The sequence below is a fragment of the Caballeronia sp. TF1N1 genome (assembly GCF_022878925.1).
Classification (GTDB): Bacteria; Pseudomonadota; Gammaproteobacteria; order Burkholderiales; family Burkholderiaceae; genus Caballeronia.
Window position 1 is genome coordinate 1,027,172 of sequence record NZ_CP084626.1, and the last position, 453,816, is coordinate 1,480,987.

The following is a 453,816-nucleotide window of genomic DNA, read 5'->3' on the forward strand; positions in this document are numbered from 1 at the left end:
ATCACGCTGATCGGCTGCAATTGCGTGATGACCACGACGCCGTTGGTGTCGCCCGTCGTCACGTAATTGCCGGGATCGACCTGACGCAGGCCGACGCGTCCCGACACGGGCGCCGTGATGCGCGCGTAGGTGAGATCGAGCTTGTAGGTATCGACGTTGGCCATGTCCGACTTGACCGCGCCTTCATACTGCTTGACGAGCGAGCCTTGAGTGTCGACCTGTTGCTTGGCGATTGAGTCTTGCGAGAGCAGCGTCTGATAACGCTGCAAGTCGAGCCTCGCGGTCTGCAACAGCGCCTGATCCCGCGCCAGCGTGCCTTCGGCGTTACGCAGCGAAATCTCATAAGGACGCGGGTCGATCTGCGCGAGCACGTCGCCCTTCTTGACCATCTGGCCTTCCTTGAAGGCCACGTCCATCAGCGTGCCATTGAGCTGCGTCTTGACCGTGACGTTGGCAAGCGGCGTGACCGTGCCGAGCGAATTGATGACCACCGGCATCTCGCCTTGCGCGACGGTCGCGACATGCACGGGCTGCGGCTGATTCATCGCGTTCGCGCCGCCGCCGCGACGGCCGCCGCCCTGACGTGCATCCTGTGGTTGACCCGAGGCACTGTTGCGGCTCCACGGATGCCACCAGGCGACGGCTCCCGCGACAATCAGCAAAGCGATCACGAGCGGGACGAGCTTGCGCCGCCTTGGCGGGCGTTCCCCGAGCGTGGTCGTGGCAGGTCGATCAGGCGAGTTGGACGGTTTCTGCGGTTGTCCGGGAGAATTCTTTTGGTCGTCCATCGGTTCTGTGGCTGGTATTTCAAGTGATTCGTTGCAGCGCCCAAGGCGGCGCGCGAACGCCAGGCAGGACAGCGCAATCTGCAAGCCGCATCGAGGCGAGGACCTGAATGCGGGCGATGAGCACATGAAGCTTTGTCGCGACGCGTTCGAAGCGCCGCCGCGCATGACGAAACCGCAACGAAGAGACACGACGCATACAAGCCGCACCAACGCCGCGCAGTCGTGCGAAGCATGATGCTACGTCCCGCATCGAGGCCCGTCCACCTACCTTTCTTTCGGCTGATTACGAGTGTTACACGCGGCCTGACATGGCTTTCGCACGATGCGAGCGCAGGCCGGCCGAACCCGTCGATGGGTCGGCCGGCCAAATACGTCAGGGGTGTCAAGTCTACTCGGTGGCGCGCAAGTCCGTAGAGGCAGCCATCGCGATGGCCGCCGATGCGGCGCCGGACGTGCCGCCGATCTCATGCGCGATCTGGCTCACACAGCGCAGCAGCGCGGGCGCGACTGTTTCGATGAGCGTCTCTTCGGGACACTGATGTGCCGCGCCGCCGCAGTTCACGGAGTAACGCTCTTCCGACGGACCGATGAAGCCCGCCGCGACCGCGTTGAGCCCCAGATGCCATTCGCCGATCGAAACCGCGAAGCCATTGCGATGCGTGTCTTCGATACCGTGCCGAAGTCCCATCGCGATGAGCGGCCAGTCGTCGCCGGATGCGATCTGCAGACTACCGATGAGCGTTTCGCGATCCGCCTGCGACAGCACGGACAAGTACGCGCGCCCCACGGCGGTACGGGTCAGGTCCATCCTTCCGCCCACTTCGAGACGTGAGACGAGCACGGCCGAACGCGGACGGATGGCATCGATAACGACCATTTCCAACCGGTCCCGCACCGCCAGATGCACCGACAGGCTGGTTTCCTCGGCGAGCGCGATGAGGTAGGGGCGCGCCCGAGCACGAATATCGAAATTGCGTAAGAATCCGTTGCTGAATTCCAGAACCGAGGCGGTCAGCACGAAACGCTCGCTGTCGGGCAGCCGCAGCAGCAGGCCCGCGCCGACGAGCGTTGCTGTGATACGCGACACGGTAGGTTTGGGAATGCCGGTCCATTCGGTCAGCTCTCGGTTGCTGACAGGGGCATCGGCGGCAGCGATACGGCGTAGAACGTCAAGACCGCGCGCAAGCGCCGTGACTTCTTCGCCCTCTCTCTCTCTCGGTTTTTCCCGGTCTGGTAGCCGGCTTTTTAATGTGTGCATTCTTATTTTCTGAAACGTAGTTTCGGATGCGGACTGACGCTAAATAACCCGGATGCCACTTAAACTTGCAAGCGGTGCAAGCCTCTCATCGATAAGCAGCAGACGGAATGAAACATTTCTCTTGGTAGGGGTTTGCAAAGATTACCTTGGGCAGAAGTTCTGCGCCGGAGATTTTGCTTGACTTGGGCAGCAATCCCATAAAAAATGGAACCGAATTTCGAAACTGGTGGGGCGACGTGCACAGTTGCTTTCCGCTCCCCGCTTGAATGACCGGCTCTCAGGTTCTAGCACGGCCCTCGGAATGGCTAGAACTTTTAAGGCGCTATGGAAACATAGCGCCTTTTTTTTTCGCCCTATGTTTGCGGTAACAAACGCACTGAATATACGCTGAAAGCAGAAATGGCGTCGGACTGGAAGCAAGTTTGCTTCGGCGCGAAGGGTTGCGGAGACGCTGGAAGAGGGCGAGGCGCGCCCGAAGGCCGGGCACTTGACCGATAGCGGCGCGCGATGCGCCGCCCGGTAAGTCGATTCAATCGAATTCGTTGAACACACGGCGCTGCCGAAGCAGGCGCTTGCCGCGCATGATCCAGTACACGCTCGCAAGTAACAAAAGCAACGCGACGCTCAAAACGAATACCGGCGAAATGCGTTCGGGCGCTGGCTGACTGGTGGCGATCAAAAGCGCCGCGAAAAATGCCGCCGCCGCTTGATAGTAGGCGCGCTTGGCCAGACTGCGGCGCATCTGGTGCGTGGTAAAGCGGGAGACAGGAGGACGGGTGAAAGGCTCGAAAAGCAGGACCCCGGCGAAGAGGGCCACGACGAAATTCATATAAAGCATGGGGGCAACGTTTGGCGCGAAGAGATGAGGACTGGCGGCGAATATATGCGAGTCCCATGCCTCTCAAAACCAGAAGTGTCCTAAATGTAGAGGGAAAACTCTATTACATTCGCGGGGAGTTGGAGGGTGTTCAAAAGTTAGGCAAAGCCAAGAAGAGCTGGTAAGGGTTTTCCAAGGTTCCCTCGTGATGCAAGCTTTTCAAAACGCTTCTTTTCCAAGTGCAAATTCGAGCTTTTGTGCTTAGGCAAAGTGCGCTCAAAACGTTGCCATCCAGCGTGAGCGTATGATGAGCGCCATTTCCAAGAGGAACAATCGCGCTCAGGCGTGCGGACTTCGCATCGAGATTCATGCAGCACTCAGGCACCAAATCTGGAAGGAACGACCATGCAGACATCGCCCATGACCCGAATCGGGATCGCGCTCGCCGCGCTCGGTGTACTTGCCGCGTGCGAAAAGCACGATGCATCGGCAGGACAGGCGGCGGGCGCGCTCAACAACCTCGCGAGCCAGACCCAGCAAAAGTTCGATCAGGCGGCGAGTTACGTCGGCCAGAAGGTCGATTCCGCCAAACAGACAGCTCAGCAGAACATCGACAACGCCGGTTCGATGCCCGATATCTCCGCGAGCAGCGTCCCGGCGACGGCGCGTGCGAATCTGCAGAACGCGGCGAGCGCGACCAACGCCGCCATCACCGACGCGGCCAGCGCGACGGGCGCCGGTTTGCAGAACGCTGGCCGCAAGTTGCAGGACTGGTCGAAGGACGGAAGCGCATCGGGCACGGCGGGTAACGCGGGTACGTCGGGCGCTTCGGGCACTTCGGGCGCGAGCCCGACCACCGACACGAGCGGCGCCCGCACGGAAATGGACAAGTAAGCAGCCGGCGCGGACTTAACATTCCGTTACGTCCGATTCGGCCGATGCCTTCACCGCAGCCGCTAAACTGGCGGTCTTTCGGAAATCGAGACAGTTATGAAGTCACGCAAGCTCGCGCATGACGGCGCGCTGGCGATCGTCGCGATATTTTGGATGGCCGCGCTTGCGCTTTTCTCGCCCGCCGCGTTCGCGGCTCCGGCGCTCACGCTGCCTTCGTTCGAGGAACTGATCAAGCCCGCCGCACCCGCATCCGCTCCCGATGCGGCTTCCGGCGTGACGGACCCGGCCGTATCGGATGCCGACATGGTGCGCTCGCTCGATACGGTCATCTCGACGCTCGACAGCGATCGTCAACGCGGCGCGCTCGTCGCGCAATTGAAGAAACTGCGCGAAGCCAAGCGCGCGGCCGAGACGGCTGGCGCGGCATCGGGCGCGGTCGCGGTCGATTCAGCCGCTGCGTCAGGCGCAAGCGCACCCGCGGCCACGCCGTCGACGGCATCGTCGGTCGTGGCGAGCATGGCGCAGAACGCGGGCTTGCTGGGCGCGATAGCATCGGCGCTCACGAACATCGAAGCCGACGTGAAGCGCGGCAAAACGCCGATCGCGTACTGGGGCGGGCGCTTCAACGCGGCCGGCAACGAACTCTTCACCATCGTCACGAGCCAGAGCCGCGAGCCGTTCGGCCGCACGCTCTTCAATTACTTCGCGATGCTCGTCGGCTGGGGCGCGTGCGCGTTCGTCCTCGTCTATGTGCAGCGGCAGGTCCACGCGCGTTACGGCATCCAGGCCGGACTGCATTCCAACCCGACCACGCGCGAATTGCTGCTCTTCGCGCTGCGGCGCGTCGCGCCTTATTTGTTCGCGTTCCTCGTCGCGCTGGCCTTCGTGCGCATGATGCCGCTTTCGCTCGGCCGCACGCTCGCGATGGTCACGGCCTACGCCATCGTTGCGGGCGCGGTGTTCTCGGCGATCTGCCTCATCATGTTTTCGCTGTTCGGCTCGGCGCACCGGCGCGTGGCGGTGAACGTGCTGATCATCCGCGCGCGGCGGCTCCTGTTCCTGATCGGCACGTTCGGTGCGCTCGGCGACGCGGCCGCCAACTACGACGTCGCGCAGCAACTCGGCACCAATCTGTCCGCCCTGATCTCGACCTTCGCGAACATGGGCGCGGCGGCGCTTACCGCGTATTTCGCGCTGGCGTTCCAGCGGCCGGTCGCGCATCTGATCCGCAGCCGCACCTACGAGCAGCGCAACACGCGCAAGGCCGCGACCGAGACCTTCGAAGTGGTCGCTTCGTTGTGGCAGGTGCCGTTGCTGCTGTTGGCGTCGGCGTCGGTGGTGGCGACGCTCGCGGGCATCGGTACATCAGAGAACGTGTTGCAGATGGCGATTGCGACCGCCGGACTGCTCGTCGTCGCGTTCTTCCTGTCGGCGATCGTGATCCGCATCACGCGGCCGAAGTCGCAGAAGCCGCGCCGCCAGTCGGCTTACGTGCGGCGGCTCGTGAAGTTCGTCGGCACGATGATCGTGACCGGCGTGTGGCTCGTGTTCCTCGAACTGTCGTCGCGCTTCTGGGGTTTTTCGCTCGCGCACATGGCCGAGGAGAGCGTCGCGGCACGCGGCATCACGCGCGCGTTCGCCATGATCGTGCTGACGTTTTTCATCGTCTGGCTGGTGTGGATCCTGATCGATACCGCCATCCAGGAGACGTTGCGGCCCGATTCCACGCGGCGCGGCACGCGCGGCCCGAGCATGCGCGCGCGCACCATGCTGCCGCTCGTGCGCAACGTCGTGTTCGTCGTGCTGCTGATGATCGCGGGCATCGTCACCGCGGCCAATCTCGGCCTGAACGTCACGCCCTTGCTGGCGGGCGCGGGCGTGATCGGGCTCGCGGTCGGCTTCGGCGCGCAATCGCTGGTCGCGGATCTGATCACGGGGCTTTTCATCATCATCGAGGACACCATTTCCGTCGGCGATTCGATCGAGGTGGAAGGCGGCCACGCGGGTATCGTCGAAAGTCTGACGATCCGCACCGTGCGCCTGCGCGACGGCCAGGGCGCAATCCACGCGATTCCCTTCTCGCAGATCAAGACGGTGAAGAACCTGTCGCGCGACTTCGCCTACGCCGTGTTCGAAGTGCGCATGCCGTTTTCGGCGGATGTCGACGAAATCACGCAAATGATTCGCGAAGTCGGAGTCGAGCTGATGGACGATCTGCGCTACCGGCGCGAGATGCTGGGTCCGGTGGAGGTCTGGGGACTGGACCGTTTCGATCCGAACTGGATGGTCGTGAAAGGGCAGATCAAGACGCGGCCGCTGCAGCAATGGAGTGTGGCGCGGGCGTTCAATCTGCGCATCAAGCGGCGGATGGACGAGGCGGGCATCGAGATTCCCGTGCCGCGGATGCATGTGCAGATGAGCCGCACCGACCTGCATGCCGCGTTCGAGCCGCACGCCGATGGCCGCGCGCAGCGCATCTGGACGGGCGAGGAGCGGCTGCTCGAAGACGAGGAATTGGTGGATGCCGATCCCTCGAAGGCCCGCGATGTCTCGCACGAACCGCGTCCCGCGCCGCCGCCGACGGACCAGTCCGTGCAAATTCCGCCGCAGATTCCCACGGCGGAGCCGGGCAAAGGTTGAGACGAACTCGTCGTCAGGCCGCGAGCAAGTCGTTCACGTGCGTGGCAATCTCGTCGCCCGCGACGCCGTAGATATGCAGCGAGATCGCGCGCGCGGTGTCATCGGCGGGATTTCCCAGGCGGTGAATCGCGCCTCGGCCCGCCTGCACGAAGGAGACGTCGCCGGCCTCGCGCGCATGATGCCGCGTTTCGATGGCTGATGCCGAAGGCGCGTCCCAGCGATAAAGCGTCTCTTCAAGCGTCCCGTCGATCACCGCATAGCCGCACCACGTTCGATGACCGTGCACCGGACTCGCCTGTCCCGGCTCCCAGACGAGCGCGGCGATGGCGTAGCGGTCAAGCGGATCGGCCGCCAGCAGATGACGGCGATAGCCGCGTGCGCCGCTCTCACGCTGATCGAGGCGCAGCAGGCTCGTATCGGACGAAGCGCGCCGCAGAGCCGCACGCACGCGCGATCCGAACGACAAGGCATCGGCGGATTGGAAGGCGGCATCGATTTCATCGCAGAGCCGGTTTAGCGCCGAACCGCCGCGTGGCGACGCCGGCGCTTGATCCCGAGGCCGCGAAAGGCGGCTGAACGCTTCGAATTTCATGATGACGGCACCGGTTTTCGTTGTGTTTCGCGAACAACATTTATACCGGCTTGCGCCCAGAATTAGTTTCCATATAATTCCGCTCGAAGAACCAAAAATAGAATAATTTCCTATCGGGGGTGCGCTGTGGGAATGGACCTTATCGATCGCAAGCTGCTGGAATTGCTGCAGACCGACGTGACGATGCCTATCGCCGAGCTTGCGCAGCGCGTGAATCTTTCGCAGACACCGTGCTGGAAGCGCGTGCAGCGCTTGAAGGAAACCGGCGTGATCCGCGCACAGGTGGCGCTATGCGATCCGAAGAAGCTGGGTGTCGGCACCACGGTGTTTGTCGCGGTACGCACGAATCAGCATACGCAGATCTGGGCCGAGGACTTCACGCGCGCCGTGCGCGACATTCCGGAGGTCGTGGAGGTGTATCGGATGAGTGGCGAGACGGACTATTTGCTGCGCGTGGTGGTATCCGATATCGACGATTACGACCGCGTCTACAAGCAGCTCATTCGCGCCGTGCCGCTCTACGATGTCAGTTCGAGCTTCGCGATGGAGCAGATCAAGTATTCGACCGCGTTGCCGGTGCGTCCCACGCTCGAATCCTGAGGCGTGACTTGTTTTCAGATGGCGGTCGCCGCTTGCCCGCGCCATGCCACTTCGGTCCGCACCAAGCGCCTGCTTGTGGAAGGCGCGGCATGATCGATTCGCCAAAAAAACCGCCCGTGGAGGGCGGCGTAACGCGTCCAGTCACTAGGTATTCCGGTCTAGCCCTTACTGCCCCGGCCGGAATCAGACGCGCATGGAATCGAAGGAAGTATGGCCGGTGACGCGGTGCCCCTCAAGCGGGACCGTGCAGCAAAGAATTTCGCGGTGCTTGGCCGTCTTCCGAAACGGCGCGCGCGGACATGCGGCAGATCGAGCAACGGTCGGCGCAACGCAACTGAAAACCAGTGCGGGTACTATCACGGGTTGATGACGAAACGCGCCAGGAGACGCAACATCCGCCATGACCGATGACCGCAACGACCGCCGCCCGGACAGTACCCGCAACGGCGCGCCCAAGAAGAAGAATCCGACATTCGGCGTCGGCGCGTTTATCGTCGTCGTGGTGTTGCTCGTGATCGGCACGCTCGCCTATAACGCGATTCGCGAGAAGCGCGACTTCGATCAACAGAACGCGACGCCTTCGCCAGCGAGCGATGCGCGGCCGGCCGTGCCGGCGATCGGGGCGTCGCAGTAGCCGAGCGCCTCAAACCGGCAAGCGAATTTGCGCCGCATCCTTGCTGATCAGCGCGGACGCCGTAAGCATCTGCTTGCATTGATGCGCAAGCAGTTTGAGATCGTGAAGCGCATCGGCGGGCAACGCCTGCGTGCGTTCGGCGTTCGTGACCATGGCGTCGAGTTCACGGCGCAGTTCCTTGATGTCGTCCGCATTCGCCGGTGACGCTTCTTCGCGCGCGGGCTCCGGCAGCGCGCCCTGTGCATCGGACAGATTGTCGCGCACGATTCCGAAAGTCCGTTGCAACGGCTCGAACGCCTGACCTTCGGCTTCGTTGATCGTTTGCAGAAGCGGCGCCGCTGCCGTGATCTGCGACGCGAGCACGTGACTTTGCACGAGCAGATCGTTGAGTTCGGCGACGTATTTTTGCTGCGCCTTGGGCTCCAGCATCATTCGCTGGAACGCCTGCGCGAGATTGGCGAACGCAATGTGCACGTTCTTGCGCGCGAGCCGGTAGCGGAAGTCGCGGTCCAGCGCGGTGGCGGCGACGGTCGCGGCAGCCGATGCGCCCTTGCTGGTGGTCGCCGCCGTGCTCTCGCCGATGCTCACCGACGACAGCTTTTCCGCCGTTGCGCTCGCGGCACGTACCGCCGATGCCGTCACGAGATTCGGATCGAGCGCGGGAGTATCGACGGTGGATTCGTTGGCGGCTTCTTTCGCGATCACGATGGTCGATACGGCGGCGTCGTCTAGCGTCTGAGTCGCGGTGGCCGCGGCGACGGCGGCCGGTGCAATCGAATCTTGCATGTGGGTGCTTGTACCCGCACCCGCACCCGCACCCGCACCCGCACCCGCACCCGCACCCGCACCCGCACCCGCACCCGCACCCGCACCCGCACCGCCACGCGCTTTACTCTCCGCTTGCCCCGCGCTCGCGCTCTTGGCCTTCCACCACCAACTCGCCTCAAGGTAATTGCGCGTCGCGCCAAGCAGATCCTTCACGAGCTTGCCCATCAGCCGATATTCCCAATACGGGAACAGATGGCTCGCCGCGATTGCAATCGCGCAACCAACCACCGTATCGATAGCCCGTTCGCCGATCAGCCGCATGCTTCCCGGCGCGAGCAGATGAAACATCAAGAGCACATACGACGACGTGAACACCACGCTCGCCGCATAGTTGAAAAGCAGCAGGCTGTAGCTCATCACCATCGACGCGAACATCACGATGAGCAGAATGTGCGGCTCCTTCACGAGCAGAATCAGCGCGATGGTCAGCGCGCAGCCTATCGCCGTGCCGATGATCCGCTGCGTGTTGCGCTGCTTCGTGAGCGAATAGCCGGGCTTCAGAATGATGACCGTGGTCATCACGATCCAGTACGCGTTCGTGAGCGGCAAGAGCCGTCCCAGCCAGAAGCCGATGCCCACCGCGATCGTGACCCGAAGCGCGTGCCGGAAGCTCGGCGAGGCCATCGTGAGATTCGAGAAAATCTGCATGAACGGCACGCGCCGGCTCGATATGAAACGCGACAACGCATGGTCGATCTGCACTTCGGTTTCGATCAGGCTCGCGTCATCGCGCGTGCGGCGGCGCATCTTGTCGATCAGGCGCGTGGCGCTCCACAAACGGCGGAACACCGCCGCCGCGGCCGCGTAGGCTTCGGCGTTCTTCTCGGGCATGCCGTGCTTGCGCATGAGTTCGAGTTCGTACTCGATAGCGCGCAGCTCCGCCTTCATGCTGATCTGCCTGGGCGCGGAACTGTTCTGCAATACGGCCAAGCCGATTTCCTCGAGATCCGCGCTCGCCTTGCGCATCAGGTCGCGATAAAAGATCAGCACGTCCGAGCCCGCGAACGTCTTGCGCACGAGCGGATAGTCCGTATGCGCGCCGACGAAGAACTCGTGCAAATCCACCACGTTGATGAACAGATTGAAAAGCCGCGCGCGCCGCGCGTCGAGCTTGCGGCTTTTTACTTTCGGCAGATTGCGCAGCACGATGTCGCGCGCGGCTTCCTGTTGCTCCACCGCCGCAATCTGCTTTTCGATGAGCTTTCGGTAGCATTCGTCGAGATCGGCGTCGTTGTCATAAAACTCGGCGCGCGCCTGCAAGTACTCCGCGCAACTGAAGATACTCTGCGCCAGTGCCTGCTGTTCGATGCGATACACGAGCAGCCGGCTCACGAGCGTGGCCCAGTACGTGTACCAGAGGCCGCCCAGCAAGATCCACGACGCGTTGACGAGCGCCTGCATCGGCGTGAAGTGCTCTTCCAGCGTGACGACCATCATGAAGAGCGTGGCGAAGCTGATCTGCGGCCAGCGGTTGCCATAGACGACGATCAGCGAGAGCACGAAGGTGAGCGGCACGACCGTGAGCCATAGCGTCAACGGATGCGCCGTCGCAATGCCCGTGGCGAGCGCCGAGAAGAAGCCGATCACCGTGCACGCGAGCATCTCGTTGTGCTTGTATTTGAGCGGACCCGGCATGTCGACGACACACGCGCCAAGCGCGCCCGTCGCGATGGTGAAGCCCAGCTCGCGATTGTGAAACACGATGAGCATGAGCACGGCGGGCAGGGACACGCCCAGAGCGATCCGCAAGCCGCCGAAGAAATACTGGCTGTAAATGAACTTCCTGATTTCGAACGAATAGCGCATCGACTTCCTGGTTTGACGCTCGTTATGACCACGGGCGAAGCACGCTCCGGACCCAGGCGGTCAGGCGGGTTGAGTCTATCGCACTTGTCATGCACTTATAACTCACTTGCGCTTCGTTCGGAACTCGGCCGAATGGCCAGCTTTTCGGCGCCTCGCGGCCTTTGTTATGCTCACGTGAAAAGCGCCGAACACATCTTCAAGGGAGCCCACCGATGAGCGACAGCATCGCCGTGCCGCCGCACGAGATCGAGCTGACGGCCGTGCGCGCGCAGGGTGCGGGCGGGCAGAACGTCAATAAGGTATCGAGCGCCATTCATCTGCGCTTCGACATCCGCGCATCGTCGTTGCCGGAGCACATCAAGGCGCGGCTGCTCGCGCTGTCGGATAGCCGCGTGACGCGCGATGGCGTGGTCGTCATCAAGGCGCAGGAACATCGGACGCAGGACATGAATCGCGCGGCGGCGCTCGCGCGGCTCGACGAGCTGATTCGCAGCGTGAGCATCGTGCGGCGCAAGCGCATCGCGACCAAGCCAACGCGCGGTTCGCAAGTGCGGCGCGTCGAAGGCAAGGTCAGGCGCGGTGCGATCAAGGCCGGGCGCGGGCCGGTGCACGGCGACTGAAGCGGGAATTCAAGCGGGATTCGAGCGCAATTCGAGCGGGAGTTGAAGCGGCGCGTCAGCCGTGCTGTTCCGCGGGAGATACATCGAGCGGCCCGAGCATGATCGTCTTAAGCCTGCCGCGTCCGAGCACGCGCGCGAGTTCCGCGAAGACGCAATAGTTGAAGACGAGCGTGACGAGCAAAATCTGCACGGCCCAGAATTGCGGCCAGTTCAGATGGTCCAGCAGGTCCTGGTGCGCGGCCGCAAGACTATGCGTCTCTTTCCAGAACTCGAACAAGCGCTCCAAGTAATGGAGCACCAGCGCGACGAGCGTGTAAATGACGGTTTTCCATCCCGCATTCCAGATGAGCGGGCGCTCGGGATAGCGATTGATGAATGGCAGCATGTCGGCGAGTAGAACCGCCTTGCCGAGAATGAGCGAGGCGACGAGCACGGATGCCGACGCGGGAATCGACAGGCCGGCGCCTTTCACCATGAGCGCGTGCACGACCATCACCACATGCAGCACGACGAAGAAGAACAAGGTGGGCGGCAGCATCTTCATCAATTCGTGCCTGGCCTTCGCGAAAAAGTCGTGCATGGTCTGCTCCAGGAAACGCATGGAGCGCATGCCGGCGCGTTGCACGAAATGCAACGCGCATCCGAACAATTCGATGAATCTCGCACTGCGGCAGCGGCTGCGCTGTTTGCAGTCTAGTTCAGCCTACGAGCTTGCGGCGTCCTGAAAACGGCAGGCGCTTGATCGCGCCGGTGGCGAGCGCGGTGCCCGCAAGCACGACGGCACAGCCTTCGAGCATGACGAGCGACACCCGCTCATGCAGAAACAGCGCGCCCCACAGAATGCCGAAGAGCGGAATGACGAAAGTGACGGTCATCGCGCGCGCGGGACCGACGACCGCAACCAGATGGTAGTAGATGAAGTACGCGATACCCGTGCAACCCACGCCCAGCGCGAGCACCGCCGCCCATGCAGGCGTGGAGACCGGCGCGGCGGGCCACGTGACGAAGGCGATCGGCGCGAGCATGAGCGTCGCGCCGATCATGCTGCCTGCGGCGTTGGTCATGGCATCGACGTCCATCAGATACTTTTTCGCGAAGTTGCCCGCAACACCATATAGCGCCGATGCCGCGAGGGCCGCGGCCGCCGCCAGCACGCCCGCCGCGCCCGATCCCGCCGATCCGGGCGAGCCTTCTATCTGATTCCACACGAGCAGCAGCACCCCCGCGAAACCGATCGCCGTACCGATAGTGCGCAAGGTCGTGAGCCGGTCCTTCAGCCAGAGATAGGCGACGAGCGCGCCCCACAGCGGCGTCGTCGCATTGATGACGGATGTGGCGCCAGCCGAAAGCGTCAGCTCCGCATAAGCGAAGAGGCAGAACGGCGCGGCCGAATTGAGAATGCCGACGATGAGTAGCGGTAGCGCACGCTTGCGCATGATCGCGAGACTGCTCGAAAACTGGCGGCGGCCGAGCAGCATGGCGACGAGAAACACGGCGCCGATGCCGACGCGCAAGGCCATTAGTGGCGCGACGCCGAACTCGGCGACGCCCACGCGGATAAAGAGAAACGACGCGCCCCAGAGCGCGGCGAGACAGACGAGTTGCAACAAATTGACGGGTGACATGACGATGCGGACTTCAGTGTTCCAAGGAAAAGTCCGCGCATGTTAGCACCGCGCCGCGTGCCGTCGGTCATCGCGCCGATGAGACCGCAAGGAACAATCAATGTGGCGGAATCATCCACGTCAACACGTTCTGCTGCAGCCACACGAGAATGCCGAGAATGATGGTGAGCAGAATCGAATGCTTGAAGGTGCGCGCGAAAACGAGTCCTTCCTTGCCCTTGAGTTCGGTCGTGGCGACGCCCGTCGAAATGTTTTGCGGCGAGATCATCTTGCCCATCACGCCGCCGGACGAATTGGTCGCGGCCATCAGCACAGGATTGAGATTGAGTTGATGAGCGGCGACCACCTGAAGGTTGCCGAAGAGCGCGTTGCCCGAGGTATCGCTGCCTGAGAGAAACACCGCCACCCAGCCGAGAAAGGCCGACACGAGCGGGAAGAACGGCCCGACCGAGGCCACCCCGAGTCCGAGCGTGTAGTTCATGCCCGAGTAGTTCATGAGATAGGCGAGCCCGACGATGGTCGCCACCGTGAAGATGGCAATGCGCGTTTGCACCCAGGTATCGACGATAGCGTGGCCGAACTCGCTTGCCGGCAACTTCACCAGGAGCGCGGTGATGATGGCCGCCACGAGAATCGCCGTGCCGGTGGCGAGCGGCTGGAAGTCCCAGATCGCGCCGTAGGGCTGATTGTAGAGCGTGATGTAGACCGCCTTGTCGAGCCCCGGCCACGGGACCTTCACGTCGCCGATGAGGAAGATCTTGGCCACCGTCCAGACGATCACCACGACTGAGACGACGATCCACGGCATCCATCCCTGAGCGGCCGAGACGTTGCCGCGCGCGTTGGCGAGGCGATCGACGTTCACCGCGAAGCGTTCGTCGGGCGCGGGCTTCCAGACGCGCAGGAACGCTATGGTGAGGATCAGCGAGACGAGCGAGGAGAGGACATCGGTGAGCGAATAGCTGATGTAGTTCGACGTGACGTACTGCGTCAGCGCGAACGCGCCGCCCGAGACGAGCAGCACGGGCCACACGCGCAGCATGTTGCGAAAGCCCGCGTAGATACCGATAACATAGAACGGCAGGAAGAACGCGAAGAACGGCAACTGGCGGCCGACCATCTTGGCGAGCGCATCGGTGGGCAAATGCGTGACCGCGCCGAGCACGGTGATCGGTACGCCGAGCGCGCCGAACGCGACTGGCGCCGTGTTGAAGATCAGCGTGAACGTGAGCGCTTCGAGCGTCGGAAAGCCGAGCAGGATCAAGAGCGAACTCGTGATGGCGATCGGCGTGCCGAAGCCCGAGATGCCTTCGAGCAATGCGCCGAACGAAAAGCCGATGACCACGAGCACGATGCGCCGGTCGTTCGGCAGGTTGTCGATCATCCACACGCGAAACGCTTCGAAGCGTCCCGAGCGTTGCGCGACGTTGTAGAGCAGGATCGCGGAGAACACGATCCACATCACCGGCCAGAGCGCGAACACGGCGCCGGCTGCGATGGAGTCGAGCGCGAGTCCAACCGGGAAGTGCCAGCCCACCATCGCGATGATCAACGCGACGATCAGTCCCGCAAGCGAAGCCTGCCACGCGGGACGGCGCGCCCAGCCGAGCATGACGAGTACGACGATGATAGGCAACGCGGCAACGATGAAGGAGAGCGCGAGCGAACCCGCGACAGGCGTGAGGATCTGATGGAACATCGGGTCTCCTGTGTCTCTATTCTTGGATGGATGCCGCGGTCTTCGCTGCTGGTTCGAGTGGTATCGAAGACTTTAAGCAACCGCATAACGCGCTCACTAAGAATAGGGCGAGGATGGCCCTCGTCAAGGCTTGAATATTGGCGTAAGGATGCCGGATGGAAGCGGAAAGGGACGTGACGCATCCGCTCCGTTCGGAAGGTTGGTCACGCGTTTCGCGGGATGCGGCGATCAGCTCTCGACGGTCGCCGGAGTAGCGGTGGTTCGTGTTGCCGCGCTGGAATCAAGACGCGATGCAGGCACTTGGCGAAACACCCAAAGCGCGAGCAGCCCAAGGGATGCGACCATCCACAGCAGGAAAAAAGCGAAGGCCATCATGTCCAATCCCCGAGAACGATAGGTAACGCTTGGGCTGACACCCGCGCGGTCCAATAAGTAGGGATACCATTTAGCGATAATCGTGCCAAAGCACCGGCGTAATCCGCCAGGGCCTTGTCGGATAAGGAAAGTGACCGATCGTACAGAGCGGCAGGGCAAGCGGATTGCACCTGCATTGCCGGGAAATGTTTCAGAATTGTTACTTTTGTCGGTAATAGCGGCGCAGAGTGCAACATCGACGCCGCGTCCGAGCGTGGTGTTTGATTATTCAATGGCCATGGCCGCCACCGCCATGTCCACCGCCGCCTTGCCAACTGCCACCGCCGCCGTGCCATCCGCCGCCACCGCCGTGCCATCCACCGCCGCCACCATGCCATCCGCCGCCATAGCCACGTCCCCAGCAACATCCGCCGCCGCCCCAGTAGCCGAAGCCGATCGACACCGACGGATAACCGTAGCCGTAATAACCGGGGTAAGCAGCATATGCGGGATAAGCGGCGTAAGCGGGATAAGGTGCGTACGCGTAAGGATAGGGATAAGCCGGCGCATACGGCGTGCTCGTATAGATCGTCGAGTAGTCGACTGTCGGCGCGGCCACTGCGTACTGAGCTTGCGACGGCGCGTTCGCGGCACTGACGCCCGAAGCACCTTGCGCCGGTAACGCGAACTCACGTTGCGTGTAGGCAGCGGGAACCGGCGGATAGTAATAAGCGGGGTAGTCGGGATACGGCAGGTAGCATCCGCCGAGAAGCAATCCGGCAGCAAGCGAAGCGGCCGCTGCCCTGTAACCGAAGATGATGCGCGGGGAAATCATGATGCTGCTCCTTGCTTGCGACTTGCCGGACTCTACCTATGCGATTGCGAGGAAGGGTCCGTTAAGAAGGAGCTTACTCGATCGTTGCGGCGTGCGCGTCGCGCGTCCGCTAACAAATCTCGGCGTGTATCAATCCTGAAACAGCCCTCGATCGAAGCGGCGGCAAGCATCGCTGCTTGCCGCATAAGATGACTGTGGATCGCCCGCTTACTTCCCGACTTGATTGCCGATAACCCCGCCTACTGCCGCGCCCCCCAACGTCGATAACGCGCTTCCGCCGATCACGGCCCCACCCGCGGCGCCAACACCAGCGCCAACGGCCGTATCGCGTTGACGCGTCGTCATGTTGTCGCAGGCCGTGAGTCCGGCGAGAAGGGAAACGACCACTGCTGCGGCGCCGATTTGTTTGATGATTTTCATGTCGACTCTCCAGAACGATTGATCAATGAAACGGCCGCGGCTTTGCCCACGCGTCCTGCCGTTCGATCACGATCTGGCTTTCATCGACGGACGCCGCAACGTTTTTTTCGCCGGTTCGTTCGTTTATCAGCAGGAAAGATGCCCGAAACGGTGCACGCGCGCGCCATGCAAAAACGGCCTGCAAGGAAGCACAGGCCGTTGCGTACAGTCAGCGTTTGCTTCAGGTCGGCTGATAAATCTCCGCGCCCTTCTTCACGAACTCGATGGCCTTGGTCTGCATGCCCTTGGCGAGCGCATCGCTTTCGGAGACGCCTTGCTTGGCCGCGAAGTCGCGCACGTCCTGCGTGATCTTCATCGAGCAGAAGTGCGGGCCGCACATCGAGCAGAAATGCGCGACCTTGGCGGAATCCTTCGGCAAGGTTTCGTCGTGAAACTCGCGCGCCTTGTCGGGATCGAGGCCGAGGTTGAACTGGTCTTCCCAGCGAAACTCGAAGCGTGCCTTGGATAGCGCGTTGTCGCGCACCTGCGCGCCTGGATGACCCTTCGCCAGATCGGCCGCGTGCGCCGCGAGCTTGTACGTGATGATGCCGGTCTTGACGTCGTCCTTGTTCGGAAGTCCGAGATGCTCCTTCGGCGTGACGTAGCAAAGCATGGCGGTGCCGAACCAGCCGATCATCGCCGCGCCGATGCCCGAGGTGATGTGATCGTAGCCCGGCGCGATGTCGGTGGTGAGCGGCCCGAGCGTGTAGAAGGGCGCCTCGTCGCACCATTCCAGCTGCAGGTCCATGTTCTCCTTGATGAGCTGCATCGGCACATGGCCGGGGCCTTCGATCATCACTTGCACGTCGTGCTTCCACGCGATCTGCGTGAGTTCGCCGAGCGTCTTCAGTTCACCGAGCTGGGCTTCGTCGTTCGCGTCGTAGATGGAGCCGGGACGCAGGCCGTCGCCGAGCGAGAACGAGACGTCGTACTGCTTCATGATCTCGCAGATGTCTTCGAAGTGCTCGTAGATGAAGCTTTCCCGATGATGCGCGAGACACCATTTCGCCATGATCGAGCCGCCGCGCGAGACGATCCCCGTCATGCGGTTGGCCGTCAGCGGCACGTATTGCAGGCGCACGCCCGCGTGAATGGTGAAGTAATCGACGCCTTGCTCGGCTTGCTCGACGAGCGTGTCGCGAAAGATTTCCCAAGTCAGGTCTTCGGCCTTGCCGTTGACCTTTTCGAGCGCCTGATAGATCGGCACCGTGCCGATCGGCACCGGCGAATTGCGGATGATCCACTCGCGCGTCTCGTGAATATGCTTGCCCGTGGACAGGTCCATCACCGTGTCGCCGCCCCAGCGGATCGCCCAGGTCATCTTGTCGACTTCCTCGCCGATCGACGAACTCACGGCCGAATTGCCGATGTTCGCGTTGATCTTCACGAGGAAGTTGCGCCCGATGATCATCGGCTCGCTTTCCGGGTGATTGATGTTCGCGGGGATGATCGCGCGGCCGCGCGCCACTTCATCGCGTACGAACTCGGGCGTGATGGCCTTCAGGGCGTCCTTGTCGAAAGGCACCGCGCCGAACGACTGGCCGGGATGCTGACGGCCCATCATCGCGGCGAGCTTTTCGCCGTTCGGACCGCTCGTCTTGAGGCTTTCGAGGTATTCGGCGCGGCGCTGATTCTCGCGAATGGCGATGTATTCCATCTCCGGCGTGACGATGCCCTGCCGCGCGTAATGCATCTGCGACACATTCTTGCCGGGCGTCGCGCGTCGCGGATGACGATGCAGATCGGGGAAGCGCAGCTCGGCCGTTTTCGGATCGGCGGCGCGCTCGCGGCCGAATTCGCTCGAAAGATCCGCGAGTTCCTCGGTGTCGCCGCGCGCTTCGATCCAGCCGGCGCGCAACGCGGGCAAACCGGAGCGGATGTCGATCTTCGCGTCCGGATCGGAGTAGGGGCCGGACGTGTCGTACACGTACACCGGCGGATTCTTTTCGCCGCCGAAACTGTCGGGCGTGTCGGACTGCGTGATCTCGCGCATCGGGACGCGGATGTCGGGCGTCGAACCCGTCACGTAGACCTTGCGCGAGTTGGGCAGCGGCGCGATGGCGGCTGCATCGACGATGGCGTTTTCGGAAAGGAACTTGGGATTCGCATTCATGTGCTGTTTCTCCTTTTCAGTCGCAGGGACGGTAATTGACAGCGAGCACGCGGGCGATCGAACGAACAACGAACAAACGAACGCCGGCGAGCTCGGCTGATTCAGGAGCTAGACAGGGAGGAACGAGATGGAAAGGTGCGGGCCCGAGAAGACGTGGCGCGTGAGAGAGATACCGTGCGCCGAGGCCCGAACGCTTCCCTGCGCTGGCATTATCCAGATCAGGTTCAAAGGGTATTTCTCACCCACATTGCACGGGCCATTCAGTCGACGCAGCCGGACGAATCGCGATGTGCAACGCAGGACCCCCGCGTTAGCAGGCGTCACCATACATCGTGGCGTGGCATCTTGGCAACCGTTCGCGAAGTTTGCGCTGAAGCGCAGGCGCTTACTGCATAATGGCGAGCGCGCGATTTTCGGTACTTACCCGGATGTCGTCAGCAGTCGCCCCGCCTGTCGCTTCCGCACTTCTTTCGCTCCGTCATGCCGTCCATCGTCAGTCCCGCCTCGTTCGTCACCTGGCGCGCGCGTTCTTCAAGCTCATGCCCCGTTCGGTCGATTGGCGGCAGTCCCCATTGCAAGTCTCTTGCCCCAATCCGGGCGCGCTTCGCGGAGTAATGCATGTCTGCCGTACCTCCGCGTCTGCCGCTCGGTTTTCCCGACCGCTTTCCGTTTCGCGCTCCTCGCAGCCTCAAGGGACGCGTCGCGCTCGCGCTGGCCGTCGTTTATCTCGTGTGGGGATCGACGTATCTCGGCATTCACCTGGCGCTCGAATCGTTTCCGCCGCTCATGCTCGGCGGCCTGCGTAACCTGTGCGCTGGCGTCGGTCTCTTCGTGATCGCCATGCATCGCAAGGCGGTGTGGCCGACGGCGCGTGAAGTACGGAATGCAGCGATCGTCGGGACTTTGCTCGAAGGTTTGTCGAGCGGGATGATGGCTTACGGCATGCGCACGGTGGGAACCGGCACGGCTGCCGTGATGGTGGCTACCGTGCCGCTCTTCGCGACGATCTTCACCGCGCTTGCCGGGCGCAGTGTGGCGAAGGGCGAATGGTTTGCGGTGGCGCTGGGTCTCTTGGGTATCGTGTTGCTCAATCATGGCGATCCCTCGCCGAGCTCGACCGTCGGCACGCTCGCCATCTTGTGCGCGGCAATTTTTTGGGCGGGCGGGGCGCATCTGGCAAGCCGTCTTTCGCAGCCTTCCGATCTGCTGATGTCGACTGCGTTGCAGATCGGGCTTGGCGGGCTTATCGCGACTGTCATCGCGTTCGTGTCAGGCGAGCGCCTTGGCCAAGTGAGCATGGGCGCGGGGTTTTCGTTTTTGTATCTCGTCGTGGTCGGATCGATGGCCGCGTATGTCGCTTATAACTTTCTCATTCGGAACACGAGCACGATTGTCGCGACGAGTTGTCTTTACGTGAATCCGGTCGTCGCGGTTTTATTGGGCGCTTTGTTGCTTGGGGAAATCATCACGCAGTGGACGGTTGTTGCCACGGTCGTGATTTTGATGAGCGTTGCGTTGTCGTTCTGGTTTGATTATCGGCGGCGGGGGTTGGTTTGAGCAGCGCGCCCTCCGCCTTTCCTTTTGTAAAAACCTCCTCCGCGCGCTGCATTCGCTACTATCCGGCGCCGCTTTAGTCGGCCTTCCAGCTCGGCCCGAGCAATTCCTCTAACGAATAACAAACCCTTGCGGCGCAAGGCTCGCCGTCATTTCGGCCGCCTCTGCGCACCGATGCAGGGCATGCGCATTGCTCAATGCCGTCACCCTCGAACGACAGTTTCATCGGCATGACACGAAAGCCTGTCGTTCAAGGGAATAGAAGCAAAAGAGAGAAGGGGTCTTCCGAGGCGCGCCGGGCAATACGCATGATCACTTAAGCGTGGTGCTCGCAGCGCGGACCGGACAACAAAATCAATGATCAAAGCTAAGGAAGGTGGAAACATGAAGCTCATCCGCACAGTCACCGCGCTTGCCGCCGTCGCCTCGATCCTGTCCGCTTGTGGCGGCTCCGACGACGTAGGCAAGGAACTCGGACTCACGAATCCAGAAGTCCACTTCATCCACGCGATCCCGAGTGCCCCCAACGTCGATTTCTACGACAACGGCAAGGTGCTGCAAGCGAATCTCGGCTACCAGACGGTGACGAACTTCGCAAACATCGATACGGGCCAGCAGAACTTCTCCTACGCCGCCGTCAACACGACGACGCAACTCGCGACCGACACGAGCATCTCGAATGCCGCCAAGGGTCACGAGTACACGGTGATCGCGCTGCCTGACGCGGGTTTCCTGCCGTCCATCGCCGTGATCGACGATCCGTTCGACAAGGGCCTGCTCTCGAACAGCGCGCGGGTGCGCGGCTTCAATGCGTCGGCGAATGCGCAGACTCTCGATTTGTATCTGGTCGCACCGGGGACGAACATCGCGACCGTCAATCCGACGATGGCGGGCGTCGGCTTCAAGAACGCCGTGCCGGCAACGACGCGAGACTCGCTCTACGTCAACGGCGGGACGTATCAGCTGGTCGCGACGCTGCCAGGTTCGAAGACGCCGGTGTATGCGTCGGCATCGTTCAATCTGAGCAACAACGCCGATTGGCTCGTGACGACGCTGCCTTCAGGCAACGCGTTGTCGCAAGTGATCCCGAACAAGATTCGCGTGCTCGTTGCGCAGGGCGGCAATACCACGACGCCTGCGATCGAGCTGCCGGACACGCTGTAATCTGAAGCGCCCGGGTAACAGGGCGCAGACATCGACGAACCCCACGCTGCCGCACGCGTGGGGTTTTTCGTTCGAAGAAGAGCGGGTTTATGACCCTCGCAGACATCCGGCCGCCTAACTACGTGCGAACGTCGCCAATCACGCGAGGCAAGCAAGCCTCAGGTGCCACGCATCCACGCTCTCTCACGTACTAAAGACAAACGAAAAAAATCCCGCCAAAAAACATGACGGGACGACAGAAAAACAGCACGAGACATCAACGCGATGAGCGCCTGGCTCACCGCGCCGCGGCCAATTTACTTATGCTCTTCGGCCGAATTCGAAATAGCCTGACCGCCCTTCGAGATATCCTGGCCCGCGCCCGACATGGTATTGCAGCCCGCGAGCGCGGCGGTGCCGGCAATCAGCAGCAAAGCGATGATTCGAGTCATGTGTGTTCCCCTTGAATTAGAAATTCGGGTAGCCCTTCGAGGCTTCCGTTGTGATCAATCATAAAAAAGCGGCGTAGTCGACGCTGTAGGCGCGCACGGGTTTTTGGTGTCGGCCGTCTCTGCTATTGGCGTAAGTATCGTCCTACGTAATCAAGCAAGCGGAACGGCCGCCGGCGTGCTTGCATCGATGAACGCACCCGCGCTGCGCTCGCGTGGCATCGACACGCTGATGCGCGTGCCATGCGGCGCCACGCGTTCGATCTCGAAGCGCCCGCCGCGCGCCGACACGCGCTGACGCATGCCGACCAGGCCGTGCGTCTGCGTGCGCTTCAAATCCTGCGGACGTATGCCGATGCCGTCATCCGCGATAGCGAGCGCAACGTCGTCACCATCGAGCGCGAGTGCAATTTCGATGCGGTTCGCGCGCGCGTATTTCGCCGCGTTCGTGAGCGTCTCCTGCGCCACCCGAAAGAGCGCGATCTCGATAGCCTCGCCGAGCTTCACATCGTCGCCGGGAAGATCGAATTCGACGCTCCAGCCGTTGCGTTGCGCGGCTTCATCGGCGAGCGAGCGTAGCGCGGTCACGAGACCGAAGTTGGCAAGCACGGTCGGCCGCATGTCTTCGATAATTCGCCGCTTGAGCGCAATTCCCTGGTCCAGATTGCCGATGGCGCGCGCGAGCTTGTCGGACATGGCGGGTTCGCTCGTCCTGAGCTTGCCGCGCACCCACGCGACATCCATCTTGCTCGCGGTAAGAATGGAGCCAAGTTCGTCGTGCAGTTCGCGCGCAAGTTCGGTCTTTTCGTTTTCGCTCACGGATTGCAAATGCCACGCGAGCGCTTCGAGCTGACGCGTGCGTTCGAACACGAGCCGGTCGAGTTCCTCCTGCTGCGTAATGAGCTTCTTCTGCACGCGGTCCTGCTTGTCCAACTGGATACCGAGATTGCGGAACAGCAGCAGGAACAGGACGATGTTGAGCGCGCACAACGCGCCGACGCACAGCGTGGAAATGCGCTGATCGGCGCGGCTTGCATCGAGCGCGTGCTGCGCGCGTTGCTCTTCGTTCAGCCGCAGGAGGGCGAGCGCGGCATCGAGCGTGGCGCTGGTGTCGGGCGACGGCGTCGCTACGACGCGTGCGCGCATTTCCGCATCCGCGGGCGTCTTCGACAGATCGGCGAGATGCGCCTCGCCTTGCGCGATGTTCTCGTCGGCGGCCGCGCGAATCTGCGCGAAGCTCGCAAGCGCGGCGTCATCGCCGATGCGGCGGTAATAGCTATCGAGCGAGGTCAACGCGCGGCGCACGCGCCCGGCCGTTTGCGCGAAGTGGCTCTTGTAGGTGTCGTCGGCGGCAAGCGCGAAACCGCGTTCCTCGGCGCTGAGCGTGGCGATATCGGCCGCCAGCGACGATAACTGCGCGGTGGCGCTTTTTGCATCGAGCGCGGTCTCGTACTCGGCCGCGATGCGCATGCGCCCCGATTCCAGAATCACGAGCCCGCCGACGGTAATGACGATAGCCACCGTCATCGCGACCGCCCAGCTATAGCGATGCATCCATTCGTTGATACGCGTTGCGCGCCGGGCGAGTCCCTGTGGAGTTTCAGATGCTGCCGGCGCGGCGTCTTTTAGAACGTGGCTCATGGTGTGTTTCTGCGGTTCCGGCGGGCGTCGTGAGCCACGCCGGCAAAGCCGTTTGAAAGCGGATGTCGGTGGATTCCCACAGCAAAAAAGGAGCCAGCCCGGATGCGCGCGCCCAAAGGCCCGGCTAGCATGGGTTCGTCATCATTTTTCAATCATTCCAACGGGGAACGATCATGCTGAAGTGGGCATTGTTTTTCGCGATCGTGGCCGTGATCGCCGGTCTTCTCGGGTTCACGGGCGTGGCGGCGGGCGCCGCGACCATCGCCAAATTCTTGTTCGTGCTGTTCCTGATTCTGTGCGTCGTGTTCCTGGTGCTCGGCTTCGTCGTCACCAAGAAAATAGTCGATTAGCGACCAACTCACTCGCGCCCGAACCTGAATCAGACCATCAAAAGCAAGTCAGGGGGATTCCATGCTTCATTACGCTGCCGTTTTCTTCGTCATCGCGATAATCGCGGCCGTGTTCGGCTTTACCGGCATTGCCGCGGGCGCCGCGGAAATCGCCAAGATCCTTTTCTATATTTTCCTGGTGGTGTTCGTCGTCACGCTGCTGCTGGGCGTGTTTCGAACCTGACGTACGCCAGAAAGCCTTGCTGCACCGGGCCGCTCGCGCGGCCCGCGCCTTTTGCGAAGCATTGGTGGGAGCAGGCATGGCGCGTGCATCGGAGCTTTTTGATTGGATAGCAGGGCCCTATGAACAAAGCGGCACGCGTAGGCCTGCTCCAGCGAACGTCTTTCATCAAATATCAAGGAGTGAACCAAATGTCCAAATCGTCTGCTGTACAAGCCGCGCCGACTCAATCGCGGGACGCATTCGTCCTCGACGTGGAAAAGATCCGCGCCGATGCGCGCACGCACATGGACGAGGGCCCGGTCACGCCGAGCTACGGCGCGGATCGCGAAGTCGTGCTCAAGCTGCTGAACGACTCGCTCGCGACGGAAATCGTCTGCACGCTGCGCTACAAGCGTCACTATTTCATGGCCAAGGGCATCCATTCGGAAGCCGTCGCAGCCGAATTTCTCGAACACGCCAACGAGGAACAGGAACACGCCGATACGCTCGCGGAGCGCATCGTCCAACTGGGCGGGGCGCCGAACTTCGCACCCGACAGCCTGAAGTCGCGCTCGCATTCCGAGTACAAGGAAGGCTCGGACCTGATCGACATGATCCGCGAGAATCTGATCGCCGAGCGGATTGCGATCGATACGTATCGGGAGATCATTCGCTATCTCGGCGACAAGGATGTCACCACGCGCCGTATCTTCGAAGACATTCTGGCGGTGGAAGAAGAGCACGCCGACGACATGGCCGATCTGCTGGAAGGCCGTAACGGCTAAATAGCAGGGCATGCCGGCATGACGTCACGCGATGCGCGGAACTCGTCCGAGACCGCGCATCTTTTGCGTGGGCGCATGCGTACAATGGCGGCTCATCCCTGATTTCAAGCGCGAATGATCCGAGTCCTGATAGCCGACGACCATGCGATCGTACGCAGCGGTTTCAAGCAGTTCGTCGCGGACGAACCCGATATGGAAGTGGCGGCGGAAGCCTCCACTGGCGACGAAACCATCGCGCACGTGCGCGTTCAGGCGTTCGACGTGGTGTTGCTCGACATCGCGATGCCCGACAAGAACGGCGTCGATACCTTGCGTGTCATCAAGCAGATTCGTCCGGAGCAGGGCGTGCTGATGCTGTCGGGCTATCCCGAGAGTCAGTACGCGATCAACTTGTTGAAGGCGGGCGCGAACGGTTATCTGAACAAGGACGCGGCGCCGGAAGAAATCGTCCGGGCGATTCGCACGGTGGCGCGCGGGCATCGGTATCTGTCGGAATTCATCGCCGACGCGCTCGCCGACAAGCTCGACAAGCCTGCCGCCGAACGCCCGCACGAGGCGTTGTCCGAGCGCGAGTTTCAGGTCTTCTGCAAGCTCGCGGCGGGGCGTATTCCGACTGAGATCGCGGAAGAACTGCATCTGTCGGTGAAGACGGTGAGCACGTACCGCGCGCGCGTGCTCGAAAAAATGAGACTGGCGAACAACGCGGATCTCACGTACTACGCAATCAAGAACGGCCTGATCGAATAGCGCGACGCGCAGTCGGACGGCAAGCTGAACCGGAGGGCGCCCGACGTGGGCAAGCACATCATCACCGACGACCGTGCGCAGCAACGCGAAGCGCGCGACACGCCGCTCGCGGTGCTGCTTATCGAGGATTCGCCGCTGATCCGGCGCAGCCTGACTGAAGCCATCGACGCGCTCGGTCCGTGGCGCGTGACCGCGTTCGCCGAGGCTCCGGACGAAGCCATCGCGCTCTTGTCGTCGCAGCGGTTCCATGCGGTGATCATCGACTTGCAACTCAGGCACGGCTCGGGCATCGAGGTACTGGCGTGGTTGCAGGAGAGCGGCAAGGCGTCGATACACGACGAGGCCTTTGTCGCGGTGCTCACCAATCACGCGTTGCCGACGTATCGCGAGCGCTGCCAGCAATATGGCGTGCGCCATTTCTTCGATAAATCGCTGGAGTTCGATCGGGTGCTGGATGCGCTTTGCCGGCACGCGCGGGAAAGACAAGGTGAGCGCGGTTAGCGATCCCCGCCGCCGGAACCCGCCAACGAATCCGCCGCTTCCCGCCCGCGCCAGTGACTGAACGCCGCCAGCGCCGTCGCAGCCAGCCCGACGACGCAAACGCCCGTCCATCCCATTGCGTGCCAGGCAAGCGAAGCCAGCGCCGATCCCAACGCCCCGCCAATAAAGTAAGCCACCATATAAACCGTATTCACGCGGCTGCGCGCCTCCGGCTTCAATGCGTAGATGCGCGACTGGTTGGATATCTGCGCGGCCTGCACGCCGATATCGAGCACGATCACGCCGATGACCAGCCCCGCGATGCTGCGCGCCGAGAATGCGAACACCACGAACGACAGCGCAACGAGCCCGATGGACAGCGTGATCACCGCGCGCGGCCCACGCCGGTCCGCCGACTTGCCCGCAAGCGGCGCCGCGAGCGCGCCCGCCGCGCCGACGATACCGAATAGTCCCGCGGCCTGCGGTCCCATGTGAAACGGCTCGCCGGCGAGCAGGAGTGTGAGCAGCGACCAGAACGCGCTGAATGCTGCAAAGAGCGCGCCGCCCGTGAGCGATGCTTCGCGAAGCCCGGGATTCTCGACAGCGAGATGCCACATCGACACGAGCAGCTTGCCGTAGGGCAGAGTAGACGTCGGACGGCTCTTTGGCAGCCGCGCAACGACGACGACCGCCAGCACGATCGTCGCGATCACTGAAGCGCCGAACACCGCGCGCCAGCCGAAGTATTCGGCAACGAAACCCGATACCGTCCGCGCGAGCAGGATGCCGAGCAATAGACCGCTCATCACCGTGCCGACGGCATGACCGCGCTCGGCGGCTGGCGCGAGTTCGGCGGCGAACGGCACGGCTTGTTGCGCGATGGTCGCGACGACGCCAATTGCAAGACTCGCGGCGATCAGCACGGCGAGCGTCGGCGCGACGCACGCCACCACGAGCGCCACGCCGAGCGCGGCCAGTTGGAGCAGGATCAGAAGCCGCCGGTCGAAGCGATCGCCGAGCGGCGCCAGCACGAGCATGCCGAGCGCGTAGCCGAGTTGCGTCGCGGCGGGCACCGCGCCGATCAGATACGCGCTGCCGGGAAACGAGCCACGGAAATCGCCCAGCAGCGGCTGATTGAAGTAGATGTTGGCGACCGATACGCCCGCGATGGTCGCAAGCAGCCAGAGCGTGGCGCGCGAATAGTGCTGATGATGACTCGAGGAATCGGACGAAGCGGTCATGGTTGCCTTGAGTTGAGCGCGAGAACGGCGGCGAGCCGCCGTAGAGATGCGCGCTTCCGGTCGCCCGCCTTACTGCGCGGCATCGTCCGTGGGCTGCGGCTTCTTCACGAGCCTGGCGGGCGCGAGCCATTGAAAGCCGGTCAGCGTGTTCTCGGCGAACGTGCATTCGGCGGCGGCGGGCGTCTGGACGATTTTTGTGGCGGGCGGCTTGGGCTGCGTCGGGAATTCGCCGCGCACGACGACACGCGAACCGTGGTAGCTCGCGCCCGATCCGGTGAGCTTCAGTGGCGCGCTTGCGGCGTCGGGATACTCGGCGCGCACGCGGTCCTTGCACGTTTCGACGTTGCGGTAGTACGAAGTGCAGCCGGACAAAAGCACGAGCGGAAGGCAGACCAGCAAGAAGAGGCGGGAACGGGTAATCATTGGTGAACAGGGTGAATGCTCGGCCGCGCGAGGGCGCATCGGAGCGAAATCAGGGGATGGCGAGCTTTATAACATGCGGGCGCGGCTTGCGTGACCGCATCGGCGTCGTGCTCGTTGGCGTGCTTGCCTGTCGTGCATGCGGCGCGCGGCGGTAGCACAATCGGCGGATAGCGTTTCGTTTTGTGGAGGCCATCGTCATGCGCAAAGATATCGAAGCCGGCGAATATCTGCTGGCGCTCAACGCGGAAGAAAGCGAAAACGAGTCCGGCGCGGGCTATGCGGTTCGTGTGCGGGTGGCGCGCATCGACGGAAAAGCGGTGCACGGCTCGCGGCTGGTCGATGATTCCGGCGAGATGATCGGCCCGCACGGTCCGTTCGAGACGATCGCGGGAGCCCTCGCGCATGGCGAGGCGTGGGGGCGCCACTACATCGCGCGCGTATTGGCGCACGGGTTGTAACGGCGGGTGGCGGCGCAGGGAGGGATGTCATCCCCGCGAGGCGAGGGTGCGCGCGCGAATTGTCGGCCGCTAGACTTGGCCTTACCGCTCGGTCCTGCGCCGATCGGCTCAAGCCAGTTTGCGGAGATTGCTATGACGCCCGTTGCGCTTTACGTCACGCCGAACTATATCGCCTCGGTTCGCCGGGGAAGAGGACGTGAATGTTTTGGAGGCACCGTGAGGTTTATCGGTGTGGATGCGTTGCCGTTCGATATCGAGCATCTCTGCCTGCTCGACCGCGAAACGCCGATCGAAGCCTTGTTCGATGCAGTGAGGGATGCAGAACGCTTGTTGAATGCGGTGTGATCCGCGATATCGATGCAGCAGGCAGGCGAAGGAAAGCGCAACGGGATAGATCCCGCAGCGGGGCGCGGTCTCGGCACGCAGCGCTGTCACCCGCGTGGTGGTTTCAATTGTGTTCGTGGTCGTTCAAGTCTGAACGGAAACAGCGCGCGCCGCGATAAAAGACGACTGGCTTTATGCTGTCGATTCAGCGTGAAACCATGGGCGAGTGGTACCGGGGACCGGACTTGAACCGGCAAGCCGTTAGGCGGCGGATTTTAAGTCCGCTATGTTTACCAATTTCATCACCCCGGCAGAGGGCGGACGCGAATTCTACCACTGCCATGCAGCGCGCCAAAACGGCGCGACGACAGCAAGTGAATGGCCCGCGCTCCGAGCGCATATCGACGAGAAAACATGACCCTCATCGGCCTCATCTCCGACACGCACAATCTCGTTCGCCCCGAAGCGCTCGAGGCCCTGCGCGGCTCTGCACACATCATCCACGCCGGCGACATCTGCAAGCGCGAAGTGCTCGATACGCTGGCGCAACTGGCTGCGCTGACCGTCGTGCGCGGCAATAACGATATCGGCGACGATGTCGCGATGTTGCCCGAGCACGCGCGCATCGACTTGGCGGGCGCGACAATCCATGTCGTGCACGATATCGCCGATGTGCCGAAAGCACTCGATGGCGTCCATGTCGTCGTGACCGGGCATTCGCACAAGCCGCTCGTCGAGAAGCGCAATGGCGTGCTGTTCGTGAATCCGGGTAGCGCGGGGCCGCGCAGGTTCAAGTTGCCGATCACGGTCGGTCTGCTCGAAATCGGCGAGACGAGTGACTCTGAGGACACGGACATAAAGGCGCGCATCGTTACGCTCATCGAATAAAAAAAGCCGGCGCTTCTGCAAGCGCCGGCTTTTGTTCTAACGACTCAACCTCGATGCTCAAGCCCGAACGGTATTCTCGGGAAACGAGCCATCCATCTCTGCTGCCTCGCGATGACCGCGCAGAATCGCATGCGCTTCCGAATGCGATGCCACCGCGGGCGGCGAGCCCTTCAGCGGCTTTTTGGCCGTCTCGCGCAGCGCGAGCACCGAAACGATGCCGATGATCGACGCGCCCATCAAATAGTACGCGGGCATCATCAGATTGCCGGTCTTGTCGACGAGCCACGCCGTCACGAGCGGCGTCGTGCCGCCGAACAGCGACACCGACACGTTGAAGCCGATGGCGAGCGCGCCATAACGAATCTTCGTCGGGAACAGCGCCGGCAGCGACGACGGCATCACGCCCGTGAAACACGACAGAAGCGCACCGAGAATCATCATGCCCGCGAAGATCGAAGGCACGGTGCCGAGGCGGATCAGCGAGAGCGCCGGGATCGACAGCAGCAACAAGCCGACGCAACCCGCGAGCATCACCGGTTTGCGGCCGATCGTATCCGACAGACGGCCCGCGAACAGCGTGAGCGGCATCATCAGCACCATCACAACGAGCACGATGAAAAGGCCATGCGTCTCGTTGAACTTGAGTGTCGCCGAGAGATAGCTCGGCAGATACGACAGCGCCATGTAGTCGGTCACGTTGAAAATGAGCACGAGGCCCACGCACTGCAAGAGCGGCTTCCATTGCTGCACGAGCGTTTCGCGAAACTGCTGCTTGGTCGTTTCGTGCGACACGGCTTCGGCCTTTTCCGCCTCGCGCTGGAACGCGGGCGTCTCTTCGAGCTTCATCCGGATATACAAGCCGATCAGCCCGAGCGGACCCGCGATCATGAACGGAATGCGCCAGCCCCAGCTGAGGAGCGCCTGTTCGGACAACGCGGCAGTCAACACCGCGACCACGCCTGCGCCGAGCACATAGCCCACGAGCGTGCCGAGTTCCAGGAAGCTCGACATGAAGCCGCGCTTCTTGTCCGGCGAGAATTCGGCGATGAACGTCGCCGCGCCGCCGTATTCCCCGCCCGTCGAAAAGCCTTGCAACAAACGCGCGGCGAGCAGCAGCACCGGCGCCATCACGCCGATGGTCGCGTAGCTCGGAATGAGACCGATACAGAAGGTGCCGACGGCCATCATGATCATGGTCATCGCGAGCACGCGCTTGCGGCCGATGCGGTCGCCGAGCGGACCGAACACCATGCCGCCGATCGGGCGCACGAGAAACGCGGCCGCGAACGTGCCGAAGGTGGCCAGCAACTGCGCGGCCGGACTGCTCGACGGAAAGAAGACCTTGCCGAGCGTCACGGCAATGTAGCTGTACACGCCGAAGTCGAACCATTCCATCGCGTTACCGATAGCCATGGCGCCGACCGCGCGCTTGAGAAGCGATTGATCGACGATGGTGATGTCGTCGAGCGTCATATCGGACGCCTGGTTCGATGCGCCTCGTTTGCGCCAGAGGCCGTCATGTGAAGCATTCATAGTGCGAGAGACTCCGTGTTCAACCCCGCGCGCGATGCCAGCGCCGGGTGCGCCGCTCCGAGGGCGGCGACTACTGCCGATATCGGCCGGAATAGTGCAGTTTCGCGACGGCGCCGCATGCGTGCTTTCAGCCAATGGCCGAAATCGACGGCTCCGCGCAGCCCTGAATGAAGTCAGCGCTGAAACGTGCGTAGCAAATGCGGTGCCGGTGCCTCGCGGAAGAAGTCGCGAAATTGCACTCGGGTAAGAGCAAACGAATTTGACGTGCGGACGGCGAACTCAGTGAGTTGCCGCGGGTGGGCCGCGACGTCGGCGAAAACCAAGGCTTGAAACGAAAAAGGCCGGCGCGATGTTTTGATATCGCTCGAAAACCGACAAGCCTCTTTGTATGAAACTGTCACTGCCGCGTTCGGATTCAGGTTTTAAGCTCGAACTGACCGCGCGAATGATGGTGAATTGCTGTTGATAACGAGCAAGATGATAACACGATGACAGACGAAGCGCAAACCAGCCTGTCCGGGCGCTCGCTTGAAAACGCGCAATCCCTTGCTGGGCTTAGGATTACGCTTAGTCGAATTTGTCCTTATGCGCTTGTTGAAAAGGACGAGCGCGCAACAAAAAACCGGCCACTCGGACCGGTTTCTTCGAGAGCCAATTAAGCTTAAGTTCAGCTTTGCGGCGGCACATATCCCGTCGCGGTGTCGGCGCCTTCGCCGAAGAAGTACTTCTCCGTTTGCTTGAGCAAGTACTGGCGCGCGCGCGGGTCGGCCATATTGAGCCGGTTTTCGTTGATCAGCATGGTTTGCTGCTTGAGCCAGCCCTGCCACGCTTCCTTCGACACCGTTTCATAGATGCGCTTGCCGAGTTCGCCCGGCAGCGGCGGAAAGTCGAGTCCTTCGGCTTCCTTGCCGAGCTTTGCACATTGGATCATTCGGGCCATCGTCTGTTTCTCCTATTGAGTAGCGGAGCGCGTGCGTTCGTGCGCACGGCGCGTGCAATGTCGGATCAAAGCTGTTTCATCAGGACGAGCGATTTGCGCTGCCAGTTGTAGAGTCGCCGGCGGTCTTCCGGCAGGTCGTCCACCGTGACCTTCACGAAACCGCGCTTGAGGAACCAGTGTTCGGTGCGCGTCGTCAGCACGAAAATGCGCGTGAGACCGCGAGCGCGCGCGCGTTGCTCGATGCGCTTGAGCAGGCGCTCGCCATCGCCGGAACCTTGCGCCTCGGGCGCGACGGTCAGACACGCCATCTCGCCGATGCGCTCCTGCGTGTACGGATAAAGCGCCGCGCAGCCGAAGAGCACGCCATCGTGCTCGATGACCGAGAAGTGGTCGATGTCGCGTTCGATCTGATGCCGTCCGCGCCGCACGAGCGTGCCGTCGGATTCGAGCGGCTCGATCAGCGTGAGAATGCCGCCGACGTCGTCCGGCGTCGCTTCGCGCAGACTTTCGAGATTCTCGTAGGAGATCATCGTGCCGACGCCGTCGTGCAGGAAGAGTTCGAGCAGCACGCTGCCGTCGAGCTTGTACGGAATGATGTGCGCGCGCGCCACGCCGCCGCGGCAGGCGCGAATGGCGTGCTTGAGATAAAACGCGGTATCGCCCTGAAGCTCGCCGCTTTCGTGAAGCCGGTAAGCGTCGTCGAGCGACATTTCCCGCACGAGTTCGTTTTCCTGATCTTCGAGGCCGGGAATCTCGGTCACGAAGATGATCTTGTCGGCGCGCAAGGCGATGGCCGCGGCGGACGCGACGTCTTCCATCGACAGATTGAACGCTTCGCCAGTTGGCGAAAAACCGAGCGACGACAAGAGCACGAGCTTGTTGCTCGCAAGCGACTGGCGGATGGAATCGCCGTCGATCTTGCGCACGACGCCCGTGTGCTGGAAGTCGACGCCATCCAGAATGCCGACCGGCCGCGCCGTCACGAAGTTGCCCGACACCACGCTGATGTGAGCGTGAGCCATCGGCGTGTTCGGCAAGCCCTGGCTGATGGCGGCTTCGATATCGAGGCGCACTTCGCCAGCGGCTTCCTTCGCGGATTCGAGCGCGCGCGCGTCGGTAATGCGCAGCCCGTGCGAGAACGACGATTCGACGCCGTGCAGACTCAGTTGCTCGTCGAGTTGCGGACGCGAGCCGTGCACCAATACGACGTGGATGCCCATGGCGTGCAACAGTCCGACGTCCTGGACGAGCGCATTCAGGCGGCCTTCCTGCACCAGTTCCCCGCCAAACGCGACCACGAAGGTTTTGTTTCGGAACGCGTGAATATAGGGCGCAACGGAACGCATCCAGTCGACGAACTGGGCGTGGGGATTCGGCGCTTCGGCTTCGACTGCGGCCGGCTGCGACGGGATGGCGAGGTCGGTAGGGGAATTCATGCCGGGATTATAATGCGATGCTATGCCGAATGTTTCCAGACGCCCCACCCAAGGCGGCAAGCCGCCATCCGCCGACAAGTCGCTCGATACCCAGGAGCAGTTGAAGAAACTGCGCGAAAGCTTGCTGCGCGACGCGCAGACAGGCGAGGACGAGGCTGCCGGTCTCAGCAAGAAGGAACTCGCCGCGCGGCGATTTGCGGGCGGCGGTGCGGTTGAGGGCGCGGTTGGGACTTCGGGTCCGCAGGGGCAGAGTGCGAAGTCGCCGACGCCGGTGGCTTCGCAGCCTCGGCGCGGCGCGCAGCAAGCGGCCGGAGGGGCTGCCGCCAAGTCGCAGAAGCCGAAGCCGCAGTCTCCGGTCACGCAGGAGTCGCGAGGAGTCGCACCGCAAAGTCGCGTGGAGCGCAAAGCGCCGCAGGAACCGTCGACGCGAAAGCTGGATGCACCGGCTGATCGGAACACGTCGCTCGCGCGCCCGGCAAGCGCACGCGATATCGCCAAACCTTCCTCTTCGCGCGATGCAAGTAGTTCGCACGATGCTCGCGGCGAACAGCGCAGCACGCAGGCGCGCCAAACGACTTCTGCGTCAACCGCGCGGCCGGTCGAGGCACAAGGCACCCGACCTTCAAAAAACGATTCTCGCGCGGAGACTACGCGTGCCGAACACAGCGCGCGCGACGAACGGCACAAGGCCGAGGCGCGGCAAGTCGATCGAAGCGCACGACCGGACGACCGATCCCATCGAGAGCAGGCCGCAGCGCAAACGCACTCGAGTGCGCGCAACGCGCAAGCCGGGCAGGTTCGCCACGGAAGCGACGAGCGTTCACCACGTGAGGCGCGCGCGGCGCGAGCCAGCGAACCACGCGCCAAGCAACAAGGCGAAGTCTCCGCAGTTCAGCACGCGAGGCAACACAACGAACGCCCACCGCGCCGCGAGGCGCGCGCCGTCACCCCCAACCCCATCCCGCCGATCACCTTTCCCGAGGCGCTTCCCGTCTCCGCCCGTCGCGAGGAGATCGCGCGCGCGATCGAAGGGAATCAGGTCGTGATCGTGAGCGGCGAAACCGGCTCCGGCAAAACCACGCAGCTCCCCAAGATCTGCCTCGCGCTCGGACGCGGTCTCGGCGCGGGCGGCAGCGGTCTCATCGGTCATACGCAGCCGCGCCGGATCGCGGCATCGGCGACGGGGCGACGTATCGCCGAGGAACTCGCAACGCCTTTCGGCGAAGTGGTCGGCTACAAGGTGCGCTTCACCGACAACCTCGCGCCGGGCGCATCGGTCAAGCTCATGACCGACGGCATCCTGCTCGCGGAAACGCAAACCGACCCGCTGCTGAGCGCGTACGACACGATCATCATCGACGAGGCGCACGAACGCAGCCTGAACATCGACTTCCTGCTCGGCTATCTCAAGGAAATCCTGCCGAAGCGCCCGGACCTCAAGCTGATCGTCACGTCCGCGACCATCGACGCGCAACGCTTCGCGCGCCACTTCGGCAGCGACGAAAAGCCCGCGCCCGTGATCGAGGTCAGCGGGCGGCTATATCCGGTCGAGGTGCGCTACCGGCCGGTGGAGGAAGACAGCGCCGCCGTCAAATCGGCGCAAGGCACGCTGCAAAAGCGCAACGACCGCAAGGCGGACCGCGATTTGATGGAAGCCATCGTCGATGCCGTCGATGAACTCTGCCGCGTCGGTCCCGGCGACGTGCTCGTGTTCCTGCCCGGCGAGCGCGAAATTCGCGATGCCGCCGAGGCGCTGCGTAAGCACCATCCGCCGCATACGGAAATCCTGCCGCTGTTCGCGCGCCTTTCCGCTGCCGAACAGGAGCGCGTGTTCAAGGCGTCGAACGCGCGGCGTATCGTGCTCGCGACCAACGTCGCGGAAACGTCGCTGACGGTGCCGGGTATTCGCTATGTCGTCGATACCGGCATGGCGCGCGTGAAGCGCTATTCGTATCGCAACAAGGTCGAGCAGTTGCAGATCGAGTCGATCTCGCAGGCCGCCGCCAATCAGCGCGCGGGCCGGTGCGGGCGCGTCGCGGACGGCGTCTGCATTCGTCTCTACGACGAAGCCGACTTTCAGTCGCGCGTGCGCTTCACCGATCCCGAGATCCTGCGCTCGTCGCTCGCGGCGGTGATCCTGCGCATGAAGTCGCTGCATCTGACGGCGATCGAAACCTTTCCGTTCATCGAGCCGCCGCCGGGACGCGCGATCGCCGACGGTTACCAGTTGCTGAACGAACTCGGCGCCGTCGACGACGACAACGCGCTCACGCCGCTCGGCCGCGAACTCGCGCGGCTGCCGCTCGATCCGCGCGTGGGCCGCATGATTCTCGCCGCCCGCGATCATCACGCGTTGACGGAAGTGCTGATCATCGCGTCGGCGTTGTCGGTGCAGGACCCGCGCGATCGTCCGATCGAAGCGCAGGAGCAGGCGGATCAGGCGCATCGGCAGTTCGTCGACGAGCGCTCCGAGTTCCTGCAATGGACGCGCATCTGGAAGTGGTTCGACGAAGCCATTGCGCACAAGAAGTCGAATCGACAGTTGACCGATGCGTGCCGCGCCAACTTTCTCTCGCATCTGAGATTGCGCGAATGGCGCGACGTGCATTCGCAACTTCTCACGGTCGTGCGCGAACATGGCTGGCGTCTGAACGAATCCGACGCGACGTTCGAGCAAGTGCATCTTTCGCTTCTCACGGGGCTGCTCGGCAACATCGGCATGAAGGCCGACGACGAGCCGCATTATCTCGGCGCACGCGGCATCAAGTTCCACTTGTGGCCGGGTTCCGCGCTGCTGAAGAAAGCGGGCCGCTGGGTGATGGCGGGCGAACTCGTCGAGACGAGCCGGCTGTACGCGCGGACCATCGCGAAGATCGAGCCGGAATGGCTGGAAACGGTCGGGCCGCATCTGTTGCGCAAGTCGCTTTCCGAGGCGCATTGGGAGAAAAAGGCCGCGCAAGTGGTCGCGTATGAACGCGCGACGCTCTACGGTCTCACGGTCTACGGGCGGCGGCGCGTGAGTTACGGCCAGCAGGACCCGAAGTACGCGCGCGAGTTGTTCATTCGCGGCGCGCTGGTAGAAGGCGAGTTCGACACGCGTCTGCCGTTCTTTGCGCACAACCGCAAGCTGGTCGCGGACATCGAGCAACTGGAACACAAGTCGCGCCGTCAGGACGTGCTCGTGGACGACGAACTCATCCACGGCTTCTACGATTCGCTCGTGCCCGAAGGCATCTGGACCGGCGCGGCGTTCGAACGCTGGTATCGCGACGAGCAGCGCAAGGAGGGCGGCAAACAACTGCTGTTCCTTTCGCGCGACGACCTGATGCGTCACGAGGCCGCCGGCGTCACCACCGACCTGTTCCCGAAGCGCATGACGATGTCGGGCATCGAAATGACGCTCGCGTATCACTTCGAGCCGGGCGCGCCGCGCGACGGCGTGACGCTCACGGTGCCGCTTTATGGCCTGAATCAGATCGATGCGCGCCGCGTCGAATGGCTCGTGCCCGGCATGCTCAAGGAAAAGACGCAACTGCTCCTGAAGTCGCTGCCGCAAAAGCTGCGCCGGCATGTCGTGCCCTTGCCGGATTACGCGGCGGGCTTTGCCGAGCGCAACGCGGGGCCGAGGTTCGGCGCGGGCGCCTTGGTCGACGCGCTCATCGCCGATATTCGGGAGCAGACGCAAGTCGCCGTGAAGAGCGCGGATTTCAAGCTCGAAACGCTGCCCGCGCATCTCTTCATGAACTTCAAGGTGATCGACGAGCACGGCCGCCAGCTCGCGATGGGCCGCAATCTCGCGCAATTGCGCGCGGAACTCGGCGGTCAGGCGCAGCAGCATTTCCAGAAGCTGACGGCAAGCGCGGCTTTCGATGCACTTTCCGCCGATTCGCCGAACGCGCCGCAGACGCAGGCCGCGAGCGCGTCCACCGGCACCGCGCTCTATGAAAACCTCACGACGTGGAATTTCGGCAAGCTACCCGAGCTGCTGGAAATTCGACGTCGCGGGCAGACGCTGTTCGGCTATCCGGCGCTCGTCGATCGCGGCGCGCATTGCGACGTCGAAGTGTTCGATTCGCCGGAGGAGGCGGCGCGGATTCATCGCGCGGGCTTGCGGCGGCTCTTCTGGCTGCAATTGCGCGAGCCGATCCGCTATCTGGAAAAGAATCTGCCGGGGCTGCGCGAAATGTCGATGCAGTTCATGGCGCTCGGCACCGCCGACGAGTTGCGCGATCAGATCGTCGATACGGCGCTGGACCGCGCATGTTTGCAAGACCCGCTACCCGACGACGACGTGAGCTTCCACGCTCGCCGCGATGCCGCGAAAGGCCGGCTCACGCTGCTCGCGCAGGAGATCGCGCGGCTGGTCGGCGCGATCCTCGGCGAATACGCGGCGCTTCTAAGGAAGCTCGCGCAGGCGAAGCCGTTCGCGCAGGCTTACGCCGATATCCAGTCGCAGTTGAACGCGCTCATCGGCAAGCGCTTTGTGATCGACACGCCTTACGCGCAACTCGCGCATTTTCCGCGTTATTTGAAGGGCATCGGGCTGCGAATCGACAAGCTGAAGGCCGATCCGGCTCGCGATGCGCGTATTTCCACGGATCTGCATCCGCTCGTGCAGCAATATCAGCGCGCGCTCGCGCAACGCGGCGGCGTGGCGGACGCGCGGCTCTCGGAATACCGCTGGCTGCTGGAGGAACTGCGCGTGTCCCTGTTCGCGCAGGAACTGCGCACACCCATGCCCATTTCCGTGAAGCGCCTGCATAAAGTCTGGGAAGCGATGCAGCGCTAAAAGACGAAGCAGCGCAATGCCGATTTTTTCGCCAAAAAAACGGCATTTCTTGCGCCGTTAAACGAAATTGCGCAAAAACAGGCGTTTCGTCAACGCGACGACAAGCGCAAACGTTCTACAATGACGCCTGCCTTCGGACGTCTACTTTTTCATGCGCTCATCTTTTCTGTCTGGCCGCTTTCGGGCGGTTGCCTCACGCGCCGCGCTCGCTATCGGCGCGGCCTTCATCGCCACCGCGGCATTTGCCAATAACGTCATCGTCCTGAACTCGGCGGAAGCCACGCTGAGTCTTATCGACGAAAACACGCGCCAGGTCGTCGGCACCGTGCCCACGGGCAAGGAACCGCATCACTTGATGCCCACGCCGGACGCGTCGTCGCTGATCGTTGCGAATTCGGTATCGAACAATCTCATGTTCGTCGATCCGAAAACCGGCGCCGTGCAGCGCTGGGTGCAGGATATCGAAGACCCGTATCAAATCGGCTTTTCGCCGGATCGCAAGTGGTTCGTGTCGACGGGTCTGCGACTCGACCGCCTCGATATCTATCATTTCGACGGCAAGAATCTGACCGTGGCCAAGCGCTTGCCGCTCGCCACCATGCCGAGCCACATCGCGTTTTCGAACGACAGCACGACCGCGTTCATCTCGCTGCAGGTGTCAAACGAAATCGCCGCGATCGACCTGGCGACGCAGACGGTCAAGTGGAAGATGAAAGTCGGCCCGACGCCCGCGGGCGTATGGTTCACGCCGGGCGACAAGTATTTGCTCGTCGGCATGACGGGCGCGGATTACGTCGCCGTGGTGGACTGGCGCAATCAGAAGATCGTCAAGACCATCACGACCGGCAAGGGCGCGCATAACTTCCGCTCGCTCGTGGACGGCAAGCATGTGGCCGTGTCGAACCGGGTGGCGAACACCATCAGCATCATCGACGAAGACACGCTCACGAACGTCGGCGACATCACGGGCCTCTTGCCGGGACCGGATGACATGGAACTTTCCGCCGACAAGAAGTATCTCTGGGTAACGTTCCGTTTCGCGAAGCATGTCGGCGTGATCGACCTTGCGGATCGTAAGCTGATCCAAACCATCAAGGTTGGCCGTTCGCCGCACGGAATCTACTTCTTCAATCGCGCGCCGGTGACCTCGCCTAACGGCGCCTGAGGCTGCCCGCGAAAGCAGTAGGAAAAGGGCGCTTGCGGGCGCCCTGTATTACGATTGAGTCAGGCCGTATTGAGTCACACGGAGCATCATGTTTCATTCCATTCTTTCGTCGCTCGACAGCTTCGTCTCCGCCCTGCAGACCATGCTCTACGTGGACGTGGTCCAGCCGTTTCTGTTCAAGGTCGGCCTCATGGACTATGACGAAGACACCTACGACGCTCTTTACTGGGTGATCGTCGGCGTGCTGGAAGTGCTCGCGATGTACGCCGTGCTGCGCCCGCTCGAAGCGCTGCGCCCGGCCGAGGAATGGCAGGATCGCAAGGGCGTGCGTATCGACGTGCTTTATACGTGGATTGTCAAGCTCGGCATTCTGAACCTCTTTTTCTTCTTCACGTTCCAGCCGGTTTTCGATTCGCTGCAAAGCTGGCTGCGCCTGCATGACATCCCGAATCTGGAAATCGACAATCTCTGGCCGGGCGTGACCACGCAACCCATGGTCACGTTCGTGATTTATCTGGTGCTGCTGGATTTCGCCGGTTATTGGTATCACCGGCTGGAGCATCGCATCGGCATCTGGTGGGAACTGCACGCGGTGCATCACAGCCAGCAGCAAATGTCGCTTTGGTCGGACGACCGTAACCATCTGCTCGACGACATCCTGCAGGCGGGGTTCTTCGCCACTGTCGCGCTCGTGATCGGCGTGGAGCCGTCGCAGTTTGTCGTGCTGGTCGCCATTACGAACCTCATGCAAAGCGTGCAGCACGCCAATATTCGCCTGCATTATGGCTGGCTGGGCGACCGGCTCTTCGTGAGCCCGGCGTTTCATCGTCGTCATCATGCAATCGGCTTCGGCCACGAAGGCACGGCGTACGGCTGCAACTTCGGCGTGCTGTTCGCGTTCTGGGACATTCTCTTTCGCTCGGCTTCGTTCGACCGCACCGTGGAGCCAACCGGTATTCGCGATCAACTCGGCGCGCCGGGCGTCGCGCCCGTGCGTTACGGCGACGGCTTCGTCGAACAGCACTGGCTCGCGTTCAAGCGGATCGGCGCGCGTTTGTCTTCGCGTCGCGCGAATTCGGCTTCCGACAAAAGCTCGGCGGCTGTCTGAGTCTCCATCACCAGCGCCCGTTCGGTGCGCTGGTTTATGCTGTCGTTTCCACTCCCTCTTCGTCGAATCACGCATGAATGACTTGCTGCGTTCGTTCGTGCGCGCCATTGCGCATGCCTTTCACCCACGCATGCTCTGGCTGACTTTCATGCCATTTGCGGTCGCCACGCTGAGCTGGGGCGCGGTGCTCTGGTTCTTCTGGCAGACGCTGACAGGCGCGGCAACCGGTTGGCTCGACGGCTGGGCGCTCACCGCCGCGATGTACCGCCTGTTCGATGCCGTCGGCTTCTCCTCGCTGCATGCGGTGATCGCGCCGTTTTTCGTCGTCATCATGGCGATTCCGCTGATCTTCGTGACCGTGTTGCTGCTGATCGCCACGCTCTCCATGCCAGGCGTCATCAAGCTGCTCACGCGCCGGCCGGGCGGTCATTACGCGCTGCTCGAAGAGCGTCACGGCGGCTCGTGGTCTGGCAGTCTCGGGCACTCGGTCATCACCACGCTCGTTTGCCTGATCGCGCTCGTCGTCACGTTGCCGCTGTGGCTCATTCCACCGTTTTTCGCGCTGATTCCGCCGCTCTTGTGGGGCTGGCTCACCTATCGCGTGATGACTTACGATGCGCTCGCCGTGCACGCGAGCGCCGAGGAACGCCGTGTGATCGTGCGTGATGCGCGCTGGCCGCTGCTTGTCATTGGCATCGTGAGCGGCCTGCTCGGTTCGGTGCCGACCATGTTGTGGGCCTGGTCGGTATGGCTCTTGCCACTCTTTCCCGTGGTCGCGGCGGCGACCATCTGGGCATACGCATTCATTCTGGTGTTTTCGGCGCTCTGGTTCGCGCATTACTGCCTGCACGCGCTCGAACGACTACGGGCGAATGCGGCGCCTCAAGTGCCGGCCACCACCGTTCCATTCTGAGAAGGAGCATTCATGGGCATTGGCGTCATCATCATCGGCGACGAGATTCTTTCAGGCCGGCGCACGGACAAGCATCTGCCGAAAATCATCGAATTGCTGAGCGCGCGCGGGCTCTCGCTCGATTGGGCCGAATACGTCGGCGACGATCCCGCGCGTATCACCGCGACGCTCGCGCGCACCTTTGCTTCGAGCGATATCGTGTTTTCGACCGGCGGCATCGGCGCGACACCCGACGATCACACGCGTCAATGCGCGGCCAAGGCGCTCGGCCGGCCGCTCGAACTGCAACCGGAAGCGGCGGAACTGATCCGGGAGCGCATCCGCGAGACGGCCGGCGACAAACCGTATGACCTCGATTCGCCGGAGAATCTGCATCGGCTGAACATGGGGACGTTTCCGCAGGGCGCGGCGATCATTCCGAACAGCTACAACAAGATTCCGGGCTTTTCCGTCGGCGATCATCATTTCGTGCCGGGCTTTCCCGTCATGGCGTGGCCAATGATCGAATGGGTGCTCGATACCAAGTACGCGCATCTGCATCACGCGACGCCTTATATCGAGCGCTCGTTGCTCGTGTTCGGGCTGCCGGAGTCGCGCATCACGCCGCTCATGGTGACCATCGAGCGCGATTTCGACGGCGTGCGCGCCTTCAGTCTGCCGAGCGTGGGCGATGCCGCGCGCGGCGCGCTCTATGCGCGTTCGCATATCGACCTCGGCGTGAAGGGCGAGCCGGATCAGGCCAACGCCGCGTTCGAAGTGTTGCGCGAGGGCGTGCTCGCCCTGGGCGGCGAAGTGGTCGAAGCGCCGCCGGAGGACGCGGCGTGATCCTGCTCGAAGTCATCGCGACGACCGTTTCCGACGCGCGCGCCGCCGAGCGTGGCGGCGCCAATCGGCTTGAACTGATCACGGCGATCGGCGAGGGCGGGTTGACGCCGAGCATCGGCCTGATCGAGTCGGTGGTGGAGGCGGTGCGCATTCCGGTGAACGTCATCGTGCGGCCGCACAGCCGTTCTTTCGTCTACGATGCTGACGATTTCGCGGTCATCGAACGCGACGTCCGCGCAATCGCGAAGACGGGCGCCAACGCGATCGTCGTCGGCATGTTGAACGCACATGGCGATGTCGACACCGAAGCGCTAGAGCGCGTGATCGATGCCGCCGACGGTTTGCCGCTCACCTTCCATCGCGCGATCGACGAAGCCCGCGACTTGCCCGCTGCGTTCGAGACGCTTTTGCGCTTCGACGCCGTCACGAACGTGCTGACATCGGGCGGCAAGCCATCCGTGCTGGAAGCCGGACCGGTTATCAAGGCGCTCGTCGCGCAAGCGGCGGGAACGCATTGCACGGTGCTCGCGGGCGCTGGTTTTACCGTGGATGCGGTCGCGCCGTTCGCCGCCGCGACAGGCGTGAAGGCCGTGCATTTCGGCTCTGGCGTGCGCGTGCATGGAAAAGGCTCGGAGCCGGTCGACGAATTACGCGTGGCGCGCGTGCGGGCGTTGCTCGACGCAGGCGAGTGAACGAACGGCGACGCTTATGCGCCCATCCAAGGCAAGCCACGAAAGCACCATCCCGACACCGTCTTCCGATGCCCTTGCCCGTCTTTGTCTCCCTCGAAACCTTCGAGCAGGTCATACGCTTTCATGAACCCTTCCTTCTGCGCGGCGACCGCGGCAAGCTTGGAGCGCGCGGCGCTGCGGCACAGAAAGAGCACCGGCGTATCCGGAGTGGCGACCTGCCGCAATTGTTCGATAAACTCGCCGTTCGGCACCGAGCCGGGATAACGAATCCATTCGACATGCGCGTACTGCGCGCCATCGACGGCGGGACGTCCGACCCAGTCGAGTTCGGCGCGTGTGCGGACATCGACGAGACGCGTACGCGGGTCGAGTTGCAGCAGTTCGAAGGCTTCGGCGGGAAGGAAGGCGCCCGCGTAGGTCAGCTTGTTTTCCGTGGCTCGGCTCGCGGCCTGGCCATAAAGTTGTTCGGGCGTGCTCATGGCGCGTAGTCTCCGGTAAAGCGCAAAAATTCATTTTAGCGTGCCAGACTCTGAGCGGTGCCGAGGGCTGGAAGCCCGACAACCTTACTGCGTCAAATTGGTGCAAGATAAGACGAATGCACGAAAATCGGGCGCGCCGTGGATGATCCGAATGGTCGCGCACCGAATTAGTGCGAACGGTCGGCTTACGACCAAGCGGCCGGCTCGATAAAGCATCATCGTTTCACAAAAAACGCGCGCCGCTTCAAATGCTTAGCGCAAGATTGGTGCGCTTGGCATGGAAGCTGCTTTTCAAACCACGATTGTTTCAGCGGTACAGGATTCGGTCGGGGCGGCGAAAGGTTTTCGCCGACTTTTGTTAATCAGGAGATAGGTAATGAGTAAATCCGTGGCCGACGTCATTCAGCTCGTCAAGGACGAAGACGTCAAGTTTGTCGATTTCCGCTTCACCGACACGCGCGGCAAAGAACAACACGTTTCCGTGCCGGTCTCGGCATTCGACGAAGACAAATTTGAAAGCGGCCACGCTTTCGACGGTTCGTCCATCGCCGGCTGGAAGGGCATCGAAGCATCGGACATGTTGCTCATCCCCGATGCGGATACCGCGTTCATCGACCCGTTCTACGAAGAGTCCACGCTGGTTCTGACCTGCGACGTGGTCGAGCCGGCCGACGGCAAGGGCTACGAGCGCGACCCGCGTTCGCTGTCGAAGCGCGCTGAGGCATATCTGAAGAGCTCGGGTCTCGGCGACACCGCGTTCTTCGGTCCGGAGCCGGAATTCTTCATTTTCGACTCGGTGCAATGGAACACGGATCAGTCGGGCACGTTCGTCAAGATCGGCTCGGAAGAAGCGCCGTGGTCGTCGGCGAAGGAATTCGAAGGCGGCAACACCGGCCACCGTCCGGGCACGAAGGGCGGCTATTTCCCGGTCGCGCCGGTCGACACGTTCCAGGACATGCGTTCTGAAATGTGCCTGTTGCTCGAACAGATCGGCATTCCGGTCGAAGTTCACCACCACGAAGTGGCGGGCCAGGGCCAAAACGAAATCGGCACCAAGTTCTCGACGCTGGTTCAGCGCGCGGACTGGCTGCAGCAGATGAAGTACATCATCCACAACGTGGCGCATACGTACGGCAAGACGGCGACGTTCATGCCGAAGCCTATCGTCGGCGACAACGGTTCGGGCATGCACGTTCACCAGTCGATCTGGAAGGACGGTCAGAACCTGTTCGCGGGCAATGGCTACGCGGGGCTGTCGGAATTCGCGCTGTTCTACATCGGCGGCATCATCAAGCATGCACGCGCGCTGAACGCGATCACGAATCCGGGTACGAACTCGTACAAGCGTCTCGTGCCGCACTTCGAAGCGCCTGTGAAGCTGGCTTACTCGGCTCGCAACCGTTCGGCATCCATCCGCATTCCGCACGTGAGCAACCCGAAGGGCCGCCGTATCGAAACGCGCTTCCCGGATCCGCTCGCGAATCCGTACCTGTGCTTCTCCGCGCTGATGATGGCGGGTCTCGACGGCGTGCAGAACAAGATTCATCCGGGCGAAGCCGCGGACAAGAATCTGTACGACCTGCCGCCGGAAGAAGATGCAAAGATCCCGACCGTGTGTGCCGGCCTCGATCAGGCACTCGACGCACTCGACGCGGATCGCGAGTTCCTGACGCGCGGCGGCGTGTTCACGGATTCGATGCTCGACGCCTACATCGAACTGAAGACGAACGAGCTGCAACGTTATCGTCAGTCGGTGCATCCGGTCGAGTTCGAGATGTACTACTCGCTGTAAGCGCCGCCAACGCATGACGTCGATGCGCTTCGTAGACGGCTGGTCGATGAAGCGCGCGGCGCATGCCCTAGGCGAACACGAAAAAGGGACGGCGCGCCGTCCCTTTTTTAATCGCCGCGTGGCTGACGCGCGTCACATGCAGTCACAAAGAAAGAAGAAGATCGAGTTTCACGAGCGACCTCATTGGCCACCCTTTTTAAAGCTCGATGGTGCTTAAGAATCTGATCAAGGCCCGCAAAGGGCACGCCGACGCACTCTCCGACGACACCCAACTCGCGGGAACCGGTCTTCTGCCGGGACTCGAAGCGTTGCCGACCGTCGTGCTCGTGCTCGACAAACGCACGCAGCGCATCGCGTACGCGAACCCGTCGGCGGAGTCGATGCTGGAGATGTCGCGCAAGCAACTCACGCAGACGCACTGGCCCAATCTCTTCGCCAACTCCGAGGAACTGGCGACAACCATCGCATCCATCGCGGAGAACCGCTTCAACGCGACGCGGCTCGATGCCATGCTCGAACGCCCCGGGCGCGAGGCGTTTCACGTGCATGCGATCGTCGCGTATCTGGAAGTCGCCACCGATTACGTGCTGCTCGAACTCTTCGAGAACGAACGGCATTTGCGCACCGACCGCGAAGAGCGCATTCACGATCTCACGGCGGTAAACAAGCAGCTCATCCGCAACCTCGCGCACGAGATCAAAAACCCGCTCGGCGGCATTCGCGGGGCCGCGCAACTGCTCGAGTTCGAACTCGGCGCGCGCGAACGCGACGAGTTGCGCGAATACACGCAGGTCATCATCAAGGAATCGGATCGGCTGCAGACGCTCGTCGATCGCTTGCTGGAACCGCACCGGCATCCGCATATCGTGGGCGATGTGAACATCCACGAAGTCTGCGAGCGCGTGCGCGCGGTGATCCTCGCGGAGTTTCCGCGCGGCCTCACCATCGAACGCGATTACGACGTGAGCGTGCCCGACCTGCGCGGCGACAAGGAACAACTGATACAAGCGCTCCTCAACATCGTGCGCAACGCGGCCGAAGCGTTGAGAGAGCGCATCTCGCAAGGCGACGCGAAGATCGAACTGCGTACGCGCATTGCGCGCAAGGTGACCATTGGCAAAAAGCTGCACAAACTGGCATTGGACTTGCATATCACTGACAACGGTCCCGGCATTCCTAGTGAGATTCGCGACCGGATTTTCTTTCCGCTCGTGTCGGGCCGGGAAGATGGTAGCGGTCTGGGTCTTACGCTCGCGCAGTCGTTCGTGCATCAGCACGACGGGCTGATCGAAGTGGAGAGCAAGCCCGGTTGCACCGAGTTCGCCATGCTGTTGCCATTCGGAAACTGAGGATCATCGACCTGAATCCAAACGACGCACATTCCTGGCCGCCAATTTACGACGCGATTGCGCTCCAAGCCTTGAAGCCTGACCGTTTCGACGGGCTCACACCGAACCACACGAAGACTTCTCGCCGAACGATATGAAGCCGATCTGGATAGTAGACGACGACCAATCAATCCGATGGGTGCTTGAGAAAGCACTCGCACGTGAGAACTTCACGACGCGCAGTTTCTCCGGCGTGCGCGATGCGCTCGCCGCGCTCGAGCACGACAGCCCGCAAGTGCTCGTCTCCGACATCCGCATGCCAGGCGGCTCGGGCCTCGAATTGCTGCAAACGGTGCGTGACCGCTTGCCGGGCTTGCCAGTCATCATCATGACGGCGTTCTCGGATCTGGATAGCGCGGTGGCCGCATTCCAGGGCGGCGCGTTCGAATATCTCGCGAAGCCTTTCGATGTCGACAAGGCCGTCGAGCTGATCCGCCGCGCCGTCGACGAGTCCATGCGCGGCGAGTCCGCCTTCGACGAGCGCGTGACGGAAACGCCCGAGATGCTCGGCCAGGCGCCAGCCATGCAGGACATGTTTCGCGCCATCGGCCGCTTGTCGCATTCGGCGGCGACCGTGCTCATCACGGGCGAATCAGGCACCGGAAAGGAGCTTGTCGCGCGCGCCTTGCACCGACATAGCCCGCGCGCGAACGGACCGTTCATCGCGCTGAATACGGCGGCGATTCCGAAGGATCTGTTGGAATCCGAACTATTCGGTCACGAGCGCGGCGCGTTCACCGGCGCGCAGGCCATGCGGCAAGGGCGTTTCGAGCAAGCGGAAAACGGCACGCTGTTTCTCGATGAAATCGGCGACATGCCGTTCGACTTGCAGACCCGCTTGCTGCGCGTGCTCTCCGACGGGCAGTTCTATCGCGTGGGCGGACACAATCCGCTCAAGGCGAACGTGCGCGTGATCGCGGCGACGCATCAGAATCTCGAATCGCGCGTGCGGCAGGGTTTGTTTCGCGAGGACTTGTATCACCGGCTCAACGTGATTCGCCTGCGCTTGCCCGCGTTGCGTGAACGCAGCGAAGACATTCCCTTGCTCACGCGGCATTTTCTGCAGAAGAGCGCGCGTGATTTGGGCGTCGAGCCCAAGCGTGTCTCGGATGAAGCGATTGCTTATCTGGCGTCGCTGCCGTTTCCGGGCAACGTGCGCCAGTTGGAGAACTTGTGCAACTGGCTGACGGTGATGGCGCCCGCGCAAGTCATCGAGCAGAAGGACTTGCCACCCGACCTCACGCCGCGACAGGAATATGCGTCGGCGGAGAGCATTGCGGTGTTGCCCGATGGCGCGATGACGGCGGGGCCCGCGGTCACCAACGGCGTCGCGGCGCCGTTGGCCGGAACGCCGGCTGGCGTCTGGGAGAATGGCTTGCGCACGGAAGTCGCGCGCCTTTTGCGTGAGAATTCGGCCGATGTCATGGACGAACTCGCGCGCCGTTTCGAGGCCGCCGTGATTCGCGAAGCACTCGACTTCACGCGCGGCCGGAAAGTAGAAGCGGCCGAGCGTCTGGGCATTGGCCGCAATACCATCACGCGCAAGATTCAGGAATTGCATTTGGACGCGTGATTTGGAACAAATGGGGTCAGCCGAGCGTCGCGATCACCGGCGCGTGGTCGGATGGCTGGTCCCATTTGCGCGGCGCTTTATCGACTTCGCATGAAGTGCATAGCGCCGAGAGTTCCGCCGACAGCAAGATATGGTCGATACGCAGACCCATGTTCCGGCGGAACGCCATCATTCGATAATCCCACCACGTGTAGAGCTTTTCGGGCTGCTCGAACTTGCGGAAGGCATCGGTCAGGCCGAGTTCGACGAGTTGCACGAAGTGCGCGCGCTCCTCGGGCGATACGAGATTCTGTCCTTCCCACGCTTTCGGGTCGTGCACGTCGCGGTCGTCTGGCGCGATGTTGTAGTCGCCGAGTAACGCGAGCTTCGGATGATGCGCCATCTCACCGCGCAGCCATTCACGCAGCGCGTCGAGCCAGCGCATCTTGTAGGCGAACTTCTCGGTGCCGGGCGCCTGGCCGTTCGGAAAATACGCCGACACAATGCGCACGCCTTCCACCGTCGCCGCGATCACGCGCTGCTGCAAATCCTCGAAACCGGGGATATTGCGAATGACGTTCACCTCGTCCACTTCCATGCCGTCGCGCACCAGAATGCCGACGCCGTTATAGGTCTTCTGTCCCGCGAACCAGCTTTTGAAACCGACGGCCGCGAGTTCGGCGCGCGGAAACTTTTCGTCGGGGAGCTTGAGTTCCTGAAGACACAGGACGTCGACGTTGGAGGAAGCCAGCCAGTCGATGACGTGCTGCTGGCGGACTTTGAGCGAGTTGACGTTCCAGGTGGCGATTTTCATGGGGACGACGATTATCTTTGGTTCTGGTGAGGTCGAGTGCGCCGGACTTCGTGCGCAAGGCAATTCAAGTGCGAATAGCCATCCCGAATGATACCGCCATGTCATGGCGGATCGGCTTCGGCAACCTGGCGCGTGCTTCGCAAAGCTGCGGTCGAAGCGCCTCTTTACACCATTTTTACACCGCCCCCTCCAACCTTATCCAACCCTTTACGCGTCCTCCCCTAATCTCCACCCTATCCGAAAACCGATAGGGGAGAACGTCTCAATGGACCTGCTTTACCTCGCCGGCATAGCCCTGTTCTGGGCCCTGTGCGTGGCCCTCACGCGTGGCTGCGCGCTACTGCGCAACCGCGTTCAGGGAGGCCGCGCATGAACGCCTGGATGATGTGGCTCGCCGCCGCCTCGACGCTGCTGCTCTTCGCGTACCTCGTTTATGCGCTTCTCGACGCGGAGAACCTCGAATGAACGCCAATTCGCTGATGCAGACAGCACTCTTCATCCTCGTGCTGATCGCGCTCGCCATCCCGCTCGGCCGATACATCGCGAACGTGCTCGATGGCTCGTCGGTGATCGTGAGAAAGACACGACCCGTCGAACGATTCATCTATCGCATGGCCGGCGTCGACCCCGAAGCGGAAATGTCGTGGAAGCACTACGCGCTCGCCGTGCTGCTCTTCAACGCGCTCGGCACGCTCGCGCTGTACGGCTTGCTGCGCGTGCAGCATCTGCTGCCCGCCAACCCGCAAGGCTTCGGCGCGATGACGCCTGACGCCGCCTTCAATACCGCCGTGAGCTTCGTGACCAACACGAACTGGCAGGACTACGGCGGTGAAAGCACGCTCGGCTATCTCGCGCAAATGCTCGGCCTGACCGTGCAGAACTTCCTTTCGGCGGCGACGGGCATCGCTGTCGTCATCGCGCTGATTCGCGGTTTCAAGCGGCATTCGGTGCAGACCATCGGCAACTTCTGGGTCGATCTCACGCGCACCACGTTGTACGTGCTCGCGCCGCTTGCTGTCGTGGTGTCGGTGTTGCTCGTGAGTCAGGGCGTGATCCAGAACTTCAAGGCGTATCGGGACGTCTCGACGCTGCAAGTCACGACGTATCAGACGCAGTCGACGGACGCGCAAGGCAAGGCCGTCACGCAAACGCTCGAGAACGACAAGCAAACGCTGCCGATGGGCCCCGTCGCGTCGCAGGAAGCCATCAAGATGCTCGGCACCAACGGTGGCGGCTTCTTCAACGCGAACTCCGCGCATCCGTACGAGAACCCGACGCCGTTTGCAAACTTCGTGCAGATGCTCGCCATGCTCGTCATTCCGGCGGCGTTATGCGTCGTCTTCGGGCGCATGGTCGGCGACAAGCGGCAAGGCTATGCGGTGCTCGCGGCCATGACCATCGCGTTCGCCGCCGCCTGCTGGAGCGAGATCGCGGCGGAACAGTCGGGCAATCCGGTGTATGCGTCGCTGCATGTCGATACGACCGCGTCCGCGCTGCAATCGGGCGGCAACATGGAAGGCAAGGAAACGCGCTTCGGCATTGCGCAATCGGGCATTTTCACGGTGGCGACGACCGCGGCCTCATGCGGCGCCGTCAACAACATGCACGATTCGCTGACGCCGCTCGGCGGGCTCGTGCCGATGCTGCTCATCCAGCTTGGCGAAGTGATCTTCGGCGGCGTCGGGTCGGGGCTCTACGGCATGCTCGTGTTCGCGTTGCTCGCGGTGTTCGTCGCGGGGCTGATGATCGGTCGCACGCCCGAATACGCGGGCAAGAAGATCGAATCGTTCGAGATGAAGATGGTGTCGATCACCATTTTGCTCACGCCGTTCATCGTGCTCGCGGGCACCTCGATCGCCGTGCTGAGTGTGGCGGGAACGGCGGGTATCGCCAATCCCGGCGCGCACGGCTTCTCCGAAGTGCTCTATGCCTTCAGTTCCGCCGCCAACAACAACGGCAGCGCGTTCGGGGGCCTTTCGGTGAACACGCCGTTCTATAACGTCCTGCTCGGCATCGCGATGTGGTTCGGCCGCTTCGGCTCGATCATTCCGGTGCTCGCCATCGCGGGATCGCTCGCGGCCAAGAAGCGCCTCGCGGTGACGGCGGGCACGCTGCCCACGCACGGACCGCTCTTCGTCGTGTTGCTGCTCGGCACGCTGGTGCTGGTCGGCGCGCTCACGTACGTCCCCGCGCTCGCGCTCGGGCCGGTCGTCGAGCATCTCGGCATGATCGCCGGCCACTGAATCTCGAGGAAAGCATGAATCAAATGAATCAAGCGCCGCTGCATCGTCCGGACAATACCGGGCAGACGCGCACGGCGGCCCGTTCGATGTTCGATCCCGCGCTCGTGAAGCCCGCGATCGTCGATTCGTTCGTCAAGCTCGCGCCGCGCACGCAGTTGCGAAACCCCGTGATGTTCTGCGTGTATGTCGGCAGCATTCTCACGACCGTGCTCTGGATCGCCGCGCTCGCGGGCCAGGCCGAAGCGCCCGCGGGCTTCATCCTCGCGATCGCGTTATGGCTGTGGTTCACGGTGCTCTTCGCCAACTTCGCGGAAGCGCTCGCGGAAGGGCGCTCGAAGGCGCAGGCGGCGTCGTTGCGCAACGCCAAGCACAACGTGGTCGCCAAAAAGCTCAACGAGCCGCATCCGAAGTCGCCGATCCGCATCGTCGCATCGACGGATCTGCGGCGCGGCGATGTCGTGCTCGTCGAAGCGGGCGACGCGATTCCCGCCGATGGCGAAGTGATCGAAGGCGTGGCATCGGTCGATGAATCCGCGATCACGGGTGAATCCGCGCCCGTGATCCGCGAGTCGGGCGGCGACTTCTCGTCGGTGACGGGCGGCACGCGCGTGCTGTCGGACTGGATCGTCGTGCGAGTGAGCGTGAATCCGGGCGAGGCGTTTCTCGACCGCATGATCGCCATGGTCGAAGGCGCGAAGCGTCAGAAGACACCGAACGAAATCGCGCTCACCATCTTGCTCGTCGCGCTCACGCTCGTCTTGCTGTTCGCCACCGCGAGCCTCTTGCCGTTCTCCATGTTCGCCGTCGATGCCGCGAAGGCGGGCCACGTGGTGAGCATCACCGCGCTCGTGGCCTTGCTCGTCTGCCTGATCCCGACGACCATCGGCGGCCTGCTGTCCGCCATCGGCGTGGCGGGGATGAGCCGCATGATGCAGGCGAACGTCATCGCGACCTCGGGCCGCGCGGTCGAAGCCGCCGGCGATGTCGACGTGCTCCTGCTCGACAAGACCGGCACGATCACGCTCGGCAACCGGCAGGCGTCGTCGTTCGCGCCCGCGCCGCGGGTCGATGAACGCGAACTCGCCGATGCCGCGCAACTCGCCTCGCTCGCCGACGAAACGCCGGAAGGACGCAGCATCGTGGTGCTGGCCAAGCAACGCTTCAACATCCGCGAACGCGACATGGCCAGCTTGCACGCGACGTTTCTGGCGTTCTCCGCGCAGACGCGCATGAGCGGGGTGGATCTTCCCGACCGCGAGATTCGCAAGGGCGCGGCGCTCGCGGTGAAGAAGTACATCGAGGAACACGGCGGGCGTTTTCCGCAGGAAGTGCAGAGCGCCGTGGATGAAATCGCGCGACGCGGCAGCACGCCGCTCGTCGTCGCGGAACGCATGCTCGAAGGCGGCGCGCGCGCGCTCGGCGTGATCGAGCTGAAGGACATCGTGAAGGGCGGTATTCGCGAGCGCTTTGCCGAATTGCGCAAGATGGGCATCAAGACCGTGATGGTGACGGGCGACAACCGCCTGACCGCCGCCGCGATTGCCGCCGAAGCGGGCGTCGACGATTATCTCGCCGAAGCCACGCCGGAGACGAAGCTCGCGACCATCCGCGCGCATCAGGCCGAAGGGCGGCTCGTGGCGATGACCGGCGACGGCACCAACGACGCGCCCGCGCTCGCCCAGGCCGATGTCGCCGTCGCGATGAACACCGGCACGCAGGCCGCGAAGGAAGCGGGCAACATGGTCGATCTCGATTCGAATCCGACCAAGCTGATCGAGATCGTCGAGATCGGCAAGCAGATGCTGATGACGCGCGGTTCGCTCACCACGTTTTCCATCGCCAACGACGTGGCCAAGTATTTCGCGATCATCCCGGCCGCGTTCGCGACGACGTATCCGCAATTGCGCGTGCTCGACGTAATGCATCTCGCGTCGCCGTCGTCGGCGATTCTCTCGGCGGTGATCTTCAATGCGCTGATCATCGTGTTTCTGATTCCGCTCGCGTTGAAGGGTGTGAAGTATCGTGCGCTCGGCGCAGCTTCGCTCTTGCGGCGTAATTTGCTGATCTACGGGCTGGGCGGCATCGTGTTGCCGTTTCCGGTCATCAAGCTGATCGACATGACCATCAGCGCACTCGGCTGGCAATAATGGAGATGAACATGAAGAACCTCTTGCGTCCCGCGATCGTGCTGCTGCTCGCGCTGACTGTCGTGACCGGTTTGCTTTATCCGGCCATCGTGACGGCGCTCGGACAGGCCGCGTTCTCGCATCGGGCAAACGGCAGCATCATCGAGCGAGATGGGAAGGCGGTCGGTTCGGAACTGATCGGCCAGCAATTCGATGCCCCGCGCTACTTCTGGGGCCGTCTCTCGGCGACCACGCCGAACCCGTATAACGCGAGCGCTTCGAGCGGCTCGAACCTCGGTCCGACGAACCCCGCGCTCGCCGATGAAATCAAGTCGCGGATCACCGCGCTCGACGATCCGGCGTCCGCGCCTGTCGACCTCGTGACGTCGTCGGGCAGCGGGCTCGATCCCGAGATCAGTCCGGCAGCGGCGGCGTATCAGGTCGAACGCGTGGCGAAGGCGCGCGGCCTGCCGCGCGCACGGGTCGAAACGCTCGTCGCGCAGGCAACGTCCGGTAGACAGTTCGCTCTCTTCGGAGAGCCGCGAGTGAATGTGCTTAAATTGAATCTCGCGCTCGACGATGTTCGATGATCGATCACGCTTGAAGCAATCCGCCGCCCACGATGACCCGTCCCACTCCCGATGAACTCCTCGACAAACTGCAACGTGAGGAAGCGCAGCGTCAGCGCGGCCGGCTGAAGATTTTTTTCGGAGCATCAGCGGGTGTGGGCAAGACGTTCGCCATGTTGCAGGCCGCGCGGCGTTTGCGCGAAGAGGGTGTCGACGTGGTCGCGGGCGTCGTCGAAACGCATGGGCGGAAAGAGACGCTTGCGCTGCTCGAAGGAGTCGACGTTCTGCCGCCTGCGCGCATCGAGTATCGCGGGCGGCTTCTCGCCGAATTCGATCTCGACGCCGCGCTCGCCCGCAAGCCGCAACTGATCCTCGTCGACGAACTCGCGCACGCGAACGTGCAAGGTTCGCGGCATCTGAAGCGCTGGCAGGACGTGCAGGAACTGCTCGATGCGGGCATCGACGTATACACCACGGTCAATGTCCAGCACCTCGAAAGTCTCAACGATATCGTCGGGCGTATCACCGGCATTCGCGTATGGGAGACGGTGCCCGACCGCGTGTTCGATCGCGCCGACGAAGTCACGCTCGTCGACCTGCCGCCCGAAGAGTTGCTCGACCGTCTGCGCGACGGCAAGGTCTATCTGCCGCAACAGGCCGAGCATGCGGTGCGCAACTTCTTTCGCAAGGGCAATCTCATCGCGCTGCGCGAACTGGCGTTGCGGCGCACCGCCGATCGCGTGGATGCGCAGATGCGCGAGTATCGTGCCGATCAGTCCATCGAGCGTATCTGGCGCGCGCGCGAACGGCTGATCGCGTGCATCGGTCCGGGCCCGGAAAGCGCGGCGCTGGTGCGTGCGGCGGCGCGGCTCGCGAGCGCGCTGAAGGCGGACTGGCTCGCGGTGTACGTGGAGACGCCGCGCCTGCAACGCCTTCCCGATGACAAGCGTCAACGCACCTTCGACGCCCTCAAGCTCGCCGCCGAACTCGGCGCGGAAACCGTCACGCTGGATGGCGCCGATGCGGCGGCCACGCTCATCGCTTATGCGCGCATGCGCAACGTGTCGAAGCTCGTGGCGGGTGCGTCCTTGCCCGGCGGATGGCGCCGCCTCTTCGATACGCCGATGACCGAGCGCATCGTGCGGCAGGCGGCGGATATCGACGTGACGCTCGTGTCCACCGGTCCACGCGACGAACCGCGCACGAACTACGCAATGTCGTTCACCGCGCATTCGCCGCCGCATGCGTACCTTCTTGCGCTCGTCATCGGTGCGGCCATTACGGTCGTCGCGAACTTCCTGGAAGCGCGCCATTTCGCGATCACCAATCTCGTGATGCTGTATCTGCTGGGCGTGATCTTCGCGGCGGTACGGCTCGGACGCGGGCCGGGCGTCATGCTCTCGTTTCTCTCCGTCGCCGCGTTCGATTACTTCTTCGTGCCGCCGACGCTGTCGTTCTCCGTAACGGACACGCAGTATTTGCTGACCTTCATCGTGATGCTGCTGACTTCGCTCACCATCAGCCATCTCACGTCGAGTTTGCGGCGCGAGGCGCGCATTGCATCGCAACGGGAACGGCGCACGAGCGCCATGTACGCGATGACCAAGGAGCTTGCGGCCGCGTTGATGACCGAGCAGATCATCGAGATCGGCACGCGCCATGTCGCGGAGATTTTCCAGGCGAAGGTCGCGATTCTGCTGCCCGATGCCGCCGAACAAGTGCGCCAGAAAGTGGGCGAGCCGAATCCCGACACGGCGCTTGATGCCGCGCGTCTGGATATCGATATCGCGCAATGGGTCTACGATCAGCAAAAGCCGGCGGGACATGGCTCGGAAACGCTGCCAGCCGCTGCGGCGCTCTACTTGCCGCTCAAGGCGCCGATGCGCACGCGCGGCGTGCTGGCGCTCGTCACGGGACGCGAGGCCGAATTCGCCGTGCCGGAGCAGCGGCGCATGATCGAAACCTTCGCGGCGCAAATCGCGCTGGCGCTGGAGCGCGTGCATTACGTGGAGATCGCGCAGGACGCGCTCGTCAACATGGAATCGGAGCGCATGCGCAATGCCTTGCTGGCCGCGATATCGCACGATCTGCGCACGCCGCTGACATCGATCGTCGGCTTTGCGTCGTTGCTGGAGGGCGGGGCGTCGGAAGCGTCGTCGCGCGAACTGATCCATGCGATCCACGAGGAAGCGTTGCGCATGAGCGGGCTCGTGACGAATCTGCTCGACATGGCGCGTTTGCAGGCGGGCGCGGTGCGGCTGAACCGTCAATGGTCGATGCTCGAGGAGACCGTCGGCGCGGCCCTCAACGTCATGCGCAGGACGCTCGCCGGCCGTCCGGTGCAGGTGCGCGTTCCCGCCGATCTGCCGCTTCTCATGCTCGATGCCGTGCTGATGGAGCGGCTCTTCGCGAACCTTCTGGAGAACGCGGCGAAGTACACGCCTGCGGGTTCCGCCATACGCATAAGCGCGGCGGCCGAGCAGGATGGCGATGGCCGCGTCGTGCGCGTGTGTATCGACGACGACGGTCCGGGCGTGCCTGCCGGTAGCGAAGGGCGCTTGTTCGAGAAGTTCACGCGTGGGGAGAAGGAGTCGGCGAAACCGGGCATCGGGCTTGGGCTTGCGATCTGCCGGGCGATTGTCGAGGCGCATGGCGGGCGCATCGGCGCGGAGAATCGTGCCGATGGCGGCGCGCGGTTCTGGTTCACTTTGCCGGTGGAGGAGGCGATGCCTAGGGACATGCCGCAGGACGAGGAGGCTGAAGCGCCGCAACGGGATGGCGATATGGCGGGTTGAGCGGTGGGATGGCTCGAGCCGGAAATCTCGCGAGTCGGGCGCGCGGTCTTTTCGATTAACGATTACCTTGCGGCTCCGTAGACGAACCGGACGCGTTCTCACGATATCGGACGCGCAGACGACGAGCGGTGCTGCCCGGCTCAATAGGGTCGTCGCCATTCACGAATGCCACGAATCAGCGGGCACATTCGGCTTTCTGTAGGCCTCGGCGCGTCTGGCGGCGTGCCGAAGCCCGCGCCTCCATGCGATCATGCCATTTCGCCGCCACGCTCACAAAACGCCATGACCGATCCTCAACCGACGCTCGAAGGACCGCGCGTCCAGCTTCGCCCGCTGCAACGCGATGACGCCCAAGCCTTGCTCGATGCCGCCGCCGACGGCGAGCTCTGGAATCTCGCGGTCACCGTCGTGCCGAACGCCGACACCATCGCCCGTTATATCGATGCCGCGCTCGCCGGTCGCGATGCCGGCACCGTCATGCCATTCGTGATCGTGCGCCGCGATACGGGCAAGGTTGCCGGCAGCACGCGCTTCTGGAAAGTCGATCGCGCGAACCGCAAGCAGGAGATCGGTCATACGTGGCTCGCGGCATCGGCGCAACGCACGGGCATCAACACCGAAGCCAAGCTGCTCCTGCTCACGCACGCGTTTGAAACCATGCAGTGCGTGCGCGTGCAGTTCACCACCGACGAACTCAATGCGAAGTCGCGCGCGGCGATACTCGGCATCGGCGCGAAACAGGAAGGAATCGTGCGGCACGAGCGCATCATGCCCGATGGCCGCAAGCGCAACTCGGTGCGCTTTTCGATCATCGACGACGAATGGCCCGGCGTCAAAGCGACGCTGCTTGCCAAGCTCGAACGTCAGGCGTAGCGGGTCTTCCTCCGCGTGCGCATGAAGGCGACGAAGCGGCGCGTGAGCGGGTCGTCGCATGCGCTTTGCCATGCGAGGCGATGCGCCTTTTCGCTAGTACGCCGCTCTGCCGCGTGAGACGAGCACGCGCTTGTAACGCGCGTCATCCGGCAAGGTCGGCACGTTGACTTAACGTGGCATCTGTTCTCCAAACGCCGCAACGTCGCAACGCACAGCCCACTAGCGCGCTTTGCGCGTCATCCAAACAAGCCCGCACGGCTTTTCTGTCCCGCTACAATCGGACGAACAGCCTTACAGCGGAGGGTTCTTACATGGATCTCATCATTCGCCGCGCGGCGCTCGTGCGCGGTCGCGAATTGGTCGACATCGGCATGGAAGCGGGACGCATCGTCGCCATCGAGCCGCATTTGAGCGCCACCGCGCGCGAGGAAATCGACGCCGACGGTTCGCTCGTCACCGCGCCTTTCGTCGATGCCCACTTCCACATGGACGCGACGCTCTCTTACGGCTTGCCGCGCGTGAACGCGTCCGGCACCCTGCTGGAAGGCATCGCGCTGTGGGGCGAACTCAAGCCCGAACTCACGCAGGAAGCGCTCGTCGAACGCGCGATGCAATATTGCGACTGGGCGGTCGGGCGCGGCTTGCTCGCCATTCGCACGCACGTCGATGTCTGCGATCCGCGTCTGCTCGCGGTCGAAGCCTTGCTCGAAGTCAAGCGGCGCGTGAAGCCGTATCTCGATTTGCAACTCGTCGCGTTTCCGCAAGACGGCGTGCTGCGCAGCGCCGGCGCGTTCGAAAATCTCAAGCGCTCGATTGCGCTCGGCGTCGATGTGGTCGGCGGCATTCCGCACTTCGAACGCACCATGGCCGACGGTGCGGCGTCCGTGAAACTGCTGTGCGAATACGCGGCGGAGCAGGGTTTGCGTGTCGACATGCACTGCGACGAATCGGACGATCCCATGTCGCGTCACATCGAAACGCTCGCCGCCGAAACGCACCGGCTCGGTCTGCAAGGCCGCGTGACCGGCTCGCATCTTACGTCCATGCATTCGATGGACAACTACTACGTGAGCAAGCTCATCCCGCTGATTCGCGAATCGGGCGTCGCGGCGATCGCCAATCCGCTCATCAACATCACGTTGCAAGGCAGATCGGATACGTATCCGAAGCGGCGCGGCATGACGCGCGTGCCCGAGCTGATGGCGGCAGGCGTCGATGTTGCCTTCGGACACGACTGCGTGATGGACCCGTGGTACAGCCTGGGCTCCGGTGACATGCTTGAAGTGGCGCACATGGGATTGCACGTCGCGCAGATGACGAGCCAGGATGGCATGCGCGCCGCGTTCGATGCGGTGACGACGACGCCTGCGCGCATTCTGGGCATCGAAGGTTACGGGCTGGAAGTGGGATGCAACGCGGATTGCGTCGTGCTCGACGCACGCGATCCGATCGAAGCCATTCGCCTGCGCGCGGCGCGCGTGGCCGTGGTGAGACGAGGAAAGGTCGTGAGCCGAAGTCCTGCCGTGCGCGCAACGCTTGCGCTGGAGGGACGGCCGCCAAGCGTCGACTTCAAACTCTGGCGCTAGGCGGACAATAACGCGGATAAAAAAGAAGGGGGCCGAAGCCCCCTTTTCGATTTATCCCGCCATGCCGTTATGCCTCAACAGCGCGTCGATGTTTGGCTCGCGTCCGCGAAAGGCCTTGAACGAATCCATCGCGGGACGGCTGCCGCCGACTTCGAGAATCTCCCGGCGATACCGCGTTCCCGTCTGCGCGTCCAGCACCGAACCGTTCGCGAGCTTCGCGGCTTCCTCGAACGCGGCGTAGGCATCGGCGGAAAGCACTTCGGCCCACTTGTAGCTGTAGTAGCCGGCCGCATAACCGCCCGCGAAGATATGGCTGAACGTGTTCGGCCAGCGCGAAAACGAGGTTTGCGGAATCACGTGGAACTTCTCGTTGATCTCGCGCGCCAGGTCGTTGACGTTCTGCGTGCTGTCCGCCGGATCGTAAGACGTGTGCAGGACGAGATCGAACATGGAGAACACGATCTGCCGCAAGGTGCCGAGACCGCTCTGGAAATTCTTGGCCGCGAGCATCTTGTCGAAGAGTTCGCGCGGCAGCGGTGCGCCCGTTTCGACGTGCGACGACATGTCGGTCAGCACGTCCCACTCCCAACAAAAGTTCTCCATGAACTGCGACGGCAACTCGACCGCATCCCACTCGACGCCGTTAATTCCCGACACGCCCATTTCCTCGATACGCGTCAGCATGTGATGCAGACCGTGGCCGAATTCATGGAACAGCGTGATGACTTCGTCGTGGGTGAAGCACGCAGGCTTGTTGCCGACGGGCGCCGAGAAGTTGCAGGTGAGATAGGCGACCGGCGTCTGCACGCCGCCTTGCGCGCGCTTGTGGCGTGAGCGGGCGTCGTCCATCCATGCGCCGCCGCGCTTGCCTTCGCGCGCGTACAGGTCGAGGTAGAACTGCGCGACGAGCGTGCCGTCCTGGTTTTCCACACGGAAGAAGCGCACGTCCTTGTTCCAGACGGCGGCTTCGTCACGGCGAATCGAGACGTTGAAGAGCGTTTCGGTGACCTTGAACAACCCCTTGAGCACGGCTTCCTGCGGGAAGTACTGCTTCACTTCGTTCTCGGAGAACGAATAGCGCTTCTGACGCAGACGCTCCGCCGCGAACGCGATGTCCCACGGTTGCAGTTCGGGCATGCCGAGTTCGGTGGCGGCGAACGCGCGCAGTTCCATCCAGTCGTTTTCGGCATAGGGACGCGCGCGCTTTGCGAGGTCTTCCAGGAACGCGATTACTTGCGCGGGCGACTCGGCCATCTTCGGTGCAAGCGACACTTCCGCGAAGTTCTGATAGCCGAGCGTGCGCGCTTCTTCGAGACGCAGCGCCAGGTTCTCCACGATGTTCTGCGTGTTATCCCACTCGGCCCGGCCCTTTCCGTAGGTCTCGCCGAGTTCCGACGCACGCGTGACATACGCGCGATACATCGCCTCACGCATCGGCCGATGCTCCGAATACTGCAGCACCGGGAAATACGACGGGAAGTGCAGCGTGAACTTCCAGCCTTCCTTGCCTTCGCGCTGGGCGGCTTCGTGTGCCGCTTCGATCACGTCGTCGGGCAGGCCTGCAAGTTCGCTTTGCTGCGTGACGTAATAGGCATATGCGTTGGTCGAATCGAGCACGTGATCCGAAAACGCCTTCGAGAGCGCGGCCTGTTCTTCCTGCAACTGGGCGAAGCGCGGCTTGCGGTCCTCGGAAAGCTCCGCGCCGGACAGACGGAAGTCGCGCAGCGAGTTCTCGAGAATCTTCTTGCGTTCGGGGGAAAGGCTCTCGAAGTCGGGGCCGGCCGCAATCGCCTTGTACTTTTCGTAGAGGGCGAGATTCTGACCGACGCTCGCCGAGAACTCGGTCACGCGCGGCAGATTCGCGGCGTGAGCGGCACGCAGTTCGGGCGTGTCCGCCACCGCGTTCAGATGGCCGACGACACCCCACGCGCGCGACAGCTTTTCCGATTCGAGTTCGACTGCCTCCACGATATCCGTCCAGGTGGCGGGCGTCTCGGGCGCGCTCGCGCGATCGACGGCGGCTTTCGCGGCGGCGAGCAGCACGTCGAGCGCGGGCGTCACATGTTCGGGCTTGATGTCCCCAAAACGCGGCAGGTCGGAAAAATCGAGCAGCGGATTGGCTGCGGCGTTCGTGGTGGCTTGGATGGTATCGCTCATGACTCTCCCTTACTTGCTAATACATGCTGATTCGGGTGCGGGCGCGAAGCGCCCAAACCTTCGTTCGTTTGCTCTATTCGAGCATTATTTAAGGGCGGTGTGGGCAAAATCCAATGGTTTGTTTTTAACGGGCCGATTAATGGATGAAATTCTTTTCGTGCCAGCTCCGGCCGCTTGGTCGCTTGACCGCTCAGTCGAGCGCCGCGCGTTCGGCCGCTTCGACGGTGTTGACGAGCAACATGGTGATGGTCATCGGTCCGACGCCGCCCGGCACCGGCGTGATGAAGCCGGCCACTTCCTTCACGTTCGCAAAATCCACGTCGCCGCAGAGCTTGCCGGCATCGTCGCGATTCATGCCGACGTCGATCACCGTCGCGCCCGGCTTCACCATGTCGGCGGTCAGGATATTGCGGCGGCCCGTGGCGGCCACGACGACATCGGCGTTGCGCGTGAAGCTGGCGATATCGCGCGTCTTGCTGTGGCAGATGGTGACGGTCGCGCCCGCTTCGAGGAGCAGGAGCGCCATGGGCTTGCCGACGATATTCGAGCGGCCGATCACCACCGCGTTCGCGCCCTTCAGGTCGATGCCGTGCGCCTCGAACATCTTCATCACGCCATAGGGCGTGCACGGGCGAAAGAGCGGCTTGCCCGTCAGGAGCGCGCCCGCGTTGGCGACGTGGAAGCCGTCGACGTCCTTTTGCGGCGCGATCGCTTCGATCACCTTATGGCTGTCGATATGCGCGGGCAGCGGCAATTGCACGAGAATGCCGTGGATCGCGGGATCGGCGTTCAGCTTGTCGATGTGCGCGAGCAATTCGTTCTCGGCGAGCGTCGCGGGAAAGCGGTCGAACACCGAATGCAGGCCGTTGTCGTGGCACGCCTTGACCTTGTTGCGCACGTAGACCTCGCTTGCCGGATTGTCGCCCACCAGCACGACCGCGAGGCCAGGCTTGTGGCCGCGAGCGGTGAGGGCGGCGGCGCGCCGGGCGACATCGGCGCGAAGAGTCTTGGAGAGGGCGTTGCCGTCGATGAGTTGGGCAGTCATGGCGAATCGGATTCGGATCGAGGATGGGCGAGAGAGATGTCCGGGCGTCGGACTCGCAGCGCCCGGCGCGATGATGCCGCGTTTGTTCGCGGGCATCGCCGGGTGTCTTCGCACCCTGGGGAAGGGCGAAATTATACCGCCGAGGGCTTCGTGGCGTTCTGGGCGGTGCGCGTCGCCGCTTTGATTCGGCGACGCGCGCATCGTTCAGGCCGGCCTTCTCACTGGGCGACCGGCTGCCACGACGAATCCGGATCGAACGACTTGATCGCCGCCGCCGTGCGCGGCGTCGCTGCGCCCAGATTCTTCTCGTACACCTGCCCGTCCTGATTGACGATGAACGACATCACGCCCGTCTGCCCATACTTTGCCGGCCACGCGATCATGGCGAAACCCCGGCTCAGGTTTCCGTCCTGCAGGTAGTTCATCGCGTCGCCTTTCGCATGCGGCCCCTGCGCCGTGAGAATGCGGTAGTGGTAACCGTAGTAGGCATCGGCCGTGTCGGTCTTGTCGGGCATGGTGGCGGCGAGCGGGCCGAGCGGGCTTTCGGGTTCACCGGGCGCGGCGTCCCAGTAAAGGCCGTCGTGCGTGCCGTGCGTGCTCAGAAAGCGCAGCGCGTAGTGGTTCGTGAGCTTCCGAAAGTCGTTTTGAGCATCGACGAAAGCGAGCGCGACCTGGATCACCGAACGCTCGTTGCGGCCAATGCGCCGCGTCAGCACTTCATCGCGCGCGGCGGGCATGTCGAAGCGCCAGCCCTGGGCCGCCTTCACGAGCGGGATCGGCAGCGTCCAGCCGCTGTCGCCCACTTCCACGTGCGCGCTGCGACGGCCGCCGAGCGGCTTGGCGTCTTCGACGATGCGATGCCCCTTGGCCCACGAGCCAAGGTACTGATAGATATCCTGCTCGCCGATGCTGTCGGTCGGCACATACTGCGCGTGGTCCTTGCCGAGCACCTTGGAAAGCGCGGTTTCGTCGTTGGAGGCGATGGCATCGGTGAGCGCCTCCGCGGCGGCTTCTGGCGACGGGTAAATTGCCTGCGCGTGCGCGAGCATGGGCATCGACAACGACATGAAAGCGAGTGCGGCGCAGAAGGCGCGTGAAAGTGCGTGTGCTTGGTTAAACGTCATCTCAGGCTCCTGTAGCGGATGGGGACATGGGGCGCGACACGATCAACGGCGATGAAAACCTCCGCCACCGCCAAGTCCGCCACCGCCGTGAAAACCTCCGCCGCCGAAGCCGCCTTCGCGCTGCACGCCGCCGCCGCCCGCACCAAGACCTGGGCGCTGCACGCCGCCGCCGTTGCCGCCTACACGATTCTGCTGATTCGCGAACGACTGCCTGCTCGCTTGCCCGCGCTGAGCGTCCTGCCGGGCCGTGTTGCCGTCGCCCGCGCCGCGCAGCGCGTTATCGCGATTCACGCTCTGCGCACGCTGCCGCACGCCGTTGTTGTCGAGCGCGTTCTGACCGCCGCCTTGCCGAATGTTCTGCACGCGCTGACTCGCATTCTGGTTGAGGTTCTGGCCGGTGCGCTGCTGCAGAGTCTGTGCGGCCTGCGCGCGGGCGTCGTTACGGCCGCGATACTGATCGCGGTTGGCCGCGCCGAGATTCTGATTGTTGAAGTTGTTTTGCCTGTTCGCGACGTTGTTCCGGTTGAACTGCGGGTCGTTGCGGTTCCAGTTCACGTTATTGCTGTTCGCGTTCAGGCGATTGTTCACGTTGATGTTGTTGTACCGATTGACGTTCACGTTCACATTGCCGTGGTTCCAGTCGCAATTGCCCCACAACGAATTCGCAACCGCGATGCCCGCGCCGAACGCGAGCCCCGTCGCGAATCCGGTGGCGATCGCATAGCCGGGCGGCGGCGGCACATACACCGGCGGATACGCGGGATACGGCCACGCGCCGTATACGACCGTCGGGTTGTAGGTCGGCACATAGACCACTTGCGGATTGGCAGGCTGAATCTGGATAGTCTGCTGCTCGACCACGATCTTCTGCTGCTCCGTGCTCTTGAGATTGCCCGCTGTCTGCGCGGCGCGGCGCAAGCGCTGCACGGAGTCCATCACGTCGCTCGGCTGCGCAATGAACGCGTTGCCAAGTTGCGTCATCCAGTCGGGCTTGGATGCCATCGTCGCGAGCGCCTGCGGGAAAGCAACGAGCGATTGCACGCTCGGGTCCCACGGCTCGGACTGCACGGCCTTGACGGCATCGTCGCCCTTGATGTTCGAGTTGGTCTTCGACCATTGCGCGGCCTCGGTGACCTCTTGCGGGTACGTCGACGCCATCAGCACTTGCGCGAGCAGCGCATCGGGATAAAGCGCGACGGGCGCGGTGAGCGCGTCGAGTTGCTGATTGCCGAGCTTGGGCGCCGTACTGGCCGCGCCTTGAGTCTGCGCAAGCACGGACGAGCAATGCAGCGCGGCGAGCGGCATGGCGGCAAGCGCTGCGCACAGCGCGAGCATGCGGGCTTGCCGCGCGGGCCGGGTCAAACGGGTGCGATGAGCGGTCAATTTCAGTTCCTCCGTTGCACGGTATTCGATGCTTCGGGCGCGACCTTGGCGCCCGACAGACACGCACACGCCGCCGCATGACGCGACATGCGCGCGAGAGATGAGCGTGAACCAGCGGGATGGATTGGCGGTACGAGAAGTAAGAGCGAAGCCGATGAAAGGCAATGACGCGAAGCAAGCACCGAGGCAATCACGCTGCTTTTGGCAGCACTCAATTCAAACGTTTGCCCGCGTGCCGAAGCACCGTTTGAAAAGGCGATGAATGCGTTGTCGTGCATGACCTCGTTCTCGTAAGGAGGGTGCGGTCGAGTTACGGGCCGCCCTTGGAATGTGCCAACGTGATCCACGAAATATCACGTTTTGCATGCGCGGACAACGAAGGAATGTCGAGAGAAGGGCGCGTGAATTGGAAGCGCAAATACGCATACGGCCAGCATCGAATGCCGGCCGTATGGTTGAAGATTGCCTTTAGGCAGTGAACTACGGTTATTGCTGCTGCGGCTTGTTTGAAAGCGCGAGACGCAGAAGGTCGGCAACGGTATTCACGGACAGCTTCTCCATGATGTTCGCGCGATGCGCTTCCACCGTCTTGATGCTGATGCCGAGATCGTCGGCGATCTGCTTGTTCAGCCGCCCGGCGATGATCCGCTCCAGCACCTGATGCTCGCGCGCCGTGAGCTTGCCGAGCCGCTCGGCGGCCGCGCGTTGCTGCTGCACGCTGCTGCTTTCGTTGCGCGCTTTTTCGAGCATGCGCTCGACGAGCTTGCGCAGTTCGGCTTCGTCGAACGGTTTCTCGATGAAATCCATCGCGCCTTTCTTCATCGTCGAGACGGCCATCGGCACATCGCCGTGACCGGTCACGAAGATGATCGGCAGAAGCGAATTCTCGGCGATCAGCTTTTCCTGCAACTCGAGGCCGGTCATGCCGGCCATGCGCACATCGAGAATCAGGCACGAAATGGCGCCCGAATGCGCGATCGGCAGATAGACGTCGAGGAACGATTCCGCGCTCGAAAAACACTGCACGCGATACCCGTTCGCCTCGAGCAGCCAGCGCAACGAATCACGCACGGCTTCGTCATCGTCCACGACAAAGACGGTTTCCTGAGTGGTGACTGGACTGCTCATAGTTCTCCCGTAACTGTTTGTTGTCTCGTATGTTCGCTTTGCGACCCGGCGTTGCCGCCCGAGTCCGTGCCCGACCCATCCACTTCGCCGATCGGTAGGCTGCAATGGAAAGTCGCGCCGGTCACGTGTCCGTCCGATTCGACATTGTTCACGACCCAAAGGCGGCCGCGATGCGATTCGATGATCGAACGGCAAATGTTCAGCCCCATGCCCATGCCATCGGACTTGGTGCTGTAAAACGGTTCGAAGAGACGCTCGGCGGTGGCTTCATCCACACCCGGGCCCTGATCGACCACGCTGATGCACACCACGCCGCCGTCGAGCCGCTGCACGATCACGCGGATTACGGGATCGACGGCATTCGGTTTTGCATCATGCATTGCTTCGGCTGCGTTTTTCAACAGATTCACGAGCACTTGTTCGATCAGCACGGGATCGACGTAGATCACGGGCATGCGCGAGCGGATTTCCGTGACGATGCGAATCTTGCGTTTGCGCGCCTCGATTTCGGCGAGACCGACTGCATCCGCGACGATATCGGCCACGCGCGTCGCCTGCCGCTTCGGCTCGCTGCGCTTCACGAACTCGCGAATGCGCTTGATGATCATGCCTGCGCGCACCGCTTGCTGCGCGGTTTTTTCGAGCGCGGGCAAGAGCGATTCCTGTGTCATGCGCCCGGATTTCACCAAGGCGACGCAGCCCGAACAATAGTTGTTGATGGCCGCGAGCGGCTGATTCAGCTCATGCGCGAGCGACGACGCCATTTCACCCATCGTCATCAAACGGCTCGTGAACTGCAGCTTCTCTTCCTGCTGATGCGCGAGTTCCTGCGCCTGCTTGCGCTGCGTGATGTCGGTCGCGATCTGCATCTGCGCGAGATGGCCGTCCACCCACTGAATGTACTGGCGGCGCACTTCGAACCACTTCTGGATGCCTTCCACATAGACTTCCTGCGCGTCGGCCGAGCTTTCGGTCAGCGCGGTGGCGGGCAGTCCGGCGTAGGTATCGACCATGTCGATGGTGTCCGACGAACTCAGCTCCGACGAACCCGAAGCGCCATCGAAACCGGCGCCCGCAAGCTGCAAGTGCCCGTCCGGACGAATGCCGAAGAGATGCCGGTAATAGCGGTTCGCGAACAGCAGTTCGGCTTCGTCGGCGGCGAGAACGGAGACGGCGGCATCGAGACTTTCGAGCACCGTGGTGAAGCGTTCGTGGGCCGCGGCGAGCTCTTCGCGCGCGCGCTTGGGTTCGGTGATGTCCGTCATCGACGACATCCAGCCGGTCTGGCGGCCCGAACTGTCGATCAACGGCGACACGTAAAGACGCGCGTGGAAGAACGAACCGTCCTTACGGCGCACGCGCAACTCGAAACCGGAAGAGGGCGCCTTGCCGCGCAGCGTCATGTCGAGTTGGCGCTGCATCTCGGGATAGGCATCGCGCGGCCAGTACGGAAACGGCGCGTTCTTGCCGACGAGATCGCTTTCGTCCCAACCCGTCATGCGGCAGAACGCGGGATTCACGTGCGTGATGCGGCCGTGCATGTCGAGCACGCGCATGCCGATCAAGACGGAGTTTTCCATCGCGCGGCGGAAGAACGCTTCGGCGTAAAGCGCCTGTTGCGCCTCGAAGCGCTGACGCGTGTGCTTCCAGAGACTCCACAAGCTCCAGAGCACGAAGCACGACAGGCCGGCGACGAGCCACACCAGCGTGTTGTTCGTGAAGTTCGTGAGCTGCGGATACGAATACACGCGCACCGACAACCCCTGGCCGGGCGGATCGAGCGGCAGATCGTAGAACATGTCGCGCGGCAGGCGTGGACGGCTCGATGTCGTCGCGAGTTCGCGATTGTTCAGATCGGTGATGGAGATCTTGTACTTCGCCGACAGCTCGCTCGGAATGTCGTGCTTCAGAATGCCTTCGATGGAAAACACCGCCGCGATGGACCCGAGGAATTCGCGGTCGCGAAACACCGGCGTTTGCAAGGTGATGTAGCCGTTGCCGAGGTCGTCGTAGAGTAAGGGCGAATAAACCTGGCGACGCGTCGTGCGCGCTTCCTCGAAGGCGGCCTGCACCGCTTCGTCCATCTGCGTGTCGTTGGGTTTGGCGAGCCGCGACCCGAGTACCGGCAGCGGCGTATTGGGCCAGCGCGGTTTGTGCTGGCTCGTGTACCAGTTCATGTAGAGGATCTCGGGATGCCCCTGCATGATGTCGGTGGAAGACGTCTGGAATGTCTGAGGGTCGCCATGACCGCTTGCGATGTCTCGCGATAACGCCTGGATCTGCTCTTGCGCACCCGTCATCGAAAGACGAATCTGTTGCTGGGCCCAGGCGACGTTCCGGTATAGCGTGTCTTCCTGCTGCTGCTGCTCGCGGCGGTTGAGACTCCAGAGAATCAGGCTCATGACGACCAGAAAAACGAGGATCGAGATGAGCGGCGTGAGTAAATAGGAGTTCGACCACCACGGTCCGTGGTGCCAGCGGGTGGGCGACGAGTCGGTCGGCTTGCGCGCGACCCGCGCCGAGCGTGCGAGAAGCCGATCGGTCAACATGGAAGCGATTGTAACGCAGCGTCTGATTGTTAATTAGCGTAAAAAGGTGCTAGAGACGGCTCAATTGCGGGAAAAGGAGGAGAAAAGTCTGATTAAAAAAGCCTTATCGGACGGTGCATTGCAGCAATTTTCCGCATTATGAGATCATCTCTCATGATTCGAAAAATTCCTTGCTACAAAGTCTGGACCCTATTTAGAATTGCCGGCACGCGGCCAGTGCCCGGTTTTCGGCGGGCGACTGTCGGCGGTTCTTAGAGCGATCCTCACATCAGGAGACGAGCATGTCCGCTGTACCCGACGAAGTTCTCAAATATGTCGCCAATGCCAAAGACGACGATCCTCAGGAAACCGCCGAGTGGCTCGACGCACTCGACGGCGTCATTTCGGCAGTCGGTCCTGATCGCGCGCACTACCTGATCGAAAAGCAGATCGAATTCGCCCGCGTGCATGGCGAGCATCTGCCGTTTTCGGCGAATACGCCCTATATCAATACGATTCCCGTCGCCGGCCAGGCCAAGATTCCGGGCGACCAGGACATCGAGCACCGCATTCGTTCGTACACGCGCTGGAACGCCATCGCCATGGTGTTGCGCGCGGGCAAGGACACCAATGTCGGCGGTCACATCGCTTCGTTTGCTTCGGCGGCGACGCTCTACGACGTCGGCTTCAATCACTTTTGGCACGCACCGTCGAAGGAACATGGCGGCGATCTCGTGTTCGTGCAGGGTCACTCGTCGCCGGGCGTCTACTCGCGCGCGTTCCTGCTCGGCCGTCTGACCGAGGCGCAGCTCAACAACTTCCGTCAGGAAGTGGGCGGCGAGGGAATCTCCTCGTATCCGCATCCGTGGCTGATGCCGGACTTCTGGCAATTCCCGACGGTGTCCATGGGCCTGGGCCCGATCATGGCCATCTATCAGGCGCGTTTCATGAAGTACATGGAAGCGCGCGGTATCGTGAAGACGCAGGGCCGCAAAGTCTGGGCGTTCCTGGGCGACGGCGAAACGGACGAGCCGGAATCGCTCGGCGCAATCGGCATGGCCGGGCGCGAGCGTCTGGACAACCTCGTGTTCGTCATCAACTGCAACTTGCAGCGTCTGGACGGTCCGGTGCGCGGCAACGGCAAGATCATCCAGGAACTCGAAAGCGAATTCCGTGGCGCTGGCTGGAACGTCGTCAAGGTAATCTGGGGCAGCCGCTGGGACGCGCTCTTCGCACGCGACAAGACCGGCGCGCTCATGCGCCGCATGATGGAAGTGGTCGACGGCGAGTACCAGACCTACAAGTCGGAATCGGGCGCGTTCGTGCGCGAGCACTTCTTCAACACGCCGGAACTGAAGGCGCTGGTGGCCGACTGGTCCGATGAAGACATCTGGAACCTGAACCGCGGCGGCCACGATCCGCACAAGATCTACGCGGCTTACGATCAGGCGCAGAAGTCGAAGGGCTCGCCTACCGTGATCCTCGCCAAGACCATCAAGGGTTATGGCATGGGCGAACACGGCCAGGCCATGAACATCACGCACCAGCAGAAAAAGCTGCCGATCGACACGCTGAAGAAATTCCGCGACCAGTTCCGTCTGCCGTTGACCGACGAACAGATCGCCGACGTGCCGTATCTCACCTTCGAGGAAGGCTCGAAGGAACTGGAATACATGCGCGCCCGCCGTCAGGAACTGGGTGGCTATCTGCCGTCGCGCCGCGAGAAGGCGGAGTCGCTGCCGGTGCCGGAACTGTCGGCATTCGAGCCGCTGCTCAAGGGCACGGGCGAAGGCCGCGAAATCTCCACGACGATGGCGTTCGTGCGGGTGCTCAACATCCTCTTGAAGGACAAGGCCATCGGCAAGCGTATCGTGCCGATCGTGCCGGACGAGTCGCGTACTTTCGGCATGGAAGGCCTCTTCCGCCAGATCGGGATCTGGAATCAAGACGGCCAGAAGTACATTCCCGAAGACTCCGACCAGCTGATGTTCTACAAGGAATCGGAAACCGGGCAGATTCTGCAGGAAGGCATCAACGAAGCCGGTGGCATGTGTGACTGGATCGCGGCCGCGACGTCGTATTCGACGCACGGCGAGATCATGATCCCGTTCTACATCTTCTACTCGATGTTCGGCTTCCAGCGCATCGGCGACCTGGCCTGGGCGGCGGGCGACATGCGTTCGCGCGGCTTCCTGCTGGGCGGCACCGCTGGGCGCACGACGCTCAACGGCGAAGGCCTGCAGCACGAAGACGGCCACTCGCTGCTGTGGGCAGCATCGATCCCGAACTGTGTGAGCTACGACCCGACCTTCGGTTACGAACTCGCGGTCATCATGCAGGACGGCCTGCGCCGCATGGTCGCCGACCAGGAAGATGTGTATTACTACATCACCGTGATGAACGAGAACTACGAGCATCCGGCGATTCCGCAAGGCGAGTCGGTTGCCGCGGACATCATCAAGGGCATGTACGCGTTCAGGAAGGCCGAAGGCGCGGCAAAGGGTCCGCGCGTCCAGTTGATGGGCGCGGGCACGATCTTCAACGAAGTGATCGCCGCCGCCGACTTGCTCAAGAACGACTGGGGCGTGGCCGCCGACCTGTGGAGCGTGCCGAGCTTCACGGAACTGGCTCGCGAAGGTCAGGCAATCGACCGCTGGAATCTGCTGCATCCGGCCGACGAAAAGCAAGTGCCGCATGTCACCAAGCTGCTCAAGGGCGCGCAAGGTCCGGTGATCGCGTCGACGGATTACATCCGCGCGCTCGTCGACCAGATTCGCGCCTATGTCCCGAACAAGTTCGTGGTGCTCGGCACCGACGGCTACGGCCGCTCGGACACGCGCGAAGCACTGCGCCACTTCTTCGAAGTCGACCGCTACTGGGTCACGCTGGCCGCGCTCAACGCGCTCGCCGACGAAGGCACGATCGAGCGCAAGGTCGTCGCTGAGGCGATCAAGAAGTACAACCTCGACCCGGCTAAACCCAACCCGATGACCGTCTAAAGGCATCGCCCCCGTGCGTTGTGATGCGGCGCGCTCCCGAAGCGGGGGCGCGCCGCATGCAACACAGGAGACACTAATAATGAGTCAAGCGATCGAAGTCAAAGTGCCGGACATCGGCGATTTCAAGGACATTCCCGTGATCGAGGTTCTGGTCAAGGTGGGCGATGTCGTTGAACAGGAACAGTCCCTCGTCACGCTGGAATCCGACAAGGCCACCATGGATGTACCGAGCTCCTCCGCGGGCACGGTCAAGGAAGTAAAAGTCAAAGTGGGCGATAACGTGTCGGAAGGCACGTTGATCGTCGTATTGGAAAGCGGCGCTTCCGCGCCCGCCCAAGCCGACGCGCCCGCCAAGCAGGAAGCGCCCGCCGGCACGACCACGCAGTCGCAGCCCGCGCAAGCCGCTCAGGCTTCGAGCGGCGGCGGATCGGTGGAAGTGAAGGTGCCGGATATCGGCGACTTCACGGATATCCCGGTCATCGAAATCGGTGTGAAGGTTGGCGACAAGGTGGAGAAGGAGCAGTCGCTCGTCACGCTCGAATCCGACAAGGCGACCATGGATGTGCCTTCGCCTGCCGCCGGCACCGTCAAGGAATTGAAGGTCAAGCTCGGCGATACGGTGTCAGAAGGCACGCTGATTCTGATTCTCGAAGGCGGCGAAAGCAGCCCGGCCGCTTCCGCGCCCAAGCAGGAGGCGCCGAAGCAGGAAGCGCCGAAGCCGGTCGAAGCGCCGCCCGATGCGCCCGCCAAACCCGCGCCCGCGCCCGCGCAGCCGTCCGCGCTCGCGCAGGCGCCCGCGATTCCCGCAGGCGATGGCACACGCACGTCGAGCCACGCGTCGCCTTCGGTGCGCAAGTTCGCGCGCGAACTCGGCGTCGATGTCACGCGCGTGCGCGGTTCCGGTCCGAAAGGCCGCATCACGCAAGGCGACATCACCGCGTTCGTGAAGGGCGTCATGTCGGGTCAGGGCGCAGCGCCCGCCGCGGTTGCCGCGCCGGCTGGCGGCGGTGGCGACCTCAACTTGCTGCCGTGGCCGAAGATCGACTTCACGAAGTTCGGTCCTGTCGATCCAAAGCCGCTGTCGCGCATCAAGAAGATCTCGGGTGCGAACCTGCATCGCAACTGGGTGATGATCCCGCACGTCACGAACAACGACGAAGCGGACATCACCGAGCTCGAAGCGCTGCGCGTGAAGCTGAACAAGGAAAACGAGAAGTCGGGCATCAAGATCACGATGCTGGCTTTCGTCATCAAGGCAGTGGTTTCCGCGCTGAAGAAATTCCCGACCTTCAACGCGAGTCTCGACGGCGACAACCTCGTCTTCAAGAAGTATTTCCACGTTGGCTTCGCGGCCGATACACCGAACGGCCTCGTCGTCCCGGTGATCCGCGACGCCGACAAGAAGGGCTTGATGGATATCGCGAAGGAGATGACGGATCTCTCGAAGCTCGCTCGCGAAGGCAAGCTGAAGCCGGACCAGATGCAAGGCGGCTGCTTCTCGATTTCTTCGCTGGGCGGCATCGGTGGCACGAACTTCACGCCGATCATCAACGCGCCGGAAGTGGCCATCCTGGGTCTGTCGCGTGGCGCGATGAAGCCGGTGTGGGACGGCAAGCAGTTCGTGCCGCGCCTCACGTTGCCGCTGTCGCTGTCGTATGACCACCGCGTCGTCGACGGTGCGGAGGCGGCGCGCTTCAACGCCTATCTCGCGGGCATTCTGGCGGACTTCCGCCGGGTGATTCTCTAAAAAAGTGGCGCGTGTCTTCCTCGCTCGATTGTGCGGGCAAGACACGTGAGACGCTGGGACCGGCGCGTGCTTCGGTGCGCGCGCCTGCTCCAACCGCTCTTCTTCGCCATCATCTTGCATGGGACCCGGGTCAGGCGCTTCAGGCACCGGCTCTGGTCGACATAGGGGACAAATATGAGTCTCGTCGAACTAAAAGTACCCGACATCGGCGACTTCTCCGATGTCGATGTCATCGAAGTCAATATCAAGCCCGGCGACGCCATCGAAAAGGAACAGGGCGTCATCACGCTCGAAACCGATAAGGCCACCATGGAAGTGCCCGCCGATCAGGCAGGCACGATCAAGGAAGTGAAGGTCAAACAGGGCGACAAAGTCTCGCAAGGCTCGGTCATCGCGATGATCGAAACCGAAGGCGCGAGCGCCGCTGCGGAACCTAAGGCCGAAGCGCCGAAGGAAGCGTCGTCCGCAAAGCCGGCTGCACCCGCGCCCGCGGCGTCGGGCGGCGGCGCACAGGACGTGAAGGTGCCGGATATCGGCGACTTCAAGGACATTCCGGTCATCGAGATCCATGTGAAGCCGGGCGATACGGTCGAGAAGGAGCAATCGCTCGTCACGCTCGAATCCGACAAGGCGACCATGGATGTGCCTTCGCCCGCCGCGGGCACCGTGAAGGAACTGAAGGTCAAGCTGGGCGACAACGTCTCCGAAGGCAGCGTGATTCTGACGCTCGAAGGTCAGGGCGGAGGCGTGAGCGAAGTGCCGACCAAGCCGACGGCCGCGCAACCGCAGCCCGCCGAAAAGGCGAGCGCCGCGCCCGCGCCGAAGGCAGGCAGTTATTCGGGCAGCGCGGATGTCGAGTGCGACATGCTCGTGCTCGGCGCAGGCCCCGGCGGCTATTCGGCGGCGTTCCGCGCAGCGGATCTCGGCATGAGTACCGTGCTCGTCGAACGCTATGCGACCCTGGGCGGCGTGTGTCTGAACGTCGGCTGCATTCCGTCGAAGGCGCTGCTGCATACCGCGCTCGTGCTCGACGAAGCCAAGCATCTCGAATCGCACGGCATCACGTTCGGCAAGCCGAGCATCGATCTGGACAAGCTGCGCGGCTTCAAGGAAGGCGTCGTCAAGAAGCTGACCGGCGGTCTCGCGGGCATGGCGAAGGCGCGCAAGGTACAGGTGGTGACGGGCGTCGGTACGTTCGTCGATCCGAACCACATGGAAGTGCAGGGCGACGGCGGCAAGAAGGTCGTCAAGTTCAAGAAGGCGATCATCGCGGCGGGTTCGCAGGCGGTGAAGTTGCCGTTCTTCCCGGACGATCCGCGCGTGGTCGACTCGACCGGCGCGCTCGAACTGCGTCAGATTCCGAAGCGCATGCTGGTGGTGGGCGGCGGAATCATCGGGCTGGAAATGGCGACGGTTTATGCGTCACTCGGCTCCGAAATCGATGTCGTCGAAATGCTCGACGGTCTGATGATGGGCGCCGACCGCGATCTCGTGAAGGTCTGGGAGAAGTACAACGCGAAGCGCTTCGCCAACGTCATGCTGAAGACCAAGACGACCAAGGCGGAAGCCAAGGACGACGGCATTTACGTGACGTTCGAGGGCGACAAGGCGCCGACCGAAGCGCAGCGTTACGACCTCGTGTTGCTGGCCGTGGGCCGCAGTCCGAACGGCGGGAAGATCGGCGCGGACAAGGCGGGCGTCGCGGTGACGGATCGCGGCTTCATCAACGTCGACAAGCAACTGCGTACGAACGTCGAGCATATTTTTGCGATCGGCGATCTCGTTGGCCAGCCGATGCTCGCGCACAAGGCCGTGCACGAAGGCCACGTCGCGGCGGAAGCGGCGCATGGCGAGAAGGCGTACTTCGATGTGCTGCAAATTCCGTCGGTGGCTTATACCGATCCGGAAGTGGCGTGGGCCGGCAAGACCGAAGACCAGTGCAAGGCCGAAGGCATCAAGTACGGCAAGGCGGTGTTCCCGTGGGCCGCTTCGGGCCGCGCGATCGCCAATGGTCGCGACGAGGGCTTCACCAAGCTGATTTTCGATGAAGCGACGCATCGCGTGATCGGCGGCGGGATCGTCGGATTGAACGCGGGCGATCTGATCAGCGAAGTGTGTCTCGCGGTCGAGATGGGCGCGGATGCCACGGACATCGGCAAGACCATCCACCCGCATCCGACCTTGGGCGAATCCATCGGCATGGCGGCGGAGTTGTACGAAGGCGTCTGTACGGACTTGCCGCCGCAGCGCAAGAAGTAAGCGGCCGCAAGAGGGTGTCGAGCGAAGCGCGCTTCTTCACGGAAGCGCGCTTTTGCTTTTGAGCTGCGCGCTCGAAAGCGTGAGGCGAAAGCCGTTTTTTCGAACCAACAGACGACAAAAAACCCGGCGCGAGGCCGGGTTTTTCGTGATTCTTGCTTCGTCAACCGGGCGAACCCGGCTTCGAACTTACGCAACCGTCTTCTTGGCGGTGCGCGTAGCTTGTTCGGTCGCTTGCGTAGCGGCCTTCGTGGCGGCCGTGGCGGCTGCGTTGAAGTTGCTTTCAGCGATTTCGACAGCTTGCTTCGTTGCCTTGTGAACCGTTTCGTACGTCGTGTTGGCGGCGGTGATGGCCGACTTCATGACCGCGACTGCGGTTTCCGAACCAGCCGGTGCGTTCTTCGCGACGTTGTCGACGAGCGATTGCACCTTGCGGTTTTGCTCTTCGTACTGCGCTTCAGCAACGCGAGCGAATTCAGCTTGCGTGGACGACGCAATTTCATACAGATGACGGCCGTACGACAGAACCTTCTCGGCGACCGGCTGCGTGAGGCTTGCTTGCAGCGAGAGGAGTTCTTGTGCGTCCTTGACCGACAGCGCGCGCTGGGTGTTCTCCTGGCTTTCGGCCAGGGTGGACTTCACGACTTGCAGATTCAGTTCGACCAGCTTTTCGATACCTTCGAATGCCTTGTTCGTGAGGCCAAACAGCGTGTCGAAGTTAGCTTTTTGTGCGGCGGCGATTTGCTCGGGGGTCAACAGGGTCATCTCAGGCTCCTGATAGTCGACCCATCAACGCGGGTCGTGGTTTGGTAGATCCGGCGCGCCGTTGCGGCCGGTTACTGCAAAGTGCGATTGGTGCGTCGCAACATGAAGCCATTTTAGAGATATTCCGATAGATGTCAAGCGCTTTTTGTGCATTGCACAATAGGCCGAAAGGTCTTGTTAAACAATGGCTTAAGTTAGATCTCACCGGCATGCGCTGCTGCTTGGTGAAAACCCTATGCACCGCCGCAGGGCGTGGCGTTGCGAGACGCTCTCAACCGGATAGGAGCGTTATGAAAGCACGCTAAGACGACAGAATCATGTCCCGTCGATGCCATGCTGGAAACTCGCATCGGCAAGAAAGATGAGATGTTTCTGTAGTAAGTCCTATTTTTAGGATGACGCCGTACACCAAATTGTTGAAGAGACGTTAACATTTCGACTGTCGGTTGCGTTGTTGTTGTGTTGACGCCGCATCCGTCCACCGCACGCAGCCTTCTTCGAATTTTCGCTTCGCTGTCTTTCAGACCCGAATCCGCGATTCCTGGCTCAAGTTGCAGAAAGTTTTGCCGATAGTGCGCTTGTCGTCTCGTATAAAAGCGCGCTGTTGGCAGCACTGCTGCAAAGCGCGATCGTTTTTTCCGATCAAAGCGCGCGTTGTGTAACGATAAGCAATCGTGGCTTACAACTCGGTTTAACGAGTGCCGATAAGTGCTTAATATTGCTTAAATTTCGTAGCTTCACTACACTTGGCGGTACTCTCCAGCCGCCCAACAGAACACTAATGAAAACCGAAATGTTTTCGTCGTTTAAGGTGGTTCATGGCGTAGCGCTGCGCTCCGCGTTGTCGATCGCCATTTCCATCGCTGTAGCGACGTCCTTTGCAGCGGCTCCGGCTGAAGCCCTCGCAAAAACCGCCACCGCAACCAAATCCGTCAAGAAATCCGCGAAGTCCACTGCTTCCGCCGAGAAGGCCGAAAAGCCTGCTCGTGTGGCGAAGACATCGGCGAAATCGGGCCGTGCCGCCCGCGTAGCCAAGGTCGCCGCCGAAGACGACGACGTACCCCGGGCTTCCCGCAAGCGTCGAGTGAATTACCGCATGGACCCGCGCTCGCGCCGCGCCGCAGTGCACTCGGTGGCGTATCAGCCGCGTGCCACCTCGGTCGGTTCGGCGTTCGGTTTGCATGAAACGCCCGACAGCCTGGCGCTGCGTTCGAGCGTGGCCTATGTGGTGGACCAGAACACGTCCGAAACGCTTTTCGACAAGAATTCGCGCGCCGTCGTGCCTATCGCGTCCATCACCAAGTTGATGACGGCCATGGTCACGCTCGACTCGCACTTGCCGCTCACCGACGAAATGACGGTGACCGACGAAGATCGCGATTACGAGAAGTTCACGGGCTCGCGGCTCGCCGTCGGCTCGGAGCTCAATCGCGAGGATATGCTGCATATCGCGCTCATGGCATCGGAAAATCGCGCGGCGGCTGCGTTGTCGCGCTATTACCCGGGTGGCCGGCCGGCTTTCATCGCGGCAATGAACGCGAAAGCGAAGTCGCTCGGCATGACCGACACGCATTTCGAGAACTCCACGGGTCTCACGAGCCTCAACGTTTCGAGCGCACGCGATCTCGTGAAGATGGTGAACGCGGCGTATCAATATCCGCTCATCCGCAAGTTCTCGACGGATCGCAGCTACGAAGTCTTCACCGGCAAGCGCAATCTCGCCTACAACAGCACGAACGCGCTGGTGCGTAATGCGTCGTGGGATATCGGTTTGCAGAAGACCGGCTTCATCAACGAAGCGGGCGAGTGCCTGGTGATGCAGGCAACGGTCAACGGCCGCCCGGTCGTGATCGTGCTGCTCGATTCCTACGGCAAGTATTCGCGTTTCGCGGATGCCGGCCGCCTGCGTTCGTTCCTCGATACGCTCGGCGAACCGCGCATCATGAGTGCGGATATGGGTAGCGGCACGAACCCCTAAGCACGTTTGAATAAGCAGAAAGCCGGATGGGTCTCTCGACCCGTCCGGCTTTTTGTCTTTGAAGCAGCGTTTCTAACGCAAGATTCAGCGCGATGCGGCTGCAACCGGCTCGGGGTGATAACCCAGCGAGCGCGAGATCTCCAGCGCCGTATGACTGAGTTGCTTGAGCCACGCGTCTTGGAGACGATCGGCCGGCGCCGACAACGACAAGCCCGCGACGAGCCGCCCGGTATCGTCGTAAATGCCCGCCGCGATACAGCGCACGCCCAGTTCGAGTTCTTCGTTATCGCGCGCGCAAGCCTGTTGCCGCACGAACGACAACTCACGTTCCAGCTTCGACAGATCGGTGATGCTGTTCTGTGTGTGGCCCGAAAGACCCGTGCGCATGGCGTAGGCGCGCACGCGCGTGGTTTCGTCGGCGGCGAGGAAGAGCTTGCCGACCGAAGTCAGATGCAGCGGCGCGCGTCCACCGATCGCGCGAACGACCTGCATGCCGGAGCGTTCGGAATAAGCCCGCTCGATATAGACGATTTCGTCGCCCTGACGCACCGAGAGGTTGACCGTCTGTCCCGTTTGCCGATGCAGTTCGCGCATCGGCGGCATCGCGGCCTCGCGCACCGAAAGGCGCGCCTTGACCAGATTGCCCAGTTCGAGCAGACGCATGCCGAGCCGATACGTGCCTGGATCGGAGCGGTCCACCAGCCGGCAAAGCACCATGTCGTTCAGGATGCGGTGCGCCGTGGAAGGATGCAGATCGGTGCTTTGGGAGAGTTCCTTCAGGCTGACGGGATCGGTGTGGCCGGCAAGCGCGTCCAGCAGACGCATCATGCGTTCGATCACCTGAATGGAGGTTTTGGATTCCGGGTTCGTATCGCTCATCGTGGAAATCGGTTGATGCGTCAAACTACGGATGCGCAATTGTATCTCATAATGTGAAAACGCGGTCGGCGGTTGGGGAGTGCCCGAACCACCGCCGCTTCGCGGATAATCGGCGTGCATCTTAGAAAATCTCGAGAAAACAGGAAACGCTCCACCATGCAAGTCGGACTATTCGTCACGTGCCTCATCGACATGATGCGGCCGGAGATCGGCTTTTCGGTCATCAAGCTGATCGAGCGCGCGGGTTTTACGGTGAGCGTGCCGCCCGCGCAAACCTGCTGCGGCCAGCCCGCGTATAACTCCGGCGATCGCAGGCTTGCACGCGATCTCGCCGAAAAGACACTGCGGGAATTCGAACAATTCGACTACGTGGTGGTGCCGTCGGGTTCGTGCGGCGGAATGATCCGCGCGCATTACGGCGATCTCTTCCGCGACGATCCGCAACTCATGAATCGCTTCGCGCGCTTGCAACCGCGCGTCTTCGAACTCACGGATTTTCTCGTGAATGTTGCCAAGGCGCGCATGGAGCCCGGTGTGTTCGAAGGCGCCGTGACCTATCACGATTCCTGCTCGGGCCTGCGTGAGCTCGGCGTGAAGGCGCAGCCGCGCGATTTGCTCGCACAAGCGGGCGTGCCCGTGACCGAGATGGCGGGCTGCGAACATTGCTGCGGTTTCGGCGGCACGTTCGCGGTGAAGTACGGCGACATTTCGACGGCCATCGTCGATGAAAAGTGCGCCAACATCAAGGCGAGCGGCGCGGCTACCGTCGTGCTGGGCGATCTCGGCTGCATGCTGAATATAGAAGGGCGCTTGAGGCGCACCGGCGACACGAGCACGCGTGTGCTGCATATCGCGCAAGTGCTTGCCGGCGACGCATCCGACTCCATCCGCAACTGACGAACGAGCGAGCCCATGCAAGTCCAGACGATGCACTTCAAGGCGCGCGCCGGCAGCAAACTCGCCGATGAGCGTCTGCAGCAGAACCTCACCAAGCTCTCGACCAAATTCGTGAGCGCGCGGGCGAGCGCGGTGCTCGATATCGACTTCGAGGCGACGCGCGCCGCGCTGAAGGAGCGCCGCAATCGCGCGCTCGACAACCTCGACGTATGGCTCGAAACCTTCGAACGCGAGGCGACGCGCCGTGGCGCGACCGTGCTCTACGCGGAATCGACGCAGGATGCCGCGCGGCTCGTCGCGGACATCGCGCGCGCGCATGGCGTGAAAAAGGTCATCAAGACCAAGTCGATGGTCTCGGAAGAGATGCAACTGAATCGCGTGCTCGGCGAAATGGGCGTGCAGTCCATCGAAACCGATCTCGGCGAATACATCCTGCAGATCAACGACAACGAGCCGCCGAGCCACATCATTGCGCCCGTGGTTCATAAGGACAAGGAGCAGATCGCCGATCTCTTCGCGAAGACGCACGGCAAGCCGCGTCTCACGGACATCCCCGACATGACCCGCGAGGCGCGCGAGGTGCTGCGCCCGCATTTCATGTCCGCCGATATGGGCGTGACGGGCGGCAACTTTTTGATCGCGGAAACCGGCTCGGTGGCAGTTGTCACGAACGAAGGCAACGAAGGCATGTGTACCGTGATGCCGCGCGTGCACGTCGCGGTGACAGGCATCGAGAAGATTCTGCCGACGCTCGAAGATCTCGCCACCGCAATGCGTCTGCTGCCGCGTTCGGCGACCGGGCAGACCATTTCCAATTACTTCTCACTGCTGACCGGCCCCCGCGCGACGGGCGAGCGGGACGGGCCCGAGCATATGTATTTCGTGCTCGTCGATGGCGGGCGCACCGGGCTTATCGGCGGCGAGTTTCAGGAGATGCTGCGGTGTATTCGCTGTGGCGCGTGCATGAATCACTGCCCGGTGTATCAAAAGATCGGCGGTCATGCGTATGGCTGGGTTTATCCCGGACCGATGGGTTCGGTGTTGACGCCGGCTTATGTGGGCATCGACAAGGCGCTCGATCTGCCGCAAGCCGCAACGCTATGCGGCGAATGCAACAGCGTGTGCCCGGTGGGTATTCCGCTGTCCGACCTGCTGCGCAAACTGCGCGAAAAGCAGACCGAACGCCATCTGCGCCCCTGGACCGAACGCGCGGCGCTCGCCGTGTGGGGTTACTTCGCGCTTCGGCCAGTCGCTTATGCGCTTTTTACGAAACTCGCGGTGCGCGTGCTTGAAGTCATGGGCGGAAAGAGAAAGACGATATCGCGCATGCCATTCGGCGCCGGATGGACCGAAACACGCGATATGCCCGCGCCGGTCGGGCGCACCTTCCGCGAACTATATAAGGCGAAAGGCACGCATCTCGGGTAAGCGTGTTTCCACGAAAGCGATGTGAAAAAGCCGCGCCGGTTCGACCCGGCACGGCTTTTTAGCGCTCCGCGCAATCGACGCGTTATCCGCCGATTGGCCCGAGCGAGCTTCGCTGGTTGCCGCCGTGTCCGCCACCGCCACCGGCGCCACCACCTTGATCGCCACCGCGATGGTAGCCGCCATTGCCGCCACCGTTTCCGCCAGGATTCGCGGCGGGCGCCTGCGGACGTCCCGGCGGGACGCCGCCGACGGCTCGCGGCAACGGCGCGCCTCCGCCTGCCTGTTGAGGCGGCGGTCCGCCCACCGGACGGCCTCCACCGGCTTGCGGTGGCTGACCACCACCCGGCTGATGTCCGCCACCCGCTTGTTGCGGCTGATTATTTCCTTGCGGCGGGCGCCCACGCGGATAGTCCCCGCGATTCCAGTTGCCCGATGGCGGACGACGCCAGCCTGGACCGTCATCCCAATAGCGGCCGGGGCCAGGACCGTAGTAAGCGGGGCCAGGACCGGAGTAGTAGCCGCCGCCCACCGCTACGCCGGGCTGAACGACCACCGGCGCGCCGTACGCGTCGTAGCCATAGCCGGGATCGGCGTAGCCCGCGGCGGGATATCCGCCACCGTAGGATGATCCATCGGGATAAACCGCGCAGCCGCCTAGTACCAAAGCCGATGACGCGATCAAAAGTCCAGCAACTGCGGATTTCATGTCGTTGATTAGTTCGTTGCAGTGATAACAATGAGACACCCGGCGTGCTCCGATGTCCCCAAGAACTTTGTAAGGTTTTATGACGATTGGCCCGTTTTTGTTGCAATTTCAAAGCCGTGGGTTGACTACCTTTCGTTGTCCGCCACGCAACGAAGCTTTGCTTTTCAGCGTCTTTTTAAGATGTCGGCGATTCCGTAAGATTCGACAGTCGCTTAGTGGGCATCATTCATGCGCTTAATGCGACGACGAACAGAGGTAATTCCATGAAAAAGACAATATCGACCTATTGGCCCGCCGCGATCCTGTTGCCGCTTGTACTGACGTTCTGCATGCACGCGGGCGAGCCCCGGTTAGCCGTCGAACGTCACGGGCGTTCGGGCGTGGCAAGCGTGAGCGCGGAATTGGCGCGCGCGATTTCCTACGGCTTAGTCGATGACGACGACGCAAGACCCAACGCGCCGGCACGTCCCGAATCGATATAGACGCCGGCGAAACGCCGCGCACAGGCCACAAAAAATGGCGCCCTTCATGAGAAGGACGCCATTTTCTTTTTCAGCAAACGCGCGTGCAATGCCTTACTTCAGCACGCTTGCCACTGCGTTGGCGACGACATCGATATTGCGCAGATTCAGCGCAGCCACGCAGATGCGCCCCGTGCTGACCGCATAGATGCCGAATTCTTCCCGCAGACGGTCCACTTGCGGCGCGGTCAGGCCCGAGTACGAGAACATGCCGCGCTGACGGTCGACGAAGGAAAAGTCGCGATCCACGCCCGCGCCCTTCAGACGCTCGACGAGGCCATTACGCATGGCGCGGATACGATCGCGCATCTCGCCCAGTTCCTGTTCCCACAGCGCACGCAGTTCCGGCGATGCCAGCACGGCCGCGACCACCGAGCCACCGTGCGTCGGCGGGTTCGAGTAGTTGGTACGAATCACGCGCTTCAATTGCGACAGCACGCGCGACGACTCTTCCTTGCTCGACGTGATGATGGACAGCGCGCCAACGCGCTCGCCATACAGCGAGAACGACTTCGAGAACGACGACGACACGAACACGTTCAGATCGGACGCGGCGAAGAGGCGCACGGCGGCGGCATCGGCTTCGATGTTTTCGCCGAAGCCTTGATACGCGATGTCGAGGAACGGCACGAGGTTGCGCGCCTTCACGACTTCGACGATCTGCGCCCACTGCGCGTCCGTCAGATCCACGCCGGTCGGGTTGTGGCAGCACGCGTGCAGCACGACGATGGTGCCGGCCGCGTAGCCGTTCAGCGCGTCGAGCATGGCCGCGAAGTTCACGCCATGCGTCGCCGCTTCGTAATACGGATAGTTGACGACCTCGAAGCCCGCACCTTCGAAGAGCGCGCGATGGTTTTCCCAGCTCGGGTCGCTGATCGCGACTTTCGCGCCCGGATTCACGCGCTTCAGAAAGTCCGCCCCGATTTTGAGCGCGCCCGTGCCGCCCAGCGCCTGCGCCGTGACGATACGGCCCGAAGCGATCAGCGGCGAGTCGCGGCCGACGAGCAGCGTCTGGACGGCCGAGTCGTACGCGGCGATGCCGTCGATAGGCAGATAGCCGCGCGGCAGCGCTGCATCGACGCGTGCTTTTTCAGCTTCGCGAACGGCGCGCAGAAGCGGAATCTTGCCTTCTTCGTTGGTGTAGACACCAACGCCCAGATTGACCTTGGTCGGGCGCGGGTCGGCGTTGAAGGCTTCGTTGAGGCCCAGAATCGGGTCGCGGGGAGCGAGTTCGACGGCAGAGAAAAGAGACATGATCTATCGGCAGTGGAAGGAAGACGTGCGGCGGGAAGAACGATGCTTGGGCGCTCGAAAAAACGGCGCGTGACGTCGTTGGCGGCGCGGTCGTGCGGGGCGCCCCCTCGAAGCCCAGTCGCATATTGTATCGAATCCGGCGCTGCATTTCGGATCGAGCCTTATTCTATGTACGCGCTTTTTTCTCGCGAGCATGAATAAGCGCATGGGCTTCGGCCGGTTGAACGCCTTGTCCGGCATGCGCGCAAGCCTCGATTGGACGGCATCGACGGAACAGCGCGCCGCCTCGCGCGCCACTGCTTGACTTCCACCCAACGGTCCCAACCTGCTCGATTCCGCCTCCCGTGAGGCCGCCCGCGCCACTTTCGCCGCAGCCGCTAGAATAGGTGTTTGCTCCGGCGCCGACTTAGAAGATTCCCCTCTCCATGTCCGATACCCTTATCGAAACGCCCGACGCACTGGACGAATCGAAGTTCGCCACGTTCGAAGGCTCGCCGTTTCAGCTCTATCAGCCGTATCCGCCCGCGGGCGATCAGCCCGAGGCCATCAAGACGCTCGTCGAGGGCGTGGACGACGGTCTCTCGTTCCAGACGCTGCTCGGCGTGACCGGCTCGGGCAAGACCTTCACGATGGCCAACGTCATCGCGCGTCTGGGCCGGCCCGCCATCGTTTTCGCGCCCAACAAGACGCTCGCCGCGCAGCTCTACGCCGAGTTCCGCGAGTTTTTCCCGCGCAACGCGGTCGAGTACTTCGTCTCGTACTACGACTATTACCAGCCGGAAGCGTATGTGCCGCAGCGCGATCTCTTCATCGAGAAGGATTCGTCGATCAACGAGCATATCGAGCAGATGCGGCTCTCGGCGACCAAGAGCCTGCTCGAACGCCGCGACGTGGTGATCGTGGCGACGGTGTCGGCCATTTACGGTATCGGCAATCCGTCCGAGTATCACAAGATGATCCTCACGCTGCGCGTAGGCGACAAGCTCGGCCAGCGCGATGTCATCGCGCGGCTGATCGCCATGCAATACACGCGCAACGAGGCGGATTTTCAGCGCGGCTCGTTCCGTGTGCGAGGCGACACCATCGACATCTTTCCGGCGGAACACGCGGAAATGGCGGTGCGAGTCGAATTGTTCGACGACGAAATCGAGTCGATGCAGCTTTTCGATCCGCTCACCGGCCGCGTGCGCAACAAGATTCCGCGCTTCACGGTGTATCCGTCGTCGCATTACGTGACGCCGCGCGACACCGTCATGCGCGCGATCGAAACCATCAAGCTGGAACTGCGCGAGCGGCTGGAGTTTTTCCATAGCCAGGGCAAGCTCGTCGAGGCGCAGCGGCTCGAACAGCGCACGCGCTTCGACCTGGAAATGCTGCAGGAACTGGGTTTCTGCAAGGGCATCGAGAATTACTCGCGGCATTTCTCGGGCTCGGCGCCCGGCGAACCGCCGCCGACGCTCGTCGACTACCTGCCGCCCGACGCCATCATGTTGCTCGACGAGTCGCACGTGCTGATCGGCCAGTTGAACGGCATGTATAACGGCGACCGCGCGCGCAAGGAAAATCTCGTCGATTACGGTTTCCGCATGCCGTCCGCGCTCGACAACCGGCCGCTCAAGTTCAACGAATTCGAGCGCAAGATGCGCCAGGCCGTGTTCGTTTCCGCGACGCCCGCCGACTACGAACAGAAGAAAGCGGGGCAAGTGGCCGAGCAACTCGTGCGGCCGACGGGTCTCGTCGATCCCGAAATCGAGGTGCGGCCCGCGCGCTCGCAGGTCGACGACGTGCTCTCCGAGATCAACGCGCGCGTCGCGGTGCACGAACGCGTGCTCGTTACCGTGCTCACCAAGCGCATGGCCGAACAGCTGACCGAATTTCTCGCCGATCACGGCGTGAAGGTGCGCTATTTGCACAGCGATATCGACACGGTCGAGCGCGTGGAAATCATCCGCGATCTGCGGCTCGGCACGTTCGATGTGCTCGTCGGCATCAACTTGTTGCGCGAGGGTCTGGATATTCCTGAAGTGTCGCTCGTCGCCATTCTCGACGCGGACAAGGAAGGCTTCCTGCGCGCCGAGCGCTCGCTGATCCAGACAATCGGACGGGCGGCGCGCAACGTGAACGGCAAGGCGATCCTCTACGGCGACAACATGACGGACTCGATGAAGCGCGCCATCGACGAAACCGAGCGGCGCCGCGCCAAGCAGGTTGCGCATAACCTCGAGCGGGGCATCACGCCGCGCGGAGTGGAAAAGCGCATCAAGGACATCATCGATGGCGTCTACAACGCCGACGACGCGCGCGCCGAACTGAAGGAAGCCCAGACGCGCGCGAAGTTCGAGGACATGACCGAGAAGCAGCTCGCGAAGGAAATCAAGCGGCTGGAAAAGCAAATGATGGATCACGCCAAGAATCTCGAATTCGAAAAGGCGGCGCAGACCCGCGACCAATTGGCGCTGTTACGTCAACGCGTGTTCGGCGCGAACGTGGGCGATCACATCACCGGCATCGGCGGAAAGTAAGGCGAAAGAAAGCAAGTTTTCATCGTTCTGTCTCAAGCGACGCGGCGAGCCGGAAGGCGCACCGCGTTTTTTTATCGGCCGCGAATGGACCGCGAGTTGGCTGCAAAGCCCGCCGGAGCCTTGCCGCAGCAGGCTTTTGTAAGCCCGCGCTAATTTGTCCCGAGTGGTGAAGGGTGCTAAACTGACGAACATTGAGAATGGTTCGTATTAACGTTTTCCAGATTCTGGAAGCGGTTTTCCGTTTCGCGCTAACGAACCGGCACCACAGTCATTTTTTTGCGCCGGCGCGCCTTTTTAGAGCGCCGGAGTTCGGTGGAAAGGGCGCGCCAATGTCACGCGCGCCATCGATAACAACAGGAGTGTTTGATGGGTTCAACGTTGATGCGCGGCCTCGTTGCCGCCGCAGGCCTCACGGCGATGATGGCGGCTTCCGCTGCTGAGTATCCGATCGGCAAGCAGCATATCGAAGGCGGCATGGAAACGGGCGCCGTCTATCTGCAGCCAATCACGATGGCGCCGGAAGGCATCATGCGCAAGGCATCGGATTCGGACATCCACCTCGAAGCGGATATTCACGCGGTCAAGAACAACCCGACCGGTTTCGCCGAAGGCGACTGGATGCCCTATCTGAACGTGACGTATGAACTCACGAAAACCGGCTCGACGCAGTCGGTCAAGGGCGACCTGATGGCGATGGTCGCAAGCGACGGCCCGCACTACGGCGACAACGTCAAGCTCTTCGGTCCGGGCAAATATCACCTCAAGCTGCATATCTCGCCGCCTTCCGAAACCGGCCACATGGCGTTCGGCCGTCACGTCGACAAGGAAACCGGCGTGGGTCCGTGGTTCAAGCCGTTCACGATCGAATACGACTTCCCGTTCGCGGGCATCGGCAAGAAGGGCGGGTACTAAGCTCGCGCACGGCGTTCGCGCGTTCCGGCAGGCGTTTGCAGTTCGCTGCGCCGCCGGACGCGTACCAATCAGGAAGTCCGCATGAAATTGAAAAGCCAGCTGATGGCGATGTTGCTCTCGGTCGCAGCGGGTCTTGGCGCGGCGCACGCCGCCGATCTGCCGACCTTCAAGCTCGAAATGAACGACGGCAAGCTGAACCCGGCGCGCATCGAAGTACCGGCGGGGCAGCGCATCAAGATCGAAGTGCATAACGTTGGCAAGGGCGCGGCCGAGTTCGAAAGCGTGCAGTTGCGCAAGGAGAAGGTGCTCGCGCCGGGTGCCGATTCGTTCGTGGTGATCGCGCCGCTCGATCCGGGCGAATACAAGTTCTTCGACGACTTTCATCAGACCGCGCAAGGCGTGATCGTCGCCAAGTAAATGTCTGTGCCGCGCGCGTGTTTCGGTGCGTCCGCGCGGGCAAGTGAAGCAACGCAAAGGGGTTCAAATGGGGCAGGTACTTTTCATCGTCTGGCGTGAGAGCGTCGAAGCTTTGCTGGTCGTCGGCATTCTGTACGCATGGCTGAAGAACGGCGACCAGCAGGCGCGTCGCGGCCTGCCTTATCTGTGGTTCGGCGTGGCTGCGGGGCTGGTTGCCGCCATCGCGCTGGGCGCCGCGCTCATCGGCTTCACGGAAGTGCTGTCCGGCAACGCGCAGGATTACTTCCAGACCGGCATGGTGCTGATCGCCTGCGTGCTCATTGTGCAGATGGTCCTGTGGATGAAGCGTCACGGCCGCACGCTCAAGCGCGACATGGAAAGCTCGCTGCAAAAGAGCACGCAGGACGGACAGTTCTGGGGCATCGCGGTGCTGGTTGCGCTGGCTATCGCGCGTGAAGGCAGCGAGACGGCCGTGTTTCTGTATGGCGTCGGCTTCGGGCAATCGGGACACGTCGATGCTTCGCAGTATCTCGCGATCATCCTCGGCTTCGCGCTCGCGCTCCTGACGTTCTACGTGCTGCAACTCGGCGGCAAGATCTTCTCGTGGCGCTCGTTCTTTCGCGTGACCGAAATCATGCTGCTGTTCCTCGCCGCCGGCCTCTTCGAGACGGGCGTCGACAAACTGATCGACATGGAAGTGCTGCCGGTCATCGTCAATCAGGTGTGGAACTCGTCCGCGCTGCTCGACGACTCGAGCACCTTCGGTTCGCTCGTTGCCACTCTCACGGGTTATCGCGCGCATCCGGCGGGCATGAACCTGGTTGCCTACGCGGTCTACTGGATCGTGATCTATCTTCTCCTGCGCCGTTCCAATCATCAGATGGCGCAAAAACAAAAGGCGGCGAGCCGTCCAGCATGAGCTCTGTTCTGCAACGACCCGGCCGGCTGCAACAGGCCGGTCAATGGATGCAACGGCACGGCAACGCGATCCGCGGAATTCAGTGGGTCGTGGTTGCCGTGTACGCGTTTCTGATTCTCGTGCCGGCTGTCATGCCGCTGCCCGATGGCTCGGCGCATTTGTGGAATAACCTCACGCTTGCCGCGCAGTTCGTGTTCTGGGGCATCTGGTGGCCGTTCGTGCTGCTGTCGATGGTCATGCTCGGCCGAGTGTGGTGCGGTGTGCTGTGTCCGGAAGGCGCGCTCACCGAGTTCGCGAGCAAGTTCGGCCGCGGCTGGGCGATTCCGCGCTGGATGCGCTGGGGCGGCTGGCCGTTCGTCGCATTCGGACTCACGACCATCTACGGACAGATGGTCAGCGTCTATCAATATCCGAAAGCGGTGCTGCTCGTGCTCGGCGGCTCGACCGTGGGCGCGATGATCGTCGGCGTGCTGTATGGCCGCGAAAAGCGCGTGTGGTGCAAGTACCTCTGCCCGGTAAACGGCGTGTTCTCGCTGCTCGCACGGCTTGCGCCGTTTCACTACAAAGTCAGCGAAGACGCGTGGCGCCGTTCGTACAAGGAAGGCGAGCACGGGCATCGGGTGATTCCGATCAACTGCGCGCCGCTCGTGCCCCTGCGCAAGATGGAAGGCGCCGCCGACTGCCACATGTGCGGCCGATGCAGCGGCCATCGCGATGCCATCGCGCTCACGTGGCGCTCGCCGTCGGAGGAAGTGGTCGAGCTCGGCAACAAGGCGGCGAATCCGTGGGACACGGCGCTAATTCTGTACGGCTTGCTCGGCATCGCGATCGGTGCGTTCCACTGGACCGTGAGCACATGGTTCGTCGATCTCAAGCAGATCTTCGCGAGCTGGCTGATCGATCACAATATCCTCTGGCCGCTCGATACCAACGCGCCGTGGTTCCTCTTCACGCATTATCCCGAGCAGAACGACGTGTTCTCCTGGCTCGACGGCACGATGGTGATCGGCTATATCGTCGCGACGGGTCTCGTCTACGGCACGGCGCTGCTCGCGCTGCTGGCGCTCGGCACGCGCATGCTCGGCAAGATGAACGCGGCGCGGCTGCATCACCTGACGCTCTCGCTGATTCCGCTCGCGGGATGCGGCGTGTTTCTCGGCTTGTCGGCGACCACGGTCTCGCTCCTGCGCGCGGAGCATCTGCCGCTGTGGTGGGTGACGGACCTGCGCCTCGGGCTGCTTGGCGTCGCCAACTTGTGGAGCGCCTGGCTCGCGTGGCGCGTCACGGCTCGTTATTCCTCGACGCTTGTTCCGCGCGCACTCACGATGGTATGGTTTGTCGCGGCGCTCGCCGTCGCGGATAGCGCCTGGTATCTGATGTTCTGGGGCTTCAGCCGATAACGCCATTAGGTGAGAATCAAGTGAGAACCAAACCCGTACTGACCGACGAAGACGTCCTGCTGATGGCCGCCGCCGCCGAGGCGCACGCAAAGGCGCACAACTGGAACGTGACCATCGCCATCGTCGATGACGGCGGGCATCTGCTGCATCTGCATCGGCTCGAAGGGACGGGCGCGAGCACGGTCGAGATGGCGACTGGCAAGGCGCGCACCGCCGTGCTCGGCCGGCGCGAAACGAAGGTGTACGAAGACACGATCAAGCAGGGCCGCACTGCGTTTCTGAGCGCGCCCATGACGGCCATGCTCGAAGGCGGCGTGCCGATCTTCGTTGGAACGGATATCGTCGGCGCGGTGGGCGTGTCGGGCGTGAAATCGGATCAGGATGCATCGATCGCGCGGGCGGGCATTGCGGCGCTTGGCATCGAAAACGTCTGAAGCGAGAACGTCCGAAACAATAAAAACGGCACGCCTTCGCATTGAAGGCGTGCCGTTCGATCGAACAAAATGCATGGCCTCGTTCGGGCACATGACATCGGTGGGAACCAAAAAAAGCGGCTTCGCTTGCTATCGACGACTGGCTGGTGTTTGCACGAAGGGGTCTAAATTCTCGCGTGCAAGTCGTCCTCGCTGGCTAAGGCCAAACACCTCTTTGGCGAGGTGGTCCCCACAATACACGGTACTGCTGTTCTGCCTTACCTCTTTGCCGCTTACTTCGTCAGGATCAGCTTGCCCAAACGCGTCGCGCGCAACTGATAGGTCTCCCCGTTATGCACGATCGCGATATGACTGCGTCCCTGCAGTAACGTATCGCTGCGCAACGAACGATCGCCGGTTGCATCGGCTGAATCGGTCGATGTCGTCGATGCCCGCACCGACGTCACGGCAGCCGTCTTTGGGCGCGTGATGGCTGCATCGCGAACTGCCGGACGGCGAAGCCTGAGCGTGGTGGATCGCAGCGTGTCGGTCATGTCGTTTGAGTGCGTTCGTTGATTCGATGGGTCTATAGTAAATGATAACTATTCCTATTTGCAACTAGAGTTTCCTATGGATGCGCGGCCGTCATAGCCGCGCTTCATGCAGTACTTGAACTTTCTAGTGCAGCGGCGTTTCGTCGTGGCGACCGTGCGCATACTGGCGAATCAGCCGCACCGTGTCGATATCCGATTCCCGATAAGCCGACTTGACGATCTCTTTGGTCTGGCGCTCGTCAGGCGTCGCGTCGTCGTTTTCGGGCAGGGTGGTGCTGTACGTGAATCGCAGAAACAGTTGCAACTCGTCGGGCTGCTCGATCGCCATGGTCAACGAGCCGCCGACATGTTCGGCAGTCGGCAGGATGTCGTAACGCACGCTGCTATCCGGTGTGAGCGTGACGCGGTCCCGCACCACGGCCTGACCGTAGTGCAACTCGCGCTCCATGACGTCGCCTTCGCGCGAGAGGATGTCGCAGCTATCGAGGCCGAGCACGAAAAGTTGCGGCTGCTCGGCGCGCAGCACGAGTCCTTCCCACAGTTGTTCGCGCGTGAGCGACTCGACGAGCGGATTGGTCGGATCGTTGATCTGGATGAGATGTTCGAAATTCAAAACGACGTTTCCCTGGATAGTTCGATGTACCCGTGCGGGCTGTTTTCAGGAAGTCAGGAAGCGAGCCCCGAGTCGATGCGCACCGCTCCGGACAGAACCTTGTGCATCGGACACGCATTGGCGATTTGCAAGAGGCGTTCCCGCTGTTCGGCATCGAGCGCGCCCGTGAGCGCGATCTGCCTGTCGATGATCGTGCCGTCTGCCGTGCTCTTCATCGACAATTCGACGTGCACCGCTTCGAGCGGCCAACCCTTGCGCTTCGCGTACATGCGAAGCGTGATCGAGGTGCACGCACCCAGGCTCGATAGCAGCAGCGACGCGGGCTCCGGACCGGTGTCCGCGCCGCCGAGGCTCGCGGGCTCATCGGCGACCCAGCCATGCGTGCCGTCGCGCAATTGCACCTGATAGTCGGCAGCGCCGATGCTGGCGGTCACGGAAGATCCGGAAGACATGCGTCGCTCCTATGAATGGCGATGTACGGCAAGAATAGCGGCGCGAATAAGAGCGGCGCGGCACGAACGGTCATTGTGACGCAATGCGCCCGTTCGTGCCGCGCCGTTTCATCGTGCCGATACGGTTCAGCGATGAATACCGCTCGGTGTGCCTAGTGCGTGATCGCGCCCATGCGGCCTGTCTGATAGTCGGTCACGGCCTGGCGAATTTCATCTTCCGTGTTCATGACGAACGGACCGTAGCGCACCACAGGTTCCTTGAGCGGCACGCCGCCGATGAGCAACACTTCGACGGGTTCATCGCCGGCGGCGAGGATGATCGTGTCGCCATCGTCCTTGAACGAGATCATCTGCTGTTTGCGTACCGGTTGACCCTGCGGCCCATAGAGACCGACGCCCGACAACGGATACGCGAACACGCGAAAATCGCGCGGCACGTGATGCTCGACTCTTGCGCCAGGTTGCAGCGAAAAGTGTTGATAAAGAATCGGCGTACGTGTTTCGATGGCGGCTTTCACGCCGAGCGCTTCGCCCGCGATGACCTTCACGCGCACCTTGCCGTCTTCGCTCATCGCGACGGGAATCTGCGCCGACGCGATCTCTTGATAATGCGGCGTCGTCATCTTGTCGCGCTTCGGCAAGTTCACCCACAATTGCAGGCCGTGCACGCGGCCACCGCGTCGCGTGAATTCCTCGCCAGGCATCTCGCTATGAATGACGCCCGCGCCGGCGGTCATCCACTGCACGTCGCCCGGACGTAATGTGCCGGAATGGCCGGCCGAATCCTTGTGACCGAACTCGCCTTCGAGCATGTAGGTGACCGTTTCGAAGCCCCGATGCGGATGATCCGGCGCGCCCTTGGCTTCGCCCGGAGCGTAATCGGTCGGGCCCATTTCATCGAGGAGAAGGAACGGGTCGAAGTCCATGAGAAGACGCGTCGGAAACGGGCGATGCACGACGAATCCGCCGCCTTCAACCGTGCGCGTTGCGGGAATGATGCTGGAAATGGTACGGCTCATGATCGGAATGCCTCGCGTCACCAAAAGGGAAATAGCGATATTTGTAGAACGTGGGGATATTATATGTGCCGGATTTAGCGATAAAAGACCTCGTGGCGCAATGGATTGTCCCGCCACGGATAACGAACTCGAACGAACCGAACGTCCCATGAAAGTCGATTCGCACGATCTGAACGATCTGATGTACTTTTCGCACGTCGTCGAACACGGCGGTTTTTCGGCGGCCGAGCGCGTGCTGGGCATCTCCAAGTCGCGCTTGTCGCGGCGCGTGTCGGAGCTGGAGGCGTCGCTAGGCGTGCGCCTTTTGCAGCGCTCCACGCGCAAGCTTGCGCTGACCGAGGCGGGGCAGCTTTTCTATCAACACTGTCAGGCAATGCTCGTGGAGGCGCAGGCCGCCGTCAACGTGGTGCAAAGCCTGCGTGACTCACCGCGTGGCACGGTGCGCGTGAGCGTCCCGGTGACCATCGCGCAGACGTTTCTGTCGGCGGTGATGCCCGACTTCATGCATCGATTCCCTGAAGTGCGGGTCGTGCTGCGCGTGACCAATCGTGTGGTGGATCTGTTCGAAGACGCGATCGATGTCGCCTTGCGCGTGCGCTCCGAGCCGCCCGTGAGTTCGAACGTGGTCGCGCGTCCGCTGTGGCGCACCGAGCAGATGCTCGTCGCCGCGCCTTCGCTTCTCAAATCGAACGCGCCGCCGATGACCGCCGCCGAACTCGCGCAATACGACACGCTCGATGTGCCATCGGCGGATGGCCGCCATGTGTATCGACTGATCGCGCCCGATGGCACGCGTCACGAGTTCGAGCACGAGCCGCGTCTCGTCACCGCCGATCTCTCGATGATCCGCGAAGCCGTCATGCGCGGCGTCGGCATCGCGGCGCTGCCCGAGATGATGTACGGCGCGCCGCTCAGAACCGGCCAGCTTTCGCCCGTGATGCCCGGCTGGACATTTCCGTCGCCGCAACTCTATGCGGTTTTCCTGACGCGGCAGGGCATGGTCCCGGCCGTACGGGCGTTCGTCGATTTTCTGGTGGAGTCGATCGAAGGCGGCAAACGCTTCCCCGGAGAATGTCCTGTCATCGAACAGCCGGAACGCGAAACGGTTTGATCGCAATCGGCGCGCGGCATCATTTATGTCATTGAAGCGCGCGCTTGCGATGGACAGATTCAATCGCCGAAACCTTGTTTGCGGGAATGGCCGGCGTTATATTGAAATTCCTTTCGCTAAGGAGCTTCTTATGCGGAAACTGACGGCTACTCTGATAGTTAGCCTGATAGGGCTGATCGCGCTGTCCGTGTCAACGACGGCTGCCGCATGTGGCGATTCTTCCGGCTCGGGCTATTCGAGTCCCAAGTAATTGCCTTGCCCGAATGCGCCGAGTGCGCAATAAAAAAGGCCTTCATCCGACGATGAAGGCCTTTTACTTTTTGCGGCTGTGTTGCGCGCTGCTTTAATTGCCGCCGGCTTTCGGTTCGGTCACGAAACCGATCTTCGTGAGTCCTCCCGCCTGGGCCGCGGACATGAGATCGGCCACGCGTTCGTACGCCACCTTGCGATCCGCGCGCAGATGAATCTCCGGCTGCGGGTTTTGCTGCGAAGCCTGCGCAATGCGCGCCTTGAGCGTCGCGTCGTCGATCTTCTGCTCGTCCCAGACGATCGTGCCATCGGCTTGAATCGCGACGTCCACATGCGACGGCTTTTCGTCTTGCGGCTGGCTGCTTGCGTGCGGCAGGTCGATCTTCACGGCGTGATGCATCGCGGGGATGGTCACGAGGAAAATGATGAGGAGCACCAGCATGACGTCGACGAGCGGCGTCATGTTGATCTCGCTCATCATGCCGTCGTCTTCATCGCCGGCGAAAGGGCTCATGGCCATCTTGAACCTCCGCTTACGATGCGCGCGTCGCGAGACGCAGGCTTTCGGACGTGGCGTCCTTGGTGCGCTTGGACGACGACAGCTTCGAGCCGGTCACGAAGAAGGCATGCAAGCCGTGCGCGAAGCGGTTCAGCTTCGTCACGACGCTCTTGTTCGCGCGCGTGAGGGCGTTGTAGCCGAGCACGGCAGGGATCGCGACGAAGAGACCGAAGGCCGTCATGATGAGCGACTCGCCCACCGGACCCGCCACTTGGTCGATCGACGTCTGGCCCGTCGCGCCAATTGTCAGGAGCGCGTGATAAATGCCCCAGACAGTACCGAACAGCCCGACGAACGGCGCCGTACTGCCGATCGATGCCAGCACGGCGAGCCCTGCCTGCATGCGGCCGACGCTTTCATCCATGACGTCTTTCAGGCATCGCGTGATCCACTCCGACACATCCATGCGGTCGTGCAGATGCGGCTGCGTCTGATGATGATGCTCGGACGCTTCCTGACCGGCCAGCGCCAGCGCGAGGTACGGGTTGTCAGCCGGATTCGACGACTGGCTGCTGATTTTCTTGATGCCGTCGTTGAAGTCGTCGGAATGCCAGAAGGCCTGATCGGCGTTCTTCGTGAGGCGTTTGAGACGCAGCACATTCCATCCCTTGACGACGATCACGGTCCACGAAAGCACCGACATGATGACGAGCGCCAGCGCGATACCGCGTGTGACGAAGTCGCCTTGCGCCCAGACGTGCGCAATCCCGTAGTTGTTCATTTCCAGTTCCTGTTTCTAAAAAAAGCCGGTCAGTCGTTCAGACTGAATACGAATGGCACCGTGGCGGTTGCCCGAATGGCTTCGCCATTCTCTTTGTAAGGACTGCACGCGCTGCTGCGCACGGCGTCGAGCGCCGCGTCGTCGAGGCGCTGCGAGCCGCTGCTCTTTTGCAGCGTCACATTCTCGATTTTGCCCGTAATACCGACCGTCAGCTTGACGAGCGAGGTGCCGGTTTCACCGCGACGCCGCGACATCGCCGGATAATCCGGCTGCGCGATGTTGCAGCTCAGACGCGCGACGTTCTTTGGCGCGGCCAGATCCATCGTCGGTTTTCCGATCGCGGGCGCGGCCGGCGCGGCGGGCGCTGGCGCGGGCGGTGTCGGGGCCGGCGGTGTGGGATCGGGTGCGGGCGCGGCGATTTGCGAGGGCGTTTCGCGCACCGGCATCGGCGTGGGCTTCGGCTCGACCTTGGGTTTGACCTTCGGTTTGGGCTGCGGCTTTGGAACCGGTTTCGGCGGCTCGGGAGTCGGTGGCGACTGCACGGCGACAGGCTGCGGCGCGGGCGCCGGCGTTTCGCTGATCAGCTGCGCGGTGATTGTCTTCGCTTCGACGGGGCGCGGCAGCGGCTCGCGATGCATGGTGAGCGCCACGCCGAAGAGCGCGGCGTGAATCGCCAGCACGGCGACGCATGCGGCCACCACGCGCGGGTTCAAATTGCTCGGCGTCGTCGTGTCGAATACAGCGGGAGAAGTTGTCGGGGACTGCATTCTTATTCGCTGCTTGCGGTGTTGCCAGTAGCGCGGCCATCGAAGTTACGTACGTTCGCTGGTTCGGCGCGGAAGAAACCAAACGACATCATTTTCTGAAAATAATGAGGGATATGAATAGAGTAGCCACGAAACCAATCAGCAATTCCATCTTTCCCTCCTTAAGGGCAAAGAGTTGCGTGGCTGGCGTAGGTGATCGGAACCTGGCTTGCGATAAGCGATCAAGAAACCAAGCGGCGCGCTTCGCCGACAGCGGGGCGCCGAGCGCTATCTCGGTCGCGCCCCGCGCAACTTCAGGCAGCCTGGCGTTCGTAGAACGTGAGCGGCGCGACTTGCGCATGTTCGCGCTGTTCCATTCCACAGCGCGACGCGCAGACTCCGCTCGTCGCCATGACGTCGCGCACGCTTGCTTCGCACTTCCCGCAGCATAGCGCGACCCCAAGCTCGAACTGGAGCTCGTCGAAGGATTCCATTCCATCGGCGATAGCGGAGCGGATCTTACGGTCGGAAACTGCTTTGCAGACACAGACGATCATGGTCGTTCGCGATAGCTTGCGTTAATGCGAATTATTATCATTCAGTAAGACGTTCTTGGCAAGCCGGGTTCTGTGTTTTTTGTAACACAGCGCGTGTGTTAGCCGATTTATTGCTTAGGAGCGTTTGCTGGTGGGGCTCCGACGGCTATGACGCCCCGGAAAAACCCTTAGACGATGTCGGGTTCGGCAAGGCGCGTGCGTCGCGAAGGGATCAGCACGTGTTCGACGCTGGCGTCGAGATGCAGAAGCGATGCCGCGAGCTGACGCTGGGATTCGCCGTCGGCAGTCGAGCAGAAGCGCGGCATGGATTCCACCGCAGCCGATGAGTTTTTTAGAGCGTTCGTTTCCAGCAGACGGTCGAGCTGGCGCGCGATGGCGACGCTGGTATCGACGAGTTGCAGCCGTTCGCCGGCGATCTCGCGAATGGCGCGGTCGAGAAACGGATAGTGCGTGCAGCCGAGCACCAGAGTATCCGCGCCGGCTTCGAGCATAGGCGCGAGATAGCCTTCGAGCAGCGCCATGAGTTCCGGCGACGACGTATCGCAGCGTTCGACGGCCTGCACGAGACCGTGTCCCGGCTGGCAGATGAAGCGGCAATCGCCCGCGTAACGTTCGAGCAGCAACTGGAAGCGCGCGCTGCGCAAGGTCACCGCAGTTGCCAACACGCCGACGACGCGCGTCTTGGAAACGGCGGCGGCGGGCTTCACGCCCGGTTCGACGCCCACGAGCGGAATGGAAAGCCGCTCGCGCACGAGCGCGATCGATTGCGCGGTTGCCGTATTGCATGCGACGACGAGCGCTTTGGCGCCTTGCGCGACAAGCCATTCGCCGATAGCCATGGTGCGGTCGACGATGAAATCGTCATCGCGCTCGCCGTAGGGCGCGTACAACGAGTCCGCGACATAGACGAGCCGCTCGTGCGGAAGCAACGCCCGCACCGCACGCAGCACCGACAAGCCGCCGAGACCGGAATCGAAAATGCCGACCGGCGCGCTCGCGTTTGTCGGAGCACGCGCGTTCGGCATGATTGTGGGTACGACAACTACTGACATTGCGGACAGATATTTACTCGCCTTCGCCCATCATAGTCTGCTGGTAGTTCTGGATGCCAACCTTGTCGATCAGATCCAGTTGCGTTTCCAGCCAGTCGATGTGTTCCTCGGTGTCGTTCAGGATCTTGTCGAAGATATCGCGCGAGACGAAATCGCGCACCGATTCGCAATAGGCAATCGCCTCCTTGCACGTGGACTGCGAAATCTGTTCGAGCTTCAGGTCGCACTCGAGGATTTCCTTGGTCTCTTCGCCGATAAGTAGCTTGTGCAGGTCTTGCAGGTTCGGCAGACCGTCGAGCATGAACACGCGCTGGATGAGCCAGTCGGCGTGTTTCATTTCGCCGATTGATTCGTCGTACTCATGCTTGCCGAGCTTTTCCAGGCCCCAGTGCTTGTACATCCGCGCGTGCAGGAAGTATTGATTGATCGCGGTCAGTTCATTTTTCAACTGCGCATTCAGATATTCGATGACTTTAGCGTCGCCTTTCATGAGTGTTCCTTTTCGTAGCGTGGGGCATCCCGCAAAGATAAACGTTCTTAACGGCTCTGCCAAGGATGAGTGAATCTTTTTTAATTGCGATAAAACTGAGAATGAAAATCCTTCTCGATACCGCTTCTCCAAAACAAAAGAGCCGGACGCGCGGTCCGGCTCTTCATTGGCCGCGATCCGTGCGGCCTCGATCGATCAGACCGTCGCGACGGGAATCTTGCCGATCTTCGCCTGCCATTCGGCGGGACCCGTTTTGTGTACCGACGTGCCTTGCGAATCGACGGCGACCGTCACCGGCATGTCCCGCACGTCGAATTCGTAGATGGCTTCCATGCCGAGGTCTTCGAACGCCAGCACCTTCGCTTCGCGGATGGCCTTGGAGACGAGATATGCCGCGCCGCCCACGGCCATCAGATACGCCGCGTTGTGCTTCTTGATGGCCTCGATGGCGACAGGCCCGCGTTCGGCCTTGCCGATCATCGAGATGAGGCCGGTTTGCGCGAGCATCATCTCCGTGAACTTGTCCATGCGCGTGGCCGTGGTCGGGCCGGCGGGACCGACGGCTTCGTCGCGCACCGGGTCGACCGGGCCGACGTAATAGATCACGCGGTTGGTGAAATCGACCGGCAGCTTTTCGCCCTTGGCGAGCATGTCGGCAATGCGCTTGTGCGCCGCGTCGCGGCCCGTGAGCATCTTGCCCGACAAGAGCAACGTCTGGCCCGGCTTCCAGGAAGCCACTTCTTCCGGCGTCAGTGTGTTCAGATCGACGCGCTTGCTGGTTTCCGTATTCGGCGCCCAGGTCACGTCCGGCCACGCGTCGAGCGGCGGCGCTTCGAGCTTCGCCGCGCCCGAGCCGTCGAGCGTGAAGTGAGCGTGACGCGTGGCCGCGCAGTTCGGAATGATCGCGATGGGCTTGGACGCCGCGTGCGTCGGCGCCGCCATGATCTTCACGTCGAGCACGGTGGCAAGCCCGCCCAAACCTTGCGCGCCGATACCAAGCGCATTCACCTTCTCGTGCAGTTCCACGCGCAGTTCTTCGATCCAGTCCCGCGGTCCGCGCGCGATGACGTCCTGAATGTCGATGGGGTCCATGAGCGATTCCTTGGCCATCAGCATCGCCTTTTCCGCCGTGCCGCCGATGCCGATACCGAGCATGCCTGGCGGACACCAGCCCGCGCCCATCGTCGGCACGGTCTTGATGATCCAGTCGACGATGGAATCCGACGGATTCAGCATCGCGAACTTAGACTTGTTTTCCGAGCCGCCGCCCTTGGCCGCGACCTGCACGTCGACCTTGTCGCCCGGCACGATCTCGTAGTGGATCACGGCGGGCGTGTTGTCCTTCGTGTTCTTGCGCGCGCCTTCGGGCGGGCTCACGATGGACGCGCGCAGCACGTTGTCCGGGTTCAGGTAACCGCGGCGCACGCCTTCGTTGATCATGTCGGTGACGCTCATCGTCGCGCCGTCCCAACGCACGTCCATGCCAACCTTGACGAACACGGTCACGATGCCCGTGTCCTGGCAGATCGGACGCTTGCCTTCCGCGCACATGCGGCTATTGGTCAGGATCTGCGCGATGGCGTCCTTCGCGGCCGGGCTTTCCTCTAGCTCGTAGGCGCGGCCGAGCGCCTGAATGTAGTCGAGCGGATGGTAATAGCTGATGTATTGCAGCGAGTCGGCAATACTCTGGATCAGGTCTTCCTGCTTGATGACGGTCATGGCTTGGGCTTTTCGGGGACGAATATATTTGTGCGTTCTGATGACGCCTGAGGCTCAGTCGAGCGCGCTTCGGGGCGCGACTTCGCTGTGAAAATGTGCGGGATGCGTATGCGTGGTCAGCTTGTCGACGTACGCCATGATGAGCGCCGAGAACAGGAAGGCCATATGGATGATCACCTGCCACAGCACCGTATGAAACGTATGCTGGTCCGGGTTGATGAAGGTTTTGAGAAGATGGATCGACGAGATGCTGATGAGCGCCATCGAGAGCTTGACCTTCAGCACGCCCGCGTTGACGTGGTCGAGCCATTCGGGCTCGTCGGGATGACCTTCCACGCCCAGACGCGACACGAAGGTTTCGTAGCCGCCGACGATCACCATGATCAGCAGGTTCGAGATCATCACCACGTCGATGAGGCCGAGCACGACCAGCATGATGTTGGTTTCATCGAGCGTCATTGCGTGCGTGACGAGATGCCAGACTTCCCTCAGGAACAGCACGACGTACACGCCTTGCGCGACGATCAAGCCCAGATACAGCGGCACCTGCAGCCAGCGGCTCATGAAGATGATTTTCGGCAGCGCCTTCATCGAGCCGGGTTGGACGCGCGAGTCGGGTGTGTGCTTGGAAGCGGGCATGGGCGGCTTGTCGGTCGGCTGTCGGACGAGGAAAGGGAAGAAACAACGAACAGGAAACGCGCGCGGGTCGTGGACCCGCGCTCAGGAAGCCCGCCATTGTAGCAAGTTGTATGTGACGATCCGCCCGGCTTTCAAAATGCGTTCGTGTCGGCGCGACTACTCGGCAACCGATACCGCCGCGCGCGTCTTCATGCTCGCGAGCCCGATGCCCGCGACCACGCAGGCGAGTGCGATGCCATGCGCGAAACTCGGCCGCTCCCCGAGAAACGCGATGCCATAGATCGCGGCGGCAATCGGCAGCACCGCGCAGAACACGCCGGCGAGACTGCCGTCGACATGGCGGATGCCTTTCATCCACAGCCAGAACGAGAAGATGCTCGCCGAGAGTCCATACCAGAGTACGAGCGCCCAGGTGAGCGGTTCGACGCCGCGCCAGTCGAAAGCAACAAACGAAGCCGCGCCGAACGGCAGCATCAGCACGAAGCCTATGCCATGCGTATAAGCGCAGATGTCGATGGCCGGCAGCGTTTGCGTCAGACGCCGCGACAGGATCACATAGAGCGACTCGCAGCACACCGCGCCGAGCACCATCAGATTGCCCGTGAGCGAGCCCGCGCTGCCGTCGGCGTAGGCATCGCCACTTTGCGCGACGTTGATGACGAGCACGCCCGCAATCGCAAGCGCGATCGATGCGAACGCGCGTCCGCTCGGCTTCTCCTTGAGAAAGAGCCACGAGAAGAGCGCGACGACAGCCGGAATCGTGCTCGTGATGACGCCCGCCGCGACCGCGCTCGTGCGTGCGACGCCATTCAACATCAGAAGCGTGAAGCCGAATGTGCCGAAGAATGCCTGCAGAAAGAGGTTGATCCATTCGCCGCGCGCGACCTGCCTCATCTTGGCGAGCCGGAAGAGCGGCCAAAGGACCAAGAGGGCGATCACGAAGCGCAGAAGCGCGAAGAGCGGAACGGGAACGGACGCGACGATGGACTTGCCGATACCGACGTTGCTTCCGACGAGCAGCATGGCTGCGATGAGTAAAAGGGCGTAGCGATTCAAGCTGGAATCCGCACTGCGAGTTCAGTTACGATTGTGGGGACGCATTGTAATTGAAGCCGCCGCGACTCCGCGTATACCCCGTGCCTCTTGACCGGCGCGCGTAAGAAGCGGGTAAGTTGAACGGCATATCTTGGAGTACATGCGGGATGGCAGCGCTTTACGAGCGAAGCCGTTCCTGGAAAGGAGACAAGGTTCGGCCGGGAACGAAGCACGCTTTCCGGCTTTCGAACTTCATAACATGCGGCACGCGGTAGCAACGAAGCGCGCCGCCGGCTTTTGGAATCACCATCAGAGAGGTTGTCGATGTCTGCGATCGAATCGGTTCTTCAGGAAAAACGCGTGTTCCCGCCGTCTGCGAAGGCATCGGCGGGCGCGGCCATCTCCGGCATGCAGGCTTACAAGGCGCTCGTCGCCGAAGCCGAACGCGATTACGAAGGTTTCTGGGCGCGGCTCGCGCGCGAAACGCTGTCATGGCACAAGCCCTTCACCCGCGTGCTCGACGAATCCAAGGCGCCGTTCTACAAGTGGTTCGAAGACGGCGAGCTGAACGCTTCGTATAACTGTCTCGATCGCCATGTCGAAGCGGGCCGCGGCGGCGACAACGCCATCATCTTCGAAGCCGACGACGGCACGGTCACCAACGTCACGTATCAGGACTTGCTCGACCGCGTATGCCGTCTGGCCAATGCACTCAAAAAGCGCGGCGTGAAGAAGGGCGATCGCGTGGTGATCTATCTGCCGATGTCGGTGGAAGGCGTGGTCGCCATGCAGGCTTGCGTGCGGATCGGCGCGACGCATTCGGTCGTGTTCGGCGGCTTCTCGTCGAAGTCGCTCAACGAACGTCTCGTCGATGTCGGCGCGGTCGCGCTCATCACCGCCGACGAGCAAATGCGCGGCGGCAAGGCGTTGCCGCTCAAGAGCATCGCCGATGAAGCGCTCGCGGCCGGCGGCTGCGAGGCGGTGAAGAACGTCATCGTGTATCGCCGCACGGGCGGTAAGGTGCAATGGACCGAAGGACGCGACTCCTGGCTGCACGACGTAGTCGAGAATGAATCGGCGACGTGCGAGCCGGAATGGGTGAGCGCGGAGCATCCGCTCTTCATTCTGTACACGTCGGGTTCCACGGGCAAGCCGAAGGGCGTGCAGCACAGCACGGCGGGCGTGTTGCTGTGGGCCGCGCAGACCATGAAGTGGACCTTCGACATGAAGCCGGGCGATGTCTTCTGGTGCACGGCGGACATCGGCTGGATCACGGGACATAGTTACATTGCGTACGGGCCGCTCGCCATTGGAGCGACGCAAGTCATGTTCGAAGGCGTGCCCACGTATCCGCACGCGGGCCGTTTCTGGGAGATGATCGCGCGCCACAAGGTCACGATCTTCTATACGGCGCCGACTGCGATCCGCTCGCTCATCAAGGTCTCGGAAGCGGATCCGAAGGTCCATCCGAAGCGTTTCGATTTGTCGAGCCTGCGCATTCTCGGCACCGTCGGCGAGCCGATCAATCCCGAAGCGTGGATGTGGTATCACGAGAACGTGGGCGGCGGGCAGTGTCCTATCGTCGACACCTGGTGGCAGACCGAAACCGGCGGCCACATGATCACGCCGCTGCCGGGCGCGACGCCGCTCGTGCCGGGGTCGTGCACGTTGCCGTTGCCGGGCATCATGGCCGCTATCGTCGATGAAACCGGCCAGGACGTGCCGAATGGACAAGGCGGCATTCTGGTGGTCAAGCGTCCGTGGCCGTCCATGCTGCGCAACGTCTGGGGCGACCCGGACCGCTACAAGTCGAGCTACTTTCCCGAGGAACTCGGCGGCAAGCTGTATCTCGCGGGCGATGGCGCCGTGCGCGACAAGGACACCGGTTATTTCACGATCATGGGCCGTATCGACGACGTGCTGAACGTCTCCGGTCATAGGCTCGGGACGATGGAGATCGAATCGGCGCTGGTTGCGAATCCGATGGTCGCGGAGGCGGCAGTCGTCGGCCGTCCGGACGACACGACCGGTGAAGCCGTCGTGGCGTTCGTCGTGCTCAAGCGCGATCGTCCTGAGGGCGATGAAGCGAAGCAGATTGCCAACGAGCTGCGCAATTGGGTTGGCAAGGAGATCGGACCGATCGCCAAGCCGAAGGACATTCGCTTCGGTGAGAATTTGCCGAAGACGCGTTCGGGCAAGATCATGCGGCGTCTGCTGCGTTCGCTCGCGAAGGGCGAGCAGATCACGCAGGATGTTTCGACGCTCGAGAATCCGGCGATTCTGGATCAGCTCGGCGAGGCGCGTTGAGGGACGGTTTGCGATGTGTCGCGCACGTCAAGGCGCGCGCCGCATCGCGTTTAGTGCATGCCGTGATTGCGGTTTAGCTCGATCGACGAGGGCAGGTACGTGAGCCTCTCCGTCTCCTTGCCATTCCATTCGGTCGTCTCGGCAGGGGACTTGTCCAGCCAGGGCAAACGCAGTCGGATTCGAACTCCATCCGCGTCCGCCCATCCCATCCCGCTGTAGTCCCCGATTGCCGATACCATGCGGTTTTGGTAAATAACCGCATGGTCATGCCGCCGCCCGCCGATTCCGCGCCACCCACGCTTCCCGCTCCGCCGCTCGTGCCGGCGGCAATGGCGCGCGCGCATCGGGCGTATTGGCGCTTTAATATCGCGTTGATCGGCGTGCTGCTCACGATCGGTTTCGTCGTCTCGTTCGGCGTGCCGCTTTTCGCGCAGCGTCTCGCGCACGTGCGCGTCGCGGGCTTTCCGCTGCCGTTCTACTTCGGGGCGCAAGGCGCCATACTCGTCTATGTCGCGTTGATCCTCGTCTATATCGTGCTGATGCAGATTGCCGATGCGCGTCTTTCGCGCGCGGCCGCGTTATCGGCGAGACAAGACGCAATGGACGCGGCCGCGCGATGAAGCTCACGAACCGGCTGATCCTCGCCTACGCGCTCTATACGCTCGGGTTTTTGCTCTTTATCTTTCTGATGGAGCGCATCGAGCGCACGACCGGGCCGGGCATGTGGATAGGCTACGTGTTTCTGTTCGTGCCGATCGCGGTGTATGCGGTCATCGGACTGCTTTCGCGCACGTCCGATCTCGTCGAATACTATGTCGCGGGCCGGCGCGTGCCGTCGGCGTTCAATGGCATGGCGACCGCGGCGGACTGGCTGTCGGCGGCGTCGTTCATCGGACTCGCGGGATCGATCTATGCAAGCGGCTATGACGGCCTCGCCTACGTGATGGGCTGGACCGGCGGCTACTGCCTCGTCGCGTTCCTGCTCGCGCCGTACGTGCGCAAACTCGCGCGCTACACCATTCCCGACTTCCTCGGCACGCGCTTTTCCAGCAACCTCGTGCGCGCGCTCGCGGCCATCGCGGCGATACTCTGCTCGTTCGTCTATCTCGTCGCGCAGATTCAGGGCATCGGGTTGATCGCGTCGCGCTTTATCGGCATCGAGTTTTCCATCGGCATCTTTTGCGGGCTCGCGGGCATTCTCGTGTGCTCCTTTCTGGGCGGCATGCGCGCGGTGACGTGGACGCAGGTCGCGCAGTACATCATTCTGATCAGCGCGATGCTGATTCCCGTGTCGATGATCGCGCATCGCGAAGGCCTCGGCTGGCTGCCGCAACTCAACTATGGCCGCGTGATGGAGCGAGTCGAAGCGCTCGAGCGTGAAGTCGCGGCGTCACCCGACGAAGCGCGCGTGCGGATGGATTATCGGCGTCAGGCGGCGCGAATGCAGCAGCGTATCGACGCGCTGCCGAAGTCGTTCTTCGACGAACACGGCCGTCTCCTCAACGAAGTCGCGGACCTGCGCCGGCACAACGGACCGCTGCGCGAAATCAACGAGCGCGAGCGCGAACTGGCTTCGTTCCCCCGCGATCCCGCAGATGCGAAAGTCAAGTGGGCGCGCGAACGCGATGCCCTGACCGAGCGCGTCGCGGCTCCGGTTTCGATGGTCAAAGCCTTCGCGCCGGACTCCGCGAGCGATGAGACGCCACGCTCGCATCAACTCAATTTCTTGTCGCTGCTGCTGTGCCTGTCGATCGGCACGGCCAGTCTGCCGCACATCCTCACGCGCTATAACACGACCACATCGGTGGCATCGGCGCGGCGCTCGGTTGGCTGGACCTTGTTCTTCGTGGCGCTGTTCTATCTGACCGTGCCGGTGCTCGCGGTGCTCATCAAGCACGAGATTCTGACGGGCATTGTCGGCCACCGGTTCGCGGACCTGCCGCAGTGGGTCACGCAATGGCGGCGCGTGGAGCCGTATCTCATCCATATCAGCGATGTGAATGGCGATGGCATCGTGCGTTGGGCGGGAATCCAGATGCAGCCCGACATGGTCGTGCTCGCCGCGCCGGAAATCGCGGGCTTGCCGTACGTGATATCGGGATTGATCGCGGCGGGCGCGCTGGCGGCCGCGCTCTCGACGGCGGATGGCTTGCTGCTGACCATCGCGAATGCGCTTTCGCACGATGTCTATTACTGCATGGTCGATAAGAACGCGACGAGTCAGCGGCGCGTCACCATTTCCAAGATCTTGTTGCTGGGCGTGGCGTTGCTGGCATCGTGGGTGGCGTCGCTCAATACGGGAAATATTCTCTTTCTGGTGGGAGCCGCGTTTTCGCTGGCGGCGTCAAGTTTGTTTCCAGCGCTGGTGCTCGGTGTGTTCTGGAAGCGCACCACGCAGCGCGGCGTGGTCGCCGGGATGATTGCCGGGCTTGTCGTGTGCGTGTATTACATCGTGTCGACGTATCCGTTCTTCGTGCAACTGACCGGCTTCGCTGGGCATCGCTGGCTTGGCATCGAGCCGATCAGTTCTGGCGTCTTCGGTGTGCCGGCCGGTTTTGCGGTGGCGATCGTCGTGAGTCTTCTCGACCGGAAGCCGGATGCTTACACGCGCGCGCTCGTCGATTACATTCGACATCCGTAGGGGGTGGCGGGGCGGCGGGAAGTTGGTATAATCGCGGTCTTCCGGAGAGATGGATGAGCGGTTTAAGTCGCACGCCTGGAAAGCGTGTATAGGGTAAAACCTATCGGGGGTTCGAATCCCCCTCTCTCCGCCAGAAGAATGCATAAAAGCCCCGTTAACTCAATGCGTTACGGGGCTTTATTTTTTTGGGCCCGTCATTTGGCCCATCACTGGCACACTTTTCCTCGGCCTTGGCGCCTCAGCGAGCGTATTAAAGAGTGCGGACAGTTCCCAATGGTCCAGAACTCTGTATATGGCTTTGGTGGCTTGTTCTTCATCAGATAACAAGCGCAGGAGTGAGACGAGCCCCGTAAGGGCAAACGTTGCGCGTGCCTGATAATCGACGCCTGCCGTCATCATGTAGTGCGGTCCGCAATGGCCGGGTTTGCCACTGCGTTCGAATATCGACATCCATCCGGGATACTCTGCGTTGCGTCTGTTCGGCGAAGGCGAGTCTATTGGATCGCGGGTTGCCTTGCTGGCCGTTGCCTTCCTCTTTTCTTTCATGCTGTCTAGCTCCTGTATGAAGCCCGGAGCCGCGCCCTTCGAAGGAAAGGGCGGGCGGGAACAGTGACAAGGTTAGTAGACCGGGTGAGTACAACCATTATCTGCAACCCTTTCGGGTTCCCTGCCACGTCCCGCCCATAGGCGTGACAAAGCACCATGCGCGAGCGGTCTGTCGCGCTCGGGTTCTATCGCTTCGCTGCATTGTGCGAGCGTCGCGGGTTGCAAACTCACTACAGGCTGCCAAGCCTGTCCCAGCGCAACCACGCGCCAGACTTTTGCAGAATACGATACAAATCCGCAGCGTTGATTCTACGACGCCGTAAAAATTAGTTAAATTTGACGTGTGTCCGTTTGAATCTTGTTATGCGCCGTCGCGCCGCTCGTATGCTGACGATGCCGCTCAAGCCGAGCGAGCATACGAGACAGAAATGAATTACATGCCAAAAATCAAGCATAACGAAACACATCGCGAGGCTCGGTCATGATGCGTCGTATAGCGGTTGTCGGAGACAAGCTCGACAACGATGGCGAAATTTGCTCTTACGAAGGACCGCAATTTCTCGTTCACGGGCATCAAGCCGCTCTCATTGGCGGGGCGGCATACTGCCCCGTCTGCAAAACGACCGGATACATCGCTAAGGTTGGCGGGCCGCGTCGTATGAATTTCTTCATCAGCGAGATTGCAGCCCATGACGACGTGGTTGTATGCGGTTGCTCCGAGCATCCGCGCATCTTCGCCATGCTTGCGGGCGAAGCTTGGTACGACGACATGGCCGAGAGCCTTGGAGTCATCAAACAGCAACTTGCAGCGAACTCGGGCATCCCAGCGGAAATCGCAGAGACTGTCGAACAAATTGGCAGTAAGGACAAGTATGCGAGCTGGTTCTATGTGCAGGACAGCATTACGGGCGAGGCGCTGCGTAACCAAAGTTTCGTCGCTCGAGTCGCTGGAGCTAAACAATCCGGCAAAACGGACGCGAGCGGGTACGCAAAGATTTAAACAGACGGGGAAAGTACTATCGATTTACACGTCGTTTTCTCGTCACCGAAACGCGAACTCAAACCGGGTACAGGGACGTAGGGATATGACCGCAGATTACAACATTGAACACTGGACATCGACTCGTTCGGCGGCGGGACATAGCAGAGCCAGCGCAATATCTATATCTGTGAATAATCGAGCCGCAACTCGGCAGGCGATTATCATGCAATTGAAGCAAAAGGGCTACCCGTTACTAGAAAGATCGTCTTGGAGTGCAAAGCCGCCCAAGAACACGCTGACGCCGTCACGCTGGGATTACCGAGATATCGTGATTCACCACGCAGGGCGTAGTTATTCGTGCGCAGTAGGTGAGCACGGGGCGATCGAACAAATGAAGAAGGTTCAGTCCTATGATATGGGCGAGCAAGCATTTGATGACGTTGGTTATCACTATGCCGTTTCATGCCCCGGCGAGGTGATTGAAGCCCGTGACATTCGTTTTACCGGTTCCCATGTGAAAGGGGACAACACAGGCCAGCTTGGCATTGTCCTGCTCGAAAATCTGGCCGAAGCCGGCGAAGCGGCAGCAGGAGTACAGCCGGAAATCGCTTTGGCATAAGTTGAAAGGATCGATGGACATAGCGAAAGATTCCGTGGCCTTTGACCACGCGATACCGACGAAGGTGCAGATTGATGCCCTGTCAGCGTTGATAGCAACATTGAACGATATTTTCAACATCACGGCGTTAGGGGGGCATCGCGAATATCAGCTTCTAGCACCCGGTAACGAGGGGCGGGCATGTCCGGGTAAGTATGGGATGCAGGTAGTCGAGGCAATGCGGGCGAAATTCGGGCTTGGCGCACCTTCAAAGTGAGATTGCCCAGCCAAGCTGTTCGTTAATGATGTAGCTTCGACGCGCAAGCTGGTCTTGAATTAGCTGGCAGCGTTGCTGTTTCGGAAGACGATTCGTCACGGGCAGCTTGGCTTTTTCCTCAAATGCGTCGAACCACTCGCTGTTGCCCATGTCCGGACCGTGTCCGTCGCTATCTGAAATGTCGAAGTAGTGGTTGTCCAGATATGAAAACCACTCTTGCGTACACGGCTGGGCGACTGGGGCGCGCGGTAGGCTCGTAGTAATGGAAAGCCATGCGAGAACGACAACGAAACAGATGCCGATGAGGATTTTCATTTGCGCTATTTAAAAATAATTGTTCATCTTTGGCTGCTTTCGGCGGCGGGGCTAGTTTCTGTGGGTTTGTTTTCCCTGCAGCGCCCGGCGGACGTCGCCATCGTGCTGGGAAACACGGTAGATGCCGATGGTAGTCCGTCAGCACGGTTGGCGGCAAGGCTTGAACGAGCTTTCCAGTGCTATCAGCAACAACAATGCAAACTCGTCTTTGTGAGTGGTGGCATTGAAGCGTCGGGTAATGACGAAGCGCTTGTCATGTATCGCTACCTTGTGCGTCGTGGCGTTCCGTCTCGCAACATCGTGATTGATCGTGCGGGAAACGACACTTGGGCTACTGCGCGTAACGCTAGCGCTTTTATGCGAAATCGAGGACTATCAAGTGCGTTGGTAGTGACGCAGTATTTTCATCTTCCAAGAACGATGCTTACGCTTAGGCGTTTTGGTGTGAGCAACGTTAGTGGTGCATATCCGCGATTCTGGGAGGCGCGGGACGCCTATTCCGTCTTGCGCGAAGTGCCAGCTCTAGTTTGGTATGTCATCCGCCCGATCTAGTATCAGTCCAGCCGGTGTCTGGCGGCACAGTTAAGCAGGTTTGCTAGCAGTCGGACCGGTTGGCGCAACCAGCCGGCGTGGCGCAAACGTGTCTTGCCCACGCTTCCATCATTGGGCGGCGCAACTCTAGCAAATCGGTTCGGTGATAAGCCGCTTGAACCTTGTTCGCAACGGTATGAGCCAGCGCGCGTTCCGCGAGGTCACGGGCGTGGCCGTTGTCGCTGGCCCGATCGCGGAAGCTGCTGCGGAATCCGTGCGCCGTGGCGATACGTCCAGGCGTGTCGCTCTTCGCACTGACGCGGCGCAGGAAGGACGTGAGAACAATATCGCTTAGAACCTTGCCGCGTGGCGAAGGGAATACAAGCATTACATGGAGCTTCTGCTCCTTCAACCGCTTGACGCGCTCCAGCGTCTGGAACGCGGACGTTGTCGTGATGAGAATCGAGCAAGGCGAACATAACGGCTGCAAAAGAAAAAGCCCTCAAACAATCAAGGGCTTGAAATTGTGGCGGAGAGGGACCGCCTGTATGCAGGCCAGCATGTTCCGACGAATTCCGCAATCCTTTATGAAAATCAAAGGGTTGTCTTCATTTTCCCCAAGCGATGCACTTCACGCAACGCAAGCGATCGCCATTTCTCACGCGCGATCCAACCGAATACTCATCCGCGGGGAAAAGCCGCACTCCTAAGCGTACGTCCTTGAAAAATTTAGTCAAATTCGCATCACTCGATGCTGGAAAGACTAACCATCGACGGTACTCCGCGCTAAGGTTCACGCGCTGCAACTCCCTATCAACTCAAGGAATTGAAACATGAGCATCTTCGGTGACATCGTCAACAAGATTTTCCACAAGGCAAAGCCCGCCGAGCAAGCGCCCGCAGTCGAAGCGCAACCGGTCCCGGCTGATGTCGCACAAGCCGACGCGGCGCCGGCTCCTGCCGCACTGTCCGACATCGACGTGGCCGCCGTCATGGACAGCTTGGCGCGCGAAAGCGGCCAGACGCTCAACTGGCGCGTATCGATCGTCGATCTGATGAAACTTCTGCAAGTAGACAGCAGCCTCGACCATCGCAAGCAGTTGGCCGCCGAGCTGAAGTACAGCGGCGACACCAACGACTCGGCGACGATGAACATCTGGTTGCACAAGCAACTGATGCAGGCATTGGCTGCCAATGGCGGCAAGCTGCCGTCGGATATGCTCGCTTAACGCAAGCAAAAGACAGTCAGCAGAACAAGCCCGCTATTGGAGTCATTTCCGATAGCGGGCTTTCTTTTAGGACAGGCACGGGGAAAAGGAGGCGCCGTAAGAACGATGGCTACGACGGCAAGGCCAGGCCTCTAATAATGCTCGATTGAATCGCGCACATGGCAGGGCGGGGCCAACCGTGTATCCATCTCTTACGACATCCAGAAGAATAGTCGATCCTGCTCCGGTGTCGATATCGGATTAATCGTGTTTCTGCAAACGTTTCACCGCCAAATTGCCGAAGAAACGTACGCTCCGTGCTTACCGTTGCCGCGGCGCGGTCGCGAAAGCCTCGATCGGATCGCGCGACGCGGCCGCTTTTTCCTCGCGTTTCCTGGCTGATGACTCCGGTCGCGCGAACGCGGCGATAGGATCGGACTGGTTTGCGGTATCGACGTGTTGTGACGTATCCGCCACTTTTCGTTTTGGTGACATCGTCTTCGCCGCATGTTGCGGCGTGCTTTGTCGCGCGCCCGCCGTATTGCTAACCCATTCTTCGCTGTAGGTCGCGAAGGCCGACGATGCACAGGTCAACGCCAGGAATCCGAATGAAACAATAAGAGCGCTAAGTGTTCGCATGATTTCGTGATTGTTTTCCAATTGGCGGATGCACCATGACGCTGCCTGGTACGTGGACATGGGCGCGTAACGGTCGAAATCGTTGCAGTGAGAAGCCCCGCGCGTGCGGGGCTGTGAGTCGCTCGACTCGATACCGCGTGCTTTTTGCTCGCGGTCAAGTCGTTTAGTGAGCGATCATTGCTTGCGCAGCCTGCTCTGCGTCGAAATGCAATGCGGCGTTTGCCGCCTGTTCCTGCGCCATGAATTCACGCGCCGTCTGAACGCCCTTTTCAAAGGACGCGCGAGCCGTGTGATCTTCGAGTGCGGCGATCAACGGCATCTGTTCTTCTGCGACGGAGTGGAGCAGGCTCAGGATGTCGCGACGCATGGTTTCCGGGTACGAGCAAAAGTGTTCGAAGCCGCCCGGCGCTGCGACGATGTTGACGAGCGATGACAGCAGGCGCGCACGATTGGCGCAATGCTCGCCGATAGCCATGGAGTGGGAAGTGGTGACGCGGCCGTTGGAGTCGACGGAAACTTGCAGGTCCTTCATTATTGTGAGCCTCTTTATGGTCTGTAGGAGGTATGCATTTAAGCGACTCACGCTGCAAAAAACCTTCGGACAATTCTTAATCGTTGTGATGGAGACGATAATTAACGTTTCGTAGGTCCGATGGCGACCACGTCAGACCGTTCGCGAGTGTCGCGCCCAAGCCGCCAACAGTTATGGACGCTTTGTCCGGAAACGCGCGTGTCAGCGCGCCGCACGAATACGCGGCGCGCGGCGCTGCTTTGCGCACGACTACTGCTTCATCGTCCCAGTAGAATTCGCGCCCTTTGCGGGCGCCTGCGTCGCATCGGGCGCCATGCCCTTCTCGCGCTGTTGCATGAGCGTGCCGCTCCCCGCTGTGCCCGACGGCACGCCGCCCTGAGCCGAGTCGTTCATGTTCTTGCCCGGCGAGACGCCAGGTTGCACCTGCTGCATTTGGGAAGGACGCTGATTCAACTGATCGCGCGACATCTCCTGCGCCAGCGTGGCGGTGCTGACTAAGGCGATGAGAGCGCCGGCAACCAATGCGGTGGATTTCATGTTTGTCTCCTTGAAGTCCGGCGCGAGAGGTGCGCCGTGTGCCGACTTCGTAAGCATCGCGCGTGCCGCGTCGAAACGGCGGCTTTCTTGTCTTAAATCATTCGCAAAGACTAGGATTTATGGACGGGCAAAAGCCGCTGTTGGTTCGTTACAATTCGTGGTCCAGAAGATCTGGAACGGATCGAAATCCGTTTCAATCAACAGAATGTTACGGAGTTTTCCATGTCGATTTCCCTGAACGAATTAATGGCATGGAGCGCACGCATGCCCGATCCATCGAGCGAAGAAGCGCGAATGCTTCAAGCCATGATTGCGCGCCGCGATAGCGAATTGCGCTTGCGCATTGCCGATCTCATCTCGAAAATAAGTGAGCGTGAAAATTGGCGCTTGCATGTGTGCGCCGCGACTGCGCGACGTGTCGAGCAAACGCCTGCCGATGGTCTGGAAGCGGTTTATCAGTTTTTCGTCGGCCGAAATGAAGGCACCATCCGTGCCGATATACCGGCGCCCGAGTCGCTTCCCGAACCGCCGGTGAATACGCCGGTCGTCGTCGAAAACGTCAGTCGTCTGTCCGCGTCCACGCACGCTGCGCCGCCTTCGCGGGTACATGGCGTTGCGCCTATCGAACATTTGTATCGCCACATGTCCACGCTTGAGGCCAGCGTCGCCAAGACGCCCGGCATTACATGCGGCGTACAGGGCATTCGAATCATGCGCATGGTTGCTTTGATGTCCAAGGCACGGTCCGCGCAATTAGCTAAGTTGCGCATGAGTGGAACTCAGGCAATCTACCGCCATATGTGATTAGCGTTGCCGGAAGAGTCACGGCGTTTCACGGAATTGCATTCACGGAAACGTCGCGAGTCACTCCTACTAGATACATGAGAAGCCTCGGCCTTTTCAAGGCGTCGATTGAATCTACCGACGCCTCGGCTATACTAAGTTTTCCGCAGTTCAATCGTATTGAAGATTAAAGCGTCACTGAGCGATGCATATTAGTGGCGTTTCAATCTTCAAGCTCGCAATTCATCGCGAAGCAATTTCAAGTCGCGAACTTCGAATACGGATCGCGTGACATCTGGCGATCGGAGCGAGGGGCAGCCGGGGAGTCAATGTGAAGAGTCTGCTCAGCAGAAGAGGCACCTTACTCGATAATGCGCCATCGTTTCTCTTAAGGCCAAAAGCGCCTGATTCCTTTCGAATGCACGCCCCTCAGCCGCATGACGATGACGATGACACTGGTGCCGAGCCGCCTACCGTCGCCACACCCGCTGCGCAAGCAACGCGCGTCACGCCGCTTCGGCCGATAGGCGCATCGGCGCAGCAAGTCAATTCGCAAGCGTTGCAGGCTGCTCAAATAGCTGAAGTCGAATGGCTGATTCAGCAATCATCGTTATCGACGTTTCGCGCTTTTCAAAGTTTTGCGTTTTCGACCACTCTCCTGTTTTACCCGCGTGACCTGACGTACTATTCGGTGCTTTTCCACGACGACGCTGTGTGGCGAGTCCTGAAAGCAGAAGATGCCGATGCCGCTGAAGCCGCGTTCCGTCACTTCGTCGAGCAAGCCATGCGACTCGCCGAAGCCGAAATGCGGCGCGCATACCTGGAAGCACAGAACGAACAGTACACACGGTTGATTGCAGAATCCGAAGCGCAAGTCGAGCGTGTGCGGGTCGATCTGCAGCGTGGCAATAGTCAGGATCAGCAAGTCGCAGCCAGGCAGCAGGAAATACGTCGCGAGCTTGCCCAACTAGAAGGCCGGCGAGTCTCGGCACAGGTGCAGCTCAGCAAACTTCAACGTCAGCTTCATCAACTCGAAACGACCTGCAACGAAGTCGTCCCGCACCTTCCGTCGCGTCGTTGAGTTGTTCCATAGTGGGGCAAAAAAAGAGTGCTGGCGGCAATAAGCTAAAATGGCGGTTTTGGCGGCTAGCTAATTTTTTCGGCATACTCGCCGCCGTATCGCGAAATGTAGGTGCTCAGCCCGCGTCCAGTGCTAGCTAGCCGTTTCATTTTCTCGACTGTCGTACGCCCCGGCGTGCAATAGTCGTATAAATAGGTCCCGCCGTTGACGAAGCGTATTTTTATGCCGTCGTGCAGGATTTCGAAAGCCGCAATGCCCGATTTGCCCGAAAGATTTGCATAAGGCTGCATGAGTAGTTTCCCGCATGCTGGATATGGCGCGGCCGTGTGGCCGTGTAATGCGAGTCCGACAGCGCGCGTGATCCTAAAGTATTGCTGGCGTCAGCCGTTATCGATTTCATGCAACCGCCGCGGCCGGGGCCGACAGAGTGTCATGGATAAAGATCAGATACCGTTTCTGGATTCGAGCGATCCACACTTCGAACACGCTCGTGCGTTGAGCCTGTCGGTCGGAGCCATCCGGCGTGCACAAGGCAAATGCAATCCCAACGATTTCGCCGTGGGCTCGCTGGAATGGCATTTCGCCATCGAAGACTTCGCCGGCGACGTCCTGAAGGCGCTGATGGGTGAGACCGAAGGTGTCGACGTTCAAGTCGGCGAGCGCCGCCGCGACTAGGCGGCTCGCCGAAATCCGTCCGCCCGTCAGAGCTTGACGCCGCCCGCCTCGGGCGCGTCGACGCCGGATGGCGGGATCGCGCCCGTCGGACTTACATCGTCCGGCCGCGTCTCATTGGTCCAATAAGGCTCTCGTCCGTAGTGCTGATGCACCGTGGTCGCCCAGACGCGGTCGGCCATGGAAGGCCACGCATCCTTGTCGAAACCGGGCGAGCTGCGCACTTCCTCGGCAGTCGCGGTTAGCCGAAAGCAGCGATTGTCGGTATCCAGCGTCAGCGCGCTCCAGGGAATGGCCAGCAGCTTGTTGCCGATGCCAAGAAAGCCCCCGCTCGACAGCACCGCATACGCAATACGTCCGCTGCTTACATCCAGCATGATTTCCTTCAGCGAGCCGACGTCGTGACCGTCGCTCGACAACACCGAATTTCCATCGAGCGTACTCGCGGCCATCACGTCCGGGCCAGGTCCGGCGGCGGTCGCGGCGCCTTTGCCTATGATCGTCGCGCCGCCCGAGGCGGGTTCCATCGGTTGGTTCATGATTCGCTCCTTACGCGTGAAAAACGTTGCGCGGTGTCGGTTTTCAAAGGTGAATGAGCCGCTCTTTTTCTTCAACTAAGCAGCAACGTTCGTTCCCATCGATGCCTGTTTGAATGCGCGCTAATGGCGTCTGCTAAGCTCGGGCTTCTTTTTCCCCGATGCCTCCTTAGTCCATGATCGATGTCGAGGAACTGCTTGCGGTTGCCTATAAGAAGGAACGTGAACGGAGCCGCCGGCTGTCCAAACGCGCTTCGTTGTCCGAGCACGAAGCGCTCATCAGGACGATGACGAAAGTCGCCGGTTCGCAAAGCCTCGCCGATTTGATCGCGACCCGACGTGCAACGCAGCGGAAGTTTGCCGATGCCGTACGAACGCGCGAGGCCGAGCGTGCGAGCCGCGCGAGCCGAAAACCCGTGGTAACCGATGCGCCCGCCTGGCGCGGCTGGTTCGACGGCTCCGCGCTGCCGAATCCGGGGCGCGTCGGCATTGGCGCGGTATTGCAGAGCCCGCAAGGCGAAGTCGTCGAAATCAGCGCGGAAGCGGGACGCGGCGACAGCAGCGTTGCCGAATATCGCGCGCTCATCGCGCTATTGGAAGCCGCCTTGCGCGAAGGCGCGACGGAGATCGCGATTCACGGCGACAGCCGCGTCGTGATCGACGATATGCACGCCAGCGAAGGCGAGGGCATTCGCTCCCTGACTCATTTTGCGCGCGAGGCGCGGGCGCTCATCGCCCGGATCGGCGCGGTCCGCCTCACGTGGATTCCGCGCGAACGGAATGCGAGCGCGGACGTGCTGTCGCGTCGGGCGCTCGACGGAGCGTCGATTCAAATGGACACGCACGACGCTCAGCCGAGCTCGCGCACGTCCGCTATGGCCGCGCTGCCGAACGCATCGCTCAACAAGTAGGCGATCAGCTTCTCAGCCGATTGCCGCGGCGTCGCGAGCTGACCGTCGCGCTTGAGGGCATCGAAACGTTCCCGCAGCGGAAAGCGTTCGAGTCCGGTCGAGCGGATTTCAGCCTGCATGTCCGTATCGACGACACCCGGCGCGACGCTGCAAATGCGCAGCGTGCGATCCCCGGCTTGCTCCGAATCCAGTGCGACCGCGCGCGCGTGGTGGTCGAGCGCGGCCTTGGTCGCGCAGTACACGCTCCAACCGGGATAGGCGTTGCGCGCCGCGCCGCTCGAAATATGCGCAATGCGTTTGTCCGTAACGCGCGCAGCCTGTGCGGCGAAGGCTGCGGCGAACATCAGCGGAGCGGCAACGTTGACGCTGACCGCGCGCGCGATGGTCGCGGCGTTCTGATCCGCGAGCGCGCCGATCGGTGCCAGCATGCCCGCATTGTTGACGAGGAGCGCCTGGTCCGCGTCGCCGATGAACGCGCGCAATGCGTCGCCTTCCAGCCAGCGGCCGAGGGCATCCAAGTCGGTCAAATCCAGTTCCACCTCTTCGAACTTGCCGGAATAGCGCGCGGCGAGCGCGGCGTTTGTGTTGCGCGAGAGGGCGAGAAGCCGAATGTCTCGCGCGAGCAGCGTTTCGGCGAGCGCCGCGCCAAGGCCGCGCGTGTGGCCCGTCACGATTGCGATGGTTTTTTTCGACATGGGCGTATTCCGGTTGTCCGTGAGCGCCTCGATTCTAGCGGCAAGCAACACGGGTCGCTGACTATGCTGAAGAGGGCGAAATCCGCAACCTCAATAAAGCAGAAAAAAACGCGTTCGTTGGTTCAAGGTCACAGAGGGCTTTGCTGACGCTTTTCGACCTGACAACCTCGATTGCAGAATCGACAATCGCTCTCAGAACCAAAACGAACTATCGGAGCTATTCATGCCAATCCGTCCGCGAAACTGCCGCGATACTTCTTCGGCCGTCGATGCTGGCCTCACGCCATCGAGCGCGCTGTTCGGCGTCCAGGCGGCGGTGGCAACCATCATCGCAGTCGTCGGGACGCCGTCGGCGGCCTGGGCGCAAAGTTCGGTGCAGCTCTATGGCGAAATCGACACCGGCGTGGCTTATGTCAGCAACGTGGGCGGGAAGTCGCAGTATCGGCTGACGAGCGGCACGATCGATGGCAGCTATTGGGGGCTGCAAGGCTCGGAGGACCTCGGCGGCGGCGCGCGCGCCATCTTCCGGCTGGAGCGCGGGTTCTCGTCGGTATCGGGAGAGGGCTTGAACGATCATCCGATGTACGTCGGACTCGGCACCGACACGCTCGGCACGGTGACGTTCGGGCATCAATACGATTCTATCCACGATTACCTCGCGCCATTCACGTTGACAGGTGGCACTGGCGGCACCGCGTTCGCCCATTTGCTCGATAACGACAACGCCAACAACTCGTACCTTGCCGCGAATTCCGTGAAGTACACGAGCGCTTCCTATGGCGGCCTGAGCTTTGGCGGCTTGTACGCGTTCTCTAATGCCGCCGGCCAGTTTGCGGAGAATCGCGCGTACAGCATCGGCGCGAACTATTCGCTCGGATCGTTCAGCGCGGGCGCTGCCTATCTGCATAACAACGGACGCGGCGACACCACGAGCGGCGCGTACGACGCATTGGCGCTTCCCGGCGCGGCCAGCACGGTCTACTCGGCGAACGTTCAGCAGCAGAATACGTTTGGCGTGGGCGCAAGCTATGAACTCGGTGCGGTCACGCTGGGCGGCGCGTTTTCACGCACCGTCAATTCTGGCGTGACCGATGCCGACACCGGCAACGTCATGCCATCGCTCGGGTTGAACAACTACGAGATCAACGGCATTTACAAGCTCACGCAGTCCATCGCGATAGCGGGCATGTATGTCTATACCAGCGGCGGCGGTGCGCACTGGCATGAGGGCGTGCTGCAGGTGGATTATCTGCTGTCGAAACGCACCGATGTTTATCTCGAATCGATTTACCAGAGATCATCGTCGCAGGCGCCAGCGGTGGTTTATGGCAATGATCCGTCGAGCGGCCGAAATCAGTTGATGTTCACGACTGGAATTCAGCATCGTTTTTAAATGTGGTGCTGCACATTTTCACGTAATTCGAACGATTATTACGCTCGTAATTGCGATGCTGTTTATCGCATCGCAAAGTCTTGTTTCCCAAAGATTCATGGTGATATGCGCAATTAACATCGCGGCGATTGTCGTCCGCCGCGAGATCGGCAAGAGATTTCGTGCAATCCGTTGTTGTCTGCCATGCAATACCGGCGCGTCGGATTTTTGTCGACATCCGCTGCGGCGACTCGCGCAATAGCCTGTTTCTCAATTTCCCCCATGATCCACATCGCGGATTTGCGATAATCACCCATTTTCCCGCTCGAACTCGCCTTACAGTTATTTGACTTTTTCCTGATCACCCTTTGAAGCGACGTTTCTCGCGCCGCTGATTCGCCCATCGTTGTGCAAGGATTTATCGATGATTACTCGCCCGCCCGGCACGTCTGAGACGCGCTCGTTCACCACGGTTTTTCTGATCGAGATGTGGGAGCGTTTTGGTTATTACGGCATGGCTGCGTTGCTCGTACTGTTCATGATTGACAAGATCGGTTTCGCCGACGAGCACGCCAATCTCACATGGGGCGCATTTACCGCGCTGGTTTTCTCCGCGCCGTCCATAGGCGGCTGGATTGGCGATAAAGTGCTCGGCGCGCGGCGCACGATGACGCTTGGCGCAATCGTGCTTGCGCTCGGTTATTTCATGCTGGCGCTGCCATACGACGCGCTCGGGTTCATGTATGCGTCGCTTGGCGTGATCGTCGTCGGTAATGGGCTTTTCAAGTCGAATGCGGCGAATCTCGTGCGACGTATTTACGAAGGCGATATCGCACGTATCGACAGTGCGTTCACCATTTACTACATGGCGGTGAATATCGGGTCGACCTTTTCGATGCTCGCCACGCCGTGGATCAAAGATCACTGGGGCTGGCACGCGGCCTTTGCGGTGTGCTGCGGCGGCATGCTGCTCGGACTTCTGAATTTTGCGCTGATGCGACGCACGCTCGCGCATATCGGCTCGGCGCCCGACGAAGCGCCTTTGAACTGGAGGCGTTTGTTCGCGGTTATCGGCGGCGGCGTGATGTTGGCGCTGGCAACGGTGTTCATCCTGCAGCACAAGGCCGTGGCCGTGACGTGCGTGTATGGCGCGGGCGTCGCGATTCTCGCGATCTTCGGCTACATGCTGAGCGTGTGCGATCGTAGCGAGCGCGCGGGACTCGTCGCCGCGCTGATTCTCGTATTTCAGGTCATCCTGTTCTTCGTGTTCTATCAGCAGATGTCGACGTCGCTCACGCTGTTCGCCCTGCGCAATGTCGATCCTTCGTTCTCCATTGCAGGCCGGCATCTCTTGAGTTGGAGCGCGGCGCAGTTTCAGGCGCTCAATCCGATCTGGATCATGCTGCTGAGTCCTATGCTCGCGCTGGCCTATACACGCCTCGGGCGTAGCGGCCGCGACATTTCCGTTGCGGCGAAGTACGCCCTTGGCTTTGTCGTCGTGGCGATTGGCTTTTTCGTCTTCGGATTGAGCGGGCGCTACGCGGTGGAAGGGCGCGTGTCGTCGTGGTTCATGGTGGCGGGGTACGGACTCTACTCGCTCGGCGAGTTGCTGGTGTCGGGCCTTGGTCTCGCGATGATCGCGCGTTACGTGCCGGCGCGCATGAGCGGCTTCATGATGGGCGCGTATTTCGTGGCGACGGGCGTGTCGCAGTATCTTGGCAGCTTGGTCGCCAATCTGGCGCGCATGCCGAACGGCAGTCTCGATGCGGTGCAGTCGTTGCCGCTTTATACGCATCTGTTCTTCGGGCTGGGATGGCTTGCGACGGCCGGCGCGGCCATCGCATTCATCTTGCTGCCGTTGCTCAATAAACTTTCGCGGGAGCACCATCGAGCGTTGCAGTCTGGCGAAGAAACGCACGCCAGCGAAACACTTCTGCGTGTTTCATCGACTTGATGAAAACTCCGTTGACGTAGCAAGCAAGTTGCGCCTATAATTCAATTCTTCAGACGCGGGGTGGAGCAGTCTGGCAGCTCGTCGGGCTCATAACCCGAAGGTCGTAGGTTCAAATCCTACCCCCGCAACCATTCTTATAGACACGTTTCCAGTCACGGTCGCAACCAGCCGCTCGGAAACGTCGTCAAAGCTAGCATAGTAAGCCTCGTCGCGTTTCTCAACGATGATTGGCCCGAACAGGGTGGCAATAATTTGCCGGGCTTCACCTGTGCTTCCAGCTAACACCTTCCCTAGCTCTGCCGTTTTCCGACGCACGCGCTGTGCAATATCTGCGTACTGGTCGCTGCCGATTTTCCTTTTCGCTAGCACTTGCTGTAACGCTTCGCGTTCGGCCTCTGTGCGCTTGAAGCGCTCAATCAGCGCCGCCGACATGCCCAGTTCCGCGATCGCCTGACTCAAGTTTTCCATTTCCTTGGTGAGCGTGTCAATTTTTGACTTGGCTAGCTTGGCCGCCTCTCGTTCGGTGTCGTCGCTTCCAAAGTAACGCCGAACAACTGCGTCGATGTCCGCCTGAGCGGCTTCCGAGCACAGTTCGTCGCGCAGCACGCCGAGTAGTCGTTCGTCGGTCTGCTCCCGAAGCACCGAGATGCCCTCGCACGCGTGCTTGCCACGCTCCTTGCGCGTGACGCAACCGTAATTGCGCTGATTGATTGAGGTGAGGGCGCCGCCGCAGTGCGCGCAGCGCAGCACGCCTGCGAACAACGTTCTCGGGGGCGCGCTTCTTCCCTTTGTGCCGGAGTTCAGGCGGTCGGTGCCCATGCGTGCCCGCACGGCAAACCAAAGTTCGTCGGGCAGCATGCGATAGTGCGCCCGTTGTTCGGTTTTCCACTCGCTTGGTGGTCGGTTTTCCCGCACGCGCTTGCCGCTGTCGGGATCCTTAAGCCATTGCGACCGGTTCCAGATGTATTCGCCGATGTAGGCAGAGTTGTTGAGAATCCCCGAACCCTTGTTTGGGCTGCCATAAATCGCCGAGCGCATCCATGTCCCGCCGCGTGGCGAGGGAATGTTGCGACCGTTCAGATCGTCGCAAATCTGCAAGGTGGACCAGCCTGCGGCGAACTTCTCGAAGATGAAGCGCACGATCGCTGCTTCCTCTCGATTTACCTGGTAATCGCTGCCACGCTCGGTTCTCACCACGTCGTAGCCGTAGCTCTTGCCGCCCGCAATGAACCCGCGTTCGACCTGACCGGTTTGGCCGCGAATGGTCTTGCAACGCAGGTCGTCGATGTACAGTTCATTCACTAGTCCGCGCACGGCACGCTGCACCTTGCGGCTGCTTGAAGTCGAGTCATAGCCATCGGCCACGCCCATCACGCGGATGCCGCGATATTCGAGACGACGGATAATGGTCTCTTGCTCTACCTGATCGCGCGAGAGACGGTCGAGGGCTTCGACGACCAGCACGTCGAACCGGTCGGCCATGGCGTCGGCCATGAGTCGTCGACCGCCGGCGCGCGTTTCGACCCGTGTCGAACCCGAGATGCTTTCGTCCGAGTAGCGCGCGACGACTTCGTTATCGGTCAGCCCTTGAGCGAAGCGCTCACAGACGCTCATTTGATCCGTGATTGAGGTTTCCTTTTGTTTGTCGGTGGAAAACCGACCATATAGCGCGACGCGTAGTACGGGTCGTTCGATGAGGGACATGCTTGGTTCTCTCTCTGGTGTTCGACAATGGGCTCGCCATTTCGCAGATCGCACGCCACCTGCCGCACAATCATTTCGACGAGTGCTTGCCATGCTTCGGGATGCTTATCGCGTAACAAGTCTACCTCTCATGTTCGGTTGATTGCGGGTACCAGACCGTTCTTGACACATCTAAAAGGCGTCATCCGAGGTTGAGTCTCCTGCAGCCATGTGTTGCTTCCCATGAGCCTACTGCGTGAACGCGTCGCGTCGGCCGTGGGCGATGTCGAGCAGCTCTTCGCGATGTTCTTGATTTTGCACAGCAGGGATACGGACCATGGCGTCGTCCAGCGCTTCCAGCGATGGCGCGTGCTCGATCTGATCGCGCACTTGCGCGTAACTCAAGGCGGCGCTCGACGTCTCGGCCGGCTGGTCGTGTTCGTCGGTCGGCGCCGGCTCGGACACGTTGAGCGCGGCCTTCTTCTGTCTGTACGCGTCGCGCGCCACCCGCTTTGCCCCCTCACTGCGCATCTGTGCAGCAAGCTCGCCCGCTGCTGAGATTTCTTGGCTGTCGCGCGCGTTATCGATGCGCTGCAGTACCTCTTCAAGCGTCGGCTCGCGTTCGATTGTGGGCGCGTCCTTGTTGACGCGCCGCGGTCGTGCTTTCGCCTCATTCGCGGCAGGCTGGCGGGTGACGCTCTCGGTGGGACGCTGAGGAATGACGAAGTCGAGCGTGGGCGAAGGATCGTTCGTCAACGCCGCAGTCGGTTTGGCCAGCGGCGCGGCGCGTCCTTCGAGAATCGTGCGGTTGATCGCTTGCAGCGGATCATCCGGCACCGTATCAAACAGCACGGCTTCGCGTGCGTCGTCGCGGGCGAGAGCGGCCCGCGCGTGGGTGGTCATGGGCAAGCGCTTGCACAGGCGTTTTAATGGCCGCACCTTCGCCATTTCGTCGGGCCACTTCGACCAGGGCGTATCGTCTGCCTTAGCTTTGCTGAGTTCGCGAAAGCGCTCGATCTCGCTCCAGTTCATCGGCTCAAAGTACCAGCCGCCATTCGCCAGACGCGCGAAGGCGTACACCAGCACGGGCGGACTGTTTGTCCGGAGATAGTCGGGGCGGTGCATGAAGTGTTCTCCCTTCTCGTCCACCCAATGATCGAAAGCATCGGCCTGACGCACGATATGCGCGACGATATCGAGTAGCTGCTCGGACTGCCTGACGAGCTTGACCAGTCCCCAGACCATCGGCTGCCATTGCGCCACGAAACGAGTGCTGTTGCGATGACGGAACGGAACGATCGCGCCTTCGCGACCATCGGGCAACAGGCCATCCTGCGCTGCTTCGAGGCACGCACGCATGAGCGAGTTCCGATCCGCGTCGTAAAGCTTAGGTTCGGACTCGACGGCATGGATCACGATGCGGGCAAAGCTCTCGACGTCAACGTGCTTGGGCAGGGCGAGTTGAAGCTTGCGGCGATTGTCTTCTCGCTCGAGATCATGGAAGAATGCGTTCAGGTTCGGGTGTGCGCTCACGGGTAATCCTGTTCGATGTCGTCGGATGGAAGTGCCCACTTGGGCAGGGGAAGTGGGTCGACAGTCTCGGGATAGCCGGGCCACTGTCCGGTTCGAACCGCCTCGGCATAGATCCATGCGGCCTGCTCGGCTAGCTTTCTGCCGAGCGTGAGTCCGGCGTCATCCGTCGAATAACACCGCACGCCATAAGGTGGATCGGTTTCAACCGCGACCCAAGCGAAAAAGGGCGAGGGCGCATTCAACACCCGCGCGCATCCCTCGCGGTAATGGGCCGCCTGCACATACAGTTGACCGTTCGCGGCCTTGCGCGCAAACACGGCAGGTGTGACATCGCTTGTCGTCTTCAGGTCGACGATGCCGCCGTCGTCGCGCAGTCGATCAATACGCGCCTTGTTGAGCGTGTCCTGTTCGTCGTCATGCCACAACAAGGTGACTTCCGACTGGCCGCTGGCATCAAGCAGGGTACGGGCGCCCGCGTGGGCAAAGACCGCATCACGCACGCGCCGCGCACGATCGAAATCGGCCTGTTTCATCGCGATACGTCCATCCAACTGCGCCTCGAACGCCGCCCACGTTGCCTTGTCCGCATTTGAGCGACGTTCGACGGTGGGCGCGAGGGCGACGATGTCACGCTCGGGCTCGAGCACCAGACCATGCACAACAGTGCCGAATTGCATCGCAGGCGTAGCCGGGCTTGGGGTATCGCGCCACGCTCGATAGTGCGCCGCCGAGCGAAGCAATTTGGCGATACCCGATGCGCTTAGGGCCTCGAGCGCGTAATAGCGTTCACTCGGGAAGTCATCGTAGCGGCCGGGACGGAAATCGGTAGTTGCGGAAACCATGATTTTGAAGAGACAAAAGCGCAGCCGCGTCGAGGTAATCGAAACTTAATCGGTACTACGTGAGAGTTGAAATGAACGATAGCGCGCGAGAAGAACTTCGCAAGCAGATTTTATTTTCCGGCCTAGTCAAATAACGATCGGCTGTAAGCATGCGATTTTCAAATAATGGTCGTGCCGTCCACGCTGGAAAAGGGCTTCGAGAAGGCCGCCTGGCTTGGTTCTCTTACGGACACGACAAATCGCACGACATTTGTCTTGTGGGCTAGGTGAAAATCACCATCCGTTGAGCGGCTATTTCCGGCTTTACCTGCGCATTCATTCCCGGGTTGAAACTCCTGTGATTGACGGCGGCTTATCGAGCGACTAGCTTTGCATCGTCATTCCATTTTCTTTGAGCCACGATCATGAAAAGCTCGGATTACAAAGGTCCGGCCTTCGATGGGCTGATGCTGGCGGTGTCGTTGTGTGGCACGCAAACGGAATTGGCGCGGCGGCTGGGCAAAAGGCCGCCGCTCGTCTGGCAGTGGCTGCACCGGGACGGAGGGGTGCCAATCGAATACGTCGCACGCGTGGTGCACGCGGTGAACGATCCGCGCATCACACCCTTTACCCTGCGCCCGGACTATCCGTACTGGCGACTGCTGGCGGTGCAACTGGTGTGTGCGCAAATGGATCGTGATCCGCGCGTCGTGATCTACGGCGCTCGTCCTGCGTCACCCGCCATAGCCGCAACCGCCTGAGGCTGTCTGGCGGTTTACGGCACAAAAGGCCGCACGGGAAAGTGCGGCGGCTGACCCACGGGGCGTTCGCTTGACGATGGAGTGATCAAAATGATCCAAATCAAAGATAGGAGTACGAAGCAACGATCGGCGATAAAACTTATTCGTGTGTTGCTGGCTCAAGAGAGTCGCGTACCGCCCATGCAGGATGTCAGCTTTGACGAACCGGACCCGCACGCGCAGGCGTTGCAGCGCGACGCCTCGGGCATGCGTCCGGGTGACGTGCTGATCGAGCACATGCAGGGGCAGGAGCAATCGGAGTAAGGCGGCACCGACCATTGTGCCGAGCTGATCAACTGTCATGCGAGAAATCACGAAGCACTTGAAGCCGGTCGTTGCTGCGGCGCCGACAAACGAGGGTGCGCTTGACGCGCGCTACACGGACATGTGTCGCGCGATTGCGGAATGTTATCGAGTCGACGAAGTGAAGCAGATCCGCGACAAGGCACTGGCGCTGTAGGTCTACAGCAAGCAGGCGCGTAACACGGAGGCAGAACGCACAGCCGCCGATATTCGCCTGCGTGCCGAACGTCGCGCGGGCGTGCTGTTGCAGGAACTGGCGCAAACGGAAATGCGCGAAACACGAGGAGGCGATCGGAAATCAAAGTCGACGCGTGCGACTTTGATCGAACCGCTGGTCGCGCCGACACTCGCAGACCTCGGTCTCACGCGCGATCAGTCGTCAAAGTGGCAGAAGCTCGCGCAGATTCCGGAGGCCGAGTTCGAAGCGGCACTGCGCGATCCGGACAAAAAACCGAGCACCGCAGCACTCATTCGTGAAATTCGTGATCCCATCGCCGCGAGAGTGCAAAGACTTCCGGATGATGCGCTGTGGTTGTGGGGGCGCCTGTGCGACTTCGAGCGCGACGGCTTCGCTGCGAAAAAGCCGCGCCCGGTGCTCAACACGATGACCGACGCTATGCAAGCCGACGTGCGACGCATTGCGCCGATGGCGATTGCGTTTTTATCCGCAATGATCGGAGAAACCGATGATGACGCTTGAATCGAAAGAAAGCGGCGTGCGCGATGCCATCATGCGCGCCGTGCGCCAGACAATCATCGCGCTGGAAAGCGAGGACATTGAGCGCGTCGAATGCCATACCGTGGCTTCGCGCGCGCGGCTGACGCTTGAAAGCGGTTACGAATCGACGTGCGCGCGATACGGCTTCACGCAATTCCTTCTGGACGTGACGCGGCGCGAGCTCGCGCGCAACTATCACGCCGATTCGGAGGAAACGAGCGCCATTCAACGCGAGCTGTTCACGGGCGTCTTGCAGCGTCGCTATCCGATTCCGCACAAGCGCGCAGAGAACCCGCAGTACCTGCTGCTGGAGGTGCTCAGCGCCAATCAGGTGCGCTGGAATGCGGGACAACATCGCAAGGTGGGTCGCGCGCATATGAAGCATGCCGACGCGCTGGACAGCTACGCGAATCAGCGTGAAGCCAACAAGTGCGAGTGCTGAATGCGATCGGGATGTTGCCGGCCCCGTGTCTCGATCTGTGCTATCGCGCGGTACGTCTTTTCGAGGCGCGCAGAATCGTCCCTCGCCGTCTTGGCGGCGAGTTCTTTCGCGGTCCACCGCAGCGCGCGGCGAACGCGGATGACGTTGCGGCCCAAGCTCATGCCGAAGCTGGAACGCCTCCCAAAAAAAGAAGCGCCCGCACAGTGGCGGGCGCTTCATCGGTTGCGATACGTCTGGAATGCCCAGACCTGTCGCGCACCTTCTAAAGAGTGGCATGGTCATGTCATTCCAGACGACACAAACGGACAGCAATCCGCACGTCTTATTCGCAAGGTGTTCATGTCTGCAAAGTCCTCATTCGGGAAAGTTCGGTTCTCCCCATTGCGGGAAGACACTGCTGGGAGATAAGCCATTTTTGGCCGCACTGCTCGAATTGAGGTTCTTCGCCGCTTGGTCCGGATGCCGCGTGAACGTGGCTGATTCGGCTTGAAGAAGGCGAAGAGCTCTTTGATAAATGAGAAAAGGTGTTCGCGATTCATAGGGCCGCCGTTACGTTCCGTGACGCGCGCAATGCGCGGCATCATTAGCCGATGCGACGCGCATGTCGGCCGGGGGTAGGAGCTGCGCCGGCTTGCAGCCGAATACGGCCGCGAGCTTCTCGCGCGTGCGGGCCGAGTGTGCATCAAGCGATTTGAAGGAAGATTCGGGAATGCCGTAGCGATCGGCGCATTGACCAACACTCAGTCCGCGATGGAGGCGCCAGGCCGTGAGAGCGGACTTTCCCGCGCGAATATGGTTGAGAACCCCGGTGGGGTAGGACGTGCCGTGCGGGGCAAAAAGCTGGGTCACGCCATGGCCTGACTGACTGAGCATGGATGCATGCGTTTCGCTGGCGGCGGCGATCGAGGCAACCGCGATCAGTTGCTCAAGTTGGCAGTCGTACACTTCGGCGAACCGGGCCAAGGTTGCGCGTCTTGGAACGTTCGATCCGCGCTCGTGATACTCGATGGCACCGACGCTGACGCCATTTAGTTCTGCGGCATCCTCGACAGTCAGTTCACGATATTGGCGCCACGCGGCGAGAAAGTGGATCCCATCCGTGATAAGTCTCGATACTTCTTCAGGGATGGGGGCCAAGAAAGTCTGCGGGAGAAAGCGCGGACGCGTGGCGCTGTGAGGACTTGTTTCGGCTGGCCCCGGAACACCGCCCGCAGTTGCCTCCGTCTCAGTCTCAACCACCGCTGCATGTTCATTAGCATCGATGGCTGCGGCTTCCTGGTGGGTCATGAACAATCCAGCCAGACGGGCGCGGGCTGTCGTCGCAGGCTTCGCGGGGGTCGTCCCGTTCAAGCTGGTCGGATTACGCGGCGCGGGACCGCCGAGGTTTCCGAGCGAACTGGGGATGCGTCCACCGCGTGCCTCGAGCGCGCGGGTTTGCGCGTCGCGCGCGGCCAGGTACACCGTTGTAAGGGTTCCATATACAGCAGCGGTCAGTTCGACGCTTTGAAGCGTGCCATGTTGATCGTGAACAAAACGGCATCCGAACATGTCCGGCAACCTCGGGTCACATTTCATTACTTCATCGCCTTCAAATAGGTAAGCGACAGTCCTTGCCCAATGTTGAACCGTGATTCTTCACTTTGTGTCGTAAGGTTTGCCGTAGTGCACGAGCATCAGCATGCAGGCGAATAGTTAGCTCTGAACAGCGCCAGTGAAATAATTACCGCAATGGTCGCTGAAGCACGAACGCCGATCTCCAACAACTTTCACGCTCGGCATGCCTCCGGGGGACAGTCGTTGCCGAACCCAGGAGGGCCACTGAGGGAGGCAGGCGCATTCTTTTTCAAACATTCGCCGGTATTGCGCGCGCTGGTCTTACGCGACCTTGGGGCGGTTGAGCCGTCGGCCGGGTCGGGCGGCGGCATGTAACCAAAATCTCGTCTCTTAGAGACAGATACGGCTCCTGCAACCAAGTTTTAAAGCGAAGAGTCCGGTTAAAGCCGGGCTCTTCGCTTTTGCGCGTTTGTTTAGCCTTTGCGCGCCGACATCCTAATCGCAAGTCAAAACCAAAACACAAGGCCGCGTCGAAAAAATTCATCCCCGACAAGCACGAAAAGCCTGCATGAGCATTCACTCATGCAGGCTTTGTGCATTCTTGCCAGCCGTTGTCCGAAGGACGCACGTCGAGTGCGCGTACCACCCGCGAGCTTTCGCACCGATGACCAGACGGCCACTCAAGAGCGAAACCGCGACTAATCAGACTCAGGCTATGACCGGCTATCGGGCCGCTGTACCAGACAACTCAAACGACTCCGAACAGCTTTGATGCAGGCGAGGGCTCGAGCCCCGCGTCGATCAATAGAATTTCTTCGGCAATTGCGCGCGACGGATCTGCTTGCGCAGGCGAGCGACAGCAGCAGCTTTCTTGCGCTTGCGCTCGGTGGTCGGCTTTTCATACGCCATGCGCGACTTGAGTTCTTGAATCAGGCCCGTGCGCTCGACGGTACGGCGAAAACGGCGCATGGCGACGTCGAAAGGCTCATTCTCTTTCAGCAGTACTTTTGTCATTGAATTCTCGGTTGATCTGGCCCTGCCAGAATTTAGGGCAAAGCGCAATTGTACACTTTTTGAGAGCCGGCCTGCATCCTCTTTCCACTCGGACATGCTTGGTGGCGACTCGGGATGTTCATCGTAGGTCGTTGAATCGAGACGACAATCCCGGAATACCCGGGTTCGCGGCGTCAAAATCCGCGCGAGCGTGAAGGGCGCGGCGAAGGCACGATTTCACGCGCTTCGGGCTGCTCGATCACCACATCCGACGTCGCAAGCGCCACGCACGGCAGAACCCAGCGTTCGGCTTTTTCTTCCGCAGTCAGCCCTGGCCACTCTATTCGATACCGCACGTCGCCTTCGATCAGGCGGCACATGCACGCGCGGCACGTGCCGTTACGGCAGGAACTCGGCAGCGCCACGCGTGCCTTTTGCGCGGCTTCGAGCAGCGAGACGCCTTCATCGACCGGGACGACGAACCCGGCCGGCTCGACGCGCATTACGAACGCGCTCAAGTGCGCACCTCGACATTCGCGCGGCCATGGGTGAGGTCGCGTAATTCGGCGGCAGCGGGTTCGCGGGCGACGGCCGCCATCTTGACGACGAGCCGCACGCGCATGCCGTAGGCGCTTTCCACGAGTTCGGCGGCGTTCTGTTCGATCCAGCGTCGCACGCGCGCTTCATCGGCGTAATCGATGTCAATCTCGACGACTCCTTGCTCGATGCGCTCCACACGCTCGGCCAGTTGCATGGCGCTGGCGATGGCATCGGTGTAGGCGCGCACGAGCCCGCCCGCGCCGAGCTTGATGCCGCCGTAATAGCGCACGACGGCGGCGAGCACGCCATCGACTTCGTGATGGCGCAGCACTTCGAGAATCGGGCGGCCTGCCGTGCCGGATGGCTCGCCGTCGTCGGACATGCCCGACTGGCCGCCCGCCAAGAGCGCCCAGCAGACATGCGTCGCCGATGGGTGCTCCGCGCGCAGCCGTTCGAGTTCGCGCATGGCCGCGTCGCGGTTGGCGACGGGAATCGCGAGCGCGATGAAGCGGCTTTTGCGGATATCGATTTCAGCGCTGACGGCGGAGGCGAGTGTGTAGGTCGGCAAGGCGTGCTCAACTCTTCCCGTCGATGACCGGCGCCGCCGCATCGAGCGCACGTTGCATCAGCACGGAATCGACCCATCGGCCATGCTTGAAGCCGACATCGCGCAGCACGCCCACATGTCCGAAGCCGAGCCGCGTATGCAGCGCAATCGACGCCGCGTTGCCGCTGTTGCCGATGACCGCGACCATCTGACGCCAGGGCCCGGCCTCGCATCGGTCGATCAGCGCGCTGAGAAGCGTGTAGCCCAGACCGCGGCCATGAAAGCCCTCGGCGATATAGATGGAGTCTTCGATCGTATGCCGATACGCCGAGCGCGCCCGATACGCCGACGCATAGGCATATCCGGCCACTTCGCCATCGATCTCGGCGACGAGATAAGGCAAGCCCGCAGCCACGATGGCCGCCTGACGCGAACGCATTTCATCGGGCGACGGCGGGACTTCCTCGAAGGTGGCGAGCGCATGGTCGACGTAATGCGCATAGATGCGCGCGATGGCGTCGAAATCGCCGGATGCGGCGTCGCGAATGATCGGCGCGGTGGCGCTCTGTGCGTTCATCGTCGTTTCTGGAGCAAAAGTGATAGGCGGATTCTCGCACGACCGGCCGAGGCAAAAAAAGGGCCTGCGGGCCGTGCGCCAACCCACCAAGCCGGCGACTTAAAGGTTAAAGAAAGCGTTGAACCGGGCGGGCGCTGCCCCCTACACTTAGTCGTCTGTCCGGGACGGCGGACGGCGCTGCCCTGCGCGCGCCCCGCCGAGTCGAGCATCCGAACGAAAAACGCGCTCAAAGCGCGTGCGGCGTAAGACCAGTATCACCCAACGCGCCGCGGACCATAACATGCAATGAACAAATTCCAACGTGGGGCGCTGGCGGCGCTTCTGATCGTCATCGTGGTGACTGCGGCGCTCGCACCGGCGGGCATCGGCTTTTTATTGGCGGAGCGCAGCCGCCGGCAGGAGCGAGTCGAATTGCTGAACACCGCCGCCGCCGCCGCGCTGTTTCGGGCGGAAGACGTGACGCGCCGTCTGTCGGGCGCGCTCGGCGAAATCGGCAAGGTGAGCGCCACGCCATGCTCGACGATCTATCTCCACGAACTCAGGCGCATTGCGCTGACACATACACAAGTGCGCGATGCGGGCGCCTACGATCACGACGGCCGCTGGCAATGCTCGTCGCTTCTGGGCGCGGTGTCGGCGGGCACGCTCGAAGGGCTCACGCTGCCGGCTCCGGACTGGCGTTCGCGCGACGGCGTGAGCGCCTGGTATGCGCTCTCGCGTTTGCCGGGCGGCAAGGAGTCGCTCGTCATGGGCCGCGACGGTTTCTACGTCGCCGCCGATCCTTCGCTTTATCTCGATGGTCGCGACAACGCGAGCGCGCCCGCGAGTCTCGCGGTCATCAACACCGAAGCGAGCCGCGTGATCGCGCGCACGCCCGCCACCGATACCGCCGCCATCCTCGCCGTTTATCGCACGCCATCGCCCGGGCCCGATTGCGCGTCGTGGGTCGTGCGCCGGTCCGTGTCGCTGCCGCTCGCGGTGGTCGTGAGCGCGCCGCATCAGACCTTCAGGCAGCGTGTCTCCACCTTGCCGTGGGGATGGCTGCTCGGCGGCATGGGCGCGGGTCTTGCGTGCGCGGCCTGGGCCGCATGGTTCATCGTGAGAAGGCTCTCGCCGCGCGGTCAGTTGAGCGACGCGGTGCGGCGGCATCAGTTCATCGTCGCGTATCAGCCTATCGTCGATCTCACCACGCGGCGTTGCGTCGGCGCGGAAGCACTCGTGCGCTGGAAGCATCATGACCGGATCGTGCGGCCGGATCACTTCATTCCGCTCGCGGAGCATGGCGGGCTGATCCAGGCCATCACCGATCAGGTGCTCGACACCGTGCTCTTCGAACTCGGCGAGTTTCTCAAGCGCTATCGCGACTACTACGTGTCCGTGAATCTGTCCGTGCCGGATCTCACGACGCACCGTTTTCTCGACGTGCTGCGCCCGGCGGTGGCGCGGGTCGGCGTGCGGCCGCAGCAGATTCGCATCGAAGCGACCGAGCGCAGTTTCCTCGATGCCGCCGCCGCGAAGGAAGTCATCAGCGCGTTCCGCGATGCGGGGCACGCGGTCTATCTCGACGATTTCGGCACCGGTTATTCGAGCCTGTCGCACTTGCAGAACTTTCGCGTGGATGGCCTGAAGATCGACAAATCGTTCGTCGATACCATCGGTCAGGACGCGGCATCGAGCAGCGTGGCCTCGCATATCGTCGACATGGCCGAGACGCTCGACGTGCAGGTGATCGCCGAGGGCATCGAGCGCGAGGAACAGGCCGCGTATCTGCAAGCGCGGGGCGCGAAGTTCGGTCAGGGCTGGCTCTTCTCGCCGCCGCTCTCGGCTGCCGAGTTCATTCGCTATGCAAGCAGGACACGCGGACACTGAGCGGGTTGGAATCGCCGGTATCGTCCTCATCTGGTGGGCTGACCTCAAGGAGCCACGACCATGAACGACCAGACAGCAAGCGCTTTTCTTCGCGATGTCCGTCATCCGCTGCTCACGCTTCATCGCAGCGTGCTCGCGCACATGCGCGCGCGCCACGAGGCCGAGTTCGGCGCGGTGTCGCCCGGCGAGTTCCTGCAGATCGTGATCAACGGTTCGGCTTATAAATGGCTCTCGCCCTTGTCGGCCGTGATCGCCGCCATCGACGACGTCCTCGACGACCGTGAAGCCACGCCCGAGGCGCGCATCGAGCACGCGAAAGCGGTGGCCGCGATGTTCCGCGCCGAAACCCGCGACGCCGCCTTCGCCGAACGTTTCCTGCCGCTGCTGCAGGAAAGCGCCGATATCGCGGTGGCCAACGGCCAGGTCGCGCAACTCGTGCGCGCGCTGCCAGCGGATTGAGCGCGACGCGGCCACGATAGGTCATCGTCTGGACGCCGACGCGTCTATCGAAAATGCGACCTGAAAGCGCGATTTTTCAACCTCATGCGTGCGCGGGTTCCGATCCGCGCTCGCGTACGCAGCGGCGTCTCGACTGCCTTCACACACGGATGCTGCATCGCAATACAAGCCAGCTTGCGCTTTGAGCGATTATTTTTAGCTTGCGAGGATCGCCGCCAATCGAAGAACGAATTGGAGGCGCTCCTTGTCTTTACACGGTTTCGGTCCGCTCCTCTGGGCGGGCGCCAGGGAAACGCTCGCGCTCGCGGTGTTGTCGCTTCTCGTGGCGGTGCTGCTCGGTCTTGCGGGCGCGACGGCCAAGTTATCGCGGCATGGCGCGCTGCGCGCTATCGCCACCGCCTACACGACACTCATCCGCTCCGTTCCCGATCTCGTCCTCATGCTGCTCTTGTTCTACAGCATTCAGATCGCGATCAATCGCGTTACCGATGCCTTCGGCTGGGACCAGTTCGACATGGACCCCTTCACGGCCGGCGTGCTGACGCTCGGCTTCATCTACGGCGCGTACTTCACCGAGACCTTTCGCGGCGCGTTCCTCGCCGTGCCGCGCGGCCAGCTCGAAGCGGGTAGCGCCTACGGCATGAGCGGCATGCGCGTGTTCGGCCGCATTCTGTTTCCGCAGATGATGCGCTTTGCGTTACCGGGCATCGGCAACAACTGGCAGGTGCTGGTGAAGGCGACCGCGCTCGTGTCGATCATCGGGCTCGCGGATGTCGTCAAGGCGGCGCAGGATGCGGGCAAGAGCACCTTCGACATGTTCTTCTTCATCCTCGTCGCGGCGCTCATCTATCTCGCGATCACGAGCGCTTCGAATCTGGTGCTGATGGCGCTGGAACGCCGCTATTCCATTGGCGTGCGGCACGCCGAACTTTGACCACTCACGCTCGCCATGATCCAGATCCTTGCCGAATACTGGCGCCCGTTCCTGTACTCCGACGGCATGCGCGCGTCGGGTCTCGTCGTCACGTTGTGGCTGCTGGCGGCATCGATCGCGACGGGCTTTTGCGCCGCCGTGCCGCTCGCCTGCGCGCGCGTGTCGAAGCGCCGCTGGCTCTCGACGCCCGTGCGTCTCTACACCTACGTGTTTCGCGGCACGCCGCTCTACGTGCAGTTACTACTGCTCTACACGGGCATGTACAGCCTCGAATTCGTGCGCTCGCAGTCGCTTCTCGAAGCGTTCTTCAAAAGCGGCTTCAATTGCGCGATCCTCGCCTTCGCGCTCAATACCTGCGCCTACACGACCGAGATCTTCGCGGGCGCGATTCGCGCGATTCCGCACGGCGAAGTGGAAGCGGCGCGCGCCTACGGCATGAGCGGCTTCACGATGTATCGCCGCGTGATCCTGCCATCCGCGCTGCGCCGCGCCTTGCCTTTGTACAGCAACGAGGTGATCCTGATGCTGCATGCCACGACGGTCGCGTTCACCGCCACCGTGCCCGATATCCTGAAGGTCGCGCGAGACGCCAACTCCGCCACGTACCAGTCGTTCGAATCGTTCGGCATTGCGGCGCTGTTGTATCTCGCGATTTCGTTCGCGCTCGTGGCCGCGTTCCGGCGCGCGGAGCGGCGCTGGCTCGGCTATTTGAGACCGGCGAGCCGTTGACGAGCGGTAAAATCCGAAGCCATGCATCACGACAAGCCATCATCCGAGGAGAAAGCGTTGGAGCCTACCGCCAAAGACGTCGCGACCAAGCTCGTCGCCAGTGACATTCACAAGCGCTACGGCGACAACGAAGTGCTGAAGGGCGTGTCGCTCTCGGCGCGCGCGGGCGATGTCATCAGCATCATCGGCGCGAGCGGTTCGGGCAAGAGCACGTTCCTGCGCTGCATCAACTTTCTGGAGAAGCCCAACGCGGGGCAGATCGTCGTCGACGGCGAACCCGTGCGCACGAAGGCGGACAAGGCCGGCAATCTCGATGTCGCCGATCACAAGCAGTTGCAGCGCGTGCGCACCAAACTCGCAATGGTGTTTCAGCACTTCAATTTGTGGTCGCACATGACCGCCATCGAAAACGTGATGGAAGCGCCTATCCACGTACTCGGATTGTCGAAGAAGGAAGCCGAGGACCGCGCGCGTACGTATCTGGAGAAAGTGGGTTTGCCGCCGCGCGTGGAGAAGCAGTATCCGTCGCATTTGTCGGGCGGCATGCAGCAGCGCGTGGCGATTGCGCGCGCGCTTGCCATGCATCCCGATGTCATGCTCTTCGACGAACCTACGTCCGCGCTCGATCCCGAACTCGTTGGCGAAGTGCTGAAGGTCATGCAGAAGCTCGCGGAGGAAGGCCGCACGATGATCGTCGTCACGCACGAGATGGGCTTCGCGCGCAACGTGTCGAATCACGTGATGTTTCTGCATCAGGGACGCACCGAGGAAGAGGGCGCACCCGCCGATGTGCTGAGCGCGCCGAAAAGCGACCGCCTGCGTCAATTCCTGTCCGGCAGTCTCAAGTAAGGTGGGGCTGTCGCCGCCGGGTTCCGCGGGCTCGTCCGGGCCGTTGCAGGTCGTGATCGTGGCGCTGCCGCCGGTATCCATGAGCGGCATCGCGCCGATCATCGACAGTCTTCTGCTCGCCAACGAGATCGACGGGCACAGGCTTTACGAATGGCGTATCTGTTCGTGGGACGGCCGGCCGGTGCCGCTCTCGGGCGGCGCGCACATGCCCGCCGATTGCGCCTTCAACGACGCGGTGCAGTGCGACTGGCTCATCGTGATCTCGGAGCGCTACCAGCAGTTCGCCGACTACCGCCTCTTTCTGGCAAGTCTCGCGCGCGTGGCGCCCCGCACGCCGCTCGTTTCCGGCATCCATCACGGTGTCTGGTGGCTCGCCATGGCGGGACAACTCGCGCAGTATCGCGTCGCGGTGAACTGGGAAACGTATCAGCAATTCACCGAGCAGTTCGAGCGCGCCATCGTCTCGCAGCAGATCTTCGAGATCGACCGGAATCGCGCGACCTGCGCGGGCGGGCAAGCGAGCATCGACTTCATGCTGGCGATGATCGCGCGCGATCACGGCCAGGATCTTGCCGAACGCATTGCCGATTCGCTCGGCGTCGGCGTGTTGCGCGCGGGCACGGAGCGGCAGCGCATTCCGTTCGTGACCGCGCCGGGCGAGCGTCATCCGCGTCTGAACGACGCCTTGCAGCTCATGGAAGCGAATATCGAAGACCCGCTCGCCACCGATGAAATCGCAAACCTCATCGGCATTTCGCGGCGGCAGCTAGAACGGCTGTTCCGCCAATACCTCGGCGCGATGCCATCGAAGTACTACCTCAATCTGCGGCTCACCAAGGCGCGCACGCAATTGCAGCGCACGAGCAAGTCGGTCGTGCAGATCAGTCTCGCATGCGGCTTTTCTTCGGCGGCGCATTTTTCGAATGCTTATCGCGACCGTTTCGGCGTGACGCCGCGCGAGGAGCGCCGCAACTGGATCGAGAAGCAGCGCGGCGGCGTGGTCGACGAACCGCGCGGCGGCGCGCTCATCGAACCGCCCGATGACAGCGGCCAGCGCAATTGATGAGGTCCCTCGCGGCGCACGCCATCGACCGAAACGGAGCCTGTCCGCCGGTCGATGGACGCATCGAGCGAATCACGAAATTTTGCACCGGCGCTTCTTTTATGAAGTCGCCTCCGGCAAGGTATAGACGCTCGTTTTTCTCATTTGCATCGTGTACTTGGTCGTCATTCCGTCCGGTCCCGACTTGGGATCGCTCAACGTTCCTTTTTCCGCCAAGACGCGGACCGAGACGGTGCCGTTCATGTCCTTGGAGATGACCGCTTCTCCAGTGCCTACCACGCTCTTCGAGTTGTCGGGTTCGAAGTAGTCGAACATCGACATTCGTTCGACGGAGTTGCCAGTGCTCGGATTCGTCAGGCTTCCGGATTTGCCGTTATAGACGATCACCGAGAATGGATACTTCTTGCCGACGCTCATCAGGTCTTGACCGCCGGGCGAAGCAGAAGCAACGACCGGGCTATCCGGGCGCATTGCGTTGTGCGCCCGGACGATTTCCGCGGCGCCGTCCTCGGAGGTCGTCCATCCTGGACCCGCGCGATTGGTGCCGGCGTGGTAAGCATAAAAGTTCCGTCCGTCCGATGCCATCACCACGGAACATCCGGACAGAGTGCCTGTGGTCACGAGGACGGTTCCCCCGCGCGGAATCTTCGAGTACGGCACCGCGATGGCACCGACTCCCTCCCGGCCGTTGTCGATACTGATGATCTGATCGGTTTTCTTGAGCGAGATGCCTTTCTTGTCCCAATAAGTACCGGTGAACATCTTCATTTTGCTGTCGTACGAGGTCGCATCCTTCGTCTCGCCTACGTTCAGCACGTCGCGGCGCTGATCGTATCGCGCTTCAGTGGCGTCCATCGGCGCGGTCATGTCCGTGACGTCTCTGTCGTGCCGATAGTATTCGAACCGGACGCGTATCGAATCCATTCGTTGCTGTTCGGCCGCCTGATCGGTGGGCGCACGTAATTTGAGCGGACCTTTTCCGGCCAATTTCTCGACATCGCGCTGGCCGAGGCGGCTGGCAGGCGGCCGCGTCGTGCTGCCGCTCCCGGCTGCCGAACCGCTGGAGGTACTTGGCTCCTCCGGCGGGCGCATGCGAGGTGGTTTGGTCGGCCCGGACAGGTATCCGACGCGCCCGTCCTCGAGCCGTACAGGCGGCTTGAAGGACGGCGCCGGAGGTTTTACCGGCGGCGTCACGGTTCGTGCGCTTTGCACGGCTCCCAGGTCCGGCCGCACGTTCAGCACGTCGAGCAACTCGTGCGCCAATGCTGCCGTGAGTGGCTTTCCTTCTTGCACTTGACTCAAGCCGCCAGTCAACGTACCGGCGGCTTTCATGACCCTGCCAGTACGCGTCAACGCCATGAACTGGTCTGCCACGCCGGCATACTGTTCAATGGTCGATGCCTCTTCAGGAGTAAGCGCTTCTCCTCTTGCCAGCTTCTTACCGGTGTCCTGCGCGCTTTTTATAAAGGACGTGAAGGGACTTTTGAGAGCGTCGGACGTAATTCGTAGAACTTCTGCTCCCGTATAGTTTGTCCGGATGGTCGGGCCGCCTACATAGCTGATTTGCACTTCGTCTTGAGTATGGGTGGACGGTGCATCCAGCATGCTCTTGAGCGCGGGATCGATACGCGCAAGATATTCCGTTGCGACAGCGAACCGCCTCAGAGAGACGACCTCGTCCGCCGTGAGATCCTGATGAGCCTGCAATTTGCGTTCTATCGCGAGAACGTTATTTCCCAGCATGCCGAATCGATTGGTGATTGTCTGCGCGACCAAGTCGGGGCGAAGCGTGATCCAGCTTCCTCCCTTCGCGGAGACAGAATATCCGTTTGGCGTATAGCGCGTGAATACGTCCTGCCCGTGAAACTTGGGTGGCGTTGTTGACGGCGTTTGCGGGCCTCCCGTCGTGCTTGCGCCCCCAGGCGAAGTATTTGCGCTTCCCACACGGGGCGGCGGGGCCGCCAGCGCTCTCGTACCGGCCGGCATCAGCGATTCCGGCGGCAAGCCGCTCGTATCTTGCGTCAGTGCATCATTCGATACGCCGTACATATACCCAGTTTGCGAATTTACTTGCATACGGACCTCCTCAACGAGTTGTGGTCAATCCTTTTGTTACAGCTCGAGCGTACGAGATGAGGTCCGGCAGGGGTGATACGCGATCAATGCGCCGGATAAATCGCGCAATCCTGCGATAGGGAAGCGTGCTCCAAGGCATTGCGCTGCGGTCTTGCACGCGCCGTTCCGCGAAAAGCCCTCGAAGCATGTCGCGAACGCGCAAGACGGATGGCGCGCGATTGCCTAATATCGGAGACATTGCAATGGCAGACGAGGAGCACAGCATGAGCGAGATCAAGGTAAGCCGCGATACGTTCGACGAAGTCATGGTGCCGGTGTTTTCGCCGGCGAGTTTCGTGCCGGAAAAAGGCCGCGGCTCGCGCGTGTGGGATACCGAAGGAAAAGACTACATCGACTTCGCGGGCGGCATAGCGGTCACGGCGCTCGGTCATGCGCATCCCGAACTGCTCAAGGTCTTGCACGAGCAGGGCGAAAAGCTCTGGCATATCGGCAACGGCTACACCAACGCGCCGGTGTTGCGCCTCGCGAAACGCCTCACGGACCTCACTTTCGCGGATCGCGCGTTCTTCGCCAACTCGGGCGCCGAAGCCAACGAAGCCGCGCTCAAGCTCGCGCGCCGTTATGCCATCGACACATTCGGTCCGGAGAAGATCGGCATCGTCTCGTTCACGCAATCGTTTCATGGCCGCACTTTCTTCACGGTGAGCGTGGGCGGCCAGCCGAAATACGCGGAAGGCTTCGGGCCGCAACCGCAAGGCATTCGGCATTTGCCGTATAACGATCTCGCGAAGGCCGTCGAAGCCATCGGTCCGGACACGTGCGCGGTGATCGTCGAGCCGGTGCAAGGCGAAGGCGGCGTGCTGCCCGCCGATCCCGCGTTCCTCGAGGGTCTGCGCCGAGCCTGCGACAAGCACGGCGCACTCCTGATTTTCGATGAAGTGCAGACGGGCGTCGGCCGCACGGGCACGTTCTACGCATACATGCAGTATGGCGTGACGCCCGACATTCTCACGAGCGCGAAGGCGCTGGGCAACGGTTTTCCCATCGGCGTGATGCTGACCACCGAAGCGATCGCAAACCATTTCTCGGTCGGCGTGCACGGCACGACGTATGGCGGCAATCCGCTTGGCGCATCGATTGCGGAAAGGGTCGTCGAACTGATCAGCGATCCAACGGTGCTCGCAGGCGTGGAAGCGCGCAGCCGCGCGATCAAGGCGCATCTGCAGCGGATTGGCGAGCGCTTTAACATGTTCAGGGAGATTCGCGGTCGCGGTCTTCTGATCGGCGCGGAACTCAACGACACTTACAAGGACCGCGCGAAGGACGTGCTCAATGCGGCAGCGGCGAATGGCGTGATCATGCTGATCGCCGGCCCCAACGTGCTGCGTTTCGCGCCGTCGCTCATCATGCCGATGGCCGATCTCGACGAAGGCTTCGCGCGTATCGAGCAGGCAATCGGCCAGCTCGTGGGCGCGTCCGCCGTCACTCGCTAATAGGACCCGATGATGCTATTCGTTCGTCCCGCAAGACTCTCCGATCTCGACGAGCTCGAACGGATGGCGCGTGCGGCGCAACCCGTGCTGCATTCGCTGCCGCGCGACCGCCGCGCGCTCGAAACGCGCGTTGCGCTCTCGGAAGATTCGTTTCGCGCCAAGGTGGATTTGCCCGGCGAGGAGTTCTATCTCTTTGTGATGCAGGATTCGGCGACGGGCAAGCTGCTCGGGACATCGAGCATCGTCGCGTCGGCAGGGTACTCGGAGCCGTTCTACGCGTTTCGTAACGACGCGCTGATCCACGCATCGCGCGAACTCAAAGTGAATCGCAAGATTCACGCGCTCACGATGTCGCACGAACTCACGGGCAAGAGCCGTCTCACGGGCTTTTATATCGATCCGTCGCTGCGCACGCCCGAAGGCGAAGCGGCGGCGCATTTGCTGTCGCGTTCGCGCATGTTGTATATCGCCGCGAACCGCAAGCGCTTTTCGAGCGAAGTCTTCTCGCTGATGCTCGGCGTCAGCGACGACACCGGCGCGTCGCCGTTCTGGGAAGCAGTGGGACGCAAGTTCTTCAGCCGCGACTTCGAGCAGGTGGAACTCGAATCGGGTGGACGCAGCCGCACGTTCATCGCCGAAGTCATGCCGAGTTATCCCATCTATGTACCGCTCCTGCCGGGCGAAGCGCAGCGCGTCCTCGGCGAGCCGAACGAAAGCACGCTCCTTGCATACGACATCCATCTGGAAGAGGGCTTCGAGCCCGACCGTTTCGTCGATATCTTCGACGCCGGCCCGGTGTTGACGATAGCCGTGGACAAGAGCGCATCGGCGAGTTCGAGCGAATTGCGCACGGTGCGCGATGGCGCGCTTGCCGGTTCACGCGCCGCGCCGTATCTCGTGGCCGCGGGCGGCGCGCACGAATTTCGCGCGATCGTCGCACCATTGGCGGGCACGCGGTCCGACGGCGCGGCCTTGAGCGCCGACGCGCGCGCGGCGCTCGGCGTGCAGGAGAAAGAGACGGTGCGCGCCGTGCCCTTGCATCAGGCTTCGGGAGAATTGCAATGATCGTCGTGCGCTCTGTGCGGCCGGGAGATGTCGACGCACTCGTCGCGCTGGCCCTCGAAACGGGTCCGGGCCTGACCACCTTCAAGCCGGATCGCGAGGCGCTCGTCGCGCGCGTCGAACGCGCGCGGCGCACGCTTGCGGATGCCGCCGAGGCTTTCGAGGCAGGCTATCTCTTCGTGATGGAAGACACCGCGACGGGCGATATCGCGGGCGTTTGCGGCATCGAAACGGAAGTCGGACTGGAGCAGCCGTTCTACAACTATCGCGTGGCAACGGTCGTGCATGCAAGCAAGGATCTGGGCGTATGGACGCGTATGTCGCTGCTCAACATCTCGCACGACCTCACCGGTTACGCGGAAGTGTGCTCGCTGTTTTTGAGCCCGCGTTATCGCACGGCGGGTGTCGGCGGTTTGCTGTCGCGCTCGCGCTTCATGTTCATCGCGCAATTCACTTCGCGATTTCCGCAGCGTCTGTGCGCCGAGTTGCGCGGTCATTTCGATGACAACGGCGAGTCGCCATTCTGGAACGCGGTCGGCTCGCATTTTTATCAGATCGATTTCAACGAAGCGGACTATCTCAGCTCGCATGGCAAGAAGTCGTTCGTGGCGGAATTGATGCCGCGTTATCCCGTGTACCTCGACTTGTTGCCCGATGCCGCGCGCGATGCGGTCGGCATCACGCATCGCGATACCGCGCCCGCGCGCAAGATGCTCGAAGCCGAAGGGCTGCGCTACGAGAATCACGTCGATATCTTCGATGCCGGTCCCGTGCTCGAATGTCACGTCGCGGATTTGCGCACGGTGCGTGAAAGCGTGCTGGCCGAAGTGAGGATCGGCGTGCGCGATGCCGCCATCGAAAGCGATGCGCGCAGTCTCGTATCGAACACGCTGCTCGAAGGGTTCCGCTGCGGCGCGACCGTTGGCGCGGCCGATGACGGCGAGTTCCTGCTGACTCAGGAAGAAGCCGATGCCCTGCGCGTAACCGCAGGCGATGCCGTGCGCGTGCTCACGTCTTATCCGCGCGCCAAGTAAAGAGAAACGACATGACTATCCAAAATCAGTTGTATATCGGCGGCGAGTGGCTCGAAGGCAAGGGTGCGGCGTTCGCCTCGCGCAACCCGGCGACGGACTCGGTCGTCTGGCAAGGCAACAGTGCTTCGGCCGACGATGTCGAGCGCGCGGTTTCATCGGCGCGGCGCGCGTTTGCGTCGTGGTCGGCGGTGAGTTTCGATGAACGCGTCGCCATTGCGCGCCGCTTCGCCGCGTCGTTGAACGAGAACAAGGAAGCGCTCGCCGACGCCATCGGCCGCGAGACCGGCAAGCCGTTGTGGGAAGCGCGCACCGAGGTGGCTGCGATGGCCGCCAAGGTCGATATCTCCGTGCAGGCCTATCACGAGCGCACCGGCGAGAAGCGCGCACCCATGGCCGATGGCGTCGCCGTGTTGCGGCATCGGCCGCATGGCGTCGTTGCCGTGTTCGGGCCGTACAACTTTCCGGGGCATCTGCCCAATGGTCATATCGTGCCGGCGCTCATCGCGGGCAACGCGGTCGTGTTCAAGCCTTCGGAACTCGCGCCGGGCGTGGCTGCAGCGACGGTCGCTTTGTGGAGCGAAGCAGGCTTGCCCGCCGGCGTGTTGAATCTCGTGCAGGGCGAGAAGGACACGGGCGTGGCGCTGGCGAATCATCGGCAAATCGACGGGCTTTTTTTCACCGGCAGTTCGGATACGGGCACGCTGTTGCATCGCCAGTTCGGTGGGCGGCCGGAGATCGTGCTCGCGCTGGAAATGGGCGGCAACAATCCGCTCGTCGTCGCGCATACGGACGACGTGGACGCCGCCGTGCATCACACCATTCAATCGGCGTTCTTGTCGGCGGGACAGCGCTGCACGTGCGCGCGCCGTCTCTTCGTTCCCGACGATGCCTTCGGCGAGCGCTTCATGCAGCGCTTCGCCGAAGTGAGTGCGAACATTCGCGTTGGCGCTTACGACCAAGATCCGCAGCCGTTCATGGGCGCGGTGATCTCGGCGCGCGCGGCGGCGCGGCTCGTCAAGGCGCAGGCGCATCTGATCGAAGCGGGCGCGGCGCCCGTGCTCGAGATGAAGCAGCGCGCGGCGCATCTGGGCTTCGTCACGCCGGCTATCCTGGATGTGACCCACGCGGCCGACGTTCCCGACGAAGAGCATTTCGGGCCGCTCGTGCAGGTCACGCGCTACCGGACTTTCGACGAGGCCATCGAACGCGCGAACGATACGGCCTACGGTCTCTCGGCGGGCTTGCTCGCCGACGACGAAGCCGCGTGGACGCGCTTTCAGCGCACCATTCGCGCGGGCATCGTCAACTGGAACCGGCCGACCAACGGCGCTTCGTCGGCGGCGCCGTTCGGCGGCATCGGGCGCTCGGGCAATCAGCGGCCGAGCGCGTACTATGCGGCGGATTACTGTTCGTACCCGATGGCATCGGTGGAAAGCGCGCAACTGCAGATGCCCGCGAGCGTGTCGCCGGGACTCACGTTCTAAAGAACCGCGAAGGATCAAGGATGTCTTCATTCGAAGCAAACTTCGACGGGCTGGTCGGCCCGACGCACAACTACGCGGGGCTGTCGTTCGGCAACGTCGCGTCGCGCAGCAACGAGAAGTCGGTGGCGAACCCGAAGGCTGCCGCGAAGCAGGGCTTGCGCAAGATGAAGCGGCTGGCGGACCTCGGCTTCAAGCAAGGCGTCTTGCCACCGCTCGAACGGCCTTCCGTGCGTCTTCTGCGCGACGTCGGCTTTTCCGGCGACGATGCCACGGTCATCGCGCGCGCCGCTCGCGAAGCGCCCGAACTGCTGGCGGCGGCCAGTTCCGCATCGGCGATGTGGACCGCCAACGCCGCGACCGTCAGCCCTTCCGCCGACACCGCCGATGGCCGCGTCCACTTCACGCCCGCGAATCTCGCCGCGAAGCTGCATCGCGCGATCGAGCATGGCGAAACGCGCCGTTCGCTCGCCGCGATCTTCGTCGACGAAGCGCGCTTTCGCATTCATCACGCGCTGCCCGGCACGCCCGCGCTCGGCGACGAAGGCGCGGCGAATCACACGCGTTTTGCGCGCGAGTATGGGGAGAAGGGCGTCGAGTTCTTTGTCTACGGACGCAGCGAATATGCGCAGGGACCGCAGCCGCAACGCTATCCCGCGCGGCAGACGCTGGAGGCGAGCCGGGCCGTCGCGCGTCTGCATGAACTCGATGAGTCGGCGACCGTTTTCGCGCAGCAATCGCCCGATGTGATCGATGCCGGCGTGTTCCACAACGATGTCATCGCGGTCGGCAATCGCACGACGCTGTTTTGCCATCAGCGCGCGTTCGTCGATCAACACAGCGTGTACGACGAACTGAGCGCGAAGCTCGCGGCGCGTGGCGCGGTCTTCACGGCGCTCGAAGTGCCGGAGAGCGAAGTGAGCGTCGCGGATGCGGTCTCGTCGTATCTTTTCAACAGTCAGTTGCTGTCGAACGTTCAGGGCAAGCAAGTGCTCGTCGTGCCGCAGGAATGCCGCGAGAACGAGCGCGTGGCCGCGTATCTGGATTCGCTGGGCGAGCGATCCACGCCGATCGACAAAGTGCTCGTCTTCGATCTGCGCGAGAGCATGAAAAACGGCGGCGGCCCGGCGTGTCTGCGCTTGCGCGTCGTGCTGAACGACGTGGAGCACGCGGCCGTCAATCGCGATGTCTGGATGAACGACGCGCTCTTCACCCGCCTCGATGCGTGGATCGACACACATTATCGCGATCGCCTCGCGCCCGCCGATCTCGCCGATCCGCAATTGCTCGATCAGTCGCGCACCGCGCTCGATGAATTGACGGCCATTCTCTCGCTCGGATCGATCTATGACTTCCAGCGCTGATGCCTTGCTGCTGAACGATTTCTTGCGCTTCACGCTGTCGGGCGCGCAGCCGTCGCAAACCTTCGGCGTCGCGCCTTCGGGCGTGCGCTGGACCTGGCAGGACGATGGCGTGCTGCTGCTCGAACCCGCGGCGAACGAGGCATCGCCAAGCGTGATGGCATCGGCGGGCATTCATGGCGATGAAACCGCGCCCATCGAAATGCTGTCGCGGCTCGTTGCCGATATCGCGAGCGGCGCGGCGCCACTTGCCGCGCGCATGCTGGTGATTCTCGGCAACATCGAGGCGATGCGCGCGGGTGAGCGGTATATCGACGACGATCTGAACCGGCTTTTTAGCGGCCGCCATGCGAAGTTCACGCAGAGCCGGGAAGCGCCGCGCGCGGCGTCGCTCGAAGCGAGTGCGTTGGCGTTCTTCGAGGGCGTCACGCATGCGCGATGGCATATCGACATGCACACGGCGATACGCGCCTCGGTATTCGAGCAGTTCGCCTTGCTGCCGCACACCGGCGCACCGCTCGCACGCGCGATGTTCGACTGGCTGCGCGATGCGCGCTTGCAGGCGGTGCTTTTGCATCGCGAGAAGAACAATACGTTTTCATACTTCACGGCGCAGGCTTGCAACGCGCTTGCCTGCACGCTGGAGCTCGGCAAGGTGCGTCCGTTCGGCGCGAACGATCTCACGCGTTTTGCGGCATCGGATGCGGCGTTGCGTCGTCTGATAGGCGGTGAGCGGCCGGACGCGGATGCGCCGTTGCGCGTGTTTTCCGTGGTCGCGCAGATCGACAAGCAAAGCGATGCGTTCGTGCTGAACGTAGCTGGCGACGTGCCGAATTTCACGGCGTTTCCGGCGGGCACCGAGCTCGCGCATGATGGGGATTACCGGTATCGCGTATCGCACGATGAAGAGCGGATCGTGTTTCCCAATGCTCGGGTCAAGGCGGGATTGCGCGCGGGGCTGATGGTCGTCGATACGACCGAGGCTACGCTAGCGGCGCTCGATTGAGCGCTGGCGTTTGCGGTGGCGCTTGCACGTTTGTCCGAGCGTCGAGTCGTGCTTGTGGCCACACATCGGTCGCGATTATTGGGCGGCACATCGCCGAGATGTCTATCGAGGTGGGTGGCACGCCTTCGCGATCTGTCGCGTGTTTGCACTTGTGCGTGGGCTTGCCCGTGCGTTTGCGTTTGGGCTCTAGCTTGAGCTTGCAGCACGCACCTGCCCGCGCACCCGGCCGTCCATTTGCACTTGCATGAACGCGACCGCCACTTGCAACTTTCCCGTCCACGTTATCTCCACAGTCTGTTGCCGCGACCGCGCTACAATCGCGGCCCTGTGTTTGATGCGGCGCAGCGATCATCGCCGAGACGTTTGAGCATGGCTTTCCGTGCCGCGATGCTTCGGACGCCGGCGGCATGCGGCATCTGACAGAGACGAACGAATCGAACTTGGAAGGAGATGGACTTGATTAAACTGCAATGGCTCAATCGCAGGTTTGCCGCGTTCGCGCTCGTGAGCGTTTCCGCGGCGGCAGGCATGGCAACGCTCGACGCGCATGCCGCCGACAGCATGAAGGAACTGCGCTTCGGCGTGGAGGCGTCTTACGCGCCGTTCGAATCCAAGACGCCGTCGGGTGAACTGACGGGCTTCGATATCGACATCGGCAACGCGGTGTGCGCGAAGCTGAAGACGAAATGCGTGTGGGTCGAAAATTCGTTCGACGGCCTGATTCCGGCCTTGCAGGCGCGCAAGTTCGACGCCATCAACTCCGACATGACGATCACGGACAAGCGGCGCGTCGCGATCGACTTCACCGATCCCATTTATACGATTCCCAACCAGCTCGTCGCGAAGAAGGGCAGCACGATCCTGCCGAGCGTCGTTGGTCTGAAGGGCAAGCGCGTGGGCGTGCTGCAAGGCTCGATTCAAGAGACATACGCGAAGGCGAAGTGGGCGCCGGCGGGGATAGATGTCGAGTCGTATCAGGCGCAGGATCAGATCTACGCGGATCTCGCGACGAGCCGTCTGGATGCCGCGTTCCAAGATGCCGAGGCGGCATCGAAGGGCTTTTTGAAGCAGCCGCAAGGCGCGGGTTTCGCGTTCGCGGGACCGGCTGTGTCGGATGACAAGCTGCTCGGATCAGGCGTCGGCTTCGGCGTGCGCAAGAACGATAAGGCGCTGAAGGATGCGCTCAATCGCGCGCTGAAGGAGTTGAAGGACGATGGGAGCATCGACCGGTTCGCGGCTAAGTATTTCGATGTGAAAGTGGTTTTGAAGTAAGGCTTGGTCTTGCTTGAGAAAGCCCGTTTCTGGCGAAAGCGGAACGGGCTTTCGTACCTCACATCGCCCCAATCACCACCGTACAAGTCGTTCCCGCCGCGAGCAGCACGCCTTCCGGCACATCATCGATCTTCACGCGCACCGGCACGCGTTGCGCAAGCCGCACCCAGTTGAACGTCGGGTTCACATCCGCGAGCAACTCACGGCTTTGCGGATTGTCGCGATCGTAAATGCCGCGCGAAATGCTCTCGACGTGACCCGTGAGCTCGCCGCCGCTCATCAAACGAATCTGCGCCTTGTCGCCGATCTTCACATGCGGCAGCTTGGTCTCTTCGAAATAGCCATAGACCCAGAACGAATGACTATCGACGATGGCGAGCTTCGCCGCGCCCGCCGTCGCGTAATCGCCGCGATACACATTCAGATTCGTCACGTAGCCGTCCACCGGGGAAAACACCTTGGTGCGTTCCAGATTGAGCTTCGCGGCATCCAGCGCGGCGTTCGCCTGCTGCAACTGCGCCTCGGCAGTCGATGCCGTCTGCATGGAGTTCTCGCGTGCTTCCTTCGAGACGACCAGCGCGTCCATGTCCGCGCGACGCGCCGCATCGGCCCGGCGCATGCGCAACTCGGCCGCGCGCGCCGCGACGTTCGCCTGCGCCTGCTCGACGGCGATCTGGTAATGCGACGGGTCGATCTCCAGCAGCAAGTCGCCTTTCTTCACGAACTGATTGTCGTGCAACGGCATCTGCACGACCGCGCCTGACACGTCCGGCGCCACGTTGACCACATCGGCGCGCACCCGTCCATCGCGCGTCCACGGATCGTTCATGTAATGCACCCACAGCATGCGGCCGATGACGAGCGCCGCGGCGAAGATGGCTATCGTCATGACGAAGCCGACGAGTTTTCTGATCAGCATGATGCAACTCTCTTGAATATGTTGTTGGCGACGAAGCGGTCGAGAATCATCGATACACCGCGAGACCCAGCACGCCGCACACGCAGACGAGCAGGCTCGCGCGAAACAGCGCCGGATGCCAGACCACGCGATACAGTCCGGCCAGCGCCAGCACGCGGTCGATGATCCAGGTGACGAGCCCGCCCGCGAGGCACAGCAAAAGCAGCGTTGGCACGTAAGCTTCGAGAATCGCGGTATCACGCGGCATGGGACGCTCCTTCAGGCGAAATCGGTTGGAACGCTGCGAACGGCGATTCCGGGTCGAGCAGCGCGGTACGAATGAAATGCAGATGACTCACGATGCGTTGCAGCCGATGCCGCTCTTCACGCGGCGTATCCGAATCCGAAGCCTGCGAAGCAAGCCTGGCCTGCATCTCGTCGATGGCGTGTTCCGTCGCGACGAGCGCGCCATCGAAACGCGCTTGCCGTGGCCGATCGAAGAGCCGCGCCACCGCATCGAGCGTCGGGTTCACGACGCGTTCGAAGCCCGCCATTTCGCGTCGCAAATCGATCACCGCATTGCCGAATTCGAGCACCGCGAAGAGCCACTGCAAGGCCTCGCGTTGCAGCGCGGGCTTGTCGGAAGCGAGCGCGTTGATCTGCGAAAGCAGGTCGCGCGTGCGGCTTTCGAAATGCGTCGTCAGTTGCGCGAGACGTCCGCGCCGCGCGCTCACTACTTCGCGGCGCAGGTCCGCGAGCAGCAGACGGCGCAGCCACGGCGCATCGGTCGGCAGGAGCACGGCGAAGGCGATCGCGGAGACGATCATCGACAAGACGAGCGCGATGGCGTCGTTCATGAAGCCGGTCGGATCGTAATGCACGAGGTTGTCCGGCCCCGCGAGAAAGCAGAAGAAGATGCAGTAGCCGATGCCCACGCCCGCGAGCGAGCGACGCGTCGTCAAGAACGCGCCGAGCATGAGCGCGGGCACGAGCGCCGCGCACATCAGCACGAAGCCGTCGATATGCGGAAACACGCCGAACACGACGATCATGCCCGTGATGCTCGCGAGCGTCGTGCCGATAGCCATTTGCGCGGCCATCTGCGTCGGCCGTGGCGACGACGACGCCAGCGCGCATACGGCAGCGGCGTTGAGCACCATCGTGCCGCCGCTCGGCCACGCGCTCGCGATCCAGAACGCGCTCAGGACGAACATCACGACCGCGCCGCGCAGGCCGGAAACCGCGGCCGCGAGCAGATTGGTCTTGGGCACGTAACGCGCGACCCAGCGCTCGCGTTCATGCGACGGCGCCGCGAGCGACGCGTAGGTGTCGGCATACGCGAGCATGTCGTCGACGAAACGATAAAGCAGCTCGGTCGCGGTATCGAATTCGAGTGCGGTGAAGCCGGGCGCGGCTTCGAGCGAGATACGCGTCGCGCGCACGCGCTTGGGCAACGCGGCCTTGTAGTCGCGCAATTGCGCGGCGGCGTGCGCGGCGTCGGCAGCGTTGCGCACCGGCTCGCCCGCAATCAGCAACAGCGGCGGCACTTCGTGGATGAACGGTTCGAGCGCATCGATGGTCGTGCCCGACGCGTTTGCGCGCAGCCGGTTCATCAACTGATGCAGCGCGTGAAAACGCGTGGATGCACTCATGAATTCACTATTCAGCCGCGCGAGCCGCCCGCCGCGCCGCCGCGATTCGGGATGCTCGAAAATCGCGACACTGCGCGCCGCCTCGAAGCCGACGATATCCGCGACGAAGCTCAGATTGGTGCGTTCGATCTGCGCGCGCTCGAGCTTGCCGGACATCGCGTGACAGACGTAATCGACGAATTGCGTGAAGCGCCGTCGCACCGTGGTGCGGATCTGCTCGCCCGCGAGTTGCGGAAACACGAGCGCGCTCACGGCGCCCGCGCACACGATGCCGAGCGACACTTCGCCCACCCGCGTCAGGGCCGACAGATACGCGCCATCCGGATGCTGCGCCGCCGGTATGCCGATCAGCGCCGCCGTGTATCCCGCAAGCACGAAGCCATACGAGCGGAAGTTGCGATTGCGCGCCGCGCCCGCCGTGCAGATGCCGACCCAGAGCGCCGTCGCCGAGAGAAACAGCACCGGCTGCTGCGAGAACAGGCTGATGAATGCGAGCATGACGACGAGACCGACCATCGTGCCGCAGAAACGGTAGAAGCTCTTCGCGAGCACCATGCCGCTTTGCGGCTGCATCACGACGAAGACCGTAGTCATCGCGGTGCGCGGCTGCTGCATGTCGAGCCGCATGGCGATCCATAGCGCGATCAGCGCCGCCAGCACCGCCTTGAAGATGTAGATCCACGCGAGGCCGTCGGTGCGCGCCCAATCCGCGAAGGCGTTCACGAGCGATGCGCGCTTGTCGATGAGAACAGTGGCCATGAACGTTCTCCTCACTTCACCGAGGACGACGCGCCGAGCGACGAACCGAACGGGCCGATATGCTTCGCGGGCGCGAGCGCCGTTTCTTGCGGACCATTCGAAGGATCGTCGATACCGCCGCCGAGCGCGGAGGTGAGCGTTGCATAGGCTGCGAGCCGTTGCGCCCGCACGCGTGCTTCGCCGTCCTGCGCGCGCAGCAATTGCGCTTGCGCGATCAGCACGTTGACGTAATCGGTCAGGCCGCGCTTATAACCGGCGTTGGCGAGGTCGTAGTTCTTGCGTGCGGCGGCGACCGAGCGCCCCGACGCTTCCAGCTGCGTGTCGAGCGAACGCACGCGCACGACTTGATCGGCGATGTCCTTTAGCGCGGCGACGAGCGCCGCGTTGTAGTGATCGACGGCCACGTAGTATTGCGCCGATACCGCGCCGAGTTGCGAGCGCAGCCGTCCGCCTTCGAAGATAGGCAACGACAGCGCCGGGCCGAATGTATAACCCGTCGCCTTGCTCGTGAGGAAACTGAGCAGCGCGCCGCCCGCGAAAGTCTGCGTGAGCGACGCCGCGAGATTGATGTTCGGATAGAACTCGGCCTTCGCGACATCGATACCGCGCGCTTGCGCCGCCACCATCCAGCGCGCCGCGACGATATCGGGCCGATGACCCACAAGTTTGGCGGGCAGCGACGAGGGCAAGGGCAGCGGCGTCGCGAGCGCGAGCGTGGGACGCGTGAGCGCATCGCCCGCGCCGGGACCTTCGCCTGCAAGCGCGGCGAGCTGATGGCGCGCGAGCTCAATCTCTTCCTGATAGATATCGACCTGACGCTCGTACTCGGGCAACGGCGTTTCGGCCTGACTCACTTCGAGCTGTGTGCCGATGCCGCCTTTCAAACGCCGCTCTGCGAGATCCGCGATGCGCTGCTGCTGCGCGAGCGTCTGTTGCGCGATATCGAGCAGCGCGAACGCCTGCGAAAAGCCGATGTAGGCGCGCACCACGTTGGTTTCGAGTTCGAGCTGGGCGGCGCGGGCATCGGCGGCGCGCACGTGGGCGACATCGAGCGCGCGTTCGGCGGCGTTATCGTCGCGGCCCCAGAGATCGAGGTCATAGGAGAGCGAAAGGCCGGCGGTGTCGTCCCACGTAGTCGTGCCGCCGTAGTAGCCGGGGCCGTAGAAGTCGTTCTCCGGCCAGTGCTTGCGTTGCAGGCTCATCGCGCCATCGACGTGCGGCAAAAGCGCCGAGCGCGCCACGCCGGCTTCCTCGCGCGCCTCGCGAACGCGTGCGGCGGCCATCGCCAGTGTCGGGTTGCCGCCGGTTGCGCGGGTAATCCAGGCATCGAGCTGCGGATCGCGATACGAGCGCCACCATTCCTGGCCGGGCCACGCGGCGTCCGCATTGGCGGCGCGAATGGCGTTGCCGACATCGAGCGTTGCCGGGTCTTTCAGCGGATCCTGCGGCGTGACCTTGCCCGTACTTGCGCATCCGGCGATTATTAAAAATGCCGTAAGAACCGCGGCATAAGCGGCGTGACTGAACGACCGGCTCCGCACGATTCCCTCCCAAAATTGAATAGAATTTGAGAGTGAATTATATTTTTGCAGGGATTGTCGAATAACTAGTAACGATGTAAAGCATTCTTACTGAGATTGCGATAATCGCTTTTACTGGTCGTGTAACAATTCGGTCTACATAAACGCCGATATACGGGAAAGCGTCATGGATACGCTCCAAAACATGCGCGTGTTCGCGCGCGTCGTCGAGGCGGGCAGTTTCACCGCCGCCGCGCAGCATCTCAATACGACCACCGCCTACGCGTCGCGCGCCGTGTCCGACCTCGAAGCGCATCTGCGCACGCGGCTGCTCAATCGCACGACGCGCCGAATCGCGCTAACCGAGGCGGGCGAGCGCTACTTGCAACGCTGCGAGCAAATTCTCGCTTACGTCGATCAGGCCGAAGCCGAAGCCAGCGACGCCCACGCGCGTCCGGCCGGCAAACTCAAGGTGCATTCGATGACGAGCTTCGGCGTGCACTATGTCGTGCCGATGATCTCGCGCTATCAGCAGCGTCATCCGTCCGTGCAGGTCGAGCTGACTTTGGCGCAACGCGTGCCGGATCTACTGGACGAGGGTTACGACGTGTCGGTGGTGCTGGCTTCTGAGTTGCCGGATTCCGCATTGGTGTCGGCGCGGCTCGGCACGGTGTTCAGCATTGCATGTGCGTCACCGGCGTATATCGAGAAGCACGGCACGCCGCATGTGTTGTCCGACCTGGTGCGCCACACCTGTCTGCAATTGATGACGCCCGTGTTTCCGCCCGACCGCTGGGTCTTCGACGGTCCGAACGGGCAGGAAACGGTCAGTCTCGGCGCTTCGCCCTTCACGGTGAACGTGGCCGACGCCATGGTGACGGCGATCCGGGAAAACATGGGCATCGGCGTATTGCCGACGTCCTCCGCGCTGCCCGCCTTGCGCGCGGGCACTTTGGTGCGTGTGCTGCCGCAATACACGATGCAGGAACTGACGGTCTACGCCCTGTATCCGTCGCGCCAGTATCTGGACGCCAAGATCCGCACGTGGGTGGAGTTTCTGCGCGAGGCGCTGCCCGACACGCTCGCCGCCGATTCCGAGTCGCTCAAGGAGTTCGTAGTAGGCTGAATATGCTTGCCGTCAGTGCTGTCGGCTCCGACGCGCTGACCGAAGTCCGGTTACGAAATAAGCTGCGGCGCAACACTTGCTTACTCCTGATTCACCCGCATTTGCTACTGTCTGTCCACGTTCACTGCATTTATCTTGGGGACTCGTCTGATGAGCACGCCACTTATGTTCGCTCTTGCCGCGCTTGTGTCGTTGATCGCCGTTCCGGCGTCGCGCGAGCTTTTCAATGCCATGCGTGCCCAGTCGGAAGAAGAGGCAAGAAAGCGCCTGATCCCGATTCGCGTCGAAAGCAACCGCGACCGGCGCACCCGCTGAATCTAAAAAAGCGCTTCCAGCGGCTCGATGAGCCGCGCTTCGTCCGTGGTGGCGCGGTTCACATCGGTTGAAACGCGGTGCCAGACGAAGTGCGAAGCCGGCACGCCGTCGGACTTCACGAGCCGCGCCAAATCTTCCGCTGATGCGTCCGGGTCCAGCCAGCGCCGAGCCGTGGCTGCGGAAAAAACCAGCGGGCGGCGGTCGTGGACGTCGACGAGGCCTTCGTCGGCTGCTGCCGTGACGATCACGAAGCCCGCGCCGGGCTGCGCGGTGTCCTCCTCGCGCATGATGCTCGTGAGCGCGGCGAGGAACATGGGCTCACCGTCGGCGCGTCGAATGTAATACGGTTGCTTGAAGGGCTTCGCGGCGGCGGGGTTTGTCGCCAATTCGCCCGGACGCGGCTCGATTCGCCATTCGAACCAGCCATCCGCCGGCACCAGAATGCGCGCTTTTTTCCACAGATTGCGAAAATAGGCACTGGTCGACGCCGTCTCGACGCGCGCGTTGATGGTCTGCGGCAACTTCTTTTGTATCGCCCACGGCGGGCAATATCCCCAATGCACGGCGCGAATCGATTCGTCGGGATAGACGGCGAGCGGATGCGTGCCCGGCGACAGGTTATAGCCGGGCCGCCGGTCGGCGGCATCGACGAGTACGAACGGGTTCTTCAGATGCAGACGTTGCGCGTAATGCATCGGCAGTCGGTACTGGCTGATTCGGCCGCACATGGCTTGGCTCCCGTTATTCGCGTTGCTCCGTCAGATTTCGACGACCTTGTCCCAGGCGAACTGTTCGTTTTCCCAGCGCCCGGAGCGACGGTCGAAGTAGCCGCGCGGATTGCAGACCACGCGCGTCCCATTCGCCGTGTAGTCGAACGAGGTATGCGTGTGGCCGTGAATCCAAAGCGCGGCGGGCGTGCGGGCGAGCGTCGGCAGATGATTGACGAAGCCCGCCGACACGATATCCGTCGCGTACCGCTCGGACAGACTTTCGCGCAACGGCGCGTGATGCGTGACGACGATCGTCTGGCCCGCGAACGGTCTGGCCAATTCGTTTTCGAGCCATGCGCGCGCTTGCTCGTGCAGCGCGAGGGAATCTTCCGGCGCGAACGCGCGGGGTTCGCCGTCTTGCTCCGGCCACGCGAGCTGGATCAGCCCTCGATAATCCAGCATGACCTTGATGCACGCTTCCTGCGCGCGGCCGATTTCTTCGTCGCTCGACCCGAACAGCGCGAAGTCGGTCCAGAGCGTCGTGCCGAGAACGCGCCACGCGCCGCGCCGGTCGACGAGCGCCGCGTTGTTCAGGTAATGCACGTTGTCCACGCTTTGCGCCGCGTCGAGCATGGCGACTTCCATCGCGCCGAATTCGGCGTCGTAGTACTCGTGATTGCCCGGCACATAGACGATAGGCACATCCGAACCGAAATTCTCCACCGCCCAACGCACGCCTTCAGCGTGATTGTGAATATCGCCCGCCAGCACGACGAGATCGGCTTCGGCATAAGGAATCGCGAGCGGCTCGTCGTTTTCCAGATGCAGGTCCGACAGCACGCGTATCTTCATGCGATGTTCTCCTTCCGTGTCTCGGCTTGCGCCCAGCGTACGACCTTGCCCGGATTCATGCGATTCTCGGGATCGAGCGCGGCCTTGATGCTTTGCATGAGGCGCACCTCGACGGCCGATTTATAGTGCATCGCTTCGTCCACCTTCAGTTGCCCGAGACCGTGCTCCGCGCTGATACTGCCGCGATGCGCATGCACCTGGTCGTAGACAAGTGCGTTGATCGGCGTCTGGAACGCTTCGAGAAATTGCTTCTGATCGACGCCTTCGGGCGCCTGCACGTTGTAATGCAGATTGCCGTCGCCAAGATGTCCGAAGGTCACCATGCGCGCGCCGGGCGTGGCTCGAGCGATGATCGCGTCGGTTTCCTCGATAAAGCGGCCGATGCTCGAGATCGGCACCGCAATGTCATGTTTGATGTTCAGCCCTTCCTCCGCCTGCGCGAGCGGGATATGCTCGCGCAAATCCCAGAATGCCTGCGACTGCGCGAGGCTTTCCGCGACCACGGCATCTTCGACGATACCTTCTTCCATAGCCTGTTCCATTAGCCTTTCGAACAGCGCGCGGGCGTGTTCGTCACTTTCACTGTCGGAGAGTTCGAGCAGCACGGTTTGCGCGTGCGGTTCGCCGAACGGATAACGCAGTTGCGGAAAATGCCGGCCGACGAGGCGCATCGAGAAGTCGGACATGAGCTCGAAGCCGGTCAAGAGCGCACCTGCGTGACGTTGCGCCATTGCCAGGAAATCGAGTGCGGCGTGCGGCGAGGCTAGACCCGCGAGCGCCGTCACGCGCGCGACCGGCGCGGGATGCAGTTTCATCACCGCCGCCGTGATGATTCCGAGCGTGCCTTCCGCGCCGATGTACAGATCGCGCAGATCGTAGCCGGTGTTGTCCTTGCGCAAGCCGCGCAGGCCGTCCCAAATATCGCCTTGCGGCGTCACGACTTCGAGGCCCAGGCACAACTCGCGCGTGTTGCCGTAACGCAGAACGCCCGTGCCGCCCGCGTTGGTCGAGAGGTTGCCGCCGATCGTGCAACTGCCTTCGGCCGCGAGACTCAGCGCGAAGAGACGTTGTGCGCTTTTGGCGCGCGCCTGGACTTCGGCGAGCACGACGCCTGCTTCGACGGTAATGGTGTTGTTATGCGGATCGATACCGCGAATGCGGTTCAGGCGGCGCAGGCTCAACACCGCTTGCGCGCCGCTCTCGTCGGGGGTTGCGCCGCCCGCGAGTCCCGTGTTGCCGCCTTGCGGCACGATGGCCACGCCGTGTTCATGCGCGAGTCTGACGACGGCGGCGACTTCCGCGGTATCGGCGGGAAGCAGCACGGCGCACGCATTGCCGCGATAGCGCTTGCGCCAGTCGACGAGAAACGGCTCGGTGTCGTGATCGTGCGTGAGAACGTGGGACGCGCCGAGCAGTTCGGTGCAGGCGGCGATGAACAGGGCGTGAGAGGCAGTCATGGATGAGGGCAGATTGGACCGTGTAGCGTAGTCGACAGTATCGCGCAGCGGGGCGCGGCTTGCGCCTCGGCCGAATGGCATAGGCCGCGCGCAGCGTTTCGATCCGTGCTAAAAAGCATCACGTCCGTATGGAAAAAAGCGAACGATTCAGCGTTTTCTTGCACGCGCCGCACGTTTGAAGGGGGCGACGAAGCCGAGCGCGCAGACGAAGAATGCGAACGCAAGCAAAGTTTCGAGCCAGGCGAGGCGCGCGGAGAGGCCGGTATCGGTCATGCCGCGCACGATGCCTTCGGCGAAGTAGAGCAAAACGAGCATCGAAGCCCATTGCAAGGTATAGACGTTGCGCTTGATGACACCGGGCAGCGCGCATGCAAGTGGCAGTGCTTTCAACGCGAGTACCCATGCGCCGGGACGCAGCGGCGCGAGCCACAGCTCCCAGAGAAGCGAGAGCACGATGAGCGCGGCAAGACTCGTCAGCGCACCGATGGCAAGCGGCGCGTTCATTCGCGGCTCGGTCAATGAAGGTGCGGTCATGGCGGGCTTAAGCGGCCTCAAGCAGACTTAAGCGGCCTTCGCGCCACGCACGAGGTCGAGCGCGGTGCGCGCGAGCCTTGCGCCGAGCGCGACGGCGAGCGCTTTCTCGTCGGCGGTGATGCCGTGCTGGCTGGCGTCGCCCGTGCGCGCATGATGCGATGCGCCGTAAGGCGTGCCGCCGCTTTGCGTGGTAGTCAGGCGCGACTCGGTGTAAGGAATGCCGACGATCAGCATGCCGTGATGCAGAAGCGGCAGCATCATCGAGAGCAGCGTGGTTTCCTGGCCGCCGTGCAGGCTGCCGGTGGAGGTGAAGACACTTGCTGGCTTGCCCGCGAGCGCGCCGGACAGCCACTGCGGCGTGGTGCCGTCGAGGAAATATTTTAGCGGTGCGGCCATGTTGCCGAAGCGCGTGGGCGAACCGAGCGCAAGACCCGCGCATTCCTCCAGATCGCGCAGCTCGGCGTAAGGCGGGCCGTCGGCGGGAATGTCGGGCTGCGTGGCTTCGCAGACGGTGGAAACCGGCGGCACCGTGCGCACCCGCGCGGCCATGCCAGGAACGCTGTCGACGCCCTGGGCGATGGCGAGCGCAAGCTCGCGGGTCGCGCCGTGGCGGCTGTAGTAGAGCACGAGGATGTCGTTCATAAGGCTTTTTTAGTGAACGGCTATTATAGGGATTAGCCTGTTTTTAGGGGCGCGCAGGGCAATAGCCTCACGCGGCCTCGCTTGGGAGAATGCGTTTGCGGCACGTTTTCATCGATCTCGCGGCAGTCAAGCGTCTCGCCGGTTTCGTCGCGCGGCGTCTTGGCGAGGATCGCGTCGCGCAGGTGGCGGGCAGTCTCACGTTCACGAGCGTGCTGTCCGTCGTTCCGCTCGCAACCGTCGCGTTCGCGCTCTTCACCGCGTTTCCCATTTTCGGTTCGTTCCAGTCGTCGTTGCAGGACTTCCTGGCGGCGCACCTGATGCCGACGCAGATCAACACGCAGATCTTCAATTATCTGAACCAGTTTGCCGCGAAAGCGAAGGGCCTGACCACGGTCGGCCTCATTATCCTGTTCGTCACCTCGGTGATGACCATGATGACGATCGAATCGGCGCTCAACGTCATCTGGCGCGTGAAGAAGGCGCGCCCGTTCGCGCAACGCGTCATGGTCTATTGGGCCATCATTACACTCGGGCCTATTCTCTTCGGCTGCAGTCTTTCCATCTCGTCCTACGTGTTCGCGCATTCGATCGCGTTCGCGGGGTCGCACAATCTCATGCCGCCTATCGTCGAATGGGCGCTCACGGGCGTTTCGTTGCCGCTCACGGTGTTCGCCTTCACCATCATTTACGTGTTCATGCCGAACTGCAAGGTCGAATGGCGCGATGCCGTCATCGGCGGGCTGATCGCGGCGGTGGCGTTCGAACTGGGCAAGCGCGGCTTCGGCTACTACGTGCGGCGTATTCCGACTTACACCGCCGTGTATGGCGCGTTCGCCGCGCTGCCGGTGTTCTTGCTGTGGGTTTATCTCTGCTGGATGATCGCGCTCGTCGGTGCAATGGTGACGTCCGCGTTGCCGGCCATTCGCATCGGGCAATATCATCGGCGCGAGTTTCCGGGCAGCGACTTGCTTTACGCGCTCGAAATACTCGCGCGACTCGTCGAATTGCGCGACGAAGGCAAGCCTGGCTACACGGCGATGGAACTCGCCAAGATGGCGCGTTGCGATCTGGATACCTCCACGCGCCTGATCACGCGGCTCGATGCGCTCGGCTGGATCGGCCGGCTCGAAGACTCGAAGATGCCGCGTTTCGTGTTGATCGCCAACCCGGCGCACATCACCATGACCATGCTGTTCGACCAGTTCGTGATCGACCGGGAGGAACTGGATTATCAATTGCGTCTCGATGCCACGCATCTCGATCGCACGGCGCTGATGGAAGCGCTCGAAAACGACAGGCTCGAAGCCACGCTCAACTCGCTCGTCGCGGCGCGCGCGGCTGCGCTCACGAACCCGCGCCTGCTCGAAACACCGCGTTCTTCCATGCCGCAACAACCGGCCTGAGTGCACGGTTCAGAGCGAGATCCTGCCGATGCAGATGTCCTTGAACATTACCCAGTCGCCCATCAGGCTATAGACCGGATGGCGAAAGGTGGCAGGGCGGTTCTTTTCGAAAAAGAAGTGGCCGATCCACGCAAAGCCGTAGCCGCAGATCACGGCGGCCGGCAGCCAGAGCCAGTCGCCGGTGGCGATGGCCATGGCAATGCAGCCGATCACGCCAAGTGAGCCTAAAAAGTGCAGCCTGCGCGATGTCAGATTGCGATGCTCGTCCAGATAGTACGGATAGAACTCGGCGAAGTTCGCGAAGTGTTCTCCGTGTGTCGTCTGCGCCATGATCGCCTCCCGGTCGATGCGGTGCCTTCCACCTGACGAATGCGCCAGCAAGATTCATTCTGCGACGGCGCGCGTGGTGGTGCAAGCGATGCAAGGCTTTGATGCGCGTGAGGCGTTCAACTATTGCAAACCACGCGCTAACCGGATTTCCATGCACTTCGGCGCCGAGACGAACGACGCGTCCGGTTACTCGGCTATCTGCGCAAAATCGTCACTCGGACCTAAAGCGCTTACCGCTTCCCCACACATTTCGGCGCCAAGACAAACGACGCGTCCGGTTCCTCGGCCATCAGCGCAGGATCATCCTCAATTCGAAAGCGCTTACCGTTCCCCCGCACACTTCAGCGCAAACGCAAATAAAGTATCCAGCACGGCATCCGGTTGCTCGGCCATCAGCGCATGACCGCCGTCCAATTCGACCGCGCTCACCGTTGCGCTCGCACGCTTCATCGCGTCAACGAGCGGGCGGGAGGCGCGCGGCGGCGTCATCACATCGCGCTTGCCGCTCAGTACGAGTACCGGACACTGCACCGTTGCAGCGCGTTCGAGCGCATCCGCGTAACCGTTGCACGCGCTGAAATCGGTGTGAAAAAGCTGCGCCTCGCCTTGAGCGCTGACGCGTTCCATCAGGCGCTGGTTGACGCCTCGCAACCAGAATCCGGGCGCCGGAGCCGACGGTTTTGCGGCGATGGTCGAATGCGACCATTGGTTGACCATATCGATCGCTTCCGGCTCGTGTTCGCGCGCGGCATCGAGAAGCGTGTCGGAAACGGCCATCGGTGCGGCCGTGCTGACGAGCGCCAGTCCGAGCGCGCGGGCTGGATGGCGCGCGGCGGCATCGAGCGCGACTAGCGAACCCATGCTGTGCCCGACGAAAATGGCCTTGTCCGTTTGGGCTGCATCGAGAAGGTGAATCGTCCAGTCGGCGAGCGCGGCGACGGTGCTCAACGCGGGCCCGGCGCTACGGCCATGCGCGGGCAGGTCGGGCGCGAGCACGCCGAAACCGTGATGCGCGAAGTAACGCGTCTGCAAGCCCCAAACGCTGTGATCGTGTTGCGCGCCGTGCAGGAAGACGATCGTTGGCCTGGCGGCATCGAACGGTTTGCCGCCGGTGTAGGCATAGGCCGGGCGCCCGGCGATATCGAACATCATGCGCGGCTCCCAAGCGGCGCGGCGCGTGAGCCTTCGCTGCTTTTGCCGCTCTCTGCGCTTTCGGCCGCCTTTTGCGCTGCCTTGAGCCCGCGCTTGAGATCGTCGATGAGATCGTCCGCATCTTCCAGTCCGATAGACAAACGAATACGTCCCGGACCGATACCCGCCGCGGCGAGCGCCGCCGCGTCCATTCGAAAGTGCGTGGTCGAGGCGGGATGGATGACGAGCGAGCGCGCATCGCCGACATTGGCGAGATGCGAAAACAGCGTCAGCGACTCGATGAACTTGCGCGCCGCCGGCACGCCGCCACGCAGATCGAAGCTGAACACCGCGCCCGCACCGCGCGGCAGAAGCCTCTTGGCGAGCGCATGGTCGCGATGCGTCGGCAGTTCGGGATAAGCCACGCCTTCGACTGCCGGTGAACTCAGCAGGAATTCGATCACCTTGCGCGTATTCGCAACGTGCCTATCCATGCGTAACGGCAAGGTTTCGATGCCTTGAAGCAACTGCCACGCAGCCTGCGGATGCAGACACGCGCCGAAGTCGCGCAGCCCTTCGCGCCGTGCGCGCAACAGGAACGGCGCAACCGTGCTTTCCTCGGCGAAGACCATGCCGTGAAAGCCGTCGTAAGGCTGGGTGAATTCGGGGAAGCGTCCGCTCGCCGCGAAGTCGAACGTGCCGCCATCCACCAGTACGCCGCCGATGGTCGTGCCATGACCGCCCAGAAACTTGGTCGCGGAGTGGTAGACCAGGTCGGCGCCGTGTTCGAACGGTCGCAGCAAGTAAGGCGTGGTGAAGGTCGAATCCACGAGCAGCGGCGCGCCGTGTTCATGCGCGACCTCCGCGACGCCCGCGATATCGAGCACGTCGAGTCCCGGATTGCCGAGCGTTTCGCCGAAGAAGAGGCGCGTTTCCGGACGCGCCGCTTGACGCCACGCATCGAGATCGTGCGGAGCGACGAAGGTGGTCTCTATTCCGAAGCGCCGCAGCGTGTAGTGCAGCAGATTGTGCGAGCCACCATACAGCGCGCTCGATGCCACGACGTGCGAGCCCGCGCCCATCAGTGTGGCAATGGCCAGATGCAGCGCCGCCTGGCCGCTCGCCGTGCCGATTGCACCGGCGCCGCCTTCCAGCGCCGCCACGCGTTCCTCGAAAACCGCCACCGTCGGGTTCGAGATGCGGGAATAGACATGTCCCGAGCGCTCCATGTTGAAGAGCGCGGCGGCGTGATCGGTATCGCGGAAAGTGAACGACGTGGTCTGATAGATCGGCGTGGCGCGCGCCCCGGTCACGGGGTCGGGTGCGGCGCCCGCGTGCAGCGCGAGCGTGTCGAAGCGGTTGGCGGGCATGGTTGGCGGCCTGTGTGGAGCAGGTCAGGAAAATAGCGGTCGATCATCGTAACATCCGCCTCGCGCGGGAAAACCTAGGGCGAACACGCGCGCATCGAATGGGAGATCGGCCCGCAAAGCCTTATCCGAATGGCCAGACAAGGCTGCTTTGCTTTCTTTTTGCGGGCCTTTCCGATAGCATCGAAACATGGTTTCAAGAACGTTCGGCAATTGAACAGGCATTTCGCGAGGAGACAGTCATGCGAGTCAGCGACATTCTGAAAGTAAAGGGCAACGCGCTATTCACGGTCACGCCCGACACGCCGCTCGCCGAAGCAATCGACGCCATGGCGGCGCATGACATCGGCTCGCTCGTCGTCATGGAATACGGCGATCTGGCCGGCATGCTTACCTTCCGCGAAATCATCGTCACCTTGCGCGACAACGGCGGCAGCGTCGGCACAACGAGCATCCGCAAGATCATGGACGACCATCCGCTCACCTGCACGCCCGAAACGGACGTCAACGAAGTGCGGCGCATGATGCTCGAGCATCACGTGCGTTACTTGCCGGTCATGGAGAATCGCGCGCTGATGGGCGTGATCTCGTTTTATGATGTCGCGCGCGCGGTCGTCGAGGAACAAGGCTTCGAGAATCGCATGCTGAAAGCGTATATACGCGACTGGCCTGAGCAACAGGAAGAAGCGCGCTGAGCACCTGCCCGATCCAACGCTTCGACGCTTCGCGTGACACCCCATGGAAGCGCGCCCCGGTGGCGCGCTTTTTTTCGTCCGGCTCGAACGCCTTTGCAGGCTTCGAGCTTCTTTTCCCGTGACATCCGCATTCGATCGCGCGGCGCCATCCAAGCCCGGTTCGCGATCAACTCCGGATCAATTTTTGTAGATAGCCATGAGTAGTGAAAATCCGTCGCGTGCCTCGTCGCGCGCATCCCGCGCCGCACGCCACGAAGAGAAAGGCCAGTTCGGTCTTTTGCGCGAACGCCGTTTCGCGCCGTTTTTCTGGACGCAGTTTCTAGGCGCGATGAACGACAACGTCTTCAAGGTCGGCTTCACGTCGCTCGTCACGTTTCAGGCGGCGCGCTTTTCCGGCGTCGATCCGGGCACGGCCGCGTTCCTCATCTCGGCCATCTTTATCGTGCCGTTCGTGCTGTTCTCCGCGACCTCCGGCCAGATCGCCGACAAATACGACAAGGCCACGCTCGCGCGCCTGGTCAAGAGCTTCGAGATTCTCGTCATGTTGATTGGCGGCGCCGGCTTCGTGCTGCATAGCGCGCCGCTTTTATACGTCTGCACATTTCTGATGGGCGTGCACTCCACGGTGTTCGGGCCGGTGAAGTATGCGTATCTGCCGCAGCATCTGGAGGCTTCCGAACTCGTCGGCGGCAACGGGCTCGTGGAAATGGGCACATTCGTCGCGATTCTCATCGGCACGATCGTCGGCGGGGCGGCGGCGGGTGCGGTCGAACACGGGGCGATGGTGCTCGCGGCGGCGTGTCTCGCGTTCGCGATCATCGGGCGCGTCGTATCGAGCTTCATTCCGAAGTCCAACGCGTCGCAGCCGGATTTGCGCATCAACTGGAATCCGGTCTCGGAGACGTGGCGCAATCTCAAGCTCGCGAAAGCCGACCGTACCGTGTTCCTGAGCCTGCTCGGCATTTCGTGGCTGTGGTTCGTCGGCGCGACTTTTCTCACGTCGTTCTTCAACTTCGCGAAGGACGTGCTCTCCGCGAACCCCGATGTCGTCACCATTCTCCTCGCGACGTTTTCGCTCGGCATCGGCACGGGTTCGCTCTTGTGCGAGAAGCTGTCGAAGCGGCGCGTCGAGATCGGACTGGTGCCGCTCGGGTCCATCGGCATCAGCGTGTTCGCCATCGATCTGTTCTTTGCCAGTCATCGGATTGCGCCGGCGGGGCATCTGCTCGGCGTTGCGGAGTTTCTGCTCGCGTTGCCGCACTGGCGCATTCTCGCGGACCTCTTTCTCCTTGCCATGTTCGGCGGCTTCTACAGCGTGCCGCTCTACGCGCTGATCCAGGCGCGCAGCCAGCCGACGCATCGGGCGCGCATCATCGCCGCGAACAATATCCTGAACTCGTTCTTCATGATCGTCTCGGCGTTGATGGCGCTCGGGCTCACGGCGCTCGGCGTCGGCATTCCCGGGCTCTTTCTCGCGACCGCGCTGCTCAACGTGGTTGTCGCCGTGTACATCTATTCGCTCGTGCCGGAGTTTTTGCTGCGCTTCATGGCCTGGGTGCTGGTGCATACGTTCTACCGCATTCGTCTCGTGGATGCCGAGCGCATTCCATCGCGCGGCGCGGCGGTGCTGGTGTGCAATCACGTCAGTTTCGTCGATGCCATCGTCATCATGGCCGAAAGTCCGCGCCCAATCCGCTTCGTGATGGATCACCGCATCTTTCGCTCGCCGGTGATCGGCTGGCTGTTCCGCCATGTGAAGGCGATTCCGATCGCGCCCGCGCACGAAGACGCGGAATTGCTCGAACGCGCATACCAGAAATGCGCCGAAGCGCTCGAAGAGGGCGAGCTCGTGTGCATCTTTCCCGAAGGCAAACTCACGCGTACGGGCGAGATCAATCCGTTCAGGCACGGCATTTCGCAGATCCTGCGGCGGCATCCGGCGCCGGTCGTGCCGGTCGCGCTGCGAGGCTTGTGGGGCAGCGTGTTTTCGCGTCATGAAGATGCGCGCTGGCCGCGGCCTATCCAACGCGGCGTCATGACCCGCCTGACGCTGGCGGTAGGCGAACCGATCGCGCCGGACGAGGCGACGCCGGAACGTTTGCAGCAGATCGTGACGGCGTTGCGCGGGGCGCGGCGCTAGATGCCACTGGCATAATGTCGGTTTCCCCGGCACTTTTCTAAGGTCGACGCTCATGTCCGGCAATACCCTTGGCACGCTTTTCACCGTCACCAACTTCGGCGAGTCGCACGGACCGGCGATCGGCTGCGTGATCGACGGCTGCCCGCCCGGCATGGCCCTGACCGAGGCCGATATCCAGGTCGAACTGGACCGCCGCCGTCCCGGCACGTCGCGCCACGTGACGCAGCGCCAGGAAGCGGATCAGGTCGAGATTCTCTCGGGCGTGTTCGAAGGCGTGACCACCGGCACGCCCATCGCGCTGCTTATCCGCAATACGGATCAGCGCAGCAAGGACTACGGCAATATCGTCGAAACCTTCCGCCCCGGTCACGCCGATTACACCTACTGGCAGAAATACGGCGTGCGCGACTATCGCGGCGGTGGCCGTTCGTCGGCGCGTCTGACGGCGCCGACAGTCGCGGCAGGTGCGGTCGCGAAGAAATGGTTGCGCGAAAAGTTCGGCGTGGAAACGCGCGGCTACATGAGCGCGCTCGGCGAGATTCCCATTCCGTTCGTCGGTTGGGAACATGTGCGCGAGAATCCGTTCTTCGCGCCGAATGCCGACGTGGTGCCGCAACTCGAGGCGTACATGGACAACTTGCGGCGCGACGGCGACTCGGTCGGCGCGCGCATCGAAGTGGTCGCGAGCGGCGTGCCGGTCGGCTTGGGCGAGCCGCTTTACGATCGACTCGATGCGGACATCGCCAAGGCGATGATGGGCCTGAATGCAGCGAAGGGCGTCGAGATCGGCGCGGGCTTCGCGAGCGTGGCGCAACGCGGTTCGCAGCATGGCGACGAGATGACGCCCGAAGGTTTCGCGACCAACAACGCGGGCGGCATTCTCGGCGGCATTTCGAGCGGGCAGGACATCACCGTGTCGATTGCGATCAAGCCGACATCGAGCATTCGGACGGCGCGTCAGTCGATCGACAAATCGGGCGCGCCCGCGACTGTCGAGACCTTCGGCCGTCACGATCCGTGCGTGGGGATCCGCGCGACGCCTATCGCCGAGGCCCTGCTTGCGCTCGTGCTAATGGACCACGCGCTGAGGCATCGTGCGCAGAACGGCGATGTCGTCGTCGGCACGCCGAAGATTGCAGCGCATACGCCGGCTAATTGATTGCGCTTTGATTGCGCTTTCCTGAACGGGAGGCTTGCCCGCGACGGCATTATCCTCGCCGATAAAAGCACGACGCCGGTTCAACCGGCGCCGTACGACAGCCGCGCCCACGCGCGGCCCACCATCTCACCCGATTACATATTCGGGTAGTTCGGCCCACCGCCGCCTTCAGGCGTCACCCACACGATATTCTGCGTCGGGTCCTTGATATCGCATGTCTTGCAATGCACGCAGTTTTGCGCGTTGATCTGCAGACGTTCGCCGCCATCGTCCGTCTTCACGAACTCGTACACCGCTGCCGGGCAATAACGTCCTTCCGGACCTGCATAGGTCCGCAAATTCACGTTCACCGGCACGCTCGGGTCTTTCAGCGTCAGATGCGCCGGCTGATTCTCTTCGTGATTCGTGTTCGAAATGAATACCGACGAAAGCCTGTCGAACGTCAGCTTGCCATCCGGCTTCGGATAAACGATCGGCTTGCTCTGCGACGCGGGCTTCAGCATCTCGTGATCCCAATGCTGATGATGCAGCGTCCACGGCACGTTGCCGCCCATGACCTTCTGTTCCAGCCCGACCATGAACGTGCCGAGGTACAGGCCCTTGCTCATCCACTGCTTGAAATTGCGCGCGCGATGCAGTTCGGTCTTGAGCCAGGAAGTATCGAAGGCTTCTGGATACGCGCTCAACTCGTCGCTCTGACGGCCCGCCTGCACCGCGTCGAAGGCGGCTTCGGCGGCCATCTTGCCGGACTTGATCGCCGCGTGGCTGCCCTTGATGCGCGATGCGTTCAAAAAGCCCGCGTCGTCGCCGGCCAGCGCGCCGCCCGGAAACACGAGCTTTGGCAACGACATCAGGCCGCCCGCGGTAATGGCGCGCGCGCCGTAGGAAATGCGCTTGCCGCCTTCGAGGAACGGGCGAATGGCCGGATGCGTTTTGTAGCGCTGAAACTCTTCGAACGGCGAAAGATACGGGTTTGAATAGCCGAGCCCGACCACGAAGCCCACCATCACCTGATTGTTGTCCATGTGATAAAGGAACGAGCCGCCGTACGTGTCGGGATCGAGCGGCCAGCCCGCCGTGTGGATAACGAGCCCCGGCTTGTGCTTGACGGGATCGGTCTCCCACAATTCCTTGATGCCGATGCCATATACCTGCGGATCGGCATTCTGATTGAGCTTGAACTTGTCCATCAACTGACGGCCGAGATGCCCGCGCGCGCCTTCGCAGAATAACGTGTACTTCGCGTGCAATTCCATGCCGAGCTGGAAGTTCTCGGTCGGCTCGCCATCCTTGCCGATGCCCAGATTGCCGGTGACGACGCCTTTCACCGCGCCACTGTCGCTGTACAGCACTTCGGCGGCCGGAAAGCCCGGGAAGATCTCGACGCCCAGTTCCTCCGCCTGCGCGCCCAACCAGCGCGTGACGTTGGCGAGACTCACGACGTAGTTGCCGTGATTCTTGAAGTTGTCGGGAAGCAGCCAGTTCGGCACCTGCTTCGCGCTGTCCTGCGTGAGAAAGAGGAAGCGGTCTTCGGTCACTTCGACGTCAAGCGGTGCGTTTCTTTCCTTCCAGTCGGGGATGAGTTCGGACAGACCGCGCGGGTCCATGACCGCGCCCGACAAAATGTGCGCGCCGATCTCCGAGCCTTTTTCCAGCACGCACACGCCGATTTCGACGCCTTTTTCCTGCGCAAGCTGTTTTAACCGGATAGCCGCCGACAAACCGGCTGGCCCGCCGCCGACGATGACGACGTCGTATTCCATCGATTCGCGGGGACCGTACTGCTCGATAAGGCTCGCCGGGGTCATCAATGCTCCTCTGTACCGTTAGAATGGCCTTTTAAGATCGCGTATTGTCAGCGAACGTCAGGCAGGCTGCAACCGACCTTGTCTGATCGAGTACGATCGTACTATTCTAGACGGCGCCGCGAAATCGGTGTCGATGCCACTAGCGGACTGGCGCATGCCGCGTGCCGCGTAAGGCCGAATCAACCGTAAAAGAAGGAAGCACAATGGGCCGTTCGATCAATCTGGAAGGCAAGGTCGCGCTGATTACCGGCGCGTCCAGTGGACTTGGAAAGCGTTTTGCGCAAGTACTGTCGCAAGCCGGCGCGAAAGTGGTGCTGGCGAGCCGTCGCACCGAGCGTCTCAAGGAATTGCGCGCGGAAATCGAGGCATCGGGCGGCGCGGCGCATGTCGTGTCGCTGGACGTGACCGACTATCAGAGCATCAAGTCCGCGGTCGCGCATGCGGAGACGGAAGCCGGTACCATCGACATCCTCGTGAATAATTCGGGTGTTTCGACGACGCAGAAGCTGACCGACGTCACGCCCTCCGACTACGAATACGTCTTCGGCACCAATGTGCGCGGCGCGTTCTTCGTGGCGCAGGAAGTGGCCAAGCGCATGATCATGCGCGGCAGCGGCGCGGCCAAGCCGGCGTATCGCATCATCAACGTGGCTTCGGTGGCGGGACTGCGCGTGTTTCCGCAGATCGGCCTCTACGCCATGAGTAAGGCGTCGGTCGTGCAGATGACCAAGGCCATGGCGCTCGAATGGGGCCGCCACGGCATCAATGTGAACGCCATCTGCCCGGGTTATATCGACACCGAAATCAATCACCATCACTGGAAAACCGAGCAAGGCCAGAAGCTCGTGTCGATGCTGCCGCGCCGCCGCGTGGGTTCGCCCGGCGACCTCGACGGCCTTCTGCTCTTGCTCGCCGCCGACGAATCGCAGTTCATGAACGGCGCGGTCATCTCGGCGGACGACGGTTTTTCGCTCTGAGCGCGCGCTTTCTCGAACAGGCAAACATGAGCAACAACCCTTTTCACACCGTCTTCGAACTTTCCATGCCTATCCGTTGGGGTGACATGGACGCCTTCGGGCACGTCAACAACACCGTCTACTTCCGCTACATGGAGCAGGTGCGAATTTCGTGGTTCGAAGAGCTCGGCATCGTCGGATCGAACGCCGAGGGACAAGGGCCGGTGATCGTCAATGCGTCGATGGAATTCCTGCGGCAACTACATTATCCGGGCAACGTGATCGGCCGCATGTCGGTCGGCAAGCCTGGACGCAGCAGCCTGGAAACGCACTTCGAGCTGTATCGCGACGACGCGCCTGGTGAGCTCTTTGCAAAGGGCGCGGCCAAGATCGTGTGGGTGGATTACAAGGCGGGCAAGTCCGTGCCGCTGCCGGACTTGCTTCGTCAGATCATCGAGACGGCTGCGCCCGCACTATGAGCGTGCGCGCTCAGTTGCCGAGCAGGCGCTGCAGCAACTCCGTCGCGTTGCCCGTATCGTATTTGCGCATGAGCCGCGCGCGGTAGATATCGACCGTGCGCGGGCTGATGTCGAGCACGCGGCCAATTTGTTTGCTCGTCTTGCCGGTCACGAGTTGCGCGGCGATCTCCCTTTCGCGCGGCGTCAGTTCTATGGCCACACGCCGCGTCGCGCTCAAATCCTCGAAAGTCCAGACGCCCGCCGCATGCGGTGCGTCGCGCTCCAGCGCGCGGCCGGTGACGTGGCACCAGAACATTTCCCCATCCGAGCGCTTCATGATGCGATCGTCGCTGTAGGTGCCTTGCGTGCTGATATGCGCGGCAATACGCTCGCCGATGCGCGCAAACTCGTCCGGACTCGGATAAAGCACCCGAAACGACTCGCCGATGAGCGCCGCGCGCTCGAAGCCGAACATGGCGCAGACCTGCTCGTTGCAGTCCTCGATGATGCGCTCGCGCGAAAGCACGAGGCCAACGGGCGCGAGATGAAACGCGGTTTGGTAGTCCAGTTCAGGCATGAGGAAAAGGTGCGCCCGTGCTTCGCTCCCGGACGGAACCAAAGGGCGCGGGCAAAGACTTATGTATTTTTGCGTATTGTGCCGGATGGATCGCTAAGCGTAATCTTTGCCCAAGTCTAAACGCCGCCTTGCTTGCCACGGCGGCCAAGAAAAGCCAGTTTTCAGTCGGGTTCACAAATGGAAGGGACAATCAGATGAACAAGGTCTATCCCAGCGCGAAGGCGGCGCTCGATGGCATCGTCAAGGACGGGCAGACATTCGCCGTCGGCGGTTTCGGGCTGTGCGGCATTCCCGAAGCGCTGATCGCGGCGTTGCGCGACTCGGGCGTGAAGGACATCACCTGCATCAGCAACAACGCGGGTGTCGACGGCTTCGGGCTCGGCCTCCTGCTCGAAACACGTCAGGTCAAGAAAATGATTTCGTCTTACGTGGGCGAAAACAAGGAATTCGAGCGGCAATATTTGGCCGGCGAACTCGAACTCGAATTCACGCCGCAAGGCACGCTCGCCGAAAAACTGCGCGCGGGCGGCGCGGGCATCCCGGCGTTCTTCACGAACACGGGCTTCGGCACCGTGATCGCGGACGGCAAGGAAACGCGTCAGTTCGGCGAAAACCATTACGTGCTCGAGCATTCGCTGACAGCGGACGTCGGTATCGTGAAGGCATGGAAAGCCGACAAATCGGGCAATCTCATCTATCGCCGCACGGCGCGCAACTTCAATCCGATGTGCGCCATGGCCGGCAAGATCACCGTGGCCGAAGTGGAAGAGATCGTCGAAGTGGGCGAGCTCGACCCCGATCACATCCATACGCCGGGCATCTTCGTGCAGCGGCTCGTCCTGAATGCGCACCCTGAAAAGCGCATTGAGCAACGTATCGTCCGCGCGAAAGGAGAATGACCATGGCTTGGACTCGTGACCAGATGGCCGCGCGCGCGGCGAAGGAATTGCAGGACGGCTTCTATGTGAACCTCGGCATCGGCTTGCCGACGCTCGTTGCCAACCATGTGCCGGACGGCATGGAAGTATGGCTGCAATCGGAGAACGGCCTGCTCGGCATCGGCCCGTCGCCGACCGAAGAAGAAGTGGACGCCGATCTCATCAACGCCGGCAAGCAGACGGTGACCACGCTGCCGGGCTCGTCGATCTTTTCGTCGGCGGATTCATTCGCGATGATCCGCGGCGGCCACATCAACCTGGCGATTCTCGGCGCCATGCAGATCAGCAAGACGGGCGACCTCGCCAACTGGATGATTCCCGGCAAGATGATCAAGGGCATGGGCGGCGCGATGGACCTCGTAGCAGGCGTGAAGAAGGTCGTCGTGCTGATGGAACACGTCGCGAAGGGCGACCAGCACAAGATTCTCGAAGAATGCTCGCTGCCGCTGACGGGCGTGGGCGTGGTGGATCGCATCATTACGGACCTCGGCGTGATCGACGTGACCGAGAATGGTCTCAAGCTCGTCGAACTGGCCGATGGCGTCAGTGCCGAGGAGATTCAGCAAAAGACCGGCGCGCCGTTGGATGTCAGCGGCGTGAAGTAATCGGCTTGAGTAAAGCGGCGTCTTTCGACGAGGAAAGGCGGGCGGGGCTGCGAGGCTTCGCCCGCTTTGTTTTTGATCACCGTGGTCAAGGGGTCGTCCGTTCGGCCGATGTTCAGTCGGTTTCGCGCGCGGCGCTTACAATCGATTCGACATCTTCCTGCGAGGAATACCCATGAGCACATCCATCGTCGTCGAAGCGCCACATCCGGCGGCCGCCGTGCCGCGCCAGCGTTTCGTGCAGTGTGCGAGCCCGGCCGGTCTGCATCGCACGGCCTACACCGAATGGGGCGATCCGGCCAATCCGCGCGTGCTGATGTGCGTGCACGGCCTGACGCGCTCGGGCCGCGACTTCGACAAGGTGGCGCAGGCGCTCGCAAACGAGTATCGCGTGGTGTGTCCGGATGTCGTCGGGCGCGGTCTGTCGGACTGGCTCGCCGACCCGCGCCATTACGGCGTGCCGCAGTACGTCGCGGACATGGTGACGCTCATCGCGCGTCTGAACGTGGAAACGGTGGACTGGTTCGGCACCTCGATGGGCGGACTCATTGGCATGGCGCTCGGCGGCTTGCCGAATACGCCGATTCGCAAGATGCTCATCAACGACGTGGGACCGCATATCGAACCCATCGCGCTCACGCGTATCGGCGAATATCTCGGCAAGCCCACGCGCTTCGCCTCGCTCGATGAAGGCGTGCGGCACGCCGCCGCGCTTGCGGCTTCGTTTGGCAATCTCACGGACGAGGAGTGGGCAAGCATCAATACGCCGCTTTTGCACGAGAAGGGCGGCGCGTGGCGCTTCCGCTACGACCCGGACATCGCGAAGCCGTTCAAGGCGTCGACGCCCGAACAGAACGCGGCGGGTGAAGCGTACTTGTGGCATGCGCTGGCCTCGTTCAAGACGCCGGTGCTCGTCGTGAGAGGAGAGCATTCGGACTTGCTGTCACGCGAGACGGTCAAGCGAATGGTGTCGAAAGGGCAGGCGGTCACGAGCGTCGAAGTGGCGGATACCGGACACGCGCCGGCCTTCCTCGCGGCGGACCAGATCGCCACCGCGCGCGCCTTCTTTCTCGGAAATGACGCGGGCGCGGCATAATATCGGGCTGAGCGCCTGGCGCTTTATCCCAATTTGCATCTCATCGAACAGGAACGCATATGGCAGTTACTCGTCATCACGTCGGCGCACGGCTTTCGGAAATCGCCATCCACAACGGCACCGTGTATCTCGCGGGCCAGATCGCCGAGGACACCGACCAGGACATCACCGGCCAGACGCGCGAAGTGCTCGGCCATATCGACCGTCTGCTCGAAGAAGCGAACAGCGACAAGTCGCATCTGTTGTCGGTGCAAATCTACGTCTCCGACATGGTGCACTTCGCCGCGATGAACGCCGTGTGGGACTCGTGGGTCGCCGCGGGCAACACGCCGCCGCGCGCTACCGTCGAAGCGAAGCTCGCGAACCCCGCGTGCCTGGTGGAAGTCGTCGTCGTGGCGGCGCAGCGCTAAGCAGGTTCGCCGAAGAGCAGTCATTCGCGCATGACCGAGTCCGCCGTTATCGCCGACACCTTGCCGGAGCCATCCATCGACGATGCGCTCGCGTTCATCCGCGAGCACGCGAAGGATGCGCGCGTCTCGACGGGCGAACTGCTCACCGAGCACGCGGAAGGCACGGCGCGCATCATGCAGACGCTCAACGTCGACGCTCACGCGATCGCCGCTGCGGCGCTCTTCGTATTGACGCCGCATCTGGACGACCCGGAGAAGGTCATCGAGGAGCGCTTCGGCGCGGAAGTGCAGCGGCTCGTCGGCGATGTGCGCAAGCTCTTGCGTCTCGGCTCCGTCAGTTCGCGCGCCACGCTCGCGGACTTGCCCGAGAACACGCGCGACGCACAGGCCGCGCGGCGCGCGCAAGTCGAATCATTGCGCAAGATGTTGCTTGCTTTCGCGCAGGATATTCGCGTGGTGCTGATTCGCCTCGCGTCGCGCCTGCAAACCTTGCGCTATCACGCGGCCAACAAGATCGATCCCTCGCCCGATGTGCCGCGCCAGACCATGGAAATCTACGCGCCGCTCGCGAACCGTCTCGGCATCTGGCAACTCAAGTGGGAGCTCGAAGACCTGTCGTTCCGCTTCGAGGACCCGGTCACGTACAAGCGCATCGCGAAGTTGCTCGACGAGAAGCGCGTGGAGCGCCAGTCCTATGTCACGGACGCCATCGCGCGGCTGCAGACTGAACTCGATACCGCGCAGATCAAGGCCGAAGTCAGCGGCCGGCCAAAGCACATCTACAGCATCTGGAAGAAGATGCGCGGCAAGCATCTCGATTTCTCCGAACTGAACGATGTGCGCGCGTTTCGCGTGATCGTCGGGGACATCAAGGACTGCTATACCGTGCTCGGCATCGTGCACAACTTGTGGCAACCGGTGCCGCGCGAGTTCGACGACTACATCTCGCGGCCCAAGCCGAATGGCTACAAGTCGCTGCATACGGTCGTGATCGGCGACGACGGGCGCGCGTTCGAAGTGCAGATCCGTACCTACGAGATGCATCAGTTCGCCGAGTATGGCGTGGCGGCGCACTGGCGCTACAAGGAAGCGGGCACGCGCGGCTACGCGGGCCAGGTCACGGCAAGCGAGAAGTACGACGAAAAAATCGCCTTTCTGCGCCAGTTGCTTGCCTGGAAGGACGATGTCGAAGGCGAGCAGCCCGGTTGGCAGCAGTTGCGCGACGCCACGCTCGACGACGACCACATCTATGTGCTGACGCCCCAGGCGCGCGTGATCGCGTTGCCGCACGGCGCGACAGCGGTCGACTTCGCGTATCACCTGCATAGCGAGCTTGGGCATCGCTGTCGCGGCGCACGTGTCGATGGCGTCATGGTGCCGCTCAACACGCCGCTGCAGAACGGGCAGACGATCGAGATCGTCGCGGTGAAGGAGGGCGGCCCGTCGCGCGACTGGCTCAATCCGCAGCTCGGCTATCTGCACAGCCCGCGCGCGCGGCAGAAGGTGCGCGCGTGGTTCAACACGATCGATGCGGCGGAGAACATCGCGGAAGGTCGCGCGATCGTCGAAAAGACGCTGCAGCGCGAAGGGAAGACCTCGGTCAATCTCGATCAGCTCGCGAGCAAGCTCGGCTTCAAGGCGCCCGAGGATCTCTACTCGGTCGTCGGCAAGGACGAATTCAGCCTGCGCAATATCGAACAGGCCTTGAGCGATACGCCGCCCCCCGAGCCCGAACTCGAAACGCCCGAGCAGTTCGAAAAGCGCAGCAGCGGACAGAGCGTGGCGCTCGGGGCGTCGACGGGCGTGCTGGTCGTCGGCGTCGATGCGCTGCTCACGCAGCTCGCGCGTTGCTGCCGCCCGGCGCCGCCGGACCCTATCGCGGGGTTCGTCACGCGCGGCAAGGGCATGTCCATTCATCGGTCCGATTGCGCAACGTTCCAGCGCATGGCGCAGCGTTCGCCCGAGCGCGTGCTGCATACGACGTGGTCGGCGCAGGTGATGAACGGGCGCGGGTCGTCGGTGTATCCGGTGGATTTGTCGGTCGAGTCGGCGGATCGGCAGGGACTGTTGCGCGACATCACTGAAGTCTTCGCGCGCGAGAAGATCAACGTGATAGGCGTGAAGACGCAAAGCCGGCGCAACGTGGCCTACATGCAGTTCACCGTGGAAGTGTCCAACGCGATGCAGATTCAACGCGCGTGCACCTTGCTCGGGGAAGTCGTGGGCGTGATCCGCGCGGCGCGCCGAGCCTGAACGCAAGCTACGGCCGGGAGCGTCACTGCGCGAAAAGTTGAACGGATCGACGAATAATTTTTCGATTCATCGCACAGATGCACTTGCCAAAAATCGAAACGCTCCATATAATCTCACTTCTTTCAGGCTCGTAGCTCAGCTGGTTAGAGCACCACCTTGACATGGTGGGGGTCGTTGGTTCGAGTCCAATCGAGCCTACCAACGAAAACGAAGCCTCGGTCCGCCGAGTCTTCAATCCGCAAGAAGCGCATTGCGCACAAGGCGAAAAAATATGGCACGTCGAACGTTGACCGAAACAACTTCGGAGCGACGCTAGTCGAGGACCTAATTCGCCTTCTGCCAATCTGTTTGCGGTATGTGTGAAAAGTGAATGCGGCCCCTCGATAGCGGGGCCGCATTTTTTTTGTCTCTCGGGTTTTGCACGGTATCGAGCGGCATGTTTTAGTCGAACTCGCCTGGCGTGAGCTGGCGTCTTGGAGAACGAAATGGTTTCGGTACGTTTGCCTGATGGGTCGGTCCGTCAATACGACCACCCGGTGACCGTCGCGGAAGTCGCGGCATCGATCGGCGCGGGTCTCGCCAAGGCCGCGCTTGCCGGCAAGCTCAACGGCGAGCTCGTCGACACGTCGTTTGTCATCGACCAGGATTCGTCGCTCGCCATCGTCACGGACAAAGACCCGGAAGGCGTCGATGTCGTTCGTCACTCTGCCGCGCACTTGCTGGCCTACGCGGTCAAGGACTTGTTCCCCGAGGCGCAGGTGACCATCGGACCGGTCATCGACAACGGCTTCTATTACGACTTCGCGTACAGCCGTCCCTTCACGCCCGAAGACCTCGAGAAGATCGAAAAGCGCATGCAGGACCTCGTCAAGAAAGACGAGCCCGTGTCGCGGCGCGTGGTGTCGCGCGACGAAGCGGTCGAGTACTTCAAGAGCATCGGCGAGAAGTACAAGGCGGAGATCATCGAATCGATCCCGGCTTCGGACGAAATCAAGCTCTATTCGCACGGCGGTTTCACCGACCTGTGCCGTGGTCCGCACGTGCCGTCCACCGGCAAGCTGAAGGTTTTCAAGCTCATGAAGGTCGCGGGCGCGTACTGGCGCGGCGACTCGAAGAACGAGCAGTTGCAGCGCATCTACGGCACCGCCTGGACCAAGAAGGAAGACCAGGAAGCGTATCTCCACATGCTCGAAGAAGCCGAGAAGCGCGATCACCGCAAGCTCGGCAAGCAGCTCGACCTGTTCCATTTGCAGGACGAAGCGCCGGGCATGGTGTTCTGGCATCCGAAGGGCTGGTCGCTGTGGCAGCAGGTCGAGCAGTACATGCGCCGTCGGATCAATGAGGCCGGCTATCTCGAGATCAAGACCCCGATGGTCATGGACCGCTCGCTGTGGGAAGCGTCCGGCCATTGGCAGAACTATCGCGAGAACATGTTCACGACCGAGTCCGAGAAGCGCGACTACGCCATCAAGCCGATGAACTGCCCGGGCCACGTGCAGGTGTTCAATCACGGGCTGAGGTCGTATCGCGATCTGCCGCTGCGCTACGCGGAGTTCGGATCGTGCCATCGCAACGAGCCGTCGGGCGCGTTGCATGGTCTCATGCGCGTGCGCGGTTTCGTTCAGGACGACGCGCACATCTTCTGCACGGAAGATCAGTTCATCGCCGAATCGATCGCGTTCAATACGCTCGCGATGAGCGTGTACAAGGACTTCGGCTTCGATCACATCGACATCAAGTTGTCGCTGCGTCCGGAGCAGCGCGCCGGTACCGACGAAACCTGGGATCGCGCGGAGCAAGGCCTGCGTGACGCGCTGACCGCGTGCGGCCTGCAGTGGCAGGAACTCGCGGGCGAGGGCGCGTTTTATGGTCCGAAGATCGAGTACCACATCAAGGACGCGCTCGGCCGGTCCTGGCAATGCGGCACGCTGCAGCTCGACATGGTGTTGCCGGAGCGTCTCGGCGCGGAGTACGTCGGCGAGGACAACAGCCGCCGCCGTCCGGTCATGCTTCACCGCGCGATCGTCGGGTCGATGGAGCGTTTCCTCGGCATCCTGATCGAGCACCATGCCGGTGCAATGCCGCCGTGGCTCGCGCCTGTGCAGGCAGTCGTGCTGAATATTGCCGAAAGTCAGGCCGAATATGCGGCTTCTCTGGCCCAATCGTTGCAAAAACAAGGGCTTAGAGTTGAGAGCGATTTGCGCAATGAGAAGATTAGCTATAAAATACGCGAGCACACGCTGCAAAAGGTTCCGTATTTGCTGGTCGTCGGAGACAAAGAGCGTGATGCACAAACCGTAGCCGTGCGTGCTCGTGGCGGTGTCGATCTGGGCGTGATGCCGGTCGACGCATTCCTCGAACGTCTGCAGCAGGAAGTGCGGGCGTTCAAGTAAGTCACTCGCAGCGCGGCTAGTCTTTTTATTTTTAGAGGAAACGTAACATCGCTACTGATAAGTCGTCACATCGCATCAACGGTGAAATCACTGCGCCGGAAGTGCGCTTGGTCGGAGTGGACAACGAGCCGCTCGGAATCGTGAAACTGGCCGAGGCTTTCCGTCAATCGGAACAGCTCGACGTGGATCTGGTCGAAATCGCGCCGCAGGCTTCACCGCCTGTCTGCCGTTTGATGGATTACGGCAAGTTCAAGTACTCGGAAGCGAAGAAGCAGCACGAGGCGAAGCTTAAGCAGAAGATCGTGCAGGTGAAGGAAGTCAAATTCCGCCCCGGCACGGACGACGGTGATTACAACGTCAAGCTGCGTAACCTCACGCGCTTCCTCGAAGACGGCGACAAGACGAAAATCACGTTGCGTTTCCGCGGTCGGGAAATGGCGCACCAGGAAATCGGCATGCGCATGCTCGAACGTCTGAAGACGGATCTGGACGAATACGGCCAGGTCGAGCAAATGCCGAAGATGGAAGGGCGTCAGATGATCATGGTGCTTGCCCCGAAGAAAAAGGGTAAGTAACGAGCGTCGTAAAGCGTTGGATCGCGCGCCGTTGAAAAGCGTGAGCGCGGCATCGCAAGTGGTTTCAGGGCTGGCGTCACTTTGGTGACGCCGCTCATGAAAAGCGGTAGCCACAAAAGGCTGTCCGCACATAAGTGGAGCGTGGGTTTCGAAGGGCGGCAAGGGGTCCGATGTTTGTTTGACGGATCATCCGCACACCCATGACCATCTAATAAACTGGAGTAGTTTCATGCCGAAGATGAAGACCAAGAAGAGTGCTGCAAAGCGCTTCGTGGTGCGTCCGGGCGGTACCGTCAAGCGCGGTCAGGCCTTCAAGCGCCACATTCTTACCAAGAAAACCACCAAGAACAAACGCCATTTGCGTGGCACGACGGCCGTTCATGAGTCAAATCTGAACTCCGTCCGCGCAATGTTGCCGTTCGCTTAACCCTTAACCGACACTCATAGGAGCGCAACATGCCTCGAGTAAAACGTGGGGTTACCGCACGGGCCCGTCACAAGAAGATCATCCGTCTGGCCAAGGGTTACCGCGGCCGTCGCAATAACGTCTATCGCATCGCCAAGCAAGCGGTCATGCGCGCAGGGCAATACGCCTATCGCGATCGCCGCAACAAGAAGCGTGTGTTCCGCGCATTGTGGATCACGCGTATCAACGCGGCGGTGCGTCAGCACGACATGACGTACAGCGTGTTCATCAACGGCCTGAAGAAGGCTTCGATCGAACTCGACCGTAAGGTGCTGGCCGACATGGCTGTGTTCGACAAGGCTGCTTTTGCTGCGATCGTGAATCAGGTGAAAGCCGCCGTTGCAGCCTAATTGCGAAATTAGTACTGCGTGGTTCGCCTGAGCGTCGTCCGGTTGTTCAGGGTGGCGCGAAGGTAGAAAACGGGGCTCTCACCGAGCCCCGTTTTTGTTGGTCGGACGGTTTTGCTTATCGCATGTGAGGCGTACGAACCAATCGTGCGCATAAGCCAAACCGTAATTCAGTTAGAACTTCGACGTTGAAAAGATGGGATCAATGGATCTGGACCAGATTGTCGCCGACGCAAAAAGCGCCTTTGAAGAAGCCTCCGACGCCGCCGCGCTCGAAAACGCGAAGGCCCGCTTTCTCGGCAAATCCGGCGCGCTGACCGAACTGCTGAAGGGTCTCGGCAAGCTCGATCCGGAGGCGAAGAAGACCGAAGGCGCGCGGATCAACGTGGCCAAGCAGCAAGTCGAAGCGGCGCTCAACGCGCGTCGTCAGGCGCTGGCCGACGCGCTCCTCAACCAGCGACTCGCTGCCGAAGCTATCGACGTTACCTTGCCCGGACGCGGCGCGAGCACGGGCACGTTGCATCCGGTCATGCGCACGTGGGAGCGCGTGGAGCGCATCTTCGGCACGATCGGCTTCGATGTCGCGGACGGTCCCGAGATCGAAACCGACTGGTACAACTTCACGGCGCTCAATAGCCCTGAGAACCATCCGGCGCGCTCGATGCAGGACACCTTCTACGTCGACGGTAAAGATGCCGAAGGCCGTCCGCTGTTGCTGCGCACGCACACGAGCCCGATGCAAGTGCGCTACGCGCGCATGAACAAGCCGCCGATCAAGGTGATCGTGCCGGGCCGCACGTATCGCGTGGACAGCGACGCCACGCATTCGCCCATGTTCAACCAGGTCGAAGGCCTGTGGATCGAAGAGAACATCAGTTTTGCGGACCTGAAGGGCGTCTATACCGATTTCCTCAAGAAGTTTTTCGAGCGCGACGACATTCTCGTGCGTTTCCGCCCGTCGTATTTTCCGTTCACGGAGCCGTCGGCCGAGATCGACATGATGTTCGAACACGGCAAGAACGCGGGCAAGTGGCTGGAAATCTCCGGCTCGGGTCAAGTACATCCGACCGTCATCCGCAACATGGGGCTCGACCCGGAGCGCTATATCGGTTTTGCGTTCGGTAGCGGCCTCGAGCGTCTCGCCATGCTGCGTTACGGCGTGCAGGACTTGCGTCTGTTCTTCGAGAACGACCTGCGTTTTCTGCGCCAGTTCGCTTAAACGCCGCACGGCCCGCGGAGCCCGGTTTGGCAACAGCAACCGGGCGAGAGACACCACCTCATTCGAACGTAGACACACATGCAATTCCCAGAATCCTGGCTCCGAAGCTTCGTCGATCCCGCACTCACGACCGACGAACTTGCGCACGCACTCACGATGGCCGGTCTCGAAGTCGAAGACCTGCGGCCGGTCGCGCCGCCGACCAAGAAGATCGTCGTCGGACAAGTGCTGGAAGTGGCGAAGCATCCGGACGCCGACAAGCTCAACGTCTGTCAGGTCGATGCCGGCACGGGCGAGCAGTTGAACATCGTGTGCGGCGCGCCGAACGTGACGCCCGGCATCAAGGTGCCAGTCGCGCTGGTCGGCGCGGAGTTGCCGCCTGCCGAAGCCGGTGGCGCGCCTTTCGCAATCAAGCTCTCGAAGCTGCGCGGTGTCGAAAGCCAGGGCATGCTGTGCTCGGCGCGCGAACTGAAGCTCTCGGAAGACCATAGCGGCTTGCTGATCCTTCCGGCCGATACGCCGATCGGAGAAGACATTCGCGAAGCGCTCAATCTCGACGACACCGTCTTCGAGATCAAGCTCACGCCGAACAAGGCGGACTGCCTTTCGGTTTTTGGCGTCGCGCGCGAAACCGCCGCGATCACGGGCGCGACGTTGAAGTCGCTCGACATGCCGCCGGTCGAGGTCAAGCTCGACGAGAAGCTGCCGGTGAAGATCCTCGCGCCGGATCTGTGCGGACGCTTTTCAGGTCGCGTGATTCGCGGTGTGAACGCGCGCGCGAAGACGCCGCAATGGATGGTCGAGCGCCTTGAACGCGCCGGTCAACGTGGCATCTCGGCGCTCGTCGATATCTCGAATTTCGTGATGCTTGAACTCGGCCGTCCCTCGCACGTGTTCGATCTCGACAAGATTCACGGCGGTATCGAAGTGCGTTGGGGCAAGAAGGGCGAATCGCTCAAGCTGCTCAACGGCAACACTGTCGAACTGGATGAAACCGTCGGCGTGATCGCGGACGGCGCGCAGGTCGAAAGCCTCGCGGGCATCATGGGCGGCGACAGCACGGCTGTCACGCTCGATACCACCAACATCTATCTCGAAGCCGCCTTCTGGTGGCCGGACGCCATTCGCGGCCGTGCGCGCAAATACAACTTCTCGACGGACGCCGCGCATCGCTTCGAACGCGGTGTCGATTACTCGACCACTGTCGAGCATATCGAACGCATTTCGCAACTGATCCTCGACATCTGCGGCGGCGAAGCCGGCCCGGTGGACGATCGGACCGTCAACGTGCCCGAGCGTCATCCGGTGACCATGCGCGTGTCGCGCGCGCACCGCATTATCGGCGTGGACATTAGCGTGGACATTAGCGTGGACGAGATCGCACAGATTTTCACGCGTCTGAATCTCGCTTTCGAGCGCGACGGCGATACCTTCAGCGTGACGCCGCCGGCTTATCGCTTCGATATCGAGATCGAGGAGGATCTGATCGAGGAAGTCGCGCGCATCTATGGTTTCGAGAAAATTCCCGCGCGCCCGCCGGTTGCTGCCAGCGAAATGCGGCGCACGAACGAAACGAAGCGCTCGATTCACACATTGCGTCATGCCGTGGCCGCGCGCGACTATTCGGAGACCGTGAACTTCAGTTTCGTCGATGCCGACTGGGAGAAGGATTTGGCCGGCAACGACAATCCGGTGAAGCTCATCAATCCGATCGCGAGTCAGCTTTCGGTCATGCGCACGACGCTGTTCGGCAGTCTGATCGACGTACTGCGCTACAACCTGAACCGGCGCGCGGACCGTATTCGCGTGTTCGAAGCAGGGCGTGTGTTTCTGCGCGATGCATCGGTTACGGCGGGCGAATTGGCTGTCGAAGGTTTCGCGCAACCGAAGATGATCGGCGGTCTCGCCTACGGTCCCGCGCTCGACGAGCAATGGGGCGCGCCGTCGCGCAGCGTCGACTTCTTCGACGTGAAGAGCGACGTCGAAGCGCTGTTCGCTCCCGTCGTGCCGCGCTTCGTGAAGGCGGAGCATCCGGCGCTGCATCCGGGACGCAGCGCGCGTGTCGAAGTGGCGGGCCGGGCGGTGGGCTGGATCGGCGAACTGCATCCGCGCTGGCAGCAAAAGTACGACCTGCCGCATGCGCCGATCCTCTTCGAAATCGAAGCGGACGCGTTGATGGATCGCGCGCTGCCGGCGCCTTCGGAAGTGTCGAAATTCCCGCCTGTGCGGCGTGATATCGCCGTCGTCGTGGATCAGAAAGTACCGCTCCAGGCGTTGCTCGACGAGCTTGAAAATGCCCGTTCGGAACCTGCCTGCAAGCACGTCACAAGGGTTGCGCTTTTCGACGAATTTCGTCCAAAATCAAATACTTCCGGTGGGTTGGCGGAGCACGAGAAAAGTCTTGCCTTCCGTGTTACGTTGCAAGATACTGGCGGCACGCTTCAGGATGAAACGGTCGATACGGCCATCAAAACGCTGGTGGATCGCCTGGCTCGAGTACACGGCGCGCGGTTGCGCGGATAGCCTGCGGTTGGGCATGTAGTTGGCCTGCAGTTGGCTTAGTCCGTCTTCATCGTCGTCCGCCGTTTTACCGATATGAACCAAATGAACTCGAGTGATTTCGAAGCCCTTCTCTCGGCGCAGCGTAGCGCCATGACCCGAGATATCCCGACTTCGGGCGCCGTGTCCAATGACACGCCCACGCTCACGAAAGCCGAACTGGCCGAGATGCTGTTCGACCACGTCGGCTTGAACAAGCGCGAAGCGAAAGACATGGTCGAAGCCTTCTTCGAAGTCATTCGCGACGCGCTCGAAAGCGGCGATAGCGTCAAACTCTCCGGCTTCGGCAACTTCCAGTTGCGCGACAAGCCGCAGCGTCCGGGACGCAATCCGAAGACTGGCGAAGCCATTCCTATCGCGGCACGGCGGGTCGTCACATTTCATGCAAGTCAGAAGTTGAAGGCGCTGGTGGAAACGGGAGCGGAGTCAGGTCTCACGCGTTGAATTCGCTCATGCGCTGAACATCGCGCGAATCGCTTTTGCTTGCCGTGCTTCATCGACATCACTCACCAAGATGGTTGATCGACGATGGAAAAAGTCGTCTTGCCTCCGATCCCGGCCAAGCGTTATTTCACGATTGGCGAAGTCAGCGAGCTGTGCGGTGTCAAGCCGCACGTGCTGCGCTATTGGGAGCAGGAGTTTACGCAGCTGAGGCCGGTCAAGCGGCGCGGCAATCGGCGCTACTATCAGCATCATGAAGTGCTGCTGATCCGGCGGATTCGCGAACTGCTATACGAGCAGGGATTCACCATCAACGGCGCGCGTAATCGGCTTGATTCGCAAGGCCGCCCGATCAGCGATGACGCCGAAGCCGAAGATATCGAGGGCGTAGCGGCTGCGCCTTCAGCGGGCGTCGATGTCGATCAGTTGCGCAAGGAGATCACGCAGGTGATCGATTTGCTCGGTGGCTGAATGCCGCTTGTCTTGTAGGAATGACCAATGCCGCGACGGATTCGCGGCATTTTTTTGGTCTGTGTGCATTGCGTTCCGAGTGCGACTGCGCGAAGAACATGGGCTGTATGGTGCCGGTCTACCCGCACAATGGCGAATCACAAAGCATGGGTTGGATCTATCAACCGACGGTCAGGTTCGCGCTTGGCGCCTCTACACCAACCGACCAGTACACAAGGCTCGGCCCCATACCCATAGGCGGATAGATACGCCAGTCATCAGGTCCGTGATGGAAGAAGTACAGCGCAAAGCGCCCGCCATTCTTGTATGCGCTCACACATACATAGCGGCTCCCGCCCAGATAGATGCGGCCGAACCGTGTAACGCGCGCGGATGACACCGAAACGAACCATCTCGCGACTTCGAGACGTAAACTGGAAGTTCGGGCTGAAAGCGGTTGCCTTTGAACGACAGGCGCGAGAGCAAGCGAAGGCATCAGGCGGCGTTCCTTATACGTCACTTTAAGATTAGAGCTTAAGGGCCTGACTTACAAGTGGTTTTTGTGCCTTTTAAGTCTGAGTAAAAGCGGGCGATTGCTTTAGGGAGACGATGCTTTCTTGTTTCCGATCTGCAGTGGAAACCGATGAATCAATCGCTTCGGAACAAACTACAGACGGTTTCGGCGAGCATACCGCAAACGTTTGCTCTACGAGCTACTTTTCAGCGTGCAAAGTCATGCGCAATTGAGAAAAGCAGCGATTAGCTTTCACGTGCTTTGAAGCAAGCGGTGCCATAGCGCTTCGGAAAGTTTGATTAGGGCGACAGTATTGTCAAATGCGTCGACTGTTCTTCGTTATCCATACGCCGCAGAAATTGCGATGCATCGACCGGACAAAATAGCGCTTCTGTGCGGACTAACGGCGGATTAGTCCGTCGAGCTTCTACCCGCTGGTTCGGTGCCTTGCTTTTTTTATGCGGTGAGCGGGTCGTTGAGCGTCGCGTCAAAATCGCGTTAAGGCAGGCACGGCCAATCATCGCGAACGCCGCGAGTTCAGTGTTTTTTGCATTGCATGCAGCGCGCAAACCTATCTGAACGTTTTAGCGCGCCCATTTTCGCGTATGAACTTCGGCGTGGCGACTGCCGCCCATTTTTCTGCACACGTGCGGGAGAGCATGGTCAGAAGAGGATAAGCAACTCTCGGATTTCGCACGACGAGTCGGCCCATCTCGAGCAGCACGGCAATTCTCTGGCGGCGATGCATTCGTAAAGTCCAGGATGTGCGACGGTGGTCCCTGTCCGACGGTCGATTGACAAAGGACGGTATTCGCGGAGCAAGAGGCATCATCACTACAGGCGCCTGGCGCCGAGTGACCATTGCATTACGACAACGCTTGCAATCGCTAGATCAGCTCTGTTGAGCAAGACGGCACTGTCGACTGACCACCTGATGTGCGGCGTCGATAGCTTCCAGGAACTGTTGCATGCCTGCCTGACGTGCCTCGCCATTGGCGATGAATTGCAAGGCTTCAAGAGCATCCACTTGCAGCAGATGGCCGGACGTGTTTGCCAGGTCTTTGATTTCAGCGTGCTTGCGTTCTAGTTCCTCAAGCACGGCCTTGGGCCAAGGCCGTTCAGGATCAGTCTGATACATGACTCGGAACACAACGCCCGAAAGCTCGGCGAGCGTGCCGAGCACTTCACGATAGACATGTGCGAGTGCATCCGCTGTCACCTCCGGCTTCTTGTCTCGACGCCCGAGATAGTGGAGGCTGGCGGTGGCACCGCGGACGACAACTGAGAGAATGGCTGACACGGCACGCCCCGATTTTTTATTTAATGATCATGATCGGAATATGAGGCAGTCTGGTTAGAAGTTGAGTGCGCCACTTAACGAAACGCCGCAATCAGCGTCAGGCCTGTCGAAAGTTTGGCGTGATTTGCATGACACTCGCGTGCCTTGCGGCTTTTCAGGTGGCGATCAGTGGTGCAACGGCAAATACTGCGTGTGCCTAACAGTCGCGGCCGCTCGAAGTGATCCGATGATTTGTCGATAGATTGCGCGAAGAAGCGGTTGTCCGCATAGAAGCGCATGGGTCAAATGATTTTTGGCAGTAGGCTCTGCTCGGTGATAACGGGCAAGGCGATTCCGCACAAGAGAGTACAGCTAGGATCGGCAACGCGTCGATGCCGCAAGCGGAGCCGGCATCGGACACGCCTACAGGAGCTCTGTAGAGAGGGCAGTGCGGCTTCATCACCCGTGGTCCTTCAGAGACGCATTCCTCATCGTTGAACGAGAAGCGAATGAACAAGACGCCAAACGAATCCGCCATCCGTCAAACCGAATTCTCAAACAGCATCAGAAAATCATTTATATCTGTGCTTTTCATCAAGAGCGGATTCAACGTCTCCGGATTGTGTTCCCACCAACGTGAGTCGAGTAATCGGGCTATCACGTCTGGCTCGAAGCGATAACGCAGAACGCGCTGCGGATTACCGACGACTATCGCGTAAGCAGGAACATCTTTGCTGATCGTGGCGCCCGCCCCGATGATCGCTCCGGTGTGGATCGTAACGCCTGAAAGGATGGTGGTGTTTGCGCCGACCCAGACATCGTTGCCAATGACGACGTCTCCCTTCCATCTATTGGAAGCGTTTATTTGATGCAGCGTCGTGTTCGTAGACAACGAAAGCTTCGGATGCTCGCCGCCTAGCACGAATGTTGCTCCCTGAGCAATTGAGCAGTAATGCCCAACCTCAAATGCACACGGAGCCCCCCAGTAATAAACGGTTGGTCGGTTTATATGACTGTGGTTACCGACCGCGACTTTGATTTCCTGAACTGGGAAAAAGAACCGTCCGTCAGTCACTTCCGGTGGCGGTAACGGAACCTCGACTGCCGGTTGCGGAGCCTTTCTCGAAAAAAATTTAGATAGCGGCTTCATGCTTCATCACCTGTCTCGCGCGCTGGGGCCGTTGTGAAAGTCGTCGTTGTCAAGCCGATTAGCCGGACGGCGCTGTGCACACGAGTCCTTCGTATCCACACTGTTGGCCCGTGCTAGAAGACACTTGAGCTTGGCTCGTGGCGCTACTACGAGCCGCCGTCACGCAGGCAGGCATGATAGCAAGCGGGGCGAAATGACTTTGAATTCGTTGATGTGCGAGACAGAGCCGATCTTCCTCTCGCCATGACGAAGCCCGCGGCAAAGTGTGACGCTTCCTCGCTATTGCGGGCGAAAGTATCTGACGGTCGGTGGCGCAAAAAACGATGCTGCGGAAGCGGCGCGGCGGAAGGTAAAGAGGCGTCTCACGCCTGGCTGGACGCGGACGTGCGCAGGCATCCGACTATGAAACCGCTCATTCCGCTGCTAGTTATCCAATATGAGTTCTTCGAGGTTGATGGCTATCAGCCAGCTCGGGGGAGACTACGAACGCAGCGACTTGCTGATCTTCCGTCGCCCAACACAACGACTAGCCTTAAAGTTCGGAGGCCCGGGCCAGTGCAAGCGTGTCGATGTACTCGCGAATGCTCGCGACTTTGCCATTGCGAACGATGATGGCAAAGATCCAGTGGTCTTCGAAGGTCTTGTTCGTGGCTTTGATTCGGCCCGTCGCGAAGCCGACGACCAGAACCCGGTCACCCTGAGCAACGAATTCGGGCGGGGCGGGGTAGGACGTATCCACCATCTCGGACGCCTTCTGCAACAGGTTCGCCAAGTCCGCGTGTCCACGGTGGGTGCCGGCCAGCGCCCACTCGCCCGGAACGATCCACTCGATGTCTTCTGCGGAAATGGCCAGCAAAGCTTGCTTATCGCCGCTGCCCAGCGCGGCAAAGAAATCCTTCACGACCTGGACGTTCGCTTGTGCGTTCATCGGTATCTCTCCACGTTTGTGACACAAGCCCGCAACAGGAACAGGTCGCGCTCTTACGTCGGACGGCCGCTGCTCCATCGATGTGCCGCGCGTTTTGCAGTCCAACACGCGGCACTTAGGACCCACGCTTTTCGCCGTCGACCAACAAGCCCACTGAAGGGGCACTGCGAGCGACGTTAGCCAGAGCCGCCACAACACATCAAAGTTGCGCCAAGCCGCCGTCGACGGCCACCTCGCTGGCGGTCATGAAGCTGCTGTCCGACGACGCGAGAAAGGCAGCCACCGCTCCGACCTCGGCCGGATCGGCCATGCGCTGAAGCGGAGTCATCGAGGCGAAAATCTTCTGGCCTTCCTCGCCCAGCGCTTCCTTCGCGAGTTCGGTTGCCGTCGCCCCGGGTGACAACACGTTCACACGGATGCCGGTGCCTTTCAGGTCCTCCGCCCACGTTCGCGCGAGGTTGCGCACGGCCGCCTTGCTCGCGCTGTAGGCGCTCATTCCGGGAGCGCCCGTAGTGCCGGCGCTCGATCCGGTCAGGATGATCGAACCGCCATCGCGCATCAGCGGCAACGCCTTCTGGACCGTGAAGATCGAACCCTTCACATTGGTGTCGAAGGCTTCGTCGATGTGCTCGGCGGTGATCTTGCCGAGCGCTAGCTGGCTTCCCGCGCCGGCATTCGCAAAGACGATATCGAGGGTCCCGCGCTCGTCCTTCACCGCAGCATAAAGTCGGTCGAGGTCGGCCTCATCCGAGACCGAGCCCTTTACCGCGCGGGCATTGGGCCCGAGGTCGGCCACGGCATCGTCGAGTGCGTCTTGCCGACGGCCGAAGATGAAGACGAAAGCGCCTTCCTCGATGAAGCGCTTCGCTGCCGCGCGGCCAATGCCCGTGGCGCCACCGGTGATGACAGCCGTCTTTCCGTTAAGTCTGGTCATGTCGTGCATCCTTCTTTCAAGTTGTACGGAAGCAGGAATTGCTTGCTTGAAACAAGTATGCAGTTGGACTAACCTAAGAACAAGTATGCACCTTTTGGTAACCACGAAAATGACCGACTGTTCTCCTACCTGCGGTGGCTGCTACTCTTACGGGCTAGCCGCGACCCTCAGCATCATCGCGGGCAAATGGAAGCCACTGATCTTGTACTTCCTGCTCGACGGCCCGAAGCGCTACGGCGAACTCAAGCGCAATGTCCACGGCGTCAGCGCCAAGGTGCTGATCCAACAATTGAAGGAACTCGAAGCCGATCGCGTCCTCGCGCGGACCGACTATCAGGAGGTGCCACCGCGCGTGGACTACACGCTGACGCCGCTCGGTCGAAGCCTGGCCGACAAGATCGTCCCGCTGTGCACTTGGGGAACCGAGAATATGGCCGAAATGGTGAACATGCTCGCTGAGCGCGACAGGTTGAAATAAAAGACAGCCGACATCCACGTTCAACGCGCTATCAAAACGTGCCCGCGCCGTTTTCGCCACTCAAAGAGCAGGGAAGTAGTGGCCATTGTCGAGGTCCTCGATCAGGCCGGGCTGGGCAGGCTTCCAGCCGAGAGCCTGACGCGTGATGAGATTGGACGCCGGAAGGTCCAGCGTGACCAGGTTTGTCAGGAAGCCAAAATATCCCGGCAGCATCAGCACGTCGATGGGAATGCTCACGGCCGGCAGGCCCAGGCGGCTGCCGATGGCCTCGGCGATCTCGCGCAAAGCGATGCCCTCGCCCTCGATGCCGTGCCAACTTTTGCCAGCCGGACCTTTCTCCAGCGCGAGACGGAACAAGGTGGCGAGGTCGCGGCCATGCACGGCCGGCCACAAGTTTGCGCCGTCTCCCGGATAACCGATGGCGCCCTTGTCCTTTGCGAGCGCAATCAGCAACGGGAGGAAGCCTGCATCGCTTGTGCTGTGCGCGATGGGAGGAATCCGCACGACCGAAGACCGCACGCCCCGCTGCGCGAGTGCGATGACGGCGAGCTCCACAACGTTACGAACTCGCAGCGTTCCTTTGTATGCATCGCCGGCCGGAAGGGCAGGGTCGTCCTCGCTGACGGGCCGGCCGAGGCTTTCCCATCCGGGTGAGCCGATGCTCGCCGACACGACCAGCGGCTTGCCGGTTCCGGCCAGTGCGTCGCCATACGCGAGCATGATCCGGAGTTCCGCGGCGGCCACGGCATCGAGCCCGCCAGAGGGAAGCAGGTCTTGTCTATGCGCGACATGGATGACACCGTCTGACTCCGACGCCGCGGCCTTCAGTTCACTAAGATCGGAGATATCGCCGCGACGCACCTTTGCGCCGAGCGCGGACACCGCCGCCGCTGATTTGTCCGACCTGGCGAGGCCGGTTACCTCGTGGCCGGCGGCGATGAGCTCGGGAATGATGTATGAACCGATATGGCCGGTCCCGCCCGTGACGAAAACGTGCATGTTATTGCTCCCTCCAGAAGATGTGATGCGAGATGTCGTGGCACCGATGCAATCAGCCGAGCAGGCTGACGCCGATTGAGAAGTTGGCGTGCTTGACGGAGTGAGTGAGGAGTCCCAGCGACAGCAGGCTGACGTGCTCCAGCGTCTTCGCCATGAGCAGCGGCCCGGTATCCATCGGGCGCAGTCCGAGGCTCGCGACGAATCCCGAGACGCGTGCTTTCGCCTGTGCGTCGTCCCCGGCGATGAATACGTCCAATAGGCGGCCCTCTACTGGACCGGCAGCCAGGACGTGAGAAAACAGGGTGTTGAACGCCTTGACGATTTTCGCGTCGGTAGGCGCGAACCTGTCCGCATTTTTGTGTGCGAGGCGGTTAGCGGAGTCACCCGCGTGCGTTGGTAAAACGCTCTCCAAACAGGATGGCAAACTGGTTCATCGCGGACGACCAGTCGAACGCCGCGCGTACTGACTTTGCCAGCACGTTGCGCAATGCCAGCCACAGCAGCTTGATGGCGGCCTCGTCATTGGGGAAGTGGCCGCGTGTCTTGATGATCTTGCGTAGTTGCATGTTCAGACTCTCAATGGCGTTGGTGGTGTAGACGACACGGCGTATGTCCGGCGGAAACACGAAAAACGGTGTGACGTTCTCCCACGCCCGTCGCCACGACTGCACGATAGTCGGATACTTCGCACCCCACGGGCCTTCGGCAAAGGCCTCCAGGGCCTGCTGAGCGGCCTGTTCACTCGCGGCGGCATAGACCGGCCGCAGCGCTGCGGCCACGCTCTTGCGGTCCTTGTAGCTGGCGTACTCCAGACTGTTGCGGATCAGATGCACGATGCAGGTCTGCACGGCCGTGCGCGGGTACGCCGTGCCAATCGCCTCAGCCAGTCCCTTCAGGCCGTCGACCACCGCGATCAGGATGTCCTGGCAGCCCCGGGTCTTCAGTTCGTTGAACACTTTCAGCCAGAACTTCGCCCCTTCGGTCTGTTCGATCCACAGGCCGAGCACATCGCGCTGGCCGTCGGCCTGAATGCCCAGCGCCAGATACACCGCCTTGTTGCTCACCACGCCGTCGCCACGGATCTTCACACGCAACGCGTCGAAGAACACCACCGGGTACATCGGCTCAAGCGGACGGCTTTGCCAGGCGAGCGCTTCAGCCATGACTTCGTCGGTGACCGAGCTGATGAAATCGGGCGAAACCTCGGTGCCATAGGCTTCGGCCAGAAACGCCTGGATCTCGCGCACACTCATGCCGCGCGCGTACATGGCGATGATGCGCTCGTCGAAACCGGTAAAACGGCGCTCGTGTTTCGGAATCAGGATGGGTTCAAAACTGCCGTCACGATCACGCGGCAGATCGACCCTGAGCGGGCCATAATCGGTGATGAGCGTCTTGCCGCTGGCGCCGTTACGTTCGTTGTCCTGGCCGTCGGGTTTCGGCTGCCCCGCCAGGTAGCCCAGATGCATCTTCATCTCGGCGCCCATCGCGCGCTCGATGAGTGCCTTGTTGAACGCCAGCATCAGGTCCTGGACCTCGGTGGGCGTCATCGGGCCTTTGACCAGGTCATCCAGCAGACCTTCCGGAAGGGCGGGCAGCGGCCCTCGGGCCGCTGCCTGAGAAGCGACGGTGCGTTTCTTCTTCATCGGCATATCCATAACTTTTACCTCACCTCTCATAATATGCCTCGCCCACAGAATTACGGATAGGTCCGTAGGCGCGGCCTTGGCGATCTCCCGCGCGCCGAAGCTGTCGCCCGGAGTCACGAAGCTCACGTGATCGGAGGCGATGGGATTGGTGATGTCCACGAGAACCTTGCCTGCAAGCTCGTTCCCGTATTGCTTCACCACGTCGAGAACGGCTGGGTAGGGAAGCGCCAGGATGACCATGTCCCCGGCCGGGGCGACGCCGAACGTTCCTGTCGTCGCGTTGGCTCCAAATTTTTCGGCAAGCGCCCGCGCCTTGGCAGCGTCGCGACTCATTACCTCGACTATGTGACCCGCATTGGCGGCAAGGCCGCCGATCGCTGCGGCCATGCCGCCTGTGCCAATGATGCTGATCGTGCTCATGCAGTCTCCTGGTGAGTTGGGTGGTGCTCGTAACCACTAGCAACCATCCTATTCACATAACTTGCAAAAAACAAGTAAACGAGGAAATTTACTTGCTTCATGCAAGCGATGTTAATATTCGGCCATGAAGACGACATCCAAAGAAGACCTTCGATCCCATTGCGCGGTGAACTACGGCGTGGAGATCTTTGGCGACCGGTGGTCGCTCTTGATCATTCGCGACATCGTCTTTGTTGGCAAGAAGACGTATGGCGAGTTTCTGAGATCGGAAGAGGGAATCGCGACCAATGTCCTTGCGTCCCGCCTTGCGTTTCTTGAGGAACAAGGAATTCTCTCGAGGGCGCCCAGCCCCGACGATGGGCGCCGTGACTTCTACACGCTGACCGAGAAGGGCTTGGACCTCATCCCTGTCGTGCTGAACATCGTCCTATGGAGCGCGAAGTACGATTCAAAGTCGTACGTTCGGCGAAGTAAGGCTTTCATTGCCCGATTAAGACAAAGCCCCCTGCTGGTGAGCGAAGAGGTGAAGACGCTGGTTCGGAATGGCGGATGTATGTTTCCGGAGAGCAAGGAATAGACAGGATGGCAAGAAAGCCGTGCTACGTCGATAAACGATGCGCGCATGGCTAGCCGAGAGGTGCGGCGAATAGCGGCCCGATGTCGAGAACGGTTCTGGAGACCGTGACTGAGGCTCAGCGGCCTGAGCGGGCGAAAAGTCGCGCCGGCTTCAGCTCCATTTCGTACGCGATCTAAGACATTACGGCGAGCGCGATAACGGATGCAGAGAAAGCGCGACCACTACATCGACGTCCTTCAGTCCGCCGTAGCACACGCCACGCGCGCGCAGGACGGAGATGAAGATTCAGCCGCGCAGGAGTTTCATCTTGACTGTACGCAATGCGCTTCGGCGGCGTTCTTTTTGGAAGCCGTCAGAATCGCTACTTCCGCCATGGACATACAAATGAGAAAGCCCGCGTAATCAAAAGATTACGCGGGCTTAATTTGGTCGGGGCGAGAGGATTTGAACCTCCGACCACCTGCACCCCATGCAGGTACGCTACCAGGCTGCGCTACGCCCCGAAAGAGCGAAAGTATATCAGAGCGAAACGAATAGTAGAACTGCTTCGACGAAATTCGTGTTCGGACTCGTCGAATCTACTCGAAAATGCTCACAGCCTGAGTTCAGACTGCGTGTAAGGGGAAGTCTTGATCGAAACAGGCGCGTCATTGTTACGAAGCGTCGGCACGCGCCGCTTGCGCGCAAGCGCTGCGCGCTGACGCTTGCGAAAGCGCTGTGCCAACAACGCCGACACGACACAAGGAATCAGGTAACTCAGCACGCGTTCGCTCCACTTGCTCCGCGTCGCGATGCTTTCATACTGCGTGTGATCATGAAAACTCGCGGACGCAAAGACCATCGTCAGTACGAAGTCGAGAGCCATTGCCAGAAAGCAGAAGATAAAGAACACGAGTGCGCCATTCCACAGCAGCTTGCCGTGACTTGCGTTGATCGTGCGGCAGACGAACATCACCGCGCACAGAAGCAAGAGGTTGAACAACAAGGGGAGCCAGGGAAAGAAGTCCATGTGCGCTATGCCAATGATGATGCGTGAAAGAGCCAGCCTCCCCAGCGGCGATCGTCACAATCTGTGATAACCAGATCGTGGTAGGCCAAATCGGGAATTGGGCGCGATATTCACACACGGCAAGCAGCGCTTGAATACGAGTATTCTTAATCTACGACTAATCCGAATTCTGTCGTGATTCGGTCACTTCCTTGGTTTTTGATCGCTCAGCGAGTCCGACAAGAAATCGATGAAGGTTCTGACCTTCGTCGTCATGTACTTGCGGCTCGTGTACACCGCATATACCGACGGCGCGAACGCTTCGTAGCCCGGCAGCACGCGCAGCAAGTTGCCCGCGCCCAGTTCGGGATCGACGATCCACGCCGGCAGATACGCCAGGCCCATCCCGGCGCGCACGAGTTGGAGCGCCATCGACGTATCGTTGGTCTTCAGCACCGGCTGATTCCTGACCGTGAACGCGCCGTCCGCGCCCGTCAGCGTAACCGTCTCGATATTGGTGTAAGTCGGCAGCACGACGCGATGCCGCGCCATGTCGTTGGGATGCCGCACCGGCCCATGCCGTTCGATATACGCAGGCGATGCCGCCAGCACGAACGGCATCCGGCACAACGGCCGTACGATGAGCGAGGGCGACGGCTCGGACGTCGCGCGCAAGGCCATGTCGTAGCCTTCCTCGACCAGATCGACGAAGCGGTTCTCAAGGCGCAGATCGACGAGCACATCCGGATAACGCGCCTGATAAGCCACCAACAAATCCGCGAACTTACGATTGGCGAACCAGCCCGGCGCGGTCACCTTGAGCACGCCATGCGGCTGCGCCGTCTGCGTGCCGACCGCGGCTTCTGCCGCGCGCAGGATGTCGAGCGCCTCGCTGCACTGTTCGTAATAAACGTTGCCGGCTTCGGTCAGGCTGAGATGCCGCGTCGTTCGATTCAGCAACCGCACGTTCAAATGGCGTTCGAGGTTGGCGACGTGTTTGCTCGTCATCGCGGTCGAGATGTCTAGCCGTTCGGCCGCCTTCACGAAACTTTCAGCTTCGACGACCTCGCGGAATACGCGAAGACTGGTGAGCGCATCCATCGATCATTTCCTTCGAGGAAACAAAACGCCAATGTTAGCCGGATTTATCCGCGGATGAGGGCAACTCGGACGCAAGCCGGAGCGGGCGTTAGACATCGCCGCACGTCGAGGAAAAGCTGCCCGTCACTTCGGCCATTCGTCGAGTGCGTCGTTGAAGAGCGAGGCGACGACGCCACGCAGCCAACTCGTGCGTGGATCGTTATGAAACTTGCGATGCCAATGCTGCCGCAGATCGAACCTCGGCAGCGCGAGCGGCGGCTCGGCGAGCGTGATCGACGCGTGTTCGGCCACATACGCGAAGCCGATCGCATGCGGCACCGTCGCGATGAGATCCGTACGCGACAAAATGAACGGCAAGCTCATGAAGTGCGGCGTTTCCAGCACGGCGCGGCGCCGCACGCGTTCCTTGTCGAGATGATTTTCGAGGATCTCCTGACTGCGTCCCTCGGCGCGCACGACCGCGTGGCCGCATGCGCAGAAGCGTTCGAGCGTGAGAGGCTCGCGCGCGAAGGGATGATCGCGCCGCATGAGACAGATGAACCGGTGCGAAAAGAGCCGCTGCTGGAAGAAGTTGTTGCCGCGCAGATCGGGAAAATAGCCGACCGCCAGATCGATCGAGCCGGCTTCGAGTCCGCGCTCGACATCGCCGTGTGAAGCCGACACAGACCGCAGATTCGCTTGCGGCGCCTCGGTTGCGAACGCCTGCAACAAGCGCGGCAGAAACACGATCTCGCCGACATCCGACAGCGCTATCGAGAACGTGTCGGTGCTCGACGAGGGATCGAAGTGCTGCGTATCGAGCAAACCGCGTTCGATCCGCCCGAGCGCCTCGCGCGCCGCCGGCACGAGCGCCAGGGCGCGCGGCGTCGGCTCCATGCCGCGCGAGGTCCGCACGAACAGCGGGTCGTTGAAATATTCGCGCAACCGTCCGAGCGCCGTCGACACGCGCGGCTGACTCACGCCGAGTCGCTCGGCGGCGCGGCTCACGTTGCGCGTCTCCTCTATCGCGACGAGGAACGGGATCAGATTCAGGTCGAGGTCGGTCATGCGGCCGTCGTTATCGTCCGGCGAAATAGTGCGTCATGCGGCATTCGCCTCGCGGATAGTAGAGTGTCTCGCGGATCATCCACGCCGCGCAACCATGTCCGACACGCGCAGCGCCGCTTCCTGCAGCGGCGTCAGGAACGACTTCACCATTTGCTTCGCGCTCTTGCGCTGCGCGTTGCCGGAGAGGTTCAGCGCGGCGATCACGCGGCCTTGCCGGTCGCGAATGGGCGCCGATAGCGAGATCAATCCTTCTTCCAGTTCTTGATCGACGATAGCCCAGCCCTGGCGCCGCACGAGCGCGATCGATTCCCTGAGCGCAGTCTTGTCGACGATGGTGTGCGGCGTGCGCGCGACGAGTTCGCTGGCATCGAGTGCTTCGTCGAGTTGCGCGTCGTCGAGCGCGGCGAAAAGCACGCGGCCCATCGACGTGCAGAACGCGGGCAGACGGCTGCCGATCGACAGATTTTGCGTGATGATCTTGTGGGTCGGCACGCGCAGCACGTAGACGATCTCCGCGCCGTTCAACACCGCCGCCGAGCAGCTTTCGTGAACTTGCGCGACGAGTTCTTCCATGACCGGCTCGGCGAGATTCCAGAACGGCATCGACGTGAGATAGGCGAAGCCCAGGTCGAGTATCTTCGGTGTGAGCTGGAAGAGGCGGCCATCGGCTTCGACATAACCGAGCGCCTGCAACGTAAGGAGAATGCGCCGCGCGCCCGCGCGCGTTAAGCCGGTCGCGGCGGCGACATCGGTGAGCGTCTGCGCCGGGCGGTTCGCGTCGAACGAGCGGATGACCGAAAGCCCGCGCGCGAACGATTGCACGTAGGCGTCGCCGGGACGCGCGGGGTTATCGGATGAATCCGCGTCGGCATTCGTTGGAGTGGACATTGAAAGCGTGAAGACCCGTACAAACCCGCACTTCGCGCATGTTTCGTTGACACGACAAAGAACCGGGGACTAACATGCCGATGTTCGCTTAACGAATCCATGTTCGCATATCGAACATTTCGAAGCAAGCTTGTCGGCGCACAGGTAAACCCCGAGATGCGTTTGCTTCAAGCAGCCGCTGACACGCAAGTCGGTTCGACACAGGAGAAAGTACGGCAATGATCAACAAGATTTTCGACTCGCTCGCGTCGGCGGTGGCGGATGTGCAAGACGGCGCGACCATCATGATCGGCGGTTTCGGCACGGCGGGCATGCCCTCGGAACTGATCGACGCGCTCATCGAACAGGGCGCGCGCAATCTCACCATCGTCAACAACAACGCGGGCAATGGCGACACGGGTCTCGCCGCCTTGCTGAAGGCGAAGCGCGTCAGCAAGATCATCTGTTCGTTTCCGCGTCAGACCGACTCGCACGTCTTCGACGCGCTCTACCGCGCGGGCGAAATCGAACTCGAACTCGTGCCGCAGGGTAATCTCGCGGAGCGCATTCGAGCGGCGGGCGCGGGCATCGGCGGATTCTTCACGCCGACCGGCTACGGCACGAAGCTCGCCGAAGGCAAGGAAACTCGCGTGATCGACGGCAAGCATTACGTGCTCGAAGCGCCGCTACACGCCGACTTCGCGCTCGTGAAGGCCTATAAGGGCGACCGCTGGGGCAATCTGGTCTATCGTAAGACGGCGCGCAACTTCGGGCCGATCATGGCGAGCGCCGCGAAGACCGCCATCGTGCAGGTGTCGAAGGTCGTGCCGCTCGGCGAGCTTGACCCCGAAAACATCGTGACGCCGGGCATCTTCGTGCAACGTGTCGTCGAAGTGCCGCAGGCGGTGCATGCCGCCGAACTCGAAGCTGAACTTGCATCCTGAAGGATCGAAGCCATGAAGAAACTTTCCCGTGACGAAATGGCCCGCCGCGTGGCCGCGGACATTCCCGAAGGCGCGTATGTGAACCTCGGTATCGGCGTGCCGACGCTCGTCGCCAATCATCTCGCGGCGGATCGCGAAATCTTCCTCCATAGCGAAAACGGCCTGCTCGGCATGGGTCCCGCGCCCGCGAAGGGCGAAGAGGACGACGAACTCATCAACGCCGGTAAGCAGCACGTCACGCTCTTGACGGGCGGCGCGTTCTTCCATCACGCCGATTCCTTCGCGATGATGCGCGGCGGCCATCTCGACTTCTGCGTGCTCGGCGCGTTCCAGGTCTCGGCGACGGGCGACCTCGCCAACTGGCACACCGGCGCACCCGATGCGATTCCCGCCGTCGGCGGCGCAATGGACCTGGCCATCGGCGCCAAGCAGGTGTACGTGATGATGGAACTGCTCACGAAGCAAGGCGAGAGCAAGCTCGTGGCCGAGTGTTCTTATCCGGTGACGGGCGTACAGTGCGTGGATCGCGTATATACGGACCTCGCCGTGTTCGACGTGACGCCGGAAGGCTTCGTCGTGCGCGAGATGGTGGAAGGTCTGTCGTTCGACGAACTGCAAAAGCTGGCCCAGGTGCCGCTGCAATACGTGCCGCTGTCCGAGGCTGCATAAACGCTTCGCCTGAGAGATAACTGGAGTTGACCGATGAAAGAAGCTTTCGTATGTGATGCCATCCGCACGCCGATCGGCCGTTACGGCGGTTCGCTGTCTTCCGTGCGTGCCGACGACCTGGGCGCCGTGCCGCTGCGCGCGCTCGTCGAACGCAACAAGGAAGTGGACTGGGAAGCCGTCGAGGAAGTGATCTACGGCTGCGCGAATCAGGCGGGCGAAGACAATCGCAACGTCGCGCGCATGTCGGCGTTGCTTGCCGGCTTGCCCGTGGGCACGCCCGGTTCGACGGTCAACCGCCTGTGCGGTTCGGGCATGGATGCGGTCGGCATCGCGGCGCGCGCCATCAAGTCGGGCGAGGCGAGCCTTTTGATCGCGGGCGGCGTCGAGAGCATGAGCCGCGCGCCGTTCGTGATGGGCAAGGCGACGAGCGCGTTCTCGCGTCAGGCCGAGATTCACGACACGACCATCGGCTGGCGCTTCGTCAATCCGCTGATGAAGAAGCTCTATGGCGTCGACTCGATGCCCGAAACCGCCGAGAACGTCGCCGACGACTACAAGGTGAGCCGCGCCGATCAGGACGCGTTCGCGCTGCGCAGTCAGCAGAGGGCATCGCGCGCGCAGAAGGACGGCACGCTTGCGCAGGAAATCGCGCCGGTCAGCATCGCGCAGAAGAAGGGCGACGCGCTCGTCGTGTCGCAGGACGAGCATCCGCGTGAGACGAGTCTCGAAACGCTCGCGAAGCTGAAGGGCGTGGTGCGTCCGGACGGCTCGGTGACGGCGGGCAACGCGTCGGGCGTGAACGATGGCGCCGTCGCCATGCTGATCGCCGACGAAGAAAGCGCGAAGCGTCATGGCCTCACGCCGCGCGCGCGCATTCTCGGCATCGCGACCGCGGGTGTCGAACCGCGCGTGATGGGTATTGGACCGGCGCCCGCATCGCAGAAGCTGTTGGCGCGCCTTGGCATGACGATCGACCAGTTCGATGTGATCGAGCTGAACGAAGCCTTCGCCTCGCAAGGGCTCGCCGTGCTGCGCATGCTCGGCATTGCCGACGACGATCCTCGCGTCAACCCGAACGGCGGTGCGATCGCGCTCGGACATCCGCTCGGCGCGTCCGGCGCGCGGCTCGTGACGGCCGCGAGCTATCAGTTGCAGCGCACGGGCGGGCGCTTCGCGCTCTGCACCATGTGCATCGGCGTGGGCCAGGGCATTGCGATGGTCATCGAGCGTGTCTAAGGACATGTTCGCCTCGACCGGTCGTCTCACGGATCTCATCTGCGGCAACGAGGCCGCCAACGCGCTATGGTCGGCGCGCGCGACGGTGCAGGCCATGCTCGATGTCGAAGCGGCGCTCGCGCGTGCGTCGGCGGAGCATGGCGTGATTCCGGCGAGCGCGGTCGATGCGATCGTCGCCGCGTGCAATGCCGACAACATCGACGCCGGCGCGTTGATGACCGGCGCGGCCGCCGGCGGCAATCTCGCGATTCCGCTCGTCAAGCAATTGACCGCCGTGGTGAAGGCCGGCGACGCCGAGGCCGCGAAGTACGTGCATTGGGGCGCGACGAGTCAGGACATCATCGACACGGGCGTCATGCTGCAACTGCGCGCCGCATTCGAACTGATCGATGCCGATCTGCGCGAACTCGCGGCATCGCTCGCGCAGCAGGCGCAGAAGCATCACGCGACGCCGATGATCGGCCGCACATGGTTGCAACAGGCGCTGCCAATCACGCTCGGTCTCAAGTTCGCGCAATGGCTGGACGCAGTGACGCGTCATCGCGGGCGTCTGTACGAACTGAAATCGCGCGTGTTCGTGCTGCAATTCGGCGGCGCGGCGGGCACGCTGGCGAGTCTGCGCGACAAGGCCTTGCCGGTGGCGCAGTCGCTCGCCGATGAACTTCAGCTCGCCCTGCCCGCGCTGCCTTGGCATACGCAACGCGATCGCATCGCGGAGGCGGCGGCGTTTCTCGGCATGCTCACGGGCACGCTTGGCAAGATCGCGCGCGACATCTCGCTCATGATGCAGACCGAACTCGGCGAACTCGCCGAGCCGGCCGCCGCAGGCAAGGGCGGGTCGTCCACCATGCCGCACAAGCGCAATCCCGTGGGTTGCGCGGCGGTGCTTACTGCCGCGACGCGCGCGCCCAATCTCGTCGCGACGGTTTTCGCGGGCATGGTGCAGGAACACGAACGCGCGCTCGGCGGCTGGCAGGCGGAATGGGAAGCGCTGCCCGATCTCGCGCGGCTTACGGCGGGCGCGTTGTCGAATATCAAGGGCATCGTGCCGGGTCTCGAAGTGAACGTCGCGCGGCTCGCGCGGAATCTCGACGCGACCAACGGTCTCGTGCTCGGCGAAGCGGTCATGCTCGCGCTCGGCGACGCCATCGGCCGGCTGGATGCGCACAAGCTCGTCGAGCAGTCGTCGAAGGCGGCGGTGGCAAGCGGCCAGTCTCTCTTCGATGTGCTCGCCGCGAACGAAACCGTCACGCAGCATCTTTCGCAACAACAGTTGAAATCCTTGCTCGATCCGGCGAACTACGCCGGTCAGGCACAGGCCTTCGTCGACGCCGCGCTCGAGCTACATCGCGCGAACGCATGAGCGCACAAGATTCAGGAGCGATACAGCATGCCCCTTGCCGCTATCAACGGTACCCGGATTCACTATCGAGTCGATGCCCGCGCGGGCAATGACGCCCCGTGGCTCGTGCTGTCGAATTCGCTCGGCGCCGATGTCTCCATGTGGACGCCGCAAGTCGAAGCGTTCGCCGAGCACTACCGCGTGGTGCGTTACGACACGCGCGGCCACGGCCATTCGGACGCACCAGCGGGGCCGTACACCATCGATCAGTTGATCGGCGATGTCGTCGGGCTGCTCGATCATCTCGGTATCGAGCGCGCGCATTACTGCGGTCTGTCGATGGGCGGGCTCACGGGCATCGGGCTCGCCGCGCGTCATCCCGAACGTTTCTCGCGCGTGGTGCTGTCGAACACGGCGGCGCTCATCGGCTCGGATGCGGTGTGGACGCCGCGCGCCGCGAAAGCGCGTGAAGCAGGCGGCATGTCGTCGCTGACCGACGCCGTGATCGCGCGCTGGTTCACCGCGCCGTTCATCGACCGCGAACAGCTCGTGCTCGCCAACATCCGCGATGTCTTCCGGCATACGGAGGGCGAAGGCTACGCGTCGAATTGCGAAGCGATCCGCGACGCCGACCTGCGCGCCGAAGCGAAGACCATCGCGCTGCCGGTGCTCGTGATCGCAGGCACGCACGATCTGTCGACGACAGCCGAGCAGGGCCGCGAACTGGCGGGTTATATCGAAGGCGCGCGCTACGTCGAACTGGACGCGGCGCATTTGTCGAACATCGAGAAGCGCGACGATTACACGCGCGCCGTGCTCGACTTTCTCGGAGAACAACCATGACTGATGACGAACGTTACGAAGCCGGCATGAAGGTGCGCCGCGCGGTGCTGTCCGATGCGCACGTGGACCGCTCGCTTGCCAACCGCACCGATCTCACCACGGATTTCCAGAACTTCATCACGCGCTATGCGTGGGGCGAAATCTGGACGCGCGATGGCTTGCCGCGTCATACGCGCAGCCTTCTCACCATCGCGATGATGGTCGCGCTCAATCGTGGCGAGGAACTCGCGTTGCATCTGCGCGCCGCGAAGAACAACGGCGTGACGCAGGACGAGATCAAGGAAGTGCTGCTGCAGACGGCCGTGTATTGCGGCGTGCCGGCCGCGAACTCGGCGTTCCATCTGGCGCAGAAGATCTTCGAGGAAGAGGCGCAGAAGAAGTAAGTAGCTTTCCGCCTGTTGCGGCATGTCAAGCCGAGGGCCGTTCATCGCGAACGGCCCTCGCTTTTTAGAACGCGTAATACGGCCCGTTTCCTGCGGGCGTCGCGCGTCCTTCGAGCGCCGTGAACACGCGTCTACCAAAGAAGAATGGCAAGCCCCAGTCGAAGTATCCGCTCGACGGTCCGGCGAGATTGCTGAACGCAAAATTGCCGCTTGCGATCAACGTGGTCGATTGCGCGACGCTGAACGAGACGTCTGTCGTGATGCCGCTCGTCGAACGCACGGTCGCGCTCAAGGCTTGCGTCGCCGCCGGGCAATACCACGCGCCGCATGTCGTGATGCTCGTCGAAGGGAAGAACAGCCCATTCGATCCGCTGTCGATGAAGCTCGTCCCATACTGACTGCCGCCGAAGCTCGTCGACACATAGCCGGAAGACGAACTCGATTTCAACACCGTCGCCGAGCCAAGCAGATTGTTCACCTGCGAACCGATGCCGAAGGTCATCGTCCCCGTGACCGCGGATGCGCCTGCGGCTGGAATGGCGGGGAGTTCGATCAGCACGCCGTTGTTGTCGGCGGCGAAGTTGGCGACCGGATTGGTCACCTGCTGCGCAACCGGCAAGCTGCTCGCCGTGCAACCGCCGCCCGCGTTGCAGGTGTAGTACCAGCGCGGCATGGCGGAGGCGGCGCAGCCCGCGCCGCAATCGGCGGTGAACGGACCGACGCCGAGAATGCCGTTGCCGCGCAGCTTCGATGCGTCGAGCATCGGCAGGCCGGACTGTGCGCAATCGGCGGGCGCCGTGGGCGTCGACGCATCGGCGATCAACTGCACGGAGGTTGCCCCCGCGACTTGGCCGGCGAGCCGCACATCGGCGGTGCGCACGGCGCCCCATGTGTAGCCGGTGCCAAACACCGAGCATTCGGCGACGATCCCGTTCGAACCGCTTGCCGCGACGAGCGGCAGCGCGATTTGCGAGTTCAGTGCCGACGCCAGCACGCGCAGCCCGTGCGAGCCGGTATCGACCTGGATGTTGTCGATGGTCTGGCAAGTATTCGTGCCCGGCACGCAGATAGTGACGCTCGTCTGCAGCATGTTGCGCGTGCGAGTTGGCGTGCTGGTGACGGTGATGGTCTGCACGTTCGGCGTGGTCGATTGCACGACGGTGGTGGAGTCGGCGCTCGGTGCGGATGCCGCACTGGCGCTGCTGGCGGCGCTTGCCGCGGCCGGGACGCTTGCCGTGCCCGGCGCGCTGCCCGTCGCGGGCGCGCTGGCTTGTGCAGGTGCCGCAGGTGCCGGCGTGGCGCTGTCGGAACTGCCGCCACCGCCGCATGCGGTCAAGGCCAGTGCGGTGACGATAAGAAGCGTGAGATGCGTGCGAATAGGCATGCGTGCCTCCATCGTCATTGAATATCGGCGGTGGATACGCCAACTGGAAGCGCGCTCACGAGCCATGCGCGGCCACTGAACTCACGCAGCCGCACGTGATTTTCGACGACGAGATCGCCATTCGCGATGCGCGTCGCGTGCAGACCGGCATCGCCCGACGAAGCGTTCGCGCCGTCCTTGAAGCGCTGAAAGTACGCGCCGAGCAGCGCTTCGGTGTCGGGCATGGCCGGTCCGCGCCAGGAGATTGCGTACACGGCGCCGCTGGCCGCGACGTATTCGCGCACGACGATGCCGTTCGCGTCCGTCGTTTCGACGTAATCGAGCAGGCCGTGCGTCGATCGATGCGCGACGACCCCTGGCGAAAATACGGCGCTGCGCGCTATCGCGCCGAGTTGCGCTTGTGCAGGCGCGGCCATCGATCCGCCGAGCGCGATGCAAGCCGCCGCGAGGTAATGAGGATTTCTTAGCGTATGTCTTGGCGTAGTCACGTGTTCCTCTCTCAGTTTCACTCAGATAATTCTTAATTTGGAGAGCGATTCTAGAGGGAAGAAGGGGATGGGCGATACCGTCGCCCGAGGCACTCGAAAGCCGCGAAAAGCCTTCGAAAGAAGGGCGTGGTGCCTTGAAAATCAGTACGTTACGAAGCTCGAAAAGCCAAATTGCCTATTTTTGAGACTGTCATAAATTGTCATTTCGAGGCGAAGACGATCTAATGGCATGGGTGCATCCATGCCTTTTGACCGCAACAAAAGCGCATTCGCTGCCGATGGCGAATTGCCAACAAATCTCGGCGACAAAAAGCATCCAGTTTCCGTGGATCAATATCGCGACGAGCGTCGCGGAAAACGAAACCGGCCTCTTTTTGCCAGAGACACCGCCAGACCGGTAAAATGCTGGGTTGATCCACGGAAGAACCCGTGGCGTTGCGGAAGGACTTTCCAGACATGACAGATTTTCGTGTAACCAGGCGGGTTGCTGCGGTCGTCGCAGTGGCAGGAATCGTGGCGGGTTGCGGCACGTCTTCACCTAACGCGATCAACTACAAGAGCGATCAGCGCTCCAAGCAGGAAACCCTCGCGAATCCGCCGAACCTGCTCGACGAAGCCGTCGATCAGCGTTCGCTGCCGCCACAGGGCGGGCAGACATCCCTTTCCGATCTGCAGCAAGTCCAGAAGGTCGCGCCCACCGCACCCACGGTGGTGCCGCCAATCACGGGCATGCGCATTCAGCGCGATGGCGCCGAGCGCTGGCTCGTCGTCGACGACCGCGCGCCCGATCAGGTCTGGCCGCAGATCCGCCGGTTCTGGCAAGAGCAGGGCTTCCTGCTCGTCGTCGATCAACGCGATAAAGGCGTGATGGAAACCGACTGGAACGAAACGCATCCGCAAATTTCAGATGGCCTGATTCGCGACACGCTCTCCAAGGCCACGGGCAATTCCTATGTCACGGCCGAGCGCAACAAATACCGCACGCGTCTCGAAGCGGCGCCCAACGGAGGCACGTACGTGTTCATCAGCCAGAAGGGCATGCGTGAAGCGTTGACCGGCGTAAACAACGACACGAGCCAGTGGCAGGCGCGTCCGAACGACCCCGCGCTCGAAAACGAATACCTGCGCCGTTTGATGACTTCGCTTACCAACGCGGACACGCGTCAAGCGGGCGGCACGTCTTTGCCGGGCGCGACCGCCGCGGCGGCGAGCGCCAAGGCTGGCGACAAGAAGGCTGCATCGGTTGCCGCGCAGAACGCGGCCAACGCAGGCAACAGCCCCATTCGCAACGAAGCCGTACCCGAAGCCACGACATCGGAGCTGACCCTGCCCGAAGCCTACGACCGCGCGTGGCTGCGCGTGGGCATCGCGCTGGATCGGGCGAACTTCACCGTGGACGATCGCGACCGTGGGCGTGGCGTCTACTACGTGCGTTACGTCGATCCGAACGACAAGACATCGGCCGAGCAGGGCTTTTGGAGCCAAGTGTTCCACGGCCGCAAGGAGATGGTCGCGAAGCAATATCAGGTCAACGTGCGCGCGGTCACCGAACAGCAAACACGCGTCGCAATCGTCGACGACAAAGGTCAACTCGATTCTTCGCCGCAAGCGCGTCAGATCATGGCCTTGTTGGCCGGTCAGATCGGCTGATCATCGCGTTCGCAGCCTTCGGGCTCTCATCGTGTGCAAACCGCCTCGTCATCGAGGCGGTTTTTTTTCGTCAACCTTTCTCGGCGCGACAAGTTAAGCCGATAGCGAAAAAATCGGTCGTGCGATTGAACGCATATGCGAGCGTTCCGCGCTTATTGCGCAGAGGATTCTTTCTATCGCGCTATGTGCGCAAAAGCTTATAGAAAACGACCGAGTGGACAGTACATTACGTCATCAGCGAACACGGTACAGCGAAGCGCCGATACAGGACAAACGAATAATGGTTCGCGTTCTCGCGAACCCCGATGGCCCCGTCGCCTATCCTCGTAGGGCGACGGTTTTTACCCGCGTTTCATTCGGAACGCGGGTTTTTTCTTTGTGGATCGAAAACGGCAAAGTGCGCCGCGCGCAGTTATGCTTCGCGTTCCATCCCAACATTGAAACGAGGAGAACGCTTATGTCGGAAGTCGCAGTCGTCGCTATTTTTGTCGCGAAGCCAGGCAAGGAAGAGGAACTCAGGAAAGTGCTCGAAGCGAATGTCGAGCCGACTCGCAAGGAACGCGGCGCGTTGCAATACGACTTGCATCGCGATGTAAAGGAACCGCGCCGCTTCATCTTCGTCGAGCGTTGGGAAAGCGAAGAGGCGCTCGCCGAGCACGGCAAGTCCGCGCATATCCAGGCGTTTCGCGCCAAGTCGCCGGAACTGGCCGAGCACGGCGAGGTTCACGTCGCAGGCAAGATTCTCTGAACTGCGGCGTGAATGAACGGCGCGGATGCCGTTGGGTCGTTAGTGCGTTTCGTGCGGGACGTCGAGGATCAGAATGATGGTCCAGTCCGCATCGCCGTCGTGATGATATTGACGCTCGGCCACGATAAACGGTTGCTGCTTGCCCGACGGCCCGAGGAAAAGCACATCGCCTTCCATCGGCAGACATTCGACCGGCGGCAGCGCCAGATAGGCGTCCTTGCTGGCGTTGCGCGGCATCAGTTTCTCGATTTTGCGCGATGCCGCCTCGGTCCATTCGATATCGAGCTGGATATTGCTCATGCTGTCGTTCGCACGGTCAGTGCGCTCCACGGTTGAATCGTTAAAAAGACGATGCGCAATGTAGCACACGCCATGCGCGATTCGTTCGCCACGTCTCAATGAACAAACGGCCCGCAGGCCGTTTGTTCGCAATGCACGTTTCGCGATGAACGACTCAACCTTCGCGGGTCAGATCGCCTCGTAAAGCGGCAGGGTCAAAAATTCGGTGAACTGCGCCGAAGTCGACATCTCTTCGAAGATCTTGGCCGCGCGTTCGTAAGGCTTGGTATCGCTGCCCGCGCCGCCGACCGACTGCTTGACCTTCTCGAGTTCGTCGATGGTGATCTCCCGCACCATCGCTGCCGTGACCTTGCGGCCATCGTCGAGTTTGCCCTTCGGCGAACGAATCCACTGCCACACTTGCGAACGCGAAATCTCGGCGGTCGCGGCATCTTCCATCAGGTTATGGATCGGCACGCAGCCATTGCCCGCGAGCCACGAACCGAGATAGTGGATGCCCACGTTCACGTTATTGCGCAAACCGGCTTCGGTGATCGGTTCTTCGGGACGGAAATCGAGCAGATCGTGTGAGCTCACCTGTACGTCGTCACGCTGCTTCGCGATCTGATTCGGCTTGTCGCCGAGCACTTTCACGAATTCTTCCATCGCAATGGGCACGAGTCCCGGATGCGCGACCCAGCCGCCGTCGTAACCGTCGGTGGCATCGCGCGCCTTGTCGGAACGTACGCCGCCCATCGCTTTTTCGTTCGCGGCGGGATCGTTCTTGATCGGAATCAGCGCCGCCATGCCGCCGATAGCCGGCGCATTGCGCTTGTGGCACGTCTTCAGCAATTCGAGCGCATATGCGCGCATGAAGGGCACGGTCATCGTGATCTTGGCGCGATCGGCGAGGCAGAAGTTTGGATCGTTCTTGAACTTCTTGATCGCGGAAAAGATGTAATCCCAGCGGCCTGCGTTCAGGCCGGAGCTATGTTCGCGCAGTTCGTACAGAATCTCGTCCATTTCGAAGGCCGCGAGAATGGTTTCGACCAGCACGGTCGCGCGAATCGTCCCGCGCGCAATGCCCACGCTTTCCTGCGCCGCGATGAAGATGTCGTTCCACAGACGCGCTTCGAGATGGCTCTCCATCTTCGGCAGATAGAAGTAAGGGCCGCTGCCGCGCGCGATCAGTTCCTTCGCGTTGTGGAACAGGAACAGCGCGAAGTCGAAGATGCCGCCCGAGACGCGCTCGCCATCGACCGTCACGTGTTTCTCATCCAGATGCCAGCCGCGCGGACGCACGATCAACGTGGCGACCTGGTCGTTGAGCTTGTATGACTTGCCGTTCTGTTCGAGCGAGATGGTGCGGCGCACGGCCTCCATCAGATTGAGCTGGCCGGTGATCTGGTTGTCCCAACTCGGCGCGTTTGAATCCTCGAAGTCGGTCATGTACGAATCCGCGCCGGAGTTGAGCGCGTTGATGATCATCTTGCGCTCGACCGGACCGGTGATCTCCACACGACGGCATTGCAGGTCCTTCGGCAACGGCGCCACTTTCCAGTCGCCTGCGCGAATCGATTCGGTCGATGCGAGGAAGTCGGGACGCTCGCCTGCATCGAGCCGCCGGGTACGGTCGATACGCGCGGCGAGCAGTTCGCGGCGACGCGGCTCGAAACGGCGATGCAGCGATGCAACGAGCGCGAGCGCCTCGGGCGTGAGGACGGTTTCGAAGCCCGGCTTGATCTCAGCCGCGATGCGCATGCCTTCGGGCAACGAGAGCGGATGCGATTGCGATGTCTGCGTCATGTTGAAATCTCCTTGGTCGGTCAGACGGTTTTGCTTGTAGCGGTGAGGCGGTAAATCAGTTGCGCGGCGCCCGGCGCGCACCACGTAAGGGGATGTCCTGTGGCTTGCATCCACCTTCGATGAATTCGATCAGTTCGGCCATGCCGCGTCCCGTTGCACGTGGCGCGAGCCCGAGTTCTTCAACCGGCAAGCCGGCGCGATTGATCCAGAACGTCGTGTAGCCGAACCAGGTCGCGCCCGCGATATCCCAGCCGTTCGACGACACGAACACGATCTCGCGCGCCGCCGCGCCGAAAGCGCGCGTGCCGAGTTCGTACGCGGCGGCGGCGGGCTTGTAGGCGCGCACCGCATCGACGGAAAGCACGTGGTCGAAGAGTCCCGTCATGCCCGCGCTTTTGATGGCGATATCGAGCATCGGCGGATTGCCGTTGGACAGGATCGCGAGGGGAATGCCTGCGCGCTCGCGCCATTGTTTGAGCGCGGTCACGGTATCGGGGAACGCGGACAGGCAGGCGTATTCGTCCATCAGACGCTTCTCGGCGGCGCTGGTGAGCGCATCGGCAAGACCGAGGCGGGCGGCGGCGTGGCGCAGGGCATCGATCGTGATGTCCCAGAACGGCGCGTAATGGCTACCCGACGGATCGGCGAGCGTGCGCAACTGCGTGTATTCGATCTGCTTTTGCCGCCAGAGCTGCGAGAGCGGCTCGCCCTTGCCGGGAAACAGTTGCTCGGCCACCGAGACGACCGAGTGAACGTCGAAGAGCGTGCCGTAGGCGTCGAAAATCACTGCGCGAGGAGATGGGTGTGTCGTTATGGCCGACATAGCCGTGCGCTCCATGTAGAGGTCGGGTTGGATTGTATTGGTGATCGTAGTGAAGGAAAAAGCATCGCCGGATCACTTGATCTTTTACTTTTTAATACCTAATCTGAGCGCGAGTCCCGCATTTGACGAAAAAAACGCATGGATCGATTCAAGCAGATTGAGACGTTCGCGGCCGTCGCGGCAAAAGGCAGCTTGTCGGCGGCGGCGCAGGCGGAAGGCATCGCGCCCGCGGTGATCGGCAGGCGGCTCGACGCGCTCGAAGAACGGCTCGGCGTCAAGCTGCTCGTGCGCACGACGCGCAAGATCACGCTGACGTTCGAAGGCTCGGCGTTTCTCGAAGACTGCCAGCGCATCATCAACGACATGCAGAACGCGGAATCGAGCGTGTCGGCGGGCGGCGTGAAGGCGAGCGGGCATCTGCGCGTGTCGGCGCCGGCGGGCTTCGGGCGGCGTCACGTCGCGCCGCTCGTGCCGAAATTCACGACGCTGCATCCGGACGTTTCCGTGAGTCTCGATCTCACCGACCGCATGGTCGATCTCGTCAACGAAGGCTTCGACTGCGCCGTGCGTCTCGGCGAGTTGCCGGATTCGTCGCTCGTGTCGCTCAAACTCGGCGAGAACCGGCGCGTGTGCGTGGCGTCGCCCGACTATCTCGCGAAATTCGGCGAACCCGCGGACCTCGCGGCGCTTGCGCATCACAACTGTCTCGCGCTTGGGGCATCGGCGAATCAGCAGCGCGGCTGGGTGTTTCAGCAAGATGGCAAGGTAGTGACGATCAAAGTCTCCGGCACGATGGAGTGCTCGGACGGCGCCGTGCTGCACGAGTGGTGCATGGAAGGGCGCGGGCTCGCGTGGCGGTCGTGGTGGGAGGTGGGCGACGATATCGGCGCGGGACGCCTCGAGAGCGTGCTCGATGCGTTCGCCGCGCCGCCTATCGGCATTCACGCCGTTTTTCCGCAACGCCGGCACTTGCCGTTGCGCGTGCGTCTTTTTCTCGATCTGCTCAAGCATACGTATAACGCTTCGGGATACTGGGGATGAACCGCCCTTGATCGCGCGTTTGCGGCACTAGAATGAAAGCACGCACCGACGCCCGAAGGAGGACGCCATGTTCAAACACATCCTTGTGCCGACGGACGGTTCCGAACTGTCGCAAAAGGCCATCGACGGCGCGATCGACCTCGCGCAATCCGTTGGCGCACGCATCACGGCTTACGCGTGCCTGCCGCAATACCCTTATTCGCCTTTCGCCGATGTCGCCGTCGAACCACCCGACGACTTCCACACGCGCGCCGAACGCGAAGCCCGCGATCATCTGCGCGCCGTCGAACGCGCGGCGATCGCGGCAGGCGTGGCGTGCGACAGCGTGACGAGCATCGACGCGGCGCCGTATATCGGCATCATCGAGGCGGCGGAGGGCAACGGCTGCGACGTGATTCTGATGGCCTCGCACGGCAGACGCGGGCTCGGCAGTCTCCTGATCGGCAGCGAGACACAGCGCGTGCTCACGCATACCAAGATTCCGGTCATCGTCTATCGGTGACAGGTCACGGTGAAATGAAAAACGGCGGCCATGTCGCCACGGCCGCCGTCGGTTTCACTGCGCTCCCTGATTCAGCCTGGCGCTTTTACGCGACCTTTTTGTCGAAGAACTGCTCGTCTTCCGTCGATCCATGCAGCGCGGTCGTCGATGCGTCGCGTTCGACCGTTTGCGTGACGGCATCGAAATAGCCGGTGCCCACTTCGCGTTGATGCTTGACCGCCGTGAAACCCTTGTCAGCGGCAGCGAATTCGGCTTGCTGCAGTTCGACGAATGCGCTCATCTGCGAGCGGGCGTAGCCGTGCGCGAGGTTGAACATCGAGTAGTTCAGCGCGTGGAAACCCGCGAGCGTGATGAACTGGAACTTGTAGCCCATTGCGCCGAGTTCGCGCTGGAACTTGGCGATGGTCGCGTCGTCCAGATTCTTCTTCCAGTTGAACGACGGCGAGCAGTTGTACGAGAGCATCTTGCCCGGGAACTGCTTGTGGATGGCTTCGGCGAATTTCTTCGCGTATTCCAGGTCCGGCTTGCCGGTTTCGCACCATACGAGGTCCGCATACGGCGCGTAGGCGAGGCCGCGCGACACTGCCTGATCCAGCCCCGGACGCGTGCGATAGAAGCCCTCCACGGTGCGCTCGCCGGTCAGGAACGGCTTGTCGTTGTCGTCGATGTCGGACGTGACGAGATCGGCGGCTTCGGCATCCGTGCGCGCAATGACGAGCGTCGGCGTGCCGCAGACGTCGGCGGCGAGACGCGCGGCGGTCAGCTTCGCGACGTTCTCACGCGTGGGCACCAGCACCTTGCCGCCCATGTGGCCGCACTTTTTCACCGACGCCAACTGGTCCTCGAAGTGCACGCCCGCTGCGCCGGCTTCGATCATCGCCTTCATCAGTTCGAAGGCGTTGAGCACGCCGCCGAAACCGGCTTCGGCATCCGCGACGATCGGCGCGAAGTAATCGACGTAGCCGGCATCGCCCGGATTTTTGCCTTCGGACCATTGAATCTGATCGGCGCGCGTAAGCGTGTTGTTGATGCGCTTCACGACGAGGGGCACCGAGTTCGCCGGATACAACGACTGATCCGGATACATCTCGCCCGCGACATTGGCATCGCCCGCGACTTGCCAGCCGGACAGGTAGATGGCCTTGAGGCCGGCTTTCACCTGCTGCATCGCCTGATTGCCAGTCAATGCGCCAAGCGCGTTGACGAACGGCTCTTCATGAATCGACGCCCACAGCTTTTCAGCGCCACGCCGCGCGAGCGTGTGCTCGACCGGCACGGAGCCGCGCAGACGCACCACGTCCTCCGCCGAATAGCTGCGCTTGACACCTTTCCAGCGCGAATCCGTTTCCCATTCCTGATGGAGTTGTTGGGCTTGCTGTTGACGTGAGGTCATGGCGTTTCTCCTTGAGATTGAACTGAGTTCCTTGGCGATTTGAGCTTCGTGCGCCGACGTCGGCGGTTTCGTTTGCTCAACTCTTATATAAGAGTCTAGGCAAATTGCCGCGCGCAACACAGTCCCTGCAGAGAGATTTTCGGATAATAATTTTCTTTAGAATACAATGAGATGGAGCAATGTTTCCACGATGCGGAATACGATTTTCCATCTTGCAACGCCCGACGTTGTGCCGCGCAGCACATCTTTTGCGACGCAAAAGATCATTGCACATCGTGAAATATGGCGAGCGGACAAAAAAAACCGACGCGCGAGGCATCGGTTTTTTTGTGCTATCGGGCAAAGTGGCTCGAAGGCCGCCTTGCCGTTTAAGCGATCGGGGCTTAGCTGCCGCGGCGCGGGGCGCGCGGACCATCGCTGCGGCGGGCGAAACCGTCACGCTGGCCACCGAAACCGCCATCGCGCGAACCGCCACGATAACCGCCTTCGCTGCCGCCAGCGTTGGCGCCGCGATAGCCGCCGCCTTCACCGCGATAACCGCCTTCGCGCGAACCGGTGCTCGGCTTGTTACCGTAGCCGCTGGCGTTGGACGCGCCGTAGCCGCGGCCACCGCCGTTACCGCTGCCGCCATTGCCACCGCCGCTGCCGAAGCGACGACCGCCGCCATTGCCGCCGCCCGGACGACCACGGCCGCCAGCGCCGCCACCGAAACCACCCTTAGGCGGCGACTTGCGCGGCTCGAAGCCGACCACGACGTTCACCGGCAGCGGCGAACGCACGAAGCGCTCGATACGCTTCAGCGCGCCGATTTCAGCGTAATGCACGAGGCTCACCGCGATGCCGCTGCGGCCCGCGCGACCCGTGCGGCCGATACGGTGCACGTAGTCTTCCGCAAACTTCGGCAGATCGTAGTTGAACACGTGCGTAATGCCGGGAATGTCGATACCGCGTGCAGCCACGTCGGTCGCGACCAGTACGCGAACGCGCTTTTCGCGCAGCGCGCGAATCGTGCGATTGCGTGCACCTTGCGGCAGGTCGCCGTGCAATGCGGCGGAATCGAAGCCAGCGTCCGACAGACGGTTGGCGATCAGGTCCGCGTCGCTCTTGGTCGCCGTGAAGACGATTGCCTGATCGAGGCCTTCGTCGCGCAGCAGATGGTCGAGCAGACGATCCTTGTGATCGCGGTCATCGACGTAATGCACGTGTTGCGCGATGTTGTCGCGCGCTTCGAGCTTCTGAACGATCTCGATGCGCTCCGGGTCCTTCAACAGACGGCCGGTGAGCGAAGCGATCTTGCCGTCGATGGTGGCCGAGAACAGCAGCGTCTGACGCGAAGCTGGCGTGGCGGCAACGATCGTTTCGATGTCGTCGATGAAGCCCATGTCCAGCATGCGGTCGGCCTCGTCGAGCACGAGCATGTCGAGAGTCGACAGGTCGATACGGCCACGTTCGAGGTGATCGATCAAGCGACCCGGCGTGGCGACGAGAATCTCAGGGTTCTTCGCAAGCAGCATCAATTGCTGGCCGTAAGCCACGCCGCCGAGAATGCTGACCGTGCGCAGACGCTTCAGATGACGGCCATAGGTCGTCGCGGCAGCGGAAACCTGCATGGCAAGTTCGCGGGTCGGCGTGAGCACGAGCAGACGCGGGCGCGCGACGGGTTGCTGACGGCGCACCGGCTTGGCATTCGGGTCACGCGGGGCGCGCGGTTGCTGCGCCTGGAGCTTTTCCATTTGCGCGAATTTTTCGATGGCGGGCAGCATGAACGCGGCCGTCTTGCCCGAACCGGTCGGGCTGGAGACGAGCAGATCGCGGCCGGCGAGCGCTGCGGGAATCGCGCGCTGCTGAACCGGCGTCGGCGACTGATAGCCTGCGGCGGTCAGCGCGGAAACGATGTCGGCGGACAGGCCAAGCGACTCGAACGTCGGGCCTTCGGGTTGTGCCACGGCTTGTACTGCGGGTGCTGCGGGGAGGTCTAGTGCTTGTGCTGCAATGTTGTCCAACGGGCTGGGGGTAATGCTCGAAGTCATGTCGATCCTTGAAACGGGAAATGAGGCGTCGGCGCCAATCGGCATACCCAGGTCGTTGGATTCAGCGAGCGAAGAAACAGCGAGCAAATCGAAAAACGGGGGCCACTCGCACGCATACGCGGCGAGAATCTTTTTAGAAGCTGTATAGGATACGGCAGACCCGAGGGGCGCTGACGTCAGCCTGATGCATGACGGGCCGATAGATGCGAACAACACAACGCGCTAATACAACACGCAGACGGCCTGGCAGGGAGGGGACAGTTTCTAAACTGGATTGGGGCAAAACGCTACGAAACGCTTTGTTGCTCGGAGGATCACCGATCTTGCTTGGGTCTTTCTCGGGTGATGCAACTTACAGTCAAGCGCTGACCGCTAGTATATCGTAGTTTGTTGCACCGCGCCACATGAGGAAGCACCTGCGCGCCAATTTCGGGCATTGAAGCGCGCCGGCATACTTAGTTCGTGAATTAGTCAGCGTCGCCGCGTCTGAGCGAATCGACCAATTCCACGTAACGCCGCTTGGCGTCGTCGGCGGGTGTGCCTTTGAGCGCGGCCCAGGCTTCGTACTTGTACTTGCCGGCGATATCGGTGAAGCCTGGCTTGTCGCCTTGAACGTCGCCGAGACTGCCTTGCTTGAATAGCGCATACAGGCGCAGCAGCGTGAGATTGCCGGGGCGCTCGGTCAACTGCGTGACATCGTTCTGCGCCTGGGCGAATTGCTGATCGATCTCGGTCATGCGCGTTTCTCCTGCGAGTCTTTGGGCTGCCGATCTTAGCAAGCGCATTCTCCCGGATGGGCCGAGGTTTTCTTCGAACCGAGCGAAGCCTCCAGAGACCACGCATCGCCGAAAACGCGTCGCGCCGATTCAGATGGCGCGAAAGCGTCGCGGGTCCCGCATTACAATACCGGCTATGACACGCACCGTTCTGCTCGCCCTCGATACCTCGACGGAGTTCTGCTCCGTTGCGCTCTTGCTCGCCAATTCTTCTTCTCCTTCCGATATCGTCGCCCCGCAATACGTACACGATGATCTACGCGTCTGGTTTCGCCACGAGGCGACGGGCGCGGTATCCAGCACGCGGCTGCTGCCCGCGGTGCGCGAGTTGTGCGAGGACGCTGGCGTCACGCTTGCCGAATGTTCGGCGATCGCGTTCGGCGCGGGTCCGGGCTCCTTCACGGGATTGCGCACCGCGACAGGCGTCGCGCAGGGTTTGGCGTTCGGCTTGAACGTGCCGGTCGTGCCCGTGAGCACGCTCTTCGCATGCGCACAAGCGGCGCGCCTGCACGACGCAGCGCTGCCAGCGCGCGTGCTCGTCGCACTCGATGCACGCATGGACGAAGTCTACTGGGCCGACTTCGAGTTCGACGATGCAACGGGCGCATGGCGCACGCTGCATCCCGCATCGCTCGATGCACCGGCGGCCGTACCGCTTCCCGATGTCCCCTTTGCGCTCGCGGGCAACGCCGCAACGGCTTTTGGCGAGCGTTTTCCCGCGCTTGCAGCCGCGACGGTCGTCGATCGTCATGCCTTGCCGCACGCGCTTCCCGTCGCGCTGATCGCGCTTCGCGAATGGCGCGCGGGACGGGCGATTGCACCTGAACTGGCCGCGCCCGACTATATCCGCGACAAGGTGGCGCAAACGACGGCGGAGCGCATGCAGGCGCGCGCCGCATCGGGCGAGGGGGCGCTGCGGTGAGCGGCGTGCTGCTGGCAGACCGGTATTTGACGCCGATGACCGAGGCCGATCTCGACGAAGTCGCCGCCGTCGAAAAGATGGCGTACGAGTTTCCGTGGAGCCGCGGCAATTTTCAGGACTCGTTGCGCAATGGTTATTACGGCGTGTGCTTGCGGCATGTGACGGGCACGCTCATCGGCTATTGCGTGCTGATGCCGGTCGTCGATGAAATGCATCTGCTCAACCTGTGCGTCGCGCCGAGTGCGCAGCGCGCTGGAGCGGGGCTCACGCTGTTGCGCGAGGCGGTGCGCATCACGCGCACGGAAAAGCTCGAAGGCGTGTTGCTCGAAGTGCGGCCGTCGAACCCGCGTGCCATTCAGCTTTACGAGCGCTTTGGCTTCGTGGCCATCGGGCGCCGGAAAAATTATTATCCCGCGCGGCACCGTTCGCGCGAGGACGCAATCGTCATGCGTCTGTCGTTTCCGAAGGAGAGTGCGCATGGCGCTCGATGATCTGCTTGTGGAAGAACTCGGCTTCGGGCCGGTGTGGGTGCGGCGGCGGGTGAGCGACGCGGGTGGCGCGTCTTCGGCTTCCTTGACGTTGCCATCGGATGTTGCAGTCGAGGCGCGGCTTTCGCGTTCGTTGCGTGGCGAAGTGGCAAGTCCGGATGCGGATAAGGCGGCATCGTTGGCTTCGAAAACATCGGAGGCGCGGTTGACGCCTCTTCCGGCAGCCAATCCACACGATGCATCGGCGACGCGTCGGGGAGATGTGGCGAGCCCAACTTCTGGCGATGCGCTGCCGAATCAAGCGCCTGAGGGTCGTGCGCAAGACGCATCGCCTGAGGCTTCGGCCCACCAACCGCGCACACGCGAATCCGAAGCCGAAGCCGTCACTCGCGCCGATCGCGAACCAAGGCCGCCTCAAGACCACGAAGCCCCTTTCGAAGCCTACGACGATCTCCCGTGGACCGACGATGCGCCGTTTTACGCACCGTCGCCCGCCGCAGCCGACGCCCCGAGCGACATCCATACGCTCGATTGGGACACGCTCGCCGCGCGCGTTGCCGGTTGCGAACGTTGCCGCCTGTGCGAGCGCCGCACCAACACGGTGTTCGGCGTTGGCGACCGCGAAGCGGATTGGCTGCTCATCGGCGAGGCGCCCGGCGAGAACGAGGACAAGGAAGGCGAACCGTTCGTCGGCCAGGCCGGCAAGCTGCTCGACAACATGCTGCGCGCGCTCGAACTGTCGCGCGAGTCGAACGTCTTCATCACCAACGTGTTGAAGTGCCGTCCGCCCGGCAATCGCAATCCGGAACCCGAGGAAGTCGCGCGCTGCGAGCCTTATCTGCAACGTCAGGTCGAGCTCGTGAAGCCGAAAATCATCGTCGCGCTCGGGCGCTTCGCGGCGCAGAGTCTTCTCAAGACGGACGGCAGCATCGCGTCGATGCGCGGCCGCGTGCATGAATATCGCGGCGTGCCGGTGGTGGTCACGTATCACCCCGCGTATCTGCTGCGCAGCCTGCCCGACAAGGCCAAGGCCTGGGCGGATCTGTGCCTCGCGCGCGGCACGTATCGGGATGCGCTCGCCGCGCTCGGCGTCGAGGCGGGCGCGCAGGAAGGACGAAAGGGCGGCCGCTGATGTCGGCGCCATCGCCGGATTTCGCGCGCATCGTCGATGGTTTCGGCGACACGACGGTGCGGGATCTGGCGTGGCTGCTACTCTCGCCGGACCTGCTCGACGAGCATCATGCGGGCGCGCGGCTCGCTCATCCCTTCGACTCCGAAGCAATGCGGCGAACGACGCTCGCGTGGCTCGCCGAACTCGATGCCGCGCCCGACGCGCTCCACGCCCACACGCGCAATCCAAAGAGCACGCGGCTCGGCATCTATGCGGAAAGCCTGCTGGAATTCTTCCTTGCGCACGGGCCGGCGGCGCGCCTGATCGCCGCGAACGTGCAGATACGGCGTCAGCGTCGCACTATCGGCGAATGCGATTTTCTGCTCGAAACGGCGGACGGCGCGCGGCTGCATTGGGAACTCGCGGTGAAGTTTTATTTGCATATCGGCAAACCTGTCGCGCAAGGCGGTGGCGATATCGACGCGTCGTCCGGTGCGCGTCTGCCAGATCGCTTCGTCGGTGAACGCGCCGCGCAAGGCGGTGGCGATCTCGACGCGCCGTCAGGCGCGCGTCTGCCAGGCCGCATTGTCGGTGAACGCGCCGCGCAAGGTGGTGGCGAGATCGACGCGCCGTCCGGTGCGCGTCTGCCGGATCGCTTCGTCGGTGAACGCGCCGCGCAAAACGTCGGCGCTGACGCCGCGTCGCCAAGTTCACGACTTTCCGACTACGTGGGACCGAACTTGCAGGATCGCTTCGATCTGAAACATGCGCGCTTGCTGACGCATCAGTCCACGCTGACGGCGCGTCCTGAGTTCATCGCGCTGGGTTACGAAGGACCGTGGGAGCCGCGCTTGTTCATCAAGGGGCGTCTCTTTTATCGCGATGAAGGCGTCGCGAGCGCGCCTGAAATCGGCGAGCAGCATTTGCGCGGCTGGTGGATGACGGCATCCGACTGGCGCGAGAAGCGTGGCACGGCAAGCAATGCCCACGATGAGCGCGCGTGGATCGTGCAGCCACGACTCGCGTGGCTGGCTTCGCGGCGGCTCCGCGCAGACGATGCGAACGCGTTGTTGGCCGAGGCATCGGTGATTCATGCGCGTCTGCAAGAGATTGCCATGCCGACGATGATCGCGGCTTATCGACGCGATGAAGCGGGCAACTGGAGCGAGGAATCGCGCGGCTTTATCGTGCCGGACGACTGGCCGGAGCGCGCGCGGATCTTTGCGGCGGCGCGGTTATAGAGCGTTCAGGCGCGCGCCGACCGCTACCACCAGCGATAAAAATGATGCACCGGCCCGACGCCGTGCCCGACATCGAGCCGCGCGCTCGCTTCGATCGCTCCCGTGAGATAGCGCTTCGCTTCAGCCGCCGCGCTCGCGAGATCGTCCGTTTGTGGAATCAGCGCCGCAATCGCCGACGACAACGTGCATCCCGTCCCGTGCGTATTCTTGAGCGGCACGCGCACACCGTTAAGCCGCATCGAACCGCTTGCCTCGACGAGCCAGTCGGGACTATCGGCCGAAACAAGATGGCCGCCTTTCATCAGCACCGCGCGCGCGCCGAGCGAGCGCAGCGCTTCGCCCTGACGGACCATTTCGTCTTCGTCGACGGCTATCGTCGAGCCGAGCAGCGCCGCCGCCTCCGGCAGATTCGGCGTCACCAGCGTGGCAAGCGGAAGCAGTTCGTCACGCAACGCCGCCACCGCTTCCGGCGCGAGGAGCGCGTGATTGCTCTTGGAAATCATCACGGTATCCAGCACGACATGCGTCGGCTTATGCCGCCTGAGCGCATCGGCGACAGCGCGCACGATATCCGCGTTCGCCAGCATGCCGATCTTCACCGCGTCGATGCGAATGTCGTCGAACACGGCATCGAGTTGCGCGGTGATGAACGCCGCTTCCGGCGCATGCACGGCCGTGACGCCGCACGTGTTCTGCGCCGTGAGCGCCGTGATGACGCTTGCGCCGTACGCGCCGAGCGCGGAGAACGCTTTCAGATCGGCCTGGATACCCGCGCCGCCGCCCGAGTCGGAACCGGCGATGGTGAGCACGTTGGGGATGGTTTTCGTATCGGCCATAAGGTGACGGTGAGGTTCAGGCGCGTTCGATGATCTCGCGCAAGACGCGCGACGCGTCGCGGGGATCGGCCGCCTTGCAGATTGCGGAGACGACGGCAAGACCCGCGGGTTTCGCGCGCATGACATCCGCGGCATTGTGCGTCTGAATGCCGCCGATCGCCACCGTGGGCAAACACGCATCGGCGACGAGCGCAGCCAGGCCATCGATACCGCATGGCGCCGATGCATCGGTCTTCGTCGGCGTGGCGTACACCGGTCCCGCGCCGAGGTAATCGACGGTTCCTCGTAGCGCGTTCGCCGCGTCGAGTTCGGCGCGATCGGCCACCGACAAACCGATGATCGCATCCGCGCCCAGCAAGCGTCGCACGGCGTCGGCCGGCAGATCGCGCTGCCCGACATGCACGCCATCGGCGCCGACTGCGAGCGCGACATCCACCTGATCGTTGATGATGAGCGGCACGCCATGCGCATGCGTGAGCGGCAGCAGATCGCGCGCGAGCTCGTACCACGCGCGCTTGTGCCACTCGGGCGCGCGTAATTGCAAGATGGTCGCGCCGCCTTCGAGCGCCGCGCGCGCCACGGCAAGCGCCGCAGCGTGTCCGCCGCACTGCACGGGATCGAGCACGAGATAAAGCGAAAGATCGAAGGAAGGCCGCATTTGCCGAGCGATCAGGAAAGCGCGACGTCGCGCATGACGAGCGTCTGCCCGAACGCGTTCTCGTCGAGTGAGGCCAGCCGGTCGAGATACGCGACCGCGAAACTGCCGGGCAGGGCGGCATCGCGCGCGGCGAGTTCGCCCGCAATCGTCGTATAGGCGATGGCTGCGACCGTCGCCGCGAAGTGTTCATCGCGCGATGTCGCGGTGGCGATGAACGCCGCGACCGTCGCCGAGAGCGCGCAGCCCACGCCGGTTACGCGCGTCATCAGCGGCGAGCCGTTCGACAGCGCGACGACCTGCCGGCCATCGGTGATGTAGTCGGTGGCGCCCGTCACCGCGACGACTGCCTGCGTCCTGAGCGCGAGGATCTGGGCGGCGTCGAGCGCGGCGTCGGTGGCGGCGGTGCTGTCCACGCCGCGTCCGCTTGCAGCGCCGCCCGAGAGACTGATGATCTCGGATGCGTTGCCGCGTATGACCGCTGGCGTGAGATCGAGCAGTTCGAGCGCGAATTCCGTGCGGAACGTGAGCGGGCCGACCGCGACCGGGTCTAGCACCCACGGCTTGCCGGCGCCGTTGGCGGCATCGACGGCGGCACGAATCGCGCGGGACTGCGGGACGTCGAGCGTGCCGAGATTGACGGAGAGCGCGCCCGCGATCGGCGCGAATTCACCGACTTCCTCGCGCGCGACGACCATGGCCGGCGCGGCGCCGACGGCAAGCAGCACGTTGGCCGTGAAGTTGGTGACGACGAGATTCGTCAGGCAATGCACGAGCGGCGCATGACCGCGCACGCGCGTGACGAAGGAATAGAGATCGGCGGAAAGCATGATGGAAGAAGATTAGCCGATGCTACGAGCAAAGCGTGCCGCGCGCCTTCAATGCCGCGCTTCGCCGATCAGCGCGACGGAATCGAACGCGCGCTGATTCGCCTGATGCCGCCGCATGACGAAGTACATCATCAGGCACACGAAGGTGCCGAACAGCACGATCACGAACTGGATCGGCACGTCGAGCCACACCAGCACGGCGTAGAGGCACAGCATGACGAGCACGGAGAGATTCTCGTTGAAGTTCTGCACGGCGATCGAATGGCCCGCCGACAAGAGCACGTGCCCGCGATGCTGGAGCAGCGCGTTCATCGGCACGACGAAGAAGCCCGACAAGCCGCCGACGATCATCAGGAACAAATAGGCGACGAGCAGATACCCCGGAAAGTGCATCTTGCCGAAGTAGATGCCCCAGTGCGCGGGAAAGAGGTGACGCGTGTAGAACGCCATCAGCATGACGGCGATGCCCATCATGATGCCCACCGGCAACACCGACAGCGAGCGCTTGAGCGGCACGCGCGCCGCCGCGAGCACCGCGCCGACCGCGACGCCCACCGCGATCACCGCCTGCAAGATGGCGGCCTGCGAGAGCGTCATGCCGAGCGACACTTCGGCCCATTTCAGCACGATGAACTGCAAGGTCGCGCCCGCGCCCCAGAAGAGCGTGGTGACCGCGAGCGAAATTTGTCCGAGCTTGTCGTGCCAGAGCGTCACGAAGCAACCGGCGAAATCGGTGATGAGCTTGATCGGCCGCGTTTCCTGCTTCGGATAACGCGCGCCGGTGTCGGGAATGCGCAGGTTGAAGATCGCGGCGATCACATACATCAGCACGATCACGAGCATGGCGGCTTCGGCGGGCGTATTGACTTTCGGAATGTGCAGACTGAGCAGATGCCCGGCAATATGCGGACTGATGAGCGCGCCGCCCATGACCGTGCCCAGGATGATCGACCCGACCGTGGTGCCTTCTATCCAGCCATTGGCGGCAACGAGCCGGTCGGCGGGCAGCAGTTCGGTGAGAATTCCGTACTTCGCGGGCGAGTAGGCCGCCGCGCCGAAGCCCACGATGCCGTAGGCCAGTAGCGGATGCGCGCCCACCAGCATGGTGATGCAGCCGACGACCTTGATGGAATTGGTGACGAACATCACCCGGCCCTTGGGCCGCGAGTCCGCGAAAGCGCCGACGAAAGCCGCGAGTACCACGTAGGAGAGCACGAAGAACAGCTTCAGGAGCGGCGTCATCCAGTTCGGGGCGTGAAGGTCTTTCAGCAGTGCAATGGCAGCAATCAGGAGAGCGTTGTCAGCCAGCGATGAGAAAAACTGCGCGGCCATGATGGTGTAAAAACCTTTTTTCATCTGATCCGAAGCTTTCCTCACTGCGGGTGATCCGCCCCGCCCGCCGGACATGCCGCTTGTCTTGCGATCGGGCTTATGCCTTTCGAAATGGGTTGTGCGCACGGCTTTATAACACGAAAATAGGCGCATTCTGACTAGCAGTAATCTCGATGACGCTCGAAAAACAGACGATCGTCCGCGAGTTTGTTCTTAAGATACTGATTCGCAAGGCGTCTTTGAGACCCGCAGCACGCAATGCCACGCTGGCGTATGCTCGCCCTTCCGACTGCCCGAACCGCAATTCCACACACGCTCATGCCGCGCCCCCTTTCCGCCACCATTCACACCGCCGCACTCGCCAACAATCTCTCCGTCGCACGAAAGCACGCGCCGAAATCCAAAATCTGGGCTGTCGTCAAGGCCAATGCTTATGGCCACGGACTTGCGCGAGCGTTCCCCGGACTTCGGGCAACGGACGGCTTCGGGCTTCTGGACCTCGAAGAAGCCGTAAAGTTGCGTGAATTGGGTTGGGCCGGGCCGATTCTTCTGCTCGAAGGCTTCTTCCGGCCGACCGATATCGACGTGATCGACCGCTACAGCCTAACCACGGCCGTGCATTGCGACGAGCAATTGCGCATGCTGGAAATGGCGCGGCTGTCCAAGCCGATCAATATCCAGTTGAAGATGAATAGCGGCATGAACCGGCTCGGCTACGTGCCCGAGCGGTTCCGCGCCGCGTGGGAGCGGGCGCGGGCGGTGCAGGGCATCGGGCAGATCACGCTCATGACCCATTTTTCCGATGCCGACAGCGAACGCGGCGTCGCGCATCAGCTGGCGGCGTTCGAACGCGGCGCGGAAGGCATTGCGGGGGCGCGCAGCCTGTCGAACTCGGCGGCGGTCCTGTGGCATCCGGCCGCGCACTTCGACTGGGTGCGGCCCGGCATCATTTTGTATGGCGCGTCGCCGTCGGGCGTGACGGCCGATGTCGCGAATCTCGGGCTGCGTCCGGCCATGACGCTTTCGTCCGAGCTGATCGCCGTGCAGACGGTCGAGGCGGGCAGCAGCATCGGTTACGGTTCCACTTACACGGCGGGACAGGCCATTCGCATCGGCGTGGTGGCGTGCGGTTATGCGGACGGTTATCCGCGCGTGGCGCCGGAAGGCACGCCCGTTATCGTCGATGGCGTGAGGACGAAACTCGTCGGCCGCGTGTCCATGGACATGCTCACGGTCGATCTCACGCCGGTTCCGCATGCGGGCATCGGCTCGCGCGTCGAACTGTGGGGCCCGAATCTGCCTATCGACGATGTCGCCTCTTCGTGCGGCACCATCGGCTATGAATTGATGTGCGCGATCGCGCAACGCGTGCCGGTGCGCGCGGAATAATCCAGGCATCGAACTTCAACCGGACTTATAGCAAGGCAGCGCGTGGCAAAAGCAGCGAAAGCAAAGACGCTCTATATCTGTAGCGAATGCGGCGGACAAGCGCCGAAATGGACCGGCCAGTGTGCCGCGTGCGGGGCGTGGAATACGCTCGTGGAGTCGGTGGAGCAGGGCGCTTCGGCGCATCGCTTCCAGGCGCTCGCGAAGAGTTCGCCGGTGCAGCGGCTCGCCGACATCGAGGCCTCCGACGTGCCGCGTTTCACCACGGGCGTCGGCGAATTCGACCGGGTGCTCGGAGGCGGTCTCGTGCCCGGCGGCGTGGTGTTGATCGGCGGCGATCCGGGCATCGGCAAATCGACGTTGCTCTTGCAATCGCTTGCGGAAATCGCCCGCGAGCGGCGCGCGCTCTACGTGAGCGGCGAGGAATCCGGCGCGCAGATTGCGTTGCGCGCGGCGCGGCTCGGCCTGACGGGCGCGCGGGACAGCGCCGTCGGCGACCTCGGCTTGCTCGCGGAAATCCAGCTCGAAAAAATCCAGGCGACCATCGACGAGCAACGGCCGGAAGTCGCGGTCATCGATTCGATTCAGACCATCTATTCCGAAGCGCTCACCTCCGCGCCCGGCTCGGTCGCGCAGGTTCGCGAATGCGCGGCGCAGTTGACGCGCATCGCCAAGCAGACCGGCACCGCGATCATCATGGTCGGCCACGTGACCAAGGAAGGCAGCCTCGCGGGGCCGCGCGTGCTGGAACATATCGTCGATACGGTGCTGTACTTCGAAGGCGATACGCACTCGTCGTTCAGGCTCGTGCGCGCCTTCAAGAACCGCTTCGGCGCGGTCAACGAACTCGGCGTGTTCGCCATGACCGAGCGCGGCTTGCGCGGCGTGGCGAATCCGTCGGCGCTCTTTTTGTCGCAGCACGAGCAGAGCGTGCCGGGGTCGTGCGTCCTGGTGACGCAGGAAGGCTCGCGGCCCTTGCTCGTCGAGGTACAGGCGCTCGTCGACACCGCGCACGTGCCCAATCCGCGACGCCTTGCGGTCGGGCTCGAACAGAACCGGCTCGCGCTCTTGCTCGCGGTGCTGCATCGGCACGCGGGCATCGCGTGTTTCGATCAGGACGTGTTCCTGAACGCCGTCGGCGGCGTGAAGATCACCGAACCCGCGGCCGATCTCGCCGTGCTGCTCGCCATCCATTCGTCGATGCGCAACAAGCCGCTGCCGAAGGGCCTCATCACGTTCGGCGAAGTGGGACTCGCCGGCGAGATCCGGCCTTCGCCACGCGGACAAGACCGGCTCAAGGAAGCGGCCAAGCTGGGCTTTTCGGCCGCGCTGATTCCGAAGGCCAACGCGCCGAAGCAGCCTATCGACGGGCTGAACGTGATCGCGGTGGATCGGATCGAGGAAGCGATCGACCGCGTGCGCGACCTGGAGTGAGCTCCTGGCGCGCTTGGTCAGAGCTTCGTAATGCGGCGTAAAAATGTCGCGTCGATATGTAACCTGATTCGCGCGCGATCTTCTTATCCTTACAGGGCTACGGAACCGGCCGACTTCGTCTGCTGTCTCGACACAGGCGAAGTGATTGCAAGGATCGAGAGGACCACGCTTTGAACCACATCAAATCAACGCGGCCCAAGCCCGCGTTTCATCTGCGCGGGTGCCGTGTCTCCGCGCCGCTGCAGCAGCCTTTCGGTGGCGGATGCCGGATCGTCGAATGGATCGACGGTGAAGGGCAGATTTCGCGTCGTGTCGTCGCGGCCGATGCCACCGAGGACGAAGTCGTCGCGACTATCCGCCGCCATGTGACGGGGCGCAAGCACGTGCTCGTCGATGACGAACGGCAACCAAGGCAGACCTTGCCGCGAAGGTGAAATTCATGGCGGCGGCGTGGGTGAACGTGTTGCGTGTCGATCTGTGAAGGGTTGCGCTTCCTACGAAGCACGGTGGCGTTCGAAGGCTTGCGGCGCGCCAGGCACGCGAAGCTACGTGAGTCCGGCCGCTGGATCAGCGCGCCGCAAAGTCATCACCCGATCTGCTCAAGCTCTTCATGCGCTTCCAGCCACTCCATTTCGAGCGCCTCCAGCCGCGCGCCGACTTCGCCTTGCCGGCGAATGGTGTCGGTTAGCTTCGTCTTCATCGCGGCCTCGTAACTCGCGGGATCGGCGACGAACGCATCGAGCGTGGCTTTCTCCGCGTTCAGCGCATCCATTTCCTTTTCTATCTTCGCAATGCGCGACTGCAGCGGCTTCTTCAGATGCGCGAGCTTCTGCCGCTCCTGCGCCTCCAGACGGCGCTGTTCCTTGCGGTTCTGCGCGCTGTCCTGCGTGTCTGCGTTCGTGGACGACGCGCCATTGGCGTCCTTTGCCGCCGCGCGCGTTTCGGCGGCGTGTTGCAGCAGCCAGTCGCGATAATCGTCGAGATCGCCGTCGAACGGACTTAGACGATGCTTCGCCACCAGCATGAAGGTGTCGGTCGTCGCGCGCAGCAAGTGCCGGTCGTGCGACACGAGGATCAGCGTGCCTTCGAACTGCGCGAGCGCCATGGTGAGCGCGTGGCGGGTTTCGAGGTCGAGGTGATTGGTCGGCTCGTCCAGCAGCAGCAGATTCGGCTTCTGCCAAATGATGAGCGCCAGCGCGAGCCGCGCCTTTTCGCCACCGGAAAACGGCGCGATTTTCGCGGTCGCCATTTCGCCCGAAAAGTTGAAGCTGCCGAGAAAGTCGCGCAGTTCCTGCTCGCGCGTGTCGGGCGCAAGCCGCGCGAGATGCTGAATGGCGGAGTCGTCGGGACGCAGCGTTTCGAGCTGATGCTGCGCGAAGTAGCCAATCTTCAAGCCCTTGCCTTGCCGCACGCTGCCCGACAGCGCGGCAAGCGTGCCGGCGAGCGTCTTGATGAGCGTCGATTTACCCTGCCCGTTCGCGCCGAGCAAGCCGATGCGCTGACCGTTTTGAATCGACAGCGTCACGCCTTCGACAATTGGAATCTCGATGCCCTCGGTGCGATAGCCGCAGCGCACGTCTTCCATGACCATCATCGGATTGGGCGCGGCGTCGGGTGCGCGGAACTCGAACGTGAACGACGAGCTCGCATGCGCGGGCGCGATCAGCTCCATCTTCTCCAGCGCCTTGACGCGGCTTTGCGCCTGCTTCGCCTTGGTCGCCTTGGCCTTGAAGCGGTCGATGAAACTCTGCAGATGCGCCACCGTTCTCTGCTGCTTTTCGTAGGCGTTCTGCTGCAAGGCGAGCTGCTGCGCGCGCAGCACTTCGAACTGGCTGTAGTTGCCGCCGTAGCGCTTGATCTGACGATTCTCAAGATGCAGCGTGACATTGCAGACCGCATCAAGAAATTCGCGGTCGTGCGAAATCACGACGAGCGTGCCGGGATAACGGCCGAGCCAGTCTTCGAGCCAGATGATTGCATCGAGGTCCAGGTGATTCGTGGGTTCGTCGAGCAGCAAGAGGTCGGACGGACACATCAGCGCCTGCGCCAGATTCAGGCGCATGCGCCACCCGCCCGAGAAGCTCGTCACCGGTTCGCGTGTCTGCGCGAGCGTGAAGCCCAGGCCGAGCAACAGCGTTTCGGCGCGCGCGGGCGCGGTGTAGCCGTCGGCATCGGCGAAAGCGGCGTGGGCTTCGGCTTCGGCCGCGCCGTCATGCGCCGCCGAAGCCGCCGCGATGCGTGCCTCGATAGCCCGCAGTCGCGTGTCGCCGTCGAGCGTGTAGTCGAGCGCCGTGCGGTCCACGGCGGGCGTTTCTTGCGCGACATGCGCAATGCGCCACGAAGGCGGCAGCGCGAAATCGCCGCCGTCCGCGTGCAACTCGCCGCGCAACACGGAGAAGAGCGTGGATTTGCCCGCGCCGTTCGCGCCGACGAGACCGGCTTTCTCGCCCGGATTGAGCGTGAAACTGGTCTCTTCGAAAAGCGGCTTGGTGCCGCGGGAGAGGCTGAACTGGTTGAAGCGAATCACGGGAAATGGCGGCGCGGCATGAGGGAAACCGCTATTTTAGACTGCGGCCACGAAGCGCCGGGGGGTCGTCCGTTCGGCCAATGGCGGTAAGTGGCGCGCGGTAGTAGCATCGCCTTTCTTCGAATCTTTCCAGCGGGAGCAACTCATGAGTGCAGCAAGCGACGACATTTACGCGTTCAAGGCCGAGACGCTGGGCGGCGAGACGGTGGGCATCGACCAGTATCGCGGCAAGGTGCTTTTGATCGTGAACACCGCGAGCGAATGCGGCTTCACGCCGCAATACAAGGGTCTGCAGGAAGTCTATGAGCGCTTCGCGGCGCGCGGTTTCGAAGTGCTCGGTTTTCCCTGCAACCAGTTCGGCGCGCAGGAACCGGGCGATGCCACGCAGATCGGCAGCTTCTGCGAAAAGAACTACGGCGTCACGTTCCCGATGTTCGCGAAGATCGACGTCAAGGGGCCGCATGCGCATCCACTCTTCAAATATCTGACATCGAAGGAACCGGGCGTGCTCGGCACCGAGGTCATCAAGTGGAACTTCACGAAGTTTCTCGTGAACCGCAACGGCGACATCCTGAAGCGCTACGCGTCGCTGACGAAACCGGAGTCGATTGCCGAGGACATCGAAAAACTGCTGTAGCGCCTTAAAGGATAGGCGAGAAGAGGCGCGCCACGTGCATGGCCATGCGTCGCCAGGACGCCGCGCCGCGATAGTCCTCGCGGTCGATCTCATACGAAAGCGCGAAGTCGGCGAGCAGCATGCTTTCGACTTCACGCGCGAAAGCGTTGTCGACGGTCAGCACCATGACCTCGAAATTGAGGCGAAAGGAGCGGTTGTCGAGATTTGCGCTGCCGATGGCCGCGCCGACATCGTCGACGAGCACGACCTTTTGATGCAGAAAACCCGGCTTGTAGCGGAATATGCGCACGCCCGCCTGCAACAAATCGTAGGCATACAGCTTCGATGCCGCGAACACCACGCGATGATCGCGCCGGCTCGGAATCAGGATGCGTACATCGACGCCACGCATCACGGCAAGGCGCAGCGCGGAGAATACGGCTTCGTCGGGAATCAGATAGGGCGAGGTGATCCAGACACGTTGGCGCGCCGCGTTGATCGCCTCGACGAAGAAGAGCGAACAGGTTTCCTGTTTGTCGGCCGGGCCGCTCGACAACACCATGCAGTGCATGTTTTCGTCCGAATGCGGCGCGGGGCCGAGCTCGGGCAGGCGTTGCGTGGCCCAGTACCAATCTTCCGTGAAAACGAACTGGATGCTCGCCACGGCGGGGCCGCGCACCTCGACGTGGGTATCGCGCCAGGGCGTGAGGCGTGGATTGCCGCCGAGATACTCGACGCCCACGTTGTGTCCGCCGACGAACGCGCGCTTGCCGTCGACCACCACGATCTTCCGGTGATTGCGGAAGTTGATCTGGAAGCGGTGCACGAACTTGCGCTTGGCCGCGAACGGATGCGCCTGTACGCCGCTCGCACGCAGCGCATTCACGTAGCGATGCGGCAAGTCGAAGCTGCCGATGCTGTCGTAGAGAAAATAGACGCGCACGCCCGCTTTCGCCCGCGCGATGAGCATTTCCTTGAGCAACTCGCCGAGCGCATCGGCGCGCACGATGAAGAACTGCACGACGACATAGTGCTCGGCCGATTCGATGGCGGAGAGAATCGCGGAGAACGTGGCGTCGCCGTTGACGAGCACGCGCACCGAGTTGCCGCGCAGGAACGGCATGCCCGACAGGCGCTGCAAAGTGCGAATGGTCGGATTGCCGAGATAGCTCGCCGGTCCCGGCGCGATCTCGCCGCGCACGCCCGACGCGTCGAGCAGCGCGCCGGCTTCGTCGCGATGAATCGGGAGCGGCTGAGGCGCGTCGCTGCGATCCGTCGAGTCCCATTCGGCGGGTTTCGAGCGGCTGCGCAGAATCTCGATTTCGAGCCGACGCGCGTCGATATAACCCGCGAACTTGCTACGGCCGAGAAACAGATAAGGAATGAGCGTGAAGTAAGGCATGGCCACGAGCGACACCGCCCACGCCACCGCGCCCTGCGAGGTGCGCGTATTGATGATGGCGTGAATCGCCGCGATCACGCCGAGCACATGCGCGGCTATCACGAGCGTGCCGAGGTGTAGCCAGTCTGCTGCTTGCATGGAATGCCGTTGGTCCGATGACGACGCGTGCAGCCTGCACGGCGCGACAGCAAATGCGCTGCCGCGAGGATGCGTCATATTACCGAACCTTGGGCGCAAGTCGCGGCCCGGAAAGGACCGCGCTTGCGTTGAAACAACGCCGCTGAAGGCTCAGGCCGGCAGGTCGGCGGCCTGGATCAGGAACACGTTGTCGTCGCCAGCGCTGGTCGAGAGCCAGATTAGATCGAGACCGCCGAGCGCCGCTTCGACATTGGCGCGTTCGTTGCCGATCTCGACGACGAGCACGCCGTCTTCGGTCAGCCACTTGCTCGCCTCGTGCACGATACGCCGCACCACGTCCATGCCGTCCGCGCCGCCCGCGAGCGCGAGTGCCGGCTCGTGGCGATATTCCTCGGGCAGCGACTGCATGGCGGTGGCGTTGACGTATGGCGGGTTCGTGATGATCACTTCGTAGCGCGCGTCTTGCGGCAGCGGCGCATACAGGTCGCCTTCGTAAAGCGAGATGCGTTCGTCGAGTTCGTAGTCGTCGACGTTGCGGCGCGCGACCGCGAGCGCATCGGCGGAGATGTCGACGGCATCGATATCGGCGTTTTCGAACGCCTGCGCCGCGAGCACCGCGAGGCAGCCCGAACCGGTGCAGAGTTCGAGCACGCGCGTGACCTGGTCGGGGTCGGCCACGTAAGGTTGCAAGCCGTCCTGCAGCAATTCGCCGATGAACGAACGCGGCACGATCACGCGCTCATCGACGTAGAAACGGTGTCCGTGCATCCACGCTTCCTGCGTGATGTAGGCGGCGGGCACGCGTTCCTTCGCGCGGCGCTCGATTACTTTCATGACGGCGTCGATTTCGGTGTCGAGCAGGCGCGCGTCGAGAAACGGGTCGAGCGTGTCGAGCGGCAGATGCAGCGTATGCAGAATCAGATACGCGGCTTCGTCATAGGCGTTGGTCGAACCGTGGCCGAACGAGAGTCCGGCCTCTGTGAAGCGCGTAACGCCAAAGCGCAGCAAGTCGCGCAGGGTGGTGAAGGGCAGCGCCATCGAATGGCTCCTTGTGTGACGGGTAGAGGCTTTAAGCGACGAGTTGTTCGAGCACGCGGCGGTAGATGTTCTTCAGCGGCTCGATGAATCGCACTTCGACATGTTCGTCGATCTTATGGATGGTGCCGTTCGGCGGACCGAATTCGATCACCTGTTTGCAGATGCGCGCGATGAAGCGCCCGTCCGACGTGCCGCCCGTGGTCGACAGTTCCGTCGCCACGCCGGTTTCGTCGCGGATCGCTTTTTCGAGCGCCTCGGAGAGTTCGCCGCGCGGCGTCAAAAAGGGCAGGCCGCTCACGGTCCAGGTCAGGTCGTAATCGAGGCCGTGCTTGTCGAGAATGGCTTGCACGCGGCTTTGCAGACCTTCGACCGTGCTCGCGGTCGAGAAGCGGAAGTTGAACATCAGGTCCGCGTGGCCGGGAATGATGTTGGTCGCGCCCGTGCCGGAATGCAGGTTCGAGACTTGCCACGTGGTCGGCGGAAAGTATTCGTTGCCGTCGTCCCAGCGCTCCGCCACGAGTTCGGCAAGCGCCGGTGCGAGCGCATGCACCGGATTTTTCGCGAGATGCGGATACGCGATATGCCCTTGCACGCCCTTGACGAAGAGCTTGCCCGTCATCGAGCCGCGCCGGCCGTTCTTGACCATGTCGCCGAGCGTGGCGTTCGAAGTCGGCTCGCCGACGATGCAGTAATCGAGTCGCTCGCCGCGCGCCTTCAAGGCTTCGACAACCTTCACGGTGCCGTCGGTGGCGGGGCCTTCTTCGTCGCTCGTGATGAGAAAGGCGAGCGAGCCGCGATGCAGCGGATGGTTCGCGACGAACTCTTCGCTCGATACGACGAACGCCGCAAGCGAGGCCTTCATGTCCGCCGCGCCGCGCCCGTAGAGCTTGCCGTCGCGCTGCGCCGGGGCGAACGGCGGCGAGGTCCATTGTTCGAGCGGGCCGGTGGGCACGACATCGGTGTGGCCGGCGAAGGCAAGCAGCTTGCCTTGCGATCCGTCCGTGCCGCGCTTGACCGCCCACAGGTTCGTGACGCCGCCCGAGGCGATGGTTTCGCAGTGAAAGCCGATCGCGGCGAGGCGTTCGATCATCAGCGCCTGACAATGCTGGTCGTCGGGCGTGACGGACGCGCGTTCGATCAATGCTTCGGTGAGGGATAAGGTGCCGGACATGGTGTCTTGACGTTGATGCGATAAAAAATGCCGGCGCAGGGGGCCGGCACTCGTGGCGCGTCAGTGACTCGGAAGAGCGAAGTCACCGCACGGGATCATGCGAAGATCGTCTCGTACTGCTCGGCCGAAAAGCCGAGCGTCTTCACGCGCCCGTTCACGACGACGACCGGCCGCTTGATGATCGACGGCTTGTGGATCATGAGCGCAATGGCGCCCGAGGTGGTATCCGCTTCGGCCTTGTGCACGTCCGACAGCCCGCGCCAGGTCGTGCCGCGCTTGTTGATGAGCTGGTCGAGCGGCACGTCCTTCAGCCAGTCCTGCACCAGCGCGTTCGACACACCGGCTTTCTTGAAGTCGTGAAACTCGAACGGCACGCCATGTTCCTCCAGCCACACGCGTGCTTTCTTCACCGTGTCGCAATTGGGAATGCCGTACACGACCGTTGTCTTCGCCACGATCAGTCGCCTCGCAGCAGTTCGTTCAGGCCAACCTTGGCGCGCGTCTTGGCGTCGACCTTCTTGACGATGACCGCGCAATACAGGCTATGCGAACCGTCCTTCGAAGGCAGGTTGCCCGCGACCACCACCGAGCCCGCCGGAATGCGGCCGTAGCTCACCTGACCGGTTTCGCGGTCATAGATCTTGGTGCTCTGGCCGAGATACACGCCCATGGAAATGACCGAATTCTCCTCGACGATCACGCCTTCCACCACTTCCGAGCGCGCGCCGATGAAGCAGTTGTCCTCGATGATGACCGGATTCGCCTGTAACGGCTCCAGCACGCCGCCAATGCCTACGCCGCCCGACAGATGCACGTTCTTGCCGATCTGCGCGCACGAACCGACGGTGGCCCAGGTATCGACCATGGTGCCTTCATCGACGTAAGCGCCAATGTTGGTGTACGAGGGCATCAGCACTACGTTCTTCGCGATGAACGAGCCGCGCCGCGCGATGGCCGGCGGCACCACGCGGAAACCGCCTGCCGCGAAGTCTTCGGGCGTGTAGTTCGCGAACTTCGAGGGCACCTTGTCGTAGAACTGCGAGTAGCCGCCGGCGGGCATCGGCGCGTTGTCTTCGAGACGGAACGACAGCAGCACCGCCTTCTTCAGCCATTGATTCACGACCCAGTCGCCGTCGCGCTTTTCGGCGACACGCAACGCGCCCTTGTCCAGTTGTTCGATGGCATGGGCAACGGCTTCGCGGACTTCCGCGGGCGCGGCCTTGGGCGACAGTTCAGCGCGGTTTTCCCAGGCTTGATCGATGATGCTCTGAAGTTGTTGCGACATAGTTGGTATCGAGGATGATGGAGAGATGGACTGGCCGCGCCCGTCACGGCGAAGCGGGTGCCGTGACCGGCGACAGCGTGCGGCAGAATTCGACGATGCGGCGGGCGCCTTCGACACATTCCTCGACGCCGGCGACGAGCGCGATGCGCACGAAGCCTTCGCCCGGATTCGTGCCGTGCGCCGTGCGGGCGAGAAAGGACCCCGGCAGGACCGTCACATTATAGTCGGCGTACAGACGCGCGGCGAACTCGGTATCCGTGAGACCGGTCTTGGCGACGTTGGCCCACAAATAGAACGCGGCGTCGGGCAGACGCACGTCGAGCACCTCGGCGAGCATGGGCGTGACGGTTTCGAACTTCCGCAGATACTTCGCGCGATTGTCGCGAACGTGCGTTTCATCCTGCCACGCGACCACGCTCGCTTTCTGAAACACCGTCGAAAGCGCCGCGCCATGATAGGTGCGATACAGCAGGAAACTTTTGAGGATAGCGGCGTCGCCAGCGACGAAGCCCGAGCGCATGCCGGGCACGTTCGAGCGCTTCGACAAGCTCGACAGCATGACGAGACGCTCGAAACCGCGATTCAGCTTGTGCGCGGCTTCGAGGCCGCCGAGCGGCGGGTTGGCTTCGTCGAAATAGATTTCCGAATAGCACTCGTCGGAGGCAATCACGAAGCCGTGCTTGTCCGACAGCGCGAAGAGTTCGCGCCAGTTGTCGAGCGTGAGCACGGCGCCTGTCGGATTGCCCGGCGAACACACGTAGAGCAGTTGCGTGCGCGCCCAGATTGCTTCGGGCACCGTCGAGTAATCGCACGCGAAGTTGCGCGACGGGTCGCTATTGACGAAGTAAGGCTCGGCGCCCGCGAGCAGCGCCGCGCCTTCGTAGATTTGATAGAACGGGTTCGGACAGAGTACGATGGGCGGCTCGCCCGATGCCGCCGCGTGACTCGCGCCGCGGCTGTCGACAACGGTCTGCGCCAGCGCGAACAAGGCTTCGCGCGAACCGGAAACGGGCAGCACTTCGGTGGCGGGATTGATCGAAGGCAGACCGTAGCGCGTCATCACCCACTTGGCGATGGCTTCGCGCAAGGGCGCGCTGCCGAGCGTTGCCGGATAGCTCGCCATGCCGTCGAGCGAATCGATGACGGCGTCGCGTATCAGCGCGGGCGTGGGATGCTTCGGCTCGCCAATACCGAAGCTGATCGGCGTGAATCCCGCGCGCGGCTCGATGCCCTGAAAAAGCAGACGCAGCTTTTCGAACGGATACGACTGAAGTTTCTGGAGTAGTGGATTCACGGCGTGACCGGTTTGCGGTTATGCGGTTAAGCGTCTGTACGTATGTATGAGCGAACGGCATCTGACGCATGCGTGCAGCGGGCTTGAAGAAGAGCTTCGTCGCGACACGACGAACACGCGAAATGCACACGCAAGAACAAGAGATTATAGCGCGCGGCCTTATGCCGGACGCGTTGCAGCAAAGGACAAACGAATAATGAGCCTCATGAAAGGCGCACTGGTACAGCCGGTTGATCACGATGAGATGCGCGCAATCGCGCAGCCGGCCGGAGTAACACGATGAGCAGCCGCTTCCACGACGCCGGCCCGACGCTCGCCATCATGATCGGCGCATCGGTCTGGGGCCTCGTGTGGTATCCCATGCGCATGCTCGCCGCCATGGGCCTTTCCGGCACCGCCGCCAGCGCAAGCACGAGCGCGGTCGCCTGTCTCTTCGTGCTGCTGTTCCGGCATCGCTCGATCAAGAGCCTTTCGTGGCATTGGCTGCTCTTCGCGCTTGGACTCGCGGCGGGCGTGACGAGCATCGGCTTCGTCTGGGGCGCTATTCACGGTCAGGTGATGCGCGTGCTGCTGCTGTTCTATCTCACGCCCGCCTGGACCGCGATCTTCGCGCACTTCATCCTGAAGGAACGCCTGACTCGCGTGGATGCCGCGCTGTCCTTGCTGTCGCTCGCGGGCGCGGTCACCATGCTGTGGTCGCCCGAACTCGGCCTGCCGTTGCCCGCCAATCTCGCGGAATGGGCGGGGCTCATGGGCGGCATGGGCTTTTCCATCAGCAACGTGCTGGTGGTGCGCATCACGCGCACGCTTCCTACGATGAAGCCGGAGATGCGCACGGCGGTGATCTTCGGCGGCGCGGCTATCGTCGCTTCGCTCGTCACCGTGTTCGAGCCGATGCCCGCGCCGCCTTCAGCCGCGCAATTGGGCACGGTCGCGTCGATCGTGCTGGGCCTCGGCGTCGTGCTCGCGGTGAACAACATGATCGTGCAGATCGGCCTGGCGCGCGTCCCCGCCAATCGCGCGTCGATCATCATGCTGTTCGAACTCGTCGTCACCGCGCTCTCGTCGTGGCTCTTCGCGCATGAAGTGCCGGGCCCGCGCGAATGGGCCGGCGGCGCGTGCATCGTGGCGGCTTGCGTGCTGTCGGCATGGGTGCATCGGCAGCGAAAAGAAGCCGCTGAAAATACATCGCGCGATGAAGGCGCAGGCAAAAAGAAATCGAGACGGGCGATGGTATGATGGTGACCGCTCGCCGGGTAGGGCTTTAAGCTCATGCCCGGGCCTCGACTGCCTTCAAGGCGAGCATGATCGACGGGCCGCTGTGCGGCCTGTCTGCTATTTACCTCCGTATTCATCTCAAACAGCGAAATCGCCGTGCGTCTGACCTCGATCAAACTCGCTGGCTTCAAGTCCTTCGTCGATCCCACGCATTTCCAGGTCCCCGGCCAGTTAGTCGGCGTGGTCGGTCCGAATGGCTGCGGCAAGTCAAACATCATCGATGCCGTGCGCTGGGTGCTCGGCGAATCGCGCGCGTCCGAACTGCGCGGCGAATCGATGCAGGACGTCATCTTCAACGGCTCCACGGCGCGCAAGCCGGGCAGCCGGGCAAGCGTCGAACTGATCTTCGATAACGGCGACGGCCGCGCCGCCGGGCAATGGAGCGCATACGGCGAGATCGCGGTCAAGCGCGTGCTCACGCGCGACGGCACCTCCAGCTACTACATCAACAACCTGCCCGCGCGACGCCGCGACATCCAGGACATCTTCCTCGGCACGGGCTTAGGTCCGCGTGCTTACGCGATCATCGGCCAGGGCATGATCGCGCGCATCATCGAGGCCAAGCCTGAAGAACTGCGCGTGTTTCTGGAAGAAGCCGCGGGCGTGTCGAAGTACAAGGAGCGCCGCCGCGAGACGGAGAATCGTCTGCACGATACACGCGAGAATCTGACGCGCGTGGAAGACATCGTCCGCGAGCTCGGCGCGAATCTCGAGAAGCTCGAAGCGCAGGCGGTCGTCGCGACGAAGTACAAGGATCTGCAGGCCGAAGGCGAGGAAAAGCAGCGCCTGTTGTGGCTTTTGCGCAAGAACGAAGCGGGCAACGAGGCCGAGCGGCAGCAACGCGCTATCCGCGACGCGCAGATCGAACTCGAAGCCCAGACCGCGCGTCTGCGCGAAGTGGAAGCGCAACTCGAGACGCTGCGTGTCGCGCACTACAGCGCGAGCGACGCCATGCAAGGCGCGCAAGGCGCGCTCTACGAAGCCAACGGCGAAGTGAGCCGGCTGGAAGCGGAGATTCGCTTCATCGTCGAATCGCGCAATCGCGTGCAGGCTCAGATCGCCGCGCTCAACGCGCAGCGCGAGCAATGGCAGATGCAGGCGCAAAAGGCGCGCGACGCAATCGACACGGCATCGGAAGCGCTCGCGGAAGGCGAAGAGAAAGCAGTCATCGCGCGGGAAAACGCTGCCGCAAAGCATGACGAACTGCCGGCGCTCGAAGCCCGCTGGCGCGACGCGCAGACGCATCTGAACGAAGAACGCGCTGGCATCGCGCGCGCGGAGCAGGCGTTGAAGCTCGAAGCGGCGCATCAGCGCAACGCGGATCAGCAGCTTCAGCAGTTGCAGCAGCGCGAGGAGCGGCTCAGGACCGAATCGAAAGGACTCGACGCACCCGACGAAGCGCAACTCGAAGAACTGCGCATGCAGCTCGCCGAGCATGAGGAAGTACAGAGCGAAGCGCAGGCGCGTCTCGCCGATGCGCAGGAAACCGTGCCGCGTCTGGATGCCGAGCGCCGCGCGGCGCAGGAGCGCGTACAGGCCGAAAGCGCGCAGAATCATCAGCTCGAAGCGCGGCTTGCTGCCTTGCGGCAGCTTCAGGAAAGCGTTCAGACCGAAGGCAAGATCCAGCCGTGGCTCGACAAGCACGAGCTCGGCGCGCTGCCGCGCCTCTGGAAGAAGCTGCATGTCGAAGCGGGCTGGGAAGCGGCGCTCGAATCGGTGCTGCGTGAGCGTCTGGCGGCGCTCGAAGTATCGAATCTGGACTGGGTCAAGGCTTTCGCCGCCGACGCGCCGCCCGCCAAGCTCGCGTTCTATTCGCCGCCCGTCGCCGGCAAGCCGCTCGACACGCCGCAAGGCTTGCGGCCATTGCTGTCGCTCGTGCGCATCGACGACCCGGGCTTGCGCGCGGTGCTGAACGAGTGGCTCGCCACGACCTTCATCGCCGACGACATCGGCCAGGCGCTCGCGGCGCGCACGCAATTGCCGGAAGGCGGCGCGTTCATCGTGAAGGCAGGGCATGTGGTGACGCGTGTCGGCGTGCAGCTGTACGCCGCCGATTCCGAGCAGTCGGGCATGCTCGCGCGTTCGCAGGATATCGAAAATCTCACGCGGCAAGTGCGCGCGCAGGCATTGCTCGCCGACGAAGCAAAGGCCAACGCGGTACGCGCAGAAGCCGCGCATACCCAAGGCTCGCAAACTCTTGCCGATGCCCGCGCCGCCGCTGAACGCGCGACGCAACGCGTCCACGCGCTGCAACTCGATGTGCTGAAGCTCGCGCAGGCGCATGAGCGCTACACGCAGCGCAGCACGCAGATTGGCGAGGAACTCGAGGAAATCGTCGGGCAGATCGAGGAACAACGCGCGCTGCGGGCCGAATCCGAGGCGGCGTTCGAACATCACGACACGGAGCTCGCGCAATTGCAGGCGCGCTTCGAAGACAACCAGATGGCGTTCGAAGCGCTCGACGAAACGCTCACGGCCGCCCGTCAGGAACTGCGCGAACTGGAACGCGCCGCGAGCGACGCGGGTTTCGCCGCGCGCGGTCTTGCCGCGAAGATCGAGGAATACAAGCGCAACATCGACACGGCGCACGACCAAAGCGAACGCGTGGCGGCATCGCTCGAAGATGCGCGCGCCGAACTCGAAACCATCAACGAACAGACGGCGCAGACGGGCTTGCAGGACGCGCTCGAAGTCCGCGCGGCACGCGAGGAAGCGCTGCACGCCGCGCGCGTCGAACTGGACGATCTGACGGCGCGTCTGCGTGCCTCCGACGAACAGCGGCTACTCGCCGAACGCTCGCTGCAGCCGCTGCGCGACCGCATCAACGAATTGCAGTTGAAGGAGCAGGCCGCGCGCATCAGTGGCGAACAGTTCGTCGAACAGTTGCAGGCAGCGGGCGTCGACGAAGCCGAACTGCAGGCGAAGCTCACGCCGGACATGAAGCCGTCGTATCTGCAAGGCGAAGTCACGCGTCTGAACAACGCGATCACAGCGCTTGGGCCGGTCAACATGGCGGCGCTCGAAGAGCTCGTCGCGGCCACCGAGCGCAAGCAGTTCCTCGACGCGCAATCGGCGGATCTGAACGACGCCATCGGTACGCTGGAAGATGCAATCCAGCGAATCGACCAGGAAACGCGCGCGCTATTGCAAGGCACGTTCGACGAAGTGAACCGACACTTCGGCGAACTGTTCCCGCGGCTGTTCGGCGGTGGCCAGGCCAAGCTCATCATGACGGGCGACGAAATCCTGGACGCTGGCGTACAGGTGATGGCGCAGCCGCCCGGCAAGAAGAATTCGACCATTCACTTGCTGTCAGGCGGCGAGAAAGCGCTCACCGCGACCGCGCTCGTGTTTGCGATGTTCCAGTTGAACCCGGCGCCGTTCTGTCTGCTAGACGAAGTGGACGCGCCGCTCGACGACGCCAACACGGAACGCTTCGCGAATCTCGTGCGCGCGATGTCGGTCAAGACGCAGTTCCTGTTCATCTCGCACAACAAGATCGCGATGGAAATGGCGCAGCAACTGATCGGCGTGACGATGCAGGAGCAGGGCGTATCGCGCATCGTCGCGGTGGACATGGAGTCGGCGGCGGGCTTCGCCCAAAACGGCTGAAGCGCGCGACGCAGCACCAGGATTTGAATGAGTGGCAGGCCGGACGCTGATCCGGCCAGGCGCGCAGGCGCGGAGTGGTGCGCAAAAGACCCGAGGCGTGATGCCGGAACGCGGTCCGATGCGTGCGACAGATCGCGCGGCGCTTCGTAACCCAAAAGAACGATGGAGCGTGCATGGACGAGTTGACACTCGGTTTGATCGGAGCAGGAGCCGTGGTGGTGGGCGGCGTGGTGGTGTACAACGCGTGGCAGAGCGCCAAGGTGCGCCGCAAGATGCCGCGTCCGATGCCCGACGAGGCAGCCGACGCGCTCGCGCGTCAAGAGACGGACGACGAGCAACCGTTTATCGAACCGGTGCGCCAGCCGCGTCGCGAGCCGGTTTCGAGCGAGAGCGAAGCGCGCGTCGAGCCGAGTTTTGGCGGCGTGAGCCTTGCGGCCGAGCCAGCGCCCGTCGCGCCCGCGCCTATCGCTCCGGCTGATACCGCCGTCGATCTGCAGGCTGAAGCCACCGCCGCCGATGAAGCGGAACTCGCGAGCATCGACGAAGACGGACGCAACGAGCCGACCTTGCCCGCCACGAACACCATTTCGTCGGCGCCGCCGGCGCTGGTCGATCGCCGCATCGATTGCGTCGTGCCGATTCGCCTTGGTGGACCCGTTGCGGGAGACCGCGTGTTGCCGCTGGCGCAGCGTCTGCGTCGCGCGGGCACCAAGCCCGTGACGATCGAAGGCAAGCCCGAGGGCGATTCGACCTGGGAATTGCTGCGCAACGGCGCGCGTTATGAAGAGTTGCGTGCCGCCGCGCAACTGGCAAACCGCAGTGGCCCGCTCAACGAACTCGAGTTTTCCGAATTCGTGACCGGCGTGCAGCGTCTGGCCGATGCGATCGACGGTTCGCCCGAGTTTCCGGACATGATGGAAACCGTGGGCATGGCGCGCGAGCTGGACGCCTTCGCCGCCCAGTGCGACGCGCAGCTCTCCATCAATATCCTGTCCGACGGTGCGCCGTGGTCGGCCAACTACGTGCAGGCGGTGGCCTCGCAAGACGGCCTTTTGCTCTCGCGCGACGGCACGCGTTTCGTGAAACTGGATGCGAAGCAGAACCCGGTTTTCATGCTCCTTTTCGGCGATACCAACTTCCTGCGTGACGACCTCACGTACAAGGGCGGCCAGATGATCACGCTGGTGCTCGACGTGCCGGTGGCGGACGAAGACATCCTGCCGTTCAGGCTCATGTGCGATTACGCCAAGTCGCTGTCCGAGCGTATCGGCGCGCGGGTCGTGGACGATCAGCGCCGGCCGTTGCCGGAATCCGCGTTGCTCAACATCGAAAAGCAGTTAATGACGCTGTACGCCAAGCTTGAGCAGGCGGGCATGCCAGCAGGCTCGCCGGCCACGCGGCGGCTCTTCAGCCAATAAGCGCGAGGTCTCACGGCGCGCTCGTCTTTTAGCGTGCAGCGGGCTTCGAAATTGCGCCCCCGACCGGGGCGCTTTCTTTTGCGCGCGCGGCATCGCACGTTTCGTCACATCCTGGCCGTTTGGCCGATGCCACGATTTACCGATCTTCTGAGACAATCGAACGGTCGTTGGCAGACTTAATTCACTTTCCCAAGTATTTGTCGCATGTCCGCTAAAACGAAAGCCGAATCCGCCGCTGCCAGAAAGTCGGGCGCAGCCGTCCCCAGTGCCGATCGTCCGGCCGAGCGCGCGGCGTGGTTGCGCTCGGAACTCGAACGCGCGAATTACGCCTACTACGTGCTCGACCAGCCGGATCTGCCCGACGCCGAATACGACACGCTCTTCAAGGAATTGCAGGGAATCGAGACGGACCGTCCCGATCTCGTCACGCCCGATTCGCCGACGCAACGCGTGGGCGGCAAGGCGGCGGAAGGTTTCGAGCCCGTGGTGCACGACGTGCCGATGCTTTCGCTCAACAACGGTTTCGCCGACGAAGACATCGCCGCGTTCGACAAGCGTGTGTCGGACGCGCTCGCGCACGCGCCGGTGCAATATGCGTGCGAACTGAAATTCGACGGCCTGGCCATTTCCCTGCGTTACGAGGATGGCCGCTTCGTGCAGGCGTCCACGCGCGGCGACGGCGCGACCGGCGAAGATGTGACGGCCAACGTGCGCACCATTCGCTCCATTCCGCTCACGCTCAAGGGCAAGCACGTGCCGAAGCGGCTCGACGTGCGCGGCGAAGCACTGATGTTCAAGCGCGACTTCGAACGGCTCAACGCACGTCAGCGCGATGCCGAGCAGCGCGAGTTCGCCAATCCGCGTAACGCCGCGGCGGGCAGTTTGCGTCAACTCGATCCGAAGATGACCGCGCAACGGCCGCTATCCTTTTTCGCGTATGGCATCGGCGTGCTCGAAGGCGCGGAGATGCCGGATACGCACGCCGGTCTGCTCGACTGGTACAAGGAAATGGGCTTGCCGGTGAATGCGGAACGCGGCGTGGTCGATGGCGCCGAGGGCCTGCTCGACTTTTTCCGCAAGACGGGCGAAAAGCGCGAGCAGCTGCCGTACGACATCGACGGCGTGGTCTACAAGGTCAACCGGCGCGACGAACAGGACAAGCTCGGCTTCGTTTCGCGCGCGCCGCGCTTTGCGCTCGCGCACAAGTTTCCGGCGCAGGAAGCGCTCACGCAGCTGCTGGCCATCGACGTGCAGGTGGGCCGCACGGGCGCCATCACGCCGGTTGCGCGCCTGGCGCCGGTCTTCGTCGGCGGCGCGACCGTCACGAATGCGACGCTGCATAACGAAGACGAAGTGCGCCGCAAGGACATCCGTATCGGCGACACGGTGACCGTGCGCCGTGCGGGCGACGTCATTCCCGAAGTGGTGGGCGCGATTCTCGACCGCCGTCCGGACGACGCGCGCGAGTTCGTCATGCCGACCGAGTGCCCGGTGTGCGGCTCGAAGATCGAACGTCTGCCCGACGAAGCCATTGCGCGGTGCACGGGCGGCCTTTTTTGTCCGGCGCAGCGCAAGCAGGCGCTGTGGCATTTCGCCCAGCGCCGTGCGCTCGATATCGACGGCCTCGGCGAGAAGATCATCGATCAACTGGTCGAAGAGAATCTCGTGCGCACACCCGCCGATCTCTTCAGCCTCGGTTTCTCGACGCTCGCCGCGCTCGACCGGTTCGCCGACAAATCCGCGCAGAACCTGCTCGATTCGCTCGACAAGGCGCGCCACACGACGCTCGCGCGTTTCATTTACGCGCTCGGCATCCGCCACGTGGGCGAGTCGACGGCAAAAGATCTGGCGAAGCATTTCGGCTCGCTCGACCCAATCATCGCCGCTTCGGTCGAGGAATTGCTGGAAGTGAACGATGTCGGGCCGGTCGTCGCCGAAGCCATCCATAATTTCTTCAGCGAAGAGCACAACCAGCACGTCATCGAACAATTGCGCATCAAGGTGTCGTGGCCGGAAGGCCCGCCCGCACCGAAAGCGCCGCTGGGCGTGCTGGCGGGCAAGACCGTGGTGCTGACGGGCACCTTGCCCACGCTCACGCGCGAAGATGCGAAGGAGATGCTGGAGGCGGCCGGAGCGAAAGTGGCCGGTTCGGTATCGAAAAAGACCGACTACGTGGTGGCGGGCGCGGAAGCAGGCAGCAAGCTTGCGAAAGCGGAGGAACTCGGGGTTCCCGTTCTCGACGAAGACGGCATGAAGAAGCTTTTGGAAGGAGTCACCCCATGATCCGAGAAATCCTGAAGATGGGCGATCCGCGGCTGTTGCGTATCGCCGAGCCGGTCGAGCATTTCGACACGCCGGAACTGCACACGCTGGTGCAGGACATGTTCGATACGATGCGCGACGCCAATGGCGCGGGCCTCGCCGCTCCGCAGATCGGCGTCGATCTGCAGGTGGTGATCTTCGGCTTCGGACAGAATCCGCGCTATCCCGACGCGCCGTCGGTGCCGGAGACGGTGCTCATCAACCCGATCATCACGCCGAACGGTCACGACATGGAGGAGGGCTGGGAAGGCTGCCTGTCCGTCCCCGGCCTGCGCGGCGCGGTACAGCGCTTTTCGATGATCCGCTACCAGGGCTTCGATCAGTACGGCAACGCCATCGAGCGGCTGGCGGAAGGTTTCCACGCGCGCGTCGTGCAGCACGAGTGCGACCATCTGATCGGTAAGCTTTATCCAATGCGTATCACCGACTTCTCGAAGTTCGGCTTCACGGACGTGCTGTTTCCTGGGCTCGATCCGGTTGGCGACGACTGAGAACGTGCGGACGCGCGAGGGCGCGTTCCGCATTTGCACACATTAAAAAGCCGCTCCTTGCGAGCGGCTTTTGTTCAGGCGAAGGATTTGGGCGTTCCGCTAACGGCAGGCTGGCGGAACAGCGCGACATGTTCAGGGTTCGCGGACGCTTGCAGACGTCCGTCCGGCAGGCGCGCAACCACGATTTCGCCGATGCCGGGGCTCATGACGACCACTTCATCTCGCAGGGCGAGCAAGGCGTCGAGCCGTCGACGGCCGCTGACGATTTCGAGGCCGCTTTTCGTTTCTCGGACAATGATCTCGACTGACATGGCGATTCTCCTTCGATCAGTTAAATGCTGAATCCTTGGTGCGCTGCAGGACGGTAAAAAAGTCTCTGCGTCACACTTGCCTAACGGAATAATGACTTATTTTCTTTAGGCGGTAATCAGCAAAAAAATAAAACTGGCGATCGATGCCGCGCCATCAGGGGATGCAAGTGGAGACGTCGCTTTTTTGCGACGAAGCCGCGAAGCGGAGAGGATTGCGAGAACGGTCGTTCGTGGTTCGCTCCGAACGAAGATCGTCCGGAGCGAAAACGCGCGATCAGAAGCTCTCGTCGGCGCCGAGATAGCGCCAGTGACCCGGCGGCAGCGCGCCCAGCGTGACGCGGCCCATGCGGATGCGTTTCAGACCGACGACTTCCAGTCCGACCAGTTCGCACATCCGGCGAATCTGGCGTTTTTTGCCTTCGTGCAGCACGAAGCGCAACTGCTCGCCGTTCTGCCAACTGACTTGTGCGGTCTTGAGCGGGACGTCGTCGAGCGACAGGCCGTGACGCAGCAGCGCGAGTTGTTCTTCCGGGAAGTGCTGATCCACATCGACTTCGTGTTCGCCGTAGCGCACGCGCACGAGGTACTCCTTGTCGACTTCGGAATGGTTGCCGATCAATTGCTTCGCGATGCGGCCATCCTGCGTGAGTACGAGCAGCCCGGTCGAATCGATATCGAGTCGGCCGGCTGGCGCGAGCGTGCGCAGATGACCCGGTGCGAAACGAATGCCGCTGCGGTCGTCTTGCCAGTGATTGGTCGGATTGATGAGCGTGACGGCGGGCTCGTAGCCGTCTTCTGCCTGACCCGATACGTAGCCGACCGGCTTGTGCAGCAAGATCGTGACGAGCAGCGACTGTGCGGAACGCGCGGCGGGCAGGACATCGATTTCCTGATCCGGGCGGATACGCGTGCCGAGCGTATCGGTGACTTCGCCATCGACGAGCACCCAGCCTTTTTCGATCCACTCGTCCGCTTCGCGGCGCGAGCAGAGGCCGAGTTCGGACATCACCTTCGACAGGCGGACGAGGCCGTCGTCGTGGGCGCGGGGCTTGTGGGCGGGTTCGGTGGATGCCGGGATGACTTCGGCGTGCGGTGGGCGGTCGTCGCGTGATGCGAGACGACGGTCGCCCGCGCCGCGCTTGTCGAAGCTTGGGCGTGAATCGTCGCCACGCGCTTTGAACGTGCGGCGTTCATCGCTGCGGGGCGTGCGGTCGTCGCGCGCAAAAGGCCGGCGCTCCGACCGATCGCTCGGGCCGCGCTTATCGAAGCTCGGACGCGAATCATCGCGAGGTTTGAAAGGGCGTCGTTCATCGCTGCCGGGCGTGCGGTCGTCGCGCGCAAACGGCCGCCGTTCGGAGCGATCGCCCGCGCCGCGCTTATCGAAGCTCGGACGCGAATCATCGCGCGGTTTGAAAGGGCGTCGTTCATCGCCACCGGGCGTGCGGTCGTCGCGCGCAAACGGCCGGCGCTCCGACCGATCGCCCGCGCCGCGTTTATCGAAGCTCGGACGCGAATCATCACCACGCGGTTTAAACGCGCGCCGCTCATCGCCGCCCGAAGAACCGGGCCGACGCTCCGACCGATCCCCCGCGCCACGCTTATCGAATCCCGCGCGCGAATCGCCCCCCGCACCGCGTGGTGTCGACGGCCGCTCGTGCGGCGTTTCAGGCCGCGTGGTCTTGCGGGCGGTGGAACTACCGGTGCGAACCGGCGACCGCGTCGACGATGTCGGACGCGGATGTTTGGCTGTCAGTTTGACGCGCATAAAGTTTCAGGCTGCGATCGCGCGCAGCAGTTCGGTCTCGATCTGGATCTGGGTGCGATTGTTCGACAAGCTCTTGCCGTCGAGCAAAAACACGTCCTCGACGCGTTCGCCAAGCGTGTTGATTCGCGCTGCCTGCACGCCGATCCGGTGTTGCGCCAGAACGCGCGCGATCGAATAAAGAAGGCCCTGCCGGTCGTTGGCCGACACGGAAAGGATGTAGTACTGGCCACGCTCGTCCGGGCGCAAATCCACACGCGGCGTGACAGGAAAGGTGCGCACGAGCCGCGATACGCGGCCCTTCGACGGCTCGGGCAAAATGCGCTCGTCCGCCAAAAGCGTGCTCAATTGTTGTTCGACGAGATTCGCGATGTCGCGATAACTCCCGTCGTGATCGGGATGCGCCACGAGAAAGTTATCGAGCGCGTAGCCATGTCGCGTCGTCGTCACGCGGGCATCCAGCACGGAAAGGCCATTGCGGTCGAAGTACGCGCAGATGCCGGCGAAGAGATCCGGCCGGTCCTTCACGTACACCAGCACCTGCAGCGCCGCGCCGATGGGCGACGGGCGCGCGCGCACGATCGGCGCGTCGCTTTCGACATGCCGGTACAGCACACGCGTTTGCCACGCAATATCCGCGGCATCGTGACGCAAGAAATAGCCGACATCCAGTTTGTCCCACAGCTCGCGCTGCGCATTCTCCGGCACGGTCTCCAGACGCAGGAGCGCGAGCGCCGCCTCCTGACGCGATTTGAGTTCCGAGTGCGCATCCGGCTGCGCGCCGCCGAGCACGGCGAGCGTCGCGCGAAACAGGTCTTCGAGCAGCTTGCCCTTCCAGTTGTTCCAGACCTTGGGCGACGTGCCGCGAATGTCCGCCACGGTCAGAAGATAAAGCGCGGTCAGCCGCCGCTCGGTCTTTACCACGGAGGCGAACTGCTTGATGACTTCAGGGTCGCTCGTGTCCTGCTTCTGCGCGACATGGCTCATCGTCAGATGCTGCTGCACGAGCCATACGACGAGGTCGGTGTCTTCCTGACACATGTCGTGTTCGCGGCAGAAGCGACGGGCATCGGCCATGCCGAGGGTCGAATGATCGCCGCCGCGGCCTTTCGCGATGTCGTGGAAAAGCGCCGCGACGTAGAGCACCCACGGGCGCTCGAAATTGCCCATCAACTGACTGCAAAACGGATACTCGTGCGCATGCTCCGCTATTGCAAAGCGGCGCAGGTTGCGCAGCACCATCAGGATGTGCTGATCGACCGTATAGACATGGTAGAGGTCATGCTGCATCTGTCCGACGATGCGCCGGAAGTTCAGCAGATAACGCCCGAGCACGCTCGTCTGGTTCATGAGACGCAGCGCGTGCGTGATGCCCTCGGGCTGCTTGAGAATCTCCATGAAGAGACGCCGGTTCTCCGGATCGCGCCGCCAGTCGCGGTCCATGAGTTCGCGCGCGTTGTAGATCGCGCGCAGCGTGCGCGCCGAGAGTCCCTTGATGCCGCGGGTCTGCTCGTAGAGCAGGAACGCTTCGAGAATGGCGTGCGGTTCGCGCTCGAAGACGTCGTCGCGGGCAATTTCCAGCATGCCCTGTTTCTCGACGAAGCGCCCCGAAATGACGCGCGTGATACCGCTCGTCGACGGGAACAACTGCGCCTCGACGTTCTGAATCAGAATGGTCGCGAGCTGCGTGACGGCCTTTGCCGCCCAGTAGTAGCGGCGCATCAACTGCTCGCTCGCGCGCTTGGCGGTCGTCGGTTTGAAGCCGAAACTCTCGGCGAGCGGTGTCTGCAAATCGAAGACGAGAATGTCCTGGCGACGCTTCGCAATCACGTGCAACCGCGCACGCAAAGTCTTGAGAAACGCTTCGTTGCGGCGCAGTTCGCGCGCTTCGCGGTCGGTAATGAGACCGCGCAGGTCGAGTTCGCGCCAGCTACTGCCGAAACCGGCCGCGCGCGAAATCCAGAGAATGAGCTGAAGATCGCGCAGACCGCCCGGACTTTCCTTGATGTTCGGCTCGAGGCTGTACGGCGTGTCCTGAAACTTCGCATGGCGCTGACGCATTTCCAGCACCTTCGCCTGGAAGAAGCCGCGCGGATCGAGCGTCTCCTTGTAGCGCGCGGAAAAGCGTTCGAACAGTTCCGCGCTGCCGAAGATGCGCCGCGCCTCCAGCAGCGACGTGAGGACGGTGACATCGCCGCTCGCTTCCGCGATGCATTGCTCGACCGAACGCACGCTGCTGCCGATATCGAGCCCGAGATCCCACGCCATGCCGATAAACCGCTCGACGCGCGCGTTGAGCGGGCCCACGTCTTCCTGATCGCCGCCGGCATCGGGCAGAAGCACGAGGATATCGACGTCCGAATACGGCGCGAGCTCGCCGCGTCCATAGCCGCCGACCGCGACCAGCGCCGCGTCCGCCGGCATCTCGCAAGCGGCCCAGGCGCCCTTGAGCGCATCGTCGGTGGCGCGCCCGAGCGCGTGCATCAACGGTTCGACGTTCGAAGCCGTCTGAAAGCGTTCGATGAGCGCCGACTTCGCCGCCTTGTAGGCAGCGCGCAGCGTTTCACACGGCGTGGCGACAGGGACTGTGACGCTCATGGGCTCGGATTCAGAAAGGAAGAAGGCCGCGCACGCAAGCGCGGCCGGGGAGCGGCGGAGCTCAGGAAGCCGTGGCCGCGATCAAATGCGAGGGCGCCTGCGTGCCCGCGGACACGGTCAGGACTTCGTAACCGGTTGGCGTGACGAGAACGGTATGTTCCCACTGCGCGGAAAGGCTGCGATCACGCGTCTTGACGGTCCATTGATCCGGCATCGTGCGGATTTCGCGGCGACCGGCGTTGATCATCGGCTCGACGGTGAAGATCATGCCCGCTTCCAGTTCGATGCCCGTGCCGGCGCGCCCGTAATGCAGCACCTGCGGCTCTTCATGGAACACCTGGCCGATGCCGTGACCGCAATATTCGCGTACCACGCTGTAACCTTGCGCCTCGGCATGCTTCTGGATAGCCGCGCCGATGTCGCCGAGGTGTGCGCCCGGACGAACCTGATCGATGCCGAGCCACATGCAATCGAAGGTGGTTTGCACCAGACGCTTCGCCAGAATGGACCCTTCGCCGACGATGAACATGCGGCTCGTGTCGCCGAAATAGCCGTTCTTGATGACGGTGACGTCGATATTGAGCGCGTCGCCGTTCTTGAGCACTTTTTCGCCGGGAATGCCGTGGCAGATTACGTCGTTGACGGAAATGCAGGTGGCTTTCGGGTAAGGCGGATAACCCGGCGGCTGATAGTTGAGCGGTGCGGGCACCGTGCCCTGTTCCTTAACCATGAGTTCGTGGCAAAGGCGGTCGAGTTCTTCGGTGGTCACGCCAGCAACGATATGCGGCGTGATGAAATCGAGCACTTCGCTGGCGAGCCGGCAGGCGACGCGCATTTGCGCGATATCGTGATCGTTTTTCAGCGTAATGGACATGACTAGGCTCAGAAATGCGTGTATGCGGCCGTGAGCCGCGAAATCGGCATTATCGCACCTTAGAGAGGGCGCCGCAGCCCGAATCAAAGGCACGCGGGGCATGGATCGGGCTTCCCCAAGCGCTTTTGGGCACCTGCAAGCGGCTTGAGCTAGTCAATCCTCACATGCTATAGTTACGGGCTAAGTCCTATCCACACTTTTATCTAGGTGTAGTAGGGGCTTGGAAAGTAGGTTGAAAGTTAGGGTGGCGTGACGTCTCGCTTCTCTTACAGACAATCGTTCGATTCGCAAGCCGGCGCACCCAGGGTGTCCGGCGTCCGGTTAGCTAGAAGCACCGGGCGCGGGATGCGGCAGCCGGCTTAAGACCCAACCCTCGCGGAGAATTTCATGGCAGTCACGATGCGTCAAATGCTGGAAGCCGGTGTCCACTTCGGTCACCAAACGCGCTTCTGGAACCCCAAGATGGCCCCGTTCATCTTCGGTCATCGCAACAAGATTCACATCATCAACCTCGAAAAGACGCTGCCGCTCTACAACGACGCGCTGAAGTACGTGCGCCAGTTGGCAGCGAACCGCGGCACGATCCTGTTCGTGGGCACGAAGCGTCAATCTCGCGACACCATCGCTCAGGAAGCCGCCCGCTCGGGTATGCCTTTCGTCAACGCCCGCTGGCTCGGCGGCATGCTGACCAACTTCAAGACCTTGAAGGTTTCGATCAAGCGCCTGAAGGACATGGAGGCATCCGTCGAATCGGGTGAAACCGAGCGCATGAGCAAGAAGGAAGCGCTTCTGTTCGAACGCGAAATGCAGAAGTTGCAGAAGTCGATCGGCGGCGTGAAGGACATGGGCGGCATTCCGGACGCGATCTTCGTGATCGACGTCGGCTACCACAAGATTGCCGTGACCGAAGCCAAGAAGCTTGGTATTCCGGTCATCGCCGTGGTCGACACGAACCACTCGCCGGAAGGCATCGACTACGTCATTCCGGGTAACGACGACGCCAGCAAGGCCGTCGCGCTGTACGCCGAAGGCGTGGCCGACGCGATCCTCGAAGGCCGTGCGAACGCGGTGAACGACGTGGTCCAGGCTGTCCGTGAAGGCGACGGCGACGAGTTCGTCGAGGTCAACGCAGAGGCGTAATCGAGCCCTGCGGCCGACATAAAAGGGGGCTTTGCGAAAGGCCCCTTTTTTTTAAGCCGCGGCACTCGGGAGCGCGGCATTGCGTTCACGCACGTCCAGTACCCTTTCCCGTGGCGGATTCAAGCGGCGGGACGTATCAAACAGACTCAAGGAGCGAATGATGGCGGCAATTACCGCAAGCATGGTGGCAGAACTGCGCGCGAAGACCGACGCGCCGATGATGGAATGCAAGAAGGCGCTGACGGAAGCCGACGGCGACATGGCGCGCGCCGAAGAGCTGCTGCGCGTGAAGCTCGGCAACAAGGCGAGCAAGGCGGCATCGCGCGTGACGGCTGAAGGCATCGTCACGTCGTATATCGACGGCGGCGTGGGCGCGCTCGTCGAACTGAACTGCGAAACCGACTTCGTTGCCAAGAACGACGACTTCCTGGCCTTCGCCAAGACGATCGCCGAACTCGTGGCCAAGAACAATCCGGCTGACGTGGCCGCGCTCTCCGCGCTGCCGCTCGAAAGTTCGACGGTCGACGCCGTGCGTCTCGCGCTCGTCGGCAAGATTGGTGAAAACCTGTCGATTCGCCGTTTCGTGCGCTTTGAATCCGCGAACAAGCTGGCCTCGTATCTGCACGGTGCGCGTATCGGCGTTCTGGTCGAGTTCACGGGCGCGGACGAGCAAGTCGGCAAGGACGTCGCCATGCACGTCGCGGCCATGAAGCCGGTCTCGCTGTCGTCGGACGAAGTGCCGGCCGACCTGATCGCGAAGGAACGCAGCATCGCCGAGCAAAAGGCCGCTGAATCGGGCAAGCCGGCTGAAATCGTCGCCAAGATGGTCGAAGGCAGCGTCCAGAAGTACCTGAAGGAAGTGTCGCTCCTGAACCAGCCGTTCGTGAAGAACGACAAGCAGACGATCGAACAGATGCTGAAGGCTGCTAACGCGTCGGTGCAGAAGTTCGCGCTGTTCGTGGTCGGCGAGGGCATCGAGAAGCGTCAGGACGACTTCGCGGCGGAAGTGGCTGCGCAGGTTGCTGCCGCCAAGCAAGGCTGAGTTTTGAAGTGAAGGCGCTCGGCGGTATGGCGGCGCCGGGCATCGAAAGGCAGTAAGGCGGCAAGCATCGCGCGGGCGCGGCGAATTCGGGAAAACCCGTATGCGTCGCGCCCGTCGCCCGATCCGGCCGCTTGCGGTAAATATTGTTTCACCCCTACAGTTCTACGTTGTTGCAACCCTCCTCGGCGCGATCGGAAACTCATATGCCCACAGCCTACAAACGCGTACTCCTCAAACTCTCCGGCGAAGCCCTCATGGGCGACGATGCCTTCGGCATCAATCGCGCAACAATCGAAAGGATGGTGGCGGATGTCGCTGAAGTAGTGCGGATGGGCACGCAAATGGCCGTCGTGATCGGCGGCGGCAACATCTTCCGTGGCGTGGCGGGCGGCGCGGCCGGCATGGACCGGGCGACGGCCGACTACATGGGCATGCTCGCGACCATGATGAACGCGCTGGCGCTGCAAGACGCCATGCGTCACGCCGGCATCGAAGCGCGCGTTCAGTCCGCGCTGCGCATGGACCAGGTGGTCGAGCCGTACATCCGCCCCCGCGCGATTCGCCAGCTCGAAGAAGGCAAGGTCGTGATCTTCGCGGCCGGCACGGGTAACCCGTTCTTCACGACCGACACCGCTGCCGCCTTGCGTGGCGCGGAAGTGGGCGCCGAAGTGGTGTTGAAAGCAACCAAGGTCGATGGCGTATACTCCGCCGACCCGAAGAAAGATCCGAGCGCCACGCGCTACAGCACGATCAGCTTCGACGAAGCGATCGGCCGCAATTTGCAAGTCATGGACGCCACGGCTTTTGCGCTGTGCCGCGACCAGAAGCTGCCGATCCGCGTGTTCTCGATCACGAAGCCGGGCGCGCTCAAGCGCATCGTGCAAGGCGACGACGAAGGTACGCTCGTCCACGTGTAAACTCTCGCGTTGAGAGTGGTCAACGAGAAGTTCAAGCGACGTTGAAAGGGCGCCGCGCCGCGGCCGGTGTGGAGCACGCCGGAACATCGCGCGAAGGCGCCTAGATTGCCAGTAACCCAAGGTTTCGGAGGTTCAAATGAGTGTGGCTGACATTAAAAAAGGCGTCGACCAGAAGATGACGCGGTCGATCGAAGCGTTCAAGGCCGATCTCGCGAAGATCCGCACGGGCCGCGCCCACACGGGTCTGCTCGATCACATCCAGGTCGACTACTACGGCTCGAATGTGCCCATCTCCCAAGTGGCGAACATGACGCTCGTCGACGCCCGCACGATCGGCGTGCAGCCGTGGGAAAAGAAGATGGTCGGCGTCGTCGAAAAGGCGATCCGCGAGTCGGACCTCGGTCTGAACCCGGCAACGCAGGGCGATTTGATCCGCGTGCCAATGCCCGCGCTCACCGAGGAGCGCCGCCGCGAGCTGACCAAGGTCGTGAAGAGCGAAGGCGAATCGGCGAAGATCGCCGTTCGTAACCTGCGCCGCGACGCGAACGAGCAACTGAAGAAGCTCGTGAAGGACAAAGAGATTTCGGAAGACGACGAGCGCCGCGCAAGCGACGACGTGCAGAAATTTACCGACAAGTTCGTCGCCGAAATCGACAAGCTCGTCCAGACCAAAGAAGCCGAAATCATGACGGTGTGAGGCCGTAGATACGGTCTTGCCAGCCTCGACCATTTAGATTGAGGCTGGCTCTCACTTCTGTCGATTTCAAGATTCAACGGCCATGACCTATACCAGCTCTACCGTTCGCGTGCCCGATGTCGCGGCTGTCCCGCGCCACGTCGCGATCATCATGGACGGCAACGGCCGTTGGGCGACCGAGCGGCGCCTGCCGCGCGTCGCCGGTCACACCCGCGGCGTCGATGCGGTGCGCGCCACCGTCGAAAGCTGCGCGCGGCGCGGCGTCGAATTCGTCACGCTGTTCGCGTTCAGTTCCGAAAACTGGCGCCGTCCGACCGAGGAAGTGTCGTTTCTCATGCGCCTGTTCGTGACCGCGCTCGAGCGCGAGATCGGCAAGCTGCACGCCAACGGCATTCGTCTGCGCGTGGTCGGCGACACCGCCATGTTCGACGACCGCATCCGCGCGCTCATTCAGCGTGCCGAGACCAAGACGGCGCGCAATACGCGTTTGACGCTCACCATCGCCGCCAATTACGGCGGGCGCTGGGACATCATGCAGGCGACGAAGAAGCTCATCGCGCAATCGCTCGAGCAAGGCGTGCCGGCGCGCGTGGACGACGAATCCTTCGCCGAGCATCTCGCCATGGCTTACGCGCCGGAGCCGGATCTCTTCATCCGTACGGGCGGCGAGCAGCGCATCAGCAATTTTCTGCTGTGGCAACTCGCCTACACCGAGTTCTATTTCACCGATACCTACTGGCCCGATTTCGACGCCGAAGCGCTGGATCGCGCCATCGCGTCGTATGGCGAGCGTGAACGCCGCTTCGGGCGCACCAGCGCACAAGTCGAAAACCAATCGCAGAAGGCCGACACCCTTTCATGCTAAGAACCCGTGTCATCACGGCAATCGTCCTGCTTGCGGTCCTCGTGCCGGTCACGTTGTTCGCGCCAATCGGCGTATTCGGGGCGTTGATCGGTTTTGTCGTCGTCTTCGCCGCATGGGAATGGGGGCGGCTCCTCAAGCTCAACGGCGCGGGTCCGGTGGCCTACGCGCTCATTGCGGGACTTGCGCTCATTTTCAGCACGTTTCTCGGCGTCGCGCCCAAGGCGCTCTTCGAAATGGCCGCTATTTTCTGGGTGTTGGCCGGGCCGTATGCGCTTTTGCGCAAGCCCGTGCTTTCGGCGGGTGCGTGGCGCGGCTTCCTGCTTTTTGCCGGAATCGTCGTGTTCGTGGCCTGCTGGCACGCGGTGGTCGCGGCCCGCACCGTGGGCGTGGCTTTCGTGCTATCGCTTCTTCTAGTAGTCTGGCTGGCCGATGTGGGCGCATACTTCGCCGGCAAAGCCCTTGGCCGCCACAAGCTGGCCCCGTCCATCAGTCCGGGCAAGACCTGGGAAGGCGCGATCGGCGGCTGGGTCGCGGTGATGGTCATCGGCACGATTGCCGCCGCCACCGCGTTCGAGGCCCCGACCGTATTCAGCGCGTTCGTCGAACATCTAGGCTGGGCGCGCGCGCTCCTCGCGCTGACCGTGCTGGTTGCGTTCAGCGTGGTCGGCGACTTGTTCGAATCGCTCCTTAAGCGCCAGGCGGGCGTCAAGGATTCGAGCGGTTTGCTGCCGGGTCACGGCGGCGTACTCGACCGGATCGACGCGTTGCTGCCCGTACTGCCGATTGCATTGCTGATGCTCGGCTAGAGAAGAATTCATGCAAAAACGTCTTACATTGCTCGGCTCCACGGGCTCGATCGGCGACAGCACGCTCGACGTCGTGGCGCGGCACCCGGACCGTTTCTCGGTCTACGCGCTCACCGCGCATCGCAACGGCGACAAGCTCGTCGAACAGTGTCTGCGCTTCACGCCCGAAGTGGCCGTGGTCGGCGACGCGGAAACGGCCGCGCACGTGGCGGGCGCCCTGAACGCCGCGGGCTGCAAAACCGAGGTGACGCATGGCGAAGCCGCGCTAGTCGAGGTGGCGCGGGCGTCGCAATGCGACACGGTGGTCGCGGCCATCGTCGGCGCGGCGGGCCTTGCGCCTACGCTCGCGGCGGCGCGCGCGGGCAAGCGCATCCTGCTTGCCAACAAGGAAGCGCTCGTCATGTCCGGCCAGATTTTCATGGATGCGGTGCGTGACAACAGCGCCATCCTGCTGCCGGTGGACAGCGAACATAACGCCGTATTTCAGTGCCTGCCGCCCTGCGCGGACAGCGAGGCAAAGCTGCACGGCGGCGTATCGAAGATCATCCTGACCGCATCGGGCGGCCCGTTTCGCACGCGCGAGCCGGCAACACTCATCGACGTCACGCCGGACGAAGCCTGCAAGCACCCGAACTGGGCAATGGGCCGCAAGATTTCCGTCGATTCCGCGACCATGATGAACAAGGGCCTCGAAGTCATCGAGGCTCACTGGCTCTTCAATTTGCCCGGTTCGCGCATCGAGGTGCTGATTCATCCGCAAAGCGTGATCCATTCCATGGTCTCGTATGCGGATGGCTCCGTGCTCGCGCAACTCGGCAACCCGGACATGCGCACGCCGATCGCACATGCGCTGGCGTTTCCGGATCGCGTCGATTCGGGCGTCGCGCCGCTCGATCTCGCACAGATCGCCACGCTCAGTTTCGAGAAGCCGGACTTCACGCGCTTTCCGTGTCTCGCGCTCGCAATCGGCGCGCTGGAAGCGGGCGGTCTGGCAAGCGCGGCGCTGAATGCCGCAAACGAGATCGCGGTGGAAGCGTTCCTCGCGCGCCGCATCGGTTTCATGGCGATCGGCGATGTCGTCGATCGCGTGCTGAACTCCTTGCCAAACGGCAGCGCTGCATCGCTCGACGACGTCCTCGCCGCCGATGCGAACGCGCGCCGTCTGGCGCATCGGTTTGTCGCGGAACTCACCGCCAGCGCGCCAGGCGCCGAGTCCATCGCCCATTGAGGCCGTCATGAACTTTCTGACCGAAATCGTCGCCTTCGTCGTTGCGATTGGCGTACTTGTCGTCGTCCACGAATTCGGTCACTACAGCGTCGCGCGCATGTGCGGCGTCAAGGTGCTGCGTTTTTCCGTGGGCTTCGGCAAGCCGCTCGTGAGCTGGGTCAGCAAGAAGACCGGCGTCGAGTGGACCATTGCCGCGTTGCCGCTCGGCGGTTACGTGAAGATGCTCGACGAGCGCGAAAGCGAAGAGAGCATCGCGCCCGAGGACCTGCCACGCGCCTTCAACCGGCAGCCGGTCGCCAAGCGCATTGCGATCGTCGCGGCGGGGCCTGTCGCGAACTTCATTCTTGCCATCGTGCTGTTCGCGGCGGTATTCGCGGGCGGCGTGTCGGAGCCCGAAGCAATCGTCGCGACGCCCCTGGCAAACACGGCAGCCGCGCGCGCGGGTTTCGAAGGCGGCGAAAAGATCGTTTCGATGCGTGACGCGGACAACGGCGGCGAAACGCACGCTATTCGCTCGTGGTCGGATCTGCGCTGGAAGATTCTCGATGCATCGTTCGATCATCGCCGCATCGTGCTTTCGGCGAAGACGCACGAAGGCACGTACGACTTTCCGCTGAGTGTCGGCACCATTTCGGATGCGGACGCCGAGCAGGACTTCATGGACAAGCTCGGCTTCACGCCGGGCGGTGGCACGCTTACGGTCGCGGGTGTGGAGGCGGGCAGCGCCGCGCAAAAGAGCGGTCTGCAGGCGGGCGACAAGCTGCGCGCAATAGACGGCCATAACGTCGATAACGCGACGAGCTTCATCGACTACGTGAAGGCGCACGGCGCGAAAGCGGTCACGCTCACGATCGAGCGTGCGGGCAAGCAGCAGACGGTGCAGGTGACGCCCGACGTCAAGCACGATGCGTCGAGCGGCAAGGATATCGGCCGTATAGGTGCTGCGCTCGCCAATCAGTTGCCTAGCGTCGACGTGCGTTACGGACCGGTGGAAAGTCTGCGTCTCGGCGTGAATCGCACGTGGGACATCAGCATGTATTCGCTGCGCATGTTCGGGCGGATGATCACCGGCGAGGCATCGCTCAAGAACCTTTCAGGACCGGTCACCATTGCGGACTATGCAGGAAAGAGCGCGCGTTTGGGTCTGGCGGCTTTCGTTTCCTTTCTCGCGCTCGTGAGTATCAGCCTCGGTGTGTTGAACTTGTTACCGATTCCGGTTTTGGACGGTGGGCATCTGTTATATTATTTGGTTGAAGCCGTTACCGGCAAGGCGGTGTCCGATCGCTGGCAGCTGGTTCTGCAACGGGCGGGGCTGGTGTGCATCGTCGCTTTGTCGATGATCGCGCTGTTCAATGACCTGGCTCGCCTGATCCGTTTCTGATCCACTTTGACAATCTCTGGCGGCGTTGTTCGAGCGACCGCCGGAATGAATGCAGCTTTAAATACTGGGGAAGCACGTTGTTCAAACCTCATCGCTTTGTTCCTAAGACGGCTGTAGCCGCGGCGCTTGCCGCAACGGGTATCACGGCACACGCCGTTACGCCGTTCGTCGTGCAGGATATTCGGATCGAAGGTCTTCAGCGCATCGAACCGGGTTCCGTGTTCGCCTATCTGCCGATCAAGCAAGGCGACACGTTCACCGACGACAAGGCCTCCGAAGCGATTCGCGCCCTCTATGCAACGGGCTTCTTCAACGACGTTCAAATCGCAACCGAAGGCAATGTCGTGGTCGTGCAGGTGCAAGAACGGCCGGCCATTTCGAGCATCGATTTCGCGGGTCTGCACGAGTTCGACAAGGACACCATCACCAAGGCGCTGCGCTCGGTCGGCCTGTCGCAAGGCCGCTCCTACGACAAGGCGCTGCTCGACAAGGCCGAACAGGAACTGAAACGTCAGTACCTGACGCGCGGCTACTACGCGGCCGAAGTCACCACCACCGTCACGCCGGTCGACCGTAATCGCGTCACCATTCTGTTCTCGGTGGCCGAAGGTCCGAGCGCGAAGATTCGCCAGATCAACTTCGTCGGCAACAAGGCCGTGAGTTCGAGCACGCTGCTCGGCGAAATGCAGCTCTCCACGCCGAACTGGTTCTCCTGGTACACGAAGAGCGATCTCTACGCGAAAGAAAAGCTCACGGGCGACCTCGAAAATGTCCGCTCGTACTATCTGAATCACGGTTACCTCGAGTTCAGCATCGACTCCACGCAGGTGTCGATCTCGCCGGACAAGAAGGACATGTACCTGACCGTCGCCTTGCATGAAGGCGAGCCGTACAAGGTCAGCAGCGTCAAGCTGTCGGGCAATCTGCTTAGTCGCGACGCCGAGTTGAGCAAGCTCATCAAGATCAAACCGGGCGAACTCTTTTCGGCCGAGAAGCTGCAGTCATCGACCAAGGCCGTCGTCGACAAGCTCGGTGAATACGGCTACGCGTTCGCACAGGTCAACGCGCAGCCGGAAATCGATCAGGCGCATCACACGGTGGCGCTCACGCTGCAAGTCGATCCGAGCCGCCGCGTGTATGTGCGCCGCGTGAATATCGACGGCAACACGCGTACGCGGGACGAAGTCGTGCGTCGCGAAATGCGTCAGCTGGAAAGCTCGTGGTTCGATTCGAGCCGCCTCGCGCTCTCGAAAGACCGCATCAACCGTCTCGGTTACTTCACGGATGTCGATGTCACCACCACGCCGGTGGAAGGCACCAACGACCAGGTAGACGTGGACGTGAAGGTCGCGGAAAAGCCGACCGGCGCCATCACGCTGGGTGCGGGTTTCTCGTCGACGGACAAGGTGGTGCTCTCCGCGGGCGTTTCGCAGGACAACGTGTTCGGCTCCGGCACGAGTCTCTCGGTGAACGTGAACACCGCGAAGACCTACCGTACCTTGACGGTCACGCAGGTCGATCCGTACTTCACCATCGACGGTATCAAGCGGATCACGGACGCCTACTACCGCACGTATCAGCCGCTCTACTACTCGACCGATTCGAGCTTCAAGATCGTGACGATGGGCGCGGACACCAAGTTCGGCATTCCGTTCTCCGAGCAGGACACGGTGTTCTTCGGCGTCGGCGCCGAGCAGAACACCATGGATGTCGACTCGGCCACGCCGCAGTCGTACATCAACTACGTGAACGAATTCGGTCGCGTGGTGAACAACTATCCGCTGACGGTTGGCTGGTCGCGCGACAATCGCGACAGCGCGCTCGTGCCGAGCCGCGGTTACTACCTGCAATCGAACGCAGAATACGGCACGCCTATCGGCAACACGACCTACGCCAAGTTCGACGCGCAGTTCCAGTATTACTACTCGTTCGCGCGCGGCTTCGTGCTCGGCTTCAACCTGCAAGGCGGTTACGGCAAGGGCCTCGACGGCCAGACGTACCCGATCTTTAAGAACTACTACGCGGGCGGTATCGGCTCGGTGCGCGGTTACTCGCCGAGCTCGCTGGGTCCGCGTGACGCGAAAACGGGAGACCCGATCGGCGGCTCGCGCATGGCGGTGGGTAATATCGAACTCACGTTCCCGCTGCCGGGAACGGGTTATGACCGCACGTTGCGCGTTTTCACCTTCCTCGACGCCGGCAACGTCTGGGGCGACCCGAATCAGGGCGGCACGAGCGCCGGCGCGAACGGCTTGCGGTATGGCTATGGTGTCGGTCTTGCATGGATCTCGCCAATCGGCCCGCTCAAGCTGAGCCTGGGCTTCCCGCTGCAGAAACATGAAGGCGACCAGTATCAGAAGTTCCAGTTCCAGATCGGCACGGCGTTCTAAGCTGCGTCGCGACGAGAACAGAGGCTTCATTCATTTCGACGTAACGTGAGGAACACTTTGCGAACCGGTAAGCTTTCGAAACATATGGCGCTGGCGCTTGCGTTGTCGATGGTTCTCGGCCTGGGTGCGGCTGCGAGCGCGAGCGCTCAGGAAGCGCGCATCGCCGCGGTCAACTCCGACCGCATCCTGCGCGAGTCGGCGGCGGCGAAGGCTGCGCAGTCGAAGCTCGAGCAGGAGTTCTCCAAGCGCGACAAGGCGCTGCAGGACATGGCGCAGCGCATGAAGGCCATGTCCGACAACATGGACAAGAATGGCGCCTCGCTCGCGCCAACCGACCGTGCCGCGCGCCAACGCGATCTGGCGCAGCTCGACGCCGACTTCCAGCGCAAGCAGCGCGAGTTTCGCGAAGACCTGAATCAGCGTCGTAACGAAGAACTCGCGGCGGTGCTGGATCGCGCGAACAAGGTCATCAAGCAGATCGCGGAACAGCAGCATTACGATCTGATCGTGCAGGAAGCGGTGTATGTGAGCCCGCGCATCGATATCACGGATCAGGTGCTGAAGGCGCTGGCTGCGAGCACGCAAAATGGTGCGAGCGGCGCGAGTGGCGCAAGCTCGAACTGACACGGAGTAACTGAACGCATGGCATCAGGCATGGCGATCACGCTCGACGAACTGGTCAGCCGCTTTGGCGGCGAGATAGTCGGCGCGGGCACGCAAAAGGTCGAGGCGCTTGCGCCGCTCGACAAAGCCGGCCCCGCGCAACTCGCGTTTCTCGCCAACCAGAAGTATCTGGCGCAAGTTGAGACGACGCGCGCCGGCGCGGTGTTGATCTCGCCCGCCGATCTGGAGAAGGTGGGCAATCGCGCGGGCACGAATTTCATCGTCACGGCGAACCCTTACGCTTATTTCGCTCGCGTCGCACAGGCGTTTATCGATCTTGCAACGCCCGTCTCGAAGCCCGGCGTGCATCCAAGCGCGTATGTGGATCCGGCTGCGCACGTCGCGGCGAGCGCGGTGATCGGGCCTCATGTGACGGTGGAAGCGGGCGCGGTCGTCGGTGAGCGCGTGAAGCTGGATGCAGGCGTGGTCATCGGACGCGGCGTGAAGTTGGGCGACGACGTGCATTTGTATCCGAACGTCACCGTGTATCACGGCTGCAAACTGGGTGCGCGCGTGATCGTGCACGCCGGCGCGGTCATTGGCGCGGATGGCTTCGGCTTCGCGCCGGATTTCGTGGGCGAAGGCGATGCTCGCACCGGCACCTGGGTGAAGATTCCGCAGGTGGGCGCGGTGGACATCGGCGAGGACGTGGAAATTGGCGCGAACACCACGATCGATCGCGGCGCCATGGCGGATACCGTCATCGAAGAAAGCGTGAAGATCGACAATCTCGTGCAGATCGGGCACAACTGCCGCATCGGCGCCTACACGGTTATCGCCGGTTGCGCGGGTATCGCGGGCAGCACGAATATCGGGCGGCATTGCATGATCGGCGGCGCGGTGGGCATTGCAGGGCACGTCACATTGGCGGATTACGTGATCGTCACGGCGCAGTCGGGCGTCTCCAAGTCGCTAACGAAGCCTGGCATGTACACGAGCGCTTTCCCGGCGGTGAATCATGCCGACTGGAACAAGAGCGCGGCGCTGGTGCGCAATCTGGACAAGCTGCGTGATCGCATCAAGGCGCTCGAAACGGCGTTGGGCGAGAAAGCAGGTAAGGGCGACGCGGGCGGCGCGGAGTAAGCAAGCCAAGATCCGCTGGTTCAAAGCACTGGCGGTCAATCTTGATACGGGCAGTAAGCCGGCGACGTCAGCAATTTCAGCAGCGCAAGGGGTTGGTATTCTCACCGAGGCAGCGTCGAAACGTGCCGTGAGCAGGCCGAGTCAAGCAGTGTAAAAGCGTCGAGGGTTCGTATCATCACCGGCGCATAAACGAAACGCGCAGTAAGCGGGCCGGGTTCAACGGTTTCAAAAAGCGTCGACGGTCCATCCCATCATCGAGGCAGCAACAAAACACGCAGCAAGCCGCATCGAAGATAAACACAAAGGCATTTCCGGCGGGCGCAAGATTCGTTCAACGCGTCCGCAGTCAATTTCCGCGCACAACACGCGCGCGAGCAGAACGACCATGAGCACAGAAAAAATCAACCTCGATATTCACAAGATCCTCACGCTGCTGCCGCATCGGTATCCGATCCTGCTCGTGGATCGCGTACTCGAACTCGAGCCGCACAAGAGCATCAAAGCGCTGAAGAACGTGACGATCAACGAGCCGTATTTTCAGGGTCACTTCCCGACGCGGCCCGTCATGCCCGGCGTGCTGATTCTCGAAGCGCTCGCGCAGACCGCGGCGCTCCTGACTTTCGCCGAGGAACCGCACGATCCGTCGACCACGCTGTATTACTTCGTGGGAATCGACGGCGCGCGTTTCAAGCGCGTGGTGGAACCGGGCGATCAACTGATCCTCAACGTCAACTTCGAGCGGTACATGCGAGGCATCTGGAAGTTCAAGGCGCGCGCCGAAGTGGACGGCGTGACCGCTGCCGAGGCCGAGCTCATGTGTACCGTGAAGAACACGGCCGCCTGAGGCCGCGTTCACCGTCAAGACACAGGCAGCACGAACAGCTTGAGGCGATAAGCGCATGAGCAAGATTCACCCTACCGCGATCATCGAGCCGGGCGCTCGACTCGACGATACCGTCGAAATCGGACCGTACGCGATCGTCGGCCCCCACGTCGTGATCGGCGCGGGCACGACGGTCGGTTCGCACAGCGTGCTCGAAGGGCACACGAGCATCGGCCGCGACAACCGCATCGGCCACTATGCGTCGATCGGCGGGCGCCCGCAGGACATGAAATACCGCGACGAGCCCACGCGTCTCGTGATCGGCGACCGCAACACCATCCGCGAATTCACCACGCTGCATACCGGCACCGCGCAGGATCAAGGCGAGACGTCCATCGGCGACGATTGCTGGATCATGGCTTACGTGCACGTCGGCCATGATTGCCGGCTCGGCAACAACATCATCATGTCGAGCAACGCGCAACTGGCGGGCCATGTGACGGTCGGCGATCACGCTATCGTCGGCGGCATGTCGGGCGTGCATCAGTTCGTGCGTATCGGCGCGCATTCCATGCTGGGCGGGGCTTCCGCGCTCGTGCAGGACGTGCCGCCGTTCGTCATCGCGGCGGGCAACAAGGCCGAGCCGCACGGTATTAATGTCGAAGGGTTGCGCCGGCGCGGCTTCACGCCCGACGCCATTTCGGCGTTGCGCCAGGCGTATCGCATCGTCTACAAGAGCGGTTTGTCACTCGAAGAAGCGAAATTGCAACTGAAGGATCTGGGCAAGGCAGGCGGCGAGGGCGATGCTCCGGTCAAGGCGTTCTCCGATTTCATCGCGACGTCGCAGCGCGGCATCATCCGCTAAGCGCGCCCGATGACGCCAATCACCCACTCGCCACGCATTGCGATGGTCGCGGGCGAGCCTTCCGGCGACCTGCTCGCGGCGTCGCTGCTTCAAGGTCTGCAAGAAAGGTTGCCTGCCGATACGCGTTACAGCGGCATCGGCGGTCCGCGCATGGCCGCGGCGGGCTTCGAAGCCCACTGGCCCATGGACAAGCTGTCCGTGCGCGGCTATGTCGAAGCGCTGCGCCATATTCCCGAAATTCTCGGCATTCGCAACGAACTGAAGCGGCAACTGCTCGCGGAGCCGCCGTCGGTGTTCGTCGGCGTCGACGCGCCCGATTTCAATTTCGGTCTCGAAGAGCCATTGCGCGCAGCGGGCATTCCGACGGTGCACTTCGTCTGCCCGTCGATCTGGGCGTGGCGCGGTGGCCGCATCAAGAAGATCGTGAAAGCGGTCGATCACATGCTGTGCGTGTTTCCGTTCGAAATCGCGTTGATGGAAAAGGCGGGCGTGGCGGCGAGCTATGTCGGCCATCCGCTTGCCGACGAAATCCCGCTCGAACCGGATGTCGCCGGCGCGCGACGCGAACTCGGTATCGCACAAGGCGGTCCGGTGATTGCCGTGCTGCCGGGCAGCCGCCGCTCGGAGATCGCGCTGATCGGCCCGACCTTTTTCGACGCCATGGAACTCATGCAGTTGCGCGAGCCCGGCGTGCGCTTTCTGATGCCGGCCGCGAACCCCGCGTTGCGCGAGCTTCTGCAGCCGCTCGTCGATGCGCATCCGAATCTCTCGCTGACGATTACCGACGGCCGCGCGCAGACCGCCATGACCGCCGCGAACGCCATCCTCGTGAAAAGCGGCACGGTCACGCTCGAAGCCGCGCTGCTCAAGAAGCCGATGGTCATTTCCTACAAGGTGCCCTGGCTCACGGGCCAGATCATGAAGCGTCAGGGCTATCTGCCCTATGTCGGCTTGCCGAACATTCTCGCGGGGCGCTTCGTGGTGCCGGAGATCCTGCAGCACTTCGCCACGCCCGAAGCGCTCGCCGACGCCACGCTCAAACAGTTGAACGACGAAGCGAACCGCCGTACCCTGACGGAGATTTTCACGGACATGCATATCGCGCTGCGTCAGAACACGTCGCAGAAGGCGGCCGACGCGGTCGCGCGAGTGCTGCAAACGCGGAGAGCCGGATAATGGCGCGTGAGACAAAAGCGGTGCGGGCGACACTCCAAAGCGGGCTGGATTTCAGTTCGCCGTTCGACATCGTCTGTGGCGTGGATGAAGCGGGGCGCGGTCCGCTGGCGGGGCCGGTCGTGGCCGCCGCGGTGATCTTCGATCCCGCGAAGCCGCGCATCAACGGTCTCGACGATTCGAAGGCCTTGAGCGCGAAACGCCGCGAGGAGCTTTACGAGAAGATCGTCGATCGCGCGCTTGCTTTTTGCATCGCGTCGGCAAGCGTCGAGGAAATCGACACCATCAACATCCTGCATGCTTCCATGCTCGCCATGAAGCGCGCGGTCGAAGGGCTTGCGGTTGCGCCGACGCTCGTGAAAGTGGACGGCAACCGCTGCCCGACGCTGTCGATCCGCTCGGAAGCCGTGATTGGCGGCGACGCGCTCATCAAGCAGATTTCGGCGGCATCGATTCTGGCCAAGGTCACGCGCGACCGCATGCTGCTGGAATTGCACGACGTTCATCCTGTCTACGGATTCAACGCGCACGCGGGCTACGGCACGCCGCAACATCTGAAAGCGCTTCACGAGCATGGGCCGTGCGAGCATCATCGGCGTTCGTTCGCGCCGGTGCGCGAGGCGCATATCCGTTTCGGCTCGATGCTGCCGGCCATCGCGCCCGAGGTGTTGCAAGCCGCCGCGACCATCAACGACGACCCCGATGCACGCGCGTTCTGAATCTTGAAATCGATCACCTCGCGGGACAACCCGCTCTACAAGCGTCTAAAGGCGCTCGCCGGTTCGACCGCGCAGCAGCGCCGCAGCGCTCACGCGCTCCTCGAAGGGCTCCACCTCGCTTCAGCCTATCTCGACGCCGCCGGCCAGCCGGAAACCTGCGTCGTGACCGAAGGCGCGCTCTCACATGCCGAAGCGCGGGAGATCGTCGCGCGCATCGAGGAAAAACGTGTGATCGTGCTGCCGGATGCGCTCTTCGGCCAGTTGTCGAGCGTCGTGCACGGCGTTGGCATGCTGTTGCTCGTTGAGAAGATCGATGCCGCGCTGCCCGACCGCGTCGAGGCAACCTGCGTGATTCTCGACGGCATTCAGGACGCGGGCAACGTCGGTTCCATTTTGCGCAGCGCGGCGGCGGCGGGTATCACGCGCGTTTTCTGCGCGCCGGGAACGGCTTACGCGTGGTCGTCGAAGGTCTTGCGCTCGGGCATGGGCGCACACTTTCTGCTCGATATCTTCGAGGATGTCGAACCGGCAAACCTGATTGCGCGCCTGGATGCGCCCGTGACCATCACCGACTCACATGGCGCGGTCGCGCTTTACGATTGCGATCTCGCGGGCCCGCTCGCATGGGTCTTCGGCAACGAAGGCGCGGGCGTGTCGCAGGTCTGGCGCGATGCAGTCACGCATCGCGTGACGATTCCACAGCCGGGCGGCATGGAATCGCTGAACGTGGCGGCTGCGGCGGCAATTTGTCTTTTCGAACAATGCCGCCAGCAGCGGCGCTGATCAGTAGTACGACGGCCGCTCCGGCTTGATCTCCTGCAGAATCGTGGTGGCGATTTCCTCGATCGACTTGTGTGTCGACGAGAGCCATTTCACGCCTTCGCGCTTCATCATCGATTCGGCTTCGTTGATCTCGTAACGGCAGTTTTCGAGCGCCGCGTACTTGCTGCCCGGCCGGCGCTCGTTGCGAATCTCCGAAAGCCGCTGCGGGTCGATGGAAAGACCGAACATCTTCTCGCGATGTTCCAGCAAGGGCGTCGGCAGTTTGCCGCGCTCGAAATCTTCCGGAATCAGCGGGTAGTTCGCCGCCTTCACCCCGTATTGCATTGCCAGATAGAGGCTCGTCGGCGTCTTGCCACTGCGCGAGACGCCCACGAGAATCACGTCCGCTTCCGTGAGATTGCGGTTGGATTGACCGTCGTCGTGCGCGAGCGAGAAGTTGATGGCCTCGATGCGGTTCTTGTATTCCTCGGTGTCCGCGTTCTGGTGGACGCGGCCCATGGCATGCGTCGACTTTATTTCCAGTTCGTGTTCGAGCGGCTCGATGAAGGTCTGGAACATGTCGAGCACGAGCGCATTGCAGCCCTTGACGATCTCGTTCGACGCGCTGTCGACGAGCGTCGTGAAGACAATGGGCCGCCGTCCGTCCAGTGACACCACTTCGTTGATCTTCTCGACGGTCGCATGCGCCTTGTCGATCGAGTCGACGAAAGGCACGCGCACCAGCCGGAATTTCTGGTCGAACTGGGCGAGGATCGAATGCGCGAACGTCTCGGCGGTGATTCCTGTACCGTCGGAAACGATGAATACGGATGGCGGCATCGGCGATATGGGAAACGAGTTGGAAGGCACGTGCTCGAAGGTAACGCGCGAGCACGGGAGCGGAAAAGGCCTGTGTTAAGGTAACTGGATTCGGGGTGTGCGCCGCCGAACCATGGGGCGTCAAAGACCTCGATTTTGCCGTCTATTTGCTGATTATGCCGGGACAAAATTGAGAAATGGCACGGTAGAATAGCGGCAACCTGTTCGATAAGCAATTGCGTATGGATTGATTGGGATTTTCGTCAAAACGAGGTTGCTTCGCTTATTTTTGCTTCGAAGAAGCATGAATCCGAGCAGTTTCAGACGTCCCTATCCATACCGCGATGGCTTATCAAACAGGTTGTACGAGATGCGTCTCGCGCTTCCAATGAGCGCCGCCGCATATGAGCCCACTCGTGCGATCGTGAATTTCATCCACCTTAGGGGCTTGTATGACTAACGCAGTTAATGTTGCGAACGATGTCGCAAAGGATCAGGCGTATGTAGTTCCATTCGAGCAGTTGCGAATGACCGACGTGGAAATCGTCGGTGGCAAGAATGCGTCGCTCGGCGAGATGATCAGCCAGCTTTCCGAAGCCGGCGTTCGCGTGCCCACGGGCTTTGCCACAACTGCACTCGCGTTTCGCGATTTCCTGCATCACAACAATCTGACCGAACGCATTGCGAAGCGTCTGGAGACGCTCGACGTCGACGACGTGAAGTCGCTCGCCGAAGCCGGCAAGGAAATCCGCCAGTGGATCGTCGACGCGCCCATGCAGCCGCGTCTCGAAGACGAAATCCGTCGTGGGTTCGACGTGCTTCAGAACAGCTCGCCCGAAGAGCTTTCGTTCGCCGTGCGTTCCTCGGCGACCGCTGAGGATTTGCCCGACGCATCGTTCGCGGGTCAGCAGGAGAGCTATCTGAACGTCGTCGGCATCGAAGACGTGCTCGACCGCATGAAGCACGTGTTCGCGTCGCTGTACAACGACCGCGCCATTTCTTATCGCGTCCACAAGGGCTTCACCCACGCCGAAGTCGCGTTGTCGGCGGGCGTGCAGCGCATGGTCCGTTCGGACGTGGGCGCGGCGGGCGTCATGTTCACCATCGACACGGAATCGGGCTTCAAGGAAACCGTGTTCATCACGTCGAGCTACGGTCTCGGCGAAACGGTGGTGCAGGGCGCGGTGAATCCGGACGAGTTCCACGTCTTCAAGACCACGCTCGCGCAGAACAAGTATCCGATCATCCGCCGTTCCATCGGCTCGAAGCTCATCAAGATGGAGTTCACGAAGGCCGGCGAAGCGGGCCGCGTGAAGACGGTGGACGTGCCGCACGAGCAGCGCAACCGCTTCTCCATTTCCGATGAAGACGTGATCGAGCTCGCGAAGTACGCGGTGATCATCGAGAAGCACTATCAGCGTCCGATGGACATCGAGTGGGGCCGCGACGGTCGCGACGGCAAGATTTTCATTCTTCAGGCGCGTCCGGAAACGGTGAAGAGCCAGGCCGCGGGCAAGGCCGAGATGCGTTTCAAGCTGAAGGGCCAGTCGAACGTGCTGACCACGGGCCGCGCAATCGGCCAGAAGATCGGTGCGGGTCCGGTGCGCGTGATTCACGATCCTTCGGAAATGGAACGTGTGCAACCGGGCGACGTGCTCGTCGCTGACATGACCGACCCGAACTGGGAACCGGTGATGAAGCGCGCATCGGCCATCGTGACGAATCGCGGCGGGCGCACGTGCCACGCGGCAATCATCGCGCGTGAACTGGGCGTGCCGGCAGTGGTTGGCTGCGGCGACGCAACGGACTTGCTGAAGGACGGCGCGCTCGTCACGGTATCGTGCGCGGAAGGCGACGAAGGCAAGATATACGACGGCCTGCTCGAAACCGAAGTGACCGAAGTGCAGCGCGGCGAACTGCCGAAGATTCCGGTCAAGATCATGATGAACGTCGGCAATCCGCAACTTGCGTTCGACTTCTCGCAGTTGCCGAACGCGGGTGTGGGCCTGGCGCGGCTCGAATTCATCATCAACAACAATATCGGCGTGCACCCGCGGGCTATTCTCGAGTACCCGAATATCGACGCCGATTTGAAGAAGGCCGTCGAAAGCGTTGCGCGCGGTCATGCGTCGCCGCGTGCGTTCTACGTCGACAAGCTGACCGAAGGCATCGCCACGATCGCGGCGGCGTTCTATCCGAAGCCCGTCATCGTGCGTCTGTCCGACTTCAAGTCGAACGAGTACAAGAAGCTGATCGGCGGTTCGCGCTACGAGCCGGACGAAGAAAATCCGATGCTCGGTTTCCGCGGCGCATCGCGCTATATCTCGGACGACTTCGCCGAAGCGTTCCATATGGAATGCATCGCGCTGAAGAAGGTGCGTGAAGACATGGGACTCGACAACGTCGAGATCATGGTGCCGTTCGTGCGCACGCTGAAGCAGGCGGAGCGCGTGGTCGGTCTGCTCGACAAGTTCGGGCTCAAGCGCGGCGTGAACGGCCTCAAGCTCGTGATGATGTGCGAAGTGCCGTCCAACGCGATTCTCGCCGAAGAATTCCTGCAGTTCTTCGACGGCTTCTCCATCGGTTCGAACGACTTGACGCAGCTGACGCTCGGCCTCGACCGCGACTCCGGCATGGAACTGCTCGCCGCCGACTTCGACGAACGCGACGAAGCCGTGAAGTTCATGCTGAAGCGCGCAATCGAGACGTGTCTGCGGCTCAACAAGTACGTCGGCATTTGCGGCCAGGGCCCGTCGGATCACCCGGACCTCGCTGAATGGCTGGCAAAGCAGGGCATCGAATCCATGTCGCTGAACCCGGACACCATCATTGACACCTGGCAGCAATTGGCGACTACTTTGTCAAAATAAGTAAGCCGTGCCTTTCCGTGTGCTGACGGAGAGGCGCATCATGCTATAAAAAACACCCCGGACCTTTCCGGGGTGTTTTCGTTTGGAGACGAGCATGGCGACGAATGGACTGATCTGGTGGATCGCAGCCGGTGCGTTGATCGTAACGGAGTTGTTTACCGGCACGTTCTATCTGTTGATGATCGCGCTCGGGTTGATCGCGGGCGGTATTGCGCATGCAATGGGCGCGTTGCCGCACGTGCAGTTCGGCGTGGCGGCGGTCGTCGCGCTGGTCGCGGTCGCCGTGTTGCGGCGTTCGCGCTTCGGCAACTGGAAGCGGCGCGACGCCACGCGCGATGCGGCGGTGAATCTCGACATCGGCGCGACGCTCGAGGTCGACGAATGGCGCGATGGCCGCGCGCGGGCGATGTATCGCGGCGCGCAGTGGGACATCGTGCTGGCGCCGGGCGAGTCGGAAACGGCGCGCTGGTATCGCATCACCGCGCTCGACGGCAGCCGGCTCGTCGTTGCCGCAAAAGGCTCCTGAGCGCAAACCGGTCGAAACTCGATCAACAAGAACCCAAGGAGTAGAAAATGATTTTCGCGCTAGTCTTGCTCGTCATCGCAATCGTGATTGTGGTGAACACGGTCAAGATCGTTCCGCAGCAGCACGCATGGGTGCTGGAACGTCTCGGCCGCTATCACGCGACGTTGACGCCGGGCCTGAACATCGTGCTGCCGTTCATCGACCGCATTGCGTACAAGCACGTGCTCAAGGAGATTCCGCTCGAAGTGCCGAGCCAGGTCTGCATTACGCGCGACAACACGCAATTGCAGGTGGATGGCGTGCTGTACTTTCAGGTCACGGATGCCATGAAGGCGTCGTATGGATCGAGCAACTTCGTTTTTGCCATCACGCAGCTATCGCAGACGACGTTGCGTTCGGTCATCGGCAAGCTGGAACTCGACAAGACCTTCGAGGAGCGCGATTACATCAACCAGAACATCGTCGCTTCGCTGGACGAAGCCGCGTCGAATTGGGGCGTGAAGGTGTTGCGCTACGAGATCAAGGACCTGACGCCGCCGAAGGACATCCTTCACGCGATGCAGGCGCAGATTACCGCCGAGCGCGAGAAGCGGGCGTTGATCGCGGCATCCGAAGGGCGCAAGCAGGAGCAGATCAACATCGCTTCCGGCGCGCGCGAGGCGGCGATTCAGAAGTCCGAGGGCGAGCGTCAGGCGGCGATCAACCAGGCGCAGGGCGAGGCAGCGGCCATTCTCGCGGTGGCCGAGGCGAACGCGCAAGCCATCGAGAAGATCGGCGCGGCGATTCAGACGGCGGGCGGCATGGAAGCAGTGAACCTCAAGGTCGCCGAGCAGTATGTCGGCGCGTTCGGCAATATCGCGAAGGCGGGCAACACGCTCATCGTGCCGGGCAACATGTCCGACATGGGCTCGATGATCGCATCGGCGCTCGCTATCGTGAAAGGCGAGGGCGGGGGCGGCATCATCAGGAAGAGCTAAAGCAGAAGGGGCGCTTTGGGGCGCCCCTTTTTGCATGCGGAATCAACGCGCGGCCGTTCGCATGAGACGCGCGCGTTCGCGGTCCCAGTCGCGCTTCTTCTCCGTCTCGCGCTTGTCATGCAGCTTCTTGCCCTTGGCAAGCCCGATCTCGCATTTCACGCGGCCTTCCTTGTAGTGGAAGTTGAGCGGCACGAGCGTATGCCCACGCTGCTCGACCTTGCCGATGAGCTTGTCGATCTGGTCGCGATGCAAAAGCAGCTTGCGCGTGCGCACCGGGTCCGGGTTGATATGCGTCGAGGCTTCGGGCAGCGGGCTGATATGCGTGCCAATCAGGTACAGCTCGCCTTGCTTGATGATGACGTAGCCTTCCTTGATCTGCCCGCGGCCCGCGCGCAGCGCCTTGACTTCCCAGCCTTCGAGCACGAGACCCGCCTCGAAGCGTTCCTCGATGAAGTAATCGAAGAAGGCTTTTCTGTTGTCGATGATGCTCATGAATGGAAAGTGCCCAACTCGTTTAAAATCACAATTTTAGCAGCGCGCCGTCTGTGGGACGATCCCATGCGTGCAGCGCAGTTGCCGCCCAATCAAGTCACCCGCCGCGCCCTTTATGGCAGACGTCCAAAAAACAGTATTGATCCGCCATTCAGCGGAAGAAATGTTCGACCTCGTCACCGATGTCGCCGACTACCCCAATTTTCTGCCGTGGTGCGGCGGCGTGGAGATCGGGCGGCAGGACGAGAACGGCATGGAAGCGAAGATCGACATCAGCTTCAAGGGCATCAAGCAGCACTTTGCCACGCGCAACGTGCAAAAACGTCCGACCAGCATCGATATGGTGTTCTTAAGCGGCCCTTTCAAGAAGTTCACGGGTTACTGGCGCTTCACGCCCCTGCGCGCGGACGCCTGCAAGATCGAGTTCGCGCTCCACTACGAGTTCTCGAACCTCATTCTGGAGAAGCTGATCGGGCCGGTGTTCAGCCATATTGCCAACACCTTCGTCGATTCCTTCGTGAAGCGCGCGGATCAACGGTACGGCAAGAAATGAGCCTTCGTATCGACGTTTGCTACGGTCTTGCCGATGGCGCGAGCTTTCTCGCACACCTCGATCTGCGCGAAGGTGCGACGGTGCGAGAGGCCATTGAAGTGAGCGGGGTCTTGAAGCAGCATCCGGAAATCGATTTGTCGACACAAAAGGTCGGCGTGTTCGGCAAGGCCCAGCCGCTCGATACGGCGTTGTCGGACTTCGATCGCGTGGAGATTTATCGGCCGCTCAAGGTCGACCCAAAAACCGCGCGCTTGCGCCGGGTGGCGAAGACACGCAAGGCCGGTTCGATCGAAGGCCGCAAGTGGCAGTCGAAGGATTCGCGTTAGCCGGCGCCTTTCAATGCGCAGGCGCTTCCTTGCTAACGCGAGGCGTCACGACGCTGTGCTGACGCACCGACCAACTCACGCCCGCAGTCAGCAAAGCGATGGCGCAGAGTTCCGGCACGCGCGGCCAGCGGCCGTCATAGACAAAGGCATAGAGCAGCGCGAAGAGCGTTTCGAACGCAATCAACTGACCGGACAGCGTTAGGGGCAAGCGCTTGGACGCCGCGTTCCACAGAATGTTGCCGACCCACGAACCGCCCGCCGCCAGGGCAAAACTCACGAGCCAGAACAACTGCCAGCGTTCGGGCGACACGGCGGCCTGCACGCTGCCTGCGGGCAACATCCACGTGATCGCGCCGAGGATTGCGCCCAGCACGCCCGTCACGATTCCCCACAGCACCGACCATTCGTTGCCGTCGAAACGATGGTTCGCCTGCACGTAGCGCGCGTTGACGACCGCGTACCAGGTCCACGCGGCGAGCGCCCCGAGCGCGCATGCGAGGCCGGCAAGCCGTGTTGGCACGCTGCTCGTCTCGACGCTGCCATGCTGCAAAAACACGTCGCGAAACACATCCAGATTGATGCACGCGATGCCCGCCAGGATCATCGACAACGGCCCGGCGAGGCGCCGCAATTCCACCGCGCCATCATCGCGCCGCCCCGCGAGCGTGACGGTGACGGGCAAGATGCCGACGATCAGCGATGTCGGCGCGACGCCGACCAGTTGCACCGCGCTTGCAAGCAGCATGTAGTAAAGAAGGTTGCCGACGAGCGCCAGTTTTACGAGCGCGAGGAGATCGGCGCGCGTGATATTGGTCATCAACCGCCGCGCGATAGGTAGCGCCACCGCGAGCGACACGGCGCCATACATCAGATACCGTCCGACGCTCAAAGCAAGCGGCGAGAAATCGGGCAACAGCCGCGGCGCCAGAAAAATGAAACCCCAGATTGCTCCGGCCGACATTCCGTACATCACACCGCGCTGCATCCCGACTCCCTGACCCGCGTCCATTCGATGTAGGCGAGGGTAAAGGCGCGCGCCAGCCACGTCTTGTCTAATTCTGCATATGCCAGGAGCGGTCAGAACGCCCGCACGCCCGGCCCATAACTTGCGTGCGTTCGGGCTAAGCCGCTGTTCGGGCAGTGAAAACCCGAGGAACTATCGGTATAATCTGCTTTTGCGCCCATAGGATTTGCCATGCGTCTGATCCAGAAAGCACTCACGTTCGATGACGTGCTCCTCGTGCCTGCGTTCTCCAGCGTACTTCCGCGCGATACCAGTCTGAAATCCCAGCTGACTCGCAACATCTCCCTGAATATGCCCCTCGTGTCCGCCGCCATGGACACGGTCACCGAAGGCCGGCTTGCCATCGCCATGGCGCAGATGGGCGGCATCGGCATCGTTCACAAGAATCTCACTGCCAAAGAGCAGGCGCGCGAAGTCGCCAAGGTCAAGCGCTTCGAGTCGGGTGTGGTGCGCGACCCGATCACCGTGCCGCCGGAAATGCGCGTACGCGACGTCATCGCGCTCACGCAGCAGCATGGCATCTCGGGCTTTCCTGTCGTGGAAGGCGCGAAGCTCATCGGCATCGTCACTAACCGCGACCTGCGCTTTGAAGAGCGCATGGAAGAGCCCGTGCGCAACATCATGACGCCGCGCGAGCGCCTCGTGACGGTCAAGGAAGGCACGCCGCTCGCGCAAGCCAAGGCGCTGATGCATAGCCATCGCCTGGAACGCGTGCTCGTGGTCAATGACGCGTTCGAACTGCGCGGCCTGATGACCGTGAAAGACATCACGAAGCAGACCGAGAATCCGGACGCGTGTAAAGACGAAGACGGCAAGCTGCGGGTGGGCGCGGCAGTGGGCGTGGGCGCGGACAACGAGGAGCGCGTCGAGCTGCTCGCGGCGGCGGGCGTGGACGTGATCGTCGTCGATACCGCGCACGGCCACAGCCAGGGCGTGCTCGAACGCGTGCGCTGGGTGAAGCAGAACTACCCGAAGGTGCAGGTGATCGGCGGCAACATCGCTACGGCGGCTGCCGCCAAGGCGCTCGTCGAATACGGCGCGGACGCGGTGAAGGTCGGTATCGGTCCGGGCTCCATCTGCACGACGCGGATCGTCGCGGGCGTGGGCGTGCCGCAGATCACGGCAATCGCGAACGTCTCGGAAGGATTGCGCGGCAGCGGCGTGCCGGTGATCGCGGACGGCGGCGCGCGCTTCTCGGGCGATGTCGCCAAGGCGCTTGCGGCCGGCGCGAACGTCGTCATGATGGGCAGCATGCTCGCGGGCACGGAAGAGTCGCCCGGCGACGTGTTCCTGTTCCAGGGCCGCCAGTACAAGGCGTATCGCGGCATGGGTTCGGTCGGCGCGATGAAGGACGGCGCGGCGGACCGCTACTTCCAGGACAACTCGGCGAACATCGACAAGCTCGTGCCGGAAGGCATCGAAGGCCGCGTGGCCTACAAGGGCTCGGTCAACGCCATCCTGTTCCAGGTCATCGGCGGTGTGCGCGCGAGCATGGGTTATTGCGGCTGCAGCACCATTGCCGAGTTGCACGACAAGGCTGAGTTCGTGCAGATCACGGCGGCCGGCATGCGCGAGTCGCACGTGCACGACGTGCAGATCACGAAGGAAGCGCCGAATTACCACGTCGACTGAACATATTGATTAACCCGGGGATCGATCATGAAACCGTTGCTGCGGGCCGTGCTGATCGTCAATGCGCTGATCTTTCTGGCGTTCGGCGTATTGTTCCTGCTGACGCCGTGGACCGGCCTGTACGCCGCGCTGCAACTCGACCCCATCCTCGTTCAGCCCGCCTTCGCCGGGCAATTGCTCGGCGTGGCGTTGCTCGGACTGGCGTGGCTTTCACTGCACGCGGCTATCGACGGCGCGTTGACGGCGCGGGCCGCAAGAGTTTCTGGCCATGTGGAGTGGCTTTCCGGCGTCATCGTGCTGGTCTGGCTGCTTGGGTTGCGCACGCCGGAAGTGGCCGGCTTCGGGCAGGTGAGCGCAACGCTCGTTGGCATCGTCCTCATGGTGCTAGGTCTTGGCAGCGTGCGTTTGTCGTCGGCCGTGCGGCGGCGTGAGCGTCTGGCGGCGGCAGGCAAGGCTTCGGCCACGCGGGCAGAACAGAAGGCGGCGGACAAGCGCGAGCAAGGCATACCGTTGGACACCGCGACACGTCCGTTGGCGCGCGCGCCCGAAGCCACGGCCATCGATCCTGTTTCAGGCCGCACGGTCGATTCGTCCGGGCGTCCGCTTGATACCGCGACGCCGCTGTCTCGCACGCGTATGGACGGCGGCGCGGTCGATCCGGTCACGGGCCGCACGTTCGACCCCGTCGGTGGCCGCGAAATCGATCCGGTGACGGGCAAGCGCATCGAGCCTGTAATTAGCGGCGATATCGATCCGGTCACGGGCAGACGCGTCGATCCGCTGACCGGTGCAGATGTGCGCCAGACGCCGCTCTAATGGCGTGCAAACGGCAGGTCATCGTCGGGCAGTATCGCAGTAAGACAAGCACGGTCGGCCTTTGCGCCGACCGTCGATTTATTGGCAGCCGGACTTCGCGCGAGATTCGCGCGCAGCCGGCACAAGACCCATTCGTTCACTTAGCCTTTGGCCGCAGCCATGCACGACAAAATCCTGATCCTCGATTTCGGCTCCCAAGTCACGCAACTGATCGCGCGGCGCATCCGCGAATCGCACGTCTACTCGGAAATCCATCCGTACGACGTCGATGAAACCTTCATCCGCGAGTTCGCGCCGAAGGGCATCATCCTGTCGGGCGGCCCGAACTCGGTCACCGAGGCGGGCTCGCCGCGCGCGCCGCAGGTTGTGTTCGATCTCGGCGTGCCGGTGCTCGGCATCTGCTACGGCATGCAGACGATGGCCGATCAGCTTGGCGGCAAGGTCGAACTCGGCAGCGTGCGCGAATTCGGCTATGCGGAAGTGGCTGCGCTCAACCACACGGGCTTCCTTGAAGGCATCGAAGACTTCAAGAGCGCCGAGGGCGAGGCGATGCTGAAGGTGTGGATGAGTCACGGCGACAAGGTTGCCGACTTGCCGGCCGGCTTCAAACTCATGGCCTCGACGCCTGCGTGTCCGATCGCCGCGATGGCCGACGACGACCGCCGCTTCTACGGCGTGCAATGGCATCCTGAAGTCACGCACACCGTGCAAGGCCGCGCGATGCTCGATCGCTTCGTGCTTGGACTGTGCGGCGCGAAAGCGGACTGGGAGATGGGTCATTACATCGACGAAGCGGTCGCGAAGATTCGCGAGCAGGTTGGCGGCGAGCATGTCATTCTGGGCTTGTCGGGCGGCGTGGATTCGTCGGTGGCGGCGGCGCTGTTGCATCGCGCGATCGGCGATCAGCTGACTTGCGTGTTTGTCGATCACGGCCTCTTGCGTCAGAACGAAGCCGAGCAGGTGATGTCCACGTTCGCCGATCACCTTGGCGTGAAGGTCATCCACGTCGATGCGAGCGCGGAGTTTCTCGCGAAGCTCGCGGGCGTGACGGACCCGGAGGCGAAGCGCAAGATCATCGGCGCCGAGTTCGTCGAAGTGTTCGATGCGGAATCCCAGAAGCTCACGGATGCCAAGTGGCTCGCGCAGGGCACCATTTATCCGGACGTGATCGAATCGGCGGGCAAGGGCAAGAAGGGCGCGCATACGATCAAGAGCCATCACAACGTCGGCGGCTTGCCGGAGACGCTGAACCTGAAGCTGCTCGAACCGTTGCGCGAGCTGTTCAAGGACGAAGTGCGCGAGTTGGGCGTGAAGCTCGGTTTGCCGCACGCGATGGTGTACCGCCATCCGTTCCCGGGACCGGGACTTGGCGTGCGTATTCTTGGCGAAGTAAAGCGCGAGTTCGCTGACCTTTTGCGTCAGGCGGACGCGATCTTTATCGAAACGTTGCGCAATACCATCGACAAGGAAACGGGCAAGTCGTGGTATGACCTCACGAGCCAGGCGTTCGCGGTGTTCTTGCCGGTGAAGAGCGTTGGTGTCATGGGCGACGGGCGGACTTATGAGTATGTCGTTGCCCTGCGCGCCGTGCAGACGCTGGACTTCATGACTGCGCATTGGGCGCATCTGCCGCATGAGTTGCTTGGGCATGTGTCCAATCGGATCATTAATGAAGTGCGGGGGATTAACCGGGTGGTTTATGACATCTCGGGGAAGCCGCCAGCGACGATCGAGTGGGAGTGAATCGACGTGTCTTTGTGGGCCATCGCCGGGTAATTAACCCTTTACGAACCGGCGGACGATGCCCTGACAACTGAACAATCTTGGGTGGCGCGGATCAAAAGCTTTTGGGAGGGGACGGGTTGACAAGCCCGTCGCTGCCTTGAGCTCTATGCTGGAGTGCCACCGCTAGAGCAGACGTGCAGCTTGCCCTTGCTTTGTCAGCAGTGATACCGCTTTTTTGTCGAAAGAAACGAAGGTCTCCGCCCCAAGCCAGCTACCATCGTAGGCGATGACCCCATCAGCAAAATCTCCGCCCGCATCCAGTAACGCAAGTCCTGCCTCGGCGCCCGGACGATTAACCACGACATTGCTTGTGCTCAACAGCGTGCGAATTGCGAAAGCGATATCCGCACGAGTAACGCCGTATTGGCCGCGCAGCACCCAAACAACCTCGCATAGCGTTTGCAGGCTAACCGCCACCATGTCGGCCGTATCCAAAAGTGCGACAGCGCGCGTTGTTTGAATTGCGTCATCGTCCACAATGGTGCGAAGCAGGACGTTCGTGTCAGCTGTCACCTTCATGCCTTGCCAGCCCCTCGGGTCGCGCCACAAGCGGCAATCGCGTCGTTAATTTCCTCGATAGTTAATCGAGCGCCGTTCGTCTTGCCCTTAAGAATGCCCCGCAGTTCCCGAAATGAACCCTTTGTTTGAGCGGCCGTCAATTCGGCCCGGCCGTCCGGCAGCAGGTTCAACTCGATTCTCTCGCCGGGCTTGATACCCAAGTGCTGCAGTACCTCTTTCCGAAACGTGACCTGGCCCCGCGCGGTGACCGTCAGTGTGCTCATGAGATACCTCCATAGTTGATGATCGATTGTAATGCAAAACTGCATTACAATCGAGTTTGAGACAGCGTCAGCGCTGCCACTTCCACTGGCACAAACAAAACCGGCACCCTGAGGTGCCGTTTCTCGGCTTTACGGACTTTGCTTTCAAAACAACCTCAACAACCCATCCAGCCCAACGAAATTAAACGCGAGACTAGCCGCCTCCCTCACCACCGGCTTCGCGCGAAACGCCACCGACAGACCCGCTTCCGCCATCATCTTCAAATCGTTGGACCCATCGCCCATGGCGATCGCGCGTTTCGGATCGATGCCGATCTCCGAGCAGGTCTCGCGCAGCGTGCGCGCCTTGACATCCGCGTTGACGATCTCGCCGAGCACCTTGCCCGTCAATTTGCCATCGACGATTTCGAGCGTATTCGCGCGCGTGTAGTCGAGGCCGAGCCGCACTTTCAGCCGCTCGGTGAAGAACGTGAATCCGCCCGACACCAGCAGCGTTTTCAAGCCCGCTGCCCGCGCTCCGGCGAGCATGCGTTCCGCGCCCGGCGATAACTGCAGACGCTCGTCGAACACGCGTTGCAATGCGGTCGCCTCCAGTCCCTTCAACAGTGCGACGCGGCGCGTGAGACTCTCGTTGAAGTCCTTGATCTCGCCGCGCATCGAGGCTTCCGTGATCGCCGCGACTTCCGCCTTCAGCCCGCAGAAATCCGCGATCTCATCGATACATTCGATCGTGATGAGCGTCGAATCCATATCCATCGCGACGAGGCCGAAGTCGGTCAACTTCGCGTTTGCGTCGATGAACGCGTAGTCGAGCGCGTGCGTGCCGCAATAAGCGTCGATGTCGGCGCGTTGCAGCGGATCGGCATCGGTCAGGCGCAAGAGCGTGTCGTCGATACGCTGCGTTTCGCGCGAACGGGCGAGGGCGGCGAGCGGCTTCAGATGCGCATCGGAGATAAGACTGGGGCTTTGAATGACGAGGTTCATCGCAGGCGGATTGTGATAAGCGCGAAAACCGACATTGTACGGGCCACCCGCGAGTGGAGACCGGCTAGCCTGTTCCAAAGCCAAAGCCAAAGCCCAAGCCCAAGCCCAAGCCCAAGCCCAAGCCCAAGCCCAAGCCCAAGCCCAAGCCCAAGCCCAAGCCCAAGCCCAAGCCCAAGCCCAAGCCCAAGCCCAAGCCCAAGCCCAAGCCCAAGCCCAAGCCCAAGCCCAAGCCCAAGCCCAAGCCCAAGCCCAAGCCCAAGCCCAAGCCCAAGCCCAAGCCCAAGCCCAAGCCCAAGCCCAAGCCCAAGCCCAAGCCCAAGCCTACCGCTGCACGCTTCCCGGATCGACGTCCCAATACGGCGGCTCGCCGAAGCGCTCGGCCAGAAAATCGATGAAAGCCAGCGTCTTCGGCGGCACGAACGCGCGACTCGGATACACCGCCCAAATCGCGACCGTCTGCGCGCACGGATAATCATCGAGCAGCGTCACGAGTTCGCCGCTCGCGAGCAGCGGCGCCACGCTCCACGTCGACTTCAACGCGATACCGACGCCCGCCGCGATCGCGTCCCGGATCACTTCGCCGTTATCGGTCACGATGCGCCCCGACACGCGTACATCGATCACGCCCGTCGGCGTATGAAAGCTCCAGTCGCGCTGGTCGGATAGGATCACGCACTCGTGCTCCGCAAGCTCGGCCGGGTGCCGCGGCCGGCCATGCGCCTCGATATACGCAGGCGACGCGCACAGCACGCGCCGGTTGCTCGCCAGCTTGCGCGCGACGAGCGTCGAGTCCTTCAACGCGCCGATGCGAATGGCGAGATCGATGCCCTCATCGACGAGATCGATGATCTGATCCGTCATGCGCAGCTCGATGCTCACACCCGGATACAACCGCAGAAACGCCGGAATCAGCGGCGAAACATGCTGACGCCCAAGCGACGACGGCATGGTCACCCGCAGCCGTCCGTGAGGCCGTTCGCGTGCGCGGCCCACCGATGCACGCGCGGCCTCGGCGGCATCGAGCAGTTCACGCGCGTGGGCCGCGAAAATCTCGCCTTCCTGCGTGACGCTCACGCGCCGCGTCGTCCGATGCAAAAGCCGCGCGCCGAGCATGCGCTCCAGCCCCGCGATGCGCGCGCTCGCCACCGCCGGCGAGAGGCCGAATTCACGCGCCGCCGCCGACAAACTGGCAAGCGCCGCCGCGCGCACGAACAAGCCGACGTCGAGCAGATCGAGACGTTCGCGCGCGTCGGAATCGGCATGGCTGGCAAGCGGTTCGCTACTCATTCGATGGATTTCCCAAAAAATGTTTCAACGATTATGACGGTTTTACGGAACGCCGGCGGCGGCTAAGATGACTACACCTCATGCAATCAAACACGGAGCTCAAACATGAAAGCCATTGGACTGACTCGCTATCTGCCGATTTCGAATCCTGAATCGCTCGTCGACATCGAGCTCGACAAACCCGCGCCTTCTGGGCGCGACCTGCTCGTGAAAATCGAGGCGATCGCCGTCAACCCCGTCGACACGAAAGTGCGCGCGCCAAAGGACAAGACCGAGGCCACGCCACGCGTGCTCGGTTGGGACGCGGCGGGCGTCGTCGAAGCGGTCGGCCCCGAGGTCACGCTTTTCAAGCCGGGCGATGCCGTCTATTACGCAGGCGACATCACGCGGCAAGGCGCGAACAGCGAATTTCATCTGATCGACGAACGCATTGTCGGCGCGAAGCCGAAGTCGCTTGATTTCACGTGCGCGGCGGCGTTGCCGCTCACGACCATCACCGCATGGGAAGCGCTCTTCGACCGCCTGAACGTGTCCGCCGAAGGCAAGGACGCGGGCAAGACGGTGCTGATCATTGGCGGGGCGGGCGGAGTGGGGTCCATCGGCATTCAGTTGGCCAAGCAGGTTGCGAAGCTGAACGTGATCGCCACCGCATCGCGGCCGGAATCCGCGCAATGGGCGAAGGAGCTGGGCGCGGATCACATCGTCAATCACTTCGAGGACATCCCTAAGCAGCTGAAGGACGCGGGCTTCCCGCAAGTCGATTTCGTGCTGATCTTCAACGACACCGACAAGCATTTTCCGGCAGCGGCGGAAGTGATCAAGCCGCAAGGCGGCATCTGTACGATTGTCGAGAATGCGAAGCCGATCGCGGTCGAATTGCTGAAGGCGAAAAGCGCGGCGTTCCACTGGGAGTTCATGTTCACGCGCGCGATGTTCCATACGCCCGACATGATCGAACAACACAAGCTGCTCACGGAAGTGGCGCGGCTGATCGACGCAGGCGCGATCCGCACGACGCTCGGCCGCGACCTCGGCAAGATCAATGCGACGAATCTGCGCGAGGCGCATCGCCTGCTGGAAGAAGGGCGCGCGATCGGCAAGCTCGTGCTGACCGGTTTTTGACGAACTTCAACGAAGCGGGCCATCGTTCAAGTACACACGGGTTTTCCATTAGGAGACCCGGGCATGCTCGGCGCTAGACTGAATTCGCCTTCAGTCATCCGGCGCGTCGTTCGCGGCGCGCCGGAATTCCCCAAGCGTTTAAACGGAGGTGCCGGCATGAATCGTCGCCCGAATTTCAGTCGCATCGTTTCAGCGTTCGCGCTCGCGTTGGGCGTGATCGCGAGCGCGCATGCGACGCCAGGCATCAAGGTTCTCTCCGAAGCGCCCAATGACGGGCCGATCAAATACAGCGTGAAGATGGTGTCGAAGAGCTTCGGCAACGAACAGGAAACGCGCACCATCCGCTCGGGGCAAAGCGACGACTTTACCTGGCAGGGCGCGGCGCCCGCTGGCGCGCAGCCGGTGCCGGATGGCTGTCCGCAGGCGGCATCGGTGCCGCATAGCGCGGACGGCGCGGCCGTGCGCCAGGTGCAGATTCGCTTTGCGCCGGTCATCGCGGATAACGGCGCGGCCAATGTGCAGATCAGTTTTCGAGCTTATGCGCCGAAGGGTGTGAATAAGGTCACGGTCGGCGGCAAGAGCTTACAGTGTCCCGTCGATAATCGCTTCAGCCAAGTCGTGCGCTTTTCCATGTCGACTTCGACCGGCTCCAAGAAGACCGTCACGCTCGATGATGGAACGCAACTGACGATCACGGCGAGTCGGAAGTAGGGCGCTGATGGCGCGGGCTTGTTTCGCTGATCGTGACTTGCTGCTTTGAGCGGCATGTAGACGGCGGGGCGGTGGCTTAAGCATCGGCCCCGACGATGATCTCAGTGCAATCGGTCCGCGTGCGTCTCAGGCGAGGTCAACGAGGCTCCTGTCAGAGGCGACGTCGCGACCGCAATGCGTTCAAGCGCACTCAAGCGCACTCAAGCGCATTCAAGCGCATTCAAGCGCATTCAAGCGCATTCAAGCGCATTCAAGCGCATTCAAGCGCATTCAAGCGCATTCAAGCGCATTCAAGCGCATTCAAGCGTATTCAAGCGTATTCAAGCGAAGCAACTAACCGTCTATTTCGCCGTCATCTAACTACTTCGATGTACACCGCTGTCACCAATTTATTTCCGTAAAGCTTATAGCCAGCAGCACCCTCCGCGGATCAGATCCAACAACGCAATCAGCGCCCGCCGCCAACCTACCTGATTTGGCACGCTTCGTGCGGTACACCCCGGTGCCCGCTTCAAACGCAGCTTTCAACCGCGCGTGAAGCGCGTCCCATCGACGGTTCCGCCAGCGAGGTTTTCGCGATGCCGCACATGATCTGGAAAGGTGCGATCAGCTTCGGGCTGGTCCACGTGCCCGTGCAACTGTATCCCGCCACGCAGTCGGACAAGGTCGGCTTCAATCTGCTCGACAAACGCTCGATGGACCCCATCGGCTACAAGCAGATCAACAAGAACACCGGCAAGGACGTGACACGCGACAACATCGTGCGCGGCTTCGAATACGAGAAGGGCAAGTACGTCGTGATGACCGATGCCGAAATCCGCGCGGCCAATCCCGAGTCGACTCAAACGGTCGATATCCTCGCTTTCGTCGATGCCCCCGAAATCTCGTTCCTCTCGCTCGACACGCCGTACTATCTCGCGCCCGATCGCAAAGGCGAAAAGGTCTATGCGCTCCTGCGCGACGCCTTGAAAGACACAGGCAAGGTCGGCATCGCAAGCGTCGTGCTGCACAACAAGCAGCATCTGGCCGCATTGATCCCCGTCGGTCCCGCGCTTGCGCTCAACACCTTGCGCTGGGGCGACGAAGTACGCGATTTCACCGACTTCAAGTTCCCCGATGAAGACACGAAGAAAGCGGGCGTATCGCCGAAAGAACTCGACATGGCCAAGCGCCTGATCGACGACATGAGCGACTCGTGGGACCCGACGAAGTATCACGACACCTTCAAGGACGACATCATGGCGCTCGTCGACCGCAAGGTGAAGGAAGGCAAGGTCGCGGAAGTCATGAAGATCGACGAGGGTAGCGGCGGCGAAGGCAAGGCATCCGCCGATATCCTCGACCTTTCCGAACTGCTCAAGCGCAGCCTGAAGAAGGGCGGCGCGGCGCCGGCCAAGCGCGGCGCCGCGGCATCGAAAGACGACGATTCGGGTGAAGAACCCGCCGCGAAGCCCGCGCGCAAGACTACGCGGCGCAAGCGTGCCTGAAGCGTGAGGCGTGCCGGCCGCACCCATGAGCTGCGCGACGGCACGTTACGCGGTCTGATGAAGCAGACAGAGCGTGGCGACCAACCCCACAACGTCGGCGACGTTTGACGCAATCACACACAGCACCACGACTACCAAGCCTCCCATAAACGGAGCCACGAAAACGATGGCCGGCAAACTCGAAACCTATCAGCGCATGCGGCGTTTCAACGAGACGCCGGAGCCGTCCGGGACGCAGAAGGCTGCCGCGAAGAAACGCGCAGCCAAGAAAACCGCCGCGGTCGAGACGCTCTCATTCGTGATCCAGGAACACGATGCGCGCCGCTTGCACTACGACTTTCGCCTGGAACTCGACGGCACGCTCAAATCGTGGGCCGTGCCAAAAGGCCCAAGTCTCGATCCCACGGTCAAGCGCCTTGCGGTTCATGTCGAAGATCATCCGATCGATTACGGTTCGTTCGAAGGCGATATCCCCGAAGGAAATTACGGCGCGGGCAGCGTGATCGTCTGGGATCGCGGTCGCTGGGCGCCGCAAGCCGGCAGCTTCGACGAAGCCTTGGCCGAATATGAAAAAGGCAAGCTCAAGTTCGTGCTCGATGGCGAAAAGCTGCAAGGCGGCTTCACGCTCGTGCGCAGCCACATGCGCGGTAGCGGCGACAAGGAGCAGTGGCTACTCATCAAGGAACGCGACGACGAAGCGCGTCCCGAAAGCGAATACGACATCCTTCTGAAGCGGCCCGGCAGCGTGTTGTCGGAATCGCTCGGCGCGCGGGGGAAGAATGGCGCGGTCGTCGAGCGCACCGAGCGCAAGACCAAGCCTGCCGCCAAGAAAGCGGCCACCAGAAAAACCGTCAGCAAGACAGCGAATGGGCGCGAGCATCCGGATATCGTCGCGAACCGGAACGCGGAGTCGTTGCGCACGCTCTCGCATGACCCGGCGATAGAAGGCGCGGTCAAGGCCAAGCTGCCCGCGACCTTCAAGCCGCAACTGGCCACGCTCGTCGATACCGCGCCGCCCGGCGAAGACTGGGCCTATGAGATCAAATTCGATGGCTATCGCGTGCTCGTGCGGATCGAGACGATCAAGGGCAAACGCGATATCCGCATTTTCACGCGCAACGGCAACGACTGGACGGCGAAGTTCAGCAAGCAGGTGAAGGCGCTCGAAGCACTCGACATAGAAGACGGCTGGCTCGATGGCGAAGCCGTCGTGCTCGACGATCGCGGCCTGCCGGACTTTCAGGGGCTGCAAAACGCGTTCGATGTCGGACGTCCGCAAGATATCGTCGTGTACTTCTTCGATCTGCCTTATCTGAACGGGTACGACTTGCGCGAGGTGCCTGTCGTGCAGCGCCGCGCCATTCTGAAGGCGATCGTCGAACCGCTCGCCGATCCCGTGCTGCGCTACTCGGAAGACTTCGCTTTTCACGCCGACGATCTCCTTAAAAGCGCCTGTGACATGGCGCTGGAAGGGATCATCGGCAAGCGGATCGACTCGACTTATGTCTCCGGACGCAACGCGTCGTGGATTAAGCTCAAGTGCCGGCGCCGGCAGGAGTTCGTGATCGGCGGCTATTCGGAGCCGGCGGGCACGCGCGGCGAGTTCGGCGCGTTGCTGCTCGGCGTGTACGACGCCAAGGGCAAGCTGCAATACGCGGGTCGCGTCGGCAGCGGCTTCGATCACGCCACGCTCACCGCCGTAAAGAAGGAACTCGACAAGCGCGAAACCAAAAGCATGCCGTTTGCGAGCGAGCCGCAGGAGCGCAGCCGCACGCCGGTGCATTGGGTCAAGCCCGAACTCGTGGCGGAATGCAATTTCGCGGAATGGACCAAGGAGCGCATCGTGCGACAAGCATCGTTCGTCAGTCTCCGCGACGACAAGCCGGCCAAGCAGATCGTCAAGGAAGAAGCGGTATCGGCGCAAAAGGTGGAAGACGAGGGCGCGCCGAAGAAGACGGCTGCCAGGAAAACCGCCGCGAAGAAAGCGCCCACGAAAACCGCGGCCAAAAGCAACTCGGCCGCCGAGGTCGAAGGCGTCAAGATCAGCCATCCGGATCGCGTCATCGACAAGTCCACGGGGCTTCGGAAAATCGATGTCGTCGAGTATTACGCGTCGGTCGCTCAATGGATGCTGCCGCATCTGCACGACCGGCCCGTGTCCCTCGTGCGCGCCCCGGAAGATATCGGCGGCGAATTGTTCTTCCAGAAGCACAGCGCAAGGCTCGCGATTCCGCACATCACGCAGCATGCGGATATCGATCCGGGACATCCGCCGCTGCTCACCATCGAATCGGCGCAAGCGCTCGTCGGCACGGCGCAGATGGGGACGATCGAACTGCATACGTGGAACGCGCTGGCGTCGAACATCGAGAAACCGGATCGCATGGTGTTCGACCTCGACCCCGGCGAAGGCGTCGGCTGGAAGCGCATGGTCGAAGCCGCGAAGCTCACGAAGGAACTGCTGGCCGAACTCGGACTGACCTCGTTTTGCAAGACGAGCGGCGGCAAGGGCTTTCATGTGGTCGTGCCGCTCGCCAAACAGTCGGGCTGGGACGAAATGAAGGGCTTCTCGCAAGCCGTCGCGCAGCATATGGCGAGTACCTTGCCCAAGTTCTTTTCCGCGAAGATGGGCATGCAGAATCGCAAGGACAAGATATTCATCGACTATCTGCGCAACAACCGCGGATCGAGCACGGTGGCGGCGTTCTCGTTGCGCTCGCGGCCGGGACTGGGCGCTTCGATGCCTATCGCCTGGGACGAAATCGACGAGGTCACGAGCGGCGATCAATGGAACATCGGCAACGTGGCCGAGCGCATGAATTCATTGCGCGCCGACCCGTGGGCCGACTACGCGAAGGGCCGCCAGCGTCTTACGGCGGCAATGAAGAAACAGCTTGGCATCGACGCTAAAAGCAAGACCAAGTGAACGCATCAAGGAGAGGGACCATGAAGCCAGTCAAGACAGCACCCGAAAGCGCGCCCGAACGCGGCCGCGAAATGTCGAGCAAGGACGAACAGACGCAAGTGGACGACGATTCATCGAACGCGGCGCTGCCGCACGAGGCGGATCAAAGTGTCGACTCGCAGGATGAGCACGAGCCGCGCGAAGTCGGCAAGCAGGCGCATGACGATGTAAAACGCGGTCTCGTCGATACCGACCGGCGCGGCGGCGGCGCGTATCAGGAAGCCACGCAGCGCGACGATCACGCGAACGAGAATAGCGGCGGCGGCAGCGGCGGCCGAGGCGCGAATTGAACCAGATGGTGAAACCACGAGCCTTGCACTGACATTGCGTGAGACGGTTGCGTAAAATGATTTTTGTTTCGAAAGCAGAACACGTCGATCATGCGTTTTCTACCGGATCATTCAGTGCCGCGCGCGTTTCATCCGGTAAGCGCTTCCGATGCAAGCCTCGTTTGCTTGCTTGAACATCCATAGCGTCCTCAGCCAACCCGACGGAACATGTCCCAAGATCTATTGTCCCGGCTCAAGAACGAAACCGCCGTATGCCATACGCGGCTCGAGAACGCGCTCGACCTCATGCAGGACAGCCTGCAACGCGCCGAATACATTGCGCTGCTCGAACGCTTCTACGGCTACATCGCGCCGTGGGAAGACGTCGCGGGCGCGCAGATGCCCGAGTCGCTGCAAGTATTTTTCGATGAGCGCCGCAAGGCGCCGCTCATCGCCGCCGATCTCGCCGTGCTCACGGGCGAGCGCGTGCCCGTGGGTTCGGTCCCGCGCGCTCACGCGCTTTACGATCTGCCGCAGATCAAGAGCGTCGCGAGCGCGATCGGCTCCATGTACGTGATGGAAGGCTCGACCCTGGGCGGGCGTTTCATCGCGCCGCATGTTGCCAAGCTGCTCGATCTCGAACCCGGTTTCGGCAACGCTTATTTCGAAGGTTACGGTTCGCACACCGGCAGCATGTGGAACGCCTTCCGCACGACCGCCGCGGCGACGGTGCCCGAGGCGCAATACGACGAAGCCGTGCATGCCGCCATCGCGACCTTCGAGAGCATGCATGCGTGGCTGTGCCCGGAATCCGCGGAGGTCGAAGACCTGCAGGCCGTGAGCGGAGTGGCCACATGAGCGAGGCGGCAAGCGGACCAGCCGGTTCTGCGTCCTTTCACGGCGACTCGCAAGGTCCGCCGGATGCCGTCGCGCGCCGCCTGACGCTCGACTCCGGCGTTGCGAGCAAGGACTGCGACGCCGAGCCCATCCATGCACCCGGTGGCATCCAGCCGCATGGCTATCTGCTCGTGCTGGACGACGCTCTGCGCATTCTGCAGGCAAGCGAGAATCTGGCTGCGCTCACGGGCCGGGACATCGAGACGCTGCCTGGCGAATCGCTCGAAACAGTGCTGGGCGATGTGGGCGCCAAGCGCATCGCGAAAGCCGCCGCGACGGCGGAGATCGACGACGCGCCGCTTTACGTCGGCCCGGTGGATGCCGCCAAAGCGGACCACGCTTCCGTGCGCCTGGATGTCACGGTGCATCGCCATGAAGGCGCGCTCATCGTCGAGATGGAAACGGCCGCAATCGGCGACGCCGCTTTCGCGTCCATGTATCCGCTCGTGCGCACGTTCGCGCGCGGTTTGCAGGATGCCGGCACCGTGCAGGAACTCGCGGAACTCGCCGTGCAAGAAGTCCGCGCGATCACCGGCTTCGGTCGCGTCATGCTTTACAGCTTCGATGAGGAAGGCCGCAGTCATGTGCTCGCGGAAAATCGCGACGAAAGCTACGCGTCCTTTCTGCATCAGTTCTTTCCGGCTTCCGACATTCCGCGTCAGGCGCGCGCGCTGTATATGCGGCACCGGATTCGCCTCGTCGCCGATGTGAACTATCGCCCCGCGCGCCTCGTGCCGGCGCTCAATCCGCTGACCGGCCGCCCGACTGACCTCACTTACGCCACGCTGCGCAGCTTCTCGCCCGTGCATCTGGAATACATGCGCAACATGAATACGCATGCGTCGATGTCGGTGTCGATCGTCGTGCGCGGGCGCTTGTGGGGCCTCATTTCCTGTCACGATCACGATCCGCGCATCGTGTCGTTCAATACACGGCTGGCGGTCGAACATCTGGGGCACATGCTGTCGCTGCAGATCGAGGCAAAGGAAGAGCGCGCCGAGGGCGAATATCTCGCCGAGCTGCGTCGCACGATGGGCCGTCTCGTCAGCGCGATGGGCGAGCACACCAATTTCGTGGCCGGCTTGCAGGCGGCGCCGAAGGACGTACTGGGCTTCGCGCGTTCGGCGGGCGCGGCTATCGTCTTCGATGAAAACGTCACGCTCATGGGCGCGACGCCCGATGAAGACACGGTGCGCGCGCTCACGCACTGGCTCGCGGAAAACACCACGGGCGTGTGGGCAAGCGACTCGCTCGCGCGCGAATGGCCGCCTGCCAAGGCGCACGAGGACAAGGCGTGCGGCGTGCTCGCCGTGCCGGTATCGCAGATCTTCCGCAACTATTTGCTGTGGTTTCGCCCCGAGGTGATGCAGACCATCAAGTGGGCGGGCGAGCCGGTCAAGATTCGCGACGCGGAAGGCGCCAGCGCCCCGCGCACGAGCTTCAGTCCCTGGCTCGAAACGGTGCGCGGGCATTCCGCCATGTGGCGTCAGGGCGAGATCGAAATCGCCAACGAATTGCGCGGCGCGCTTCTGAATATCGTGCTGCGCCGTGCCGAGGAACGCGCGGAACTCGCGACCGAACTCGCGCGCGCGAACAAGGAGCTCGAAGCGTTTTCGTATTCGGTATCGCACGACTTGCGCGCGCCGCTGCGCCATATCGCGGGTTACGGCGATCTGCTGCGCGAACTGGAAGGCGAGCGCATGTCGGAAAAGAGCCGGCGTTTTTTGAACAACATGCTGGATTCGGCGCGCTTCGCGGGCACGCTCGTCGACGATCTTCTGACCTTCTCGCAGATGGGCCGCGCGGCGCTCAGACCCGCTCCCGTCGATCTAAACCAGCTCGTCGGCGTGATCGTGCGGGAGTTCGAAATGGATGCCTCCGAGCGCCGGATCGAGTGGATCATCGGCGATCTGCCACGCATCACGGGCGACGCCGCCTTCCTGCAACTGGCGCTGCGCAACCTCATTTCGAACGCGGTGAAATATACGAGAACGCGAGAATCGGCGAAAATCGAGATATTCGCCCAGAAAAGCGGCGACGAGTACATCGTCGGCGTACGGGACAATGGCGTCGGCTTCGACATGAAATATGGAGCCAAGCTGTTCGGCGTGTTCCAGCGGCTGCACCGCGCGGAGGAGTTCGAGGGCACCGGTATCGGCCTCGCCAACGTGCGGCGGATCATCGAACGGCACGAGGGACGCACATGGGCGGAAGGGCGGCTCGGAGAAGGCGCGGTATTCTATTTCTCCCTGCCGGTCGTGTTTCGACATGTCACGGGCCGCGAAGGCGTCCGCCTGGGTTCCGGCGCGCCGTCGGGAACCTGAATATCAGCGTCAATACCAGACCATGCTTAAACCGATTTTGCTTGTCGAAGACAATCCGAACGACCTCGAACTCACGCTCGTGGCGCTGGACAAAAGCCAGCTTGCGAACGAAGTGATCATCGCGCGCGACGGTCAGGAAGCTATCGACTATCTCACTTGCGAAGGCGACTGGAAGGAGCGCACGCCGGGCAATCCCGCCGTCATTTTGCTCGACTTGAAACTGCCGAAGATCGACGGGCTCGAAGTGCTCGACACGATCCGCTCGACCCCGGTTCTGAAAAGCGTGCCAGTCGTCATGCTCACGTCCTCGCGCGAAGAGCAGGACCTCGTGCGCAGCTATGAACTCGGCGTCAATGCTTATGTAGTCAAGCCCGTGGAGTTCGCTGAATTCGTCGAGGCGATCAGCGATCTCGGCGTGTTCTGGGCCGTGCTCAACGAGCCGCCGCCGGGTTCCACGCGCTTTCGCCGACCGCCGTCCGCGCAATGACCGACGTGAACCTCGTGAACTTCGTGACTGCCAATATCGACCGCATCGTGCGCCGCCGCGCGTTTTCTCGCGAGGCCGCCTAGACCATGCAGCCCCTGCATCTGCTTCTCGTGGAAGACAACGCACTCGATGCGGAGCTGACCATCGCTCAGCTCGAGCGCGCCGATTACGCGGTGGATGCGTCCATCGTCTACGACTCGGCGAACTTCATCGCGGAGCTCGCCGCCAAGCGCTTCGACGTGATCCTCGCGGACTTCGTCATGCCCACGTTCTCCGGCATCGAGGCGCTGAGCATCGCAAGCGAGCGCGCGCCGGATACCCCGTTCATCTTCGTGTCCGGGCTGCTCGGCGAAGAACACGCCGTCGACATGCTCAAACGCGGCGCGACCGACTATGTGCTGAAGCAGCGTCTGCAACGGCTGCCCGCGGTGGTGCGCCGCGCCATGCGCGAGAGCGACGAGCGTGCGCAACGCATTGCGGTGGAGCGCGCGCTGCGCGAGACGGAGACGCACTTTCGCATGCTGATCGACGCGCTGAAGGACTACGCCGTCATCACGCTCGACCCGGAAGGGCGCATTCGCACGTGGAACGCGGCGTCGGAGCGCATTCTCGGCTTTCCGGCGCAAGACGTGCTCGGCCAGAGCGCGAGCATCTTCTATAACCAGGAAGATCGCGAAACTGGCGTATTCGAGGACGAACTCGACATCGCGCGGCGCGAGGGCAGCGCCAGCGACGACCGCTGGCTGTGGCGCAAGGACGGCCACTCGTTCTTCGCCTCGGGCGTGACCACGGCCATCCGCACGGAAAACGACGAACTGATCGGCTTCTCGAAGATCGTGCGCGACGCCACCGACGCTCACATGGCCGCCGATGCCTTGCGGCTCGCCAAGGATCAGGCGGAATCCGCGAATCGCGCGAAGGACCATTTCCTGGCGGTGCTGTCGCATGAATTGCGCACGCCGCTCACGCCGATTCTCGCCGCCGTGCGTCTGCTCGAAATGAAGCATTCGCTGTCGCACGAGGCACATCCCACGCTCGAACTGATTCGCCGCAATGTGGAACTGGAGGCGCGTCTGATCGACGATCTGCTCGATCTGACGAGCATCGCGCGCGGCAAGCTGAGTCTGAATTTCGCGAGCGTCGCGCTCGATACCTTGCTCACGAGTGCACTCGACATGTCGGAAGCCGATATGCGCGCGAAGAATCTCACGCTCGACACGCGCTTCGACGCGCACCAGTTCGTCGTTTTCGGCGATGCCGCGCGGCTTCAGCAGATCGTCTGGAACCTGATGAAGAACGCGGTGAAGTTCACCCCGGCGGGCGGGCGGCTCGAAGTACGGACGTGGAATCCGGATCGCGCGACCATCGCGGTATCGGTGACGGATAGCGGCATCGGCATCAGCGCCGAAGCATTGCCGCGCATTTTTTCCGCGTTCGAACAGGCCGACGATTCCATCACGCGTTCCTTCGGCGGGCTGGGCTTGGGCCTGGCTATCGCCAGCACGCTCGCGCAGAAGCATGGCGGCACGCTCTCGGCCTACAGCGAAGGCCGCGATGCGGGCGCGCGTTTCACGCTCACGTTGCCGCTCGCGAAAATGGAGCCGCAGCACGAGGCCGAGCCGCTCGTCGAGGCAAAGCGGCACGAACACGGCCGTTCGCTGCGCGTATTGCTCGTCGAGGACAACGAGCAGACTTCATCGGCGATGGCGGAAGTGCTGGAGATGCTCGGTCACGTCGTTACTGTCGCCAGCACGGTGGCAGTTGCGCTCGAACGCGCGAAGGAGGCGTCGTTCGATCTTCTCGTGAGCGACATCGGCTTGCCGGATGGCACGGGTCTCGACATCGCGCGCGCGTGGCGCGAGCTACAGCCCGACAAGCCCGCCGTGGCCATCACGGGCTACGGCATGGACGAAGACATTCGACGTTGCCGGGAAGCAGGTTTTCGGGATCATCTGACGAAGCCCGTCAACTTTTCGCGGCTCGAAGGGCTCATTCAGACGCTGGCCGAAACGCCGGACGCCTGAGCTGCAAAAAATCCGGCCGAAGTCCGGATCGATGTCGATTGACGCCTGGCTTGCACGTTGTAGGGTAGGAGAGCGGCGCCGATTCCCGGCGCGTCTCGTCACTTCTACGGAGCCAGCCATGTCCACACCCGCCGTCAACCCCATTCCGCCTGGCATGCGTTCGCTGACCCCGCACCTCACGTGCGCGGGCGCGGCGGAGGCGATCGACTTCTACGTGCGCGCCTTCAACGCCGTCGAACTGGGCCGTCTGCCCGGACCGGACGGCAAGCTCATGCATGCCATGGTCAAGATCGGCGATTCGGTGCTGATGCTCGTCGACGAGAACCCGACCTTCGGCATGCTCGGCCCGAAGGCGATCAAAGGGTCGCCGGTGACCATCCACCTTTATGTCGAAGATGTCGATGCCACATTCACGCAGGCCATCGATGCCGGCGCCGAAGTCACCATGCCGGTTGCCGAGATGTTCTGGGGCGACCGTTACGGCCGGCTCGTCGACCCGTTCGGGCATCAGTGGTCGTTGGCATCGCACGTACGCGACGTGAGCCCCGAGGACATGCAAAAGGCGATGACCGCGCCGCGCGAATAACGCGCCTTTCAAGGAGAGACTCATGAACAAGATATCGCCATGCCTATGGTTCGACGGCAACGCGCAGGAGGCCGTCGATTTCTATCTGAGCGTGTTCAAGGACGCACGCATGGTTGAAACCATGCTGCATAACGAGGCCAGTCCGGGCACGCCGGGCAGCGTGCTCGCCGTTCTGTTCCAGTTGGAAGGCGAAGACATCATGGCGCTCAACGGCGGCCCAGAATTCAAGTTCACGCCCGCCCTGTCGTTGTTCGTCAAATGCGACAGTCAGGCCGAGATCGACCGCTACTGGGACAAGCTTCTCGAAGGCGGCCAGGCGATGGCCTGCGGCTGGCTCACGGACCGTTTCGGCGTGACGTGGCAGATCGCGCCGAGAAAGCTGCTCAAGATGCTGCAGGACCCCGACCCGGACAAGGCCAATCGCACGATGACCTCGATGAGAACGATGGTGAAGCTTGACCTCGACGAACTGGAGCGGGCATATCGCGGAGCGTGACGCGAAAAGGAAGCGCTTCAGGCAGAGCGCTTCTTCGCCTTCCTCTCCACGAGCTTCGCGGCCATGAAGCGGTGATCCGGCGAGAACAGCCGCCGATACGTCAACACGACTGCGCCGACCACGCCGAGCGCCGAAGCCGCGGCGATCAGAAACATGATGACGATCTGATAGCGCACCGCCTGCAATGGCGATTGTCCCGCCAGCACCTGACCGGTCATCATCCCCGGCAGACTGACGAGGCCCACGACGGTCATCTGGTTGAGCGTCGGAATCATGCCCGCGCGCACGGCCTGCCGCGCGGGCCCTTGCGCGGCTTCCCAGCGCGTCGCGCCTAATGCGAGCGACATCTCCACGGCCGCGCGTCCGGCGGTCAGTTCCTCCGTCATGCGTTCGATGCCGAGCGACACGCCTGTGAGCGTATTGCCGAGAATCATGCCGAGAATGGGTATGGCGTATTGCGGCTCGTACCACGGATGAATGCGGATCACGACGAACAGCCCGAATGCGCCGATCAGCCACGAACTCGCCCAGATCGACACGATGCTGTCGGCGCGTTGTCCGGCGTAGGTGCGCCGTCCGCGATTCGAAGCGGACAATCCCGCGATGATGGTCATCAACGCCATGAGCGGCAGCACGACATACCACCGGCTGAAGGCAAACACCCAGCCGAGCACATAGCCTATTAGCAGCAATTGAACGACGGTGCGTATGGCCGCGATCGCGAGCTTGCGTTCGAGCCCGAGATTGAGCGCGATCGACAACGCGCCGTTCACCACGATCAGCGCCGCCGCAAGCGCGATATCGAGGAGACTGAGGTTTTGATAACCGTTCATGGCGCGCTCGCTTCGGTGAGGACGCCCGCGTTCATCGACAAATGACGCGTGGCCACGCGCGCGGCCTGTTCGGGGTCGTGCGATACCCAGATGCTCCCGCGCTTGTTGCCCGGTTTGCCGTCCGCTTTGTCCGCCGATTCGAACCACGCGTTGACCAGCGCTTCGATCGAACGCGCCGAAGCCGGATCGAGCGATGCCGTGGGCTCGTCGAGCAGCAGCACGTCGGGCGCGAGTTGCAGTACACGCACGAGCGCGGCGATCTGCGCCTCACCGCCGGACAACTCGCTTGCGGCCTTGTCGAGAAAGTCCGCGCCGCGTCCCGCCGCTTCCGCGAGTTGCGTGGCCATCGCGCGATCGAAACGGGCATCGCGATAAGCCTTGAGTGTGTACGGATAACGCAGGTTGTCCTCGACACTTCCGTCCAGCATCGCGGGCCGTTGAGCGATATAGGCCACGCGTCGTCGATAAGCCGGAATGCCCGCGCGCGCGATACGCTCGCCGCGCCACGTCACGTAACCCTCGTCGCAGGCATCGAGCAGCGCGAGGGTACGCAAAAAGACGCTCTTGCCCGATCCCGACGGTCCCGTGATCGCGGCGCGCTCGCCTTCGCTCAGCACGAAATCCGTGGGATGCAAAAGGACGGTGCCGCGCGCGGTATCGCGCCGTGCGACGCCAACGGTTGCGACGAGTGAAGAAGAAGGCATCGGGCCTCGTGGGGCGTTATCGAGCCGTCATCTTACGGAAAAGGCCGGACGTTGCCCATGACATGCGGCGCGCATGACACACGTCGACCGTCACGCGGGCACACTCTGTGCTGCGCCACACACAATCAGAAAAAATGGATGGAGAGGTCATGGCGCAGGCCCGCACGAGCAGAAAAATCGGAAAGATCGTCGCATGGTTTTTTGCCGTTCTGGCGGTACTGATAGCGGTGATCGTGGTTATTTTCCTGACGTTCGACTGGAATCGCCTGAGGCCGTGGGTCGATGACAAAGTCTCGCAAGCCATTGGGCGGCAGTTCCATATTACCGGCGACCTGAAGGTGGGCTGGCGCCGTCCGCCTAACGAAACGGGCTGGAAACGCTGGGTGCCGTGGCCGCGCTTCTCGGCTGAAAAGATCACCGTCGCCAACCCAGACTGGGCGCGCAACCAGTATTTCGCCACGCTCGACGAAATCGACTTTCAGGTGGCCGTCCTGCCGCTGCTCGCGCACGACATCGTCATTCCCGCAATCAATCTGGTGAATCCTTCCATCGATGTCGAGCGGCTCAAGGACAACCGCAACAACTGGACGTTCAAGTTCAAGCAGTCCACCGAACCTTCGACGTGGAATCTCAAGCTCGGCGATATCTCGCTTGCAAAAGGCACGGTCGGCGTGCACGACGAAGTGACCAAGGCCGAGATGCAGGTCGATATCGATACGCTCGGCCAGGCCGTGCCTATCGGCGAAGTGATGAAGCAGCAACAGGAGGCGTCGAGCAAATCGTCGGCGGAGATGGTCGGCAAGAGCGGCGCGGCCAAGCTGGAAAAGCAGACGGATGCAGCGGCGGCTTCGGAGGCGTCCGCTGCTTCGGCAGCATCCGCGGCTGCGGCGGCGAATGCATCGGCGCCGAATCCGGCGAGTACGTCGGCCAATCAGAGCATCACGACGAAAGAAGGCGTGAAGCCGCCGATTCCGCCGTATGCCTTCGGCTGGACGGTCAAGGGCACCTACAACGGCGGCAAGGTTTCCGGCGACGGCAAACTCGGCGGCGTGCTCGCGGTGCAGGACGCGGCGCGCCCGTTCCCCGTTCAGGCCGATGTGCGCCTGGGGGACACGCATATCGCGTTCGTCGGCACCGTGACCGATCCCGCTCATCTCGCGGCGCTCGATCTGCGGCTGTGGATTCAGGCGGTCAGCATGGCGCATCTGTATCCGTTCACGGGCGTGACGCTGCCGGAAACGCCGCCTTTTGCCACGGAAGGGCGCCTCACCGGTCAATTCAAGGAAGACGGCAACGTGTTCCACTACGAGAACTTCACGGGCCGCGTGGGTGGCAGCGACATCAACGGCTCGCTCGTCTATGCGGGCAGGAAGCCGCGACCGCTGCTTCAGGGCGAACTCGTGTCGCATCTGCTGCGTTTCGCGGACCTCGCGCCGATCATCGGTGCGGATTCGAACGCGAGCAAAGCCAAGCGCGGCGAGACGGAAAAGCAGCCGTCGGCGAAGGCGTTGCCGACCGAGGAGTTCAAGACCGATCGCTGGAAGGCCATCGATGCCGACGTGAAGTTCACCGGTCAGCGCATCATCAAGGACCCCGACCTGCCGATCACGGATCTCTATACGCACGTCGTGATGAAGGATGGCGTGCTGTCATTCGAACCGCTCAAGTTCGGCGTGGCGGGCGGCGCGTTCTCGTCGAACATTCATCTCGATGGCAGTGCGGCGCCCCTTAAGGGACGCGTGTCGGCGGAGGCGCGGCATCTGAAGCTCAAGCAGCTGTTCCCGACCGTGAAGACCATGCAATCCGCGCTCGGTGAAGTGAACGGCGACGCGGCGTTGTCCGCCACCGGCAATTCGCCCGCCGCGCTTGCTGCAACGTCCAACGGCGAGATCAAGGCGCTCGTGACGCAGGGCACCGTGAGCCGGCTGTACATGGAAGCGGCGGGCCTGAACGTGGCGAACGTCGTCTACGAGAAGCTCTTCGGCAAGCGCGATGTGAACATCAACTGCGCCGCGACCGATTTCGTCGTCACGGATGGCGTGCTCGACTCGCGCGTCTTCGCACTCGATACCGACGACGCGGTCATCAACGTCGATGGCAACATCAATCTGAAGAGCGAACAGATGGATCTGGGGATTCATCCGCATACGAAGGGCTTCCGCATCTTTTCGTTGCGTTCGCCGCTGTATGTGAAGGGCACGTTCAAGGACCCGAAGGTTGGCGTGAATGTCGGCGCGTTGGCGGTGCGCGGCGGTGCGATGGTCGGTCTTGGACTCATCAACCCATTTGCCGCGTTGATCCCGCTGATCCAGCCGAGCAACAACAAGCCGTTGCCGTGCGCGCAGATGCTGGCCGACATGCGCAATGCGCCAACAGCGCCGCCTGCCGGACAGAAGCAGACGACCAAGGCGGTGCCGGCTTATATGTCGTCGGGTGCGGCCGCGGGCTCGGCTTCCAAGCCGCCGGCGAAGAAGGCCGCGCCGGTCGCGCCGGCCAGTGCGGCGCAGTATCGCGGAAGCTAAGAGCAACGTACTGCACAGGCTTGTCCACAGAATCTGTGGACAAGTCGGGCAAGGATCGAGCTATTCGTTTGACACGTAGCGCATGACCTGATCCGCGCCGCACGGCGTTTTGCGAACAGAATCAAGAAATTAGCTGAGTCGCCAAGCGCTTTTCCACAGGCATTTCCCCGTTTGCGGGGGATAAGTTATGCAGAGGGGCAGGTTGGCGCGACTTGAAGCGCACGGTGTTTTTCGTTGCGCTTCAAATGCTTAGACGAGTTCACAGCGGGTTTTCAACAGGGTGGTCCCCAATTGCTGGGGACAACTTCGGCTCTTCGAGACGCCCTTCCTAGACCGAGATTCCCGGACCGCCATTGCTTCCGAGCAACTGCTCGACGGAATTCGCATCCTTATAGTCTTGCTCGGGCAGACCATCGAAGACAGCGACCACATCGTTGCTGACACCGGCTTCGCGCGCGGCATTCACTAGTGCGTCCTTGTTGGCTGGGAACGTGGCATAACGCAGGACTTCGGCGATTTCATCGTCGATGGGTTCGTCGTTCAGGCTCTGAGTCCCGGGTGTATTCGACATGGAATTCCTGTAGATGAAGAAGTGAGCGCTTCAGGTCTGTACCTGAATGGTCTGGCTTGCCATACCGTGACTCGGCGTACGCGATTTCGGCAGCGGCACATGACGCCAGTGCGCGTGGTCGAGACTATCTGCCGCGATTTCGGGCGCGGGCGGCGCGACCGGCCCGGCGTTCACACGCAAGGCAGCGCGCGTTGCGGCCACTACGGCCGAATCGTCTGTCGAACTCGTGTGCAGAGGCGCGGCGTAACACGACGCCGAAACCAATGCCATCGTCAACAACGTTGAGGTCTTCATCGGGCAACCCCTCCTCACGTAGGCAGCGAGAAGCATCAAGCAAAGCCTATGCCGAAACGTCCCTCGCGCACCGTTCATGCGTGGATGCCAATGAAGCAGACCTCACACGGGCGCAACGAGCGGTGCTCGCGCGCAAACACTTCGCGTGATTTCTAACTTATGAATAATCCGCTTCCACCCAGCGTTGCGGATCGGCATGCGCCGCGAAATTGCACAGCCGCGCACTTTCAGCGCTGCGTCGGATTCAGACGGAAGTATGCGTCGAGAAGAGAGGTTTTGTACACGACACCGAGCAGCAGCGGCTCGCTCTTTTTTTCGATGACAGGAAGCCGCTCGCCCTGAAATGCGAGGAAGTGCTGCAGTGCTTCGCCGAGCGACATGTCGGGTGTGAGCACGTCGAATTGCGGCTGGAGGTAATCGGCGGCGGTACGCGCGGATGTGTCTTGCTTGTCGAGAAGATCGGACGTGATGTCCTTGAGTGCGACCACACCGCGAAAGCGCCCCGCGTCATCCACGACATACAGATACTTCACGGGATATTCGAGGAACACGCGCGTCATGTCGTTCACGTTTGCATCGAGCGGGACGACGGTATCGGGCGGCTTGACGAGTTCGCGCATCTGCGTGGCCGCGAGGCGCAGACGCTCCTTCTCTTCGCGCGTGCGACGCAGGGTGACTTCGTACATCGACGTCTGTTCGGAGGTTCGGGCAATGAAATACGCCACCACGCACGAAAGCATGAGCGGCAACACCACCGAGTAGGACAGCGTCATCTCGAAGATCATGAGGATCGCCATGAGCGGCGCGTGCGTGGCCGCGGCGAGAAACGCGCCCATGCCGACCATGGCGTAGGCGAATGGCTGTGAAGTCGAATGCGGCCAGATGGCGTGAACGCCGAGACCGAAGAGACAGCCGAGCACGGCGCCGACGAAAAGCGTGGGCGTGAAGATACCGCCTACCGCGCCCGAGCCGGCCGTCGCGGCGGTGGCGAGGAGCTTGAAGACGAGCACCAGCAAGAGCGCGGACCACGTCCACGGCTGATGCAGAAGCGAGTTCACCACTTCATAACCGTTGCCCCAGACTTCGGGCCACCAGATCGAAATGACGCCGACGATCAGTCCGCCGAGCGCGAGACGAATCGGCAAGGGCAGCGGCAACTTCGCAAAGCGCTTGCGCGACTCTGCGAGCAGCCGCAGGAAGTGTGGCGCGAGCGCGCCGCACAGCAAACCGAGCACGACGAAGAGCAGCACTTCGAGGCCCGCGATGGGCGGAAACACCGGCATCTGGTAAGGCGGCCGATACCCGGCGAACTCGCGCATCGTGATGTTGGCGACGACCGACGACACGACGATCGGCCCGAAGCTCTCCATGACCATGGAGCCCAGCACGATTTCGGTGACGAAAAACGCGCCCGCGATCGGCGCGTTGTATGCGGAGGTGATCCCGGCCGCCGCGCCGCACGCCACGAGCAGTCGCAGGCGCGGCGGATCGAAGTGGACCCAGCGTCCGATAAGCGATGAAGCGAGCGCTGCGAGCTGCACCATCGACCCTTCGCGGCCGATGGAGCCGCCGCTCGTGATCGTGAAAAGCGACGACAGGCTGCGCCAGATGCTTTGCCACACGGGCACGACGCCATCGCCGATGGTCACCGCTTCCATGTAATCCGTGTTCGCGTGCTTGTCTTGACGAACCCGTGCGACGATCAGACAGAAGCCCGCGATGAGCCCGCCCGCCGCCGGCAACACGATACGCAGCGGCCACGGCAGGCTTTCGGCCATCTTGACGAAGTTGCCGGGTTCGCCGCCGAACGCCCGTTGCAGCGAATCGATGCCTTCACGGAACGCCGATGTCGCGAACGCGCCCGCAACGCCGACGACGACTGCCCAGATGAGCATGGTGTGCGCATCCGACAAACGGAAGAGTTGTTGAGCGCGCGTGCGCAGCCGAAGCAGGAACGAAAGCACGGATTATTGTGGAAAGCTTAGAAGCAAATGGAATAAGGCCGACGCAAGGATAGCATTGCGCATCATCCGTCCACTTTCGAGCGCGCGAAAAAAAGCCCGGCTATCGAAGACAGCCAGGCTTTTCAAGTGATGCATCCAGCGCTTCGGTCTACGCGCTCACCACTTCGGCGCGAACGAAGGATTCGCGTTGCGCTTGCCTTCGTCGAGCTTGTCGATCTTCGCGATGTCGTCGGCGTCGAGCTCGAGCTTTTGCGCATCCCAGTTGATCTGTTGATGCTCCGGATTCGTCGATGCCGACAGCACCACGATATCGCGCGCCAGAAGCCATGCGAAGGTCACTTGCGCGGGCGTCGCGCCGTGCTTTTTCGCGATGGCCTTGATGGTCATGTCGTTATGCGCGCGGCCTTCGCCGAGCGGCATATACGCGGTCACTTTCACGCCGAGCCGTTGAGTGGCTTCGACCAACGCTCGGTTCGCGAGGAACGGGCTCACTTCGATCTGGTTCGTCACGATCTCCTTGCCGCCCGGCGCCTCGAGCGCTTGTTCGAGCAGCGGCGCGGTGAAGTTCGACACGCCGTAATGACGGATGAGGCCGAGCTTCTGCGCTTCCTGAAACGCGCCAAGCGTTTCGGCGATAGGCACCGCGCCCTCGGGCGACGGCCAATGCACGAGCGCGAGATCGATCGTGCCGATATCGAGCTTTTCGTGACTGTCCTTGAGACTCGCGATCAGCTTGTCGCGCTGCAGCCGGTCCCACCAGACTTTCGTCGTCACCCAGACGTCTTCGCGCGGAATGCCTGACTCGCGCACGCCCGCGCCGACGGCGGCTTCGTTGTTGTAGAACTGCGCGGTGTCGATATGACGAAAGCCGATCTGCAATGCGCTTCTGACGGCTTCGGTGGTCTTCGCAGCATCGACACGGAATGTGCCGAGGCCGAAGGAGGGAATCGTTTCGATCATGCTGGCTCCTTGTTTCGTTGAGGCGATCAGTGAACTCAGTGACGCGTCTTACTTCGCGTCCTGATCGAGTTCGGGATAGTGCCTGAAAATGCCGGATTCGTTGAACGGGATGCGCCGTTCCGAATCGACATAAGCGGCGATATTGGGCCGTTGCAGCACGGCGTCATGCAGCGCCGCGACACGCGGATAGTGCTTGCCGAAGGTCTTCATCGCGCGCGGGAAGGCGTAGTGCAGGCCATCGACGAGCTGAAAGACGGAGAGATCGACGTAGGTCGTCGTGTCGCCGACCATTTGCGTGTCGCCGTGCGGATTCCGCTTCAGCACGCGCTCGAAATAACCCATGAATTTGGGCATGCGCTGGTCGAGGAAATTTTTCGAGCGCGTTTTCGCGGCTTCTTTCTGGTCTTCGTAATAGAGATCGGTCGCGAGCGGATGATGCGTGTCATGCACTTCCGCGACGATATCCGCGATGGTCAACTGCAAGCCATGCGCAACGTAGCGCAAGCCTTCGTCCTTCGGCGCGAGCTTCAGCTTCGGGCCGAGATACAGCAGGATATTCGCGACATGCGGCACGATCAGATCGCCGTCCTTCAGAAACGGCGGCGCGAACGGTATGTGCGGCTCGGTCTTGCTGCCGAGGAGCTTCATCATCGCGTCCATGCCTTTCTTCGAACGCGCGACATCGATGTATTCGGCGCCCGCGTCTTCGAGCGCGAGGCGCACATATTCGCCCCGGCCTTGCAATCCGTCCCAGTAATAGAGTTCGTAAGCCATGCGTGGGCTCCTTGTCAAACGTGCCGTGCTTTTGACGCCATGCGCGGCGGATGCTTGGGTTGGCAAGTTAATCGCGTGCTGCTTGCCGCGGGTCGAGCACGCGAACGAGTGTTCAGGCGAGCAACACGCGTACCCGCCTGGGGCCGTGGCGGCGCGGGCCGCGATGTAAAATGAATCCTTTGCTCGAGGGCCGATTCGCGATGCCCGTCAGAGAGCGAACGACTTCGAAGCGGAGAGAAGATGGACAAGCAAGGCTTCACCACTGGCATCGTACACGGCGATCGTGACGCGGGCGTCGAGCATGGCGGCGTGCGTCAACCCATCCATACGTCGGTTCAGTATGGCTTCGAACGCGTGGAAGATCTCATCGGCGTGTTTCAAGGCACGAAGAAGGGCGGGTTCAACTATGCTCGTCAGGGCACGCCGACCACTGCGGCGCTCGAGCGCAAGATCACGAAGCTCGAAGGCGGCGCGGGTTCCATCTGCTTCAGCACCGGCATGGGCGCAATCTGCGCGGTGTTTCTCACGCTTCTGCGCGCGGGCGATCATCTCGTGTCGAGCCAGTTCGTCTTCGGCAATACCAATAGCGTGTTCGGCACGCTGCGCACGCTCGGCATCGAAGTGACGGTGGTCGATGCAGGCGATGTCGCGAACGTCGCCAACGCGCTCAAGGCCAACACGCGCATGGTGTTCGTCGAGACCATCGCGAATCCGGGCACGCAGATCCCGGATTTGAAAGGTATCGGCGAACTGTGTCGCGAACGCGGGCTCGCTTATGTCGTCGATAACACCATCACGTCCGCGGCGCTTTTCAGGCCGAAGGATGTCGGCGCGAGCCTCGTCGTCAACTCGCTGACAAAGACGATTGCAGGACACGGCGCGGCGCTCGGCGGTGCGGTCACGGACACGGGCGTCTTCGACTGGAGCACGTACCCGAATATCGCGGATGACTACCGGCGCTCGCCCGCGAAGGAGCAAGGGCTTCTGCAAATTCGCAAGAAGGGTCTGCGCGACATGGGCGCGGCGTTGTCGTCCGAGCAGGCGCATCAGATTGCGCTAGGCGCGGAGACGTTGGCGTTGCGAGTCGGCAAGAGCAGCGATAACGCGCTCGCACTGGCGCAGTTCCTGGAGAAACACGAAGCGGTGGGTCGCGTGCTTTATCCGGGTTTGCCGAGTCATCCGCAATATGAAGTCGCGAAGAGTCTGTTCAAAAACGGCTCGTGGCTCTTGTCATTCGAGTTGCGCCATCCCGAACGCATGATCGACTTCGTCAACGCGCTGCAGATCCCGATCAAGGCGACCGGTCTCGGCGATACACGCACGCTCATCATCCCCGTTGCACCGACCATCTTCCACGAAGCCGGTCCGGACGTACGCCGCGCAATGGGCATTTCGGACGGCATGCTGCGCTTGTCGCTGGGTATCGAGGATATCGACGATCTCATCGCCGATTTCGAACAAGCGTTGAAGCACGCGTAAGCCGAGAAAGCGGGCTTCAAATGCAAAAAAGCCGTCGGTTCAGTCGACGGCTTTTTTGTGTCCAGCATCGATACGATCAGCCGAAAAGACGCTCCACACCATACGTGATCGCAAGTCCACCGCCGATCAACCATGCATACAGAATCGCACCGGTTGCAATCGCACGCGGACCCGCTTCGCGAATCTGCGCGATGCGCGTTTCCATGCCGAGTGCGGTCATCGCCATGGTGAGCGCGAAGGTATCGAGCGTGTTGAGCGTGCTGGTCGCGCTGGCGGGCAACACGTGCAGCGAATTCACCACCACGAGCGCGAGGAAGCCGAAGGCGAACCAGGGCACCGCGAGCTTGCCCGTGCCGCTTTGTGCGCTTTGATCATGACGCTTGCGATTGATCCAGAAGCCGACCACGAGCAGGACCGGCACGAGCAACATGACGCGCGTCATCTTCACGATTGTCGCGATATGCGCCGCTTCCGGGCTCACGTTGCTTGCCGCGCCAACGACCTGCGCGACTTCGTGAATCGTGCCGCCGAAGAAAAGGCCCGTGCCGAGCGTGTCGAGATGCAACCAGCCTGCGTGAATCGCGAGCGGATAGAGGAACATGGAGAGCGTGCCGAACAGGACCACGCTGCCAACGGCCATCGCGCTCTTGTGGGGCTTCGATTGCAAGGTCGATTCGAACGCGAGCACGGCCGCGGCGCCGCAGATGGCGCTGCCGGCTGCCGTGAGCAAGGCGGTATCGCGGTCGAGCTTCATGACCTTCATGCCGAACCATGTGCCGATGGCAAGCGTACTCACGACCACCAGCACAGATACCGCGAAACCCGACAGCCCGACGTGCGCGATTTCCTGCAGACTCACGCGCAGCCCGAAGAACGCCACCGCGATGCGCAGCAATTTGCGCGCGGAGAAGTTCACGCCCGCCGCCCAGCTTTCGGGCATGCCGTGGCGCAGCGCGTTGCCGTAGATCGTCCCCGCAGCAATGCCGACGATCAACGGGCTGATGCCCAATCCAGCGATGAACGGCAGCGCGGACAGATGCGTCACGGCTGCCGCGAACAGCGCGACGAAAAGAATTCCGTTGAGCTGCCCACGCGTGGACGATGCTTCGGCGATTGTCGGTGCGGCGGGTACGGCGGACATGGGGAGCGTCCTTTTGACATTGCGTTGCGATGTGCTAATCCTAAATCACTCATATGCATATGAAAAATCGTGATTTAGGATGCAATCTATCGGCTTAACTGATAGTTTTGCAAGATGACCCCGGATCAGCTGATAACCTTTGCTACCGTTGCCGAGCACGGCAACATCAGCCGCGCGGCTATTGCGCTGCATTTGTCGCAGCCTGCCGTGTCGGGCCAACTTCGACTTTTGCAGGACGAATTCGGCGAATCGCTCTATTTGCGCGACGGCCGGGGCATTCGCCTGACCGCAGCCGGCGAACAGTTGCGCGTCCACGCGGAGCGTGTGCGCGAGAGCTTCCGGCAAGCACACGCGCTGCGGGACGCGTTGCGCGGGCTCGAGCGCGGCACATTGCGTATCGGTGCGAGCACGACGCCCGCGAGCTATCTGCTGCCTTATCTGATCGCCGCATTCCACAAACGCTATCCCGACGTGACGCTGACGACCATCGACGGGAACACGGCGGAAATCGTCGCTGCGCTCGGTTCGCTCGATATCGCGCTCATCGAAGGCCAGCCAAGTGGCGAGTTGCCGTCGGGCACTACGGTGACCGCCTGGCGGGAAGACGAGATCGTGGCTATCGTTCCGCGCGGTCATCCGCTCGCCGAAAGGCAAGACGCCACGCTCGATGAAATCGGCGGCTATCCGCTCGTGCTGCGCGAAAGCGGCTCGGGCGTGCGGCAGATCGTCGAGCGCGCGTTCGCCCAGGGCAAGGTGGCCGTGCGCGTCGCGCTCGAAATCGCGGGCGTCGAAGGCGTCAAGGAAGCGGTGCGGGCGGGCATGGGTATCGGCTTCGTCTCGGCAATGTCGATCCGGCACGAGGACGGCATGCTGCAACGCGTACACGTCGGCCCGGCGCCGCTCACGCGCCGCTTTTCAATCCTGTTTCCTCATGCCGACGCGCCTTCGCGTGTCGCCGCGCGCTTTCTCGAACTCTGCCAGGACGCCTCGATTCTCGGCTAGGGAATTCCACTATGGCGCAACGCGCACCGCCAAGAGCACTATTCGTCTTCATTGGGGCGCCGCGGCGTCCTTTTCAAACAGCAGTAATGGAACCGGTTCCAACCACTAGTTTTTGTCAGTTTTCAATGGAAAAGAGGCGTGATTTCATCTGATGTTTCAAAAATCGGCATGCGCCCGGATGTCGTCGTAGTCGCCAGCGCCTTCGGCTTGGACACGGTTCGCACCGATGGTCACGCGGTGTGCGCCGAAGCCGCCGCGCGCGCTGGCGCCCAGGGTTTCGAAGTGCGCCGCGAACTTTTCGCCGACGAATCCGATGCCAGTTTCGACGCGCTCTCGCGTCTCGGCGCGCGCATCCGCGCACTCGGTTTGTGGGCCGTCCACTCGACGCCGGCAACCTTGTTTCGCGACGATGGCGCTCTCGATGACAGTGCGCTCGCCCAGGCCATCGGCGAGGCGCATGCGCTGGGCGCGCGCATCGTGAAGCTGCAATTGGGCGGCACGGAACGCGGCGTTGCGACCGATGCGGCAACGCTCGATCGGTTGCTGAACGCGGTGGCGTCGTCGCCAGCGCGGGTGGTCGTCGAAAACGGCCAGTTGAAAGCGGGCGGCACGATCGGCGCGTTCGAGGCGTTGTTCGCGGCTTTGCCCGCGCAGGCGCAAGACGGGCTTGCGATGACCTTCGACACTGGCAACTGGCGCTGGCCGGAGCAAGACCCGCTCGATGCCGCCGTGCGTCTCGCGCCGCACGTGGCCTATATCCATTGCAAGGCAGTGACAGGCGAGGGCGCGCGACGTTTCGCCGTCGCCCCGTCGCAAGACGATGCGCACTTCGTCGCGCTCCTCGCGCAATTGCCGCGTGACGTGCCGCGCGGAATCGAATATCCCTTTCTCGACGCCGATGACGCCGCCGTTCAGGTCGCGCGTATCGCGGCATTTTGAATACAAGGTACCGCATGCAATCACAACGAAACGCCCTCGACATCGTTACGTACGGCGAGGCGATGACCATGTTCGTCGCCGCCGAAACCGGCGATCTGGCAAAGGTCGGCCAGTTCACCAAACGCGTCGCGGGCGCGGATCTGAACGTGGCTATCGGGTTGTCGCGGCTCGGCTTCAAGGTGGGCTGGATGAGCCGTGTCGGGCGAGATTCCTTCGGTCAGTACGTGCTCGATGTGCTCGCGGCCGAAGGCATCGATGCGCGCCGCGTGAGTATCGACGAGCGCTATCCGACCGGCTTCCAGTTGAAGGGCAAGTGCGACGACGGCAGCGATCCGGCAGTCGAATACTTCCGCAAGGGCTCGGCCGCAAGCCATCTTTCGCTCGACGATTACGCCGCTGATTACGTGCTCAACGCGCGGCATCTGCATCTGACGGGCGTGGCGCCAGCCATTTCGGCGAGTTCGCGTGAACTGGCTTTCCACATGGCCCGCGAAATGCGTGCAGCAGGCAAGACTATTTCCTTCGATCCGAATTTGCGTCCGACACTCTGGCCGTCGCGCGACGCGATGGCGCAATCGCTCAACGCGCTCGCGGCGCTTGCCGACTGGGTGCTGCCGGGCGTGAGCGAAGGGTTGACGCTGACGGGCTACGAGAAACCCGAGGACATCGCGAAGTTTTATCTCGATCAGGGCGCGAAGGGCGTGGTCGTGAAACTGGGCGCATACGGCGCGTATTTCCGCACCGTCGATGGCGATGCCGGCATCGTGCCCGCGGTGCCCGTCGCGAAGGTCGTGGATACCGTCGGCGCGGGCGATGGCTTCGCGGTTGGCGTAGTGAGCGCGCTGCTCGAAGGCCGCGACGTGCGGCATGCAATCGCGCGCGGCAACCGCATCGGCGCCCTGGCGATTCAGGTGATCGGCGACAGCGAGGGCCTGCCCACGCGCGCCGCGCTCGACGTGCTCGAAGCTCAGGATGTGGGCGCTGCCCTCGACGCCGCGTGATCCTCAGAGACTCAATCGAACTGTGTTCGGAGACAACCATGCAAGCATCTTCAACCCCGACTCCCGCCGTGCGCCGCTGGTGGATGATCATGCCGATCGTCTTCATCACGTATAGCCTTGCGTATCTGGATCGCGCGAACTATGGCTTTGCGTCGGCGGCGGGCATCAATCAGGATCTGGGCATCAGCAAGGGACTGTCGTCGCTGATCGGCGCGTTGTTCTTTCTCGGCTACTTCTTCTTTCAGATTCCGGGCGCGATCTACGCCGAACGCCGCAGCGTGAAGAAGCTCGTCTTCTGGAGCCTGATTTTATGGGGCGGTTGCGCCGCGCTGACGGGCATGGTGAGCAACATACCGTCGCTGATGGCGATCCGCTTCGTGCTCGGTGTCGTCGAAGCGGCGGTGATGCCCGCGATGCTCGTCTTCATCGCGAACTGGTTCACCAAGTCGGAGCGTTCACGCGCGAATACGTTTCTGATTCTCGGCAATCCGGTGACAGTGCTGTGGATGTCGGTCGTCTCGGGCTATCTCGTGAATTCGTTCGGCTGGCGGCACATGTTTATCGCCGAAGGTTTGCCTGCGGTGGTGTGGGCGGTGATCTGGTGGTTCATCGTGAAGGACAAACCCGCGCAGGTGACGTGGCTCACGGACGCGGAAAAGAGCGATCTCGATGCCACCTTGCGCGCCGAGCAAGCGGCGATCAAGCCGGTGAAGAACTATGGCGAGGCATTCAAGTCTCCCGCTGTCATCAAGCTGTGCGCGCAATACTTCTGCTGGAGCATCGGCGTGTATGGCTTCGTGCTCTGGCTGCCGTCCATCCTCAAGAGCGGCTCCACGCTCGGCATGGTCGAGACGGGCTGGCTTTCCGCAGTGCCTTATCTCGCCGCGACCATCGCCATGCTGCTCGCTTCCTGGGCCTCCGACAAACTGCAGGCGCGCAAGGCCTTCGTATGGCCATTCCTGCTGATCGGCGCGGTGGCGTTCGCGGGTTCGTATCTGCTTGGATCGAACCACTTTTGGGCTTCGTACGTCTTGCTCGTGATTGCGGGCGCGGCGATGTATGCGCCTTATGGGCCGTTCTTCGCGATCGTGCCTGAACTGCTGCCGAAGAACGTCGCGGGCGGTGCCATGGCGCTCATCAACAGCATGGGCGCGCTCGGTTCGTTCGTGGGTTCCTATGTCGTCGGATACCTGAACGGGGCCACTGGATCGCCGGCTGCGTCATACGTCTTCATGAGCGCGGCCTTGCTCGTGGCCGTGGCGTTGACGCTGGCCGTGAAGCCGCCAGCGGTGGTAAGTCCGCGCGTCGCCGTGGGGTCTTGATGTCCAGAGCTCCAGAGCGCTGCCGCTGTCTATGCTTTAATGGAAAACACGAACGTAGCGGCCGTTATCCACTCTTACCATGAGCCTGCAAAGGCCTGAAAACTCCATGAGCCGAAAGAAAATCGTAGCCTATAAGTCTCTGCCATCCGATGTCGAAGCGTACCTTCGCGAGCATGCGGACGTCGTACATGTCGATCCGGCCGATCATGATGCATTCGTCGCGGCGCTCAAGGATGCCGACGGCGCCATCGGTGCGAGCGCGAAGATCACGCCCGCGATGATCGAAGGCGCGACGCGTCTGAAGGCGCTTTCGACGGTCTCGGTAGGCTTCGATGCGTTCGATGTCGACGACCTGACCAAACGCGGCATCGTGCTCACGCATACGCCTGACGTGCTCACCGAATCGACCGCGGATACGGTCTTCGCATTGATCCTCGCCAGCGCGCGCCGCGTGGTGGAACTCGCGGAATGGGTCAAGGAAGGGAACTGGAAAGCGAGCCTGGGCGAAGAAGGTTTTGGCGTGGATGTGCAGGGCAAGACGCTTGGTATCGTGGGGCTCGGTCGCATTGGTGGCGCGGTGGCAAGACGCGCGTCGCTGGGCTTTCGCATGAACGTGCTTTACACGAATCGCAGTTCCAACGAGCAAGCAGAGAAGGACTACGGCGCGAAGCGTGTCGAACTCGACGACCTCCTTGGGCAATCCGACTTCGTGCTTCTGCAAGTGCCGCTCACGGCTCAGACGCGTCATATCATCGGCGCGGCGCAGCTCAAGAAAATGAAGAAAAGCGCAATTCTCATCAACGCATCACGCGGACCGACCGTCGATGAAGCGGCGCTCATCGAAGCTCTCAAAGACGGCACGATTCGCGCGGCAGGCCTCGACGTGTTCGACAAGGAACCGCTGCCCGTCGATTCGCCCTTGCTCAAGCTGAAGAACGTCGTCGCGTTGCCGCACATCGGCTCGGCCACGCATGAAACGCGTCACGCGATGAACCTCAACGCCGCCGAGAACCTCATCGGCGCGCTCGATGGCACGCTCACGCAGAACATCGTGAATCGCGAAGTCCTCAAGCGCTGAACGCGGATCGGATCGCCGGGCAGCCACGATGCGCTAACATGCGCATGCCGAGGCCAACGACAACGATGTCGATACCGCTCGCCCGATGTCGGGCGTTCGTCAAGCCATCACGACCACCATGTCCGACGATCCCACTTCAAGCAACCGGCCGCGCGTTTTCGGGGCGCGCCGCGCGACCATCACCGATGTCGCGCGCGAAGCCGGCACCGGCAAGACCAGCATCTCGCGTTATCTGAACGGCGAGACGGGCGTGTTGTCGCCCGATTTGCGCGAGCGTATCGAGGCGGCTATCGCGCGGCTGGACTATCGACCGAATCAGATGGCGCGCGGCCTGAAGCGCGGGCGCAATCGACTGATCGGCATGTTGCTCGCCGACCTGACCAATCCGTACTCCGTCGAAGTGCTGCAAGGCGTGGAAGCCGCGTGCCATGCGCTTAACTACATGCCGCTCATCTGCCACGCGGCCAATGAAGTCGACATGGAGCGGCGTTATCTGCAATTGCTTACGACGTATCGCGTCGAAGGCGTGATCGTGAATGCGCTCGGCGTGAAGGAAGCGTTGTTGCAAGGCTTCACGCAAGGCGGTATTCCGGTCGTGCTGGTCGATCGTTCGGTGGAAGGCATCGTCACCGATATGGTCGGGCTCGACAATCCGGCGGCCGTTGCACTGGCAACCGGACATCTCATCGATGAAGGCTTCGACGAATTGCTCTTCATCGTGCAGCCCGTCACGCATGTTAGTTCGCGTCGTTTGCGCGAGGCCGCGTTTCGCGAAAGCGTGAGCGCGCGTGCTGCAAACGGCGTGACGCTCGTGATCGATCTCGCCGATGCGGCATCCACGCTCGATGAAATCGATCGGCGCATCGAAGGTGCGCGCGCGGCAAACCGGCGCGTCGCTTTGTTCGCGGCGAACGGTCCGGTGGCTTTGCGCGTCGCGGTGCATCTCAAGGAACGATACGGCGCGGACTGGCAAGCGGGCGTCGCGTTGATGTCCATCGACGATTCCGAATGGGCGCAACTCGCCGGCATGACGACGGTGCGGCAGCCGACTTACGATATCGGCCGACGCGCGGTGGAGTTTCTGCATGAGCGGCTCGGCGGCGCGGTCATGCCGCCACGCGAATGTCTGTTGCCGGGAGAACTCGTCGTGCGCGCATCGACGACGAGAGCAAGACACGAAGCATCACAAGGAACCTGAATGGTCAGTCTATCGACGTTGCTGTGCGTGGGGTTCGCCACGCTCATCATCGCTGCATTGCCGGTCGTGTTGTACAAGCTCGCGAGGCCGCGTTTTCAGCTCGTGCCGCGCGAGGCGATACTCGGCATTGCCGTGTTTGCGCTTTTCGCCATGGTGATCGAGCGCGCGCTGCACGGCTTCATGCTGGGCAATCCGGCCACGTCCGCTTGGCTGATGAATCCCGCGGTCTTCGTGGTCTATGGCGCCATCACTGCGGGCCTGTGCGAGGAAGTGGGCCGCTTCCTGGCGATGAAGTGGCTCATCTCGCGCGAGCCCGGCGCGCTCGATCGTCCCGGTCCGGCGCTCGGTTACGGCATCGGACATGGCGGCGCGGAGGCGTGGATCGTCGGCGTGCTCGTACAGGCGCAATGGATCGTGTATGCGATCCTGGCCAACAACGGTACGCTCGATGCGCATTTCGAAAGCGCGCCGCTCGATGCAGTAGCGCGTATTCACTTGGTGCTGATGAGTCTCTCGCCTGTGTCGGCGGCTATCTTCGTGGTCGAGCGGGCGAGTGCGTTTGCCTTCCAGCTCGGCTTTTCGGCACTGATGTGGCAGATGCTGCGCGAACGGTCACGTCATGCGCTTGGCGTGCTGATTGCGGCCCACGCGCTCGTCGGCATGCCGGCCGCGCTCTTTCAAGCGCGCCTGATTCCGCTCGCCGCCGCCGATGCCGTGTATCTCGTGCTCGGCGTGATCGTCACCGTGGCGCTCGTGCGCTACTATCGCGCCGCAGTTACGCGCCAATCCTGATTCATCGAGTATCCATGGACGACTACCAGTACGACTGCCCGAGCGCGGACATCGACACGCTTGCGCACGTCATCAGCGATCTCTTCCCCGAACAGACGCAATTTGCCGAACGCCTCGACGACGAAGGCCGTACCTCGCTGACGATTCATTACATCGCGATGCGTTTCGGTTCGACGGCGCGGCGCATTGCCATCGACGTGCGTTTCGATGCTGCCGCGCTGGCACGGTATCGAGCCATGCCGGTGAGGATGCATGCTCGAAGCTATGCAGTGTTACGTGCCTATGTGGAGGCGACGCTGGGTTCGCTGGAAGAAGCATACGCGAATGGCGAGGCGGTCCCGCGGCAGCTTGAAATCGAGATGGGAGAGGATTTCGCGTGAAGGGGCAGGTCGCATTCTGTATGCCGACAGGTTGCGTTTTGTATTCGAGATTTGAGCGAGGTGGGGCGGAACGGGTGATCGATTCAGATGCGGGTTGGCTGTTCGCTTTCGCATCTTGTACTCGGATGTGCGTGCGCTATGCGGCTGTCCGCGTCGGATGCGGCTATCTGAATTCTGTATGCCACGCCTTGGCATTTCGCATACAAAGTCTGCGTGGATTTATTGAACCTGGTTGAGGCTGTCTTCGGCATACGTGCGATTTGAATTCCGTATGCCACGCTCCCGCACTTTGCTTTCTCATCCTGCACGCTCGTTGAGGCCATCCCCGTCAAACGCAGCAACTTGCATGCTGCGTGCCGCGCCCCTGCATACCGCATTCAAACTTCGCGATAAACCTTGGCGAAGCGCGCCGCCTTCACGACGCCATAGTCGCCCGGCGCATACTGCATGACCCAATCGCCCGCCTCGCCGGTGAGCACGTCGCCATTGTCTGACCGCGCGATGGAAAAAGGCTCATGCATCTCCCGCGCAAGAACTACGCTCGGCTTGTTGCGGTAGGTTCCAGCCTCGCCATGCGCGATGCCGCCTTCCGGCACGTACTTGGGATCGAACCGGTCACGCGACACGACCCAGCGTTCACCCGTCGCGCCAGTCACGATAGCGTCGCCGGGCGCATAGCGATTCGGGCCTTCCAGACTCATCAGCTCGCCAGGCGCAGCGGCGAATTCCACGGTCACGGCTTCGTCCTTGACGACGCGGCGCGCGGCAGCATCTGTTGTGAGATCGAGGCGGGATAGATAGAGCATGATTAGTCGGCCAATGCGGTTGCGGTGCGGGATCGTAACGGCAATCGGATGATTTTGCATCCAGAATACGAAAAACCCGCTTCGTTCGCCATGATGACGCCCGATGCGGGTTTTGGCAAAGCTGCCGAATGCCAAGCATTCAAGCGCTTACGCGCTGCGGCTTAAGGCTTCGTCGTCGATGCCGGTTGTGCTGCGCCCGCGCGCGACGGATGACGAGCGCGTGCATTCTTTGCGCGATCATGATGCTCTTGACGGAAGCTCGTATCGGCAAGCTTCTTCTGCTCCGGCGAAAGGCTTGCGTAAAGCGGCTCGAAAGCCTCGACCAGACGTTTCGTGCCGTCTGCATTGGCCTGCGTGATCTGCTCGTATTGCTTCATGTCATCGAGCGCGGACATGGTGTCGCGCTGTGCAATGCGCTGGCGGTACAGATCGCCCACCGTGTGCGCGTTGTCGCGCATCACGTCGGCGAACTTCGACCACTGATCTTCCTGCTGCGATGTGATCTTGAGGCTTGCATGCAATTGGGCGATACGTTCTTCCACGCGAGCTTCGCGCTTCGTGGCGCCGGGCGCCGATGCCGCCGTCGTGGCGGAGGCAGATGCCGCGGAGGGAGCCGCGGTCTGTGCGAACGCGGCGCTAAGCATGCAAGATGCCGCCAGTGCTACGAATGTTTTTTTCATTCCGAAACCTTAGTCGAAGTAAGAGAAAGCGCGCTTGCTGGTTGATCTCAGTCAAGGCAGAAACGTCGTCGGCGGTTATTAGTAACACGCCTGCCTGACAATTCGCCTCGATTGCCACAACTGCTTACATCCGATACTTCTCTGGAAAATTCCGTCAAGGAAGCTCAAGCAAGATCGGGCGGTGACGTCGGCGATAATCCTGCTTGCGGCCGATTGCATACCGCATGCGGCACACAAAACGCATAACGCAATACAAACGCCAAACATCACAGCGAGAAGGACGACATGAGACCCCCGCGCCTCGACCAGCTCGACGACATCGACCGTAACCTCGTCGCGCTATTGCAGACGAACGCACGTGAAAGCGTTGCCGATCTCGCTCGTCAGCTGGGCGTGGCGCGCACAACAGTCATCGCGCGCATGGCGCGGCTCGAAAAGAACAACGTGATAGCGGGCTACGGCGTACGGCTAGGGCAAGACGTGCTCGACGCCAGTATTCAGGCTTACGTCGGCATCAAGCTCGCGCCAAAGTTCGGCCGCGACGTGCAGAAACGCTTCGCGCGCATGCCGGAGATGCAACTGCTTTGCGCGGTAAGCGGCGAGTTCGATTACGTCGCTTGGTTGCGTGCGGACTCGCCCGATCGCCTGAACGACTTGCTCGATCAAATCGGCGCACTGGAAGGTGTGGAACGCACCACCACCTCGATCATTCTGGCGCGCAAGATCGACCGTTCGAGTTAGGACGATACAAAACGCAGCGGAATATCGTCAAAACGTCGAAAATTATCGTCAATACGCATCATTTTGCGTCTAGGATCAAATTTCGTCGGTCCCTAAACTGTATTCAGCATGCCTTCCCAGGCGACACAAAATGCAAAATACACTAGGAGAACAACGATGAAAGTAGCGTTAGTCGGCGCCGGATTGATCGGCAAGAGCATCGCCCACTTGCTTCGTGACACAGGAGACTTCGAAGTCGTTGCATTCGATCGCGACGAACAGGCGCTCACCGCGCTCGAAGCGGAGGGAATCGCGACTCGCCGCGTCGATTCCGCCGAGACGCCAGCGCTGCGTCAGGCGCTCCACGGCTTCGACGCACTCGTCAACGCCTTGCCGTATTACCTTGCCATCAGCGTTGCATCGGCGGCCAAGGCGGCGGGCGTCCATTATTTCGATCTGACCGAGGACGTGCGCGCAACGCATGCAATTCGCGCCATCGCGGAGGGTTCGGACGTGGCCTTCATGCCGCAGTGCGGGCTTGCGCCGGGTTTCATCGGCATCGTCGCGCATGATCTGGCCGAGCGGCTCGATAACGTGCGCGAAGTGAAAATGCGCGTCGGTGCGCTGCCCGAGTTTCCGACCAATGCGCTCAAATACAACCTGACATGGAGCATCGACGGACTCATCAACGAGTACTGTCAGCCATGCGAGGCGATCCGCGATGGCCGCACGCAATGGGTCCAGCCGCTCGAAGGCGTCGAACATTTCTCGCTGGATGGCATCGAGTACGAGGCCTTCAATACTTCGGGCGGGCTCGGCACGCTATGCGAGACGCTGGCGGGCAAGGTGGAATCGCTCGACTACAAGTCGGTTCGATACCCCGGCCATCGCGATCTGATGAAGTTCCTCCTCGACGATCTGCGCATGTCGACCGATCGCGACGGTCTCAAGGCAATGCTCAAGCGAGCGGTGCCATCGACTTCGCAGGACGTGGTGCTGATCTTCGTCACGGTAACGGGCATGCGCGGCGGCCCATCGGGACAACTCGTGCAGAACGTGTTCACGCGCAAGGTCTTTGCCAAGGAAGTCGGCGGCATGCCGATGAGCGCAATCCAGATCACGACGGCGGGCGCCATCTGTGCCGAGCTCGATCTGTTCCGCGAAGGCGTGCTGCCGCAAAGCGGGTTCGTGCGTCAGGAGCAGGTGCCGCTCGCAGCGTTTTTGAATAACCGTTTTGGAAAGCTCTATCAAGGCGCGAATATGGTATCGAGCGCGCCGCGGATGGCGACGCTCTGAACCAGCCACTTCCGATACGCCTCGTCGGTTTGCGAGGCAATAACGGACATGGGAACGGGCATGAGAACGAACATGAAAACAGCGCCACTTCAGCATTTTGCATGCACGCTGCCACACCTCAAGCCTGATCGATCACACGCTGATACCGCTTCATCAAGGGCGTCGCCGTGACGCCATGAATGATCACCGACGCCACGATCACCGCGATGACAAGCGGAACGAGCGGCTTGGCCACGTCCTTCGGCGCCTGCTCGATTGCATACAAGAGATAGTAGAACGAGCCGACACCGCGTATGCCGAACCAGCTCATCAGCCGCCGTTGCGCGCCATGTGCGCCCGATCCGATGAGCGATGCCTCCACCGATAGCGGCCGCGCCACGAAGAACAGGCAGCCGATCAGCAAGGCCGCTTGCCACGTGAATAGCTCACGCCAGATAGTGGCGAGCACGGCGCCGACCATCAGCATGATCGCGACTTCGGCGATACGTTCCAGTTCGATCGTGAAGCCATGCACGCGCTCGGCCATGAAGGCGTGCGCGCGGGCCGGGTCGGATGCGGTGGCGCCGACATCGTCGGCGTCGATCGTGCCGACCGCTTCGCGCGCGGACTTGTCGCCGCTCGCTTTCTGTTCCACGCGTCGCATGGCGAGTCCCGCCGCGAACACGGCGAGAAACGCATACGTGTGCAGCAATTCGGCCACGCCATACGACAAGGCGATCAGTCCTAGCGCATAAAAACCTTCCGGACCGAGCGCCTGTCCGTGGCGCGTGCGCAGATAAGCCACGAGCCGCACAGCCAGTTCCCCGAGGAACCAGCCGCTGCCGAGCGCGCCGGCAATGCCCCACAAAGCCTGCAACGCGAAGCTCCAATGCAGCACCGCTGCGGGCGACGCCTCGAAACGGCATACCGCGATGCCGAGCAGCGCGAAGGGCAACGCGATGCCATCGTTCAGTCCGCCTTCGCCCGTCAGCGAAAAGCGCAACAAGTCGATGTCGCCAGGCTTTTCGACCTGGACATCATGGGCGAGCACGGGGTCGGTCGGCGCGAGCATCGCGGCGAGCAGCAGCGAAGGCCCCCAGCTGAAGCCGAGCACATACACGCAAAAGACGGTGAGCAGGGCGACGGTCAAGACCATCGCGACCACGCCGAGCCGTAGCGGCAGTATCCAGATGCGGTCCGTGGGCGGCACGCGCAGACGCAAACCGATGGCAAAGAGCGACGCGAGCATCGCGACTTCGGTGATGCGTCGCAAAACCGTGGCGTCGGTCGCGAGATCGAAATGCAGCATGTTCGCCGCGCCCGGCCCCAGCACGAAGCCAATGGCGAGGTAGCACATCGCGGTGCTGATCGGCAAATGCCGGAATGTCGAACTGGCGAGCCCCATGAAAATGAGCACGCCGCCGACGATGAGAAACCACATCGTCTCGGTCATGGAAGCCCTGTTCGATTGTTTCGAGGATGGCGGGGAGCCGTTTGGATCCTCGGTTGCATTCTGCATGCAGGATCAATGCAAGCGGCTGAGAAGACAACAGCAAGCACGTCACATGCCCATGCTTGCAGCAAACCTGCTCGGGCCCGACGATCCGCGTAATATTGGGCGGCCCATTTGCGTTTTGCATGCTGTATCCATTTGGTTCGGCGACACCGGTCCAGCGTGCGCAATCAGGAGATCAAGGCATGTCACAGCACTTCGATGCGGTCGTCATCGGTACAGGTCAGGGCGGCTCGCCGCTCGCCGTGCGGCTGGCACAGAGCGGAAAACGAACCGCCGTGATCGAGCGGCATCTTTTTGGCGGCACGTGCGTGAATGTCGGCTGCACGCCGACCAAGACCTATGTGGCGAGCGCGCGCGCCGCGCATGTGGCGCGCACGGCGGCAAAGTACGGCGTGATCGTCGGCGGCGACGTGAAAGTGGACATGGCGCGCGTCAAGGCGCGCAAGGACGAGGTCATCGCCGGATCGCGCAATGGCATCGAGGCGTGGCTGCGCGGCACGCACGACATCACCGTATTCGAGGGACACGGGCGCTTCACCGGTCCGCATGCGCTGCAAATCGAAGCCGCCGATGGCTCGAAGCAGGACATCGACGCGGACATGATCTTCATCAACACGGGCACGCGAGCGTCGGTGCCGAAGATCGACGGGCTCGACGGCGTGCCGTATCTCACGAATTCATCGATTCTCGAACTGACCGAAGTGCCCGAGCATCTCGTCATCGTGGGCGGCAGTTATATCGCGCTCGAATTCGGGCAGATGTTCCGACGCTTCGGCAGCCGCGTCACGCTTCTGGTACGCGGCGAGCGCATCCTTGCGCGCGAAGACGAGGACGTCGCGCTTGCGATGCAGGACGTGCTCCAGCGCGAAGGCATCGAGTTTCGCTTCGGCACGGAACCGCGTCGCGTAGACACGCAAAAGGGCGGCGTGCGAATCGTCACCGAGGGCGAAACGATCGATGCCTCGCATCTGCTGTTCGCCACCGGCCGCACGCCGAATACGGACGATCTCGGTCTGGAACACGCTGGCATCGTGCCGGACAAGCACGGCATCATCGAAGTGGATGGGCAATTGCGTACGCGCGTCGAGGGCGTATGGGCGCTGGGCGACGTGAACGGACGCGGCGCGTTCACGCACACGTCGTGGAACGATTACGAGATTATCGCGGCCAACTTGCTGGATGGCGAAACGCGCAGCGTCGATACCCGCATCATGGCTTACGCCGTGTTCGTCGATCCGCCGTTCGCGCGCGTCGGCATGAGCGAGGCGGAGGTCAGGAAGGACGGGCGTGAGGCGCTCATCGCCACGATGCCGATGTCGCGCGTGGGCCGCGCGAAGGAACGCGGCGAAACGGATGGCTTCATGAAGGCGCTCGTCGATGCCCGCACCGAGCGGATTCTAGGTGCGCAGATCTACGGCATCGAAGGCGACGAGGTCATTCATACGTTCATCGACATTATGAATGCCGACGCTTCCTACAAGACGCTGCAACGCGCCATGCACATTCATCCGACGGTGAGCGAACTGGTGCCGACGCTTCTCGGCATGCTCAAGCCATTGAAGTGACTATCAAACCTTGACGGATGGTTCGGCGGTGCCGGCCTCGGCTTTCTCCGCTCCGCGCGTCTCCGGCATCGCGAGCCAGACGAGCAAGACGGCGAGCGCGCCCGCAGCGGCGAGGCCGAAAAAGCTCATCGACGTGCCGAAGCGATCGGCGGCAAAGCCTGCGGCCGCGGTCGACAAGGTTGCTCCGACGCCCGCTGCCAGCCCGAAGAAGCCGATGGTCAGGTTGTAATGCCCGCGCCCGCCGGCGACATCGGCGGCGATGAGCGGCAGCATCACGCCGAAGACGGCCGCGCTGATGCCGTCGAGCATCTGGACCGGCACGAGCAGATAAGGGCTGCTGACGCCGGCGAAGAGAATCGCGCGCAGGGGCAAGGCGCAAAATCCGATGATCAGAACCGGCCGGCGTCCCCAATGCTGCGCCTTGCGCCCGACCCACGGCGAGAGCGCCGCGACGATGAACTGCGGCACGATGATGCACGCCGCGATCACCAGTTGAACGTTGTCGCCCATGTGCGCGGTGACTTCGCCGGCGGCAAGGTTCAGCATCGCCGCGTTCGAGAGATGGAACAGCACCACGCAAGCCGCGAAGATCAGCAGGCGCCGGTCTTTCAGAAGCTCGCGCAAGGACTCGCGCTCTTCGCCTTCCGGCGTCAGGTTCGGCTTGCCCGCAGGCATACGCGGCACGACGGGCGGCGCATCGTAATGAATCATGCGCAAGGCGAAGATTGCCGGCAACGCGAGCGCCGCCGTGAGAAAGAACACCGAGCGCAAGGACAGATATTCTCCGAACGCGCCCATCAACGCGGCGGTCAGCGCGCTGCCTATGGACGCCCAGCGCGCGTTGCGGCCGAGCCGGTCGCCGAGATCGGCACGCGAGACGAGTGCGAGCGAAATCGCGGCCATCGCCGGGACCAGCATGCAGCTCGCGAAGCCGTGCAGCACTTCGGCGGCGAACACCGGAATGAAGGTCGGACTCGCTGCAAGCAACAACGCACTCGCGATGATCGCGACGATGGCCGAAAGCGCGGCGAACTTCTTGTTGCGCATGGCATCGACGAGCGCGCCCGCAGGCAGCTGGCTCGCCATCGCGCTGATGGTGCCAACCGACAGCATGAGGCCGATCTCACCCTGCGTCCATTTGTTGGCAGCGAGATAAGAGGCGATGAAAGGGCCGAAGCCCGTCTGCACGTTGGCGACGAAGAAGTTCAGCCAGTCGAGCGCGCGCAGACTTCGTGCAATTACCATGTTGTGATTCGGTTATCGATCTCGTGAATCTTCATGTGCGTCTTTTGCGTCATGTGCGTCGTCTGCGTCATTTGTTCGGGCGCGCGCCGGACGATGCCGACGACTGCGCCGCCACGGACCCGGATGCGGTCGTGCCGGTAGACGAGTTCGAGGCCGGCACGCCCGCCGATGCCGCGGCCGCCGGCGAAGAAACAGGCGCGGCGGGCGCGGCTACGACCGGCGAAACGATCTTGATCGGTTGCTCGGGCGAGTATGTCGGCGAGGCCTTCAGTTGCGCTTCGGTGAAGTCCATCTGTAAGCTCGCTTGCTTGTTGCGCGTCACGACGTGCAGATCGCCCCAGTTCGCGGCCACATGGCGCTTGTCTTCCGCGAGCGAATTGCTCAGGTCGAGCACGAGCGCTTCTGGCTCACCTTGCGAATCGACGAGCACGTCGACCACCCGTCCGATACGCGCGCCGGTCTTCTGAGTCACGGTCGAATCGACGAGTTGCAGGTAGCTCGGCGGCGCTTCCGCGACCGGTTGCGGCTTCGGCGCGGGGTCGGCGGGCTTGCCCTTGACGGCGGGCGCGGACGGCACGAAGGTGATCGGCGCGGTCTTCGAGTTGGGCGCGAAGCGGAACGCGGTCCACGGGAAGTTGACTTTTCGGTCGCCTACGCCGAGGAAGCCGGCGAGGTTCACCATCATGAGCTTCGGCTTGGCGGCGGTATCGATATACAGGTCCACCGCGCGGCCCACGACCTTGCCATCGGCACGCTGCACTTCGGCATCGAGCAGGCCGTGCAACTGATCGTGCTGCAGGATACGCGTGGAGATGATCGGCGGGGGCGGAGGCGGCGGCTCGGGCGCCTCTTGCGGCTGCACGATCACTGGCTCCGGCGGTTTCGGTTTGACGATACGGCGTTTGGGCTTCGGCGCGGGCGCGGGCTTCGGCGTCGATGCGGGCTCGGGCACGGCGGCGACAGGCGCGGGTTCCTCGGGCTCGGTGCTCTCGGTTTCGTCCGGCGTCGGAATATACGAATGCTCGACGATGGGCGCGGGCGTCTGCACCGGCAAGAGTCCGCAGGCGGACAAGGCGAAGGCCGCGAAGATCACCGCGAGCGTTGCAAGCGGGAATCGTTCATGCCGCGCAGGGTGCCGTATCAGCGATGCGACAGCGCGCCAGGCGAGGCGCACAGCGAGCATCCCCGCTACGAGGCCGAGCGCGGCGAGGCCGGTCGTCGACGCATCGCTTCGATGCGAGAGTCCGCCTGTCATCACAAAAGCTCCATGGTTCCGTGTCACCTGTCGATCGGAGCGGGCACTGCGCGCCTCGCTCCGGTGCCATGCAAGAGGGCGGGTTCGTTACTGTGCATTCAGCGCGGGCCGTGCCAAGGGCGTGTCACGCGCGCCGTCACACATCGGACGGGCGTGTGTGCGTGCTCGCCGCCTGCGCAAGACGCGCGGCGGTGTCCGGCGCGCCCATTTTTTCGGCGGCGTCGCGTGCGGAGAAACCGCCCTTGTCGCGCGCATCCGGATTGGCTCCACGCGCGATCAGATATTCGACTATCTCCACGCGATTGAACATGGCCGCGATCATCAACGCCGTGCGTCCGTCAGGCGATGCGCCTTCGACATCGGCGCCATGTTCGAGCAGCGTCTCGATTACTGGCTTGTAGCCCTTGAAGGCCGCGCCCGCGATTGGCGACTGGCCGTTATCGTTGCGCAGGTTCGGGTCGGCCTTGTGTTGTAGTAGCACGCGCACGGCATCGGCGTGGCCGTGATAGCTCGCGAGCATGACGAGGCTGTCGCCCTTGTCGTTGCGCAGGTTCGGCGGCAGGCCCTTAACAAGCAGCGCGTCGAGCATGGCGGCGTCGCCTTTGCGCGCGACTTCGAAGACTTCGGTCGCGAAGGCGATCATTTCGTCATCTGGGCCGTCGGCGGGGCCATTTGCCGGCGAAGCGTGCTGCGGGGCGTTGCCCGAAGGCGTATCCCTGGTTGGGTCGTGCGGCATGGTCAGCTCCATGGTTTCGCGTTATCTGAATCGCGCTGCGGGCAACCGGCTGCTCCTCGGGTAAGCTTGAGCGCCGCGCGGAAATCTTCCGGGAGCATACACGGGGTTGCGTGCGCGCTTCATAACTCCGGCGCGCGGCGGGCTTGGCAACGCTCGTGCGACGGGGCGGACAGCAGGAATCGCGCCAACTCTTTCAGCGCGTGCCACCGAAGCCCTGACGCTCAACGAATCCAAACTCAACCGCTCTTCGATGACGACCACTTCCCCCGATGACGATGCCCGCGTGCGCCGCCGCGCTCCCGCCGCCGAACGCAATCGCGATGCGATTCTATCGGTCTTGACGCGCGTGCTGCCGTCCGCTGGCGTCGTGCTGGAGATCGCGAGCGGCACCGGTCAGCATGCCGTGCATTGCGCGGCGGCGTTGCCCGGCATCGTGTGGCAGCCAAGCGATGCGGATGCCGCCGCGCGCGCATCTATCGACGCGTGGCGCGAGCATGCGGGCCTCGCGAACCTGAACGCGGCGCTCGCGCTCGATGTGCGTGAAGACGACTGGCGCATCGGCGAGGACGCGGGAATCGCGGCGGTCGTGTGCATCAACATGATCCACATCGCGCCGTGGGACGCCGCCGAGGCGCTGTTTCGCGGCGCGTCGCGGCATCTTCCGGCGGGGGGCGTACTTTACCTGTATGGGCCGTATCGGCGCAATGGCGCGCATACCGCTCCGAGCAACGAAGCGTTCGACACGGAGTTGCGCGCACGCGATCCGCGCTGGGGCGTGCGCAATCTGGAGGCGGTGGAGGCGTTGGGTAGATCGGTGGGCTTTGCGCTCGAGGAAGTCGTGCCGATGCCGGCGAACAACTTCAGTCTGGTGTTTCGGCGCGGTTAGATCAGGTCGATCGGTTTGCGAGGCCCGACCGCGCCGCGAACCATCCGCGCCAGGGCACTGTCGCCATCAACGAGGCGAGGACGATCAGGCCGCCGCCGATCCATCCCGTTGCCGATACATGCTCGCCCAGCCAGACGCTTGCGAAGAGCGCGCCGAACGCGGGTTCGCTGCCCATCAAAAGCGATACGCGCGTCGGACTGCTGCGGCCAATCGCATAGTTTTGCGCGAAGAACGCGAAGAGCGTGCACGCGATCACGAGATACATCACCGAGCCCCAGAACGCGCCGTGTCCCGCGAACGACGGCAAGGGTTGCCATTGCGACGGCACGAAGAAGAACGCCAGCAACGCGCTGCCGCTCGCGACGACGCCCGCCTGCACGGCCGTCACGGTGAGCGCCGGAAGCGGCGAGGCGCGCATCACGCGCTTGGTCACGCACACCGAGAGCGCGCGCAACACGGCGGCGACCAGAATCAGCGCATCGCCGGGATTGACGCTGAACGCGCCATCGCCGGCGAGCAACCACGCACCGCCGAGCGACACCGCGACTGCAAGCCACTCGGTCGCGCCGGGCTTGCGACGCAGCATCGCCCATTCGACGAGCGGCGTCATTACCACGCACAGACTGATAAGAAACGCGGCGTTCGCGGCGCGCGTGAGCATCACGCCAAAGGTCTCCGCGAGGAAGATGGCGAGCAGCAAGAGGCCGCAAGTCAGCACACCCATGAGCGTTTTCAGGTCGACACGGCGCAAGTGGCGCAGGTTCACGCTCAACAGCATGAACGTGATGCCGAACCGCAACGCGATGAGCGCCAGCACCGGATAAAACACGAGCGCGTTTTTGACGACGCCATAGCTGCTTCCCCAAACCATCGCCACCACGAAAAGCAGCAAATCGGAGACAGGAAGCAGGCGGCGAACAGGCGATGCGAGGGTCATGCGACGTCTCCGGTAAGTGCTGACTGGCAGTGCCCAGCAGCGAGCCGTCATTGTCGAATGATGCGTTCACCGCGATAATCGGGTCTGGGCGCACAGATTAATTGTCGCGGATGCACAAATGAACCCTTCGGATCTTTTCAACTTGCTGCCGGACATGGCGGTATTTGCACGCGTGGTCGATGCCGGCAACTTCTCGATCGCGGCGCGGCAGTTGGGCAGCACGCCATCGACGGTGAGCCGGCAAATCAAGCGGCTCGAAGACGCGCTCGCCACGCGCCTGCTCGAACGTTCGACGCGCAAGGTGCGCGTGACGGAATCGGGATATCAGGTGTATCGGCATTGCCGCGACATGGCGACGGCCGCGTCCGGCGCGGTGGATGCCGCCGGGCAACTATCCGGAAAGCCACAGGGCAAGGTCTCGCTATCGGCGCCCACGGCATATGCGAAGTCGGTGATTCATCCGCTCGTGCCAGGCTTTCTCGCGGCTTATCCCGAAGTGGATTTGCAGCTCGTGTTCAGCGATCACGACATCGATCCGCTCGAGAGCGACGTCGATCTCGTCATTCGCGCCACCGACGATCCGCCGCAAGGTCTCGCGGCACGGCGCATCGGCCGCGTGCGATGGCTGCTGTGCGCGGCGCCTCGTTATGTTCAGACGCGCGGCGAGCCCGCGCATCCGCGTGATCTTGCGCGTCACGATTGCATTCCGCTCGGCGAGACCGTGGACGATCATCGCTGGCGGTTTGCGCGCGGCGGTGAGACGGCGACGGTTGCGGTGCACGGCCGGTACATCGCCAATCACGCGGGCGCGCGGCTCGACGCGGCGGAGAACGGCATGGGCATTGCGACTCTGCCGGAGTTCGCGGCGCGCGAGGCGCTTGCGAGCGGCCGCGTGCAAGCCGTGCTGGTGGATTGGGAGGTGCAGGCGCGCGCGTATCGGGGACCGGTGTGGCTGCTTTATCCGCCCAATCGCTTTTTGCCGCCGAAGGCGCGCGCGCTGATCGATTATCTGCACGCCCATCTCGGCGAGTCAGACTGACCCAACCGGCTTGACATGGCCCACATTGACGAAACGCAGGCTGCACGCGCACCGAATCGGGCCGCGCCGTGTAGACTGCCAAAGGTCGTTCATCGCGCCGCGCATCATGCGTGGCGCTCAATCCGATCTCCTTTTCCGGAGGCGTCGTACATGCACGCAGCGTTGCCGCAGGGCGAACAGGAAGCCGGTTCGGTCGATACAACAACAAGAGCGCCGCGCGATCTGCGCCGCGTCGATATTCATCCGGATCACTGGTATCCGCTTGCATGGTCGCGCGAGGTCAAACGCGGCAAGACGCACGCCGTGAAGTTCGCGGGCGATCCCATCGTGCTCGTGCGCAGTGAGTCGGACAAAGTGTTCGCGCTGGAGGACCGCTGCGCGCATCGGCAAGTGCCGTTGTCGGCGGGTGTCGTGGATGGCGAATCCATCCGCTGTTGCTATCACGGCTGGACTTACGACTGCACCGGCCGTTGCACCGACATTCCGTATCTCGGCCGCGAACGCTTGCCCAACGGCGTGCGTTCCTATCCGTGCCGCGAGGAAGCGGGGCTCATCTTCGTCTTCACCGGCGACCCGGCCAAGGCCGACGACGCCAAGTTTCCCAACCTCGTCTCGGCGAGCGACAAAGCCTACAAGACACGCCGTTTCGGCAAGCCCGTAAAGTGCCATTACAGCTTCATGCATGAAAACCTGATGGATATGAACCATCAGTTCTTGCATCGGCGGCAGATGGGCAGCATGCGCGCGCGCTCGGTCGGACGACGTCGCGGCGACGACTGGATCGAAGTCGATTACACCTTCGCGCGCGAGGCGGGCAAGCAGCCTATCGGCGAGGCGCTCGTGTTCGGCCAGAAACGCGGCACCAAGGCCGACGATTCGCACAAGGACGTGATGACGATTCGCACCGAGTATCCGTACCAGACGCTCAAGATCCACACGAAGGACGAGACGATGGTAATGGACCTGTGGATCGCCTATGTTCCGCTCGATGCCGAACAGCGCACCAACCGCACCTTCGGCTTGCTGTCGATCCGCCGCCCGAAACTTCCCGGCGTGCTCGATGCCGCGTGGCCGTTGCTCGTGTGGTTCACCGAGCGCATCTTCAAGGAAGACCGGTGGATCGTCGAGCGCGAGCAGGAAGCGCATGACAGGCAGGGCGCGGATCACAACCACGAAGTGTTTCCGGTCATTCTCGAATTGCGCGCTTTGCTGACCGAGCATGGCGTGGCGCACCGCGCCGGTTATGGCGATGCCAAGCGCATCCATTTCATGCAGCCGGTGATGGACTTGCCGACGTCGTGATGCCACCGATTGCGGCGGCATCGCCACGGCGCTATACAAGAAGAAGGCCATTCGTCTGGAGGACCATCACATGAACGGCGACCCGACTGATCCGCGCAATCTGAACGATCCGCGCGCAACCGACCCGGCGGTTGGCGAAGCGCATCCTGGCGTCGAGCATTTCGATGCGGCGCTTTCACACGTCGATGAATCCGTCGCGGCAGGCAGGATGGCGGCCGGCGCGGCAAAGGGCATTCTTTACAGCATCATCGAGACGCTCGGCACGCTCGTCGGCGACCCGGATTTGCCTGCGCATGCGCGTTCGGGCTATGAAGGCTTGCTGGAAACAGCGCGCGAACTGCGCTCGAAGATCGACGACTGAGCCATCCGCGCGCAGTCTCATGAACCGCATGGTGACCATCCATGCGGCTTTCCCAACAATCGATTAGTGATTTACATATTTCCTTCGGCACCGTAACGGCTTTCGTCGGGCCGTAAGCCGTGGTCAAACTCAGTCGCGCCACGTGGCCGGCACTGTGCAAATCCTTTCAGTCGTGTCTTCGGCCCAGGCCGAGTCCTCGGGCACGCTTTCTTTCTCCGAGCATCAAATTTTCACATCGAGCCTTATCCAGTAGGGCTTTCAGGCGATCACGCCGGCTTCGTCACAACTTTTCCCCGCTCTCTTCACATCTCGATATCCGTCCTGCAGTTGTCAGCTACCGGTCAGTTTCATGACCGGATGCCCAATATTTGCGCGCCAGAAAATACTGGTTAACCACACAGTGCAAAAAAAAGACACGAATCTGCCTGATTCTTTCGCATTGCATCCGTAAGCCATACACTTGCCAGCGATGAAATGTTACGAGTTTATACAGGCGGTTCAGCGTTAAGCGGCATCCGTTACCGGCTCACTAAAGATCAGAAGATTCGCCATTCGCACACAGGAGAAGAAATGAAGGGTTTCCGCTTGACCAAGGCTGCCATCGTCGCCGCCACCGCCTTTGCCGCAGCAGTCCCGGCGTTCGCTCAAAGCAGCGTGACGCTTTACGGTATCGTCGATGACTCGATCGTCTACCAGAGCAGCCAGGGCGCACTTGGCTCCAACAGCGGCGGACGTTCGAACGTCAAGCTGGCATCGGGCATCTGGGCGGGTAGCCGCTTCGGCCTGAAGGGCGCCGAAGATCTCGGCGGCGGCAACAAGGCAATCTTCCAGTTGGAATCGGGCTTCAACATCAACAATGGCGGACAGCAATACGCCAACGCGATGTTCGGCCGCCAGGCTTGGGTCGGTCTCACGAACCCCACCTACGGTACGTTGACTCTCGGTCGCCAATACACGTCTTATTACACGCTGATGGCGCCGTATAGCCCGACGAACTGGCTGACCGGCTACTTCGGCGCGCACCCGGGCGATCTCGACGAACTGGATACGATCTACCGCGCGAACAACTCGATCGTCTACACGTCGCCGAAACTTTTCGGCTTCACGGCAAGCGGCTCGTACTCGTTGGCTGGCACGCCGGATAGCGCCTATCGCGGATCGACGTGGTCGGGCGCCTTGCAGTACGCGCAAGGCCCGATCGGCGCGACGGTCGCGTTCACGCGTATCAACAACTCGACGATTGGCGGCGGCGTGTACGGCGCGGATTCGACGACCAACACGGGCGGCCAGTCGGGCATCTCGGCAGTCACGAACGGTTATCAGGGCGCGCAAGCTCAGAACCGCTTCGCGGTTGGCGGCGGCTACACGTTCAACAGCCAGTGGGATATTTCGGCGACGTACACGAACGTTCAGTACATCCCGGGTATCAACTCGAAGTTCACCGACACGGCGATCTTCAATACGGCTGGCACCGTGCTGCACTGGAAGGCAACGGCGGCATGGGACTTTGCCGCTGGCTACAGCTACACGTGGGCAAGCAAGGCGAACGGTATCGACGATGCAGCGTCCTACCATCAGTTCAACCTGAGCCAGTACTACTCGCTGTCCAAGCGCACGGGTCTGTATGCACTGGAAGCATTCCAGCGCGCCAACGGCCGCACGCTCGGCACGCCGACGTTCACCGCTGCGGGCGCGACGAATCGCCAGATCAACGCCACGGCTTCGATCGGCGACGGCTTCCAAAGCGCTCCGTCGACCTCGCGCAGCCAGTTCGCGGCAGGCGTGGGTATCATTCACCGCTTCTAAGCCTTCGGGCTGCCGAGCGGGCTGTACAAAGCTGCATGCAGGGAAAACCGGGCGCCTCGGCGTCCGGTTTTTTCGTTTACGTGGTCGATGTCGGGTTCATGTCGGGTTGCCGGGTTGCCAGGTTGCGGGCTTGCTGGCGCAGCCTTTGCTGCGAATGGTATTTCGCATGCAAACGTCGGCATTGAGTCTCGCTCAAGGGCCTGTAACGGAGATACGGACATGACCACCAAAGACGAATCACTCGATGAACAGTTGTTTCGCCTCTTCGCCGTCGAACAGCGCGTACTGGCACAGAATGTCGATGGCAAGGTTATCGACATCGGTGCGTTCGAATCCAAAGACGGAGAGTATTGGGCGAGTCTCGATGTAGGCGAGATTTCAGTGGAGCCCAAGCGCAGCCCGGAACTGGCGCTCAAGGCTTTGGTGGAAGAGCTGTCGTTCGATTATCTCGATGGACTGTTCACGAGCGAAGGCGAGACGGAAGTGAGCGGGCGGTTGCAGGATTATCCGAACGTGGAATTTGCGCTCGATGAACCGCTGCCGCGTGGTTTGACCGATGGAACGCCACCACAGGTGTTCTGATGAGTGTTTGCATGCTGCATTCTTAATGCGGCATGCAGCATGCAAAATCACGCGTGCCCTCGCGGCGATTCACCACCTTCGACAGACCGGGCCGCGGCGCTGCCAGCCGAAATTCTGGTCTTACCGCCAGACAGCGTTCCAGAAGCTTGCCCCCGGGCCGGCGGTGCGTCGCGCGGGGGAAACATCGCGCCGACGAGGCGATCGACGAAATAGAAGAACTTGTCCGACGCGTACCCTGCAATGAACGCCAACGCAAGCGGCGATACGTCCTTGCCGCCCTCCAATAGCTTGCTGAAGAGTCCAATGGAAATGCCGACGATGATCGCGCTCGTCACATGTGCGCGATTCGCCACTTTCGAGTGTTCGGGATGAAACGTGCTGGCAGACGACTCCGCGCTCAACTGCCGCAAGATCGCGGCGCACGCACCGAGCCATGCATACAGCACGGGCAGCAAGAAGCCGGTCACAGCACCCACAATGGAAAGAATGATGTCGTTTGCATACAGCGCCATCGCGCGGATGTCCTGATAGACGGCGATCTTCTGAAACCCTTGCTCGACAGCGTCGAGATCGGTCGGCGGATGCTCGTCCCCGGTTTGCGCGCGCGGCTTGGCCAGTAGCGGCAGTGTGATTTCGAGCACCTTCCGGGCGACGTCCGGATTGCATTGCCAGTCGCTGTCTACATTGCCGCCGGTGTATCGACGCGAATGCGAAGTGCGGTACGCGCTCTGAAAATTAAGCACGCTCTCTTGATCGTCGCAAGGCCGCTTATAAGGGCTGCGGATGACGCCGAGTCCAAGGCCGGTGGTCAACGCACTAATGCGGGACACGTCCGCGAAAAGCTGCCGGTTATTGGTCGCGAAGTTCTGCAGTTCCTCCTTGATCTGCAGAGCGGGCTGCGAGTTCTGCAGCGCGATGAGAGCGGCATCGTCCTTCTTTTTGACAGCCTCGCCGATAGCCACCGCATGCGCCTGCAACTGGTTGTGCAGTGTGAGCGCGGCCGCGTCGTTGCTCTTCACGACGTTGGCGATATCGCTCGAAATCTGATTGCCCACGAAGAGCAGGCACGACAACGACACCACCAGCACAGTGAGCGCAATCGCCGAGCGCGTATAGATGCGGATTGCACGACGCGCGCCTTCGCGTGCTTCGTTGCCGGCAGTCGCGGCGACGACAGGCGTCACCGCATGCGCGATACGGCTCATCGCGGCATAGAAGGCGCTCTCCGTTTCCGCGTTCCATGTGCGGTTTTGCTGGGCGGCGCGTGCCCTCGACATGGCTTCGACATCGTGTTCATCGAGCGGTTTGCCGTTTTGTGCGCCATACGAGACCATGTCGCGGCAGTGATCGAGATCGGCGACGATGCTGCTGCCCGGATAATGCGACGCTGCCGCGATACGGCTCATCGCACCATAAAACGCACTGGCGGTAGCGCGGTTCCACACGCCGCGATCGAAGGCGCAGCGCGCGTTACGCACCGCGTCGACGTCGGCGTTGTCGAGGATCGTACCGGTTGCGGCAGCGCGTGAGATGAGTGCTTCGCATTTGGCGAGATCCTCGGCCGCGCGCGGCCCGGGATCGCCGTGCCCGGCTTCCGTATCGCTCGGCTCGATATGTTCGCGCTCGCCTGCGCGGAGTTGCGGTGTGGACGGTACGCTCATTACGGTCTCCCGTCGACCAAACCGAACAGGCGACAGCCCTGACGCTGGGATCGCCAATTGATCGGATTACTGATCGATCGACTGCTTGCTCATTGACCAACTGGCAGCCTGCGAAGCTGTGCGCAGAGTTGCGGATAGATGTCCAGAAAACCGGGCGTATCGAGCCGCTTGGAGAGGCTTGGATCGATCGTCTCGTTGAGCGCCGTACCTGCAACACGTGGTGCCTTTGCGCAAACATCCCTTAGCACGGCGCTTTTGCTAATGAACTCGGCGTATGAATCGATTGGCTCGCACGCGTAAGCGGCTAACGGAATATCGATTGGCTTGTCGAACACGAGGCCATGCGATGCCGCCTTCTCACGCAGCCATTCGGCGGGAATCAGCGGTAGCAGATCTTCGGGGGTGCGTGGTGGACTCAAGTAGCCGCCGCCGACATTAGCATGCGCGCCCATGAACCAGCGCTGCTCGAGCGGCAAGTTGCCACGATCCTCGGAACCTTGCGTCCACAAGGTCGGCGCATAGAGCGAGCGATATTCGTTGGCCGCGATCGCGTGATACGCGGCCTTTGTCGTGTTGGACAGCGTCGTATCGTGGAACTTGTAGTAGCTCGAAAATCCCGGCACCGGCAATGTGCCGACTGGAATGCCCAGCTCGCCGACCGTATCCCAGACGCCAACGAATGCGATATCCACATCGCGCGAGAACTGCTTGCGATACGCGACGACTGCGTCATCCGTGGCGCTCGCATTCTGATCACGATAGATGCCGTATGCCTGATCGATCGAATCTTGTCCCGTGTCGGTGGCGAGCCCGCATTTGCGGATCAGCCCGGCAAGACTGCGCGCCGAATAGGCGCCGCGACTGAAGCCGAGAATGAAGATCGATGCGCCCGGTTTGTAGCGTTCGCTAAGCCACGCATAACCGGCCTTGATGTTTTCCGATAGCCCGTCGCCGAACGCGCCGCCGAGGAACTTGCTGGCCAGCGCGAACAACCCATTACCTTGTGTCCCGACGCCTTGAACGTAGAGCGTTTCCTGCTCGTCCGTCTCGGGTGCGAGCTTGTAGAGCAGATATGCGTTGGTGCGATCGTTGGGTTCGTTCCAGGTGCCGTCGAAAAAGATGGCGAGATTCATGATGAAGGGTCTCCTTACCAAGTCTCGATACGCCTCATACGTTGTCAGCGGTCTGACAAAAGCGCCTTGAGTAAGGGATAGGAAATCGCGGGGCAAGCTGCAAGCATCGGATACGCGAAAACGGCGCGCGGGCATGGAGCGGCTGTATTTTGGCGGATACGAGGGGGACCCATGCATCTTGCGCACGGACGGATCGACATGAATGTGCCATCCTTGATCCACGGCCGATGCGATAGGGCGTGATCGGGCCGTCGACTATTGCGGGGGTGAATCATGAAGAAAACGTTTCTTGCCATGATCGGTTTTGCATGCGCTGCAACACTCGGTGCACCGGCATTCGCACGCGACGACGGTCCGCGCTTCGCGCAGGACCATCTCGATCGGTTGGTCGCGCAGCACGCGGAAGCGAATCGGCATATCCGCGGTGGGACGCATGGCGCGGCGGCATCGGGGACGGTGTCATCGCAAAGTTTTGGCAACGACGCTTCCAAGTGATCGCTCGCGGCTTTCGCGACGGCTTGTGTGCCGGCCGGATGCATTAGGCACCAACGTGTACGGCGCCGGAAGAGAGACGCTTTCGTGCAAGGCGAGAGCGGAGAGGCATTACGCATTGGGTCGACCGCATGCAAAATGCAAATCGTTAGGGCGCGCCTAACAGCAACGTGCGACGCTCCGAAGGAAAGCCACGTTCGTGCGACGCGAAGATGGCGCAGGTTGCAGGCATCCGGTCCACCGCATTCAACATGCAATCGGTCGTCAAAGGTATGAAATTTGCGACAACCGCCCGAATGTTCCGCGGCGACATGCCGACGATCCTCCCCGTCAATTCCCCCGAGAGCCATGACACGGAAAGCCCTATCGATAGCTGTACTTTCTGCATCTTTTCTGGCGGCAGGCTGCGCGGGCATCGGCCCGAGCCGTCTAAAAGCCGATCAGGTCGACTATTCACGCGCACTCGGCGATGCCAAGAAGCGCGAAATTCTTGCCGCAATCGTCGGTTTGCGCTTCGCAGATTCGCCTTCATTCCTCACGGTGAGCAGCATCATTGCCGCCTACACGTTCGATACCACCGCTGGCGCCACGCTCAATGCGGGTTCTGGCAGCGTGCCGAACTACGCGGCAGCCACCGGAAGCGTGTCGTATTCGAACCATCCGACTTTCACCTTCACCCCTACCACGGGCGACGCCTACGCGAGCGCATACATCCGCCCGCTCGCACCCGCGCTCGTGATGCCGCTTGCCGAAAGCGGCATTCCGGTCGATCTGCTCTTGCGCATCACGGCGCAATCCATCGGCGGGTTACAGAACGGCACGGCGCTCGGCGGCCCGAACGGATCAGGCGCGCCTGAATTCTTCATGTTGATTCAAGCGCTACGACGTCTGCAACTGGCCGGCGAATTGAATATTGAATCACGTAATGGAAAGGATGGCGGCGTGTTCATCACGCTCGGCGCAACGCGCAGCGGCACTAACAAGCAGACCGTCGGCGATCTCACGCTCGTGCGCAAGCTGCTCAAGTTGTCCCCGAAGATGAAGACGTATGAACTCGTCTACGGCCAGGCGGCGGATCATGATCGCATTCCGATGGTCACGCGTTCCGTGCTTGGGATCCTGACCGATATCGGCGCGCAGATCACCGTGCCGGACGAGCAGGTGGACACGGGAGCAACCAAGCCGACCATCGGGTTGATCGGCGGAGAGACGCGTCCGACCATCATCGTGCAAGTGGGCGAGAAGCCGCCGCAGGATGCGTATGTCAGCGTGCCCTACGATAAAACGAACTATTGGATCGACAGAAGGGATTTCGATTCGAAGTACGCATTTACCGTCGTGCAGAACCTGATGGCGCTAGCCGAAGTGACGGACACATCGAAAGCGCCGGTCGTGACGATCCCGGCCAACTGAGTTTGTCCGCGCGCTCGGCGTCTGCTCGTTATTGCTCTTCTAAAAGGCAGGTCGAGTGGCGCCTCCGCTATGAATGTCCTCGTGTCGCAATGTCGCGAAGCGCGAAATGAGATTGCCAGCACGGATAGGCCGCGTGCATTTGAATGCAAAGTACCTTGGCTTTGCATTCTGCATCCAATGACGCCCCAAGCAACACAAGCACACGCCAAGCGCAGACAACCCCAGCGCTTACTGCCCGAAAAACGTGCCGAACGCGCGAGGTTGAGTGCTCGTCGTGCGACCAGCTTGCGACGACCCAGCCGTGACCGAACCATAGTCATTCGACTGCGTTGACGCTTGCGCAATGGATTGCGTGCCCACACGCGCTTCGGCTGCCTGAATGTTCGACGGATAGGTAGGATCGGCTGCGACCGGGTTGTAGCCGGCGTTCTCTAGTTGCGCGAGTTCGGCGCGAACCTGCGCGCGAGTAAGCGGCGCATCCGTTTGCGAGTAAGAAAGGGCGGGGACGGCAAAAGCAGCGGCGATGGCGATCGCAGAGAAGAACGGTTTCATGGATGTCGGCTCCGTGGTGGATAGGTCGTGCTCTTCGAATAGCTTTCGGGACAGCGTTTGCACGGAGTGTAGAGAGGGCTGAGTCGCGGATCATCTATCGATCCGTTGAAGGATCTTTCTAGGGATGGCAACAATCCATGGATGCGCTTGAATTAAAAATACCACTCACTGGCATACAAAATTAGGGTTTCACCTAGCCTATCGGCGTTCAAGACGTTCATCTTAAAATTAATCAACCGGACGGTCGGTTAATCGATATACTCGCTGCATCGCTTCTCAAAATAGAGCGGAGTCTCGCATGTACACGCAATCCCTCGATCTTCCGGGTCAGCCCGCGGTTTCGGACGCTTCAGCCGAGGCGTCGTCGCAACAGCAACATTTCGATGCGGTGATGCAGGCGGATAGCAAGATCGAACCGCAAGACTGGATGCCCGAGGCGTATCGCAAGACGTTGGTGCGGCAGATTTCTCAGCACGCGCACTCGGAGATCATCGGCATGCAGCCCGAGGGCAACTGGATCAGTCGTGCGCCTAGCCTGAAGCGCAAGGCGATCCTGCTCGCCAAGGTGCAGGACGAGGGCGGCCACGGCTTGTATCTCTACAGCGCGGCTGAAACGCTCGGCGTCTCGCGCGACCAACTGACCGACGCGCTGCATGCGGGCAAGGCCAAATATTCGAGCATCTTCAACTATCCGACGCCTACATGGGCCGACGTGGGCGTGATCGGCTGGCTCGTGGATGGCGCCGCGATCATGAATCAGATACCGCTGTGCCGCTGTACTTACGGCCCTTACGCGCGCGCGATGATTCGCATTTGCAAGGAAGAGTCGTTCCACCAACGGCAGGGCTTCGATGCCCTGCTCGCGATGATGAAAGGCACGCAAGCGCAGAAAGACCTCGTGCAGCAAGCCGTGAATCGCTGGTGGTGGCCCGTGCTGATGATGTTCGGACCGAGCGACAAGGATTCCATTCATAGCGGCCAGTCGTTCGCGTGGGGCATCAAGCGCATTTCGAACGACGACCTGCGGCAGAAGTTCGTCGATGCCACCGTCGAGCAAGCGAAGATTCTCGGCGTAACGTTGCCCGATCCCGATCTTAAATGGAACGAAGCGCGCGGTGCGCATGACTACGGCGAGATCGACTGGGACGAATTCTGGCGCGTGGTCAATGGTGACGGTCCGTGCAACAAGGAACGGCTTGCGACTCGCATAAAGGCGAATGACGATGGCGCGTGGGTGCGCGAAGCCGCGCTCGCTTATGCCGACAAACAAGCGCGCAAAGCGCAGAATCAGCAGAAACAGGCCGCATGAAGGAGACGACGATGAGCAAGGAATGGCCGATCTGGGAAGTGTTCGTGCGTAGCAAGCAGGGTCTAGATCACAAGCATTGCGGCAGCCTGCATGCGCCCGACGCGGGCGCTGCGTTGAGAATGGCGCGCGATGTCTATACGCGGCGTCAGGAAGGCGTGAGCATCTGGGTGGTGCCATCATCGGCTATCACGGCATCGGACCCGGCGGACAAGGCCGAATTATTCGAACCCGCGATCGACAAGATATATCGGCATCCTACGTTCTTCGTGTTGCCCGACGAAATCAATCACATGTAAAGGCGGGACATGACGACGCCCATTCCGACGCGCGAACATCTCGCTTACGTCCTGCGCCTCGCCGACAACGCGTTGATCCTCGGTCAGCGCAACGCCGAATGGTGCAGCCACGGTCCCGCGCTCGAAGAAGACATCGCACTCGCTAACATGAGTCTCGATCTCATTGGACAGGCGCGCTTGCTTTATTCGCATGCGGCAACGCTCGAAGCCGAGATGACCGGCACGCAGAAAACCGAAGACGACTACGCGTACTTTCGTGGCGAGCGTGAGTTCGCCAACTATACGATTGCCGAGCTGCCGCACTATGGACCGTTCGCGGGTACGGTGCGAACCGAGCGCGATTATGCAGTGACCATCGTGCGCAACTTCCTCTATTCGGCGTTGATGGCTGAACTATGGACGGCCTTGCAGGCATCGGCCGATGCGCAGCTTGCCGCCATTGCCGCAAAGTCGATCAAGGAAGTGCGTTATCACTTGCATCATGCACGCGACTGGCTCGTGCGCTTCGGCGACGGCACGGAGGTATCGCATCGACGCGCACAGGCCGCACTCGACTATTTGATGCCTTACACACGCGAGTTTTTTGCGATCGATGCAATCGAGCGTGCCGTTGCACAAGCAGGCATCGCGCCGCTTGCGAGCGATTCCGAAGCGGCATGGCGCGCACAACTCGACGACGCTTTAAACGAAGCCACACTCACCGCGCCCGCCGATGTAAAGCATGTCAGCACAGGCAAACTCGGCGAACACTCCGAGCATATGGGTTATCTGCTCGCGGAGATGCAAAGCCTCGCACGTCAGCACCCGGGCGCAAGCTGGTGAACACCATGCACGCCGATACTTTCTTGCAACACGTATGGTGCGTGCTCGAAGCCGTGCCGGACCCGGAGATCCCCGTCGTATCCATACGCGAACTGGGCATCTTGCGCGACGTGCGTCATGGCGCGGACGGCGTGCTCGAGGTCGTGATTACGCCGACTTACTCCGGATGTCCTGCCATGTCGCAGATCGCCGAGGACATCGCGTATGCAATCCATAACGCGAAGCTTGGGGCGCATCGCATTGAGACGGTGCTCGCGCCGGCATGGACCACCGACTGGATCACCGATGAAGCGCGCGACAAGCTACGACGTTATGGCATCGCGCCGCCGACGGGGCAATGTGGAACTGCTGCGCCGAATCAGGAGCAACCGCTGCGTTTCGTGCCATATAAGCCTATGAAGCAGGAGCCGGTCGCGTGTCCTCGTTGCGGTTCGACGCATACGGAAAAGCTCGCGCAATTCGGCTCGACGGCGTGCAAGGCGCTGTACCGATGCGTCGATTGCCGCGAGCCGTTCGATTACTTCAAGCCGTACTGATCCGTTTCTTTTTTATCGATTCGACGCTCATGGCCACTCCGCAATTCCATCCGCTGCGCATTCGCGAGGTTCGTCCTGAAACGGCCGACGCGGTCACCGTCTCGTTCGATGTACCGCCACTGCTGCGCGACGCGTTCCGCTTCACGCAAGGGCAGTTCGTGACCTTGAAGACGCATATCGACGGCGAAGAGACGCGCCGGTCCTATTCCATCTGCGTGGGTGTCACGGACTACGATCGCGATGGAGAATTGCGTATCGGCATCAAGCGCGTGCGCGGCGGGCGTTTTTCGAACTTCGCATTCGGAACGCTGAAGCCCGGCCACGAGATCGAAGTCATGACGCCCGATGGCCGTTTCTTTACGCATCTGAACGCGGACCACGCCAAGCATTACGTGGCGTTTTCAGGTGGCTCGGGCATCACGCCAGTGCTCGCCATCGTCAAGACCACGCTCGATATGGAACCCACAAGCCGCTTCACGCTTGTGTACGGCAATCGCAGCGTGGATGCGATCATGTTTGCCGAAGAACTCGAAGATCTCAAGAACCGTTATATGAGCCGCTTTTCGCTCTATCACGTGCTCTCGGACGACTTGCAGGATGTCGAACTCTTCAACGGCGTGCTGGACGAAGCAAAGTGCCGTGCGTTCCTGCAAACGCTGCTGCCTCCGCAAGAAATCGATGAAGCCTTCATTTGCGGTCCTGGGCCGATGATGGATGCGGCTGAAGCCGCGCTCAAGAGTTCGGGCGTCGCACAGAAACAGATCCATGTCGAGCGTTTCGGCACACCCTTGCCGCAAGCGGGCGTTCCGGCCGTCGAAATTACCGAGAACACGCCTGCGGCCGACCTTGAACTCGTCATCGACGGAAAAAGGCGCAAACTGCGTTTGCCCTATGAAGGCGTGAGTGTGCTCGACGTCGGACTCAAAGCGGGTTTGGCGCTGCCTTATGCGTGCAAAGGCGGCGTGTGCTGCACGTGCCGCGCAAAAGTGCTTGAGGGAGAGGTAAAGATGGACCGGAATTTCACGCTCGAGCAACACGAGATCGATGACGGTTTCGTGCTGACGTGCCAGTGTCATCCGGTTAGCGAACGCATAGTCGTGAGCTTCGACGAACGCTAGACACGTCTTAGCGTGGCTTTAGAAAAACGCCTCTTTTGAGTTTTGAGTGGGTGGGTTGGCGGGTCAAGGACGGGCGTAAGCCCGGCGAAGCGAATCCTTGAGGCGCCCAGAATTGATAAGCTGAGCCATGACAAAGCAACCTTGACGAATGAACTGTTCGAATCCGCTCTCGGTATAACCGCGCCCTGGTACGTTCAAGGCGTTGACTTCGATGCCGCTCAGCGTCAACTCACCATTGCCGTGGACTTCGTCGCGGGCACCCGGTTTTCCTATGTTGGAGTTGCCGGTGAGCATCCTGTCCACGACACGCAAATCAAGCGTCTGCGTCACCTGAATTTCTTTCAACACGAATGTTTTCTGGAAGTGCGGGTGCCGCGTGTGCGCTTGCCCGATGGCTCCGTGCGGTTGGTCGAACCTGATTGGGTCGGTCAACTCAGCGGCTTTACGCTGCTGTTCGAGGCACTCGTACTGATGCTCGCCCAGCAGATGCCGTTTGCCGCTGTCGCGCGTGCGGTCAACCTGTCGTGGCATCGAGTACACGCCATCTGTTCGCGGTATGTGGAGCTGGCACTCGCGGGGGCTGACCTGTCTGAGGTGAAGGCAGTGGCAATTGACGAAACCTCGTATCGGCGCGGTCATGAGTATCTGACGCTGGTCGCCGATATGCGAGCGCGGCGGGTCGTGTTCGTCACGACCGGCAAGGATGCCAGCACGATTGAACGCTTTGCGGCCTACCTGGGCGAACACGGTGGCACGTCCGAGCAAATCAGCTCGGTCAGCATCGACATGTCGCCAGCTTTCATCAAGGGCGTCAATGAACATCTGCCCGACGCGCGACTGACCTTTGACAAGTTTCACGTCGTTGCTCACGCGTCCAAGGCGCTCGACACGGTGCGCAGGCAGCAACAGAAGGTCGACCCGCAACTCAAAGGCATGCGCTGGACGCTGCTCAAAGATGCCAACAAACTGAATCTCGCCCAACTGACCGACCTCGAGGCGCTCGTCAGTCAGTACACCACCAGGCGCACGGCCCGGGCGTGGCTGTACCGCGAGCAACCGCGCGACATTCTTGAGCGCAAGCAAATCAATGTCGTGTCGGCGATGTTGCACCAGTGGTGTACGAACGTCATGCGCTCGAAGGTCGAACCGATGAAGGACGTCGCCCGACTGATTCGCCGACACTTCGAGGGCATTGTCGCCTGGACTCAGACGCGCCAGACCAACGGCTTCATCGAAGCCATCAACGGCCTGTTTCAGGCCGCCAAACGCAAAGCACGCGGGTACGCTCGCTTCGAAACCATGCGCACTGTCCTGTTTCTCATCGCCGGAAAATTCGACTTCTCGCGCTTTAATGAGCATGCCCGATGAGCCCCGTTACCCACTCCGTTTTCAAAAGAGCCAGAAAAACAATTCAGGAAATATCGGAAGAATTCTTTACGCATAAACCCTCGCAAGCGTTTGCACAAATTGTTTTGTAAGCTTTGTTTGTGTCATCGTACGGATGCTTTCAGCGCTTTAGTTGGCGCTTAGCGAAAAGTATTCGAAATAGCGAACATCAAACGGGGCAAGCGAAACTTCGATGTGGATCGTCAGACTCGCGCTTAAGCGCCCGTACACGTTCATTGTCCTGTCGCTGCTGCTGCTTATCATCGGCCCGCTCGTGATCATGCGCACGCCGACCGATATCTTTCCGAACATCGACATTCCGGTCGTTAGCGTAATCTGGTCATACACGGGCTTGCCTCCCGATCAAATGGAGCGCCGCATCACGCTTAATTACGAGCGTGGGCTTTCGGTGGCGGTCAACGATATTGAACATATCGAATCGGAATCGCTCCCAGGCATTGCGGTCATCCGCATATTTTTTCAGCCGAACGCAAACGTGGATGAAGCGATCGCGGAAATTACCGCGCTTTCGCAGACGCAGCTTCGTCAGTTGCCACAGGGCATCACGCCGCCGAACATCTTGCGCTTCAATGCGTCGACCGTGCCGATCTTGCGGCTTGCGTTGTCATCGTCGGAACTCACCGAGCAGCAGCTCTACGACTTCGGCAATAGCTTTCTCAAGACGCAGCTTGCGACAGTGCAGGGTGCATCCGTGCCGTTGCCCTATGGCGGCAAGCAGCGGCAGATCATGGTCGATATCGACTCGCGCCGGCTGCAGGCAAAGAATCTCGCGCCCACCGATGTCGTGAATGCCATCAGCGCGCAAAACCTGATCTTGCCGACGGGCACGACCAAGATCGGACCGACCGAATATCAAGTGGGACTCAATGCGAGCCCGGATACGATCGAAGGTCTCAACGACATTCCGATCCGAACAGGGCCTGGCGGCACCATCTATATTCGCGACGTGGCGCACGTGCGCGATGGCTTTCAGCCGCAAACGAATATCGTGCGACTCGATGGCACGCGTGCGGCGCTTCTGACGATCAACAAGAGCGGCAATGCATCGACGCTCGATATCGTGTCGCGCGTGAAGAACCTGTTGCCGACGCTGCGTGGCATGGTGCCCGAATCTTTAAAGATAGAGTCGGTCGCCGACCAATCGCTGTTCGTGCGGGCATCGGTAGAGGGTGTGTTGCGCGAGGCCGTGATCGCGGCGGGTCTGACCGCGCTCATGGTGCTGCTGTTTTTAGGTAGCTGGCGCGCGACGCTTATCATCGCCATCTCCATTCCGTTGTCGATGCTCACGTCGATCGTCGCACTCTCGGCGATCGGGCAGACCATCAACATCATGACGCTCGGCGGACTGGCGCTCGCGGTCGGTATTCTCGTGGACGATGCTACCGTCGCTATCGAAAACATCAGCCAGAATCTCGAAGAAGGCAAGGAACTGGAGCAAGCGATTCTCGATGGCGCGCAACAGATCGCCGTGCCAACGCTCGTTTCCACGCTTTCCATCTGCATCGTTTTCATTCCGATGTTCTTGCTTACCGGCGTTGCGCACTACCTCTTCGTGCCGCTGGCCGAAGCAGTCGTTTTCGCCATGATTGCGTCGTACTTCTTCTCGCGCACGCTCGTTCCGACGCTTGCGAAGTATCTGCTGCGCAACCACGAACACATGGGTGGCGATGTCGAATCGATGAAGGGTTCGCGCAACCCCTTCGTGCGTATTCATCTCGGTTTCGAGAGGCGCTTCGAAGCGGTGCGCGGACGCTACCGCGCCTTTCTCGAAGCTCGGCTCGCGCATCCCGCGCGCTTCGCTTCGTTGTTCCTCGTCTGCTGTCTGCTCTCGCTCGCCCTCGCACCGTTTCTTGGCCGTGACTTCTTTCCTTCCGTCGATTCGGGCGTGATCGCACTGCACTTGCGCACGAAAACCGGCACACGTATCGAGGAAACAGCGGCATTGACCGATCGTGTCGACAAGCGCATTCGCCAACTCATCCCGTCGCGCGAGGTGCATTCGATCATCGACAACATGGGCTTGCCGGTATCGGGCATCAATCTATCGTATAGCAACACCGGCACCATCAGTTCCGCCGATGCCGACGTGCTCATTACGCTCAACGAAGATCACGCGCCCACCGACGACTATATCCGCCAACTCCGCAAGCGCCTGCCGCAGGAATTCCCCGGCGTGGCGTTCTCGTTCCTGCCCGCGGATATAGTGAGTCAGATTCTCAACTTCGGTGTGCCGGCGCCGCTCGATATCGCCATCACGGGCCGCGATGTGCGTGGCAATCGCGCCTTCGCCAATCACTTGCTCGAGAAGATTCGTCGCGTGCCGGGCCTCGTCGATGCACGCATTCAGCAGCCTTCCGATCTTCCATTCGTCAACGTCGAAGTAGATCGTACGAAGGCGCTTCAGGCAGGCTTTACGCAACGCGATGTCGCAAGCAATCTGCTCATCACGCTGTCGGGAAGTCAGCAGACGACGCCTACGTTCTGGCTCAATCCCGCGAATGGCGTGAGCTACAACGTCATTACGTCCGCGCCGCAATACGATATGAACTCGTTGCAATCAGTCGCGAATATTCCAGTGACATCGGCTAGCGGCAAGACGAATATTCTTGGCGCGCTTGCTTCATTGTCTCGCGGGTCGCGCGATGCCGTTGTCTATCACTACAACGCGCAGACCACCATCAATCTTTATGCAAGCACCGAGCGGCGCGATCTGGGCGCGGTATCGGATGACGTTCAACGCATCATTGACGAAGCGCGCGGCCAATTGCCCAAAGGCTCGTCAATCGACATGCGTGGACAAGTCGAAACGATGAACGGTTCTTTCTCGGGCCTGGCGTTTGGATTGATTCTCGCCGTCGTGCTGGTGTATCTGCTTATCGTGGTGAATTTTCAGTCGTGGCTCGATCCGTTCATCATCATCACCGCGCTGCCGGGTGCGTTAGCGGGCATTGTCTGGATGCTCTTCCTCACGCATACGACGCTGTCCATTCCCGCATTGACCGGCGCGATCATGTGTATCGGCATCGCGACGGCCAACAGCATTCTCGTCGTGAGCTTTGCGCGTTCTGCATTGCAGGAACACGGCGATGCCATGCGCTCGGCGCTCGAAGCCGGCTACTCGCGTTTCAGGCCCGTGTTGATGACCGCACTCGCGATGATGATCGGCATGGTGCCCATGGCCATCGGTCTCGGCGAGGGCGGCGAACAGAATGCGCCGCTCGGCCGCGCGGTGATCGGCGGCCTGATGGTCGGCACCATCGCCACGCTCTTCTTCGTGCCCGTGGTGTTCTCGATGATCTATAAGCGTATCGAAGCGAAGCGCGGCGGCGCAAAGCACCTGGATGGCGAGCCGCAAGGCCAGTCGTGATGCCGATATTTACGGAGTTCGAATGAACGAGCAGTCAAACGAACGATCGACACGCAAGCGCGGGCGCATGTGGCTCGTGATCGCGCTCGTGGTCGTCGTGTTGCTGGTGGCGCAGGGTATCTGGTCACGCCATTCCGCGCACGCGGAGCTGGAACGCGATGCCGGCGAGCACAGCGTCCAGACCGTCGAAATCATCAAGCCGACGCGCATGAAGCCGACCCAGGACCTCGTGCTCGCGGGCGATATCCGTGCTTTCTCCGATGCCCCGATTTTTGCGCGCACCAATGGCTATCTGAAACGCTGGACCGCGGATATCGGCACCAAGGTGCGCAAAGGACAGCTGCTTGCGGAGATCGATGCACCCGAGATCAATGATCAGCTGCGTCAGGCTCGCGCCGATGCGCAGACGGCGCGCGCCAATTATTTGTTGGCGAAGACCACCGCCGATCGTTGGGTGCAGATGGCGAAGAACAACTCGGTCTCGCGGCAGGAGACAGATGAAAAGACCGGCGACATGCTCGCCAAGGAAGCTGCGTTCAACGCCTCGCAGGCGAACGTGTCGCGGCTGGAGCAGATGGTTTCGTTCCAGAAGATCTACGCACCGTTCGATGGCGTCGTGACGGCCCGCAACACCGATGTCGGCCAGTTGATCGATGCGGGCAGCGCGGGGATCGGCCGCGAGCTCTTCCATATACAAGATGCCACTACGCTGCGCGTGTTCGTCGATGTGCCGCAAGCCTATGCGCGGCTCGTGACACCCGGCTTGCCAGCGGAATTGATCCTCAACGAAGAGCGCAATCGCAAGTTCGAGGGCGTCACGGTGCGAACGGCGGGAGCGGTCGATCCGGTTGCACGCACCATGCGTGTCGAAGTCGGCGTGAAGAATCCGAGCGGGGAATTGCTGGCAGGCGCCTATGCGCAAGTGCGCTTTCACCTCACCAACGCGAGCGCGTCGTACACGCTACCCGGCAATGCGCTGCTGTTTCGTCCGGATGGCGTGCATGCGGCGAGCGTCGATGCGAACAATCGCGTGAAGCTGCTGCCAATCACGCTTGGAACCGATTACGGCACGCGCGTTTCGATCGCAGCCGGATTGTCGGGCGATGAGCGTGTGATCGTGAATCCGCCGGATTCGATCGTCGATGGAGCGGCGGTGCGTATCGGACGCGCGAACGCCACGCCTGGTGCGAGTCAACCGAAGCAGGGCGGCGAAGCATCATGAGCATGCTGCATGCAAAATGCCGAATGCCAAGTGTGGCGGCGGTGCTGGCGTTAATGTTAAGCGGATGCGCGGTCGGGCCGGATTACAGCAAGCCCGACGTGGCGATGCCCGTTGCATACAAAACGGCAGAACCCGCCGATGCGCCCGTTCATGCGGACACACTGCCGCAAAACTGGAAAGCCGCGCAGCCCGCCGATGCCAGGCAACGCGCTCCCTGGTGGGAAATCTACGGCGACCCGCAATTGAACGCTCTGGAGGAACGCGTCGCGAGCGCGAACCAAACGGTGGCGGCGGCATCCGCGCGTTTTCGCGGCGCGCGAGCGGCCGTCGCGCAGGCGCGTTCGGCATACTTTCCGACTGTCACGGCGAATGCTGCATTCAATCAGTCGCGGGCGTCGTCGAACATACTGTACAAGTCGAGCGCGGGCGTGACCGTGCCGGACTATCTGGTCGATGCGCAAATCTCGTGGGAGCCCGACTTGTGGGGCCGCATTTCCCGCGCCGTCGAAGGCGGACGTGCGGGAGCGCAGGCAAGCGCAGCCGACTTGCAAAGTGCGATCCTGTCGATGCAGGCCGAGCTTGCAAGTAACTACTTCGAGTTGCGCGGCACGGTGGAGGAAGAGCGGCTTTTAAAGGAGACGCTGCAAGCCTACGACAAGGCGCTCGTGTTGACGCGTGACCGGTTTGCAGGCGGCATCGCGGCCGAGTCCGATGTTGCGCAGGCGGAGGAGCAGTTGCGCTCGACGCAGGCGCAGTTGATCGATCTCGAAACCGCGCGCGCGAGCCTCGTGAATGCAATCGCGATTCTCGTTGGCGAGCCGCCGTCGAGTTTCACGCTCGATGTCGAGCCGCTCGATGAAGGGCATGCGCCGCGCCCATCGGCGGCACTCGCTGCGCTGCCGCTTTCCGTGCCTTCCGCGTTGCTGGAGCGACGGCCCGATATCGCGGCGGCCGAGCGCCGCGTCGCTGAGGCCAACGCACGCGTCGGCGTGGCGACGGCCGCGTTCTTTCCGAATCTGCTGCTTGCCGCTACGGGTGGCCTCGAAGCCACCAATTTCAGTTCCTGGTTGATGGCGCCAAGCCGCTTCTGGTCGCTCGGGCCGCAGCTCGCTTTCACCGCACTGGACTTCGGTGGCCGTGCCGCGGCACGCGATGCGGCACGCGCGACTTACGACGAGAGCGTCGCTGATTATCGTCAAACGGTGCTCACGGCTTTCGGGCAAGTGGAGGACAACCTCAACGCGCTGGAGGTTTTGCGCCGTGAGAGCGAAGCGCAACGCGACGCGGTCGATGCAGCGAAGCGCGCGTTATCGAAGGTTGGCAATCGCTACGAGAACGGCGCGATCACGTATCTGAACGTAGTGGTGACGCAGGCTATCGTGTTATCGGATCAACGCACTGAGGTGCGTATCGAGCGGCGGCGCATGGCGGCCAGCGTCGCGCTGATCAAGGCGCTCGGCGGCGGATGGACGACCGCCGCGTTACCAGATGCGGAAGAAGTATCGCGGCGAGAGTGAGAGGGCATTTTGCATTCGGTCTTTTGCATGCCGGAATTATGCATGCCGAATGCAATTGCCTGGCAGAAGCGCTCGCCATGTGAAACGCCGGGCCGCATTCGTCGCGTTCCCGGCGTATCGCCCAGCAGTCGAATACCTCAACCTTGCGCTTTCGGCCTGCAGATCATGAAGTATTGCGAACTCAACCACCAAGGCATATGCGGCACCGGGCTCATATGCACGGCATCGATATCGAAGCCCACGCTTACGAGATCGCGCAACTCACGGAAGTCGAAACCCTTATGCGTGATGCGCGGATTGATCGGCCGGCTCACGGACATGCCGACCATCGACTTGAGCACTTCGGAAGGCGTGTATTCCGACTTGAAGGAACGACTGCGGAGCATCCAGTTCGATACCTTCGGCGCGATCGCAAGGCCGTACATGATCGGCACCGAGATCACGAGCGCGCCGCTCGGCTTGAGAATGCGCGCGGCGTCATCGAGCAGCATGGCCAGTTCGTTGTCGTAGAGATGCTCGCAGACTTCGAAGGCGGTCAGCACGTCGACGCTTTGCGGCGTTACGTTGTTCAGCGACTCCGCGTATTTGACTTCGGGAAAGGTGGGCGCCATGTACGGATCGTGACCGACGAGCGTCACGTCCGGGCGCGCTTCGCCGAGCGTGTGCAGAAAGAGTCCTGGGCCCGCACCGAAATCGACCACCGTGCCGCGTTTCGCACATAGTCCGGTCACCAAATCGATCGCCATGTTCATGCGCGTTCGATGTGCATAACGCGCTAGCGGATTGCCGGATTTGACGGTTTGTTCTTCGTATGAAATTTCGCGCATCGGTGTGCTCCCCCTCGTTCGACTAGGCCACTTGTTCCTGGAATTTTCTGCGCCGCGTTCTTTTATTTTTATCGTTATGTCGGTTGATATTGCCGGGACTCACTGAGTCACGCAATCGACGACAGTAGGCCTTTAGCGCCTAACTTCTGCCGGCGTCCGCCACGTGCATCGGCCCTTGAGGCCTGTCTTGCAGCAGCGGAATCCAGACTACACGAAGAGCCACGCGCCGCATGCGATGAGGGCCACACTCCAGAGCCAATCGACGTTGACCCACCCCGTGCGTAGAAACCCGAGCCCCACACGCTCATGCACCGTCACGGCCAGCATGGAGATGACGGCAATGACGGCAAGCATCGACGCCGTGTGGATGGCGAGCGCGAGGGCGCCCGCTTCGAGCGCGCCGCCGGCAAGCTTGCCCGAGCACAGGGGCAAGAGCGCCGGCACGAGCATGAGGCCCGCGCCGTGTGCGCTCGACATCACGAACGACCACAACGCGAGGCCCGCGAGGCCCGTGCGCATGCCAACCGAAGGCCGTCCACGATGACCGCGCCACAGCCGCCATATGCCCCAGCCGATCAGCACCAGGCCTGCACCACGCGCGAGCATCTCATGTCCAAGCATGGTCCCGAGCGTAAGCGCGCCAACCAGCACGAGCCCTACCGATAACGCATGACCGAGCGCAATCGGCACGAGCGAGATCAGAACGACGCGCCTGCTATGCGCATAGAGTCCGAGCGCGACGGCAAAGAGCCAGCCCATTGCGGGATTGAGTCCATGAAAGGCGCCCAATCCCGCAGCCGTGAGCCATAACGCCGACGAGGAGGTCACGGATAGCAGAACGAATCCGACGAGCAATCGCCGCCTTGCAGCCTGATCTGATGCGGCCTGTGCCCCTTCGGCCAGTCGATGAAGAAGTTCTTGTCGGTGCTCAGGCCGCCGTTCGGATCGGCGTCGAGTTTCACCATCCAGCCGTCGATACCTTCGGGATAAAACTGCGCGTCCACCGCGCCATAAAGCGAATTGGTGAAGTAGACGCGCCGACCATCGCGACTGACTTCGACCATTTGCGGTCCGCCATTGAGTGCACCGTTTTTAGCGCCGGGATGAGTGGCGCGCGACACGATCCCACCGATGCGGACCTTACCTGTGAGCTTGGGCGAGAAGGGATCGGAGACGTCATACTGAAGCATGTCGCCCGTGCCCCAGCAGGACACGTAGAGGAAGCGATCATCCATCGAGAGATCGATGTCGGAGACGAGCGGCGGCACCGCGCCGAAGCCTTGAAGAAGCGGCGGCAGAACCGAGGCATCGGCAGGTTCCGCGGGAATGTCGATGATCTTCTTGACGGCCCACTTGTCCTTGTCGCGATACCAAGTCCATATCGACGAGGACAGATCCTTCAAGCTGATGACGCAATTCACGAAGCCGTACGCCTTGGTCGGATCGTGCGCGGGGCGCAGTTCGAACACGAGTTGATACTCGTCGCCAAAGTCGATTTCCTGAATATGCTTGCGCTTGGTGAAGTCCCAGAAATGCAGTTTTCTGCCGTATTTCGCGCCTAAAAGAAGTTCGGGTACGAGGCCGCTCTCGAAGGTATCGGGCGTGCCCCATTCGCTCGTCACCATCGTGTCGTAACCGAGATGCCACCAGCCATCGTAGGCAAGCTGTTGCGGGCCGCGGTCCACTTCCCATCGGCCTAGTGGATCGAAGCTCTGTTGATCGAGCATCAGCACGCCGCCGGGCGCTTTGCCTTCTGCATTGCCCAATGCCGTGACGTAGATGCCTCCCGGTCCGCAATGCACGGTATGCGGACGCGTATAGCCCGTTTTCTCGGCGAGTTCATCGGGCTCGATCGTACGCACGATCTTGAGTTGCTTTGGATCGGGCTTCGTATCGACGATATGAATGCGCGACGAGCGCAGCCCCGGCACCACGAGATAACGCCTTTCCATATGCGGGTGCGGCGCATTGGGGCAAAGACACGAAGAGCAGGCGTTCCAGCCGAAGTGATGCAGTTCGTCGCCGGTATCGGGCATGGCGAGTTCGCCGACGATCTTCGTATAGTCCGGCGAATCGGGATCGACATCGACGACCGCTAGCTTGTCGGGCGTATTGCGCTCGGGGTCGAATGTCGCGACATAGGCGAGTGTTTCTCGCGGAGCCTTGGCTGCAAGGCGAGGCGAAGGATAGAAGCTCGGGTCGGGTTTCCATGTTGCCATGTTGCACGTCTCCGGTTAGCGGTCCTTAAGCGGCTCTTCTAGAGCATTCTTGCGACTCTCTTACGTCTCTTCAAGTCTCTTCATCATAGGACAAGCGTGCGCGACTCGTTTTGTCAAGCTTCGAAGTATTTGCGCAATACAAAGCAACGTGCGCTTAAGGATCGCTCGATCGCTCCAAGCTCTACCTCAGGCTGGCTTGAAAAATTCCATCGGCATGCACTGCGCCGTGAAGTTCGTTTAAGTGCATGATGCCTGGAAGCGCCGCACGCTCTCAAGCAGTGCAAGCGTCGCCCCTTGTTCCGCTAAGGAGGTTGCTTATGACCGAACCGATGATCAGCCTGATGGTGGGCATTGTCGTGCTGCTATGCGCCGCGGTGATTCTCGTGATGCATCATCGTCATCCGCATATCAACGTCCCCAAGGCACGCTGGCTCGATACACATCCGCCGCGCGACTGGATGCGTCACAGACATTAAAGCTCACAGTGTTTTAAGCACATGCGGCGCCGGCTAGTTACCGGCGCTTTTTATTGCCTTGGCCTGGCTGCTATGAATCGCTTTAGCGTCTTGGCCCTTTCATCACTTCGGCTTCCATGGCGGCGTGCCATTCCTCGTTGTGCTCTATCGGGTCCATGTCTTCGTCGATGAACGCCGATGCACGCTCGGCCACGGAGCGCGTTTCCTCTTCATCGTCGATGTCGGCGGTATCGTCGTCATCGCCAGGAGGGTCGAGCATGTCCTTGATCATTGCGCTGAGTTCGGGCGTATCCCACGGCTCGTTCCGCTGCTTTTTCTTCTTGATGTAATGCCGCACTTCGGCGTCCTGCTCGGTGGTCAACGGCAGCCCGCGGAAAGTGCCTTGCGCGTCGAGGTCATCCATGATCGGTGCTCCTATTGCTAAGGCATTCAAGCGTTTTTGAGCCGTTCTAGTGTAACGCGCTTCGACCTCGTGCCACGTCGTATAAAATGGCGCGCTTTTCCCGAACGCATCGATACCTCGCCATGTGGTTCAAAAACCTCCAGCTTCACCGTCTGCCCGCACCGTGGAACATCACCCCTGAAAAGCTGCAGCAGTGGCTCGCGCCACTTGGCTTCAGTGCTGCATCGAGCGTCGAGAACGAACGGCGCGGCTGGGTTTCGCCGCGCGGCGACGACTCGCTCGTCTATGCCGTCAACCGACAGATGCTCATTACGTATCGCGCCGAGAAGAAGCTCTTGCCTGCTTCGGTCGTGACGCAGTTCACCAAGGAACGCGCGCTCGAAGTGGAAGAACAGCAGGGCTTCAAACCCGGCCGGAAGCAGATGCGCGAGCTCAAGGAGCAGATCACCGACGAACTCTTGCCGCGCGCGTTCAGCATCCGGCGCGATACGCGCGTATGGATCGACCCTGTAAATGGCTGGCTTGCGATCGACGCTGCGTCGGCGACGCTATGCGACGACATCATCGGTCTGCTCGCCAAGTCGGTGACCGATCTTCCGTTGATGAGCGTGCGCGTGGCACGGTCGCCCGTTTCCGCGATGACCGAGTGGCTTCTCACAGGCGAAGCGCCCGCGGGCTTTACGCTTGATCGCGATACCGAGCTGCGTTCTGCTGGCGAGGGCAATGCAACGGTCCGCTACGTGGGTCACGCGCTGGAAGCGGAAGACATGCGCCGTCATATCGAAGCGGGCAAGCAGTGCATGCGGCTTGCCATGACGTGGAACGACCGCGTTTCTTACGTCTTGACGCCATCGCTTACGTTGAAGCGGGTCAGCGCGCTCGACGTCATCAAGGAAGCCGCCGATCCCACCGCGACCAACGACGATGAACGCTTCGAATCCGACTTCACGCTGATGACAGGCGAACTCGCGCGCATGCTCGCCGACCTGACCGATGCGCTCGGTGGCGAGGAAGACCTTCGTGCAGCGGCCTAGATAGAAGCGGAAGCAGATGCAGCGGGTGCGAGAGAGGCGAAGGCATAGTTGTTCTTGCCGTTACGCTTGACTGTGTACATGGTGTCGTCGGCGACCGCGACGAGGCGCCAGTAGTCGCTCACCCGGTCCGGGTAGCTCGCGATGCCGATACTTGCTCGCACCAGCGAAAGACGCATCTGCATGTCGGTTTCGGTCACGCAATCGATGATCCGTTGCGCAATCGCGGCCAGCTCCTTGTCCCCGGAAAACTCGCGCACGAGCACGGCGAACTCGTCGCCGCCGATACGCGCGACGACGTCGCCACTACGCACGGTCTGGCGAAAGCGTCGCGATACCGCAATCAGGAACTCGTCGCCGATACGGTGACCGTGCGTATCGTTGACGCGCTTGAAGCCGTCGAGGTCGATATACAACACGGCGATGCGTGCCGGTTCGGCGCCGTTCGCAAGGCGCGCGGCCGACTCCTCCAGTGACGCGAACAGCTTGCGTCGATTGGGCAGGCCCGTCATCGCGTCGTGCAATGAAGCGTGTTCGAACTCATGCGACATGCCGACCAATTGTCGATTGCGTTTTGCATACATTCCGATCGCCGTGATCAACACGCCGAACACGATCGCCGATAACGCGATGAGCGTATGCGACACGCTCACGATGCGCTCGCGCAGATCGGCGCTGGCGCGGTCGCGCTCGGTGCGCCAGTAGGTATAGACGGAATCGAGCGCGCTGCTGGCCGCGCGAAAATCGGCCGCAGGCGAGAGGACGTCAGCGGGCATTGGCGGCGCGGGCACCGGGCTCGAACCGATGAGCGCGTGCAGGCTTCCGAGCCGCGCGGCAAACTCGATGCGCGCCTGGCGGTACGCAATGTGGTGCTGTGCATCGCTCGCCGGCGTGCCTAGCAGCACCACCGAGGCGCTACGCGCGGCATCGGCGCGCTCGACTGCTTCGAGCACGAGCCCGATGTATTCCTGATGCAATTGCACCGAGAAAATGGTGCGGACCTGAACCGCAAGAAAAAGCAGGCCGATGAGCAGCAGCGACAACGCCACGGCTGCAAGCGGAGCTGGCCCGCGAATGCCCGCACGCCGAGCGAGCGCCTGAACGGTATTCAAAATGCGATGCGGCAGCGGCCGATCCACGGCGTCTTCATCCGCGGGCATCGGTGGCGCTGCCGATGCTTCACGGACGGGAATATTCCTCTCGCTGACCGGCTGTTGCATTGCGTCGATAACTCACTCGATGGAAGAACGCGCCCACGCGCGCGAAGAGGCCGGTGTCCGTTCTGGCGCGCGCCGCGCGACGGCGTGCAGCCTGAGTCTGGCCGGCGCTCGCCTGGGCCGAAGCCGCGCGGTTTCCGCGCGCCGAGGCAGTTTGCGACTGAGGTCGCGTTGCGGCCACCGCGCTCGGACGTTGCACGGTCGGCGCCGCTTGCGTTGGAGCGGCGGCGATGGCGGCGGCATCCACTGTGTCCGCGCCATAGACGGCGGGTGCAGTCGTGCTCATGGACGCATCGCGAACGGAGACGGGCGCCGCTTCCACTGTGCCAACGGCTTGCGTCTGCGTTTGCACCTGTGCAGGCACCTGAGCCGCGACAAAAGTCGGTTGATCGACACCTAACGTCTGGCGTGCGCTGGACATCGCTTCGGCATAGACGCGTTGATCGTGCGAGAACCACATGCTGTAGGCGATGGTTCCCAACACGCCGACGGCCAACGCGCCCGCCGACGCGCTCCACAAGGCGAGACGCCCAAAGCGCAATGGTGCGCGCTGCGCCACGGGCTCATCCTCCAAATCGAGCGGCGGTGTTTCCATGGCAATGACAGTGGGATCATTCGCGGGTCGTGCATGACCCGCGATGCTCTCCTGGGGTAGTTCAGCGTGGTGAGGCATGACAGCGCTCTCCGGAACGTGATCGTCGGGCGGTGTCCAACGAGCGTTACACAACACGCTCGACACCGCCGTATAACAGTGGAATGGCGCGCATGCGATATGAAAGCCCGCGTGGCGCACCCATTCAAACGAATGGCCCAACTGATGATGAGTACAGCCTTGAAGATCGATGGCTATGCAGCGACAGCCGACTGATCCTTCTCGCCGCAATAAAGCATGCCGAACGCCTCCGTTACCTGGCGCTCAACAATGGATGCAATTCAGTTTGCTTTGCACGATGCCCGCGTATGGAGCGCTGGCGCCGCATTTTATAGGCGAAGTGCTTGGAGCAGCACCGTGCCATCGACATTTACAGGACGTGTCGCTCGCATTTTGAATACTACCGTAGCAGAGTTCACGCCCGCGCATCGAAATGGGGAATTTAGCGCTATTTGTCGGACGAGAAAGTCAAACTTATGTGCGGTAGCGCACATAAAATGCAATCGGACCATCAGGCGGATAGGTTCAGCCCGTGCCGGTGTGGAACGGTTGCGGCTCGGTGGCCTGAGGCAGGCCGAAGCGCTCGAACTCGGAGATTACTTGCGCACCAAAGAGCAACAACGTGGCGAGTGCCTCCAAACTAAACAGCACGACAATCGACGTCGTCAGCGATCCGTACACCACGCTTACCTGCGAAAGCGTCGCGAAGTACCAGACAAGCACGTGGCGCGTGATTTCCCAAAGAATGGCAGCGGTCACACTGCCTATCAACGCGAGCCGCAGCGACGGACGTCCCACCGGCATCACGAGATAGATCGATGTCAGCACGAACACTTCGCCCGCGAAACCGAGCAAATACAGCAAAAGGCGCGACACGCCCTTGAGCGATATTTCGATGCCGAGGAAATAGAGGCTGTTCGTGCCCATCGCCTGGAGCCCGTTCGACACGAAAGTCACGATCAGCATGCCGACGCCCAAGAACAGGATGTAGCAGTACGGCAGCAAGGCGGACAGGAGAAAGTGCCGACGGCGGATCGCCACGCGATGCACGAAGATCACCGACATCGCGTTCTCGAGCACGGTGAAGGCGAGCGAACTGAAAAAGATCATCGTGATGAGAAGAAGCCAACCGATGACCGCCCGATGCGTCAAAAAATTCGCGAGTTCACGCACGACTGCGCGTGCCTGTCCCGGCACGAGCCATTCGAGTAAATGGGAGAGCGTGTCGAGCAGTTCCTTCTGTCCGATGAATTTCGACAGCACGATCACGATGAGGATCAGAAGCGGCACGATCGACAAGAGCGCGTAATAAGCCACCGCGCCCGCGAGCAGCATGCCCTGGTTGGCGCGAAATGCCTTGATCGTGCGCATGACGAAGCCGAACGGATGACGTGCGACGTTCGCTACGTGCGGGCCCAGAATCGGGCCGAGTATCTTCGACATGGAGCCTCCGCGGCGCGTGGCCCACGGCGCCATGTCGTTCTGAAAAGCAAGTAATGCTCCCGTCCGTGAATACTCTTGCTCAGCCGGGACGGCGCGCCTCGCTACGGGCGGCCGCTTGCTGCGCGGCTTCTTCGAAGGCGAGGTCGAGCAGTATATCCACGTCCTGGGCGGGCAAGTCGGCGGCATCCACGTTGCGCAGCCGGCAAAAAAGGGCAAGCGCCTCGGCGGCTGCGGCGAAAGCGTTGTTCATATCGCGGGAGTGTAGGCGTTTCTTTCTCATGCACCGCATAACGGCATGCGGATCACCGGACTTTAGCGTGTGGGTAAGCGTGTCGTTGCTCGTCGGTGCAATGATCCTCGCGGCGTTAGCCGACACGGGCGTGGCGGACATGGACCTCGCGCCGTCGATGAATCTGCTCGGCTCAACGCAGCCACTTGCGCACGTCCTGCTCCCAGTCGGGCTGTCCGCAGTTCGGCGGGTTTTCCGGGCCTAGAACGGTGATGTAGCCTTTGCTCTTCATACAGGATTCGTAGGCGCGCACCTGTGTGCAGCGGTCCGCGCCTGCCTGTCGCGACTGCGTCTTGCAGGCGTTCATCGAGTTGTCCATGCCGCTGAAGTCGGCGGGACCGTCGTTGTTGGAAGCGGGTGGGTTGGCGCTCGCGGAGAATTCGACCGGGCCGGTCTGTGCGCAAGCCGAAAGGAATAGGGCGGTCGCGATTGAAAGCGCTCGGAACGGCAGACCCAGCGGGAAAGTTCTCATCTTCTCGATTCTCCAGGCGTTATCGATGTTTTGCGTGGTTGTTGTCGTGCAAGTTCAAGGTGACATGGCCCGGTGCGCTGGCGTGCTTGATGGCTGTGGCGCAGAACGGGCAAAGTTGCCGGCGACGCTGGGCATTTTGTGTTTTGCATGCGGTGCACCTAATGCCAAGGGTGTTATTCGCAGTGACGTTTGGGATGATGCCGTCTTGTCTATTATCCGCGCGGAGGTTACTGCGTGTCCCGGATCGTGACGTGATGGCTTTCTGCGTTTGACACGCGGCGGACTCGGCGCCCGCGCCTGTTTTGCCGCAGTCCCTCCCTGGTGGGATGACGTCGGATGCATTGTTCCTGTGTGTAGAGCGAATCGTGCTTTGCGCTTGGCATTTTGCATGTGGTGCTTTGCATGCCTTCCGCATCATTCGCCATTCGCCATCCCTGCGCCAGGCACTGTGTGCAAATCCACGGTCCAGAGACAGCCCATTTCGCCGATACCTCTCGTCTTTGAGACGATCGAGTAGTCAATCGAGACGCTGCGACATTCGCGCAACGGCCTGACGGACCTAAGCTTTCTCCATCGACGGACACAAGAGCGCAGCACGCGTTCTTACCCGCGCATTCACGGAGAAGGGCAATGGACACCAATGATCGTATGAACAAGCGTCAACCGATGCCGGTCGCTTTTTTCGGCATCGCGGTGGGCCTTCTGGCCTTGGCGGGCGCATGGCGAGCGGCGGCGCATGTCTGGGCGATTCCGGCCGTCGTGCCGCCGCTCTTGACCGCGGGCGCGCTGTCGGTTTGGCTCGCTTTGATGATCGCGTATGCACGCAAGTGGCTTGTCGAGCGCGACGCGGCCATCGCCGAGATGGCGCATCCCGTGCAGTCGTCGTTCGCCGCGCTCGCGCCTGTATCGACGTTGCTCGCGGCGCAAGCGGTGCAGAACTTTTCGCGAGAATTAGCGATCGCGTTGTTCGTCGCGGGCGTGGTGAGTCAGCTCGGCCTAGGCGCTTATCTTCACGGACGCTTCTGGCAAGGCGGCCGGAAGCCCGAACTGACGACGCCGGCCATCTATCTGCCAACCGTCGCGCCGAGTTTCGTCGCGGGAACGGCGGCAGCGAGTCTGGGTTGGACGCAGATCGGCGCGTTGTTCTTCGGGGCGGGTGTGTTCTCGTGGCTCGCGATCGAATCGATCGTGCTGCATCGCGCGGCTGTACACGATCCGCTTCCCGACGCGCTGCGTCCCACGCTCGGCATTCAGCTCGCGCCGCCGGTGGTGGGAGGCGTGTCGTATCTCGCGATCACGCATGGCGTGCCGGATCTCTTCGCTTACATGCTTCTCGGCTACGGTGTTTATCAGGCAATGATGCTCACGCGGCTCCTGCCGTGGATTCGTCAGCAATCGTTCACGCCTTCGTACTGGGCGTTCAGCTTCGGCGTGGCGGCGTTGCCGACGATGGCAATCCGCATGCTGGAACGCGGCGCAGCAGGTCCGCTGCTTTGGCTGGCTCCGGCATCTTTCATCGTGGCGAACGTGGTATTTGCGAGTCTCATCGTCGGGACCGTGCTGGCCCTGTTCAAGGGCAAGCTTTTTCCGATAGTGGCCACGCAAGTCAAGACAGTTTGAGGCGACGAGCCTGCGAGGTGCAGGCTCGTTCAACACAAACATGCAACTAATGGTCGGTTTTTTGAACATCCACATTCAACTGTCGACGTCGTACCGTTCTCCAAAACTAGCTTCCAGTTTGGCCTCGACGTAATCACGCAGAAACGCTACCCAAGTCTTGATCTTCGCATCGAGGTATTGGCGCGAAGCGTACATTGCATACACCGTCATCTTTTGCAGTTCCCAGTCCGGCAGCACGCGCACCAGCGCGCCATTCGAAAGCGAGGGCAGGGCAGACAACATCGGCAAAGGCGCGATACCCAGACCATTGGCCACCGCGACGGCGAGTGCATCGGCGGAATTCACGCGAAGGCGGCCAGGCGGAAGTTCGACATCGACCTTTCCTTGCGTGCCTTCGAACGTCCATCGATCCACCGGAAAGAATGTCGTGACGAGTTGAAGGCACGCGTGCTTCGAAAGATCTTCCACGGTAATCGGCATGCCGGCCCGCCGCAAATAGTTCGGCGATGCGCACAGCACGCTCGGCATCGTGCAAATACGCGTGGAGACGTGCGCGGAGTCGGGCAGCGTCGAACTCGTGACCTGCAGGAAGACGTCGTAGCCTTCGTCGAGCATGTCGGGAACCTGCTGCGACAAGGTCAACTCGACGCGCACGAGCGGATGCTCTTCCAAATACTGAGAAAGCGCCGGCACGACATAGTGATGACCGAAGGTGATCGGCGCGTGCATGCGCAACACGCCACTTGGCGACACTTGCGCGTCGCTGGCTTCCGCTTCAGAGAGGTCGACCAGCGAGATCACTTCCTTGCAGCGCGCCAGATAGCGATTCCCGGCATCGGTCAATGCGACGCGGCGCGTCGTGCGATTCAAAAGACGCGTGCGCAGGTGCGACTCGAGTTCGGTGATCGCGCGCGACGCTTGCGCGGTCGTAATGTCCATGTGCTGCGCGGCGACGGTAAAGCTTGCCGCCTCGGCTACCCGGACAAAGATTCGCATGCTGCGCAAGAGGTCCATGGCCGGCATCCTTTTTATCGAGCCGGAAATATCCCATGCACGATACGAGCGCGCAACCCGCTGACGGGTTCAACAGGGCACTGCAAGCTTCATTTCAGTGTTCACATCTGTTACAGCGCTTGTAACTCAAGCCTGCGAAGGCGTCGCTAACATGGATTCATGGCTGCGATGCGCGGTCGCTTCGGACGAGGAAAACATGAACGTGAAGAGTCTCATCGGACTGGGTATCGCGTCTTGTGCGGGGCTTGCTTGTGGATCGGCGCTGGCGGGTGTGAGCGTCGGCGTTAATCTGGGTGTACCGGTGGCGGTCTATGCGCCGCCTCCGCCCGTATATGTGGCGCCCGCCGCGCCGGTTTATGCCGCGCCGCCTCCGGTCGTGTATCAATCGCCGCCCGTGGTCGCTTATCAACCGGCGCCCGTTGTCGTCGCGCTTGGGCCTGCTGTCATCGTCGGATGGCATGGCGACCGGTATTGGGACGGCTATCGGTACTGGAACCGGCGTGACTGGTACGCGCATCACGGTGGATATGGATATCGCCGCTGGTAAGCGGGGACGAACGGGGAGTCGCATCGATCATGAACAACATTAATCGACAACACGGTAAGCGAGGTGCAGTTCGAACGCTCGCGACTGCAACTGCGATAGTCATCGCGGCGGGGCTTGGCGGCTGCATCTATGCGCCGCCTTACGGCTATGCGCCTGCGCCCGCTTACGGCTATGCACCGGCGTATGGCTATGCCTACGGCCCCGGTTATTACGCGGCGCCGGCGGTTTCAGTGGGGATCGGCGTGGGCGGTTATGGGCATTGGCACGGGCATTGATGCGTGATGGTTGTGAGGGCGGCAGGAGACGCCATGACTTTGTTGGTACACACGTTGCTCCTCCGTCGTCAGACCCGGAGGATCACGTCATGTCCCATGAAACCAAAACCTCACTTTCCGCCAACGCGCGCTGCGAATCTTTCATGCTGGCGCAAAACGGCTGGGTACCGAATAACACGCGCTTGCCGGTTCGCGTCTGGCGTAATGCAATCGACTCGCGCGAGTTCGACATAGCCGGCCGTTTCGAATCTCTCTTTCAGCAAAACGGCTGGCCGCCGCAATGGCGCGACGGGGTCTTCGACTATCACCACTTTCACTCGACCGCGCACGAAGCGCTCGGCGTGGTCTCGGGCGAGGCGGAATTGATCATCGGCGGGCCGAAAGGCCGAGTCATCGCGATCCGCGCAGGCGATGCCATCGTTCTTCCCGCCGGCACCGGGCATTGTCTTTTGATGAGTGGTCGTCGCTTTCAAGTGGTGGGCGCCTATCCGCCGGGACAGCAGTGGGACATCCGCCGCGAAGGCATCAGCGAGGCGGAGCGACAAGCGATGGAAGCGTTGCCGTTTCCCCATGACGATCCCGTGGCCGGCGAAGATGGCCCGCTCGTCCATCTCTGGCGGTAAAGCCACGCGTTCCTGGCGTCACTGCTTCGCTTCGGCTGCGCGTCGTGCACGCGGCCACGCAACGCGCTTGACCACGCCCGTTGCAAGCCCTGTCCCGATCAGCACGATTCCGCACGCCACCGCCATCCCGACCGATACACGTTCGGCGAGAAATAGCGCGCCCCACAGAATTCCGAAGATTGGAATGACGAAGGTCACGGTAATCGCGCGAGCGGGCCCAGCCACGGCGATCAAATGGAAGAACAGCATGTAAGCGACGCCTGTGCATGCCACGCCCAATCCGAGCACCGCGCCCCATGCGTGCATCGACACGCTCGCTGTCGGCCACCAGAAAAGCGCAAACGGCAGCAGGACGAGCGTCGCGGCGCTCATGGTGCCTGTCGCGACGATCAACGAATCGACACCCATGAGATGCCGCTTGGTGTAACTGGCGGCGATCCCATAGAACAATGTCGCGCCCAGTGCGGCCAGGGCGGCGAGCGCAGTGGCGAGCGGTGCAACGGGCGCGGCGCCGGCATCGTGGACGAACATCTGATCCCAAACCAGCGCGAGCACGCCCGCAAAGCCGATGGCGAGTCCCGCGATGCGTAGCTTGCTCAGGCGATCGTCGAGCCAGATGTAGGCGACGAGCGCGCCCCACAGCGGCGTGGTCGCGTTGATGACGGAAGTGACGCCAGCCGACAGCGTCAACTCCGCATAGGCGAAAAGGCAAAACGGCGCGGCCGAGTTGAGAATGCCGACCATCAGAAGCGGCCATGCGCGCTCGCGCATCGTGGTGAGTGCCTGACGCATGCGGCCGCGAAGCACGAGCACCGCAAACAAAAACACCGCGCCGATGCCGACGCGCAAGGCCATCAACGGCGCCACGCCCAAATCCGTTACGCCGATACGAATGAAAAGGAACGAACCGCCCCACAGCGCGGCAAGGATGAACAACTGGACGAGATTGACGGGATTCATGGCGGGCTTCGCAAGAGAGGGAAGAGCGAAGCCATGGTATCGGCGCTTGTTGAGCGGATGCTTCCGCGCGGCGTGAAACGAATCATGCAGCATCAAGCCCGCATCACCGATAAACGCTTCGTTCTTGTTCGCCGAATCGTAGGCTGGCCGTGTGGGCGTCGCAAACGAGCAATTCTCACTGATATGTGAGCCAGATTGCGATTGAGTCGATATCGCGTGGCGCCATATCGTCAGGAGCGAGTTGCCGCCGCGCCCATTCGGTGCGACTCTTGCGTAAGGGTGACATGGGCGTCACGACAGGCTTGATGACTTGGTGGGACGACGTAAAAAGGAGAGCGCCATGGACAATGCAAACGGCAACAAGAAGGGAGTTGCGGCATCGGGCGAATCGCTGCCGCTTCGGCAAAGGCGCGTGCAAGGCGCACTCGGGTCCGCGCTCACGCCCGGTCTCGAACAGCATCAGGGCGTGATTCCACTCTCGCCCGGCGCGCCGCACAGACCGGCGCACGCGGCGCATCCGTCGCATCCGTCGCGGCACGTGCATGGCAGCGTGCTGGAAGGCGGCGACAGTCCGGCCGTGCTCGCGCAGCCCGCAGCAGTCACGGCGCAGCATCTAGGTAGCCGGTTTCATCCGCAGGCGGCCAAGAACAAGTTCATCGAGCATGGGCGGCGCGCAAAGGACGCCGTTGCGATGCGCTATCGCGACGTCACCGAAGGCGCCGACGATTACGTGCACTACAACCCGTGGAAGTCGATTGCACTTGCGGCAATTGGTGGACTGATCGTCGGCTTGCTGGCCGCCCGCTGAACTTTTGTCGAAGTGCGGGCCTCGTCCTTGCTAAATCACGTAAATGGCGCGGTGCTTATCATTGCGTCATTCCAACATGAACCGACGACCCTTCAACATGCGCCCCGGGCGCAGCGAAATCTGGAATCAGCGTACCGCCGTGGAAAGCGATCCACGGCGCGTGATGCTCGTGCATTCCGAGTCCGATGTCGGCGAATCTTTCGCGATGATGCTCGCCATGCGTGGCTTCGATGCCGTGCAGATCGCGGATGCGCAAAGTGCGCTTCATTTCGCTCACATGTGGCGGCCGCAGGTATTGTTCATCGATACACGCGTGAACGAGGCGCACGAGGTGCTGGCAAAGCACGACCATGCACTTGTACGCGCGTTGCGCGAATGTGGCAGGGAGGCATCGCTGGATCAGATGTTGATTGCGTTCGCGGCCGAGGAGAGCAGCGACCCACGCGACGTGTTGTTGAGCGCCGGCTATGACGGATTCTTCAGAATGCCGTGCCCCGTGTGGCGTCTTTTCGATGCGGTGACGCGTTTTTACGTGCACTGATAAGTGCATCGAGCGTCGATTCGTTCACCGAGGCGGCGCCGCCGCCCCGATGCAACGCGTACGCGTTTTGCTATTGCTTCGTACTGTTCCTGAAGTCGCCGGTTTCGAGTTCCACGGACTGGCCGTGATTGCGTTCGAGCGCTCGCCGCGCTGAATCTTCGATTTCGACGCGTCCGCCTTCGAACGCGCTGAGGATGGCATGGGAAGAGGTGCCGGTATTGCCGAAGTGATCGTTGAGCGCATCGAGAGAGACGCTGCACCAGACTTCACGTCCATCTACATTGGCTTCGAACGCAACTCGCGCTGCCGCCACGACGTGACGCCGCCCACTGAACTCTATCGTCATCCTTATTACCTCCGGTTGTTCGTTTGAGGCACGTGGACCGCAATGCTCGTGATCCACGCTTCAGGTCGCGCAACGGCAATGACGCTGATACTCGACTCAAGCTGCACAACTACGCGCCTGTCCCGTGCATCATACGCCGCCCGCCACGGGTTCGTGCTTTTGCAATGGCCGTGCCCGAACGCATGTGGACACGCGTGCAACGATCAGCCACAACACGCACAACCGCCGCGATGGCGCATGCCGTAGCTCCCCGAATCTTCGCTCGCGTTGGCGCCGCCGTTACCGCCGCGTCCAAGCGATGGCGCGCCGATGGTGACGCGCGCGCTGGTTTCACCGCAGCGTGGACAGGCTGCGGGTTCATCGCGTTCGGCGATACGGCGATTTGCTTCGAAAGTGCCGCAGTCGGCGCATTCGTAATCGTAGACAGGCATGGCTTCTATCGGGCAGAAGATGGAATGAACGACCAGTTTATCAAGTTCGAGCAAGCGACATTCCGCTTCACGCATTCTCGAATCTGCCAGAAAAACATTGAGTGGCACCTGCATTGCTGACAGCAGGTAGCACCAATCGCCACAGGAGGCCACATGAAACGCAATATCGTTATGATCGTCACCGCGCTTGCAGCAGCCGCGCCAATCGCGAGCTTTGCACAGACCGAAGCTGCCAGCACCACGCTTGCCAACGACCTTACGCAACCGGACAAGGATTTCGTGCAGGGCGCGTCGTCTTCGGGATCGACGGAAATCGATGCCGCCAAGCTTGCTCAGACGCACTCGCAGGACAAGGACGTAAAGAGCTTGGCGCGTCATATGATCGTCGACCATACCAAGCTGACCGTGCAGTTGAAAATGGCGGCGCCCAAGGGCGTGACCGTGCCCAAGGACAATTCGGATACTTCCGCGATCGATTCACTAAAGGCACTGCACGGCAAGGCATTCGATACCGCATATATCCAGAAAGTTGGCGTGCAGGGTCACCAGGAGGCAGTGGCGCTATTCCAGAAGGAAGCAGACGGCGGCCAGAACGCGAAGCTGAAGGAAGCGGCGCAAAAGGCGTTGCCGACGATCCAGGAACACTTGAAGATGGCTCAGGATCTCGCGTCGAAGAAGGGCGTGCAGTAATCGTTCGTTGCGGCGTCAGCCCTATATTGACGCCGCCATTCCCATGTGTTTTAACGCGCCTGTTCGCGTAGCAGGCGCAAGCGCGCTTCGGCAATCGACTGGAAGCCGCCCCCGTGTTCGTCGAAGATCGATACCTTTCCCTGCCCGATGTCGTATACCCAACCCTGCACTTGAAGCTGGCCAAGCGCGAGCCGTCCCGCGACTGCCGGATGCGTACGCAAATGCGTAAGTTGAAGGCGGATGTTTTCTTCGACCATCGCCTGAACCATGCGCTCGTGTTCGAGTTTTCGCGCCCGTACCACACTGCGCGCCGCTTCTGCGTTGCGTAACCACGCGTGCACCGTAGGCATTTCATCGGCGATGGTTGCGCCCGAGGCGAGGCCTTTCATCGCGCCGCAGTCGGAATGGCCGCAGATCACGATCTGCCGCACGTTCAATGCGAGCACCGCGTATTCGACTACCGCCGACACGCCGCCGAGCATCTCCCCATAAGCCGGCACGATATTGCCGATGTTGCGGCACACGAAGAGCTCGCCGGGCCGCGTCTGCGTGATCATCTCGGGCGACACACGCGAGTCCGCGCACGTGATGAAAAGCGTGTGCGGTGCTTGCCGTCGCGCAAGACTCTTGAAAAGCGCTTCGCTATCGGGGAAAACGAAGTGGCTGAAATCGTCCGCGCCCTGAAGGAGATAGAGGAGGTCGGGCGTGTCGGAGCCGTTGCGTTCTTCACTCATCGATTTATCGGACATGGGCGCCTCGGGTTCTGGACAATGCGCGGCGTTGGTTCGCGCTCAGGCGAGAGCTTGCGGGGTTTTGAGATAGATCGCAAGTCGAAGGAGCGAAGGGCGGTGCACCAGGAGAGGGCGTGAGTGGGGGAATCGCTTTGCAGGCGAGGACGTTTCTTTATAGTTATTGACGAATTCGGACCGGTGGTTTGTTATCTTTGGGTCCGTTTTCTTTTGCGTGCCCGAAGCATGTCCGCCAAATCCGATTCATACGGCGCAGCAGCGGCGTTTTACTCCAGCGAGCGGTTCGTTGAAGCGCTTGAAGCGCTGGAATATCAAATAAATCAGCCGTATGCGGATATCGAAGCGCTGAATCTCGCCGCGGTGTGTTGCTATCGCCTGAATCGACTCGACGAGGCCGAGTCGCATTGGCGTCGTGCGGTAGCGCAAGATCCTCAATACGCCGGTGGATATGCCAACCTCGGTAATTTGCTGATGCTGCGAGGTAGATTGGATGATGCAGAGACTGTCTATCGCGAGGCGATTGCCATACGTCCTGATTTCGCGGAGGCTCATTACAATCTCGGTAATCTGCTTGTCAAAAAGGAACGTCTTGTGGAGGCAGAGGCCGCGCTTCGTCAGGCGTGTGCCGCGCGCGCCGATTTCGCCGACGCACATTTTAATCTCGCGAATCTTTTGAAGAGTCAAGGTCGATTGGCTGAGGCTGAAAGTGCTTTTCAACGCGCAATTGCTGCTAGAGGAAATTACGCGGACGCATTCAACAATCTGGGTAATTTATTGCGTGAATCAGGACGCCTCGTGGAAGCAGAAGCGGCTTTGCGGCAAGCCGTGGCGTGTCGCCCTGATTTTGCTGAAGCAGATTTTAATCTCGCTCAGGTTTTGAACGATCTGAAAGACTTTGCGCAGGCTGAGGCGTTTTACCGGCGCGCCGTCGAACTCCGACGAGACTACTCGGAGGCACATGTCGGTCTCGGCGCGGTTTTACATAAGCTGCAACGCGTGCAAGAAGCGCAAGCGGTATTTCTCGCGGCACTGTCGGTTTGTCCGGACGACACGAATGCGCTTATGGGGCTGGCCAATGCCTACCACGCACTCGATTCGTTGGAGGATGCGGAACGCATATATCGTCGAGTTCTCATTCTGGAGCCGGATAACATACAGGCAAGAACCACACTCGGTTATACGCTACAAAAGCTGGAGCGCCTTTGCGATGCCGAGGCTGAATACCGCGAGGCGTTGATTCTCGCGCCCGATGCTGCCGATATCCACTACAATCTCGGCATACTTTATGGTCATCAAGATCGCCTGAACGACGCTGAACGGACATATCGCCGGGCAATAGAATGCTGTTCGGATCACGTCGAAGCGCATAACAATCTTGGCCGCATTTTGCAAAGTCTTGGTCGCCTTGAAGAGGCTGAATCAATCCTGCGCCGGTCGATTGCAATCCGAGACGATATTCCCGAGGCTCATAATAACCTCGCCGGCGTACTCAAGGATATGGGCGCAATGGAAGAGGCAATCCAAAGCTTCCGTCGCGCCGTCGATTGCGGACCGAACGATGAATGTGTGCATCGAAATCTCAACTACGCGCTGACCTATCACGCAGAAACGCCACGCGAAATTCTCGAAGAATGTTTGCGCTTCGCCGCGCGACACGAAGCGCCGCTGCTTCGCCATGACATCGTCCATACCAACAATCGCGATTCTGAGCGACGGCTCAAAATTGGCTACGTCGCGCCAGACTTCGACGGACACTGTCAGGCCATGTTCACCGCGCCGGTCTTCGCGCAACACGATCACGCGGCGTACAACATCTTTTGTTATTCCAGCGTTAAAACGCCCGACGCGATAACACACCTGATCCGTCCGATGGCCGACACCTGGCGCGACGTTTACGCGCTCGACGACGAGCAATTGGCGCAACTCGTTCGCGACGATGGCATCGACGTATTGGTCGATCTGACGATGCACATGTCGCGCGGCCGTCCGTTATTGTTTGCACGCCGGCCCGCGCCTGTGCAAGTGCAATGGCTCGCGTATCCGGGCACGACGGGCAGCAGCGCCATCCGCTATCGCCTGACCGACCCGTGGATCGATCCGCGCGACACGGCCGATCTCGCCGATCGTTATAGCGAAGAGACCGTGTGGTTGCCCGAGACGTTCTGGTGTTTCGATCCGCGCGTCACGTCGCCGAATGCACCGGACGTGAATGCATTGCCAGCGTGGCGCAACGGTCACATTACATTTGGATGCCTGAATAATCCGTGCAAGGCGTCCGAGCGCACGTTGCGCATGTGGGCGGCAATACTCGCCGCCGTGCCCAATGCGCGCTTCATTCTGCTAGCCGGTCCGGGCCCGCGCGAACGTTTCAGTGAGCGTCTCGGCGCGTTGGGCGTCGATCTGTCGCGAGTTCGGTACGTGGGATATCAGTCGCGCGTCGATTATCTGCGGACCTATCAATCAATCGATATCGGCCTCGACACCTATCCGTACAACGGCCACACGACGAGCCTCGACGCCTTGTGGATGGGCGTGCCCGTGCCATCGCGCGCGGGCGACACGTCGGTCAGCCGCGCGGGTCTGAGCCTGCTGATGAATCTTGGCATCGGCGAGCTCGTGGTTCATGACGACGCGGCGTACGTCGATGTCGTGACTCGCCTCGCCAACGATCTGCCGCGTTTGACCGAGTTGCGCTCGACGCTGCGCGCAAGACTCGAACGCTCGCCGATGATGGATGCACCGCGCTTCACGCGCAATCTGGAAGCGGCGTATCGGCAGATGTGGCGCGCGTGGTGCGCTTCGCCAGGCGCTTGAAAAAGAGCGTCACTTCGGTTTTTACGAACCGACACCTCTGAAAATTCACGTTTTTCAATGTCGAATGCTGCGATAGGCTTGGGTCATTGTAAGTAAAAAGAAAGGATTCGACATGAAATGCCCCGTGTGTCCCGCGACGGATCTCCTGATGACCTCGCGCGAGAGCATTGAAATCGATTATTGCCCGTCCTGTCGGGGCGTGTGGCTCGATCGCGGCGAACTCGACCGGCTCATTCAGCGCGACGAACAGGTCTCGCCGCAGCAAACGGCAGGGCGCGAAGCGTGGCGCGACAAGGACGACGATCGCGACCATCGCGTGCGACCGCGCTATGACGACCATCGCTATGGCGACTCGCACTCGAGATATGGACATTCACGCAAGAAGAAGTCGTTTCTCGGCGATCTGTTCGACTTCGGCTGAACCCGTCTTTCCAACCTTTCAGGCAATCCGACCCAACCGCGCGCTGCGCGAAGGAGATCAAGCATGGCAACGGTAAAGCAAGTACTCAAGGCCAAGAGCGATGACACGGTGCATACCATCGACGTCGAAGCGAGCGTGTTCGATGCGGTCGTGCTGATGTCGAAGGCCGGCGTTGGTGCCGTCGTGGTCACGGTGGGAGGGCGCGCGGACGGCACGGTGTGCGGGATCGTCACCGAGCGCGACTACGCGCGCAAAGTCATCTTGCAGGACAAGGCATCACGCAATACGACCGTGTGCGAAATCATGAGCGCGCCCGTGTTGTCGGTGAGCCTGCGCACGAGCACCGACGAATGCATGGCGCTCATGACCACACGCCATGTCCGTCATTTGCCGGTGATCGAATGCGGCCGGCTGATGGGGATCGTTTCCATCGGCGACATGGTGCGGCAGTTGATCGATGAACAGCAGTTCGCGATCGAGCAGCTGGAAACGTACGTTCGCGGAACCAGCGAAGAAATGCCCGCTTGCGCGCTTACCCGGCGCAGTCCAGTGCCGCAGACGTTGGCGCTGCGTTTCGCTTGATGCGCAAATCAGCGCGCATCCGCATTCAACAGACGCCCCAGGCTATCCGCCAAGCCACGCCATCCCCCCAACTCGTTGGCGCGTACGAGCCGCGTGGCCGGATACCACTTCGTTACCGCCGGATCGTGTTCGTACCGCCATTCAGCGACCTGATTGAGCAGCAAGTAATTGCGTTTGCCGAGCGCGCCCGCGATGTGCGCCAGGCTGCCATCGTTGCCGGCGAACGCATCGAGCCGGTCGAGCAGGGCGATGGATTGCGCGAAAGTCGTATTGGAATCGAGCGTCGTGAACCGGTTGAGATTGCGTGAACGCGGGTCGTCCAGCCAACGCTTGCGCTCGAAGCCGCGCTGCATGATCACCCAGTAGATGTCGCCGGAGTGGTCGAACAGCGCGTCGAGATCGGGCAAACATAGGCTCCGATGACCGAAATTGTCCGGCGATTCGGACGACGACCAGAAGATGCCGACGCAGCGCCTGCCGCGCGCGCGATGCCAAATCGTGTCGAGAATGGCGTCGGCCGCATCCGGCTCTGCGGGCTCGATATAGCGCCCGAACGGCATATGGCCGAGCGCTGGGAAGAGGGACGTGAAGAGCGCGAAGGGATCGGTCCACATGTCGCCTTCCGCCGATGCGCGTATGAAGCCGGCCGCGCGCATCGCGGCAGCAAGCGCCTCGTGTTCGGATTCGGGAATGACGAGCCTGAACCGGCTGTCTTCATACTCGACTTTCACTCCCATGACTTCCAGCGCGCCTAGATAGCGCACCCATTGAATAAGATCCCCGTAACCGGATGCAATCGACTTGACGGTGATACGCGCGGGCAATTCACGCTGGCCGCTCCAGTATCCGTCGAGATTCACATGTGGAAAGAGCACGCTCCGCGCTTCTGGCGACGACCACCATCGATGCATTGCCGCAACTCCATGCTCGATGCCGTGCAGCCGCATCTGGCTGCGTGCCTGGTGATGACCGAGCACGTAGACGGAATGCTCGTCGACGCCATCCGCATTTAAATCGAGTACGCGTTGATCTTCGCCGAAATAGTGCCAGCCGTAGACGCGCCACAAAAACGCGCTGATGGCCGGCGTCGTCGGCTTCTTTCCGAAGTAATCGATGGCGGTGAGCGCCGTTTCCTTCAGTCCCAAGTGGGAGCAGGCATCGGCGAGACAGTGAATCTGGTAGCCGAAAACATCCGACTCGCGCGTCAGATAAAAACAGATGTCGAGCGCCTTCTCGAATTGCTGCGCGCGCAAATGCGTTACCGCGCGCCAATGCCAATAATCGGCGCTATTGCTGTCAGTGGCGCGGCGTGCATCGAGGAACTCGAAGCATTCGTCGATGTCGCCGGCATATATTTTCGGCGGAAGGTCCTGGTAGTTTTCGATCATGCGATGACTCTTATCGTTTGACGCGGACGCGCTCGATGAGCGCATCCAGGTAGTCTGGCACTGCTACGTCACTGAGTTTCAAGGTTTCGACTAATCGTTGAAAAAGATGACAATTTTTGAATTATTCGGTGAAGAACGGCTATTAAGTATAGGTGGATGTTGCGGTATAAACGCGACATCTCTACTAAGCTCTGACGCGCATGTCGAGGCCAATTTGAAATGTCCGATATCCGGCTAAATTGAAATGTCCGGTTTGGGGTCGGTTCCTGCTTCCAAAGAAGACAGTTTCCCCACCGAGGCTGCCCGCATTTCGGCACTTCTGAGCATCATCGCGTTCAGGTCGATCTGCTTGAGTTCGCGTTGCTTGCGCGTGTTGTTGGCGCGCATCTTCGGGCGCACCTCTTCGCCCCGATTGGTGCGTGAGGGCGCTGACTTGATAGGGCGATTGTCGCGCTCCATCTGCACCTGCCTCGACAGCGCAAGGACGTGTCCAAGACGCTTGTTGTCGACCTCAGCGCCCTGGTCGACATGGGACAGGCGATCATAACGTCGACAGGGCAACGCCGCGCCATTCGCCCAAATCTCGATGCGCCCGTCCGGGTACTCGTACACATCGAGATAGCGATGGATCAAGGCGCGCGTCGCCGGCGAATCTTCAAGCAGGTACATCACGCGATCGTATTGCACCGTCAGCGAGGCCGAGACGCAACGAGATTCGCGTGCCGTCAGAATCGAATCGAGATCCTCGTCGGCACGCACCGGACGATGCGCGTCAAAGTCGCTCTTCGCGCGCTTGCCGAAACGGTCGTTGAAGTCGGCGATGAAGTGGGGCGCATAAGCATTCGCGGCCTCCCACGTGTCGATCTCGCGCAGCCGCAATTCCTTGACGAGCCGATCCTGCAAGGTCAAGTTGGCACGCTCCACGCGCCCCTTCGCCTGACTGCTGTTGGCGCACAGGGTCTCGACGTTGAGCTCGTACAAGGCCCGGCCAAACTGCGTGACCCCCTTGTCAGCCTTGCGCGAGCCCCGGTTGAGCGAGAACACACTGGCTTTATCGCTATACAGCGCCAAGGGCTTGCCGTGCTGCTCGATGTAGCGGCGCGTTGCCTCGAAATAACTGAAGGTCGATTCGGTGGCCGTGAAGTGCAGGGTCATCAGACGGCTGGTGGCATCGTCGATAAACACCAGCAGCGTGCAGGCCGGCGCGCGCTCCTCGAACCAGCGGTGATCGCTACCATCGATCTGGATCAGTTCGCCCAGACACGCGCGGCGGTTGCGCGGCTGGTGAATCCGCGGCGGGCGTTGGCGGCGAGGCACCCAAAGACCCGCTGCCGTCATCAGAGAACGAATCGTCTCGACGGCCAGCGCAATGCCGTGGCATTCCCGCAGCTTCTCACACGCCAGCGTCGGACCAAAATCGCTATAGCGCTCTTTGACGATGGCCACGGCCCGGACCGCCAAGCCCGCGTCGACACGATGATTGTCCGTTTGACCGCGCTTGCCGGAAACCAGGCCCGGCGCGCCTTGTTCGCGTAACCGCGCACTGAGACGCCGCACCTGTCGTGTACTCAGTCCGAGTCGCTCGGCGGCCCGCCACGGTTTGAGCAGTCCGTCGACCACTGACTGAAACACTTTGAATCGGTCCAACTCGCGCATCGACATGGTAATCGTGTCCGTTGCAGCCATCGCGGTCTCCTGCGCCGAAGCATCGGCGCGGGGTAAGCTTAGGCGGCTCGAAGCGGACATTTGAATCTGGCTAAAAGCGGACATTACAATCTAGCCGCTACAACGCAAAACTGCGCTAATTTATCTTATGTAAACTCAAAGATTAGACACAGCAACCACGACCCCAACATCACCCCATTTCCTCCGCCCGCCCCAAAAGAAACGCCTGCTCCCGAGCATTCCTAGTCAACGCAGCCGCACGCGCGAACTCCTCGCGCGCTTCGTCTTTGCGTCCCAACTTTGCCAGCAAATCCGCACGCACACTCGGCAACCAGGGATAAGTCCTGAGCGCTGGCTCCTTACGCAAATCATCGACGATATCGAGCGCAGCCTGCGGCCCATAAGCCATGCTCACCGCGACCGCGCGATTCAGCTCGACCACCGGCGTGGGCGCCGTTTGCATGAGCGCGTCGTATAACGCGACGATCATCAGCCAGTCAGTCGCGTCGGCGCTCGGTGCGCGCGCGTGACACGCGGCAAGCGCCGCCTGAACCGCATACACGCCGCGCCCGCCGCCCAAGGTCTCCGAGCGCTGCAAGGCCGTCAGCCCACGACGAATCAAAAGCGGGTCCCAGCGGCTGCGGTCCTGATCGAGCAACAAAATCGGCCGTCCCTGGGCATCGACACGCGCCTTCGTGCGCGACGCCTGAATCTCCATCAACGCGACGAGGCCGTGAACTTCGCTCTCCGTGGGCATCAGCTCGGCGAGAATGCGTCCGAGACGCAGTGCGTCTTCACAGAGCGCGGGGCGCATCCAGTCGTCGCCGGCGGTCGCTGAATAACCTTCGTTGAAAATCAAATAGATGACTTCGAGCACCGACGCAAGCCGCGCCGCCCGCGCGTCCGCCTGCGGTACCTCGAACGGCACGCGCGCCGCCGTCAGCGTGCGCTTCGCGCGCACGATCCGCTGCGCGATGGTCGGCTCCGGCACCAGAAACGCGCGCGCGATTTCATCGGTCGTCAAGCCGCCGAGCAGGCGCAACGTCAGCGCGGCGCGGGCATCGACGGAAAGAACGGGATGACACGCCGTGAAAATCAGCCGAAGAAGATCATCGCCGATGTCGTCTTCGCGGGCCGCGTCGAGGGCATCGACGAAATCGGGCGTGATGTGCATCTCCTGGGCGTCGAGATCGCGGCCCAGTTCCTCGTGCTTGCGCGCGTGCAGCGTGTGCTGCCGCAGCCGGTCGAGCGCCTTGTTCTTCGCTGTCGTCATGAGCCACGCTCCCGGCTTGTCCGGCACGCCCGCATCGGTCCAATGCTCGAGCGCCGCGACGAACGCGTCCTGCGCGAGTTCCTCGGCAAGCGCGACGTCGCGCACCACGCGGGCCACGCTCGCAATCACTTTCGCCGATTCCATTCGCCACACCGCGTCGATAGTCTTGCGCGTCGCGATCGACTGAGCCGCCCGCCCGGCGTCCGAACGCTCGCTCACGCCGCTTCCGGATTCATATGCACGAGTTCCCAGATGTGACCGTCCAGATCCTCGAAGCCGTGGCCATACATGAAGCCGTGATCCTGCGGTTCGCGCGGCGCGCGCCCGCCCGCCTTCAACGCCTTCGCGACGAGATCGTCCACTTCCGCCCTGCTCTCGCACGAAAGACACACGAGCGTTTCAGTGGCCTCGTGCGCATCGACGATCGCCTTTGCGGTGAAGGTCTGGAAGAACTTCTCGACGAGCAGCATCGCGAAGATGTTTTCGCCGATAACGAGGCACGCGGCGTCGTCATTGGTAAAAGCCGGGTTGAACGAGAGGCCGAGTTCCTTGAAGAAGGTCATCGAGCGCTTCAGATCGCGCACGGGCAAGTTGACGAAAATCTGTTGATGCATGGCGTAAGGCTCCGACGCAAATGGAAAGACGAGCGAAATTGCCGGCTTCATTGGGACGACGTTCGACACGCCCGCCGATCGACAGGAAATCACCCGGGAGCAGCGAAACTCGCCTCAGAGATAGCACGGCCCGACTTTGCGGACCTCGATCGTGCACCACGCGGCCGCCGGGCACGTTGCGGCAATTTCAACTGCTTCGGCGTGCGTTTCGCAATCGAGCAGGAAAAATCCGCCGATCATTTCTTTTGCCTCGGCGAACGGTCCGTCGATGATTCTCGCGTCATCCGCCGATGCCCGCGAAACCCGCGACGCATCCTTGAGCGAAGTCAGCGACTCGCATGCGCGCAAAACGCCGCGCGCTTTCAGGCCGTCGGCGAACTCTCCCATCTGCCGATATGCCTCGCGCCCCTCTTCCGGCGTGCGTTGGCCGCGTTGCTCCACGGGCTCGACCACAAGTAGCAGATAAGCCACATCCACCTCCACGAAAAGTTTTTTAGCGTCGCTCAAGTTAAACCGTCGTGGCGCTATCGGCAAGGCTGGCGTGGGTTTGCCATGCGAATTCAAGCAAAAATCTATCCTCATACGTAACATTTTGTTACTCAGTATTACTCAACGCCATTCAATCCATCGAGTAGTATTTGCTTCCGACGAGTCGGAAATGTCTTAGAAACGAGCAATAGTTACCTTGCATCGATTTCTTCTCATCATTAGTTCCAGCAGACCACCCGCTTTTCGTCACCCTTCTATCTCGCGATATCGAGCGATATAGCAAACGTTTGCGCGTTCAACCGTTCGTGTAGCAAAAGCGGGATGCGTGCATGTCGAAGCCGGTTGGATGGCGTATCAGAACCCAGCCCGCCTGTCGAAAACCAGATGCTTTGTGCATCGCTGGGCGTAATCGAAATGAACGCCTGGTTTTATCTGCGCTTATGCGTTTTGAATCGATGACCAAAAGTCCTTTCCTGCTTTCGACGCTCGTCCTTGCTCTTGCCGGTTGCGGCGGCAGCGACGGCGGTTCTCCCGCCTCCACGAGCGCGGCTAGCGCCGGCGCCGCTGGCGTGGCAAACGCCTCCGCCGCCTCCGGCTCCGAAGCCGATGCCACCGAACAAGCGGTTGCCAAGGCTGCCTCGAATTTGCGTCTGACGTGTGCTTCGCCGGCGGTGTCGTCGGCATCGGCCGGCAACGGCAAGATCACCGTCGATACCCCCGGAGGCGACGGTTCGCGCATGTTCGCGATCAACGCCAAGTTCAAGGTCGCCGTCACCACGCGCGCCGGCAGCGCCGATACGCTCAAGTGGACTATCGCCGATGCGCTCGGCAAGACGGTCGCGAGCGGCAGTTTCGCGGTGCCTTCCGTTGCAACGACCACCACCCTCACCTGCTCGTCCACGCTCGCCGGCTACTTTGCCGTGTCCGCGACGCTCGCCAATGGCGGTGGTCAGGTGCAAACCTCGGGCACACGTCCGAATGGCTTCGCAAGCTTCGGCGTGACGCCGGATCTGAGCGGCACGATTCCGGCCGTGACCTACACGAAGCAGGAACAACATCGCTTCGGCATGCAAGGCTTCAACGACAACGGCGTCATGCTGTCGGCGCTCGGCATTTCCTCGACTATCGACGATCGTCAGATGTCGGTGATGGAACCGAACGGCCGCAACACCTTCAACCCGAGCGCGAACAACCTCGATCCGTTCTACACGTCGGGCAAGGTCATGCGTCTCGTGCGGCTCGACGGCATTCCCGGCTGGGCAAGCGGCCACGGCCTGAGCCCGGACTATGGCTATGCGCCGGCCGATCTCGGCTACTTCTCGAACTACCTGTCGCGCGTCGGTCAGGAAACGGAGGCGATTCGCCAGAAGTACTATCCGACGATGTCGTCGAACTACTATCAGGTGACGTGGGAGCCGTACATCCTGTGGAAAGACACGGATGCCAACTTCGTCGCGCTCTACAAGGCCGCGTATCAGGGCCTGCATGCGAAAGATCCGCACGCGGTCGTAATGGGCCCCGCCGAGCCGTTCCCGTCGCTGACGACGGATCGCCTCAAGCGCCTCGCGCCCTTGGGCTACGCGCAATATATCGACGGCATCGCGACGCACGGTTATTACGATGCGGGCACGTCGCCCTCGCATCCGCCGGAGCGTCATCACACGGACCCGGACCCCGCCGATGCCGCGAATTCGCTGCTCAACGAGATGCGCAACCTGCGCGCGGAGATGGCGAAGGAATACAAGCCGAACATGAAGCTGTTCGTGACGGAAACGGGTATCAGCTATGACATCGGTTCGAGCTATGGCCCGAACTATCCGTCGCCGAACATTCTGTACGCACAGGGCGCGGTGGTGGCGCGTACGCATATCATCATGCTCGGCGAAGGCGCGGATCAAACCTATGTCTTCTTCGGCCCGGACTTCCCGGGCGAACCTGGCTACGGCACGTTCTTCGACCTCGACAATCCGCAAGCGGCATTCGGCACGACCAACATCAGCCCGAAGCCGGCCGCGATGCAAGTCGCCACGATGACCCGCGTGCTCGACGGCACGGTGACGCTCGGTCCGGTCAAGAACCTGCCGGCCGGCGTGTATGCCTATCAATTCCAGCAGCTTGGCAGCGGCAAGATCATCACCGCGTTGTGGACGCATAACAATGCAGTGTGGCCCGCGGCCGACGGCACCTTTAGTTCGAGCTACAACACCTCGTACAAGCTGCAGGTAGGTGTGCCTGGCACGGCGGGCACGGTGGCGTTGATCGATCCGATGGGCAACGTGTCGAGCGCGCCGTACAACAACGGCGGCATCACGCTCACGCTGACCGAGTCGCCGCGTTATATCGTGTCGACGCTGGCGGACATCGCGAAGAACAATACGACGAAGCCGCTGGGTTATAGCGGCAACTAAGCGCGATCGAGATACTCGAACGAAGACAACCCGGACCGTGGCAACGCGGTCCGGGTTTTTTATGGCTTTGAAAATCCTGTCTCGATATTGACAGCGCGCCTGGTTCCAACTGATACTCCATTCCATGCACGCAGACCTCGTCCTCGCCATCGCCGCGATTAAAAACCCAATGAACGCCATTAAGCATGGCGGGTCATCGGGAGAACGTGTGCGCTAGCAGCCAAGGCTCAAGCAAACAAGTTGGTTCCGAAGGCCCCGCCGAAAGACGGGGCCTTTTGTTTGATGCGTGCTGGCCTTCCGTCTTCGGCTTACAACATGGAGAGCGAGATGGAAGAAGGTTCGGAAGTGCTACAACGCGGCGTGTTGCACGGCGTGGCAGCGGGCAAGCTGGATGCGAGCGGCGCACGCGTGGTGGTGTATGTCGAAGTCGCGCCGCATCAGACGGTGTCGTGGCGTCTTGCACGCGATGCCGACTTGCGTATCGCCGATGCATCCGTGTGGCTCACGCGTCATCAGGATCCCTACGATTACTGGATGAAGCCCGGCGATATCGTGCGCCTGAAGCGCGGCGAACGCGTGTGGTTGTCGTCGGAGAGCGAGCACGCGGTCGAGGTATCGCTGACGTCGTATCGCAAGAATAAGGCGCGCACGTGGGCGCGGATTCTCGCGCGCTTCATGCCGCGCGCGGCGAACGCGACCAGCTTCTGAGCGTGCGCTCAAGACGGGCGCTCAAGGCAGGCATTCAAGGCAAGACACAGCGAAAGTTCGCCGCGACATTGATGCTGCCCTTACCCAGGTAACGCGGATAGCCGGGGTAACGGCAGATCGGCCGCGTGCGTCCGTTGGTGGCCGGCGCAATGTCGCTGCCGATGAGCGTCTCGGGCGCCGTGCCATTCGTGACCCACTCGTCGAGCGCGCCCAGTTCGTCCCATGCGGGAATGAACACGCCGTTGCCATGCTGAAAACCCGGCACCATGTAAAGCCGCATGAAGGAATCGACGCTGTCTTGGCCGTACTTGTCGATGAGCCCGTTGAAGAACGCGATGGTCTGGTTCGGGCTGATGACTTCGTCGGAGAGTCCGTGCATTGCAATCAGCTTGCCGCCGTGCGCGATGAATGCCGCGAAGTCCGGGTTCATCGCGCCGACCGTGTAGGCGAGCGTGATGAGCCGTTGCTTGTAGCGCGCGGGATCGTTCAGGTCGAAATTGAGCGAGTTGAACGAGAGATCGCGTGTGACGAAGTGGCGGATATACGCGTCGCCTTGCGCGAAGAGATAGCCATTGGCGCCGAAGGTTGGCGGCGAAAGCAGCGTGGGTGAATCGCCGAGACCGAGCGTGCCGGAGAAATCGACGCCCTGAAACACGTTGTAGCCCGGATAAGTATCGACGTTATACGCGAGCGGATACGGCAGCTTCAGGCCATCGCGCAGGAGTTCGAGCGTCTCGATCTGCGCGTCGGAAAGACAACTGTCGCGCAGTGAAGGCCGCTGCCCGTTCGCGCAGCGCAACGACGCGATGATCTGCGGCTCGAGCTTCCGGCAAGCTTCCACATTGCCGACGATGCCATCGGCCGCGCCGTCGAGCTTGTCGCATTCATGCACGACCGTTTCGAACAACCGCCGCTGCTGCGCGAGGCCGACGAATCCGCCGGGCTTGGCATAGGACGCCTGCCCGACTTTCACGCCCATCAGCCGCACGCCCGAGAAGTTGATAGCCGGCGCATTGGCGATCACGCCGTCGTAATCGTTCGGAAAGCGTTCGATGACCGTGAAGCCTTCGCGTCCGCCGGTCGAGCCGCCCGCGAAGTACGTCTTCTCGGGCGAACGTCCGTAGCCCATCTGGATGAGCGCGAGCGCGACATCGCGGGTCTTCTTGAGATGCGCGAAGCCGAAGTTGACGATGGCTTCGTCGTTCACGGCGAAGTCCGCGCGCCCCGCGTTGCCCGAGTGCCCCGAGTCGGAGCCGAAGGTCGCATAGCCGCGCGCGAGCGGCGTCGAGTCGGGCGCGAAAGGCATGGGTTCGGTGCCGGAGACGAGCGTGCCGTTATAGCCGCCGCCGCCCATCTGCAACGCGCGGCCGTTCCATCGGCTCGGCAGATTCACTTCGAAGCGGATGTCGGGCGTGTTGTCCTGGATCGCCCGGATGATGCCCGTGACGCGGCAATACTCGCCGTTGCGATTGCCCGGCGCGGCGGCCTTCGTCACCGACGCGCTCTCGATCAGCGCGCCGCGCGTCGGCAGACCGATGATCGATGCGGGCACCGTCTTGCCACCGAGGTCTTCGCAATGCTTCGTGAGATACGTGGCGGCATGCGCGCCCGCAAACGACAAGGCGAGCGCCAAGAAGACGAGCAACTGCCGCCATGTCCTCATGGACAGGCCCGCGAGACAGCTAGATGAAAGACAGCAAAGACGTGACACGAGATGGGTTGGCCGCTTCGAACGCCGCTCAATATATAAGAAGCGATCGGCGAAGGCCAATCGCACCGGCTGCACGTTGTTGCGGCACAACCGCCGCACATCTCGCGCCTGCCCTCTTTCGCTTCTGGTCGAAGCGTTCATTCGCCGTCCCATTCGCCGCGCAGGTCGCTGCTTTCGAGCAACTGAAGCAGGGTCTCGGCGGGCCGGCTCAGATGTTTCGCGCCGAACGCGATGAACTCCACCTCCGGCAATCCCGGCAACGCTTCGCGATTCACAGGCGGCGCGAGTCCGCGTCCCGCCAGAAAATGCGAACGCACCGTGAGCCCGAGTCCGCCGCGCGCCGCCGCGATGCAGCCCGCATGGCTGCTGCTCGTGCAGACGGTTTGCCAGCTCGCGCCGGCCATGGCGAGCGCATCGAGTACCACAGCGCGCGTCACGCTCGGCTCGGCGACCAAGATGAGCGGCAAGGGCTGAGTCGTATCGACGATGGTGCCTGGCTTTGCAAGCCACTCCAGTCGGCCGCTGAACAGCCGCGTGCCGCGCGCATCGCCGATACGGCGCTTGCCGACGGCAAGATCGAGTTCGCCAGCATCGACGAGTTGATACAGCCGTCCCGTCATGCCAATCGTGATCTCCAGTTCGACATCCGGATGCGTGTCGCGAAAGGCGGCAAGCACGCTCGGCAGCGGCCCGAGCGCCAGATCGTCCGATGAACCGAGCCGCACGCGTCCGCGCAGCCGCGGCGAACTGAACTGCGATTGCGCATGCGCCATCGCTTCGAGAATCACGCGGGCGTGAACGAGCATGGCTTCTCCGTCGGCCGTGAGCGCGAGAGAATGGGTATCGCGCACGAGGAGCCTTCGTCCGACGCTCTCTTCGAGGCGTCGAATGTGCTCGGAGACGCTCGACTGGCGCAGACCGAGCTGACGGCCGGCGTCGGTAAAGCTGTGCGACGTGGCCACGGTCGCGAAGGTGGTCAGCCACACGGGATTCAGCATGCGGCATTGTGATCGGAAATCACGATTACAGTCAATGCGGTTAGCGGTCTTCCCGATAGCGCGCGGAGTCATTAACATTTCACAATGCGCGCTGACGGGCTTTTCACTGGCCTTTCGTCAGGCTTTCGCGGCGCGCCGCTTCCTGCCACTTCGCCCCTCAAATGAACAAACTGTCATCGCACACGGCTCTACTCTGGATCGTCGCCGTGGGCTTCTTCATGCAGGCGCTGGACACGACCATCGTCAATACGGCGCTGCCGTCCATCGCCCGCGATCTGCACGCGGCGCCGCTCGCGATGCAGTCCATCGTCGTTGCCTACACGCTCACGATGGCGCTTTTCACGCCTGCTTCGGGCTGGCTCGCCGACCGCTTCGGCACGCGGCGCGTGTACTTCGTCGCGATCACGTTGTTCGTGATCGGCTCGCTTGCCTGCGCGAGCGCCCACACGCTCGATCAACTCGTCATGGCGCGCGTGCTGCAAGGCATCGGCGGGTCGATGTTGCTGCCGATCGGCCGCCTTGCGATTCTTCGCACGATGACGGGCGAAGCCTACGTGTCCGCGCTCGCGATGATTTCGGTTGCCGGACAGGTCGGCCCTATTCTCGGTCCGACGCTCGGCGGCTGGTTCGTTCAGTCGTTCACGTGGCACTGGATCTTTCTGATCAACGTGCCGATCGGCGCGGTCGGCCTTTATGCCGTGCGGCGCTTTCTTCCCGACGACGCCATCAGGAACGCGCCGCCTTTCGATTTCGTCGGTTGCGGGCTCTTGTCCCTGTGCATGGTGGCGTTTTCGTTGGCGCTGGATAGTCCGGTGCAAACGCACCGCGGGCTCGTGTCGGCGGCGCTGTTCGTCGTGGCCGCCGTCTCGGCCTTCGCGTATATCCCGTATGCGCGCAGAAAGCGCAATCCGCTCTTTCATCTCGCGCTCTTTCGCGAGCCGAACTTCAGCGTCGGGCTGATCGGCAATCTGGTTTGCCGGATCGGGTCGAGCGCGGTGCCGTTCTTGTTGCCGCTTCTCATGCAGCTCGAACTCGGTTACAGCCCGCTGCATTCCGGCTTGATGATGCTGCCTATCGCGTTCGCGGGCACCTTGTCGAAGCGCTGGATCGCGGGGCTCGTCAAGCGCTACGGCTACGACAATTTTCTGCTGGTGAATACGGCGCTGGTGGGCGCGTCGATCATCGGCTTTGCGTTGTTTTCGCCGTCGCTGCCGCTCGTCGTGGAGATCGCCATTCTCGCGCTCTTCGGCGCCTGCAATTCGATGCAGTTCGCGGCGATGAACAGCGTCACGCTCAAGGGCCTTTCCATCAAGGATGCGGGCAGCGGCAACAGCCTCTTCTCGATGGTGCAGATGCTTGCGATCGGGCTTGGCGTGTCGATCGGCGGGTCGCTCGTGCAGGTGTTCGAGCATCAGTTCGGCTCAGGCGCGATCGGTTTCAGATTGAGTTTCCTGTGCATGGGCGTGGTGACGTTGCTATCGGGTCTCGTGTTCAGACGGCTCGACAACGCGCCGCGCGCCGCCGCGCCCGCGCCTGCCGCGCGCTGATAGCGGCGTGCGTCCGGGTAGCCCCGAGCGCGCGGCACGCATAAAGACTATCCTGTCGATCGCTATTCAACCTCGGGAGCGCAATCGTGCAATATCGCAAATTCGGCAGCACCGGTCTCACCGTCTCGCGTCTCACCCTCGGCACGATGACCTTCGGTTTGCAGACGGAGGAAGACGCGTCGTTCGCCATCATGGATCGCGCGGCCGAGGCGGGCGTCAATTTCATCGACACCGCCAACGTTTATCCGCTCGGCGCGACGAACGACCTCGCGGGCCGCACCGAGGAAATCGTCGGACGCTGGTTGAAGGGCCGGCGGCATCAATACATTCTCGCCACCAAGGCCGTGCACGCGATGGGGCCGCTTACATGGGATCAGGGCGCATCGCGCAAGCATCTGCTCGATGCAATCGATGCGTCGTTGAAGCGTCTTGGCACCGACTACGTAGATCTCTATCAACTGCATAACGACGATCGCGACACGCCGCTCGACGAGATGCTCGAAGCGCTCGATATCATCGTGAAAAGCGGCAAGGCACGCTATGTCGGGGTATCGAATTTTCTGGCGTACAGGCTCGCACGTGCGCTAGGTCGCGCCGATGTACTGCGCACCGCCCGCTTCGTTTCCGTTCAGCCGCGTTATAACCTGCTGTTTCGCCAGATCGAGCGTGAACTGCTGCCGCTGACGGTGGAAGAAGGGCTCGCCGTGATCCCGTATAACCCGCTCGCGGGTGGCTTGCTGACGGGCAAGCACAAGCACGACGCCGCGCCTTCGGACGGACGCTTTACCGCGACGGTCGGCAAGGCGGGAGAAATGTATCAGCAGCGCTACTGGCACGAGCGCGAGTTCCAGACCATCGAAAAGCTGAAAGATGTGGCGAAGGAAAACGGCCGGTCGCTTGCGAGCACATCGCTTGCATGGGTGCTGGCGAATCCGGCGGTGACCTCGGCGATCATCGGTGCAAGCCGCGTCGAACAGCTCGACGAGACGCTCGCGACAGTGGATCAGCCGATCGATGCCGAGCTCAAGGCGAAGCTCGACGATCTGACGGTGGAGTACCGATGGGGTGACGCGTTGCGTTGATCACCCTCGCCCCGGCCGCGCCCGATACAAGCCTTCGAGCGAATAAATCGCCAACGCCGCCCAGATCGCGCCATAGCCGATCAGACGGTCATGCCCGAACGCCTCCTGATAAATCACCACGCCGATGAGCAACTGCAGCGTCGGCGTGATGTACTGAATCAGGCCGAGCATCGACAAGGGAATGCGCCGCGCGCCGGCCGCGAACAGCAGCAACGGCACGGCGGTGATCGGCCCGGCCGCCGCGAGAAGCACCTCGATGCCCACGGACGCATCCAGGAAACCGCTATGTCCGTTCGCGCCGAGCACGAATAAATAAAGCAGCGCGACAGGACACAGCAACATGGTTTCGAGCGTGAGCCCTTCGAGTGCGCCGAGCTTCGCCGTCTTGCGCAACAATCCGTAGCCGCCGAAAGTCAACGCGAGCGCGAGACTGATCCAGGGCGGCGCGCCGTTCACCCAGGTGAGCCACAGCACGCCGAGCGCGGCGATGACAACGGAGAACCACTGCATCGGCCGTAACCGCTCGTGCAGGAAGGCCATTCCGAACAGCACGTTGACGAGCGGATTGATGAAGTAGCCAAGACTTGCCTCGACGATTCGCCCATCGTTTACCGCCCAGATGTAAATGCCCCAGTTCGTCGATAGCAACACGGCGCTCGCCGCGAAGCGCGCAAGCAGACGTTTGTCGCGCAGCACCGGGCCGAGCCAGCGCCACTGACGCCGCACCGTCAGGACGATGAAGAGGAAGATCATCGACCAGGCCATGCGGTGCGCAAGCATCTCTAGCGCGCTAATCGAATGCAACGCCTTGAAGTAGATCGGAAAAAGGCCCCAAAGCGCGAAGGCCGCGAATGCGTAGACGACACCAGGATTCATTGTTCGATACATAAAGCGCACCGTGGCACGCACGTGGAACGCGCATTGCTCTTGTATCCGGCTCGATTGAAACCGGAAGCGGTCCGCAAGGAATGAAAGCCGGATTTTAGTCGAGCGCGGTGTCAATGGTTGAACGCTGACCGAACCGCCGGTCGAAACAGCGCTCCAATGCAGTGCATGAATGACGTCGGCAGCCGCGTGCTAGCATGCGCGAACTCGAGCGGCGCTGCCCGCTCCCCTTCCGCTTAACCGGTCCCAATGAATAATCAGTCCGTCCATCAAAGCTTCTTTCATATCCTGTTGTTCGTCGTCACCCTCGCGCTTGCGTGGGTGCTCCTGCCCTTTTTCGGCGCGATCTTCTGGGGCGCGATTCTCGCTATCCTGTTTCAGCCAATGCAGCGCTGGCTCACCGTGCGCTTCGGCAAGCGGCGCAACCTCGCCGCGCTGACGACGTTGGCTGCGGCGATTCTCATCGTCATCATCCCGTTGGCCGTGGTGGCCGTGACGCTCGTGCAGGAAATCGCGCTTGTCTACGCGCGCATCAAGAGCGGCGACCTGAATTTCGGAGTGTACTTTCAGCACGTGCTGCATGCGCTGCCGACTTCGGTGCAGCAGATGCTCGGGCGCTACGGTCTCGACGATATCCCTGGCATCCAGCGTCGACTCATGGAAGGCGCGGCGCAGATCAGCCAGTTCGCGGCGGCGCAGGCGTTGTCCATTGGCCAGAACACGTTCCAGTTCGTCGTGAGCTTCGGCGTCATGCTGTATCTGGTGTTTTTCCTGCTGCGCGATGGCGGCGAGATCGGCCGGCGCATCCGTCGCGCCTTGCCGCTCGATCCGGCGCCTAAGCAGCATCTGATCGCGAAGTTCACTACCGTCGTGCGTGCGACGGTCAAGGGCAATATCGCGGTCGCCGCCGCGCAGGGTTTGCTGGGCGGGCTCATCTTCTGGATTCTCGGGATCAACGGCTCGCTCTTGTGGGGCGTGCTGATGGCGTTTCTCTCGCTCCTGCCCGCGGTCGGCGCGGCGCTGGTCTGGGCGCCTGCGGCGATCTACTTCTTCGCGACCGGCCAGATCTGGCAAGGGCTCGTGCTGGTTGGATTTTGCGTGGTCGTGATCGGTCTCGTGGATAACGTCCTGCGCCCGATTCTCGTCGGCAAGGACACGAAGATGCCTGACTGGGTCGTGCTCATTTCGACGCTCGGCGGCATGGCGCTTTTCGGCATCAACGGCTTCGTGATCGGGCCGCTGGTTGCGGCGCTCTTCATGGCAAGCTGGGACATTTTCACGCAAGACGAGGAAGGCAAGGAAATCTGAAGCCTGCTTCGGACAAGAAAAAAACGGCTCCGCGAGGAGCCGTTTTTCTTTAAAGCTACCGATCAGCGCGCGTGATTCGGCGGCGTGTACCGACAGTCGAAGCGCTTTCTCACCGTGCCATTTTCATCGACGCTCTCCAGATAAACGTCGAACTGCCACAAGCGCGCCATGTGCTTGAGCACTTCGTCGCTGTCGTTCGACAGATGCCGGTTGTCCGTCATGAAGTGGCGCAGCGTGAGGCTGCGGTCGCCGCGCGTGTTCACCGAATAGACCTGAATGTTCGGCTCGCGATGATGTATGTCGTATTGACGCGACAACGCCTGCCGCACATAGCGATACCCGCTGCCGTCGTGAATGGCCGAGACTTCGAGCGAATCGCGCATGTCGTCGTCGAGAATCGAGAAGAGGCGCATTTCCCGGATCAGATGCGGCGACAAATACTGCGCGATGAAGCTTTCGTCCTTGAAGTTGCGCATGGCGTAGTGCAGCGATTCGAGCCAGTCGCTGCCCGCGAGTTCGGGGAACCACTCGCGATCTTCATCCGTCGGGTTTTCGCAAATGCGGCGAATGTCGCTCATCATCGAAAAGCCGAGCGCGTACGGATTGATCCCGCTGTAATACGGCTTCGTCACGGGCGGCTGATACACCACGTTGCTGTGCGAATGCAGGAACTCCATCATGAAGCCGTCTTCGAGCCGGCCTTCGTTATAGAGCGTGTTGAGCAGCGTGTAGTGCCAGAACGTGGCCCAGCCTTCGTTCATTACCTGCGTCTGCCGCTGCGGATAAAAATACTGCCCGACCTTGCGCACGATACGAATGACTTCGCGCTCCCACGGTTCGAGCAGCGGCGCGTTCTTTTCCGCGAAGTACAGCAAGTTTTCCTGCGGCTCCGGCGGATAACGGCTTTCGATTTCCTCGGCTGACTGTGCCTTGCGATTCGGCAAGGTGCGCCAGAGTTCGTTGACTTGCGACTGCAGATATTGCTCGCGTTCACGCCGCATCGCGGCTTCCTTCGCAAGCGAAAGTTTCTGCGGGCGCTTGTAGCGATCCACGCCGTAATTCATCAACGCATGGCAGGAATCGAGCAGTTCTTCGACGCGATCCAGCCCGAAGCGCTCCTCGCATTCGGCGATGTAATTCTTCGCATACACGAGATAGTCGATGATCGCGTGCGCGTCGGTCCAAAGCCGAAAGAGGTAATTGCCCTTGAAGAAGGAGTTGTGCCCGTAGGCCGCGTGCGCGATGACGAGCGCCTGCATCGTCATCGTGTTCTCTTCCATGAGGTACGCAATGCATGGGTTCGAATTGATGACGATCTCATACGCGAGACCCATCTGCCCGCGCCGATAGCTCTTCTCGGTCGACAAGAAGTGCTTGCCGAAGGACCAGTGCCGATAATTCACCGGCATGCCGACGGAGGCATAAGCATCCATCATCTGTTCGGCGCTGATGATTTCGAGCTGAATGGGATAGACGTCGAGCCCGTATCGGTTGGCGACGCGCGATATCTCGGCGTCGTATTCCTCGATCATCTCGACGGTCCAGTCGGACGGGCACGGCAGCGGCCGCTTTTCTGCAACATTCATCCTGCCTTCCTTGTGCGTCTCCTCGGACGCCTTGTCTTCGACTACTTCCTTGTCTGCTTCCTTCCCTTCTTCCAGTTCCAACGTCGATGCAACCGCACGATCGTCCGTGCCATCCGGTTGAGCCTTGCGCGCTTCCTTCTGCACATTCCGTTTCGTCATGCAGCCGCCTGTTGCTTTTCGAAGAGTTCGCGGAACACGGGGTAGATGTCCGCGGCGGAGTCCACCTTCTTCATGGCCAGTTCAGGCGCGCCGAGCGCAAGTTGCGCATATTCCACCCACAGATTTTGCTCTTCTGGCGCAACTTGAATATAGGCGAAATAACGTACCTTCGGCAGGATGTCGTCCGAAAGGAGCTTGCGGCACTTGGGGGAATCGTCGGTCCAGTTGTCGCCGTCCGATGCTTGCGCGCCGTAAATGTTCCATTCGGTCGGCGAATAACGCTCGTCCATGATCTTCTTCATGAGTTCGAGCGCGCTCGACACCACGGTGCCGCCGCTTTCGGTCGAATGGAAGAAAGTGTCTTCGTCCACTTCCTCGGCTCGCGTGTGATGGCGGATGAACACCACTTCGATTTTCTCGTAGTTCCGCTGCAGGAACAGGTAAAGGAGAATGAAGAAGCGCTTGGACAAGTCCTTGCGCTGCTCGTCCATGGAGCCGGAAACGTCCATCAGACAGAACATGACCGCCTTGCTCGACGGTGTGGGCTGCTTGACGCGATTCACATATCGCAGATCGAATGGGTCGATGAACGGGATACGCGTGATCCGGCCCTGCAGGATCACGATATCCGCTTCCAACCGCGCGATGTCTTCGGGATCGGCGTTATCGCTCTTGAGTGCTTCGAGCTGACGTTCCATCTCGCGCAGTTGCGCGGTGAGCGGCATGCCGAGCGCGATACGCCGCCCGAGCGCGCTCCTCAGCGAACGCACCACGTCGATGTTGTTCGGCGTACCTTCCGCCGCCCAGCCCGCACGCACGTTCTTCCACGTGGGCACCGCGAGCAATTGCGTCTTCACGAGACGCGGCAGTTCGAGATCGTCAAAGAAGTACTGCATGAATTCTTCGCGCGACAGTTCGAACACGAAGTCGTCCTGGCCCTCGCCTTCGTTGCTCGCGCTTTTGCCGCCGCCGCCCGAACCGCCTTGCGGACGCGGAATCTTGTCGCCGCGAATATAGTCGGCGTTGCCCGGATGAACATACTCGCGCTTGCCGCCCGGTCCATGACGGAACGAGGGCTCGGCGATATCCTTCTTGGGGATGGTGATGCTCTGAGTGCTCTGAATATCCTTGATGCTGCGATCGCGCACTGCGTCCGAAACCGCGCGGCGAATGTAGTTCTTGACGCGTCGCAGAAAGCGCTCACGATTGGCGATGCTCTTGTTCTTACCAGCTAACCTGCGGTCGATGATCTGGTGCAGCACATTCAGTCTCCCGCGTTGATGGCGAGGATGCGAGGCGCTGCGCGAGCCTTGGGCGTGCCGCGAAGGGCATGCCAGCGTCTCTCTCTCGCAAAGTGCCCGCTTTGCCGCTCAGGAAGTCACACCTTGCGGCGCAAACTTCGGTCCCGAGCGGCGCGGACCTACATTACAGCATGCTGCGTCCTGCTTACGACGACTTGCGCACGCGCAGATACCAGTCGCAGAGCAGCCGGACCTGCTTCGGCGTGTAGCCCTTCGCGACCATGCGATTGACGAAGTCTTCATGCTTGCGTTGCTCTTCGGCCGAACCTTTCGCATTGAACGAAATGACCGGCAGAAGTTCTTCGGTGTTCGAGAACATTTTCTTCTCGATCACCACCCGCAGCTTCTCATAACTGATCCACGCCGGGTTCTTGCCGCCATTGGCCGCCCGCGCACGCAACACGAAGTTCACGATCTCGTTGCGGAAATCCTTCGGGTTGCTGATGCCTGCCGGCTTTTCGATCTTTTCCAGTTCCGCATTGAGCGAGGCACGGTCGAAACTTTCACCGGTATCGTGATCGCGGAACTCCTGGTCCTGAATCCAGAAGTCGGCATACGTCACGTAACGGTCGAAGATGTTCTGCCCATACTCCGAATACGATTCCAGATAAGCAGTCTGAATTTCCTTGCCGATGAATTCAGCGTAGCGCGAAGCCAGCACGTCCTTGATGAACGACAGATACTTCTGCTCCGTCTCCGGCGGAAACTGTTCGCGCTCGATCTGCTGTTCAAGCACGTACATGAGATGCACCGGATTCGCCGCGACTTCCGACGAGTCGAAGTTGAAGACGCGCGACAAGATCTTGAACGCGAAGCGCGTGGACACGCCTGTCATGCCTTCGTCCACACCGGCAAAGTCGCGGTACTCCTGATACGACTTCGCCTTCGGGTCCGTGTCCTTGAGGTTCTCGCCGTCGTACACCTGCATCTTCGAAAAGAGGCTGGAGTTTTCAGGTTCAGCCAAGCGCGTGAGCACGGCCATCTGCGCCATCATCTTGAGCGTGCCTGGCGCGCATACCGCTTCGGCCAGCGACGAGTTACGCAGAAGCTTTTCGTAGATCTTGACCTCTTCGCCGTAGCGCAGGCAATACGGCACCTTCACGACGAAAATACGATCGAGCAGTGCCTCGTTGTTCTTGTTATTGCGGAACGCCTTCCATTCCGACTCGTTCGAGTGAGCGAGAATCACGCCGTCGAAAGGGATCGCGCCGAAGCCTTCCGTGCCCTTGAAGTTGCCTTCCTGCGTAGCGGTCAACAACGGGTGCAACACCTTGATCGGCGCCTTGAACATTTCGACGAATTCGAGCATGCCCTGATTGGCGAGGCACAGGCCACCCGAATAGCTGTATGCGTCCGCGTCGTCTTGCGAATAGGTTTCGAGCTTGCGGATATCCACCTTGCCGACGAGCGAGGAGATGTCCTGATTGTTCTCGTCGCCAGGCTCGGTCTTGGCAATGCCGATCTGACGAAGAATGGAAGGATAGCGACGCACCACGCGGAACTTGCGGATGTCGCCGTTGTACTCGTGCAGGCGCTTCACGGCCCACGGAGACAAAATGCTCTTGAGATAGCGGCGCGGAATGCCGTATTGCTCCTCAAGCACGGGACCATCTTCGTCGTAATCGAAGAGGCCAAGCGGTGATTCGTTGACGGGCGAGCCCTTGATCGAATAGAACGGGACGCGCTCGGCAAGCTGCTTCAAACGTTCGGCGATCGACGACTTGCCGCCGCCCACCGGACCCAGCAGATACAGGATCTGCTTCTTCTCTTCCAGACCCTGCGCCGCGTGCCGGAAATACGACACGACGTTCTCGATCACTTCCTCCATTCCGTAGAACTCACGGAATGCCGGATACACCTTGATGACCTTGTTCGCAAACACACGCGAAAGCCGCGGGTCGAGTCTCGTGTCGACGAACTCGGGTTCCCCGATGGCCGTCAACATACGTTCGCCCGCTGTTGCATATGTGGCAGGATCTTCCTTGCAGAGCGCGAGATACTCTTCGAGCGAGAATTCCTCCTCGCGGGTTTTTTCGAAGCGGGTCGCGAAACTGCTGTAGATATCCATGCTACCTCCTCGCCGAAGTCAGAAAGCTATGCCGTGCGCAACGCGCGTAATCGAAACGACATCGCTTGAATTCATCCTAAACCCTTTCGAATTTTTTTTCACGCACTTGCGAAGCTATCCATCTGAGAAGAAGTGCTAGCTACACGAATTATTTTCGGTGCCCTACAATCCTCATCCCAATCTCCTCTTTTGCACATGGTCTTGCGCGGCGTTCTCGCCGCCTGTACGCATGACCGCGCTTTTGTCACTCTCACCCTGCCTTCATCCGCCAGCATCGTTGGGCGCCGCACGCTGTTGTTTCCATCTCATGACCCATACGTGCGCGCATGCATGTCAGATGCAATAACGCGGCTGTCTTGACAATAACCGCGTGTGGCGTGTGGACTCTATGAACGCGTGGTGCGACGTGACATGAAGCGTCAGGTAAGAACGAGTTCGAGCTCGCCGATGCGGTCGATCGCGCCATGCACCATCGCGGGACCTTCCACGCGATAAGCGCCCGTATAAGAACCCGTGGTGATGGTCCAGAACGGTTCGACCGTCAGTCCCATGCGCGAACAATGGTTGACGAGCCACGGCAGCGAGACGCGCGGATCGCCCGCTGGATTGCCTTGCGCGGCCGGAGCAATCGGCAGGCCATCGAGTGTCAATTCGATACGCGGCGACAAGAAGTCGAAGCCCGCCGATACGACCTCATAAGGCTCCATGCCGCTCACGATGAGCGCGCCGTTGTTCTGCGAATCGGCAAGTTGCGCGAGTGGGTCGACGTTGGGCCATTGCGCGAGGCGGCTATCGACGATTTCGAGTGCGACGGCCATGCCGCCCAGTGCGTCGAGGACTTCGGCGTGGCTGTAAGGGTCGCTACGCGGCGGCAGCGGGTAGGCAAAGCGAAACGCTATTTCGAGTTCCACCAGTACGTGAAAAAACGAGTCGAACGCGAGCCGCGCAGGCGATACATGCACGAGGTCTGCATCGATGGGTGCGCCTGCGGCGAGGGCATCGGGCGCGCGGGCGCCGATCTTCCATGCGCCGATGCGCGCGTTTGCCGCACGCAGCGTCTCGTGCTGAATGGCATAGGCCGTGGGCGCGTCTACGGGAATGTCGCGCGGCGCAAGCGTCTCGATGCTCCGATGCTGCCGGCGCGCTTCCACGAGCTGTGCGGCGAGTGTCGATCCGGTCATGTCGATGGTCCTCGTATGCAAGATGATGCGGTGGCATCAGTGTACGGGGACGCGCTCGATGATGGCGACAGGTGCGTCTTGCGTTCGCACCTCCGGCTTTAGACTTGGCGCCGTCACGCGCGCGACGGCGAAGTTCCGTTACCGCAGCGGGCTCAAAACGTCTCCCAATCCCCGCTTGCAGCCGCCGCTGCAACCGCCGGCGTGGCAGCCGGCTTTGCTGCCTGCGAAGGCTTGACGGGGACGGGGCGCTTGCTTGCCGCCACCGCCGCTGGCTTGCGCGTAACGCGCCTGGCTGCGCTCACCGAAGCCGAAGCCAAAGGCGCATCCGCGCTGAAACCCTCATTCACCTGAAACACCGCAACCGCCTGACGCAAACGTCCCGCCTGATCTTCCAGCGATTGCGCCGCTGCCGCCGCTTCCTCGACGAGCGCGGCATTCTGCTGCGTCACTTCGTCCATCTGCGTGACCGCGAGCGACACTTGGTCGATACCACTCGACTGCTCCTCCGACGCCGCCGCGATCTCGCCCATGATGTCGGTCACGCGCTGCACCGCGCCGATGATCTCGTTCATCGTGCGGCCCGCTTCATCGACGAGCGTGGTGCCCGACTGCACACGCGCCACCGAGGTATCGATCAACTCCTTGATTTCCTTCGCCGCCGCCGACGAACGCTGTGCAAGCGAGCGCACTTCGCCCGCGACCACCGCGAAGCCGCGCCCTTCCTCGCCCGCGCGGGCCGCTTCCACGGCTGCGTTGAGCGCGAGAATGTTGGTCTGGAACGCAATGCCCTCGATGATCGTGATGATGTCCGCGATCTTCGACGAACTGCGGTTGATCTCGCCCATGGTATCGACGACCTGCATGACGACCGTGTTGCCCTTGCCCGCGATCTCCGACGCGTTGGCCGCGAGCGCGCTTGCCTGACGCGCATTGTCGGCGTTCTGACGGACCGTGCCGGTCAGCTCTTCCATGCTCGACGCGGTTTCCTGCAACGCGGATGCTTGTTCCTCGGTACGCGACGACAAATCGGTATTGCCGGCGGCGATCTGCTGTGTGGCCGACGCGATCGATTCGCTGCCCGAGCGCACGGTGCGAACGGTCGTCAGAAGGCTTGCGCGCATCTTGGCGAGTCCTTCGAGCAATTGCCCCATTTCGTCGCGCGAAGTGACCACGACTTCACGGCGCAGGTCGCCCGCGGCAATCGCCTCGAAATGGCCGAGCGCGGCTTCGAGCGGGCGCGCGATGGCGCGTCGGAGCGAAACCCACGCGAACGCCGCCGCGGCCAGCCCGAGCGCGATGGCAGACATCGCGACCGCGCGGAACCACAGAAACTGGCTCTGCGCGTCTTCGTAGCTCTTGTGCGAGGACTCGGACAGGAACTTGCGCAGCGTTTCGTTGGCGTTGGCGTAATCGTTGTAGATCGCCTGCATCGACTTGGCGGAAGCGATGATCGCGTCGTGGTCGTTGGCGGCAACGGCCTTGAGGCCCTTGTCGAGCTCACGCTGCAGTTCGAGACGTTTGGCCTGCGCCGCTTCCGCGAGGCGCGCTTCGCCGGGCTCTTGCGGCAGCGCCGTGTATTGCTTCCAGAAGCCATCGGCGCGCTCGCGCATGAGGCGTGAACGCTCGATGGTCGCCGCGACTTCCGCCGTGCCCGCGAGCAGCGCGCCGCGATCGAACACGAGCCGTTCGCGCATGGCGTACATCTCGGTGTTGCCGACGGCGATGGCGCTCGGCATCTGATTCGAATAAGTATCGAGAAACGCGGTGTTCGAGTGATTCATGCCGCTGAGGCCGAGCGCCCCGATGGCGATCAGCAGCGCGCCGAGAAACGCCATCGAGATGCCGATGCGCGCCTTGATGGTCAAAGCCTTGTTCATGTGTCGTCCCATGCCGCTCGTCAATGCGGTCGTAGCCAGGTGAGGGCCGGCGCGCGCGGAGAGTCGCCGCAACCGATTCGCGTAGCGGCGCTTCTGCGCTCGCTCACTAAGTAAACGGCGCGAAAGGGACTGGCTTGAGGATATTTATTTCATCAGACGAAAAGAACGGCGCAAGCTACGCGCCGGTTTTCAGCGAAAACTGAACACTTATGCGGAAATTTCGCTGCGATGCGGAATCGAAGGCTGCGCGCCCTCACGCGTGACCGCAAGCGCGGCGGCGCGCTGGCCGAAACCGATGGCGTCGAGCACCGCCGAGCCGCGCGCAAGTTCGGCGGCAAATCCGCCGATGAAGGTATCGCCCGCCGCGGTGGTATCGACAGCCTGCACTTTCGGCGAAGGCAAGTGCTGGCCGCCGTCGTCGCCGTTACCGTCTGATTCGAGCAGCGCGAAGACGCCCTGCCCACCGAGCGTCACGATCACGTTGCGCGCGCCTTTTTGCCGGAGCGCGTGCGCGGCGCGGCGCGCATCGTCGGGTGTGGAAATGGCAATGCCCGACAGCGTCGCGGCTTCGAGTTCGTTCGGAATCAGATAATCGACGAGGCCGAACCAGTCGGCCGGCAACTCGTTCGCGGCGGGCGCGGGGTTGAGGATGGTCGTGCGCTGCAGACGCCGGCCGGCGGCAAGCGCCGCGCGCACCGTGTCCGGCGGCGTTTCCAGCTGGCAAACGATTACGTCGGCGCGCGCAAGAAGCGCCTCTCGAGACGCGATGCTCTCGGGCGTCACCTTTGCGTTGCTGCCCGCCACGATCACGATGGCGTTCTGGCTCGCATCGTCGACGATGATGAGCGCGACACCCGTCGGTGCGTCGGTGCTGAGAGCCACCGCGGCGCAGTCGATGCCTTCCGCCTCGAGACTCGTCTTGAGCGTCGCACCGTTGCTGTCGTCGCCGACGCAGCCGATCATCGCGACCTCCGCGCCCAGACGCGCCGCCGCCACCGCCTGATTACCGCCCTTGCCGCCCGGCACTTGCGCGAACGCGTGGCCTGCGAGCGTCTCGCCGGGTTTCGGCAGACGCGGCGCGCGTGCGACCAGATCCATGTTCAGACTGCCGACCACGGTGACGCGGCCTTGCTTGGCTATTGACTTGTCGCTCATTACGCTCCTTGTGTTGCTTCCAACTTCTATCCGGCGCGTCGCGCCTCGTGCACGACCGCCGTCGATTCGCGCCGCACGAGACGCGGCGCCACGACGCGCCGCCGCGTATTGCCCGCGAGCTTGCCGGTGATCCGCTCAATCAGCGTTTGCGCGGCCATTTCGCCGAGCGCGCGCACCGACTGTCCGACGGTAGAGAGCGCGGGATACGTGTACCGCGAGAGTTCGACATCGTCGAAACCGATGATCGAGCAATCCGTCGGCACGTTGATATGGCGTTCCGCGGCCGCCCGCAATGCACCGATGCCCATCATGTCGTTGCACGCGAAAATGGCCGTCGGCTTCATCGAGTCGAACAGTTGCGATGCTGCCGCGTAACCGCCTGTCGCCGAGAAATCGCTCTGCACGATCGCGTTCGGCTCGATCTCGATACCGCGTTCGGCCATCGCGCGAATGAAGCCATGCAGACGCATAGCGCTCACCGCCGTCGCGACCGGCCCGGTAATGCAGCCGATCTCCGAATGCCCGAGTTGCAGCAGATGCCGCGTGGCGAGATACGCGCCCTTCTCGTGGTCGATCTGCACGAGATCGGCCGTGACGCCTTCGATATTCCGGTCAACGATCACGAGCGGTTCGCGCGATCCGGAAAGGCTGTGCGCGAGCACCGAATCCTCACCCGCCGATGCAATGACCAGCCCGTCGATGCGCTTTTCCTGCAGCACGCGCAGGTAGTGGCGCTGCTTCGCGGGATCGTCGTCCGAATTGCAGAAGAATACGCAATAGCCGTTCTTCGCGCAGCCGTCCTCGACGCCGCGCGCGAGTTCCGCGAAATAAGGGTTCGTCGCGTTCGGCACCAGGAGGCCGATGGTCGCGGTGGACTTCGCCTTCAGCGAACGCGCGACGGCCGAGGGCACGTAATCGAGTTCACGAATTGCCCGTTCTACTTTCGCCCTGACATCGGCCGATACCGGCCTCGAATTGTTGACCACATGGGACACCGTCGTAAACGACACCCCGGCAATGGCTGCCACGTCTTTTATCGTCGCCATACATCGTCCTTCGCTATCTTTGTGCTGCTGCTCTCTTATTTGAAATAGGCGTTCGGTGCGCACTGGCCTCGCGTGCGCTTTTTGGTCTCGCTGTTCCCGTCAGCTACGGCGTAATGCTGCCGCTTCCCCGATCGCCCTGGTCTTTGCTGCATGCTGCCTGTCATCCCGGCGCGCCCCGTGCGCGCCGTACTGCCTTACCCTTTGCTCCTTGGTCGAATTCGCCTGGCGCTCCCCGTCAAGCCCGCTTACGCCGGCTGCGATACGTGTCGAGCACGACCGCCACCACGATCACCGCCCCGGTGATGATGCGCTTGGTCGGTTCGTTCGCGCCGATCTGCGCGAGCCCCGCCGCCAGCACGGAAATGATCAAGACCCCGAAGAACGTGCTGATGACCGAGCCGCGCCCGCCCATCAGACTCGTTCCGCCGATCACCACCGCCGCGATCACCTGCAACTCCAGCCCCGCGCCGCCGTTAGGGTCGGCGGCTTCGAGGCGCGAAATCTGAAATAGCGCGGCGAGCCCGGAGAGCGCGCCCATCAACGCGAAAACGATTACCTTGTAAGGACGCGGATTCACGCCCGCAAGCCGCACGGCTTCCTCGTTCGTGCCTATTCCTACGAGATATCGGCCAAAAACCGTCCGAGTCAAGACCAGGTGCGCAATTATCATCACGGCAACCGCGATCACGAACGACGGCGAAATGCCGAAAGCGATCGGATTCGACAGAAAGTCGAAGGCGTCGCCGATATACGCGGTCCGCGAATTGGTCATCTGGTAGGCGACGCCGCGCGCCGCTTCCAGCACGCCGAGCGACACGATGAACGACGGAATGCGCCACGCCACCGTCACGAGCCCGGTCAGCGTGCCCGTCAGCGCGGCGGCGGCCATGCCCATCAGCGCGGACGGCAACGCGGGCCAATGCCACTTCAACGCGGCGACGCTCACGACCGATGCGCCGAGCGCCAGGACCGACCCCACCGACAAGTCGATTCCCGCGATGATCAGCACGAAGGTCATGCCGACCGACATCACGACCAGATCCGGAATCTGGTTGGCGATGGTGCTGAACGTCTCGTAGGTGAGGAAGTGCGAACTCAGCACCGAAAACAGCGCGATCATCGCGGCGAGCGCGCCGACGAGACCGAGGTAATTCGAAAAGCCCAGCCGCGTGCCGATGCCCTTCGGACTCTTCGGCGCATCGGCAGGCAGATTGGCTTGAGTCTGACCGGTCATTCAGTGCTCCACTTTTTGGTCTTGTTCGGGCGGCTTCGCGTCCGGCGCGAGCGGCTCGTGCAGCATGGCTTCGCGTTTCGCATAGCCCGCGAAGGCTGCGGCAAGCAGCGCATCCTGCGTCCAGTTGGCGCGCTCGAACACGCCCGTCATCCGTCCCGCCGACATCACGCCGATACGGTCGCAAATCAGCATGAGTTCGCGCAGATCGCTCGACACGACCACGAGCGCGCGTCCTTCGCGCGCCAGTGCGCCCATGAGCCCGTAGATATCGAACTTCGCGCCCACGTCGATGCCGCGCGTCGGTTCGTCGAACAGGAGCACGGTGCAGTCGCGGGCGAGCCAGCGGCCGATCACCACTTTCTGCTGATTGCCGCCCGACAGTTCCGAGACGGCCTGCGCCGGCCCGGATGTGCGGATACGCATGGCGTCGATCTGCGTCTGCGCGAGCGCGGCTTCGCGCTTCGTGTCGATCACGCCGTGACGCGACACCGCGTCGAGATTACCCAGTGAAACGTTCGCGGCGATAGGCAAGCCAAGCAGCAGGCCCTCGCCCTTGCGGTCCTCCGTGATGAGCGCGATGCCGTGCTTCACCGCATCCGATGGCGAATTCACGGCAACGGGCCGCAACGCCTGCCCGCCGTGCGCAATCGAGACCGTGCCGGAATCCGCGCGATCCGCGCCGTAAATCAGGCGCATAAGTTCGGTGCGGCCCGCGCCGATCAGCCCGCTCACCCCAAAAATCTCGCCCGCCTTCACTTCGAAGGAGACGTCGCGCACCACGCTGCCGCGCGTCATGCCGGCGACCTTCAGCGCCACGCCGCCGATTCTTCTCTCGCCCAGGTCGATACGCTCGCCGAGTTCGCGTCCGACCATCAGCGTGACGAGCCGATCGCTCGACAGTTCGGCCATTGGTCCGAGATGCACGAGACGCCCGTCGCGCAGCACGGCCGCGCGCTCGGCAACGCGGCGCAATTCCTCGAGCCGGTGCGAGATGTACACGAGCGCGACGCCGCGCGCTTTCAGGCGGTCGATCTGCTCGAACAGCAAATCGACTTCGCGCGCGGTGAGCATGGCGGTCGGTTCATCGAGGATCAGCACGCGGCAATCGCCGATCAGGTTGCGCGCGATCTCCACCATTTGCTGATGCCCGATGCCGAGCGCACCCACGAGCGTGTCCGGGTCGATGGCGTCGAGCCCGACTTGCGCCATTGCGTGGCGCGCATCTTCAGCGAGCTTCTTGCGGTCGATCCAGCCGAAGCCGCCTTTTTTCGGCAGGCGGTTGAGGAACAGGTTTTCCGCAATCGACAAAGTCGAAAGCAGATTCAGCTCCTGCATGACCATGCGCACGCCGAGCGCTTCGGCCTCGGTGCGGCTTTGCGGCGTGTACGGCTTGCCGGCGAGCGTCATCGTGCCGGCCGTGGGGTTCACCAGGCCGCCGATGATCTTCGACAAGGTGCTCTTGCCCGCGCCGTTCTCGCCCGTCAGCGCGAGCGCTTCGCCCGGCACGAGGTCGAGCGTGACGTCCGCGAGCACCGGCTCGACATAGGTCTTGCCGACCCCGCTGACTGTCAGCACGCTGGCATCGTTCACGTCGTTCGCTCCTCGAAAGGGGCGCCATGGAATTGGCTACGCATCCTCGCTTTGTGTTCCGCTTGGGGCCCGACGGCTTGGCGCAAAGCGCCGCGCAGGCAAGGGCCTACGTCGACGTTCAAACGCGCTCGTTCGTGCTTTATCGGCATGAAAGCCGCGAAACTTGAATGGACCGAGGCTCGCGCATTCATGCCGTAGTGAAGGTTTGCGCCCGCTCCGTGTTCCGGCGGGCGGAGCTGACTGCTGCATCGCCGCGTGCGACGACAGGCAGCAGCTCGTCATGTCATGCCTACTTCGTGATCAGTTCGACCGGCGTTTCCACGACCGTCGACAGCTCCGACTGCTTTTTCTTGCCGGAAATCGCCTTCAGCGCCACGTCGATCCCGAACACCGCCTGTTTTGCGGCGTATTGATCGGCGGTGGCGAGCACGCGGCCGTCCTTCAACATCGGCTTGATGGCCGTGATGTTGTCGAAGCCGACCACCTGCACCTTGCCCGCCTTGCCTGCCGCGCGCACGGCCGACACCGCGCCGATCGCCATGTTGTCGTTATCGCACAGGAGCGCCTTCACGTTCGGGTTCGCGTTCAGGATCTGCGAGGCGACCGCGTTGCCCTTGTCGATTTCCCAGTCGCCCGACTGCAGCGCGACGACCTTCATGCCGCCACCTTCCATCGCGTCCTTGAAGCCGGCGCTGCGCGCCTGCGAGTTGGTCGTCGTGGTCACGCCTTCGACGATCGCCACTTCATCGCCCTTCTTCAGATGCTTGGCCAGATAGTCGCCGACCTTCTTCGCGCCCTTGCGGTTGTCCGGACCGACGAACGGCACGTTCAGATTTTTCGACTTCAAAACGTCCGGGTCCAGCCGGTTGTCGATATTGACGACGATGATGCCCGCGTCCGCCGCCTTCTTGATCACCGGCACGAGCGCCTTCGAATCCGCTGGCGCGATGATGAGCGCGTCGACCTTGGAGACGATCATCTGCTCGACGATGCGAATCTGCGCGGCGGTATCGGTTTCGTCCTTGATGCCGTTGGTGATGAGATCGAACTGGCCGGAGTTGTGTTGCTGATAATCCTTCGCGCCGTTTTCCATGGTCAGGAAGAACTCGTTGGCGAGCGACTTCATGACGAGCGCGACCTTCGGCTTGGCCGGCGTCTGCGCAAAGACGGACGACGATGCGAACGGCAGCGCGGAGCACGCGATCAGCGCGACGGCGGCCGACAGCACGCGGCGGCGGATGTTTCGATTCATGGATCTCCTCCAGTACTTTCGTTTTGAGTTGTCTGGGCGAAACTGATTCTGGTCAATCTCATAGCCTGACGAGCGTTGGCAAACGCGAATGTCCAGTCGCTGCTTTCAATGCTGTTCAACGTTTGCCCGCCGTCGATTCTCGTTGCGAAGCGGCGTCGGGTCAATCGGGCTAACGTGTAGTGGGCGCTTTGAACATGCGCCGAAATGATGGCTCGACCGCATTCGCAAGAAGAAAGCCGCCAGCCGCGGCCGTTGGCGGATGCAATGTGCTTGTGGTCAAGGGTTTCAAAGGTCTTCCACCGACTCGCCTTCGATCTCGTTGTCGATAATCTTGCGCGCGTAGTCGATGCCCGCGCGCACCGCGTCGATCGGGCTTTCGAAAGGTTCCTGATCGGGCACGCCGAACATCGCGGTGCGGCCGCTGTCGCCGTGCGCGCTGCGGGATATCGTCGTGACGATATCGAAATGGCGCGGACCGTCGTCGGGTTCGTCACGCTCCTTCGCGCGCCGCAAAGCCTGCACCTTGATTTCGAAACCCTTGTAGTGATCGGATAGCGGAGTGGACATGCGCGTGCTCCTTGTCGTTGGTGGCGGCCGTGGGTAGGACAGCCGCCTTTTCTGAATGCTGCACTAAAAACTCTCGAGGCGTCCATGAACATGCCGGTCTTACAGCGAGCTGCATACGCGCGCTCTTTTGCCTTATCGCGAAAGCCGTTTGCAAGGCGTATTCCCTCTCGTCTCCCGATTTCACCCGATGCCACACATCAGTGATATTCGGTTTGCCATAATGCACGGGCGGATGGCGCGTGCTTGTCAGGAGCGCATCCGGCATTCGTCGTCCAAAGAACAAACTTCATTCAAATCAGGGAGCGTCACATGATCATTCGAGCCACCGCCCTTGCAGCAGTCATCGCTGTTTCCAGCCTCACGATCAGCGCGAGCCCGGCGTTCGCCGCCAACAGCCAGCAATCGAAGATGACCGACTGCAACAAGCAGGCAGCCGACAAGAAAGGCGATGAGCGCAAGGCGTTCATGAAGAGTTGTCTGTCGTCGTCGGCGCCCGCCGCCGCGCCCATGACCCAGCAAGAGAAGATGACCGCGTGCAATGGTCAGGCATCCGGCAAGAAGGGCGACGACCGCAAGGCGTTCATGAAGAGCTGCCTCAGCAACAAAGGCTGATTGCCGGCATTGCGGAATGCGCCGCGCGGCATCGCGCGGCGCCCATCCTTCGCCACTTGCCGCTTGGGGATATTGCACTGCACCCAAGCAAATGATTCGCACCGTCGTCTTTTTCTCCTAAGATGGCGCGAAGGCGGCCCCCAATATTCGAAGAAACACGCCATCGGCCGCCGCTCGTCTAGCGGGGCGTCATGCCTCGCACGGAGGCAATGGATGGCATGGAGACACAAGAACCGCTGGTTCAGGCGGTGGCTCGTCACGATCACCTTCTGGCTCGTGCCGGTGATGATCGTCGCGGTCAACGAAGTACGCGACGAAATGGCCTACAACACGGTCGATCTGCAAAAGTCGCTATCCACGTGGGAACTGACCGATGCCCAACGCGCATCGGGCGCCGCGGCTCGCTGTCATGGCGCGCCCGACGAAGCGCGCGCCGCCGGCTGTCCCGCCGACATCCTCAGCGCCAATGCGGGCAAGCATCAGGAAGCGCTCGACGAATACGATCATCGCAAATCCACGCTCGCGGGTTATCTCTGGCACGCGTTCGTCGGCTACTGGGTCGTTCCTGCTGCATTTTTGTTCGTGCTCGGCATGGTAATCGGCATCATTCGACGACTGCTACGGCGCACGCCAGGCGAGCAAAACGCTTCGGCAGCCCCGCCCGCGCCCAAAGTAAAAACGACGAGTCACCCTTGAAGCCGGGTCGGGAACGGTCGTTGCTACTGGTGACAGCGGCCGCGGCGTAACATCGACGGCCGTGCGGTGAAATAAATGCAAGCCATACGGAAACGGTTCGGGCGAAAACGCGCTGTCAGGTCTTTCCAATCGAGCGGTTTCCGTGTGAGCGTTGCGCTGTATCGCATGACGAAGGTTTTAGTCGTGTAGCTACGCAACAACGATATCAGTGACAGATTGGGAGTAAGCTTGCCAAGTCAAAGTTACCGAAGGGAGCGGCGGCACTGCGCGCGGGTTGGTTCGAAGCAATTTTTCGGGTCATCCGGCGGGGTCTGGTGGTTGCACGGTGCTGTGCTATAACTTGGCGAACCTCACCCTCCCGATCTAATGGGGTTTCCCAAATTCCACGATGGAGAACAACGATGCAAAGACGAAACTTCATGCTCAAGTCGACGGCTGTGCTGGCACTTGGCGGCCTCACGCTGGCGGGTTGTACGACCAATTCCAACACGGGTCAGGAAAAGGCCGCAGGCACCGCTGACGACCGCCGCTCCATCGACGCGGACGTCGACAGCGCAATCCAGCGCCTCTATTCGACCGTCGCCGGTTCGCGCGAACTGGTCGCCAAGTCGCGCGGCATTCTGGTGTTTCCGTCCGTCATTCAGGCTGGCTTCATCGTCGGCGCCCAATACGGCAAGGGTTCACTGCGCGTGGGCGGCGGCACGGTCGGCTACTACAGCACGACATCCGGCTCGTTCGGCCTGCAGGCAGGCGCGCAGTCGAAGTCGCTGATCTTCCTGTTCATGACGCAAGACGCGCTCGACAAATTCCGCAATTCGGACGGCTGGTCTGCCGGCGCGGATGCATCCGTGGCACTCGTGAAGATGGGCGCAAACGGCGCGGTGGATACGAACACGGCCACCAGCCCGGTCGAGGCGTTCGTGCTGACCAACGCCGGCTTGATGGCCGACGTATCGCTGGCAGGCACGAAGGTGACGCGCCTGAAGATGTAAAAGCCGGCTCGCGCGGCCTGGCCGCGCGTTTTGCTGCTTTTGGCGTCGACAAAGCATGACCGCCGTGTGTCGCGACTTGACGGTCGCGGCACACGGCGGTTTTTTTGTGCTTTCGCGTTGCGGACTTAAGTCGTCGCGCGATCGATCAGCTTGAAGCGCGAGCGCTTCTGCGCGCGCACGACGGACTGATACGCATCGATATACTGCCGCGCCATCCGGTGCGCGGTGAAGCGCTCCTCGAAACGCTTGCGCACGCCTTCGCGCGACAGCGTATGCAGCCGATTCACGGCGGCCACCGCACCGATCTCGTCTTCGACGATGAACCCCGAGACGCCCTCGTCCACCACTTCCGGCACGGCGCCGCGATTGAACGCGATGACAGGCGTGCCGCACGCCATCGACTCGATCATCGCCAGACCGAATGGCTCCGGCCAGTCGATCGGAAAAAGCAAGGCATGCGCGCCCGATAAGAACTCGGCCTTCTGACTGTCGTTGATCTCGCCGATATATTCCACGTACGGCAGCTTGAAAAGCGGCGCGATCTCACGTTCGAAGTATTCGTGGTCCGCCGCGTCCACCTTGGCGGCGATCTTGATCTTCAAGCCACAACGCCCGGCAATGCGAATGGCCGTATCCACGCGTTTTTCCGGCGAAATGCGCCCGAGAAATGCGAGATATTCCTGCTTGACCGGTTGCGGTTCGTAGAGCTTTTCCGGCAGCGCGTGATAAACCGTCGTCACCCACTTCGCCTGCGGCAGCGGATGACGCTGCGCATCGGAGATGGACACCACCGGCGCGGTGTTGAAAGTATCGAAAACCGGCTGCTGCTCAGGCAGATCGAGCCGGCCATGCATGGTCGTGAGAAACGGCGTGTCCTGGCGCTTGAACAGCGAGAACGAGTAGTAGTCCATGTGGAAATGCAGGACATCGAAATCTTCCGCGCGGCGGCGCACCATTTCCAGCAGCAGCATGTGCGGCGCGATGCGGTCGCGAATGGCCGGGTCCAGACGCAACGCGCGCGGCCAGACGGCTTCGAGATTCGCCTTGGTTTGCGAGTCGCCGGTGGCGAAAAGCGTGACTTCGTGACCGAGCTCGACGAGCGCCTCGGTCAGATACGAGACGACGCGCTCCGTTCCGCCGTACAACTTGGGCGGCACCGATTCCGTCAGCGGGGCAATCTGGGCAATTCTCATCGTTCTCGTCTCCCTGTCGGCCGTGAACTTCGTGCCGGCCGGCGTCAGCGCTGCAATGCTCGTTCTCGCGTCATGCGAAAAGGTCGCGCCAAGTTCCCTAAACGTTCGGGCAAGTCGCCTGAACGTGTGTTGAGTATGACAGTAGGCCGTAAGGTCTGGATAACGAGGTTTGCCCTAGGCGACGGCGCGCTCGTTTTGCGCGCTGGTTTGGCACGTGATGTCATTATCGACGGCTCATGCGTCAACACCGCCGCCTATTTCACTTTCATCGCTCTGTTACAGGTCCGAAACAATCGCTTCGGATGGCGGTTACGGGTTCTTTTTCATGGCCGGCGCGGGCTTCTTGCGCGGTTTGCCACGAAGATCGGCAAGGAAATTGTCCCGCCACACGCCCAGATCGTATTTGCGCAGCGAAGTCATGTTGGTTTCGTAGCGCTGGCGGCGTTCCGCGAGCGGCATGGCGAGTGCGCGCGAGATGGCGTCGCTGGTGCCGACGATGTCATGCGGATTCACCATCACCGCGCCCGTCATTTCCGCGGCCGCGCCGGCGAATTGCGACAGCACGAGCACGCCCGGATCGTCGGGATTCTGCGCGGCGATATATTCCTTGGCGACGAGATTCATGCCGTCGCGCAAGGGCGTGACGAGCCCGACTTGCGATTCGCGAAACAGCGACATCAGCTTCCACCGGTCGTAACGCTGATTCAGATACCGGATAGGCGTGTAATCGAGGCCGGAATAGCGCCCGTTGATGCGCCCTGCTTCGTATTCCAGATTCTGGCGGATCTGTTGATACGTCTCCACGTCCGAGCGCGTAGGCGGCGCAATCTGCACGAGCGTGACATTGCCGCGCCATTCCGGCGACTTCTCCAGAAAATGCTCAAACGCGCGAAAGCGCTCGACAAGCCCTTTCGAATAATCGAGCCGATCGACGCTCATGATGAGCTTGCGCCCTTCCAGACTCTGCTTGAGGTCCATGACATCCTGACGCGCTTCGCCGCGCTCGGCCTGTTCGGCGATCTCGTCCGGAAACACGCCGATGCGGTAGACGCCCGTCGTGAGCTTGCGACCGAACGCTTCGACATGTCCGTCGGGCGTCGCCGTGCCGTGCGCGTGCCGCACGATGTAATCGTGGAACGCGGTCTGATCGCCCTCGGTCTGAAAGCCCACGACGTCATAGCAGCACAGCGACTTGACGAGCTCCTCGTGAGGCGGAATGTTCAAGAGAATTTGCGGCGACGGAAACGGGATATGCAAAAAGAAGCCGATGCGATTCGTCACGCCCGCGCTGCGCAACGCCTCGGCGAACGGAATCAGGTGATAGTCGTGCACCCAGATCACGTCTTCCGGTTCGAGCAGCTTGATGAGTTTGTGCGCGAGCCATGAATTCACGCGCCGATACCCCGCGTATTCGTCACGATCGTAGACGGCGAGATCGTTGCGATAGTGGAAAACCGGCCACAGCATGGCGTTGGAAAAGCCGCGGTAGTACTGGTCGTAGTCCTTCTTCGGCAGGCCGACGGTGGCGAACGTCACCGCGCCGTCCTGCTGCAGCGTCGGCCCCTGGTTCGCGACGGTCTCGCTCACCACGTCCCCGCTCCAGCCGAACCACACGCCGCCGCTGTCTTTCAGCGCGCCGAACACGCCGACGGCGAGGCCGCCCGCAGAGCCCTTGGTTTCGGTCGGGGTAGCGACCCGGTTGGATACGACGACGAGACGGCTCATGAGTATTCCTTTTTCGTTTGCTGACTACGATGATTCGGTTGCGGTGCTTCGCTTGAAATTTCTGTCGCTTCTATCGCTTCAGCGCATCCACCGGCGCGGTCGATGCCGCCGAGTTCGCGCGCGGATCGGGACCCGTGCGCTCGCCCCGGCTCGCGACCGGGTCCGCCGCGGTATTCGCGGTGGTGGGCGATGCCGTGTTGGCGCGTTCCAGCGGCGGCGCGAAGTCCACGTGCTTGCTGTCGGTGGAGAGATCGGCCCGTGCGCGTGGCAGATACTGCGGATACGCCGCCTGCACGAAATTCAGCAAGCCTTCGCGCACCCGGCAGCGCAAATCCCAATTGAGCGCGGAGTCGAAGGAACTGACGAGCGCGCGCAATTGCATGGCGTGCTCGGTGGCATCGGTGACTTGCAGCACTTGCACGCGACCGTCCCACTCCGGCGCGCTCGCCAGAATGCGTTCGAGTTCCGCGCGCAGCGGCGCGATCGGCATGCGGTAATCGACGAAAAGAAACACCGTGCCGATGATCTGCGAGCTATTGCGCGTCCAGTTGGTGAACGGATTCTCGATGAACCATTGCAACGGCACGATCAGCCGCCGCTGGTCCCAGATGCGGATCGACACATAGGTACCCGTGATCTCTTCGACGCGGCCCCACTCGCCCTGAATCACGACGACGTCATCGAGACGAATGGGTTGGGACAGCGCGATCTGCAAGCCGGCGATCAGATTGCCGAGCACGGGCCGTGCGGCGATACCCGCGACCAAACCCGCCACACCGGCGGAAGCCAGCAAGCTCGCGCCGATCTGCCGCACGCTCGGAAACGCCATGAGCGCCCCGCCAAAACCGATGATCACGATCACCACCATGACCGAGCGCGCCAGCACGCGCGCCTGCGTGTGGATGCGGCGCGCGTTGAGATTGTCGTCGGTATCGAGCGGATGCGCCTGCACGATCGCCTCGCCCACCGCGCTCGCCGAACGCGCGGCGAGGAACGTGAGCGCACCGATCAACGCGACGGTTTCGATATCGCGCAATACGCCGATGAGCGGCAGCGTGTCCGGCGCCTCGAAGATCACGAAGCCGAACGCGAGCATGATGATGAGGACGAGCGCGGGCGCGTCGATGTAGCGCAGCACCGTGCTCATCAGCGGATACGGCCGCGCGACGCGCGTCAAGACGCGCGCACCGATCCGATGCACCCCGATGGCGACGATCAGTGCGATGGCGGCGGCGCACAGCGCGCCGGGCCAGGTGCCGAGCGGGCGCTCGGCTAGATCGAGAAAGCGGTCGAAAGAAAGCATGAGCGTCGCGGGATCAGCCTCGCAGGAAGGTGGATACGGCGGCCGCGTGCACGAGCCTCGCCACTATGCGCCATGTCGGACGCATCGTGCGCGGTTCGTGCTGCCGGGGTGCGTCTTTAGTCGGCGTCCAGGTCGGCTTCTACGTCTTCAAGTGCAGAGGCGGGCGGCGTCGAGCATCAAGCAAATTCGCTGCCCGCCTCGAAGCCTTGCGATCAACGTTCCGCCTTGCAGGGAAACGCCTTGCCAAGTCCGAGCGACACCATGGTCGTCGCATTGAAGCCGGACTTGTCGGGATTGTCCGCGATGTACTTGCGCACTGCATCGGTCAGTTGTTGCGGCTTGACTTCGGCGGGCAGGCAAAAGTATTGGCCGACTTGCGGGCCGGAGGTTCCGCCAATTGCCTCGATGGTGTTATACACGCCGTCCGCGGCGCCTTCGATATAGGCCGCGCAGGCAGTACGGGAGTTCGGGTCGGTCTTGGTGCAAAGTTGATTTAAATCGCTGCCAGTGAATGCGAACGCGCTGACGGGCGTGGCGAGAACACAGGCGAAGACGAATTTCCGCAGCATGGTCTTCCTTTTATGTGGAGCGGCGGCTCAAAGGGGCGCGGCGGCCGCGCCTGGCCGCCCGCTCCCCGTGGTTACGTTATTTTGCACTGTTTGTGCTGCTTGCGGCGCCCGTCGAGGCCGCCGGCATGGCGTCGAGGCGTGCCTGCAGGCCTTCCGCGACGTCCTTCTCGTTGTACTTTTTCGCGAAGTCCACAGCCGTCATGCCAAGCTGGTTCTTCACGCGCAAGTCCGCGCCTTCGTCGAGCAAAAGCTTGCAGGTGGACAGATGCCCGCCGCGCGCGGCCATCATGAGCGGCGTCGTGCCGTTCGGCGCGCCGGCATCGATATAGGCCGAATGGTCGAGCAGAATCTTCACGATATCGTCATGACCGTTGGTTGCCGCGTAGTGCAGCGGCGACCAGCCCTTCTTGTTCACTTCGGCATCCTTGGCGATCAGGAGATTCACGAAAGTCGCGTCGCCGTTGAGCGCGGCGAGCATCATCGCGTTTTCACCGGCCGGGTCCTGCTTCTCCAGATCGGTCTTGGGATTGTCGGCAAGCGCCTGGCCTACCTTGTCCGACTTCTCGCGCGCGGCGATCACGATGAGCGGTGCGCCCGTGTTGTCGACGGTATTCGGGTCCGCGCCCTGCGAAAGCGCCTTCTTGACCGAGGAGATGTCGTCGAACTTGACGTCCTTGATGAGCGCGTCCACGGACTCGGCCAACGCGGGTTGCGCGAACGCGCACGCGGCGAGCAGCACGCCGACCAACATTTGCCGCGTGCTCGAACGTGTGCTCGTGCGCTTGCTTTGTCCCGCTTCACGCGAGGAAAACATCGGGGATTTATTCATAGTGAACCTTTGGATTGCCTTTGAAACAGTGGTTCTCGCCGAGCGTGCCGGTCAGACGGCCTGCGCGCCCGGCGGGATCTTGAACAGCCGGAAGAAGTTGTCGGTGGTGGCTTTCGCGACCGCTTCGTCCGTCTCTTCGCGCAACTGCGCGATGTGACGTCCGACATAGCTCACGTAAGCTGGTTCATTCGGCTTGCCGCGATACGGCACCGGCGCGAGATATGGCGAGTCGGTCTCGATCAACAGACGTTCGAGCGGCACGCGCCGCGCCACGTCGTGCACGTCCTCGGCCTTCTTGAACGTGACGATGCCCGAAAGCGAAATATGAAAGTTCTGCGCGAGCGCGGCTTGCGCCACTTCCCACGTCTCGGTGAAGCAATGCATCACGCCGCCCGGCACGCTCGCGCGTTCTTCTTCCATGATTCGCAGCGTGTCTTCCGCCGACGAACGCGTATGGATGATGAGCGGCTTGCCGGTCTCGTGCGCCGCGCGAATGTGGTTGCGAAAGCGCTCGCGCTGCCATTCCATGTCGGCGATGCTGCGGCCTTCCAGCCGGTAATAGTCGAGCCCGGTCTCGCCGATTGCGCAGACTTTGGGATGCCGCGCCAGTTCCACTAGTTGCGCGACGCTCGGTTCCGTTGCGTCTTCGTGGTCCGGATGCACGCCAACCGATGCGAAGATGTGCTCGTGCCGCTCGGCGATATCGAGCACCGATGGCAGCGTCTCCAGATCCACCGACACGCAAAGCGCGTGCGTGACCTTCTGCTGGCGCATCTTGTCGAGCACTTCGGGCAGCCGGTCGGCGAGGCCTTCGAAATTGATGTGACAGTGGGAATCGACGAACATTCGCTACTCCTTTGCTCTCGCGCCGAGCCGCAAGCCGAGAATGACGAGATCGCGCTCGACGCCGTCCAGAACCGCGACGCGCGGCAGCGTGCCCCACGACTCGAAACCGAAGCTGCCGAAGAGCTTCATGCTCGGCTCGTTATGTCCGAAGACGAAGCCGAGCACGGTATCCACATCAAGCGTCGGCGCGCGCTCCAGCGCTTCGTGCAACAACTGCTTGCCGAGCCCCTTGCCGCGCGCGCGTTCGTCGAGATAAATGCTCACTTCGACCGTGCGCGCGTAGGCCGGACGGCCGTAGAAATCAGAGAAGCTCAGCCACGCGATGACTTCGCCGCCCTCTTCCACGACCCACAGCGGACGCTTGTCCGGTCCGTGCGCGTGAAACCAGGCAAGGCGGCTTTCGACCGGAACCGGATCGAGGTCGGCCGTGACGAGGCGCGAGGCGACCGTCGAATTGTAGATGGCGACGATGGCGGGCAGGTCGTCCAGCGTGGCGTCTCGATATTGAAGACTCATGGCGTGATTGCGTTCAGGTTCAGGCGAAGATGCCGCGATAGCCCATGAAGAGTTCCTCGAACACGAGACGCGCGTTCAACGGATGATTCTCCACGGCGCGTTGCCGCGTGACGGTTTTCATGTAGCGCGAAAGCGCGGCCGGGTCGGCGCTGGCGGCGCATCGCGCGAGCGCCTTGGCCGCGCCCGGAAAATAGCGCGGGCGGCCTGCCGTGCGCTCGGCGAGTACGTCGTAAAGCCAGCGTTGCAGCCAGCCGAGCACCAGCGGCACCGGCAGTTTCTGCAGGTTCTCGCCGCACGCGAAGGCGTCGCAGTTCGGGCCGGCCGCAAGTTGCGCCAACGTGAAATCGCGCAGCGCGCGGTTCTCGTCGCTCGCGAGCGCAAGCGCGTTGAGCGGCGCGCCGCCCGCTTGCGCGAGAAGCCCGGCGGCATCGTCGATACCTCGTGACGCAAGCCACGCGCGCGCTTCGTCGAAGGGCGGCACGCTCATCGGCCACTGTCGGCAGCGGCTGATGATGGTTGGCAACAAGCGGTCGATACGCGCCGACACCAGCAGGAACACGACGCCCGAAGGCGGTTCTTCCAGCGTTTTCAAGAGCGCGTTGGCCGCCGCGACATTAAGCGCTTCGGCGGGATACAGCAGCACGACACGCAAGCCGCCGCGATGCGATCCGAGACTGCAGAAGTCGAGCAGCGCGCGTACCTGTTCGATCTTGATTTCCTTACTCGGCGCGCGGCTCTTCTTGCCTTCGTCGCCATCGGCTTTCTCGGCTTTCTCGGCGGATGCATCGGCGGAAGAATCCGCGCCTGCCGCCCCAAGCCCCGCAAGCGCCTCGGGCAACACCGCGCGGTAGTCGGGATGATTGCCCTGCGAGAACCACAGGCAAGCGGAACACGTACCGCACGGCTCGCCGCTCGGCAGATGCGTTTCGCACAGCAGCCCCTTCGCCAGATGCTGCGCGAATTGCAGCTTGCCGATGCCCGCTTCGCCATGCAGCAAAAGCGCATGCGGCCAGTTCGCGCGTAGCTGCTGGAGACGCTGCCAGTCGTTGGCTTGCCAGGGATAAATCATCGGCGGTTCAGTGGGTTAGGCGTTGCTTGAGCGTGGATCAAAGGCTCGCGATGACATCTTCGAGCTGCGTGCGGATATCGTCGATGGGCCGGCTCGAATCGACGATGAAAAACCGCTGCGGCGATTCGGCCGCGCGCCGCAGATATTCGGCGCGCGTGCGCTTAAAAAATGCCTCCGATTCGCTCTCGAACTTGTCCGGCGCGCGCGCGGCCGAACGGCGTTCGCTCGCGGTCTCCGTCGGAATGTCGAACAGAACGGTAAGGTCCGGCTGAAAACCGCCCTGCACCCAGCGTTCCAGCGCTTCCAGCTTGTCGCGCGGCAGACCGCGTCCACCGCCCTGATAAGCAAAGGTGGCATCCGAAAAACGGTCCGACAGCACCCAGTCGCCATGCGCGAGCGCCGGTTCGATGACCTGCGCGAGATGCTCGCGGCGCGCGGCGAACATGAGGAGCGCCTCGGTTTCGAGGTCCATTGGCTGATTCAGCAGAATGCCGCGCAACGTTTCGCCGAGCGGTGTGCCGCCCGGCTCGCGCGTCATCACGACCGAGCGCGCGTGCGCGGCGAGTTTTTCGGCGAGCCGCTCGCGAAACCACTCCAGATGCGTGGTCTTGCCCGCTCCGTCGATACCCTCGAAAGTAATGAACTTGCCCCGCGCCATTCACTGACCCCGGATGTATTTGTCGACGGCCTTGTTGTGGTCGCCCAGGTTGTCGGAAAAGATGCTGCTGCCGTCGCCGCGCGACACGAAATAGAGCGCATTGCTCGCGGCGGGATTGAGCGTCGCGGTGAGCGCGGCCACGCCGGGCAGCGCGATCGGCGTGGGCGGCAGACCCATGCGCGTGTAGGTATTGTACGGAGTGTCGGTCTGCAGATCCTTTTTCTTCAGATGCCCGCCGTAAGCCGGACCGAGGCCGTAGATGACGGTCGGGTCGGTCTGTAGCGGCATGCCGATCCGCAGCCGGTTGGCGAACACCGCCGCCACGAGCGGCCGGTCGGTTGCGCGCCCCGTCTCCTTCTCGACGATCGACGCCATGACGAGCGCCTCGTAAGGCGTCTTGTAAGGCAAATTCGGCGAGCGCGTGTTCCAGGCTTCGGTGAGCCGCTGCTGCATGATCCGGTACGCGCGCTTGTAGACCGTGAGGTCGCTCGTGCCTTTGTCGAAAAGATAGGTATCCGGGAAAAACAGTCCTTCCGCCGATGCCTTGTCCACCTCGGGCGCGCCGATTGCACGCAAGAGGTCCGTGTCGGACATGCCGGCGGTGTCGTGCGCGAGCGCGGAGTTGGCGTCGAGTTCGGCGCGCATTTTTTGCAACGTCCAGCCCTCGATGACGGTGGCCACGTACTCGTTGACGTCGCCGCGCGCGATCTTTTGCAGCACTTCATAGGGTGTCACGCCGCTTTTGAACGCGTAATTGCCGGATTTGAGCTGCGACGAAAGCCCGAGCACGCGCGTCATCAACACGAAAAGCTCGGATTCGACCGGCACGCCGCCGCGAATCAACTGGGCGCTGACGCTGCGCAGGCTGCTGTGAGGCTTGATGGTGACGTCGAGTTCGGCGGGCGTGAGGTTCATCGGCCGATTGGCCCAGTAATAGACGCCACCTGCGAGCGCCGCCGCGAGCACCGCGACGATCACCACCGCCACGACGCATTTCTTGAAAAGGGACATGCCAGACACACTAGGAATAAGACCAATATAATAACTTGCCCGCCTGCGCCCCGGTCAGTTTGACCGGCCGGACCGACTGACAGGATTGACCGCACTTGACGCCATGAATTCCCAAACCCAGCTTTCCCCCGGTTCCGCTCCAAGCGCCATTCCCGCCGACGACTTCGAAGCCGTGAAGACAGCGGGCGTTTTCGTGCCGCTCACGCAGTTCGGCGTGATCGACATCAAGGGCGAGGATGCCGCTTCGTTCCTGCACAACCAGGTCACCAACGACGTCCAGCATCTCGACGCATCCACGGCGCGCCTCGCGGGCTATTGCTCGCCGAAGGGACGCCTGCTGGGTTCGTTTCTCATGTGGCGTTCAGCCGATACCGTGCGTCTCTTGATCTCGCACGATGTCCAGGCGCCCGTGCAAAAGCGTCTGTCCATGTTCGTGCTGCGCGCAAAGGCGAAACTGAGTGACGCGACGCCGGAACTCGCGGCAGTCGGCTTTGCGGGCGATGTGCGCGCGGCGCTCTCCGGCATCTTCGATGCGTTGCCCGACGGCGTGCATGTCAAGGTGGAAGGTCCGCATGGCGCGCTGATTCGTGTGCCGGATGCGGCGCATCGGCCGCGTTTCCTGTGGGTCGGCCCGAGGGCCGATATCGAAGCACGACTGCCCGAGCTCGGCGAGAAGTTGCGGCGCGCGGGACCGGCGCTGTGGGACTGGCTCGACATCCATGCGGGCGAGCCGCGCATCACGCAGACGACGACCGAGCGGTTCGTCCCGCAGATGGTCAACTTCGACGTGCTGGGCGCGGTGAACTTCAAGAAGGGTTGCTATCCGGGACAGGAGATCGTCGCGCGCAGCCAATATCGCGGCACGATCAAGCGACGCACGGCGCTCGCGCACGGCGAATCGGCCACGCCGGGCGCCGAGCTGTTCCATTCGGCCGATCCCGGTCAGCCTTGCGGCATGGTGGTCAACGTGGCGCCGGCCGAAGGCGGCGGCGTGGATTGTCTCGTCGAGATCAAGCTGGCGTCGCTGGATAACGGCTCGGTGCACGTCGGCGCCGCCGATGGCCCCGCGCTCGAATTCGTGCCGCTGCCCTACGCCTTTCCTGCCGACGCCTGAACGCCATGTGCCTGATCGTCTTCGACTGGCAACCCCAGGCCGCGCCCGCCAACGGCCGCGCGCTGCTGACGCTGGCGGCGAATCGCGACGAGTTCTTCCGCCGCGAGACCGACCCGATGCATTGGTGGACCGACGCGCCCGGCGTGCTCGCGGGCCGGGATCTGACGGGCGGCGGCACGTGGCTTGGCGTAACGCGCGACGGGCGCTTTGCCGCGCTGACGAACTATCGTGCGCCGAGCGAGATGCGGCCGGATGCGCCCACGCGTGGCACGTTGGTCAGCAAATATTTGACGGGCGAGCGCGTCGAGCCTTTGAAGTATCTCAAGCGCGTTGCCCTGGAAGGTCATCGGTACAACGGCTTCAATTTGCTGTGCGGGGATTTCACACGACGTGAGCTCGGCTGGTACGGCAATCGCGCCGATGCCGAGCCGGTTTTGCTCGAAGCGGGCGTGCATGGGTTGTCGAATAGCTTGCTGAATACGCCGTGGCCGAAGCTCGTCGCCCAGCGCGATGCTTTACGCGATTTGATTCACGCCGATGAGCGGCCATCGCTCGACCAGCTGATCGAAACCTTGCGTGACCCGCGTATCGCCGACGATCACGTCTTGCCATCCACTGGCCTTTCCATCGAGCGTGAACGCGTGTTGTCGGCGGCGTTTATCGAGACCGATGAATACGGCACGCGCGGGACGACGGCGTTGCAAGTGTTGCCGCTGACGCATGGTGTAGAGCTGCATGTCAAGGAACGCAGTGACGATGACGGTTCGCACAAGGTCGTGCGGCCGGGGGATTTTGTGCGGGCGTTCAGGTTTGAGGTGGCGTGACGCATGATCGCCGCGACCCACGTTTCAACAGTAAGAGCACTATCGCGGTAATCGCAATGGCGACAGCGTCCACCAAAGCCAGCATCGGCACTGGGCTGGACCATTTATCCATGTTGGTCGTGAGCGAGTAATACGGCGGGCCGCTGCCGAAGGCCTCGTAGAGATTGAGTGCGTTGAACGCGCCGACGAGCGTTGTCATTACGAATACGGCTGCGAGTGCGAGAACCCTGAGCGGTCGTGACGTCGCCATTCTCAGTACCGCACTGTCAGAGGAATGTAGCAGTCGGGCGACGAGTTGGCTGCATCCTCAAGATCGCGAACCAAATTTTCCATACGCGAGTGCAGGTTGATACAGCCAGCGCTTCCGGAATGAGTTCCACCGTGTATGAAGAAGCCTCCACGTCCGTAGGTGTCCGTTCCAGGGTACACGTGGATGGTAATGCGATGATCTCCCCAAGCGGCGCGTGGAGCGAGACTGTACCAGTGATTTGTCCACAGTTCGGATGGATTGATCCAATACCTTCCTTTTGGAATGGGCCCTTCCCCCGTTTGACGTTGCCGGGCAGACGAGTAATCGAAAATGTTGTTTTCGTCAGGGCGCCCCGAAACTCCAGCATATGAGCGCCCATTCGAGCCGTGCAAGATCAGTGAGCTGCCATTGAAAACGAGCGAAATCTTGTTTGAACGAGAACACAAAGGGCTCCGGGGTATACCCAATTCAGCAGCATAGCGCTCAGACATATTCCTGATACTTCGGATTGCGACCTAAGCATCTTAGCGACTTCGCCTTTGAATCGGCGATTTGCCATGTACTTTTCAGAATCTAATCAAGCCCTCACCCCAACGCCTTCCTCAACGCAGCCACCGCATCCGCATGCGCCCGCGCCACGTCGCGAACAAACCCGCCCATCTTGAAGAACTCGTGAATCATCCCTTCATACCGCATGAGTTCCACCGATACGCCCTGCGCTGAAAGCTTCTCCGCGTAAGCGACATCTTCATCGTAAAGCGGATCATGATCAGCAGCCGCGATCCACACCGGCGCCACGCCACGATAATCCGGCTGCCCGCCCGCCGCATCCAGCGGCGCAAAACGCCAGTCGTCCCGGTCGCGTTCATCGCGCACGTACTGCTCGAAGAACCATTGAATCGTCTCTGCGCTCAGCAAGTACCCTTCGGCAAGCCGCGCATGCGATTCGCTTCGCTGCCACGCGCTCGTCCCCGGATAAATCAGCATCTGCAATTGCAAGGCGATGCCTGCATCGCGCGCCAGCACCGAGCACACCGTCGCGAGCGTGCCACCCGCGCTGTCTCCACCAATCGCGATGCGAGCCGGATCGATCCCCAACGTGGACGCCTCGCGCGCGAGCCATTGCAAGGTGTCGAAGGCATCGTTCACGGCGACCGGAAACTTGTGTTCGGGCGCAAGCCGGTAATCGACCGATACCACCGCGCAGCCCGCGTCGTGCGCGAACTTGCGGCACAGCGCGTCGTGCGTTTCGATGCTTCCCACCGTAAAGCCGCCGCCATGCAGATACATGAGCGCGCCAAGCGGCTCCGCCCAATTCGGCTCGATCGGATAATACGCACGCACACGAATGGACCCGCCATCGCGCATAGGAACGAGAAGATCTTCGACCCGCGCCATGGGCAACGGCGCGACATCGAGAATGGGCGCGCTCATCGCATAGGCGGCGCGCGCCTCTTGCGGCGTGAGCGTGTGATAAGGCGCGCGCCTCGCGCGTGCGACCATCTGCAAGACTTGCGCGACCTGGGAATTGAGCTGCATTGTCATGCCGATGCCGAGGTCAACGCGACTTGAGCGACATGGGATCGCTCGGGTCGCGCAGCTGCGCGATGTCGTCCAGCCGCAACTGCACCGAAGGCATGATGTTCGGATGCGTGACCACATAAAAACGATTCGCGCGGATAGCGTCGAAGGTCAGTTCGGCGACATCCCGCGCCGATAGCTTGCCGTGCTCCACCGCCTTTGCCAGTTGCCGTGCCGCGAGCTTCTGCGACGCCGTCATCTCTTCGTCGTTGACGAGCGCGCCGGGCCGCGCGCGTTCGGCATCGGCGATACCGGTCGGCACGAACGCCGGACACAACAAGGACACGCCGACCGACGCGCGCGCGAGCCGCAGATCGTGATAAAGCGTCTCGGTCATGGCCACGACCGCATGCTTCGACGCGTTATAGACGCCCATTGCGGGCGCAGCGAGCAGCCCCGCGACCGAAGCCGTGTTGACGATATGCGCCGGTTCGTTCTGGGCCAGCATGATCGGCGTGAACGCGCGAATGCCGTTGGCAACGCCCATCACGTTGACGCCGAAGACCCATTGCCAGTCGTTCGCGCTGCTCTCCCAGATGAAGCCGCCGGCGCCCACGCCCGCGTTGTTGAAGAGCAGATGCGCGCCGCCGAACGCATCGAGCGTGGCGCGAGCGAGTGCATCGACGTCCGCGGCATTCGAGACGTCCGTTCGCACGCCGCGCACCTCGGCGCCTCGTTCGCGCAGCGATGTCACGGTGGCATCGAGCGCGGTGGCGTCGATATCGGCGAGTACGAGCTTCATGCCGAGCGCCGCGCCCTTTAGCGCAAACTCGCGGCCGAAGCCGCTCGCCGCGCCGGTGATCACGGCGACTTTTCCTTCGAAGCGGTCCAAGCGGGCTCCTTTCTCGCGTGGTGTGGTACTCGGCGCGTCAGATGAGCTTGACGAGCTGCTTGCCAAAGTTCTTTCCGCGCAAAAGACCGAGGAACGCTTCGGGCGCATTTTCGAGTCCCTGCGCAATGGTCTCGCGGTAGATCAGCTTCTTCGTCGCGACGCGTTCGCCGAGTTCCTTCAACGCTTGCGGCCAGAGTTCCATGTGCTCGCTCACGATGAAACCCTGCAGCTTCAGACGCTGCGTGAGCAGAATGCGCGGCGCCTGCAGCGGCAATGGCTTGCCGTCGTAGCCCGAGATCATGCCGCATAACGCAATGCGCCCGTGCGCGTTCATGCGCGGCAGCACGGCGTCGAGCACTTCGCCGCCGACGTTTTCGAAATAGCCGTCGATGTCATCCGGCGCCGCGGCTTTGAGCTCGTCGTACAAATGGCCCGCCTTGTAGTCGATGCATGCGTCGAAGCCCAGCGTCTCGACGACATAGCGGCACTTCTCGGCGCCGCCCGCAATGCCGATCACGCGGCAGCCTGCCGCCTTCGCCAGTTGCCCGACCACGCTGCCGACCGCGCCGCTTGCCGCGCTCACGGCAACCGTATCGCCAGCCTTCGGTTCGATGATGCGATTCAGGCCATACCAGGCCGTCACGCCCGGCATGCCGACCGGGCCGAGATACGCGGACAGCGGAACGTGCGTGGTATCGACGGCATAAAGACCCGTGCCGTCCGATGTCCCGTATTCCTGCCAGCCGTACATGCCGACCACGTTGTCGCCGACCTTGAACTTCGGATTGCGCGACTCGACCACTTCACCGACCGTGCCGCCGATCATCACTTCGTTCAACGCCTGCGGCGCGGCGTATGACTTGGCATCGCTCATGCGCCCGCGCATGTACGGATCGAGCGACAGATAGTAATTGCGCACGCGCAGCTCGCCTTCCCGCAGCGGCGCAAGCGGTGTTTCGACGAGCCTGAAATTGTCGGTCGATGCCTCGCCTTCCGGTCGCGATACCAGCAAAACCTGGCGATTCTTCTGAGCGTCTGCCATTGCGAATCCTCCTGTTCGGAATGAATCAAGCGTCGCTCGGTCCCGGCGTGGCCTTGGGATCGGAACGCATTTTCTGTTTCACGATATCGCGGCCCACTGCGAGCCTGCGCATGTATTTGAACGTGCCTAGCGCCTTGGCGACGAAATGCCCTTCGCTGTCGCGCACTTCGCCTTCGCAATACGCCATGGTGGTGGAGCGATGCAGCACTCGCCCGATGCCGCGCAATTCACCGCGCCCTGGCTGCATGAAGTTCACCTTCATCTCGACGGTAACGACGCCGATGCCATTGCCCGCGAGACTGCGCGCGGCGAGTGCCAGCGCGGAATCGAGCAAGGTCATGGTGACGCCGCCGTGCGCGATGCCCCACGTGTTCAAATGCGCATCTTCGAGCGCGAGCCGCACTTCCGCTTCGCCGTCGGCGGCCTTGACCAATTCCACGCCGAGCGAGTCGATGAACGGGCTTTCGATGGCGACGTCATGTGGCTTGTCGGTCATGGTCGTCACACTTCGTAGTCGACGCATTGACGGTCTTCGCGCACCGCGGCAATGAAGTCTTTCAGCGCCACGTGCTTCGGATGCACCTGATAGGCAACGAGCGCCGCTTTGTCGTCGAAGTCGGAGACGAGCACGACATCGTAAGTGCAGTCGAAACCCGGTTGCGCCGTACCGACCTCGAAGTGTCCCTGCCCCTTAACGATGCTGCGGCAGGTTTCGAGCTTCTCCTTGAGCTTCTGCGCATTCTCCGCGCGGCTCGCGCCTTCCGCCGACTCCTTCAGCTTCCACATGACGATGTGACGTAACACGGCAACTCCTGGTCAAGAAAACGATGAAGGCAGAAGCGTAGCAAAGATTCGCCGGTAGCTTTGGAGGCTCACGCGAGCAAATAATCGGAGCGTATGCATTCGATGCCCGCGTCGCGCATTTCGCGCCACGCTCGATCCAGCGAGCCGTCGAGATCGATCGCGCGGCACGCGTCTTCTATCACGCTCACTTCGAAGCCCGCGCGACGCGCATCCAACGCGGACCACGCAACGCAATAATCCGTCGCCAGTCCCGCGACCCATACGCGCTTCGCACCGACGTCGCGCAGATAGCCTGCAAGACCCGTGGGTGTCACGCGATCCGCCTCGAGAAACGCGGAGTAGCTGTCGACATGTTCGTGATGCCCCTTGCGGATCACGAGCCGCGCGTGCGGTAGTTGCAGGCCGCGATGTAGCGCCGCGCCCTCGGTGTCCTGCACGCAGTGCACCGGCCACAGCACCTGTTCGCCGTAAGGCATTGTCATCATGTCGAAGGGCGCCCGTCCTTCGTGATTCGCCGCGAACGAGACATGCGAGCGCGGATGCCAGTCCTGCGTCAGGACGACATGCGAGAACGCGCGCGCCAGGCGGTTGATGACGGGCACCACCTCATCGCCTTCCTTCACGGCGAGCGCGCCGCCGGGCATGAAATCGTACTGCACGTCCACGACGAGTAAAACGTCTTCTACGGGTTTCATCATGCTCATCTTCAAGGGTTGAACCGGCCGTTGACCGCCGCGAGTTGCGTCACGCGGGCGGCGGGCTGCCATGCGTCGCCGTTGGGCTGTTGCGCGTAGCGGCGCATGGCGCGTTCCACGGCGGCAAGTCCGATGGTGTCGGCGTAGAACATCGGGCCGCCGCGCCAGAGCGGGAAACCGTAACCCGTCAAATACACCATGTCGATATCCGAGGCCTTGGAAGCGATGCCCTCTTCGAGAATACGCGCGCCTTCGTTGACGAGCGCGAGCATGAGGCGCTCGACGATTTCATCGTCCGCGATACGCCGTCTTTCGATGCCTGCTTCCTTCGAATACGCGACGATCATGTCGTCGACCGCTTGTGATGGCAGCGCGTCGCGCTTGCCTGGCTCATAGTCATACCATCCCGCGCCGGTCTTTTGTCCGAAGCGGCCCGCTTCGCACAGCCGGTCCGCGATTTTCGAATAGCGCAACTCCGGCTGCTCGACATAACGGCGCTTGCGAATGGCCCAGCCGATGTCGTTGCCCGCAAGATCGCTCATGCGAAACGGCCCCATGGCGAAGCCGAAATGTTCGATTGCGCGATCGATCTGCGCGGGCAGCGCGCCTTCCTCCAGCATGAAAAGCGCCTGCCGCAAGTACTGTTCGACCATGCGATTGCCGATGAAGCCATCGCATACGCCCGAGACCACGGCCGTCTTCCTGATCTTCCGCGCCAGTTGCATGACGGAGGCGAGCACGTCCTTGTCCGTTTTCGCGCCGCGCACCACTTCGAGCAGCTTCATGACGTTGGCGGGACTGAAGAAGTGCGTGCCGATGACATCGCCCGGACGTTTCGTGAACGCGGCGATTTTGTCGAGATCGAGCGTCGATGTGTTCGATGCGAGAATCGCGCCGGGCTTCGCGACTTCATCGAGGCGGCGGAAGACTTGTTCCTTCACGCCCAGGTCTTCGAATACCGCTTCGATGATCAAGTCCGCGTGCGCGAGGTCCGCATAATCGAGCGTCGGTTGAATTAGGGCCATGCGTTCATCGACCTCGTCTTGCGTGAGCTTGCCCTTCTTCACTTGCGCTTCGTAATTGCAGCGCACGTTCGCCAAACCCCGGTCGAGTGCGTCCTGTTTCGTTTCGAGCAACACGACGGAAAATCGCGCGTTGATGAAGTTCATGGCGATGCCGCCACCCATCGTGCCCGCGCCGATCACGCCAATGCGCTCGATCTTTCTGACGGGCGTGTTCGACGGCACATCCGCGATCTTGGACGCCGCGCGTTCGGCGAAGAACGCGTGCCGCAGCGCGCGGCTTTCCGGTGTCTGCACGAGCGCGAGAAAACATTCGCGCTCGAAGGCGAGCCCGCGTTCGAAGCCTTCTTTCAGGCCTTTTTCGATGGCATCGATGCACTTGTGCGGTGCCGGAAAATGCTTCGCCGTCGCGATGGCGTTCGCGCGCGCGGCCTGGACGATTCGATCGGCATCCGTGTGTTCGATGGGGCGTTCGCGCACTTGCGGGTGCATGCCGTCACGCTTGGCGACGTGCTGAGCGAAACGCACGGCGCCATCGAGCAAGTCGCCTTCGATCATTTGGTCGAAGAGCGCGGTATTCGCGAGTCGTTCGGATGATACCGGCGTTCCCGACACGATCATGCCGAGTGCCCTTTCGAGGCCAACCACGCGCGGCAGCCGTTGCGTGCCGCCCGCGCCGGGCAGGAGGCCGAGCTTCACTTCGGGCAGCGCGATCTGCGCGCCGGGCGACGCCACGCGGAAATGCGCGCCGAGCGCGAGTTCGAGGCCGCCGCCCATCGCCACGGCGTGAATCGCCGCGATCACCGGTTTCGCGCTGCCCTCGATTGCTTCGATGACCGTCTTGAGCGTCGGTTCTTGCGTCGCCTTCGGCGTATTGAATTCGGTGATGTCCGCGCCGCCCGAAAACGCCTTGCCGGCGCCGATCACGACGATGGCGCGCACGTTGTCTTCGTCACGCGCGCGCTCGATGCCTTCCACGATGCCAAGCCGTGTCGCGTGCCCGAGGCCGTTCACCGGCGGGTTGTCGAGTGTGATGACGGCGACGCCGTCGTGGATCGTGAAGTGCACAGCCATGAAGATGTCTCCCGTTCGCGCGTCTTTGGCGAGGTTATTGTGAGTGATCGACGCAGAATACACAAAGGAGAACGATCGTTCAAATGCGCGTCGTCCGGCGAATGAAAACGCCCCGGATCGACCGGGGCGCTAGGTCAGCCGGAAGCGCTGGTATCAAGATGTCTTCTCACCCTTCTCCGGCAGCACATGCTCCCGATACAACGCGCGCAGCCGCACCTTCTGCAGCTTGCCCGTCGCCGTATGCGGCAACTCGTCGGCGAACACGACATCGTCCGGAATCCACCACTTCGCGACCTTGCCCTCGAAATGCGCGAGCAAATCCTCACGCGTGATGGTCGCGCCCGGACGCAGCACGGCGACGATCATCGGCCGCTCCGTCCACTTCGGATGCGAGCACGCAATGCACGCCGCCTCCGCCACCTGCGGATGCGACACCGCGATGTTCTCCAGATCGATCGAACTGATCCACTCGCCGCCCGACTTGATCACGTCCTTGCTGCGATCGGTGATGTTCATGAAGCCATCGGCGTCGATGGTCGCGACATCGCCCGTTGGAAACCAGCCGTCGATGAGCGGCGACTCGTCGCGCCGGAAATAGCGGTCGATGACCCACGGTCCGCGCACGTGCAGATCGCCGAACGACTGGCCGTCCCAAGGCAGTTCGTGGCCGTCGTCGCCGACCACTTTCATATCGACGCCAAAGAGCGCGCGCCCCTGCTTTTCGAGCGAGATGCGCTGTTCCTCGGCCGAACGCTGCTTCTGCCGGAAACTCAGCCGCGCGAGCGTGCCGAGCGGCGACATCTCCGTCATGCCCCACGCATGAATCACCTGCACGCCGTAGTCTTCCTCGAAGGTCTTCAGCATGGCGGGCGGACACGCCGAGCCGCCGATCACCGTGCGCTTCAAGGTCGAAAAGCGCAAATCGTTCTGCTTCATGTAGGCGAGGAGCGCCAGCCATACGGTCGGCACGCCCGCCGAATAGGTGACGCCTTCCGCTTCCATCAACTCATAGAGCGACTTGCCGTCGAGGTCCTTGCCGGGAAACACCAGCTTCGCGCCGACGAGCGGCCCCGCATGCGGAATGCCCCACGCGTTGACGTGGAACATCGGCACGACGGGCAGGATGGAATCGCTCGATGAAGCGCCCATCGCATCGGGCAAGGCCGCGCCATAAGCATGCAGCACCGTCGAGCGATGCGAGTACAGCGCGCCCTTCGGATTGCCCGTCGTTCCCGACGTATAGCAAAGAAACGATGCCTGACGTTCATCGAGCATCGGCCATTCGTAGACGCCATCCTGTTCGCCGACGAGACTTTCGTAGCTCATCACCGGCACGCTCAGGTTCGAAAGATGCTGCTCGATGCAGGCGGCATCGCCGAGTGCGATCCAGCCTTTCACGTTCGGACACTGCGGCGCGATCATCTCGACGAGCGGCGCGAAGGTCATGTCGAACAAGACGTACGAATCGTCGGCATGATCGATGATGAACGCGACCTGATCCGGAAAGAGACGCGGATTGATGGTGTGGCACACGGCGCCCATGCCCGCCACGCCGTAATAGCACTCCAGATGCCGGTAGCCGTTCCAGGCGAGCGTGCCGATGCGCTCGCCCTGCTGCACGTCGAGCGCGATCAAGGCCTGCGCGAGTTGCTTCGCGCGCTTCTCGCAATCGCGGTAGGTGTAGCGATGGATATCGCCTTCGATACGCCGCGACACGATTTCCGTATCGCCGAAGTGGCGCGAGGCATGGGACAACAGGGACGACGCGAGCAACGGTATTTCCATCATCTGGCCGTAAAGCGGCGACGTCATGGGTGATTTCCTCGGTGAGTCGGTTGGCGAGTCTGGGCTCGAGTCATTGGGTCGGTCATTCGCTTTGCGCCGCCCGATGCCCGGCCGGGCGCGGCCCTGCAGGCCCGCGGGCGCGGATTTACAATATCGTTTAACCAAAAGGCGCTCAATATGTCGTTTTCCCCAAGCAATGCCGTGCGTGCAGCGTCCGGCGAGAAGGCTTCCGGCGCTGATTCCATGGACGCCATCGCCGCCGCGATCAAGGTTGGCCAGCCAGGCTCGTTCGCGGCGCTCGGGGCCGCGTTTCTGACGCGCCTTCCCGCCACGCCGGTGCCCGATCCTTATCTCGTCGCGATCTCGCGCGAAACGGCGGACATGCTCGGCATCGATCCGGATGTCGCGGAAGGCAGCGAGCAAAAGCGCTTTGCCGAATACTTCGCCGGCAATCCCACGCGCGAATGGCCCGCCGGCGACCTGCCTTACGCAGCGGTCTATTCGGGGCATCAGTTCGGCGTGTGGGCAGGTCAATTGGGCGATGGCCGCGCACTTACACTCGGCGAGATCGAGCCAGACGCCGATCGGGACCATGACGGCACACGCTTCGAACTTCAGCTGAAGGGCGCGGGCCGCACACCGTATTCCCGCATGGGCGATGGCCGCGCCGTGTTGCGTTCGTCGATCCGCGAATTCCTGTGCTCCGAAGCCATGCACCATCTGGGCATTCCCACGACGCGCGCGCTCGCCATCGTCGGCTCCGATATGCCGGTGCGGCGCGAGAGCATGGAAACAGCGGCGATCGTCACGCGCGTCGCGCCGAGCTTCGTGCGCTTCGGGCATTTCGAACACTTCTATTCGAACGACCGCGTCGACGATCTCAAAGCGCTTGCCGATCACGTGATCGAGCGCTTCTATCCGCATTGCCGCGATGCCGACGATCCCTACCTCGCGCTCCTCGACGAAGCCGTGCGCAGCACCGCCGATCTGATGGCGGAGTGGCAAGCCGTCGGCTTCTGTCACGGCGTGATGAACACCGACAACATGTCCATTCTCGGTCTCACGATCGACTACGGCCCGTTCGGTTTCATGGATGGCTTCAACGCGCATCACATTTGCAACCACACGGACACGCAAGGGCGCTATTCGTACAGCCGTCAGCCGCAGGTCGGCTATTGGAACCTGTTTTGTCTAGCGCAGGCGCTGGTTCCGCTCGTCGGCGCGAACCTGCCGGAAGAAGGCCGTGCGCAACGCGTGGTCGAGGAAGCGCAGAAGGTTCTCGAACGCTACAAGGCGCGCTTCGGCCCTGTGTTCGAAGCGAAGATGCGCGCCAAGCTCGGCCTCGAAATCGCGCGCGAAGGCGATGACAAACTCGCCAACGGTCTCCTCGAAATCATGCACGCGAACCGCGCGGACTTCACGCTCACGTTCCGGAACTTGTCGAAGCTCGCGAAATCCGATACCTCGAACGATTCGCCCGTGCGCGACCTCTTTCTCGACCGCGCCGCTTTCGACGCGTGGGCGGTGCAGTATCGGGAACGTCTCGCGCACGAAACGCGCGACGATATGGATCGCAGAGCCGCGATGAATCGCGTGAATCCGAAGTACGTGCTGCGTAATCACCTGGCCGAACAGGCGATTCGCCAGGCGAGCGAAAAGGACTACACCGAAGTGGCGCGGCTTCTCGACGTGCTGCGCCGTCCCTACGACGAACAACCCGAATACGAAGCCTACGCCGGCCTGCCGCCCGACTGGGCGAGCGATCTGGAAGTGAGTTGTTCTTCTTAGGATCGCCCCAAAATAGCTGGCCTGATCCGTTTTTCCGACTTTCGGCCGATAAAAGGAATGATATGAGCAGAGACGACACCACCGACAACACTGGCGCCACGGCGTATCCGCTGCAAAAGGACGATGCGGCGTATCGCAGCGAACTCAACGACATGCAGTATCAGGTCACGCGCCACGCGGCGACCGAGCGCCCGTTCTCCGGCGAATACTGGGACCACTTCGAGCGCGGCGTGTATGACTGCGTGTGTTGCGGCACGCCGCTTTTCGAATCCGCGACCAAGTTCGACGCGGGCTGCGGCTGGCCCAGCTACTTTAAGCCGATCAACGGCGAAGTGATCGAAGAGAAGACCGACCGCTCGCACGGCATGCTGCGCATCGAAGTGCAGTGCAAGAACTGCGGCGCGCACCTCGGCCACGTCTTCGAAGACGGCCCGGCGCCCACCGGTTTGCGGTATTGCATCAACTCGGCTGCGCTACAATTCGAATCCAAGTAAGCGCGGGCGGGTTGTGGCGGGCTAATCAATAAGCCCGTGCATAATTTTCTGCCGCATGGAACGCCCGCTTCTCGAGAGCGGGCGTTCGTTTCGCGCGCCGCAGCCTGCTCGCTGCCCACCTCATCGCCACGCCAATGAAATTTCTGTTCGATCTGTTTCCGATCATCCTGTTTTTTGTCGCATTCAAGATCTGGGGCATATATACGGCAACTGCCGTGGCCATCGCGGCGACGCTCGTGCAGATTGCGTGGGTGGCCTTCCGCCATCGCAAGGTCGATCCAATGCTGTGGGTGAGTCTCGGCGTGGTCGTGGTGTTCGGCGGCGCGACGCTCGTGCTGCACAACGATACCTTCATCAAATGGAAGCCCACCGCGCTTTACTGGCTCTTCGCCGTGGCGCTGATCGTCGCGCAACTCGGCTTCAAAAAGAACCTCATCGAAGCGATGATGGGCAAGCAGATCGTACTGCCGCATCGTGTGTGGGGACAATTGAACGTGGCGTGGGCGGTGTTTTTCGCGCTGCTCGGTATCGTCAATCTCGTGGTGGCGTTTCACTTCACCACGGACCAATGGGTCAACTTCAAGCTCTTCGGCGCGACGGGATGTCTCGTGGCGTTTATCGTCGCGCAAAGTTTCTGGCTCGCCAAATACATGAAGGAGGATGGTCAATGAACGCTTCCTTCGATTTTCCGAACGCGAGCGCGGCCGACAAGATCGCGCATCTCGAAGCGCGCCTCGAAGCGGCGCTCGAACCGCAAACCGTGCATATCGAAGACGACAGCGCGGCGCATGCCGGGCATGCCGGCGCGGCTTCGGGCAGTCATTACACGGTCACGGTCATCGCCGAATGCTTCGCGGGCCGCGCGCGAGTGGCGCGGCATCGACTGGTGTATGATGCGCTGGCCGCGGAAATGCAGCATGGCGTGCACGCACTGGCCATCCGGGCTTATACGCCGCAAGAGTTCGCAGAACAATTCGAATAGACTCCGCGCGGGCTTTGGCGCCTGATTGCCGCGCTTTTGCCTCGCCTCTCCTGCGTGTCGATTCACTCAGCTTCTTCCAGATCAACCTCTCAATCAAGCGCCTTTCGAGGTCGCTCGTTGCTCAGTTAGGAACCTCCGATGACTTTGAAAAAAACCCGCGTCTGGGTCTTGCTGGCTGCGTTCGCCGCGGCTCCCGCGTTTGCGCAGAACATCGCCGTCGTCAATGGCACGCCGATTCCCACGTCGCGCGCCGATGCGCTCGTGAAGCAACTCGTCCAGCAGGGTCAGCAGGATTCGCCGCAATTGCAACAGGCGGTGCGCGAGGAACTCATCAACCGCGAAATCCTGATGCAGGAAGCATCGCGCGAAGGCCTGCCCATGCGTCCCGACGTGAAGGCGCAGATCGCGGTCGCGCAACAGACGGTCGTGCTGCGCGCGATGATCGAAGACTTCGTCAAGAAGAACACGCCGACCGACGCCGAGATCCAGGCGCGCTACGAGCAACTCGTGAAGCAGACGGGCGGCGGCAAGGAACTGCATCTGCATCACATCCTGGTAGAAAGCGAAGCGCAGGCGAAGGACTTGATCGCGAAGATCAAGGGCGGCGCGAGCTTCGAGGATCTGGCGAAGCAATACTCGAAGGACCCGGGATCGGGCAAGAACGGCGGCGATCTGGACTGGTCCGCGCCGCAAGCCTACGTGCCGGAATTCGGCGCCGCCGCCGAGAAGCTCAAGAAGGGTGAAGTAACGCCGCAGCCGGTGAAGACGCAATTCGGCTGGCACATCATCCGTCTGGACGATACCCGCGACGTCGCCCCGCCGCCGCTGGAACAAGTGAAAGCGCAGATCGCGCAGCAGATTCAGCAGGAGAAGCTGCAGGCGTTCGAGGAAGGGTTGCGGAAGAAGGCAGTGGTGAAATAAGCACGCTGATCGCCCTTCGTCGCTGTCGGACAAAGCCGCCTTCGGGCGGCTTTGTCGTTTTCGGTGCGTGTCTGCAATCGGCAAAAAAACACCCCGAAAAACCACTTCGGGGTGCTCTCATCCCACCGATACAACCGAACCTCACCCCATGAACCGCCGCGCGTTCTGAAACACGCGCAGCCACGGACTGCCGTCAGTGGTCCAGTCATCCGGTGTCCAGCTCATTTGCACATTGCGATGCACGCGCTCCATATGCGGCATCAAAACGGTGAAGCGGCCGTCGGGCGTCGTGACCGACGTGATGCCTTGCGGCGAGCCGTTCGGGTTGAACGGATACTGCTCCGTCGCGCGGCCGTGATGATCGACGAAACGCATGGCGACGAGTGCCTTCGCGGCATCGCCCTGTTGCGAGAAATCGGCGAAACCTTCACCGTGCGCGACCGCAACCGGAATGCGCGAGCCTTCCATGCCGCTAAAGAAGATCGACGGCGAACTCTCCACTTCCACGAGCGAGAAGCGCGCTTCGAACTGCTCGGACTTGTTGCGCGTGAACTTGGGCCACGCCTCGGCGCCGGGGATGATCGACGCCAGGTTCGACATCATCTGGCAGCCGTTGCAGATGCCGAGCGCGAAGGTATCGGCGCGGCTAAAGAAGGCGGCGAACATATCGGAAAGACGCGGGTTGAAGCGAATGGTCTTGGCCCAGCCTTCGCCCGCACCCAGCACGTCGCCATACGAGAAGCCGCCGCACGCCACCGCGCCCGCGAAGTCGGCGAGTGTCGCGCGGCCTTCGAGCAGATCGCTCATATGTACGTCATGTGCATCGAAGCCCGCGCGGTCGAATGCATACGCGGTTTCGAGATGCGAGTTCACGCCCTGCTCGCGCAAGATCGCCACGCGCGGACGCGTGTTCGTCGCGATGAACGGCGCGGCGACGTCTTCCGCCGGATCGAAGGTCAACACGGGCGACAAGCCGGGATCGCCGGCATCGAGCAATGCGTCGTATTCGGCGTCGGCACAAGCGGGGTTGTCGCGCAGACGCGCGATGCGCCAGCTCACCTCGCTCCATGCGCGCTGCAACTCGGTACGCGGCGCATCGAAAATCTTCTTCGCGTCGCGATAGATCTCGACCGTGTCGCGCTCGTTCGGCTTGCCGATGACATGCGCGCACGCCGACAAACCATGCCCGCGCAACGCGCCGAGCACGGCATCGCGATCCGCCGCGCGCACTTGCACCACCGCGCCGAGTTCTTCCGTGAACAGCGCGCGGATCGTGCGGTCGTCGCGCCGGCCGCTCGTCTGCTTGGTCCAGTCTTTCGCGTCGCCGTAATCGGATTCGTGGTCGGCATCGAGTGTCAGCATGTCGACGTTGAGCGACACGCCCACGTGCCCCGCGAACGCCATCTCGCAGACCGTCGCCCACAGGCCGCCGTCCGAGCGGTCGTGATAGGCAAGCAGCTTGCCGTCGGCGTTGAGCGCCTGAATGGACGCGAAGAAGCGCTTGAGGTCTTCGGGATCGTCGACGTCGGGCACGGCATCGCCCACTTGCTGCGTCACTTGCGCGAGGATGCTGCCGCCCATGCGATTGCGCCCGCGCCCCAGATCGATGGCGATCAGCACCGTATCGGACTCCGCGACGAGTTGCGGCGTGAGTTGACGGCGCACGTCCTCGACCGGCGCGAACGCCGAGATGATGAGCGACACCGGCGACACCACTTCCCGTGAGCCGCCGCGTGCGTCCTGCCACTTGGTGCGCATCGACAGCGAATCCTTGCCGACCGGAATGCTGATGCCGAGCGCCGGGCACAGTTCCATGCCGATGGCCTTCACCGTGTCGTAGAGCGCCGCGTCTTCGCCCGCGCTGCCGCACGCGGCCATCCAGTTGGCGGAGAGCTTGAGCTTGCTCAACGATTCGATCGGCGCGGCAGCGATATTCGTCACTGCTTCGCCCACTGCCATGCGGCCGGATGCGGGTGCGTCGATGACGGCGAGTGGCGTGCGCTCGGCCATCGTCATGGCTTCGCCGCGATAGCCCGCGTAGTCCATGGTCGTGATGGCGCAATCGGCCACCGGCACTTGCCACGGGCCCACGAACTGGTCGCGCGCCGTCGTGCCGCCCACCGAACGGTCGCCGATGGTGATGAGAAACGACTTGCTCGCGACGGTCGGGTGCTTGAGCACATCGACGGCGACTTCCGAAAGCTGCAGGCCGGTGACATCGACCGGCGTGAAGCTCGGATGTTCGCGCGCAACGTCGCGATGCATTTTCGGCGGCTTGCCGAGCAGCACATCCATCGGCATGTCGACGGGTTCCTGACCTTCGTTTTCATCGTCGATGAGTTCGAGGTCGCGCTCGTCCGTCGCCACGCCAACCACTGCCACCGGGCAGCGTTCACGCTCGCACATTGCCTCGAAGGCCGGCAGATCGGCGGGCGCGATGGCCAGCACATAGCGCTCTTGCGCTTCGTTCGACCAAATTTCGCGCGGCGACAGTCCGCTTTCCTCGAGCTGTACCTTGCGCAGTTCGAAGCGCGCGCCCTTTCCCGCGCCATCGACGAGTTCGGGGAACGCATTCGAAATGCCGCCCGCGCCGACGTCGTGAATCGACAGAATGGGGTTGTGCTCGCCCAGTTGCCAGCACGAGTTGATGACTTCCTGCGCGCGGCGTTGAATTTCAGGATTGCCGCGCTGCACGGAATCGAAGTCCAGCTCGGCGGTGTTCGCGCCCGTGGCCATCGAACTCGCCGCGCCGCCGCCCATGCCGATGCGCATGCCCGGTCCGCCGATCTGGATCAGCAGCGTGCCCGCCGGCAGATCGTTCTTGTGCGTGTGCTGGTCCGAGATATTGCCGATGCCGCCCGCGATCATGATCGGCTTGTGATAGCCGCGCACGCGGCCCGCGACGTTCTGCTCGAAGGTGCGGAAATAGCCGCCCAGGTTCGGACGGCCGAATTCGTTGTTGAATGCCGCCGCGCCGATGGGCCCGTCGATCATGATCTGCAACGGCGACGCAATGCGATCCGGCCGGCCATACGCCTCATGCGTTTCCGACGGATTGCGCGAGACGAGCGGCGTGGCGGCATCGCGGGCGTTTTCCCACTTTTGACGCGCATCGGGCAAATCGAGGTTCGATACCGTGAAGCCCGCGAGACCGGCTTTCGGACGCGCGCCGCGACCGGTCGCGCCTTCGTCGCGGATTTCGCCGCCCGAGCCCGTTGCCGCGCCCGCGAACGGCGAGATCGCGGTCGGGTGGTTATGCGTTTCGACCTTCATCAGCGTGTGCGTCAACTCGACCTTGCGCTGATACTGCTCGCTCTCGCCGCGCGGAAACCAGCGCTCCGCGACGCCGCCCGCCATGATCGCCGAGTTGTCCGAGTACGCGACGATCGTGCCTTCGTGATTCAGCTTCTCGGTGTTGCGGATCATGGCGAAGAGCGACAGATCCTGCTTCTCGCCGTCGATGGTCCATTCGCCGTTGAAAATCTTGTGGCGGCAATGTTCGCTGTTGGCCTGCGCGAACATCATCAGTTCGACGTCGGTCGGATTGCGGTTGAGGTTTTTGAAGGCATCGACGAGATAGACGATCTCGTCTTCCGCGAGCGCGAGGCCCAGTTCCGCGTTGGCCGCTTCGAGCGCCGAACGCCCGGCGCCGATGATATCGACCGTCTGCAAAGGCTTGGCGGGCAGTTCGTCGAAGAGATGCAGCGCCTGATCGCGCGAGGCCGCGACGCTTTCGGTCATGCGGTCGTGCAACGCGTCGGCAACGGCGGCGCGCGCTTCGTCCGACAGGGTTTTCCTGCCGCCGAGCAGACCGCTCTTCAGGACGACCGTGTATTCGACGCCGCGCTCGATACGCCGCACTTGCGTGAGGCCGCAATGATGCGCGATGTCGGTTGCCTTGCTCGCCCACGGCGACACCGTGCCGAAGCGCGGCACGACCAGAAACGTTTCGGCGTGGCCGCGTTCCTTGCCTTCTTCGAGCGGCGCACCGTAGTGCATCAGCGCGTGGATGCGGTTGCTGTCCTCATCGGAAAGCGGTTCGGCCGAATTCACGAAGTGCAGAAACTGGCCGCGCACGCCGACGATGTTCGCGTCGATGCGCGCGAGCGTCTCGAGGAGGCGGGTCTGACGGAAATCGGAGAGGGCCGAAGCGCCGGGGAAACACGAGAAGTGGGCCATTGTGACGGTGCGTCGATGACGTCTGTGTGCCGCTGGGTGCCGCGCTCGAAACGCCGGAAACGGCCACGAGCGTGGATGAGCGACGTGAGGCGAAAGGAAGACCGCGATTATACCCCGGATGCGTCTCAAATTCGGCCGGCCCGACCGGCGCCATTGCCCGTCGCGCGTGCGCATCCCGCCGCGGACGTGACGCATGGCTTATCCTGAAATCGATCCTGCAGTGTACGCAGTGCAGAAACGTTCGCGACGGACATGCTGCGATCTGGCACCTATGGTCCCGGCGCGGCTCATTTGGCGCTATCATGGCGCGCTTTCTTCGGGTGTGGCGAGTCTGCCGCGCCCGCCGTCTCATCGTCGACATGCGCGGCGCGCCCGAGCTTGCGGCGCGGTGTGCGGCGCAAGTTCGCGCCTTCGGGCAAAAAAGTCATGGATGTCATCGTTATCGGCGGAGGAATCGCCGGCATCGCCACCGCTTACCAGTTGCATGCGGCCGGGCATCGCGTCTGCGTGGTCGAGCGCTACGCGACGGTCGCCCAAGGCGCCACTTATGGCCAGGGCGGCGCGCTTTTGCCCTCTCCGCTCGATGTCTGGTTCGGACCGACCTTCATGTCGTCGAACCGCGCGAAGCAAAACGGCATGGTCGTGAAGACCGGCTTTCATAGCGCCGTGCGCGATTTTTTGAAACAACTCGCCATGCTGCGCGAGCCGGACGCGTTCGCGGCGCAATATGCGTTGCTGGAACCGCTCGTCGCGTTGTCGCGCCGTACCGTCGCGGAAATCGAGAGCGCACTGCAACTCGAATTCGAACAGCGGCGCGGCATGCTGCACGTGTTTCGTCACGCGCGCGAGCTGGAGGAAGCGCAACCGGCCATCGATCTGTTGCGGCAGTTCAAGGTGCCGCATCGCGTGCTGACGCCTGAGGAATGCGTCGCGGCGGAGCATTCGGTGCCCGAATATCCCGAATTCGCGGGCGGCGTTTTGCTGCCCGAGGAGCGCACGGCCAATTGCCCGCTCTTCACCAAGCAACTGAAGCAGGTGCTCGAAGACGGCGGCGTGCAGTTTCGCATGAATCGCACGGTGACGGCGCTGCGTCTGGACGATAAGCGCGCGGCCGTCGAACTCGCCGATCCGGACGCAAGCCGCAACAAGCGCAACGAAAATGTCGAGTTGATCACGGCGGACGCCGTCGTGGTCGCGGCGGGAGCCGAGACGCCCGCGCTCGTCAGGAAGTCCACGCCGTGGCTCTATCCGCTGCGCATGCATACGCTCACCGCGCCGATTGCGTACGAAGAGCGCGCGCCGCATCTGACGGTCGTCGATTCGATGAAGCGCATCACGATGACACGTGTGAACCAGCGTCTGCGCGTGGCGGGCGCGGGCGTGTTCCAGAGCGCGTCCAAGGCCGACAAGCCGCTCGATGCGAGCCTCGCCCGTCGTGCCCTCGACGTGCTCGGTCAGGGCACGCACGACTGGATTCCGGGCGCGGGACGCGTCTCGGCCGCGCGTCCGTGGGAAGGCCTGCGGCTCTTTTCCGCCGATGGCCTGCCGGCAGTCGGCGCGACACGGCATCCGCGTGTGTTCGTGAACGCGGCGCATGGTCCGGCGGGCTGGGGGCTCGCGTGCGGGTCGGCGAAGGTGGTGGCGGACCTCCTGTCCGATGTGACGTCCGAGGTTCCGGAACAGACGCTTGCGGCGTTGAGTATCGAGCGGTTTTGAAGAGCGCGCGTCCGTGCTCTCGCGTGCTGCGGTGCTCGTGGCTGCGTCGGCCTGGCATTCGGTTTGTGCGAGCCGCGCGCGTCGGCTTGGCATTCGGTTTGTGCAAGCCGCGCGCGTCTTTGAGCGACTCACGAACCTTGCAATCCTGGTCGAGCCGAATCGCCACCTGCTTCAGGCACGAACGGTGCGAATCGGCGCAATGTTCGCTGCACGCCTATCATCGTCGACATGACCGATCCCCGACCGCCCTACTTCACGCCCCGCGACGATGCCCTCGCGCTCCTGACGCTCACGGAGCTGCGTTCGCTCGAAGCGCGCGCCGCCGCCGCGCTGCCGCCTCACACGCTGATGGCCCGCGCAGGCGCCGCCGCCGCACAGCTTCTGCTCGATACGCGCGACTTTCATACGAAGAAGCCCGTCTGGATCGTCGCCGGCCCCGGCAACAACGGCGGCGATGCGCTCGTGATGGCCGAGCGGCTTCACCGCGCGGGCGTGACGGTGCGCGTTTGCATGCCGGTCGAGGTCAAGCCCGACGACGCCCGCTGGGCGCTCGAAGCGGCGCGTGCCGCAGGCGTGACGATAGACACCGAAGTCCCCGCATCGTTCGATGAATTCGGCTGGCTGATCGACGGCATGTTCGGCATCGGCCTGACACGGGTGCTGGACGGCGTGTTCGCCGACATCGCGACACGTCTGTCGCAAAGCGCGCGCGATGCCGACAGCCGCGACCACGGCCGCGTGCTCGCGCTCGATGTCCCGAGCGGTCTCGACAGCGACACCGGCGCACCCGTCGCGGGTGGCGCAAGCGTGCGCGCAAACGAGACGATCACGTTCATCGGCGCGAAGCCGGGCCACTTCACGGCGGAAGGCCGCGATCTGTGCGGCACGCTGCATGTCGCCACGCTCGACATCGAGCCGCCCGCCGCACCTTCCATCGTGCTCAACGTGCCGGCCCTTTTCGCGGCCCACATGCCGCCGCGCGACAACGCGACCAACAAAGGCACGTTCGGCACGCTTGCCGTGATCGGCGGCGATACCGGCATGTGCGGCGCGCCCATCCTCGCCGCGCGCATGGCGCTCTACGGCGGCGCGGGCAAGGTCAACGTGGCGTTTCTAGGCGAAGGTGCGCCGTCCTACGATCCGCCGCATCCCGAACTGATGCTGCATCACGTCGACGACTTCGCGCTCGAAAAGATGGACGCGCTTTCGATCGGCTGCGGCATGGGTAAGAGCGACCGCGCGAGAAAAGTGCTCGCCGATGTCCTGAAGCTCGACGTCGCCAAGCTGCTCGACGCCGATGCGCTCAATCTCGTCTCGAAGGACGACGCCCTCGCCGCAGAAGTCGCGGGACGCGGCGCCAAGGGCAATCCGTGCGTGCTCACGCCGCATCCGCTAGAAGCCGCGCGGCTCTTGCAAAGCGATGCAAAGGCGGTGCAGGCCGACCGCATCGCGGCCGCGCGTCGGTTGGCAACGCGTTATTCGGCGGTCATCGTGCTGAAAGGCTCGGGCACGGTCATCGCGTCGCCGGATGGCCGCGTCGCCATCAATCCGACCGGAAACGCAGGACTCGCCACCGGCGGCACCGGCGACGTGCTCGGCGGATTGATCGGAGCATTGCTCGCCCAAAAGTTGCCTGCGTATGAGGCGGCGCTGGCAGGCGTGTACTTTCACGGGCAGGCCGCCGAGCATCTGGCGAGCGAAGGCACCGGGCCTGCGGGACTGACGGCGGGCGAACTTGCGCCTGCCGTGCGCAGTCTCATCAATCGGCGCTTCTATCAACGACAGCAGCGCGCCTGATTCGCGCGAGGCTTGCACGGCGCCGCGATGACGCCTTGCAAGCATTCGTTCATGCATCGTCGCTATACTGCCTCTTGCTTCTTACATTCGAGCATCCGCGGCACCGCTGGTCGCGTTCACGAACTGACTGACGCCTCCCGCCAAGCCGCCTTTGCACGAACGTTTCCTTTGTCACTCAGGACTATCGAACCGTTATGACGCTCAAATCGCTACCCGCCTGGTCGGCGCTCCAATCGCACTACGATGCCATCTCCGGCGAGCGCCTGCGCGACTGGTTCGCGCCGCAAAACGACACCGCGCCCACGCGCGCCGAGCGCTTCACGTTCGACGGCGGCGGTATCAGCATCGACTTCTCCAAGAACCGCATCACCGACGCCACGCTCAAGCTGCTCATCCAGCTCGCCGAAGAGGCGAAGGTGACCGAGCGCCGCGATGCCATGTTCGCGGGCGATATCGTCAATATCACGGAACATCGCGCGGTGCTGCATACGGCGCTGCGCGCGCAAACCGACGACGCGCCATTCGCCGAACAGGTCCGCGCCGAGCGCGCGAAAATGGCCGCGTTCGCCGACAAGGTCCGCGACGGCTCGTGGACCGGCTATACCGGCAAGCGTATCCGCCATGTGGTGAACATCGGCATCGGCGGCTCGGACCTCGGGCCGAAGATGGTCGTGCACGCGCTGCATCATCTGGCATCGAAAGAACTCGACACGCATTTCGTCTCCAATGTCGATGGCGCCGATCTCTGGAACGTGCTCCAGCAAGTCGATGCCGAAGAGACGCTCGCGATCATCGTCTCCAAGACCTTCACGACGCTCGAAACCATGACCAACGCGCACTCCATGCGCGATTGGTTCTTGAAGCAGGGCTGCCCGGAAAGCGAGCTTTCGAAGCACTTCGTCGGCGTCTCGGCGAACCCGGCGGAAGTGGTCAAGTTCGGCATCGCGAAAGAAAACGTCTTCGAGATGTGGGACTGGGTCGGCGGGCGCTATTCGCTGTGGTCGGCGGTGGGCCTGTCCATCGTGATCTCGGTCGGACCGAAGAATTTCGACGCGCTGCTGGAAGGCGCGTACGCGATGGATCAACACTTCCGCGAAGCGCCGCTCGACAAGAATCTGCCCGTGCTGATGGGCATGATCGGCATCTGGTATCGCAACTTTTTCGGCTCGCAGAGCGATCTGATCGCGCCTTATTCGCAGGCGCTGCACTATCTGCCTTCGTATCTTCAGCAATTGGAGATGGAAAGCAACGGCAAGTCGGCGACGCTGGCAGGCGGCATGGTCGATTACCCGACCGCTGCCGTGATCTGGGGCGAGCCCGGCACGAACGGCCAGCACGCGTTTTTCCAGATGCTGCATCAAGGGCCGACCATCATCCCGATCGATTTCATCGCCGTGCTCACGCCTGAGCATCCGCTCGTCGATCACCATGCGAAGCTGCTCGCCAACTGCTTCGCGCAAAGCGAAGCGCTGATGCTCGGCCGCACGCTCGAAGAGGCGAAGAAGGTCGCGGGCCCGGGCAAGGAAGAACTTGCCACGCATTTGAGCTTTCCGGGGAATCGGCCGACCACGACCATCATTCTCGATGCGCTCACGCCCGAGGCGCTCGGCGCGCTTATCGCGCTGTACGAACACAAGGTGCTCGTGCAGGGCGCGGTGTGGGACGTGAACTCGTTCGATCAGTGGGGCGTGGAACTCGGCAAGATTCTCGGCAAGGTGGTCGAGGCGGATATCACCGCCGCGAGCGCCGATCCGAAGAAGCACGATGCCTCGACCTCCGCGTTGATCGAGCGCGCGCGCAAGGCTCTGAAATATTGACGGCTGGTTGCGTCGTTAAAGCCCGCATCGGCCTGCATCGGCCGATGCGGGCTTTTTTATACGCTCAGGCCATTGACGAGCCGCCCTGCTTCGATCGTCACGGTCGCATCGCAACGTTCGGCGAGTTCGACGTCGTGCGTGACGAGCACGAGCGTCGCGCCGTTGCGTTCGTTCATCGCGAACATGAGATCGATGATGGCATAGCCCGTGGCGGCGTCGAGGCTGCCGGTGGGTTCATCGGCGAAGAGCACCGCCGGATGCGTAACAAAGGCGCGCGCCAACGCCACGCGTTGCTGTTCGCCACCGGACAGCAGCTTGGGATAATGCGCCGTGCGTTGCGCGAGACCGACCTGATCGAGCAGCGAGCGCGCGCGTGCGGCAATCTGATCGTGCGGCAACTCCGCGCGCAGTTCGAGCGGCAGCATGACGTTCTCGAGCGCGGTGAGATGCGGCATCAACTGGAACGACTGGAACACGAAACCGACCGCGCCGCTTCTGAGCGCGGCGCGCTGGTCTTCATCGAGCGTGGAAAGCTCCTTGCCCAATAAACGAACCGAGCCCGCACTCGCGCTGTCCAAACCCGCGAGCAGGCCGAGCAGTGTCGACTTGCCCGAGCCCGATGCCCCGACGATCGCCACGCTGCTGCCCTTCGCGATGGACAGATCGATCTGATCGAGTATCGTGAGCTCGCCCGTTGCGTCCTTCACCCGCTTGCTTAAACCCCGAACTTCGATGACCGGCTCGATATTGTTTTGCATGGACACCCTGAAAAAGAACTGGAGCGCGCGTGCTTGCGTCGCCTTGACAATGCTTGCGGCAAGTTCCGCGCTGCATGCACAAGACGCAGCGACGAACAAGCCTGCAATCGTCGTGCTTGGCGACAGCCTTTCCGCCGAATACGGCTTGCCTCGCGATACCGGCTGGGTCAACCTGCTGCGCCAAAGGCTTGCGAAAGAGCGTCTCGATTATAGCGTCGCCAATTCGAGCATCAGCGGCGACACCACGAGCGGCGGACGCGCGCGATTGACCGCCGTGCTCACGCGTATCAAGCCGGCGGTTGTAGTCGTGGAACTCGGCGCGAACGATGCCTTGCGCGGCGTGCCGCTTGCCACCACCGAGACGAATCTGCGTGGAATAGTCGAGGCATCGCAGGCGGCGCATGCGAAGGTTTTACTCATCGGCATGTACGTTCCGCCCAATTACGGCCCCGACTATTCGCAAAAGTTCCACGCCATCTATGAACGCATCGCCAAGGACAAGAATGTGGCGCTCGTCCCTTTCCTGCTTGCCGGGATCGAAAACAAGCCGACGATGTTCCAGTCGGACCAGATTCATCCGACGGTGCAGGCCCAGCCATTGCTATTAGAAAACGTCTGGCCAAGCTTGAAACCCTTGCTGGGCGCAAGTGCGTCGTAACAACGAAGACGCCAGCCGCGACAGCTTTTCCAACAAACGCGGAACACGGCCAAGATTCAGTTATCTGAGACTTTCGCGTAACTCTTATAACCCCGCTCGCAAGAGAGCGCTCTACAAGGAGGTCACGTGAAATACTTCCCTCTGGTCGCATTGACCATCGCGATTTCGGCATGCGCCGCTCAACCGCCCGCAGGCGTGCAGCAAGTCGGCATGAGCGACAAGCCGGTCAAGGCGGTCGCCGAATGCGTCTCGCACGCATGGGCTGACAAGACGCAACAGCAAGTCGTGTCGCAAGATACGCTTGCCAACGATCAGGCCGTCGATGTCTATGTGCCGGGTCAGCAGCCGCCGAATGGCGCAGCCGCCGTGGTGCGTCCGAAGTGGTCGGGTCCGGGCTCGTGGGTGGGTTTCCGCGCATCGGGTGCCGCTGGCAGCCAGGCGACGGGCGACATTCAGGCTTGCCTGTAAGGACACTGTTGCTGGTTACATCGGGCAGCAATGAAAAAGCCCCGCGTCCTTTCGGACACGGGGCTTTTTGGTGCGACTGACGTTTTACTGCTTCTTATTGATTGGCCGCGGGCACTGGCGCCTGACTCAGCTTGACCTTCGAGCGCGCCTTCAACGAGTCGATATACGCTTCCATCTCGGCTTGAGCATAGACCTGCGCGATCTGCTGCTGCGCGCCGGCGAGACGATCCGCGGCCACCGCGTTGGCTTTCTCGATACCGTTGACGCGATAGATCGCATAGCCGTCCGTGCCGAGATCGACGCCGACGTACGCGGGCAACTTCGAGGCATCCGCCTTGAAGATCGCGCTCAACGCGGCAGGCGGCAAGCCCTGCGCGTCGTTGCGCGAGACGATGATCGGTGACGTGAAGCCATCGGTCGACTTCGATTTCTGCAGATCGGCAAGCTTCGTCTGGCCTTCCTTGAGCGCCATCGCAGCTGCGTCTTGCGCGACGACCTTCGTGCGTACCGCGTCCTTCACGGCGTCGAACGCGGGAACGGTCGAAGCCTTGTAGTCGGTCACGCGCGCGGCGATCAGCGTGTTGTTGCCTGCATCGACGGCTTGGGTGTTGTTGTGATCTTTCACCGAGTCCGGCGAGAACACGGCCGCCAGAAACTTCGCATTGTTGAGCGGATTGTCCTGCGGCAATTGCGTGTTGGGCTTCGGACCGACCGTAGCGGTCTGAACCGTGAGCTTGTATTTGTCGGCCGCGGGCTGCAGCGACTTCGCCTGTTCGTAGACGGTGTCGGTGAAGCCTTGCGCTGCTTCTGCAAAGCCCTTGCTGCCCTGTTGCGCGGCGTAGTCCTTCGCGAGCGCTTCCTTCACTTCGTCGAACGACTGCGTAACCGACGGCTTGACGTCCGTTGCCTGAATGATGTGGTAACCGAAGTCCGACTCGACGATATCGCTCACTTCGCCCTTTTTCAGGTTGAACGCGGCGTCGTCGAAAGCCTTGCCGCCCGCGATCTGACCGCGCGCGAAGTAACCGAGGTCACCGCCCTTCGACGCCGAGCCCGGATCTTCCGAATTCTTCTCCGCTACTTGCGCGAACTGATCGGGATGCGCCTTTACTTGCGCGAGCAGTTGTTCGGCCTTCTGCTTCGCCTTCGCCTTGTCGGCCGCGCTGGCGTCCTTCGGCGCGTTCACGAGGATGTGACTCGCGCGCACCTGACCTTCCGTGCGGTAGCGCTGGATGTTGTCGTCGTAGAACTTCTTGAGATCGGCGTCGCTCGGCTTCGATGCCGCCGCGAGCGTGGACGGCGACAGCACGAGGTACTGAATGGTCGCGGTCTCGGGCGTCGCGAAGTCATTGCGATGCGCGTCGTAGTACGAATGCAGTTGCGCGTCGGTGGGTTGAACTTTCGCGGCGTAATCCGCCGCGCGCAGCGACATGCCCTGCACCGCGCGACGCTGCTCGGACAATTCGGTCAGGCTCTGCGCGAGCGACTTCGAGGTGAACGAAGACTCCTGAATGCTTGCCGGGATCTGCTGATTTGCGATTGTGTAGCGCATGCGCTCGTCGTACTGCGCGGGCGTCATGCCCTGCATGGCGAGCATTTCCTTGTAACGCTCGATGTCGACGGAGCCATCGGGCTTGCGCAGCGACGCGACGATCGGATCGGACAGCAGCGCGCGACGCACGGCGTCGTCGGATGCGGTCAGATGCAGGCGTTGCGTCTCGTCCGACAGCGCGCGCTGTTGCACGAGACTGTCGACCATGGCGGCGCGCGCTTCGGGCGTGTCGAACATGCGGGCGTCGAACTGAGCGCCAAGCATGGAGCGCGCGCGATCCACCTGCTGGCGGAAGGCGTTATCGAATTCGGGGCGCGTGATCTTGTGACCGTTCACGCTGGCGACGTAAGCGCTTTCGTCGAAAAAGTTGCTGAAACCCTGAATCCCGACAATGCCGAGACCCGGCACGATGATCAGGATCAGCAGGGCCATCATCAGGCGCTGGTGATTACGGAAGAAGTCGAGCATGCGTAGCGCTGCGTGGTTAGAACAAAACGCTCGATATTACAACAGCGCGAGGGGAAAAGGCGACAAGTCGGGGTGTAAGGCTTCCGATGGGCGCCGCGTTTGATGGTCCGTCTATGTTCCACGAAGCGGAAAATCCTTCATACTCAAAGGCTTAACCGTTCATGCGGAAGATTCGGCGGCATTATCGCAATGCCTGCAAATTTGGCGATGCACGAGACGCGTCGACGCTGTAAATTGCTTCGGAATCTTAATCAAGAAGCGGAAAAGAGAAAGTCCCGCAAGCTTGTGACTTGCGGGACTCTTTCAGTCGATCCTGGCGGAGCGGACGGGACTCGAACCCGCGACCCCCGGCGTGACAGGCCGGTATTCTAACCAACTGAACTACCGCTCCTTGCTTGATGCTCAACCCTAAGTGCTGTGAACCGGAAACTGGTGGGTGCTGAGAGGCTCGAACTCCCGACCTACGCCTTGTAAGGGCGCCGCTCTACCAACTGAGCTAAGCACCCGTTCCGCGATTCAAGCGTTGCTGCTATCTGCTACTCCGCGCTAACCAGCAGCTCATGTAAGAGTTGCCGTATCCAGCGAGTCCGCTAGTTTAGCGCATCCTTCAGCGCTTTGCCAGGCCGAAATTTCGGCACCTTGGCCGCCTTGATCTTGATGGCCGCGCCCGTGCGCGGATTGCGTCCCGTACGCGCCACGCGCTTGCCCACGGCAAAGGTTCCGAACCCCACGAGCGTCACCGTTCCGCCCTTCTTCAAGGTCGCGCTCACGCCGCCGATCACGGCTTCGAGTGCACGCCCCGCTGCCGCCTTGGAAAGATCGGCTTGCTCCGCGATATGGTCGATCAGGTCAGTCTTGTTCATTGTGATCCCCGAATCTGTAATGGCACGATGTAGGCGATGTCGTTTCGTATCGAAACGAGCAGCATCGATTTTTCGATTCGATGCGCGGCCATTAAACGCAGCCGAAACGGGAGTGTCAACGAGGGTTGCGCCTGATTTCATCTGCTTTGGAAGCACTGCTCGCATTCGTCGGCGCAAACAAAAAGACCCCGCAAGCGTGAACCCGCGGGGTCTTTTTTTACGACTTGGGCCGTAAGTGCGGCAGCGTCAATGAAGCGTGCTCAGTGCTTCACGAACTCGCCGACAGCCGGACCATCTTTCTTCGCTTCAGCGGCCACTGGCGGCTTGGCTTCTTCTTCCGGCAACGGTGCCGGCGCGCGTTCGAGCGCCAGTTCCAATACGCGATCGATCCAGCGAACCGGAATGATCTCGATGGCGTTCTTCACGTTGTCCGGAATGTCGGCCAGATCCTTGGTGTTTTCTTCAGGGATCAGCACGAGCTTGATGCCGCCGCGATGCGCCGCCAGCAGCTTCTCCTTCAACCCGCCGATAGGCAACACTTCGCCACGCAGCGTGATTTCGCCCGTCATCGCGACATCCGCGCGAACCGGAATACCGGTCAGCACAGAAACCAGCGCCGTCGTCATGGCGATACCGGCGGACGGACCGTCCTTCGGCGTAGCACCTTCGGGCACGTGAATGTGGATGTCCTTCTTCTCGAAGGCCTCGTCCGACACACCGAGACGACGCGAACGTGAACGCACGACCGAGCGCGCCGCTTCGACAGATTCCTTCATCACGTCGCCGAGCGAACCCGTGCGGATCACACCGCCCTTGCCGGGCATGACCGCCGCTTCGATCGTCAGCAAATCGCCGCCGACTTCCGTCCACGCAAGACCCGTCACCTGACCGATCTGGTTTTCCTTCGCGGCCAGACCGAAGTCGTACTTGCGCACGCCGAGGAAGGTGTCGATGTTCGTGCCATCGACCTTCACCGCGCCTTCGGCCTTCTTCAGCAACAGCATCTTCACGACCTTACGGCAGATCTTCGACACTTCACGTTCGAGCGAACGCACGCCCGCTTCACGCGTGTAGTAGCGAATGATGTCGCGGATGGCTTGTTCCGCCACTTCGATCTCGCCGTCCTTCAGACCGTTGTTGCGCTTTTGCTTCGGCAACAGATAACGCTGCGCAATGCTGACCTTTTCGTCTTCCGTGTAACCCGAAAGGCGAATGACTTCCATCCGGTCGAGCAGCGGCGGCGGGATATTGAGCGAGTTCGACGTCGCGACGAACATCACGTCCGACAGGTCGAAGTCCACTTCGATGTAATGGTCCGCGAACGTATGGTTCTGTTCCGGGTCCAGCACTTCGAGCAACGCCGATGCAGGATCGCCGCGGAAATCCATCCCCATCTTGTCGACTTCGTCGAGCAAGAAGAGCGGATTGCGCACGCCGACCTTGGTCAGGCTTTGCAGAATCTTGCCGGGCATGGAACCGATATACGTGCGACGGTGCCCGCGAATCTCGGACTCGTCATGCACGCCACCAAGCGCCATGCGTACGAACTTGCGATTCGTCGCACGAGCGATGGACTGCCCAAGCGACGTCTTGCCGACGCCCGGAGGCCCGACGAGGCACAGAATCGGCGCCTTCACTTTCTCCACGCGCTGTTGAACCGCGAGATATTCGAGAATGCGTTCCTTGACTTTTTCCAGACCGAAGTGGTCTTCGTCGAGCACGCGCTCGGCATTGGTCAGGTCGTTGTTGACCTTGCTCTTCTTGCGCCACGGCAAACCAATAAGCGTGTCGATGTAATTGCGCACGACAGTGGCTTCCGCCGACATCGGCGACATAAGCTTGAGCTTCTTGAGCTCGGCGTCCGCCTTCTTCTTGGCTTCCTTCGGCATGCGCGCGGCCGTGATGCGCTTCTCGAGTTCTTCGAGATCCGCACCCTCTTCGCCTTCGCCCAATTCCTTCTGGATGGCCTTGACCTGTTCGTTCAGGTAATACTCGCGCTGGCTCTTCTCCATCTGGCGCTTCACGCGGCCACGGATACGCTTCTCGACCTGAAGGATGTCGATTTCAGCTTCGAGTTGCGCGAGCAAATGCTCGAGGCGTTCGATCACAGGGAACATCTCGAGGATGTGCTGCTTTTGATCGAGCTTGAGCGGCAAATGCGCGGCGATGGTGTCCGCGAGACGACCCGCTTCGTCGATGCCCGACAGCGACGTCAGGATCTCGGGCGGAATCTTCTTGTTGAGCTTCACGTACTGATCGAACTGCGACACGATCGCGCGACGCAGCGCTTCAGTCTCGGCGCTGTCGGCGTGGTCGGGTTCGAGCGGCATCACATCGCAGGAAAACTGCGTTTCCTGTTCTTCGATGGACAGCGTCTTTGCGCGCTGCAAGCCTTCGACGAGCACCTTCACGGTACCGTCCGGCAGCTTGAGCATTTGCAGGATGTTGGCGACACACCCTACTTCGTACATGTCCTTTTCGGTCGGCTCGTCCTTCGCCGCCGTTTTCTGGGCGACGAGCATGATGTGCTTGCCACCTTCCATCGCGGCTTCGAGCGCCTTGATCGACTTGGGCCGCCCGACGAAGAGCGGAATCACCATATGCGGGAAAACGACTACGTCGCGCAGCGGGAGCAGCGGCAACGTGATGCGTTCCTGCGGGAGGAGTTGGGTTCCTGACATTTCATTTCCCCATTAATGGAATCGGTTCGTTCGTAAGTAAGGCCGTTAAGAGCTATTGCAAGCCTTTATCGGAAGGGAAAAGTCGTTAGTCGACGACCTGGTCAGTAACGTCCACAATAAACCGAAAAAATAAACAAAGGCCGTTCACGTTGCCATGAACGGCCTTTCGCCGGGACACAGCCTGCTTCAGTTCGACCCTGCTACTTTCGGTGCGTCTTCGTAGATGAGCAACGGCTTGCCGTCGCCGTCGATCGTGTTGTCGTCGACGATCACCTTCGAAACGCCCTTCATGGTCGGCAGCTCGTACATGACATCGAGCAACGCTTGTTCCAAGATCGAACGCAACCCGCGCGCACCCGTCTTGCGACGAATGGCCTTTTGCGCGATGGCCTGCAGTGCCGCCGGACGAATCTCCAGTTCCACGCGTTCCATGGCAAAAAGCTTGTGATATTGCTTTACCAGCGCATTTTTCGGCTCGATCAGAATCTTCACGAGCGCGGCTTCGTCAAGCTTGCCGAGCGTGGCCACAACCGGCAGACGGCCGATCAGTTCGGGAATAAGACCGAACTTGATCAGATCTTCCGGTTCCACATCCCGCAGTACTTCGCCGGCATCGCGATCCTGCTTGCTCTTCACGCTCGCGCCAAAGCCAATGCCGGTTTTTTCCGTACGATCGGTAATGACTTTCTCGAGCCCGTCGAACGCGCCGCCGCAAACGAACAGGATGTTGGTCGTGTCGACCTGAATAAAGTCCTGGTTCGGATGCTTGCGCCCGCCTTGCGGCGGCACCGAAGCCATCGTGCCTTCGACAAGTTTCAGCAGCGCCTGCTGGACGCCCTCGCCCGACACGTCGCGCGTGATGGACGGGTTATCCGACTTGCGGCTGATCTTGTCGATTTCGTCGATATAAACAATTCCACGCTGCGCCTTGTCGACTTCGTAATTGCAGTTCTGCAGCAGCTTCTGGATGATGTTTTCGACGTCTTCACCGACATAACCGGCTTCGGTCAGCGTGGTGGCGTCGGCAATGACGAACGGCACGTTCAGCATGCGTGCAAGCGTCTGCGCGAGCAGCGTCTTGCCGGAGCCGGTCGGCCCGATCAGCAAGATGTTGCTCTTCGACAGCTCGATCTCGTCTTTCTTGTCGAGGTGCTTGAGTCGCTTGTAGTGGTTGTACACGGCCACGGCGAGAATTTTCTTCGCGCGTTCCTGGCCGATGACGTACTGATTGAGGATGTCGCTGATTTCCTGCGGGCTCGGCAGGTCGGACTTGGTCAGCCCGGCCTCTTCTGCCGCGCCGGCCGCTTCGTCGCGAATGATCTCGTTGCACAAGTCGATGCATTCATCGCAGATGAACACGGACGGCCCAGCGATGAGCTTCTTCACCTCATGCTGGCTCTTGCCGCAAAACGAGCAATACAGCAGCTTTTCGCTGCTGGAACCTTTTTTGTCCGCCATAAATGTGTGAGCCTCCGGACACTCTTGTTACATGATACGCCCTTCGATCCGGCCACGCAGTTTCGCCTGTGTGGCCCGTCCGAAGCGCGTTTTGGCGCGTTTCGCGTGACGCCGCATGCGCCACTCGCAACAGCCGGCTTCGTGTTTCGTGGAAGCCGGCGCGGCGTCGTTCCGGACGCCTTAAGGACGCTTGTGCAAAACCTGGTCAACGATGCCGTACGCTTGCGCGTCATCGCCCGACATGAAGTTGTCGCGGTCGGTGTCGCGTGCAATGCGCTCGACCGGCTGACCCGTGTGATGCGATAGCAATTGGTTCAGACGCTCCTTCAAGTACAGGATTTCCCGCGCTTGAATTTCGATGTCCGACGCCTGACCACGCGCGCCACCCAGCGGCTGGTGAATCATCACGCGCGCATTCGGCAACGCGACGCGTTTGCCCTTTGCGCCCGACGCCAGCAGGAACGCGCCCATGCTTGCGGCGAGCCCCATGCAAAGCGTGGTGACGTCGGGTTTGACGAATTGCATCGTATCGTAGATCGCCATGCCGGCTGAAACCGAGCCGCCCGGGCTATTGATGTAGAGGCTGATGTCCTTGTCCGGATTTTCGCTCTCGAGAAACAGCAACTGCGCGACGACAAGATTCGCCGACTGATCATTGACTTCGCCGACGAGAAACACCACGCGCTCTTTCAGGAGGCGCGAATAGATGTCATAGGCACGCTCGCCGCGGCCGCTGGTTTCCACGACCATCGGAACGAGGCCGAGCGCCTGGGCTTCGAAGTCCCGCGATGCGTGGGACGCCAGTGTGTCGAGCAATTCAGCGCGAAAGGTCATGCAATTTCCTTGTTCGGAATAGGGATACTGATCGACGAAGGAGCATCCGGTAGAACGGCATGCGTACGCACAAACTTTAATGCAAAAAAGGCGTGAGGGCCGTCAGTCCGACGACCCGCACGCCCCCGGGCTCTACGCGTCAGGCTTGCGCCGTTGCGCTGGCCAGTTCCTCGAAGCTGACTTCCTTGTCGGTCACCTTGGCCTTGCCGAGAACGAAATCGACGACGTTGCTTTCAACGACGTACGCTTCCATTTCGGAGAGGCGCTGCTGATTCGAATAATACCAGCGGACGACTTCCTTCGGGTCTTCGTAGCTCTTGGCGAATTCGTCCACTTCCGCGCGGATCTGCTCGGGCTTGGCCTGCAGTTCGTTAGCCTTCACCAGTTCTGCCAGCACGAGGCCCAGCTTCACGCGACGCTCGGCTTGTTCAGCGAACATTTCGGCGGGGATCGGTGCGTCGGCAGCGTTCGGCACGCCACGTTGTTGCAGATCCTGGCGCGCCATTTCGACGAGACGTTCCTGGTCCTGTTCGATCAGCGCCTTTGGCACGTCGAGTTCGGAAATCTTGAGCAACGCGTCCATGACCTGATTCTTCACGATCTGCTGCGTGCGGCGCTTTGCTTCGCGCTCGAGGTTGTCCTTGATCTCGCCGCGCATTTTCGTGAGATCGCCGTCTTCGATACCGAGCGACTTCGCGAATTCCGCGTCGATTTCCGGCAGATGCGGCCACTCGATCTTTTTCACGGTGACGGCGAACTGCGCGGTCTTGCCGGCGACGTCCTTGCCGTGATAGTCCTCGGGGAACGTAAGGTCGAACTCGCGCGTTTCGCCGACCTTCAGGCCGGTCGCTGCTTGTTCGAATTCCGGCAACATGCGGCCTTCGCCCAAGACGAACGCGAAGTCTTCCGCGCTGCCACCTTCGAACGGCACGCCGTCGAGCTTGCCGACGAAGTCCAGCGTGACGCGGTCGCCTTCCTTGGCTGCCGTGTCCGCGCCGCCGTCGCCATGCTCGCCGCCTTCGCCGCGCGCGTGGAAGTGCACGCGCTGCTTGCGAAGGATGTCGAGCGTACGGTCGACTTCGGCTTCGGAAATGGTCGTGACGGTGCGTTCGATTTCCGCGGTGGCGACGTCGCCGAGCTTCACTTCGGGATACACCTCGAAAGTGGCGTCGAATGCGTAGTCTTCCGCAGCGGCTTCGACCTTCGGCGCAAAGCTCGGCTGGCCCGCGACGCGCAGGTTTTCGGTGCGCGTGACGTCGAAGAATTCCTTGCCGACCTTGTCGCTCAACACTTCGGCTTCGACCTGACCGCCGTATTGCTGCGTGACCATCTTGAGCGGCACCTTGCCCGGGCGGAAGCCCGGCATGCGCACGGTCTTGGCCAACTGGCGGATGCGCGAGTCCACTTCCTTCTGCACGGTGTCTTTCGGCAGCGAGATGGTGACGCGGCGTTCGAGCTTGCCGAGGTTTTCAACTACGTTAGCCATGGCTTCAATCGTCCTAGAGTATTCGGGTGTTCGGTGTTCGGTTCTTCCGCGGTTCTGGTTGCGCGGGTCCGGATGAGTTCTGCATGAGCCGCGCCGGGTGCGATGTCGGGCTTCGAAAACGCGCCGCCATGTCGAGACAAGGGAGCGCATCTCGCGACCGCCAGATGTTCGCCAACGCCGAGTCAGCCGGCAGAGCCAAGTATTCTAGCAAACAAATCGCGCGGCCTCTGACCACGAAACCCGCTTGGCCCGTTTCGAGCGATTTGCACGGTTTTTCCGCGCAATTCCGCTCGAAATACACATTTTGAGTCTATCGGCGCGACACTGCGATGGCGGTTATCGCACCTTCGCTATTTTGCTGCGGGCGGAGCGCTGATAAGCTTGCCGGCGCGTGATCACGAGAAGCGAAAGGAGCGCGCGTTGCGTTGCGCGCTCGATTACCGCAACGCATGAAGCGCATGCGCCATACGCATGGCGACGCGCGATGCAATGCGCATACATCGGGCTTCGCTTCGGCTTTTCAACGTCCACTCACACAGAAAATATTCGAGACACCATGCCTAACGTCACGTCTGCCACGTCTGCCCCTGTCGTCGTCATCGCGCCCGATTCGTTCAAGGGTTCGCTTTCCGCCGAGGGCGTTGCCAACGCCATTGCAGAGGGCATTTTGCGCGCGCGTCCGGATGCCGAAATACGCATTCATCCAATGGCCGATGGCGGCGAAGGCACGCTCGACGCCATGCTCTCCGCAGGCGGCGAACGACGTCTGCTCAACGTGCGCGGCGCGGCTTCGGCCCGGCGCGACGCGGCGACCGGATTGCTAGCGGATGGCGGCGCGATCATCGAGACGGCCGAAGTAGTCGGCATCACGGACCCGGACGGCATGGCGACGCCCGTCACGGAGCGCAGCACGCTTGGCATGGGCGAGGCGATTCGTGCCCTGCTCGATTCGGGCGCGCGCACGTTCTACGTTGCGCTGGGTGGCAGCAGCACGAACGACGGCGGCGCGGGTCTGCTCGTCGGGCTCGGCTTGAAGCTTTTCGATGCGAACGGGCGCGAACTCGAGCCGGTGCCGTCGGCGTTGGCGAAGATCGCGCGTATCGATGCGTCGGGGCTCGATCCGCGCGTGAAGGAAGCGGAGTTCATCGGCATGTCGGACGTCGATAATCCGCTCACCGGCGAGCACGGCGCGACCGCGATCTTCGGTCCGCAGAAGGGCGTGACGCCGGAGCAAGTGGCGACCATCGATGCCGCCCTCGCGCATTTCGCGGATCAACTCGAACCGGCGATGGGAATCGTCAAGCGCGACGAGCCGGGCGCGGGCGCGGCGGGTGGCCTGGGTTTCGCGCTGCATATGTTGGGCGCGCGCTTCGAAACCGGCGCCGAAGTGGTTGCGCGAGAGATCGGACTGGATGCGGCACTCGAGGGTGCTGACTGGCTCATCACCGGCGAAGGCCGGTCGGACGTGCAGACGCTGCACGGCAAGGCGCCGTTCATCGCCTGCAAGCACGCGCGGGACGCAGGCGTGCCGGCGACGCTTTTGTCGGGCGCGGTGGATTCGGCGGCGCTGCCGCGTCTGTCGGAGTTTTTCAGCGGATGCTTTTCGCCCGCGCCCGGCCCGATCACGCTCGATGTCGCGATTCGCGATGCCGCGCGCTTGCTGGCGAACGAAGCGGAGCAGTTGACGCGATTGAGGTTTGGAGCGAAGTGAAAGGTCGGTGCTTGCAAAATGGCAAGCGCCAACAAAAAACCCCTTTCAGAAACAAAGGGGTTTGTTTGGTGCGAGGAGCGGGACTCGAACCCGCACACCATTGCTGGCGTCAGGACCTAAACCTGGTGCGTCTACCAATTTCGCCATCCTCGCAGCACGACTTCGAGCGGGGTTTCGTTTTGCCGCGCAACCTTGGTTGCGTGGCGCCGCAAAGCGCCCGGCGCTGTTTCGCCGTGTTCGACACCGGTCCAGTGTGTCGAGCCCGAGATTCTAACGCATTCGTCTGGTGATGTCTGGGAAAATCCGTGACAGCTTTCTGGGAGCGTGATTTCGGCTCAGGGAAGGCATTGAATCTTCAGGAATCCTCGACGTCGATTGTTGCCAGGTTCGAGGATAGTCGCGTCTGTTGTGAGCCACCCGACAGCGAACGATTCACGGCTCACGCATCCGTTCACGGTTCAAAGCGTCTCCTCCGGCGCGGCTCGTCAAATTGCGACGCGCGATCGAGTGCAAGAAGCCGCAGCGTGCATCGTCAGACAGACACGCCGCCCAACTCCACCATGACCACTTCGCCTTTGGCCTGCGAGCGTCCGGCGAAATCGATACCCAATTGCCCCATCAGCTTTTTGATCTCGTCAGGCATCCTTTCGCTTGCTTGCGCTGCCGCAATCGGCCTGTCGATATGCGACAGAAACTGCCGCACGCTAGATGGCGGCAGGAACACGAAAACGTTCAGCGGATAAGACAGCTTTGCATCGCTGGCGCGGTTGGCCGTGATGTGCAGTCCCATGGTCGGCGAGACGTGCATCTGACGCGGACACACTCGAAAATCGAAGCCGAAATCGCTTGCCACGCTTCTCAGGAGAAACGGCAGGCATCTGTCTCCAAACTGCTTGTTCTCGGTCTTGCTGAGGGCCATGGCAGCCTCCGGTGCGCGCACGGTTCGTTCACGAGCGCCCAGTGTTGCGCGGCGCGAAAACGGCGTCGGTGGGTCGGCGCACATCCGCGTCGATCACCGTGCATCGGGAAGACGTTCGCCGCGCCTGGCAGCGGAGCCTTTCGCGGGCGGATAAAATAGGCGTCGCGTCACGTTCATGCGTCAGAACAATCAAAGCCGGACGCCCCGCCCCACTTGGCCTACCCCACAAGCTCAGTTCGTGAATTTCGACGATTATTGCCAGCAAAAAGCCGCGCCCGAAGGCTCGGGCACTTACTACGCGCTCCGTCGCGCGCCCACGGCGCGTCAGCCGCTTTTGAGCGCGCTCTATGCGTTGCGGCGCGAACTCGAAGAGACCGTGAAGGAAACGAGCGACCCGACCATCGGGCGGACCAAGCACGCGTGGTGGCAAAACGAACTAGGCAAGCTCGATGCCGGTGAACCCACGCATCCCGTGACGAAAGCCTTGCTGGCGCACGCACCGTCCGCGGCGCAACCCGTGCTAGAAGATGCGGGCCGCGCGCTGATCGATGGCTTCGGCATGGATCTCGATCAGGCACGCTATCTGGACTGGCCAGGACTGCGTCGCTATCTGGAGCAGACCGGCGGCGCGTTCGGAACGGCGGTCGCGCGTGCGACCGCGCGCGATCCGGCGCAGGCCGCGTCGTGGGCGGCGCCGCTCGGTTCGGCGCTGTTGCTGGCCGAGCGCGTGCAGGAGATCGGCGACGACGCGCGACATGGACGCATCTACGTTCCTATCGACGAACTGCAGCGCTTTGGCGTGACGGCGGCGGACATCATCAATCGCAAATACAGCGATAGCTTCACGGAACTAATGCGCTTCCAGACCGAACGCGCCCGACGTGCGCTCGAAGATGCGCTTGCCGCAATACCGCCGGCCGAGCGTTCATCGCAACGTGTTTTGCGCTCGCAGGCGGCGCTGTCGCTTGCGCTGCTCGACGAGATCGAGCGCGAGGGTTTTCAGGTGCTGCATCAGCGGATAGCGCTAACGCCAATTCGGAAGCTCTGGATTACCTGGCGGACGCGATAGGTGCGTGGACAGCGCCTTTCATTGCTGTTGATTCTTCGGCGCGTCGATTGGACGCGGGGCGCAACGGGCTGACGTCGTCACCGCGATTCGAAGGCGCTCGTGAATACCGCTTCCGCCATTCGTGTCTGCAAACGGCCAATGCACGCGAATAAACCGCAGCGCTTGCGCAGCAGGCCCAATGCGGCTAGCGATCGGGTCGAACGCGTGAGCGGCGGCTCTTCAATGGCGCGAGCCGGAAACGGAAGACCGTTAGAACGAAGCAATAACGTCTACGCACGAATCAATGGCAGCGCGTCCGAAGACGGCCCCAGGCTCGCCACCGATTCGAGCTCCGCGCACGCGCTCAGAACCGTCGCATAAACCCGCCTGAAGTCGATGCCGACGCTCACGCCGCCATCGACGTCCAAGTCATCCAAACGCGGCGCTGCCCCATACAACCCGCCGCTCACGCTTCCGCCCAACACAAACTGCGGTGCGGCCGCGCCATGATCGGTGCCTCGCGCATCGTTTTCACGAGCGGAGCGCCCGAACTCCGAGTGACTCATCACGAGCGTGCTGCGCCAGTCGCCCGACGCGATCAACGCGCGTCGCAACGAAGCGAGCCCGTCCGCAAGCTGCGCCAACACACGCGCGTGCTTGGCCGCCTGATGCTCATGCGTATCGAACCCCGGTAGCGTAAGACGCACGAGCGCGACCTTGTCACGTTCAGCGCGCCCGACGATGAAACCCGACGCCGCATCGCATGAAGCGGCAAACGAAGCGCGTGCCTGCCCGATCCATTCGACCGCGCGGCCGGCATTTGCGAAAGGCCCCGCCTCCGCCGTGCCAACGACGCTCGCACGCGTTGCGTCCGAACGCGCAAGCCAGCCATCGCGGCGATATTCGGCGGCGCTCGAAGCCGTATCCCAGATTTCGCGTGAGCGAAAATGCGAGCGGCTGGAGCTCGCATACCCCACGCCCTGGACGATGGCCAATTCGCGCGCTTCCCAAGCTGGCATCAACGCGAGCAAGGAAGGATGCAGCCCGGTTTGCTCATTCAGATGCAAGACATGCTTGCGCGGGATCGCAAGCGTCGGCCTGAGCGCGCGATAGCGATCATCGTTGAGCGGGATGAGCGGGATGACCGTGTTGAGGCCGTCATTGCCGCCGCTGAGTTCGACGAGCACCAACGTCTTGATCGAACGTCGCGCACGCGCCGCGGCGAATCCGTCCGCGCTCGCGCCACCTGCAAGCGCGCTGGCAATCTGCATGAAGCGGCGTCGGTTCATCGCGGCTCGCGCTCAACGCTTGTAGAGATCGCGCACGGCCTCTTCGATATGTTGACGCAAGAGGCGCCGCTCATCGGCGGTCATGACGGTATGGCGCGGAGGACGCGCGGGCGGTGCCTGATCGACCTGCTGAACAGGCTGCATCGTGGCGGCTTTGGTGTCGCGGTCGGGAAGATTGCCGTTCTTGGACGAGCGCTGCTGCGCGCGAATCATACGGCCGTCGAAGCGATTCGGCCGGGTGTCGGACGTGGTGTCGAAAGCGGTTGAGGGACGCGCGAAGCCCGGCGTCTGGGCGAAAACATGGTGCGTGCTCAGGATGGCGCAGAGCGCGCTGGCGAGAAGCGTTAGCTTGAAGATGCGCTCGACGCGCACGGGTCCGCGTTGCCGCGCTCCCAACATGTTTTTCCCTTCGTTGCTCGACAACCGGACAGCCTCATTCTTTTAGCGCACGTCTCAAAAGGCTTGGTCCGGCCAAATGACGCGCTGGTCTAATGGAGTATCTACCGAATGGCGGGCTTAGGTAAGGGAGTGTACGCATAGAACCTTTTGGGCGTGCCACAGTCGCCGTAAATTTTGTAACGGACTGTTACACTCGCTTTTGTTACAAACTCGACGATTGAACAAACGCGCTAAGATGCCGCCATGGAAACCAAGAACCCATCCAAAATTCTCGTCGTCGACGACGACCCGCGCCTGCGCGATTTGCTGCGCCGTTATCTGGGCGAGCAAGGCTTCAACGTGTATGTCGCGGAAAACGCGCCGTCGATGAACAAACTCTGGGTGCGCGAGCGCTTCGATCTGCTCGTGCTCGACCTCATGCTGCCCGGCGAAGACGGTCTTTCCATCTGCCGCCGCCTGCGCGGCAGCAACGACCGCACGCCGATTATCATGTTGACGGCCAAGGGCGAGGACGTGGACCGCATCGTCGGTCTGGAAATGGGCGCGGACGACTATTTGCCGAAGCCGTTCAATCCGCGCGAACTCGTCGCGCGCATTCACGCGGTGCTGCGCCGCCAGACGCCGTCGGAGTTGCCGGGCGCGCCGTCCGAAACCACCGAGGTATTCGAGTTCGGTGAATTCGCGCTGA

General features: G+C 62.0%; 420 protein-coding genes, 8 tRNA genes, 3 pseudogenes and 1 riboswitch (2 of these 432 only partly in view). Of the genes and pseudogenes, 226 read left to right on the plus strand and 205 right to left on the minus strand.

Annotated elements, in window-relative coordinates; translation table 11 throughout:
• From LDZ28_RS04700 to LDZ28_RS04715, 4 genes are all read right to left on the minus strand, one after another.
• Positions 1 to 788, minus strand: partial view of an MdtA/MuxA family multidrug efflux RND transporter periplasmic adaptor subunit gene (locus LDZ28_RS04700; protein WP_244827546.1) — the 5' portion only. It extends 586 nt beyond the left edge of the window; the window shows 788 of its 1,374 coding nt (coding positions 1-788); the start codon lies at positions 786 to 788; its stop codon lies beyond the left edge, outside the window.
• Positions 789 to 1,176: 388 nt separating this feature from the next.
• Positions 1,177 to 2,046 carry an IclR family transcriptional regulator gene (locus LDZ28_RS04705; protein WP_244827547.1) on the minus strand — a complete coding sequence of 290 codons (870 nt, stop codon included), beginning with the start codon at positions 2,044 to 2,046 and terminating at the stop codon, positions 1,177 to 1,179.
• A 529-nt stretch (positions 2,047 to 2,575) separates the two neighbouring features.
• Entirely contained in the window at positions 2,576 to 2,875 is a 300-nt protein-coding gene (locus LDZ28_RS04710) for a hypothetical protein (RefSeq protein WP_244827548.1), read from the minus strand.
• A 139-nt stretch (positions 2,876 to 3,014) separates the two neighbouring features.
• The gene (locus LDZ28_RS04715) at positions 3,015 to 3,233 is read right to left on the minus strand and encodes a hypothetical protein (protein WP_244827549.1); all 219 of its coding nucleotides are present in this window, start codon (positions 3,231 to 3,233) and stop codon (positions 3,015 to 3,017) included.
• A gap of 35 nt (positions 3,234 to 3,268) precedes the next feature.
• Between LDZ28_RS04715 and LDZ28_RS04720 the strand changes: the two genes are divergently transcribed.
• Both LDZ28_RS04720 and LDZ28_RS04725 read left to right on the plus strand, forming a co-directional pair.
• Entirely contained in the window at positions 3,269 to 3,757 is a 489-nt protein-coding gene (locus LDZ28_RS04720; RefSeq protein WP_244827550.1) for a hypothetical protein, read from the plus strand.
• A 96-nt stretch (positions 3,758 to 3,853) separates the two neighbouring features.
• On the plus strand, positions 3,854 to 6,397 hold the full coding sequence (locus tag LDZ28_RS04725) for a mechanosensitive ion channel family protein (protein WP_244827551.1): 2,544 nt from the start codon (positions 3,854 to 3,856) through the stop codon (positions 6,395 to 6,397).
• Between the two features lie 13 nt (positions 6,398 to 6,410).
• Here the strand turns inward: LDZ28_RS04725 and LDZ28_RS04730 are convergent, their stop codons facing one another.
• Positions 6,411 to 6,989 carry a cysteine dioxygenase family protein gene (locus LDZ28_RS04730; protein WP_244827552.1) on the minus strand — a complete coding sequence of 193 codons (579 nt, stop codon included), beginning with the start codon at positions 6,987 to 6,989 and terminating at the stop codon, positions 6,411 to 6,413.
• 132 nt (positions 6,990 to 7,121) lie between these two features.
• Here LDZ28_RS04730 and LDZ28_RS04735 point away from each other — a divergent pair, with 132 nt between their 5' ends.
• Complete coding sequence (locus tag LDZ28_RS04735; protein ID WP_244827553.1) at positions 7,122 to 7,589, plus strand: Lrp/AsnC family transcriptional regulator; 468 nt, start codon at positions 7,122 to 7,124, stop codon at positions 7,587 to 7,589.
• A gap of 400 nt (positions 7,590 to 7,989) precedes the next feature.
• A complete protein-coding gene (locus LDZ28_RS04740) occupies positions 7,990 to 8,223 on the plus strand; it encodes a hypothetical protein (protein WP_244827554.1) in 234 nt (77 codons plus the stop codon).
• A gap of 9 nt (positions 8,224 to 8,232) precedes the next feature.
• Here LDZ28_RS04740 and LDZ28_RS04745 read toward each other — a convergent pair whose 3' ends face one another.
• Positions 8,233 to 10,857, minus strand: coding sequence for an FUSC family membrane protein (locus LDZ28_RS04745; protein WP_244827555.1), 2,625 nt, complete (start codon positions 10,855 to 10,857; stop codon positions 8,233 to 8,235).
• Positions 10,858 to 11,069: 212 nt separating this feature from the next.
• Between LDZ28_RS04745 and arfB the strand changes: the two genes are divergently transcribed.
• Positions 11,070 to 11,477 carry an alternative ribosome rescue aminoacyl-tRNA hydrolase ArfB gene (gene arfB / locus LDZ28_RS04750; protein ID WP_244827556.1) on the plus strand — a complete coding sequence of 136 codons (408 nt, stop codon included), beginning with the start codon at positions 11,070 to 11,072 and terminating at the stop codon, positions 11,475 to 11,477.
• A gap of 55 nt (positions 11,478 to 11,532) precedes the next feature.
• Here the strand turns inward: arfB and LDZ28_RS04755 are convergent, their stop codons facing one another.
• The 6 genes from LDZ28_RS04755 to thiC form a co-directional block, all read right to left on the minus strand.
• The gene (locus LDZ28_RS04755; RefSeq protein WP_244827557.1) at positions 11,533 to 12,057 is read right to left on the minus strand and encodes a hypothetical protein; all 525 of its coding nucleotides are present in this window, start codon (positions 12,055 to 12,057) and stop codon (positions 11,533 to 11,535) included.
• Positions 12,058 to 12,175: 118 nt separating this feature from the next.
• A complete protein-coding gene (locus LDZ28_RS04760; RefSeq protein WP_244827558.1) occupies positions 12,176 to 13,102 on the minus strand; it encodes a DMT family transporter in 927 nt (308 codons plus the stop codon).
• A gap of 97 nt (positions 13,103 to 13,199) precedes the next feature.
• Positions 13,200 to 14,801 carry an L-lactate permease gene (locus LDZ28_RS04765; protein WP_244827559.1) on the minus strand — a complete coding sequence of 534 codons (1,602 nt, stop codon included), beginning with the start codon at positions 14,799 to 14,801 and terminating at the stop codon, positions 13,200 to 13,202.
• A gap of 643 nt (positions 14,802 to 15,444) precedes the next feature.
• Positions 15,445 to 15,990, minus strand: a complete 546-nt coding sequence (locus LDZ28_RS04770; protein WP_244827560.1) for a hypothetical protein — start codon at positions 15,988 to 15,990, stop codon at positions 15,445 to 15,447.
• Positions 15,991 to 16,197: 207 nt separating this feature from the next.
• Positions 16,198 to 16,410 (minus strand): glycine zipper 2TM domain-containing protein, encoded by a 213-nt coding sequence (locus LDZ28_RS04775; RefSeq protein ID WP_244827561.1) that lies wholly within the window; start codon positions 16,408 to 16,410, stop codon positions 16,198 to 16,200.
• Positions 16,411 to 16,630: 220 nt separating this feature from the next.
• Positions 16,631 to 18,562, minus strand: coding sequence for a phosphomethylpyrimidine synthase ThiC (gene thiC, locus LDZ28_RS04780; RefSeq protein ID WP_244827562.1), 1,932 nt, complete (start codon positions 18,560 to 18,562; stop codon positions 16,631 to 16,633).
• Between the two features lie 177 nt (positions 18,563 to 18,739).
• Positions 18,740 to 18,879: riboswitch (TPP riboswitch) on the minus strand.
• 301 nt (positions 18,880 to 19,180) lie between these two features.
• On the opposite strand from thiC, the gene LDZ28_RS04785 reads away from it, so the two are divergent.
• Together LDZ28_RS04785 and LDZ28_RS04790 are read left to right on the plus strand one after the other, a co-directional pair.
• A complete protein-coding gene (locus tag LDZ28_RS04785; RefSeq protein ID WP_244827563.1) occupies positions 19,181 to 20,119 on the plus strand; it encodes an EamA family transporter in 939 nt (312 codons plus the stop codon).
• A gap of 381 nt (positions 20,120 to 20,500) precedes the next feature.
• Positions 20,501 to 21,280 carry a DUF4397 domain-containing protein gene (locus tag LDZ28_RS04790; protein WP_244827564.1) on the plus strand — a complete coding sequence of 260 codons (780 nt, stop codon included), beginning with the start codon at positions 20,501 to 20,503 and terminating at the stop codon, positions 21,278 to 21,280.
• A gap of 296 nt (positions 21,281 to 21,576) precedes the next feature.
• Here LDZ28_RS04790 and LDZ28_RS04795 read toward each other — a convergent pair whose 3' ends face one another.
• Together LDZ28_RS04795 and LDZ28_RS04800 are read right to left on the minus strand one after the other, a co-directional pair.
• Positions 21,577 to 21,711 carry an entericidin A/B family lipoprotein gene (locus LDZ28_RS04795; protein WP_244827565.1) on the minus strand — a complete coding sequence of 45 codons (135 nt, stop codon included), beginning with the start codon at positions 21,709 to 21,711 and terminating at the stop codon, positions 21,577 to 21,579.
• A 150-nt stretch (positions 21,712 to 21,861) separates the two neighbouring features.
• The gene (locus LDZ28_RS04800) at positions 21,862 to 23,349 is read right to left on the minus strand and encodes a sensor histidine kinase (protein WP_244827566.1); all 1,488 of its coding nucleotides are present in this window, start codon (positions 23,347 to 23,349) and stop codon (positions 21,862 to 21,864) included.
• A 173-nt stretch (positions 23,350 to 23,522) separates the two neighbouring features.
• Here LDZ28_RS04800 and LDZ28_RS04805 point away from each other — a divergent pair, with 173 nt between their 5' ends.
• The 5 genes from LDZ28_RS04805 (at position 23,523) to LDZ28_RS04825 (ending at position 25,934) form a co-directional block, all read left to right on the plus strand.
• Positions 23,523 to 23,699, plus strand: a complete 177-nt coding sequence (locus tag LDZ28_RS04805) for a DUF1328 domain-containing protein (RefSeq protein ID WP_132450940.1) — start codon at positions 23,523 to 23,525, stop codon at positions 23,697 to 23,699.
• A gap of 61 nt (positions 23,700 to 23,760) precedes the next feature.
• Positions 23,761 to 23,922: a DUF1328 domain-containing protein gene (locus LDZ28_RS04810; protein WP_040048814.1), complete on the plus strand. Its 162-nt coding sequence runs from the start codon at positions 23,761 to 23,763 to the stop codon at positions 23,920 to 23,922.
• A gap of 188 nt (positions 23,923 to 24,110) precedes the next feature.
• A complete protein-coding gene (locus tag LDZ28_RS04815) occupies positions 24,111 to 24,686 on the plus strand; it encodes a bacterioferritin (protein WP_244827567.1) in 576 nt (191 codons plus the stop codon).
• Between the two features lie 114 nt (positions 24,687 to 24,800).
• Positions 24,801 to 25,433 (plus strand): response regulator transcription factor, encoded by a 633-nt coding sequence (locus LDZ28_RS04820; RefSeq protein WP_244827568.1) that lies wholly within the window; start codon positions 24,801 to 24,803, stop codon positions 25,431 to 25,433.
• Positions 25,434 to 25,478: 45 nt separating this feature from the next.
• A complete protein-coding gene (locus LDZ28_RS04825) occupies positions 25,479 to 25,934 on the plus strand; it encodes a response regulator (RefSeq protein ID WP_244827569.1) in 456 nt (151 codons plus the stop codon).
• Here the strand turns inward: LDZ28_RS04825 and LDZ28_RS04830 are convergent.
• Both LDZ28_RS04830 and LDZ28_RS04835 read right to left on the minus strand, forming a co-directional pair.
• Positions 25,931 to 27,154 (minus strand): MFS transporter, encoded by a 1,224-nt coding sequence (locus tag LDZ28_RS04830; RefSeq protein ID WP_244827570.1) that lies wholly within the window; start codon positions 27,152 to 27,154, stop codon positions 25,931 to 25,933. The two genes, LDZ28_RS04825 and LDZ28_RS04830, sit on opposite strands and share 4 nt — an antisense overlap.
• 69 nt (positions 27,155 to 27,223) lie before the next feature.
• Positions 27,224 to 27,577, minus strand: a complete 354-nt coding sequence (locus LDZ28_RS04835; RefSeq protein WP_244827571.1) for a hypothetical protein — start codon at positions 27,575 to 27,577, stop codon at positions 27,224 to 27,226.
• Positions 27,578 to 27,759: 182 nt separating this feature from the next.
• Between LDZ28_RS04835 and LDZ28_RS04840 the strand changes: the two genes are divergently transcribed.
• Together LDZ28_RS04840 and LDZ28_RS04845 are read left to right on the plus strand one after the other, a co-directional pair.
• On the plus strand, positions 27,760 to 28,035 hold the full coding sequence (locus LDZ28_RS04840; protein ID WP_244827572.1) for a hypothetical protein: 276 nt from the start codon (positions 27,760 to 27,762) through the stop codon (positions 28,033 to 28,035).
• Positions 28,036 to 28,110: 75 nt separating this feature from the next.
• Positions 28,111 to 28,380: a hypothetical protein gene (locus LDZ28_RS04845; RefSeq protein ID WP_244827573.1), complete on the plus strand. Its 270-nt coding sequence runs from the start codon at positions 28,111 to 28,113 to the stop codon at positions 28,378 to 28,380.
• A gap of 206 nt (positions 28,381 to 28,586) precedes the next feature.
• Here the strand turns inward: LDZ28_RS04845 and LDZ28_RS04850 are convergent.
• Positions 28,587 to 28,671: transfer RNA gene (locus LDZ28_RS04850), tRNA-Leu, on the minus strand.
• 102 nt (positions 28,672 to 28,773) lie between these two features.
• On the opposite strand from LDZ28_RS04850, the gene LDZ28_RS04855 reads away from it, so the two are divergent.
• A complete protein-coding gene (locus tag LDZ28_RS04855) occupies positions 28,774 to 29,247 on the plus strand; it encodes a metallophosphoesterase family protein (RefSeq protein ID WP_244827574.1) in 474 nt (157 codons plus the stop codon).
• Between the two features lie 57 nt (positions 29,248 to 29,304).
• Here LDZ28_RS04855 and proP read toward each other — a convergent pair whose 3' ends face one another.
• The 3 genes from proP to argA all read right to left on the minus strand — a co-directional run bounded on the left by proP (position 29,305) and on the right by argA (position 33,156).
• Positions 29,305 to 30,780 carry a glycine betaine/L-proline transporter ProP gene (proP, locus tag LDZ28_RS04860; protein WP_244827575.1) on the minus strand — a complete coding sequence of 492 codons (1,476 nt, stop codon included), beginning with the start codon at positions 30,778 to 30,780 and terminating at the stop codon, positions 29,305 to 29,307.
• Positions 30,781 to 31,447: 667 nt separating this feature from the next.
• Positions 31,448 to 31,720: an oxidative damage protection protein gene (locus LDZ28_RS04865; protein ID WP_244827576.1), complete on the minus strand. Its 273-nt coding sequence runs from the start codon at positions 31,718 to 31,720 to the stop codon at positions 31,448 to 31,450.
• A gap of 65 nt (positions 31,721 to 31,785) precedes the next feature.
• Entirely contained in the window at positions 31,786 to 33,156 is a 1,371-nt protein-coding gene (gene argA, locus LDZ28_RS04870; RefSeq protein WP_244827577.1) for an amino-acid N-acetyltransferase, read from the minus strand.
• Between the two features lie 22 nt (positions 33,157 to 33,178).
• On the opposite strand from argA, the gene hrpA reads away from it, so the two are divergent.
• The 6 genes from hrpA to LDZ28_RS04900 all read left to right on the plus strand — a co-directional run bounded on the left by hrpA (position 33,179) and on the right by LDZ28_RS04900 (position 42,648).
• Positions 33,179 to 37,945, plus strand: a complete 4,767-nt coding sequence (hrpA, locus tag LDZ28_RS04875; protein ID WP_244827578.1) for an ATP-dependent RNA helicase HrpA — start codon at positions 33,179 to 33,181, stop codon at positions 37,943 to 37,945.
• A 151-nt stretch (positions 37,946 to 38,096) separates the two neighbouring features.
• Positions 38,097 to 39,110, plus strand: coding sequence for a beta-propeller fold lactonase family protein (locus LDZ28_RS04880; RefSeq protein WP_244827579.1), 1,014 nt, complete (start codon positions 38,097 to 38,099; stop codon positions 39,108 to 39,110).
• A gap of 88 nt (positions 39,111 to 39,198) precedes the next feature.
• Positions 39,199 to 40,218 (plus strand): sterol desaturase family protein, encoded by a 1,020-nt coding sequence (locus LDZ28_RS04885; RefSeq protein WP_244827580.1) that lies wholly within the window; start codon positions 39,199 to 39,201, stop codon positions 40,216 to 40,218.
• Between the two features lie 73 nt (positions 40,219 to 40,291).
• Positions 40,292 to 41,131 (plus strand): EI24 domain-containing protein, encoded by an 840-nt coding sequence (locus tag LDZ28_RS04890; RefSeq protein WP_244827581.1) that lies wholly within the window; start codon positions 40,292 to 40,294, stop codon positions 41,129 to 41,131.
• Positions 41,132 to 41,143: 12 nt separating this feature from the next.
• Positions 41,144 to 41,956 (plus strand): molybdopterin-binding protein, encoded by an 813-nt coding sequence (locus tag LDZ28_RS04895; RefSeq protein ID WP_244827582.1) that lies wholly within the window; start codon positions 41,144 to 41,146, stop codon positions 41,954 to 41,956.
• Complete coding sequence (locus tag LDZ28_RS04900) at positions 41,953 to 42,648, plus strand: copper homeostasis protein CutC (RefSeq protein WP_244827583.1); 696 nt, start codon at positions 41,953 to 41,955, stop codon at positions 42,646 to 42,648. The genes LDZ28_RS04895 and LDZ28_RS04900 overlap by 4 nt, the downstream gene beginning before the upstream one ends.
• 14 nt (positions 42,649 to 42,662) lie before the next feature.
• Here LDZ28_RS04900 and LDZ28_RS04905 read toward each other — a convergent pair whose 3' ends face one another.
• Complete coding sequence (locus tag LDZ28_RS04905; protein WP_244827584.1) at positions 42,663 to 43,127, minus strand: rhodanese-like domain-containing protein; 465 nt, start codon at positions 43,125 to 43,127, stop codon at positions 42,663 to 42,665.
• Positions 43,128 to 43,503: 376 nt separating this feature from the next.
• Between LDZ28_RS04905 and glnA the strand changes: the two genes are divergently transcribed.
• The 3 genes from glnA to ntrC all read left to right on the plus strand — a co-directional run bounded on the left by glnA (position 43,504) and on the right by ntrC (position 47,880).
• Positions 43,504 to 44,919 carry a type I glutamate--ammonia ligase gene (gene glnA / locus LDZ28_RS04910; protein ID WP_244827585.1) on the plus strand — a complete coding sequence of 472 codons (1,416 nt, stop codon included), beginning with the start codon at positions 43,504 to 43,506 and terminating at the stop codon, positions 44,917 to 44,919.
• 206 nt (positions 44,920 to 45,125) lie between these two features.
• Complete coding sequence (glnL, locus tag LDZ28_RS04915; protein WP_244827586.1) at positions 45,126 to 46,268, plus strand: nitrogen regulation protein NR(II); 1,143 nt, start codon at positions 45,126 to 45,128, stop codon at positions 46,266 to 46,268.
• A gap of 133 nt (positions 46,269 to 46,401) precedes the next feature.
• Positions 46,402 to 47,880, plus strand: a complete 1,479-nt coding sequence (gene ntrC / locus LDZ28_RS04920; protein ID WP_244827587.1) for a nitrogen regulation protein NR(I) — start codon at positions 46,402 to 46,404, stop codon at positions 47,878 to 47,880.
• Positions 47,881 to 47,896: 16 nt separating this feature from the next.
• On the opposite strand, the gene xth is transcribed toward ntrC, so the two are convergent.
• Positions 47,897 to 48,673: an exodeoxyribonuclease III gene (gene xth, locus LDZ28_RS04925; protein ID WP_244827588.1), complete on the minus strand. Its 777-nt coding sequence runs from the start codon at positions 48,671 to 48,673 to the stop codon at positions 47,897 to 47,899.
• Positions 48,674 to 49,042: 369 nt separating this feature from the next.
• Between xth and LDZ28_RS04930 the strand changes: the two genes are divergently transcribed.
• The 7 genes from LDZ28_RS04930 to LDZ28_RS04960 all read left to right on the plus strand — a co-directional run bounded on the left by LDZ28_RS04930 (position 49,043) and on the right by LDZ28_RS04960 (position 58,865).
• Complete coding sequence (locus LDZ28_RS04930; protein WP_244827589.1) at positions 49,043 to 49,138, plus strand: potassium-transporting ATPase subunit F; 96 nt, start codon at positions 49,043 to 49,045, stop codon at positions 49,136 to 49,138.
• Positions 49,135 to 50,916, plus strand: coding sequence for a potassium-transporting ATPase subunit KdpA (gene kdpA, locus LDZ28_RS04935; protein ID WP_244827590.1), 1,782 nt, complete (start codon positions 49,135 to 49,137; stop codon positions 50,914 to 50,916). Before LDZ28_RS04930 ends, kdpA begins: the two co-directional genes overlap by 4 nt.
• Positions 50,917 to 50,930: 14 nt before the next feature.
• On the plus strand, positions 50,931 to 53,063 hold the full coding sequence (kdpB, locus tag LDZ28_RS04940; protein ID WP_284507704.1) for a potassium-transporting ATPase subunit KdpB: 2,133 nt from the start codon (positions 50,931 to 50,933) through the stop codon (positions 53,061 to 53,063).
• 11 nt (positions 53,064 to 53,074) lie between these two features.
• Complete coding sequence (kdpC, locus tag LDZ28_RS04945; RefSeq protein WP_244827591.1) at positions 53,075 to 53,632, plus strand: potassium-transporting ATPase subunit KdpC; 558 nt, start codon at positions 53,075 to 53,077, stop codon at positions 53,630 to 53,632.
• A gap of 32 nt (positions 53,633 to 53,664) precedes the next feature.
• Positions 53,665 to 56,406 carry a sensor histidine kinase KdpD gene (locus LDZ28_RS04950; RefSeq protein WP_244827592.1) on the plus strand — a complete coding sequence of 914 codons (2,742 nt, stop codon included), beginning with the start codon at positions 53,665 to 53,667 and terminating at the stop codon, positions 56,404 to 56,406.
• Between the two features lie 282 nt (positions 56,407 to 56,688).
• The gene (locus LDZ28_RS04955; RefSeq protein ID WP_244827593.1) at positions 56,689 to 57,279 is read left to right on the plus strand and encodes a GNAT family N-acetyltransferase; all 591 of its coding nucleotides are present in this window, start codon (positions 56,689 to 56,691) and stop codon (positions 57,277 to 57,279) included.
• A 311-nt stretch (positions 57,280 to 57,590) separates the two neighbouring features.
• A complete protein-coding gene (locus tag LDZ28_RS04960; RefSeq protein ID WP_244827594.1) occupies positions 57,591 to 58,865 on the plus strand; it encodes an amidohydrolase family protein in 1,275 nt (424 codons plus the stop codon).
• Between the two features lie 51 nt (positions 58,866 to 58,916).
• Here the strand turns inward: LDZ28_RS04960 and LDZ28_RS04965 are convergent, their stop codons facing one another.
• The 6 genes from LDZ28_RS04965 to fixL form a co-directional block, all read right to left on the minus strand.
• Positions 58,917 to 61,022: a M3 family metallopeptidase gene (locus tag LDZ28_RS04965; protein ID WP_244827595.1), complete on the minus strand. Its 2,106-nt coding sequence runs from the start codon at positions 61,020 to 61,022 to the stop codon at positions 58,917 to 58,919.
• A gap of 190 nt (positions 61,023 to 61,212) precedes the next feature.
• On the minus strand, positions 61,213 to 62,067 hold the full coding sequence (gene folD / locus LDZ28_RS04970) for a bifunctional methylenetetrahydrofolate dehydrogenase/methenyltetrahydrofolate cyclohydrolase FolD (RefSeq protein WP_244827596.1): 855 nt from the start codon (positions 62,065 to 62,067) through the stop codon (positions 61,213 to 61,215).
• 218 nt (positions 62,068 to 62,285) lie between these two features.
• Positions 62,286 to 63,191, minus strand: coding sequence for a DUF2950 domain-containing protein (locus LDZ28_RS04975; RefSeq protein ID WP_370652098.1), 906 nt, complete (start codon positions 63,189 to 63,191; stop codon positions 62,286 to 62,288).
• A gap of 42 nt (positions 63,192 to 63,233) precedes the next feature.
• Complete coding sequence (locus tag LDZ28_RS04980) at positions 63,234 to 64,496, minus strand: DUF3300 domain-containing protein (protein WP_244828005.1); 1,263 nt, start codon at positions 64,494 to 64,496, stop codon at positions 63,234 to 63,236.
• Positions 64,497 to 65,060: 564 nt separating this feature from the next.
• Positions 65,061 to 65,702 (minus strand): oxygen response regulator transcription factor FixJ, encoded by a 642-nt coding sequence (gene fixJ, locus LDZ28_RS04985; RefSeq protein ID WP_244827597.1) that lies wholly within the window; start codon positions 65,700 to 65,702, stop codon positions 65,061 to 65,063.
• Entirely contained in the window at positions 65,699 to 68,251 is a 2,553-nt protein-coding gene (gene fixL, locus LDZ28_RS04990; RefSeq protein WP_244827598.1) for an oxygen sensor histidine kinase FixL, read from the minus strand. Before fixL ends, fixJ begins: the two co-directional genes overlap by 4 nt.
• A gap of 281 nt (positions 68,252 to 68,532) precedes the next feature.
• Here fixL and aceE point away from each other — a divergent pair, with 281 nt between their 5' ends.
• The 4 genes and pseudogenes from aceE to lpdA all read left to right on the plus strand — a co-directional run bounded on the left by aceE (position 68,533) and on the right by lpdA (position 75,235).
• Positions 68,533 to 71,229 carry a pyruvate dehydrogenase (acetyl-transferring), homodimeric type gene (gene aceE / locus LDZ28_RS04995; protein ID WP_244827599.1) on the plus strand — a complete coding sequence of 899 codons (2,697 nt, stop codon included), beginning with the start codon at positions 68,533 to 68,535 and terminating at the stop codon, positions 71,227 to 71,229.
• Between the two features lie 79 nt (positions 71,230 to 71,308).
• Positions 71,309 to 72,976: a dihydrolipoyllysine-residue acetyltransferase gene (aceF, locus tag LDZ28_RS05000; RefSeq protein WP_244827600.1), complete on the plus strand. Its 1,668-nt coding sequence runs from the start codon at positions 71,309 to 71,311 to the stop codon at positions 72,974 to 72,976.
• A 174-nt stretch (positions 72,977 to 73,150) separates the two neighbouring features.
• Positions 73,151 to 73,342, plus strand: a pseudogene (locus LDZ28_RS32830) (biotin/lipoyl-containing protein); the annotation flags it as partial.
• A gap of 150 nt (positions 73,343 to 73,492) precedes the next feature.
• The gene (lpdA, locus tag LDZ28_RS05005) at positions 73,493 to 75,235 is read left to right on the plus strand and encodes a dihydrolipoyl dehydrogenase (RefSeq protein WP_370652129.1); all 1,743 of its coding nucleotides are present in this window, start codon (positions 73,493 to 73,495) and stop codon (positions 75,233 to 75,235) included.
• Positions 75,236 to 75,421: 186 nt separating this feature from the next.
• Here the strand turns inward: lpdA and LDZ28_RS05010 are convergent, their stop codons facing one another.
• Positions 75,422 to 75,997, minus strand: coding sequence for a phasin family protein (locus LDZ28_RS05010; protein ID WP_244827602.1), 576 nt, complete (start codon positions 75,995 to 75,997; stop codon positions 75,422 to 75,424).
• Between the two features lie 781 nt (positions 75,998 to 76,778).
• Here LDZ28_RS05010 and pbpG point away from each other — a divergent pair.
• A complete protein-coding gene (gene pbpG, locus LDZ28_RS05015) occupies positions 76,779 to 77,975 on the plus strand; it encodes a D-alanyl-D-alanine endopeptidase (protein ID WP_244827603.1) in 1,197 nt (398 codons plus the stop codon).
• A gap of 84 nt (positions 77,976 to 78,059) precedes the next feature.
• On the opposite strand, the gene LDZ28_RS05020 is transcribed toward pbpG, so the two are convergent.
• Positions 78,060 to 78,854, minus strand: a complete 795-nt coding sequence (locus LDZ28_RS05020; protein ID WP_244827604.1) for an IclR family transcriptional regulator — start codon at positions 78,852 to 78,854, stop codon at positions 78,060 to 78,062.
• A gap of 156 nt (positions 78,855 to 79,010) precedes the next feature.
• On the opposite strand from LDZ28_RS05020, the gene LDZ28_RS05025 reads away from it, so the two are divergent.
• Together LDZ28_RS05025 and LDZ28_RS05030 are read left to right on the plus strand one after the other, a co-directional pair.
• Complete coding sequence (locus LDZ28_RS05025) at positions 79,011 to 79,751, plus strand: (Fe-S)-binding protein (RefSeq protein ID WP_244827605.1); 741 nt, start codon at positions 79,011 to 79,013, stop codon at positions 79,749 to 79,751.
• A gap of 15 nt (positions 79,752 to 79,766) precedes the next feature.
• Positions 79,767 to 81,179, plus strand: coding sequence for a lactate utilization protein B (locus LDZ28_RS05030; RefSeq protein WP_244827606.1), 1,413 nt, complete (start codon positions 79,767 to 79,769; stop codon positions 81,177 to 81,179).
• A gap of 82 nt (positions 81,180 to 81,261) precedes the next feature.
• On the opposite strand, the gene LDZ28_RS05035 is transcribed toward LDZ28_RS05030, so the two are convergent.
• Positions 81,262 to 81,885 carry a hypothetical protein gene (locus tag LDZ28_RS05035; protein ID WP_244827607.1) on the minus strand — a complete coding sequence of 208 codons (624 nt, stop codon included), beginning with the start codon at positions 81,883 to 81,885 and terminating at the stop codon, positions 81,262 to 81,264.
• A gap of 263 nt (positions 81,886 to 82,148) precedes the next feature.
• On the opposite strand from LDZ28_RS05035, the gene LDZ28_RS05040 reads away from it, so the two are divergent.
• The gene (locus LDZ28_RS05040) at positions 82,149 to 82,367 is read left to right on the plus strand and encodes a hypothetical protein (protein ID WP_244827608.1); all 219 of its coding nucleotides are present in this window, start codon (positions 82,149 to 82,151) and stop codon (positions 82,365 to 82,367) included.
• 93 nt (positions 82,368 to 82,460) lie between these two features.
• On the opposite strand, the gene LDZ28_RS05045 is transcribed toward LDZ28_RS05040, so the two are convergent.
• Positions 82,461 to 83,660 carry an amino acid aminotransferase gene (locus LDZ28_RS05045; RefSeq protein ID WP_244827609.1) on the minus strand — a complete coding sequence of 400 codons (1,200 nt, stop codon included), beginning with the start codon at positions 83,658 to 83,660 and terminating at the stop codon, positions 82,461 to 82,463.
• Between the two features lie 425 nt (positions 83,661 to 84,085).
• Between LDZ28_RS05045 and uvrB the strand changes: the two genes are divergently transcribed.
• From uvrB to LDZ28_RS05075, 6 genes are all read left to right on the plus strand, one after another.
• Positions 84,086 to 86,182 (plus strand): excinuclease ABC subunit UvrB, encoded by a 2,097-nt coding sequence (gene uvrB, locus LDZ28_RS05050; protein WP_244827610.1) that lies wholly within the window; start codon positions 84,086 to 84,088, stop codon positions 86,180 to 86,182.
• A gap of 366 nt (positions 86,183 to 86,548) precedes the next feature.
• Positions 86,549 to 87,094 (plus strand): iron transporter, encoded by a 546-nt coding sequence (locus tag LDZ28_RS05055; RefSeq protein ID WP_370652099.1) that lies wholly within the window; start codon positions 86,549 to 86,551, stop codon positions 87,092 to 87,094.
• Positions 87,095 to 87,175: 81 nt separating this feature from the next.
• Positions 87,176 to 87,511, plus strand: coding sequence for a cupredoxin domain-containing protein (locus LDZ28_RS05060; protein ID WP_244827612.1), 336 nt, complete (start codon positions 87,176 to 87,178; stop codon positions 87,509 to 87,511).
• A 67-nt stretch (positions 87,512 to 87,578) separates the two neighbouring features.
• Positions 87,579 to 88,430, plus strand: coding sequence for an FTR1 family protein (locus tag LDZ28_RS05065; protein ID WP_244827613.1), 852 nt, complete (start codon positions 87,579 to 87,581; stop codon positions 88,428 to 88,430).
• On the plus strand, positions 88,427 to 89,830 hold the full coding sequence (locus LDZ28_RS05070) for a 4Fe-4S binding protein (RefSeq protein ID WP_244827614.1): 1,404 nt from the start codon (positions 88,427 to 88,429) through the stop codon (positions 89,828 to 89,830). Before LDZ28_RS05065 ends, LDZ28_RS05070 begins: the two co-directional genes overlap by 4 nt.
• A 20-nt stretch (positions 89,831 to 89,850) precedes the next feature.
• The gene (locus LDZ28_RS05075; protein WP_244827615.1) at positions 89,851 to 90,264 is read left to right on the plus strand and encodes a heme-binding protein; all 414 of its coding nucleotides are present in this window, start codon (positions 89,851 to 89,853) and stop codon (positions 90,262 to 90,264) included.
• A 272-nt stretch (positions 90,265 to 90,536) separates the two neighbouring features.
• Here LDZ28_RS05075 and hemP read toward each other — a convergent pair whose 3' ends face one another.
• The 4 genes from hemP to LDZ28_RS05095 all read right to left on the minus strand — a co-directional run bounded on the left by hemP (position 90,537) and on the right by LDZ28_RS05095 (position 92,881).
• Positions 90,537 to 90,797 carry a hemin uptake protein HemP gene (gene hemP / locus LDZ28_RS05080; protein WP_244827616.1) on the minus strand — a complete coding sequence of 87 codons (261 nt, stop codon included), beginning with the start codon at positions 90,795 to 90,797 and terminating at the stop codon, positions 90,537 to 90,539.
• Positions 90,798 to 90,921: 124 nt separating this feature from the next.
• Complete coding sequence (locus tag LDZ28_RS05085) at positions 90,922 to 91,410, minus strand: SRPBCC family protein (RefSeq protein WP_244827617.1); 489 nt, start codon at positions 91,408 to 91,410, stop codon at positions 90,922 to 90,924.
• Between the two features lie 53 nt (positions 91,411 to 91,463).
• Complete coding sequence (locus LDZ28_RS05090; protein WP_244827618.1) at positions 91,464 to 91,862, minus strand: OsmC family protein; 399 nt, start codon at positions 91,860 to 91,862, stop codon at positions 91,464 to 91,466.
• A 152-nt stretch (positions 91,863 to 92,014) separates the two neighbouring features.
• Positions 92,015 to 92,881 carry a pirin family protein gene (locus tag LDZ28_RS05095; protein ID WP_244827619.1) on the minus strand — a complete coding sequence of 289 codons (867 nt, stop codon included), beginning with the start codon at positions 92,879 to 92,881 and terminating at the stop codon, positions 92,015 to 92,017.
• A 148-nt stretch (positions 92,882 to 93,029) separates the two neighbouring features.
• On the opposite strand from LDZ28_RS05095, the gene LDZ28_RS05100 reads away from it, so the two are divergent.
• Positions 93,030 to 93,992 carry a LysR family transcriptional regulator gene (locus LDZ28_RS05100; RefSeq protein ID WP_244827620.1) on the plus strand — a complete coding sequence of 321 codons (963 nt, stop codon included), beginning with the start codon at positions 93,030 to 93,032 and terminating at the stop codon, positions 93,990 to 93,992.
• A gap of 343 nt (positions 93,993 to 94,335) precedes the next feature.
• Here LDZ28_RS05100 and LDZ28_RS05105 read toward each other — a convergent pair whose 3' ends face one another.
• The 9 genes from LDZ28_RS05105 to LDZ28_RS05145 form a co-directional block, all read right to left on the minus strand.
• On the minus strand, positions 94,336 to 94,761 hold the full coding sequence (locus tag LDZ28_RS05105) for a biopolymer transporter ExbD (protein ID WP_244827621.1): 426 nt from the start codon (positions 94,759 to 94,761) through the stop codon (positions 94,336 to 94,338).
• Between the two features lie 13 nt (positions 94,762 to 94,774).
• A complete protein-coding gene (locus LDZ28_RS05110) occupies positions 94,775 to 95,521 on the minus strand; it encodes a MotA/TolQ/ExbB proton channel family protein (protein WP_244827622.1) in 747 nt (248 codons plus the stop codon).
• Positions 95,522 to 95,550: 29 nt separating this feature from the next.
• Complete coding sequence (locus tag LDZ28_RS05115) at positions 95,551 to 96,288, minus strand: energy transducer TonB (RefSeq protein ID WP_244827623.1); 738 nt, start codon at positions 96,286 to 96,288, stop codon at positions 95,551 to 95,553.
• A gap of 293 nt (positions 96,289 to 96,581) precedes the next feature.
• A complete protein-coding gene (locus tag LDZ28_RS05120) occupies positions 96,582 to 96,824 on the minus strand; it encodes a bacterioferritin-associated ferredoxin (protein WP_244827624.1) in 243 nt (80 codons plus the stop codon).
• Between the two features lie 167 nt (positions 96,825 to 96,991).
• On the minus strand, positions 96,992 to 97,849 hold the full coding sequence (gene murI / locus LDZ28_RS05125) for a glutamate racemase (RefSeq protein WP_244827625.1): 858 nt from the start codon (positions 97,847 to 97,849) through the stop codon (positions 96,992 to 96,994).
• Between the two features lie 40 nt (positions 97,850 to 97,889).
• Positions 97,890 to 98,366: a bacterioferritin gene (bfr, locus tag LDZ28_RS05130; protein WP_244827626.1), complete on the minus strand. Its 477-nt coding sequence runs from the start codon at positions 98,364 to 98,366 to the stop codon at positions 97,890 to 97,892.
• Between the two features lie 195 nt (positions 98,367 to 98,561).
• Positions 98,562 to 100,085 carry a fumarate hydratase gene (locus LDZ28_RS05135; protein WP_244827627.1) on the minus strand — a complete coding sequence of 508 codons (1,524 nt, stop codon included), beginning with the start codon at positions 100,083 to 100,085 and terminating at the stop codon, positions 98,562 to 98,564.
• A gap of 54 nt (positions 100,086 to 100,139) precedes the next feature.
• Complete coding sequence (locus LDZ28_RS05140; RefSeq protein ID WP_370652130.1) at positions 100,140 to 100,676, minus strand: TIGR00645 family protein; 537 nt, start codon at positions 100,674 to 100,676, stop codon at positions 100,140 to 100,142.
• A 204-nt stretch (positions 100,677 to 100,880) separates the two neighbouring features.
• Positions 100,881 to 101,780, minus strand: a complete 900-nt coding sequence (locus LDZ28_RS05145; protein ID WP_244827629.1) for a DMT family transporter — start codon at positions 101,778 to 101,780, stop codon at positions 100,881 to 100,883.
• Between the two features lie 303 nt (positions 101,781 to 102,083).
• Here LDZ28_RS05145 and acs point away from each other — a divergent pair, with 303 nt between their 5' ends.
• From acs to LDZ28_RS05165, 4 genes are all read left to right on the plus strand, one after another.
• On the plus strand, positions 102,084 to 104,066 hold the full coding sequence (gene acs, locus LDZ28_RS05150; RefSeq protein ID WP_244827630.1) for an acetate--CoA ligase: 1,983 nt from the start codon (positions 102,084 to 102,086) through the stop codon (positions 104,064 to 104,066).
• 260 nt (positions 104,067 to 104,326) lie between these two features.
• Entirely contained in the window at positions 104,327 to 104,686 is a 360-nt protein-coding gene (locus tag LDZ28_RS05155) for a DUF4212 domain-containing protein (protein WP_370652101.1), read from the plus strand.
• Positions 104,683 to 106,707, plus strand: a complete 2,025-nt coding sequence (locus LDZ28_RS05160) for a sodium:solute symporter family protein (protein ID WP_244827632.1) — start codon at positions 104,683 to 104,685, stop codon at positions 106,705 to 106,707. Before LDZ28_RS05155 ends, LDZ28_RS05160 begins: the two co-directional genes overlap by 4 nt.
• A 43-nt stretch (positions 106,708 to 106,750) precedes the next feature.
• Positions 106,751 to 106,840, plus strand: a tRNA-Ser gene (locus LDZ28_RS05165).
• Positions 106,841 to 106,884: 44 nt separating this feature from the next.
• On the opposite strand, the gene LDZ28_RS05170 is transcribed toward LDZ28_RS05165, so the two are convergent.
• Complete coding sequence (locus LDZ28_RS05170; RefSeq protein WP_244827633.1) at positions 106,885 to 107,253, minus strand: hypothetical protein; 369 nt, start codon at positions 107,251 to 107,253, stop codon at positions 106,885 to 106,887.
• Positions 107,254 to 107,734: 481 nt separating this feature from the next.
• Here LDZ28_RS05170 and LDZ28_RS05175 point away from each other — a divergent pair, with 481 nt between their 5' ends.
• The 3 genes from LDZ28_RS05175 (at position 107,735) to LDZ28_RS05185 (ending at position 109,110) form a co-directional block, all read left to right on the plus strand.
• Positions 107,735 to 108,253, plus strand: a complete 519-nt coding sequence (locus LDZ28_RS05175) for a PAAR domain-containing protein (protein WP_244827634.1) — start codon at positions 107,735 to 107,737, stop codon at positions 108,251 to 108,253.
• 205 nt (positions 108,254 to 108,458) lie between these two features.
• Complete coding sequence (locus LDZ28_RS05180) at positions 108,459 to 108,854, plus strand: hypothetical protein (RefSeq protein ID WP_244827635.1); 396 nt, start codon at positions 108,459 to 108,461, stop codon at positions 108,852 to 108,854.
• A gap of 13 nt (positions 108,855 to 108,867) precedes the next feature.
• Entirely contained in the window at positions 108,868 to 109,110 is a 243-nt protein-coding gene (locus LDZ28_RS05185; RefSeq protein WP_244827636.1) for a hypothetical protein, read from the plus strand.
• Here the strand turns inward: LDZ28_RS05185 and LDZ28_RS05190 are convergent.
• Positions 109,102 to 109,425: a hypothetical protein gene (locus LDZ28_RS05190; protein WP_244827637.1), complete on the minus strand. Its 324-nt coding sequence runs from the start codon at positions 109,423 to 109,425 to the stop codon at positions 109,102 to 109,104. The genes LDZ28_RS05185 and LDZ28_RS05190 overlap by 9 nt on opposite strands.
• Here LDZ28_RS05190 and LDZ28_RS05195 point away from each other — a divergent pair, their 5' ends adjacent.
• Both LDZ28_RS05195 and LDZ28_RS05200 read left to right on the plus strand, forming a co-directional pair.
• Positions 109,426 to 109,977: a YdcF family protein gene (locus LDZ28_RS05195; RefSeq protein WP_244827638.1), complete on the plus strand. Its 552-nt coding sequence runs from the start codon at positions 109,426 to 109,428 to the stop codon at positions 109,975 to 109,977.
• 812 nt (positions 109,978 to 110,789) lie between these two features.
• The gene (locus LDZ28_RS05200) at positions 110,790 to 111,185 is read left to right on the plus strand and encodes a DUF3597 domain-containing protein (RefSeq protein WP_244827639.1); all 396 of its coding nucleotides are present in this window, start codon (positions 110,790 to 110,792) and stop codon (positions 111,183 to 111,185) included.
• 300 nt (positions 111,186 to 111,485) lie between these two features.
• On the opposite strand, the gene LDZ28_RS05205 is transcribed toward LDZ28_RS05200, so the two are convergent.
• The 3 genes from LDZ28_RS05205 to LDZ28_RS05215 form a co-directional block, all read right to left on the minus strand.
• Complete coding sequence (locus LDZ28_RS05205) at positions 111,486 to 111,863, minus strand: hypothetical protein (RefSeq protein WP_244827640.1); 378 nt, start codon at positions 111,861 to 111,863, stop codon at positions 111,486 to 111,488.
• Between the two features lie 103 nt (positions 111,864 to 111,966).
• Positions 111,967 to 112,335 carry a hypothetical protein gene (locus LDZ28_RS05210; protein ID WP_244827641.1) on the minus strand — a complete coding sequence of 123 codons (369 nt, stop codon included), beginning with the start codon at positions 112,333 to 112,335 and terminating at the stop codon, positions 111,967 to 111,969.
• Positions 112,336 to 112,584: 249 nt separating this feature from the next.
• Positions 112,585 to 112,872: a hypothetical protein gene (locus tag LDZ28_RS05215; protein ID WP_244827642.1), complete on the minus strand. Its 288-nt coding sequence runs from the start codon at positions 112,870 to 112,872 to the stop codon at positions 112,585 to 112,587.
• A 336-nt stretch (positions 112,873 to 113,208) separates the two neighbouring features.
• Between LDZ28_RS05215 and LDZ28_RS05220 the strand changes: the two genes are divergently transcribed.
• A complete protein-coding gene (locus LDZ28_RS05220; RefSeq protein WP_244827643.1) occupies positions 113,209 to 113,676 on the plus strand; it encodes a hypothetical protein in 468 nt (155 codons plus the stop codon).
• Between the two features lie 397 nt (positions 113,677 to 114,073).
• Positions 114,074 to 114,736, plus strand: coding sequence for a DUF2968 domain-containing protein (locus LDZ28_RS05225; RefSeq protein WP_244827644.1), 663 nt, complete (start codon positions 114,074 to 114,076; stop codon positions 114,734 to 114,736).
• Between the two features lie 65 nt (positions 114,737 to 114,801).
• Here LDZ28_RS05225 and LDZ28_RS05230 read toward each other — a convergent pair whose 3' ends face one another.
• The gene (locus LDZ28_RS05230; protein WP_244827645.1) at positions 114,802 to 115,026 is read right to left on the minus strand and encodes a hypothetical protein; all 225 of its coding nucleotides are present in this window, start codon (positions 115,024 to 115,026) and stop codon (positions 114,802 to 114,804) included.
• Between the two features lie 142 nt (positions 115,027 to 115,168).
• Here LDZ28_RS05230 and LDZ28_RS05235 point away from each other — a divergent pair, with 142 nt between their 5' ends.
• Entirely contained in the window at positions 115,169 to 115,411 is a 243-nt protein-coding gene (locus tag LDZ28_RS05235) for a hypothetical protein (RefSeq protein ID WP_244827646.1), read from the plus strand.
• Between the two features lie 26 nt (positions 115,412 to 115,437).
• On the opposite strand, the gene LDZ28_RS05240 is transcribed toward LDZ28_RS05235, so the two are convergent.
• Complete coding sequence (locus tag LDZ28_RS05240) at positions 115,438 to 115,947, minus strand: PRC-barrel domain-containing protein (RefSeq protein WP_244827647.1); 510 nt, start codon at positions 115,945 to 115,947, stop codon at positions 115,438 to 115,440.
• A 173-nt stretch (positions 115,948 to 116,120) separates the two neighbouring features.
• Between LDZ28_RS05240 and LDZ28_RS05245 the strand changes: the two genes are divergently transcribed.
• Complete coding sequence (locus LDZ28_RS05245) at positions 116,121 to 116,855, plus strand: ribonuclease HI family protein (RefSeq protein ID WP_244827648.1); 735 nt, start codon at positions 116,121 to 116,123, stop codon at positions 116,853 to 116,855.
• On the opposite strand, the gene LDZ28_RS05250 is transcribed toward LDZ28_RS05245, so the two are convergent.
• A complete protein-coding gene (locus LDZ28_RS05250) occupies positions 116,795 to 117,550 on the minus strand; it encodes an SDR family oxidoreductase (RefSeq protein WP_244827649.1) in 756 nt (251 codons plus the stop codon). The two genes, LDZ28_RS05245 and LDZ28_RS05250, sit on opposite strands and share 61 nt — an antisense overlap.
• Positions 117,551 to 117,773: 223 nt before the next feature.
• On the opposite strand from LDZ28_RS05250, the gene LDZ28_RS05255 reads away from it, so the two are divergent.
• The 3 genes from LDZ28_RS05255 (at position 117,774) to LDZ28_RS05265 (ending at position 121,007) form a co-directional block, all read left to right on the plus strand.
• Complete coding sequence (locus LDZ28_RS05255) at positions 117,774 to 118,943, plus strand: porin (RefSeq protein WP_244827650.1); 1,170 nt, start codon at positions 117,774 to 117,776, stop codon at positions 118,941 to 118,943.
• A 403-nt stretch (positions 118,944 to 119,346) separates the two neighbouring features.
• A complete protein-coding gene (locus tag LDZ28_RS05260) occupies positions 119,347 to 120,876 on the plus strand; it encodes a peptide MFS transporter (RefSeq protein ID WP_244827651.1) in 1,530 nt (509 codons plus the stop codon).
• A 54-nt stretch (positions 120,877 to 120,930) separates the two neighbouring features.
• Positions 120,931 to 121,007: transfer RNA gene (locus LDZ28_RS05265), tRNA-Met, on the plus strand.
• Here the strand turns inward: LDZ28_RS05265 and LDZ28_RS05270 are convergent.
• The 3 genes from LDZ28_RS05270 to LDZ28_RS05280 form a co-directional block, all read right to left on the minus strand.
• Complete coding sequence (locus tag LDZ28_RS05270) at positions 120,964 to 122,673, minus strand: recombinase family protein (protein ID WP_370652131.1); 1,710 nt, start codon at positions 122,671 to 122,673, stop codon at positions 120,964 to 120,966. The two genes, LDZ28_RS05265 and LDZ28_RS05270, sit on opposite strands and share 44 nt — an antisense overlap.
• A 135-nt stretch (positions 122,674 to 122,808) precedes the next feature.
• Complete coding sequence (locus LDZ28_RS05275; protein WP_244827652.1) at positions 122,809 to 124,092, minus strand: recombinase RecT; 1,284 nt, start codon at positions 124,090 to 124,092, stop codon at positions 122,809 to 122,811.
• A complete protein-coding gene (locus tag LDZ28_RS05280) occupies positions 124,089 to 124,934 on the minus strand; it encodes a PD-(D/E)XK nuclease-like domain-containing protein (protein ID WP_244827653.1) in 846 nt (281 codons plus the stop codon). Before LDZ28_RS05280 ends, LDZ28_RS05275 begins: the two co-directional genes overlap by 4 nt.
• Before the next feature lie 404 nt (positions 124,935 to 125,338).
• Here LDZ28_RS05280 and LDZ28_RS05285 point away from each other — a divergent pair, with 404 nt between their 5' ends.
• The 4 genes from LDZ28_RS05285 (at position 125,339) to LDZ28_RS05300 (ending at position 127,176) form a co-directional block, all read left to right on the plus strand.
• On the plus strand, positions 125,339 to 125,674 hold the full coding sequence (locus tag LDZ28_RS05285) for a YdaS family helix-turn-helix protein (protein ID WP_244827654.1): 336 nt from the start codon (positions 125,339 to 125,341) through the stop codon (positions 125,672 to 125,674).
• Between the two features lie 90 nt (positions 125,675 to 125,764).
• A complete protein-coding gene (locus tag LDZ28_RS05290) occupies positions 125,765 to 125,977 on the plus strand; it encodes a hypothetical protein (RefSeq protein ID WP_244827655.1) in 213 nt (70 codons plus the stop codon).
• Positions 125,978 to 126,254: 277 nt separating this feature from the next.
• Positions 126,255 to 126,716 (plus strand): hypothetical protein, encoded by a 462-nt coding sequence (locus tag LDZ28_RS05295; protein WP_244827656.1) that lies wholly within the window; start codon positions 126,255 to 126,257, stop codon positions 126,714 to 126,716.
• Entirely contained in the window at positions 126,703 to 127,176 is a 474-nt protein-coding gene (locus LDZ28_RS05300) for a hypothetical protein (protein WP_244827657.1), read from the plus strand. The genes LDZ28_RS05295 and LDZ28_RS05300 overlap by 14 nt, the downstream gene beginning before the upstream one ends.
• A gap of 549 nt (positions 127,177 to 127,725) precedes the next feature.
• Here LDZ28_RS05300 and LDZ28_RS05305 read toward each other — a convergent pair.
• From LDZ28_RS05305 to LDZ28_RS05325, 5 genes are all read right to left on the minus strand, one after another.
• Positions 127,726 to 128,751 carry a helix-turn-helix transcriptional regulator gene (locus tag LDZ28_RS05305; RefSeq protein WP_244827658.1) on the minus strand — a complete coding sequence of 342 codons (1,026 nt, stop codon included), beginning with the start codon at positions 128,749 to 128,751 and terminating at the stop codon, positions 127,726 to 127,728.
• 780 nt (positions 128,752 to 129,531) lie between these two features.
• Positions 129,532 to 129,744, minus strand: a complete 213-nt coding sequence (rpsU, locus tag LDZ28_RS05310; RefSeq protein ID WP_006999077.1) for a 30S ribosomal protein S21 — start codon at positions 129,742 to 129,744, stop codon at positions 129,532 to 129,534.
• 173 nt (positions 129,745 to 129,917) lie between these two features.
• Positions 129,918 to 130,226, minus strand: coding sequence for a 2Fe-2S iron-sulfur cluster binding domain-containing protein (locus tag LDZ28_RS05315; protein ID WP_244828007.1), 309 nt, complete (start codon positions 130,224 to 130,226; stop codon positions 129,918 to 129,920).
• An 11-nt stretch (positions 130,227 to 130,237) separates the two neighbouring features.
• Positions 130,238 to 130,831: a YigZ family protein gene (locus tag LDZ28_RS05320; protein WP_244827659.1), complete on the minus strand. Its 594-nt coding sequence runs from the start codon at positions 130,829 to 130,831 to the stop codon at positions 130,238 to 130,240.
• Between the two features lie 7 nt (positions 130,832 to 130,838).
• On the minus strand, positions 130,839 to 131,387 hold the full coding sequence (locus LDZ28_RS05325; RefSeq protein ID WP_244827660.1) for a GNAT family N-acetyltransferase: 549 nt from the start codon (positions 131,385 to 131,387) through the stop codon (positions 130,839 to 130,841).
• A gap of 285 nt (positions 131,388 to 131,672) precedes the next feature.
• On the opposite strand from LDZ28_RS05325, the gene LDZ28_RS05330 reads away from it, so the two are divergent.
• From LDZ28_RS05330 to LDZ28_RS05355, 6 genes are all read left to right on the plus strand, one after another.
• Positions 131,673 to 133,256 (plus strand): EAL domain-containing protein, encoded by a 1,584-nt coding sequence (locus LDZ28_RS05330; protein WP_244827661.1) that lies wholly within the window; start codon positions 131,673 to 131,675, stop codon positions 133,254 to 133,256.
• A 60-nt stretch (positions 133,257 to 133,316) separates the two neighbouring features.
• Positions 133,317 to 133,715, plus strand: a complete 399-nt coding sequence (locus LDZ28_RS05335) for a hypothetical protein (RefSeq protein WP_244827662.1) — start codon at positions 133,317 to 133,319, stop codon at positions 133,713 to 133,715.
• Positions 133,716 to 133,959: 244 nt separating this feature from the next.
• Positions 133,960 to 134,649 (plus strand): ABC transporter permease, encoded by a 690-nt coding sequence (locus tag LDZ28_RS05340; RefSeq protein ID WP_244827663.1) that lies wholly within the window; start codon positions 133,960 to 133,962, stop codon positions 134,647 to 134,649.
• 15 nt (positions 134,650 to 134,664) lie between these two features.
• Entirely contained in the window at positions 134,665 to 135,378 is a 714-nt protein-coding gene (locus LDZ28_RS05345; RefSeq protein ID WP_244827664.1) for an ABC transporter permease, read from the plus strand.
• 21 nt (positions 135,379 to 135,399) lie between these two features.
• Complete coding sequence (locus LDZ28_RS05350) at positions 135,400 to 136,227, plus strand: ABC transporter ATP-binding protein (protein WP_370652102.1); 828 nt, start codon at positions 135,400 to 135,402, stop codon at positions 136,225 to 136,227.
• Positions 136,228 to 136,306: 79 nt separating this feature from the next.
• Positions 136,307 to 137,290: a GlxA family transcriptional regulator gene (locus LDZ28_RS05355; RefSeq protein ID WP_244828008.1), complete on the plus strand. Its 984-nt coding sequence runs from the start codon at positions 136,307 to 136,309 to the stop codon at positions 137,288 to 137,290.
• A 99-nt stretch (positions 137,291 to 137,389) separates the two neighbouring features.
• Here LDZ28_RS05355 and LDZ28_RS05360 read toward each other — a convergent pair whose 3' ends face one another.
• A complete protein-coding gene (locus LDZ28_RS05360) occupies positions 137,390 to 139,366 on the minus strand; it encodes a cytotoxic necrotizing factor Rho-activating domain-containing protein (RefSeq protein ID WP_244827666.1) in 1,977 nt (658 codons plus the stop codon).
• Between the two features lie 263 nt (positions 139,367 to 139,629).
• Here LDZ28_RS05360 and LDZ28_RS05365 point away from each other — a divergent pair, with 263 nt between their 5' ends.
• The 7 genes from LDZ28_RS05365 to LDZ28_RS05395 all read left to right on the plus strand — a co-directional run bounded on the left by LDZ28_RS05365 (position 139,630) and on the right by LDZ28_RS05395 (position 148,075).
• Positions 139,630 to 140,859: an aspartate aminotransferase family protein gene (locus tag LDZ28_RS05365; RefSeq protein WP_244827667.1), complete on the plus strand. Its 1,230-nt coding sequence runs from the start codon at positions 139,630 to 139,632 to the stop codon at positions 140,857 to 140,859.
• A gap of 12 nt (positions 140,860 to 140,871) precedes the next feature.
• Entirely contained in the window at positions 140,872 to 141,924 is a 1,053-nt protein-coding gene (aruF, locus tag LDZ28_RS05370) for an arginine/ornithine succinyltransferase subunit alpha (RefSeq protein WP_244828009.1), read from the plus strand.
• Positions 141,921 to 142,955, plus strand: coding sequence for an arginine N-succinyltransferase (astA, locus tag LDZ28_RS05375; protein WP_244827668.1), 1,035 nt, complete (start codon positions 141,921 to 141,923; stop codon positions 142,953 to 142,955). The genes aruF and astA overlap by 4 nt, the downstream gene beginning before the upstream one ends.
• An 11-nt stretch (positions 142,956 to 142,966) precedes the next feature.
• The gene (astD, locus tag LDZ28_RS05380; RefSeq protein WP_244827669.1) at positions 142,967 to 144,439 is read left to right on the plus strand and encodes a succinylglutamate-semialdehyde dehydrogenase; all 1,473 of its coding nucleotides are present in this window, start codon (positions 142,967 to 142,969) and stop codon (positions 144,437 to 144,439) included.
• A gap of 20 nt (positions 144,440 to 144,459) precedes the next feature.
• A complete protein-coding gene (gene astB / locus LDZ28_RS05385) occupies positions 144,460 to 145,800 on the plus strand; it encodes an N-succinylarginine dihydrolase (RefSeq protein ID WP_244827670.1) in 1,341 nt (446 codons plus the stop codon).
• A complete protein-coding gene (gene astE, locus LDZ28_RS05390) occupies positions 145,784 to 146,803 on the plus strand; it encodes a succinylglutamate desuccinylase (protein WP_244827671.1) in 1,020 nt (339 codons plus the stop codon). The genes astB and astE overlap by 17 nt, the downstream gene beginning before the upstream one ends.
• Before the next feature lie 459 nt (positions 146,804 to 147,262).
• A complete protein-coding gene (locus LDZ28_RS05395; protein WP_370652132.1) occupies positions 147,263 to 148,075 on the plus strand; it encodes an ABC transporter substrate-binding protein in 813 nt (270 codons plus the stop codon).
• A gap of 58 nt (positions 148,076 to 148,133) precedes the next feature.
• On the opposite strand, the gene LDZ28_RS05400 is transcribed toward LDZ28_RS05395, so the two are convergent.
• From LDZ28_RS05400 to LDZ28_RS05415, 4 genes are read right to left on the minus strand one after another with little or no spacing between them, the layout of a single operon-like run.
• Positions 148,134 to 148,994: an HlyD family secretion protein gene (locus LDZ28_RS05400; RefSeq protein ID WP_244827672.1), complete on the minus strand. Its 861-nt coding sequence runs from the start codon at positions 148,992 to 148,994 to the stop codon at positions 148,134 to 148,136.
• Between the two features lie 46 nt (positions 148,995 to 149,040).
• Positions 149,041 to 149,241 (minus strand): DUF1656 domain-containing protein, encoded by a 201-nt coding sequence (locus LDZ28_RS05405; RefSeq protein ID WP_244827673.1) that lies wholly within the window; start codon positions 149,239 to 149,241, stop codon positions 149,041 to 149,043.
• Positions 149,231 to 151,384 (minus strand): FUSC family protein, encoded by a 2,154-nt coding sequence (locus LDZ28_RS05410; protein WP_244827674.1) that lies wholly within the window; start codon positions 151,382 to 151,384, stop codon positions 149,231 to 149,233. Before LDZ28_RS05410 ends, LDZ28_RS05405 begins: the two co-directional genes overlap by 11 nt.
• A gap of 11 nt (positions 151,385 to 151,395) precedes the next feature.
• Entirely contained in the window at positions 151,396 to 152,925 is a 1,530-nt protein-coding gene (locus tag LDZ28_RS05415; protein WP_244827675.1) for an efflux transporter outer membrane subunit, read from the minus strand.
• Positions 152,926 to 153,091: 166 nt separating this feature from the next.
• Here LDZ28_RS05415 and LDZ28_RS05420 point away from each other — a divergent pair, with 166 nt between their 5' ends.
• Both LDZ28_RS05420 and LDZ28_RS05425 read left to right on the plus strand, forming a co-directional pair.
• Entirely contained in the window at positions 153,092 to 154,030 is a 939-nt protein-coding gene (locus LDZ28_RS05420; protein WP_244827676.1) for a LysR family transcriptional regulator, read from the plus strand.
• Between the two features lie 150 nt (positions 154,031 to 154,180).
• A complete protein-coding gene (locus LDZ28_RS05425) occupies positions 154,181 to 154,345 on the plus strand; it encodes a hypothetical protein (protein WP_244827677.1) in 165 nt (54 codons plus the stop codon).
• A 2-nt stretch (positions 154,346 to 154,347) separates the two neighbouring features.
• On the opposite strand, the gene LDZ28_RS05430 is transcribed toward LDZ28_RS05425, so the two are convergent.
• The 5 genes from LDZ28_RS05430 to wrbA all read right to left on the minus strand — a co-directional run bounded on the left by LDZ28_RS05430 (position 154,348) and on the right by wrbA (position 158,540).
• Complete coding sequence (locus LDZ28_RS05430; protein WP_244827678.1) at positions 154,348 to 155,073, minus strand: SOS response-associated peptidase; 726 nt, start codon at positions 155,071 to 155,073, stop codon at positions 154,348 to 154,350.
• A gap of 30 nt (positions 155,074 to 155,103) precedes the next feature.
• The gene (locus tag LDZ28_RS05435) at positions 155,104 to 155,907 is read right to left on the minus strand and encodes a metallophosphoesterase (protein WP_244827679.1); all 804 of its coding nucleotides are present in this window, start codon (positions 155,905 to 155,907) and stop codon (positions 155,104 to 155,106) included.
• Positions 155,904 to 157,364: an FAD-binding oxidoreductase gene (locus LDZ28_RS05440; protein ID WP_244827680.1), complete on the minus strand. Its 1,461-nt coding sequence runs from the start codon at positions 157,362 to 157,364 to the stop codon at positions 155,904 to 155,906. The genes LDZ28_RS05435 and LDZ28_RS05440 overlap by 4 nt, the downstream gene beginning before the upstream one ends.
• A gap of 147 nt (positions 157,365 to 157,511) precedes the next feature.
• A complete protein-coding gene (locus tag LDZ28_RS05445) occupies positions 157,512 to 157,868 on the minus strand; it encodes a DUF2069 domain-containing protein (RefSeq protein WP_244827681.1) in 357 nt (118 codons plus the stop codon).
• 57 nt (positions 157,869 to 157,925) lie between these two features.
• Positions 157,926 to 158,540, minus strand: coding sequence for an NAD(P)H:quinone oxidoreductase (gene wrbA / locus LDZ28_RS05450; RefSeq protein WP_244827682.1), 615 nt, complete (start codon positions 158,538 to 158,540; stop codon positions 157,926 to 157,928).
• A gap of 95 nt (positions 158,541 to 158,635) precedes the next feature.
• Here wrbA and LDZ28_RS05455 point away from each other — a divergent pair, with 95 nt between their 5' ends.
• The gene (locus LDZ28_RS05455; RefSeq protein ID WP_370652103.1) at positions 158,636 to 159,943 is read left to right on the plus strand and encodes a YihY family inner membrane protein; all 1,308 of its coding nucleotides are present in this window, start codon (positions 158,636 to 158,638) and stop codon (positions 159,941 to 159,943) included.
• Between the two features lie 9 nt (positions 159,944 to 159,952).
• On the opposite strand, the gene LDZ28_RS05460 is transcribed toward LDZ28_RS05455, so the two are convergent.
• The 3 genes from LDZ28_RS05460 to LDZ28_RS05470 all read right to left on the minus strand — a co-directional run bounded on the left by LDZ28_RS05460 (position 159,953) and on the right by LDZ28_RS05470 (position 162,774).
• A complete protein-coding gene (locus LDZ28_RS05460) occupies positions 159,953 to 160,273 on the minus strand; it encodes an Mpo1-like protein (protein ID WP_244827684.1) in 321 nt (106 codons plus the stop codon).
• 321 nt (positions 160,274 to 160,594) lie between these two features.
• Positions 160,595 to 161,425, minus strand: coding sequence for an alpha/beta fold hydrolase (locus tag LDZ28_RS05465; RefSeq protein WP_244827685.1), 831 nt, complete (start codon positions 161,423 to 161,425; stop codon positions 160,595 to 160,597).
• The gene (locus tag LDZ28_RS05470; protein WP_244827686.1) at positions 161,422 to 162,774 is read right to left on the minus strand and encodes an O-acetylhomoserine aminocarboxypropyltransferase; all 1,353 of its coding nucleotides are present in this window, start codon (positions 162,772 to 162,774) and stop codon (positions 161,422 to 161,424) included. The genes LDZ28_RS05465 and LDZ28_RS05470 overlap by 4 nt, the downstream gene beginning before the upstream one ends.
• A 239-nt stretch (positions 162,775 to 163,013) precedes the next feature.
• On the opposite strand from LDZ28_RS05470, the gene LDZ28_RS05475 reads away from it, so the two are divergent.
• From LDZ28_RS05475 to aroC, 3 genes are all read left to right on the plus strand, one after another.
• On the plus strand, positions 163,014 to 163,466 hold the full coding sequence (locus LDZ28_RS05475; RefSeq protein ID WP_244827687.1) for a CBS domain-containing protein: 453 nt from the start codon (positions 163,014 to 163,016) through the stop codon (positions 163,464 to 163,466).
• 196 nt (positions 163,467 to 163,662) lie between these two features.
• Positions 163,663 to 165,606, plus strand: coding sequence for an MFS transporter (locus LDZ28_RS05480; protein ID WP_244827688.1), 1,944 nt, complete (start codon positions 163,663 to 163,665; stop codon positions 165,604 to 165,606).
• Positions 165,607 to 165,658: 52 nt separating this feature from the next.
• Positions 165,659 to 166,765, plus strand: a complete 1,107-nt coding sequence (aroC, locus tag LDZ28_RS05485) for a chorismate synthase (protein ID WP_244827689.1) — start codon at positions 165,659 to 165,661, stop codon at positions 166,763 to 166,765.
• A gap of 134 nt (positions 166,766 to 166,899) precedes the next feature.
• On the opposite strand, the gene LDZ28_RS05490 is transcribed toward aroC, so the two are convergent.
• The gene (locus LDZ28_RS05490; protein WP_244827690.1) at positions 166,900 to 168,573 is read right to left on the minus strand and encodes an electron transfer flavoprotein-ubiquinone oxidoreductase; all 1,674 of its coding nucleotides are present in this window, start codon (positions 168,571 to 168,573) and stop codon (positions 166,900 to 166,902) included.
• Positions 168,574 to 168,776: 203 nt separating this feature from the next.
• Here LDZ28_RS05490 and LDZ28_RS05495 point away from each other — a divergent pair, with 203 nt between their 5' ends.
• Positions 168,777 to 169,550, plus strand: a complete 774-nt coding sequence (locus LDZ28_RS05495) for an SDR family oxidoreductase (protein WP_244827691.1) — start codon at positions 168,777 to 168,779, stop codon at positions 169,548 to 169,550.
• A gap of 26 nt (positions 169,551 to 169,576) precedes the next feature.
• Positions 169,577 to 170,008 (plus strand): thioesterase family protein, encoded by a 432-nt coding sequence (locus LDZ28_RS05500; protein ID WP_244827692.1) that lies wholly within the window; start codon positions 169,577 to 169,579, stop codon positions 170,006 to 170,008.
• A 10-nt stretch (positions 170,009 to 170,018) separates the two neighbouring features.
• Here the strand turns inward: LDZ28_RS05500 and LDZ28_RS05505 are convergent, their stop codons facing one another.
• Positions 170,019 to 170,564 (minus strand): LuxR C-terminal-related transcriptional regulator, encoded by a 546-nt coding sequence (locus tag LDZ28_RS05505; protein ID WP_244827693.1) that lies wholly within the window; start codon positions 170,562 to 170,564, stop codon positions 170,019 to 170,021.
• Between the two features lie 194 nt (positions 170,565 to 170,758).
• Here LDZ28_RS05505 and LDZ28_RS05510 point away from each other — a divergent pair, with 194 nt between their 5' ends.
• The 14 genes from LDZ28_RS05510 (at position 170,759) to LDZ28_RS05575 (ending at position 184,334) form a co-directional block, all read left to right on the plus strand.
• The gene (locus LDZ28_RS05510) at positions 170,759 to 171,463 is read left to right on the plus strand and encodes a CoA transferase subunit A (RefSeq protein ID WP_244827694.1); all 705 of its coding nucleotides are present in this window, start codon (positions 170,759 to 170,761) and stop codon (positions 171,461 to 171,463) included.
• A 2-nt stretch (positions 171,464 to 171,465) separates the two neighbouring features.
• Positions 171,466 to 172,107, plus strand: coding sequence for a CoA transferase subunit B (locus tag LDZ28_RS05515; protein ID WP_244827695.1), 642 nt, complete (start codon positions 171,466 to 171,468; stop codon positions 172,105 to 172,107).
• 172 nt (positions 172,108 to 172,279) lie between these two features.
• A complete protein-coding gene (locus tag LDZ28_RS05520) occupies positions 172,280 to 173,200 on the plus strand; it encodes an alpha/beta fold hydrolase (RefSeq protein WP_244827696.1) in 921 nt (306 codons plus the stop codon).
• A 59-nt stretch (positions 173,201 to 173,259) separates the two neighbouring features.
• A complete protein-coding gene (locus LDZ28_RS05525; protein WP_244827697.1) occupies positions 173,260 to 173,610 on the plus strand; it encodes a RidA family protein in 351 nt (116 codons plus the stop codon).
• A 30-nt stretch (positions 173,611 to 173,640) separates the two neighbouring features.
• A complete protein-coding gene (locus tag LDZ28_RS05530; RefSeq protein ID WP_244827698.1) occupies positions 173,641 to 175,863 on the plus strand; it encodes a bifunctional (p)ppGpp synthetase/guanosine-3',5'-bis(diphosphate) 3'-pyrophosphohydrolase in 2,223 nt (740 codons plus the stop codon).
• A 124-nt stretch (positions 175,864 to 175,987) separates the two neighbouring features.
• A tRNA-Val gene (locus LDZ28_RS05535) sits at positions 175,988 to 176,064 on the plus strand.
• Between the two features lie 284 nt (positions 176,065 to 176,348).
• Positions 176,349 to 178,256 carry a threonine--tRNA ligase gene (gene thrS, locus LDZ28_RS05540; RefSeq protein WP_244827699.1) on the plus strand — a complete coding sequence of 636 codons (1,908 nt, stop codon included), beginning with the start codon at positions 176,349 to 176,351 and terminating at the stop codon, positions 178,254 to 178,256.
• Between the two features lie 47 nt (positions 178,257 to 178,303).
• Positions 178,304 to 178,831 (plus strand): translation initiation factor IF-3, encoded by a 528-nt coding sequence (gene infC / locus LDZ28_RS05545; RefSeq protein ID WP_074168877.1) that lies wholly within the window; start codon positions 178,304 to 178,306, stop codon positions 178,829 to 178,831.
• 229 nt (positions 178,832 to 179,060) lie between these two features.
• On the plus strand, positions 179,061 to 179,258 hold the full coding sequence (rpmI, locus tag LDZ28_RS05550) for a 50S ribosomal protein L35 (RefSeq protein ID WP_244827700.1): 198 nt from the start codon (positions 179,061 to 179,063) through the stop codon (positions 179,256 to 179,258).
• Between the two features lie 29 nt (positions 179,259 to 179,287).
• Entirely contained in the window at positions 179,288 to 179,647 is a 360-nt protein-coding gene (rplT, locus tag LDZ28_RS05555) for a 50S ribosomal protein L20 (RefSeq protein ID WP_050454097.1), read from the plus strand.
• 202 nt (positions 179,648 to 179,849) lie between these two features.
• A complete protein-coding gene (gene pheS, locus LDZ28_RS05560; RefSeq protein ID WP_244827701.1) occupies positions 179,850 to 180,863 on the plus strand; it encodes a phenylalanine--tRNA ligase subunit alpha in 1,014 nt (337 codons plus the stop codon).
• A 78-nt stretch (positions 180,864 to 180,941) separates the two neighbouring features.
• The gene (pheT, locus tag LDZ28_RS05565; protein ID WP_244827702.1) at positions 180,942 to 183,386 is read left to right on the plus strand and encodes a phenylalanine--tRNA ligase subunit beta; all 2,445 of its coding nucleotides are present in this window, start codon (positions 180,942 to 180,944) and stop codon (positions 183,384 to 183,386) included.
• A gap of 72 nt (positions 183,387 to 183,458) precedes the next feature.
• Positions 183,459 to 183,866 carry an integration host factor subunit alpha gene (locus tag LDZ28_RS05570; RefSeq protein ID WP_244827703.1) on the plus strand — a complete coding sequence of 136 codons (408 nt, stop codon included), beginning with the start codon at positions 183,459 to 183,461 and terminating at the stop codon, positions 183,864 to 183,866.
• An 84-nt stretch (positions 183,867 to 183,950) separates the two neighbouring features.
• Complete coding sequence (locus LDZ28_RS05575; protein ID WP_244827704.1) at positions 183,951 to 184,334, plus strand: MerR family transcriptional regulator; 384 nt, start codon at positions 183,951 to 183,953, stop codon at positions 184,332 to 184,334.
• Between the two features lie 1,385 nt (positions 184,335 to 185,719).
• On the opposite strand, the gene LDZ28_RS05580 is transcribed toward LDZ28_RS05575, so the two are convergent.
• From LDZ28_RS05580 to LDZ28_RS05595, 4 genes are all read right to left on the minus strand, one after another.
• The gene (locus LDZ28_RS05580; protein ID WP_244827705.1) at positions 185,720 to 186,127 is read right to left on the minus strand and encodes a hypothetical protein; all 408 of its coding nucleotides are present in this window, start codon (positions 186,125 to 186,127) and stop codon (positions 185,720 to 185,722) included.
• Positions 186,128 to 186,647: 520 nt separating this feature from the next.
• Entirely contained in the window at positions 186,648 to 187,256 is a 609-nt protein-coding gene (locus LDZ28_RS05585) for a CatB-related O-acetyltransferase (RefSeq protein WP_244827706.1), read from the minus strand.
• A gap of 532 nt (positions 187,257 to 187,788) precedes the next feature.
• A complete protein-coding gene (locus tag LDZ28_RS05590) occupies positions 187,789 to 188,184 on the minus strand; it encodes a nuclear transport factor 2 family protein (protein ID WP_244827707.1) in 396 nt (131 codons plus the stop codon).
• Positions 188,185 to 188,383: 199 nt separating this feature from the next.
• Complete coding sequence (locus LDZ28_RS05595; protein WP_244827708.1) at positions 188,384 to 189,118, minus strand: SDR family NAD(P)-dependent oxidoreductase; 735 nt, start codon at positions 189,116 to 189,118, stop codon at positions 188,384 to 188,386.
• A 109-nt stretch (positions 189,119 to 189,227) separates the two neighbouring features.
• On the opposite strand from LDZ28_RS05595, the gene LDZ28_RS05600 reads away from it, so the two are divergent.
• Positions 189,228 to 189,596, plus strand: a complete 369-nt coding sequence (locus LDZ28_RS05600) for a helix-turn-helix domain-containing protein (RefSeq protein WP_244827709.1) — start codon at positions 189,228 to 189,230, stop codon at positions 189,594 to 189,596.
• Positions 189,597 to 189,656: 60 nt separating this feature from the next.
• On the opposite strand, the gene LDZ28_RS05605 is transcribed toward LDZ28_RS05600, so the two are convergent.
• The 4 genes and pseudogenes from LDZ28_RS05605 to LDZ28_RS05620 all read right to left on the minus strand — a co-directional run.
• A complete protein-coding gene (locus LDZ28_RS05605; protein WP_244827710.1) occupies positions 189,657 to 190,595 on the minus strand; it encodes an SDR family oxidoreductase in 939 nt (312 codons plus the stop codon).
• Between the two features lie 52 nt (positions 190,596 to 190,647).
• Positions 190,648 to 190,935, minus strand: a pseudogene (locus tag LDZ28_RS05610) (NADP oxidoreductase); the annotation flags it as partial.
• A 40-nt stretch (positions 190,936 to 190,975) separates the two neighbouring features.
• Positions 190,976 to 192,247, minus strand: a complete 1,272-nt coding sequence (locus LDZ28_RS05615) for an IS256 family transposase (protein ID WP_370652123.1) — start codon at positions 192,245 to 192,247, stop codon at positions 190,976 to 190,978.
• A 198-nt stretch (positions 192,248 to 192,445) separates the two neighbouring features.
• Positions 192,446 to 192,664 (minus strand): annotated as a pseudogene (locus LDZ28_RS05620) (NAD(P)-binding domain-containing protein); the annotation flags it as partial.
• 124 nt (positions 192,665 to 192,788) lie between these two features.
• Between LDZ28_RS05620 and LDZ28_RS05625 the strand changes: the two are divergent.
• Positions 192,789 to 193,241, plus strand: coding sequence for a helix-turn-helix domain-containing protein (locus tag LDZ28_RS05625; protein ID WP_244827711.1), 453 nt, complete (start codon positions 192,789 to 192,791; stop codon positions 193,239 to 193,241).
• 426 nt (positions 193,242 to 193,667) lie between these two features.
• Here the strand turns inward: LDZ28_RS05625 and LDZ28_RS05630 are convergent.
• The 5 genes from LDZ28_RS05630 to LDZ28_RS05650 form a co-directional block, all read right to left on the minus strand.
• Positions 193,668 to 193,744, minus strand: a tRNA-Pro gene (locus LDZ28_RS05630).
• A gap of 89 nt (positions 193,745 to 193,833) precedes the next feature.
• Entirely contained in the window at positions 193,834 to 194,250 is a 417-nt protein-coding gene (locus tag LDZ28_RS05635; RefSeq protein ID WP_244827712.1) for a hypothetical protein, read from the minus strand.
• Positions 194,251 to 194,433: 183 nt separating this feature from the next.
• Entirely contained in the window at positions 194,434 to 195,330 is an 897-nt protein-coding gene (locus LDZ28_RS05640; RefSeq protein ID WP_244827713.1) for a LysR family transcriptional regulator, read from the minus strand.
• 123 nt (positions 195,331 to 195,453) lie between these two features.
• On the minus strand, positions 195,454 to 196,377 hold the full coding sequence (locus LDZ28_RS05645) for a LysR family transcriptional regulator (protein ID WP_244827714.1): 924 nt from the start codon (positions 196,375 to 196,377) through the stop codon (positions 195,454 to 195,456).
• Positions 196,378 to 196,452: 75 nt separating this feature from the next.
• Positions 196,453 to 197,265 carry an IclR family transcriptional regulator gene (locus LDZ28_RS05650; protein WP_244827715.1) on the minus strand — a complete coding sequence of 271 codons (813 nt, stop codon included), beginning with the start codon at positions 197,263 to 197,265 and terminating at the stop codon, positions 196,453 to 196,455.
• Between the two features lie 218 nt (positions 197,266 to 197,483).
• Between LDZ28_RS05650 and LDZ28_RS05655 the strand changes: the two genes are divergently transcribed.
• The 6 genes from LDZ28_RS05655 to pcaC are packed head-to-tail and all read left to right on the plus strand — an operon-like array spanning position 197,484 to position 202,661.
• The gene (locus tag LDZ28_RS05655; RefSeq protein ID WP_244827716.1) at positions 197,484 to 198,188 is read left to right on the plus strand and encodes a 3-oxoacid CoA-transferase subunit A; all 705 of its coding nucleotides are present in this window, start codon (positions 197,484 to 197,486) and stop codon (positions 198,186 to 198,188) included.
• A 12-nt stretch (positions 198,189 to 198,200) separates the two neighbouring features.
• Positions 198,201 to 198,857 carry a 3-oxoacid CoA-transferase subunit B gene (locus LDZ28_RS05660; RefSeq protein WP_244827717.1) on the plus strand — a complete coding sequence of 219 codons (657 nt, stop codon included), beginning with the start codon at positions 198,201 to 198,203 and terminating at the stop codon, positions 198,855 to 198,857.
• Positions 198,858 to 198,890: 33 nt separating this feature from the next.
• The gene (pcaF, locus tag LDZ28_RS05665; RefSeq protein ID WP_244827718.1) at positions 198,891 to 200,093 is read left to right on the plus strand and encodes a 3-oxoadipyl-CoA thiolase; all 1,203 of its coding nucleotides are present in this window, start codon (positions 198,891 to 198,893) and stop codon (positions 200,091 to 200,093) included.
• A gap of 4 nt (positions 200,094 to 200,097) precedes the next feature.
• Positions 200,098 to 201,456 (plus strand): 3-carboxy-cis,cis-muconate cycloisomerase, encoded by a 1,359-nt coding sequence (locus tag LDZ28_RS05670; RefSeq protein ID WP_244827719.1) that lies wholly within the window; start codon positions 200,098 to 200,100, stop codon positions 201,454 to 201,456.
• 27 nt (positions 201,457 to 201,483) lie between these two features.
• Positions 201,484 to 202,278 carry a 3-oxoadipate enol-lactonase gene (gene pcaD / locus LDZ28_RS05675; RefSeq protein ID WP_244827720.1) on the plus strand — a complete coding sequence of 265 codons (795 nt, stop codon included), beginning with the start codon at positions 201,484 to 201,486 and terminating at the stop codon, positions 202,276 to 202,278.
• Positions 202,275 to 202,661: a 4-carboxymuconolactone decarboxylase gene (gene pcaC, locus LDZ28_RS05680; RefSeq protein WP_244827721.1), complete on the plus strand. Its 387-nt coding sequence runs from the start codon at positions 202,275 to 202,277 to the stop codon at positions 202,659 to 202,661. The genes pcaD and pcaC overlap by 4 nt, the downstream gene beginning before the upstream one ends.
• Before the next feature lie 64 nt (positions 202,662 to 202,725).
• Here the strand turns inward: pcaC and LDZ28_RS05685 are convergent, their stop codons facing one another.
• Both LDZ28_RS05685 and LDZ28_RS05690 read right to left on the minus strand, forming a co-directional pair.
• On the minus strand, positions 202,726 to 204,045 hold the full coding sequence (locus LDZ28_RS05685) for a DUF3443 domain-containing protein (protein WP_244827722.1): 1,320 nt from the start codon (positions 204,043 to 204,045) through the stop codon (positions 202,726 to 202,728).
• A 14-nt stretch (positions 204,046 to 204,059) separates the two neighbouring features.
• Positions 204,060 to 204,533, minus strand: coding sequence for a DUF2844 domain-containing protein (locus LDZ28_RS05690; RefSeq protein WP_244827723.1), 474 nt, complete (start codon positions 204,531 to 204,533; stop codon positions 204,060 to 204,062).
• 456 nt (positions 204,534 to 204,989) lie between these two features.
• Here LDZ28_RS05690 and bamC point away from each other — a divergent pair, with 456 nt between their 5' ends.
• Together bamC and LDZ28_RS05700 are read left to right on the plus strand one after the other, a co-directional pair.
• Entirely contained in the window at positions 204,990 to 206,183 is a 1,194-nt protein-coding gene (bamC, locus tag LDZ28_RS05695) for an outer membrane protein assembly factor BamC (protein ID WP_244827724.1), read from the plus strand.
• A gap of 457 nt (positions 206,184 to 206,640) precedes the next feature.
• Entirely contained in the window at positions 206,641 to 206,931 is a 291-nt protein-coding gene (locus LDZ28_RS05700) for a putative quinol monooxygenase (RefSeq protein ID WP_244827725.1), read from the plus strand.
• A gap of 39 nt (positions 206,932 to 206,970) precedes the next feature.
• Here the strand turns inward: LDZ28_RS05700 and LDZ28_RS05705 are convergent, their stop codons facing one another.
• From LDZ28_RS05705 to LDZ28_RS05715, 3 genes are all read right to left on the minus strand, one after another.
• Positions 206,971 to 207,231: a DNA-binding protein gene (locus LDZ28_RS05705; RefSeq protein ID WP_244828011.1), complete on the minus strand. Its 261-nt coding sequence runs from the start codon at positions 207,229 to 207,231 to the stop codon at positions 206,971 to 206,973.
• A 168-nt stretch (positions 207,232 to 207,399) separates the two neighbouring features.
• Positions 207,400 to 209,016 (minus strand): malate synthase A, encoded by a 1,617-nt coding sequence (gene aceB / locus LDZ28_RS05710; RefSeq protein WP_244827726.1) that lies wholly within the window; start codon positions 209,014 to 209,016, stop codon positions 207,400 to 207,402.
• Between the two features lie 55 nt (positions 209,017 to 209,071).
• Positions 209,072 to 209,839 carry a haloacid dehalogenase type II gene (locus tag LDZ28_RS05715; RefSeq protein WP_244827727.1) on the minus strand — a complete coding sequence of 256 codons (768 nt, stop codon included), beginning with the start codon at positions 209,837 to 209,839 and terminating at the stop codon, positions 209,072 to 209,074.
• A gap of 138 nt (positions 209,840 to 209,977) precedes the next feature.
• Between LDZ28_RS05715 and LDZ28_RS05720 the strand changes: the two genes are divergently transcribed.
• Together LDZ28_RS05720 and LDZ28_RS05725 are read left to right on the plus strand one after the other, a co-directional pair.
• Complete coding sequence (locus LDZ28_RS05720) at positions 209,978 to 210,880, plus strand: LysR family transcriptional regulator (RefSeq protein ID WP_244827728.1); 903 nt, start codon at positions 209,978 to 209,980, stop codon at positions 210,878 to 210,880.
• A 67-nt stretch (positions 210,881 to 210,947) separates the two neighbouring features.
• A complete protein-coding gene (locus LDZ28_RS05725) occupies positions 210,948 to 211,382 on the plus strand; it encodes a universal stress protein (RefSeq protein WP_244827729.1) in 435 nt (144 codons plus the stop codon).
• 85 nt (positions 211,383 to 211,467) lie between these two features.
• Here LDZ28_RS05725 and aceA read toward each other — a convergent pair whose 3' ends face one another.
• The 3 genes from aceA to LDZ28_RS05740 form a co-directional block, all read right to left on the minus strand.
• The gene (gene aceA / locus LDZ28_RS05730; RefSeq protein ID WP_244827730.1) at positions 211,468 to 212,775 is read right to left on the minus strand and encodes an isocitrate lyase; all 1,308 of its coding nucleotides are present in this window, start codon (positions 212,773 to 212,775) and stop codon (positions 211,468 to 211,470) included.
• Between the two features lie 383 nt (positions 212,776 to 213,158).
• A complete protein-coding gene (locus LDZ28_RS05735; protein WP_244827731.1) occupies positions 213,159 to 214,805 on the minus strand; it encodes a DEAD/DEAH box helicase in 1,647 nt (548 codons plus the stop codon).
• A 467-nt stretch (positions 214,806 to 215,272) separates the two neighbouring features.
• On the minus strand, positions 215,273 to 215,542 hold the full coding sequence (locus LDZ28_RS05740) for an acyl-CoA-binding protein (protein ID WP_244827732.1): 270 nt from the start codon (positions 215,540 to 215,542) through the stop codon (positions 215,273 to 215,275).
• A gap of 175 nt (positions 215,543 to 215,717) precedes the next feature.
• Between LDZ28_RS05740 and tsaB the strand changes: the two genes are divergently transcribed.
• The 4 genes from tsaB to LDZ28_RS05760 are packed head-to-tail and all read left to right on the plus strand — an operon-like array spanning position 215,718 to position 219,343.
• The gene (gene tsaB, locus LDZ28_RS05745; protein ID WP_244827733.1) at positions 215,718 to 216,503 is read left to right on the plus strand and encodes a tRNA (adenosine(37)-N6)-threonylcarbamoyltransferase complex dimerization subunit type 1 TsaB; all 786 of its coding nucleotides are present in this window, start codon (positions 215,718 to 215,720) and stop codon (positions 216,501 to 216,503) included.
• The gene (rimI, locus tag LDZ28_RS05750) at positions 216,500 to 216,994 is read left to right on the plus strand and encodes a ribosomal protein S18-alanine N-acetyltransferase (protein WP_244827734.1); all 495 of its coding nucleotides are present in this window, start codon (positions 216,500 to 216,502) and stop codon (positions 216,992 to 216,994) included. Before tsaB ends, rimI begins: the two co-directional genes overlap by 4 nt.
• The gene (locus tag LDZ28_RS05755; RefSeq protein ID WP_244827735.1) at positions 216,981 to 218,123 is read left to right on the plus strand and encodes a uracil-DNA glycosylase; all 1,143 of its coding nucleotides are present in this window, start codon (positions 216,981 to 216,983) and stop codon (positions 218,121 to 218,123) included. Before rimI ends, LDZ28_RS05755 begins: the two co-directional genes overlap by 14 nt.
• Entirely contained in the window at positions 218,123 to 219,343 is a 1,221-nt protein-coding gene (locus LDZ28_RS05760) for a DUF1853 family protein (RefSeq protein ID WP_244827736.1), read from the plus strand. Before LDZ28_RS05755 ends, LDZ28_RS05760 begins: the two co-directional genes overlap by 1 nt.
• 23 nt (positions 219,344 to 219,366) lie before the next feature.
• Here LDZ28_RS05760 and thiD read toward each other — a convergent pair whose 3' ends face one another.
• From thiD to lplT, 4 genes are read right to left on the minus strand one after another with little or no spacing between them, the layout of a single operon-like run.
• A complete protein-coding gene (gene thiD, locus LDZ28_RS05765; RefSeq protein WP_244827737.1) occupies positions 219,367 to 220,179 on the minus strand; it encodes a bifunctional hydroxymethylpyrimidine kinase/phosphomethylpyrimidine kinase in 813 nt (270 codons plus the stop codon).
• 16 nt (positions 220,180 to 220,195) lie between these two features.
• Entirely contained in the window at positions 220,196 to 220,837 is a 642-nt protein-coding gene (thiE, locus tag LDZ28_RS05770) for a thiamine phosphate synthase (protein WP_244827738.1), read from the minus strand.
• An 11-nt stretch (positions 220,838 to 220,848) separates the two neighbouring features.
• On the minus strand, positions 220,849 to 221,664 hold the full coding sequence (gene thiM / locus LDZ28_RS05775) for a hydroxyethylthiazole kinase (RefSeq protein WP_244827739.1): 816 nt from the start codon (positions 221,662 to 221,664) through the stop codon (positions 220,849 to 220,851).
• A gap of 48 nt (positions 221,665 to 221,712) precedes the next feature.
• Complete coding sequence (lplT, locus tag LDZ28_RS05780) at positions 221,713 to 223,020, minus strand: lysophospholipid transporter LplT (RefSeq protein WP_244827740.1); 1,308 nt, start codon at positions 223,018 to 223,020, stop codon at positions 221,713 to 221,715.
• Positions 223,021 to 223,314: 294 nt separating this feature from the next.
• Between lplT and alr the strand changes: the two genes are divergently transcribed.
• From alr to LDZ28_RS05795, 3 genes are all read left to right on the plus strand, one after another.
• Complete coding sequence (gene alr / locus LDZ28_RS05785; protein WP_244827741.1) at positions 223,315 to 224,385, plus strand: alanine racemase; 1,071 nt, start codon at positions 223,315 to 223,317, stop codon at positions 224,383 to 224,385.
• Positions 224,386 to 224,427: 42 nt separating this feature from the next.
• Positions 224,428 to 225,816: a DNA repair protein RadA gene (gene radA / locus LDZ28_RS05790; RefSeq protein WP_244827742.1), complete on the plus strand. Its 1,389-nt coding sequence runs from the start codon at positions 224,428 to 224,430 to the stop codon at positions 225,814 to 225,816.
• Between the two features lie 170 nt (positions 225,817 to 225,986).
• The gene (locus LDZ28_RS05795) at positions 225,987 to 226,250 is read left to right on the plus strand and encodes a DUF2866 domain-containing protein (protein WP_244827743.1); all 264 of its coding nucleotides are present in this window, start codon (positions 225,987 to 225,989) and stop codon (positions 226,248 to 226,250) included.
• Positions 226,251 to 226,402: 152 nt separating this feature from the next.
• Here LDZ28_RS05795 and LDZ28_RS05800 read toward each other — a convergent pair whose 3' ends face one another.
• Positions 226,403 to 228,343 carry an ATP-binding cassette domain-containing protein gene (locus LDZ28_RS05800; protein ID WP_244827744.1) on the minus strand — a complete coding sequence of 647 codons (1,941 nt, stop codon included), beginning with the start codon at positions 228,341 to 228,343 and terminating at the stop codon, positions 226,403 to 226,405.
• 145 nt (positions 228,344 to 228,488) lie between these two features.
• On the opposite strand from LDZ28_RS05800, the gene LDZ28_RS05805 reads away from it, so the two are divergent.
• Entirely contained in the window at positions 228,489 to 228,980 is a 492-nt protein-coding gene (locus tag LDZ28_RS05805) for a glutathione peroxidase (protein WP_244827745.1), read from the plus strand.
• A gap of 4 nt (positions 228,981 to 228,984) precedes the next feature.
• Here LDZ28_RS05805 and cls read toward each other — a convergent pair whose 3' ends face one another.
• The 6 genes from cls to dapC all read right to left on the minus strand — a co-directional run bounded on the left by cls (position 228,985) and on the right by dapC (position 235,287).
• Entirely contained in the window at positions 228,985 to 230,499 is a 1,515-nt protein-coding gene (gene cls, locus LDZ28_RS05810) for a cardiolipin synthase (RefSeq protein WP_244827746.1), read from the minus strand.
• Between the two features lie 150 nt (positions 230,500 to 230,649).
• Positions 230,650 to 231,537, minus strand: a complete 888-nt coding sequence (gene prmB, locus LDZ28_RS05815) for a 50S ribosomal protein L3 N(5)-glutamine methyltransferase (protein WP_244827747.1) — start codon at positions 231,535 to 231,537, stop codon at positions 230,650 to 230,652.
• Between the two features lie 31 nt (positions 231,538 to 231,568).
• Positions 231,569 to 232,708 carry a succinyl-diaminopimelate desuccinylase gene (gene dapE / locus LDZ28_RS05820; RefSeq protein ID WP_244827748.1) on the minus strand — a complete coding sequence of 380 codons (1,140 nt, stop codon included), beginning with the start codon at positions 232,706 to 232,708 and terminating at the stop codon, positions 231,569 to 231,571.
• Between the two features lie 95 nt (positions 232,709 to 232,803).
• Entirely contained in the window at positions 232,804 to 233,163 is a 360-nt protein-coding gene (locus LDZ28_RS05825) for an ArsC family reductase (protein ID WP_370652105.1), read from the minus strand.
• A gap of 2 nt (positions 233,164 to 233,165) precedes the next feature.
• The gene (dapD, locus tag LDZ28_RS05830; RefSeq protein WP_244827749.1) at positions 233,166 to 233,993 is read right to left on the minus strand and encodes a 2,3,4,5-tetrahydropyridine-2,6-dicarboxylate N-succinyltransferase; all 828 of its coding nucleotides are present in this window, start codon (positions 233,991 to 233,993) and stop codon (positions 233,166 to 233,168) included.
• Between the two features lie 43 nt (positions 233,994 to 234,036).
• Positions 234,037 to 235,287, minus strand: a complete 1,251-nt coding sequence (gene dapC / locus LDZ28_RS05835; protein ID WP_244827750.1) for a succinyldiaminopimelate transaminase — start codon at positions 235,285 to 235,287, stop codon at positions 234,037 to 234,039.
• 279 nt (positions 235,288 to 235,566) lie between these two features.
• Here dapC and LDZ28_RS05840 point away from each other — a divergent pair, with 279 nt between their 5' ends.
• From LDZ28_RS05840 to def, 5 genes are all read left to right on the plus strand, one after another.
• On the plus strand, positions 235,567 to 236,526 hold the full coding sequence (locus LDZ28_RS05840) for a DMT family transporter (protein ID WP_244827751.1): 960 nt from the start codon (positions 235,567 to 235,569) through the stop codon (positions 236,524 to 236,526).
• Positions 236,527 to 236,661: 135 nt separating this feature from the next.
• Positions 236,662 to 240,177 (plus strand): chromosome segregation protein SMC, encoded by a 3,516-nt coding sequence (smc, locus tag LDZ28_RS05845; RefSeq protein WP_244827752.1) that lies wholly within the window; start codon positions 236,662 to 236,664, stop codon positions 240,175 to 240,177.
• A gap of 173 nt (positions 240,178 to 240,350) precedes the next feature.
• Positions 240,351 to 241,595, plus strand: coding sequence for a cell division protein ZipA C-terminal FtsZ-binding domain-containing protein (locus LDZ28_RS05850; protein WP_244827753.1), 1,245 nt, complete (start codon positions 240,351 to 240,353; stop codon positions 241,593 to 241,595).
• Positions 241,596 to 241,799: 204 nt separating this feature from the next.
• Complete coding sequence (gene ligA, locus LDZ28_RS05855; RefSeq protein WP_244827754.1) at positions 241,800 to 243,878, plus strand: NAD-dependent DNA ligase LigA; 2,079 nt, start codon at positions 241,800 to 241,802, stop codon at positions 243,876 to 243,878.
• Positions 243,875 to 244,408 carry a peptide deformylase gene (gene def / locus LDZ28_RS05860; protein WP_244827755.1) on the plus strand — a complete coding sequence of 178 codons (534 nt, stop codon included), beginning with the start codon at positions 243,875 to 243,877 and terminating at the stop codon, positions 244,406 to 244,408. Before ligA ends, def begins: the two co-directional genes overlap by 4 nt.
• A gap of 74 nt (positions 244,409 to 244,482) precedes the next feature.
• On the opposite strand, the gene LDZ28_RS05865 is transcribed toward def, so the two are convergent.
• The 4 genes from LDZ28_RS05865 to map all read right to left on the minus strand — a co-directional run bounded on the left by LDZ28_RS05865 (position 244,483) and on the right by map (position 249,953).
• Positions 244,483 to 244,719: a hypothetical protein gene (locus tag LDZ28_RS05865; protein ID WP_244827756.1), complete on the minus strand. Its 237-nt coding sequence runs from the start codon at positions 244,717 to 244,719 to the stop codon at positions 244,483 to 244,485.
• 274 nt (positions 244,720 to 244,993) lie between these two features.
• A complete protein-coding gene (locus LDZ28_RS05870) occupies positions 244,994 to 246,484 on the minus strand; it encodes a pseudouridine synthase (protein WP_244827757.1) in 1,491 nt (496 codons plus the stop codon).
• A gap of 6 nt (positions 246,485 to 246,490) precedes the next feature.
• Entirely contained in the window at positions 246,491 to 249,079 is a 2,589-nt protein-coding gene (locus LDZ28_RS05875) for a [protein-PII] uridylyltransferase (RefSeq protein ID WP_244827758.1), read from the minus strand.
• 61 nt (positions 249,080 to 249,140) lie between these two features.
• Positions 249,141 to 249,953 (minus strand): type I methionyl aminopeptidase, encoded by an 813-nt coding sequence (map, locus tag LDZ28_RS05880; protein ID WP_244827759.1) that lies wholly within the window; start codon positions 249,951 to 249,953, stop codon positions 249,141 to 249,143.
• 387 nt (positions 249,954 to 250,340) lie between these two features.
• Between map and rpsB the strand changes: the two genes are divergently transcribed.
• The 16 genes from rpsB to LDZ28_RS05960 all read left to right on the plus strand — a co-directional run bounded on the left by rpsB (position 250,341) and on the right by LDZ28_RS05960 (position 266,528).
• Complete coding sequence (rpsB, locus tag LDZ28_RS05885; RefSeq protein WP_244827760.1) at positions 250,341 to 251,093, plus strand: 30S ribosomal protein S2; 753 nt, start codon at positions 250,341 to 250,343, stop codon at positions 251,091 to 251,093.
• A 160-nt stretch (positions 251,094 to 251,253) separates the two neighbouring features.
• Complete coding sequence (gene tsf / locus LDZ28_RS05890) at positions 251,254 to 252,135, plus strand: translation elongation factor Ts (RefSeq protein ID WP_244828013.1); 882 nt, start codon at positions 251,254 to 251,256, stop codon at positions 252,133 to 252,135.
• Positions 252,136 to 252,338: 203 nt separating this feature from the next.
• Complete coding sequence (pyrH, locus tag LDZ28_RS05895; RefSeq protein ID WP_244827761.1) at positions 252,339 to 253,052, plus strand: UMP kinase; 714 nt, start codon at positions 252,339 to 252,341, stop codon at positions 253,050 to 253,052.
• Between the two features lie 136 nt (positions 253,053 to 253,188).
• A complete protein-coding gene (gene frr, locus LDZ28_RS05900) occupies positions 253,189 to 253,749 on the plus strand; it encodes a ribosome recycling factor (protein ID WP_244827762.1) in 561 nt (186 codons plus the stop codon).
• A gap of 82 nt (positions 253,750 to 253,831) precedes the next feature.
• On the plus strand, positions 253,832 to 254,614 hold the full coding sequence (gene uppS, locus LDZ28_RS05905) for a polyprenyl diphosphate synthase (RefSeq protein ID WP_244827763.1): 783 nt from the start codon (positions 253,832 to 253,834) through the stop codon (positions 254,612 to 254,614).
• Positions 254,608 to 255,420: a phosphatidate cytidylyltransferase gene (locus LDZ28_RS05910; protein ID WP_244827764.1), complete on the plus strand. Its 813-nt coding sequence runs from the start codon at positions 254,608 to 254,610 to the stop codon at positions 255,418 to 255,420. The genes uppS and LDZ28_RS05910 overlap by 7 nt, the downstream gene beginning before the upstream one ends.
• A 10-nt stretch (positions 255,421 to 255,430) precedes the next feature.
• Positions 255,431 to 256,648 carry a 1-deoxy-D-xylulose-5-phosphate reductoisomerase gene (locus LDZ28_RS05915; protein ID WP_244827765.1) on the plus strand — a complete coding sequence of 406 codons (1,218 nt, stop codon included), beginning with the start codon at positions 255,431 to 255,433 and terminating at the stop codon, positions 256,646 to 256,648.
• Between the two features lie 7 nt (positions 256,649 to 256,655).
• The gene (gene rseP, locus LDZ28_RS05920) at positions 256,656 to 258,029 is read left to right on the plus strand and encodes an RIP metalloprotease RseP (protein ID WP_244827766.1); all 1,374 of its coding nucleotides are present in this window, start codon (positions 256,656 to 256,658) and stop codon (positions 258,027 to 258,029) included.
• A gap of 77 nt (positions 258,030 to 258,106) precedes the next feature.
• Positions 258,107 to 260,419: an outer membrane protein assembly factor BamA gene (bamA, locus tag LDZ28_RS05925; RefSeq protein WP_244827767.1), complete on the plus strand. Its 2,313-nt coding sequence runs from the start codon at positions 258,107 to 258,109 to the stop codon at positions 260,417 to 260,419.
• A gap of 84 nt (positions 260,420 to 260,503) precedes the next feature.
• A complete protein-coding gene (locus tag LDZ28_RS05930) occupies positions 260,504 to 261,043 on the plus strand; it encodes an OmpH family outer membrane protein (RefSeq protein WP_244827768.1) in 540 nt (179 codons plus the stop codon).
• Between the two features lie 30 nt (positions 261,044 to 261,073).
• Positions 261,074 to 262,165, plus strand: a complete 1,092-nt coding sequence (lpxD, locus tag LDZ28_RS05935) for a UDP-3-O-(3-hydroxymyristoyl)glucosamine N-acyltransferase (protein WP_244828014.1) — start codon at positions 261,074 to 261,076, stop codon at positions 262,163 to 262,165.
• A 385-nt stretch (positions 262,166 to 262,550) separates the two neighbouring features.
• On the plus strand, positions 262,551 to 263,009 hold the full coding sequence (fabZ, locus tag LDZ28_RS05940; protein WP_244827769.1) for a 3-hydroxyacyl-ACP dehydratase FabZ: 459 nt from the start codon (positions 262,551 to 262,553) through the stop codon (positions 263,007 to 263,009).
• A gap of 55 nt (positions 263,010 to 263,064) precedes the next feature.
• Entirely contained in the window at positions 263,065 to 263,853 is a 789-nt protein-coding gene (gene lpxA / locus LDZ28_RS05945) for an acyl-ACP--UDP-N-acetylglucosamine O-acyltransferase (protein ID WP_244827770.1), read from the plus strand.
• A gap of 9 nt (positions 263,854 to 263,862) precedes the next feature.
• Positions 263,863 to 265,029 carry a lipid-A-disaccharide synthase gene (gene lpxB / locus LDZ28_RS05950; protein WP_244827771.1) on the plus strand — a complete coding sequence of 389 codons (1,167 nt, stop codon included), beginning with the start codon at positions 263,863 to 263,865 and terminating at the stop codon, positions 265,027 to 265,029.
• On the plus strand, positions 265,029 to 265,745 hold the full coding sequence (rnhB, locus tag LDZ28_RS05955) for a ribonuclease HII (RefSeq protein ID WP_244827772.1): 717 nt from the start codon (positions 265,029 to 265,031) through the stop codon (positions 265,743 to 265,745). Before lpxB ends, rnhB begins: the two co-directional genes overlap by 1 nt.
• Before the next feature lie 3 nt (positions 265,746 to 265,748).
• Complete coding sequence (locus LDZ28_RS05960) at positions 265,749 to 266,528, plus strand: RNA methyltransferase (RefSeq protein WP_244827773.1); 780 nt, start codon at positions 265,749 to 265,751, stop codon at positions 266,526 to 266,528.
• Here the strand turns inward: LDZ28_RS05960 and LDZ28_RS05965 are convergent, their stop codons facing one another.
• Positions 266,529 to 267,347, minus strand: coding sequence for a pyruvate, water dikinase regulatory protein (locus LDZ28_RS05965; RefSeq protein WP_244827774.1), 819 nt, complete (start codon positions 267,345 to 267,347; stop codon positions 266,529 to 266,531). It lies immediately after the preceding gene.
• 431 nt (positions 267,348 to 267,778) lie between these two features.
• On the opposite strand from LDZ28_RS05965, the gene ppsA reads away from it, so the two are divergent.
• From ppsA to LDZ28_RS05980, 3 genes are all read left to right on the plus strand, one after another.
• Positions 267,779 to 270,196 carry a phosphoenolpyruvate synthase gene (gene ppsA / locus LDZ28_RS05970; protein ID WP_244827775.1) on the plus strand — a complete coding sequence of 806 codons (2,418 nt, stop codon included), beginning with the start codon at positions 267,779 to 267,781 and terminating at the stop codon, positions 270,194 to 270,196.
• A 94-nt stretch (positions 270,197 to 270,290) separates the two neighbouring features.
• Positions 270,291 to 270,722, plus strand: coding sequence for an NfeD family protein (locus LDZ28_RS05975; RefSeq protein ID WP_244827776.1), 432 nt, complete (start codon positions 270,291 to 270,293; stop codon positions 270,720 to 270,722).
• A gap of 47 nt (positions 270,723 to 270,769) precedes the next feature.
• On the plus strand, positions 270,770 to 271,699 hold the full coding sequence (locus LDZ28_RS05980; RefSeq protein ID WP_244827777.1) for an SPFH domain-containing protein: 930 nt from the start codon (positions 270,770 to 270,772) through the stop codon (positions 271,697 to 271,699).
• Positions 271,700 to 271,741: 42 nt separating this feature from the next.
• On the opposite strand, the gene smpB is transcribed toward LDZ28_RS05980, so the two are convergent.
• The gene (smpB, locus tag LDZ28_RS05985) at positions 271,742 to 272,191 is read right to left on the minus strand and encodes an SsrA-binding protein SmpB (protein ID WP_244827778.1); all 450 of its coding nucleotides are present in this window, start codon (positions 272,189 to 272,191) and stop codon (positions 271,742 to 271,744) included.
• A gap of 115 nt (positions 272,192 to 272,306) precedes the next feature.
• Between smpB and LDZ28_RS05990 the strand changes: the two genes are divergently transcribed.
• Entirely contained in the window at positions 272,307 to 272,744 is a 438-nt protein-coding gene (locus LDZ28_RS05990) for a type II toxin-antitoxin system RatA family toxin (RefSeq protein ID WP_244827779.1), read from the plus strand.
• A complete protein-coding gene (locus tag LDZ28_RS05995; protein ID WP_244827780.1) occupies positions 272,741 to 273,070 on the plus strand; it encodes an RnfH family protein in 330 nt (109 codons plus the stop codon). The genes LDZ28_RS05990 and LDZ28_RS05995 overlap by 4 nt, the downstream gene beginning before the upstream one ends.
• A gap of 10 nt (positions 273,071 to 273,080) precedes the next feature.
• On the opposite strand, the gene LDZ28_RS06000 is transcribed toward LDZ28_RS05995, so the two are convergent.
• Positions 273,081 to 274,055, minus strand: a complete 975-nt coding sequence (locus LDZ28_RS06000; RefSeq protein ID WP_244827781.1) for a DMT family transporter — start codon at positions 274,053 to 274,055, stop codon at positions 273,081 to 273,083.
• A 210-nt stretch (positions 274,056 to 274,265) separates the two neighbouring features.
• On the opposite strand from LDZ28_RS06000, the gene guaB reads away from it, so the two are divergent.
• The 3 genes from guaB to guaA all read left to right on the plus strand — a co-directional run bounded on the left by guaB (position 274,266) and on the right by guaA (position 278,285).
• Complete coding sequence (guaB, locus tag LDZ28_RS06005; RefSeq protein ID WP_244827782.1) at positions 274,266 to 275,726, plus strand: IMP dehydrogenase; 1,461 nt, start codon at positions 274,266 to 274,268, stop codon at positions 275,724 to 275,726.
• A gap of 27 nt (positions 275,727 to 275,753) precedes the next feature.
• A complete protein-coding gene (locus tag LDZ28_RS06010) occupies positions 275,754 to 276,542 on the plus strand; it encodes a hypothetical protein (RefSeq protein WP_244827783.1) in 789 nt (262 codons plus the stop codon).
• Between the two features lie 159 nt (positions 276,543 to 276,701).
• On the plus strand, positions 276,702 to 278,285 hold the full coding sequence (gene guaA, locus LDZ28_RS06015; protein ID WP_244827784.1) for a glutamine-hydrolyzing GMP synthase: 1,584 nt from the start codon (positions 276,702 to 276,704) through the stop codon (positions 278,283 to 278,285).
• A gap of 165 nt (positions 278,286 to 278,450) precedes the next feature.
• Here the strand turns inward: guaA and LDZ28_RS06020 are convergent, their stop codons facing one another.
• The 4 genes from LDZ28_RS06020 to LDZ28_RS06035 form a co-directional block, all read right to left on the minus strand.
• Positions 278,451 to 278,846, minus strand: coding sequence for a type II toxin-antitoxin system VapC family toxin (locus LDZ28_RS06020; protein WP_244827785.1), 396 nt, complete (start codon positions 278,844 to 278,846; stop codon positions 278,451 to 278,453).
• Positions 278,843 to 279,109 (minus strand): AbrB/MazE/SpoVT family DNA-binding domain-containing protein, encoded by a 267-nt coding sequence (locus tag LDZ28_RS06025; protein ID WP_244827786.1) that lies wholly within the window; start codon positions 279,107 to 279,109, stop codon positions 278,843 to 278,845. The genes LDZ28_RS06020 and LDZ28_RS06025 overlap by 4 nt, the downstream gene beginning before the upstream one ends.
• 144 nt (positions 279,110 to 279,253) lie before the next feature.
• Positions 279,254 to 280,093, minus strand: coding sequence for a phosphoserine phosphatase SerB (serB, locus tag LDZ28_RS06030; protein WP_244827787.1), 840 nt, complete (start codon positions 280,091 to 280,093; stop codon positions 279,254 to 279,256).
• Positions 280,094 to 280,414: 321 nt separating this feature from the next.
• The gene (locus LDZ28_RS06035) at positions 280,415 to 281,380 is read right to left on the minus strand and encodes a LysR family transcriptional regulator (RefSeq protein WP_244827788.1); all 966 of its coding nucleotides are present in this window, start codon (positions 281,378 to 281,380) and stop codon (positions 280,415 to 280,417) included.
• A 105-nt stretch (positions 281,381 to 281,485) separates the two neighbouring features.
• Here LDZ28_RS06035 and LDZ28_RS06040 point away from each other — a divergent pair, with 105 nt between their 5' ends.
• The 11 genes from LDZ28_RS06040 (at position 281,486) to LDZ28_RS06090 (ending at position 294,748) form a co-directional block, all read left to right on the plus strand.
• On the plus strand, positions 281,486 to 282,502 hold the full coding sequence (locus LDZ28_RS06040) for a zinc-binding alcohol dehydrogenase family protein (RefSeq protein ID WP_244827789.1): 1,017 nt from the start codon (positions 281,486 to 281,488) through the stop codon (positions 282,500 to 282,502).
• A 156-nt stretch (positions 282,503 to 282,658) separates the two neighbouring features.
• Positions 282,659 to 283,213: a DUF6013 family protein gene (locus LDZ28_RS06045; RefSeq protein WP_244827790.1), complete on the plus strand. Its 555-nt coding sequence runs from the start codon at positions 282,659 to 282,661 to the stop codon at positions 283,211 to 283,213.
• Between the two features lie 578 nt (positions 283,214 to 283,791).
• The gene (locus LDZ28_RS06050; protein WP_244827791.1) at positions 283,792 to 284,700 is read left to right on the plus strand and encodes a Ku protein; all 909 of its coding nucleotides are present in this window, start codon (positions 283,792 to 283,794) and stop codon (positions 284,698 to 284,700) included.
• 166 nt (positions 284,701 to 284,866) lie between these two features.
• On the plus strand, positions 284,867 to 287,626 hold the full coding sequence (gene ligD, locus LDZ28_RS06055; RefSeq protein ID WP_244827792.1) for a DNA ligase D: 2,760 nt from the start codon (positions 284,867 to 284,869) through the stop codon (positions 287,624 to 287,626).
• Between the two features lie 20 nt (positions 287,627 to 287,646).
• On the plus strand, positions 287,647 to 287,955 hold the full coding sequence (locus LDZ28_RS06060) for a hypothetical protein (RefSeq protein WP_370652107.1): 309 nt from the start codon (positions 287,647 to 287,649) through the stop codon (positions 287,953 to 287,955).
• 207 nt (positions 287,956 to 288,162) lie between these two features.
• On the plus strand, positions 288,163 to 288,792 hold the full coding sequence (locus tag LDZ28_RS06065; protein ID WP_244827793.1) for a biliverdin-producing heme oxygenase: 630 nt from the start codon (positions 288,163 to 288,165) through the stop codon (positions 288,790 to 288,792).
• Positions 288,789 to 291,155 carry an ATP-binding protein gene (locus LDZ28_RS06070; RefSeq protein ID WP_244827794.1) on the plus strand — a complete coding sequence of 789 codons (2,367 nt, stop codon included), beginning with the start codon at positions 288,789 to 288,791 and terminating at the stop codon, positions 291,153 to 291,155. The genes LDZ28_RS06065 and LDZ28_RS06070 overlap by 4 nt, the downstream gene beginning before the upstream one ends.
• A 22-nt stretch (positions 291,156 to 291,177) precedes the next feature.
• The gene (locus tag LDZ28_RS06075; protein WP_244827795.1) at positions 291,178 to 291,642 is read left to right on the plus strand and encodes a response regulator; all 465 of its coding nucleotides are present in this window, start codon (positions 291,178 to 291,180) and stop codon (positions 291,640 to 291,642) included.
• 86 nt (positions 291,643 to 291,728) lie between these two features.
• The gene (locus LDZ28_RS06080; RefSeq protein WP_244827796.1) at positions 291,729 to 293,666 is read left to right on the plus strand and encodes a response regulator; all 1,938 of its coding nucleotides are present in this window, start codon (positions 291,729 to 291,731) and stop codon (positions 293,664 to 293,666) included.
• A 118-nt stretch (positions 293,667 to 293,784) separates the two neighbouring features.
• The gene (locus LDZ28_RS06085; protein WP_244827797.1) at positions 293,785 to 294,252 is read left to right on the plus strand and encodes a VOC family protein; all 468 of its coding nucleotides are present in this window, start codon (positions 293,785 to 293,787) and stop codon (positions 294,250 to 294,252) included.
• A 22-nt stretch (positions 294,253 to 294,274) separates the two neighbouring features.
• Positions 294,275 to 294,748 (plus strand): VOC family protein, encoded by a 474-nt coding sequence (locus LDZ28_RS06090; RefSeq protein ID WP_244827798.1) that lies wholly within the window; start codon positions 294,275 to 294,277, stop codon positions 294,746 to 294,748.
• A 17-nt stretch (positions 294,749 to 294,765) separates the two neighbouring features.
• On the opposite strand, the gene fetB is transcribed toward LDZ28_RS06090, so the two are convergent.
• Together fetB and LDZ28_RS06100 are read right to left on the minus strand one after the other, a co-directional pair.
• Positions 294,766 to 295,581 carry an iron export ABC transporter permease subunit FetB gene (fetB, locus tag LDZ28_RS06095; RefSeq protein WP_244827799.1) on the minus strand — a complete coding sequence of 272 codons (816 nt, stop codon included), beginning with the start codon at positions 295,579 to 295,581 and terminating at the stop codon, positions 294,766 to 294,768.
• On the minus strand, positions 295,578 to 296,285 hold the full coding sequence (locus tag LDZ28_RS06100; protein ID WP_244827800.1) for an ATP-binding cassette domain-containing protein: 708 nt from the start codon (positions 296,283 to 296,285) through the stop codon (positions 295,578 to 295,580). Before LDZ28_RS06100 ends, fetB begins: the two co-directional genes overlap by 4 nt.
• A gap of 149 nt (positions 296,286 to 296,434) precedes the next feature.
• Here LDZ28_RS06100 and LDZ28_RS06105 point away from each other — a divergent pair, with 149 nt between their 5' ends.
• On the plus strand, positions 296,435 to 298,807 hold the full coding sequence (locus tag LDZ28_RS06105) for an AsmA family protein (RefSeq protein ID WP_244827801.1): 2,373 nt from the start codon (positions 296,435 to 296,437) through the stop codon (positions 298,805 to 298,807).
• Positions 298,808 to 299,135: 328 nt separating this feature from the next.
• Here the strand turns inward: LDZ28_RS06105 and LDZ28_RS06110 are convergent, their stop codons facing one another.
• The 5 genes from LDZ28_RS06110 to LDZ28_RS06130 all read right to left on the minus strand — a co-directional run bounded on the left by LDZ28_RS06110 (position 299,136) and on the right by LDZ28_RS06130 (position 303,370).
• A complete protein-coding gene (locus LDZ28_RS06110; protein WP_244827802.1) occupies positions 299,136 to 299,378 on the minus strand; it encodes a DUF2795 domain-containing protein in 243 nt (80 codons plus the stop codon).
• 30 nt (positions 299,379 to 299,408) lie between these two features.
• Positions 299,409 to 299,672, minus strand: a complete 264-nt coding sequence (locus LDZ28_RS06115; RefSeq protein WP_244827803.1) for a hypothetical protein — start codon at positions 299,670 to 299,672, stop codon at positions 299,409 to 299,411.
• A gap of 227 nt (positions 299,673 to 299,899) precedes the next feature.
• Positions 299,900 to 301,636, minus strand: a complete 1,737-nt coding sequence (locus tag LDZ28_RS06120) for a ClcB-like voltage-gated chloride channel protein (protein ID WP_244827804.1) — start codon at positions 301,634 to 301,636, stop codon at positions 299,900 to 299,902.
• A gap of 156 nt (positions 301,637 to 301,792) precedes the next feature.
• Positions 301,793 to 302,596 (minus strand): aldo/keto reductase, encoded by an 804-nt coding sequence (locus tag LDZ28_RS06125; RefSeq protein ID WP_244827805.1) that lies wholly within the window; start codon positions 302,594 to 302,596, stop codon positions 301,793 to 301,795.
• A gap of 48 nt (positions 302,597 to 302,644) precedes the next feature.
• Positions 302,645 to 303,370 carry a glutathione S-transferase gene (locus LDZ28_RS06130; RefSeq protein ID WP_244827806.1) on the minus strand — a complete coding sequence of 242 codons (726 nt, stop codon included), beginning with the start codon at positions 303,368 to 303,370 and terminating at the stop codon, positions 302,645 to 302,647.
• 240 nt (positions 303,371 to 303,610) lie between these two features.
• On the opposite strand from LDZ28_RS06130, the gene LDZ28_RS06135 reads away from it, so the two are divergent.
• Positions 303,611 to 304,849, plus strand: coding sequence for a cystathionine gamma-synthase family protein (locus tag LDZ28_RS06135; RefSeq protein ID WP_244827807.1), 1,239 nt, complete (start codon positions 303,611 to 303,613; stop codon positions 304,847 to 304,849).
• Between the two features lie 76 nt (positions 304,850 to 304,925).
• On the opposite strand, the gene LDZ28_RS06140 is transcribed toward LDZ28_RS06135, so the two are convergent.
• The gene (locus LDZ28_RS06140) at positions 304,926 to 305,990 is read right to left on the minus strand and encodes a YeiH family protein (RefSeq protein WP_244827808.1); all 1,065 of its coding nucleotides are present in this window, start codon (positions 305,988 to 305,990) and stop codon (positions 304,926 to 304,928) included.
• A 114-nt stretch (positions 305,991 to 306,104) separates the two neighbouring features.
• Between LDZ28_RS06140 and LDZ28_RS06145 the strand changes: the two genes are divergently transcribed.
• The 8 genes from LDZ28_RS06145 (at position 306,105) to LDZ28_RS06180 (ending at position 313,702) form a co-directional block, all read left to right on the plus strand.
• Complete coding sequence (locus LDZ28_RS06145) at positions 306,105 to 306,992, plus strand: LysR family transcriptional regulator (RefSeq protein WP_244827809.1); 888 nt, start codon at positions 306,105 to 306,107, stop codon at positions 306,990 to 306,992.
• A gap of 168 nt (positions 306,993 to 307,160) precedes the next feature.
• Positions 307,161 to 307,931 (plus strand): sugar phosphate isomerase/epimerase, encoded by a 771-nt coding sequence (locus LDZ28_RS06150; RefSeq protein WP_244828016.1) that lies wholly within the window; start codon positions 307,161 to 307,163, stop codon positions 307,929 to 307,931.
• Positions 307,932 to 307,945: 14 nt separating this feature from the next.
• Positions 307,946 to 308,932 carry a sugar kinase gene (locus tag LDZ28_RS06155; RefSeq protein ID WP_244827810.1) on the plus strand — a complete coding sequence of 329 codons (987 nt, stop codon included), beginning with the start codon at positions 307,946 to 307,948 and terminating at the stop codon, positions 308,930 to 308,932.
• Positions 308,933 to 308,970: 38 nt separating this feature from the next.
• Positions 308,971 to 310,254 (plus strand): MFS transporter, encoded by a 1,284-nt coding sequence (locus LDZ28_RS06160; RefSeq protein ID WP_244827811.1) that lies wholly within the window; start codon positions 308,971 to 308,973, stop codon positions 310,252 to 310,254.
• A 106-nt stretch (positions 310,255 to 310,360) separates the two neighbouring features.
• The gene (locus LDZ28_RS06165; RefSeq protein WP_244827812.1) at positions 310,361 to 311,332 is read left to right on the plus strand and encodes a D-glycerate dehydrogenase; all 972 of its coding nucleotides are present in this window, start codon (positions 310,361 to 310,363) and stop codon (positions 311,330 to 311,332) included.
• Positions 311,333 to 311,450: 118 nt separating this feature from the next.
• Positions 311,451 to 312,530 (plus strand): LacI family DNA-binding transcriptional regulator, encoded by a 1,080-nt coding sequence (locus LDZ28_RS06170; protein ID WP_244828017.1) that lies wholly within the window; start codon positions 311,451 to 311,453, stop codon positions 312,528 to 312,530.
• Positions 312,531 to 313,322: a YhfC family intramembrane metalloprotease gene (locus LDZ28_RS06175; protein WP_244827813.1), complete on the plus strand. Its 792-nt coding sequence runs from the start codon at positions 312,531 to 312,533 to the stop codon at positions 313,320 to 313,322. It begins immediately after the preceding gene.
• 14 nt (positions 313,323 to 313,336) lie between these two features.
• Positions 313,337 to 313,702, plus strand: coding sequence for a DUF3022 domain-containing protein (locus tag LDZ28_RS06180; RefSeq protein ID WP_244827814.1), 366 nt, complete (start codon positions 313,337 to 313,339; stop codon positions 313,700 to 313,702).
• 377 nt (positions 313,703 to 314,079) lie between these two features.
• On the opposite strand, the gene LDZ28_RS06185 is transcribed toward LDZ28_RS06180, so the two are convergent.
• Both LDZ28_RS06185 and LDZ28_RS06190 read right to left on the minus strand, forming a co-directional pair.
• A complete protein-coding gene (locus LDZ28_RS06185) occupies positions 314,080 to 314,508 on the minus strand; it encodes a PGDYG domain-containing protein (protein WP_244827815.1) in 429 nt (142 codons plus the stop codon).
• A gap of 161 nt (positions 314,509 to 314,669) precedes the next feature.
• Positions 314,670 to 315,188: a Spy/CpxP family protein refolding chaperone gene (locus LDZ28_RS06190; protein WP_244827816.1), complete on the minus strand. Its 519-nt coding sequence runs from the start codon at positions 315,186 to 315,188 to the stop codon at positions 314,670 to 314,672.
• Between the two features lie 285 nt (positions 315,189 to 315,473).
• Between LDZ28_RS06190 and LDZ28_RS06195 the strand changes: the two genes are divergently transcribed.
• Positions 315,474 to 315,929: an Lrp/AsnC family transcriptional regulator gene (locus LDZ28_RS06195; protein ID WP_244827817.1), complete on the plus strand. Its 456-nt coding sequence runs from the start codon at positions 315,474 to 315,476 to the stop codon at positions 315,927 to 315,929.
• Positions 315,930 to 316,085: 156 nt separating this feature from the next.
• Complete coding sequence (locus tag LDZ28_RS06200; RefSeq protein ID WP_244827818.1) at positions 316,086 to 317,204, plus strand: saccharopine dehydrogenase C-terminal domain-containing protein; 1,119 nt, start codon at positions 316,086 to 316,088, stop codon at positions 317,202 to 317,204.
• A 118-nt stretch (positions 317,205 to 317,322) separates the two neighbouring features.
• Here the strand turns inward: LDZ28_RS06200 and LDZ28_RS06205 are convergent, their stop codons facing one another.
• On the minus strand, positions 317,323 to 318,636 hold the full coding sequence (locus tag LDZ28_RS06205; protein WP_244827819.1) for a sodium:proton antiporter: 1,314 nt from the start codon (positions 318,634 to 318,636) through the stop codon (positions 317,323 to 317,325).
• A 245-nt stretch (positions 318,637 to 318,881) separates the two neighbouring features.
• On the opposite strand from LDZ28_RS06205, the gene LDZ28_RS06210 reads away from it, so the two are divergent.
• Positions 318,882 to 320,264 (plus strand): FAD-containing oxidoreductase, encoded by a 1,383-nt coding sequence (locus LDZ28_RS06210; RefSeq protein WP_244827820.1) that lies wholly within the window; start codon positions 318,882 to 318,884, stop codon positions 320,262 to 320,264.
• Positions 320,265 to 320,267: 3 nt separating this feature from the next.
• Here LDZ28_RS06210 and LDZ28_RS06215 read toward each other — a convergent pair whose 3' ends face one another.
• The 3 genes from LDZ28_RS06215 to LDZ28_RS06225 all read right to left on the minus strand — a co-directional run bounded on the left by LDZ28_RS06215 (position 320,268) and on the right by LDZ28_RS06225 (position 323,407).
• Positions 320,268 to 321,509 (minus strand): MFS transporter, encoded by a 1,242-nt coding sequence (locus LDZ28_RS06215; RefSeq protein WP_244827821.1) that lies wholly within the window; start codon positions 321,507 to 321,509, stop codon positions 320,268 to 320,270.
• A 67-nt stretch (positions 321,510 to 321,576) separates the two neighbouring features.
• Positions 321,577 to 322,764: a PRC-barrel domain-containing protein gene (locus tag LDZ28_RS06220; protein WP_244827822.1), complete on the minus strand. Its 1,188-nt coding sequence runs from the start codon at positions 322,762 to 322,764 to the stop codon at positions 321,577 to 321,579.
• A gap of 136 nt (positions 322,765 to 322,900) precedes the next feature.
• Positions 322,901 to 323,407, minus strand: coding sequence for an ankyrin repeat domain-containing protein (locus LDZ28_RS06225; protein ID WP_244828018.1), 507 nt, complete (start codon positions 323,405 to 323,407; stop codon positions 322,901 to 322,903).
• A gap of 343 nt (positions 323,408 to 323,750) precedes the next feature.
• Between LDZ28_RS06225 and LDZ28_RS06230 the strand changes: the two genes are divergently transcribed.
• A complete protein-coding gene (locus LDZ28_RS06230) occupies positions 323,751 to 324,386 on the plus strand; it encodes a DUF938 domain-containing protein (RefSeq protein ID WP_244827823.1) in 636 nt (211 codons plus the stop codon).
• Position 324,387: 1 nt separating this feature from the next.
• Here LDZ28_RS06230 and LDZ28_RS06235 read toward each other — a convergent pair whose 3' ends face one another.
• Positions 324,388 to 325,323: a DMT family transporter gene (locus LDZ28_RS06235; protein ID WP_244827824.1), complete on the minus strand. Its 936-nt coding sequence runs from the start codon at positions 325,321 to 325,323 to the stop codon at positions 324,388 to 324,390.
• A 118-nt stretch (positions 325,324 to 325,441) separates the two neighbouring features.
• On the opposite strand from LDZ28_RS06235, the gene LDZ28_RS06240 reads away from it, so the two are divergent.
• The 5 genes from LDZ28_RS06240 to LDZ28_RS06260 all read left to right on the plus strand — a co-directional run bounded on the left by LDZ28_RS06240 (position 325,442) and on the right by LDZ28_RS06260 (position 330,413).
• Positions 325,442 to 326,362 (plus strand): LysR family transcriptional regulator, encoded by a 921-nt coding sequence (locus LDZ28_RS06240; protein WP_244827825.1) that lies wholly within the window; start codon positions 325,442 to 325,444, stop codon positions 326,360 to 326,362.
• A gap of 150 nt (positions 326,363 to 326,512) precedes the next feature.
• Entirely contained in the window at positions 326,513 to 327,664 is a 1,152-nt protein-coding gene (locus LDZ28_RS06245; protein WP_244827826.1) for an aromatic ring-hydroxylating dioxygenase subunit alpha, read from the plus strand.
• A gap of 70 nt (positions 327,665 to 327,734) precedes the next feature.
• A complete protein-coding gene (locus tag LDZ28_RS06250) occupies positions 327,735 to 328,025 on the plus strand; it encodes a hypothetical protein (RefSeq protein WP_244827827.1) in 291 nt (96 codons plus the stop codon).
• A gap of 570 nt (positions 328,026 to 328,595) precedes the next feature.
• Complete coding sequence (locus tag LDZ28_RS06255; RefSeq protein WP_244827828.1) at positions 328,596 to 329,831, plus strand: porin; 1,236 nt, start codon at positions 328,596 to 328,598, stop codon at positions 329,829 to 329,831.
• A gap of 219 nt (positions 329,832 to 330,050) precedes the next feature.
• Entirely contained in the window at positions 330,051 to 330,413 is a 363-nt protein-coding gene (locus LDZ28_RS06260) for a hypothetical protein (RefSeq protein WP_244827829.1), read from the plus strand.
• Positions 330,414 to 330,460: 47 nt separating this feature from the next.
• Here the strand turns inward: LDZ28_RS06260 and LDZ28_RS06265 are convergent, their stop codons facing one another.
• Entirely contained in the window at positions 330,461 to 332,074 is a 1,614-nt protein-coding gene (locus LDZ28_RS06265; RefSeq protein ID WP_244827830.1) for a hypothetical protein, read from the minus strand.
• Positions 332,075 to 332,163: 89 nt separating this feature from the next.
• Positions 332,164 to 333,207, minus strand: a complete 1,044-nt coding sequence (locus tag LDZ28_RS06270; protein WP_244827831.1) for a DUF2235 domain-containing protein — start codon at positions 333,205 to 333,207, stop codon at positions 332,164 to 332,166.
• A 273-nt stretch (positions 333,208 to 333,480) separates the two neighbouring features.
• Between LDZ28_RS06270 and LDZ28_RS06275 the strand changes: the two genes are divergently transcribed.
• Together LDZ28_RS06275 and LDZ28_RS06280 are read left to right on the plus strand one after the other, a co-directional pair.
• On the plus strand, positions 333,481 to 333,702 hold the full coding sequence (locus LDZ28_RS06275) for a hypothetical protein (protein WP_244827832.1): 222 nt from the start codon (positions 333,481 to 333,483) through the stop codon (positions 333,700 to 333,702).
• 345 nt (positions 333,703 to 334,047) lie between these two features.
• The gene (locus LDZ28_RS06280) at positions 334,048 to 335,112 is read left to right on the plus strand and encodes a hypothetical protein (RefSeq protein WP_244827833.1); all 1,065 of its coding nucleotides are present in this window, start codon (positions 334,048 to 334,050) and stop codon (positions 335,110 to 335,112) included.
• A gap of 228 nt (positions 335,113 to 335,340) precedes the next feature.
• On the opposite strand, the gene LDZ28_RS06285 is transcribed toward LDZ28_RS06280, so the two are convergent.
• Positions 335,341 to 335,664, minus strand: coding sequence for a DUF4148 domain-containing protein (locus LDZ28_RS06285; RefSeq protein WP_244827834.1), 324 nt, complete (start codon positions 335,662 to 335,664; stop codon positions 335,341 to 335,343).
• Between the two features lie 298 nt (positions 335,665 to 335,962).
• Here LDZ28_RS06285 and paaA point away from each other — a divergent pair, with 298 nt between their 5' ends.
• The 9 genes from paaA to LDZ28_RS06330 all read left to right on the plus strand — a co-directional run bounded on the left by paaA (position 335,963) and on the right by LDZ28_RS06330 (position 347,258).
• Positions 335,963 to 336,973, plus strand: a complete 1,011-nt coding sequence (gene paaA / locus LDZ28_RS06290; RefSeq protein WP_244827835.1) for a 1,2-phenylacetyl-CoA epoxidase subunit PaaA — start codon at positions 335,963 to 335,965, stop codon at positions 336,971 to 336,973.
• Positions 336,974 to 336,984: 11 nt separating this feature from the next.
• Complete coding sequence (gene paaB, locus LDZ28_RS06295; RefSeq protein ID WP_244827836.1) at positions 336,985 to 337,269, plus strand: 1,2-phenylacetyl-CoA epoxidase subunit PaaB; 285 nt, start codon at positions 336,985 to 336,987, stop codon at positions 337,267 to 337,269.
• Between the two features lie 9 nt (positions 337,270 to 337,278).
• The gene (paaC, locus tag LDZ28_RS06300; protein ID WP_244827837.1) at positions 337,279 to 338,091 is read left to right on the plus strand and encodes a 1,2-phenylacetyl-CoA epoxidase subunit PaaC; all 813 of its coding nucleotides are present in this window, start codon (positions 337,279 to 337,281) and stop codon (positions 338,089 to 338,091) included.
• 5 nt (positions 338,092 to 338,096) lie between these two features.
• The gene (gene paaD / locus LDZ28_RS06305; RefSeq protein WP_244827838.1) at positions 338,097 to 338,627 is read left to right on the plus strand and encodes a 1,2-phenylacetyl-CoA epoxidase subunit PaaD; all 531 of its coding nucleotides are present in this window, start codon (positions 338,097 to 338,099) and stop codon (positions 338,625 to 338,627) included.
• Positions 338,628 to 338,656: 29 nt separating this feature from the next.
• Positions 338,657 to 339,745, plus strand: a complete 1,089-nt coding sequence (gene paaE / locus LDZ28_RS06310) for a 1,2-phenylacetyl-CoA epoxidase subunit PaaE (protein ID WP_244827839.1) — start codon at positions 338,657 to 338,659, stop codon at positions 339,743 to 339,745.
• Positions 339,746 to 339,886: 141 nt separating this feature from the next.
• Positions 339,887 to 341,113 carry an ISL3 family transposase gene (locus LDZ28_RS06315; RefSeq protein ID WP_244827840.1) on the plus strand — a complete coding sequence of 409 codons (1,227 nt, stop codon included), beginning with the start codon at positions 339,887 to 339,889 and terminating at the stop codon, positions 341,111 to 341,113.
• 211 nt (positions 341,114 to 341,324) lie between these two features.
• Positions 341,325 to 344,519, plus strand: coding sequence for an efflux RND transporter permease subunit (locus tag LDZ28_RS06320; RefSeq protein ID WP_244827841.1), 3,195 nt, complete (start codon positions 341,325 to 341,327; stop codon positions 344,517 to 344,519).
• Between the two features lie 22 nt (positions 344,520 to 344,541).
• A complete protein-coding gene (locus LDZ28_RS06325) occupies positions 344,542 to 345,741 on the plus strand; it encodes an efflux RND transporter periplasmic adaptor subunit (RefSeq protein ID WP_244827842.1) in 1,200 nt (399 codons plus the stop codon).
• 23 nt (positions 345,742 to 345,764) lie between these two features.
• Entirely contained in the window at positions 345,765 to 347,258 is a 1,494-nt protein-coding gene (locus LDZ28_RS06330; protein ID WP_244827843.1) for an efflux transporter outer membrane subunit, read from the plus strand.
• Positions 347,259 to 347,395: 137 nt separating this feature from the next.
• Here the strand turns inward: LDZ28_RS06330 and LDZ28_RS06335 are convergent, their stop codons facing one another.
• The 3 genes from LDZ28_RS06335 to LDZ28_RS06345 all read right to left on the minus strand — a co-directional run bounded on the left by LDZ28_RS06335 (position 347,396) and on the right by LDZ28_RS06345 (position 350,304).
• Positions 347,396 to 348,004 carry a bifunctional 2-polyprenyl-6-hydroxyphenol methylase/3-demethylubiquinol 3-O-methyltransferase UbiG gene (locus LDZ28_RS06335; protein WP_244827844.1) on the minus strand — a complete coding sequence of 203 codons (609 nt, stop codon included), beginning with the start codon at positions 348,002 to 348,004 and terminating at the stop codon, positions 347,396 to 347,398.
• Positions 348,005 to 348,292: 288 nt separating this feature from the next.
• Positions 348,293 to 348,913 (minus strand): hypothetical protein, encoded by a 621-nt coding sequence (locus LDZ28_RS06340; RefSeq protein WP_250492424.1) that lies wholly within the window; start codon positions 348,911 to 348,913, stop codon positions 348,293 to 348,295.
• Positions 348,910 to 350,304, minus strand: a complete 1,395-nt coding sequence (locus LDZ28_RS06345; RefSeq protein WP_244827845.1) for a selenium-binding family protein — start codon at positions 350,302 to 350,304, stop codon at positions 348,910 to 348,912. Before LDZ28_RS06345 ends, LDZ28_RS06340 begins: the two co-directional genes overlap by 4 nt.
• A 317-nt stretch (positions 350,305 to 350,621) precedes the next feature.
• On the opposite strand from LDZ28_RS06345, the gene LDZ28_RS06350 reads away from it, so the two are divergent.
• Positions 350,622 to 350,780 carry a hypothetical protein gene (locus LDZ28_RS06350; protein ID WP_244827846.1) on the plus strand — a complete coding sequence of 53 codons (159 nt, stop codon included), beginning with the start codon at positions 350,622 to 350,624 and terminating at the stop codon, positions 350,778 to 350,780.
• Between the two features lie 82 nt (positions 350,781 to 350,862).
• On the opposite strand, the gene LDZ28_RS06355 is transcribed toward LDZ28_RS06350, so the two are convergent.
• On the minus strand, positions 350,863 to 351,183 hold the full coding sequence (locus LDZ28_RS06355; protein WP_244827847.1) for a hypothetical protein: 321 nt from the start codon (positions 351,181 to 351,183) through the stop codon (positions 350,863 to 350,865).
• A 122-nt stretch (positions 351,184 to 351,305) separates the two neighbouring features.
• On the opposite strand from LDZ28_RS06355, the gene LDZ28_RS06360 reads away from it, so the two are divergent.
• Positions 351,306 to 352,217 (plus strand): recombination-associated protein RdgC, encoded by a 912-nt coding sequence (locus LDZ28_RS06360; RefSeq protein ID WP_244827848.1) that lies wholly within the window; start codon positions 351,306 to 351,308, stop codon positions 352,215 to 352,217.
• Here the strand turns inward: LDZ28_RS06360 and LDZ28_RS06365 are convergent.
• From LDZ28_RS06365 to LDZ28_RS06385, 5 genes are all read right to left on the minus strand, one after another.
• A complete protein-coding gene (locus LDZ28_RS06365) occupies positions 352,214 to 353,374 on the minus strand; it encodes a GGDEF domain-containing protein (RefSeq protein ID WP_244827849.1) in 1,161 nt (386 codons plus the stop codon). The two genes, LDZ28_RS06360 and LDZ28_RS06365, sit on opposite strands and share 4 nt — an antisense overlap.
• A gap of 19 nt (positions 353,375 to 353,393) precedes the next feature.
• Entirely contained in the window at positions 353,394 to 354,104 is a 711-nt protein-coding gene (locus LDZ28_RS06370) for a hypothetical protein (protein ID WP_244827850.1), read from the minus strand.
• Positions 354,105 to 354,608: 504 nt separating this feature from the next.
• The gene (locus tag LDZ28_RS06375) at positions 354,609 to 355,526 is read right to left on the minus strand and encodes a YihY/virulence factor BrkB family protein (protein ID WP_244827851.1); all 918 of its coding nucleotides are present in this window, start codon (positions 355,524 to 355,526) and stop codon (positions 354,609 to 354,611) included.
• Between the two features lie 79 nt (positions 355,527 to 355,605).
• Positions 355,606 to 355,917: a hypothetical protein gene (locus LDZ28_RS06380; RefSeq protein ID WP_244827852.1), complete on the minus strand. Its 312-nt coding sequence runs from the start codon at positions 355,915 to 355,917 to the stop codon at positions 355,606 to 355,608.
• 31 nt (positions 355,918 to 355,948) lie between these two features.
• Positions 355,949 to 356,287: a hypothetical protein gene (locus LDZ28_RS06385; RefSeq protein ID WP_244827853.1), complete on the minus strand. Its 339-nt coding sequence runs from the start codon at positions 356,285 to 356,287 to the stop codon at positions 355,949 to 355,951.
• Between the two features lie 630 nt (positions 356,288 to 356,917).
• Here LDZ28_RS06385 and tehA point away from each other — a divergent pair.
• Positions 356,918 to 357,907, plus strand: coding sequence for a dicarboxylate transporter/tellurite-resistance protein TehA (gene tehA / locus LDZ28_RS06390; RefSeq protein WP_244827854.1), 990 nt, complete (start codon positions 356,918 to 356,920; stop codon positions 357,905 to 357,907).
• Between the two features lie 75 nt (positions 357,908 to 357,982).
• Here tehA and LDZ28_RS06395 read toward each other — a convergent pair whose 3' ends face one another.
• A complete protein-coding gene (locus tag LDZ28_RS06395) occupies positions 357,983 to 358,921 on the minus strand; it encodes a LysR family transcriptional regulator (RefSeq protein WP_244827855.1) in 939 nt (312 codons plus the stop codon).
• A 196-nt stretch (positions 358,922 to 359,117) separates the two neighbouring features.
• On the opposite strand from LDZ28_RS06395, the gene LDZ28_RS06400 reads away from it, so the two are divergent.
• The 3 genes from LDZ28_RS06400 to LDZ28_RS06410 all read left to right on the plus strand — a co-directional run bounded on the left by LDZ28_RS06400 (position 359,118) and on the right by LDZ28_RS06410 (position 360,366).
• The gene (locus LDZ28_RS06400) at positions 359,118 to 359,468 is read left to right on the plus strand and encodes a hypothetical protein (RefSeq protein WP_244828020.1); all 351 of its coding nucleotides are present in this window, start codon (positions 359,118 to 359,120) and stop codon (positions 359,466 to 359,468) included.
• 29 nt (positions 359,469 to 359,497) lie between these two features.
• Positions 359,498 to 359,743 (plus strand): hypothetical protein, encoded by a 246-nt coding sequence (locus LDZ28_RS06405; RefSeq protein ID WP_244827856.1) that lies wholly within the window; start codon positions 359,498 to 359,500, stop codon positions 359,741 to 359,743.
• Positions 359,744 to 359,832: 89 nt separating this feature from the next.
• Positions 359,833 to 360,366, plus strand: coding sequence for a cupin domain-containing protein (locus tag LDZ28_RS06410; RefSeq protein ID WP_244828021.1), 534 nt, complete (start codon positions 359,833 to 359,835; stop codon positions 360,364 to 360,366).
• Positions 360,367 to 360,384: 18 nt separating this feature from the next.
• Here LDZ28_RS06410 and LDZ28_RS06415 read toward each other — a convergent pair whose 3' ends face one another.
• Positions 360,385 to 361,326 carry a DMT family transporter gene (locus LDZ28_RS06415; RefSeq protein ID WP_244827857.1) on the minus strand — a complete coding sequence of 314 codons (942 nt, stop codon included), beginning with the start codon at positions 361,324 to 361,326 and terminating at the stop codon, positions 360,385 to 360,387.
• Positions 361,327 to 361,666: 340 nt separating this feature from the next.
• Between LDZ28_RS06415 and LDZ28_RS06420 the strand changes: the two genes are divergently transcribed.
• Together LDZ28_RS06420 and LDZ28_RS06425 are read left to right on the plus strand one after the other, a co-directional pair.
• Positions 361,667 to 362,134 carry a YqjD family protein gene (locus LDZ28_RS06420; RefSeq protein ID WP_244827858.1) on the plus strand — a complete coding sequence of 156 codons (468 nt, stop codon included), beginning with the start codon at positions 361,667 to 361,669 and terminating at the stop codon, positions 362,132 to 362,134.
• A gap of 76 nt (positions 362,135 to 362,210) precedes the next feature.
• Positions 362,211 to 362,675, plus strand: a complete 465-nt coding sequence (locus LDZ28_RS06425; RefSeq protein ID WP_244827859.1) for a response regulator — start codon at positions 362,211 to 362,213, stop codon at positions 362,673 to 362,675.
• A 70-nt stretch (positions 362,676 to 362,745) separates the two neighbouring features.
• On the opposite strand, the gene LDZ28_RS06430 is transcribed toward LDZ28_RS06425, so the two are convergent.
• On the minus strand, positions 362,746 to 363,021 hold the full coding sequence (locus LDZ28_RS06430) for a DUF1488 domain-containing protein (RefSeq protein ID WP_244827860.1): 276 nt from the start codon (positions 363,019 to 363,021) through the stop codon (positions 362,746 to 362,748).
• A gap of 203 nt (positions 363,022 to 363,224) precedes the next feature.
• Positions 363,225 to 363,452, minus strand: coding sequence for a zinc ribbon domain-containing protein (locus LDZ28_RS06435; protein ID WP_244828022.1), 228 nt, complete (start codon positions 363,450 to 363,452; stop codon positions 363,225 to 363,227).
• A 153-nt stretch (positions 363,453 to 363,605) separates the two neighbouring features.
• On the opposite strand from LDZ28_RS06435, the gene LDZ28_RS06440 reads away from it, so the two are divergent.
• Positions 363,606 to 364,142: a DUF4142 domain-containing protein gene (locus tag LDZ28_RS06440; protein ID WP_244827861.1), complete on the plus strand. Its 537-nt coding sequence runs from the start codon at positions 363,606 to 363,608 to the stop codon at positions 364,140 to 364,142.
• 50 nt (positions 364,143 to 364,192) lie between these two features.
• On the opposite strand, the gene LDZ28_RS06445 is transcribed toward LDZ28_RS06440, so the two are convergent.
• On the minus strand, positions 364,193 to 364,891 hold the full coding sequence (locus LDZ28_RS06445) for a carbonic anhydrase (protein WP_244827862.1): 699 nt from the start codon (positions 364,889 to 364,891) through the stop codon (positions 364,193 to 364,195).
• Positions 364,892 to 365,011: 120 nt separating this feature from the next.
• On the opposite strand from LDZ28_RS06445, the gene LDZ28_RS06450 reads away from it, so the two are divergent.
• From LDZ28_RS06450 to LDZ28_RS06460, 3 genes are all read left to right on the plus strand, one after another.
• Positions 365,012 to 367,705, plus strand: a complete 2,694-nt coding sequence (locus tag LDZ28_RS06450) for a tetratricopeptide repeat protein (protein ID WP_244827863.1) — start codon at positions 365,012 to 365,014, stop codon at positions 367,703 to 367,705.
• Positions 367,706 to 367,817: 112 nt separating this feature from the next.
• Positions 367,818 to 368,126: a zf-TFIIB domain-containing protein gene (locus tag LDZ28_RS06455; protein ID WP_244827864.1), complete on the plus strand. Its 309-nt coding sequence runs from the start codon at positions 367,818 to 367,820 to the stop codon at positions 368,124 to 368,126.
• A gap of 63 nt (positions 368,127 to 368,189) precedes the next feature.
• The gene (locus LDZ28_RS06460; RefSeq protein WP_244827865.1) at positions 368,190 to 368,708 is read left to right on the plus strand and encodes a CBS domain-containing protein; all 519 of its coding nucleotides are present in this window, start codon (positions 368,190 to 368,192) and stop codon (positions 368,706 to 368,708) included.
• A gap of 8 nt (positions 368,709 to 368,716) precedes the next feature.
• Here the strand turns inward: LDZ28_RS06460 and LDZ28_RS06465 are convergent, their stop codons facing one another.
• The 5 genes from LDZ28_RS06465 to LDZ28_RS06485 form a co-directional block, all read right to left on the minus strand.
• Positions 368,717 to 370,096, minus strand: coding sequence for a hypothetical protein (locus LDZ28_RS06465; RefSeq protein WP_244827866.1), 1,380 nt, complete (start codon positions 370,094 to 370,096; stop codon positions 368,717 to 368,719).
• Between the two features lie 234 nt (positions 370,097 to 370,330).
• Entirely contained in the window at positions 370,331 to 371,758 is a 1,428-nt protein-coding gene (locus LDZ28_RS06470; protein WP_370652133.1) for an ISNCY family transposase, read from the minus strand.
• Positions 371,759 to 371,951: 193 nt separating this feature from the next.
• Positions 371,952 to 373,178 (minus strand): RNA polymerase sigma factor, encoded by a 1,227-nt coding sequence (locus LDZ28_RS06475; RefSeq protein WP_244828027.1) that lies wholly within the window; start codon positions 373,176 to 373,178, stop codon positions 371,952 to 371,954.
• 71 nt (positions 373,179 to 373,249) lie between these two features.
• Positions 373,250 to 373,648: a VOC family protein gene (locus tag LDZ28_RS06480; protein WP_244827868.1), complete on the minus strand. Its 399-nt coding sequence runs from the start codon at positions 373,646 to 373,648 to the stop codon at positions 373,250 to 373,252.
• A 114-nt stretch (positions 373,649 to 373,762) separates the two neighbouring features.
• A complete protein-coding gene (locus LDZ28_RS06485) occupies positions 373,763 to 374,119 on the minus strand; it encodes a YciI family protein (RefSeq protein WP_244827869.1) in 357 nt (118 codons plus the stop codon).
• Between the two features lie 473 nt (positions 374,120 to 374,592).
• On the opposite strand from LDZ28_RS06485, the gene LDZ28_RS06490 reads away from it, so the two are divergent.
• Together LDZ28_RS06490 and LDZ28_RS06495 are read left to right on the plus strand one after the other, a co-directional pair.
• Positions 374,593 to 376,545, plus strand: a complete 1,953-nt coding sequence (locus tag LDZ28_RS06490; protein WP_244827870.1) for a hypothetical protein — start codon at positions 374,593 to 374,595, stop codon at positions 376,543 to 376,545.
• A 327-nt stretch (positions 376,546 to 376,872) separates the two neighbouring features.
• The gene (locus LDZ28_RS06495) at positions 376,873 to 377,253 is read left to right on the plus strand and encodes a DUF2917 domain-containing protein (RefSeq protein WP_244827871.1); all 381 of its coding nucleotides are present in this window, start codon (positions 376,873 to 376,875) and stop codon (positions 377,251 to 377,253) included.
• Between the two features lie 34 nt (positions 377,254 to 377,287).
• Here LDZ28_RS06495 and LDZ28_RS06500 read toward each other — a convergent pair whose 3' ends face one another.
• Positions 377,288 to 378,916 (minus strand): tannase/feruloyl esterase family alpha/beta hydrolase, encoded by a 1,629-nt coding sequence (locus LDZ28_RS06500; protein ID WP_244827872.1) that lies wholly within the window; start codon positions 378,914 to 378,916, stop codon positions 377,288 to 377,290.
• A gap of 185 nt (positions 378,917 to 379,101) precedes the next feature.
• Positions 379,102 to 379,962 (minus strand): LysR family transcriptional regulator, encoded by an 861-nt coding sequence (locus LDZ28_RS06505; RefSeq protein WP_244827873.1) that lies wholly within the window; start codon positions 379,960 to 379,962, stop codon positions 379,102 to 379,104.
• Between the two features lie 161 nt (positions 379,963 to 380,123).
• Here LDZ28_RS06505 and LDZ28_RS06510 point away from each other — a divergent pair, with 161 nt between their 5' ends.
• Complete coding sequence (locus tag LDZ28_RS06510; RefSeq protein ID WP_244827874.1) at positions 380,124 to 381,509, plus strand: DHA2 family efflux MFS transporter permease subunit; 1,386 nt, start codon at positions 380,124 to 380,126, stop codon at positions 381,507 to 381,509.
• Positions 381,510 to 381,595: 86 nt separating this feature from the next.
• Positions 381,596 to 382,591 carry an aldo/keto reductase gene (locus LDZ28_RS06515; protein ID WP_244827875.1) on the plus strand — a complete coding sequence of 332 codons (996 nt, stop codon included), beginning with the start codon at positions 381,596 to 381,598 and terminating at the stop codon, positions 382,589 to 382,591.
• Here LDZ28_RS06515 and rarD read toward each other — a convergent pair whose 3' ends face one another.
• Positions 382,592 to 383,467, minus strand: coding sequence for an EamA family transporter RarD (rarD, locus tag LDZ28_RS06520; protein ID WP_244828028.1), 876 nt, complete (start codon positions 383,465 to 383,467; stop codon positions 382,592 to 382,594).
• A gap of 258 nt (positions 383,468 to 383,725) precedes the next feature.
• On the opposite strand from rarD, the gene LDZ28_RS06525 reads away from it, so the two are divergent.
• Positions 383,726 to 384,784, plus strand: coding sequence for an AI-2E family transporter (locus LDZ28_RS06525; RefSeq protein ID WP_244827876.1), 1,059 nt, complete (start codon positions 383,726 to 383,728; stop codon positions 384,782 to 384,784).
• Positions 384,785 to 384,846: 62 nt separating this feature from the next.
• On the opposite strand, the gene LDZ28_RS06530 is transcribed toward LDZ28_RS06525, so the two are convergent.
• The 11 genes from LDZ28_RS06530 to LDZ28_RS06580 form a co-directional block, all read right to left on the minus strand.
• Positions 384,847 to 386,370, minus strand: coding sequence for a SpoVR family protein (locus LDZ28_RS06530; protein ID WP_250492406.1), 1,524 nt, complete (start codon positions 386,368 to 386,370; stop codon positions 384,847 to 384,849).
• 155 nt (positions 386,371 to 386,525) lie between these two features.
• Positions 386,526 to 387,791, minus strand: a complete 1,266-nt coding sequence (locus LDZ28_RS06535) for a YeaH/YhbH family protein (RefSeq protein WP_244827878.1) — start codon at positions 387,789 to 387,791, stop codon at positions 386,526 to 386,528.
• Between the two features lie 184 nt (positions 387,792 to 387,975).
• Positions 387,976 to 389,898 carry a PrkA family serine protein kinase gene (locus LDZ28_RS06540; RefSeq protein WP_244827879.1) on the minus strand — a complete coding sequence of 641 codons (1,923 nt, stop codon included), beginning with the start codon at positions 389,896 to 389,898 and terminating at the stop codon, positions 387,976 to 387,978.
• 419 nt (positions 389,899 to 390,317) lie between these two features.
• A complete protein-coding gene (locus LDZ28_RS06545) occupies positions 390,318 to 391,079 on the minus strand; it encodes a 2-keto-4-pentenoate hydratase (protein WP_244827880.1) in 762 nt (253 codons plus the stop codon).
• A gap of 152 nt (positions 391,080 to 391,231) precedes the next feature.
• Positions 391,232 to 392,956 carry a methyl-accepting chemotaxis protein gene (locus LDZ28_RS06550; protein ID WP_244827881.1) on the minus strand — a complete coding sequence of 575 codons (1,725 nt, stop codon included), beginning with the start codon at positions 392,954 to 392,956 and terminating at the stop codon, positions 391,232 to 391,234.
• Positions 392,957 to 393,163: 207 nt separating this feature from the next.
• The gene (rbsK, locus tag LDZ28_RS06555; protein ID WP_244827882.1) at positions 393,164 to 394,111 is read right to left on the minus strand and encodes a ribokinase; all 948 of its coding nucleotides are present in this window, start codon (positions 394,109 to 394,111) and stop codon (positions 393,164 to 393,166) included.
• Positions 394,112 to 394,137: 26 nt separating this feature from the next.
• Positions 394,138 to 395,157, minus strand: a complete 1,020-nt coding sequence (locus tag LDZ28_RS06560) for a LacI family DNA-binding transcriptional regulator (RefSeq protein WP_244827883.1) — start codon at positions 395,155 to 395,157, stop codon at positions 394,138 to 394,140.
• A 235-nt stretch (positions 395,158 to 395,392) separates the two neighbouring features.
• Positions 395,393 to 396,391, minus strand: coding sequence for an ABC transporter permease (locus LDZ28_RS06565; RefSeq protein WP_244827884.1), 999 nt, complete (start codon positions 396,389 to 396,391; stop codon positions 395,393 to 395,395).
• Complete coding sequence (locus LDZ28_RS06570; RefSeq protein ID WP_244827885.1) at positions 396,392 to 397,981, minus strand: sugar ABC transporter ATP-binding protein; 1,590 nt, start codon at positions 397,979 to 397,981, stop codon at positions 396,392 to 396,394.
• 289 nt (positions 397,982 to 398,270) lie between these two features.
• Positions 398,271 to 399,233 carry a sugar ABC transporter substrate-binding protein gene (locus LDZ28_RS06575; protein ID WP_244827886.1) on the minus strand — a complete coding sequence of 321 codons (963 nt, stop codon included), beginning with the start codon at positions 399,231 to 399,233 and terminating at the stop codon, positions 398,271 to 398,273.
• 285 nt (positions 399,234 to 399,518) lie between these two features.
• On the minus strand, positions 399,519 to 399,800 hold the full coding sequence (locus LDZ28_RS06580; RefSeq protein ID WP_244827887.1) for a hypothetical protein: 282 nt from the start codon (positions 399,798 to 399,800) through the stop codon (positions 399,519 to 399,521).
• A gap of 309 nt (positions 399,801 to 400,109) precedes the next feature.
• Between LDZ28_RS06580 and LDZ28_RS06585 the strand changes: the two genes are divergently transcribed.
• The 3 genes from LDZ28_RS06585 (at position 400,110) to LDZ28_RS06595 (ending at position 402,100) form a co-directional block, all read left to right on the plus strand.
• Complete coding sequence (locus tag LDZ28_RS06585) at positions 400,110 to 400,412, plus strand: PsiF family protein (RefSeq protein ID WP_244827888.1); 303 nt, start codon at positions 400,110 to 400,112, stop codon at positions 400,410 to 400,412.
• Positions 400,413 to 400,625: 213 nt separating this feature from the next.
• Entirely contained in the window at positions 400,626 to 401,108 is a 483-nt protein-coding gene (locus LDZ28_RS06590; protein ID WP_244827889.1) for a hypothetical protein, read from the plus strand.
• Between the two features lie 401 nt (positions 401,109 to 401,509).
• Positions 401,510 to 402,100 carry a YSC84-related protein gene (locus tag LDZ28_RS06595; RefSeq protein ID WP_244827890.1) on the plus strand — a complete coding sequence of 197 codons (591 nt, stop codon included), beginning with the start codon at positions 401,510 to 401,512 and terminating at the stop codon, positions 402,098 to 402,100.
• Between the two features lie 125 nt (positions 402,101 to 402,225).
• Here the strand turns inward: LDZ28_RS06595 and LDZ28_RS06600 are convergent, their stop codons facing one another.
• The 10 genes from LDZ28_RS06600 to mltG all read right to left on the minus strand — a co-directional run bounded on the left by LDZ28_RS06600 (position 402,226) and on the right by mltG (position 411,819).
• On the minus strand, positions 402,226 to 403,293 hold the full coding sequence (locus LDZ28_RS06600; RefSeq protein WP_244827891.1) for a glycosyltransferase family 4 protein: 1,068 nt from the start codon (positions 403,291 to 403,293) through the stop codon (positions 402,226 to 402,228).
• A gap of 309 nt (positions 403,294 to 403,602) precedes the next feature.
• Positions 403,603 to 405,018 carry an alpha,alpha-trehalose-phosphate synthase (UDP-forming) gene (gene otsA / locus LDZ28_RS06605; protein ID WP_244827892.1) on the minus strand — a complete coding sequence of 472 codons (1,416 nt, stop codon included), beginning with the start codon at positions 405,016 to 405,018 and terminating at the stop codon, positions 403,603 to 403,605.
• Positions 405,019 to 405,088: 70 nt separating this feature from the next.
• Positions 405,089 to 406,321, minus strand: a complete 1,233-nt coding sequence (locus tag LDZ28_RS06610; RefSeq protein WP_244827893.1) for a mechanosensitive ion channel family protein — start codon at positions 406,319 to 406,321, stop codon at positions 405,089 to 405,091.
• A gap of 212 nt (positions 406,322 to 406,533) precedes the next feature.
• A complete protein-coding gene (locus LDZ28_RS06615; protein ID WP_244827894.1) occupies positions 406,534 to 406,890 on the minus strand; it encodes a Rap1a/Tai family immunity protein in 357 nt (118 codons plus the stop codon).
• 76 nt (positions 406,891 to 406,966) lie between these two features.
• Positions 406,967 to 407,719, minus strand: coding sequence for an ankyrin repeat domain-containing protein (locus tag LDZ28_RS06620; RefSeq protein WP_370652110.1), 753 nt, complete (start codon positions 407,717 to 407,719; stop codon positions 406,967 to 406,969).
• A 51-nt stretch (positions 407,720 to 407,770) separates the two neighbouring features.
• Positions 407,771 to 408,565, minus strand: coding sequence for a TatD family hydrolase (locus LDZ28_RS06625; RefSeq protein WP_244827895.1), 795 nt, complete (start codon positions 408,563 to 408,565; stop codon positions 407,771 to 407,773).
• Positions 408,566 to 408,568: 3 nt separating this feature from the next.
• Complete coding sequence (locus LDZ28_RS06630) at positions 408,569 to 409,081, minus strand: GNAT family N-acetyltransferase (protein WP_244827896.1); 513 nt, start codon at positions 409,079 to 409,081, stop codon at positions 408,569 to 408,571.
• 19 nt (positions 409,082 to 409,100) lie between these two features.
• Positions 409,101 to 410,150 (minus strand): DNA polymerase III subunit delta', encoded by a 1,050-nt coding sequence (locus tag LDZ28_RS06635; RefSeq protein ID WP_244827897.1) that lies wholly within the window; start codon positions 410,148 to 410,150, stop codon positions 409,101 to 409,103.
• 37 nt (positions 410,151 to 410,187) lie between these two features.
• On the minus strand, positions 410,188 to 410,808 hold the full coding sequence (gene tmk, locus LDZ28_RS06640; RefSeq protein ID WP_244827898.1) for a dTMP kinase: 621 nt from the start codon (positions 410,806 to 410,808) through the stop codon (positions 410,188 to 410,190).
• On the minus strand, positions 410,809 to 411,819 hold the full coding sequence (gene mltG / locus LDZ28_RS06645) for an endolytic transglycosylase MltG (RefSeq protein WP_244827899.1): 1,011 nt from the start codon (positions 411,817 to 411,819) through the stop codon (positions 410,809 to 410,811).
• 103 nt (positions 411,820 to 411,922) lie between these two features.
• On the opposite strand from mltG, the gene LDZ28_RS06650 reads away from it, so the two are divergent.
• Together LDZ28_RS06650 and LDZ28_RS06655 are read left to right on the plus strand one after the other, a co-directional pair.
• A complete protein-coding gene (locus tag LDZ28_RS06650) occupies positions 411,923 to 412,933 on the plus strand; it encodes a folate-binding protein YgfZ (protein ID WP_244827900.1) in 1,011 nt (336 codons plus the stop codon).
• 5 nt (positions 412,934 to 412,938) lie between these two features.
• Complete coding sequence (locus LDZ28_RS06655) at positions 412,939 to 413,757, plus strand: NRDE family protein (RefSeq protein WP_244827901.1); 819 nt, start codon at positions 412,939 to 412,941, stop codon at positions 413,755 to 413,757.
• Here the strand turns inward: LDZ28_RS06655 and LDZ28_RS06660 are convergent.
• From LDZ28_RS06660 to LDZ28_RS06705, 10 genes are all read right to left on the minus strand, one after another.
• Positions 413,738 to 413,956, minus strand: a complete 219-nt coding sequence (locus LDZ28_RS06660; protein ID WP_244827902.1) for a hypothetical protein — start codon at positions 413,954 to 413,956, stop codon at positions 413,738 to 413,740. The genes LDZ28_RS06655 and LDZ28_RS06660 overlap by 20 nt on opposite strands.
• 53 nt (positions 413,957 to 414,009) lie before the next feature.
• The gene (locus LDZ28_RS06665; protein ID WP_244827903.1) at positions 414,010 to 414,498 is read right to left on the minus strand and encodes a tlde1 domain-containing protein; all 489 of its coding nucleotides are present in this window, start codon (positions 414,496 to 414,498) and stop codon (positions 414,010 to 414,012) included.
• A gap of 94 nt (positions 414,499 to 414,592) precedes the next feature.
• A complete protein-coding gene (locus tag LDZ28_RS06670) occupies positions 414,593 to 415,546 on the minus strand; it encodes an alpha/beta hydrolase (protein ID WP_244827904.1) in 954 nt (317 codons plus the stop codon).
• Positions 415,547 to 415,565: 19 nt separating this feature from the next.
• Positions 415,566 to 416,420, minus strand: coding sequence for an SDR family oxidoreductase (locus LDZ28_RS06675; RefSeq protein ID WP_244827905.1), 855 nt, complete (start codon positions 416,418 to 416,420; stop codon positions 415,566 to 415,568).
• Positions 416,421 to 416,457: 37 nt separating this feature from the next.
• On the minus strand, positions 416,458 to 417,462 hold the full coding sequence (locus LDZ28_RS06680; protein ID WP_244827906.1) for an NADP-dependent oxidoreductase: 1,005 nt from the start codon (positions 417,460 to 417,462) through the stop codon (positions 416,458 to 416,460).
• A gap of 25 nt (positions 417,463 to 417,487) precedes the next feature.
• Positions 417,488 to 417,958, minus strand: coding sequence for a PaaI family thioesterase (locus tag LDZ28_RS06685; protein WP_244827907.1), 471 nt, complete (start codon positions 417,956 to 417,958; stop codon positions 417,488 to 417,490).
• Between the two features lie 5 nt (positions 417,959 to 417,963).
• Positions 417,964 to 418,266 (minus strand): Dabb family protein, encoded by a 303-nt coding sequence (locus LDZ28_RS06690; RefSeq protein ID WP_244827908.1) that lies wholly within the window; start codon positions 418,264 to 418,266, stop codon positions 417,964 to 417,966.
• A 68-nt stretch (positions 418,267 to 418,334) separates the two neighbouring features.
• Positions 418,335 to 418,961: a bifunctional nicotinamidase/pyrazinamidase gene (pncA, locus tag LDZ28_RS06695; protein WP_244828030.1), complete on the minus strand. Its 627-nt coding sequence runs from the start codon at positions 418,959 to 418,961 to the stop codon at positions 418,335 to 418,337.
• An 11-nt stretch (positions 418,962 to 418,972) separates the two neighbouring features.
• Positions 418,973 to 421,057 carry a 3-hydroxyacyl-CoA dehydrogenase NAD-binding domain-containing protein gene (locus LDZ28_RS06700; protein ID WP_244827909.1) on the minus strand — a complete coding sequence of 695 codons (2,085 nt, stop codon included), beginning with the start codon at positions 421,055 to 421,057 and terminating at the stop codon, positions 418,973 to 418,975.
• A 153-nt stretch (positions 421,058 to 421,210) separates the two neighbouring features.
• Positions 421,211 to 422,869, minus strand: a complete 1,659-nt coding sequence (locus tag LDZ28_RS06705; RefSeq protein ID WP_244827910.1) for a 3-(methylthio)propionyl-CoA ligase — start codon at positions 422,867 to 422,869, stop codon at positions 421,211 to 421,213.
• A gap of 150 nt (positions 422,870 to 423,019) precedes the next feature.
• Between LDZ28_RS06705 and LDZ28_RS06710 the strand changes: the two genes are divergently transcribed.
• The 5 genes from LDZ28_RS06710 (at position 423,020) to LDZ28_RS06730 (ending at position 427,027) form a co-directional block, all read left to right on the plus strand.
• A complete protein-coding gene (locus tag LDZ28_RS06710) occupies positions 423,020 to 424,630 on the plus strand; it encodes a YdiU family protein (protein WP_370652112.1) in 1,611 nt (536 codons plus the stop codon).
• Between the two features lie 62 nt (positions 424,631 to 424,692).
• Positions 424,693 to 425,124 (plus strand): peptide-methionine (R)-S-oxide reductase MsrB, encoded by a 432-nt coding sequence (gene msrB / locus LDZ28_RS06715; protein WP_244827911.1) that lies wholly within the window; start codon positions 424,693 to 424,695, stop codon positions 425,122 to 425,124.
• Between the two features lie 134 nt (positions 425,125 to 425,258).
• Positions 425,259 to 425,795: a septation protein A gene (locus tag LDZ28_RS06720; RefSeq protein WP_244827912.1), complete on the plus strand. Its 537-nt coding sequence runs from the start codon at positions 425,259 to 425,261 to the stop codon at positions 425,793 to 425,795.
• Positions 425,792 to 426,106 (plus strand): BolA family transcriptional regulator, encoded by a 315-nt coding sequence (locus LDZ28_RS06725; RefSeq protein ID WP_244827913.1) that lies wholly within the window; start codon positions 425,792 to 425,794, stop codon positions 426,104 to 426,106. Before LDZ28_RS06720 ends, LDZ28_RS06725 begins: the two co-directional genes overlap by 4 nt.
• Positions 426,107 to 426,244: 138 nt before the next feature.
• Positions 426,245 to 427,027 carry a peptidylprolyl isomerase gene (locus tag LDZ28_RS06730; protein WP_244827914.1) on the plus strand — a complete coding sequence of 261 codons (783 nt, stop codon included), beginning with the start codon at positions 426,245 to 426,247 and terminating at the stop codon, positions 427,025 to 427,027.
• 141 nt (positions 427,028 to 427,168) lie between these two features.
• Here LDZ28_RS06730 and purL read toward each other — a convergent pair whose 3' ends face one another.
• A complete protein-coding gene (gene purL / locus LDZ28_RS06735) occupies positions 427,169 to 431,206 on the minus strand; it encodes a phosphoribosylformylglycinamidine synthase (protein ID WP_244827915.1) in 4,038 nt (1,345 codons plus the stop codon).
• 287 nt (positions 431,207 to 431,493) lie between these two features.
• The gene (locus tag LDZ28_RS06740) at positions 431,494 to 431,634 is read right to left on the minus strand and encodes a hypothetical protein (protein WP_244827916.1); all 141 of its coding nucleotides are present in this window, start codon (positions 431,632 to 431,634) and stop codon (positions 431,494 to 431,496) included.
• Here LDZ28_RS06740 and LDZ28_RS06745 point away from each other — a divergent pair.
• The 3 genes from LDZ28_RS06745 (at position 431,633) to pgi (ending at position 436,536) form a co-directional block, all read left to right on the plus strand.
• Complete coding sequence (locus LDZ28_RS06745; protein WP_244827917.1) at positions 431,633 to 432,922, plus strand: FAD-dependent oxidoreductase; 1,290 nt, start codon at positions 431,633 to 431,635, stop codon at positions 432,920 to 432,922. The genes LDZ28_RS06740 and LDZ28_RS06745 overlap by 2 nt on opposite strands.
• A gap of 228 nt (positions 432,923 to 433,150) precedes the next feature.
• A complete protein-coding gene (locus LDZ28_RS06750; RefSeq protein WP_244827918.1) occupies positions 433,151 to 434,719 on the plus strand; it encodes an NAD(P)H-hydrate dehydratase in 1,569 nt (522 codons plus the stop codon).
• Between the two features lie 194 nt (positions 434,720 to 434,913).
• Positions 434,914 to 436,536 (plus strand): glucose-6-phosphate isomerase, encoded by a 1,623-nt coding sequence (gene pgi, locus LDZ28_RS06755; RefSeq protein WP_244827919.1) that lies wholly within the window; start codon positions 434,914 to 434,916, stop codon positions 436,534 to 436,536.
• Between the two features lie 56 nt (positions 436,537 to 436,592).
• Here the strand turns inward: pgi and LDZ28_RS06760 are convergent, their stop codons facing one another.
• Positions 436,593 to 437,294, minus strand: a complete 702-nt coding sequence (locus tag LDZ28_RS06760; protein WP_244827920.1) for an ABC transporter ATP-binding protein — start codon at positions 437,292 to 437,294, stop codon at positions 436,593 to 436,595.
• On the opposite strand from LDZ28_RS06760, the gene LDZ28_RS06765 reads away from it, so the two are divergent.
• Positions 437,293 to 437,952: an arylesterase gene (locus LDZ28_RS06765; RefSeq protein ID WP_370652113.1), complete on the plus strand. Its 660-nt coding sequence runs from the start codon at positions 437,293 to 437,295 to the stop codon at positions 437,950 to 437,952. The genes LDZ28_RS06760 and LDZ28_RS06765 overlap by 2 nt on opposite strands.
• 126 nt (positions 437,953 to 438,078) lie before the next feature.
• Positions 438,079 to 438,420: a hypothetical protein gene (locus LDZ28_RS06770; RefSeq protein WP_244827921.1), complete on the plus strand. Its 342-nt coding sequence runs from the start codon at positions 438,079 to 438,081 to the stop codon at positions 438,418 to 438,420.
• Between the two features lie 94 nt (positions 438,421 to 438,514).
• Here the strand turns inward: LDZ28_RS06770 and LDZ28_RS06775 are convergent, their stop codons facing one another.
• The 8 genes from LDZ28_RS06775 to tig all read right to left on the minus strand — a co-directional run bounded on the left by LDZ28_RS06775 (position 438,515) and on the right by tig (position 447,762).
• Positions 438,515 to 440,440 (minus strand): SurA N-terminal domain-containing protein, encoded by a 1,926-nt coding sequence (locus LDZ28_RS06775; protein WP_244827922.1) that lies wholly within the window; start codon positions 440,438 to 440,440, stop codon positions 438,515 to 438,517.
• 314 nt (positions 440,441 to 440,754) lie between these two features.
• A tRNA-Asp gene (locus LDZ28_RS06780) sits at positions 440,755 to 440,831 on the minus strand.
• A gap of 39 nt (positions 440,832 to 440,870) precedes the next feature.
• Positions 440,871 to 440,946: transfer RNA gene (locus LDZ28_RS06785), tRNA-Val, on the minus strand.
• Positions 440,947 to 441,030: 84 nt separating this feature from the next.
• Entirely contained in the window at positions 441,031 to 441,303 is a 273-nt protein-coding gene (locus LDZ28_RS06790; RefSeq protein ID WP_244827923.1) for an HU family DNA-binding protein, read from the minus strand.
• A 260-nt stretch (positions 441,304 to 441,563) separates the two neighbouring features.
• Entirely contained in the window at positions 441,564 to 443,984 is a 2,421-nt protein-coding gene (gene lon, locus LDZ28_RS06795; protein ID WP_244827924.1) for an endopeptidase La, read from the minus strand.
• A gap of 186 nt (positions 443,985 to 444,170) precedes the next feature.
• On the minus strand, positions 444,171 to 445,442 hold the full coding sequence (gene clpX, locus LDZ28_RS06800) for an ATP-dependent Clp protease ATP-binding subunit ClpX (protein WP_244827925.1): 1,272 nt from the start codon (positions 445,440 to 445,442) through the stop codon (positions 444,171 to 444,173).
• Between the two features lie 180 nt (positions 445,443 to 445,622).
• The gene (gene clpP / locus LDZ28_RS06805) at positions 445,623 to 446,276 is read right to left on the minus strand and encodes an ATP-dependent Clp endopeptidase proteolytic subunit ClpP (protein WP_244827926.1); all 654 of its coding nucleotides are present in this window, start codon (positions 446,274 to 446,276) and stop codon (positions 445,623 to 445,625) included.
• Positions 446,277 to 446,415: 139 nt separating this feature from the next.
• Positions 446,416 to 447,762: a trigger factor gene (gene tig, locus LDZ28_RS06810; protein ID WP_244827927.1), complete on the minus strand. Its 1,347-nt coding sequence runs from the start codon at positions 447,760 to 447,762 to the stop codon at positions 446,416 to 446,418.
• 556 nt (positions 447,763 to 448,318) lie between these two features.
• Between tig and LDZ28_RS06815 the strand changes: the two genes are divergently transcribed.
• The gene (locus LDZ28_RS06815; RefSeq protein ID WP_244827928.1) at positions 448,319 to 449,473 is read left to right on the plus strand and encodes a glycerate kinase; all 1,155 of its coding nucleotides are present in this window, start codon (positions 448,319 to 448,321) and stop codon (positions 449,471 to 449,473) included.
• A 66-nt stretch (positions 449,474 to 449,539) separates the two neighbouring features.
• On the opposite strand, the gene LDZ28_RS06820 is transcribed toward LDZ28_RS06815, so the two are convergent.
• A tRNA-Leu gene (locus LDZ28_RS06820) sits at positions 449,540 to 449,626 on the minus strand.
• Positions 449,627 to 450,005: 379 nt separating this feature from the next.
• Positions 450,006 to 450,392 (minus strand): hypothetical protein, encoded by a 387-nt coding sequence (locus LDZ28_RS06825; RefSeq protein ID WP_244827929.1) that lies wholly within the window; start codon positions 450,390 to 450,392, stop codon positions 450,006 to 450,008.
• A gap of 238 nt (positions 450,393 to 450,630) precedes the next feature.
• Here LDZ28_RS06825 and LDZ28_RS06830 point away from each other — a divergent pair, with 238 nt between their 5' ends.
• On the plus strand, positions 450,631 to 451,461 hold the full coding sequence (locus LDZ28_RS06830) for a squalene/phytoene synthase family protein (RefSeq protein ID WP_244827930.1): 831 nt from the start codon (positions 450,631 to 450,633) through the stop codon (positions 451,459 to 451,461).
• Positions 451,462 to 451,730: 269 nt separating this feature from the next.
• On the opposite strand, the gene LDZ28_RS06835 is transcribed toward LDZ28_RS06830, so the two are convergent.
• Positions 451,731 to 452,729 carry a DUF1501 domain-containing protein gene (locus tag LDZ28_RS06835; protein ID WP_244827931.1) on the minus strand — a complete coding sequence of 333 codons (999 nt, stop codon included), beginning with the start codon at positions 452,727 to 452,729 and terminating at the stop codon, positions 451,731 to 451,733.
• Between the two features lie 12 nt (positions 452,730 to 452,741).
• Positions 452,742 to 453,128 (minus strand): hypothetical protein, encoded by a 387-nt coding sequence (locus LDZ28_RS06840; protein WP_244827932.1) that lies wholly within the window; start codon positions 453,126 to 453,128, stop codon positions 452,742 to 452,744.
• Positions 453,129 to 453,371: 243 nt separating this feature from the next.
• Here LDZ28_RS06840 and ompR point away from each other — a divergent pair, with 243 nt between their 5' ends.
• Positions 453,372 to 453,816, plus strand: the 5' portion of a protein-coding gene (gene ompR / locus LDZ28_RS06845) for a two-component system response regulator OmpR (RefSeq protein ID WP_008349770.1). 281 nt of this gene lie beyond the right edge of the window; the window shows 445 of its 726 coding nt (coding positions 1-445); the start codon lies at positions 453,372 to 453,374; the stop codon falls past the right edge of the window.

Excerpts from the sequence above, each read along its gene's own strand:
- astA (WP_244827668.1), top strand. The coding sequence starts at position 141,921 with ATGATCGTCGTGCGCTCTGTGCGGCCGGGAGATGTCGACGCACTCGTC.
- LDZ28_RS05865 (WP_244827756.1), bottom strand. The coding sequence starts at position 244,719 with ATGTCAGTCGAGATCATTGTCCGAGAAACGAAAAGCGGCCTCGAAATC.
- dapE (WP_244827748.1), bottom strand. The coding sequence starts at position 232,708 with ATGTCCGGCACCTTATCCCTCACCGAAGCATTGATCGAACGCGCGTCC.
- LDZ28_RS05045 (WP_244827609.1), bottom strand. The coding sequence starts at position 83,660 with ATGTCTCTTTTCTCTGCCGTCGAACTCGCTCCCCGCGACCCGATTCTG.
- argA (WP_244827577.1), bottom strand. The coding sequence starts at position 33,156 with ATGAATTCCCCTACCGACCTCGCCATCCCGTCGCAGCCGGCCGCAGTC.
- LDZ28_RS04855 (WP_244827574.1), top strand. The coding sequence starts at position 28,774 with ATGACCCTCATCGGCCTCATCTCCGACACGCACAATCTCGTTCGCCCC.
- thiC (WP_244827562.1), bottom strand. The coding sequence starts at position 18,562 with ATGAATGCGAATCCCAAGTTCCTTTCCGAAAACGCCATCGTCGATGCA.
- LDZ28_RS05605 (WP_244827710.1), bottom strand. The coding sequence starts at position 190,595 with ATGCACGTTTTCGTCACGGGCGGGACCGGCCATATCGGTTCATACATC.
- LDZ28_RS05120 (WP_244827624.1), bottom strand. The coding sequence starts at position 96,824 with ATGATCGTCTGTGTCTGCAAAGCAGTTTCCGACCGTAAGATCCGCTCC.
- LDZ28_RS05155 (WP_370652101.1), top strand. The coding sequence starts at position 104,327 with ATGGTCATGCCGCCGCCCGCCGATTCCGCGCCACCCACGCTTCCCGCT.
- LDZ28_RS06775 (WP_244827922.1), bottom strand. The coding sequence starts at position 440,440 with ATGCTCGACTTCTTCCGTAATCACCAGCGCCTGATGATGGCCCTGCTG.
- guaB (WP_244827782.1), top strand. The coding sequence starts at position 274,266 with ATGCGTCTGATCCAGAAAGCACTCACGTTCGATGACGTGCTCCTCGTG.
- LDZ28_RS06680 (WP_244827906.1), bottom strand. The coding sequence starts at position 417,462 with ATGGCAGACGCTCAGAAGAATCGCCAGGTTTTGCTGGTATCGCGACCG.
- LDZ28_RS05805 (WP_244827745.1), top strand. The coding sequence starts at position 228,489 with ATGAGTGCAGCAAGCGACGACATTTACGCGTTCAAGGCCGAGACGCTG.
- fixJ (WP_244827597.1), bottom strand. The coding sequence starts at position 65,702 with ATGAGCAGTCCAGTCACCACTCAGGAAACCGTCTTTGTCGTGGACGAT.
- LDZ28_RS05110 (WP_244827622.1), bottom strand. The coding sequence starts at position 95,521 with ATGAACAACTACGGGATTGCGCACGTCTGGGCGCAAGGCGACTTCGTC.
- LDZ28_RS04880 (WP_244827579.1), top strand. The coding sequence starts at position 38,097 with ATGCGCTCATCTTTTCTGTCTGGCCGCTTTCGGGCGGTTGCCTCACGC.
- LDZ28_RS05175 (WP_244827634.1), top strand. The coding sequence starts at position 107,735 with ATGATGCGTCGTATAGCGGTTGTCGGAGACAAGCTCGACAACGATGGC.
- glnA (WP_244827585.1), top strand. The coding sequence starts at position 43,504 with ATGAGTAAATCCGTGGCCGACGTCATTCAGCTCGTCAAGGACGAAGAC.
- aruF (WP_244828009.1), top strand. The coding sequence starts at position 140,872 with ATGCTATTCGTTCGTCCCGCAAGACTCTCCGATCTCGACGAGCTCGAA.
- LDZ28_RS05725 (WP_244827729.1), top strand. The coding sequence starts at position 210,948 with ATGTTCAAACACATCCTTGTGCCGACGGACGGTTCCGAACTGTCGCAA.
- LDZ28_RS06410 (WP_244828021.1), top strand. The coding sequence starts at position 359,833 with ATGTCCCATGAAACCAAAACCTCACTTTCCGCCAACGCGCGCTGCGAA.
- LDZ28_RS05070 (WP_244827614.1), top strand. The coding sequence starts at position 88,427 with ATGAGCTCTGTTCTGCAACGACCCGGCCGGCTGCAACAGGCCGGTCAA.
- LDZ28_RS05010 (WP_244827602.1), bottom strand. The coding sequence starts at position 75,997 with ATGACCCTGTTGACCCCCGAGCAAATCGCCGCCGCACAAAAAGCTAAC.
- LDZ28_RS04805 (WP_132450940.1), top strand. The coding sequence starts at position 23,523 with ATGCTGAAGTGGGCATTGTTTTTCGCGATCGTGGCCGTGATCGCCGGT.
- LDZ28_RS04730 (WP_244827552.1), bottom strand. The coding sequence starts at position 6,989 with ATGAAATTCGAAGCGTTCAGCCGCCTTTCGCGGCCTCGGGATCAAGCG.
- LDZ28_RS06620 (WP_370652110.1), bottom strand. The coding sequence starts at position 407,719 with ATGAATAAATCCCCGATGTTTTCCTCGCGTGAAGCGGGACAAAGCAAG.
- LDZ28_RS06505 (WP_244827873.1), bottom strand. The coding sequence starts at position 379,962 with ATGCTGAATCCCGTGTGGCTGACCACCTTCGCGACCGTGGCCACGTCG.
- LDZ28_RS05240 (WP_244827647.1), bottom strand. The coding sequence starts at position 115,947 with ATGAACCAACCGATGGAACCCGCCTCGGGCGGCGCGACGATCATAGGC.
- LDZ28_RS06400 (WP_244828020.1), top strand. The coding sequence starts at position 359,118 with ATGAACGTGAAGAGTCTCATCGGACTGGGTATCGCGTCTTGTGCGGGG.
- map (WP_244827759.1), bottom strand. The coding sequence starts at position 249,953 with ATGTCCATTACGCTGAAAAACGATCACGATATCGCGCAAATGCGCGTC.
- LDZ28_RS06230 (WP_244827823.1), top strand. The coding sequence starts at position 323,751 with ATGACGACCACTTCCCCCGATGACGATGCCCGCGTGCGCCGCCGCGCT.
- LDZ28_RS06075 (WP_244827795.1), top strand. The coding sequence starts at position 291,178 with ATGCTTAAACCGATTTTGCTTGTCGAAGACAATCCGAACGACCTCGAA.
- LDZ28_RS06630 (WP_244827896.1), bottom strand. The coding sequence starts at position 409,081 with ATGAGTCTTCAATATCGAGACGCCACGCTGGACGACCTGCCCGCCATC.
- rpsU (WP_006999077.1), bottom strand. The coding sequence starts at position 129,744 with ATGACAAAAGTACTGCTGAAAGAGAATGAGCCTTTCGACGTCGCCATG.
- LDZ28_RS06705 (WP_244827910.1), bottom strand. The coding sequence starts at position 422,869 with ATGACGTCGCCGCTTTACGGCCAGATGATGGAAATACCGTTGCTCGCG.
- murI (WP_244827625.1), bottom strand. The coding sequence starts at position 97,849 with ATGCCGAACGCGCGTGCTCCGACAAACGCGAGCGCGCCGGTCGGCATT.
- LDZ28_RS06760 (WP_244827920.1), bottom strand. The coding sequence starts at position 437,294 with ATGCAAAACAATATCGAGCCGGTCATCGAAGTTCGGGGTTTAAGCAAG.
- LDZ28_RS06320 (WP_244827841.1), top strand. The coding sequence starts at position 341,325 with ATGTGGATCGTCAGACTCGCGCTTAAGCGCCCGTACACGTTCATTGTC.
- LDZ28_RS06600 (WP_244827891.1), bottom strand. The coding sequence starts at position 403,293 with ATGAGAATTGCCCAGATTGCCCCGCTGACGGAATCGGTGCCGCCCAAG.
- LDZ28_RS05575 (WP_244827704.1), top strand. The coding sequence starts at position 183,951 with ATGGAAAAAGTCGTCTTGCCTCCGATCCCGGCCAAGCGTTATTTCACG.
- LDZ28_RS06840 (WP_244827932.1), bottom strand. The coding sequence starts at position 453,128 with ATGTTGGGAGCGCGGCAACGCGGACCCGTGCGCGTCGAGCGCATCTTC.
- LDZ28_RS05715 (WP_244827727.1), bottom strand. The coding sequence starts at position 209,839 with ATGTCGGCCATAACGACACACCCATCTCCTCGCGCAGTGATTTTCGAC.
- LDZ28_RS06195 (WP_244827817.1), top strand. The coding sequence starts at position 315,474 with ATGAGACCCCCGCGCCTCGACCAGCTCGACGACATCGACCGTAACCTC.
- LDZ28_RS05600 (WP_244827709.1), top strand. The coding sequence starts at position 189,228 with ATGACCGACTGTTCTCCTACCTGCGGTGGCTGCTACTCTTACGGGCTA.
- LDZ28_RS04720 (WP_244827550.1), top strand. The coding sequence starts at position 3,269 with ATGCAGACATCGCCCATGACCCGAATCGGGATCGCGCTCGCCGCGCTC.
- LDZ28_RS05720 (WP_244827728.1), top strand. The coding sequence starts at position 209,978 with ATGGATCGATTCAAGCAGATTGAGACGTTCGCGGCCGTCGCGGCAAAA.
- LDZ28_RS05410 (WP_244827674.1), bottom strand. The coding sequence starts at position 151,384 with ATGGCCACTGTTCTCATCGACAAGCGCGCATCGCTCGTGAACGCCTTC.
- LDZ28_RS06495 (WP_244827871.1), top strand. The coding sequence starts at position 376,873 with ATGGAAGAAGGTTCGGAAGTGCTACAACGCGGCGTGTTGCACGGCGTG.
- LDZ28_RS05230 (WP_244827645.1), bottom strand. The coding sequence starts at position 115,026 with ATGCAGCCTTATGCAAATCTTTCGGGCAAATCGGGCATTGCGGCTTTC.
- LDZ28_RS06375 (WP_244827851.1), bottom strand. The coding sequence starts at position 355,526 with ATGTCGAAGATACTCGGCCCGATTCTGGGCCCGCACGTAGCGAACGTC.
- LDZ28_RS06430 (WP_244827860.1), bottom strand. The coding sequence starts at position 363,021 with ATGACGATAGAGTTCAGTGGGCGGCGTCACGTCGTGGCGGCAGCGCGA.
- LDZ28_RS06670 (WP_244827904.1), bottom strand. The coding sequence starts at position 415,546 with ATGCAGCTCAATTCCCAGGTCGCGCAAGTCTTGCAGATGGTCGCACGC.
- LDZ28_RS06565 (WP_244827884.1), bottom strand. The coding sequence starts at position 396,391 with ATGACCGGTCAGACTCAAGCCAATCTGCCTGCCGATGCGCCGAAGAGT.
- smpB (WP_244827778.1), bottom strand. The coding sequence starts at position 272,191 with ATGAGCATCATCGACAACAGAAAAGCCTTCTTCGATTACTTCATCGAG.
- LDZ28_RS04795 (WP_244827565.1), bottom strand. The coding sequence starts at position 21,711 with ATGACTCGAATCATCGCTTTGCTGCTGATTGCCGGCACCGCCGCGCTC.
- LDZ28_RS06155 (WP_244827810.1), top strand. The coding sequence starts at position 307,946 with ATGCAATCACAACGAAACGCCCTCGACATCGTTACGTACGGCGAGGCG.
- LDZ28_RS06655 (WP_244827901.1), top strand. The coding sequence starts at position 412,939 with ATGTGCCTGATCGTCTTCGACTGGCAACCCCAGGCCGCGCCCGCCAAC.
- LDZ28_RS06010 (WP_244827783.1), top strand. The coding sequence starts at position 275,754 with ATGAAACCGTTGCTGCGGGCCGTGCTGATCGTCAATGCGCTGATCTTT.
- LDZ28_RS06425 (WP_244827859.1), top strand. The coding sequence starts at position 362,211 with ATGAACCGACGACCCTTCAACATGCGCCCCGGGCGCAGCGAAATCTGG.
- purL (WP_244827915.1), bottom strand. The coding sequence starts at position 431,206 with ATGGCCCACTTCTCGTGTTTCCCCGGCGCTTCGGCCCTCTCCGATTTC.
- aceA (WP_244827730.1), bottom strand. The coding sequence starts at position 212,775 with ATGACCTCACGTCAACAGCAAGCCCAACAACTCCATCAGGAATGGGAA.
- rpsB (WP_244827760.1), top strand. The coding sequence starts at position 250,341 with ATGGCAGTCACGATGCGTCAAATGCTGGAAGCCGGTGTCCACTTCGGT.
- LDZ28_RS05185 (WP_244827636.1), top strand. The coding sequence starts at position 108,868 with ATGGACATAGCGAAAGATTCCGTGGCCTTTGACCACGCGATACCGACG.
- LDZ28_RS05760 (WP_244827736.1), top strand. The coding sequence starts at position 218,123 with ATGTCGGCGCCATCGCCGGATTTCGCGCGCATCGTCGATGGTTTCGGC.
- thiE (WP_244827738.1), bottom strand. The coding sequence starts at position 220,837 with ATGCGGCCTTCCTTCGATCTTTCGCTTTATCTCGTGCTCGATCCCGTG.
- LDZ28_RS05270 (WP_370652131.1), bottom strand. The coding sequence starts at position 122,673 with ATGGCAAGCACTCGTCGAAATGATTGTGCGGCAGGTGGCGTGCGATCT.
- paaE (WP_244827839.1), top strand. The coding sequence starts at position 338,657 with ATGGCCACTCCGCAATTCCATCCGCTGCGCATTCGCGAGGTTCGTCCT.
- LDZ28_RS06480 (WP_244827868.1), bottom strand. The coding sequence starts at position 373,648 with ATGCATCAACAGATTTTCGTCAACTTGCCCGTGCGCGATCTGAAGCGC.
- LDZ28_RS05635 (WP_244827712.1), bottom strand. The coding sequence starts at position 194,250 with ATGGACTTCTTTCCCTGGCTCCCCTTGTTGTTCAACCTCTTGCTTCTG.
- LDZ28_RS04770 (WP_244827560.1), bottom strand. The coding sequence starts at position 15,990 with ATGATTTCCCCGCGCATCATCTTCGGTTACAGGGCAGCGGCCGCTTCG.
- tmk (WP_244827898.1), bottom strand. The coding sequence starts at position 410,808 with ATGGCGCGGGGCAAGTTCATTACTTTCGAGGGTATCGACGGAGCGGGC.
- LDZ28_RS05755 (WP_244827735.1), top strand. The coding sequence starts at position 216,981 with ATGGCGCTCGATGATCTGCTTGTGGAAGAACTCGGCTTCGGGCCGGTG.
- LDZ28_RS04710 (WP_244827548.1), bottom strand. The coding sequence starts at position 2,875 with ATGAATTTCGTCGTGGCCCTCTTCGCCGGGGTCCTGCTTTTCGAGCCT.
- LDZ28_RS05345 (WP_244827664.1), top strand. The coding sequence starts at position 134,665 with ATGATCCAGATCCTTGCCGAATACTGGCGCCCGTTCCTGTACTCCGAC.
- LDZ28_RS06080 (WP_244827796.1), top strand. The coding sequence starts at position 291,729 with ATGCAGCCCCTGCATCTGCTTCTCGTGGAAGACAACGCACTCGATGCG.
- LDZ28_RS05700 (WP_244827725.1), top strand. The coding sequence starts at position 206,641 with ATGTCGGAAGTCGCAGTCGTCGCTATTTTTGTCGCGAAGCCAGGCAAG.
- LDZ28_RS04955 (WP_244827593.1), top strand. The coding sequence starts at position 56,689 with ATGACCGATCCTCAACCGACGCTCGAAGGACCGCGCGTCCAGCTTCGC.
- LDZ28_RS06220 (WP_244827822.1), bottom strand. The coding sequence starts at position 322,764 with ATGACAGGCGGACTCTCGCATCGAAGCGATGCGTCGACGACCGGCCTC.
- LDZ28_RS05625 (WP_244827711.1), top strand. The coding sequence starts at position 192,789 with ATGAAGACGACATCCAAAGAAGACCTTCGATCCCATTGCGCGGTGAAC.
- LDZ28_RS05225 (WP_244827644.1), top strand. The coding sequence starts at position 114,074 with ATGCACGCCCCTCAGCCGCATGACGATGACGATGACACTGGTGCCGAG.
- LDZ28_RS06170 (WP_244828017.1), top strand. The coding sequence starts at position 311,451 with ATGTCCGACGATCCCACTTCAAGCAACCGGCCGCGCGTTTTCGGGGCG.
- LDZ28_RS04725 (WP_244827551.1), top strand. The coding sequence starts at position 3,854 with ATGAAGTCACGCAAGCTCGCGCATGACGGCGCGCTGGCGATCGTCGCG.
- LDZ28_RS05460 (WP_244827684.1), bottom strand. The coding sequence starts at position 160,273 with ATGGCGCAGACGACACACGGAGAACACTTCGCGAACTTCGCCGAGTTC.
- LDZ28_RS05055 (WP_370652099.1), top strand. The coding sequence starts at position 86,549 with ATGGGTTCAACGTTGATGCGCGGCCTCGTTGCCGCCGCAGGCCTCACG.
- LDZ28_RS04765 (WP_244827559.1), bottom strand. The coding sequence starts at position 14,801 with ATGTTCCATCAGATCCTCACGCCTGTCGCGGGTTCGCTCGCGCTCTCC.
- LDZ28_RS05330 (WP_244827661.1), top strand. The coding sequence starts at position 131,673 with ATGAACAAATTCCAACGTGGGGCGCTGGCGGCGCTTCTGATCGTCATC.
- pheS (WP_244827701.1), top strand. The coding sequence starts at position 179,850 with ATGGATCTGGACCAGATTGTCGCCGACGCAAAAAGCGCCTTTGAAGAA.
- lplT (WP_244827740.1), bottom strand. The coding sequence starts at position 223,020 with ATGAAAAAAGGTTTTTACACCATCATGGCCGCGCAGTTTTTCTCATCG.
- thiM (WP_244827739.1), bottom strand. The coding sequence starts at position 221,664 with ATGCTTTCCGCCGATCTCTATTCCTTCGTCACGCGCGTGCGCGGTCAT.
- LDZ28_RS04965 (WP_244827595.1), bottom strand. The coding sequence starts at position 61,022 with ATGAGCGATACCATCCAAGCCACCACGAACGCCGCAGCCAATCCGCTG.
- LDZ28_RS05095 (WP_244827619.1), bottom strand. The coding sequence starts at position 92,881 with ATGAGCCGTACCATTTCCAGCATCATTCCCGCAACGCGCACGGTTGAA.
- LDZ28_RS06150 (WP_244828016.1), top strand. The coding sequence starts at position 307,161 with ATGCGCCCGGATGTCGTCGTAGTCGCCAGCGCCTTCGGCTTGGACACG.
- LDZ28_RS06730 (WP_244827914.1), top strand. The coding sequence starts at position 426,245 with ATGACTTTGAAAAAAACCCGCGTCTGGGTCTTGCTGGCTGCGTTCGCC.
- proP (WP_244827575.1), bottom strand. The coding sequence starts at position 30,780 with ATGAATGCTTCACATGACGGCCTCTGGCGCAAACGAGGCGCATCGAAC.
- LDZ28_RS05840 (WP_244827751.1), top strand. The coding sequence starts at position 235,567 with ATGAGCAGCCGCTTCCACGACGCCGGCCCGACGCTCGCCATCATGATC.
- LDZ28_RS06350 (WP_244827846.1), top strand. The coding sequence starts at position 350,622 with ATGACCGAACCGATGATCAGCCTGATGGTGGGCATTGTCGTGCTGCTA.
- LDZ28_RS06750 (WP_244827918.1), top strand. The coding sequence starts at position 433,151 with ATGACCGATCCCCGACCGCCCTACTTCACGCCCCGCGACGATGCCCTC.
- bfr (WP_244827626.1), bottom strand. The coding sequence starts at position 98,366 with ATGAAAGGCGACGCTAAAGTCATCGAATATCTGAATGCGCAGTTGAAA.
- LDZ28_RS06580 (WP_244827887.1), bottom strand. The coding sequence starts at position 399,800 with ATGTCCACTCCGCTATCCGATCACTACAAGGGTTTCGAAATCAAGGTG.
- uppS (WP_244827763.1), top strand. The coding sequence starts at position 253,832 with ATGACCTATACCAGCTCTACCGTTCGCGTGCCCGATGTCGCGGCTGTC.
- pcaD (WP_244827720.1), top strand. The coding sequence starts at position 201,484 with ATGCCCCTTGCCGCTATCAACGGTACCCGGATTCACTATCGAGTCGAT.
- uvrB (WP_244827610.1), top strand. The coding sequence starts at position 84,086 with ATGTCCGATACCCTTATCGAAACGCCCGACGCACTGGACGAATCGAAG.
- xth (WP_244827588.1), bottom strand. The coding sequence starts at position 48,673 with ATGAAAATCGCCACCTGGAACGTCAACTCGCTCAAAGTCCGCCAGCAG.
- rarD (WP_244828028.1), bottom strand. The coding sequence starts at position 383,467 with ATGAATCCTGGTGTCGTCTACGCATTCGCGGCCTTCGCGCTTTGGGGC.
- LDZ28_RS05685 (WP_244827722.1), bottom strand. The coding sequence starts at position 204,045 with ATGCCTATTCGCACGCATCTCACGCTTCTTATCGTCACCGCACTGGCC.
- LDZ28_RS05115 (WP_244827623.1), bottom strand. The coding sequence starts at position 96,288 with ATGCAGTCCCCGACAACTTCTCCCGCTGTATTCGACACGACGACGCCG.
- LDZ28_RS06245 (WP_244827826.1), top strand. The coding sequence starts at position 326,513 with ATGCACGCAGCGTTGCCGCAGGGCGAACAGGAAGCCGGTTCGGTCGAT.
- LDZ28_RS05190 (WP_244827637.1), bottom strand. The coding sequence starts at position 109,425 with ATGAAAATCCTCATCGGCATCTGTTTCGTTGTCGTTCTCGCATGGCTT.
- serB (WP_244827787.1), bottom strand. The coding sequence starts at position 280,093 with ATGAACCTCGTCATTCAAAGCCCCAGTCTTATCTCCGATGCGCATCTG.
- LDZ28_RS06130 (WP_244827806.1), bottom strand. The coding sequence starts at position 303,370 with ATGGCTTACGAACTCTATTACTGGGACGGATTGCAAGGCCGGGGCGAA.
- LDZ28_RS06725 (WP_244827913.1), top strand. The coding sequence starts at position 425,792 with ATGAACGCTTCCTTCGATTTTCCGAACGCGAGCGCGGCCGACAAGATC.
- LDZ28_RS06540 (WP_244827879.1), bottom strand. The coding sequence starts at position 389,898 with ATGGATATCTACAGCAGTTTCGCGACCCGCTTCGAAAAAACCCGCGAG.
- LDZ28_RS05335 (WP_244827662.1), top strand. The coding sequence starts at position 133,317 with ATGAACGACCAGACAGCAAGCGCTTTTCTTCGCGATGTCCGTCATCCG.
- LDZ28_RS05520 (WP_244827696.1), top strand. The coding sequence starts at position 172,280 with ATGAGCACATCCATCGTCGTCGAAGCGCCACATCCGGCGGCCGCCGTG.
- LDZ28_RS04775 (WP_244827561.1), bottom strand. The coding sequence starts at position 16,410 with ATGAAAATCATCAAACAAATCGGCGCCGCAGCAGTGGTCGTTTCCCTT.
- LDZ28_RS06250 (WP_244827827.1), top strand. The coding sequence starts at position 327,735 with ATGAACGGCGACCCGACTGATCCGCGCAATCTGAACGATCCGCGCGCA.
- LDZ28_RS06500 (WP_244827872.1), bottom strand. The coding sequence starts at position 378,916 with ATGAGGACATGGCGGCAGTTGCTCGTCTTCTTGGCGCTCGCCTTGTCG.
- LDZ28_RS04960 (WP_244827594.1), top strand. The coding sequence starts at position 57,591 with ATGGATCTCATCATTCGCCGCGCGGCGCTCGTGCGCGGTCGCGAATTG.
- LDZ28_RS04905 (WP_244827584.1), bottom strand. The coding sequence starts at position 43,127 with ATGAGCACGCCCGAACAACTTTATGGCCAGGCCGCGAGCCGAGCCACG.
- LDZ28_RS05445 (WP_244827681.1), bottom strand. The coding sequence starts at position 157,868 with ATGAACGCGCCGCTTGCCATCGGTGCGCTGACGAGTCTTGCCGCGCTC.
- tsf (WP_244828013.1), top strand. The coding sequence starts at position 251,254 with ATGGCGGCAATTACCGCAAGCATGGTGGCAGAACTGCGCGCGAAGACC.
- LDZ28_RS05470 (WP_244827686.1), bottom strand. The coding sequence starts at position 162,774 with ATGCCCGCCAACCGCTTCGACACGCTCGCGCTGCACGCGGGCGCCGCA.
- LDZ28_RS05640 (WP_244827713.1), bottom strand. The coding sequence starts at position 195,330 with ATGGATGCGCTCACCAGTCTTCGCGTATTCCGCGAGGTCGTCGAAGCT.
- LDZ28_RS06025 (WP_244827786.1), bottom strand. The coding sequence starts at position 279,109 with ATGAGCACACTGACGGTCACCGCGCGGGGCCAGGTCACGTTTCGGAAA.
- LDZ28_RS05465 (WP_244827685.1), bottom strand. The coding sequence starts at position 161,425 with ATGATGTTCGATATCGCCGGGCGCCCGGCCTATGCCTACACCGGCGGC.
- hemP (WP_244827616.1), bottom strand. The coding sequence starts at position 90,797 with ATGACCGACACGCTGCGATCCACCACGCTCAGGCTTCGCCGTCCGGCA.
- LDZ28_RS05655 (WP_244827716.1), top strand. The coding sequence starts at position 197,484 with ATGATCAACAAGATTTTCGACTCGCTCGCGTCGGCGGTGGCGGATGTG.
- paaB (WP_244827836.1), top strand. The coding sequence starts at position 336,985 with ATGAGCAAGGAATGGCCGATCTGGGAAGTGTTCGTGCGTAGCAAGCAG.
- pcaF (WP_244827718.1), top strand. The coding sequence starts at position 198,891 with ATGAAAGAAGCTTTCGTATGTGATGCCATCCGCACGCCGATCGGCCGT.
- LDZ28_RS05425 (WP_244827677.1), top strand. The coding sequence starts at position 154,181 with ATGAGCACGCCACTTATGTTCGCTCTTGCCGCGCTTGTGTCGTTGATC.
- LDZ28_RS06335 (WP_244827844.1), bottom strand. The coding sequence starts at position 348,004 with ATGGCGATCGATTTGGTGACCGGACTATGTGCGAAACGCGGCACGGTG.
- LDZ28_RS06475 (WP_244828027.1), bottom strand. The coding sequence starts at position 373,178 with ATGGAATCGGCGAAAGTGATTGCGAGCGTGGCCCGCGTGGTGCGCGAC.
- LDZ28_RS04895 (WP_244827582.1), top strand. The coding sequence starts at position 41,144 with ATGGGCATTGGCGTCATCATCATCGGCGACGAGATTCTTTCAGGCCGG.
- LDZ28_RS05040 (WP_244827608.1), top strand. The coding sequence starts at position 82,149 with ATGAAAAAGACAATATCGACCTATTGGCCCGCCGCGATCCTGTTGCCG.
- LDZ28_RS05975 (WP_244827776.1), top strand. The coding sequence starts at position 270,291 with ATGGCGACGAATGGACTGATCTGGTGGATCGCAGCCGGTGCGTTGATC.
- def (WP_244827755.1), top strand. The coding sequence starts at position 243,875 with ATGATCCGAGAAATCCTGAAGATGGGCGATCCGCGGCTGTTGCGTATC.
- LDZ28_RS06385 (WP_244827853.1), bottom strand. The coding sequence starts at position 356,287 with ATGAGAACTTTCCCGCTGGGTCTGCCGTTCCGAGCGCTTTCAATCGCG.
- LDZ28_RS06020 (WP_244827785.1), bottom strand. The coding sequence starts at position 278,846 with ATGAAGGTGACAGCTGACACGAACGTCCTGCTTCGCACCATTGTGGAC.
- LDZ28_RS05740 (WP_244827732.1), bottom strand. The coding sequence starts at position 215,542 with ATGACCGAGATCGATCAGCAATTCGCCCAGGCGCAGAACGATGTCACG.
- LDZ28_RS05180 (WP_244827635.1), top strand. The coding sequence starts at position 108,459 with ATGCAATTGAAGCAAAAGGGCTACCCGTTACTAGAAAGATCGTCTTGG.
- LDZ28_RS05915 (WP_244827765.1), top strand. The coding sequence starts at position 255,431 with ATGCAAAAACGTCTTACATTGCTCGGCTCCACGGGCTCGATCGGCGAC.
- LDZ28_RS06545 (WP_244827880.1), bottom strand. The coding sequence starts at position 391,079 with ATGACCGGATCGACACTCGCCGCACAGCTCGTGGAAGCGCGCCGGCAG.
- lpxA (WP_244827770.1), top strand. The coding sequence starts at position 263,065 with ATGAGCAAGATTCACCCTACCGCGATCATCGAGCCGGGCGCTCGACTC.
- LDZ28_RS06260 (WP_244827829.1), top strand. The coding sequence starts at position 330,051 with ATGACCACCAAAGACGAATCACTCGATGAACAGTTGTTTCGCCTCTTC.
- LDZ28_RS06650 (WP_244827900.1), top strand. The coding sequence starts at position 411,923 with ATGAATTCCCAAACCCAGCTTTCCCCCGGTTCCGCTCCAAGCGCCATT.
- LDZ28_RS05990 (WP_244827779.1), top strand. The coding sequence starts at position 272,307 with ATGGCAGACGTCCAAAAAACAGTATTGATCCGCCATTCAGCGGAAGAA.
- LDZ28_RS05670 (WP_244827719.1), top strand. The coding sequence starts at position 200,098 with ATGTTCGCCTCGACCGGTCGTCTCACGGATCTCATCTGCGGCAACGAG.
- LDZ28_RS05850 (WP_244827753.1), top strand. The coding sequence starts at position 240,351 with ATGGACGAGTTGACACTCGGTTTGATCGGAGCAGGAGCCGTGGTGGTG.
- LDZ28_RS04835 (WP_244827571.1), bottom strand. The coding sequence starts at position 27,577 with ATGATTACCCGTTCCCGCCTCTTCTTGCTGGTCTGCCTTCCGCTCGTG.
- LDZ28_RS05595 (WP_244827708.1), bottom strand. The coding sequence starts at position 189,118 with ATGACCAGACTTAACGGAAAGACGGCTGTCATCACCGGTGGCGCCACG.
- LDZ28_RS06210 (WP_244827820.1), top strand. The coding sequence starts at position 318,882 with ATGTCACAGCACTTCGATGCGGTCGTCATCGGTACAGGTCAGGGCGGC.
- LDZ28_RS05510 (WP_244827694.1), top strand. The coding sequence starts at position 170,759 with ATGAACAAGGTCTATCCCAGCGCGAAGGCGGCGCTCGATGGCATCGTC.
- LDZ28_RS06235 (WP_244827824.1), bottom strand. The coding sequence starts at position 325,323 with ATGACCCTCGCATCGCCTGTTCGCCGCCTGCTTCCTGTCTCCGATTTG.
- pyrH (WP_244827761.1), top strand. The coding sequence starts at position 252,339 with ATGCCCACAGCCTACAAACGCGTACTCCTCAAACTCTCCGGCGAAGCC.
- LDZ28_RS04800 (WP_244827566.1), bottom strand. The coding sequence starts at position 23,349 with ATGAGCCACGTTCTAAAAGACGCCGCGCCGGCAGCATCTGAAACTCCA.
- LDZ28_RS06330 (WP_244827843.1), top strand. The coding sequence starts at position 345,765 with ATGCCAAGTGTGGCGGCGGTGCTGGCGTTAATGTTAAGCGGATGCGCG.
- rpmI (WP_244827700.1), top strand. The coding sequence starts at position 179,061 with ATGCCGAAGATGAAGACCAAGAAGAGTGCTGCAAAGCGCTTCGTGGTG.
- LDZ28_RS05210 (WP_244827641.1), bottom strand. The coding sequence starts at position 112,335 with ATGAAGGACCTGCAAGTTTCCGTCGACTCCAACGGCCGCGTCACCACT.
- ntrC (WP_244827587.1), top strand. The coding sequence starts at position 46,402 with ATGAAGCCGATCTGGATAGTAGACGACGACCAATCAATCCGATGGGTG.
- LDZ28_RS06405 (WP_244827856.1), top strand. The coding sequence starts at position 359,498 with ATGAACAACATTAATCGACAACACGGTAAGCGAGGTGCAGTTCGAACG.
- LDZ28_RS05435 (WP_244827679.1), bottom strand. The coding sequence starts at position 155,907 with ATGAAGATACGCGTGCTGTCGGACCTGCATCTGGAAAACGACGAGCCG.
- LDZ28_RS05030 (WP_244827606.1), top strand. The coding sequence starts at position 79,767 with ATGCAAGTCCAGACGATGCACTTCAAGGCGCGCGCCGGCAGCAAACTC.
- LDZ28_RS06595 (WP_244827890.1), top strand. The coding sequence starts at position 401,510 with ATGCAAAGACGAAACTTCATGCTCAAGTCGACGGCTGTGCTGGCACTT.
- LDZ28_RS06665 (WP_244827903.1), bottom strand. The coding sequence starts at position 414,498 with ATGTCTGAGCGCTATGCTGCTGAATTGGGTATACCCCGGAGCCCTTTG.
- LDZ28_RS06635 (WP_244827897.1), bottom strand. The coding sequence starts at position 410,150 with ATGATTTATCCCTGGCAAGCCAACGACTGGCAGCGTCTCCAGCAGCTA.
- wrbA (WP_244827682.1), bottom strand. The coding sequence starts at position 158,540 with ATGAACGACATCCTCGTGCTCTACTACAGCCGCCACGGCGCGACCCGC.
- LDZ28_RS06420 (WP_244827858.1), top strand. The coding sequence starts at position 361,667 with ATGGACAATGCAAACGGCAACAAGAAGGGAGTTGCGGCATCGGGCGAA.
- LDZ28_RS04810 (WP_040048814.1), top strand. The coding sequence starts at position 23,761 with ATGCTTCATTACGCTGCCGTTTTCTTCGTCATCGCGATAATCGCGGCC.
- thiD (WP_244827737.1), bottom strand. The coding sequence starts at position 220,179 with ATGGCCGATACGAAAACCATCCCCAACGTGCTCACCATCGCCGGTTCC.
- ligD (WP_244827792.1), top strand. The coding sequence starts at position 284,867 with ATGGCCGGCAAACTCGAAACCTATCAGCGCATGCGGCGTTTCAACGAG.
- LDZ28_RS05430 (WP_244827678.1), bottom strand. The coding sequence starts at position 155,073 with ATGTGCGGCCGAATCAGCCAGTACCGACTGCCGATGCATTACGCGCAA.
- LDZ28_RS05490 (WP_244827690.1), bottom strand. The coding sequence starts at position 168,573 with ATGACCCCGGCGAGCCTTATCGAGCAGTACGGTCCCCGCGAATCGATG.
- LDZ28_RS06510 (WP_244827874.1), top strand. The coding sequence starts at position 380,124 with ATGAACAAACTGTCATCGCACACGGCTCTACTCTGGATCGTCGCCGTG.
- LDZ28_RS05140 (WP_370652130.1), bottom strand. The coding sequence starts at position 100,676 with ATGAAGGCGCTGCCGAAAATCATCTTCATGAGCCGCTGGCTGCAGGTG.
- LDZ28_RS05285 (WP_244827654.1), top strand. The coding sequence starts at position 125,339 with ATGAAAAGCTCGGATTACAAAGGTCCGGCCTTCGATGGGCTGATGCTG.
- LDZ28_RS04865 (WP_244827576.1), bottom strand. The coding sequence starts at position 31,720 with ATGGCCCGAATGATCCAATGTGCAAAGCTCGGCAAGGAAGCCGAAGGA.
- LDZ28_RS06355 (WP_244827847.1), bottom strand. The coding sequence starts at position 351,183 with ATGGATGACCTCGACGCGCAAGGCACTTTCCGCGGGCTGCCGTTGACC.
- pgi (WP_244827919.1), top strand. The coding sequence starts at position 434,914 with ATGACGCTCAAATCGCTACCCGCCTGGTCGGCGCTCCAATCGCACTAC.
- LDZ28_RS05215 (WP_244827642.1), bottom strand. The coding sequence starts at position 112,872 with ATGAAATCCACCGCATTGGTTGCCGGCGCTCTCATCGCCTTAGTCAGC.
- astD (WP_244827669.1), top strand. The coding sequence starts at position 142,967 with ATGACTATCCAAAATCAGTTGTATATCGGCGGCGAGTGGCTCGAAGGC.
- LDZ28_RS04755 (WP_244827557.1), bottom strand. The coding sequence starts at position 12,057 with ATGCACGACTTTTTCGCGAAGGCCAGGCACGAATTGATGAAGATGCTG.
- tsaB (WP_244827733.1), top strand. The coding sequence starts at position 215,718 with ATGACACGCACCGTTCTGCTCGCCCTCGATACCTCGACGGAGTTCTGC.
- LDZ28_RS06455 (WP_244827864.1), top strand. The coding sequence starts at position 367,818 with ATGAAATGCCCCGTGTGTCCCGCGACGGATCTCCTGATGACCTCGCGC.
- LDZ28_RS05065 (WP_244827613.1), top strand. The coding sequence starts at position 87,579 with ATGGGGCAGGTACTTTTCATCGTCTGGCGTGAGAGCGTCGAAGCTTTG.
- LDZ28_RS06590 (WP_244827889.1), top strand. The coding sequence starts at position 400,626 with ATGGCATGGAGACACAAGAACCGCTGGTTCAGGCGGTGGCTCGTCACG.
- LDZ28_RS05235 (WP_244827646.1), top strand. The coding sequence starts at position 115,169 with ATGGATAAAGATCAGATACCGTTTCTGGATTCGAGCGATCCACACTTC.
- LDZ28_RS05705 (WP_244828011.1), bottom strand. The coding sequence starts at position 207,231 with ATGAGCAATATCCAGCTCGATATCGAATGGACCGAGGCGGCATCGCGC.
- LDZ28_RS06275 (WP_244827832.1), top strand. The coding sequence starts at position 333,481 with ATGAAGAAAACGTTTCTTGCCATGATCGGTTTTGCATGCGCTGCAACA.
- LDZ28_RS06720 (WP_244827912.1), top strand. The coding sequence starts at position 425,259 with ATGAAATTTCTGTTCGATCTGTTTCCGATCATCCTGTTTTTTGTCGCA.
- LDZ28_RS05090 (WP_244827618.1), bottom strand. The coding sequence starts at position 91,862 with ATGTCTTCCGGATCTTCCGTGACCGCCAGCATCGGCGCTGCCGACTAT.
- LDZ28_RS06415 (WP_244827857.1), bottom strand. The coding sequence starts at position 361,326 with ATGAATCCCGTCAATCTCGTCCAGTTGTTCATCCTTGCCGCGCTGTGG.
- LDZ28_RS06615 (WP_244827894.1), bottom strand. The coding sequence starts at position 406,890 with ATGCTGCGGAAATTCGTCTTCGCCTGTGTTCTCGCCACGCCCGTCAGC.
- dapD (WP_244827749.1), bottom strand. The coding sequence starts at position 233,993 with ATGTCGCAACAACTTCAGAGCATCATCGATCAAGCCTGGGAAAACCGC.
- LDZ28_RS05570 (WP_244827703.1), top strand. The coding sequence starts at position 183,459 with ATGAACCAAATGAACTCGAGTGATTTCGAAGCCCTTCTCTCGGCGCAG.
- kdpA (WP_244827590.1), top strand. The coding sequence starts at position 49,135 with ATGAACGCCAATTCGCTGATGCAGACAGCACTCTTCATCCTCGTGCTG.
- LDZ28_RS05035 (WP_244827607.1), bottom strand. The coding sequence starts at position 81,885 with ATGAAATCCGCAGTTGCTGGACTTTTGATCGCGTCATCGGCTTTGGTA.
- LDZ28_RS05400 (WP_244827672.1), bottom strand. The coding sequence starts at position 148,994 with ATGCTGATCAGAAAACTCGTCGGCTTCGTCATGACGATAGCCATCTTC.
- LDZ28_RS06470 (WP_370652133.1), bottom strand. The coding sequence starts at position 371,758 with ATGTCGATGCGCGAGTTGGACCGATTCAAAGTGTTTCAGTCAGTGGTC.
- LDZ28_RS06345 (WP_244827845.1), bottom strand. The coding sequence starts at position 350,304 with ATGGCAACATGGAAACCCGACCCGAGCTTCTATCCTTCGCCTCGCCTT.
- LDZ28_RS05020 (WP_244827604.1), bottom strand. The coding sequence starts at position 78,854 with ATGAGCGATACGAACCCGGAATCCAAAACCTCCATTCAGGTGATCGAA.
- rplT (WP_050454097.1), top strand. The coding sequence starts at position 179,288 with ATGCCTCGAGTAAAACGTGGGGTTACCGCACGGGCCCGTCACAAGAAG.
- LDZ28_RS05245 (WP_244827648.1), top strand. The coding sequence starts at position 116,121 with ATGATCGATGTCGAGGAACTGCTTGCGGTTGCCTATAAGAAGGAACGT.
- LDZ28_RS06835 (WP_244827931.1), bottom strand. The coding sequence starts at position 452,729 with ATGAACCGACGCCGCTTCATGCAGATTGCCAGCGCGCTTGCAGGTGGC.
- LDZ28_RS04830 (WP_244827570.1), bottom strand. The coding sequence starts at position 27,154 with ATGACCGCTTCGTCCGATTCCTCGAGTCATCATCAGCACTATTCGCGC.
- thrS (WP_244827699.1), top strand. The coding sequence starts at position 176,349 with ATGGTTTCGGTACGTTTGCCTGATGGGTCGGTCCGTCAATACGACCAC.
- LDZ28_RS05025 (WP_244827605.1), top strand. The coding sequence starts at position 79,011 with ATGCAAGTCGGACTATTCGTCACGTGCCTCATCGACATGATGCGGCCG.
- LDZ28_RS04815 (WP_244827567.1), top strand. The coding sequence starts at position 24,111 with ATGTCCAAATCGTCTGCTGTACAAGCCGCGCCGACTCAATCGCGGGAC.
- LDZ28_RS06145 (WP_244827809.1), top strand. The coding sequence starts at position 306,105 with ATGACCCCGGATCAGCTGATAACCTTTGCTACCGTTGCCGAGCACGGC.
- LDZ28_RS06240 (WP_244827825.1), top strand. The coding sequence starts at position 325,442 with ATGAACCCTTCGGATCTTTTCAACTTGCTGCCGGACATGGCGGTATTT.
- LDZ28_RS06440 (WP_244827861.1), top strand. The coding sequence starts at position 363,606 with ATGAAACGCAATATCGTTATGATCGTCACCGCGCTTGCAGCAGCCGCG.
- pheT (WP_244827702.1), top strand. The coding sequence starts at position 180,942 with ATGCAATTCCCAGAATCCTGGCTCCGAAGCTTCGTCGATCCCGCACTC.
- LDZ28_RS06115 (WP_244827803.1), bottom strand. The coding sequence starts at position 299,672 with ATGAAGACCTCAACGTTGTTGACGATGGCATTGGTTTCGGCGTCGTGT.
- LDZ28_RS06285 (WP_244827834.1), bottom strand. The coding sequence starts at position 335,664 with ATGAAACCGTTCTTCTCTGCGATCGCCATCGCCGCTGCTTTTGCCGTC.
- rnhB (WP_244827772.1), top strand. The coding sequence starts at position 265,029 with ATGGCGCGTGAGACAAAAGCGGTGCGGGCGACACTCCAAAGCGGGCTG.
- LDZ28_RS06445 (WP_244827862.1), bottom strand. The coding sequence starts at position 364,891 with ATGTCCGATAAATCGATGAGTGAAGAACGCAACGGCTCCGACACGCCC.
- LDZ28_RS05995 (WP_244827780.1), top strand. The coding sequence starts at position 272,741 with ATGAGCCTTCGTATCGACGTTTGCTACGGTCTTGCCGATGGCGCGAGC.
- LDZ28_RS05365 (WP_244827667.1), top strand. The coding sequence starts at position 139,630 with ATGAGCGAGATCAAGGTAAGCCGCGATACGTTCGACGAAGTCATGGTG.
- astB (WP_244827670.1), top strand. The coding sequence starts at position 144,460 with ATGTCTTCATTCGAAGCAAACTTCGACGGGCTGGTCGGCCCGACGCAC.
- LDZ28_RS05315 (WP_244828007.1), bottom strand. The coding sequence starts at position 130,226 with ATGCGCGTCGAGCCGGCCGGGTTCGTCGTCCCGGTCGATGAAGGCGTC.
- msrB (WP_244827911.1), top strand. The coding sequence starts at position 424,693 with ATGAGCAGAGACGACACCACCGACAACACTGGCGCCACGGCGTATCCG.
- LDZ28_RS06040 (WP_244827789.1), top strand. The coding sequence starts at position 281,486 with ATGAAAGCCATTGGACTGACTCGCTATCTGCCGATTTCGAATCCTGAA.
- LDZ28_RS05360 (WP_244827666.1), bottom strand. The coding sequence starts at position 139,366 with ATGCAAGTAAATTCGCAAACTGGGTATATGTACGGCGTATCGAATGAT.
- LDZ28_RS05615 (WP_370652123.1), bottom strand. The coding sequence starts at position 192,247 with ATGCCGATGAAGAAGAAACGCACCGTCGCTTCTCAGGCAGCGGCCCGA.
- ligA (WP_244827754.1), top strand. The coding sequence starts at position 241,800 with ATGTCCGCTAAAACGAAAGCCGAATCCGCCGCTGCCAGAAAGTCGGGC.
- LDZ28_RS05980 (WP_244827777.1), top strand. The coding sequence starts at position 270,770 with ATGATTTTCGCGCTAGTCTTGCTCGTCATCGCAATCGTGATTGTGGTG.
- LDZ28_RS06060 (WP_370652107.1), top strand. The coding sequence starts at position 287,647 with ATGAAGCCAGTCAAGACAGCACCCGAAAGCGCGCCCGAACGCGGCCGC.
- LDZ28_RS06610 (WP_244827893.1), bottom strand. The coding sequence starts at position 406,321 with ATGCTTTCTTTCGACCGCTTTCTCGATCTAGCCGAGCGCCCGCTCGGC.
- LDZ28_RS05060 (WP_244827612.1), top strand. The coding sequence starts at position 87,176 with ATGAAATTGAAAAGCCAGCTGATGGCGATGTTGCTCTCGGTCGCAGCG.
- fabZ (WP_244827769.1), top strand. The coding sequence starts at position 262,551 with ATGAGCACAGAAAAAATCAACCTCGATATTCACAAGATCCTCACGCTG.
- LDZ28_RS05135 (WP_244827627.1), bottom strand. The coding sequence starts at position 100,085 with ATGACCGTCATCAAGCAGGAAGACCTGATCCAGAGTATTGCCGACTCG.
- kdpB (WP_284507704.1), top strand. The coding sequence starts at position 50,931 with ATGAATCAAATGAATCAAGCGCCGCTGCATCGTCCGGACAATACCGGG.
- LDZ28_RS05870 (WP_244827757.1), bottom strand. The coding sequence starts at position 246,484 with ATGCGCGTCAAACTGACAGCCAAACATCCGCGTCCGACATCGTCGACG.
- LDZ28_RS04820 (WP_244827568.1), top strand. The coding sequence starts at position 24,801 with ATGATCCGAGTCCTGATAGCCGACGACCATGCGATCGTACGCAGCGGT.
- LDZ28_RS06110 (WP_244827802.1), bottom strand. The coding sequence starts at position 299,378 with ATGTCGAATACACCCGGGACTCAGAGCCTGAACGACGAACCCATCGAC.
- LDZ28_RS06090 (WP_244827798.1), top strand. The coding sequence starts at position 294,275 with ATGAACAAGATATCGCCATGCCTATGGTTCGACGGCAACGCGCAGGAG.
- LDZ28_RS06660 (WP_244827902.1), bottom strand. The coding sequence starts at position 413,956 with ATGACAACGCTCGTCGGCGCGTTCAACGCACTCAATCTCTACGAGGCC.
- LDZ28_RS05590 (WP_244827707.1), bottom strand. The coding sequence starts at position 188,184 with ATGAACGCACAAGCGAACGTCCAGGTCGTGAAGGATTTCTTTGCCGCG.
- guaA (WP_244827784.1), top strand. The coding sequence starts at position 276,702 with ATGCACGACAAAATCCTGATCCTCGATTTCGGCTCCCAAGTCACGCAA.
- astE (WP_244827671.1), top strand. The coding sequence starts at position 145,784 with ATGACTTCCAGCGCTGATGCCTTGCTGCTGAACGATTTCTTGCGCTTC.
- aceB (WP_244827726.1), bottom strand. The coding sequence starts at position 209,016 with ATGACGCAGACATCGCAATCGCATCCGCTCTCGTTGCCCGAAGGCATG.
- lpxD (WP_244828014.1), top strand. The coding sequence starts at position 261,074 with ATGGCGATCACGCTCGACGAACTGGTCAGCCGCTTTGGCGGCGAGATA.
- LDZ28_RS05160 (WP_244827632.1), top strand. The coding sequence starts at position 104,683 with ATGAAGCTCACGAACCGGCTGATCCTCGCCTACGCGCTCTATACGCTC.
- LDZ28_RS06625 (WP_244827895.1), bottom strand. The coding sequence starts at position 408,565 with ATGTTCGTCGATTCCCACTGTCACATCAATTTCGAAGGCCTCGCCGAC.
- LDZ28_RS05420 (WP_244827676.1), top strand. The coding sequence starts at position 153,092 with ATGGATACGCTCCAAAACATGCGCGTGTTCGCGCGCGTCGTCGAGGCG.
- LDZ28_RS06765 (WP_370652113.1), top strand. The coding sequence starts at position 437,293 with ATGGACACCCTGAAAAAGAACTGGAGCGCGCGTGCTTGCGTCGCCTTG.
- LDZ28_RS06815 (WP_244827928.1), top strand. The coding sequence starts at position 448,319 with ATGCCTAACGTCACGTCTGCCACGTCTGCCCCTGTCGTCGTCATCGCG.
- lon (WP_244827924.1), bottom strand. The coding sequence starts at position 443,984 with ATGTCAGGAACCCAACTCCTCCCGCAGGAACGCATCACGTTGCCGCTG.
- LDZ28_RS05530 (WP_244827698.1), top strand. The coding sequence starts at position 173,641 with ATGACCGAGTCCGCCGTTATCGCCGACACCTTGCCGGAGCCATCCATC.
- LDZ28_RS04740 (WP_244827554.1), top strand. The coding sequence starts at position 7,990 with ATGACCGATGACCGCAACGACCGCCGCCCGGACAGTACCCGCAACGGC.
- LDZ28_RS06270 (WP_244827831.1), bottom strand. The coding sequence starts at position 333,207 with ATGAATCTCGCCATCTTTTTCGACGGCACCTGGAACGAACCCAACGAT.
- LDZ28_RS06035 (WP_244827788.1), bottom strand. The coding sequence starts at position 281,380 with ATGAGTAGCGAACCGCTTGCCAGCCATGCCGATTCCGACGCGCGCGAA.
- kdpC (WP_244827591.1), top strand. The coding sequence starts at position 53,075 with ATGAAGAACCTCTTGCGTCCCGCGATCGTGCTGCTGCTCGCGCTGACT.
- rseP (WP_244827766.1), top strand. The coding sequence starts at position 256,656 with ATGAACTTTCTGACCGAAATCGTCGCCTTCGTCGTTGCGATTGGCGTA.
- LDZ28_RS06045 (WP_244827790.1), top strand. The coding sequence starts at position 282,659 with ATGAATCGTCGCCCGAATTTCAGTCGCATCGTTTCAGCGTTCGCGCTC.
- LDZ28_RS06105 (WP_244827801.1), top strand. The coding sequence starts at position 296,435 with ATGGCGCAGGCCCGCACGAGCAGAAAAATCGGAAAGATCGTCGCATGG.
- fetB (WP_244827799.1), bottom strand. The coding sequence starts at position 295,581 with ATGAACGGTTATCAAAACCTCAGTCTCCTCGATATCGCGCTTGCGGCG.
- LDZ28_RS06175 (WP_244827813.1), top strand. The coding sequence starts at position 312,531 with ATGGTCAGTCTATCGACGTTGCTGTGCGTGGGGTTCGCCACGCTCATC.
- LDZ28_RS06280 (WP_244827833.1), top strand. The coding sequence starts at position 334,048 with ATGACACGGAAAGCCCTATCGATAGCTGTACTTTCTGCATCTTTTCTG.
- pncA (WP_244828030.1), bottom strand. The coding sequence starts at position 418,961 with ATGAAACCCGTAGAAGACGTTTTACTCGTCGTGGACGTGCAGTACGAT.
- LDZ28_RS04745 (WP_244827555.1), bottom strand. The coding sequence starts at position 10,857 with ATGCGCTATTCGTTCGAAATCAGGAAGTTCATTTACAGCCAGTATTTC.
- LDZ28_RS06205 (WP_244827819.1), bottom strand. The coding sequence starts at position 318,636 with ATGACCGAGACGATGTGGTTTCTCATCGTCGGCGGCGTGCTCATTTTC.
- LDZ28_RS05505 (WP_244827693.1), bottom strand. The coding sequence starts at position 170,564 with ATGCCTGAACTGGACTACCAAACCGCGTTTCATCTCGCGCCCGTTGGC.
- LDZ28_RS06490 (WP_244827870.1), top strand. The coding sequence starts at position 374,593 with ATGACCAAAAGTCCTTTCCTGCTTTCGACGCTCGTCCTTGCTCTTGCC.
- clpX (WP_244827925.1), bottom strand. The coding sequence starts at position 445,442 with ATGGCGGACAAAAAAGGTTCCAGCAGCGAAAAGCTGCTGTATTGCTCG.
- LDZ28_RS05290 (WP_244827655.1), top strand. The coding sequence starts at position 125,765 with ATGATCCAAATCAAAGATAGGAGTACGAAGCAACGATCGGCGATAAAA.
- bamC (WP_244827724.1), top strand. The coding sequence starts at position 204,990 with ATGACAGATTTTCGTGTAACCAGGCGGGTTGCTGCGGTCGTCGCAGTG.
- frr (WP_244827762.1), top strand. The coding sequence starts at position 253,189 with ATGAGTGTGGCTGACATTAAAAAAGGCGTCGACCAGAAGATGACGCGG.
- paaA (WP_244827835.1), top strand. The coding sequence starts at position 335,963 with ATGTACACGCAATCCCTCGATCTTCCGGGTCAGCCCGCGGTTTCGGAC.
- LDZ28_RS06530 (WP_250492406.1), bottom strand. The coding sequence starts at position 386,370 with ATGAATGTTGCAGAAAAGCGGCCGCTGCCGTGCCCGTCCGACTGGACC.
- LDZ28_RS04735 (WP_244827553.1), top strand. The coding sequence starts at position 7,122 with ATGGACCTTATCGATCGCAAGCTGCTGGAATTGCTGCAGACCGACGTG.
- LDZ28_RS04930 (WP_244827589.1), top strand. The coding sequence starts at position 49,043 with ATGAACGCCTGGATGATGTGGCTCGCCGCCGCCTCGACGCTGCTGCTC.
- LDZ28_RS05305 (WP_244827658.1), bottom strand. The coding sequence starts at position 128,751 with ATGAAATGTGACCCGAGGTTGCCGGACATGTTCGGATGCCGTTTTGTT.
- aroC (WP_244827689.1), top strand. The coding sequence starts at position 165,659 with ATGTCCGGCAATACCCTTGGCACGCTTTTCACCGTCACCAACTTCGGC.
- LDZ28_RS04890 (WP_244827581.1), top strand. The coding sequence starts at position 40,292 with ATGAATGACTTGCTGCGTTCGTTCGTGCGCGCCATTGCGCATGCCTTT.
- LDZ28_RS04950 (WP_244827592.1), top strand. The coding sequence starts at position 53,665 with ATGACCCGTCCCACTCCCGATGAACTCCTCGACAAACTGCAACGTGAG.
- LDZ28_RS05965 (WP_244827774.1), bottom strand. The coding sequence starts at position 267,347 with ATGCCGCCATCCGTATTCATCGTTTCCGACGGTACAGGAATCACCGCC.
- LDZ28_RS05260 (WP_244827651.1), top strand. The coding sequence starts at position 119,347 with ATGATTACTCGCCCGCCCGGCACGTCTGAGACGCGCTCGTTCACCACG.
- LDZ28_RS06790 (WP_244827923.1), bottom strand. The coding sequence starts at position 441,303 with ATGAACAAGACTGACCTGATCGACCATATCGCGGAGCAAGCCGATCTT.
- LDZ28_RS05250 (WP_244827649.1), bottom strand. The coding sequence starts at position 117,550 with ATGTCGAAAAAAACCATCGCAATCGTGACGGGCCACACGCGCGGCCTT.
- paaC (WP_244827837.1), top strand. The coding sequence starts at position 337,279 with ATGACGACGCCCATTCCGACGCGCGAACATCTCGCTTACGTCCTGCGC.
- LDZ28_RS05515 (WP_244827695.1), top strand. The coding sequence starts at position 171,466 with ATGGCTTGGACTCGTGACCAGATGGCCGCGCGCGCGGCGAAGGAATTG.
- LDZ28_RS06550 (WP_244827881.1), bottom strand. The coding sequence starts at position 392,956 with ATGAACAAGGCTTTGACCATCAAGGCGCGCATCGGCATCTCGATGGCG.
- LDZ28_RS05585 (WP_244827706.1), bottom strand. The coding sequence starts at position 187,256 with ATGAAGCCGCTATCTAAATTTTTTTCGAGAAAGGCTCCGCAACCGGCA.
- LDZ28_RS04885 (WP_244827580.1), top strand. The coding sequence starts at position 39,199 with ATGTTTCATTCCATTCTTTCGTCGCTCGACAGCTTCGTCTCCGCCCTG.
- LDZ28_RS06460 (WP_244827865.1), top strand. The coding sequence starts at position 368,190 with ATGGCAACGGTAAAGCAAGTACTCAAGGCCAAGAGCGATGACACGGTG.
- cls (WP_244827746.1), bottom strand. The coding sequence starts at position 230,499 with ATGCAAGCAGCAGACTGGCTACACCTCGGCACGCTCGTGATAGCCGCG.
- aceE (WP_244827599.1), top strand. The coding sequence starts at position 68,533 with ATGTCCGCTGTACCCGACGAAGTTCTCAAATATGTCGCCAATGCCAAA.
- LDZ28_RS04975 (WP_370652098.1), bottom strand. The coding sequence starts at position 63,191 with ATGACGTTTAACCAAGCACACGCACTTTCACGCGCCTTCTGCGCCGCA.
- LDZ28_RS06325 (WP_244827842.1), top strand. The coding sequence starts at position 344,542 with ATGAACGAGCAGTCAAACGAACGATCGACACGCAAGCGCGGGCGCATG.
- LDZ28_RS06745 (WP_244827917.1), top strand. The coding sequence starts at position 431,633 with ATGGATGTCATCGTTATCGGCGGAGGAATCGCCGGCATCGCCACCGCT.
- glnL (WP_244827586.1), top strand. The coding sequence starts at position 45,126 with ATGGTGCTTAAGAATCTGATCAAGGCCCGCAAAGGGCACGCCGACGCA.
- pcaC (WP_244827721.1), top strand. The coding sequence starts at position 202,275 with ATGACTGATGACGAACGTTACGAAGCCGGCATGAAGGTGCGCCGCGCG.
- LDZ28_RS06180 (WP_244827814.1), top strand. The coding sequence starts at position 313,337 with ATGGACGACTACCAGTACGACTGCCCGAGCGCGGACATCGACACGCTT.
- LDZ28_RS06135 (WP_244827807.1), top strand. The coding sequence starts at position 303,611 with ATGGACAAGCAAGGCTTCACCACTGGCATCGTACACGGCGATCGTGAC.
- LDZ28_RS05660 (WP_244827717.1), top strand. The coding sequence starts at position 198,201 with ATGAAGAAACTTTCCCGTGACGAAATGGCCCGCCGCGTGGCCGCGGAC.
- LDZ28_RS06255 (WP_244827828.1), top strand. The coding sequence starts at position 328,596 with ATGAAGGGTTTCCGCTTGACCAAGGCTGCCATCGTCGCCGCCACCGCC.
- acs (WP_244827630.1), top strand. The coding sequence starts at position 102,084 with ATGTCTGCGATCGAATCGGTTCTTCAGGAAAAACGCGTGTTCCCGCCG.
- LDZ28_RS05350 (WP_370652102.1), top strand. The coding sequence starts at position 135,400 with ATGCATCACGACAAGCCATCATCCGAGGAGAAAGCGTTGGAGCCTACC.
- LDZ28_RS05930 (WP_244827768.1), top strand. The coding sequence starts at position 260,504 with ATGGCGCTGGCGCTTGCGTTGTCGATGGTTCTCGGCCTGGGTGCGGCT.
- LDZ28_RS06085 (WP_244827797.1), top strand. The coding sequence starts at position 293,785 with ATGTCCACACCCGCCGTCAACCCCATTCCGCCTGGCATGCGTTCGCTG.
- ppsA (WP_244827775.1), top strand. The coding sequence starts at position 267,779 with ATGACTAACGCAGTTAATGTTGCGAACGATGTCGCAAAGGATCAGGCG.
- LDZ28_RS06380 (WP_244827852.1), bottom strand. The coding sequence starts at position 355,917 with ATGTCCGCCACGCCCGTGTCGGCTAACGCCGCGAGGATCATTGCACCG.
- LDZ28_RS06365 (WP_244827849.1), bottom strand. The coding sequence starts at position 353,374 with ATGCCCGCGGATGAAGACGCCGTGGATCGGCCGCTGCCGCATCGCATT.
- LDZ28_RS05735 (WP_244827731.1), bottom strand. The coding sequence starts at position 214,805 with ATGACTTCGAGCATTACCCCCAGCCCGTTGGACAACATTGCAGCACAA.
- LDZ28_RS05105 (WP_244827621.1), bottom strand. The coding sequence starts at position 94,761 with ATGGCCATGAGCCCTTTCGCCGGCGATGAAGACGACGGCATGATGAGC.
- LDZ28_RS06000 (WP_244827781.1), bottom strand. The coding sequence starts at position 274,055 with ATGCAGCGCGGTGTGATGTACGGAATGTCGGCCGGAGCAATCTGGGGT.
- LDZ28_RS06710 (WP_370652112.1), top strand. The coding sequence starts at position 423,020 with ATGTCGTTTTCCCCAAGCAATGCCGTGCGTGCAGCGTCCGGCGAGAAG.
- lpxB (WP_244827771.1), top strand. The coding sequence starts at position 263,863 with ATGACGCCAATCACCCACTCGCCACGCATTGCGATGGTCGCGGGCGAG.
- LDZ28_RS04790 (WP_244827564.1), top strand. The coding sequence starts at position 20,501 with ATGAAGCTCATCCGCACAGTCACCGCGCTTGCCGCCGTCGCCTCGATC.
- LDZ28_RS06465 (WP_244827866.1), bottom strand. The coding sequence starts at position 370,096 with ATGATCGAAAACTACCAGGACCTTCCGCCGAAAATATATGCCGGCGAC.
- LDZ28_RS05280 (WP_244827653.1), bottom strand. The coding sequence starts at position 124,934 with ATGGTTTCCGCAACTACCGATTTCCGTCCCGGCCGCTACGATGACTTC.
- LDZ28_RS06575 (WP_244827886.1), bottom strand. The coding sequence starts at position 399,233 with ATGAATCGAAACATCCGCCGCCGCGTGCTGTCGGCCGCCGTCGCGCTG.
- hrpA (WP_244827578.1), top strand. The coding sequence starts at position 33,179 with ATGCCGAATGTTTCCAGACGCCCCACCCAAGGCGGCAAGCCGCCATCC.
- LDZ28_RS06265 (WP_244827830.1), bottom strand. The coding sequence starts at position 332,074 with ATGAGCGTACCGTCCACACCGCAACTCCGCGCAGGCGAGCGCGAACAT.
- LDZ28_RS06185 (WP_244827815.1), bottom strand. The coding sequence starts at position 314,508 with ATGCTCTATCTATCCCGCCTCGATCTCACAACAGATGCTGCCGCGCGC.
- LDZ28_RS05645 (WP_244827714.1), bottom strand. The coding sequence starts at position 196,377 with ATGACCGACCTCGACCTGAATCTGATCCCGTTCCTCGTCGCGATAGAG.
- LDZ28_RS06685 (WP_244827907.1), bottom strand. The coding sequence starts at position 417,958 with ATGACCGACAAGCCACATGACGTCGCCATCGAAAGCCCGTTCATCGAC.
- paaD (WP_244827838.1), top strand. The coding sequence starts at position 338,097 with ATGCACGCCGATACTTTCTTGCAACACGTATGGTGCGTGCTCGAAGCC.
- tig (WP_244827927.1), bottom strand. The coding sequence starts at position 447,762 with ATGGCTAACGTAGTTGAAAACCTCGGCAAGCTCGAACGCCGCGTCACC.
- LDZ28_RS06200 (WP_244827818.1), top strand. The coding sequence starts at position 316,086 with ATGAAAGTAGCGTTAGTCGGCGCCGGATTGATCGGCAAGAGCATCGCC.
- aceF (WP_244827600.1), top strand. The coding sequence starts at position 71,309 with ATGAGTCAAGCGATCGAAGTCAAAGTGCCGGACATCGGCGATTTCAAG.
- LDZ28_RS05355 (WP_244828008.1), top strand. The coding sequence starts at position 136,307 with ATGAGCGGCATCGCGCCGATCATCGACAGTCTTCTGCTCGCCAACGAG.
- LDZ28_RS05475 (WP_244827687.1), top strand. The coding sequence starts at position 163,014 with ATGCGAGTCAGCGACATTCTGAAAGTAAAGGGCAACGCGCTATTCACG.
- LDZ28_RS06125 (WP_244827805.1), bottom strand. The coding sequence starts at position 302,596 with ATGATCGAAACGATTCCCTCCTTCGGCCTCGGCACATTCCGTGTCGAT.
- LDZ28_RS06050 (WP_244827791.1), top strand. The coding sequence starts at position 283,792 with ATGCCGCACATGATCTGGAAAGGTGCGATCAGCTTCGGGCTGGTCCAC.
- LDZ28_RS05875 (WP_244827758.1), bottom strand. The coding sequence starts at position 249,079 with ATGAGCGTCACAGTCCCTGTCGCCACGCCGTGTGAAACGCTGCGCGCT.
- alr (WP_244827741.1), top strand. The coding sequence starts at position 223,315 with ATGCCGCGCCCCCTTTCCGCCACCATTCACACCGCCGCACTCGCCAAC.
- LDZ28_RS05910 (WP_244827764.1), top strand. The coding sequence starts at position 254,608 with ATGCTAAGAACCCGTGTCATCACGGCAATCGTCCTGCTTGCGGTCCTC.
- LDZ28_RS06435 (WP_244828022.1), bottom strand. The coding sequence starts at position 363,452 with ATGCCTGTCTACGATTACGAATGCGCCGACTGCGGCACTTTCGAAGCA.
- LDZ28_RS05100 (WP_244827620.1), top strand. The coding sequence starts at position 93,030 with ATGAAAGTCGATTCGCACGATCTGAACGATCTGATGTACTTTTCGCAC.
- LDZ28_RS05405 (WP_244827673.1), bottom strand. The coding sequence starts at position 149,241 with ATGCCGCGTGATACCGCGATTCTCGAAGCTTACGTGCCAACGCTGCTT.
- pbpG (WP_244827603.1), top strand. The coding sequence starts at position 76,779 with ATGAAAACCGAAATGTTTTCGTCGTTTAAGGTGGTTCATGGCGTAGCG.
- LDZ28_RS04980 (WP_244828005.1), bottom strand. The coding sequence starts at position 64,496 with ATGCCGCTCGCCGCGCTGCATTGCTCGTCCGTGCTTGCGCAGACTCAA.
- folD (WP_244827596.1), bottom strand. The coding sequence starts at position 62,067 with ATGACTGCCCAACTCATCGACGGCAACGCCCTCTCCAAGACTCTTCGC.
- LDZ28_RS05200 (WP_244827639.1), top strand. The coding sequence starts at position 110,790 with ATGAGCATCTTCGGTGACATCGTCAACAAGATTTTCCACAAGGCAAAG.
- LDZ28_RS04760 (WP_244827558.1), bottom strand. The coding sequence starts at position 13,102 with ATGTCACCCGTCAATTTGTTGCAACTCGTCTGTCTCGCCGCGCTCTGG.
- LDZ28_RS06215 (WP_244827821.1), bottom strand. The coding sequence starts at position 321,509 with ATGGTAATTGCACGAAGTCTGCGCGCGCTCGACTGGCTGAACTTCTTC.
- clpP (WP_244827926.1), bottom strand. The coding sequence starts at position 446,276 with ATGACCTTTCGCGCTGAATTGCTCGACACACTGGCGTCCCACGCATCG.
- LDZ28_RS05480 (WP_244827688.1), top strand. The coding sequence starts at position 163,663 with ATGAGTAGTGAAAATCCGTCGCGTGCCTCGTCGCGCGCATCCCGCGCC.
- LDZ28_RS06225 (WP_244828018.1), bottom strand. The coding sequence starts at position 323,407 with ATGATCGCCTTCGCGACCGAAGTCTTCGAAGTCGCGCGCAAAGGCGAC.
- LDZ28_RS06825 (WP_244827929.1), bottom strand. The coding sequence starts at position 450,392 with ATGGCCCTCAGCAAGACCGAGAACAAGCAGTTTGGAGACAGATGCCTG.
- prmB (WP_244827747.1), bottom strand. The coding sequence starts at position 231,537 with ATGGCGCTGCCCTTCACCACCCTGCGCGACTTGCTGCGCTTTGGCGTT.
- LDZ28_RS06190 (WP_244827816.1), bottom strand. The coding sequence starts at position 315,188 with ATGAAAAAAACATTCGTAGCACTGGCGGCATCTTGCATGCTTAGCGCC.
- LDZ28_RS05500 (WP_244827692.1), top strand. The coding sequence starts at position 169,577 with ATGAGCAACAACCCTTTTCACACCGTCTTCGAACTTTCCATGCCTATC.
- LDZ28_RS06585 (WP_244827888.1), top strand. The coding sequence starts at position 400,110 with ATGATCATTCGAGCCACCGCCCTTGCAGCAGTCATCGCTGTTTCCAGC.
- LDZ28_RS05440 (WP_244827680.1), bottom strand. The coding sequence starts at position 157,364 with ATGACTGCCTCTCACGCCCTGTTCATCGCCGCCTGCACCGAACTGCTC.
- LDZ28_RS06140 (WP_244827808.1), bottom strand. The coding sequence starts at position 305,990 with ATGTCCGCCGTACCCGCCGCACCGACAATCGCCGAAGCATCGTCCACG.
- LDZ28_RS06065 (WP_244827793.1), top strand. The coding sequence starts at position 288,163 with ATGTCCCAAGATCTATTGTCCCGGCTCAAGAACGAAACCGCCGTATGC.
- LDZ28_RS05495 (WP_244827691.1), top strand. The coding sequence starts at position 168,777 with ATGGGCCGTTCGATCAATCTGGAAGGCAAGGTCGCGCTGATTACCGGC.
- otsA (WP_244827892.1), bottom strand. The coding sequence starts at position 405,018 with ATGAGCCGTCTCGTCGTCGTATCCAACCGGGTCGCTACCCCGACCGAA.
- rbsK (WP_244827882.1), bottom strand. The coding sequence starts at position 394,111 with ATGAGCGACAAGTCAATAGCCAAGCAAGGCCGCGTCACCGTGGTCGGC.
- LDZ28_RS05325 (WP_244827660.1), bottom strand. The coding sequence starts at position 131,387 with ATGAACGCACAGAGCGCCACCGCGCCGATCATTCGCGACGCCGCATCC.
- LDZ28_RS04715 (WP_244827549.1), bottom strand. The coding sequence starts at position 3,233 with ATGAATCTCGATGCGAAGTCCGCACGCCTGAGCGCGATTGTTCCTCTT.
- LDZ28_RS05255 (WP_244827650.1), top strand. The coding sequence starts at position 117,774 with ATGCCAATCCGTCCGCGAAACTGCCGCGATACTTCTTCGGCCGTCGAT.
- tehA (WP_244827854.1), top strand. The coding sequence starts at position 356,918 with ATGGACACCAATGATCGTATGAACAAGCGTCAACCGATGCCGGTCGCT.
- arfB (WP_244827556.1), top strand. The coding sequence starts at position 11,070 with ATGAGCGACAGCATCGCCGTGCCGCCGCACGAGATCGAGCTGACGGCC.
- LDZ28_RS05650 (WP_244827715.1), bottom strand. The coding sequence starts at position 197,265 with ATGTCCACTCCAACGAATGCCGACGCGGATTCATCCGATAACCCCGCG.
- LDZ28_RS05205 (WP_244827640.1), bottom strand. The coding sequence starts at position 111,863 with ATGTCCACGTACCAGGCAGCGTCATGGTGCATCCGCCAATTGGAAAAC.
- LDZ28_RS06525 (WP_244827876.1), top strand. The coding sequence starts at position 383,726 with ATGAATAATCAGTCCGTCCATCAAAGCTTCTTTCATATCCTGTTGTTC.
- LDZ28_RS06395 (WP_244827855.1), bottom strand. The coding sequence starts at position 358,921 with ATGGACCTCTTGCGCAGCATGCGAATCTTTGTCCGGGTAGCCGAGGCG.
- LDZ28_RS06740 (WP_244827916.1), bottom strand. The coding sequence starts at position 431,634 with ATGACTTTTTTGCCCGAAGGCGCGAACTTGCGCCGCACACCGCGCCGC.
- LDZ28_RS05170 (WP_244827633.1), bottom strand. The coding sequence starts at position 107,253 with ATGAAAGAAAAGAGGAAGGCAACGGCCAGCAAGGCAACCCGCGATCCA.
- LDZ28_RS06165 (WP_244827812.1), top strand. The coding sequence starts at position 310,361 with ATGAGCCGAAAGAAAATCGTAGCCTATAAGTCTCTGCCATCCGATGTC.
- LDZ28_RS05300 (WP_244827657.1), top strand. The coding sequence starts at position 126,703 with ATGATGACGCTTGAATCGAAAGAAAGCGGCGTGCGCGATGCCATCATG.
- LDZ28_RS06370 (WP_244827850.1), bottom strand. The coding sequence starts at position 354,104 with ATGCCTCACCACGCTGAACTACCCCAGGAGAGCATCGCGGGTCATGCA.
- LDZ28_RS06100 (WP_244827800.1), bottom strand. The coding sequence starts at position 296,285 with ATGCCTTCTTCTTCACTCGTCGCAACCGTTGGCGTCGCACGGCGCGAT.
- LDZ28_RS06560 (WP_244827883.1), bottom strand. The coding sequence starts at position 395,157 with ATGGCGACGATAAAAGACGTGGCAGCCATTGCCGGGGTGTCGTTTACG.
- LDZ28_RS04705 (WP_244827547.1), bottom strand. The coding sequence starts at position 2,046 with ATGCACACATTAAAAAGCCGGCTACCAGACCGGGAAAAACCGAGAGAG.
- LDZ28_RS06360 (WP_244827848.1), top strand. The coding sequence starts at position 351,306 with ATGTGGTTCAAAAACCTCCAGCTTCACCGTCTGCCCGCACCGTGGAAC.
- LDZ28_RS06070 (WP_244827794.1), top strand. The coding sequence starts at position 288,789 with ATGAGCGAGGCGGCAAGCGGACCAGCCGGTTCTGCGTCCTTTCACGGC.
- LDZ28_RS05525 (WP_244827697.1), top strand. The coding sequence starts at position 173,260 with ATGGCAGTTACTCGTCATCACGTCGGCGCACGGCTTTCGGAAATCGCC.
- mltG (WP_244827899.1), bottom strand. The coding sequence starts at position 411,819 with ATGTCCCTTTTCAAGAAATGCGTCGTGGCGGTGGTGATCGTCGCGGTG.
- LDZ28_RS04785 (WP_244827563.1), top strand. The coding sequence starts at position 19,181 with ATGTCTGCCGTACCTCCGCGTCTGCCGCTCGGTTTTCCCGACCGCTTT.
- LDZ28_RS06160 (WP_244827811.1), top strand. The coding sequence starts at position 308,971 with ATGCAAGCATCTTCAACCCCGACTCCCGCCGTGCGCCGCTGGTGGATG.
- fixL (WP_244827598.1), bottom strand. The coding sequence starts at position 68,251 with ATGTTGACCGATCGGCTTCTCGCACGCTCGGCGCGGGTCGCGCGCAAG.
- LDZ28_RS06700 (WP_244827909.1), bottom strand. The coding sequence starts at position 421,057 with ATGGCTGTGCACTTCACGATCCACGACGGCGTCGCCGTCATCACACTC.